Annotated in this window: 359 protein-coding genes, 2 tRNA genes, 1 other RNA gene and 5 pseudogenes (1 of these 367 cut by a window edge); 180 read left to right on the top strand and 187 right to left on the bottom strand. The window is 71.6% G+C overall.

Going from position 1 to position 461373, the window contains the following annotated elements; all coding sequences use genetic code 11:
• The 8 genes from NQZ70_RS39250 to NQZ70_RS39215 form a co-directional block, all read right to left on the bottom strand.
• Positions 1 to 207: the beginning of a BatD family protein gene (locus tag NQZ70_RS39250; protein ID WP_129578799.1), read on the bottom strand. It extends 1791 nt beyond the left edge of the window; only the first 207 of its 1998 coding nucleotides appear in the window; it begins with the start codon at positions 205 to 207; its stop codon lies beyond the left edge, outside the window.
• Entirely contained in the window at positions 204 to 1304 is a 1101-nt protein-coding gene (locus NQZ70_RS39245) for a tetratricopeptide repeat protein (RefSeq protein WP_129578798.1), read from the bottom strand. The genes NQZ70_RS39250 and NQZ70_RS39245 overlap by 4 nt, the downstream gene beginning before the upstream one ends.
• Positions 1291 to 2433, bottom strand: a complete 1143-nt coding sequence (locus tag NQZ70_RS39240) for a VWA domain-containing protein (RefSeq protein WP_129578797.1) — start codon at positions 2431 to 2433, stop codon at positions 1291 to 1293. Before NQZ70_RS39240 ends, NQZ70_RS39245 begins: the two co-directional genes overlap by 14 nt.
• Entirely contained in the window at positions 2430 to 3575 is a 1146-nt protein-coding gene (locus NQZ70_RS39235; protein ID WP_129578796.1) for a VWA domain-containing protein, read from the bottom strand. Before NQZ70_RS39235 ends, NQZ70_RS39240 begins: the two co-directional genes overlap by 4 nt.
• On the bottom strand, positions 3572 to 4825 hold the full coding sequence (locus tag NQZ70_RS39230) for a hypothetical protein (RefSeq protein ID WP_129578795.1): 1254 nt from the start codon (positions 4823 to 4825) through the stop codon (positions 3572 to 3574). Before NQZ70_RS39230 ends, NQZ70_RS39235 begins: the two co-directional genes overlap by 4 nt.
• Entirely contained in the window at positions 4822 to 5730 is a 909-nt protein-coding gene (locus NQZ70_RS39225; protein WP_129578794.1) for a DUF58 domain-containing protein, read from the bottom strand. The genes NQZ70_RS39230 and NQZ70_RS39225 overlap by 4 nt, the downstream gene beginning before the upstream one ends.
• Positions 5727 to 6713, bottom strand: a complete 987-nt coding sequence (locus NQZ70_RS39220; RefSeq protein ID WP_129578793.1) for a MoxR family ATPase — start codon at positions 6711 to 6713, stop codon at positions 5727 to 5729. The genes NQZ70_RS39225 and NQZ70_RS39220 overlap by 4 nt, the downstream gene beginning before the upstream one ends.
• Before the next feature lie 107 nt (positions 6714 to 6820).
• Positions 6821 to 8173 carry a serine/threonine-protein kinase gene (locus NQZ70_RS39215; RefSeq protein ID WP_129578792.1) on the bottom strand — a complete coding sequence of 451 codons (1353 nt, stop codon included), beginning with the start codon at positions 8171 to 8173 and terminating at the stop codon, positions 6821 to 6823.
• A 223-nt stretch (positions 8174 to 8396) separates the two neighbouring features.
• Here NQZ70_RS39215 and NQZ70_RS39210 point away from each other — a divergent pair, with 223 nt between their 5' ends.
• Positions 8397 to 9590: a hypothetical protein gene (locus NQZ70_RS39210; protein ID WP_237244447.1), complete on the top strand. Its 1194-nt coding sequence runs from the start codon at positions 8397 to 8399 to the stop codon at positions 9588 to 9590.
• On the top strand, positions 9587 to 11299 hold the full coding sequence (locus NQZ70_RS39205; protein WP_129578790.1) for a hypothetical protein: 1713 nt from the start codon (positions 9587 to 9589) through the stop codon (positions 11297 to 11299). The genes NQZ70_RS39210 and NQZ70_RS39205 overlap by 4 nt, the downstream gene beginning before the upstream one ends.
• A gap of 18 nt (positions 11300 to 11317) precedes the next feature.
• Here the strand turns inward: NQZ70_RS39205 and NQZ70_RS39200 are convergent, their stop codons facing one another.
• The 3 genes from NQZ70_RS39200 to NQZ70_RS39190 are packed head-to-tail and all read right to left on the bottom strand — an operon-like array spanning position 11318 to position 14720.
• Positions 11318 to 12883, bottom strand: a complete 1566-nt coding sequence (locus NQZ70_RS39200) for a dipeptidyl-peptidase 3 family protein (protein ID WP_129578789.1) — start codon at positions 12881 to 12883, stop codon at positions 11318 to 11320.
• A 47-nt stretch (positions 12884 to 12930) separates the two neighbouring features.
• Positions 12931 to 13860 (bottom strand): SDR family oxidoreductase, encoded by a 930-nt coding sequence (locus tag NQZ70_RS39195; protein WP_129578788.1) that lies wholly within the window; start codon positions 13858 to 13860, stop codon positions 12931 to 12933.
• Entirely contained in the window at positions 13857 to 14720 is an 864-nt protein-coding gene (locus NQZ70_RS39190; RefSeq protein WP_129578787.1) for a lysophospholipid acyltransferase family protein, read from the bottom strand. The genes NQZ70_RS39195 and NQZ70_RS39190 overlap by 4 nt, the downstream gene beginning before the upstream one ends.
• Before the next feature lie 380 nt (positions 14721 to 15100).
• Between NQZ70_RS39190 and NQZ70_RS39185 the strand changes: the two genes are divergently transcribed.
• Complete coding sequence (locus NQZ70_RS39185; RefSeq protein ID WP_061627057.1) at positions 15101 to 15571, top strand: GNAT family N-acetyltransferase; 471 nt, start codon at positions 15101 to 15103, stop codon at positions 15569 to 15571.
• Here the strand turns inward: NQZ70_RS39185 and NQZ70_RS39180 are convergent.
• The 3 genes from NQZ70_RS39180 to NQZ70_RS39170 all read right to left on the bottom strand — a co-directional run bounded on the left by NQZ70_RS39180 (position 15538) and on the right by NQZ70_RS39170 (position 20286).
• Positions 15538 to 15858, bottom strand: a complete 321-nt coding sequence (locus tag NQZ70_RS39180; protein WP_129578786.1) for a hypothetical protein — start codon at positions 15856 to 15858, stop codon at positions 15538 to 15540. The two genes, NQZ70_RS39185 and NQZ70_RS39180, sit on opposite strands and share 34 nt — an antisense overlap.
• Positions 15859 to 16398: 540 nt before the next feature.
• Positions 16399 to 18225 (bottom strand): serine/threonine-protein kinase, encoded by a 1827-nt coding sequence (locus tag NQZ70_RS39175; RefSeq protein WP_129578785.1) that lies wholly within the window; start codon positions 18223 to 18225, stop codon positions 16399 to 16401.
• Positions 18226 to 18459: 234 nt separating this feature from the next.
• Positions 18460 to 20286 (bottom strand): radical SAM protein, encoded by a 1827-nt coding sequence (locus NQZ70_RS39170; RefSeq protein ID WP_129581836.1) that lies wholly within the window; start codon positions 20284 to 20286, stop codon positions 18460 to 18462.
• Positions 20287 to 20514: 228 nt separating this feature from the next.
• On the opposite strand from NQZ70_RS39170, the gene NQZ70_RS39165 reads away from it, so the two are divergent.
• The 21 genes and pseudogenes from NQZ70_RS39165 to NQZ70_RS39055 all read left to right on the top strand — a co-directional run bounded on the left by NQZ70_RS39165 (position 20515) and on the right by NQZ70_RS39055 (position 48517).
• Positions 20515 to 22707 carry a HEAT repeat domain-containing protein gene (locus NQZ70_RS39165; RefSeq protein WP_129578784.1) on the top strand — a complete coding sequence of 731 codons (2193 nt, stop codon included), beginning with the start codon at positions 20515 to 20517 and terminating at the stop codon, positions 22705 to 22707.
• Positions 22704 to 23096 (top strand): exodeoxyribonuclease VII small subunit, encoded by a 393-nt coding sequence (xseB, locus tag NQZ70_RS53570; protein ID WP_129578783.1) that lies wholly within the window; start codon positions 22704 to 22706, stop codon positions 23094 to 23096. The genes NQZ70_RS39165 and xseB overlap by 4 nt, the downstream gene beginning before the upstream one ends.
• 16 nt (positions 23097 to 23112) lie before the next feature.
• Positions 23113 to 23841: a molybdopterin-binding protein gene (locus NQZ70_RS39155; RefSeq protein ID WP_129578782.1), complete on the top strand. Its 729-nt coding sequence runs from the start codon at positions 23113 to 23115 to the stop codon at positions 23839 to 23841.
• Positions 23842 to 23941: 100 nt separating this feature from the next.
• Positions 23942 to 24916, top strand: a complete 975-nt coding sequence (locus NQZ70_RS39150; protein ID WP_129578781.1) for a hypothetical protein — start codon at positions 23942 to 23944, stop codon at positions 24914 to 24916.
• A 1536-nt stretch (positions 24917 to 26452) separates the two neighbouring features.
• Positions 26453 to 28549 carry a hypothetical protein gene (locus NQZ70_RS39145; protein ID WP_408022448.1) on the top strand — a complete coding sequence of 699 codons (2097 nt, stop codon included), beginning with the start codon at positions 26453 to 26455 and terminating at the stop codon, positions 28547 to 28549.
• Positions 28546 to 29667 carry a hypothetical protein gene (locus tag NQZ70_RS39140; RefSeq protein ID WP_129578780.1) on the top strand — a complete coding sequence of 374 codons (1122 nt, stop codon included), beginning with the start codon at positions 28546 to 28548 and terminating at the stop codon, positions 29665 to 29667. The genes NQZ70_RS39145 and NQZ70_RS39140 overlap by 4 nt, the downstream gene beginning before the upstream one ends.
• Before the next feature lie 28 nt (positions 29668 to 29695).
• Positions 29696 to 30760, top strand: a complete 1065-nt coding sequence (locus NQZ70_RS39135; protein ID WP_129578779.1) for a hypothetical protein — start codon at positions 29696 to 29698, stop codon at positions 30758 to 30760.
• A gap of 338 nt (positions 30761 to 31098) precedes the next feature.
• Positions 31099 to 32712, top strand: a complete 1614-nt coding sequence (locus tag NQZ70_RS39130) for a hypothetical protein (protein WP_129578778.1) — start codon at positions 31099 to 31101, stop codon at positions 32710 to 32712.
• Positions 32713 to 32757: 45 nt separating this feature from the next.
• Positions 32758 to 34308 (top strand): hypothetical protein, encoded by a 1551-nt coding sequence (locus NQZ70_RS39125; protein WP_165374387.1) that lies wholly within the window; start codon positions 32758 to 32760, stop codon positions 34306 to 34308.
• A gap of 540 nt (positions 34309 to 34848) precedes the next feature.
• Complete coding sequence (locus tag NQZ70_RS39120; RefSeq protein WP_237244443.1) at positions 34849 to 35262, top strand: hypothetical protein; 414 nt, start codon at positions 34849 to 34851, stop codon at positions 35260 to 35262.
• 165 nt (positions 35263 to 35427) lie between these two features.
• Positions 35428 to 35835, top strand: coding sequence for a hypothetical protein (locus NQZ70_RS39115; RefSeq protein ID WP_237244442.1), 408 nt, complete (start codon positions 35428 to 35430; stop codon positions 35833 to 35835).
• A gap of 387 nt (positions 35836 to 36222) precedes the next feature.
• Positions 36223 to 37638: a hypothetical protein gene (locus tag NQZ70_RS39110; RefSeq protein ID WP_237244441.1), complete on the top strand. Its 1416-nt coding sequence runs from the start codon at positions 36223 to 36225 to the stop codon at positions 37636 to 37638.
• Positions 37635 to 39846: pseudogene (locus NQZ70_RS53565) on the top strand (hypothetical protein). Before NQZ70_RS39110 ends, NQZ70_RS53565 begins: the two are co-directional and overlap by 4 nt.
• A 239-nt stretch (positions 39847 to 40085) precedes the next feature.
• Positions 40086 to 40901 carry a hypothetical protein gene (locus tag NQZ70_RS39090; protein ID WP_129578776.1) on the top strand — a complete coding sequence of 272 codons (816 nt, stop codon included), beginning with the start codon at positions 40086 to 40088 and terminating at the stop codon, positions 40899 to 40901.
• Positions 40902 to 41215: 314 nt separating this feature from the next.
• The gene (locus NQZ70_RS39085; protein ID WP_129581833.1) at positions 41216 to 42337 is read left to right on the top strand and encodes a hypothetical protein; all 1122 of its coding nucleotides are present in this window, start codon (positions 41216 to 41218) and stop codon (positions 42335 to 42337) included.
• A 30-nt stretch (positions 42338 to 42367) separates the two neighbouring features.
• Positions 42368 to 43438: a hypothetical protein gene (locus tag NQZ70_RS39080; RefSeq protein WP_129578775.1), complete on the top strand. Its 1071-nt coding sequence runs from the start codon at positions 42368 to 42370 to the stop codon at positions 43436 to 43438.
• 511 nt (positions 43439 to 43949) lie between these two features.
• On the top strand, positions 43950 to 44789 hold the full coding sequence (locus NQZ70_RS39075; RefSeq protein WP_129578774.1) for a RadC family protein: 840 nt from the start codon (positions 43950 to 43952) through the stop codon (positions 44787 to 44789).
• A 122-nt stretch (positions 44790 to 44911) separates the two neighbouring features.
• A complete protein-coding gene (locus tag NQZ70_RS39070; RefSeq protein WP_237244436.1) occupies positions 44912 to 45517 on the top strand; it encodes an RNA polymerase sigma factor in 606 nt (201 codons plus the stop codon).
• Complete coding sequence (locus NQZ70_RS39065) at positions 45514 to 46800, top strand: FecR domain-containing protein (RefSeq protein ID WP_129578772.1); 1287 nt, start codon at positions 45514 to 45516, stop codon at positions 46798 to 46800. Before NQZ70_RS39070 ends, NQZ70_RS39065 begins: the two co-directional genes overlap by 4 nt.
• On the top strand, positions 46801 to 47934 hold the full coding sequence (locus NQZ70_RS39060; RefSeq protein ID WP_129578771.1) for a hypothetical protein: 1134 nt from the start codon (positions 46801 to 46803) through the stop codon (positions 47932 to 47934).
• Positions 47935 to 48013: 79 nt separating this feature from the next.
• Positions 48014 to 48517, top strand: coding sequence for a hypothetical protein (locus NQZ70_RS39055; RefSeq protein ID WP_129578770.1), 504 nt, complete (start codon positions 48014 to 48016; stop codon positions 48515 to 48517).
• 58 nt (positions 48518 to 48575) lie between these two features.
• Here NQZ70_RS39055 and NQZ70_RS39050 read toward each other — a convergent pair whose 3' ends face one another.
• Both NQZ70_RS39050 and NQZ70_RS39045 read right to left on the bottom strand, forming a co-directional pair.
• Entirely contained in the window at positions 48576 to 49754 is a 1179-nt protein-coding gene (locus NQZ70_RS39050; RefSeq protein ID WP_129578769.1) for a tetratricopeptide repeat protein, read from the bottom strand.
• Between the two features lie 97 nt (positions 49755 to 49851).
• Positions 49852 to 50604 (bottom strand): hypothetical protein, encoded by a 753-nt coding sequence (locus tag NQZ70_RS39045; protein WP_237244435.1) that lies wholly within the window; start codon positions 50602 to 50604, stop codon positions 49852 to 49854.
• Between the two features lie 362 nt (positions 50605 to 50966).
• Here NQZ70_RS39045 and NQZ70_RS39040 point away from each other — a divergent pair, with 362 nt between their 5' ends.
• The 4 genes from NQZ70_RS39040 (at position 50967) to NQZ70_RS39025 (ending at position 56482) form a co-directional block, all read left to right on the top strand.
• The gene (locus NQZ70_RS39040; protein WP_129578767.1) at positions 50967 to 52304 is read left to right on the top strand and encodes a Stp1/IreP family PP2C-type Ser/Thr phosphatase; all 1338 of its coding nucleotides are present in this window, start codon (positions 50967 to 50969) and stop codon (positions 52302 to 52304) included.
• 89 nt (positions 52305 to 52393) lie between these two features.
• Positions 52394 to 53968: a hypothetical protein gene (locus tag NQZ70_RS39035; protein ID WP_129578766.1), complete on the top strand. Its 1575-nt coding sequence runs from the start codon at positions 52394 to 52396 to the stop codon at positions 53966 to 53968.
• 61 nt (positions 53969 to 54029) lie between these two features.
• Complete coding sequence (locus NQZ70_RS39030) at positions 54030 to 55532, top strand: hypothetical protein (RefSeq protein ID WP_129578765.1); 1503 nt, start codon at positions 54030 to 54032, stop codon at positions 55530 to 55532.
• Between the two features lie 5 nt (positions 55533 to 55537).
• The gene (locus NQZ70_RS39025; protein ID WP_129578764.1) at positions 55538 to 56482 is read left to right on the top strand and encodes an RluA family pseudouridine synthase; all 945 of its coding nucleotides are present in this window, start codon (positions 55538 to 55540) and stop codon (positions 56480 to 56482) included.
• Positions 56483 to 56558: 76 nt separating this feature from the next.
• On the opposite strand, the gene NQZ70_RS39020 is transcribed toward NQZ70_RS39025, so the two are convergent.
• The 6 genes from NQZ70_RS39020 to NQZ70_RS38995 all read right to left on the bottom strand — a co-directional run bounded on the left by NQZ70_RS39020 (position 56559) and on the right by NQZ70_RS38995 (position 64365).
• Entirely contained in the window at positions 56559 to 57479 is a 921-nt protein-coding gene (locus NQZ70_RS39020; RefSeq protein ID WP_129578763.1) for a M23 family metallopeptidase, read from the bottom strand.
• Between the two features lie 172 nt (positions 57480 to 57651).
• Positions 57652 to 59952 (bottom strand): CapA family protein, encoded by a 2301-nt coding sequence (locus NQZ70_RS39015; RefSeq protein WP_237244434.1) that lies wholly within the window; start codon positions 59950 to 59952, stop codon positions 57652 to 57654.
• A gap of 539 nt (positions 59953 to 60491) precedes the next feature.
• The gene (locus tag NQZ70_RS39010) at positions 60492 to 60938 is read right to left on the bottom strand and encodes a hypothetical protein (RefSeq protein WP_237244433.1); all 447 of its coding nucleotides are present in this window, start codon (positions 60936 to 60938) and stop codon (positions 60492 to 60494) included.
• Between the two features lie 192 nt (positions 60939 to 61130).
• The gene (locus tag NQZ70_RS39005) at positions 61131 to 62882 is read right to left on the bottom strand and encodes a tyrosine-type recombinase/integrase (RefSeq protein ID WP_237244432.1); all 1752 of its coding nucleotides are present in this window, start codon (positions 62880 to 62882) and stop codon (positions 61131 to 61133) included.
• A gap of 71 nt (positions 62883 to 62953) precedes the next feature.
• A complete protein-coding gene (locus NQZ70_RS39000) occupies positions 62954 to 63481 on the bottom strand; it encodes a hypothetical protein (RefSeq protein WP_237244431.1) in 528 nt (175 codons plus the stop codon).
• Positions 63482 to 63912: 431 nt separating this feature from the next.
• On the bottom strand, positions 63913 to 64365 hold the full coding sequence (locus tag NQZ70_RS38995; RefSeq protein ID WP_129578761.1) for a hypothetical protein: 453 nt from the start codon (positions 64363 to 64365) through the stop codon (positions 63913 to 63915).
• Between the two features lie 855 nt (positions 64366 to 65220).
• Here NQZ70_RS38995 and NQZ70_RS38990 point away from each other — a divergent pair.
• The 3 genes from NQZ70_RS38990 to NQZ70_RS38980 all read left to right on the top strand — a co-directional run bounded on the left by NQZ70_RS38990 (position 65221) and on the right by NQZ70_RS38980 (position 73332).
• Positions 65221 to 65703 carry a hypothetical protein gene (locus NQZ70_RS38990; protein ID WP_129578760.1) on the top strand — a complete coding sequence of 161 codons (483 nt, stop codon included), beginning with the start codon at positions 65221 to 65223 and terminating at the stop codon, positions 65701 to 65703.
• A gap of 100 nt (positions 65704 to 65803) precedes the next feature.
• The gene (locus NQZ70_RS38985) at positions 65804 to 72541 is read left to right on the top strand and encodes an RHS repeat-associated core domain-containing protein (protein WP_237244430.1); all 6738 of its coding nucleotides are present in this window, start codon (positions 65804 to 65806) and stop codon (positions 72539 to 72541) included.
• Positions 72542 to 72963: 422 nt separating this feature from the next.
• Positions 72964 to 73332, top strand: coding sequence for an Imm1 family immunity protein (locus tag NQZ70_RS38980; protein WP_129578758.1), 369 nt, complete (start codon positions 72964 to 72966; stop codon positions 73330 to 73332).
• A gap of 173 nt (positions 73333 to 73505) precedes the next feature.
• Here NQZ70_RS38980 and NQZ70_RS53560 read toward each other — a convergent pair whose 3' ends face one another.
• The 3 genes from NQZ70_RS53560 to NQZ70_RS38965 form a co-directional block, all read right to left on the bottom strand.
• On the bottom strand, positions 73506 to 75044 hold the full coding sequence (locus NQZ70_RS53560; RefSeq protein ID WP_129578757.1) for a hypothetical protein: 1539 nt from the start codon (positions 75042 to 75044) through the stop codon (positions 73506 to 73508).
• Between the two features lie 38 nt (positions 75045 to 75082).
• Positions 75083 to 76642: a DUF1565 domain-containing protein gene (locus NQZ70_RS38970; protein WP_237244429.1), complete on the bottom strand. Its 1560-nt coding sequence runs from the start codon at positions 76640 to 76642 to the stop codon at positions 75083 to 75085.
• 98 nt (positions 76643 to 76740) lie between these two features.
• Positions 76741 to 77919, bottom strand: coding sequence for a PEGA domain-containing protein (locus NQZ70_RS38965; RefSeq protein WP_237244428.1), 1179 nt, complete (start codon positions 77917 to 77919; stop codon positions 76741 to 76743).
• 226 nt (positions 77920 to 78145) lie between these two features.
• On the opposite strand from NQZ70_RS38965, the gene NQZ70_RS38960 reads away from it, so the two are divergent.
• The 3 genes from NQZ70_RS38960 (at position 78146) to NQZ70_RS38950 (ending at position 80763) form a co-directional block, all read left to right on the top strand.
• Positions 78146 to 79273 carry an RNA polymerase sigma factor gene (locus NQZ70_RS38960; RefSeq protein WP_237244427.1) on the top strand — a complete coding sequence of 376 codons (1128 nt, stop codon included), beginning with the start codon at positions 78146 to 78148 and terminating at the stop codon, positions 79271 to 79273.
• 121 nt (positions 79274 to 79394) lie between these two features.
• Complete coding sequence (locus NQZ70_RS38955; protein WP_129578754.1) at positions 79395 to 80297, top strand: hypothetical protein; 903 nt, start codon at positions 79395 to 79397, stop codon at positions 80295 to 80297.
• A 28-nt stretch (positions 80298 to 80325) separates the two neighbouring features.
• The gene (locus NQZ70_RS38950) at positions 80326 to 80763 is read left to right on the top strand and encodes a hypothetical protein (RefSeq protein WP_129578753.1); all 438 of its coding nucleotides are present in this window, start codon (positions 80326 to 80328) and stop codon (positions 80761 to 80763) included.
• A gap of 191 nt (positions 80764 to 80954) precedes the next feature.
• Here the strand turns inward: NQZ70_RS38950 and NQZ70_RS38945 are convergent, their stop codons facing one another.
• Positions 80955 to 81200 (bottom strand): hypothetical protein, encoded by a 246-nt coding sequence (locus NQZ70_RS38945; RefSeq protein WP_129578752.1) that lies wholly within the window; start codon positions 81198 to 81200, stop codon positions 80955 to 80957.
• Positions 81201 to 82282: 1082 nt separating this feature from the next.
• On the opposite strand from NQZ70_RS38945, the gene NQZ70_RS38940 reads away from it, so the two are divergent.
• The 3 genes from NQZ70_RS38940 (at position 82283) to NQZ70_RS38930 (ending at position 84149) form a co-directional block, all read left to right on the top strand.
• Positions 82283 to 83074: an adenylate/guanylate cyclase domain-containing protein gene (locus NQZ70_RS38940; protein WP_129578751.1), complete on the top strand. Its 792-nt coding sequence runs from the start codon at positions 82283 to 82285 to the stop codon at positions 83072 to 83074.
• 3 nt (positions 83075 to 83077) lie between these two features.
• A complete protein-coding gene (locus NQZ70_RS38935; RefSeq protein WP_129578750.1) occupies positions 83078 to 83662 on the top strand; it encodes a Pycsar system effector family protein in 585 nt (194 codons plus the stop codon).
• Positions 83663 to 83801: 139 nt separating this feature from the next.
• Positions 83802 to 84149 (top strand): hypothetical protein, encoded by a 348-nt coding sequence (locus NQZ70_RS38930; RefSeq protein ID WP_129578749.1) that lies wholly within the window; start codon positions 83802 to 83804, stop codon positions 84147 to 84149.
• A gap of 845 nt (positions 84150 to 84994) precedes the next feature.
• Here the strand turns inward: NQZ70_RS38930 and NQZ70_RS38925 are convergent.
• Positions 84995 to 85255, bottom strand: coding sequence for a hypothetical protein (locus NQZ70_RS38925; protein WP_272826446.1), 261 nt, complete (start codon positions 85253 to 85255; stop codon positions 84995 to 84997).
• On the opposite strand from NQZ70_RS38925, the gene NQZ70_RS38920 reads away from it, so the two are divergent.
• Positions 85242 to 85745 carry a hypothetical protein gene (locus tag NQZ70_RS38920; RefSeq protein ID WP_272826444.1) on the top strand — a complete coding sequence of 168 codons (504 nt, stop codon included), beginning with the start codon at positions 85242 to 85244 and terminating at the stop codon, positions 85743 to 85745. The two genes, NQZ70_RS38925 and NQZ70_RS38920, sit on opposite strands and share 14 nt — an antisense overlap.
• 436 nt (positions 85746 to 86181) lie before the next feature.
• A complete protein-coding gene (locus NQZ70_RS38915) occupies positions 86182 to 86982 on the top strand; it encodes a hypothetical protein (RefSeq protein ID WP_129578746.1) in 801 nt (266 codons plus the stop codon).
• Positions 86983 to 87131: 149 nt separating this feature from the next.
• Here NQZ70_RS38915 and NQZ70_RS38910 read toward each other — a convergent pair whose 3' ends face one another.
• Complete coding sequence (locus NQZ70_RS38910; protein WP_129578745.1) at positions 87132 to 89135, bottom strand: hypothetical protein; 2004 nt, start codon at positions 89133 to 89135, stop codon at positions 87132 to 87134.
• Between the two features lie 138 nt (positions 89136 to 89273).
• Positions 89274 to 90356 (bottom strand): hypothetical protein, encoded by a 1083-nt coding sequence (locus NQZ70_RS38905; RefSeq protein WP_207217598.1) that lies wholly within the window; start codon positions 90354 to 90356, stop codon positions 89274 to 89276.
• Positions 90357 to 90459: 103 nt separating this feature from the next.
• On the opposite strand from NQZ70_RS38905, the gene NQZ70_RS38900 reads away from it, so the two are divergent.
• Complete coding sequence (locus tag NQZ70_RS38900; protein WP_129578744.1) at positions 90460 to 92316, top strand: hypothetical protein; 1857 nt, start codon at positions 90460 to 90462, stop codon at positions 92314 to 92316.
• Positions 92317 to 92454: 138 nt separating this feature from the next.
• Here the strand turns inward: NQZ70_RS38900 and NQZ70_RS38895 are convergent, their stop codons facing one another.
• The 6 genes from NQZ70_RS38895 to NQZ70_RS38870 form a co-directional block, all read right to left on the bottom strand.
• Positions 92455 to 92703 carry a hypothetical protein gene (locus NQZ70_RS38895; RefSeq protein WP_129578743.1) on the bottom strand — a complete coding sequence of 83 codons (249 nt, stop codon included), beginning with the start codon at positions 92701 to 92703 and terminating at the stop codon, positions 92455 to 92457.
• Between the two features lie 225 nt (positions 92704 to 92928).
• Entirely contained in the window at positions 92929 to 93420 is a 492-nt protein-coding gene (rraA, locus tag NQZ70_RS38890) for a ribonuclease E activity regulator RraA (RefSeq protein WP_129578742.1), read from the bottom strand.
• A complete protein-coding gene (locus NQZ70_RS38885) occupies positions 93417 to 94781 on the bottom strand; it encodes a sigma 54-interacting transcriptional regulator (protein ID WP_129578741.1) in 1365 nt (454 codons plus the stop codon). Before NQZ70_RS38885 ends, rraA begins: the two co-directional genes overlap by 4 nt.
• A 130-nt stretch (positions 94782 to 94911) precedes the next feature.
• Positions 94912 to 95838 (bottom strand): Grx4 family monothiol glutaredoxin, encoded by a 927-nt coding sequence (grxD, locus tag NQZ70_RS38880; RefSeq protein WP_129578740.1) that lies wholly within the window; start codon positions 95836 to 95838, stop codon positions 94912 to 94914.
• Between the two features lie 120 nt (positions 95839 to 95958).
• Positions 95959 to 96477, bottom strand: a complete 519-nt coding sequence (locus tag NQZ70_RS38875) for a hypothetical protein (RefSeq protein ID WP_129578739.1) — start codon at positions 96475 to 96477, stop codon at positions 95959 to 95961.
• Between the two features lie 304 nt (positions 96478 to 96781).
• Entirely contained in the window at positions 96782 to 99817 is a 3036-nt protein-coding gene (locus NQZ70_RS38870; protein ID WP_129578738.1) for a beta-propeller domain-containing protein, read from the bottom strand.
• Positions 99818 to 100249: 432 nt separating this feature from the next.
• Here NQZ70_RS38870 and NQZ70_RS38865 point away from each other — a divergent pair, with 432 nt between their 5' ends.
• The 3 genes from NQZ70_RS38865 (at position 100250) to NQZ70_RS38855 (ending at position 103852) form a co-directional block, all read left to right on the top strand.
• Positions 100250 to 101161 (top strand): hypothetical protein, encoded by a 912-nt coding sequence (locus NQZ70_RS38865; RefSeq protein WP_237244426.1) that lies wholly within the window; start codon positions 100250 to 100252, stop codon positions 101159 to 101161.
• Positions 101162 to 101753: 592 nt separating this feature from the next.
• The gene (locus tag NQZ70_RS38860) at positions 101754 to 103181 is read left to right on the top strand and encodes an AAA family ATPase (RefSeq protein ID WP_129578737.1); all 1428 of its coding nucleotides are present in this window, start codon (positions 101754 to 101756) and stop codon (positions 103179 to 103181) included.
• Between the two features lie 8 nt (positions 103182 to 103189).
• Positions 103190 to 103852, top strand: coding sequence for a DUF4276 family protein (locus NQZ70_RS38855; protein ID WP_165374385.1), 663 nt, complete (start codon positions 103190 to 103192; stop codon positions 103850 to 103852).
• A gap of 127 nt (positions 103853 to 103979) precedes the next feature.
• Here NQZ70_RS38855 and NQZ70_RS38850 read toward each other — a convergent pair whose 3' ends face one another.
• Together NQZ70_RS38850 and NQZ70_RS38845 are read right to left on the bottom strand one after the other, a co-directional pair.
• Positions 103980 to 105602: a hypothetical protein gene (locus NQZ70_RS38850; RefSeq protein ID WP_272826438.1), complete on the bottom strand. Its 1623-nt coding sequence runs from the start codon at positions 105600 to 105602 to the stop codon at positions 103980 to 103982.
• Between the two features lie 637 nt (positions 105603 to 106239).
• Positions 106240 to 106584: pseudogene (locus tag NQZ70_RS38845) on the bottom strand (Hsp70 family protein); the annotation flags it as partial.
• Here NQZ70_RS38845 and NQZ70_RS38840 point away from each other — a divergent pair.
• The 4 genes from NQZ70_RS38840 to NQZ70_RS38825 all read left to right on the top strand — a co-directional run bounded on the left by NQZ70_RS38840 (position 106520) and on the right by NQZ70_RS38825 (position 111730).
• Positions 106520 to 106828, top strand: coding sequence for a hypothetical protein (locus NQZ70_RS38840; protein ID WP_272826435.1), 309 nt, complete (start codon positions 106520 to 106522; stop codon positions 106826 to 106828). The pseudogene NQZ70_RS38845 and the gene NQZ70_RS38840 sit on opposite strands and share 65 nt — an antisense overlap.
• 367 nt (positions 106829 to 107195) lie before the next feature.
• Positions 107196 to 107708 carry an OmpA family protein gene (locus NQZ70_RS38835; protein ID WP_020739526.1) on the top strand — a complete coding sequence of 171 codons (513 nt, stop codon included), beginning with the start codon at positions 107196 to 107198 and terminating at the stop codon, positions 107706 to 107708.
• 472 nt (positions 107709 to 108180) lie between these two features.
• Complete coding sequence (locus NQZ70_RS38830; protein ID WP_237244423.1) at positions 108181 to 108912, top strand: hypothetical protein; 732 nt, start codon at positions 108181 to 108183, stop codon at positions 108910 to 108912.
• A gap of 376 nt (positions 108913 to 109288) precedes the next feature.
• Positions 109289 to 111730, top strand: a complete 2442-nt coding sequence (locus NQZ70_RS38825; protein WP_129578734.1) for a GH36-type glycosyl hydrolase domain-containing protein — start codon at positions 109289 to 109291, stop codon at positions 111728 to 111730.
• A 43-nt stretch (positions 111731 to 111773) separates the two neighbouring features.
• Here the strand turns inward: NQZ70_RS38825 and NQZ70_RS38820 are convergent, their stop codons facing one another.
• A complete protein-coding gene (locus NQZ70_RS38820) occupies positions 111774 to 113105 on the bottom strand; it encodes an amidohydrolase family protein (protein ID WP_237244422.1) in 1332 nt (443 codons plus the stop codon).
• 790 nt (positions 113106 to 113895) lie between these two features.
• On the opposite strand from NQZ70_RS38820, the gene NQZ70_RS38815 reads away from it, so the two are divergent.
• Positions 113896 to 114360 (top strand): hypothetical protein, encoded by a 465-nt coding sequence (locus NQZ70_RS38815; RefSeq protein WP_129578733.1) that lies wholly within the window; start codon positions 113896 to 113898, stop codon positions 114358 to 114360.
• A 60-nt stretch (positions 114361 to 114420) separates the two neighbouring features.
• Here the strand turns inward: NQZ70_RS38815 and NQZ70_RS38810 are convergent, their stop codons facing one another.
• The 3 genes from NQZ70_RS38810 to NQZ70_RS38800 all read right to left on the bottom strand — a co-directional run bounded on the left by NQZ70_RS38810 (position 114421) and on the right by NQZ70_RS38800 (position 117712).
• Positions 114421 to 116298, bottom strand: a complete 1878-nt coding sequence (locus NQZ70_RS38810) for an Hsp70 family protein (protein ID WP_129578732.1) — start codon at positions 116296 to 116298, stop codon at positions 114421 to 114423.
• Positions 116295 to 116930 (bottom strand): DUF2760 domain-containing protein, encoded by a 636-nt coding sequence (locus NQZ70_RS38805; protein WP_129578731.1) that lies wholly within the window; start codon positions 116928 to 116930, stop codon positions 116295 to 116297. The genes NQZ70_RS38810 and NQZ70_RS38805 overlap by 4 nt, the downstream gene beginning before the upstream one ends.
• A 137-nt stretch (positions 116931 to 117067) precedes the next feature.
• Complete coding sequence (locus NQZ70_RS38800) at positions 117068 to 117712, bottom strand: hypothetical protein (protein ID WP_237244421.1); 645 nt, start codon at positions 117710 to 117712, stop codon at positions 117068 to 117070.
• Positions 117713 to 118058: 346 nt separating this feature from the next.
• On the opposite strand from NQZ70_RS38800, the gene NQZ70_RS38795 reads away from it, so the two are divergent.
• From NQZ70_RS38795 to NQZ70_RS38785, 3 genes are all read left to right on the top strand, one after another.
• The gene (locus tag NQZ70_RS38795; RefSeq protein ID WP_129578729.1) at positions 118059 to 118271 is read left to right on the top strand and encodes a twin-arginine translocase TatA/TatE family subunit; all 213 of its coding nucleotides are present in this window, start codon (positions 118059 to 118061) and stop codon (positions 118269 to 118271) included.
• Positions 118272 to 118357: 86 nt separating this feature from the next.
• Complete coding sequence (locus NQZ70_RS38790; protein ID WP_129578728.1) at positions 118358 to 121507, top strand: MXAN_5808 family serine peptidase; 3150 nt, start codon at positions 118358 to 118360, stop codon at positions 121505 to 121507.
• A gap of 82 nt (positions 121508 to 121589) precedes the next feature.
• Positions 121590 to 122132, top strand: coding sequence for a TerB family tellurite resistance protein (locus NQZ70_RS38785; protein ID WP_129578727.1), 543 nt, complete (start codon positions 121590 to 121592; stop codon positions 122130 to 122132).
• 46 nt (positions 122133 to 122178) lie between these two features.
• Here NQZ70_RS38785 and NQZ70_RS38780 read toward each other — a convergent pair whose 3' ends face one another.
• Positions 122179 to 122472 (bottom strand): hypothetical protein, encoded by a 294-nt coding sequence (locus NQZ70_RS38780; RefSeq protein WP_129578726.1) that lies wholly within the window; start codon positions 122470 to 122472, stop codon positions 122179 to 122181.
• 82 nt (positions 122473 to 122554) lie between these two features.
• On the opposite strand from NQZ70_RS38780, the gene NQZ70_RS38775 reads away from it, so the two are divergent.
• Positions 122555 to 123517, top strand: a complete 963-nt coding sequence (locus tag NQZ70_RS38775; protein WP_129578725.1) for a uroporphyrinogen-III synthase — start codon at positions 122555 to 122557, stop codon at positions 123515 to 123517.
• Here the strand turns inward: NQZ70_RS38775 and NQZ70_RS38770 are convergent.
• On the bottom strand, positions 123505 to 124323 hold the full coding sequence (locus NQZ70_RS38770) for a hypothetical protein (protein ID WP_237244420.1): 819 nt from the start codon (positions 124321 to 124323) through the stop codon (positions 123505 to 123507). The two genes, NQZ70_RS38775 and NQZ70_RS38770, sit on opposite strands and share 13 nt — an antisense overlap.
• A gap of 100 nt (positions 124324 to 124423) precedes the next feature.
• The gene (locus NQZ70_RS38765; RefSeq protein WP_129578723.1) at positions 124424 to 127174 is read right to left on the bottom strand and encodes a tetratricopeptide repeat protein; all 2751 of its coding nucleotides are present in this window, start codon (positions 127172 to 127174) and stop codon (positions 124424 to 124426) included.
• A gap of 578 nt (positions 127175 to 127752) precedes the next feature.
• On the opposite strand from NQZ70_RS38765, the gene NQZ70_RS38760 reads away from it, so the two are divergent.
• The 3 genes from NQZ70_RS38760 to pdxA all read left to right on the top strand — a co-directional run bounded on the left by NQZ70_RS38760 (position 127753) and on the right by pdxA (position 131362).
• Positions 127753 to 129198 carry a TldD/PmbA family protein gene (locus NQZ70_RS38760; RefSeq protein ID WP_129578722.1) on the top strand — a complete coding sequence of 482 codons (1446 nt, stop codon included), beginning with the start codon at positions 127753 to 127755 and terminating at the stop codon, positions 129196 to 129198.
• Positions 129199 to 129305: 107 nt separating this feature from the next.
• A complete protein-coding gene (locus NQZ70_RS38755; RefSeq protein WP_272826425.1) occupies positions 129306 to 130259 on the top strand; it encodes a response regulator transcription factor in 954 nt (317 codons plus the stop codon).
• Complete coding sequence (pdxA, locus tag NQZ70_RS38750; RefSeq protein WP_129578721.1) at positions 130256 to 131362, top strand: 4-hydroxythreonine-4-phosphate dehydrogenase PdxA; 1107 nt, start codon at positions 130256 to 130258, stop codon at positions 131360 to 131362. Before NQZ70_RS38755 ends, pdxA begins: the two co-directional genes overlap by 4 nt.
• 68 nt (positions 131363 to 131430) lie before the next feature.
• Here pdxA and NQZ70_RS38745 read toward each other — a convergent pair whose 3' ends face one another.
• The 4 genes from NQZ70_RS38745 to NQZ70_RS38730 all read right to left on the bottom strand — a co-directional run bounded on the left by NQZ70_RS38745 (position 131431) and on the right by NQZ70_RS38730 (position 134155).
• Positions 131431 to 132414 carry a ketopantoate reductase family protein gene (locus tag NQZ70_RS38745; protein WP_129578720.1) on the bottom strand — a complete coding sequence of 328 codons (984 nt, stop codon included), beginning with the start codon at positions 132412 to 132414 and terminating at the stop codon, positions 131431 to 131433.
• Between the two features lie 72 nt (positions 132415 to 132486).
• Positions 132487 to 132936, bottom strand: coding sequence for a D-aminoacyl-tRNA deacylase (gene dtd / locus NQZ70_RS38740; protein ID WP_020739507.1), 450 nt, complete (start codon positions 132934 to 132936; stop codon positions 132487 to 132489).
• A gap of 2 nt (positions 132937 to 132938) precedes the next feature.
• Entirely contained in the window at positions 132939 to 133409 is a 471-nt protein-coding gene (locus tag NQZ70_RS38735; protein WP_129578719.1) for a hypothetical protein, read from the bottom strand.
• On the bottom strand, positions 133406 to 134155 hold the full coding sequence (locus tag NQZ70_RS38730) for a hypothetical protein (RefSeq protein WP_129578718.1): 750 nt from the start codon (positions 134153 to 134155) through the stop codon (positions 133406 to 133408). The genes NQZ70_RS38735 and NQZ70_RS38730 overlap by 4 nt, the downstream gene beginning before the upstream one ends.
• 1181 nt (positions 134156 to 135336) lie before the next feature.
• On the opposite strand from NQZ70_RS38730, the gene NQZ70_RS38725 reads away from it, so the two are divergent.
• The gene (locus NQZ70_RS38725; RefSeq protein ID WP_129578717.1) at positions 135337 to 136458 is read left to right on the top strand and encodes a DUF882 domain-containing protein; all 1122 of its coding nucleotides are present in this window, start codon (positions 135337 to 135339) and stop codon (positions 136456 to 136458) included.
• Positions 136459 to 136470: 12 nt separating this feature from the next.
• Positions 136471 to 137019 carry an NUDIX hydrolase gene (locus NQZ70_RS38720; RefSeq protein WP_237244418.1) on the top strand — a complete coding sequence of 183 codons (549 nt, stop codon included), beginning with the start codon at positions 136471 to 136473 and terminating at the stop codon, positions 137017 to 137019.
• Between the two features lie 342 nt (positions 137020 to 137361).
• On the opposite strand, the gene NQZ70_RS38715 is transcribed toward NQZ70_RS38720, so the two are convergent.
• Positions 137362 to 138114 carry a lamin tail domain-containing protein gene (locus tag NQZ70_RS38715; protein ID WP_237244417.1) on the bottom strand — a complete coding sequence of 251 codons (753 nt, stop codon included), beginning with the start codon at positions 138112 to 138114 and terminating at the stop codon, positions 137362 to 137364.
• A 98-nt stretch (positions 138115 to 138212) separates the two neighbouring features.
• Here NQZ70_RS38715 and NQZ70_RS38710 point away from each other — a divergent pair, with 98 nt between their 5' ends.
• The 5 genes from NQZ70_RS38710 (at position 138213) to NQZ70_RS38690 (ending at position 141688) form a co-directional block, all read left to right on the top strand.
• The gene (locus NQZ70_RS38710) at positions 138213 to 138845 is read left to right on the top strand and encodes a pentapeptide repeat-containing protein (protein WP_129578716.1); all 633 of its coding nucleotides are present in this window, start codon (positions 138213 to 138215) and stop codon (positions 138843 to 138845) included.
• 380 nt (positions 138846 to 139225) lie between these two features.
• Complete coding sequence (locus NQZ70_RS38705; protein WP_129578715.1) at positions 139226 to 139651, top strand: hypothetical protein; 426 nt, start codon at positions 139226 to 139228, stop codon at positions 139649 to 139651.
• A gap of 108 nt (positions 139652 to 139759) precedes the next feature.
• The gene (locus NQZ70_RS38700) at positions 139760 to 140137 is read left to right on the top strand and encodes a hypothetical protein (RefSeq protein WP_129578714.1); all 378 of its coding nucleotides are present in this window, start codon (positions 139760 to 139762) and stop codon (positions 140135 to 140137) included.
• Positions 140049 to 140882: a Smr/MutS family protein gene (locus NQZ70_RS38695; protein WP_129578713.1), complete on the top strand. Its 834-nt coding sequence runs from the start codon at positions 140049 to 140051 to the stop codon at positions 140880 to 140882. The genes NQZ70_RS38700 and NQZ70_RS38695 overlap by 89 nt, the downstream gene beginning before the upstream one ends.
• On the top strand, positions 140879 to 141688 hold the full coding sequence (locus tag NQZ70_RS38690; protein ID WP_129578712.1) for a hypothetical protein: 810 nt from the start codon (positions 140879 to 140881) through the stop codon (positions 141686 to 141688). Before NQZ70_RS38695 ends, NQZ70_RS38690 begins: the two co-directional genes overlap by 4 nt.
• A 28-nt stretch (positions 141689 to 141716) precedes the next feature.
• Here NQZ70_RS38690 and NQZ70_RS38685 read toward each other — a convergent pair whose 3' ends face one another.
• Entirely contained in the window at positions 141717 to 142553 is an 837-nt protein-coding gene (locus NQZ70_RS38685; protein WP_129578711.1) for a hypothetical protein, read from the bottom strand.
• Between the two features lie 25 nt (positions 142554 to 142578).
• The gene (locus NQZ70_RS38680; RefSeq protein WP_129578710.1) at positions 142579 to 143595 is read right to left on the bottom strand and encodes an isocitrate/isopropylmalate dehydrogenase family protein; all 1017 of its coding nucleotides are present in this window, start codon (positions 143593 to 143595) and stop codon (positions 142579 to 142581) included.
• 280 nt (positions 143596 to 143875) lie between these two features.
• On the opposite strand from NQZ70_RS38680, the gene NQZ70_RS38675 reads away from it, so the two are divergent.
• Entirely contained in the window at positions 143876 to 144757 is an 882-nt protein-coding gene (locus tag NQZ70_RS38675) for an OmpA family protein (protein ID WP_129578709.1), read from the top strand.
• Between the two features lie 85 nt (positions 144758 to 144842).
• Here NQZ70_RS38675 and NQZ70_RS38670 read toward each other — a convergent pair whose 3' ends face one another.
• The gene (locus NQZ70_RS38670; protein ID WP_129581825.1) at positions 144843 to 145682 is read right to left on the bottom strand and encodes a helix-turn-helix transcriptional regulator; all 840 of its coding nucleotides are present in this window, start codon (positions 145680 to 145682) and stop codon (positions 144843 to 144845) included.
• Between the two features lie 91 nt (positions 145683 to 145773).
• Here NQZ70_RS38670 and NQZ70_RS38665 point away from each other — a divergent pair, with 91 nt between their 5' ends.
• The gene (locus NQZ70_RS38665; protein ID WP_129578708.1) at positions 145774 to 146556 is read left to right on the top strand and encodes a class I SAM-dependent methyltransferase; all 783 of its coding nucleotides are present in this window, start codon (positions 145774 to 145776) and stop codon (positions 146554 to 146556) included.
• Positions 146557 to 146615: 59 nt separating this feature from the next.
• Here NQZ70_RS38665 and NQZ70_RS38660 read toward each other — a convergent pair whose 3' ends face one another.
• Positions 146616 to 148451, bottom strand: a complete 1836-nt coding sequence (locus tag NQZ70_RS38660; RefSeq protein ID WP_129578707.1) for a hypothetical protein — start codon at positions 148449 to 148451, stop codon at positions 146616 to 146618.
• A gap of 320 nt (positions 148452 to 148771) precedes the next feature.
• Positions 148772 to 151330 (bottom strand): alpha/beta fold hydrolase, encoded by a 2559-nt coding sequence (locus NQZ70_RS38655; RefSeq protein ID WP_129578706.1) that lies wholly within the window; start codon positions 151328 to 151330, stop codon positions 148772 to 148774.
• 279 nt (positions 151331 to 151609) lie between these two features.
• Here NQZ70_RS38655 and NQZ70_RS38650 point away from each other — a divergent pair, with 279 nt between their 5' ends.
• A complete protein-coding gene (locus NQZ70_RS38650) occupies positions 151610 to 151942 on the top strand; it encodes a transcriptional regulator (protein WP_129578705.1) in 333 nt (110 codons plus the stop codon).
• 16 nt (positions 151943 to 151958) lie between these two features.
• On the opposite strand, the gene NQZ70_RS38645 is transcribed toward NQZ70_RS38650, so the two are convergent.
• Entirely contained in the window at positions 151959 to 152789 is an 831-nt protein-coding gene (locus NQZ70_RS38645) for a tetratricopeptide repeat protein (protein WP_207217597.1), read from the bottom strand.
• Between the two features lie 323 nt (positions 152790 to 153112).
• Here NQZ70_RS38645 and NQZ70_RS38640 point away from each other — a divergent pair, with 323 nt between their 5' ends.
• The 6 genes from NQZ70_RS38640 to NQZ70_RS38615 all read left to right on the top strand — a co-directional run bounded on the left by NQZ70_RS38640 (position 153113) and on the right by NQZ70_RS38615 (position 159926).
• On the top strand, positions 153113 to 153739 hold the full coding sequence (locus NQZ70_RS38640; protein WP_129578703.1) for a hypothetical protein: 627 nt from the start codon (positions 153113 to 153115) through the stop codon (positions 153737 to 153739).
• Between the two features lie 335 nt (positions 153740 to 154074).
• Positions 154075 to 155274, top strand: a complete 1200-nt coding sequence (thrS, locus tag NQZ70_RS38635; RefSeq protein WP_129578702.1) for a threonine--tRNA ligase — start codon at positions 154075 to 154077, stop codon at positions 155272 to 155274.
• Between the two features lie 120 nt (positions 155275 to 155394).
• Positions 155395 to 156801: a cytochrome P450 gene (locus tag NQZ70_RS38630; RefSeq protein ID WP_237244416.1), complete on the top strand. Its 1407-nt coding sequence runs from the start codon at positions 155395 to 155397 to the stop codon at positions 156799 to 156801.
• 18 nt (positions 156802 to 156819) lie between these two features.
• On the top strand, positions 156820 to 157293 hold the full coding sequence (locus tag NQZ70_RS38625) for a MarR family winged helix-turn-helix transcriptional regulator (RefSeq protein ID WP_129578701.1): 474 nt from the start codon (positions 156820 to 156822) through the stop codon (positions 157291 to 157293).
• 361 nt (positions 157294 to 157654) lie between these two features.
• Positions 157655 to 158986, top strand: coding sequence for an aspartate aminotransferase family protein (locus NQZ70_RS38620; RefSeq protein ID WP_129578700.1), 1332 nt, complete (start codon positions 157655 to 157657; stop codon positions 158984 to 158986).
• A 124-nt stretch (positions 158987 to 159110) separates the two neighbouring features.
• A complete protein-coding gene (locus NQZ70_RS38615; protein WP_237244415.1) occupies positions 159111 to 159926 on the top strand; it encodes a Uma2 family endonuclease in 816 nt (271 codons plus the stop codon).
• 12 nt (positions 159927 to 159938) lie between these two features.
• Here NQZ70_RS38615 and NQZ70_RS38610 read toward each other — a convergent pair whose 3' ends face one another.
• The 6 genes from NQZ70_RS38610 to NQZ70_RS38585 form a co-directional block, all read right to left on the bottom strand.
• On the bottom strand, positions 159939 to 161234 hold the full coding sequence (locus NQZ70_RS38610; RefSeq protein ID WP_129578698.1) for an RNA polymerase sigma factor: 1296 nt from the start codon (positions 161232 to 161234) through the stop codon (positions 159939 to 159941).
• Between the two features lie 75 nt (positions 161235 to 161309).
• On the bottom strand, positions 161310 to 161735 hold the full coding sequence (locus NQZ70_RS38605) for a YciI family protein (protein ID WP_129578697.1): 426 nt from the start codon (positions 161733 to 161735) through the stop codon (positions 161310 to 161312).
• 250 nt (positions 161736 to 161985) lie between these two features.
• A complete protein-coding gene (locus NQZ70_RS38600) occupies positions 161986 to 162981 on the bottom strand; it encodes a preprotein translocase subunit TatA (RefSeq protein ID WP_129578696.1) in 996 nt (331 codons plus the stop codon).
• On the bottom strand, positions 162978 to 164576 hold the full coding sequence (locus NQZ70_RS38595) for a serine/threonine-protein kinase (RefSeq protein WP_129578695.1): 1599 nt from the start codon (positions 164574 to 164576) through the stop codon (positions 162978 to 162980). Before NQZ70_RS38595 ends, NQZ70_RS38600 begins: the two co-directional genes overlap by 4 nt.
• Positions 164577 to 164681: 105 nt before the next feature.
• Entirely contained in the window at positions 164682 to 165404 is a 723-nt protein-coding gene (locus NQZ70_RS38590; protein ID WP_129578694.1) for a VTT domain-containing protein, read from the bottom strand.
• A gap of 197 nt (positions 165405 to 165601) precedes the next feature.
• Positions 165602 to 167128, bottom strand: coding sequence for a deoxyribodipyrimidine photolyase (locus NQZ70_RS38585; RefSeq protein WP_129578693.1), 1527 nt, complete (start codon positions 167126 to 167128; stop codon positions 165602 to 165604).
• Between the two features lie 172 nt (positions 167129 to 167300).
• On the opposite strand from NQZ70_RS38585, the gene NQZ70_RS38580 reads away from it, so the two are divergent.
• The 3 genes from NQZ70_RS38580 (at position 167301) to NQZ70_RS38570 (ending at position 171560) form a co-directional block, all read left to right on the top strand.
• Entirely contained in the window at positions 167301 to 168500 is a 1200-nt protein-coding gene (locus NQZ70_RS38580; protein WP_129578692.1) for a hypothetical protein, read from the top strand.
• Positions 168497 to 169255, top strand: a complete 759-nt coding sequence (locus tag NQZ70_RS38575) for a ferritin-like domain-containing protein (RefSeq protein WP_129578691.1) — start codon at positions 168497 to 168499, stop codon at positions 169253 to 169255. Before NQZ70_RS38580 ends, NQZ70_RS38575 begins: the two co-directional genes overlap by 4 nt.
• Before the next feature lie 190 nt (positions 169256 to 169445).
• A complete protein-coding gene (locus NQZ70_RS38570) occupies positions 169446 to 171560 on the top strand; it encodes a S9 family peptidase (protein ID WP_129578690.1) in 2115 nt (704 codons plus the stop codon).
• 59 nt (positions 171561 to 171619) lie between these two features.
• On the opposite strand, the gene NQZ70_RS38565 is transcribed toward NQZ70_RS38570, so the two are convergent.
• The gene (locus tag NQZ70_RS38565) at positions 171620 to 172075 is read right to left on the bottom strand and encodes a response regulator (protein ID WP_237244413.1); all 456 of its coding nucleotides are present in this window, start codon (positions 172073 to 172075) and stop codon (positions 171620 to 171622) included.
• Positions 172076 to 172231: 156 nt separating this feature from the next.
• On the bottom strand, positions 172232 to 173017 hold the full coding sequence (locus tag NQZ70_RS38560) for a TerC family protein (RefSeq protein WP_129578688.1): 786 nt from the start codon (positions 173015 to 173017) through the stop codon (positions 172232 to 172234).
• Positions 173018 to 173409: 392 nt separating this feature from the next.
• Here NQZ70_RS38560 and NQZ70_RS38555 point away from each other — a divergent pair, with 392 nt between their 5' ends.
• Both NQZ70_RS38555 and NQZ70_RS38550 read left to right on the top strand, forming a co-directional pair.
• Positions 173410 to 175557 (top strand): hypothetical protein, encoded by a 2148-nt coding sequence (locus tag NQZ70_RS38555; RefSeq protein WP_237244412.1) that lies wholly within the window; start codon positions 173410 to 173412, stop codon positions 175555 to 175557.
• Positions 175558 to 175705: 148 nt separating this feature from the next.
• Positions 175706 to 176086: an STAS/SEC14 domain-containing protein gene (locus tag NQZ70_RS38550; RefSeq protein WP_129578687.1), complete on the top strand. Its 381-nt coding sequence runs from the start codon at positions 175706 to 175708 to the stop codon at positions 176084 to 176086.
• A gap of 27 nt (positions 176087 to 176113) precedes the next feature.
• Here the strand turns inward: NQZ70_RS38550 and NQZ70_RS38545 are convergent, their stop codons facing one another.
• Both NQZ70_RS38545 and NQZ70_RS38540 read right to left on the bottom strand, forming a co-directional pair.
• Positions 176114 to 178417 carry an Rv1355c family protein gene (locus NQZ70_RS38545; RefSeq protein WP_129578686.1) on the bottom strand — a complete coding sequence of 768 codons (2304 nt, stop codon included), beginning with the start codon at positions 178415 to 178417 and terminating at the stop codon, positions 176114 to 176116.
• Positions 178418 to 178497: 80 nt separating this feature from the next.
• Positions 178498 to 178926 (bottom strand): hypothetical protein, encoded by a 429-nt coding sequence (locus NQZ70_RS38540; RefSeq protein WP_237244411.1) that lies wholly within the window; start codon positions 178924 to 178926, stop codon positions 178498 to 178500.
• Between the two features lie 596 nt (positions 178927 to 179522).
• Here NQZ70_RS38540 and NQZ70_RS38535 point away from each other — a divergent pair.
• From NQZ70_RS38535 to NQZ70_RS38505, 7 genes are all read left to right on the top strand, one after another.
• Entirely contained in the window at positions 179523 to 180971 is a 1449-nt protein-coding gene (locus tag NQZ70_RS38535) for a CoA-acylating methylmalonate-semialdehyde dehydrogenase (protein ID WP_129578685.1), read from the top strand.
• Entirely contained in the window at positions 180971 to 181843 is an 873-nt protein-coding gene (locus tag NQZ70_RS38530) for a nitrilase-related carbon-nitrogen hydrolase (protein ID WP_129578684.1), read from the top strand. Before NQZ70_RS38535 ends, NQZ70_RS38530 begins: the two co-directional genes overlap by 1 nt.
• 184 nt (positions 181844 to 182027) lie before the next feature.
• Positions 182028 to 183431, top strand: a complete 1404-nt coding sequence (gene hydA, locus NQZ70_RS38525; protein ID WP_129578683.1) for a dihydropyrimidinase — start codon at positions 182028 to 182030, stop codon at positions 183429 to 183431.
• Positions 183432 to 183462: 31 nt separating this feature from the next.
• Positions 183463 to 184860: an FAD-dependent oxidoreductase gene (locus NQZ70_RS38520; RefSeq protein WP_129578682.1), complete on the top strand. Its 1398-nt coding sequence runs from the start codon at positions 183463 to 183465 to the stop codon at positions 184858 to 184860.
• A gap of 3 nt (positions 184861 to 184863) precedes the next feature.
• Complete coding sequence (gene preA, locus NQZ70_RS38515; RefSeq protein ID WP_129578681.1) at positions 184864 to 186252, top strand: NAD-dependent dihydropyrimidine dehydrogenase subunit PreA; 1389 nt, start codon at positions 184864 to 184866, stop codon at positions 186250 to 186252.
• Positions 186253 to 186336: 84 nt separating this feature from the next.
• Positions 186337 to 187806 carry an NCS1 family nucleobase:cation symporter-1 gene (locus NQZ70_RS38510; protein ID WP_129578680.1) on the top strand — a complete coding sequence of 490 codons (1470 nt, stop codon included), beginning with the start codon at positions 186337 to 186339 and terminating at the stop codon, positions 187804 to 187806.
• Between the two features lie 188 nt (positions 187807 to 187994).
• A complete protein-coding gene (locus NQZ70_RS38505; protein ID WP_129578679.1) occupies positions 187995 to 188414 on the top strand; it encodes a hypothetical protein in 420 nt (139 codons plus the stop codon).
• Positions 188415 to 188513: 99 nt separating this feature from the next.
• On the opposite strand, the gene NQZ70_RS38500 is transcribed toward NQZ70_RS38505, so the two are convergent.
• On the bottom strand, positions 188514 to 189737 hold the full coding sequence (locus tag NQZ70_RS38500) for a hydroxymethylglutaryl-CoA synthase family protein (RefSeq protein ID WP_129578678.1): 1224 nt from the start codon (positions 189735 to 189737) through the stop codon (positions 188514 to 188516).
• A 472-nt stretch (positions 189738 to 190209) separates the two neighbouring features.
• Between NQZ70_RS38500 and NQZ70_RS38495 the strand changes: the two genes are divergently transcribed.
• Positions 190210 to 191508 carry a hypothetical protein gene (locus tag NQZ70_RS38495; protein ID WP_129578677.1) on the top strand — a complete coding sequence of 433 codons (1299 nt, stop codon included), beginning with the start codon at positions 190210 to 190212 and terminating at the stop codon, positions 191506 to 191508.
• 81 nt (positions 191509 to 191589) lie between these two features.
• On the opposite strand, the gene NQZ70_RS38490 is transcribed toward NQZ70_RS38495, so the two are convergent.
• Positions 191590 to 193155 (bottom strand): SUMF1/EgtB/PvdO family nonheme iron enzyme, encoded by a 1566-nt coding sequence (locus tag NQZ70_RS38490; protein WP_129578676.1) that lies wholly within the window; start codon positions 193153 to 193155, stop codon positions 191590 to 191592.
• Positions 193156 to 193337: 182 nt separating this feature from the next.
• A complete protein-coding gene (locus NQZ70_RS38485) occupies positions 193338 to 197201 on the bottom strand; it encodes a serine/threonine-protein kinase PknK (RefSeq protein WP_129578675.1) in 3864 nt (1287 codons plus the stop codon).
• A gap of 416 nt (positions 197202 to 197617) precedes the next feature.
• Between NQZ70_RS38485 and NQZ70_RS38480 the strand changes: the two genes are divergently transcribed.
• The 3 genes from NQZ70_RS38480 (at position 197618) to NQZ70_RS38470 (ending at position 200722) form a co-directional block, all read left to right on the top strand.
• Entirely contained in the window at positions 197618 to 198229 is a 612-nt protein-coding gene (locus NQZ70_RS38480; RefSeq protein ID WP_129578674.1) for a Dps family protein, read from the top strand.
• A gap of 127 nt (positions 198230 to 198356) precedes the next feature.
• Positions 198357 to 199094 carry an enoyl-CoA hydratase/isomerase family protein gene (locus NQZ70_RS38475; RefSeq protein WP_129578673.1) on the top strand — a complete coding sequence of 246 codons (738 nt, stop codon included), beginning with the start codon at positions 198357 to 198359 and terminating at the stop codon, positions 199092 to 199094.
• Between the two features lie 116 nt (positions 199095 to 199210).
• Positions 199211 to 200722 (top strand): glycosyltransferase family 39 protein, encoded by a 1512-nt coding sequence (locus tag NQZ70_RS38470; RefSeq protein WP_165374383.1) that lies wholly within the window; start codon positions 199211 to 199213, stop codon positions 200720 to 200722.
• Positions 200723 to 201002: 280 nt separating this feature from the next.
• Here the strand turns inward: NQZ70_RS38470 and NQZ70_RS38465 are convergent, their stop codons facing one another.
• From NQZ70_RS38465 to NQZ70_RS38430, 8 genes are all read right to left on the bottom strand, one after another.
• The gene (locus NQZ70_RS38465) at positions 201003 to 201548 is read right to left on the bottom strand and encodes a hypothetical protein (protein WP_129578671.1); all 546 of its coding nucleotides are present in this window, start codon (positions 201546 to 201548) and stop codon (positions 201003 to 201005) included.
• Between the two features lie 885 nt (positions 201549 to 202433).
• The gene (locus NQZ70_RS38460; protein WP_237244409.1) at positions 202434 to 203513 is read right to left on the bottom strand and encodes a hypothetical protein; all 1080 of its coding nucleotides are present in this window, start codon (positions 203511 to 203513) and stop codon (positions 202434 to 202436) included.
• 161 nt (positions 203514 to 203674) lie between these two features.
• Complete coding sequence (locus NQZ70_RS38455; RefSeq protein ID WP_165374382.1) at positions 203675 to 205138, bottom strand: serine/threonine-protein kinase; 1464 nt, start codon at positions 205136 to 205138, stop codon at positions 203675 to 203677.
• Positions 205132 to 206196, bottom strand: coding sequence for a hypothetical protein (locus NQZ70_RS38450; RefSeq protein WP_165374381.1), 1065 nt, complete (start codon positions 206194 to 206196; stop codon positions 205132 to 205134). Before NQZ70_RS38450 ends, NQZ70_RS38455 begins: the two co-directional genes overlap by 7 nt.
• 134 nt (positions 206197 to 206330) lie before the next feature.
• Positions 206331 to 210101, bottom strand: a complete 3771-nt coding sequence (gene hrpA, locus NQZ70_RS38445; RefSeq protein WP_129578669.1) for an ATP-dependent RNA helicase HrpA — start codon at positions 210099 to 210101, stop codon at positions 206331 to 206333.
• A 129-nt stretch (positions 210102 to 210230) separates the two neighbouring features.
• Positions 210231 to 210959: a hypothetical protein gene (locus tag NQZ70_RS38440; protein ID WP_129578668.1), complete on the bottom strand. Its 729-nt coding sequence runs from the start codon at positions 210957 to 210959 to the stop codon at positions 210231 to 210233.
• Positions 210956 to 211891 carry a PEGA domain-containing protein gene (locus tag NQZ70_RS38435; protein WP_237244408.1) on the bottom strand — a complete coding sequence of 312 codons (936 nt, stop codon included), beginning with the start codon at positions 211889 to 211891 and terminating at the stop codon, positions 210956 to 210958. Before NQZ70_RS38435 ends, NQZ70_RS38440 begins: the two co-directional genes overlap by 4 nt.
• A 12-nt stretch (positions 211892 to 211903) precedes the next feature.
• A complete protein-coding gene (locus NQZ70_RS38430; RefSeq protein ID WP_237244407.1) occupies positions 211904 to 213355 on the bottom strand; it encodes a serine/threonine-protein kinase in 1452 nt (483 codons plus the stop codon).
• An 817-nt stretch (positions 213356 to 214172) separates the two neighbouring features.
• Here NQZ70_RS38430 and NQZ70_RS38425 point away from each other — a divergent pair.
• The 3 genes from NQZ70_RS38425 to NQZ70_RS38415 are packed head-to-tail and all read left to right on the top strand — an operon-like array spanning position 214173 to position 217548.
• Positions 214173 to 214820 (top strand): Isoquinoline 1-oxidoreductase subunit, encoded by a 648-nt coding sequence (locus tag NQZ70_RS38425; RefSeq protein ID WP_129578667.1) that lies wholly within the window; start codon positions 214173 to 214175, stop codon positions 214818 to 214820.
• Positions 214817 to 215275, top strand: a complete 459-nt coding sequence (locus NQZ70_RS38420) for a (2Fe-2S)-binding protein (protein WP_129578666.1) — start codon at positions 214817 to 214819, stop codon at positions 215273 to 215275. Before NQZ70_RS38425 ends, NQZ70_RS38420 begins: the two co-directional genes overlap by 4 nt.
• A gap of 2 nt (positions 215276 to 215277) precedes the next feature.
• A complete protein-coding gene (locus NQZ70_RS38415) occupies positions 215278 to 217548 on the top strand; it encodes a molybdopterin cofactor-binding domain-containing protein (protein WP_129578665.1) in 2271 nt (756 codons plus the stop codon).
• A 66-nt stretch (positions 217549 to 217614) separates the two neighbouring features.
• Here the strand turns inward: NQZ70_RS38415 and NQZ70_RS38410 are convergent, their stop codons facing one another.
• Entirely contained in the window at positions 217615 to 218070 is a 456-nt protein-coding gene (locus tag NQZ70_RS38410) for a GNAT family N-acetyltransferase (RefSeq protein ID WP_129578664.1), read from the bottom strand.
• 227 nt (positions 218071 to 218297) lie between these two features.
• On the opposite strand from NQZ70_RS38410, the gene NQZ70_RS38405 reads away from it, so the two are divergent.
• Positions 218298 to 219317, top strand: coding sequence for a DUF2891 domain-containing protein (locus NQZ70_RS38405; RefSeq protein ID WP_129578663.1), 1020 nt, complete (start codon positions 218298 to 218300; stop codon positions 219315 to 219317).
• 55 nt (positions 219318 to 219372) lie between these two features.
• Here NQZ70_RS38405 and NQZ70_RS38400 read toward each other — a convergent pair.
• A tRNA-Gly gene (locus NQZ70_RS38400) sits at positions 219373 to 219447 on the bottom strand.
• 318 nt (positions 219448 to 219765) lie between these two features.
• Between NQZ70_RS38400 and NQZ70_RS38395 the strand changes: the two genes are divergently transcribed.
• Positions 219766 to 219975, top strand: coding sequence for an FAD-linked oxidase C-terminal domain-containing protein (locus NQZ70_RS38395; RefSeq protein ID WP_237244406.1), 210 nt, complete (start codon positions 219766 to 219768; stop codon positions 219973 to 219975).
• A gap of 434 nt (positions 219976 to 220409) precedes the next feature.
• On the top strand, positions 220410 to 220790 hold the full coding sequence (locus tag NQZ70_RS38390) for a hypothetical protein (RefSeq protein WP_129578662.1): 381 nt from the start codon (positions 220410 to 220412) through the stop codon (positions 220788 to 220790).
• On the opposite strand, the gene NQZ70_RS38385 is transcribed toward NQZ70_RS38390, so the two are convergent.
• Both NQZ70_RS38385 and NQZ70_RS38380 read right to left on the bottom strand, forming a co-directional pair.
• Positions 220772 to 221011, bottom strand: a complete 240-nt coding sequence (locus NQZ70_RS38385; RefSeq protein ID WP_207217594.1) for a hypothetical protein — start codon at positions 221009 to 221011, stop codon at positions 220772 to 220774. The two genes, NQZ70_RS38390 and NQZ70_RS38385, sit on opposite strands and share 19 nt — an antisense overlap.
• Positions 221008 to 221808, bottom strand: a complete 801-nt coding sequence (locus NQZ70_RS38380) for a GNAT family N-acetyltransferase (protein WP_207217593.1) — start codon at positions 221806 to 221808, stop codon at positions 221008 to 221010. Before NQZ70_RS38380 ends, NQZ70_RS38385 begins: the two co-directional genes overlap by 4 nt.
• A gap of 297 nt (positions 221809 to 222105) precedes the next feature.
• Between NQZ70_RS38380 and NQZ70_RS38375 the strand changes: the two genes are divergently transcribed.
• The 4 genes from NQZ70_RS38375 to NQZ70_RS38360 all read left to right on the top strand — a co-directional run bounded on the left by NQZ70_RS38375 (position 222106) and on the right by NQZ70_RS38360 (position 225292).
• Positions 222106 to 222720, top strand: a complete 615-nt coding sequence (locus NQZ70_RS38375) for a TetR/AcrR family transcriptional regulator (RefSeq protein WP_165374380.1) — start codon at positions 222106 to 222108, stop codon at positions 222718 to 222720.
• Positions 222721 to 222918: 198 nt separating this feature from the next.
• Positions 222919 to 224331 (top strand): hypothetical protein, encoded by a 1413-nt coding sequence (locus tag NQZ70_RS38370; protein WP_237244405.1) that lies wholly within the window; start codon positions 222919 to 222921, stop codon positions 224329 to 224331.
• A gap of 246 nt (positions 224332 to 224577) precedes the next feature.
• Positions 224578 to 224805 carry a hypothetical protein gene (locus tag NQZ70_RS38365; RefSeq protein ID WP_237245704.1) on the top strand — a complete coding sequence of 76 codons (228 nt, stop codon included), beginning with the start codon at positions 224578 to 224580 and terminating at the stop codon, positions 224803 to 224805.
• Positions 224726 to 225292, top strand: coding sequence for an IS66 family transposase (locus NQZ70_RS38360; protein WP_257792741.1), 567 nt, complete (start codon positions 224726 to 224728; stop codon positions 225290 to 225292). The genes NQZ70_RS38365 and NQZ70_RS38360 overlap by 80 nt, the downstream gene beginning before the upstream one ends.
• Here NQZ70_RS38360 and NQZ70_RS38355 read toward each other — a convergent pair.
• Together NQZ70_RS38355 and NQZ70_RS38350 are read right to left on the bottom strand one after the other, a co-directional pair.
• Positions 225212 to 227299: a recombinase family protein gene (locus tag NQZ70_RS38355; RefSeq protein ID WP_129578657.1), complete on the bottom strand. Its 2088-nt coding sequence runs from the start codon at positions 227297 to 227299 to the stop codon at positions 225212 to 225214. The genes NQZ70_RS38360 and NQZ70_RS38355 overlap by 81 nt on opposite strands.
• Positions 227286 to 227462: a hypothetical protein gene (locus NQZ70_RS38350; protein ID WP_165373952.1), complete on the bottom strand. Its 177-nt coding sequence runs from the start codon at positions 227460 to 227462 to the stop codon at positions 227286 to 227288. Before NQZ70_RS38350 ends, NQZ70_RS38355 begins: the two co-directional genes overlap by 14 nt.
• A gap of 138 nt (positions 227463 to 227600) precedes the next feature.
• Here NQZ70_RS38350 and NQZ70_RS38345 point away from each other — a divergent pair, with 138 nt between their 5' ends.
• The 5 genes and pseudogenes from NQZ70_RS38345 to NQZ70_RS38325 all read left to right on the top strand — a co-directional run.
• Positions 227601 to 228080, top strand: a complete 480-nt coding sequence (locus NQZ70_RS38345; protein ID WP_129578656.1) for a transposase domain-containing protein — start codon at positions 227601 to 227603, stop codon at positions 228078 to 228080.
• Between the two features lie 89 nt (positions 228081 to 228169).
• Positions 228170 to 229258 (top strand): IS21 family transposase, encoded by a 1089-nt coding sequence (gene istA, locus NQZ70_RS38340; protein WP_165374379.1) that lies wholly within the window; start codon positions 228170 to 228172, stop codon positions 229256 to 229258.
• A gap of 11 nt (positions 229259 to 229269) precedes the next feature.
• Positions 229270 to 229935 carry an ATP-binding protein gene (locus NQZ70_RS38335; RefSeq protein ID WP_165373915.1) on the top strand — a complete coding sequence of 222 codons (666 nt, stop codon included), beginning with the start codon at positions 229270 to 229272 and terminating at the stop codon, positions 229933 to 229935.
• A 213-nt stretch (positions 229936 to 230148) separates the two neighbouring features.
• Entirely contained in the window at positions 230149 to 232266 is a 2118-nt protein-coding gene (locus tag NQZ70_RS38330) for a recombinase family protein (RefSeq protein ID WP_129574328.1), read from the top strand.
• A gap of 24 nt (positions 232267 to 232290) precedes the next feature.
• Positions 232291 to 232443 (top strand): annotated as a pseudogene (locus NQZ70_RS38325) (ATP-binding protein); the annotation flags it as partial.
• A gap of 365 nt (positions 232444 to 232808) precedes the next feature.
• Here NQZ70_RS38325 and NQZ70_RS38320 read toward each other — a convergent pair.
• Both NQZ70_RS38320 and ssrA read right to left on the bottom strand, forming a co-directional pair.
• Complete coding sequence (locus NQZ70_RS38320; protein ID WP_129578654.1) at positions 232809 to 233174, bottom strand: hypothetical protein; 366 nt, start codon at positions 233172 to 233174, stop codon at positions 232809 to 232811.
• 844 nt (positions 233175 to 234018) lie between these two features.
• Positions 234019 to 234363: a transfer-messenger RNA gene (gene ssrA / locus NQZ70_RS38315) on the bottom strand.
• Between the two features lie 513 nt (positions 234364 to 234876).
• On the opposite strand from ssrA, the gene NQZ70_RS38310 reads away from it, so the two are divergent.
• On the top strand, positions 234877 to 235167 hold the full coding sequence (locus NQZ70_RS38310; protein ID WP_129578653.1) for an oxidative damage protection protein: 291 nt from the start codon (positions 234877 to 234879) through the stop codon (positions 235165 to 235167).
• 204 nt (positions 235168 to 235371) lie between these two features.
• Here NQZ70_RS38310 and NQZ70_RS38305 read toward each other — a convergent pair whose 3' ends face one another.
• Positions 235372 to 236115: a hypothetical protein gene (locus tag NQZ70_RS38305; protein WP_129578652.1), complete on the bottom strand. Its 744-nt coding sequence runs from the start codon at positions 236113 to 236115 to the stop codon at positions 235372 to 235374.
• 381 nt (positions 236116 to 236496) lie between these two features.
• On the opposite strand from NQZ70_RS38305, the gene NQZ70_RS38300 reads away from it, so the two are divergent.
• Entirely contained in the window at positions 236497 to 237579 is a 1083-nt protein-coding gene (locus tag NQZ70_RS38300; RefSeq protein WP_129578651.1) for a triacylglycerol lipase, read from the top strand.
• A gap of 53 nt (positions 237580 to 237632) precedes the next feature.
• Positions 237633 to 239408, top strand: a complete 1776-nt coding sequence (locus NQZ70_RS38295) for a hypothetical protein (protein ID WP_129578650.1) — start codon at positions 237633 to 237635, stop codon at positions 239406 to 239408.
• A 22-nt stretch (positions 239409 to 239430) separates the two neighbouring features.
• Here NQZ70_RS38295 and NQZ70_RS38290 read toward each other — a convergent pair whose 3' ends face one another.
• Positions 239431 to 241032 carry a BamA/TamA family outer membrane protein gene (locus NQZ70_RS38290; RefSeq protein ID WP_272826414.1) on the bottom strand — a complete coding sequence of 534 codons (1602 nt, stop codon included), beginning with the start codon at positions 241030 to 241032 and terminating at the stop codon, positions 239431 to 239433.
• Between the two features lie 231 nt (positions 241033 to 241263).
• On the opposite strand from NQZ70_RS38290, the gene NQZ70_RS38285 reads away from it, so the two are divergent.
• Entirely contained in the window at positions 241264 to 242880 is a 1617-nt protein-coding gene (locus NQZ70_RS38285) for an NTP/NDP exchange transporter (protein WP_237244403.1), read from the top strand.
• 2 nt (positions 242881 to 242882) lie between these two features.
• Here NQZ70_RS38285 and NQZ70_RS38280 read toward each other — a convergent pair whose 3' ends face one another.
• The 5 genes from NQZ70_RS38280 to NQZ70_RS38260 all read right to left on the bottom strand — a co-directional run bounded on the left by NQZ70_RS38280 (position 242883) and on the right by NQZ70_RS38260 (position 248521).
• Entirely contained in the window at positions 242883 to 244463 is a 1581-nt protein-coding gene (locus NQZ70_RS38280; RefSeq protein ID WP_129578647.1) for a GDSL-type esterase/lipase family protein, read from the bottom strand.
• Positions 244464 to 244512: 49 nt separating this feature from the next.
• Complete coding sequence (locus NQZ70_RS38275) at positions 244513 to 246030, bottom strand: FHA domain-containing protein (protein ID WP_129578646.1); 1518 nt, start codon at positions 246028 to 246030, stop codon at positions 244513 to 244515.
• 404 nt (positions 246031 to 246434) lie between these two features.
• The gene (locus tag NQZ70_RS38270) at positions 246435 to 247121 is read right to left on the bottom strand and encodes a TIGR00266 family protein (protein ID WP_129578645.1); all 687 of its coding nucleotides are present in this window, start codon (positions 247119 to 247121) and stop codon (positions 246435 to 246437) included.
• A 16-nt stretch (positions 247122 to 247137) separates the two neighbouring features.
• Positions 247138 to 247806 (bottom strand): TIGR00266 family protein, encoded by a 669-nt coding sequence (locus NQZ70_RS38265; RefSeq protein WP_129578644.1) that lies wholly within the window; start codon positions 247804 to 247806, stop codon positions 247138 to 247140.
• Between the two features lie 19 nt (positions 247807 to 247825).
• Complete coding sequence (locus NQZ70_RS38260) at positions 247826 to 248521, bottom strand: TIGR00266 family protein (RefSeq protein ID WP_129578643.1); 696 nt, start codon at positions 248519 to 248521, stop codon at positions 247826 to 247828.
• A 158-nt stretch (positions 248522 to 248679) separates the two neighbouring features.
• On the opposite strand from NQZ70_RS38260, the gene NQZ70_RS38255 reads away from it, so the two are divergent.
• Positions 248680 to 251289: a protein kinase domain-containing protein gene (locus NQZ70_RS38255; RefSeq protein ID WP_129578642.1), complete on the top strand. Its 2610-nt coding sequence runs from the start codon at positions 248680 to 248682 to the stop codon at positions 251287 to 251289.
• Between the two features lie 39 nt (positions 251290 to 251328).
• Here the strand turns inward: NQZ70_RS38255 and NQZ70_RS38250 are convergent, their stop codons facing one another.
• The 3 genes from NQZ70_RS38250 to NQZ70_RS38240 form a co-directional block, all read right to left on the bottom strand.
• Positions 251329 to 251850 (bottom strand): hypothetical protein, encoded by a 522-nt coding sequence (locus NQZ70_RS38250; protein ID WP_129578641.1) that lies wholly within the window; start codon positions 251848 to 251850, stop codon positions 251329 to 251331.
• Positions 251851 to 251859: 9 nt separating this feature from the next.
• Positions 251860 to 253881, bottom strand: coding sequence for an AarF/ABC1/UbiB kinase family protein (locus NQZ70_RS38245; RefSeq protein ID WP_165374378.1), 2022 nt, complete (start codon positions 253879 to 253881; stop codon positions 251860 to 251862).
• A 75-nt stretch (positions 253882 to 253956) separates the two neighbouring features.
• Positions 253957 to 255096 carry a serine hydrolase gene (locus NQZ70_RS38240; protein ID WP_129578640.1) on the bottom strand — a complete coding sequence of 380 codons (1140 nt, stop codon included), beginning with the start codon at positions 255094 to 255096 and terminating at the stop codon, positions 253957 to 253959.
• A 131-nt stretch (positions 255097 to 255227) separates the two neighbouring features.
• Here NQZ70_RS38240 and NQZ70_RS38235 point away from each other — a divergent pair, with 131 nt between their 5' ends.
• The 9 genes from NQZ70_RS38235 (at position 255228) to NQZ70_RS38195 (ending at position 266386) form a co-directional block, all read left to right on the top strand.
• On the top strand, positions 255228 to 256103 hold the full coding sequence (locus tag NQZ70_RS38235; RefSeq protein WP_129578639.1) for a protein-L-isoaspartate O-methyltransferase: 876 nt from the start codon (positions 255228 to 255230) through the stop codon (positions 256101 to 256103).
• Between the two features lie 111 nt (positions 256104 to 256214).
• Positions 256215 to 256727 carry an AAA family ATPase gene (locus tag NQZ70_RS38230; protein ID WP_324293035.1) on the top strand — a complete coding sequence of 171 codons (513 nt, stop codon included), beginning with the start codon at positions 256215 to 256217 and terminating at the stop codon, positions 256725 to 256727.
• Positions 256648 to 257460, top strand: a complete 813-nt coding sequence (locus NQZ70_RS38225; RefSeq protein WP_250645725.1) for an AAA family ATPase — start codon at positions 256648 to 256650, stop codon at positions 257458 to 257460. The genes NQZ70_RS38230 and NQZ70_RS38225 overlap by 80 nt, the downstream gene beginning before the upstream one ends.
• Positions 257457 to 257762: a hypothetical protein gene (locus NQZ70_RS38220; RefSeq protein WP_129578638.1), complete on the top strand. Its 306-nt coding sequence runs from the start codon at positions 257457 to 257459 to the stop codon at positions 257760 to 257762. The genes NQZ70_RS38225 and NQZ70_RS38220 overlap by 4 nt, the downstream gene beginning before the upstream one ends.
• Positions 257763 to 258545: 783 nt before the next feature.
• On the top strand, positions 258546 to 259763 hold the full coding sequence (locus tag NQZ70_RS38215) for a type II secretion system F family protein (RefSeq protein WP_129578637.1): 1218 nt from the start codon (positions 258546 to 258548) through the stop codon (positions 259761 to 259763).
• Entirely contained in the window at positions 259763 to 261226 is a 1464-nt protein-coding gene (locus NQZ70_RS38210) for a PAS domain-containing sensor histidine kinase (protein WP_129578636.1), read from the top strand. The genes NQZ70_RS38215 and NQZ70_RS38210 overlap by 1 nt, the downstream gene beginning before the upstream one ends.
• A 370-nt stretch (positions 261227 to 261596) precedes the next feature.
• Positions 261597 to 262190 carry a phospholipid-binding protein MlaC gene (locus tag NQZ70_RS38205; RefSeq protein WP_129578635.1) on the top strand — a complete coding sequence of 198 codons (594 nt, stop codon included), beginning with the start codon at positions 261597 to 261599 and terminating at the stop codon, positions 262188 to 262190.
• Positions 262191 to 262380: 190 nt separating this feature from the next.
• A complete protein-coding gene (locus tag NQZ70_RS38200) occupies positions 262381 to 264996 on the top strand; it encodes a tetratricopeptide repeat protein (RefSeq protein WP_129578634.1) in 2616 nt (871 codons plus the stop codon).
• 97 nt (positions 264997 to 265093) lie between these two features.
• Positions 265094 to 266386 carry an aspartate kinase gene (locus NQZ70_RS38195; RefSeq protein WP_129578633.1) on the top strand — a complete coding sequence of 431 codons (1293 nt, stop codon included), beginning with the start codon at positions 265094 to 265096 and terminating at the stop codon, positions 266384 to 266386.
• Positions 266387 to 266609: 223 nt separating this feature from the next.
• Here NQZ70_RS38195 and NQZ70_RS38190 read toward each other — a convergent pair whose 3' ends face one another.
• Complete coding sequence (locus tag NQZ70_RS38190; protein WP_129578632.1) at positions 266610 to 268304, bottom strand: hypothetical protein; 1695 nt, start codon at positions 268302 to 268304, stop codon at positions 266610 to 266612.
• A gap of 360 nt (positions 268305 to 268664) precedes the next feature.
• Between NQZ70_RS38190 and NQZ70_RS38185 the strand changes: the two genes are divergently transcribed.
• The 6 genes from NQZ70_RS38185 to NQZ70_RS38160 all read left to right on the top strand — a co-directional run bounded on the left by NQZ70_RS38185 (position 268665) and on the right by NQZ70_RS38160 (position 272874).
• Positions 268665 to 269702, top strand: coding sequence for a DUF4388 domain-containing protein (locus NQZ70_RS38185; RefSeq protein WP_129578631.1), 1038 nt, complete (start codon positions 268665 to 268667; stop codon positions 269700 to 269702).
• Positions 269699 to 270727: a PAS domain-containing protein gene (locus NQZ70_RS38180; RefSeq protein ID WP_129578630.1), complete on the top strand. Its 1029-nt coding sequence runs from the start codon at positions 269699 to 269701 to the stop codon at positions 270725 to 270727. The genes NQZ70_RS38185 and NQZ70_RS38180 overlap by 4 nt, the downstream gene beginning before the upstream one ends.
• A 78-nt stretch (positions 270728 to 270805) precedes the next feature.
• Complete coding sequence (locus tag NQZ70_RS38175) at positions 270806 to 271147, top strand: hypothetical protein (RefSeq protein ID WP_129578629.1); 342 nt, start codon at positions 270806 to 270808, stop codon at positions 271145 to 271147.
• 7 nt (positions 271148 to 271154) lie between these two features.
• Entirely contained in the window at positions 271155 to 271877 is a 723-nt protein-coding gene (locus tag NQZ70_RS38170; RefSeq protein WP_129578628.1) for a hypothetical protein, read from the top strand.
• Positions 271874 to 272443 (top strand): TlpA disulfide reductase family protein, encoded by a 570-nt coding sequence (locus NQZ70_RS38165; RefSeq protein ID WP_129578627.1) that lies wholly within the window; start codon positions 271874 to 271876, stop codon positions 272441 to 272443. Before NQZ70_RS38170 ends, NQZ70_RS38165 begins: the two co-directional genes overlap by 4 nt.
• 44 nt (positions 272444 to 272487) lie before the next feature.
• Positions 272488 to 272874, top strand: a complete 387-nt coding sequence (locus NQZ70_RS38160) for a VOC family protein (protein ID WP_129578626.1) — start codon at positions 272488 to 272490, stop codon at positions 272872 to 272874.
• 249 nt (positions 272875 to 273123) lie between these two features.
• Here the strand turns inward: NQZ70_RS38160 and NQZ70_RS38155 are convergent, their stop codons facing one another.
• Together NQZ70_RS38155 and NQZ70_RS38150 are read right to left on the bottom strand one after the other, a co-directional pair.
• Positions 273124 to 273951, bottom strand: coding sequence for an SHOCT domain-containing protein (locus NQZ70_RS38155; RefSeq protein ID WP_129578625.1), 828 nt, complete (start codon positions 273949 to 273951; stop codon positions 273124 to 273126).
• An 89-nt stretch (positions 273952 to 274040) separates the two neighbouring features.
• Entirely contained in the window at positions 274041 to 275318 is a 1278-nt protein-coding gene (locus NQZ70_RS38150; protein WP_129578624.1) for an aminotransferase class I/II-fold pyridoxal phosphate-dependent enzyme, read from the bottom strand.
• 321 nt (positions 275319 to 275639) lie between these two features.
• Between NQZ70_RS38150 and NQZ70_RS38145 the strand changes: the two genes are divergently transcribed.
• Positions 275640 to 276026 carry a hypothetical protein gene (locus NQZ70_RS38145; protein WP_129578622.1) on the top strand — a complete coding sequence of 129 codons (387 nt, stop codon included), beginning with the start codon at positions 275640 to 275642 and terminating at the stop codon, positions 276024 to 276026.
• Positions 276027 to 276177: 151 nt separating this feature from the next.
• The gene (locus NQZ70_RS38140; RefSeq protein WP_129578621.1) at positions 276178 to 276876 is read left to right on the top strand and encodes an alpha/beta hydrolase; all 699 of its coding nucleotides are present in this window, start codon (positions 276178 to 276180) and stop codon (positions 276874 to 276876) included.
• 108 nt (positions 276877 to 276984) lie between these two features.
• Here NQZ70_RS38140 and NQZ70_RS38135 read toward each other — a convergent pair whose 3' ends face one another.
• Together NQZ70_RS38135 and NQZ70_RS38130 are read right to left on the bottom strand one after the other, a co-directional pair.
• On the bottom strand, positions 276985 to 278913 hold the full coding sequence (locus NQZ70_RS38135) for a 2-hydroxyglutaryl-CoA dehydratase (RefSeq protein ID WP_129578620.1): 1929 nt from the start codon (positions 278911 to 278913) through the stop codon (positions 276985 to 276987).
• 74 nt (positions 278914 to 278987) lie between these two features.
• A complete protein-coding gene (locus tag NQZ70_RS38130; RefSeq protein ID WP_129578619.1) occupies positions 278988 to 282596 on the bottom strand; it encodes a BadF/BadG/BcrA/BcrD ATPase family protein in 3609 nt (1202 codons plus the stop codon).
• A gap of 308 nt (positions 282597 to 282904) precedes the next feature.
• On the opposite strand from NQZ70_RS38130, the gene NQZ70_RS38125 reads away from it, so the two are divergent.
• Entirely contained in the window at positions 282905 to 283702 is a 798-nt protein-coding gene (locus NQZ70_RS38125; RefSeq protein WP_237244402.1) for a TetR/AcrR family transcriptional regulator, read from the top strand.
• Between the two features lie 24 nt (positions 283703 to 283726).
• On the opposite strand, the gene NQZ70_RS38120 is transcribed toward NQZ70_RS38125, so the two are convergent.
• Positions 283727 to 284491 (bottom strand): glutamine amidotransferase, encoded by a 765-nt coding sequence (locus tag NQZ70_RS38120; RefSeq protein ID WP_129578618.1) that lies wholly within the window; start codon positions 284489 to 284491, stop codon positions 283727 to 283729.
• An 80-nt stretch (positions 284492 to 284571) separates the two neighbouring features.
• Here NQZ70_RS38120 and NQZ70_RS38115 point away from each other — a divergent pair, with 80 nt between their 5' ends.
• Positions 284572 to 285216, top strand: coding sequence for a YkgJ family cysteine cluster protein (locus tag NQZ70_RS38115; RefSeq protein ID WP_129578617.1), 645 nt, complete (start codon positions 284572 to 284574; stop codon positions 285214 to 285216).
• 12 nt (positions 285217 to 285228) lie between these two features.
• On the opposite strand, the gene NQZ70_RS38110 is transcribed toward NQZ70_RS38115, so the two are convergent.
• Positions 285229 to 286140, bottom strand: a complete 912-nt coding sequence (locus NQZ70_RS38110; RefSeq protein WP_129578616.1) for a hypothetical protein — start codon at positions 286138 to 286140, stop codon at positions 285229 to 285231.
• 537 nt (positions 286141 to 286677) lie between these two features.
• Here NQZ70_RS38110 and NQZ70_RS38105 point away from each other — a divergent pair.
• On the top strand, positions 286678 to 287946 hold the full coding sequence (locus NQZ70_RS38105) for an MFS transporter (RefSeq protein WP_129578615.1): 1269 nt from the start codon (positions 286678 to 286680) through the stop codon (positions 287944 to 287946).
• 25 nt (positions 287947 to 287971) lie between these two features.
• Here NQZ70_RS38105 and NQZ70_RS38100 read toward each other — a convergent pair whose 3' ends face one another.
• Both NQZ70_RS38100 and NQZ70_RS38095 read right to left on the bottom strand, forming a co-directional pair.
• Positions 287972 to 289588 carry a hypothetical protein gene (locus tag NQZ70_RS38100; protein WP_129578614.1) on the bottom strand — a complete coding sequence of 539 codons (1617 nt, stop codon included), beginning with the start codon at positions 289586 to 289588 and terminating at the stop codon, positions 287972 to 287974.
• Positions 289573 to 293499, bottom strand: a complete 3927-nt coding sequence (locus NQZ70_RS38095; protein ID WP_272829150.1) for an RHS repeat-associated core domain-containing protein — start codon at positions 293497 to 293499, stop codon at positions 289573 to 289575. Before NQZ70_RS38095 ends, NQZ70_RS38100 begins: the two co-directional genes overlap by 16 nt.
• A gap of 533 nt (positions 293500 to 294032) precedes the next feature.
• Here NQZ70_RS38095 and NQZ70_RS38090 point away from each other — a divergent pair.
• Positions 294033 to 294458, top strand: a complete 426-nt coding sequence (locus NQZ70_RS38090) for a tetratricopeptide repeat protein (RefSeq protein WP_129578612.1) — start codon at positions 294033 to 294035, stop codon at positions 294456 to 294458.
• A gap of 43 nt (positions 294459 to 294501) precedes the next feature.
• On the opposite strand, the gene NQZ70_RS38085 is transcribed toward NQZ70_RS38090, so the two are convergent.
• Positions 294502 to 297045 (bottom strand): bifunctional serine/threonine-protein kinase/formylglycine-generating enzyme family protein, encoded by a 2544-nt coding sequence (locus NQZ70_RS38085; protein ID WP_129578611.1) that lies wholly within the window; start codon positions 297043 to 297045, stop codon positions 294502 to 294504.
• Between the two features lie 129 nt (positions 297046 to 297174).
• Between NQZ70_RS38085 and NQZ70_RS38080 the strand changes: the two genes are divergently transcribed.
• Positions 297175 to 297732 carry a DJ-1 family glyoxalase III gene (locus NQZ70_RS38080; protein ID WP_237244401.1) on the top strand — a complete coding sequence of 186 codons (558 nt, stop codon included), beginning with the start codon at positions 297175 to 297177 and terminating at the stop codon, positions 297730 to 297732.
• 47 nt (positions 297733 to 297779) lie between these two features.
• Here the strand turns inward: NQZ70_RS38080 and NQZ70_RS38075 are convergent, their stop codons facing one another.
• A complete protein-coding gene (locus NQZ70_RS38075) occupies positions 297780 to 298349 on the bottom strand; it encodes a manganese efflux pump MntP family protein (protein WP_129578609.1) in 570 nt (189 codons plus the stop codon).
• Positions 298346 to 298567 carry a hypothetical protein gene (locus NQZ70_RS38070; RefSeq protein ID WP_129578608.1) on the bottom strand — a complete coding sequence of 74 codons (222 nt, stop codon included), beginning with the start codon at positions 298565 to 298567 and terminating at the stop codon, positions 298346 to 298348. Before NQZ70_RS38070 ends, NQZ70_RS38075 begins: the two co-directional genes overlap by 4 nt.
• A 262-nt stretch (positions 298568 to 298829) precedes the next feature.
• On the opposite strand from NQZ70_RS38070, the gene NQZ70_RS38065 reads away from it, so the two are divergent.
• Both NQZ70_RS38065 and NQZ70_RS38060 read left to right on the top strand, forming a co-directional pair.
• A complete protein-coding gene (locus NQZ70_RS38065; RefSeq protein ID WP_129578607.1) occupies positions 298830 to 299786 on the top strand; it encodes a zinc-dependent alcohol dehydrogenase family protein in 957 nt (318 codons plus the stop codon).
• A 144-nt stretch (positions 299787 to 299930) separates the two neighbouring features.
• Complete coding sequence (locus NQZ70_RS38060; protein WP_129578606.1) at positions 299931 to 301661, top strand: carbon starvation protein A; 1731 nt, start codon at positions 299931 to 299933, stop codon at positions 301659 to 301661.
• A gap of 166 nt (positions 301662 to 301827) precedes the next feature.
• On the opposite strand, the gene NQZ70_RS38055 is transcribed toward NQZ70_RS38060, so the two are convergent.
• Positions 301828 to 302874, bottom strand: coding sequence for a Glu/Leu/Phe/Val dehydrogenase dimerization domain-containing protein (locus NQZ70_RS38055; RefSeq protein WP_129578605.1), 1047 nt, complete (start codon positions 302872 to 302874; stop codon positions 301828 to 301830).
• 120 nt (positions 302875 to 302994) lie between these two features.
• On the opposite strand from NQZ70_RS38055, the gene NQZ70_RS38050 reads away from it, so the two are divergent.
• Both NQZ70_RS38050 and NQZ70_RS38045 read left to right on the top strand, forming a co-directional pair.
• Entirely contained in the window at positions 302995 to 304509 is a 1515-nt protein-coding gene (locus NQZ70_RS38050; protein ID WP_129578604.1) for an AlkA N-terminal domain-containing protein, read from the top strand.
• A complete protein-coding gene (locus NQZ70_RS38045) occupies positions 304490 to 305017 on the top strand; it encodes a methylated-DNA--[protein]-cysteine S-methyltransferase (protein WP_129578603.1) in 528 nt (175 codons plus the stop codon). Before NQZ70_RS38050 ends, NQZ70_RS38045 begins: the two co-directional genes overlap by 20 nt.
• Here NQZ70_RS38045 and NQZ70_RS38040 read toward each other — a convergent pair.
• From NQZ70_RS38040 to egtD, 5 genes are all read right to left on the bottom strand, one after another.
• On the bottom strand, positions 304982 to 306283 hold the full coding sequence (locus NQZ70_RS38040; protein ID WP_129578602.1) for a MopE-related protein: 1302 nt from the start codon (positions 306281 to 306283) through the stop codon (positions 304982 to 304984). The genes NQZ70_RS38045 and NQZ70_RS38040 overlap by 36 nt on opposite strands.
• A 91-nt stretch (positions 306284 to 306374) precedes the next feature.
• Complete coding sequence (locus NQZ70_RS38035; RefSeq protein ID WP_237244400.1) at positions 306375 to 307079, bottom strand: TlpA disulfide reductase family protein; 705 nt, start codon at positions 307077 to 307079, stop codon at positions 306375 to 306377.
• On the bottom strand, positions 307076 to 307774 hold the full coding sequence (locus NQZ70_RS38030; protein WP_129578600.1) for a hypothetical protein: 699 nt from the start codon (positions 307772 to 307774) through the stop codon (positions 307076 to 307078). Before NQZ70_RS38030 ends, NQZ70_RS38035 begins: the two co-directional genes overlap by 4 nt.
• Before the next feature lie 7 nt (positions 307775 to 307781).
• Positions 307782 to 309116, bottom strand: a complete 1335-nt coding sequence (locus NQZ70_RS38025) for a vitamin K epoxide reductase family protein (RefSeq protein WP_129578599.1) — start codon at positions 309114 to 309116, stop codon at positions 307782 to 307784.
• 197 nt (positions 309117 to 309313) lie between these two features.
• Positions 309314 to 310303: an L-histidine N(alpha)-methyltransferase gene (egtD, locus tag NQZ70_RS38020; protein ID WP_129578598.1), complete on the bottom strand. Its 990-nt coding sequence runs from the start codon at positions 310301 to 310303 to the stop codon at positions 309314 to 309316.
• A gap of 219 nt (positions 310304 to 310522) precedes the next feature.
• Here egtD and NQZ70_RS38015 point away from each other — a divergent pair, with 219 nt between their 5' ends.
• From NQZ70_RS38015 to NQZ70_RS38005, 3 genes are all read left to right on the top strand, one after another.
• Positions 310523 to 311101 carry a hypothetical protein gene (locus tag NQZ70_RS38015; RefSeq protein ID WP_129578597.1) on the top strand — a complete coding sequence of 193 codons (579 nt, stop codon included), beginning with the start codon at positions 310523 to 310525 and terminating at the stop codon, positions 311099 to 311101.
• Between the two features lie 32 nt (positions 311102 to 311133).
• Complete coding sequence (locus tag NQZ70_RS38010; RefSeq protein WP_237244399.1) at positions 311134 to 311763, top strand: hypothetical protein; 630 nt, start codon at positions 311134 to 311136, stop codon at positions 311761 to 311763.
• Between the two features lie 76 nt (positions 311764 to 311839).
• Positions 311840 to 312838 (top strand): folate-binding protein YgfZ, encoded by a 999-nt coding sequence (locus tag NQZ70_RS38005; RefSeq protein ID WP_129578596.1) that lies wholly within the window; start codon positions 311840 to 311842, stop codon positions 312836 to 312838.
• A 72-nt stretch (positions 312839 to 312910) separates the two neighbouring features.
• On the opposite strand, the gene NQZ70_RS38000 is transcribed toward NQZ70_RS38005, so the two are convergent.
• Together NQZ70_RS38000 and NQZ70_RS37995 are read right to left on the bottom strand one after the other, a co-directional pair.
• Positions 312911 to 314923 carry an ABC transporter ATP-binding protein gene (locus NQZ70_RS38000; RefSeq protein WP_129578595.1) on the bottom strand — a complete coding sequence of 671 codons (2013 nt, stop codon included), beginning with the start codon at positions 314921 to 314923 and terminating at the stop codon, positions 312911 to 312913.
• On the bottom strand, positions 314920 to 316653 hold the full coding sequence (locus tag NQZ70_RS37995; protein ID WP_129578594.1) for an ABC transporter ATP-binding protein: 1734 nt from the start codon (positions 316651 to 316653) through the stop codon (positions 314920 to 314922). Before NQZ70_RS37995 ends, NQZ70_RS38000 begins: the two co-directional genes overlap by 4 nt.
• A 151-nt stretch (positions 316654 to 316804) precedes the next feature.
• On the opposite strand from NQZ70_RS37995, the gene trpS reads away from it, so the two are divergent.
• Positions 316805 to 317899 carry a tryptophan--tRNA ligase gene (gene trpS, locus NQZ70_RS37990; RefSeq protein ID WP_129578593.1) on the top strand — a complete coding sequence of 365 codons (1095 nt, stop codon included), beginning with the start codon at positions 316805 to 316807 and terminating at the stop codon, positions 317897 to 317899.
• Between the two features lie 67 nt (positions 317900 to 317966).
• On the opposite strand, the gene NQZ70_RS37985 is transcribed toward trpS, so the two are convergent.
• The 3 genes from NQZ70_RS37985 to uppS form a co-directional block, all read right to left on the bottom strand.
• Positions 317967 to 319292, bottom strand: coding sequence for a Glu/Leu/Phe/Val dehydrogenase (locus NQZ70_RS37985; RefSeq protein WP_129578592.1), 1326 nt, complete (start codon positions 319290 to 319292; stop codon positions 317967 to 317969).
• 169 nt (positions 319293 to 319461) lie between these two features.
• Positions 319462 to 320283, bottom strand: coding sequence for a phosphatidate cytidylyltransferase (locus NQZ70_RS37980; RefSeq protein ID WP_237244398.1), 822 nt, complete (start codon positions 320281 to 320283; stop codon positions 319462 to 319464).
• A 3-nt stretch (positions 320284 to 320286) separates the two neighbouring features.
• Positions 320287 to 321138 (bottom strand): polyprenyl diphosphate synthase, encoded by an 852-nt coding sequence (gene uppS, locus NQZ70_RS37975; RefSeq protein ID WP_129578591.1) that lies wholly within the window; start codon positions 321136 to 321138, stop codon positions 320287 to 320289.
• A 58-nt stretch (positions 321139 to 321196) separates the two neighbouring features.
• Between uppS and NQZ70_RS37965 the strand changes: the two genes are divergently transcribed.
• Genes NQZ70_RS37965 through NQZ70_RS37955 form a run of 3 tightly spaced genes read left to right on the top strand, consistent with a single transcriptional unit; the run spans position 321197 to position 325598 of the window.
• Complete coding sequence (locus tag NQZ70_RS37965) at positions 321197 to 322579, top strand: 3-keto-5-aminohexanoate cleavage protein (protein WP_129578590.1); 1383 nt, start codon at positions 321197 to 321199, stop codon at positions 322577 to 322579.
• Entirely contained in the window at positions 322576 to 324570 is a 1995-nt protein-coding gene (locus tag NQZ70_RS37960) for a hypothetical protein (RefSeq protein WP_272826410.1), read from the top strand. Before NQZ70_RS37965 ends, NQZ70_RS37960 begins: the two co-directional genes overlap by 4 nt.
• Complete coding sequence (locus tag NQZ70_RS37955; protein ID WP_207217592.1) at positions 324567 to 325598, top strand: hypothetical protein; 1032 nt, start codon at positions 324567 to 324569, stop codon at positions 325596 to 325598. The genes NQZ70_RS37960 and NQZ70_RS37955 overlap by 4 nt, the downstream gene beginning before the upstream one ends.
• Before the next feature lie 128 nt (positions 325599 to 325726).
• Here NQZ70_RS37955 and NQZ70_RS37950 read toward each other — a convergent pair whose 3' ends face one another.
• Complete coding sequence (locus tag NQZ70_RS37950) at positions 325727 to 326716, bottom strand: sigma-70 family RNA polymerase sigma factor (protein WP_129578587.1); 990 nt, start codon at positions 326714 to 326716, stop codon at positions 325727 to 325729.
• A gap of 107 nt (positions 326717 to 326823) precedes the next feature.
• Positions 326824 to 327999, bottom strand: coding sequence for a DUF882 domain-containing protein (locus NQZ70_RS37945; protein WP_129578586.1), 1176 nt, complete (start codon positions 327997 to 327999; stop codon positions 326824 to 326826).
• Between the two features lie 293 nt (positions 328000 to 328292).
• On the opposite strand from NQZ70_RS37945, the gene pilM reads away from it, so the two are divergent.
• From pilM to NQZ70_RS37920, 5 genes are all read left to right on the top strand, one after another.
• Positions 328293 to 329354 (top strand): type IV pilus assembly protein PilM, encoded by a 1062-nt coding sequence (pilM, locus tag NQZ70_RS37940; protein ID WP_061628342.1) that lies wholly within the window; start codon positions 328293 to 328295, stop codon positions 329352 to 329354.
• The gene (locus NQZ70_RS37935) at positions 329351 to 329995 is read left to right on the top strand and encodes a PilN domain-containing protein (protein ID WP_129578585.1); all 645 of its coding nucleotides are present in this window, start codon (positions 329351 to 329353) and stop codon (positions 329993 to 329995) included. Before pilM ends, NQZ70_RS37935 begins: the two co-directional genes overlap by 4 nt.
• Positions 329995 to 330633 (top strand): type 4a pilus biogenesis protein PilO, encoded by a 639-nt coding sequence (locus NQZ70_RS37930; RefSeq protein ID WP_129578584.1) that lies wholly within the window; start codon positions 329995 to 329997, stop codon positions 330631 to 330633. Before NQZ70_RS37935 ends, NQZ70_RS37930 begins: the two co-directional genes overlap by 1 nt.
• The gene (locus NQZ70_RS37925) at positions 330630 to 331274 is read left to right on the top strand and encodes a pilus assembly protein PilP (RefSeq protein ID WP_129578583.1); all 645 of its coding nucleotides are present in this window, start codon (positions 330630 to 330632) and stop codon (positions 331272 to 331274) included. The genes NQZ70_RS37930 and NQZ70_RS37925 overlap by 4 nt, the downstream gene beginning before the upstream one ends.
• A gap of 151 nt (positions 331275 to 331425) precedes the next feature.
• On the top strand, positions 331426 to 333684 hold the full coding sequence (locus NQZ70_RS37920; RefSeq protein ID WP_129578582.1) for a type IV pilus secretin PilQ: 2259 nt from the start codon (positions 331426 to 331428) through the stop codon (positions 333682 to 333684).
• 93 nt (positions 333685 to 333777) lie between these two features.
• On the opposite strand, the gene NQZ70_RS37915 is transcribed toward NQZ70_RS37920, so the two are convergent.
• Positions 333778 to 334716, bottom strand: a complete 939-nt coding sequence (locus NQZ70_RS37915; RefSeq protein WP_129578581.1) for a LysR family transcriptional regulator — start codon at positions 334714 to 334716, stop codon at positions 333778 to 333780.
• A gap of 189 nt (positions 334717 to 334905) precedes the next feature.
• Here NQZ70_RS37915 and NQZ70_RS37910 point away from each other — a divergent pair, with 189 nt between their 5' ends.
• The 4 genes from NQZ70_RS37910 to NQZ70_RS37895 all read left to right on the top strand — a co-directional run bounded on the left by NQZ70_RS37910 (position 334906) and on the right by NQZ70_RS37895 (position 340731).
• The gene (locus tag NQZ70_RS37910; protein ID WP_129578580.1) at positions 334906 to 336243 is read left to right on the top strand and encodes a wax ester/triacylglycerol synthase domain-containing protein; all 1338 of its coding nucleotides are present in this window, start codon (positions 334906 to 334908) and stop codon (positions 336241 to 336243) included.
• Between the two features lie 11 nt (positions 336244 to 336254).
• Positions 336255 to 338084 carry an NAD(P)/FAD-dependent oxidoreductase gene (locus NQZ70_RS37905; RefSeq protein ID WP_129578579.1) on the top strand — a complete coding sequence of 610 codons (1830 nt, stop codon included), beginning with the start codon at positions 336255 to 336257 and terminating at the stop codon, positions 338082 to 338084.
• Between the two features lie 286 nt (positions 338085 to 338370).
• Positions 338371 to 338844 carry a hypothetical protein gene (locus NQZ70_RS37900; RefSeq protein WP_207217591.1) on the top strand — a complete coding sequence of 158 codons (474 nt, stop codon included), beginning with the start codon at positions 338371 to 338373 and terminating at the stop codon, positions 338842 to 338844.
• A 294-nt stretch (positions 338845 to 339138) separates the two neighbouring features.
• Positions 339139 to 340731 carry a peptide chain release factor 3 gene (locus NQZ70_RS37895; RefSeq protein ID WP_129578577.1) on the top strand — a complete coding sequence of 531 codons (1593 nt, stop codon included), beginning with the start codon at positions 339139 to 339141 and terminating at the stop codon, positions 340729 to 340731.
• 52 nt (positions 340732 to 340783) lie between these two features.
• Here the strand turns inward: NQZ70_RS37895 and NQZ70_RS37890 are convergent, their stop codons facing one another.
• The 5 genes from NQZ70_RS37890 to NQZ70_RS37870 form a co-directional block, all read right to left on the bottom strand.
• On the bottom strand, positions 340784 to 342646 hold the full coding sequence (locus tag NQZ70_RS37890; RefSeq protein WP_129578576.1) for a DUF885 domain-containing protein: 1863 nt from the start codon (positions 342644 to 342646) through the stop codon (positions 340784 to 340786).
• 83 nt (positions 342647 to 342729) lie between these two features.
• Positions 342730 to 343926, bottom strand: a complete 1197-nt coding sequence (locus NQZ70_RS37885) for a hypothetical protein (RefSeq protein ID WP_165374375.1) — start codon at positions 343924 to 343926, stop codon at positions 342730 to 342732.
• Positions 343927 to 343994: 68 nt separating this feature from the next.
• Positions 343995 to 344654, bottom strand: coding sequence for a DNA-3-methyladenine glycosylase (locus NQZ70_RS37880; protein WP_129578573.1), 660 nt, complete (start codon positions 344652 to 344654; stop codon positions 343995 to 343997).
• 42 nt (positions 344655 to 344696) lie between these two features.
• Positions 344697 to 345335: a peroxiredoxin gene (locus tag NQZ70_RS37875; protein WP_237244397.1), complete on the bottom strand. Its 639-nt coding sequence runs from the start codon at positions 345333 to 345335 to the stop codon at positions 344697 to 344699.
• Positions 345336 to 345434: 99 nt separating this feature from the next.
• Positions 345435 to 346910, bottom strand: coding sequence for a sigma-54 dependent transcriptional regulator (locus NQZ70_RS37870; protein WP_129578572.1), 1476 nt, complete (start codon positions 346908 to 346910; stop codon positions 345435 to 345437).
• A gap of 347 nt (positions 346911 to 347257) precedes the next feature.
• On the opposite strand from NQZ70_RS37870, the gene frr reads away from it, so the two are divergent.
• Together frr and NQZ70_RS37860 are read left to right on the top strand one after the other, a co-directional pair.
• On the top strand, positions 347258 to 347815 hold the full coding sequence (frr, locus tag NQZ70_RS37865) for a ribosome recycling factor (protein WP_129578571.1): 558 nt from the start codon (positions 347258 to 347260) through the stop codon (positions 347813 to 347815).
• A 481-nt stretch (positions 347816 to 348296) separates the two neighbouring features.
• The gene (locus tag NQZ70_RS37860) at positions 348297 to 349160 is read left to right on the top strand and encodes a Stp1/IreP family PP2C-type Ser/Thr phosphatase (protein ID WP_236644138.1); all 864 of its coding nucleotides are present in this window, start codon (positions 348297 to 348299) and stop codon (positions 349158 to 349160) included.
• 102 nt (positions 349161 to 349262) lie between these two features.
• Here NQZ70_RS37860 and NQZ70_RS37855 read toward each other — a convergent pair whose 3' ends face one another.
• From NQZ70_RS37855 to NQZ70_RS37840, 4 genes are all read right to left on the bottom strand, one after another.
• Entirely contained in the window at positions 349263 to 349829 is a 567-nt protein-coding gene (locus NQZ70_RS37855) for a hypothetical protein (protein WP_129578570.1), read from the bottom strand.
• A gap of 150 nt (positions 349830 to 349979) precedes the next feature.
• A complete protein-coding gene (locus tag NQZ70_RS37850) occupies positions 349980 to 351170 on the bottom strand; it encodes a cystathionine gamma-synthase (RefSeq protein WP_129578569.1) in 1191 nt (396 codons plus the stop codon).
• Positions 351171 to 351291: 121 nt separating this feature from the next.
• Positions 351292 to 352188 carry a protein kinase domain-containing protein gene (locus NQZ70_RS37845; protein ID WP_129578568.1) on the bottom strand — a complete coding sequence of 299 codons (897 nt, stop codon included), beginning with the start codon at positions 352186 to 352188 and terminating at the stop codon, positions 351292 to 351294.
• Between the two features lie 7 nt (positions 352189 to 352195).
• Entirely contained in the window at positions 352196 to 353107 is a 912-nt protein-coding gene (locus NQZ70_RS37840) for a hypothetical protein (protein WP_129578567.1), read from the bottom strand.
• Between the two features lie 267 nt (positions 353108 to 353374).
• Here NQZ70_RS37840 and NQZ70_RS37835 point away from each other — a divergent pair, with 267 nt between their 5' ends.
• Positions 353375 to 354034, top strand: coding sequence for a hypothetical protein (locus tag NQZ70_RS37835; protein ID WP_129578566.1), 660 nt, complete (start codon positions 353375 to 353377; stop codon positions 354032 to 354034).
• A gap of 18 nt (positions 354035 to 354052) precedes the next feature.
• On the opposite strand, the gene NQZ70_RS37830 is transcribed toward NQZ70_RS37835, so the two are convergent.
• Together NQZ70_RS37830 and NQZ70_RS37825 are read right to left on the bottom strand one after the other, a co-directional pair.
• Positions 354053 to 354574 carry a YqaA family protein gene (locus NQZ70_RS37830; RefSeq protein ID WP_129578565.1) on the bottom strand — a complete coding sequence of 174 codons (522 nt, stop codon included), beginning with the start codon at positions 354572 to 354574 and terminating at the stop codon, positions 354053 to 354055.
• A 68-nt stretch (positions 354575 to 354642) separates the two neighbouring features.
• Positions 354643 to 355146 (bottom strand): response regulator, encoded by a 504-nt coding sequence (locus tag NQZ70_RS37825; RefSeq protein WP_129578564.1) that lies wholly within the window; start codon positions 355144 to 355146, stop codon positions 354643 to 354645.
• A gap of 421 nt (positions 355147 to 355567) precedes the next feature.
• On the opposite strand from NQZ70_RS37825, the gene NQZ70_RS37820 reads away from it, so the two are divergent.
• Positions 355568 to 355837: a hypothetical protein gene (locus tag NQZ70_RS37820; protein WP_129578563.1), complete on the top strand. Its 270-nt coding sequence runs from the start codon at positions 355568 to 355570 to the stop codon at positions 355835 to 355837.
• A gap of 82 nt (positions 355838 to 355919) precedes the next feature.
• Here the strand turns inward: NQZ70_RS37820 and NQZ70_RS37815 are convergent, their stop codons facing one another.
• The 3 genes from NQZ70_RS37815 to NQZ70_RS37805 form a co-directional block, all read right to left on the bottom strand.
• Positions 355920 to 357302 carry a hypothetical protein gene (locus NQZ70_RS37815; protein WP_129578562.1) on the bottom strand — a complete coding sequence of 461 codons (1383 nt, stop codon included), beginning with the start codon at positions 357300 to 357302 and terminating at the stop codon, positions 355920 to 355922.
• Between the two features lie 715 nt (positions 357303 to 358017).
• A tRNA-His gene (locus NQZ70_RS37810) sits at positions 358018 to 358093 on the bottom strand.
• Between the two features lie 344 nt (positions 358094 to 358437).
• Entirely contained in the window at positions 358438 to 359529 is a 1092-nt protein-coding gene (locus NQZ70_RS37805) for a histone deacetylase (protein ID WP_129578560.1), read from the bottom strand.
• An 81-nt stretch (positions 359530 to 359610) separates the two neighbouring features.
• Between NQZ70_RS37805 and NQZ70_RS37800 the strand changes: the two genes are divergently transcribed.
• Complete coding sequence (locus NQZ70_RS37800) at positions 359611 to 361059, top strand: MXAN_5187 C-terminal domain-containing protein (RefSeq protein ID WP_129578559.1); 1449 nt, start codon at positions 359611 to 359613, stop codon at positions 361057 to 361059.
• A 44-nt stretch (positions 361060 to 361103) separates the two neighbouring features.
• Here the strand turns inward: NQZ70_RS37800 and NQZ70_RS37795 are convergent, their stop codons facing one another.
• Complete coding sequence (locus tag NQZ70_RS37795; RefSeq protein ID WP_237244396.1) at positions 361104 to 362339, bottom strand: hypothetical protein; 1236 nt, start codon at positions 362337 to 362339, stop codon at positions 361104 to 361106.
• 134 nt (positions 362340 to 362473) lie between these two features.
• Here NQZ70_RS37795 and NQZ70_RS37790 point away from each other — a divergent pair, with 134 nt between their 5' ends.
• The 4 genes from NQZ70_RS37790 (at position 362474) to NQZ70_RS37775 (ending at position 368263) form a co-directional block, all read left to right on the top strand.
• Positions 362474 to 363475, top strand: a complete 1002-nt coding sequence (locus NQZ70_RS37790) for a hypothetical protein (RefSeq protein ID WP_237244395.1) — start codon at positions 362474 to 362476, stop codon at positions 363473 to 363475.
• A gap of 121 nt (positions 363476 to 363596) precedes the next feature.
• The gene (locus NQZ70_RS37785; protein WP_129578558.1) at positions 363597 to 365933 is read left to right on the top strand and encodes a transglycosylase SLT domain-containing protein; all 2337 of its coding nucleotides are present in this window, start codon (positions 363597 to 363599) and stop codon (positions 365931 to 365933) included.
• A 101-nt stretch (positions 365934 to 366034) separates the two neighbouring features.
• Positions 366035 to 367378, top strand: coding sequence for a hypothetical protein (locus tag NQZ70_RS37780; protein ID WP_129578557.1), 1344 nt, complete (start codon positions 366035 to 366037; stop codon positions 367376 to 367378).
• Positions 367379 to 367564: 186 nt separating this feature from the next.
• Complete coding sequence (locus NQZ70_RS37775) at positions 367565 to 368263, top strand: DUF4230 domain-containing protein (protein WP_129578556.1); 699 nt, start codon at positions 367565 to 367567, stop codon at positions 368261 to 368263.
• Positions 368264 to 368347: 84 nt separating this feature from the next.
• Here the strand turns inward: NQZ70_RS37775 and NQZ70_RS37770 are convergent, their stop codons facing one another.
• A complete protein-coding gene (locus NQZ70_RS37770; protein ID WP_129578555.1) occupies positions 368348 to 369076 on the bottom strand; it encodes a bifunctional 2-polyprenyl-6-hydroxyphenol methylase/3-demethylubiquinol 3-O-methyltransferase UbiG in 729 nt (242 codons plus the stop codon).
• A 249-nt stretch (positions 369077 to 369325) separates the two neighbouring features.
• On the opposite strand from NQZ70_RS37770, the gene NQZ70_RS37765 reads away from it, so the two are divergent.
• Positions 369326 to 370234, top strand: a complete 909-nt coding sequence (locus tag NQZ70_RS37765; protein WP_237244394.1) for a hypothetical protein — start codon at positions 369326 to 369328, stop codon at positions 370232 to 370234.
• Positions 370235 to 370558: 324 nt separating this feature from the next.
• On the top strand, positions 370559 to 370876 hold the full coding sequence (locus tag NQZ70_RS37760) for a hypothetical protein (RefSeq protein WP_129578554.1): 318 nt from the start codon (positions 370559 to 370561) through the stop codon (positions 370874 to 370876).
• A 157-nt stretch (positions 370877 to 371033) separates the two neighbouring features.
• Here NQZ70_RS37760 and NQZ70_RS37755 read toward each other — a convergent pair whose 3' ends face one another.
• Together NQZ70_RS37755 and NQZ70_RS37750 are read right to left on the bottom strand one after the other, a co-directional pair.
• Positions 371034 to 371720: a PQQ-binding-like beta-propeller repeat protein gene (locus NQZ70_RS37755; protein ID WP_129578553.1), complete on the bottom strand. Its 687-nt coding sequence runs from the start codon at positions 371718 to 371720 to the stop codon at positions 371034 to 371036.
• A 9-nt stretch (positions 371721 to 371729) separates the two neighbouring features.
• Entirely contained in the window at positions 371730 to 372950 is a 1221-nt protein-coding gene (locus NQZ70_RS37750; protein ID WP_129578552.1) for a helix-turn-helix domain-containing protein, read from the bottom strand.
• 83 nt (positions 372951 to 373033) lie between these two features.
• Here NQZ70_RS37750 and NQZ70_RS37745 point away from each other — a divergent pair, with 83 nt between their 5' ends.
• The 4 genes from NQZ70_RS37745 (at position 373034) to NQZ70_RS37730 (ending at position 375990) form a co-directional block, all read left to right on the top strand.
• Positions 373034 to 373840: a thioredoxin family protein gene (locus tag NQZ70_RS37745; RefSeq protein WP_129578551.1), complete on the top strand. Its 807-nt coding sequence runs from the start codon at positions 373034 to 373036 to the stop codon at positions 373838 to 373840.
• A gap of 495 nt (positions 373841 to 374335) precedes the next feature.
• Positions 374336 to 374563 (top strand): hypothetical protein, encoded by a 228-nt coding sequence (locus NQZ70_RS37740; RefSeq protein WP_129578550.1) that lies wholly within the window; start codon positions 374336 to 374338, stop codon positions 374561 to 374563.
• A gap of 18 nt (positions 374564 to 374581) precedes the next feature.
• The gene (locus NQZ70_RS37735) at positions 374582 to 375646 is read left to right on the top strand and encodes a hypothetical protein (RefSeq protein ID WP_129578549.1); all 1065 of its coding nucleotides are present in this window, start codon (positions 374582 to 374584) and stop codon (positions 375644 to 375646) included.
• Complete coding sequence (locus NQZ70_RS37730) at positions 375643 to 375990, top strand: hypothetical protein (protein ID WP_165374374.1); 348 nt, start codon at positions 375643 to 375645, stop codon at positions 375988 to 375990. Before NQZ70_RS37735 ends, NQZ70_RS37730 begins: the two co-directional genes overlap by 4 nt.
• 226 nt (positions 375991 to 376216) lie before the next feature.
• On the opposite strand, the gene NQZ70_RS37725 is transcribed toward NQZ70_RS37730, so the two are convergent.
• Together NQZ70_RS37725 and NQZ70_RS37720 are read right to left on the bottom strand one after the other, a co-directional pair.
• Positions 376217 to 378010: a hypothetical protein gene (locus NQZ70_RS37725; RefSeq protein WP_129578547.1), complete on the bottom strand. Its 1794-nt coding sequence runs from the start codon at positions 378008 to 378010 to the stop codon at positions 376217 to 376219.
• Between the two features lie 445 nt (positions 378011 to 378455).
• Complete coding sequence (locus NQZ70_RS37720; protein WP_129578546.1) at positions 378456 to 379967, bottom strand: hypothetical protein; 1512 nt, start codon at positions 379965 to 379967, stop codon at positions 378456 to 378458.
• An 870-nt stretch (positions 379968 to 380837) separates the two neighbouring features.
• Here NQZ70_RS37720 and NQZ70_RS37715 point away from each other — a divergent pair.
• The 3 genes from NQZ70_RS37715 (at position 380838) to NQZ70_RS37705 (ending at position 384181) form a co-directional block, all read left to right on the top strand.
• A complete protein-coding gene (locus NQZ70_RS37715; RefSeq protein ID WP_129578545.1) occupies positions 380838 to 381446 on the top strand; it encodes a hypothetical protein in 609 nt (202 codons plus the stop codon).
• Complete coding sequence (locus tag NQZ70_RS37710) at positions 381446 to 382006, top strand: hypothetical protein (protein WP_129578544.1); 561 nt, start codon at positions 381446 to 381448, stop codon at positions 382004 to 382006. The genes NQZ70_RS37715 and NQZ70_RS37710 overlap by 1 nt, the downstream gene beginning before the upstream one ends.
• Positions 382007 to 383002: 996 nt before the next feature.
• Positions 383003 to 384181: a tyrosine-type recombinase/integrase gene (locus tag NQZ70_RS37705; protein ID WP_272826409.1), complete on the top strand. Its 1179-nt coding sequence runs from the start codon at positions 383003 to 383005 to the stop codon at positions 384179 to 384181.
• 368 nt (positions 384182 to 384549) lie between these two features.
• Here the strand turns inward: NQZ70_RS37705 and NQZ70_RS37700 are convergent.
• The 16 genes from NQZ70_RS37700 to NQZ70_RS37630 form a co-directional block, all read right to left on the bottom strand.
• Positions 384550 to 385718, bottom strand: a protein-coding gene (locus NQZ70_RS37700; RefSeq protein WP_129572590.1) for an IS3 family transposase whose coding sequence is annotated in 2 segments (ribosomal slippage) — positions 384550 to 385466 and positions 385466 to 385718 — 1170 coding nt in all. Because the reading frame shifts where the segments join, the coding sequence is not laid out codon by codon here.
• 170 nt (positions 385719 to 385888) lie between these two features.
• Entirely contained in the window at positions 385889 to 386746 is an 858-nt protein-coding gene (locus NQZ70_RS37695; protein ID WP_129578541.1) for an ATP-dependent Clp protease adaptor ClpS, read from the bottom strand.
• A 579-nt stretch (positions 386747 to 387325) separates the two neighbouring features.
• Positions 387326 to 387553, bottom strand: coding sequence for a DUF3892 domain-containing protein (locus tag NQZ70_RS53555; RefSeq protein WP_408022447.1), 228 nt, complete (start codon positions 387551 to 387553; stop codon positions 387326 to 387328).
• Between the two features lie 338 nt (positions 387554 to 387891).
• A complete protein-coding gene (locus NQZ70_RS37690) occupies positions 387892 to 388881 on the bottom strand; it encodes a trypsin-like peptidase domain-containing protein (protein ID WP_129578538.1) in 990 nt (329 codons plus the stop codon).
• 66 nt (positions 388882 to 388947) lie between these two features.
• Positions 388948 to 392601 carry an AAA family ATPase gene (locus tag NQZ70_RS37685; RefSeq protein WP_165374372.1) on the bottom strand — a complete coding sequence of 1218 codons (3654 nt, stop codon included), beginning with the start codon at positions 392599 to 392601 and terminating at the stop codon, positions 388948 to 388950.
• 49 nt (positions 392602 to 392650) lie between these two features.
• Positions 392651 to 392983 (bottom strand): hypothetical protein, encoded by a 333-nt coding sequence (locus tag NQZ70_RS37680; protein ID WP_129578536.1) that lies wholly within the window; start codon positions 392981 to 392983, stop codon positions 392651 to 392653.
• A 14-nt stretch (positions 392984 to 392997) separates the two neighbouring features.
• A complete protein-coding gene (locus NQZ70_RS37675; protein WP_129572542.1) occupies positions 392998 to 394587 on the bottom strand; it encodes an IS1182 family transposase in 1590 nt (529 codons plus the stop codon).
• Between the two features lie 83 nt (positions 394588 to 394670).
• The gene (locus NQZ70_RS37670; RefSeq protein WP_129578535.1) at positions 394671 to 397640 is read right to left on the bottom strand and encodes an AAA family ATPase; all 2970 of its coding nucleotides are present in this window, start codon (positions 397638 to 397640) and stop codon (positions 394671 to 394673) included.
• Between the two features lie 78 nt (positions 397641 to 397718).
• The gene (locus NQZ70_RS37665) at positions 397719 to 398681 is read right to left on the bottom strand and encodes a hypothetical protein (protein ID WP_129578534.1); all 963 of its coding nucleotides are present in this window, start codon (positions 398679 to 398681) and stop codon (positions 397719 to 397721) included.
• Entirely contained in the window at positions 398678 to 399451 is a 774-nt protein-coding gene (locus NQZ70_RS37660) for a TfuA-like protein (protein ID WP_207217590.1), read from the bottom strand. The genes NQZ70_RS37665 and NQZ70_RS37660 overlap by 4 nt, the downstream gene beginning before the upstream one ends.
• Entirely contained in the window at positions 399448 to 400722 is a 1275-nt protein-coding gene (locus NQZ70_RS37655; RefSeq protein WP_129578533.1) for a YcaO-like family protein, read from the bottom strand. The genes NQZ70_RS37660 and NQZ70_RS37655 overlap by 4 nt, the downstream gene beginning before the upstream one ends.
• A 19-nt stretch (positions 400723 to 400741) precedes the next feature.
• Positions 400742 to 401392 (bottom strand): hypothetical protein, encoded by a 651-nt coding sequence (locus NQZ70_RS37650; RefSeq protein WP_129578532.1) that lies wholly within the window; start codon positions 401390 to 401392, stop codon positions 400742 to 400744.
• Positions 401393 to 401518: 126 nt separating this feature from the next.
• Complete coding sequence (locus NQZ70_RS37645; protein ID WP_165374371.1) at positions 401519 to 405004, bottom strand: serine/threonine-protein kinase PknK; 3486 nt, start codon at positions 405002 to 405004, stop codon at positions 401519 to 401521.
• Positions 405005 to 405328: 324 nt separating this feature from the next.
• Entirely contained in the window at positions 405329 to 407167 is a 1839-nt protein-coding gene (locus NQZ70_RS37640; RefSeq protein ID WP_129578530.1) for a sigma 54-interacting transcriptional regulator, read from the bottom strand.
• Positions 407168 to 407862: 695 nt separating this feature from the next.
• The gene (locus NQZ70_RS37635) at positions 407863 to 408087 is read right to left on the bottom strand and encodes a hypothetical protein (protein ID WP_129578529.1); all 225 of its coding nucleotides are present in this window, start codon (positions 408085 to 408087) and stop codon (positions 407863 to 407865) included.
• Positions 408084 to 408275, bottom strand: a complete 192-nt coding sequence (locus NQZ70_RS37630) for a sigma factor-like helix-turn-helix DNA-binding protein (protein ID WP_324293034.1) — start codon at positions 408273 to 408275, stop codon at positions 408084 to 408086. The genes NQZ70_RS37635 and NQZ70_RS37630 overlap by 4 nt, the downstream gene beginning before the upstream one ends.
• Positions 408276 to 408451: 176 nt before the next feature.
• Here NQZ70_RS37630 and istA (NQZ70_RS37625) point away from each other — a divergent pair, with 176 nt between their 5' ends.
• From istA (NQZ70_RS37625) to NQZ70_RS37610, 4 genes and pseudogenes are all read left to right on the top strand, one after another.
• A complete protein-coding gene (istA, locus tag NQZ70_RS37625) occupies positions 408452 to 409690 on the top strand; it encodes an IS21 family transposase (protein WP_129581813.1) in 1239 nt (412 codons plus the stop codon).
• Complete coding sequence (istB, locus tag NQZ70_RS37620; RefSeq protein ID WP_269467624.1) at positions 409687 to 410361, top strand: IS21-like element helper ATPase IstB; 675 nt, start codon at positions 409687 to 409689, stop codon at positions 410359 to 410361. Before istA (NQZ70_RS37625) ends, istB begins: the two co-directional genes overlap by 4 nt.
• Positions 410362 to 410574: 213 nt before the next feature.
• Positions 410575 to 412692: a recombinase family protein gene (locus tag NQZ70_RS37615; RefSeq protein WP_129574328.1), complete on the top strand. Its 2118-nt coding sequence runs from the start codon at positions 410575 to 410577 to the stop codon at positions 412690 to 412692.
• Positions 412693 to 412716: 24 nt separating this feature from the next.
• Positions 412717 to 412899, top strand: a pseudogene (locus tag NQZ70_RS37610) (ATP-binding protein); the annotation flags it as partial.
• Positions 412900 to 412943: 44 nt separating this feature from the next.
• On the opposite strand, the gene NQZ70_RS37605 reads toward NQZ70_RS37610, so the two are convergent.
• The 3 genes from NQZ70_RS37605 to NQZ70_RS37595 form a co-directional block, all read right to left on the bottom strand.
• On the bottom strand, positions 412944 to 413456 hold the full coding sequence (locus NQZ70_RS37605) for a sigma-70 family RNA polymerase sigma factor (RefSeq protein ID WP_129578528.1): 513 nt from the start codon (positions 413454 to 413456) through the stop codon (positions 412944 to 412946).
• Between the two features lie 226 nt (positions 413457 to 413682).
• The gene (locus NQZ70_RS37600; protein ID WP_129578527.1) at positions 413683 to 414585 is read right to left on the bottom strand and encodes a hypothetical protein; all 903 of its coding nucleotides are present in this window, start codon (positions 414583 to 414585) and stop codon (positions 413683 to 413685) included.
• A gap of 117 nt (positions 414586 to 414702) precedes the next feature.
• Complete coding sequence (locus NQZ70_RS37595) at positions 414703 to 415776, bottom strand: RNA polymerase sigma factor (RefSeq protein WP_129578526.1); 1074 nt, start codon at positions 415774 to 415776, stop codon at positions 414703 to 414705.
• A 435-nt stretch (positions 415777 to 416211) separates the two neighbouring features.
• On the opposite strand from NQZ70_RS37595, the gene NQZ70_RS37590 reads away from it, so the two are divergent.
• From NQZ70_RS37590 to NQZ70_RS37580, 3 genes are read left to right on the top strand one after another with little or no spacing between them, the layout of a single operon-like run.
• The gene (locus NQZ70_RS37590) at positions 416212 to 417126 is read left to right on the top strand and encodes a hypothetical protein (protein WP_237244393.1); all 915 of its coding nucleotides are present in this window, start codon (positions 416212 to 416214) and stop codon (positions 417124 to 417126) included.
• 20 nt (positions 417127 to 417146) lie between these two features.
• Complete coding sequence (locus tag NQZ70_RS37585) at positions 417147 to 418778, top strand: hypothetical protein (protein ID WP_129581811.1); 1632 nt, start codon at positions 417147 to 417149, stop codon at positions 418776 to 418778.
• A gap of 37 nt (positions 418779 to 418815) precedes the next feature.
• Positions 418816 to 420363, top strand: a complete 1548-nt coding sequence (locus NQZ70_RS37580; protein WP_272826407.1) for a hypothetical protein — start codon at positions 418816 to 418818, stop codon at positions 420361 to 420363.
• A 106-nt stretch (positions 420364 to 420469) separates the two neighbouring features.
• Here the strand turns inward: NQZ70_RS37580 and NQZ70_RS37575 are convergent, their stop codons facing one another.
• From NQZ70_RS37575 to NQZ70_RS37560, 4 genes are read right to left on the bottom strand one after another with little or no spacing between them, the layout of a single operon-like run.
• On the bottom strand, positions 420470 to 421168 hold the full coding sequence (locus NQZ70_RS37575; RefSeq protein WP_129578525.1) for an SMI1/KNR4 family protein: 699 nt from the start codon (positions 421166 to 421168) through the stop codon (positions 420470 to 420472).
• A 28-nt stretch (positions 421169 to 421196) separates the two neighbouring features.
• Positions 421197 to 422516, bottom strand: coding sequence for a PAAR domain-containing protein (locus NQZ70_RS37570; protein ID WP_129578524.1), 1320 nt, complete (start codon positions 422514 to 422516; stop codon positions 421197 to 421199).
• Positions 422517 to 422561: 45 nt separating this feature from the next.
• Positions 422562 to 424151: a PGRS family protein gene (locus NQZ70_RS37565; RefSeq protein WP_165374368.1), complete on the bottom strand. Its 1590-nt coding sequence runs from the start codon at positions 424149 to 424151 to the stop codon at positions 422562 to 422564.
• A 49-nt stretch (positions 424152 to 424200) separates the two neighbouring features.
• The gene (locus NQZ70_RS37560; RefSeq protein WP_129578522.1) at positions 424201 to 425274 is read right to left on the bottom strand and encodes a hypothetical protein; all 1074 of its coding nucleotides are present in this window, start codon (positions 425272 to 425274) and stop codon (positions 424201 to 424203) included.
• Here NQZ70_RS37560 and NQZ70_RS37555 point away from each other — a divergent pair.
• The gene (locus NQZ70_RS37555) at positions 425258 to 425722 is read left to right on the top strand and encodes a hypothetical protein (RefSeq protein ID WP_129578521.1); all 465 of its coding nucleotides are present in this window, start codon (positions 425258 to 425260) and stop codon (positions 425720 to 425722) included. The genes NQZ70_RS37560 and NQZ70_RS37555 overlap by 17 nt on opposite strands.
• Positions 425723 to 426019: 297 nt before the next feature.
• On the opposite strand, the gene NQZ70_RS37550 is transcribed toward NQZ70_RS37555, so the two are convergent.
• On the bottom strand, positions 426020 to 428152 hold the full coding sequence (locus NQZ70_RS37550; RefSeq protein ID WP_165374367.1) for a serine/threonine-protein kinase: 2133 nt from the start codon (positions 428150 to 428152) through the stop codon (positions 426020 to 426022).
• Between the two features lie 847 nt (positions 428153 to 428999).
• On the opposite strand from NQZ70_RS37550, the gene NQZ70_RS37545 reads away from it, so the two are divergent.
• Positions 429000 to 429719, top strand: a complete 720-nt coding sequence (locus NQZ70_RS37545) for a hypothetical protein (protein ID WP_129578519.1) — start codon at positions 429000 to 429002, stop codon at positions 429717 to 429719.
• Positions 429720 to 429805: 86 nt separating this feature from the next.
• Here the strand turns inward: NQZ70_RS37545 and NQZ70_RS37540 are convergent, their stop codons facing one another.
• From NQZ70_RS37540 to tnpC (NQZ70_RS37500), 9 genes and pseudogenes are all read right to left on the bottom strand, one after another.
• Positions 429806 to 430249 carry a DcrB-related protein gene (locus NQZ70_RS37540; RefSeq protein WP_165374366.1) on the bottom strand — a complete coding sequence of 148 codons (444 nt, stop codon included), beginning with the start codon at positions 430247 to 430249 and terminating at the stop codon, positions 429806 to 429808.
• Between the two features lie 152 nt (positions 430250 to 430401).
• Entirely contained in the window at positions 430402 to 431973 is a 1572-nt protein-coding gene (locus tag NQZ70_RS37535) for a type VI secretion system Vgr family protein (RefSeq protein ID WP_165374365.1), read from the bottom strand.
• A 72-nt stretch (positions 431974 to 432045) separates the two neighbouring features.
• A pseudogene (locus NQZ70_RS37530) lies at positions 432046 to 432315 on the bottom strand (ATP-binding protein); the annotation flags it as partial.
• 118 nt (positions 432316 to 432433) lie between these two features.
• Positions 432434 to 433960 carry a group II intron reverse transcriptase/maturase gene (gene ltrA / locus NQZ70_RS37525; RefSeq protein ID WP_129578516.1) on the bottom strand — a complete coding sequence of 509 codons (1527 nt, stop codon included), beginning with the start codon at positions 433958 to 433960 and terminating at the stop codon, positions 432434 to 432436.
• A gap of 503 nt (positions 433961 to 434463) precedes the next feature.
• A complete protein-coding gene (locus NQZ70_RS37520) occupies positions 434464 to 435033 on the bottom strand; it encodes an ATP-binding protein (RefSeq protein ID WP_207217588.1) in 570 nt (189 codons plus the stop codon).
• Complete coding sequence (istA, locus tag NQZ70_RS37515; RefSeq protein ID WP_129578515.1) at positions 435030 to 436517, bottom strand: IS21 family transposase; 1488 nt, start codon at positions 436515 to 436517, stop codon at positions 435030 to 435032. Before istA (NQZ70_RS37515) ends, NQZ70_RS37520 begins: the two co-directional genes overlap by 4 nt.
• Positions 436514 to 436666 (bottom strand): hypothetical protein, encoded by a 153-nt coding sequence (locus NQZ70_RS37510; protein ID WP_165374364.1) that lies wholly within the window; start codon positions 436664 to 436666, stop codon positions 436514 to 436516. Before NQZ70_RS37510 ends, istA (NQZ70_RS37515) begins: the two co-directional genes overlap by 4 nt.
• Positions 436667 to 437238: 572 nt before the next feature.
• Positions 437239 to 437832, bottom strand: a complete 594-nt coding sequence (locus NQZ70_RS37505) for a type VI secretion system Vgr family protein (RefSeq protein WP_129578514.1) — start codon at positions 437830 to 437832, stop codon at positions 437239 to 437241.
• A 727-nt stretch (positions 437833 to 438559) separates the two neighbouring features.
• Positions 438560 to 440155, bottom strand: coding sequence for an IS66 family transposase (gene tnpC / locus NQZ70_RS37500; protein ID WP_237245701.1), 1596 nt, complete (start codon positions 440153 to 440155; stop codon positions 438560 to 438562).
• A gap of 250 nt (positions 440156 to 440405) precedes the next feature.
• Between tnpC (NQZ70_RS37500) and NQZ70_RS37495 the strand changes: the two genes are divergently transcribed.
• From NQZ70_RS37495 to tnpC (NQZ70_RS37485), 3 genes are all read left to right on the top strand, one after another.
• Entirely contained in the window at positions 440406 to 440819 is a 414-nt protein-coding gene (locus NQZ70_RS37495; RefSeq protein WP_129572567.1) for a helix-turn-helix domain-containing protein, read from the top strand.
• Entirely contained in the window at positions 440816 to 441160 is a 345-nt protein-coding gene (tnpB, locus tag NQZ70_RS37490; RefSeq protein ID WP_165373740.1) for an IS66 family insertion sequence element accessory protein TnpB, read from the top strand. Before NQZ70_RS37495 ends, tnpB (NQZ70_RS37490) begins: the two co-directional genes overlap by 4 nt.
• Before the next feature lie 256 nt (positions 441161 to 441416).
• Complete coding sequence (tnpC, locus tag NQZ70_RS37485) at positions 441417 to 443459, top strand: IS66 family transposase (protein ID WP_165374363.1); 2043 nt, start codon at positions 441417 to 441419, stop codon at positions 443457 to 443459.
• Positions 443460 to 444286: 827 nt separating this feature from the next.
• Here the strand turns inward: tnpC (NQZ70_RS37485) and tnpC (NQZ70_RS37480) are convergent.
• From tnpC (NQZ70_RS37480) to NQZ70_RS37415, 14 genes are all read right to left on the bottom strand, one after another.
• A complete protein-coding gene (tnpC, locus tag NQZ70_RS37480; protein WP_165374004.1) occupies positions 444287 to 446329 on the bottom strand; it encodes an IS66 family transposase in 2043 nt (680 codons plus the stop codon).
• Between the two features lie 257 nt (positions 446330 to 446586).
• The gene (tnpB, locus tag NQZ70_RS37475) at positions 446587 to 446931 is read right to left on the bottom strand and encodes an IS66 family insertion sequence element accessory protein TnpB (RefSeq protein WP_165374362.1); all 345 of its coding nucleotides are present in this window, start codon (positions 446929 to 446931) and stop codon (positions 446587 to 446589) included.
• Entirely contained in the window at positions 446928 to 447341 is a 414-nt protein-coding gene (locus tag NQZ70_RS37470) for a helix-turn-helix domain-containing protein (RefSeq protein WP_129575099.1), read from the bottom strand. The genes tnpB (NQZ70_RS37475) and NQZ70_RS37470 overlap by 4 nt, the downstream gene beginning before the upstream one ends.
• A 484-nt stretch (positions 447342 to 447825) precedes the next feature.
• On the bottom strand, positions 447826 to 449421 hold the full coding sequence (gene tnpC / locus NQZ70_RS37465) for an IS66 family transposase (RefSeq protein ID WP_237245644.1): 1596 nt from the start codon (positions 449419 to 449421) through the stop codon (positions 447826 to 447828).
• 126 nt (positions 449422 to 449547) lie between these two features.
• The gene (tnpB, locus tag NQZ70_RS37460) at positions 449548 to 449919 is read right to left on the bottom strand and encodes an IS66 family insertion sequence element accessory protein TnpB (protein WP_129572538.1); all 372 of its coding nucleotides are present in this window, start codon (positions 449917 to 449919) and stop codon (positions 449548 to 449550) included.
• Complete coding sequence (tnpA, locus tag NQZ70_RS37455) at positions 449916 to 450257, bottom strand: IS66 family insertion sequence element accessory protein TnpA (protein WP_129572539.1); 342 nt, start codon at positions 450255 to 450257, stop codon at positions 449916 to 449918. Before tnpA (NQZ70_RS37455) ends, tnpB (NQZ70_RS37460) begins: the two co-directional genes overlap by 4 nt.
• Positions 450258 to 450604: 347 nt before the next feature.
• Complete coding sequence (gene tnpA / locus NQZ70_RS37450; protein WP_129572539.1) at positions 450605 to 450946, bottom strand: IS66 family insertion sequence element accessory protein TnpA; 342 nt, start codon at positions 450944 to 450946, stop codon at positions 450605 to 450607.
• Between the two features lie 361 nt (positions 450947 to 451307).
• A complete protein-coding gene (locus NQZ70_RS37445; RefSeq protein WP_129578510.1) occupies positions 451308 to 452672 on the bottom strand; it encodes a hypothetical protein in 1365 nt (454 codons plus the stop codon).
• Between the two features lie 169 nt (positions 452673 to 452841).
• Positions 452842 to 453738: a hypothetical protein gene (locus NQZ70_RS37440; RefSeq protein ID WP_129578509.1), complete on the bottom strand. Its 897-nt coding sequence runs from the start codon at positions 453736 to 453738 to the stop codon at positions 452842 to 452844.
• Positions 453739 to 453928: 190 nt separating this feature from the next.
• Positions 453929 to 455014 (bottom strand): HNH endonuclease signature motif containing protein, encoded by a 1086-nt coding sequence (locus tag NQZ70_RS37435; protein ID WP_129578508.1) that lies wholly within the window; start codon positions 455012 to 455014, stop codon positions 453929 to 453931.
• A gap of 176 nt (positions 455015 to 455190) precedes the next feature.
• The gene (locus tag NQZ70_RS37430; RefSeq protein WP_129578507.1) at positions 455191 to 455943 is read right to left on the bottom strand and encodes a hypothetical protein; all 753 of its coding nucleotides are present in this window, start codon (positions 455941 to 455943) and stop codon (positions 455191 to 455193) included.
• A gap of 195 nt (positions 455944 to 456138) precedes the next feature.
• A complete protein-coding gene (locus NQZ70_RS37425; RefSeq protein WP_129578506.1) occupies positions 456139 to 457077 on the bottom strand; it encodes a hypothetical protein in 939 nt (312 codons plus the stop codon).
• 190 nt (positions 457078 to 457267) lie between these two features.
• Complete coding sequence (locus tag NQZ70_RS37420) at positions 457268 to 458074, bottom strand: hypothetical protein (protein ID WP_129578505.1); 807 nt, start codon at positions 458072 to 458074, stop codon at positions 457268 to 457270.
• Positions 458075 to 459235: 1161 nt separating this feature from the next.
• On the bottom strand, positions 459236 to 459373 hold the full coding sequence (locus NQZ70_RS37415; protein ID WP_165374361.1) for a hypothetical protein: 138 nt from the start codon (positions 459371 to 459373) through the stop codon (positions 459236 to 459238).
• A gap of 1139 nt (positions 459374 to 460512) precedes the next feature.
• On the opposite strand from NQZ70_RS37415, the gene NQZ70_RS37410 reads away from it, so the two are divergent.
• Positions 460513 to 461235, top strand: a complete 723-nt coding sequence (locus NQZ70_RS37410) for a hypothetical protein (protein ID WP_129578504.1) — start codon at positions 460513 to 460515, stop codon at positions 461233 to 461235.
• Positions 461236 to 461373 lie beyond the last annotated feature (138 nt).

Raw genomic sequence — 461373 nt, 5'->3', positions numbered from 1 at the left:
CGGCTCGCCGACCTCGACCTCGGTGGAGCTCGCGCGCGACGAGAGCTCCGGCTGCTGGGCGCGCGCGCGGAGCGGGGCGAGCAGCGCGAGCAGCGCGAAGAGCAGCGCCGTCGCGAGCGGCGCGAGGCGCGGGGCGGCGATCGCGAGCGGGGCAGGGAAGCGCGCGGCGATCGCGAGCGGGGCAGGGGAGCGCGGCGGGCGCGTCACTTGTCCTCCATCGCGCGGCCGCGGCGCATCCCGGCCTTGCTCTTCGCTTCCTGCTCCTGGTACGTCGGCGCCTCCTCGAGCTGGTCGAGGATGCGATCGTCCTGCCGCCCGGTGGGCGGCTGCTCCTGGGGCTGCTCGCGCGGCGGCTCGGGCTGATCCTGCGGGCCCGCGTCGGGCGGCTGATCCTGCGGGCCGGCGTCCGGGCTCTGGTCCTGGTCGCCGCCGTCGTCGCCCGCGTCCTGGTCGCCGCCGTCGTCGCCCGCGTCCTGGTCGCCGCCGTCGTCGCCCGCGTCCTGGTCGCCGCCGTCGTCGCCTGCGTCGGGCTCGGCGTCCGGCGGCGCGTCGGGCTCGGCGTCCGGCTCGGCGTCCGGCGGCGCGGCGTCCTGCTGCTCCTGGATCCGTCGCAGGGCGATGGCCCGGTTCCAGGCCGCGTCCCGGCCGACGCCGTCGCCCCCCGCCTCCTCGAAGATGCCGGGGATGATGGCGAGCGCCTGGTCGTAATACGTCACGGCGTCCTCGTACTTGCGCCGCAAGAACTCGAGGTTGCCCGCGAGGTAGCGGGCGCGCGCCCGCAGGTCGGCCGGCACGCTCGGGTCGGCGCCGATCGCCTTCACCAGGATCAGCGCGCAGTCGATCTCGATCCCGCGCAGCGCGTCGTTCTGCTCCTGCTCCGGCCCGCCGTCCGCGAGCTCCTCGTCGCCGAACCGGTGGCCGTAGCGCTCGGCCAGGTGGAACAGCGTCAGCCCGAGATCGAACGAGCCGTTCGGCTTCTGGCGCACGGCGTCGGGCAGCCCGATGCCGGCGTCGGTGCACGGGCCCGTCCCCAGGTAGCTCGCGAGCGCCTGCTCGGCCGACTCGAAGTTGCCCGCGTCGAGCTCGCGGATCGCCTGATCGACCGCGGGCGCGTTCCGCTCGAACGGGGACGTCGGATCCCACCCGCTGCAGCCCGTCGCCGCCGAGAACGCGGCGCCGGTGAGGCACGCGGCGGCGAGCCCGATCGCGATGAAGCGCCCGTGGCGCGCGAAGTACCCGGAGAGCGCCGCCCGCCGGCGATCCCGGCGCGGCGCATCGGCCCGCTTGCGATCACGACGCGGCATGCTGCCCTCCCGCGCTGCCCTCCGCCGCCGTCCCCGCCGCGGCGCCGCGCGGGCGCGCCTTCAGCAGCGCGGCGCGCTTCGGCGCGACCTCGGGCCGCGTCGCGACGAAGCGCCGGCGCGGCGCGTCCTTGAGGAACACCTCGGCGATGAGGAGCAGGATCGCGAGGCCGAGGGGGTAGAAGTAGACGTCCGCATAGACCGTCTCGACCCGCTCCGAGAACTCGCTCTTCATCTGCCGCCTGAGCTCCGCGGCGATCGTCTCGATGCCCGTGGTCCCCTTCTCCGCGCGGATGATCTGCCCTCCCGGCGTGGCCTGCGCGATCGACGCGAGCTGCTGCTCGCCCGACAGCGACAGCTCGGTCGTGAGCGGCTTGCCCTGGCGATCGGTCCGCCACCCGACGATGCGGCCGTCCGGGCCGATCTCCGGGAGCGGCTCCGGCGTGCGCCCGCCGATCTGCACGACGTGGATCGTCGTGCCCTGGGCGCCGATCGCCTGGGCGACGCTCAGCGGGTAGCCCTCGAGGTCCTCGCCGTCGGTGACGAGCAGGATGATCCGCTTGTGCTCGGCGGACTTCGGATCCCGCTTCAGGAGGTCGTTCGCCTGGTCGAGCGCGCGCGCGATCGCGGTGCCGCCGATCGGCATGTCGTTCGGGTCGAGCTGGCGGAAAAATTGAGCGATCGCGGCGCCGTCGGCCGTGAGCGGGAAGCCCATCGGCTCGCCGGCGAACGCGACCGCGCCGAAGCGCGCGCCCTCGAGATCCTTGATGAGGCGGGCGACCTCGACCTTCGCCCGGAAGATGCGCGACGGCTCGACGTCGCGCGCGTACATGCTCTTCGAGTAGTCGAGCACGACCACCACGTCGACGTTCGTCGCCGGCACGAGCCGCGTGCCCTTGCCGTACTGAGGCCGCGCCGCGGCCACGAACGCGAGCGCCGTCGCGAGCACGAGGAGGACGCCCTTCCAGGCGCGGCGCTTCGACGGATCGGCGGTGGTGAGCGCCTTCACGCGATCCTCGTCGCCGAAGCGCTTGATCGCGCGCGCCACGCCGAAGCCGCCGAGGATGAGCAGGAGGCCGATCAGCGCGGCGAACGCCGTCCCGAGCAGGAACCACGGGGCCGCAAAGTTCACGGGAACCTCCGGAGCAGCCAGGCGCGCAGGAGCGCGTCGAGCCCGATCAGGAGCACGCCGGGCAGGAGCAGGAACGGGAAGAGATCCTCGTACGCGGCGCTCGACGCCTCGAAGCGGGTCTTCTCCAGCCGGTCGAGCACGTCGTGCATGCTGTCCGCCAGCGCCTTCGCGTCGGTCGCCACGTACGACTCGCCGCCGGTCTTCTGCGCGATCTCGTGGAGCAGCGCGGGGTTCACCGGGAAGCGGTGGCGCACGTAGCGCGGCTGCCCGAAGAGATCGACGCCGTCCTCGACCTCGACCTCGTCGTCGGTGCCGATCTGGATCGTGTAGACCTTCACGCCGAGCGACGTCGCGAGGTGGGTCGCGTACTCGGGCGAGATCGCCCCGGCGTTCGAGTCGCCATCGGTCAGGAGGATGACGACCTTCGACTGCGCGTCGCTCCTGCGCAGGCGGGCGACCGCGGTGCCCAGCGCGTCGCCGATCGCCGTCGCGCTGCCGTCGATCACGTTGAGCGTCATCTGCGACACCATCTGCGTCAGGAGGTGGTAGTCGAGCGTCGGCGGCGACAGCACGTACGCGGCCTTGCCGAAGACGACGACGCCGAGGCGATCGGTCTTCCTGCGGCCGATGAAGTCCTGGAGGACGAGCTTGGCCGTGTCGAGCCGGGTCAGCCGCTTGCCGCGCGGCAGCCTCGGCTGGCCGGGCAGATCGCTCGCCTTCGCGTCGAGGATCGCGCGCATCGAGCCCGACAGGTCGAGCGCGACGACGATGTCGATGCCCTTGTCGTCCGTGCGCTGCTCGCGGAGCACGCTGACCGGCCGACCCATCGACAGGACGAGGAGCGCGAGCGCCACGGCGCGGAGCACGCCCGGCAGGTCGCGCAGGTGGCTGCGCAGGCCGCGCGGCCCGCTCGCGAGCGGCGCGACCGTGCCGAGCCGGAGCCGCGGCCGGCGCGCGTCCTCCGCGAAGATGCCCCAGTACCAGACGACCGGCACCGCGAGGAGCGCGAGCAAGAACCACGGCGCCTGCCAGCTCGCGCCCGCCCACGCGTCGCGGCGGGCGAGGTAGGGGTAGACGCACGCGAGCGCGGCGACGACAAGCGTCGCCCCGATCGCGAGCGCCGCGCGCTTCGCGCGGCTCACGGCGCCTCCCCGGGCGCGCCGGACGCGCGAGCGGGCGGCGGCTCCTTGCCGGCGGGCGGGGCTCCGGCCCCGGCGCCCCCTTCGGGCCGCACCGCCGGCGGGGTCGTGCGGTGCACGATGACCTCGCCGCGCTCGATCGCCTCGAGGCAGTCGGCCTCGCTCGGCTGGAGGCGCGCGAACTTCACGAGGTCGCAGTCGGCGAGGAAGCGCGCGATCTGCGGCAGCACCGGCACGGGCGGGCGCACCCGCGCGAGCAGCGCGCGCATCTCGTCGCTGGTCGTCTCGAGGCCGTCGAAGCCGTAGCGCGCGCCGAGGTACTTGCGCACGCAGTCGCTCACGCGGTCGAAGTACTCGTCGGTCCGGCCCTCGCTGAGCAGGCTCGAGCGCCGGAGCGCCTCGAGCTCCTCGAGCGCGGCGACCCACGGCAGCTTGGGCGGCGGGGCGGCCACCACGCGGGGCCGGCGCATCCACCGCCGGACCAGCCAGGCCACGACGAGCCCGAGCGCCGCGCCGATGAGGATGCCCGCCGCGAGCTGCTTCGCGAGCACCCACTCCTCCCGCTGCGGCCGCGGCGGCGGGTTCGGCTTGACCTTGGGATCCCGCTCGTTGGCGATCGGGTCCTCGACCACGATCTCGTGCGGCCGGGTGCAGACGGTGACGAGCTCCCCGCTCGCGCGGGAGACGGCGATGGGCACCGGCGGCAGCTGCAGCACGCTCCTGCCGGGGTCCTTGGGCAGCGGGACGAACGGGATGACCAGCTTCGTCGTCGCGCCGGCCTCGGTCGCCGTGGTCTCGCTGGTCGGCCCCGCGCCCGCGTCGGCCTCGGGCAGGATGAACCCCGCCTTCTCCAGCGCGCGCGCGGCGTCGCTGTCGCCCTGGACCTTGAAGCCCTCCGGCAGCACCGTCTCGCCCTTGCCGTGCGCGACCGTGATCTCGAGGTGCGCCGCGTACCCGCTGAACCCGTTCCTGGGGAACGTCTCCTGGAGCGTCGGCCGCGTCGCGCCGGGCGGCACGTGCTCCGCGCACGAGGCCCACACGCTCCCGCCGCGCTCCGTCGCCGCGGGCGGCGGCGCGGGCAGCGGCGGCGGCGCGGGCGGCGCGTCGTCGTCCCGAGCGGCGGGCCCGCCGGCGGCGCCCGCGTCCGGCTGCGCGAGCGCCGGCGCCGCGCACGCGAGCGCCGCCGCGAGCGCGGACCACGCGACGAGGCGCGCGGCGCCCGCGTCGAGGGCCGAGGGGCGGCGCGGCCTCATCGCCTGAGCCTCCGCGCCCGCTTGGCGAACAGGTCGCGCAGCGGCGTCACGAAGCTCTCGCCCGTCTTCACGACCACGGCGTCGAGCGCGAGCTTCTTGAAGAGCTTGTCCCGGTCGCTCCGGAGCTTGCGCATGGCGGCGCGGTAGTGGTCGCGCACCGCCCGGTCGCCGGTGTCCACCACGACCTCCTCGCCGGTCTCCAGGTCCTCGAACGTCGCGAGCCCCACGTCGGGCAGCTCCTCGTCGCGCGGATCGACCAGCATCACCGGGATCACGTCGTGCTTCGCGCTCGCGAGCGAGAGCGAGCGCTCGAAGCCGGTGGCGAAGAAATCGCTGATCACGAAGCAGACGCTCCGCCGCTTCGCCACCTTCACCAGGGTCTCGAGCGCGAGCTTCAGGTTGGTCCCCGTGTACTTCGGCTCGTGCCCGAGGATCTCGCGGATGACGCGCATCACGTGCTTGTCCCCCTTCTTGGGCGGAACGAGCTTCTCGATGGCCTCGGTCGCGAGCACGAGGCCCACGCGATCGTTGTTCTTGATGGCGCTGAACGAGCAGAGCGCCGCGATCTCGGCGGCGACGCGGGCCTTCGACGCGCGCCGCGTGCCGAACTGCTCGCTCTGCGAGGCGTCGACGACCAGCATGACGGTCATCTCGCGCTCCTCGACGAACACCTTCACGAACGGCTCGCTCATGCGGGCCGAGACGTTCCAGTCGATCCAGCGCACGTCGTCGCCGGGCAGGTAGGCGCGGACCTCGCGGAACGAGAGGCCCTGCCCCTTGAAGACGGACGAGTACGTGCCGGAGAGCTGCTCGTTGGCGAGCCGTTGCGTCCGGATCTCGATGCGCCGGAGCTGCTTGAGGAGCTCCGGCGGCAGCGGGTTCTTCGAGCCGGAGGCCTTGATCACGGCACCTCGACCACCTCGAACACGCGCCGGACGATCTGCTCGGACGTCACCTCCTCGGCCTCCGCCTCGTAGGTCAGGACGACGCGGTGCCGGAGCACGTCCGGGCCGATCGCCTTCACGTCCTCCGGCGTCACGTAGCCGCGGTGGCGCAGGAACGCGTGCGCGCGCGCCGCGAGCGCCAGCGCGATCGAGGCGCGCGGGCTCGCCCCGTACTCGATGAGGCTGCTCAGCTCCCGCATCCCCTTCTGCCCGGGCTCGCGGGTCGCGAAGACCACATCGACGATGTAGTCCTTCACGCGATCATCCATGTACACGTCGCGCACGACCTTGCGCGCGGAGACCAGCTCGTCGGGCGTCGTCACCTTCGCGGCCTTGCCCTCGATGACCGCGGTCGTGCGGTCGATGATCTGCCGCTCCTCGGCGCGCGCGGGGTAGCCGACCTTGACCATGAGCATGAACCGGTCGACCTGCGCCTCCGGGAGCCGGTAGGTCCCCTCCTGCTCGATCGGGTTCTGCGTCGCCATGACCACGAACGGGCTCGGCAGCGGGTAGGTCGTGTCCCCGATGGTGACCTGCCGCTCCTGCATCGCCTCGAGGAGCGCGCTCTGCACCTTGGCCGGGGCGCGGTTGATCTCGTCGGCGAGCACGAGGTTCGCGAAGATCGGGCCGAGCTTCGAGGTGAAGTCGCCCTTCTGGTGGTTGTAGATGACGGTGCCGATGAGGTCGGCGGGCAGCAGATCCGGCGTGAACTGGATCCGGGAGAATTTCGCGTCGATCGCGTCGCAGAGCGTGCGCACGGTGAGCGTCTTGGCGAGGCCCGGGACGCCCTCGAGGAGCACGTGCCCTCCGGTGAGCAGGCCGATGACGATGCGCTCGATCATGTACGTCTGGCCGACGATGACCTTGCCAACCTCGCTCAGCAGGGTGTCGATGAAGGCGCTCTCTTTGGCGACCAGCTCGTTCAGGGCGCGTACGTCGTGCATAACGGGTGGGAGCTCATAGCAAGCCCGGCCGCCCGAGGACAACCGGGGCCGCCCGAATATTCCTCGGCGGGCGCCGGGCATCGCGGCGCGGCGCGCGGCGCGCGGCGCTAGAAGCCGGGCTCGCGAAACCTGGCGCGCCCGGTCTCGGCGGGCGCGCGCGGCGGGCGCGGAGGGCCCGGGCTCGCGGCCGCAGCGGGGGCGGAGGACGGCGGCGTCGCGGGCGAGGTCGAGGGCGCCGGCGCGGGCGGCGGCTCCGGCGCGCGCGGCTCGGCGGCCGCGGACCGCGGGCGCGGCTCCTCCGTGAGGGGCGGCGCCGCGGGCACCTCGACGATCTGCTGCGCGGCGGGGCCCTCCCCGAGGCCGATCCACAGGAGCGTCGCCGCCCCGAGCAGCGCGCCCGAGGCGACGAGCGCCGCCGCGGTGGCGATCGTGCGGGCGCGGCGGCGCGGATCGAGCCGGGAGGACGGCCGCCCCCGCGACCTGCCGTCCGCGGCGCGCAGCGCGTCCTTGATCACCACCGCGCGCCGGGACGTGCGCGCGGCGAGCGCGTCGCGGATGTACCCCGTGACCTCCTCGGGGCGGCCGCCGAGCGTCGCGTTCACCGCCTCCAGCGCGTCCGCGAGCTCGGCCATCGTGGCGAACCGCTCGGCGGGATCCTTGGCGAGCGCGCGCATCACCGCGGCCTCGAGCGCGGGCGGGTAGCCGGGGGCGAGCGAGCTCGGCGGATCGACCGGCTCGGGCCGCGCGATGCGCGCCATGGTCGCGAGGTCGTGGCTGGCGGCGAAGGGGTGCGTGCCCGTCGTCAGCTGATAGAGCACGATCCCGAGCGCGAAGATGTCGGACCGCCGGTCCAGCTGCTCGCTGTAGACCTGCTCGGGCGCCATGAAGAGGATCTTGCCCTTCATGTGCCCGGTGTTGGTCGTCGGGTTGTCCGCCTGCGCCACGGCCTTGGCCACGCCGAAATCGGCGATTTTGACCGTGCCGTCCCGCGTGATCAGGATGTTGTGCGGAGAGACGTCCCGGTGCACGAGCCCGACCAGCGCGCCGTCCTCGTCCCGCAGCTCGTGGGCCGCGTGCAGCCCGCGCGCCGCCTCGATCGCGATCCGCACCGCGACGGGCAGGGGGAGCGGCCGGCCCTGCTTGCGGGTGCTGCCGCCCTGCAGCGCCACGAGCGCGTCGCCGTCGATCCACTCCATCACGAAGTAGAGCACCCCGCTCTGCTCACCCTGATCCAGGATCGCGCACACATTCGGGTGCTTGATCCGGGCCGCGATGCGAGATTCCGTGAGGAACATGCGCTTGCAGCGCGGATCGCTGGAGAGCGCCGGCAGCATCGTCTTGACTGCCACGATCTTGTCGCCCGCCGCCCCGCCGCGCTCCCGGGCCGCCCACACCGTGCCCATTCCGCCCTGCGCGATGGCGATCAGCAGCTCATAGCGGCCGAGGAGTTGGCCTGGCACAAGATCGACGGGCGCTATCACAGCTCGTACCTGCGACTCCTGTGTCGTCGTGAATCCGACCACGCTGAAGCTCTCACGGGCGATGCCTCGGGCGATGCCTCGGGCGATGCACGAGCGTTCCAGGATCGGGAACCAATCTCAAACAATTTTCCAGTTGTCGAGGATCGTCCAGCGTGAGTACGGTTAGATTGCCTCTATCGCTTCGTTGAGGAAGGAGGCGTGGGTGGAGCATCGGATCACCATCGGCGGAGTGGTATTCTTCGCCGTGGTCGGCGTCGGTCCGGCTGCGTTCGCCGATCCTTCCCCGGAGGGCGCCGAGCGCGTTGCGCCCGGCGCGATCGCGGGCGACACGGCGGCTCCCGCCGCGCCGCGGCAGCCGATCGCGGGCGACACGGCGGCTCCCGCCGCGCCGCGGCAGCCGGTCGCGGGTGACACGGCGGCTTCCGCCGCGCCGCGGCAGCCGAGCCCCGCGGAGCTCGCGTCCGCGCGGCACCTCTTCTCGCTCGGCCTCGCCGCGGAGGACCAAGGACGATGGGCGGAAGCGCTCGAGATCTACGAGCGCATCAGCAAGATCGTCGTGTCACCGCCGCTCTTGTACCACCTCGGCGTCTGTCACGAGGCGCTCGGCCACGTCGTCGAGGCGCTCAACGCGTTCGAGCTCGCCACGTCCGGCGCGACCGCGCGGAAGGAGCTCGCGCTCGCCAGGGAGTCGCGGTCGCGCATCGAGAAGCTCCGCGCGAGGACGTCGCAGATCGTCCTCCGGCTGCCCGGGGACGCGACCGGCGTGCGCGTCGAGATCGACGGCGCGCCGATCCACCCGGCGCTCGTCGGCGCGGCCATCCTCGTGAGCCCCGGGGCGCGGCGGATCGCGGTGAGCGCCGAAAATTACGCAGAGCGCTTCGAGGCCACGGTGCAGGCCGAGACGGGCGCCGTCGTCGAGCTGCAGGCCGAGCTCGGCCGCAAGCGAGCGCTCGCGGCCCTGCGGCCGATCGCGCCCGCTCGCCCTGCGCCGCCCCGCGCGCCCGCGCCGGGCCCGAGCGTCCCGCCGGTGGCCGTCCTGGGGGCGGCGGCCGCGCTCGGCGCCGGCGCCGTGGTCACGGGCGCGATGGCCTACGACGTGCGGCACACCTTCCTGAAGAAGAACGCGAACCCCGCCCCGGGCTCGCTGGCCGAGCGGCAGGCGCTGCGCGATCGCGGGCAGGCGCTCGCCGTCACGAGCACGGCGCTCACCGGGGCGGCCCTCGTCGCGGGCGGCTTCGCCGCGTACCTCTTCTGGACCTCCCCGTCGCCGCCCGCGGCGCCCGAGCACGCCGCCGGCCCGCGGCCTTTGCCCGCGCCGCGCGCCCCCGGCCTGACGGCGCTCTCGCCGTGGGTCGGCGCGGACGGCGCCGGCGTCGCCGTGCAGGGAGCGCTGTGAGCCGCGCGCGCCGCCTCGGAAGGGGCGCCGTCGCGGCGCTCGCCCTGGCCTGCACCGGGGTGGACGCGTGCGCCTTCATCGCGCCGTTCCCCGACGTCGCCGCGGATCCGGTGAGCGAGGGGGGAGGCGGCGTCGGCGGGGTCGGCGCCGGCGGCATCGACCCCAGCGGGACCGGCGGCGGCGGCTCGAGCGCGGAGGTCTGCGTCCCCGGCGTCGAGACGGCCTGCTACGCGGGGCCGCCTGGCACGAAGGGCGTCGGCCCCTGCGCGGCCGGCGTCGCCACGTGCAACGACGACGGGACGGACGTCGGCGCCTGCGTCGGCCAGGTGCTGCCCGCGTTCGAGAGCTGCACGGGCGCGGACGAGAACTGCGACGGGCGGGCGTGCACCGGCGATCCCGTGCAGAGCGTCGCGCTGGGCGGCACCGGCGCGCAGCAAGGCCTCGGCGTTGCCGCCGGCGAGCACGCCGTCGTGGTGGTCGGGTCGGCGTCCGGCAGCACCGATCTCGGCGCGGGCCCGTCGGACGAGCTCGGCTCGCTCGCCGAGCCGGACGCCTTCCTCGTTTCGTTCTCCCGCGACGTCGCCACGCGCGAAGGGCGCTTCCGGTTCGGCCGCCGCTTCGCGGACACCGTCGCCCAGGGGGTCGCGCTCGCCCCGGGCGGCGACGTCGTGCTCGCGGGCAGCGCGTCGGGCGACGTCAATTTCGGCGGTGGCCTGCGCAAGGGCCACGGCCGCCGCCCCGACGTCGTCGTGGCGCGGTTCGACGCCTCCGGGGCGCACCAGTTCAGCCGGCGCTTCGGCGACAACGACACCCAGCGCGCGACGGCGGTCGCCGTGGACGAGGCGGGGAACGCGTACGTCACCGGCGAGTTCCGGAGCACGCTCGACTTCGGCGAGAACAGCCACGGCGAGCGCTTCGTCCTGAAGAGCCAGGGCAAGACCGACGTGTTCCTCGCCAAGCTCGACGCCGCCGGCAACGTCTGCTGGGCCAGGCAGTTCGGCGACGCCGCGGATCAGGCCGGCACCGGCGTCGCCGTCGACGGCCACGGCAACATCGTCCTCGTCGGCCGCTTCGCCGGGAGCGTCGATTTCGGGGGGTACGGGAACGGGCTCTCCACCGACGCCAAGAGCGACCTGTTCATCGCGAAGCTCGACCCCTCGGGCGACCACGTCTGGAGCAAGTCGGCCAACGCGACCAACTCCGCCGAGGCGTTCGGCGTCGCGGTCGACGGCGCGGGCAACGTCGTCGTGACCGGCTCGTTCCGCAGCTCGGTCACCGTCGGCGAGTCGGTGCGCACGAGCGCGGGGGACAAGGACATCCTCGTCATCCGGCTCGACGAGAACGGCGTCCTCCAGTGGTGCGAGGACTTCGGCGACGACGCCGACCAGGAGGGCGCCTCGGTCGCGACGGATCTGGCCGGCAACATCCTCGTGACCGGCTTCTTCGGGGGGAGCATCGAGCTCGGCGACAGGGTGCGCTCGGCCAAGGGCGCCTTCGACGCGTTCGTGATGAAGCTCGCCCCGGCCAGCGAGCCGATGTGGCTGCTCTCGTTCGGCGACTCGAGCGAGCAGCAGGGCGCCTCCATCGCCGTCGATCGCCTCGGCCACAGCTGGGTGACCGGGCGCTTCGACGGCGTCCTCGATCTCGGGAGCGGCGCGATCTCGAGCGGCGGCGCCGCCGACGCGTTCCTGGTCCAGCTCGGGCCGTGAGCGCCGCGCGCCGGCGGCTCACTCGCCGGCGAGCGGGTAGATCGGCCGGATGTCGATCGGGATCCCCTCGAGGCCGCCGAGCGCCTGGCGCATCGGCTCCGAGACCTCGCCGTACCGCGCGAGGAGCTCGCCGGCGGCCTGCTTGTCGCCGCGGTGCTGCACGAGGCAGAGATCGCGGACGAGGCGGGCGATGGCGGCCTCGAGCTCCGCGGCGTCGACTGTGAAGCGCCGGGTCGCCGGGTCGAAGCGGGCGGCGCGCTCCTCGAGGAAGCGGTTGATCTGGAGCGCGGCGCCCTTGCCGTGCGCCTCGGCCACGCCGAAGCGGGTGCTCCGGAAGAGCCCCGCGAAGTAGGAGACGAGGAGCTTCTCCCGGAAGTCTCCGGCGAAGTGGCCTCGCTGGATCATGAAGAGGACGTTGTAGGCGCCCATCACGTCGGCCTTGGCCTCCTCGATGGCCGAGTAGGCCGCGCCGAGCGCGAGCCGCACCTCGACCCGGTCTGTGCCGACACGCGCGAACGCCGGGCCCAGGCTGTGCGAGAGCTCGTGGAAGAGCGTCTCGTTGAAGAACGCGTCGGCGGACAGGTGCTCGAGCTGCGCCGGGTCGAGGATGCGCTCGGCGATCGGCCGCATGATCAGCTCGAACTTGGTCTCGATGACGTTGCGGAGCAGGACCTTCTTGGCGCCCTTCTCGGCGCGGACGCGCTCGTCGTTCGGCAGGTTGAACGCGATCGTCTGGACCGACTTGCGGGCGTCGCCGGCGCTGAAGACGAGGTCCACCACCTGGATGGGGCTCTCCCCGCCGCGCTGGGTCTTCACCTCGTCGGGGATGGGCAGGTTGCGCTCCATCTCCGGGAGGAGCTCCTTGTACTTGGAGAGCCTCCGGGAGGCGTCCGGGTCGCTCACCGTGACGAACGCCTCGAACGAAGCCTTGAGGCCGAGGAGCTCGTCCTCGTAGGTCTCGTAGGGGCCGATGGTCACCTCGACCGGGCTGTCGAGGTCCATCCAGTCCTTGTCGGAGGCGTAGTAGTCGTCCGACCGGAACGCCGCGGCCCGGGACCTCAGGAACCTGCGCAGGCTCTCGTTCGCCGTGAGCGCCGCCGCCTCCTCGAGGAGCGCGCCGGCGGGGCCGAGCCACGCCGCGTAGGCCTGGCTGTACGGCACCGCGACGAGCCCGCCCTGGTCGCGGCGGATGAGCGTGAACAGGCCCTCGAACGCCTCCTTGTCGCCCGGGTGCTGCGCGACCCACGCGTGGAGCTCGTCGGCCGAGAGATCTTCCGGGTAGAAGCCGGCGCCGGGCGGACGAGGTCTGTCGATGGCGAAGGGGCGGTGGTGATCCTGCCTGTCCCACGGGCCCCGCATGATGTCGAAATAGGCGAGCCTGTCCCGGCCTTCCGGGGTGGCGTCCGAGACGAGCCGCTCGCGGAGCTCGGGGTTCCCGGCGTAGGCCTGGCGATCGAACACGGGATCGAGCCGTCGCGAGGCCTCGATGAGCTTGTCGAGCGTCCTCCGCTCGGGCTCGGGGAGCGCGCTGACGTCCGCGGTGAGCCTGGCCGGCGCGAACTGCTTGACCTTGTCGGACAACATCGGAACCTCCTAAGGGCGAACTCCGGCGATCTCCGGACGGTTCAGGGTCAGCCCGCTGGGACCGGGTGCGCGTCGCGGTACTCGCGGATGGCCTGGGCCTCGTCGATGGCGTGCTTGAACCCGGTGGCGGCGCGGAAGGCGGCGCTGTCCACGACGACGGGGTACTTGATGTGGGTCAGCGCCGCGCGCGGGAGCTTCGGCAGGCCGAAGCGGCCGAGCGCGTTGCGCAGCACGAACTCGGGGAGGGGGACCGCCACCCGTCCCGCCGCCCGGATGATGAGCGACAGGGGCACGGGCTGGGGGCCCGAGACGTTGTAGACGCCCCGGATGCGCTTCTCGAGCGCCAGGCAGATGGCGGTCACGACATCCTGCTCGTGCATGAACTGGAACAGCGGGTCGAACCCGAGGACGTACGGGACGTGGGGCCCGCGGAGGAAGCTCGCCAGCGTGCCGTGGCCCGTCGGGCCGAGCGTGTAGCACATGCGGAGCACGGTCGTGCAGAGCTCGGGAGCGCGCCAGAGCGCCGTGCAGGCGTAGAGATCGGCGGCCACGAGGTCGGCGAGCTCGGGAAAGGTGGACACCGCCATCGGCGGATCCTCTTCCTTGTGGTAGAGCGGCGACTCGGGGCCAGCGCCGTAATACGTGTGCCGTCCGACGAAGATCACGTGCTCGACGCCGCACGCGCGGCTGTTGTCGAAGACGACGCGCGTGCCGCCCAGGTTGATCCGATACCGCTCCTCGGTCTGCTCCACGAGGTGCGTCACGGTCGCCATGTGGATCACGGCCTGGGGCCGGCTCTTGCGGAACACGTCCTCGGCGGCGCGCTTCTGCAGATCCACGTTGTGCATCTCGACGCCGGCCGGGGCGTCCGGCCAGGGCCGGCGGTCGATGCCGATCACCTCGTGCCCCTCCTCGAGGAGGCGCGCCGCGACCATGCGGCCGAGCTGGCCGGTGATTCCAGGGATGAGGACCCTCATGCGCGCTCCTTCGACGACGCCGTCGCGGGCGGCGCGGCGCCGCGCTGATCCAGCGTGAGCTTGCTGCGGCGGCGCCGCCGCCCCGCCTCGATGAGCTCGGCGATCCTCGCCTTCACCTGCTCCACGTAGCCGGCGATCACCTCGTCTTCCTCCGCGCCGTTCCCGGCGAACGTCATCGGCTCGCCATAGGTGATCTCCAGCTGGACCGGCAGCGGGGCCGGCACGAGATACGGGGTGATCGGGATATACGGCACCCCGAACAGCCGGCCGATCGTGTACGAGTTGGCGACGGTGGGCACCGCCTCGCCGCCGCCGACGAAGCCGAACGGGATGATGGGCGTGCCCGTCTTCATCGCGAGCCGCACGAAGCCCGACCCGAAGTGCACGAGCGAGTTGCGCTCGCTGTAGAGCTTGGCGGTGCCGCGCGCCCCCTCGGGGAACACCATGAGCAGCCGCTCGTCCTCGAGCAGGCGGCTCGCGTGCTCGGGGAGGCCGGTGAAGTGCCCTGTGCGGCTCGACCAGAGCGAGGTGAACGGGAGGCGATTGATGAATTTCTCCGCCATGCCCTCGGCCAGCCGCGGCGGCTCCATCTCGAAGAACATCGACGCGACCACCATCGCCCCGTCGATGGCGACGCCGCCCGAGTGGTTGCCGACGAGCATCGCGCGCCCGCGCGCAGGGACGTTCTCGATGCCCGTGACGCCCACCGAGAAATAATGACGATAGAAGAAGTCGAGGAGAGAGAAGAAGAGGCCCAGGTGCTTCCGGGAGATGCCGTAAGGATCGACCCCGAAGCTGTTGAAAGGGATCTCCAGCCGCTGGACGCGCTGGGCAATCGAGTCGCTGACGAGCAGTGTCAAGGGGCTCCCTCCGGAGGCTGCGGCGCCCGGAGGGTACGCGCGATCGGGCGGGAAGCACAACCTCCGCCGGCCGGCGCAGGAGGCGGCCGGGCTGCGCCGCGCCGGCGCGACGCGCTCATGGATCACGCGCTGTGCGCCCGAGCGCTCGCCGTTCACGTGGAGGATCACATCTCGAAACATAACGCGCCGCGGCGGCGCCGTCGCCGCGGCGATCTGCGCGCTCGCCGCGGGATCGGGGCGTGGCGGTTGAGCAGCCGCTCGGTCCGCGGTATGGGGTCGGCCATGTCGAGCCGACGCCGCGCACCCGAGCTCCCCGGCATTCCGCCCTCCGCCCCCGCGCCGGGAGGGCGCCGCTGCGATGCCCGCCGGGGGCGCGCCCTGTGACAGCGCTCGTGATCCGCCGGGCGGCGCCCGCCGACGTGGAGATCATCGCGGCGAACAACCGCGCCATGGCGCTCGAGACGGAGGGCAAGGTGCTGGACACCGCCACCACCCTCCGCGGCGCCGCCGCGCTGATCGCGGATGAGACCAAAGGGTTCTATCTGGTCGCCGAGCGCGCCTCCGAGGTGGCCGGGCAGCTGATGGTGACCTACGAATGGAGTGACTGGAGAAACGGCACTTTCTGGTGGATCCAGTCCGTCTACGTGTCGCCCGCGGCGCGGCGCAGCGGGGTCTTCCGGGCGCTGTACCGGCGAGTCCACGAAATGGCGGCGGACGCGGGGGACGTATGCGGCATCCGCCTCTACGTGGAGACCGCGAACGCGCGTGCGCAGTCGACCTATGTCGCGCTCGGAATGAAGCGGTCGCACTACGAGCTCTACGAGCTCGATTTGGATTTCGGCTCGTCCTGAGGTGTCCGGCCGTCCTGGCTCTGGGCGGGGGGGACGACCGCGGGCATCGACGGCCAGGAGCCCTTGACGAGGGCGCGCATCGCGGCCGTCTTCAGCGCGACCTCCGAGGGCTCGAGGAAGACGCCGAGGGCCTGGCGGATCTGGGGGAGCGAGCGGATGAGATCGGCAGGCGTCATCGCGTCGGGCGGCGACACGCCGCTCCGCTCGCAGGCCTCCTGGATGATCTTCCTGGCGAACGCGGGCGCGAGGCCGCAGCACTCGACCACCTGCTCGAAAAGCGAGCGCATGAGCTGGTTCCCCCGGGGTAACGTCTGACGCGCGGCGCGTCTTTCACTTGGGCGAGCACATACCGCCCCACGACAAGAATAGCCTACCTCCTATGTCGCGCTCGTGAGATGGCGACTGACCTTCTGCTGGTTTTCGCGGAGATGTAGGTGCGGCAGCGACGCGTTCCCTCCGCCTCGCGCAGGCCGCGCGACCCGAGGTCGCGCGGCCTGCGCGAGGCGGAGGGCGGTCGTGGTCGCCGGAGCCTTGGACGGGCCTCCATGGCCGGAGTGTTGGACGGGTCGGCAAAAAGGATCACCGCCTGGCCGGCCTCGCGCGTGATGATCGCTGCGCCGGCGCGCAGGCGCGAAGCGCCGCGTCTGTCCAGCGCTGACGTCCGGGGATGCAGGTGCGCCGATGGCGTCTCGCGATCCCGTGACATCGCGCGTTACCACCTCGCCGGTTGGCGCGTTATCACCTCGCCGGTTGGCGCGTTATCACCGTCGCTGGCGGGCGCGTCGCCGCCCCGCTGGTCGGCGCGTCACCGCCCGCTCTCCGGCGTGTCACAGCCCTGAGGGTTTGAAGGGTGTCCGGGAGGTCGCCCGCGGAGCGCTCCGCTTCGGCTCCTGCGCCTTCGGCGTCGCGGTGCGGACGGCCGACGAGCGGGGGGCAGGCTTCGCCGTCGAGACCGTGGATCCGCCCGCCGTGCGCGGTTCCGCCCGGCTCGTCTTGGGCTTGACGGCCACGGGCGGGGTCGCTCTGGGCGCCGGCCGCGGGGCGGCGTTCGCGCGGTTGGCGGCGGGAGCAGGGGCATGCGCGGCTCGGCCGAGCGCGGAGCCCTGGACGGATCGGCCGGGAGCGGGGGCATGGGCGGAACCGACGGGGGGCGGGCTGTGCGCGGCCCGGCCGGGGGCGGGGACCTGGCCGGCGCCGCCGGGGGCGAGCGCCTCGACGGTCCCGGCGGGCTGTCCCGGCGCGGTGGCGTGGACCGTCGCGCCGTCGGCCACCGTCGCGGGGAGGTGGGGCGAGCTCGCGAGGACCGGGGCGCTCTCCGTCGCCTCTCGAGCGGCGGGCTCGCGCGCGCCGAAGGCGAAGAAGGCGCCCACGCCGGCCGCGAGCGCGACGGCGCAGGCGCTGGCGATCACGCTGCGGCGCACGAGGTGCTGCCGGCGGAACACGGCCTCCGAGACGACGGCGCCGAGGCCCGGCGCGCTGCCCTCGGCGCCCGAGAGGTCCGGCGCCGGCCCGAGGATCTGCAGGCCGAGCGGAGAGCGGTCGCTCAGGGGAGAGCGCTGGCTCAGCGGCTCGCCCAGGGGAGAGCGCTGGCTGAGCGGCTCGCTCCGCGGAGAGCGCTGGCTCAGGGGCAAGGGCTCGCTCAGAGGGGAGCGCTGGCTGAGCGGCGAGCGCGCCGACATCGGCCCGGACCTCGGGCCCGACGCGGGGCCGTTCCGCGCGCTGATGGGCGCGGTGAGGTCGCGCAGGCCGACCTCCTTGATGAGCGCCTCCACCGCCCGGGGCGACGACACGGCGAGGCCCGGCGTCTGCGCGGCCGCCTCCTCGAGCGCCTCGGCGAACGCCGCCGCGGTCGGGAACCGGTCGTCCGGGTCGGCGCGCAGCGCGCGCATGCAGATCGTGTCGAGCGCGGCGGGGACCGACGGCACCACGGCGCGCGGACCAGCGGGCGGGCCCTTCAGGATCTGCGCGATCAGCGCGCCGTCGTTGTCGGCCTTGAACAGGCGCTCCTCGGTGAGCATCTCCCAGAGCACCACGCCGGCCGAGTACACGTCGCTGCGGCGGTCGACCTGCTCGGCGTGGATCTGCTCGGGCGCCATGTACGAGAGCTTGCCCTTGAGCGCGTTGCCCTGCGTCGACATGAGCCTGGTCTCGGCGCGGGCCACGCCGAAGTCGGTGATGCGCGAGACGCCGTCGATGCCGACGAGCACGTTCTGCGGCGAGACGTCGCGGTGCACGAGGTTGAGCGGCTCGCCCTCGGAGCCGGTGAGCTCGTGCGCCGCGTGCAGGCCCGCGAGCACGTCGAGGAAGATGCGGAGCACGATCCCGATGGGGACCCGCCGCTTCGCCCGCGCGCACGTGCGGAGCAAGAGGTGCAGCGACGGGCCCTCAATGTACTCCATGACGAGGAACAGCGGGTCCTCGACGAGATCGAAGGTCGCGACGACGTTGGGGTGGCGGACCCGCGCCGCGAGGCGCGCCTCGTCGAGGAACATCGCGACGAACTCGGGCTCCGCCGCGATGTGCGGGTGCATCATCTTCAGGGCGACGAGGCGCTCGAACCCGCCGGCGCCGAGCGCCCGCCCGAGGTACACGGTGGCCATGCCGCCCGACGCAATGGCGCGCAAGCTCTCATAGCGGCCAGCGTGCAAGGTCACCCGGCCAGGCTACACCATGCGTGGTGCGTTCTCCACGAGTCATGCGCCGCTCTCCGCGTGCGCGCGCGCGTCGCACACGGCCACGACGAAAACCCGATTTCCTTCCGATGTGAGGCGCGCTACGACCGATCGCCGACAGCCTGGGCTCACGTGATCCCTGGGTCGGCGATCGGCGGCGATGGCGCATGCGCGCGGCGATGGCGCATGCGCGCGGGCGCGGAGGATGCCGCGCGATCAGCTCACGATCGGCAGCCGCCTGGCCGCCGGTCGCGCGCGCGGAACGCCCTGCTCGCGCTCGCGCAATGCGAGATCGTGCTCGATGATCGTTAGGGGATTCTCGTAGGCCGGTAGAGGGAGATCCCTATTCTTCGCGTACACGGGGTGTCGGCCGTGCTTCTTGTACCATTCGGCGACCGTGGCATTGGCCTTCATCTTCTCGAGGATGTTCCGCCACCCGGCGCCGGTGTTGTACGCGCAGAAGCTGATTTCGCCGAGCTGCGTTCCGTACGGAATGATGCACATCTCGGTGCGGCGGAAGTCGTAGTTGAACAGGTCCTGGAACCACATGCCCGCCACGAACAGGACCCGCCACTCGTAGTCGCGGGCGTCGCCCTCGCCGGCGTGCGCGGCGCCCGTCTGGCTCATGAACTGCTTCACCAGGGTCGCGAGGTGGAAGTTCGTCGGCGCCTTCTCGGGCCGGTAGCGGCGCAAGAGCGCGGCGACGACCTGCGCCGTCGTGAGCGCGCGGCCGCGCCCGGCGTCGAAGATCGCGCGCAGGTCGGAGAGCAGCCCCTCGACGTCGATGAAATCGAGCAGCGGGACCACCTGCTTCGTCTTCTTGTGGACGAACAGCACCGTCCCGATCCCGCAGTTCGGGTGGCACCCGCAGTTGAGCTGGCCCCAGTCCTTGTCGGGGCCGTCGAGCAGATCGGTCACGTTGCCGAAGGGGCTGAGCGCCGACAGGGGGAACCAGTCGCGGAGCGGGTCGGTCACGCCGGTCTGCCGAGCGACGTCGTGCGCGAGGTGGCTCAGCGTGTAACGCTGCTTCTCGCGCAGCTCGTCGGAGATGTCCTCGTCGCGGCCGGTGAAGCTGACCGGCTGGAAGCTGACGACCGTGACCTTGTCGGCGTTCTGGACCGCGAAGTCGATGATCGGGCCCACCTGGTCGTTGTTCACGCCGTTGACGATCGTCACGACCAGGATGACGTCGATCCCGGCGGCCGAGAGCTCCTCGATCGCCCGCAGCTTCACGTCGTAGAGGTTCGCGATCTTCCGGTGGCTGTTCGCGGCGTTCGTCACCCCGTCGAACTGCAGGTACGCCATCCGGAGGCCCGCCTCCTTGGCCTTCCTGGCGAAGCCCGGCTCCTCCGCGAAGCGGATCCCGTTCGTCGCGCACTGCACCGCGAAGTACCCTTTCTTGCGCGCGTACCGGATCGCGTCGAGGAAATGCGGGCTCAGCGTCGGCTCGCCGCCGGAGAACTGGATCGACATCTGGCGGCGCGGGCGCACCTCCGCCGCGTCGTCCAGGATGCGCGTGATCTCCTCCCAGGAGAGCTCGTGCACGTAGCCGACCTGATTGGCATCCATGAAGCACGGGTCGCACATCATGTTGCAGCGGTTCGTCAGATCCACCGTGAGCACCGAGCCGCGGCCGTACCGGATGGTGCTCGAGCCGTGGTCGTGGATCCGGTCCGGCGTCATCTCGACGTCGCGGCCGCCGAACAGGCGCTCGATCCGGGCGAGGAACTCCGGGTCGATCGAGATCGTGTCCGAGAAGAAGCCGTGCTTCGGGCACGTCTTCTCCATGACGACGCGGCCGTCGCGCGCGACGATGCGGGCGCGGATCTCCCCGGGCTTGTCATGGATGAGCTTGGTCCAGTCCGCCCTGCCACTCAGGATCTCGGTGCGCGCCTCCTTGACGCAGCGCGGGCACAGGCTGTCCGTCTCTCGAGGCCAGCCGAGCGGGGGCTTCGAGCGCTGGCCGCCCCTCGGGATCGGCTTGTCGCTCCACTTCGGGTGAAACGGCTTGGGCTCGCCGCCGAGCCGGCTCAGATGCTGCAAGACTGGCCACGCCTTGTTGGCCGATACCGTGATGGCCTTTTCCAGTGTCCGTACCAGGTCGATCAAGCGTCACCTCTCTCACAGGCCCATTTCGCGGCCGCACCGTAGGGCGACCTAGCGCGTGCTTCCATCAAATTCCAGGCTCGTCACGCCGCGTTGGCGCGCCCTCCGCGGCTCAGCCCGGGGAGTGACAGCGGGCCGTCGATCGCGGGATAGTACGGGGCGCGTATGCGATTCCTCCCTGGAACCCCCCGCGCCCTGGGCCTCGCCGCGGCGCTCGCGGCCGCGGCGGCGGCGGTCCCGGCCGTGGCGCAGCCGGCCGCGCGGGCGCCCCGGGCCGCGGAGGACAGCGGCAGGGCGGCGGCCGAGCCCGGCGCGGCGCCGCTGCGCGGCAGCCTGGGCGTGCCCGTCGCCGAGCGGCTGCTCGCGTCGAGCGACCCGGAGGCGCGGCTGCGCGGGATCGAGCGGCTCGGCGCGATCGGCACCGAGGAGGCGGTGACCGCGCTGCTCGCCGCGCTCGATCAGGGGGGCCCGGCGGCGCGGGATCCGAGGGCGCGCCTGGCGGCGGTGCGGGCGCTCGCCCCGCACGCGCAGCGCGACAGCGTGCGCCAGCTCCTCTCGCGCGAGCTCTCGGAGGGCGGCGGCCCCGCGCGCGGCGCCGCCTCCCCGCTCGGCGAGGTGCTGCGGGGCACGGCCGCCCTCGCGCTCGCGCGCACCGGCGAGCGGCGCGCGCTCGGCGCGCTCGTGAACGCGATCGTGCAGGGCGGCGCCGCGGGGGAGGCCGCCGCGCTCGCCCTCAAGGCGTACCCGCCCGAGTCGCTCCAGCTCCTGCTCGGGAGCCGCAAGCGGCTCGAGCCCGCGCTCGTGAGCTTCCTCGGCGAGCTCGGCGATCTGCGGGCGATCGCGGCGCTGCGGCCGATGCTCGAGGGCGGCGATCGGGCGGCGCAGGTGGCCGCGGCGCGCGCCCTCGCGCGGCTCGGCGACGAGGCGGCGCTGGCGAAGGCGCGCGCGTGGCTGAGCAAGCCGGAGCCGGGGCTCTTCGAGGCGACCGTCGAGATCCTCGTCCACCTCGGCGCGCCGGAGGCGCCGGACGCGGTGGCGACGCTGCTCGGGTCCGAGCTCGGCCGGCTCGAGGGGCTCAGGTTGGCCGAGCTCGCGCCGGCGGAGCGGCTCGTGCCGGCGCTCGCGCGCGCGCTCCCGCTGCTCGCGGAGGACGCGCGGCCGCGCGCCGTCGCGGCGATCGGCCGCGCGGGCGGCGCGGAGGCGGCGCGGCAGCTGCGCCGGCTGACGCTCGAGCGCCCCGAGCTCGCGACGGCGGCGGCGTTCGCGCTCGCGACGATGCCCGGGGCCGAGGCGCGGGCCGCCGTCGCGGAGCTCGTCGACGGGCCGCGCGCCGCGAAGGACGCGGACCTCCGCAGGCTCGGCCTGCGCGCGGGCGTGGTGCGCGGGCTCGCGCTGCGCGACGCCCCCGCGTCGCTCGAGGGGCGGCTCCTCGCCGCGCTCGCGGCGCCGAAGGGGTCGAGCGATCGCGCCGTCGGGGTGTTCGGGGCCGTGGCGCTCGGCCTCCGCGACGCGCTCGAGCTCGTCGGCGGGTGCTCTCCGGCCTCGTGCGACCGCGCGGCGGTCCACGCGGCGGCGCGCGGCGCGCTCGCGCGGGGCGATCGCGCCCTCGCCGCGCTCGCGCCGCTGTTCGCGGAGCTCGCCGCGCCCGGCGGCGGCGCCGCGCCGGGCGGCGACGACGCCGCGCCCGACGCGGCGGCGATCTCCGCCGGCGTCGCGCTGCTCGCGGAGCCTCGGGGCGGCGCGGTCTCGACCTCGCGGCTCGCCGCGCTCGCGGAGGCGGGCGGCCCGCTGTCGCCGCTCGCGGCGCGCGCGCTCGCGGCCCGCGACGACGAGGTGGTCCGCGGCAGGCTCAAGCGGCTGCTCGAGGGGAGCGACCCCGTCGTGCGCGCGCACGTCGCGCTCGGCCTCGGGAGCGACCCCTTGCCCGACAGCGTGTCGCTCCTCGCGCGCGCCTACCGCTTCGAGGACGACCCCGCGGTGCGCCGCGCGATCGTCCGCGGGCTGTCCCGGCGCGCCGAGGTGCAGCGCCGGCGCGTCCTGCTCGCGGCGCGGGATCTCGATCCCGACGAGGGGGTGCGCGCGCTCGCGCGGGCCGCGCTCTCGGGCGCCGGCGCGCCGGCGCTCGATCCGCCGCGCGCCGCGCTGGCCACGGGGGTGGTGTGGATCGCGATCGTCCCGAACGACCCGGGCGCGGCCGCGAGCGCGTCGTCGCGTCCGGCGCGGCTCGTCCGCCCGGATGGGCTGGCGATCCCGGTCGTGGCCGATCCCGACGGCGTGCTCCTCGTACCGGCGGTGCCGCCCGGGGTGAGCTCCGTCCTGCTTGCGCCGGCCGCAACACCGGGGGACGCTGGCTCATGACGACGATGAGCAACGCGACGGACGAGAGCCGCACGGGCGAGGGCCCGGGCGAGGGACCCGGCGTGGAAGCCGGCGTGGAATCCGGCGTGGGATCGCGCGCGGAGCCCCGCGCCGCGGCGTCTCCGGCCGAGGGCGATCGCGCTCCCGCGAGCGGCGACAAGGCCGCGGGCGCGATGTCGTTCGAGGAGTCGACGCGCCGCCTCGCGAAGATCGTGGCGGAGCTCGAGGGCGGCGATCTGCCGCTCGAGCGCGCGCTGTCGCTCTTCGAGGAGGGCATCCGGCTGTCGCGGTCGGCGCAGGAGCGGCTCGACCGCGCGGAGAAGCGCGTCGAGGAGCTGCTCGGGATGGACGCCGACGGGCGCCCGGTGACGCGCGAGTTCGAGGGCTGAGCGGAGCAAAGGTGAGATGAGGACGGCCGCGGCGCTGATCATCGGCAACGAGCTGCTCAGCGGGAAGATCGCTGACGAGAACCTGTTCGTGCTCGCGGGCACCCTGCGCGCGCTCGGCGTCAAGCTGGAGCGCGCGGTCATGGTGCTCGACGACCTCGAGGTGATCGCCGCGGAGGTGCGGGCGCTCTCGGCGTCGCACGACTGGCTCTTCACGAGCGGCGGCGTGGGCCCGACGCACGACGATCTGACGATCGCGGGCGTCGCGCGCGCCTTCGGCGTGCCGGTGGTCAGCGCGCCCGACATGGAGAGCATGCTGCGCGAGTACTACGGCGACCGGCTCACCGAGGGGCACCTGCTCATGGCGCGCATCCCGGAGGGCGCGCGGCTCGTGATCGGCGGCAGCGCCGCGTGGCCGGCCGTGGTGATGCGCAACGTGTGGATGCTGCCCGGCGTGCCGCAGATCTTCCGGGCCAAGCAGGCGCTCATCCAGGCCGAGCTCTCGGGCGGCACGCCGTTCGTCTCGCTCGCGGTGTTCACGACGCTCGACGAGGGGCAGCTCAAGCCGATGCTCGACCGCGTGGTCGAGGCGCACCGCGACGTCGACATCGGCTCCTACCCCCGGTGGTCCGGGGTCGAGTACCGCACGAAGCTCACGTTCGACGGCCTCGTCGAGGCGAAGGTGCGCGCGGCGCGCGACGCCTTCGCCGAGAGCCTGCCCGCGGGGACGGTCGTCCGCGTCGAGTGACGCGCGCCGCTCTCGCGTCTCCCTGTGAGCCCGGCCGGCGCCGCGCCCGTCGGGCTCGTTCGGGATGCGGCAGCCGACGGGCGGGCCTTAGCCTGCGCTGATGGCCAAACCTATCTCTCCTCCCGAAGAGACCGACGACGATCCCACGCTCGAATCCCTGGCCGAGCGGCTCGGCAAGCCGGAACCCGGCATCATCGAGGCCTTGCTCGACGGCGCGACCGAATCGCAGCTCGTCGAGCGAGGGCGGCAGATCGCCTCCTCGCGCGTCTTGACCGATCTGCGCCGCCTCTACGCGACGGCGCACGCGTGCTGGTCGGGCGCGTCGAAGGAGAAGCGGGAGAAGCTGCGCGGCTTCTCGCCGGAGCTGCTCGCGCTCGCGGTCGACCAGGCGCTCGCGCTGGAGCGGCTGCTCGAGGCGCACGAGAGCGCCGGGCAGAAGAAGGACGCGGCGCGCGCCACGACGGACGCGGCGCTGCGCGAGCGGCTCTCGCGCGCGCTCCTCCTGCGCGATCAGGCCTACGAGGTCCTCCGCGGCGTCGCCGGCTCGGGCAAGGAGGCGCGCGAAGAGCTCGCGCAGGCGGCCGGCACCGCGGAAGATCCGGGCGCGCTCGCGCGCGGGCTCACGCAGCTCGCCGCGCTCGGCAAGCGCTACCTCGCGCAGAAGAAGGGCCCCCTCGCCGTGCGCGCCAAGCTGATGCGGCTCGACCAGGGCTACGTCGAGCGCCTCGAAGAGGCCGCCGAGGAGCTCACCCAGGCGGCGAAGGCCGCGGCCGCGCGCCCCGCGGGCCAGAAGGTCACGAGCGGCGATCTCGACCGGGCCGACGGCATCAACCTGATCCTGATCGAGCAGATCGTGCGGGTGTTCGAGCGCGCCAACGAGCAGGATCCGACCATCCCGCGGCTCGTGCCCATCGCGACGCGGCGGCTCTTCAGCCGGAGCACCAGGAAGAAGGCGACGGAGGCGCCCGGCGGAGGCGGCGGCGCGGCTGGCAGCGGCAGCGCTGGAAGCGGCAGCGCCGGCGGCGCGCCGCCGGACGAGGAGGATCCGCTCGAAGACGACGACGCGCCGGTCTGAGCCAAAAGCGCTCTGATCGGACCCGAGCGTCGACGGAGGGCTCAGGCTGCAATCTGGGCCCTCTCCCTTTGTTTCGTCACGCCCTCGCCGGCGACTTTACGGGCGGACCCGCGCCGGCGGCCAGCTCGCATCCATTACCCGTGTTCCCGTGGATCTGCGTGGCCACCTGGAGTGAACGAACACCTGCGCAGCATACGTGGGTTTCTACCGCTGATTCGGCAACCAGCGCGCGTGGGGGACGCCACCGGCGCGAGGCGCATCGACTTCGCGTGCGGGACGTCACGAGCTCTTCCGGCTAACTGCGCCGCGCGCTGTAGATCGGCGGTGAGGAACTCCTGAGCGGCCGAGGCACACGGCCACAGCCGAGTTGCCGAGGGCGGAGGAGGGGAGATCGAGGACACGCTCCTCGGCCGAGCAATGTCCTACTGATTTTGTGAGGACGCTTGCACCTGGAGAACGGGCGGGTGAGCGTGCGCAGGTGAGAAAGATCGCGGGGTGGAGGCGATGAGGTTGAGAGAGCGATCCAAACCGAGACGGCGGAGGACGATTCTCGCTGTGGCTGTCGCCGCCCTGGCGCTGGGCGCTGTGGGGGACGGGTGCTTGTGGGAGCGCGAGGATCACACGTTCGGGAGCTTCTGCGCGGCGGCGGAGGGCGGCGAGGAGCATTGCGTGGGCGAGAACCTCGGCCCGGGCGCCGCGTGGAGCCAGGCCGAGAAGGACGGCGCTCTGCCCATCGAGGTGTGGGCCACGTGGCCGAACAACAAGACGCTGGATGAGATCGTCGCGAGCAGTTACTCGCTCGACGTCTGGTTCGGCCATGTGGACGAGACGATCGAGTACGTGCGGGACGACGCGAGGAACGCCGAGTCGCTGCGAGCGACGCTCGCGGGCAAGCTCGCGTCGCTGCTCGACGAGGCGACGGACCGCCAGAAAGCGCTGCTCGCGCAGGCGCCGGTCGACGCCGCCGGCAACTTCAAGGCGGCGATGATCGACAAGGCGAGCGCCGAGGAGGATCAGCTCGCCGCCGCGCTCGCGGCGGACAAGCAGGCGATGTCGGTCGTGCAGGCGATCTTCGACCAGGCCCGGAGCGACGCCGCCCCGCTGCGATCGAAGTACGCGGGCGTCGCGGCACGCTTCGCCGCGTACCGCGCGAGCGAGGCGGCGGAGACGGCGGTGTACGCGGCGCTCTCGGAGCAGGCGTCGCGGTCGGACATCGACGGCCTCGACGGCGTGGAGCAGGCGGTGCTCGCGGCGGCGCGCGAGGCGAGCCGCGCGCCCGGCGAGCTCACCGCGGAGATCCTGAGGTCGTCGGCGGCGCTCCAGGTCTTCGCGGCCTCCTTCGACGAGGCGATGGCGCCGCACGGGGAGTTCCTCGCGACACACGGGGCGGTGCTGCCGGACATGACCTCGGGCGCGCTGCGCTCGCTGAGCGCGATGCTGGGTTACGTGCAGGGGCGTGTCGCCCGGAGCGACGCGACCGCGGCGGCGCTGCTCGGCGGCATCGCGCTGCGCCGGCAGGCGCTCCGCGTGTTGCAGATGGACGAGGGGGCGCGCGAGGCGATCGCGCGGTCGCGGACCCGCAAGGCGTCGGACGCCTTCGAGCAGCGTGCGCGCGCGCAGGTCGCGGCGCTGTCGGCGGCGCCGCCGGTGAGCGACGAAGTCCCGGGTGAGTTCGCGTTCCATGACGACGGCTCGGAGAGCAACCGGATGGAGGCGGCGTTCGATTCGGTGCTGCTCGGGATGGGCATGAACGACTTCCACTTCCACGTCAGCAGGGAGGGGGGCGACAACACCTGCGTCGACGCGCGCGAGGTGGTGAACCTCGTGTCGGTGCCGCTCGGGTTGAACAAGCCGCTCTTCGACATCCGGCGCCGCGGGGTGGCGTTCTCCGGCGACACGACCCTCGACCTGAGCCTCGCGGAGATCAACCCGGCGCTGGCGCGCGACATCGAGATCCTGCTGGCCGAGCTCGCCAAGGAGCGCAAGGCGCTCGTGGCGAACGCGCCGCGGGTGGAGCACCTGGCGGAGAAGATGGACCTGCACCAGCAGCTCGACACCGAGCTGAAGGACCTGGTGAGCCGGCCGCTGGACGAGATCTCGCGGACCGACCTCGACGCGATCCTGGACCGGTACAAGGACGTGGTCGACGCGGAGACGCGGGCGGCGATGGAGCAGCTCGTCGACGATCTGAAGAAGAGCGTCAGCGATCTCGAGGACGAGCTCGCGCGGCTGATCGACGAGTTCGGCGCGCAGGCCGACGAGGTGGCGGATCTGGCGACGCAGGACGCGCGCGCCGAGGGATTGGATCCGGACGACCCGTGGAACTACGCGCTCGGGGAGAGCGAGGTGCCGTGGGTCGAGGTGCCGGACATCGCGGAGGTGGACGGGGCGTTCGACGGGGGGAGGGATCCCTACGCGGCGTACGCGGACGCGGTGCTCGCGGCGCTGGAGGCCGACGTGAGCGGCCGGGTGGTGATCTTTCGCGCGGACTTCGTGGCGAACGTGAGGGCGTGGAGGGCCAACAGCGCGGCCCTGGAGATCGCGCTGCGCGACCGGATGGGGGTGTCGCTGGCGGAGACGAACGCGTTCCTGAACGCGCAGAACCGGATCACCGGGTTCGTGCGGCAGTTCATGGATGCGTCGGACTGGTTCGAGGACTCGCCCGTGCCTGCCGACCTGCGGGCGCAGGTGGACACGGTGCTGAAGCCACGGTTCGATGCGCTCGCGGACCAGATGAAGGACAACCTCAACCTGTGGACGGGGGGCGGGCTCGACCTGGAGCAGACGCAGCTCTACCAGACGATCAGCGCGTTCGCGGGGGCGATGTCGACGGTCGCCGAGGGCTTCGAGGCGTACGCGGACGTGATGCAAACGCTGGTGCACGCGACGACGCGCATCGGGGTGGGGTTCGTGCCCGTGGTCGGGCCGACGCTCGACCTGTGCGAGGCCGTGACGGGCAAGGAGTGGTGCCTGCCGGCCGGGCGAGAGTTGAGCGATGAGGAGCGGATCTTCTCGGGGCTGGGCTTCGGGCTCGGGGCGGTCGGGCACATCTGGCACGGCGTTGCCGCCGCCAGCGCGCTACCGCCGCGCGGGATCCGGATCGCCGGGGAGATCGCGGAGGTCGATAAGGTCGTTGTCAAGGGGTTCGAGGTATGGAGGCTCCGCGGGTACAAGAACCTGAAGGGGGCGGTGACGAAGAAGGCGCTCAACGCGTTCGAGAAGACGGTGACGAGTTTCCTGACCGGCGACGGGCGGGCGCTCCTCGGCGTCGGCGACGACGGCGTGCGTGACGTGCTCAAGATTCCGTACCAATCAAAGCCGGGGAGCACCGACGGGATGGCGCCCGATTTTCTGACGGTGTCCGCGCGGGAGAAGCTCATCCTGAGCGAAGCGAAAGCGGGCACCAACGTCGATGGCGACAGGGTGATCGACCAGTTGTCCAACGCGATGGAAGCGCTAAAGCGGAATGGCCGCGCCGGCGATGTCGTAGAGGTCGAGCTCATCATGGAGCGGGGCGGGAAGCTCGATGGCAAGAAGTACACTGTCAAGGACGGTTACCTCTTCGATGAGGACAAGGGCAAGAGGGCGAGCCTGAAAGGCTTCAACAAGCCCATCAAGGTGATCCGGTTATGAGCGAATCAGGTCCGCGCTTCTACGCCTGGTGTGACGAGGCATCGAGGGTCGACGCGTTCGCGGCGGCGCTATCGGCCCTCGTGCAGCCGGGGTGGCTAATCGGCGTGAGTATGTATTGCGACGCGGCGTGCGACACGACCTCCATGGAGGAGGCCGCTGCCATGATCCGCGCCCACTTCAAATGCGACGGGGGTGCTCTGGTCAGGTCCAGCGTGCTGCTCCGCGCATCCCAACGTTTCATTCTTCCGGACCGTCGCGGACCCGATTTTTCTCTTGGCATACCGGTCATCGATTTCGGTAGTTGTTGCTGCGCTGAAGCTTACGAACGTCTCGATGCGAGGGGCCCCCGCGAGCCGCAGGGGCCCCTCGAGATGTCCCCCGACGAGAACAGGGACTTCTTCCGCTTCAAGCTCGAACTCGCCTGGGGCAGGGGCCCGCGCTCCATCGAGGCCGAGGCCGAGGTGGCGTGGCACATCATGCAGGTCGACCTCGAGGACCTGCTGCTACGTCTCTGCGCGCCGGACGGGAGCGGGCGCGTTCGCACCGGCGCGTGTACGAACGCGTGGCGCTGGAACGCGCCGGTCGCCACGTGCGCGACGTACAACGCGGACGCCCGAGAGGTCGCGCGCGATCTCGCGGTGTCGTGGGTGCACCTCCACGACAAGGACAGCGTGTCGCGCATCGCGGGCATGTCGCTGGCCGCGCTCCACGCGCGCGTCGACGCCGCGCCGGCCGGGGCGCGCGTTCCGCTCAAAGGTGGCGGCGAGCGCGCGCACTCGCTCTCCCGCGAGACCGTCCTTAAGGCGCTGGCGGCACCGCCCTCCGCCCTGCTGGAGGCGCTCGAGGCCGCGGCGGTGCCCGACGAGGCATGGCGCGCGGCCGCGCCGCGCGCGGCCGAGATCCTGGGCCTGACAAGCCAGCTCGCGGAGACCGGCGAGGGGCCACCCACCTGGCCGGTCTACACGGACACGTATCGTCACATCCGCTTCCTGAAAAAGCACCCCCCGTTTGTCGTGCGCCGCCTGCCGACCGGCGGTGTGGTGCTTTTAACCCACCCGTACTGCTCGCTCTGGCCGCTCTGGGCCAACGCGCTCTGCTCGCTCGGCCTCATGTCCTGACGAGGAACTCCATCATGGTGAGCCAGATATGAGATCAGGACCGTACTTCTTCGCCTGGTGCGACGAGGCAGCGAGGGTCGACGCGTTCGGCGCAGCGTTGTCGGCTCTCGTCCACGACCCACCGTACGACGTGTCCGTCTACATGCGCCCCAGCCCGAGTTTCAGCACGAACTCCGTCGACGAGGCGGTTGCGAAGATCCGAGCTCACTTCGGGCACGCCGATGCTGATGCCTACTTCGAGATGTTGGGGAGCTCCGGGCAGTTCGTCCCGTGCATCCTCCGCTGCTACACCGACAGGAGCGAACGCATCAAGCCGTGGGGCCCCATCCACATGCACCCCCGCGAAATCGAGGACTTTGCCCCCATGCACATGGACCTCGCCCTGGGCAGCAGCCCGCGCTCCGTGGAGGCCGAGGCCGAGGTCGCGTGGCACATGGTTCTGGACGACCTCGAGGACATGCTGCTCCGCCTCTGCGCGCCGGACGCGACCGGGCGCGTCTCGACCGGCGGCTGCACGAGCGCGTGGACCTGGCTCGCGCCCGTCTCGATGTGCGCGACGTACAACGCGGACGCCCGCGACATCGCGCGCGATCTGGCCCTGTCGTGGGTCAGCCTCCACGACACAGAAAAGGTCTCGCTGATCGCGGGCATGTCGCTGGAGGCGCTCCACGCGCGCGTCGACGCGGCGCCCGCTGGAGCGCGGGTGGTCCCGACGGATAAGAGCGGGCGCTCGATCCCGCTCTCCCGCGAGACCGTCCTCAAGGCGCTGGTCATGCCGGGCTCCGCCCTGATCGAGGCGCTCGTGGCCGCCGCGGATGTGCGCGACGAGGCGTGGCGCGCCGCGGCGCCGCGCGCCGAGGAGATCCACAACCTGACGGTGCAGGCCAGGGCGCGCGGCGAGCGGTTCACCCGCGGCGGCGGGTCCCTCACCTGGGTGGAATTGACGGGCGAGCACGTCTACTTCCTCGTCGACCACGCCCCGTTCCACGTGCGCCGCCTCCCGGGCGGCGGCGTGGTGCTGGCGACCCACCCGTACCGCACGGTGTGGCCGCTCTGGGCCGACGCCCTCTTCTTGCTGGGCATCACGTCATGACGCAGGGCGCCCGCCTACTCTCCCTTGCAGGTTCCGCACCTGGAAATGCTGGGCAACGCACCCCTCCCCGAGCACGCGGAGCGTCGAGTGACGCGCGCCGCTCTCGCTCCGCCCGCCGGCGCCGGCGGCGCGGTGGCCCTCGTGTCGAGCGATGGGATCGACGCGCTCGGTGCCGTCCGTGGCGGTGCCGTCTGTCCAGGCAATGCCGCCTGGTGCCCATTGCGTTATCTCGACGTGCTTTCTCATGCCTTGAGGGCTTCTCCCCTCTCCGCCTCCCTGTCGCCTCCAGCCCCCGCGTCGTTGCGGGCTCGTACGGCGGCCGTGTAGTGTCGGGCGCCATGAAACGCGGTTTCGGGGGCGCTTCGGGAGCGTCGATCGCCGCTCTCGCGCTGCTCTGGGCGATCTCGTTCGGCGCTGCCGGCTGCTATGATTCCGAGAACTGCGCGGAGACCTTCAGCTGCGAGCCGCCGCCGGCCTCCCCGCCGCCGTGTGCCGGCGATCCCGCCACGACGCCAGCGAAAGAGGAGTGCGGCGTGTTCGTCGCACGCCACGGCGACGATGCCCGCGCGGGGACGAGACAAGAGCCCGTGAGGACGTTGCAGCACGCGGTCCAGAAGGCGCTGCTGGAGGGCAAGCCGCACGTCTACGCGTGCGCCGAGGACTTCCACGAGGCGGTGCGCCTGCCGTCGGGCGTCGAGATCTGGGGAGGCCGCGCCTGCGAGCGCGAGGACTGGGCCTTCCTGGGCGCGGACCACCCGACCGTGGTCGCGCCGCCTGCCGGCCGCGTGCCGGTCCGGGTGCATGCCCATGGCGCCGTGCTCTCGGACCTCTTTTCCAGCGACCCGCGCTCGCTCCTGTTCGGCGTGCGGGTCGTGGCGGCGGACGCGATCGAGCCGGGCGGCTCGTCGATCGCGCTGATCGTGACGGACGACGCCGAGGTGGAGGTGAGGTGGAGCGAGATCTTCGCGGGCAACGGCGCGCCCGGCGCACCCGGGGAGGACGCGCCGCTCGACGTCGCGGAGCCCGGCGCGCGTGGGAACCATGGCGCTGCGGCCTGCTCGGAGGATCTCGTCGATGGCGCCTTGCCTGCGGTGACGCTGTGCCCCGACGGCAGCGCGTCGATCGGCGGTCGCGGCGGCTTCGGCGACCGCGATGCCGGCGGCGGCGGCGAGAACGGCGCGGTGATCGAGCGTGATCCCGCGCTGGCTCCGCTGGTCGGCGGCCAGGGCGGGAAGGGGGTCGCCGGGACCGACGCGTGTGGCGCGGGCGAGGCCGGACAGGACGGCGCAGCGGGCGCGTCGGGCGAGGGCGGCGAGCAGAAGGCCGCGCGCGCCAGCGCCGAAGGGTGGCACGGCGCCTGGGGCGAAGCGGGGACGCCTGGCACGATCGGCCGGGGCGGCGGCGGCGGCGGCGGAACGCGAGGGCGAGGTGTCTGCGCGAGCACGGAGCCCCAGGGCGGCGCGTCCGGCGGCTCGGGCGGGGGCGGCGGCTGCGGCGGTCGCGGGGGCGGCGCCGGGCAGGCGGGCGGATCGAGCATCGGCATCCTCACCGTGGGGGCGGAGGTGGTCGTCGAGCACTCGTGGATCGCCGTGGGGATGGGGGGCGACGGCGGGCGCGGCGGACGCGGGCAGGCTGGCGGGTACGGCTGGCCGGGTGGCATCGGCGGAGCGGCCGGGATGAATGATCGGGGACAGGTAGAGTATGCCTGCGAGGGCGGCCACGGAGGGCGGGGCGGCCCCGGCGGCGGCGGCGGCGGCGGGCTCGGGGGGTACTCCCTCGCCGTCGCCCGAGTGCACGGCGGCATCGATCTCAAGGAGAGTACGTTCGTTGCGTTGGACGAGGTGGGCCGCGGAGGGGCGAGCGGCGGCTCCGACCCACGGCTCGGCCGAGGAGACGACGGCCTCGCCCAGGAAATCTGGTCGTTGGAGCAGCTGATCGAGCCACCGCGGTGAACCGCGGCGTGCCCATGCCGAATCGCTGATTCGCGAGGGAAAACGATGCAACAGAGGGTAGCGGCGTGGGCGGCGGTGCTGTTGGCGCTCGCCTCCATGGGGTGTGGAACGGCCGACCGCTGCGACGGCGGGGCGGGGTGTGGTGAGGCGGCGCCGACGGAGGCCGACTGTATCGAGGCGCTCGCCGCGCACAGGGCGGTGGATGGCTGCGGCGTCTTCGTTATCTCCTCCGCATCGCTCGAGAGCGGGGATGGCACCATGGCGAGCCCGGTGACCTCGCTGGCGCGCGCGATCGAGCTCGCGCGCGCCGGCCGGCGCCGCGTGTTCGCGTGCCACCGAGTCTACCGGGAGATCCTGACCATTCCCTCCGGGATCGACATCCACGGCGGGTTCGATTGCGATAGCGGCTGGCAGTACGACGCGGACTGGGCGCGGACGATACTCCAGGTCACGTGGACTCAAGCCCCGCAGACCATCGTGCCGGACGAGGGCGAGCGCCAGGGACTCGACGACGGCGTCACGACGATCACGGATGTGGACTTCAGACAGATCGGCCCGTTCGACACCGTCCAGGCCGGCCAGACCGCGTACGGGCTCGTCGTCGAATCGAACGCGGCGGTGGAGCTGATCCGGAGCGACATCGTGGTCGGCCATGGCGCGAGGGGGCTCCATGGAAACAGCACGCGCGTCGACCAGCCGGAGCGAGCGCGCAACGGAGCGCCCGGGAACCCGGGGAACGACGGCTGCTCGGCCGGCACCGTGCCTGGAGGCGCACCGGTCACCACGGTCTGCGACGACGGCTCCGTGTCCACGGGCGGCAAAGGGGGCGATGGCCACGCGGATCGCGGCGAGGCCGGGAGCGACGGGACGCCGCTGCCAAGCCCGAACCCTGATGGCCATGGCCTCGGAGGCAGCGGGGCGAACGCGGAGGAGGACCGGTGTGAGCGCGGGAAACCGGGGCAGGATGGGGAGCCCGGCGCGGACGGCCGGAGCGGGCGCGGCCCAGGGCGGATGACCCGGGCGGGCTGGGTGGGTGAGAGCGGAACCGACGGCAAGGCCGGCGCGCCCGGAACGGCCGGTGGGGGCGGGGGCGCTGTCGGCGGCGCGGCCGCGTGCGGCGCGTCCCCGAAAGGCGGCCCGTCCGGCGGCTCCGGCGGCTCCGGCGGTTGCGGCGGCAACGCGGGCGGCGGGGGCGGCTATGGGGGCGCCAGCATCGGCATCGTCGTCTTCGCGGGCGCCAGAGCGACGTTGCGCGAGGTCGCGATCGAACCGGGCAGCGGCGGGCACGGCGGCCGGGGTGGTCGCGGACAGACCAGGGGGTATGGCGGGGTCGGTGGAGCCGGAGGGCAGCTGCGGGCAGATGGTTCTCGGGCCTGTGCGGGCGGCTCGGGTGGCTACGGCGGCGACGGGGGGCACGGCGGCGGCGGTACGGGGGGGCCATCGATCGGCATCGCCTATGTGGCCGAGGATCAGCTCACCCTGGAGAACGTCACCATCGAGCTCGGCGCGCCGGGCGAGGGCGGCTTGACCGACAAGCTGGACGGCGACAAGGGCGACGACGGCTTCGTCGCCGAGACGTACCGCTTCTCGCCGTGAGCGCGGCCGGCGTCGGGCTCGTCGGGCTCGTCGGGCTCGTTCGGGATGCGGCAGTCGACGGGCGGGAGCGGTAGCCGCGCCTCTCCGGCGAGCGGATGCCGACGGGTCTCCGCCGGATGACGACGGGTTCCACCTCGGATGACGATGAACCCCCCGTCGGATGACGGTGGGTACCCGCCCCGATGACGACGTCTCCGGGCCGGATGACGATGGCTCGCCGGCCGATGCCGATGGGTTCCGGCCGGATGCGGATGGGCTCCGGCCGCATGCCGGCGGGCCCCAGCCCCGATGCCGATGGCTCCGGGTCGGATGCAGATGGCTCCCGGGCGGATGACGACGACGTCCACCTCGGATGACGATGGCCCCCTCCCGGAATGACGACGCCCTCCGCCGCGATGCCGACGGTTCCGCGCCGCGCGCTTGCGCGTCGCGCGTCGCGCTGTCGCCACCCACGGGCACGCTCCCCGGCGCTCGCCGGCGCCATGACCAAAACTTGCCACTCCCTCGACGTGCCGCTCCGCACCTCCTTAGGCTGCGCTGATGGCCAAACCTATCTCTCCTCCCGAAGAGACCGACAACGATCCCACGCTCGAATCCCTGGCCGAGCGGCTCGGCAAGCCGGAGCCCGGCATCATCGAGGCCTTGCTCGACGGCACGACCGAATCCCAGCTCGTCGAGCGAGGGCGGCAGATCGCCTCCTCGCGCGTCTTGACCGATCTGCGCCGCCTCTACGCGACGGCGCACGCGTGCTGGTCGGGCGCGTCGAAGGAGAAGCGGGAGAAGCTGCGCGGCTTCTCGCCGGAGCTGCTCGCGCTCGCGGTCGACCAGGCGCTCGCGCTGGAGCGGCTGCTCGAGGCGCACGAGAGCGCCGGGCAGAAGAAGGACGCGGCGCGCGCCACGACGGACGCGGCGCTGCGCGAGCGGCTCTCGCGCGCGCTGCTCCTGCGCGACTAGGCCTACGAGGTCCTGCGCGGCGTCGCCGGCGCGGGCAAAGAGGCGCGCGAAGCGCTCGCGCAGGCGGTCGGCACCGCGGAAGATCCGGGCGCGCTCGCGCGTGGGCTCACGCAGCTCGCCGCGCTCGGCAAGCGCTACCTCGCGCAGAAGAAGGGCCCCCTCGCCGTGCGCGCCAAGCTGATGCGGCTCGACCAGGACTACGTCGAGCGCCTCGAAGAGGCCGCCGAGGAGCTGACCCAGGCGGCGAAGACCGCGGCCGCGCGCCCCGCGGGCCAGAAGGTCACGAGCGGCGATCTCGACCGGGCCGACGGCATCAACCTGATCCTGCTCGAGCAGATCGTGCGGGTGTTCGAGCGCGCCAACGAGCAGGATCCGACCATCCCGCGGCTCGTGCCCATCGCGACGCGGCGGCTCTTCAGCCGGAGCACCAGGAAGAAGGCGACGGAGGCGTCCGGCGGAGGCGGCGGCGCGGCTGGCAGCGGCAGCGCTGGAAGCGGCAGCGCTGGAAGCGGCAGTGCCGGCGGAGCGCCGCCGGACGAGGATCCGCTCGAAGACGACGACGCGCCGGTCTGAGCCAAAAGCGCCCGATCGGATTCGAGCGTCGACCGAGGGCTCAGGGTGCAACCTGGGCCCTCTTCCTTTGTTCTGTCACGCCCTCGCCGGCGACTTTACGGGCGGACCATCGCCGGCGGCCAGCTCGCATCCATCTCCCGTGGATCTGCGTGGCCATCTATCGTGGACGAACTCCTGACCAGTATAAGTGGGTTTCTACCGCTCATTCGGCGGCCAGCGCGTGTCGGGGACGCGCTCCTCGGCCGAGCAATGTCCTACCGCTTTCGTGAGGACGCTTGCACCTGGAGAAGGGGCGGGCGAGCGTGCGCGGGCGAGAAAAATCGCGGGGTGGAGGTAATGAGTATGAGGGAGCGATCCAGACCGAGACGGCGGAGGACGATTCTCGCTGTGGCTGTCGCCACCCTGGCGTTTGGCGCTGTGGGGGCCGGGTGCTTGTGGGAGCGCGAGGATCACACGTTCGGGAGCTTCTGCGCGGCGGCGGAGGGCGGCGAGGAGCATTGCGTGGGCGAGAACCTGGGCCCGGGCGCCGCGTGGAGCCAGGCCGAGAGGGACGGCGCGCTGCCGATCGAGGTGTGGGCCACGTGGCCGAACAACAAGACGCTCGACGATATCGTCGCGAGCAGCTACTCGCTCGACGTCTGGTTCGGCCACATCGATGAGGCGATCGAGTACGTGCGGGACGACGCGAGGAACGCCGAGTCGCTGCGAGCGACGCTCGCGGGCAAGCTTGAGTCGCTGCTCGACGAGGCGACGGACCGCCAGAAAGCGCTGCTCGCGCAGGCGCCGGTCGATGCGGCCGGCAACTTCAAGGCGGCGATGGTCGACAAGGCGAGCGCCGAGGAGGATCAGCTCGCCGCCGCGCTCGCGGCGGACAAGCAGGCGATGTCGGTCGTGCGGACGATCTTCGACCAGGCCCGCAGCGACGCCGCGCCGCTGCGATCGAAGTACGCGGGCGTCGCGGCGCGCTTCGCCGCGTACCGCGCGAGCGAGGCGGCGGAGACGGCGGCGTACGCGGCGCTCTCGGAGCAGGCGTCGCGGTCGGACGTCGACGGCCTCGACGACGTGCAGCAGGCGGTGCTCGCGGCGGCGCGCGAGGCGAGCCGCGCGCCCGGCGAGCTCACCGCGGAGATCCTGAGATCGTCGGCGGCGCTTCGGGTCTTCGCGGCCGCCTTCGACGAGGCGATGGCGCCGCACCGGGAGTTCCTGGCGACGCACGGCGCGGTGCTGCCGGACATGACGTCGGGGGCGCTGCGGTCGCTGAACGCGATGCTGGGCTATGTCGAGCGGCGCGTGGCCCGCAGCGACGCGACAGCGACGGCGCTGCTCGGCGGGATCGCGCTGCGCCGGCAGGCGCTGCGCGTGATGCAGATGGACGAAGGGGCGCGCGAGGCGATCGCGCGCTCGCGGGCCCGCCGAGCCTCGGAGATGTTCGGCGAGGGGGCGCGCGCGCGGGTGGAGGCCCTGTCGGCTGCGCCGCCGGTGAGCGAGAAGCTGGGGCTGCCGCTCTTGGCCGAGCGGTGCGGGGAGCTCTTGGCGCTCGTGCAGCTGCGGCCGCTCTGCGAGGCGGCGGGGTCGTCGTGGCGCGACGCGGGGTGCGCCGTGCTTCGGGAGCGGTTCGACGCCGCGGAGGCCGAGCTCAGGACGGGGCTGCCGCGGAAGAGCGCGGCGGGCCTCGCGGCGCTGCGGGAGAAGGGGATGGCCGCGGCGGCGCGCGACGCGGCGCAGGCGAGGCTCGACGCGGGCGAGGTGAAGGGCGCCGCGATCGCGTATGACACCGCCGTGCGCGGCGCGGAGGGGACATGAGCCAGTCGAAGGATTTCACGCTGCGCGGGCGGCATGGTGCGGCGCTCCAGAAGCTCGTCGCGATGGTGACGGTGCTGGCGATGCTGGCGCCGTCGTTCGCGCGGGCCGGCACGCCGTACACCATCCTCTGGAGCAGCCAACAGGACGTCGACTCGTGCGCGAGCCCCGAACTGGAGAGGGAGGGCAGCGCCATCTTCGAGGTGAACCAGACGCCGCTGCCCACCTACGGGATCCCGGGCGCGGTGGAGATTCACGGCGACGGGTCCGCGAGCAACACGCTCGAGGCGGAGTTCGACTCGGTGCTGCTCCGCATGGGCAGGAACGACTTCCACTTCGGGGTCCACACCACGAACGGCGGCAACTGGTGTACCCACGTGCACGACGTGGTGCACCTCGTCTCGGAGCCGCTCGGGCTGAACAAGCCGCTCTTCGACATCCGCCGCGATGGGACCGGCTTCGAGGGCGACAGGAGCGTCGACCTGAGCCTGTCGGAGATCAACCCGGCGCTCGCGCGCGACATCGAGGTCCTGCTGGCCGAGCTCGCCAAGGCGCGCAAGGAGCTCGTGAGGAACGCATGGCGGGTGGATTCGCTGGCAGAGAAGATGGACCTGCTCCAGCAGCTCGACACCGAGCTGAAGGACCTGGTGAGCCGGCCGCTGGACGAGATCGCGCGGACCGACCTCGACGCGAGCCTGGACCGGTACAAGGATGTGGTCGACGCGGACACGCGCGCGGCGCTGGAGCAGCTCATCGACGACCTGAAGAAGAGCGTCAGCGACCTTGAGGACGAGCTCGCGCGGCTGATGGACGAGTTCGGCGCGCAGGCGGACGAGGTGGCGGACCTGGCGACGCAGGACGCGCGCGCCGAGGGGTGGAGCCCGGACGACCCGGGAGCGTACGCGCTCGGGGAGAGCGAGGTGCCGTGGGTCGAGGTGCCGGACATCGCGGAGGTGGACGGGGCGTTCGATGAGGGGAGGGACCCGTACGCGGCGTACGCGGACGCGGTGATCGCGGCGCTGGAGGCGGCCGTGAGCGGCGGGGTGGTGGTCGCGCGGGCCGACTTCGTGGCGAACGTGCGGGCGTGGCGGGACAACAGCACGGCGCTGGAGATCGCGCTGCGCGACCGGATGGGGGTGTCGCTGGCGGAGACGAACGCGTTCCTGAAGGCGCAGAACCGGATCACGGCGCACGTGCGGCGGTTCATGGATGCGTCGGACTGGTTCGAGGACTCGCCGGTGCCGGCGGACTTGCGGGCCCAGATGGACAGGTGCTCAAGCCGAGGTTCGACGCGCTCGCGGACCAGATGAAGGACAACCTCAACCTGTGGACGGGGGGCGGGCTCGACCTGGAGCAGACGGAGCTCTACCAGACGATCAGCGCGTTCGCGGGGGCGATGTCGACGGTCGGCGAAGGCGTCGAGGCGTATGCGGAGGTGATGCAGACGCTGGTGCACGCGACGACGCGCATCGGGGTGGGGTTCGTGCCCGTGGTCGGGCCGACGCTCGACCTGTGCGAGGCGGTGACGGGCAAGGAGTGGTGCCTGCCGGCCGGGCGAGAGCTCAGCGACGAGGCGCGGATCTTCTCGGGGCTGGGCTTCGGGTTCGGGGCGGTCGGGCCGATGTGGCGTGCGGTCAAGACGAGCAGCGGCCTGCGACCGGCCGCGATCCGGGTGGCCGGGGAGATCGCCGAGATCGAGGAGTTTTTCGCCAAGATCGTGAAAACGAACCGCGTCCGAGGGTACAAGAACCTCCGCGGGGCGGTCACCAAGCAGAAAAAATAGACTTCTTCGAGAAGAAGGCGGCCAAGTTCCTTGTGGACGATGGTCGATCGCTCGTCGGGGTCGGCGACGACGGGGTGCGCAGGGTGCTCGACATTCCGAGGGAGTCACGGACGGGTACCATCGAGGGGAAGGCGCCCGACTTCCTGTCGGTGTCCAGCGGTCACAAGCTCATCCTGAGCGAGGCGAAGGGCGGCGGAAAGATCGACGCCTTTGACGTGCGCGATCAGCTCTTGAATGCGATGAGGGCGCTGAAGGACAAGTGGGGGCTCGCTGGCGACGTGCAGCGGGTCGAGCTCATCATGGAGCAGGGGGCGAAGTTCGAGCCGAATAAGTTCATCGTCAAGGACGGCTACCTGTTCGATTCGGACGCTGGCAAGCTCCTTACCCTCGATGGCTTCAATATGCCCATCATGGTGATCCGGCTATGAGCTACTCAGGACCTCGATTCTTCGCCTGGTGCGACGAGTCCGAACGGGTCGATGCGTTCGCGGCAGCATTGTCTGCGCTGATCATTCCGGGGGATCTCATCAGCCTGGGTATGAGCGCGACCATAACGTGCAGAACACGCTCCGTCGAAGACGTCCTTGCCACGGTCCGCGCCCACTTCGGAGGACGGAATAGCGCTCACCTGTCATCCGGCGTGAGACTGCGCGAATCAGAGCGCGTCATGGTGTTCAGCCTGGCTTGCTACCCCGAAGACAGCGAAGATGACCATCCGTACGGCCCTCTCGAGGTCAAGGCGGGCGAACGCAAGAAGGATTTTTACCCCTACGAGCTCGCCGTGGGCAGAGGCCCCCGCTCCGTGGAGGCCGAGGCCGCAGCGGCCTACCACGTGGTCCAGGGCGACATCGAGGATCTCCTGCTCCGCCTCTGCGCGCCGGACGCGAGCGGGCGCGTGCCGACCGGCGCGTGCACGGGCGAGGAGGACTGGATCGCCCCGGTCGCGATGTCCGTGACCTACAATGCGAACGCCGCGGAGCTCGCGCGCGATCTCGCGCTTTCGTGGGTGAGCCTCCATCACAAGGAGAGCATCTCGCGCATCGCGGGCACGCCGCTTTCGGCGCTCCATGCGCGTGTGGACGCCGCGCCCCGTGGTGCGCGCGTGCCCATGAACAGCTCGAGCGAGCTCGCCGGCTCGCTCTCGCGCGAGACCGTGCTCAAGGCGCTCACGACGCCGCCAGCCACGCTGCTCGAAGCGATCGAGGCCGCGGCGGTGCCCGACGACACGTGGCGTGCGGCCGAGCCCAAGGTGCGCGAGCTCATGGAGCTACGCCACCAGCTCGACGACGAAGCCGCGGGGGAGGTCCCACCCGCATTCTGGGTGGACGTCACGACGCGCGAGCACACGCGCTTCCTGGAAGAGCACGCCCCGTTCCATGTCCGGCGGCTCCCGGGCGGCGGTGTGCTGCTGGCCACGCACCCGTACCGCACGCTCTGGCCGCTCTGGGCCGATGCGCTCTTCGTGCTCGGCCTGATGTCGTGACGTCAAGCCAAGCCACACGCTCGGGAGGCCGTGACGCTATGGGTCAAGATCAAGCCCGGGGAATGACGGCTGGATCCGGCCGGCAAGAGGGCCGCGATGGAGGCCGACCCTGTTCTGTGACGAAGGGAAGGGAAACCAATGGTCCGTCAGCAAGGTGTAAATGATGTAGCCGTTCCGCTCAGGTCGGAGGGCATCGCGTCGTGAGTCGCGCAAGCAGCTATCGTACGCTGAGGGAGGAGCCCCTTCGGTTGTATGCGGCGTGCGACGAGGAACACAGGGTCGACGCGCTTGCGGCTGCGCTGTCCGCTCTCGTCATGCCGGGGTGGTTCGTGAGGCTCTCGATCCATCCGCTCGCCGGCCCCGATAGGTCTTACGCCGCGCTTCCCGTCGAGAAGGCCGTGGAAGTGGCTCGCTCGGCATTCGGCACGGATGTGAGCATCGGAGCGAGCTTCTGGACCATGACGAGCTTCGGCCACGGCATCCCGCTCACCATCGGCTGCGCCGACGAGAAGCACGAGCGCCGGTCCCCGGACGGTCCTCTGAGCGCGTCGAGCGGCGATTATCACGATCTGCTCCCAAACAGCATCGACGTGGCTGTCGGCGCCCGCTCCGTCGAGGTCGAAGCCGCAGTGATGTCAGTACTGGTCCAGAAGGACATCATCGATTTCTCGGTCCGTGTCTGCTCGAGCGAACACGTGACGACCGGCGGGTGCTCAGACCTCACTGCCTGGGGTCCACCGATCGAGCTCGCCGCAACATACCACGCGGACTCCTTCGTCGCGCGCGATCTCGCCCTCTCATGGGTGCACGTCCACGAGGGCTACAAGGTGGCGCGCGCCGCAGGAAACGCGCTCGATGCGCTCCGAGCGCGTGTCGAGGCCGCGCCGCGCGGGACGCGGATCGCGGTCGCGGGCAACGTCGCGCGCGCGCGCAAGCACGCCGCGCTGGAGCATGTCGCAGAGCGGGAGAGGATAGGGTTGCTCGTGCGCGATGAACCCGATCCGCGCGCGCGCTGGAGGAGGTCCATCGAGCTCACAGAGAGGGAGGACGCGCTGCGCGCGCGCGGTGAGGTCCTGCCGCTCGGCACGCGCGTCGCGCTCGCGGGCGACGCCGAGCTGACGCGCGAGCAAGTCCTTGCAGCGCTCTCCACGCCGCCGGCCACGCTGCTTGAAGCGCTCGAAGCCTCCGCTGTGCCGGACGACGCGTGGCGCGCGCTCGAGCCGATCGCGCTCGAGACCATTCAGGCAGCGAAGGAGGGTGCGCCCACCGAGAACGTGATCGTGAATACGGGCGCACACACTCGATTCATCGAGCATCACGCCCCCTTCCACGTGCGCCGCCTGCCGAGGGGCGGCGTGGTGCTGGCCACGCACCCCTACCGCACGCTCTGGCCGCTCTGGGCCGACGCGCTCTTCGCGCTCGGCCTGATGTCCTGACGCAGGCTACACCATGAGGAGGATCGAGCGATGAGAGAAGGGCCGTTTTTCTTCGCCTGGTGTGACGAGGCACAGCGGGTCGATGCGTTCGGCGCAGCGCTGTCGGCCCTCATCAAGGAGCCCCAGTACGGCATCCGCGCGATCATGGACCGCGACACGGAATGCAACACGACCTCCGTGGACGAGGTGGTCGGCATGCTCCGCGCCCACTTCGGGCGCACCGACGCCGAAGCCTACTTCGTCGCGTCGCTGAGCTACGAACACTTCGTCCATTGCATCCTTCGCGGCTATACCGACAGAAGCGAACGTCTCAAGCCGATGGGCCCCATCCACATGCACGCCCGCGAAATCGAGGACTTTTCCCCCATGCACATGGACCTCGCCCTGGGGAAGGGTCCGCGCTCCGTGCAGGCCGAGGCCGTGCTCGCGTGGCACATGGCGCTGGAAGACATCGACGACGTCCTGCTTCGCCTCTGCGCGCCGGACGCGAGCGGGCGCGTCCCGACTGGCGGCTGCACGACGGCGCGGACCTGGCTCGCGCCGGTCGCCCTGTGCGCGACATACAACGCGGATGCCCGCGACATCGCGCGCGATCTCGCGCTGTCGTGGCTGTGCCTCCATGACAAGGAGAGGGTGTCGCGCATCGCGGGCCTGCCGCTGGAGGCGCTCCGCGCGCGTGTGGAAGCGGCGCCGCGTGGCGCGTGCGTCGCGTTGAGACATGTCCGTGGCCATTCGAGCTCGCTCTCCCGTGAAACCGTGCTCAAGGCGCTGGCGACGCCGCCCTCCGCCCTGCTCGAGGCGCTCGAAGCAGCGGCGGCGGCGCCCGATGGCGCGTGGCGCGCCGCAGAGCCGCGTGCGCGAGAGATCTACGAGCGGACGCTCCCGTTCAGGGGGCGCGACGGACAGGGCACGGAGACAGGCGACGGCTCGCCCCTCTCGCAGGTCGAGATCACTCTGGACCATTTCGAGTTCCTGGTCGATCACGCCCGGTTCTACGTCCGGCGCCTGCCAGGCGGCGGCGTGGTGCTGGCGACGCACCCGTACCGCACGCTCTGGCCGCTCTGGTCCGATGCGCTCTTCGCGCTCGGCCTGATGTCCTGACGCATCTCGTGCACGCGCATGCTTGTCCGGACTCCGCACCCGGGCCGCAGATACCCGACGGCGCCCCCCTCCCTGAGCGCGCGGAGCGCGCGATTAGGGAGGGGCGGACCGCGCGCACGCGCGAAGCGCCGAGCACGGGCCGGGGGTGGGCAGCCGCTCTATCGAAGCCGTCCGCCGCCCTTACCGATCCGTCCGCCGCCCTTGCCGATCCGTCCTCATCGAGGACCAACGCCGAGGGCTGGAACCCCGGACGACCCGCAGGCGTACGCGCTCGGGGAGAGCGAGGTGCCGCGGTCGAGGTGCCGGACATCGCGGAGGTGGACGGGGCGTTCGAGGGGAGGGATCCCTCATCCTCGACGACTCAATCATCCGCGGCCCGTCTCGCGCTGCTCCTGGCGCGCCGCCCTGGCGGCCGCCACCCTCCGCCGCCGCTCCGCCGCCCCGGAGGCGCGCCGATCGCCGCGGCGCCGCGCGCCGGCCGCCGGGCCCGCCGCGTGCTTGTGGCCGGCGCATGAGCTCCTGGAAGCGCGCCGCGCCGCTGCCCCATCACCTCCCCGTCCACGATTCGTATACCGACGATCCCGCGGCGCTCGCCGCCTTCATCGGCCCGCGCGAGCGCGCCCTCGAGGAGGGGATCTGGTCGCTCGGCGACGCCGATCTGCTCGCGATCGTGCTCGGCACCGGGCTGGTCGGCACGCCCGTCACGATCGTCTCCGCCGCGCTCCTCTCGCGCTTCTCCGGGCTGGAGGGGCTCTCGCGGCTCGGCCCGCACGCGCTCGCCGAGCACCCCGGCCTCGGCCTCGCGAAGGCGCTCCGGATCGCCGCGTCGCTCGAGCTCGGGCGGCGCGCGTTCGAGCGCGCGGTGCGCCCGCGGCCGCCGGTGCGAACGTCGGCCTCCATCGCGGCGTGGTGCGCGGCGCAGCTCGGCCCGCTCGACCACGAGCAGATGTGGGTGATCTCGCTCGACGGCCGCAACGGGATGAGGGGAGCGCGCCGGGTCGCGCAGGGCGGGCTCCACGGGTGCTCGGTCACGGCGAAGGACATCCTGCGCGCCGCGCTCTCGGACGCGGCCTCGGCGCTCGTGCTGGTGCACAACCACCCGAGCGGCGACTCCGCGCCGTCCCCCGAGGACGTGGCCATGACCGACGCGGTCGCCGCGGCCGGCGAGGTGATCGGGGTGCCGCTCGTCGACCACGTCATCCTCGCGCCGGACGGCCACTACTCGTCGCTGCACGATCTCGGGATGATCAAGCCCGGCGACGCGGCGGCGGAGGGCGAAGCCGGCGCGCGCCCCGCGCAGGCAGGGGCGGCCGGCGCTGGTCCCGGCCGCGCGGGCCACGGCCAGCGCTAACGCCGCGCGCGTCGACGGCGGTGAGCCGTCTTGCGACCCTGCCGTGACTCCAGGGGGCCGGTCGGCTCACGAGGCGGCGCTCGGCGTTCGGTCATGTCCAGCGGAGCCCTACGATCATGGTGATGCGCGCCCGAGCTCTCGCCCCCCCTCGAAGGCTCGGCGTGGTCGCCTACGCGAGCGACGAGGCGCTCGTGGAGGGGCTCCGCGCGAGGCACCCCGCCGCCCTCGCCGCCTTTCACGATCGCTTCTCCGGGCACGTGCTCCGCGTCCTCGGCCGGCTGCTCGGCGGCAGCCGCGATCTGTCCGACGCTCACCACGACGCCTTCGTCCGCGCGCTGTCCTCGCTCGACACCCTGCGCGATCCGGCCGCGCTGAAGGCGTGGATGACGTCGGTCGCGGTGTTCACGGCGCGGACCTGCATCCAGCGGCGCGCGCGCCGGAGATGGCTCCTCTTCTTCGCCCCCGACGAGCTCCCGCCCCTCGTGGCGCGCCCGTACGAAGGCGACGCGCACGAGGCGCTGCGCGCGACCTATCGAGCGCTGGACCGGCTCCCGGCCGACGAGCGCATCGCGTTCGCGCTGCGGCGCATCGACGGGATGGAGCTCCAGGAGGTCGCCGACGCGTGCGGCGTCTCGCTCGCGACCATCAAGCGGAGGCTGGCCCGCGCGGAGGCCAACTTCCTCGAGGCGGCGCGGGACCAACCCGCGCTCGAGGAGTGGCTGAAATGAGGCTCGTCAAGGGCGACCGCCCCTCGCTCGACCGTCTCCGTGAGCTCGGCCGCGCCCAGGATGAGGAGCTCGCGGCGCAAGATCTCGAGGGCGCGCGCGAGCGATTCCTGGAGCGCGCGGCCGGCGGAGCCGCGCGTCCAGGGGCTGCCCGCCTCGGACCCGCGCGCCCTCGGTGGATCGCGCCCGCGGCCTTCGTCGCGCTGGCAGGCGCTTGTGCGGTCCTGCTCCTCGTCCTGCTCCCATCGTCGAGATCGCTCTCGTTCGCGGTCGGGTCGGCGCAAGGGCAGGTCGGGACGTGGATCGCCGCCGCGGATGCTCCTCTGCCGATCCGCTTCTCGGACGGCACGTCGCTCGCGCTGGACGCGAACGCCCGGGCGCGCGTGGTGGCCGCCGACGCTCGCGGGGCGCGGGTGCTGCTGGAAGCCGGCCGGCTCACGGCGACGGTGACCCACACCGCGACGAGCACCTGGAATTTCAATGTCGGCCCGTTCGACGTGCTGGTGACCGGCACGCGCTTCGAGCTGAGCTGGTCCCCGGTGGACGAGGAGCTCACGCTGGTGCTGCGGGAAGGATCGGTCGCCGTGTCGGGGCCGCTCGTGGGGGGGCGGCGCGCCGTCGCCGCGGGAGAGACGCTCGAGGTCTTCTGCAAAGAGCAGCGCTTCGAGCTCACGCGCGGGGAACCGCGCGCCGAGGGCCCGCCTCCGCCGTCGTCCACGCCCATCGCCCCGGCCGCGCCCATCGCTCCGGCGGCCTCCGGGCCGGCCCCGGCGGCGACCGGCGACACGGTCGCGAAGACCGCGGGCGCATCCACGCGCCGGCCGAGCTGGCGCGACCTCGTGGACGCCAACAGGTACGACGAGGCCATGACGGCGGCCGAGGCCGAGGGCTTCGACCGGCTCGTCGCCCGCGCGAGCGCGGCGGATCTGCTGATGCTCGCCGACGCCGCGCGCTTCTCGGGGAAGCCGGAGCGCGCGGCGGCGGCGCTCACCGCGGCGCGGAGCCGGTTCGCGGGCTCGGGCGAGGCGGCGAAGGCGGCCTTCCATCTCGGCCGGATGGCGTTCGACCAGCGGCGATCCTACGCCGAGGCCGAGCGCTGGTTCGGCGTGTACCTCGGAGAGCAGCCGGGCGGATCCTTGGCGCAGGAAGCGCTCGGGAGGCTCATCGAATGCAGAGCGCTGATGGGCTCGGCCAGCGGGGCCCGGGAGGCCGCGCGGCGCTACCTGGAGCGCTATCCGGCGGGGCCCCACGCCGATCACGCGAAGAGTCTCCTCGAGGAGGAGTGAGTGCGATCGCGAAGGACGGCGCGCGCGGCGCGCGGCGGAGCCTGGGCGATCGGGCTCTGCCTCCTCGGCGCATCCGGGGCGCGCGCGGCGCCGCCGGAGCCGCCTCCACGCCCGAAGGTCGTCTTGATCGCCGATCGCCGGACGGACCCGATCATGGCCCGCGTCTACGCCGAGCTCGCCACGCTCGGGTTCACGGTCGTGGTCGTGCGGGGCGACGCGGATCCGCCCTCGCGCGGGCCCGTCGAGGCGAGCGCGCGAGAGGACGGCGCGGCGGCGGTGATCCGGGTGAGGGAGGTGCCGGGCGGCGTCGATGTCTCGATCGACCATGGCGCGACGGGCGAGTCGGTCCAGCGCACCGTGATGGACGACGATCCCCCCACGGTCGCGATCCGCGCGGTGGAGCTCCTGCGCGCGAGCCTCCTGGAGGTGCGCTCGCCCGAGCCGTCGCGGGGCGAGGTCGGCGCCGAGCCGAAGGCCAGGACCGCCGTCGACGCGCAGCGACCGCCGCCGGCCAAGCCGGTACCCGTCGCCGCCGCGCGCCCGCGCGCCGACGGCGCCTCCCGCGCGCCGCCCGCTCCGCCGTCCAGGCCAGGCGAGACCCGGAGCGTGCCGGCGACGTTCGGCGTCGGGGCGGCGCCCGCCCTGCTGTGGAGCGCAGGCGGCGTGCCCGCCTCCCCGATGCTGGATGTGTCGGGGTACGCGATGATCGGGTCTCGACTGGGGCTCTCCGCCTTCGCCCAGATCCCGCTCGGCAGCGTGAGCCGAGAGGGCAAAGAGGGCACGCGGCACGTGCGGGTGGCGCTCGCCGCCCTGGGGGTGCGCGTCCCGCTCGGCCCCAGCGACGCCGCGTGGCTGCCCTCGGTCGGCGCGGGGCTCGCCGCCGCCTGGCTGCATGTCGAGGGCGAAGGCCGCTCGCCCGAGTACGCCGGCGCGTCGGACGACGCGTACGCGCTCGCGCCGTACCTGCGCGCGGGGCTCTCGTTCGCGCCGGTTCCGTACCTGCGCATCAGCGAGCACTTCCTCGCCGGGATCGCAACGCCGCGCATCGTGATCGACGCCGCTGGCCGCGCGGCCGACACGTGGGGTCGCCCGTTCCTGGGCGCATCCCTCGGGGTGGAGGTCGCGCTGCCGTGAGCCGAAGAGGGCGGCTGTCGTGACCTCACTACAGAACGTCTGGACGCCGGGCGCTCGGGCGCGTGGCGTGGAGGGCTGCATGAAGATCACGGTGACGAAGCTCTGGGCTCTTGCCTTGTCGATGGCCTTCGCGTGCGCGCCGGCGGCGTGCTTCGACAGCCACGTCGATCCGATCGTGGAAGTTCACCTGGCGACCTCCGTCGCGGGGGCTACCGAGGGGCCGTGGGCTGCCTGCGTCGTTTCCCCCGAGGACGAGAGCTCCTTCGCCCTCCCCCTCGTCTGTCCGGATCCCGGACCGGACGGCGAAGAGCGCGTGTGCTCGGCGGCGTACGTGGCCGAGAGACAAGAAGATGGATCGATGTGGTGCGACGTGGCGGCGGTCTGCATGTACGAGTGCGAGACGGCGGCGGACTGCCCGCAGCCGCAGAGCGGGACCGCCACGCCCGTGTGCAACTCGGTCTGCTCGTTGCCCTGCGACGAGGACACCACGTGCCCGAACGGTATGGAGTGCTGGCACCTGCGCCACGGGCCCGGTCTCGTCGACGAGCAGGGCTTCTGCATGTGGAAGTACGAATGTGACTGAAGGTCGCGATCGGCGAACCGGGTGCCGCGTCGCCTGAGATCCTCGCCGGCGGGCGCCGCTAGCCGCGCCGGCTGACCAGGATGCCGTGCCGCTCGCCGCCGGGCCTCCCCGCGGTGCCCGGGACGCTCGCGAACCGCAGCGTCGCGCCGCCCCAGTCGATCGACGGGCTCCCCTTGAGCAGCGACGCGTAGAGCGCGCTCGCCTGCGTCATCGGGCAGCCGAGCGCCTCGCGCAGGAACGTGAGCGACGCGCCCGTCGCGTAGCTCACGGGCGCCTGCCGGCCGTCCTCGCCGATCACGGTGACCTCGAAGACGTCGTCCTCGGCGCGCGCGGCGCGGTCCGGATCGGTCAGCGCGAGGTGCAGCGCCTCGATCGTGCCCCCGCCCGCGTCGAGCGTCACGTGGAGCTCGAGGAGCGGCGCCGTGTAGCGGACGATCCGCCGCGCGCCGCCGCCCTCCACCGGGACGGGCGGCGCCAGCGTCTCGCGGCGCCTGAGCTGCGCCTCGACGACGAGCGCCGACCGCGCGAGCTCCCGCTCCGTCTTGCCGAGCAGCCGGCGCGCGCGCATCTCGGCGAGCGCGCGTCTCAGCACCTCGCGGTTGCTCGCCGCCCGCTCGTGGCCCGGCTCGCGCGCGAGCAGCGCCTCGAGCTCGCGGAGCGCCTGCTCGTGCTCTCCGATCGACGCGAGCGCGTCGGCGAGCGTGAGCCGCGCGTCGGCGAACGCGGGCGCGCGCCGCACCGCCTCGCGGTACGCCGCGATCGCCGGCGCGATGTCCCGCCGCGCCTCGTGCGCGAGCCCGAGCGCGAAGGCCGCCCGCCCGTCGTCCGGCGCCGCCTCGCACGCCCGCGCGAGCCAGCGCGCCGCCTCGTCGTAGAGGCGCTCGTCGTAGAGCACGATCCCGAGCTCGCGCAGCACCCGCGGGTCGGGCGGATCGAGCGCGGCGCCCCGCCGGAGCTCGGCGGCCGCGTCGTCGAGCCGGCCGAGGCGGACCAGCGCGCGGGCGTAGGCGAGGCGCGCCTCGGCGTCGCCGCCGCCTCGCTCCACCGCGGCCGCGAGCGCCGGCGCCGCGTCCGCCCAGCGGCCCTCCGCCGAGTACGCCGCCCCGAGCGCGAGCCACGCCCCCGCGTCGTCCGGCGCGCCCGCGAGGTACCCCTCGAGCCCGGCGATGCCGCCGGCCATGTCTCCTCGGCTCAGCAGGTCGAGCGCGCGGGCGCGCTGCGCGTCGGGCGGCGTCATGGCGGCAGGGTACGCCGGCGCGACGAAGCGGGTCGAGCGCCGCCGGGGCGCGCGTCGCCGCGGGAGCGGCCCAGCCCGCGCGGCGGGCGCGCGGGCGTCAATACCCCGGCGGGAGATCGGCCGTCAGGCACGAGACGGTGTTCGGGGCCGCGCGCGACGACCACAGGGCGCCCGCCGGCTGCTCGCCGGAGAAGCGCACGCCCTCGCGCGGATCCCACGACGGCGCCTCGCCCGGGCGCAGGGAGTGCGTCCCGCTCTGATAGAACGCGATGATGTACGTGTGCCCCGCGACCCGGCAGCCGAGCCGGTCCGCGAGCGCCCGCGCGAACGCCTGGCCGGTGTGGCCGAACGCGCTGCAGCAGCGGAGCCACACGACGGCGTCGGGCCCCGCGAGCTCGGCCCGCAGGGCGTCGAGCGCCGCGTCGAGCGGCGAGCCCGGCCGGAGCGCGGCCTCGTCGAGCCGGCTCGCCCCGAGGCGCATGTACCCCCAGCCGCCGTGGCCCCAGGCCTGCAGCGACGCGATCTTCCTGCCGCGCTCGCGCGCCGTCCGCGCCGCCCACCCGAGCGCCTCGGCCCAGCTCGAGGCGGCGAGCCACGCGTCGGCCGCGCCCCGCATGCGGTGGAGGAGCGCCCCGGCGCGCCAGATCGGCGAGAGCCCGATCGTCGCGCCCACCGCCTCGCCCAGGACCGCGAGGTCCGCGGGCTCGGCGGCCGCGCCGCGCGCGAGGTCCGCGGCCTCGGCGGCCGCGCCGCGCGCGAGCTCCGCGCCGTCGCGCCGGCGGGGCGCGCCGCTCGCCCGCCGCGCGCGGCCCCACCCGACGTCGGTGTTATCGAAGAGGACGAGCCGCATCGAACCTCCCATTCTACGCGTTCCGAATGTACCGCGGCTCGCAGCCGCGGCCACGCGGTCGATTCCCCACCCGCACCCCGAGCGCCTCCCGACGGCGCACGCACGCCCCGGGCGCGCCCGGCGCGGCGAGCGCGAGGCCCGGGGCGGCGAGCGCGAGGCCGGCGCGGCGAGCGCGAGGCCGGCGCGGCGAGCGCGAGGCCGGCGCGGCGAGCGCGAGGCCGGCGCGGCGAGCGCGAGGCCGGCGCGGCGAGCGCGAGGCCGGCGCGGCGAGCGCGAGATCGACGGGAGGCGGTCGTCCCGTTCGCGGCGGGCGCAATCGCTAGTGATTTCCTCCCGCGCCCTCGGGTAGCCTGCCCGAACCGATGGGCCTGTCCGAAAACATCAGGTTTTATGCGGCCACCGACGTCGGCCGCATGCGGGACCACAACGAGGACAACTACCTCGTCGACAAGAAGCTCGCGCTCTTTGTGGTTGCCGACGGAATGGGCGGACACGCCGCGGGCGAGGTCGCGAGCGCGCTCGCCGTCCGCATCATCCACGAGGAGCTCAAGAAGGAGCGGGACCTCATCGAGAACCAGGCGCGCAGCAACGTGCGGCGCGCCGCGATGAAGGAGGTCCTCAGCCTGCTCGAGCACGCCGTCCAGCGCGCGTGCGCGCGGATCCACGAGGAGGCGAAGGCCGACGCGACGAAGCGCGGCATGGGCACGACGCTCTCCGCGCTCCTCATCGCCGGCTCGCACGGCTACATCGCCCACGTCGGCGACAGCCGCATCTACCTCCTCCGCGAGGGCCGCATCCAGCAGGTCACCGAGGACCACACCGTCTACAACGAGCTCATCAAGCGCGGGAAGCTCACGCGCGATCAGATCGAGAAGGTCGCGCAGAAGAACGCGATCACCCGCGCCGTCGGCGTGTACGAGCGCGTCGAGGTCGACACGCTCACGATCGAGGTGCTCCCGGGCGATCAGTTCCTCCTCGCGTCCGACGGGCTCCACGGGTACATCGCGCACACCGCCGAGCTCGAGCCGTTCTTCGAGGAGGAGAACGGCGAGGTCGCCGCGAACGGCCTCATCGATCTCGCGAACAGGAAGGGCGGCAAGGACAACATCACCGCCGTCCTCGTGCGGCTCGGCGCGGGCGATCACCGCGACAGCGTCCGCGCGCGGCTGCTCGCGCTGAAGCGCGACGTGCTCGCGAAGATGCCGCTCTTCGCGCGCCTCCACGAGCGCGAGATGCTCCGGGTCATGCAGGTCGCCGAGGTGCTCTCGTTCGAGCCCGGCCAGGTCGTGGTCCGCGAGGGCGATCGCGGCGACGAGCTGTTCATCGTGCTCTCGGGCCTCGTCCGGATCGTCCGCGGCGACGCCGTGCTGAGCGAGGTCGGCCCGGGCGAGCACTTCGGCGAGATGGCGCTCATCCGCAGCATGCCGCGCTCGGCCACCGTCTCGGCCGTCGAGCAGAGCGAGCTCATCGCCGTCCGCCGCGCCGACTTCTTCGAGATCCTCCGCAAGGAGCACGAGCTCGCGGTCAAGCTGCTCTGGCAGTTCCTCGGCGTGCTCGCCGACCGGCTCGACCAGACGTCGCGCGACCTGACCACCGCCCGCGAGGAGCTCGCCGCGGAGGACATCACGAACGAGATCTTCCCCGACAGCGAGGAGGGGAAGAGCCCGTTCTCCGCCGAGGAGCGCTCGTCCGCCCGCTGATCCCCGCCGCCGCGCCCCGGGCGAGCGATTCGCAGATTGACACCCTCCTACCCCGGCCGGTAGCGTCCGTCCGACGGATAACCATGAGCATGCACGGCAGAAGGTACTGCGAAGGCCATCTCGCTCGCGTCGCCATCGGCATGGCTGGGGGCTCGGCGTTCGCGTCGCTCGCCGTCGCTGCGGCGGCGGTCCTCGCGGCGTCCCCCGCGGCCGCGGACGAGCCGCGGAGCGCCACCGAGCCGCGGCTCATGATGGAGACCGGCGAGCTCACGAGCGTCGTCGACGCGTTCGACGAGGGCGACAACTTCGATCTGAACTTCAGCTTCGGCTTCGAGCACGCGTCGAAGACCGCCAAGATCCGCCGCGAGACGAACATCGCCGCGCCGGGCCTGTCGACGGGCGGCTACACGTCGAACATGCTCAACGTCGCGAGCTACAGCGAGGCGACCTCGAAGTTCAACATGCGCCTCGACGTCGGCCTCTACCGCGACCTGGCGCTCTACCTCCGGATGCCGCTCATCCTGAACCACTCGCGCGAGCTCACGGGTCTGGACGGCAGCGCCGACCACCAGAGCGTCGTGCTCGCGGGCGCTCCCGGGGAGCAGCTGTTCTCGCTGCCCTTCACGTCGCCGAACCGGAGCGGCATCGAGTACCTCGCCGTCGGCCTCGACGTGAACATCATGAACCAGGCGCGCGACCGGACGAAGCCGACCTGGCTGTTCGGCATCGAGGGGCGCTTCCCGGTGAGCGAGGCGATGCACGCCTGCACCGAGTCGCCGAAGAGCGGCCAGGTGAAGTGCGCCGACCCGACGGACATCAACCGGAACGGCGCGGCTGACGGCGGGCTCGAGGGGGGGCGGATCGCCCAGCGCGAGCCCGGCATCTCGCGCGGCACGATCGGCCTCGAGGTGCACACGTACCTGTCGAAGCGGATCAAGTACATCGAGCCGTACGGCGGGTTCAAGGCGCTGTTCGAGTTCCAGCAGGAGTCGAGCGACTACGGCCTCACCGACCTGAAGACGTCGCTGGTGAACCACCCGCCGCTCGTCGGCAACGTGATGCTCGGCGTGATGATCATCCCCTGGGAGAACCGCGAGAAGTTCACCGGGCTCACGCTCGACCTGCGCTTCACCGGCGAGTACCACTCCGAGGGGCGCGACTACTCGGAGCTGTTCGACGCGCTCGGCTCGAGCGACGCGCCCACGCTGCGGCAGCCGCAGTGGGCGTCGTTCCGCGAGAACGAGGCGTACAGCGTGGCCGCCTGCCGGAGCGGCGACCCGCGCGCGTGCGCGCCGTCGGTCATCGATCAGGGCTCGCAGCGGACGTACTTCACGGGGCTCAGCGACATCCAGCCGTTCGGCTCGTACCGCGCCTCGGCGAGCGTGACGTGGAGGGCGGCCGAGATCGTGAAGTTCCAGCTCGGCGCGGGCTTCCGCCACGATCAGGGGCACGGCATCGGCGGCGACCAGCCGTGCAACTCGCAGTACAAGGACAGCATCGGCGCGGCCGGGCCCTGCCGCCGCCAGAACAACGACGGGACCTTCACCGTCACCGGCAGCCCGAACCCCAACTACCGCCCGACCATCAACGCGGTCGGCCGCCGCTTCTACGTCAACGACAGCAACACGTTCGACATCTTCGCGAGCGGCACGTTCATGTTCTGATCGACGCCCCGAGCGGCGGTGGCACCGCGGCGCGCGCCGCCGGGGCCGAAGCATCGACGCCATGATCGACCCCCGGCACCTCCGCGGCCTGGCGAGCGCCCTGGCGCTCGTCGCGGCGTTCACCGCGGCGCTGCCGGCGTCGGCCGAGCCTGCGCGCGCCTCGCCGCCCGCGCGCGTCGGGCGTGTCGCGCAGGCCGCGCAGCGCGCGGGGTCCGCGCCCTCCGCGCAGCGCGCGGGCTCCGGGCAGCCTGCGCGGCCCGCGCGGGCGGCCGTGGTGCTCCCGACGGCGCTCGCGCCCGACGCCGCGGAGCGCGCCGCGCCGCTCGCCAGCGCGCTCGACGGGCTCCTCTCGGACACGGCGCAGGACCTCGGCCTGTCGGTCGATCTCGAAGGCCGCGCCGCCTCGCGATCGCCGGTCGACGAGGCCGAGCTCCTGGAGCGCGCGCGCTCGAGCGACCGGCTCTTCATCGCGCCGAGCCTCGACCTGCGCGGCGACGAGGTGGAGCTCCGGCTGGCGCTCGCGTCCGGCGGCGCGCGATCGCTGCGGGTGCGCGTGGAGCGCGTCGCGCGCGACGACGTCGCGGTGCGCGCCGCGGTGATGCTCCGCGATCTCGTGGCCGAGCTCGACGGCGCCGCCGCCGCGTCGCCCCCGCCGGGAGAGGAGGCGCCGTGCGCCGAGCGGTGCCGCGGGCGCCTCGCCACGCCGGCGCGCAGCCTGGGGAAGGCGACGCTCGCGGCCAACGCGACCCTCTACGGCGGCCTCGTCGGCTTCTCGATCCAGCGATCGAGCGGCTCGGACGATCCGCGCCTGCTCTACCCGCTGCTCGCGGTCGGGGCCGGCATCGGGCTCGGCGGGGCGATCATCATCGCCGAGGAGTGGGACGTCGGCGTGGCCGACGCGTGGTACCTCGGGTCCGGCACCTGGTGGCCGACGATCGCGGGCCACCTCATCTACCAGGGCCGCTTCGCGGAGCACGCCGAGGAGCCGATCGAGGAGCGCTGGGCCGCCGGGCTCATCGGGGGGGCCGCCGGGATCACGCTCGCCGCGATGGGGCTCTCGCTGGGCCGCATGTCCGACGGCGGCGCGCTGCTCGCGCAGTCGGGCGGCGGGCTCGGGCTCATGCTGGGCGGGCTCGTCGAGTGGGCGGCGCGGGGCGACGTGCAGCGCACGCCGATCGCGGGGATGGGCTACGGCGCGGCGCTCGGCTGGCTGGCAGCGGCCGCGGCGGCGACCCAGCTCGACGTCACGGCGTCGGAGGTCCTGACGGTCGACGTGGGCGCGCTGCTCGGCGGCCTCGGCGCCGCCGCGCTCGCCAGCCCGCTCGTCTTCGACGCCCCGACCGAGGCCCAGCAGCGGGCGTGGGTCGGCGCCACCGCCGGCGGGTTCCTGCTGGGGGCGGGCGTCGCGTGGTGCGTGACGCGCCCGGCCGCGGCGGGCGCCCGCAGCGCCGGCCCCTCGTGGAACCGGTTCGGCCTGCCCATGCTGGGAGTGATAGGAGAGAGCGTGGTCGGGAGCCGGCGAGCGCCCGCGCTCGGCCTCGGGTGGCAGGGGGCGATTCCGTAGGAGCTATGAAGATCACGATCACCGAGCTGGATGCAGGGACGCGCCTCGACAAGCTGCTCGTGCAGCTGTTGCCCGGGCTGGGACGGGCGGGCGCGAAGCGGCTGTTCTCCGAGGGGCGCGTGCGCGTGCTCGGCGTGGGGAAGAGCGGCGCCGGCCGGCGCGCGTCGAAGGGCGACGTGGCGGCGGCGGGCGAGGTGCTGGAGGTCGACGTCGAGCCGACCGAGGCCTCCGGGGCGGCGACGCCGGATCCTGGCGCGCCGCTCGACGTGGTGCTCGAGCGCGACGACGTCGTCGTGGTGAACAAGCCCGCCGGGGTGCCGACGGCGCCGCTCGATCCCGGCGAGCGCGGGACGCTCGCGAACGCCCTCGTGGCGCGGTACCCCGAGATGGCGGCGATCGGCTTCTCCCCGCGGGAGCCTGGGCTGTGCCACCGGCTGGACACGGACACGAGCGGCCTCGTGCTCGCGGCGCGCACGCCCGCGGCGTTCGCGGCGCTCGTCGCCGGGCTGAAGGAGGGGCGGCTCGACAAGCGCTACCTGCTGATCTGCCAGATCGGCGATCTGCCGGAGATGGGCTCGATCGAGGTGCCGCTCGCGCCGCACCCGAAGGACAAGAAGCGGGTCTACCCGTGCATCCACCCGCGCGACGTGGCGCGCTACGCGCCGCGGCCGGCGGCGACGATGTACAAGCGCGTGCGGCAGGTGGAGCTCTGGGAGCTCGTCGAGGCGCGCGCCCCGCGGGCGCTGCGGCACCAGATCCGGGCGCACTTCGCGTCGGTGGGGCACCCCTTGGCCGGCGACGCGCTCTACGGCGGGCCCGCGGTGGAGGCGCTGAGCCGCCACGCGCTGCACGCGCACTACATCGGGTGGGGCGGCAGCGACGCGGTGCCCGCGTTCGTGGTGACGTCGCCGCTGCCCGCGGACATGGCGGCGCTGGTCGGCGAGGCCTGAGCCGGGCGCCGCGGCGCGGGCGCGCGCCCTCCTCCACGCGCGCCGGGTCGCCGCGGCGCGGGCGCGCCGGGGCGGCTCAGGGCGCGCTCGCCTCGACGACGTGGCCGTTCACGTCGCGCGCCCGCGCCGTGATCCGGAGATCGTCCGCCGACGCCGTCCCGTCGAGGTTGCTGAAGCGGAACGCGACGACGTACGCCGAGGACTGCGCGTTGAACTTCGCCGGCTCGATCCGGATGCCCCCGAGGCTCTGCTCGTCGATGATCGCGGCGTCTCCCTCCGCGGTGTACTGGCGATTCCACTCGTCGTAGTTGAACACCCGCTCCTCGATGACCTCTCCGGTCGAGCGGCGCTCCGTCGCGGCGGCGACCTCGATGAGGCCTGGCGCGATGCCGGGCAGGGTGACCTCGACCTCGGCCGTGACGCTCGAGGTGGAGTCCTTGTCGGTGCGGCGCACGGCGAGCGCCGGCGGCAGACCGGCCGGCGCCGGGAGGAAGCGGAGCGGGTGCACGCAATTCACCTTTGCGGTCCCTCCGTCGCGGATCTCGAAGTGCAGGTGGGGGAACAGGCTGCTCGCGGCGAGGCCGGTGTAGCCGATGTGCTCTCCGCGCCCCACCCGATCGCCGGTCTCGACGAGCGGCATCGCCAGGTGGATGTAGGTGCTGTAGAAGCACGCGCCCGGCGCGTCGCAGTGCGCGATCTGCACCACGACGTCCTCGAAATCGTCGTAGCGGCCCGCGCGCGTCACCTTTCCGTCGGCGACCGCGTACACCGGGGTGCCCATGGGGGTGGGGATGTCGATGCCTCGATGAAAGTCGTAGACGCCGTCGCGCGACGCCTGGAGGCGGGGCCCGAAGCTCGACGACATCGGCTGGATCTCGTCCGTCCCCCCGATCGGCCACACGAGATCAGGGCCCTCCGGGTCCGAGCCGCAGCCGGCCAGGGCCGCGGCGAGGGCCAGCACCGGAGCGAGACACGACGATTTCCGCGATGGCTTCATGAGGGCGAGTCCGTGGCGCGCGAGCGCAGGGCAGGGGTCGAGCCCACGGCGGAGCGCCGCGCGCTCATGCTATCCAAGCAGAGCACGGAAGTCGAGGCGACCCCCGCGCGCCTGCCCGGGTCGAGCGCGGTCCCGAGCTCCCGCCCCGCCCCGCGCCGCCGCGGCGGCGGCCTCAGGGCGTCGCCGGGGCCAGCGCGTACGACCGGTGCGTCATCGTCACGCCGAGGCTCGTGAGCGCCGGATTCACGGCGGTGCAGCGCGCGAAGCCCCAGTTGTTCGGCGTGGGGAGCGCGAACCCGAGCGACGCGTCGGCGACCGTGCCCTCCCACTCGATGAGCGACACGTCGTCGAGGAACGCGGCGGCCTCGCCGCTCGCCGGCGAGCCCGCCCGGAAATAGAACCGCACGGAGCCCGCGTTCGACGGCGGGGTGAGATCGACCGTGAACCGCTGCCAGTCGTAGGTGCCGGCCGCGCGCGTGAGCACGACGCTGTTCGACACGCTCGCCCCGCCGCTCGTGTACCAGTAGACCTGCACGCGCACCTGACCGGCGTTGTCGCCTTTCAGGAACCCGGTCAAGGTCAGCTTGCGGCCGGGGTCGAACTTGACGCGGTTGTTCATGTACGTCGAGACCTCGGTGGTGCTGCTCGACTTGCGCAGGAACACCATCGCGCCGGTCCCGCCGTGGACGACGCTGTTCTGGATGTAGCGGAATTCGCTCATCGACCACATCGAGCCTTCGTGGAAGGCGTCGTCGACGTCGCCGTCCTCGAAGTCGCCGTAGAGCATGATCTCCCGGCCGTAATCGCAGCTCGCGGCGGCGCTCGTCTGCAGGGCGGCGAGCGAGTCCGCTTCGTCCGACCGAAGGTGCTCGATGGGCCCCGTGGCGCGGCTCGTGAGCGGCACGATCCGCGTCTCGACGTGCTCGCTCGTCGTGTACTGCGACGGATCGCTCACCGCGGCGGCCCGCGGGCCGCTCGCGAACACGACCGCCCCGGTCAGGCCGTCCGCCGCCTCGCCGGACGACGGCGCCGCCGGCAGCGTCGTGGAGAGGTGGCCGATGTGGCGGATCGCCCGCCCGAGCCACGCGCCGCCCACGAGCTTCGGGACGTAGTCCTCGTTCTGGAACGGGATGAGCTGGACGCGGTGCACCGCGCGGTTGCCGCTCGAGTCCTCGTCGATGTCGATCGCGGCGAGGTACGACTGGTACGTCTCGAAGACGTCCTGATCGAAGACCATGTTGCCGAGCGACATGAGGACGAAGCGGGGCCCGGCGCCGGCGTCGTACAGCCCGACGCCGTGGATCGTGTGCGGATGGTGCGCCACGACCATGCCGGCGCCCTTCTGGACGAGCTGGACGAACCGCCGCCGCATGCCGGACGACGGATAATCGCTGTACTCGATGCCCCCGTGCACCACCGGGATGCCGAAGCGCCCGACCGCGTCCTCCGCCATGAAGTCGCTGATCTCCGCGAGGCTGAGCTCGAGCGCGCCGGCCTTGGGCGGGGGCCCGTCGGAGGCGGTGAGCGTGTACGCCGCGTCCGTCGACCCGTCGTTGACGAGCTGGTTGAACCCCTGGAAGGCCATGTCGACGCCGCGGATGGTCCGGTAGAGCACGGTGCCCTTCGCCGTCGTCTTGTCCGGTCCGGCGCCGAACCAGTCGAGGCCGGCGTTCGGCACGTGGATGAGCGTGTCGGCGACGCCCCCCTCCATGTAATCGAACATGTGGTTGTTGCCGAGGCTCACGGCGTCCACGCCGGAGAGCGCGAGCGCCCGGGCCGTCTCGGGGTAGGAGAAGAACGTGAACGACTTGTACGGGTGGGGCGTCGCCGGGTTGGCCGTGACGGGGGACTCCAGGTTCACCTGCGTGTAGTCGGCCGACGAGAGGACGTCGCGCAGGAAGGAGAGGACGGCGAGCGCGTCCGCCTCCCGGGTGCCCGGGCGGATCAGGTCGCCGGCCTCCCCCTCGACCCCGTTGGCGTCGCTGTCGACGAAGCGCCGCCCGAACATCGTGTCGCCTCCGACGAGGAGCCGCGCGCGGCCCGCGCGCTGCTCGGTCAGCACGACGCGGCCGACCGCGGCGGAGGCCGCGGCGAGCGGCCGGTGCAGGTCGGCGGGGACGATCTCGGTAGAGTACCCGTCCACCTCGACGCGCAGCAGCACCGAGCGCCGCGCGAGCGCCGCCAGGGTGAACGCGCCCGCCGCGTCGGTGAACGCGAGCTCGCCGTCGTTGACCGCGCCGCTCCCCCAGCCGATGGCCGTCACCTCCGCCCCCGCGATCGGCGACCCCGCCTCGTCGACGACGACGCCGGTGACGTCGATGGGCGTCGCCGCGTAGGTCGCGTCGAACGCCGCCTCGGTCGCGTCGAAGCGGTAAGCCGCCGCCGCCTCGCCCCCGGGGAGCGACGCGCAGAGCGCGGCGCACGCGGACAGCGAAGAGAGAGTGAATGTGGGGATGACGCGCCTTCTTGCCATGATCGCTCCCGGTCTGCGCGGGTCCTGTCCGAGGACGGCCGACATCAAAAGAGGACGACGACGCCAGAGCAGAGCTCCGCCGGGCCGGTCACCCACGTACAAAAATGCCGTGCGACCAGAACACCAGCGTTTCTCTCCCGGCCTCAAAGGGTCGCGAGCGTCGACTGACCGCTCGGCCTTCGCCGCAGAGGCGGCGAGAGCGCCGACCCATGCATGATTCGATCCGTATCAGCGCCGGCGTTGGAGACAAAGACGATTATTGCGAGACTATCATGCTTGGGTCGGCGTTCGCTATGGGATCGAGTGGAGCGGCCTGCGATTTGTTGTCTTGTCGGTCTGGCAAGGTGTTCCTGCGCGTAAGGCGTGCGCATGGAAGGCGCGCTGTGGCGGTGCGCGCATGTGTCGCATAGGGGCGTACCGCCGTGGGCCGGCAGCGCGCGCGTGCAGCGCACGGAGCGGCGCCGTCTTTGGCGGCGCCGTTCATCGCGGCTGGCCATCAGGGCGCTTCCTGCACGCCTCGTTGCACGGGCGCTGTCCTGCTAGGGTGTGCGTCTCTCGCGCTGACGCCCAAACACAGCGTCGGCTGCAGCATCATCCATGCGCTTCAGCTCGCGTTCGATCCGCTCGGCGAGCTCAGCGAACTCGGAGCGCACGAGCGCCGCGTCGGCGCGGCGCGCGGCCTCCTCGTCGGAGAGCGGCAGGATGCCTTCGTGATCGAACGCGCGCACGATGCTGTCGAGCACACTGCCGAACGCCCCGATGCACCGATCGGTGCCGCGGTCGATCTCGGTCATCGTGGCGTCGGTGCTCCCGAGCGCCTGGAGGGCCTCGGTGGCTCCGAGGACGGATTGGATCGAGGTGTCGACCTTGGCGGAGAGCTTGATCTTCTTCGATTTCAGCGCCTCCCGGTGGGCGGCGAGCTTGGTCCCTGCGACGATACACCCGCTCGGCGGGAGCCGGCGGGCGAGAAAGGCGGCTTTCCTCATGAGGCCTTGTTATCGCGGTCTCGGAGGCAGGGCCAGGCGATGGCCGGATTCCGGCGCACACCGGCGGCGGTCCCCCCACCGGGCGGAACGTGTCGGCGGCGGTCCCCCCACCGGGCGGAACGTGTCGGCGGCGGTCCCCCCACCGGGCGGAACGTGTCGGCGAGCGCGCTCGCTGCACCCTGGCGCCGCAGGTCAGAAATCCCGCCAGGATTCCTGAGACGATGCGGCGGGCGAGGATGAAACTTCAATAATTTCAGATGCTTGCAGCTGATCCGTAGCGGGGCGAGCCGCCGGCTTGGCCCAACGCGGGCCCAACGCGGCGCCGGTAGCCGTCGCGTTGCCCCCTGCGGACTGGCCGGCGTCGTCATCCACCGCGCTGGGCGCTCCGTCGGGCAGCGCGCGGACAAGGGACGCGTCGTAGCTCGGCGACGACGAGCGCGCCTCCAGTCCTGCGGACGTGGGAGCACCTCCACCTGCAGGGCCGCCCTTGCCGTTCAGCTCGGGGATCGCCTCGTCCAAAGGCGCGAAGTCCCCCAAGCCGAGCTCAGCGACCTTGCGCGCTGCGCGCTTGTAGCTGTGAATCTGACGGCTCGACTTGTGTCCGGTCCGATCGGAGATCCACGTCTCCGTGCGGCCGTTCGCGAGCTTGATCGTGATGAAGGTCGCACGGGTGTCGTGCAAACGTATGTTCAGCCTCGATTGCGTGGTCTCGAACAGCTCAGCCCGCTCGATACCAGCGCGGCGCAGGTGATTCCGAAAGTTCTTCGCTCCACTGCGGCCTGGCAGGGGACCGTTCGGCCCGATGAAGACACGCTCCTTCGGCGGGCATATCGCGAAATAGGACCGAAGCGCGCGCACGACATCGGGTGAGAGTGCCCAGGCGCGTGGGTCATCCGTCTTGTTCTCGTCGAGCACCACGGCGCCGCGATCGAGATCGAGATCGGACGGCTCCAGCCTTCCCGCCTCGTCTGCCCGCATCCCCTCGCGGATCAGGAAGCCATAGTAGATCCGATAGGACAGTGGAATGTCCACCGCCGCCATGAGACGCCTATCCTCGTCGGGATAGAGTGAGCCCTTGGCCTTGTTGTCGTCCGCTTTGGGGATCCAGCCACGCGGCAGCGGATTGTTCGCGATGATCCGCGCCGGATAGGTCGCGAGCGCGAGTATCCTGTGGATGAACTTTGCGATGCCTTGACGCGACGAAGCCTCAAGGTGCGCCGGCAGCATGGAGATTGCCCGATCCGCGTGATCGAGTGTCAAACGAGGGAGAGGAATGGGACCGAGCACATCCAGAACATGATTCAGCTTGTGCCGGTATGGTTCGGGACGACGGAGCGCTTTCACATGAAGCGGGTACTGCTCGGCGAGCCTTCCAGAAACAACCAACTCGGCGAACTCCGCGAAGGTGATTTCCCCGGACGGGCGAGCACGCGCTTCGCCTTTGCAGAGTTGCTCGATGGCAAGCCGGACGTCATGAAGTGCGCGCCCCTCGCGCGCGGCCGCCTGCTCCAGCAACGGCAGGCCGAGCACGATCTGGCCGGCTGCGAGCAGGCGGCCGGCGAGGTCGGCCAGCACCTCCAGGCGCGCGTTGGCTTCCTGCTCGGTCCGGCACGTCGGCAAGCTGAACGTCGGTCGACCGGCCTCGCCGAGGCTGAGGCGTGCGGTCCACGTCTTCCCGCGCAGCCGGACGGACCCGGAGCCGTTGGCCCGCTTGTCTCCTGCCGGCCTGCTGGGAGCACGGGCGCCCAGCTTCGGGCGCTCCGTCGTGCTCGCAGCGCCCGGCGAGGTGGCGACGGGTGCAACTACCAGCGCCGTCGGAGCGGGGCGTCCGCCGGAGCGGCTCGAACGCGAACGCCGGTCGGTCGATGCGGGGGCAGGAAGGGATGAGGTGGTGAACGAAGCCGAGCGCTTGGCGCGCGCCCGTCGCTGGGGTACGTCGGTCATGGATCGGTCTCCGGTGATTCGGGGGTCGATCAAGGGCCCGTCCGGCGTTGGTAGCGCCGAGCGGGCCCGCTCTACTTCGGCGGCAGCCTAGCACGGCTTGTCGGTGCGCGAGGAGCGCTCGCCCGGCCGGTGCGGGGACACGGGACCGGTTCGAGGCCGGCGGAGGCCAGCACGGCGGCAACCCGCGTGCGCTCATCGGCCTCTGTCGTGCGACGCGAGGCCGGCTCACTGGCCAGCGATCGCAGGTAGGCAACGAATGCCTCGCGCTGGACCAAGCGCAACTTGCCGAGTTTTGTGATCAGCAGGGGAAAGCCTGGCGCGCGGATCGTGTCGAGGAAGATGCGCGCCGGGATGCCGGTGACCGCCTCGACGTTCTTCTGCGAGAGCATCTCCGGCTGCGGCGCCGTGATCGTGAGCCCGTCCAGCGGGATCGCGAGCGTCGCGGTTGCCGTCGCGGTCGCTGGTCGGTCGATCACCTTCGGGCTGGACCACCCACCTGCGGGCGTCTCCAGGCTTTCTCCGTCGATGGCGCGCACGCCGTTGTCAGCAAGACGAAGAGCAAGCGGTGCCGACACACGCGCGAGAGCCGCTCGTGTCATGCCATACCTCCATCCGTGTTGGGTTCGTGCGCAACCGTGACCGACGCGGCTGCAAGGTGCCCGAAAAGGTATCTCAGCCGAAGGTATCTCTTCACGAGATACCTTCGGTACGCGCCTGGGGAAAATCACGTCGTGTCGCGGGGTTAGGTGTTCTGGGAGGCCCCCAAGAGGGGCCGAAAACGGGGGGAGCGAAGGGGTCGATTTTGTATCTCTGCGCGACCCGTCGGCACCGCCCGGCGAAGCGCCGCCGAGACGTGCACCGGGACCGGCTGCGATCGCGGGCGTGGCCGGTCGTGGCGGTGGGGCTCATCGGCGGCATCACATCTTCACCATCGCAACCATCGCACATCGGCACACGCTGCCAACGGAACTGCGTCGCGTGGGGGTCGATCAAGGGCTCGTCCGGCGAGCCACCGCCGAGCAAGCCCGTTCTACTTCGGCGGCAGCCGACCACGGCTCGCAGTTCCTGGAGGAGCGCAGGGGCGGCGTGAACATGTGCGCGGAACCGCCTCGAGGCCGGCAGCCGCCAGCACGGCAGCAACCCGCGTGCGCTCATCCCCCTCTGCGTCACGGCGCGAGGCAGGGGCAGTGGCCAGCGCCTGGAGGTGGGAGACGAACGCCTCCCGCTGAACCAGGCGCAGCTTGCCGAGCTTCGTGACCGGCAACGGGAAGCCCGGCGCGCGGATCGTGTCGAGGAAGACGCGCGCCGGGATGCCGGTGACCGCCTCGACGTTCTTCTGCGAGAGCATCTCTGGCTGCGGCGCTGAGATCGTGAGCCCGTCCAGCGGGATCGCGAGCGTCGCAGTGGCGGTGGGGTTGAACGTGCTGGGGCGCTGCGATCCGCCGACGGGCCGCTCCAGGACCATTCTCTCGGTCGCTTGCATGCCGCTGTCCGCCTGAAGCAGAGCAAGCGGTGCCGATACACGCGCGAGAGCCGCTTGTGCCATTCCATACCTCCATCCGTATTGGGTTCGCGAGCAACCGTGACCGACGCTGCCGGAAGGAGCCCGAAAAGGTAGTTCTGCGCCTCAGGTAGTTCGACTCGAACTACCAGGAGACGCGCCTGAGAAAAACACCATGTCGCATCGCGGGGTTGGGTGTTCCGAGAGGTGCCGCTGAGGGGCTGAAAAAGGGGGGGGAGCGAAGGGGACAATTTGGTAGTTCTGCGCGCTCTGTCGGCGCCGCGCATGGACGCGACACAGAGGGGGGCGCCACGGTAGGCGCGTCGCCCAGAACGCGACCAGCGTCCGCGCGTCGGGCCAGCCATGAGCAGCAGGATTTCGTCGCGATGCGTCCGAGGCGCTCGTGTAGGACGCCTGTAGCCGCTGGCGCCGCCGCGGCCGCCGTCGCCCCCCGCCAGGGCACGAAGCTTCGCCAAGGCGCCGCCCGGTGCGCCTCGGCCGCGTTCAGCAGGCCCGCTGTCGCACGGGCTCGCCGCCGCAGCTACGCCGGGTAGTGCCGAAGGGTTGGACGCCGGCAGCGGGAGTTCGCGATCGCCCGCGCGCGCCGAATCGTAGCGCGAGGGGTTGGCGCCACGGAACCAGGGCGAGCAGGAGGCCGGGGACGCCTACCCATGGCCGTGCCGTCCCGGCAGCGTACGGAGTGACACTACGTGTACCCGGACGTTTACAGGAGAGCATCTCCAATGACACTACGTGTGCCCGGGCGTTCACAGGGCCGTGTGCTGGTGGACCTGCGCGCCTGGCCTGAGATGCGCGCCCCCATGCCGCCGAGGAAGCATGCGTCTCCCTCTTGCTCCTGGCGGCAATCAGCCCACGGCGAGGCTCACCGCCGCCGACGTGGCCTGCGCCGGTTTGCGGCCCGGGGACGTCGTCGCGGAGGTCCGCACCGGCAGCGGCGAGCAAGACATCCCTGCGATCGCAGAAGAGCACCTCCGCCCGATCTCGCCGCCGGCCGAGAAACATGACCAGCGCGCCGCGCTTCGGATCGCCGCCGAGCTGGCCACGCGCAACCGCAGCGCGCGAGCCCGCAGGCCCGCAGGAGAAGCGCATCGAGCGGGGCATCATGGTCCTGGTGATGGCATGGTCGCCCTCGCTGAGCGCCGCCAGGGCCACACCCAGGGCGATGGGCGGGCGATGATGTTGATGCACCGTCCGATCGTTCTGGCCTTGCTGCGCCTCCAGCGCGGACAGACGAAAGCGTTTTCGACGCAGCGCAATCCCTGTTGCCGCATGGAGGTCAACCGAGCACAGACACCCTGATGAATGCCTTGAGCTCAGCATAGGGAAGGGGTACCGACTCAATTTCATCGCTTGACCCGGGCCGCCGCGCCGTGGCCTTCTCGGTGCGACGGAGGCTGCAATGGTGCTCGTTCTGCGGTATGTGCTTCGGGCCCTCACCCCGCTCGTGATGTTTCTTGCGTGCGTGCTCGCGCAGGGGGGGTGCGAGTGCATCTCCAGCGATCCGCCCATGGACCCGCGTCAGGGCGTCGTCGCCTGCCGGACCCAGAGCGTGCGCAGCCCTGCCACCTCCCGTCCCGCGCCAGAGGTCGAGACCGTTGCCGCCGGCACCATCCCGGGGACGTTCTCCATCACGAGCACCGGGGAGGCCGTGTACACCATGGAGCTGGCCTCCCCGCCCTCGCGCGTGGGCATGGGGCCTCGGATCGAGCTCGCCTATCGCAGCGACGGCGGCGACGGCGTGCTGGGCGCCGGCTTCGCCGTCGCCGGGCTGTCCGCGATCACGCGATGTCCCAAGAGCCTCGCGCAAGACGGGGAGATCCGCGGCGTGCGGTACGACGGCGACGACGCGCTCTGCCTCGACGGCCAGCGCCTCGTTCCCGTGGGAGAGGGGCCGGGGACTATCGAGTACCGGACGTTCCCGGATACGTTCGTCAAGGTGGTCGGGCACTCCGCTTCGGAAGGCGGTGCGCCCGCCGAGGCGCTCTTCTTCGAGGCGTTTCTGCCCAGCGGCCGTGTCGTCGAGTACGGACGCACCGAGGGCAGCAAGCCGCTCGCGCGGGGCGGCGTCCCGCGCGCCTGGCTCGCGAACAAGGCCCGCGACGGCCGCGGCAACGCCATGACGTACGCGTATTGCCTCGCCGAGGCGGAGGACGGCCATGCCGCCGAGTACGCGGTCGACGAGATCCGCTACACGAGCTTCGAAGGTGCGCCGTCGCTCGAGCCTTCGCGGGCGGTACGCTTCGTGTATGCGACCAAGGATCCGGCCGCCATTCGCACCGGCTACTCGGGCGGCATGGCGCTCCAGCGCTCGCTTCGCTTGGAAGAGATCCAGATGCTCGGTCCGGGCGACGCGCTGGTCCGGAGCTACGGATTCCGCTATGAACTCAGCCCGACGACGAGCCGTACCCTCCTGACCGAGGTCGAGGAGTGCGCGAGCGATAGGGTTTGCAAGCCTCCCACGCGCTTTCAGTACAGCCACGCGAAGCCCGGATTCAAGCGGGTGCCGACGGACATCGACAAGCCCGTCTCCGAGAGGGCGAGCCCGATGGTGTTCGACATCGACGCCGACGGGCTCGACGACCTCGTGATCCCGGACATGGTCGCGGGGCTCAGCACACCGAGGAATCCGATCACCGCGTGGCGGGTGGCGCGGAACCTCGGACCACGTGCCTCGTCGTCCTTTCTCGCACCGGCGGAGCTCGCCTTCCTCGAAGAGTGGCCCACGGTCGCCGATCCGATGGGACCCTCCGATCCGGCCCTTCTTCAGCCCGAGCTCGGGACGGTCCTGGACTACGACGACGATGGGCGGATGGACGTCCTGCTCCACGACGTCTACAGCACCGAGGTCACGTGGCATGTGCTCCTGTCCCGACCGGACTGGACCTTCGCGCTCCATGACACGGGCATCCGCCGGCCGTTCCCGCTCGGCGTCACGCCCGCGCCGCCCAGCTTGAGCAGCCCCGGCGCGTCGATGCACCTGGCCGATCTGGACGGCGATGGCGTGCCGGATCTGATCCAGTGCGAGGACCACGCCCGCGAGGGACAGGCACCGCTCCCGCTCGCTGCCGTGTGGGCCGTCCACCCCTGGCGACCAGCGCGCGGCGCGATGCCCGCGGGCTTCGACCCCGCGGGCGAATCGATCGAGCTGCTCACCGGCTATCCCTGCGATACGGAGCTCCACACGCTCGACATCGACGCCGATGGCAAGATCGATCTCGTCGTGCCCGCTCTGCAACGGTTCGGTGACGGGACGGTCCTCCTCGGGTCGAGCTACGACGCGATCATGCGCCGGGGCGAGGGGCGCTGGGAGGTGATCGACACCGAGCTCCCCGTCGTGTGGGCCGGGGGCCGCGTCGTCTTTCTCGACGTGAACGGAGACGGCCTGCCCGATGCCGTCGAATCCGGCCCGGGTGACCACCAGCTCTATACCTACTTCAACACGGGGCCGACCTTCGTGGCCTCGCCGTTCCGGACCGTGGACGCGTTCAGCTTTGGGGATCTGTTCGGTCTTCCCGATCAGGACGCGTTCTTCCGGTTCGCCGTGCCGCTCGACTTCAACGGCGACGGGCGGCAGGATCTCCTCATGCCGGTTCCTCCAGGCATGCTGCTGGGCGGCTCCGACGCGCTCCCGTCGTGGGCCGTCCTGATCGCGACGGGCGACCGCTCGGGGCCGCCCTTCAGGCTCGTCGACCCGGGGCTGCCGTTCGAGGCCAGCCTCGGCGACGCGGTCACCCTCGCCGATCCGCGCGGGCCGCGCACGGGCGACGTCGACGGCGACGGCGCGCAGGACGTGATCCTGTCGCTCGGCGGCGTGTTCAACGTCTTCCGGAACCTCTCGGCCGATCAGGATCTCCTGGTCGCGGTCTCCGACGGGATGAACGCGCACGACCCGACCGAGTCCGGCTTCGTGCCCAACGTGAGCATCTCGTACGGGCATCTGACCGACGCGTCGGTGGCGACGGGCGACGGAGCGGAGAATCCGGCGCGGGAGAGCCCGCTGTACATCGCGCGTTCCGGCGCGGCGGACGACTGCGGATATCCGCGCCGCTGCGTGGTCGGGCCTCGTCGGGTGGTCAGCGCGTACGCCCTCAACAACGGCGCGAACCGACCGCGGCGTTTCGAGGTCAGCTACCGCGACGGGCGCTATCACCGGCTGGGCCGGGGATTTCTCGGCTTTGGCGGGCGGATCGTCACCGACGTGGATACGGGCGCCGCGGCGCTCGACGTGTACGATCACGTCACCTTTGACGACGAGCTCCAGGTCTTTCCCTTCGCGGGCAGCGTCCACCGGACGTGGCGCTGGGCGCCGGGGCTGCCGAGCCAGCCCAGACCGGAGCAGATCGAGCTCTCGTTCGTCGACGTGACGCGGGCGCTCGTGCCGACGAACGACGGCGCGACGTACTTCACGCTGCCGACCGAGCGCCGGGTGAGGCGAGCGCAAGGGATCTATCCACCACCGAGCGGTGCAGAGCCCTCCATCGAGGCGTACGTGCGGGAGGTCGAGCGCGGCGGCGGCGACGGCGTGACGCTGCTGCAGGACTCGGTGTCGACGGTGACGGACTTCGACACGTTCGGCAATGTGCGCGCCGAGGAAGGCTCGACGCGCGGCGTCGACCTGACGTTCAAGGTCACGCGGACGTTCAAGAACGACACCGAGCGCTGGGTCCTCGGCCAGCTCGAGACGCAGAAGGAGTGCAGCGCGGCGGCGGGAATGTCGCAGTGTCGGACCCTCACGCGAACGACCACGATCTACGGCGAGGTGGAGACCGAGTCCACTGAGAGCGACGACGGCCTGCCGGACACGAAGCTGACGATCGCCTATGCGCGCGACGACTTCGGGAACATCACCGGCGTCACGGCGAAGGACGCCTTCGACCACCAGCGGACATCCAGCACGGACTTCGACGAGGAGGGCATGTTCCCCGAGAAGTACGTGAACGCGGCCGAGCATACGACCCTCGTGGAGTACGACGGCGCGCTCGGCGTGCTCCTCAAGCGGGTCGATCCGAATCAGATCGTGACGACGTGGGCGTACGACGGCTTCGGGCGCCTCGGCGTCGAGACGCGCCCGGATGGCACGACGACGGTCACGCTCTCCCGCACAAAGGACGGCGGCCCTGAGCAGAACGCGTGGCGGGTGAAGCAGCGGCGCACGACGACCGGCGGGGCCGACGATACGATCGAGCTCGATGCCCTCGGCCGCCCGATCCGGTGGTGGTGGTACGGGCCCGAGCCGGAGCCGGCGCAGGGGGCGGGCGATGCGAAGCGCATCCTGCAAGAGATTGGCTACGACGCGCTGGGAGAGCACATCGCGCGGCGCTCGGTGCCGGTCCGCGAAGATACCCCCGAAAGCGAGAGGCTGTACCATCGCTTCGAGTACGACGCGGTAGGCCGCGAGGTGCGGCATACGACGCCATGGAACGCGGTCACGACAACGGAGTACGATGGCCTGCGCGTGCGCGTCACCGACCCGCTCGATCACGTCACCGTGACCGAGCAGAATCCGCTGGGGCGAACCGAGTCGATCACCGACGCCGCAGACGGGATCACCCGCTACAGTTACGGCCCGTTCGGCATGCTGCACACGGTCACCGATCCAGGCGATGCGGTGACGCGCACGAGGCGCGACGCGTTCGGCCGCGTCCGGCAGCTCGACGACCCCGATCGGGGCACGACGGTCTCGATCCATGACGGCTTCGGCGAGCTGGTTTCGTCGACCGATGCGCTCGGGCGAGAAACCACGTGGGCGTACGACGCGCTCGGGCGACCCCGCTCCCGCGTGGACCAAAGGGACGCCGAGCGCCTGACGACCACGTGGACCTGGGACACCGCGGCGCACGGGATCGGAAAGCTCCACGTGCTCGCGAGCCCCGACGGGGAGAAGACGTACGGGTACACCGACCGCGGCCAGCTCGACACGATCTCGCTCCGCATCGACGGCGAGCGCGCTCCCCTGGAGGCCAGGCTGGGCTACGACGAGCTCGGTCGCGTCGAGGCGGTCACGTATCCGGCGCCGGCCGGCGCGGCGCCGTTCGTCGTGGACCACGACCACGACCCGCATGGCCATGTGATCGCCGTGCGCGACCGCGGAACGGGCTCCGCCTACTGGCGCTTGACGGACGTGGACGACGCGGGGCGCTTTCGGGAGGAGGTGTTCGGCAACGGCGTCGTCACGGAGCGGAGCTACTTCGCCGACAAGCAGCGCCTGAGGCACATGGTGACGCAGAGCGACGCGGCTAAGGTGCAAGACCTGGACTACGGATATGACGATCTCCTCAATCTCACGCGCCGCACCGACGCGCTCCAGCCTGAGAACACGACGGAACGCTTCCGGTACGACCCGCTCCATCGGCTGACCTGCGCGTACTTCGGCGACGTCGAGAGCGCGTCGGCGCCCTGCGCGCTCCGCTACGACCACGACCCGAATGGCAATCTCACCTTCAAGTCGGACGTCGGAACGCTCTCGTACGATGACCCTCTGCACCCGCACGCGGTCACCGGCGCGGGCACGGGCAGCTTCGCCTATGACGCTGTCGGCAATCAGATCGCGCGGCCGGGGGGCACGACGGTGCGCTATACGCCGTTCGACCTGCCGGAGCGCATCACGCAACGCGCGAGCACCATCACGTTCGGTTACGACGGCGACCAGCAGCGGATCCGCAAGACCACGCCGGAAAAAGAGACGTTCTACTTCGGCGATCTGTACGAGCGGGTCACCGATCGGGCGTCGGGCACCGTGGAGCATCGGTACCACGTCCACTCGCCGGAGCGCGTTGTGGCGATCGTGACGCGAGGAGGCTCGGACGGCGGCACCCGTTACGTGCATGTCGATCACCTCGGCTCGGTCGATGCGCTCACCGACGAGGACGGCGACGTGATCGAGCGGAGGAGCTACGACCCGTTCGGGCAGCGCAGGAACCCCGTGTGGGGAGAGACCGGGCCGGCGTCGTTCTCCAGCATGACGACGCAGGGGTTCACCGGGCACGAGAGCGACGACGATCTCGGGCTCGTGAACATGAAGGGCAGGATCTACGATCCCAAGATCGGGCGATTCTTGACCACGGACCCGATCGTTTCGATCCCGTCCTTCGGGCAGAGCTGGAATCCGTACAGCTACGTGCTGAACAACCCCCTCGCGTACGTCGACCCGGGCGGCTTTCAACAAGCGCTCCCGGAGGCCGGAGCCCGCTCACCGCTGCCGGCCGGCGCCGAGTTCAGTTTGGAAGTGCTCGACCTGCCGCCGATCGGGCTCGAGCTGATCGTCCGCCCCGTCCCGGAGCCCGAGGCGCGCGCCGGCGCCGATACCAACACCGTAGCTGCCGAGACGGGCGGCGCCATGCCGCCCGTCGACGTCAGCACGACCGGGAGCGCGTCCGGGTATGTGCCGCAGCCGGTGAGCACGGCGCCGGAGCACACGGACGCCAGCGCCGTCGTCGGCCAGAGCTTGCTCGGCGCCGCGGAGGGGACGGGCGAGCTGGCGGCGGGCGTCGCGCGCTCGCTGGCGCTGAACGCGCTGACGCTCGGGATCTACAGCGGCTACGAGCTCGGGAGCGCGGCGTGGGCGGGGTACGAAGAGGGCGGGCTCCTCGGCGCGTTGAACGCCGTGAACCCGCTCTACCAGATCGGGCGGGGCGGCGCGGATACGGCCCTCGCCATCGACCGGGGCGATTACCGGGTTGCGGGCGCGGCGGGGGTGAAGACCGTCATCCTTGGCGCAGCCACCGTGTTCGGCGCGGGCAGAGGGCTGGGGGCGCTCGCGGAGGAGTCCGCCGCCGCGGCGGGCGCCGCCGGGAGAGGAGTGGTGGCCGGAGAAGCCGGTCGGTTCGCCGCTCTTGATGCCCGACGTCTTGTCGGGGACGGACTGACACCGCATCACATGCCGCAGGTGGCTCTCGGGTTCACTTCTCGGGCGGACGGAGGGGCGTTGGTCATGATGGCAGAGGAGCACGCCGCGACACGGACCTACGGCGTACTTGGTCGAGTTACGGCCCGAACCGAGGCGGGAATGTCGTTCCGCGATGTGCTCGCTCGTGACATCCGCGACGTCCGCCAGATCGTCGGCCCCAAGTACGACCAAGGGCTCCGCGACCTCTTGCAGTTCTATAGGCAAAATTTCCCCGAACTCATGGAGAGATAATTATGACTGTCCGCAGGGAAGTAGAAGAATTCGTTCTGCTTGGGCCACTTCCGGACTCTCGCGCTTCTGAGGAGGCAATAGCGTTGCACCAGGCACACCTGCAGCGCATTAAGCGGCCGGTGACGGACGAGGAGGCCGCGCTGTTAGTCAGTTCATTCGGGCCAGACGATTGTTACGGACTTGCATGGACCCTCCTCCACCTGATCGAATCAGCTCCTGGAGGAAGTCCTGTCAAGGCCGAACCGAGCCCTACCGATAATGAGTGGATTCGGCGACTGTGGTCGAGTTCCCATAGGTAGCGATTTTGGTACGCCCTTGCTTCCCGAAGGAGCGCGGCTTCGTGTCATTGGGCCAGATGGTTACAACCATACGTTTGTTGGTCTGCCCGACCCATCGACGTACCCGTGAGGAGTACCCACAAGATGAAAGCGAGCTGGGGCACATGCGAAACGACGGTCGAATCACGAGATGACCTGGACGCCGTGATCGAGGCCGTGCGACGATCAGGGCAGCCTACAATGGTGTTTCTTCAGGCGGCGAACGGGAACGTCCTCGTGTTTGGCGTCGGTCAGGACGAATCAGTCCTGACCTTCACCGAGCCTGATGGAACATCTTTTCACAGTCTGGGGAATCGGGAGCGCAAGGGGTATCTGCTGTCCCGGTGCCGCGACCAGGTAGATGAGTTCATGACGGAAATGGCGGTACCTGAGAACGATGCCATCGTGGCTGCTGGGCAGTTTCTCGCGACAGGAGAATGTCCACCTGGAGTGCAATGGGAACGGGATTGGTAGATGCCCGCGGCGCCCATGCTTCTTCGCAGTAGAAACAGCAAGGACGTGCATGCAGCCGCTCCAAGCGCATGTCGGCCATGCCGGCTATGCCGATGCGCTCATCGATGAGCAGGGGTGCATCCGACACTCCGACGTCACAGCTCTCTCGTGAATGTCTTGACCGATGAGCGCACCTATTCGTGGAAGCGAAGCGTCTTGACGGCGTTCCCGTCCTCCGCTTTCACCATGGTGCCATCGTGGTTCCAGCTGATGCCGCCGTTGCCCGGAGGTCCGAGCTCGTAGGTGATGCCCTCGAGCGTGAGCTGGTCCTCGTCAAGGTAGGCGATGCCGATCGAGTCGCCCCCGCGGCCGGGGCCGCCGTAGCCGCCGTCGCCTCCGCGGCCGCCGTTGCCCCCTTCACAGGACCACGTGCCGTCCCCCACGGCGCCGCCCGGTGCTCCTCGACCGCCTTTGCCTCCTTCCTCGGGCGGCCCTCCGTCGCCGCCCGGCCCCCCGGCCAGCGTCGCGATCACGCTGTCGCGCACCGTCAGCTTGGCGTGGAGGGCAACGATCCCGATCGTCGGGTGGCCGTTCTCTCCCCCTCGGCCGCCTCGCCCACCGCAGCCGCCAGCGCCTCCGGAGCCGCCGCCGGCGCCTCCCTTGGAGGCCTCGCCGCACGCGGAGAGCCCCCCTCGACGGCCTCCCCCGCCGCCGCCGCCTTGGCCCGGCATCCCCCGGGTGCCGTCGCCTGCCCAATCGCCCACCCATCCTGTCTCGGTCACGCGGCCGATGCCCTGACCCGCCGCCCCGACCACGCCGTACGCGCCGTAGGTCCCGTCGAACCCCTCCTCGCAGTTAAGCCCCGGGACATCCCCGTCGCCTCCACGTCCGTCGCTCGAGTCTGACGTCGCGTCCGGTAGCCCGTCGTCCCCGTCGCCGGCGCCGTCGGGTAGCCCGTCCCCTCCCTTCCCGCCGATGCTCGGAATTCCGCCATCGCACTGGTTCACCACCGCTGGGCCGCCGGGGACGGTGGCTCCAGAGCACGCGTCGCCGCCGTACATGCCATGGGGTCCGTCCGCTGCAATATTCAGCCCGGGCCATGGCTCGCCATCGCGCCCTGCCCCTCCATGGGATGAGCTAAGCTCGCTCCGGAGGAGCTCCACGGCTGTGTTGGAGCGAAGAAGCATCCCGATCCGCCGGCTCGCCCACATTCGCATGTCGACGATCGTCGATACCCCATCCGCGGCGCCCGTGTCTTCGTCGCTCGCCGGTACGACGGTCAGGAGGATGTCGCTCTCACCTGAACGCTGAAGGATGGAGCGCGTATCGGGCTGGCGCTTCCAGCTCACGCAGCCGAAGCCACCGATGAGGTCCACGCCGGAAGGCAGCGTCAGGGGCCCGAAAAAGCCGTCGGCACATGCGAACACACGCCCTCGGCCGGTACGTGCGAGCTCAACGCCGCGCTGCAGCGTGCGCACCGGCTTGTCTTTCGTCCCGGGGTTCGCGTCGTCGCCGCTGCCCCAGACGCCGCCCACGAACACGCCGCAGCCATCTTCCCACACATCGGCAGCGAGACGCTCGAGACAGACCGACTCCGGCGGCGGCTCGCCTTGGCATGACGCTCCGCCGTCGCACGCCGCTCCGCCAGGCTCGTTGGGGCCCGGTGCGGTGCCGCAGCCGGCCACGACGAGCAGCAGTGCAGGGGACAGATAGGTCGCTCTTGTGGTTCGCATGGTGCGCCTCGATGTTGTGTCGGGTGTAGGGGGGACATTCAACGCGGCGGGGCGGGATTGGGCACATCGAATTGACGGTAAGGCATGGAGTCGCCTTCCTGGCCCATCCCGACCTCGTCCCCAGATGCTGCACTGCCTGCGAGACCACCCGCGCCATGGCGTCCGAGTTGTACAGGGACGTCCGGCCCGAAGGTCACGTAGGCGCTGTGAGCTGCGATGCCGTAGGAGGAACCCCCGAGACCGCCGCCGGCGTCGCCCCCGCGACCGCCGTCGCCTCCCGTGCCACCGCGGCATGCGTCCCACATCTCGGGTCCAAATCCCTTCCCGCTGTCGCCGCCACGTCGCCCAACGCCGCCCGGTTGACCCGTGCCGCCGGCTCCGCCGTTGCCGCCGTTGCCGGTGGTCACCCGAGTCGCCTCGAGCGTCACCGCGCTCCCCTGCAGCGCAACAACACCGATGCTGGACCCGCCATAGCCGCCGCCCTGGCCTCCCTGGCCACCGCAGCCGCCACTGCCCCCTGAGCCGCCAGCCGCGCCGGCCTGCGGGCGGCCCGCTGGACAAGCCACCATCGTGCCGCGCGACCTGCTGCCGCCCCCGCCGCCGCCGCCTTGGCCGACGCCGCCCTTCTTCCCGTCCTCACCGCGGATGCCCATCCAACCGTCTTCGGTGAGGTAGCCTGCGCCAACAGCGCCGCGAGCGCGACCGGCGTCGAGCCCCCCCTTGCCGGGTTTGCCATCTTTGCAAGGTGAGCTCCCGGCGCCGCTGCCTGCGTGGCCCCCATCGTCATCATTCTCCACGGGCGCCGGCTGCCCCGAAGCGCCATCGCCCCCCTGCTCGAGCCCGCCGTCGCCTCCGTAGCCTCCAGTGGACTCGATGCCGTCGTCGCACACGGTCACGACCGGGAGAGCGCCCGCCGGGGAGTCCGAGGTGCACGCGTCCGCGCCGTCGTTCCCCAGCACACCGTCCTTCGCCCGGACGCTGGGCGCGTCTTGTCCCGGATCCCCGTCCTTGCCGTTGCCGGCGATGATGGCGCTCGCTCGCACTATCGCCCTGGCCCCAGGGCTCAACATCATCGCGATGGACGACTTCCCATCGATTGCCGAGGCGTCCGCCGCCAACGCCCGCACGCCGAAGACCGTTGACGTCGCGTCCGCTTGTTCCCCCGCGATCACCCGCAGCGGGATCCCCACCGGCGGAGCGATGATCGTCGGGTGATCCGGTCCGCCGAACGACCCCTCATACGACCAATCGCCGCCCTCATCACAGCGACGGCCGCCCCAGAGGTCGACCCCCGAACGCAGCGTGATTGCCTCCTCGAACGACCCGCTACAAGCATACACGCGCCGGGTCGGCGCCTCGCCGTTGTCTCGTCCGCTCGCGGCGAGCCCGATGGCGTGCTGCAACGTCTTGACCGGCGCGTCCTTCGTGCCCGGGCTGCTGTCGTCGCCCCACGCGCTCACGAACACCCCGCATTGGTCGAGCGCCGGCGCCGTGCCGGGCTCTCCCGCGCAAGGTCCTGGCGGAGGCTCTGGCTCAGGCGCGCACCCCGCCACCTCCGAGCAAAGGTCGGTGTAAGCGCACGCTGTCAGCGAGCTCATCGCGCTCGCCGCGCAGAGCGTGACAGCGACGACGGACGTTGTAGCGCTTCGGCCCTCCGGACCTGCTTGCGAACGCCTCCCGTCTGCTCCTCGGATCCTCACCAGAGTCCCTCGATCCTCACGCCGGTCTCACCCCCGGTCGCCACGGGCGTGACGTGAACCCGCTCCTGAGTCGGCGTGCCTCCCAGGAAGGAAAAATCGGTGAAGAACGACGCGGCGGTCACCGCCCCGATCACACCACCCGTGATGACCAGGGCAGTCCCCACGCCGGCGGACAAGTTGCGGGCGTCTCGCAGGCGGAGCAGGTCAGCGCATGGGGAGTCCGGCGGCGCTTGCCAGCACATCGTCGAGCTCGACGTGGAGCCGCGCGTGAGCCCGTCGCGCCGCTCGCTGAGGTCATCATCCAGCTTGCCGGCCCTGAGCATGAAGACGCCGCCCCCGAGCACGGTGCCCGTCGTGACGGCGATACCCGCGACGCGCAGCGCTCCCGGCCAGGAAACCCACGGGCTGGGAGGCTGTGCCTTCCTCGTAGCATCGGACCCGGACGAAAGGCTCAGGGTCTTCGGTGCTTCCTTCGGTGACACCAGCGCGGTCTCGTTGGTGCCGCTCACCGCAGTGCGCGGCAGCTTCATCGTGATCTCGTGCTCCGCGCCCGCCGCGGCCAGGAACGAATGAAGCCCGTCCTCATGGCCCGGTGCACGGCCCCGCACCATGTGTTTGCCCGGCTCGAAGAAGAGCGTGTAGGTCCGCGCGGTCCGCCCGATGCGCTCGCCGTCGACGAGCACCTCGGCGTCGGGCGGGTCGACCGAGAGAACAAGCATGGCGACGCGCTTCGCTGTCTCGCGCTGTGCTGCCTCGTATCGCCGCTGGAGCGCATCGGGCAGCACTTCGCGCTGTTCGAGGCTCTTGGCGAGGTGCTCGGCAGCATCGCGGTATCGGTGCAGCGCGACCTCGCAAAGGCCGAGCTCGCCGGCGAGCTCCGCGCGCTCTCGCTCGGTGCTGGTCGCCGGGTCTACGGCATCGAAGGCAGCCTTGTACGCAGCGTGTGCCTCGATCCACCGCCCGGCATTGCGCGCTCTCCGACCACGGCGAACATGGTCCTTCACCGATGAGCTTTCGCCCGAGCTCGCCGCCGGGGGCGATACCGCCAGCGCCGGCAGACTTCGTGAAGTCTGTTGCGCCTTCGGGGGGACATCATCGGCGCTGGCAGACTTCGCGGAGCCTGTTGCGGCCCCGAGCGTGAGAAAAATCGAGAGAGAATGCGCAATGTAACGCATCCAGTGACGGTACTTACGCCGGCCGCTCGGCGTCAACCGGCAGAAACCGCAACGTCTCGGCCGCTTGGACGAGAATTGGCGGTCGGATGACGGAATGTGCTCAGCCGTCCCCTAGGGTCCGTTTTGATGTGGTTAAATGTGAGCCTTGGCGCACATTGTCAGACCAAAGTTGCTCCTCGCCAATTTTTTGTGAAGCGTTTTGCCCGGCTCAAGTGTGCTGCGTACCGTGGACAGGCCAGCGACCGTCTCCCCCGGCTTCGAGCTCTTCCGGCGCCTCGCCCGGCGCCACGGTGTGCCGGCGCGAAATGCCGAGGATGTCGCCCAGGAAGCGCTGCTGCGGGGGCTAGAGGCCGACAAGCGGCTCGATCTAGGTGGAGACCCAGCCCCGTACCGCGTCACGATCGCCGTCAACCAGGCGCGCAATCACGTCCGTGACGCACGCTGCCGCGGCGAGGTGCTGACATCGTTCGATGAGTGCGAGATCCGAGATGAGTGTCTCACGCCGGAAGAGCTGCTCCGGAGACGGCAGCGGGAAAAGCTCGCGCGGCAGCTGCTAGACCAACTCGATCCCAAGTACCGGGATCTCTTGATCAAGCACGACCTCCAAGAGGTCCCGCTGGCCGAGATCGCCTCCGAGCAGGGACTTCCGCTGGACACCGTGAGGACGCGACACTGGCGGGCGCACAAGGCGCTCCGGGTGCGGCTGGAGCAGTGGCAGGCGCAGCAGCGCTCTCGAGGATGGGACGACAGCGCCTGCGTGCCGCTTGCACTGGGCTTCGGCCGTCGCGCGCCGTGGGTGGCCTGGCTGCGCCGTCTGGGCGTGAGGATCCTCGTTCAGGGCGCGCTCGTCCTGCTAACCGGCGCGCTCGTCTCCTCGGTGCCATCCCTGCCCGACCTGAAATCGAGGGTCGAGGCGGCGGCGGTCCGCGCCCCTGCCACCGCGCCCGCAGCGCGGGACGCCGCGACGTCTCCCGTGCGAGACAGCGCGTTCAGCGCCGCGGCGCCTGCCAGAGGTGGAGGCGCGTCGGGCGCCGCAGCGCCCGCGACGCCGATCGCGCACGAGAGCTCGTCGTCGAGGGAACAACGAAACGCGGGCGCCGAGGCGATCGTGAGCAGCACGCCCGCTCCCGTCGAGACGACAGCTCGCCGGCCCGCGTCGACTCCGGCGAGCACCGCTCGACCAGCTGTCAGCGATCGTGAGAGGAGCCTGGTCAACCAGGCCCGAAGAGCCATCGAGGCCCACGACGCCATGGCCGACGTCGAGGCTCTCCGGCTGCTTGAGGCCCACGCGCGGGAGTTCCCCCGTGGGCGGCTCGCCGCCGAGCGCGAAGCGCTCCTCAAGCAGATTCGCTGAATCGTCGGTCGTCCATTAACAGCTGAGCAGGCGGCGGGCGCCGGTGATGTCTTCCGACAGCACAAGGCCGAGATCCGCCTTGCGTCGGACAGGAACGCGCACGTCCAGGAGGCGAAATATCATGGAAGACATGCTGGGTGCGATGTGGCTCGTCTCGCCGATCGTTCTCGCAATGATGGCCTGCGTCGCGATCGGTTTCGCGGTCACGGCGCGCGAGGCGATGGGACGCGAACACGGGCTTCGCGAGGCGCGCGAGCAGGCGCATGAGGACGAGGAGGCAACCCTCACCGATGCGAAGGAGAAGGCCGAGCAGGAGCTGGGGCGATACCGGCGCCTGCTGGACTGCCATGTCGATGCGCTGATCGCAGCGATGGCCGGTGGCCGAGCGCGCCCAATTCCATGGCCGGGCCGGGTCATCGAAGCGTTCTGCGCGACGATGCCTGCTTGGAAGCGAAAGCTGGCCGAGAGCACGGGGCTTACGCCAAGGGACATGGAGCGGCTGCTGAACAGCGAACTCCCGATCTCGCCCGGCCTCGCGCGGCAATTGGAGGCGTTCACGGGTACGCCCGCTCGGTACTGGGAGCGCCTGTGGCGTCTTCACGATGACTGCCGGACCGACGCGGACGATACCGTAGTGCTCAAGCTCGATGAACCGATCACCAGGCGCGAGAGCGCGACGCGTACGGCGGCGTCGCCAGCGTCGATCTCGGTGCCACCAAACCCGCCCTCGATAGCCCCTCGCGCGCCTGATGTTCCGCCGCCCGTGGTGCCGGCTCCTGACCCGGCTTCCAGGAGCCCACGCGCCAAGCTCCCGCCGCCTCCACAGCCGCGGCTGAGATCGCCGCTGCCTGCTCGCGCCGAGGCGGGTGCTGAGTTCGCGCGCCGCGCTGCTACGCTGACGCGCTTCCCGCTGCAGCATGACGAAGTCGGGGCCAGTCATGCACACGAACCGGGTTGGGAGGACGTTGAATGTTCACCACTGAATACGACACTTCCGGGCGTAGGAAGCCAAGGAGCAGCGTAGCTGCGACACCTGCTTGATAGGTTCGAAAATGGATTCTAAAAATCATGAATCAAACGTCAAGGCCCTCGACGAATTGGTTGTTCAAATGGAATGGCGCATCGTTCCATTGCGCAAGAGTCACGTACAGGCCCTCATCGAAGAAGGATTCGATGCGTACTACAGCGCTCCTGCGGGCAAGGTAGCAACAGCGCTGCTGACGTTGGCTCGGCTGGTCTTGGACGAGGCGACGCCTGGACGCGCGAAACATCCTGAGACGCCTGAAACCAGTGTGCCAGTCTGTCGTATTCCACCGCTTGAGGATGCGATGAACCGTTGGGCCGATTGTGAAGAGGAGGGGCGGAAACGGCTATTTACAATCCTCGACGCGATGGGCGGCAAAGACACTGCCGCCCGCGCAGCGCACGCGGTCCTGGCCTGGGCCGCGCAAACGTATGAGCTCGCAAGGAGAACTGGCGCAAAAGGCTAATTGCGCCAATGTTTCGTCCCCCGCGCTCGGAGTTACCCGTGTGAACGAACACGCAGGATCACAGAATTCTTCCGAAATCCTGCTGCATCCCGAGCTTGGCGCCCCCGCCGGAGGCATCCCTCCGTCCATCCCCGCGGCTGGTCCATCGCCCGCGGCTGGTAGAGCGCGAGGCGTGGCTGCGCGCGACGCCATCAAGCGTCGTGGTGTATGCCGACGACGAGGTCATGGCACGGCACGATCGGCGCGGCGCCGGCCTGCGCAGCACGCTGGAGCGGCACCTTCCCGAGGAGCACGCGGGGCTGCGGCACCGGAGGCGCGCCTACTGGGAGCAGCGCGCCGACCACATGGGCCAGGACGTGGGCAGGTTCGTCCGCCAGGTGTTCGACGCCGAAGACGTGCTCTCGCAGCTGCGTAAGGTGCAGGCGATCGTCACGCACCTGGAGAGTTCCCCCCAAGGAACGCGCGCCGCCGAGCGAGCCATTACGGCAACCACCTTGTCGTTGCTCCCCTGGATGATGACGACCAGGCGAGCGGCGGCAGGCTGGCCGGTGGCGAGGAGCTCCACGAGCTCGCGTCGTCACCCGAACGACCGACGAGCGGCGAGCTTCGCGCCGGATCGGAGCTCGCCCACGTCCGCCTCGACGGCGACCGCACCGAGTTCGCCCCGCTGGACATCGGCCCGGCTTCGCCGAGCTCGACGAGGCCGGGCCGCTGGCGCGGTCCAGCGGCCGCGTAGACGCGCCGGGGAATCTTGGGTGGCTCGCCCTCGGCGAGGTGTCAGAGACCGGCCTCATGGACCACGACCCGATCGGCAGAACGGATCACGACTGGGCCGGTCAAGAATCCCCGCTCGGACCCCGTACCTGCCCTTCCACCGCGCGGCGCGCAGCTCACGTCAAGGGCTCGAATCCGTTAGGATTTCCGCGGAGCGGACCCTTGACGTGAGCGAGCACCGCGCCCCCGTCCTCACGAGGTCCGAGCGGGGCTCGCCCGCGATCCGCTTGGCCGGTCTGGGCGCGATCCGATGGGGCGGTCCCTGACATGGGCGATGCGCGTCACCTCCAGAGCACGGGACGCGCCGCGCGCGGAGTCTGTCGAGGGCCTACACGTGGTTCCCCCAGGAAAAGTGACATGCGTGCACATTTTTGTTGACACGCGCCAGCGTCAACCCATCGGCTGATGCTAGGTGAACAGAAGGCGACCCGTGTTTTCTTTGACCAACGAGCATGTCAACAAAAAAAACGACCAAACGACGCCGCGCGCCGTGTCACTGGTCAGTGTTGAGCTCGGCAGGGGATCTTATCGTCCGCTGCGCGCACCATACGCGCCCCCGCTTCATGGGGCGCTACTTCCCCTCCGCGACGCCCCGCCAAGATCCCCGACGACGAGCACCGGAGCCCTTGCACGATTCCGACGGCGTGACAAAGATGCAGTGCCGCCCTGAACTGTAGTCCTAGCCCTGAAGGCGCACCTTCGCCACTAAGTCGCCTTCGATGGGTTGCCACAGACCGAACCCCCTATGTTGACTATTGACCAAATCAGGAGCCTCGTCTTCCAGCACGCGTCCAGAGCGAGTCAGGAAGCACAGAGAATCGCGCTGTCCACGCGCGCCCGTGAAAGAGTCATCAAGGAAGCCGCCAAGGCAATGATCACGGACATTTCCGCCTTCTCCTCTTCCAAGTTGGAGATCGGATCCGCGGTCAAGGTGCCGTCGGCCACCGTCCTCTTCGTGGACATGCGCAGCTCGACAAGACGGGCATACGAGTTGGGCGCAGCGAAAACGTACATCACCATGCACTCCCTGCTCCCAGCGCTCGCGCACATCGTGGCCGAGCAGAACGGCTATATCGTCGGCTTCCGCGGAGACGGGCTATTCGCGGTGTTCGGCATAGACAGCAATGGGAACCCTTCGATTGGGGCTAAAGCTGTGGGGACAGCCTGTCAGGCCGGGTGTTACATGGTCGAGGCGGTCGAGGCTGCTGTCAACCCCATCCTCGAGGCTTTCGACATCCCAGGGGATGTGGCGGTCGGGGTCGGGGTCGATGCGGGAGAGATCGTTATCACCAAGATCGGACTACAGGGCATGTGGGAAATCACTGCATATGGCGATGCTGTGAACCGTGCCGCGAAGCTATGTTCCAAGGGTAGCGGACAGGTTATCGTATCTACGGAGGCACAGACCAACATCGGAACGAGTAAAAACGGCAAGCTCAAAATCAGCAAGTACATACCGTTTGACGACAATTTGTTCGGCCAAGTGGTAACATCAGACGCCTCGCTGCTACCGGCCAAAATGTCATTGCTGGGCTGAGTCATGACCGAAAAACCGACCACCCCGCCGCCCTCCGAGCCAGTCGCCAGCACAGGGAAGGACGACATCGACTTCCTACTAAAAGTTATCGGCCGATACGACACGTACATAGGCACCACCAACACCAAAGCGGCTGGGGTCGTGGCGCTCTGCGCGCTCCTGGTCGGCACCACATCGGCAAAGTGGAACGAGCTGGTGATGGGCCCTAAAGCCTTGCAGGTGCTCATAGGGCTCTCGCTTATCGGTGCCGCAGTTACCGCGCTATTGTCGATCTCTTACGCCGTGCAAACCGTTTTTCCGCAGACCAACTCGCCAGAAAAGCCGCAAGTATACAGCTCGCTGATTGCCTATGCCGCAGTCGCTAAACACGAGAAACCAGAGGAATATCACACGGCGATACTGGCGCAGGATGAACATGCGCGGGTGCTAGACTGTGCGTTCCAAGCCCATACCCTGGCCAAGATCACTGATGACAAGTTCGCGAAGCTGAAATCGTCCTTCCGCTTGCTCACCTGGGGCGTCCTTCCTTGCACAGGAATAGCATTGATCCTGCGGTTTATATCCATGGCATGGGACGTGCTGCGATGATACGGTGCCAGAAAAAAACGAAACTGGCATCACAACGAAAGGCGAGACGCTAAACTCCGTCATCATCTGTTCCACAGTCTTTCATCGGCGCGCTGGATACCCGACCGGAGGCTCCCGGACAACTCCGTAGGAGGTAACAATGAGCTCAGACACGTACACCATCGGAGAGCCGCTCAACGTCCGCGTCGGGTCGGCCATCTACCCGGGCAACGACGCGGGTCCCGCTTTCCTTGTCAAGCGAGCAGAGGGCGATCTACTCCAACAGGAGCAGGCCATCACGTGGGAGGGGCCGATCTGCAACTGGCGGCGCGTGGGCGTCATCGCGAATACGAAGGACAAGGCGCGCTTCTTCATTTTGGAACCCGCGGACGAGTACGACGAGCTCTTGTTCGAGGGCTTCTACGTGAAGGGGAAGTTCAGGATTGCGCACCGCGAGGACAACACCCATCTCGCACGAGACGCATATCGCGCTTTTCAAGCGCAGTAGCACACACCTGGAGCCCCCTACACCGCTATACGTTAGGGAAGTTGTCGCCTTCTCAGCCCTTCGCTCCCAGCGCCACCAGTGCGGCTGCTTTGGCCTGCTTCTGCCGCGCCGCGCGAACTTCTCTGCTCTCAGCCCGCTCCGCACCCATCGCGCCACCCGCTCCGCCCACTCCGCTGTCGTCGCCATCGCCTCCTCCTTCGTCGCGATGGGGACAGCGCGGACGGTCATGATGCCCTTGGATGGGCGCTGACGAGCAGCCGGCCGATCGCCTCGTGAAGGACCCGGGCCGCTACCTCATCCCCTAGCGTGACCGCGCGGCCCAGAGCGCTGGCGAGCGATGCGAGCACGATCGCGCGAGGCGACCGTTCGGCCAGCGCGAGCTCCTCGGACCCGAGGCTCGCCGGTTGGGCCTGGGTTGGGCCCGTGCCTCCCGAGGGGGTGCGATCCGTCGTCACGCCCTTCCCAAAACCCGGGGGATGCGACGGATCGCGACGGTTCGCCCCCGCGGAACAGTCCCGCCAGGATTTCTCCGGCAGCGAGAAGGGACCACGACAACGGCGTGATCGGCGCGCACACCCTCGACGCGGCAGAGGGCCAGCGCATCCGCATCCTCAAGGTGTGCGGCTGCAACGCCATCCGCAGCGCCCACAACCCTGTCGCGGGCGTCATCGCGGCGCGGCCAGCGCTTCCCGGGGCGCCTCGCGGCTCAGGCACGGCGCCTCGCTCTGCGCACGCGGGCCCGTCGGCCCAGGCCATCGCTTCCTTGGGATCGCGCGCTCGGCATTCCGGAGCTTCCAGCGGGAGCCCGAGCCGCGCGAGTACCTCCCTCACCACCGCTGGCCCGGTCACAGCACCTGAAAGACGCATCTTGCTGCCACAGCCAGTATAGGAGAGCTCGTCATCTTGAGGTGTCGCGCCACGCGGGCCCGGTTGCGCATGTGCGCGGGATTCATCGTGCTGATCGTCACCGGTGCGGCGCCGGGCGCACGGTGCGGCACTCTGGGAAGGGCTTGGCGCAGCCGCTTCGGCACCACGATCCGCCGGATCACGGCGGTCGCGCCGGATGGCGGGAACGCCCCGGTCATCAAGCCGATGTACTCGACCATCTCGGCATGGAACGCGGACGAGTCGAGGCTCATCCTCTTCTCGGTCGCAGCCGGCGAGCACCAGCTCTACGACGGCAAGACGTACCGGCTCATCAAGGCGCTCGATATCTCGCCGGCGGACATCGAGCAGGTGTACTGGCACACATCTCATCCCGACATCCTGTTCTATGTTGACGGCAAGGACCTCATCCGTTACCACGTCGGCGCCGGGACGAAGGAGGTCGTGACGACGTTTGACTTCTGCTCGGGCGGCGCGAGCGCGGGCAGCGACCCGCTGTTCATGTCGTGGGATTCGAACCGCATCGGCCTTACGTGCGACGAACAGGTGTTCATCTATGATATCGGCCAGAATACGGTGCTCGCGAGGAAGGAGCTCGACGAGAACCCCGCCCAGGTCGCGCCGAGCGGGACGCTCGCGTTCCTGACCGCACAGCGTGCCCAGCCCCAGCGGCACGCGCGCCGTGTTTGGGAGCGACTGGGGCAACGGTGATACCGTCGACACCCACGTGATCGAGCTACCCAGCTACAAGCCGTGATGACGGGCCGCGAAGCGCCGCGCGGGGCACCGCTCGATGCCTCACCTCTGGACGACGCCCGAGGCGCCAGCGGGTAGACCCACGGGTGGAGACGGGCGTCACTACCGAGCTCCTCGCCCAGCGCATGCTCGACACCGGCTTACCTGCTGTCACCGGGCGCCTTGTTTCATGCGCGCCGCCAACCCTGCACGCTCATGCGGAGCAGTCCCGCCAACACCCAGGGCGCTGCTTTCTGGAGAGTGTTCGAGCAGAGGGGGACATGCGGTCGCCCACCCGGCGCCTCGCCGTAACGCAGAAGGAGCAAAAGATCCGGTCTCGAGAATGGCCTGCCCGGGACCGCGCCGCCGCGTGGCATGTTCAACAAGAACAACCAACGATAGGGATGGAAGCATGCACAATCCAGGCGATGTGATCGGCACCTACGGCAAGAGCCGTTCGCTTCTCTTTGCGGGATGGTTTCTGGCAGCGCTGTTCGCCGGTGCGGGCGCCCTGGTGCTGTCCCTGGTACCAGGGCCGGGCAGCACGGTGCGGTTCGATGGGGATGTGTCGGTGCTGTATCGCGCTGGCTATGGGGCGATCGCTCTGGGCGTCGTGATCGCGCTGGGCACGTGGTGGGTCGTGGGCGCGCAGCCCGTGTTCGTGCTGCGCCAGAACGCGATCCAGGTCCGGGAGCAGAAAGGCACCCGGACCGACTTCTACGCCGACATCGAGGATCTCTACACGTTTTACTTCGGCGGTATCGGCTACCGGGCGACACCACAGGCGCCGTGGGTCTTCATTGGAGCACGCACCTCGCGCTACGCCGAGCTGAGCCAGACGTTGCGGATGCGCCATGTAGAGCAGCGCGGGGAGCGCCTCTACCACCAGCTTCAGGCCGGTGGATCGGTCAGCTTCCGGGCTCTGCCCGACAGCGTGGCGTTGTCCAAAACCCTGTTCGCCTCCCGCGACATGGACCACCCGATGCGGATGATCGAACTCACGCGCGGCCACCTCACGATCGAGGGGAAGTCCATCGCGATCGAACGCATTGCCGACGTCGCATCCAATCTCTGGGCAGAGCGGTCGCAGATTCTGGATGTGGATGGCAGGGTGTTCCACACCATGCACTCGAATGCCGTGATGTCGTTCGAAGTGCTGGTGACGCTGATCGCCCGCTTGCAGCAGGACGCCGCCTCTGCAGCCCGCGTCTGAGAGCGCGCATGGACCACGCACGCGCCGGAGGGGCCGGCGCGTGCGCGGTCAACCGAGGGGGTCGGGGCCCTGCAGGGCTGGGCCGCTCAAGAACTCCCCAAGCCCGGGGCTCAATCGTCGGGCCCGGGTTGGGCCTATGGCGGGTGGAGCTAGGCTGCAGCGGAGGCCGCTTTGTCCCGGGGCCGCGGCCCCCGGGGCGCGCCGGCGCCCTGCGGCTTCGTCGCCGCGGCGCCCGCGGGCGGGGCGGCGACGGCGCGGACGAGCGCGGCGGCGATGGCCGCGGTCATCCGCGCGGTCGGCAGCCGCGGCGTGAACGCGAGCACGCGCTCGCCGGGGCGCCGCCCGCGCGAGGACCGGCCGCTCTTCGCGAGCCCCTCGACGGCGCGCTCGCACGGCGAGCCCGGGGCGACGCGCAGCAGGACCTCGGGCAGCCCGATGGGGCCGCCGGCGCCGGGCGCGTAGACGACGCCGACCTCGATCGCCACGAAGCCGGGGAGCGCAGCGCGCGGCGAGAGGCCGAGCCGCAGCTCGTCGGCGTCGGGGCTGCCGTCCGGGATGCGGAGGCGGCCGACCACGCGGAGCTCCGACGCCCTGGCCGCGGCGCCGGCCGCCTTGGCCGCGGCGCCGGCCGCCTTGGCCGCCGCGCGCGCGGACCCCTTGGCCGCCGCGCCCTGCGCCGCGCCCGCGGGCGCCTTGGCCGCCGGGCGGGGCGCCTTGTGCGACCGCCGCACCCGCCGCGCGACGTCGCGCAGGAACGCGACCGGCCGCGCCGCCGGGTCGGCGGGGAGCTCGGCGAGGCGGCCGGTGCAGAAGATCGCGAGCAGCGCCGTCGCGTCGAGCGCGAGCAGGTGGGCGTGGTACGGCGAGGCGCCGGCCACGGCGTAGACCCCCGCGCCGAGCGCGGCGAGCAACGCGGCGAGCAGCGCCTTGCCGGCGCGCGTCGAGACGTCGAGGTAGACGCCGCGCGCCCGCGGCGGCTCGCGAAAGGCCTCGGCCTCCGCGACGGGGAGCCACTTGCCGGGGCGCCGCAGGGCCGCGGCGGCGCGCTCCGGCCGGGGGGTGCGGTGCGCGGCGAGGGCGGTCGCCGCGGCCACGAGCGCGGCGCCGGCCGTGCCGTCGCGCAGCAGCAGCTCCAGGGCGACGCCCGCGACGAGCGCGAGCCCGGCGAGGGCGGCCCGCGGCGCGAGCGGGATCGGGACGAGGGGCCGCGGCAGGGCGCCCGCGGCGCGCGCGAGGCGCTCGTGCTCGCGCGCCTTGAGCGCGACGAGGGCGCTGTAGAGCGCGAAGAGGGCCGCGCCGGCGGCGAGGTAGAGGGTGCGGCTCCGGTCGGGGCTCGCGGCCGCGGCGTCCGAGAGCCGCCCGAGGGCGTCGGCGCTGGGCGGCGCCGCGGCGGGCTCGGGCTGGAAGGCGCGCGCGTCGGCGCGGATCGCCCACCGGATCGGCTCGGCCTTCGGGGTGTACGGGCGGAGCAGCTCGAGCTCGTCCTTGTCGACCGAGCGGCGGAGCGTCGACAGCGTCGACGGCGCCGCGAGCGCGCCCTCGTCCGCCGCGTCGGCGGGCGCCTCGTCGACGCGCGGCTCGTCGGGCGCGGCCGGGATCGCGACGGTGAGCCGCGCCGAGTCGTAGCCGTCGTCCCAGAGGGGCCCGGTCCACGAGACGCGGGCGCTCGGGCCGTCCTGCCGGATGAGCCCCCGCTTCATGAGGTCCGTGCGGTAGCGGAAGAAGAGCACGAACACCCCGCGGCTCAGGCCCCTGCCGTCGAAGCGGGCCCGCAGCGCCGCCGGGCGGCGCGAGCCGTCCTCGCGCGGGCGGAGGTCGGGCGGCAGGAGCTCGAGCGCGACCGGCGTCGCGGACGCCAGGGAGCCCGCCTCCGCGGCCTTGAGGGGCGCGGCGTAGCTGCCCGGATCGAGCTCGGCGTCCGGGTCGACGCCCTGGATGTCGAGCGCGCGGAGCGGCCCGCCCGAGATCTTCAAGGTGACCTTGTGCTCGACCGTGGCGGCGCCGGCCCGGTCGATCGCGAGCCGCACGTCGTCTCCGGCGACGTGCACCTCGACCCACGCCCGCGCCGGGAGCGCGAACGCGATCGACACGAGCGCGGCAAGGAGCGGCAGCAGCAGCGCCGGCCCGGGGCGGCGGGCGATGCGGGAGGGCATGGTGCAGACGTCCCACGGCGCCGCGCGCGGGGCCAAGTTCTGGGGGCGGCGGCGCCCGCCGGCCCGCCTGCGCCCCCTCCCGCCGCGGCGGGGCCGCGCCGCCCTGCGGGGCCTGCCATCAGGGGGCGGCGGGCGCGATCAGAACGCGACGCCGAGCGAGAGCGAGCCGAGGAGCTTGATCTTCCCCGTCTTCTCGTAGAAGACGTACTGGTAGTTGCCCGCGGCGCCTGCGGCGACGGTCGCCGGAGGGGCGAGCGCGACGCCGAGCCCGAACCCGCCCGACATGGCGAACCCGCCGTCGCGGCCGAAGATGTTCGTGCTCCCGATGCTGAGGCCGAGGATGGCGCTGCTCACGTCGCGCTTGCCGGGGGTCACCCTGGGAGAAGGGGTGTAGACCGCCTCGAACGACTCGTAGCCGAGGCGCCCTTTCACCCAGAACCCCTTCAGCGGCTTGCCCTCCACGTAGACGCCGATGTCGGCCCCGAGCGCGAACCCGGTCGTGTCCAGCGTCGCGTCGTCGAGCGAGCCCCAGATCCAGGACGGCGCGAGGCCGACGGTGAGCGGTCCGAGGATGGCGACCTCGCCCTCGAAGGTCATCCGCCCGAACAGGAGGTCCAGCGCGTTGTAGCGGACCGACCAGCGGCAGCAGGTCGCCTCGGGCGGCATCGGGGGCGGCGGCGGTCCGGCCGGCAAGGCGTATCCCTGACCGTAGCCGGGCGGCTGCTGAGGATAGCCTTGCTGAGGATAGCCCTGCTGCGGGTATCCCTGCTGGGGATAGCCCTGCTGAGGATACCCTTGTTGCTGAGGGTAGCCTTGCTGGGGATACCCCTGCTGGGGATACCCTTGCTGCTGCGGGTAGCCTTGCTGGGGATACCCTTGCTGCTGCGGGTAGCCTTGCTGGGGATACCCTTGCTGCTGCGGGTAGCCTTGCTGGGGATAGCCCTGCTGGGGATACCCCTGCTGCGGATAACCTTGTTGCTGAGGATACCCCTGCTGCTGGGGATAGCCTTGCTGCTGAGGATACCCGGCCTGCGGCTGGGCAGCTCCGCCGGGCTGTCCCTGTCCCGGCGGGAGCGGCGGAGCGGGCTCTTGCGCTGCCGTCGCGGGGGCGAGGAGGAGCGCGCCGAGGCCGAGCAGGACGCCGCAGGCGGCCGAGCGGGGAGCCCTCGCCGAGGAGGGCGCGCGCGCCGGGCCCCGACCCGTGGTGAAAGCGCAATCCATATGGCCGTGGACTCTACCGAATCCCGAGCAGGCCGGCTACACGCGCGCCGCGGACCGTCGCTGCGCTCGCGCGCGCGATCGCCTGCCTGTAGTCTCCGCCCCCATGCCGCCGGTCCCCGATCTCGTCACCGCCGCCGCCCCCGCGCCCGGAAACCTCCCCTCCGGCGGATCCGCGGCCGCGACGGCGGCCGATCCAGGCGCGGCGCGCGGCGCCGAGACACCCCCGGCAGAGCTCGATCGCGCGCTGTCCGAGCTGGGCGACGCGGCCCTCGGCTTCGCGCGCATGCCGCCCCGCGAGAAGGCCTCGCTGCTCCGCGCGCTGCTCCCCGGCCTGCTCGCCGCCGCGCGCCCGCAGGTCGAGGCGTCGTGCGCCGCCGCGGGGCTCGACCCCGGCTCGGCGGCGGCCGGCGAGGCGTGGCTCGCGGGGCCGTGCGCGGCGCTCGCGCAGGTGCGCCTCCTCGCCGAGGCGCTCGAGGACATCGCCGCGCGCGGGCGCCCGCGGCTCCGCCGCGGGGCGGTGCGCGCCCGGCCGGACGGCCGCGTCGAGGTGGACGTGTTCCCTGCCGGCCTGAAGGACGCCGCGCTCCACGGGCCCCTCCGCGCGCGCGCCCTGATGCAGCCCGGCGCGACGCCCGCCGGCGTCCTGGAAGCGCAGGCGCCGTTCTACCGGCAGCGCGACCCCGAGGGCGGCGTCGCGCTGGTGCTCGGCGCGGGCGGCGCCGCGAGCGTCCCCCTCCGCGACGCGCTCCACAAGCTCTTCGTCGACGGGCGCGTCGTCGCGCTCGCGGCGAGCCCCGAGGCCGCGCCCCTCGGCGCGCTGCTCGAGCGCGCCCTCGCGCCGCTCGTCGCGCGCGGGCTCCTCCGCTTCGTCCACGTCGGCGCCGACGCGGCCGCCTACCTCGCGGCCCACCCCGCCGTCGCGGAGGTCCACGTGAGCGGCGCGGCGGCGGCGCACGACGCGCTCGTCTGGGGCCCGCCGGGCCCGCAGCAGGCGGGCCGGCGGGCGTCGGGGGAGCCGCTGCTCCACAAGCCCATCACCTCCGTGCTCGGCGGCGTTCGCCCCGTCCTCGTGATGCCGTGGCTCTACGGCAGGGACGAGCTCTGGTTCCAGGTGAGGCTCCTCGCGAGCCGCGTCGTGAGCAGCGCCTCGCTCGGCGACCCCGCGGCGCACGTCCTCGTGCTGCCCAGGGGCTTCGTGCAGCGGCCGCTGCTCTTCCGGATGCTCCACCGCGCGCTCGCCGCCGTGCCCCCGCGGCGCGCCGTCCATCCGGAGGCCGAGTCGCGGCACGCCGCGCTCACGGCCGGGCGCCCGCCCCTCGAGCGCGAGCGCCTCGAGGGCTCCGCCGACGTGCCGCTCCCGTCCGGGGTCGTGCGCATCGGCGAGCCCGGGCCGGGCGCGCCCCCGTGGACGCTGATCGCCGGGCTCTCCGCGTCGGATCCCGCCGAGCCGCTCTTCTCGATCGAGCCGCTCTGCGGCGTCCTCTCCATCGTCGAGGTCGGCTCGAGCGATCCCGTGGAGTTCCTGGAGGCGGCGGCTCGCTTCTGCAACGACCGGCTCCAGGGCACCCTGGGCGCGTCGATCGTCGCGCACCCGATCAGCGAGGAGGACCCCGCCGTCGGCGCCGCGCTCGACCGCGCCCTGCTCGAGCTCCGGTACGGCGTGATCGCGGTGAACCAGGCGCCCGCCGCGGCGCACGCGCTCGTCGCCCTGCCCTGGGGCGGCCACCCGAGCGCCACGCTCGCCGACATCCAGAGCGGGCTCGGCTTCGTGCACAACACCGCGATGCTCGCGCAGGTCGAGAAGACCATCCTGCGCGCGCCGCTCACCACCTTCGCGCGGCCGCCCAGCTCCTGCGATCACCGCCGCGCCCACGTCGTGGGCGAGCGGCTCGCGGCCTGCGCCGCCGACCCGCGGTGGGGCAACGTCGCGCGCGTCGCGGCGGCCGCGCTGCGCGGGTGAGCCGCGGGGCCGGCGCTCGGACAGCGCGCGGGCGGACGAAGCAGCGGCGCCCACCGGGCTCCAGCCGAGCTCCTGGTGGGCGCCGCCTGTCGCGCCCTCGCGGGGCGCTCTCGTCACATCATCCCGAAGGCGCCGCGATCAGGAGGGCAGCGACGAGCGGAACTCCTTCACCTTCTCCACGATGTCGCGCAGCGCGTTCCGCGAGGTCTCCGAGACGTCCTCGGCCAGCTTCTCGGCGTCGAGGAGCGTCGGCTCCAGCTTGCTCCAGGCGTCCTTCGCCTCCATGCCGGCGAGGTGCAGCCTGACCCGGATCTCGTCGCGCAGGGTCTGGAGCGACTCCAGGCTCTTGGTCAAATCGCTCTTCAGCTCGGACGTGATGTTGCTCATTCTTGTCCTCCCGTATCTACGAGGTGTTGGTAGCTCCAGCGTCGATGCATCGGCCGCGCCAGTCGGCGCGCTTCGACGCGGCGCGCGACGCGCGCGCGTCCAGACCGGAGCCGAGCCCATCCATCCCGCGAGCAACCGCCGCGCGGCCCCCTCCTCGTATGTGGCGAAATTGCGCGTCGACGTGCGATTTTGCCTCGCCGATGCGCGAACGCGCGGGCGAGCTCCTCAGACGAGCGCCTTGTGGGCGAAGACGATCCCGTCGTGATCGGCATAGACGAATCCGCCGGGAACATAGGTGATCCCGGCGAACGTCACGGGGACGTCGCGCTCCCCCGCGCCCTTCTTGTTGCTCTTTCGCGGGTGCGTCGCGAGCGCCTTCACGCCGATCTGGATGCGGCCGATCGCCTCCGCGTCGCGGACGCAGCCATACACGACCAACCCGGCCCAGCCGTTCTGGTGGCCGATCGCGGCGAGGTTGTCCCCGAGGAGCGCGCAGCGGAGCGAGCCGCCGCCGTCCACGACGAGCACCCGCCCCTGGCCCGGCTCTTCGAGCGCCTTGCGGACGAGCACGTTGTCCTCGTGGACCTTCACCGTGGCGATGGGCCCGTGGAACAGGCGAGCTCCGCCATAATCCCGGAAGATCGGATCGGCGACGGCGACGGCGTCCGGGTGGTCGTCGCAGAGATCCGTGGTGCGAACCGTGGTGTTCGAGCTCATGTCGACTCCTTTGCAGCAGCGCCGTCGTCCTTGCCCGCCCCCGCGCCGGCGAACGCCGCCGCGTCGACCCCGTGGCGGGCGAGCCAGCGGCGCAGCTGGTTCCGGTGCATCCCGAGCGAGCGGGCCGCGCGCGTGACGTTCCCCTGCTCGCGCCGCAGCGCCATCTCGATGGCGATCCGACGCAGCTCCACCGCCGGCGGCGTGCGCCTCGCGACCTCCGTGATGTCGAGGCCCGCGGAGGGCGCGAGGTCCGACGCCTCCACCACGGCGCGCCCGGCCGCGTGCGCCGCGAGGCCCGCCTGCCGCACCTCGCGCAGCAGCTCCCGCACGTTGCCCGGCCACGCGCGCAGCGCGCACGACTCCACGAGCCCGAGGCTCGGCGCGAGCCGCGCGCCGCCGCGCCGGAGCTCCGCCGCGATCAGCCAGGGCAGCTCCTCGATCCGCTCCGCCAGCGCCGGGATCCGCACCTCGGGCCGGCCGATCCGGTAATAGAGGTCCTCCCGGAAGCGGCGCGCCGCGACCTCGGCCTGGAGATCCCGCAGGGTGGCGGCGCAGAGCCGGAACTCCACCTTGCGCGGGCGCGTGTCGCCGAGCGCGGTCACCTCGCGCGTCTCGAGGACGCGGAGCAGCTTGGGTTGAACCGACGCGTCGAGCTCCGCGATCTCGTCGAGGAACAGCGTGCCGCCGTGCGCGGCCTGGACGTAGCCCTCCGCGTCGGCGGTCGCGTCCGAGTACGCCCCGCGCCGCGCCCCGAACAGCAGCCGTTCCGCGAGGCCCTCCGGGATCGCGGCGCAGTTCACGGCGACGAAGGGGCCGCCCCGCCCCGTCGCCGCGTGGAAGGCGCGCGCCGCGAGCTCCTTGCCCGAGCCGCTCGGCCCGGTGAGCAGCAGCGTCTCGCCGCGCGTCCCCGCGCGCGCGATCAGCTCGCGGGCCTGCCTCAGCGTGGGGCCGATCACCCCGTCCTCGTGCTCCAGGACGCCGCCCCGCTGGAACGGCGCGACATCCGGGGCGAAGCGCAGCAGCGTGCCCCCGATCCGGATCAGCCGCGGGAGCGTCGGGAAGACCCGATCCTCGACCTGCTTGCCGTCGACGAAGGTGCCGTTCCTGCTGTCGAGATCGGTGATCTGCAGGCCCTGGCCCGAGAGCGCGACGCGGGCGTGCCGGCGCGACACCTGATCGTCGTCGATGGCCACCGTGTCGCCCGCCGGCGCACGGCCGAGCACGACCGCGCCGTCCCCGAGCGGGATCGGCGCGCACGCAGGCTGCCCGCGGGTGAAGATGACCACGAGGCCCGGCGTCGCCGACGCCGCGGACGCCGCCTGTGCGTCGGACGCCCTGATCGTCGACTGATCCGCTCCCACACGGTACGCATACCTGATCCAAGGGCGGCCCTGAAGGACCCGAGGATCAGAGCGTAGTGTGGATGGGAAAATCTGTCTTTGGTGGATGCCTGTCCGGAACCTCGCCGCGAGCGCGTCGCGGGTGGGGCGGTCAGTACCGCGGCACCGAGGGGTCGACATCGCGCGACCACGCGTCGATGCCGCCCTGGAGGTTGTAGACGTTCCTGAAGCCCTTCGCGAGGTAGTGCTCGGCGGCCGCCTGGCTGCGCCCGCCGTGGTGGCAGTGGAAGACGATCCGCGCGTCCTTGGCGAGCGCCTCCAGGCGCTGCTGCCCTTCCTGGTCGAGGCGGCGCGCGCCCTCGATCCTCGCGATGTTGCGCTCCTGGTCGGTGCGGACGTCGAAGAGCTCGAGCGCCTCGCCGCCGTCGAGCATCGCCTTGAGCGCGGCGGGCGAGAGCTGCTTGACCTTCGGCGGATCGTTCGGGCTCTCCAGCTTGAAGCCGCCGCCGGAGGGGCCCTCGACGAAGTCGATCGACAGCCCCTCGGCGCGCCGCGCGCTCGCGCGGTCGAGCAGGAATACCACCCCGCCGGCCTCGGCCTCGACGTCGCCGGCCTGCCGCGGGCCGAAGTAAAGGCCGTAGTTGAAGGAGGGGTCGATCTCGATGTGAACGAAGTCGGCGTCGGACTCCCGCGCGGCCGCGAACGCGGCGAGGGCGGCCTGGGTCACGCGGATGGCGGGCGGCGCCTGCGGCGCGCCCTGCGCGAGCCCGAGCGCCTTCACGAGCTCCCCGGTCGCGTGCAGCTCCTTCACGATGTCGCAGCCGCCGATGAACTCGCCGCGGATGTAGAGCTGCGGGATCGTGGGCCAGCTCGAGAACTCCTTGATGCCGTCGCGCAGCGCGGGGTCCGAGAGGACGTCCACCGTCTGGTAGGTGGGCAGGTGCTCGTCGAGGATGCTCACCACCTGGGCGGAGAAGCCGCACTGGGGCATGGTCCGCGTCCCCTTCATGAACAGGACGACGTCGTTCTCGCGGATGATGGTGGTGATCCTGGCCCGCATGGGCTCGCTGAGGCTCATGTGCTTGCTCTCCGTCCGCGGCCGTGGCGGCGCAGTCGATCCCCGCGCGCGTCCGCGGGCCTCTCGCTAGCATGGGCCCTGCACGGCAGCGAGGCCTTGCCGGCGGCGTCGACCGCGCGCTCAGCGGCCGAGCAGGAGCCCCACGACCGCCGCGATCGCGGCGAGGGCCGCGAGGACGGCCGGCGCGCCGAGCTGCGCGCCGAGCGCGCGCAGGCCGCCGCCGCCCGGCGCCGCGGCGCGCGCGAGCGCGTCCGACGGGGGCGGCCCGACGCGGAGCACGCCGGGCGACGCCGGGCTGCCCTCGCGGATCTCGATGAGGAGCTGGTCGAGCGGGGCGTGCTCGCCGAAGGGGCGCACCAGGCGGAGCGTCGCGCCGGCGGTGAGATCGGGCGGGAGCCGGAGCCGCAGCGTCCTCGCGGCGGCCTCGGCCGGGGCGCGGTGGGCGCCGCTCCGGGCGCAGCTGTCGCAGCCGCCGCCGTCGCAGCGGGCGCAGGTGACGCGGGCGGGCACGGCGATCTCGATGTCCGCGCGGTCGCGCGCCCACGCCGCCGGGACGGCGATCGCGAGGCGGCCCCGCGCGCCGTCCGAGGCGTCGAGCCCTTCGCGATCGATCAGCTGCCCGAGCTCGGCTCTGCCCATGACACCTGTGTGCCGCAGCCGGGCCCCGGCGCCAAGCGCCCGCGGCGGACGGAGCCGGCCGCGCGGCCCTCACCCGTGCGCGGGGCGCCCCTCGCCGCGGAGCGTGCCGCCGCCCGCTCGCCTGGCCGGCGGTGATCCTGCCGGGGATCCCGCTGAGCTCGAGCGCCGTGTCCGTGTGGGATTGCGTGCAGAGGCTCGGGCAGAGCTACGGGGGAGGGTGGGGTGGGGGAGCGTGCGGAGGCGGTCGGCGCCATCGCCGCGCCGCCCGCGCGGGGCGGCGGCAGCGACGACGTGGCGGCGCGGGTCAGTCCCCGAGGTCGACGACCTCGAGCCCGTGGTGCCCGAGCGAGCAGAGGGCGCGGTCGCCGTCGAGCGTCACCCGGGAGACGGGCGCGGAGAGCTCGCCCTTGGTCTCGTAGGTCAGCGCGCCGACGTCGGAGCCGTCGATGACGGCGAGCGAGGGCGGGCTGTAGCTGGCGACGAGGAGGCGCGTCCCGTCGGCGATGAGCGGCGAGCTGTAGCCGAGCTCCGCGAACGGCTTCCTCGCGAGCTCGATGCTGCCTTCCTCGAGCCCGCTGACCGCGAGGATCCCGTACGGCACCTCGCCGTCCTCCACCACGTAGTTCAGGTAGGTGAGCATGAACACGCGGTCGTCGCCCACGAACACCCGCCAGATGCCGGCGTCGCCGTCCATCGGGCGCTCGTCGCGGAGGCGCGCGGTCTTGCTGCCGACGTCGAGGAGCTTGATCACGCGGCTCATCCCTTTGCAGACGCCGGGGCCCTCCCAGTCGTTCGGGCTGGTCGGCTCGAAGTCGACGTTCTGCGCGAACGCCCTGTAGCAGGCCTCGGCGCTCGGCACCTCGAGCTCGAACGGCTCGTAATCGACCGTGAGCGCGCGGCCGAGCGCGCCGTCGAAGGCGAGCAGCGACCCGGGCACGTTGACCGGCGTCCGCACGACCGGCGAGGACGGGTCGGACACGTCGATGCGGTCGAGGTAGAAGCGCGCCTTGGAGGGGTCGTCGGGCAGCGGCACCCAGCGCGAGGTCAGCACGGTGGTGCCGTCGATCTGAAGGCCCGTGTGGCCGGCGCCGGCGGGCAGCGCCGCCGAGCGGTGCACCGGGTTCGACGGATCGGAGAGGTCGAGGACCTCGAGCGACGGCTCGTCGGACGCCGGCGTCTCGCCGCCGACGCCGTCGTAGTAATAGTAGGGGTCGTAGTTGGTGTTGCGGAGCACGAGGGTGCTCCCGACCTGCACCACCGAGTCGCCCGTCGGGACGACGGCGCCGTAGTAGTACCCGTAGGCGTAGAGCGCGCTGCCGCTGAACGGCAGGACGCGCTGGCTCGCGATCCGGGGAGATTCGGGGTCCCTGAGATCGATGACGGCGAGGTGCGCCTTGGTCGTCCCGCCCGTGTACGAGGGCCAGAGCAGGTAGGCGTATTGCCCGTGCGCGAAGAGGCGCGCGTCGGCGACGCCGTATCCGTAGCAGTCCCCCTCCGAGCCGGTGGTCAGCGCCGCGAGGTCGAGCTTCCCGATCGGCTCGGTGCGGCCCGGATCCGCGGCCGGCGCGATCTCGAGCTGCGGGCTGCTGGTCCACCAGTCCGCGCTCATGCGGACCACGAGATCGCCGGTGACGACCGCGTTGCTGACGACGGTCGTGAGGGTGAGGTCGGCGACCCCGACCGGGGCGTCGCGGTTGTCGATGTTGAACGTCCCGACCTCCTGATCGGAGACGGCGAAGAGCCGCTCGTCGTGGACGAAGGCGCGCCGCGCCTGGCCGCGCGCGGGGGCGGAGCCGCGCTTCGTCAGCGTGTCGGCCGTGAAGTCGATGAGCTGGATGCCGCTCTTGTACGTGCCGCAGCCAATGTCGCCGTTCTGCTCCCAGCCGCTGTAGGGCACGAGGATCGTGCCGAGGTCGTCCAGGATGGTGAAGGCCTTGTGGATCCGGTCCTGGTCCTCGGCGAAGCTCCCCCACGAGCCGCCGAAGTGGACGCGCTCCAGCATCGTGGGGGCGGTGAGATCCGAGACGTCGAAGAGCGAGACGTGGAGCGAGCCCTCGGTGGAGGCGTTGTCGAACCCGAGGGCGAGCACGCGGTCGCCGCGCGGTTCCATGTGGTAGACCCAGCCGGGCATCTCGAGCTCGCCGAGCTGGGCGGGGTGCTCCGGGTCGCTGAGATCGATGGTGAACAGCGGGTCGGTCTGCTCCGCCGTGATGGCGTAGGCGCGGTCGCCGTCGAAGCGGACCGAGCGCAGCGACTCGGGCTTGGGCAGGCGGAGCTCGGTGTAGCCGAGGGGGGTGAGCTCCTGCGAGGACGCGACGGCGAAGGTCTGGACGCCGGGCTGCGCCGCGTTGTTCCACCAGAGGCCGGGCTGGCTGACGACGCGGAGGACGCCCTCGTGCTCGTCCATCTGCCAGCGGCTCTGGATCTGGCCGGCGGCCTCGACGGTCGTGCCCTCCACGAGGTCGCCGCTCGGGTCGGAGATGTCGATGACCTGGATGGTGGAGTGCCCCTCGGCGGTGCCGTCCCACTCGATGCCGGAGACATACATGCGGTCCTGGGTGACGGTCACGCTGCGGCGCCACCCGTAGCCGTAGGGGTCGTTGTCGCTGAAGCTCAGTTTGTCGACCACCCCGATCGCCTCGGGATCGCCGACGGCCAGGGAGGTGACGGTGGTGTTCGGCGACCTCCCGCACCCCCAGCAATAGTTGTTCTCCAGGGTGATGGCATAGAGCACGTCGCCGACGATGCGCGAGTCGGAGATGGTGCCCGGCAGGTTGAACGAGCCGATCAGGCGGATGTCCGCCGGGTCGGAGACGTCGAGCGCCTCGATGCGGCTCGACTCCGCATAGGTGTACTCGCCGGTGTCGTCGTCGTAGAGGTACTGCGTCCACGACGAGAACATCGCGTAGACGATGCCGTCGCGCAGGTACATCTCGAAGGGCATCCCGCCCGCCTGGTAGCGCCCGAGGAGCTTCAGCCGGTCGCGCCGCGAGATATCGATGACGCTGAGCCCCGCGTACTGCGAGAGCGCGTAGAGCTTGCCGTCCTTGACCTGGATGATGTCGGCCTCGGTGATCGCGCGCTCCGGGTCGTCGTCGCCCCCGCCTTCGTCCGGCCCCGCGGCGCCGCCACCGGCGCCCGTGCCTGCGGCGTTGGCGCTGCCGCCGTCGTCCTCCCCTCTGCCATCGTTCCCGTTCGGATTGCCAGAGATGAAGTCGGTCGGAGCGTCATCGGGCGGATTCCCCGTCGAGCCCCCCACCACGCAGCCGGCGAGTCCGGCCGATGCCGCTGTCGCCGCGACGACGAGCCAGCCGGCGTAAGTTCTAGACAGGAAGGTCATCGTTCACCTCGTTCACGAAGACACAGGGCGTCATGGCCGCGCTGGTGCGTGCTGCGCTGTCCGCGTCCCGTGCCGGCGCACAAGCAAGCGGCAGGCCAGGCAGGAGTCCGCGGAAATGCCCGGCTTTCGCCGGCGCGTGCTCGGTCTGTGCCAGAGTGTGCAGCCCCGCTGGCGGCCGCGGCAGGCGCCCGCCCGCAAGGCGTGCGCTTCGTCGCCGCCGGTGCGCCTCCTTCCGGCTGAGCTCTCATGAGCTGGAGGGCGGCTCGCCTCTTGCAGAGTGCAACAGCGAACAGCGAGAAAGCGGCTCGTCTCGGCGGGAGGTCGCGTTCACGCTTCGAGGACACGCCGGCGCGGGCCCGTGAAGCGACCGGCGAACCCTGGCGCCTGCGGCTGCCGGATGGCACGGTCGAACCCTTGATAGGAGGCTTAACGATGGATCTGTTCAGAAAGCGTCATCGGCTCGTGGTTGGAATGCTCGTGCTCTTCGTCCCCCTGCTCACCGGCGCCAAGGGCAAGGGCTGTCAGAGCCCGGGCGACGGCGGGCCTGGGGGCGGCGGGTCTGCGGGCGGCGAGCCTGGGGACTGCAGGCCGGCGGGCTGCAGCGGACAGATCTGCGCCGATGCCGATGACGAAGTGGTCACCACGTGCGAGTGGCGCGAGGAGTACGCGTGTTACGCGGAGCACGGCGTGTGCGAGCGGGGCGCGTCGGGGGAGTGCGGCTGGCGACCGACGCCGGAGCTCGAGGCGTGCCTCGGGGGCGGCGAGCCTGCCCCGTGCGTGGTGACCGGGTGCAGCGGGCAGGTCTGCGCCGATGCCGACGACGAAGTGGTCACCACGTGCGAGTGGCGCGAGGAGTACGCGTGTTACGCGGAGCACGGCGTGTGCGAGCGGGGCACGTCGGGCGAGTGCGGCTGGCGACCGACGCCGGAGCTCGAGGCGTGCCTCGGGGGCGGCGAGCCTGCCCCGTGCGTGGTGACCGGGTGCAGCGGGCAGGTCTGCGCCGATGCCGACGACGAGGTGGTCACCACGTGCGAGTGGCGCGAGGAATACGCGTGTTACGCGGAGCACGGTGTGTGCGAGCGGGGCGCGTCGGGCGAGTGCGGCTGGCGAGCGACGCCGGAGCTCGAGGCGTGCCTCGGGGGCGGCGAGCCTGCCCCGTGCGTGGTGACCGGGTGTAGCGGTCAGATCTGCGCGGACGAGGACGTGGCCACGGACTGCGCGTGGCTCGAGGAGTACGCGTGTTTCGCGGAGCACGGCGTGTGCGAGCGGGGCGCGTCGGGCGAGTGCGGCTGGCGACCGACGCCGGAGCTCGAGGCGTGCATCGAGGCGGCGACCGGCAACTGAACGCCGGTCGGCGGGCGCTGCATCCCGAACAGCGGTGACGCGTGCGCCACGGACGCGGACTGCGCCGTCGGCGGTTACGGCGGGGAGCTCTGCACAACCCCGCCGTGAGCGACGGGGTCTCGACGTGCGACTGCTCCAGCCCGGGGCTGGCCTGCGGGTGCGTGGACGGCGTCGGCACCTTCTGGAACTGAGGTCGGCGCCGGGGGGGTGCGGCGGTCGTGGAAGAGATCAAGCCGACGCGGGCCGTGCTACCTGTGCGTGCGGCCGGCTGACCGCCTCATAGCGCGCCCCTACAGCGCCACCCTGCCGCAGACGGGACGCTAGCACGCCGCGGCGGCCATCCACCAAGGCTTCATCGCGTCGCGCCGGCAGGCCTCGCTGGCGCGCCACAAGCTGGCTCCCTCAAATCCAAGGAATTTCAGCAAATCGGCGACCCAGCGGCGGACCTTGCACCTGACCGAGGCGCCCACGTGTGGTCAGCCGGACCGGGACGGGGCGGGTGTGGAGGTCGGGGGAGAAAAATGCCGGCGATGGGGGTCCCTGTGCGCTGCGGCCGTGGTACCTTCGGTTCTCCGCGGCGGGAAGGAAGTTGATGCTGACACGCCTAGAAATCGACGGTTTCAAGAATCTTCTCGGTCTCAAGGTCGACTTCGGGCCGTTTACATGCATTGCGGGTCCGAATGGGAGCGGCAAGTCGAACGTCTTCGATGCGATTCAGTTTCTATCTCTGCTCGCGGATCACGAGATCATGAGGGCCGCGCAGATGATTCGGAGCGTCGAAGGGCGCGGCGAAGATCCGAGACATCTATTTTGGACCGACGGCACGACGCGCGCTGACACGATGAGGTTCGCCGCCGAGATGATCGTGCCGGCAGTCGTGCGCGACGATTTTGGACGCGAGGTCAACACGACGACCACGTTTCTGCGCTATGAGCTTGAGTTATCCTACGAGGAGCCGTCGAATAGCGTCGGGAGCCTAGGCCGGCTGAAGCTCCTCAGCGAGCATCTCGGCTATCTCAAGCGTGGTGAGGCCCATGAACACTTGCGTTGGGAGCACAGCAAGCGCGAGTTTCGGGACCACGTGATCGTAGGAACTCGCAAAGGCAAGGCGTTTATTTCTACGGATATGGAGGATGGCAAGCGGACCATCCGGGTGCATCAGGATGGCGGGAGCAGGGGCCATCCGAAGCCTTGGCCGGCTGATACCGCGCCGCGGACAATCGTCTGCACCACGGCGACCGCATCCGATCCTACGATCCTCGCCGCCCGGCGAGAGATGCAGAGCTGGAGGCTCCTCATGCTGGAACCGTCAGCGATGCGCAGCCCCGATCCGTTCCTCGCCAAACCATACATCGAGCCGAACGGGGCTCATTTGGCGGCAGCGCTGTACCGATTGGCGACGGCACCGCAGGAAGACGGACAGCCACATCCGCATCGCGTTTATGGTGATATCGCTGCGCAGCTCACGAGGCTCGTCGACGTTGCTGCGATTCGCGTGGACCGCGACGATAGGCGCGAGCTCCTGACGCTCGAGCTGCAGCAGCCGAAGGGTGGCTTCCTTCCGGCGCGCTCCCTATCGGACGGGACACTCCGCTTCCTAGCGCTTTGCATCATCAACAACGATCCAGCGGTCGAGGGGCTCATCTGCATGGAGGAGCCGGAGAACGGCATCCACCCGGAACGCATTGGCGCCATGGTGGAGCTGGTCCGCGGCTTGGCTGTCGATCCGCATCGGCCGCCTGGTGATACTAATCCGTTCCGCCAAATCATTGTCAATACTCATTCTCCCCCATTCGTTCAATTTCAGTACCCTGAGGATCTCCTGTTCGCAAAGCCTGTGACCGTCCTGGGGCCTTCGAAGGCGCCGGTGCGCACCATGCGCCTATTGCCGGTGAACGATCCGAAGCGTCATTCCTGGCGAATCTCACCCGGCGAGGTAAGCGTCGGCCGGTCGGAGATCCTGGCATACCTCTCCAGGCCTCCCGGTGCCCAGCTGACGCTCGGGGACTACGCGGCCTAGAGGCGAATGTGATCATCAAGTTTCTGCTCGTATGCGAGGGAACCTCGGACCGTGGTCTCGTGCCTCACCTGGAGGCGCTTTGCGTGCGTGCGGGTGCCGACGAGGCCGCTGGCGACGCGCCGGACCTTGGACGCCTCCCCCAGCCACCTGGGAAGCGCATTGAGGAACAGGCACGAACAGCTCTGAAGCTCGCCGGGAACGTCAACCTCCTGTTTGCCCACCAAGACGCGGATGCGCGTGAACCTGAAGAGGTACGCCAGCGTATTCATGAACGCCTGGCTGGCCTCGACGGATGCCCGCCACACGTCTGCGTGATCCCCGTTCAAGAGATCGAGGCTTGGCTCCTTCTTGATGAGGCTGCGATCCGCATGGTAGCCGGCAACCCTCGTGGCCAGGAAGAGCTCAACCTACCACCTCGACGGAGCATCGAATCGACGTCGAAGCCCAAGGAACGTCTCGAGGCCGCTCTCGCGGCGGCTTCGGGTAAAAAGGGAAAGCGAGTCCAGAGATTCAAAGGCAGCTTCTCGGAACGCCGAGCCATGCTGCTTCAACGTCTCGATATTGAAGGTCCCATCAATGAGCTTCCAGCGTGGCAGAGACTCGTGACCGACATCGAGGCTGTGGTCGCCGATCTGCTACGAGAAGCACCAAAAACGAAAGGGTATCGTTGAAGTCATCCGTCGGCTGCGGCGCCCTCGGCGTGACGGACCCCCGCAAAGAACGGCCCAACGCGTCCCCGAACGAAGTGGGAGAGGGAGCGCCATCCGGCGACGCCGCGACCGGGCACCGGAGCCGTCCCTACTCCCCCACGAGCCGCAGCCCCACCGGCAGCCCCTCTCCGAAGAACGCCGCGCGCTCGGCCTCCTCGATGGCCACCACCTCGCGCACGGCCCTCACCCACGCCTCGGGCGCGCCCGCCTTCACGAGCCGCCGCTCCACCTCGCCGCGGATCCGGTCCGACACGTCGCGCGCCCGGTCGCCGGTCCGGCGCGCGAGCTGCACCGCGGCCGGCGCGGCCGACGGCAGCTCCTGCCACTTCTCGCGCAGCAGGTGATCGAGCCACCGCTCGGCCGCCGCCGGCGACACCACGTGGTGCACGCTCGCGTAGGCCGGCACCCGCGCCCCGATGCGGCCGATCGCCGCCCAGAGCCGCGCGTCGCGATCGGTCCACGTGCGCTCCAGGATCCAGGCGCCGAGCTCGCTCCGCCGGCCGGCCGGCACGCGCTCGAGCGACGCGCAGAGCTCGAGCAGATCGTCGAGCGCCTCCGGCTTCACCCCCTTCGGCTTCTTCAGCCGCTGCTCGGCCGGGGCCAGGAACGGATCCGCGAGATCCCGGATCGCGACCTGCACCGGCTCGTCGAGGCCGCCCGCGATGCGGCGCCACGCGATCCAGAACTGCTGCCACGAGCGCGCCTCCTGCGGGAACGCGAGCCGCTCGGCGAAGAGCGGCGCGATCGCGGCCACGCGCGCCGGATCGCCCGCGTCGCCGAAGCCGGGGCGCAGGCAGTAGCCGGCGAGCGACCAGAACAGGCGCTCGTGATCGGCCGAGCGCCGCCGCGAGCGCGCGCTCGGGGCGAGCGTGTCGAACAGCGCCCGCGCCGTCTCCGTCGTCCAGGTGGCGCGCTCCCCGAGCACGCGCTCGAGCTCGCGCACGAGGTTCTTCACCTCCCGCGGCGCGACGTCGGGCCGCCCCTTGCCGAACACCCGCTCGATCGCCTCCCGCGCCTCGTCGAGGCGCCTCCCGCCCGGCGCCGCCCCCGCGGGAGCCCTCGCCTGCGCCCGCTCCGGCAGGCCGCCCTGCGCCCGCTCCGGCAGGCCGCCCTGCGCCCCCTCCGGCGGGCCGCCCGGCGCGCCCCCCTCCGCCGCCGCGGCGCGCGCGCCGCGGCCGTCCTCGCGCAGCTGGAACGCCAGCCGGAAGCGGCGCGGCGCCGGGACCCCCACCTCGACGCAGGCGAGGTCCAGGGTGCCGATCGCGGTGAGCTCCCCCTCGATCTGGACGCGCACCTCCGCCTGCTTGCCAGCTGCGGCGCGCGCCGCGTCCCCGGCGTCGAACGCCACGGCGACCGGCGGCAGGGCCTCGAACCGGTCGTCCTCGATCGGGACGAGGTCGCCGGCGCGATCGGCGCGCGCGTCGTCCGACGCGAACAGGTCGAACCGGACCGGGCGGCCCACGACGAGCGCGAACGTCCGCCCGGCCGCCGCGTGCACGCTGCCCTCCTTCGCGCCGCGCGGCACCACGCACACCGCGGGCCGCGGCCCCCCGCCGGCGGGCGGCTCCAGGCCGACGTAGTAGCCGCGCGCCGCGCCGCCCTCGATGCGCACGCCGCGGCCGGCGAGCGCGAGGCCGTAGGCGACCGCGCCCCGCGCCACCGCGAGATCGGGGTCGGCGTGCGGGAGCACGTCGAGCCGCGGCCCCCCCACGGCCCCCCCACGGCCCCCCCACGGCCCCCCCACGGCCCCCCCACGGCCCCCCCCAGCGCTCGATGACCTGCGCGAGGCGCTCCGCGACGCGGCGCGCGCGGAAGACGCCGCCGTTCAGGAGCAGCGCGGTCGGCCCTCGCGCCTCGGGGGCGTGGCGCGCGAAGAACCAGGCCACGTGCCGGGTGATCGCCACGTCGCGCTCGTAGGGCAGGCCGAACGCGACGAGCCCGCTCCGGCCGCGCTGCGGCCGGGCGTCGCGCGGCGCCTCCGGGAAGAAGCCGTCGAGCACGATCGCCTCGACCTCCTCGCGGCGGAGGCGCGTCGTCAGCGCCCCGCCCACGAGCCGCGCGCCGTGCGAGAGCACGGTGACCGGCGCCTCGTCCGGCGGGGCGGGCGCGGTGCCGCCGGCCGGAACGTCGCCACCGGCCGATGCGCCTCCGCCGGCCGGAGCGCCTCCGCCGGCCGCGGCGTCGCCGCCGAGCAGGCGCTCCTTGGCGGCGCGGCAGGCGAGCACGAGCTGCCCGAACCGCGCCGGGTCGAGCTTCTCGCCCGTGCCGCCGACGAGGCGCGGCTCGCAGAGGTGGGCGAGCGCGAGGTCCATGTTGTCGCCGCCGAGCAGGAGGTGGTGGCCGACGGCGACGCGCGAGACCTCGACCGGGCGACCCTCCGCGGCGCCGGCGCCGCGGGCGACCCGGATGAGCGACAGATCGGTGGTGCCGCCGCCGACGTCGCAGACGAGGACCGTCGCGTCGCCGCCCGAGCGGGCGAGCAGCGCGTCGAGGCCCTCCGCGCCGGCGAGCCGCATGAAGTCGTAGAACGCGGCCTGCGGCTCCTCGAGGAGCCGCGCCGAGAGGCCGGCGCGGCGGGCCGCCTCGACGGTGAGCTCGCGCGCGACCTGATCGAACGAGGCCGGCACCGTGAGCACGACCTCCTGCGCCGCGAGCGGGCGATCCGGGAAGGCGTCGTCCCAGGTGCGGCGCACGTGGGCGAGGATGCGGGCGCTCGCGTCGAGCGGCGAGGCGCGCGGAAGGGAGGCCGCGTCCTCGGCCGCGCCCCATGGCAGGACGGGCGCCGTCCGGTCGACGGCGGGGTGGCAGAGCCAGCTCTTCGCCGAGGCGATGAGCCGGCCGGGGACCTCGCCGCCGCGCCGGCGGGCGTGCTCGCCGATGGCGAAGGGCGCGTCGCCGAACGGGTCGGCCGGCGCCTCGCCGGGGAGGGGCGCGTAGAGCAGGGAGGGCAGCAGCGGGCGCGCCTCGACCTCGGTCGCGGTCACGAGCTGCGGGATGGGGAAGACGCGGATCGCGCCGGGCCCGGCGTCGCGCTCGGCCCAGGCCACGACGGTGTGGGTGGTGCCGAGGTCGATTCCGACGATCAGGCTCGGGGTCTTCGCGGGGGCGGACATGCGTGCGCGCAGCAACGATACTGGATCGCCGCGGCGCCTTCCGCAGCTCCGGCGCGCGTCCCCGCAGGCGCGCCCCGGGCGGGGCCGCCCCGCCGGCGGGCGGCGCCGGCGCTTGTTCCGGGCGACGCCGGCGCTTGTTCCGGCCGTCGCCGGCGCTTCTTCCGGGCGATGCCCCGTGCTAGAGGCGCGAAATGCGAGCGAACCGAGCGATCTGGCTGGTGGTCATGGGTGTCCTTGCGGCGGGGTGCGGGTCGGCGAACGCCGAGATGTCGCTGGCGGCGAGCGCGACGCCGCCCCCACCTCCGCCTCCGCCGGCGCCGGTCCAGCCGGCGGCGCCTGCCGAGGCGGTCATCGAGGGGGATCGCATCAAGATCGCCCGGCCCATCTTCTACGACCTCGACAAGGACGAGATCCGGCCCGAGTCGTTCTCGGTCCTCGACGCGGTGGCGAACATCCTGAGGACGCACCCGGAGATCACCGCGCTGACGGTCGAGGGGCATACGGACAACCAGGGGACGGTGGAGCACAACATCAAGCTGTCCGAGCGCCGCGCGAACGCCGTGGTCCGCTACCTGGTCCAGCGCGGCGTCGCGACGCCGATGACGGCGCCGGGGTACGGCGCCGCCGCGCCGGTCTGCTTCACGAACGACGAGGGTTGCCGCGCCATGAACCGGCGCGTGGAGTTCCGTATCAAGACGAAGTGACCTCCGGTCCACACCGTCGCTCATGCCTCCTGGCCGAGGCCCCCGTGCGCCTCGACAACAGGCCAGGTTAACCCGGGTCCTCCCTCGAAATCGACTGCTTTCCGCCGCCTCGCGCCGGGATTGCGAGGCTCGCCACGTTCGCCACGTCTGCCACGTTCGGCGCGCGGGTAGCCTGGTCGCGCCGGCCATGTTGGTTGCGTCGGTTGCGTCGGCCGCCTTGGCTCCTCGGCCGAGCGGCGCGATGCGATGTCCTGTCGCCCCGTGAGGCGCACGGCGCGCGAGGGCGCCTGTCTCTCTGTGCGCCTGTGGGACAAGCGACCCCCAAAATCACTCGTGCTGCAAGTTTTTATTGAACGATGTGTCGCGATCGTGGTTAATACATCACGGGAATACGCGCGCTGAGTGCGACGCGCCGGTCCGAACAAATCATTGCATTGCGTGGTGGGTCATGGCGAGCGTTCGTCGTCGTCCTGTGGGGATCGCTTGTCTCGTCCTTTCGTGTCTCGCGTGGCTCTCGCCGCGCGCTGCGGCTGCGCACCGCGTCGACCATCTCGATTGGGCGGAGCGCCTCGTCGACAACATCGATCCTGAGGACAACGAGTACAACTCGACTCCTAGCTTCATCACCTGGGCAGGCGTCGCCGGCGCGCGGCGCTACGCGAACCGGACCCAGTGCGCCACCTTCCTGACGCAGCTGCTGAAACGGAGCTACGGCTGGACCGAGTCGTCGTTCGACGGCTGGCTGGGCAGCCGGAGCCCGAGCGCGGCCACCTATTACGACGCCATCGTCGAAGAGAACGGCTTCGACAGGATCCGCGACCTCCGGGACGCGCGCGCCGGCGACGTCCTGGCCATCCGTTATCCCGAGAGCGAATCGGCGACGGGGCACGTCGCGATCCTCCGCCGGGCGCCGAGGGTGAGGCTCCCGGCGAGCCCGCTCGTCGCGGGCACGTTCCAGTACGAGGTGAGCGTGGTCGACTCGACGAACTTCCAACACGGCTCGTCCGACTCCAGGTACTCCTCGGGCGGCCGCTGGGCCTCCGGCGCAGGCTACGGCGTGATGCGCCTCTACACGAACGTGGCTGGCACCGTCGTCGGGCACACCTGGAGCACGGCCGCCGTCACGGCCTACTATCCGGCGGCGGTGCGCCAGGTGGCCATTGGCAGGCTGGTGCTCCCCGACGGGGGCCCGGCCGGACGATGACTGATTGTCCGGGCCAGCAGGCGCCAGGCGCCCGCCTCCAGATCCCCTCGAGAAGCGCTATGTAAAATTCTCTCCACGCTGTAATTCAGGGTTGTCTGCCGCACACGCGCGGTGCGCTGGAGTGCGCCGGAGCGCCGCGTTCCCGCCGGAAAACCGCCCCCGGACGCTCCCGCAGGCCCCGTTGACAACCGGAGCCGCTGGGGTCTAGAGTGGCGGCCCTCTGAGCTTGCTCGGAGGCCCCAAGCCCAACAATCATCGGCTTAACCAACCCGGGGGCAGCTCTGCCGCCGGGTTTTTTTCTGTCGCTGATGGGGAAGAAGCCCTCCGCTTTCGACCCAGCTTTCGACTCCACCGAATCCACGGAGACCGCGCGTCCATGAGCAATCAGTACGGCCACTTCGACGACGAGAGCCGCGAGTACGTCATCACCCGGCCCGACACGCCGCTGCCCTGGCTCAACTACCTGGGCTCGGACGAGATGTTCGGCCTCTGCACCAACACCGCGGGCGGCTACACGTTCTGGAAGGACGCCAAGCTGCGCCGGCTCACCCGGTATCGTTACAACAACGTACCCATGGATATCGGCGGGCGCTACCTCTACGTGAACGACGGCGGGGTGGTGTGGAACCCCATGTGGAAGCCGCTCAAGACGGCCCTCGATCGCTACGAGTGCCGCCACGGCCTGGGGTACACGAAGATCACGGGCGAGAAGAACGGCGTCGAGGTGGAGGTCCTCTTCTTCATCGTCCCCGGCGAGAACGTCGAGATCTGGCGCACCCGGGTCACCAACAAGAGCGGCTCGAAGAAGGACATCCAGCTCTTCTCCTTCCAGGAGTTCTGCTTCTTCGAGGCGCTCAACGACATGACGAACTACCAGCGCACCTACTCCATCGGCGAGGTGGAGATCGAGGGGAGCGCCATTTACCACAAGACCGAGTACCGCGAGCGCCGCTCGCATTACTCGCTCTTCGCCTGCACGCGGGCCATCGACGGGTTCGACACGAGCCGCGACGCGTTCTGCGGCAGCGTCCACAACGGCCTGCACGAGGCCCAGGTCCCGCTCCGGGGCAAGGCCACGAACTCGAAGGCGTTCGGCTGGAACCCGATCGGCAGCCACCAGGTGAGCCTCTCGCTCGCCCCCGGCGCGAGCGAGACCCTGAGCTTCGTGCTCTCGTACGTGGACCAGGGGGACCTGCCCAAGTTCAAGGGGCCCTTCGTCATCAACAAGCAGAAGGGCAAGGAGATCCTGGCCAAGTACTCGGCGCCCGGCGTCGTGGACGGGGCGTTCGCTCAGCTGAAGGAGGACTGGGCGGGGCTGCTCTCGAACTTCCAGGCCGACTGCCCGGACGAGCACGCGCGGCGCATGCTCAACACCTGGAACCAGTACCAGTGCATGGCGACCTTCAACCTCTCGCGGTCGGCCAGCATGTACGAGACGGGCATCGGCCGGGGCATGGGCTTCCGCGACTCGAACCAGGATCTCCTGGGCTTCGTGCACCTCATCCCCGAGCGCGCCCGCCAGCGCATCCTCGACATCGCCGCCACGCAGCTGAGCGACGGCACCTGCTACCACCAGTACCAGCCGCTGACGAAGAAGGGGAACGCCGACATCGGCGGCGACTTCTACGACGATCACCTGTGGCTCATCCTCTCCACGTGCGCGTACATCAAGGAGACCGGCGACAGGGGCATCCTCAAGGCGGCGGTGGGCTACGCCGACAAGCCGGGCTCCAAGGAGGACCTCCTGCACCACCTGGAGACGTCCATCGCGTACACGATGAAGAAGCGCGGCCCGCACGGCCTGCCGCTGATCGGCCACGCGGACTGGAACGACTGCCTCAACCTGAACTGCTTCAGCACCGAGCCCAACGAGAGCTTCCAGACCGCGGGCGACGTGAAGGACTCGAAGGCCGAGTCGGTGATGATCGCCGGCCTCTTCCTCTACGCCAGCCGCGAGATGGCCGCCCTGTACGACTGGATGGGCCAGAAGTCCGACGCGGAGCGCATGCGCGGGCACTACGCGGAGATGCTGGCCGTGGTCGAGAAGGAGGCCTGGGACGGCGAGTGGTACCGCCGCGCCTACGACGCGGAGAGCCGGCCGGTCGGGAGCAAGGAGAACGAGGAGGGCACGATCTTCATCGAGAGCCAGGGCTGGTGCGTGCTGGGCGGCGCCGGCGCGGACAACGGCCGCGCCAGGCAGGCGATGGAGAGCGTGCACAAGCACCTCTACACGAAGAACGGCATCGTGCTGCAGCAGCCCGCGTACTCGACCTACCACCTCGAGCTCGGGGAGGTCACCTCGTACCCGCCGGGCGTGAAGGAGAACGCCGGCATCTTCTGCCACAACAACACCTGGATCCACCTGGGCTGGTGTCTCCTGGGCGAGGGGGAGCGCGCGCTGGAGTACTATCTCTCCATCTGTCCTTCGGCCAAGGAGAGCCAGATCGAGACCTACCGGGCCGAGCCCTACGTCTATGCGCAGATGATCGCGGGCAAGGACGCCCCGGTCTTCGGTGAAGCGAAGAACGCCTGGCTCACCGGCACCGCGGCCTGGACCTTCGTGTCCGTCAGCCAGGGGATCCTCGGCGTGCAGCCCCAGTACGACGGGCTGAAGCTGGATCCCTGCGTGCCCAAGGCCTGGAAGAGCTTCTCCATCTCCCGCCGCTTCCGCGGCGCCACCTACGAGATCAGCGTCAAGAACTCGGGGGTGTGCAAGGGCGTGAAGAAGCTGACCGTCGACGGCAAGACGGTCGCGGGCAACGTCATCCCGCTGGCCCAGGCCGGGGCGACGGTGCGCGTCGAGGTCGAGATGGGCTGACGTTCACCGTCGGCGTACAACCGGAGACGAGCTTGGGGGGGGGTCAATCGCCCTGAGGTGAAGCGACCCACCTCCCGTTCAACATGACCCGATTCACGCGGCGCATCGCCCGGATGTCCGCGAGCGGGTCGCCCTCGATCAGGACGAGGTCGGCGAGCTTGCCCGGCTCGACGCTGCCGAGCCGATCGTCGATGCGGAGATATCTGGCGCCCTCCAGCGTGGCGGCGACGAGGACCTCCATGGGCGATAGGCCGCTCTCGACGAGCAGCTCCATCTCGCGCTGATAAGCCCACCCGCGCGCGGCGCCCGGCACCGCGCCGTGGGAGCCGACGGCCACCCGCACGCCGGCGCGGCGCGCGGCGGCGGTGAGCCTCATCATGTTCTCGAAGCCGCGCACCTCGGCCTCGGTCACGCCCTCGCAGCCAGCGCGGCGCTCGAAGATGGCGAGCGTGGGGGTGACGAAGGTGCCGCGCGCCGCGAGCAGCCGGAGCAGCTGGGCGGTCCGGGGCGCCTCGAGCGAGATGCCGCGGAAGATGTCGTAACGGCCGGGGAAGCGCGCCTCGTTGTCGGCGATCACCGATTGCCGGTAACGCTCCGCCTCGCGCGGCGGCACGAGCGCCGTCCCCAGCGAGGTGATGTGCTCGATGCCGTCCAGCCCCGCGCGGGCCGCCGCCGCCGCGTCCACCGTCTCCAGGTGCGCGACGGCGACCACGCCGCGGGCGTGCGCGGCCTGCGCGATGGCCTCGACGAGCCCGAGCGGCAACCGGAAATAGACCTTGATCCCCGACGCGCCGCGCTCGACCAGCTGCTCGACCGCCCAGCGCGCCTCCGCCGCGTCGCGCACCAGCATCGCGCTCTGCGGGTAGGCGGGGTACGGCGCGTCGAGCATCGGGCCCGTCAAGAAGAGCCGCGGCGCCGGGCCGCGCCGGCGCGCGGCGTCGTACGCCTCGATCCAGTTCCCCGGCTCGCGCAGCGAGGTGACGCCGCGCTGGAGGACGAGGCCGGGCAGCCCGTCGTCGCCGCCGAGGTGGAAATGCACGTCGATGAGGCCAGGCAGGACCCAGAGCTCCGCGCCGCGGACGAGCTCCGCGCCGGCCGGGACGTCCGTGGCGGCGCGCGCGCCCGCGGCCACGATGCGGTCGCCGCGGATCACGACGACGGCGTCCCGCACGGGCGGCCCCCCGCGACCGTCCACGAGCGTGGCCCCGACGATCGCGACGGAATGCGCGGCGTCCGGCCGCGCGGGGGGGTTGAGCTCCCGCGCGGGCGGGAGCTTCGGCGGCCCTTCCGGCGAGGGCCACTGCACGGGCGCGCTAGCGCAGGCGCACAGGCCCGCGAGCGTCGCCAACAGACACACGCGCAACCGAAAGCTCATCGTGCCCTCCCCCGTGTCCCCCGATCGCGACGGGCCGCGCGCGTCGCCGGAGCCCCGCGACGCGCGTGGAGCCGTATCGCTCTCGCCCAGCGCGCGCGCCCGCGGGCGAGGCCGGATGCTGCGACGTGTGCGATTGCGCACGCCGCACCCTGATCATAGCATCTCCGGCCCGCAGGGCCGCGATCACGAGCGCTTTCCAACTTCCACCTTCAACTCGAAGGCGCGCTCCCGTCGATGTCCGCCTCCATCTCCAGATTCGCTCGTTGCATCGAGTCGCGGCCACGCCGCGGGCGCCGCCGGCGCGTGCGCCTGTCCGGGCTCCGGCGCGCCGCGTTTCGTGGAGCACAGGGAGGCTCCGAACTCGCGACTTGCTGGATTCGGCGTGGCGCCCGAACCCTTTGCAGGTGCGCAGCGCGCGTGAGCGCAGGCGCCGGAGTCGCGGTAATGGACGCTCGAAGGCTGGCGACTTCGGTGTTGCGATGGCGCGGCGCCGACGTCAGGCGATTCCCGAGCCGTGCAGGCGCCGCCGGGCTCGTCCGAGGAGCTCATGCCATGGTGTTTGGGTCGCGCCGGAGCGGCCGAAGCGCGGGCAGTCGATTCGGCGGGCCGCATCGAGATAGTTGAGCGTCTCAGCCGGGGTGGAGTAGTGTGCCACCGCTGGCGCGCGGGATAGGCCGCGACCGGCGGGTCCCGTTGGGACCGGCTGACGAAGCGACTCTTGAAGACAGGCGCTCATTCAAGCGCGCTGGAGGACATCATGCGTAATATCAATCTTATCAGCGTTGGCTCGATGGCTCTCATCCTTGGCGCGGCCGCGTTCTCCGCGGGGTGTGGGGACGACTCCGAAGGGGGCGGCGGGACCACCGCGAGCAGCACGAGCGCCACGTCCGGCACGACCGGCACGGGCGGCGCGGGCGGCGAGGGCGGCAGCAACGAGGGCGGCAGCAACGAGGGCGGCAGCAACGAGGGCGGGGCCGGCACCGAGTGCGTGACCTGCTCGGCGCCCCTGCTCACCGGGGCCAACCCGGACGACCTGTGCGAGGCCTCGGTGGAGAAGTACGACGCCATCACGACGTGTATCTGCACGGAGTGCGGCGCGGCCGAGGGGGATCCCTGCTACGACTCCTGTACCGACGAGACCGGCGAGGTGCAGCCGAGCGAGGAGTGCACGACCTGCGGCAGCGCGGCGGCCCTCACCCCGGACGGCGCCTGCAAGGCCGAGGGCGACGCGTGCGTCGCCGACACGGGCGAGTGAGCCTCGCGCCTTGAGGTCCGCGGAGCCGGTCCGAGCCCCGGCTCGGCTCCGCGCCGGCCGTCACGCCTCGGCGCGCACCGACAGCTCGATCCGCCAGCGCTCGTTCGGCTTCTGCGCCTCGCGCGGGATCGCCTCGAGGAGCAGCGTCCCCACCTCCGTGACCGAGGCGCGCAGCTGCACCGGCACCATGTCGCCCTCGCGGCGGCCCTCGGCGGGCAGGGTGACCTCGATCGGGGAGAGCTCCTCGAGCTCGCCGGGCTTCCAGTGCTCGAGCTCGGTCCCCGCCTGGTCGTCCCGGCGCACCGACGAGCTGAAGAAGCGGAAGCGCACCGGCTCGCCGACCACCACGCCGAACTCCTGCGGCGGCAGCGTCGCCTCGGTGCCCTCCTCCATGCCGAACGGCGCCAGGCAGAGCGCCGTGATCGGCGGCTCCAGGCCGGGCACCGCGGGCACCGCCCCCTCGATGCCCACGTAGTAGGCCCGCGCCGTCCCGCCGCGGATCCTGAGCCCCCGGCCGCGCCGCGCGAGCCCGTAGGCGGCGGCGCCGCGCGCGACCGCGAGATCCAGGTCCTCGGTCGGGAGCACCCGCGGCGGGGGCGCGCCGTCCCCCTCGAGCCAGGCGCCGAGCGTCGCGAGCAGCCGCTCGCGCAGCGCCGCGCTCTTCATGACGCCCCCGTTGAACAGCACCGCCGTCGGGTGCAGGAGCAGCGGCGCGCGGCCGGCCTCGGCGGCCTCCGCGCCCTTCGGGACGAAGCCCTCGAGCTTGGCCGTCGCGCCGGCCTGCCGCCCCAGGAACGCGGCGAGGTGGCGGGTGATCGCCGGGTCCTGCGCGTACGGCAGGCCGAGCTGCGTCAGGCCGGCGCGCGCGCGCGTCGCCGGGCGGGCGGAGGACGGGACCTCCGGGAAGAACCCGTCCACGAGCGTCCGCGTGATCTCGTCGCGCGTGAGCGCCGTCCGGATCGACGCCCCGAGCAGCTTCGAGCCGCGGCCGGCGATCACGATCGGCGCCTCGATCATCGTCGGATCGCCGAGCAGCCGCTCCTTCGCGACGCGCGCCGCGTGGGTGAGCGACGTCATCTGCCAGCGGTCGAGCTCCTTGCCCTCGTCCGCCAGCTTGGCCTTCACGACGTGCGCGAGCGCGAGGTCCATGTTGTCGCCGCCGAGCAGGATGTGGTCGCCGACCGCCACGCGGACGAGCTCGAGCGAGCCGTCGCGCGGGACCGCGGCGATCGCGGAGAAGTCGGTGGTGCCGCCGCCGACGTCGACCACGAGCAGCACGTCGCCCGGCTGGAGGTGCTTGCGCCACGCCTCGCCGGCCGCGTCGATCCAGGCGTACACGGCCGCCTGCGGCTCCTCGAGCAGCGTGAGGTCCTCGAACCCCGCGGCGCTCGCGGCCTCGACGGTGAGGTCGCGCGCGGCGGCGTCGAACGACGCGGGCACGGTGATCACGAGCTCCTGCTTCGCCAGGGCGAGCTCGGGGTCGTCCTTCGCGAACAGGTGGTCCCACGCCTCGGTGAGGTGCTCGAGGTACCGCCACGACGCCTCGACCGGCGAGATCTTCTCGATGTCCTCGGGCGCGCCGATCGGCAGCGTCGGCCCGCGCCGGTCGATGCCCGGGTGGCACAGCCAGCTCTTCGCGCTGGAGATGAGGCGCGCCGGCGCGTCGGCCCCGCGGGCGCGGGCGTGCTCGCCGACCGCGAAGCGCCGCTCGGCGTCCCACGGCAGCGGCTGGACGCCCTCGCTCTCGTGGGGGATGTACATGAAGGAGGGCAGGAGCGGCCGCGCCTCGAGCGTGCCCTGCGCGACGAGCTGCGGGACGGCCAGCACCTCGGGCGACGGCGTGAGCCGCGGGTCGGCGCCGTCCTCGGGGAGGCGCGCGTAGGCGAGCGCGCAGTGGGTGGTGCCCAGATCGATGCCGATGATGTAACGCGCGCTCACAGCTCGACCTCCGCGGGGGCGATGACGCTGGCGTCGTGGCCGGCGACCGGCGTGGGCAGCGAGAGCTCGTCGGCGCGCCAGCCCCGGTGGCGCAGCACCCCTCGGTACGGCGCGCTCCCGGACACGTTGCCGATGAGCTTGACCTCGGACGGGTTGTAGCCGGCCTCCAGCGTCACCTTCGCCCCCTCCTCCTCGCGCCGCACGGGCGCGAGCTTCGCGTGGCTGCGCAGCGCCTTGCGGCAGCCCTCATGGACCATCCTCGCCGCCACGCCGACGTCCGCGTCGCCGAAGGAGGCGATGTCCTGCTCGAGGAAGTCGACCAGCCGGCCTTCGCGCTGCAGCAGCGAGAGCAGCTGGAGCGCCGAGCTCGCGCCGGGCGCGGCAGCGGGCGCAGGGGCCGCCGCGGGCGCAGGCGCCCTCTCCGCGGCTTCGGCGGCGGGCGGCGCTCCGTCGGCTCGAGCTCGCTCCAGCTCGTGCGGCTCGGCGCGCTCGGCCGGCGGCAGGGCGGCGGCCGAGCGCGCCTGCCAGGCCCGCGCGGCGAACTGTGGATCGAACAGCACGCGGAAGAAGCATGCGAAGGCGAACCAGAGCCGCGTGGACCAGGGGAGCGGGGGATCGTGGAGATCGGCCACGGCGAGAGCCTAACGCCGAGCGTCGCGTTGGGTACAGAGACCGGCGCGCCGGGCAGGGGGGCGGAGGGCCGGGATCGCCGTCCGGCCCGGCGCTGCCCCGGTCAGAAGGACCGCCGTCCGGCCCGGCGCCGCCCCGGTCAGAAGGACGCCCGGAGGACGGGAACGCGGAGCTCGTGCCCCTGGGCCACGCCGAACTTGAACATCTCGTCCTGCGAGTACAGCGGCCTGAGCGAGAGCGCCGGCATGCCGAGCGCGACCCGGCGCGGCGTGACGTCGACGAGGCCGAGCCGGGGCTCTTCCCAGCGGGTGCCCCGGAGGAGCGGCGCCGCGTCCGTCGAGATCTGGACGTTGACGCCCGGCTGGGGAGGCTCGGCGGCCGGCTCGTTGCGGATCGGCTCGCTCTGGTCGCCCGCCGGGGGCTTGTACGCGGTGGCGTTGAGCGTGACGACGAGGGTCGGGATGACGAGCGCCATGCCGCCGGCGAGCATGTAGAGCGGCACCTCCGCGGGCGGCTCCGAGGCCTCGATGAAGTAGCCGGCGACGCCGCCCCCCACCGCGCCGAGCCCGCCGAAGACGAGGTACGGCCAGGCGCGCTCGACCCCGATGGCCCCCATGGTCAGCATCACGACCTCGCCGCCGAGCAGCGCGCCGCCGACGATCCCCTTGCCGTCGACGCTCACCCGGTCGCTCGTCTCCTGGGCGCTCGCGCGCTCGGGAGCGCCGGCGAGCACCGCCGCCGCCACCGACGCTCCTGCCAGACACTGCGCTGCCTTTCGATTCATCCGGTTGATCGGCATCGTGTTTTCCCCGTCTCGATGGTCGCGGGGCCCGCGAGGGCTCCCGCGCTGGAGCGCCGCCGGCCGCGCGTCGCGCTCGCGTCCGGTCCGGCCGGCTGGCCGGCGGCCCCGCTGGGCCGTCGCGTCGTTCTCGATTTGTGAACCGCTGGCGGAGCGAGTGCGCGCGCGCCCTGTCTCCGCCAACGAAGCCGGTTGGGCGAGCCTAGCACGGGTCTCGAGGCACCGAACCGCTGCATTGCCCGTGTGGAGGATGGGTGGTATGGGTCCACCCGTGTCGGGCGGTGGCCCGGCACCTGTCGCCGCGCGCGGCAGCCTTCGAGGGAAGATCGCTATGGGCCGCATCGGACCGCTGGAAATCGCCCTTCTCATCGGGCTCGCCCTGCTCCTCTTCGGTGCCGGGAGGATCGCTGACATCGGCAAGGGGATCGGCGAGGGCATCCGGAACTTCAAGAAGGGCATCCGCGACGACGAGGAGGAGGACGCCGCCAAGCAGCTCCCCGCGAAGCCCGACGTGAAGGAAGAGGACACCCACAAGCCCGTGTAGCGCCCGCGCCGGATCGCGGCGCTCGAGGCCTGCACGGTACGAGGTCGGTCGACGCTCGCTGGCGCGCGTCTATACTCGATCGCCGTATGCCCCACCGACTCCTGGAGCGCATCGTCAAGGCGCTCGTTGTCTCCGCCGCGTTCCCGCTGGCAGCGTACTTCGTTCTTCAGTTCGGCCCCGGGGGGCTCTGGCGTGGGTTCGAGCCGGCGCTCGCGGTCACCGGGCAGGTGGCCAAGGCGCCGTACGACCTCACCCGCCTCGAGGCCGTGAACGAGACGCTCAAGATGATCCGGGACAAGTACGTCGAGCCGGATCGCGTCAAGCCGAAGGAGATGCTGCTGTCGGCGCTGAACGCCGTGCAGCGCGACGTCGCGCAGGTGATCGTCCTCAACGAGGATCCCAACGAGGTCACCGTCCGCGTCGAGACCAGCGAGAAGAAGTTCCGGATCGACAACATCCAGGGCCCCTGGGACGTCTCCGCGCGCCTCCGCGAGGTCTTCGCCTTCCTGCAGAAGAACCTCCGCGGCACGGAGGTCGAGCTGCGCGACGTCGAGTACGCCGCGTGCAACGGCATGCTGCACACGCTCGACCCGCACTCGACGTTCCTGAGCCCCGAGGCGTACAAGGAGATGAACCTCTCCACGTCGGGCGCGTTCGGCGGGCTCGGCGTCGTGATCTCGATCCGCGACCAGATGCTCACCGTCCTGAACCCGATGCCCGACACGCCCGCGGGCCGGGCGGGCCTCAAGCGGCTCGATCGGATCGTGAAGATCAACAACGAGTCGACGCTCAACATGCCGCTCGACGACGCCGTGCGGCGGCTCCGCGGCGATCCCGGCACCGCGGTCACCGTGTGGGTGACCCGCGACGGCGAGGGCGGGTGGCAGGGCCCGAAGGCGTTCGAGCTGACCCGCGAGGTGATCAAGGTCCGGTCCGTCGAGTCGCGCGCGCTGGACGGCGGCATCGCCTACGTCCGGCTCAAGACGTTCCAGGCGACGTCGACCGCGGAGCTCGACGCGGCGCTCGACGGGCTGCGCGCCAAGGGCCAGCTGAAGGGGCTCGTGCTCGACCTGCGCGGCAACCCGGGCGGCCTGCTCGATCAGGCCGCGCGCATCGCCGACAAGTTCCTCGCCGACGGCGTCATCGTCTCGACGGTCGGCGCCTCCGAGGGGCGCGAGGAGAAGCGCGCCAAGGGCCCCGGCACCGAGCCGCCGTACCCGATCGTGGTGCTCGTGAGCGGCAACAGCGCGAGCGCGAGCGAGATCGTGGCGGGCGCGCTGAAGAACAACGATCGCGCCGTCATCGTGGGCTCGCAGACGTTCGGCAAGGGCAGCGTGCAGCTCGTCTTCCCCGACGTCACGGCGGAGAAGGCGGCCCTCAAGCTGACGATCGCGCAGTACCTGACGCCGGGCGACATCTCGATCCAGGGCGTCGGCGTCACGCCGGACATCGAGCTCGATCCGATGACGGTCGACGAGCTCGAGATGGATCTCACCGTGCAGAAGGACGGGATCCGGGAGCGCGACCTCTCGGCGCACCTCTCGAACGCGCGGGCGGCGGCGGCGGGCAAGCCGGTCGAGGTGGTCCGCTACCAGCTCACGAGCGCCGAGCGCGAGGCGATGCGCGATCGCGGGGGCGACATCGACGAGGACTTCGCCCTCGACTTCCCCATCCGCTTCGCGCGGGAGCTCGCCGTGCGCATGCCGCCGAGCACCCCGCGGCTCCAGCAGCTCCGCGCCGTGCACGACCACATCGAGCAGGTCGGCAAGGAGGAGCTCGGCAAGGTCGCGGCCGAGCTGGCGAAGCTCGGCGTCGACTGGTCCGACGCGCCCGAGAGCGCGAACGCGGCGGCGGCCAAGTCCGAGCTCGACGTGAAGGTCGAGACCGATCGCCCGAACGCCGAGGTGGTCGCTGGCCAGCCGATGGAGCTCCGGGTCACGGTCAAGAACAACGGCAAGCAGCCGGTCTACCGCCTCCGCGGGACGACGGAGAGCGACAACCTGTACTTCGACAGCAAGGAGCTCATCTTCGGCAAGATCGGCCCCGGCCAGACGAAGACGGCGAAGGCGCCGCTCGGCTGGTGCGAGGTCGAGGGGCGGAAGGTCGGCTCGACGAAGCCGCGGAAGGCGAACGAGAAGCGCATCTGCAAGATCCCGATGGACGCCCTCTCGCGGAGCGACGGGCTCAAGGTGAAGTTCGAGGTCGCCGGCGCGCCGGAGCCGCCCGCCGTCGAGATCCGGCCCACGGTGCGCGCGCTCGACCGGCCGCTCTTCCAGTACGCCTACCAGATCGTCGACGACCGCGAGGGCAACGGCGACGGGCTCATCCAGAAGGGCGAGCGGGTCAGCATGTACCTGACCGTCAAGAACGTCGGCAAGGGGCCGTCGTACGAGACGCAGGCGAACATCGCGAACCTCTCCGGCGAAGGGCTCATGCTGCACGCGGGGCGCTTCGACGTCTCGAACATCAAGCCGGGCGACGTGCGCAAGGTGGTCTTCAGCTTCGACGTCGAGCCGCAGCTGTCCGAGCCCGAGGCGACCCTCTCGCTCTCGGTGGGCGATCGCGATCTCCGCGAGTTCGCCAGCGAGAAGGTGAAGATCCCGATCTCGCCGCGCGTGCAGCTCACGGGCGGCGGCTCCACCGTGAAGGCCGGCGCGCAGGGGGCGACGCTGCTCCCGTCGCCGGAGGCGAGCGCGCGCGGCTTCGGTCGGCTCCCGGCGGGCGCCGTGATCAAGGTGCTCGGCGAGGCGCCCGGCGGGTTCCTCAAGGTCGATCTCGGCGCGGGCCGCTTCGCGTTCGTCGCGGCGCGGGAGGTGGGTCCCGGCGGCGGGCCGGCGCCCGCGGCGGTCGCGTTCGAGGACGTCTACTCGCACGCGCCGCCGACGCTCGACATCGCCGCGGCGGCGCTGGCGACGACCACCGACACCGTGAAGATCACCGGGACGGCCGCGGACAGCGAGCGGCTCCTCGACACCTTCATCTTCGTCGGGTCGCGGAAGCTCTACTACAAGTCGAACCGCGACGGCGCCGACCCGAAGAAGGCCGACTTCTCGTTCGAGGCGCCGCTCCGGCCGGGGGTGAACGTCATCACCGTGGTCGCGCGCGAGACGCCCGACACCACCACGCGGCGCACGCTCGTGGTGCGCAAGGACGGGCCCGACGGCTCGATCTTGAAGACCCCGAAGTCCGACAACCCGGTGGACGACTGGATTGCGGACCGCGGGGGCGAGGACTAAGGCGCCTGGCATGGATGACGGTCATCGACGGCGGTGCGCCGCCGGGCTGCCCTGCCCGGCGAGGATCTGGTAGCCTCATCCCGTGGGACTCCTCGCCTGGCTGGGCCTGAAGCAGGGGGGCTCGTTCCCGAACCTCGACGCCCTCCTGAAGGAGCTCCGCGCGGCGCTCCCGGACGACGAGGCGGTGGTCCTCCGCTACATCGCGACCGTCATCGTCCTGCTCGGCAAGGTCGCCTGCGTCGACGGCCGGTTCTCCGACAAGGAAGACGAGCTGCTCCGCGAACTGCTCACGCACGTCGACGGCCTCGCGCCGAGCGGGGTCGACGCGGTGTTCAACGCCCTCCAGGGCAAGCTGCCCGCGCTCCAGGAGGGCGAGGTCGACCGCTGCTACCGCGAGCTCAAGGCGCTCTGCAACGCGAGCGAGCGGGTGGAGGTCGTGCGCCTCCTGATCCGGCTCGCGGCGGCGGACGGCGCGCCCACGCCGGCCGAGCGGGCCGAGATCGAGAGCATCGCCGAGGAGCTCGGCGTCTCGCTCACCGACATCGAGCCGGACCTCTCCGTGCAGGCCGGCGCCCCGACCCCGCCGGACGATCGCGGCGAGCCCGGCGGCGGCATCTCAGCGTGATCGGCGGCGCCGCCCGCCTGAACGGCGGCGCCGTCCGGCGGAGCGGTCAGTCGCGCGCGTCTCGCTGCTCGGCGCTCGCGTCAGGGCTCGACGCGCGGCTCGCGCGGCGCTGCTTCAGCGCCGTCAGCGTCACGAAGAGGACGAACAGGACGGCCCCGAGCACCGCCACGAGGGTGCCGAAGTTGAAGAGGTAGTGCGCGCCCTGCGCGCCGCCCACCCCCATCAGAAAGATGCCGAGCAGCGCGATGCCCGCACCGATGACGGGATCGGGGCCGACGTCGTTCTCCGAAGTCGCACGCGAGAGCCCGCTCCCCTGGACCCCGCCAGCCTCGTTGCTCATCGGATGGCTCACAGGAGGGAGCTTAGCAAACTGGTCAACCGCCCGAAACCCGCCTGCGCTGGACCCGGGCTATGCTGCGCGGGTGAGCACGCCCACGCACCCCCTGAACGACCGTCCCTCCCGTCCCGCGTCGCCTGACTTCGCTGGGCGCCGCGTCATCACCTTCGAGAGCCGCCGCGCCCCCGAGATGGCCTCGTTGATCCAGCGGTACGGCGGTGTACCCGTCACGGCGCCGACGCTCCGCGAGGTGCCCATCGAGCGGAACGAGCGCGCGCTCGACTTCGCGCGGCGCCTCGCGGGCGCCGAGCTCGACCTCGTGATCCTGATGACCGGCGTCGGGGCCCGCGCGCTCGTGGCCGAGGCGGCGCCCGCGCTCGAGCCGGGCCACGGCGGCGACGGCGCGCCCGGCGACGCAGGCGCCCAGGGCGTATCCCTCCTGGCCGCGGCGCTCTCGTCGGTGCAGCTCGTCGTGCGCGGCCCCAAGCCGGCGGCGGCGCTGCGCGAGATCGGCGTGACCCGCTTCGTCACCGTCCCGGAGCCGAACACCTGGCGAGAGATCATCGAGGTCGTCCGCGGGCTCGGCGACCTGAGCGGAAAGCGCATCGCCGTGCAGGAGCACGGCGCGCCGAGCCACGAGCTCTACGCCGGGCTCGAGGCGGCCGGCGCCCACGTCACCCCGGTGCCGGTGTACCGCTGGGCGCTCCCGGAGGACACCTCGGCGCTCCGGCAGGCGCTCCGCCTCCTGGCCGACGGCGGCGCGGCGATCACGCTCTTCACGAGCCGCGCGCAGGTCGAGCACGCGCTCCTCGTGGCGGCCGAGGAGGGGCTCGTCGACCGGCTGCGCGCCGGGCTCGCGCGGGGCATGGTGGCGTCGATCGGGCCGGTCTGCACGGAGGCGCTGCGCGCCGAGGGCATCGAGCCCGACGTCGAGCCTGAGCACCCGAAGATGGGCCACCTGGTCCGCGCGGCGGCCGTGCGCTCGGGCGAGGTCCTCGCCCGCAAGGAGAGCCAGGGCGACGCGCCCCCGCCGGCTCAGTCTTCGTAGTCGTCGCCCTCGCCGTCGTCCTCGGACCGCGCCACCGTCGCCGGCCGCGGCGCGAGGCCGGGCGCCGCGCCGGCGGCCGCCACGGGCGCGCTCGGGCGCGCGTCCGCGTGGCCCCGGTCGATCAGCTCGGCGCGGTAGAGCACGCGCCCGTCCTCGGCGGTGATCTCGCCGCCCACGTCGCCCCAGGCGAAGTCGTCGCTCTGGAGCGTGCGCATCGTCGCCTTCGTCCTGCCGATGCGCACGCGGAAGCTCGTCTTCTGGCACGCGATGGCGCCGCCGCCGACCTCGACGTTCACCGCCTCGGTGCCGAGCACCTCCTCGTTCTCGTCGGCGGCGAGCGCGGTCTTGGCCATCATCGCGTCGTACGCCGCGAGGGTCGCGGGCCGCTCGGCGCCGCCGTCGATCCACGCCGCGCCGAGGATCTCGCCGCGCCGGCTCGGCGCGTCGCTCATCCGGACGCGCAGCGCCTCGGTCTCCTTGCCGTCTTCGAGGGTCACGTCGACCACGAGGACGTCCCCCTCGCGCGCGACCACCCGCTGCGTGAGGAGCAGCGGCGCCTTCCTGAAGCTGCCCGAGAACCGGTAGGCCACGTAGTCGCCGGGCGCGCGCGCGGGCGGCGCCTCCTCCGCGGCCGGGGCGCTCGCGTCGGCCTCGCCCTTCGCGCGCTCCGGGGCCTCGCGCTCTGCCTGGGCCGCTGCCTTGGCGGCATCCTGGGGGCGGCCAGCTCGAGCGTTCGTTCCGATCCCGGCGCCGCAGCCGGCGGCCAGGAGCGAGGTGAGGGCGGCGAAGAGCAGCGGTCGGTTCATGCACCTCCGGTACATGACGGCGCCGGCCAGGGCCCAATTTCTGGCGTTCCGTGGGCGCGCCGGGCCCCGCGGCGCCTTGCGTACGAAGCGCCGGCCGCGCTCAGGGCAGCTTGCCGCTCGGGAGCATGTCGTCGAAGGCGGCGTCGAACTCGTCCGCGATCATCTCGGCGCCGACCGCGCGCGCGGCCGGCTTCGGGACGTCGATGCGGCGCAGCCGCTCCGCGACGCTGCCGCGCGGATCGCTGTAGCTCGGGCTCATCCGGGCGACGCGCTGGAAGTAGTAGAGCGCCTGCTCGGGGACGCCGCGCATCTCGTAGGCGTTCGCGATCTCGTACGTCAGCGCGAGCTCCTGCTCCACCGTCTTGTGCGAGGCGTGCAGCCCCCGGATGAGCGCGTCGATCCCCGCCTCGATGTTGCCCATCTGGAGGTGGGTGACGCCGATCATCGACTGGCAGACGCACTCTCGCCCGGGGTCGCGGGCGGCGAGCTCGAACTCGGCGACGGCGTCCGCGTAGAGGCCCATCTCCTTGTACGCGACCCCGAGATCGTAGTGCGTCGACGCGTCGGACTCGGAGATCTGCGCGGCGACGCCGGCCTTGAACTGCTCGAAGACGCTCTCGACGCTGATCTGCCGGGGATCGTCCTGGACGCCCGTCACCGAGCCCGGCGCGACCTCGAGCTCGTCGATCATCTTGAGCGACTCGGCGATGTCGAACGCGCGGTCCTCGTCCGGCCGCTCGCTGCCGCGCGGGACGGCCCGCGTGCCGCTCTCGTTGTCGGTCGCCGCGCGCGCCCCGTGCGTCTGCGACGCGAGCTCGGTGACCTCGCGCAGCCGCTCCATCAAGAGCGGGTGGTTCGGCAGCCGCGCGAGCTGCTCCTCGAGGATGTTGCGCGCCTCCTCGAACATCCCGTGCTGCGCGAAGAACTCGACCTCCTCGAGCGCGTCCTCGTCGAGCGCGTCCGCGCGCCGCCCCGACCCCGGCGGCACGGACCGCCCCGACCCCGGCCGGACCGACGCCGGCCGGGGCGGCGCCGGGCTGTACAGGGCCGGCGGCGGGGCGAGCACCGGGGGCGGCGGCATCGACGAGGGCGCCGGCGGCGCCTGCGACGCGGCGACCGCCAGCGGGTGCGCCGGCGACCGGCTCGGGTTGACCGACGCCGTCTCCTCCTCGTCGTCGATTTCCTCCAGCTCCTCGAGCGGCTCGACGTCCTCGACCTCCTCGACGTCGTCGATCGGGAAGCTCGGCAGCGGCGGCTCGTTCGCGAACGGATCGTCGAGGTGCGTGACGAGCTCGGGCCGCCTGGGGAGCGCCTCGACGACGCCGTCCTCGTCGAGCGTGTAGGCGGGCAGCGGCGCGTCGGGGTCGTAGAGGTCCTGGCTCGGCACCTCGGACGCGTACGCGTCGTTGGCCGTCGGCGAGACCTCCGGCCCGGTGTGCTCCTCGTCGGAGAGCTCGTCCTCCTGCGGCACGGCGTAGCCGAGGAGGTTGAGCATCTCGGTCGCCTGGGGGTGGCCGGGCTCGAGGAGCAGCACCTCGTCGAGGAGCCGCGCGGCGTCATCGACGGCGCCCTCGCCGGACAGCTGCTGCGCGAACGCGAGCATCTGCTCGATCGCGCCGTCCTGGTCGCCCGCCTCGATGAGGATGTCGCAGAGCTTCTCGCGGAGCTCGCGCGCGGCCGGCAGCCGGGCGACGCCGCCCTTCAGGAGGGCGACCGCCTTGTCGTACTGGCGTTCGCGCCGGAGGCTCTCGGCGTGCGCGACGAGCTGCCGCGGGCTCGTGACCGGGGCCGTCGACGGCTGCGCCGCGCGCAGCGGGATCGGCGCCGCGGACGAGGGCTCGACGTCCTCGACCTCGAGCTCCTCGGCCTCGTCGTCCTCGTCGAGCTCGACGTCGATCGACGCGCGCGTGCCCCGCGAGGAGGGCACGAGCTGCGCGGCCAGCTGGCGCACGCCCTCGTCGTTCGGGGCGCGCGCGACCAGGGCGGAGACGAGGGCGGCGAACTGGTCGACCCGCCCCGCCTCCTTGGCGATGCGCGCCGACTCCTTCTGCACCTCGATCGCCTTGGCCGGCTGCCCGAGCAGGTCGAAGGCCCGGGCGAGGAGCGCGAGCGTCTCCAGGTCCCGCGGGTTCTCCTTGAACGCGATCTGCAGCTTGGTGAGGGCCGACATCCCGTCGCTCGGGTCGCCGCGATCGAGGTAGATCTCGGCGGCCATGCGGGCGAAGCGGGCGTCCGGGCGGTGCTGCAGCAGGCGCTCGACCACCTTGAGCGCGTCGTCGCGCCGACCGAGCTTGAGCAGCAGCTCGGCCGCCGTCCCGAAGCGCTGGATCGCGCCGTCGTAGTCGCGGACGCGGATCAGCGCCTCGGCGAGGCGGAGGTAGGCGAGCGGGTTGTTCGGGTCGAGGTCGACGACCCGCTTGAAGATGTCGATCGCGTCGCGGTCGCGCCCCGCGCGGAGGAGGCGCGTCGCGACCTCGTCGTAGGCGGCGAGCGCGTCGCTCGTGAGCCCGAGCTGCGTGTAGATCTCGGCGAGGCGCGGGACGATGTGGCCGAAGCGGTCCTCGTACTGCGGGACGTGCTTGTGGATGATCTCGCGGATCTGCTTGTAAACGGCGATCGCCTTGAGCGCGAAGCCCTGGAGCGAGTAGAACTGGCCGACGCGCTCGTAGGTGGTGATCGCCTCGACGTACTCCTCCGTCTTCAGGTAGAGGTCGCCGATCTTGAGCAGCGTCCGGACGTCCTTCGGATCCTCCGCGACCAGCTTCTGGTACTCGGCGATAGCCTTGTCGTAGCGCTTCCGCTCGACAAGCTTCTGCGCGGTCTGGAGTACCTTGTCGCGATCGACCGCCACGGCGATGGGAATCTCCTACTGAGGACAGCGAGGCGTCGCTCGGGCGCCCCGCCGGGAGCCCTCGCTTCGCCATCTAAAAACACCTAGCCAATCCCGCTACCACGTACAAGCACGCGGCTTCGGAAGTTCCGAAGCTACCGCCAAGGTGCTTGTTTGCAGCGTGCGCTCTTCGCAAACCCGCGCGGGGGGCAAACCCGCGCGGGGCAAACCCGCGGGGGGCAAACCCGCGCGGGGGGCGAACCCGCGCGGGGCGGGCCCGCGCGGGATGCGGCGACCGCCTGACGCGGTGGCCGCGAGCCCCCGCCCCGGTCGGACGCTGGGCGGTCCGGTCGAGGCGCGTCGACGAGCGCGCCCTACATCGTAACGTCGTAGGAGCGCGCCGAGCGGCCGGGGATTCGCGAAGATCGCGGAGAAGGCGGCAAACGCCGCCGTCGACGCGAGGACGGCTCAAACCATAGCAGTCGAGCGGCCTTCTTGCACATTTCTGCATACATCTCCGCAGCCCTGCGGCCGGGCAGGGCGCGCGGAGCGCTGCCGCGTCTCGACCGCCCCGGCGAATGGACCTAGAGTTGGGCACCATGTCGCGCAGCCAGGCCTACCGCGCCCCGTTCGCTCCTGGAGAGGAAAATGCCGTCGACGCCGCGCTTTGCGAGCGGCTCCTGTCGGTCGCCCTGTCGAAGGGGGGCGATTACGCCGACCTCTTCTTCGAGTACCGGGCGGGGGGCGGGTTCACCTTCGACGAGGGCATCCTCAAGGCGGCGTCGCGCGGGGTGTCGATGGGGGTCGGCGTCCGCGTCCAGCGGGGCGACGCGACCGGGTACGCCTACACCGAGGACCTCACGTGGGACGCGATGCGGCGCGCGGCCGAGACGGCGGCGCAGATCGCGACCGGCTCCGGCGGGACGGAGAGGATCGAGCTCCGGCGGCGCGAGCTGCCGAGCCGCTACGAGCTGCCCAGCATCTCGCTCGACGCCCCCGGGCTCGCGAAGCGCGCCCTGCTCGAGCGCGCGAGCGCCGCGGCGCTCGCCTACGACCCCAGCATCATCAAGGCGGAGGCCAGCTTCGTCGAGGAGGTGCGCGAGGTGCTCGTGGCCACGAGCGACGGGCGGATGGCGCACGACGTCCAGCCGCTCATCCGCATCGGCGTGCGGGCGATCGCCGAGCGCGACGGCAAGCGCCAGGAGGGCTCGAGCGGCGGCGGCGGGCGCATGACGACGGCCTACTTCGAGGACAGGTCGCCGGAGTGGCACGCCAAGGAGGCGGCGCGGCAGGCGGTCGCGATGCTCGACGCGCGCGAGGCGCCCGCCGGCGAGATGAACGTCGTTCTCGCCCCGGGCGACAGCGGCATCCTGCTCCACGAGGCCGTCGGGCACGGGCTCGAGGCGGACTTCAACCGCAAGGGGACCAGCAACTACGCGGGGCGGGTCGGCAAGGACGTCGCGAGCCCCCTCTGCACGGTGGTCGACGACGCGACCCTGCTCCAGTCGCGCGGCACGATCAACGTCGACGACGAGGGCAACGAGCCCGAGCGCAGCACGCTCATCGAGAACGGCAAGCTCGTCGGGTACATGCACGACCGGCTCTCGGCCCGGCACTACGGCCTCACGCCGACCGGCAACGGGCGGCGCGAGAGCTTCGCCTCCGCGCCCATGCCCCGGATGACGAACACCATCCTGCTCGCCGGCCCCCACGATCCCGAGGAGATCATGAAGTCCGTGAAGCGGGGCGTCTTCGCGAAGAAGTTCGGCGGCGGCCAGGTCGACATCTCGAACGGCGACTTCGTCTTCTCGCTCACCGAGAGCTACCTGATCGAAGACGGAAAGCTGACCGCGCCGCTGAAGGGCGTGAACCTCATCGGCAACGGCCCCGAGGTGCTCCGGCGCGTCACCATGCTCGGCCACGACGTCGCCACCTCCGACGGCATCTGGACGTGCGGCAAGGACGGACAGAGCGTTCCGGTGGGTGTTGGCTGCCCCACAATCAAGATCGATCGGATCACGGTCGGCGGGACGCGGATCGGCTGATTTTTCGAGGCTGGAGCCCGGGGGAAAGGTAAGCCCCGCAGCAGCATGGGTGTGTTTAGCGCGGTGCGTCTTGCCGGCCCGCCGTGACACCCGTATACGGGGCGGACATGGCGCGTCGTTCGTTCATAGCCATCGTCGGACACGGACCTGACCTGGAGCGGGAGGAGGGCGCTGCATCGGTCTTGCGCTCGCTGGGCGCTGACGTTCGAACCCTGGATCTCTGGGATGATCCACCGCGGCTCTTCCACGACGACGAGAGCAAGGCGCGGGCGATCGTCGTCGAGGCGCTCGATCGGCCGGACCTGGCGGCGGCGGCGCTGCGCGCGCTGCGCCGCGAGCCCCGCCTCGAGGAGGTCGGCGCGCTGGTCGCGGTGAGCGTCGCGCAGATCGCGCGGATCGAGCCGTCCAGCGGCTTCGACGACTTCCTGCTCGTGCCGTACGTGCCGGCCGAGCTCTACGCGCGCGTGCGCCTCGTCGAGTGGCGCCGCAGCGAGTTCGCGACCGAGGAGCGGGTGAAGGTGGGCGCGATCGTCATCGACCGCGCGGCCCACGACGTGTCGGTCGGCGGCATGCACGTGCCGCTCACCGCGAAGGAGTTCGCGCTGCTCTCGTACGTGTGCGAACGCCGCGGGAAGGTTGTGTCGCGGACAGAGCTGCTCCGGCGCGTCTGGGGCAGCCAGTACGAGGGCGGCGCGCGGACCGTCGACATCCACGTGCGGCGCCTGCGGGCGAAGCTCGGCGCGGCGCTGCCGCTGGTCACGCTGCGCGGGGCCGGCTACCGGCTCGAGTCGCCGCTGCCCGGCTCCGGGGGGCCCGAGGGCGGCGACGCGGCGCGGACGGCGCCGCGCGGCGCCGCCGGTACGGAGGCTCACGGCGCGGAGCGCGGGGAGCCGCGCGACGAGGACGAGGACGAGGAGGAGGGCGACGAGGGCGACGAGGGCGACGAGGGCGACGAGGACGAGGACGAGGACGACGACGAGGCCGCGCGCGCGGAGCGGCGGTCGGCGTCGTCGGCGCACGACGCTGGCACGCCCGGCCGCGAGCGGCGCGTCACGCGATGACGTCGCCCGACCGCCGCGGTGCTGCCCGGACGACGGCCGCCAAGGGGCGCAGCGGCGCGGGGCGTGGCGGCCGCTCGCGCGGCGCCGCGGCGCCGATCGTCGCGATCAGCGTCGGCTGCCCCAGCGGCGTGGGCCCCGAGGTGGCCGTGGCCGGCGCGGCGTCCGTCGAGGGCGTGCGCTGCGTGCTCGTCGGCGACGAGGCGATCCTGCGGCGGGCCGCGCGGCTCGTCCGGGTCGCGGCCCGCCGGCTCGTCGTCGTCGACGGGCGCGCCGCGATCGAGCAGCTCGCGCCGGGCGCGATCGGCGTCTGGGCCGGCAGCGCGCGGCTCTCGCGGCCGAGCGCCTTCGGCCGGCCCGAGGCCGAGGACGGCGCGGCGCAGCTCGCGTGGATCGATCAGGCGACGGACCTGGTCCGCGACGGCGTCGCGGCGGCGCTGGTCACGGGGCCCGCGTCGAAGCACGCGATCGCGACGAGCGGCGCGCCGGGCTCCGCGGACTTCCTCGGGCACACCGAGCACCTCGGCCGGCGGCTCCGCGCGCGCGAGGTCACGATGGCCTTCGCCTCGGGCAAGCTCGTGACCGCCCTCGTGACGACCCACGTGCCGCTGCGCGAGGTGCCCGAGGCGGTGAGCCCGCGCGAGGTGGCGCGCGCCTCGGTGTGGCTCGCGCGGCTGCTCGCCGATCTCGGCCGCGAGAGGCCGCGCGTGGCCGTCGCCGCGCTGAACCCGCACGCCGGCGAGGGCGGGCTCCTCGGCGACGAGGAGCAGCTGCGGATCGCGCCGGGCATCCGCCTCGCGGCGCGGCGGCTCGCGCGCTCGGGAGCGGCGGCGGAGCTGAGCGGGCCCGTCGGCGCGGAGACGGCGTTCCGGCTGGCGGCGCGGGGCGCGCTCGACGGGGTCGTCGCGATGTACCACGACCAGGCGACGATCCCGAGCAAGCTCCTCGGCTTCGGCGAGGCGGTGAACGTCACGCTCGGCCTGCCGATCGTGCGCACGAGCGTCGACCACGGGACCGCGTACGATCTCGCGGGCACGGGCCGGGCCGACCCGCGCGGCATGCGCGAGGCGATCGCGCTCGCGGCGCAGCTCGCGGCCGCGCGCTGACGGGCGTCGAGCGCGAGCCGACGCGCGCCGAGCGCGAGCCGACGCGCGCAGGCGTATCCTCGCGCCGCTCAGCGCGCGCCGGCGCGGTCCTCGAGCAGGCCCATCAGCCGCTCGAGCGCCGGCAGGCTCACGCCGTGCTCGCGCCCCATCGCGAGCACGGCGGCGCCCATCGCGAGGTGCTGCGCGTGGAGCTTCGGGCCGAAGTGCGCGTCGAGGAACCGCAGCGCCTCGGGGGCCACGAGGCGCGCGAGCGCGACGCCGGGTCTCAGCGTGAACGGTCCGATGGCCCTCGTCAGCAGCTTCGTCCAGGGCGCGACCGTGCCGACGCGGTCCGCGAGCGCCACGCACTCCCGGGTGGCCGCGAGCGCGGTGCCGAGCACGCTCTCGTCCTCGAGGAGGGCGCTCGTGCCGCCGCCCGCGTCGATGGCGGCGATCAGCGGGAAGAACGCGGTCGTGGTGGCGGCGTTCTGCGCGCCGACGTCCGGATCGAGCCGCGCCGGGAGATCCGCGCTCGTGAGGCGGCGCGCGAGCTCCTCGAGCAGCGGCCGCTCCGCGGGGGCGCCCCCCTCGTCGTCGATGAGCGTCGACGCGAACCCGACGATCCAGTAGCGGACGACGCCGCGCTCATCGAGGTAGCCCGAGACGCTCGGCATCGCGGGGGTGATGCGGCGCCGGGCGGCCTCCTCGAGGCCCGCGCGCTGCGGCGGCAGGAGCGGCGTGAGCACGACGACGGGGACCGAAGGTCCGCGGAGCAGGAGATCCGCGACCGTCCTGCCCTCCGCGGGGCGCGGCGCCGCGCCGGGGCCGGGGGCGAGCTGATCGAAGCGCACCGTGACGAGCACGACCTCCGCGTCGGCCGGGATGTCGGCCGCGAGCCGCGGGCGCTCGAGCGTGTCGCGGCGATCGGCGCTGTTCACCTGCTCGATGACGAACGGCCGCGCGTCGGCGACGCGCTCGGGCCGGACCACGAACGTGACGTCGTCTCCCTGGGCCGCGAGGCGCACGCCGTAGACTCGCCCGAGCGCCCCCGCGCCCACGATGCTGATCCGCATGGCGCCCCACGTAGCCCGCGCGACGCCGGGAGGGAAGGGGCGGCGGCCGCTCCTGGCGAGCGGCGGACGGCGTCAGAACGTCCGCTTCGAATCGATGAGGATGGTGACCGGCCCGTCGTTCTCGACGAACACGCGCATGTCGGCGCGGAAGCGGCCCGTGGCCACCTCGAGGCCGCGCGCCCGCAGGGCGGCGACGAAGCGCTCGTACAGCGCCTCGGCGCGCGCGGGCTCCATGGCGCCGTCGAAGCTCGGCCTGAGGCCGCGCCGGACGTCGCCGAAGAGCGTGAACTGGCTGATCGCGAGCACGCCGCCGCGCACGTCCGCGAGCGCGCGCGACATCTTGCCGGCCTCGTCGCTGAACACCCGGAGCCCCGCGACCTTGTTCGCGACGTGGTCGGCGTCGGCCTCGTCGTCGTCCTTCGCGGCGCCGACGAAGGCCACGAGGCCGCGCTCGATCGCGCCGACCACCTGGCCGTCGACCTCGACGCGCGCGGCGAGCGCGCGCTGCACGACCGCGCGCATCGCTAGCGCTGCGCAGCGCGCGCGGCGGGGGCCGGGGCGGGCTCGGCCCCGCTGCCCGCGCTCAGCCCGAGCTCGCGCATCAGCTTCGCCGTGAGCTTGAAGTAGGAGCTGCGATCGTACGGCTGGTTCAGGATGTGGAAGTCCTTGCGCACGAGGCCCACGCAGCCGAAGCAGTAAGTGCAGCCGGTGCAGTCGACCGAGCGCACGAGGTACGACGACTGCGTGCACCGCTCGGACGCGACGCAGTGGCTGCAGGCGATGAGATCGCGGCAGCCGCGGCAGTGCGTGCTGTCCGAGCAGCGCTGGGAGTCGACGCAGTAGTGGCACCGCTGGAGCGCCTTCGAGTTGCGGCAGAACGTGCAGTCGACGCAGCGCTCGCACGCGACGCACGCGACGCACCGCTCGTTGCCCGTGCCCGTCTCGAACGCCTGGATCAGCTTGCGGAGCTCGGCCTCGAATTCCGCGCGCGTCATTCCGCCTCGACGCTCGCTTCGGAGAGGCCGCCGTCGCCGCGCTGGGCGGCGCCGTCCGCCGCCGCGCCGGGCAGCGCGGCCTCGCGGCTCGACGGCCGCGCGTGGGAGCCCGGCTCGGCCGAGGGGGCGCCCGGGGCCTCGGGCCTGCCGCTCACCTGGCGGCGCAGGCGCTCGGCGGCCTCGCGCGTCGCGGGCTCCTCCGCGAACTCCTCGATGCGCCGGAGCCGCGACTCGAGCACGGCGCGGCGCTTCGGCAGCTCGGCGACGAGGATGCCCGAGAGCTCGTCGATCGCCTCCTGGATGCGCTGCTCGTCGCTGTGCTCGAGCAGCTGGAGGTACACGTCCTGCTCTGCGGGGAAGGTGTGGCCGGCGCGGAGGAACTCGTTCGCGGCCTTGGAGATGTTGGGCCGGCCCGACGCGCAGAGCAGCTTCGACAGGAGCCGCTGGCGCTCGACGGCCTTCGGGTCGCTCTGCGGAGGCGGCGCGAGGACGATGCGCCCCGGCGCCTTGGAGGCGGCGTCGCGCCCGGACTTGGCGCGCCCGCCCTTGCCGTCCTCGGCTTCGGGCTCCTTGCGCGGGGAGAAGAGCGCCTCGAGCGCGGCGCGGTGTTGCTTCGCCGCCCGCCGGTCCTCGCCGCTCTGTGTTGGGCGCGGCAGCCCCGCGCTGTTGGGCTGGCCACGGCCATAGGCGGTGTGGAGCTCGGGATTGTGCCAGACCTTGGTTGCGTCTCTACGAATTCGCCGCATGTCGTGCCCCTGCTGACCTCGGAGCGATCATGGACGCGCCACCGGGTTCGGCTTCCGCATCCCGCGTGTGGCGCCCCGCTTGCATCGATGGTGTGGTGAATGAGGCTGGTGCGTGGTTGGCCGGGCGCTTCCCCCGCGATCTCGCGATGGCCCGGACGATGTTGCACCTGGGGCGCGATGCCTGCCTCCGGGCTGATCGCGCTGGTCGCGCTGATCGTGAAGGCAGGGTCCCGCCGCAGTGCGTAGCGCGCCGGGCGATACCCGGCCGCGGTACCGCGTGGTGAGGGGTTGTGCCCCCATGCACCCCGGAACCGCGCTCACGACCCGACCGCAGTCGCGAGGCAGCTGGTTCCTACCACAGCCTTTGGTCAGCGCCGCAGAAAATTGGGCTGCCCTCCGCACTTCATGACATTCGTGTCCTCAGAGCGCTCGGTCTTCCGAGCTTCCGAGCTTCCGAGCTTCCGAGCTTCCGAGCTTCCGAGCTTCCGAGCTCTCGGTCTTCGGAGCTTCCGAGCGTCCACGAGGGGCGTCTCGGAGACGCAGTTTCGACGCGGATGACCTCGTTCCAGGTCGATTCAAGAAGCGGACCGCCGACGGTCTTTCCAACCCCACATCCTGCGGACGGGCGGGGACGCCGTGTCCGGGAGATCCGATCCGTGGTGGATGCCACTCGCACCCGACCCGACTGGAGCTTTCCATGATCAGCCTTCGATCCGTGAGCAGTGCAGGCGCGGCGCCGCGGGACGCAGGGGGGGCTGTGCGCAGCGCGGAGCCGCGAGCGCGCCTCGTTCGTGCTCGCGCTGCCGTGCTGGCGGTCCTGGTGAGCATGGCGGTGCCGGCCGTCCCGGCGGGGTCTGCGCGCGGGGAGGCGCTGCCCAGGGCGCACGCCGCTGCGAAGGCCGAGGAGAAGGCTGGCAAGCGGGACCGTCGCGGGGACCGCGGCGATCGTGCGCCGGGCTCTACCGCGTCTCCGCCGGGCGCGGAGCACGGGCAGCGGGCGGAGACGCGGGAGAAGCCGCGCCATGGCCGCGGGAAGACCGCGTCCGCGGCGATCGGCGCGACCGGTGACGGGGCGACGAGCGGCGACGGCGGTCGGAAGGCTCGCGGCCGCGCGCAGCCGTCGCAGGCGGCCGAGAGCGCGGGCGCGAAGGGTGGGGGCGCGGCCAAGGTGGCCGGGGGGAATGAAGAAGGAGAAGCGGCGGGCGGCGCGGACGGTCGAGAGCAAGCGGCGCGGGGCGAAGAGCGGGCCCGACAGGGAGGCTCCTCCGAAGCCGTGCCATGGGCCGGTGCTCTCGATGGATCGGAGCGGGATCGAGCCGGATCGCCTCGAGCTCGTCGACTGCAAGGGCAGGCCGCGCGAGGAGGCGCGGCGCGCCCTCTCCTTGCTCGCGCGCCCGTGGGGCACCCCGCGGCCGATCCTGGACGGCGAGCGCGCGGCTGCGCCGAAGGCGGAGGCGGCGAGCCGCAAGCGGCCGTCGGCGGGCGACAAGCGGGGAGCCGCTTCCGGCAAGGCGAGCGGGGTGCACGCCGGTGAGGTCGCGCCCGGCGTGCGGCTGCTCGATCCCGGGCTGCTGACGCGCATCGACGCGCTCGCGCGGCGGTATCCGGGCCGGCTCGTGTCGCTCGTGAGCGGGTACCGGCCGCAGAGCCAGGGCAGCCTGCACCAGACGGGGCGGGCGCTCGATCTGCGCATCGCGGGGGTGCGCAACGACGAGCTCGCGGCGGCGTGCCGCCGGCTGGCGGACACGGGCTGCGGGTACTATCCGAACAGCTCGTTCGTGCACGTCGACGTGCGCGCGCCGGGGACGGGGACCGTGTCCTGGATCGACGCGTCCGGGCCCGGCGAGGTGCCCCGCTACGTGGCCGCGTGGCCGCCGCCGCAGGACGAGGCGCGGTCGGCGACGGAGGCGGTGTCCAGCGACGACGCGGAGGAGGTGCTCCGGCGGGAGCGCCGCGAGAAGCCGGCGATCGTGGCGGAGAAGGCGGCGAGCGCCGCGCCGGCGGCGGTGGCGAGCGCGGTGCTGGAGAAGGCGGCGAGCGCGGTGTCGGAGAAGGCGGCGGGCGGCGCGGCGGAGAAGGCGGCGGGCGGCGCGGCGGAGAAGGCGGCGGGCGCTGGACCGGAGAAGGCGGCGGGCGGCGCGGCGGAGAAGGCGGCGGGCGCTGGACCGGAGAAGGCGGCGGGCGGCGCGGCGGAGAAGGCGGCGGAGAAGCCGACGAGCGCTGGCTCGGAGAAGGCGGCGGGCGCTGTGCCCGAGAAGACGGCGGGCGGCGCGGCGGAGAAGGCGGCGGGCGGCGCGCTGTAGTAGGGAGGCGCGATGGGCATCACCATCCCTCGCCGGCACGCCTCGGCGGTCGCCGGTACGTTCGGTCCGCTGGCGGTACATCGCCATGAGGTCGTGGCCGCGGGCGCGCCTTATCCCGTCTTCACGCTGGAGCTCGCCGACTGGATCTCGGTGGCGGCGATCACCGATGCTGGGGAGTTCGTCCTGGTGCGGCAGCACCGGCACGGCGTCGACGCGGTGACCGTCGAGACGGCCGGCGGCATCGTCGATCCCGGGGAGGAGCCGGCGGCCGCGGCCCCCCGCGAGCTCCTGGAAGAGACGGGATATGCCGCGGGATCGATCGAGTCGCTCGGGTGGGTGCACCCGAATCCGGCGCTCCAGGCGAATCGCTGCTTCCTCTATCTGGCCCGCGGGGCGCGGTGGGTCGGCGAGCCCTTGGGCGACGAGCACGAGAGCACCGAGGCGGTCGTGATGAGCGCTGACGAGGTGACGGCAGCGATGCAGGACGGCCGGATCAGCCACGTGATCGCTGTGGTCACCCTGCTGCGGGCGCTCGCCGTCGCGACCTCGGCTCCGCGCTGACCGCGGCGCCTGCAAGGCGGTCAGCCGGTGCCGCTCGGCGGCGGTGGGAAGCGCTCCCGAGGCCCGCGAATCGAATCTTCAGGGGAGCGGAACGGGATCGGCGCTCTTCGGAACGAGATCTCGGGTCGCGGCTGCAGAAAAATGGCTCTGGTCCACGGGATCGGAGGTCTTGAGGACGCGCGGCGAGGTCGAGGCATACCTCGAGATCCCGCGCGCGGTGCTCGAGAGCCAGGATTTCATTCTCGAGAGCCGAAATTCCGTTCGTGAGACCCCTCTCGTCAGATCTCGAGACCCCCTCGTCAGACCTCGAGACCCCCCTCGTCAGGCCTCGAGACCCCCTCGTCAGACCTCGAGACCTCTCATTCCTCGATCGGTGTCACCAGGCCGCGCCGGAACCGCGCTTGCCCGCCGAGGATGATCCCACGGCGACCGAGGTGTGCAGCGCGAAGGTGCCGGTCGCGCTGCCGTCGGGGCTCCGGTTCGCCGACACGCCTCCGTGCCCGACAGCGCGCTCGTGTAGGTGAAGCAATCCTTCGCGACGCCGCCGCTGTCTCTCAGGCACACCTGCTCGCTGCCGTTGCCGAGGCTCAGCGTGCCCGTCGAGCACGCGAGGGCGTTCGTGAGCCCCGCCGGGATCGCCGAGGCGCCGCCGAACACCACGAGCGCCTTGCCGGCGGCGAGCGTCGTGCCCGCGGCAAACGTGTGCCGCACGCTCGTCGAGTCCGAGAGCGTCCACCCGCCGATCGACGCCGACGCCCCGCCCACGTTCACGACCTCGATGAACTCGCCCGCCGTGTCGCTGCCCGGCTCGTTCACGCCGATCTCATTGAGGATGACCTGCGCGGACCCACCGCCGCCGCCGCCGCCGCCGCCACCGCCGCCGACATCGTCGTTGAAGTCGCCGATCACGAAGACCTTCCCGGTGGGATCGGTGGCATCGAGGTACGATTTGAGGGCGTTCGATGCGTTCTGTCGCCGCTGCCAGCTCGCAGTATCGTTGGAGGCCTTCGCGTGCAGGACGATGACCACCACGTTGTCCGTCGCGCCGTTGAGCGTGACAGGAGAGCTTCTCCTCGAGCCGGAGCCGCGGCGCATGCGCGGCGGAGCTGGATGCCGCGGATAGCACGTTGCCTTGGGTAGAGGCCGGTTTCTATTGACAACGAATCGGTACACGGTACCATCGCCGGCTATACATGGCCCGCGTATTCAGTACGGAGAATACGGATCCGTTCGAAGGGAAGGACTCGTTCGACGGTGAGACGTTCGACGGGCTCACGCTGGAACGAGCGGACCTGAGCGATCGCGAGTTCTGCAATTGTGTGTTCCGGCGCTCGAAGCTCAGCGAGAGCCGCTGGATGCGCACTCGGCTCGAGGGGTGCGTGTTCGAGAGATGCGATTTGACCCAAGCCAATACCAATATGCTCTCGCTGCGCGGCGTGTCGTTCAGCTCCTGCAAGTTGATGGGCATCGACTGGACGAACATCGCGAAATTCCCCGACGTGTCGTTCGAGGACTGCGACATGCGGTACAACGTCATGGATTCGCTGGCGCTGCGCAAGACGCGCTTCGAGCGGTGCTCGATCACCGAATCGGTGCTCGCTGCGACGGACCTCGCCGGAGCCGTGTTCGAGGAGTGCCGCTTCATGGGGACACGCTTCGAGGACTGCGATCTTCGAAACGCTCAGTTCCCTCGGTCCCATGATCTGTTCGTCGATCCGGCGAAGAACAACGTGAAGGGCGCCCGCGTTCCGCTCGAGACGGTGATGCTCCTCGCGGCCTCCTTCGGTATGCACGTGCTCGGCTTCACGGAAAAGGACAGCGGATGACGGCCCGGGCTGGGTGGGGACAGCGCCTGCGCCGCGCCTCCGACCTCCGTGCGTCAATCTCGATGGAGGGGACGTCGGCAGCATCGTCGATGACCTGTCGGGCGCCCTCGTGACCCCCTGAGCCGCGCGCGGCGCCGCGCCCCGACCCCGGTACGGGCAGCGTCCGCCAGCGTCGGGCGCTGCCCGCTGTCCACGCTTTGCACACGAGACGCCCCGCCGGACGGGCGCGCAGCCGCAGATCCGAGGCTCTCGGGAATTCACACCTGGGCGCGCGGCACCCGGCGATCCGCCGCGAACGGGCCTCGCGTTTGCATCGTCGTGGACGCAGCCTGCATGGGACGACCCCCGGCAAGCCGCTCGGATCGTGAAAGGAGTCGGCGATGAAGCTGGTGAAAGCGCTCGGCGCGCTGGCGCTGTCCGGGATCGCGCTCGGCGCCGCGCAGCTCGCGGCAGCGGAGGACACGGTACCCGTCCAGGAGCTCGTGATCGTGGAGGAGACGGCGAGCCCGACGCTCGCCGACGCCCGGATCCCCCCGGAGGATATCCCCTATCACGGGGACTTCCGGCCCTATGGGCTCTTCAGGCCGTACAGGCCCATCCACCCTTACAGGCCCTTCCGGCCGTATGGGCACTTCGTGCCGCAGAGGCCGTTCCGGCCCTTCGAGCCGTTCCGGCCCTTCGAGCCGTTCCGGCCCTTCGAGCCGTTCCATCCCTACGACGGCCGGCTCCGTGACCACGGGCGATCCGAGGCGACGCCGGCAGGGAACTACCCCATGCCCGCCGTGAGCCTCCAGGACCATCGCTGACGCCGCTGACGGCGCGTCTCCCCGGCATCGCCCGCCCCGAAGGAGCGCGGCGGCGCGCCGGGAGCGGGCCGGGCGGCGGCTCCGCTCCGATGAAGTATCCTGCGCCCGATGCCCTCTCCCGATGCAGCCAGGCCCGGCGCCCGGCAAGCCGCCCCCACGCCCGCCGAGCTCTTCCATCGCATCTTCGAGCTGCTCGCGGCCATGGAGGAGGCGCAGCGGGGCAAGGTCATCGAGCTCGCGCGCCGCCTCATCCCCACGCTCACGGCCGAGGACATCCGCAACCCGCACGACTTCCCCGGCCTCGACGACCCCGACTGGCACTTCGAGGACGGGCAGCTCGCCGGCATCGAAGCCGTTCGGTTTGCGCTCCGCGGTCTCGCGCGCGATGTTCTGGGGGATGGCGAAGGGCGCGAAGCGCGAGAGAGACCCGAGAGCGACGGCCAGCCCGGCGCGGGCGGCGAAGGCGGCGGCACACAAGGCGAATGAGGCGTTTTACCAGCCGTTCTCCACGCTCCGGCAGCTGACGAAGCCGAAGGCCAAGCCGGCCGCGGCGCCCGAAGCGAAGGCCAAGCCGGCCGCGGCGCCCGAGGCGAAGGCCAAGGCGGCCGCGGCGCCCGAAGCGAAGGCCAAGGCGAAGGCGGCCGCCGGCGCGGCGGCGCAGGCAGGCGTCGAGCCGGCGCCGCGGCCCGTCGACCCCGAGACGTTCGCCATCTACATGGCAGGCGTCCGCGTGCTCGAGGACCGCGTGAACCGGATCCCGGTCACCGCGAGCCGCGTCGAGCGCGCCGCGCTGCCGACGATCGCGTCCGATCCGGACGAGGAGGCGCGCTCGCGCATGCGCTCGCTCGTCATCGAGGGCATCAAGTTCGAGACCACGGACGACAGCGAGCGCATCGAGGGCAGGCGCCTCGACGTCGATCCGCGCGAGCTCCGGCGGCTCCGGCGCGCCCGCTACGCCGTCGACGGCACCCTCGACCTGCACGGCCTGAGGCTCGAGGCGGCCCGCGAGGCCGTCGAGGCCTTCATCTGCAAGCGCCAGCGCGACGGCGATCGCGTCGTCGCCATCGTCCACGGCAAGGGCAACCACTCGCCCGGCGGCCACGCCGTGCTCCGCGGCGAGATCGCCGCCTGGCTCAGCCACGGCCGCGTCGCCCGCCACGTCGCCGCGTTCGCGACGGCCCCGGACGCCGAGGGAGGCGCCGGCGCCGTGCTCGTGCTGCTCGCGCGATGAGGCCGAAGGCGCGCGCCGAGCCTGCCGAGACGCCGGGCCACGCGCGGCGGCCGGACGCGCGCGCCACGCGCGGCGGCCTGCTGTTGGCCGCGCGCGCCACGCGCGGCGGCCTGCTGTTGGCCGCGCGGGCGGCGCTCGGCGGCCTGCTGCCGGCCGCGCGGGCGGCGCGCCGCGCCCTGCTGCCGGCCGCTGCGCTGCTCGCCCTGCTGCCCGCGTGCGCGCCGGCCCCGGCCGCGCCGCCCGCGCCGCCGCCGAGGCCCGCGCCGCCCCCGCCCCCGTCGACGCTCGGCGACGGCGAGCTCGGCGAGTACCGCTCGGATCGCTTCGATCTCGTGCTCCCATTGCCCGACGCGCGCGGCTTCCGCGTCGAGGACGGCGAAGGCCCCTGGCTCGTCGCGACGCACGCCGCGTCGTCGACGTCGCTGCTCGTCCGCACCTGGCGCGAGGACGGCCGCGCGAGCCGCGCCGCGTGCGAGGCGCGCGCGCGGCTCTGGCGCGACCTGCCGCGCCCCGACCAGAGCCTCACCGCCGTGGAGCGCCGGATCGACGTGCCCGAGGGCTTCGACACCGTCGTGGCGATCGGCGTCGCCGACACCCCGCCCGGCGCGCCGATCGACGGCTTCGCGGTCGCCTTCGGCGGCTCCGGCCGGCGCTGCTTCGCCTTCGTCGCCGAGACGCGCGCCGCGGGGCCCTCCGCCGAGCGGCTCGTCGCCGAGCGGCTCGCCGCGATGGTCGAGCTCTCCCTCGGCGGCCTCCGCCTCGTGCGCGAGACCACGCCCGCCGTGCCGCGCGAGCCGCCGCCCTGAGCGCGCGCCGCCGCCCCGAGCCCGTGGCTCAGCGGTAGACGCCGCCCCGCGCGCGGGCCTCGAGCGCCGCGGCGAGCTCCTCCTCGCCGATCGACCAGGCCTCGGCCGACAGCTCGCGCGCCTCGGCGGGCTTGAGCGCCTCGAGCGCCTGCGGCGCGAAGCGCAGCCGCGACAGGGACAGGAGGCGCTCCAGCGCCTCGGACGTCACGCCGCTCTGGAGCTCGCTCCGCCACGCGCGCTCGATCGCCTCGATCCGCGCGGGGCTCTTCCACGCGTCGGCGAGCACCACGCGGCCGAGCCGCGCGTCGATGGCGTCGATGCCGGTGGGCAGCGCGACGATCGCCTGCTGCGCCGCGCGCGCCGGGTCGCCCAGGCCGAGGGAGAGCAGCGCCCGCGCCGCGTCGAGCAGCCGCACCTCGTCGGGCCGGAGCGCGGCCCGATCGACGTGCGGGAGCCGCTCCAGCGCGATCGCGTAGCGCTCGCGGCGCGCGGCGTCGATCACGGCGGCCAGCGCGCAGAGGACCCTCGCCGTCGGCGGCGCGAACCACGGATCCGCGCGCTCGCTCGGCCGCTGCGCGGGGTCCTCGAGATCGAGGGCGGCGGCGCGCCACACCGACGCGCGCGCGGCGAGGACGGCGCGCGTGGCCTGCACCGCGAGCAGGAAGAGCGCCACCGCGGGGAGCAGGCCCTTCGCGCCCCAGCGCTCGCCGAGGAGGCAGCTCGCGCCGACGAGGAGCGAGAGCAGGAGGACGAGCGTCCGCCGACGCCGGCGCCGCGCGGCGTCGTCCGCCGGGCCGGCGGCCCCGTCCGTCACGCCGACGATCTCGGCGCACCGCTCGAGCAGCCACGTCCAGGCAGATCCCACGTCCGCGGGATCAGGATGCCCGCCGCTACGCCTCCGCGCGAGGCTTTTCGATCTCCGCGCAGAGCGCGCGGGTGAAGTCGTCGGTGCTCGCGGTGCCGCCGAGGTCGCGGGTGCGCACCTGGCCGGCGCGGTAGACGGCGGTGAGCGCCCGCTCGATCCGGTCGGCCGCCTCGTGCTCGCCGAGGTGCCGCAGCATCATCACGGCGCTCTGCACGAGCGCCGTCGGGTTCGCGTAGCCCTTGCCCGCGATGTCCGGCGCCGACCCGTGCACCGCCTCGAAGACCGCGGCCTCGTCGCCGATGTTCGCGCCGGGCACGATCCCGAGGCCGCCGACCAGGCCGGCGCCGAGATCCGAGAGGATGTCGCCGTACAGGTTCTCCGTCACGAGCACACCGAGCTTGTTCGGCTCGCGGACCATCGTCATGGCCGCCGCGTCCACGATCATCTCGCCGAGCTGGACCTCGGGGTGCCCGACGGCGACGCGCCGCGCGCAGTCGAGCGCCAGGCCGTCGGAGAGCTTCATGATGTTCGCCTTGTGGACGATGGTCACCTTGCTCCGGCCGTGCTGCTTCGCGTACCGGAACGCGAACTCGGCGATGCGCGTCGAGCTGCGCTCGGTCGTGAGCTTGATGCTCTGGGCCACGCCGGGCAGGATCATGAGCTCGAGCCCGGCGTAGAGCCCCTCGGTGTTCTCGCGCACGATGACCATGTCGACGTCGAACCGAGGCTCGACGCCCGGCAGGCTGCGGATCGGCCGCACGTTGGCGTAGAGGTCGAGCGTCTGCCGGAGCGTCACGTTGACCGACCGGAACCCGCCGCCGATCGGCGTGGTCACCGGGCCCTTGAGGGCGATCCGGTTCTTCCGCACGGCGTCGATGACGGGGAGGGGGAGCGGCGAGCCCGTCAGCTTCGCCACCTCGATGCCCGCGTGGTGGATCTCCCAGTCGACGGCGACGCCGGCGGCGGAGACCACGTCCTGAGTCGCCTTCACGACCTCCGGGCCGATGCCGTCGCCGGGGATCAACGTGATGCGATAGGCCATGGGACGTCCCATTAGCAGGTGTGCTGGCGGGAACAATGGGCAAGCGAGCCCGAGCGTACGGCGGGGGACGCGCGCTCGCCTGCCGGCGCGCGCCGCGCGGGGCCGGGGAGGCGCGCGGGGCGACCGGGGGAGGTGGTGCGATGCGCCTTTTACAACCGCGGCCGACCTCGCTAGGGTAGGCCCCCGCACGGCCTGACGGGCCGCTGTCACCCGGAACCGGGCGCGGGCCGGGCCATCCGCCCCCGCCCATGTTCACCAACTAGAGTGAAGGAGCGTGCTCATGCACCCTCGTGTCTTGAAAGGTCGCAGCCTTGCTTTCGCGGCCTTCCTGCCTGCCGTGATCGCGTCGTTCTCGCTGGGGTGCGGTTACTCCGAGGAGGAGTGGAAGGCCCAGCTCGACAAGTACAGCCGCCTTCAGAGCCAGCAACAGAGCACGGAGCAGCGCCTCGCCGAGACCCAGAAGGCGCTCGAGGTGGAGCAGGCGAAGGTCGCGGAGCTGACGAGGCAGCTCGAGGCGGCCGGCGTCGACATCAGCAAGCTGAACGAGAACCTCCAGGCGACGAGCACGCAGGTGTCGCAGCTGAGCTCGACGCTCGAGGAGCGCGAGAAGGCGCTCGCCGAGTTCAAGGCCCGCGCCCGCCAGCTGGAGCAGATCAAGGCGCGCTTCGAGACGCTCCGGAAGAAGCTGGACGAGCTCACGAAGCTCGGCCTCGCGGTGAACATCCGGAACAACCGGATGGTCATCTCGCTGCCGGGCGACGTCCTCTTCGACTCCGGGCGCGAGACGCTGAAGAAGGAGGGCAAGGAGATCCTCCTCAAGGTGGCGACGGTCGTCCGGAACGACCCGTCGCTGCTCAACCGCTACTACCAGGTCGCCGGCCACACCGACAACAGGCCGCTCGCGGGCGGTCAGTTCCGCGACAACTGGGGCCTGTCGCTGATGCGCGCGCGCGAGGTGCTGCTGTACCTGGTCAGCCCGGCCGACATGAAGGGCGGCGGGGGCGCGCTCCCGGTCGCGAAATGGAGCGCCGCGGGCTTCGCGGACACCGACCCGGTCGCGACGAACGACACGGACGAGGGGCGGCAGAAGAACCGCCGGTGCGACCTCATCGTGGTGCCGAGCGTCGAGGAGATGCTCGACCTCAAGGCGATCACGCAGTAGCGCGGGATCGCGCGGCGCGCGCCGCGGGAGCGGCGCGCGCGGCCGCGGTCCGGATCCACGCTCGTCGGGCGCTCGTTCTGCGCCGTCAGGTCGGCTCGGGCCAGCTGCTGTGGCCATCGCCGCCCGGCCAGGGCGGCGCGGTCCTGCGGAACTCGCTCGGCGTCTGGCCGGTCACGGCGCGGAACGCGGCGGCGAACGCGCCGAGGCTCTGGAAGCCGACGTCGACCGCGACCTGCGTGACGCTGGCGCTCGGGCCGGAGAGCAGGTCGAGCGCCCGGAGCACGCGCGCGCGCGTGACGAAGGCGCGCCACGTGACGCCGGTCTCCTCGCGGAACCGCCGCCGCAGGGTGCGCTCGGTCGCCCCGGCGAACGCCGCGGCCCGCGCGAGATCCGCGCCCGCGACGTCGCCGAGCGCGCACGCGATCGCCCGCTGCACCGGCGGCGTCCTGCCGCGGGGCAGCCGGTACGTGGCGCCGCGATCGAGGAGCGGCGCGATGAGATCCGCCATCGCCGCGAAGAAGGTGTCGGCCGCGGCGTCGTCCGGGCGCCGCGCGACCGGCCAGCGGCGCGCGTAGATCACCATCTCGCGCAGGAGCGCGGGCACCTCGAAGACCCTCACGGCCGTGAGGGGGGAGGGGAACGCCGCGGGCTCGAAGTAGATCGAGACGATCGACGCGTCGCGGCGGGTGGTCGCGTGCGGCTCGCCCGCGGGGATGAGCGCGGCGCGCTGCGGGGGGAGCAGGAAGGACGCGTCCTCGACGTCGAGGCGCGCCGTGCCGGCCAGGGGGCAGAGCAGCTGGTGCCGCGCGTGCGTGTGCCAGGCGTAGGTGGCGCCCGGCAGCTCGTCTTCATAGGAGAACGCGCGCGCGGGGACCTGGTCGAGCCCGAGCCTGGCGAGGTGCTCGGCGGTCTCCGTGGGGGTCATGACGCGGGTTTGCACGGCGTGGCCTCTCGGCGACGATCTTTGTCCTGTCGCCGGCAGCCGTAAAGACCGAGGTGGTCCACCTTCGAGCCCCATGAGCCAAGCCGATCCCACGACGCATGATGCGCTGATACAGGAACAGTTCACGAGGCAGGCGAGGCCGTTCGCCGAGGTCGAGGCCCACTCGGCCGAATCCGCCATGGCGCTGCTGCTCGACGCGCTCGCGCCGGCGCCGGGCGACGCGGCCCTCGACGTCGCCTGCGGGCCGGGCATCGTCGCCTGCGCGCTCGCGCCGCGCGTGGCGAGCGTGCGGGGGCTCGACATCGTCCCGGCGATGCTGGACGAGGCGCGGAAGCGACAGGCGAGCCTCGGCCTCTCCAACGTCACCTGGGAGCTCGGCGACGCGAGCCGGCTGCCCTATCCGGACGAGAGCTTTCGCATCGTCACGACCCGCTACAGCTTCCATCACCTGCTGGATCCGCTCGTGACGCTGCGCGAGATGGCCCGCGTGTGCCAGAGGGCCGGGCGGGTCGCCGTGATCGACGTGGCGCCCGCCGAGGACAAGCGGGACGCGTACGACGCCGCCGAGAAGATCCGCGATCCGTCGCACGCGCGGGCGCACACCGAGCGCGAGCTCGGCGCCCTGTTCGACGCGGCGGGGCTCGAGATCGAGACGACCGCGCGGTACAGGCTCGAGGTGGAGCTCGAGGCCACGCTCCGGGCCTCCTTCCCGGAGCCCGGCGGGGCGGATCGGCTCCGGGCCCTCTACCGCGCCGACGTCGGCGTCGACGCGCTCGGCGTCGGCGCGGCGCTCCGGGGGGACGAGGTGTGCTTCGCGTATCCGATCGTCATCCTGGTGGGGCGCAAGCGCGGCTGAGCCGAGCGGCGCCCTCGGCCCGGCGCAACGACGGCGTCGAGGCGCCGGGGCGCGGGAGCTCAGGGGGGCGGCGCGGCCGGGCAGGAGGGGTCGGTCGTCGCCTCGACGTCGTCGACGTGCAGCGTCTCCTGGCCGAGCGGCTCGTCGCAGACGCCGCTGGCTCCCAGCTTGAAGGAGAGGTGCTGGGGCCTGCCCGCCGTGCGCGGATCCAGGCAGATCGTCCGCTGCTTCCAGCGCTCGCTGGCAGGGAGGGCGGCGCCCGGGGTCGAGGAGGCGGTCGCCGCGCGGAGGCCGCTCGTGCGGTACCAGAACTTCAGCGCCGGGCCGGCCGTCCCCTCGGGCGCGGGCACCGTGAACACGGTGGAGGCCGAGGGCTCCCGGCACGGCTTCTTCACGGACAGCGAGAGCGAGACCTCGCCGGAGTGCGCGGCGGAGGCGTCGACGGCGAGCCTGGCGCTGCCGCGCGCGGGATCGTCCGCGTTCAGGACCCACGCCGGCGAGAGGCTCGCGCCGGCGCCGGCGTTCTCGAAGCCGGGGTCGAACAGCGGCGCGTCCCCGGGGCACCGATCGTCGGAGACGAAGGCGAGATCATCCACCGCGAAGTCGCGTTGGTTCTCGTCCGTACACGGCTGGCTGTTCCGGTTCCGATAGGCGAAGGCGAGCCTGTGCGCCATGCCGAGCGCCCACCGGGGCAAACAGACGTGCGAGACCTGCGCCTCGCCCGTGCCCGTCAGCGCCGTCAGCTGGTGCGTGCTCAGCGTGACGTTGACGACCGCGCCCGGGCTGCCCTGGCTCCAGATGCGGAGCGCCGGGTTCGGCAGCGCGGGGGAGGGCAACGGCGCCGAGACCGTGCCCTCGAGCGAGGGATACTGGCAGAAATGCGTGGTGCCGAGATGCCCGCCCTTGCCGCCGCCCAGGCCCAGGCCGCTCTTGACCTCGGAGACGCCGTTCTCCGGCTTCGCCGTCCAGCCCGCGTCGCCTGCCTCGAAGTCGCCGTTCAGCACCTGGCCCGGCAGGGGACAGGCGCTCATCTCGTCCGGTCGAATCGCGACGTCATCGAACGCCAGGATGTAGCCCTGTCCGGCCTCCTGGTCGCACTGTGGAGATCTCCGGGAGGGCCCGAGGAGCAGCTCGATCTGCCCGCCATAGGCGCGCTCTCCCAGGCAGACGCGCTGCGGGGCGAAGGACGAAGAGGGCATGAGATCGAGGTTCGTGAAACCGCCGTTGATGCGGACCCCGACGCCCGGGGGACCGATGCAGCCCAGGCCGGCGTCGCAGGCGACGTGCGCGGCGAACGTGAGGAGCAGCGGCTCGGCGCACGCGAGGTCCGGCATCGTGAGCTGCTGAGAGAAGCCCGCCATCTGGCACACCGCGTCCCGGCCGATGACCCCGGCCCCGGGGTTGCCGTTGCCCTCGGCCTCGGGGTGGACGAGCGCGGCGCCCGTGGCGCTCCAGGTGTCCGCGCTCTGGAACGAGGGATCCTGCGGGCCCCCCTGCCAGACGCACTCGCCGTCGACGATGGCGTATCCGTCGGTGCAGCCGCAGCCCGAGATGCATACGCCGTCCGCGCAGCGGAGCTCGCCGTCGCACTGGCCGAGAGTCCCGCACGGACAGCCCTCCTCTCCGGGAGGACAGCCCCCGCCGCCCGCCTCCCCGCCGGCGCCGCCCGCGCCCTCGGAGGCGCCGGCAGCGCCGCCCGCGCCGTCGCCGGCGCTCCCGGCGCCGCCGCCGCCCGCGCTCCCGGTGCCGCTCTCGCCGCCCTCGCCGTCCCCGCCGCCCGCATCCGCCGCGCTCGACGCTGCGGCGGGAGCGCCCTGCTCCGTCCCGGAGCAAGCGCTCGCGAGCGCGCCGATCAAGGCGCAGCCACAGGTGAGCGCGCGTGTCCACATATCCATCAATTCAAGTTAGCGGTCGAATCATGCACCGGCAAGGCGGATACCGTCTTTGGACAACAAGATAGATAGATAAGGAGATCTCTCAAGTGCTATCGGGCAAAACCGGAGATGGCGACGCCGCGCGCTGAATTCGAGCGCTTCTGCGCGGTGAACGAATGCGCTCGAATACCCATTGAGCGAGCGCGAGCGCCGGTCCGGCGGCGCTTCGCGCGAGCGGCGACCTCCCCACATGAGCTACGCAGCGCGAGCCGGACAGGCGCCGTCGAGGCGCCGTCGGACGTTCAGCGACTCACGACGTGCTCGGGGCAGCGCGTCACGCGTCACTTGCCGGAAGCGGCGCCGGAGGTATCGAGCGCCGCGGGCGGCGCGAAGCTCGAGACGGTGCTCCCCCCGGCGGCCTCTGCGTCGAGGAAGGCCCGCAGCGCGGCGAGCAGCGGCCGCGACGCGCCGACGAAGGGCAGGTGATCGTCGCCCGGCAGCTCGACATAGCGCGCGCCGCGGATGCGGCCGGCCAGGTCGCGCCCGGCCGCCGCGGGGACGGCCCGATCGCCGGCCCGGTGCAGCACCAGCGACGGGGCGCTCACCAGGCCCAGCGTGGACCGGATGTCGGCCGCCGCGTGCGCCCGGAGCATGCGCGCCGCCCCGCTCGGGCTCGCGCCGTGGCGCAGGTACGCCGCCCAGGAGCGCCGGAACGCGGCGTCGTCCGCGGCCGAGGGGGCGAGGCGATCGAGGAAGAGCGGCTCGCCCCAGCCGCTCCGCAGCGCGCGCTCGGCCTCCTCGGCGTCCTCGCCGCTGAGGCCGAAGAGGCACCCGGGCCAGGCCGCCATCTGCGCCGCGCTCCCGAGCGCGATCAGCGCGCGCGCACGCGCCGGGTGCGCCGCCGCGAGCAGCGCGCACGGCGCGAAGCCGCCCCCCACGCCGAGGAGCGCCGCCCGCTCCACGCCGGCCGCGTCCAGAACGGCGAGCAGATCCTCGGCCTGCTGCTCGGCGGGCGCGCCGGCGCCCTCGCGCTCGCTCATGCCGGTGCCGCGCTGATCGAGCACGACGAGCCGCGCCCGCGCGCCGAGCTCGGCGAAGAACCTGGACATGAGCGCGTCCTCCCACGCGGCCTCCACGTGCGTCACCCACCCCTGGACGAGCACCAGATCGAGCGGCCCGTCGCCCGCGGCCCTGTAGGCCAGGCTCGCGTCCGCGCTCGTGGCGAACCGGGTCTCCGCCGCGAGCAGCGGCGCCGGCGTCCGCGCCGAGGAGACCGCCGTCCCCCGCGCGGCCTCGAGCCCGCGCCGCATCGCCTCGGCGACCTGCGCGTACGCGCCCGCCCACGCCCGCGCGGTGGCGGGCGACCACGCGTCGCCTTCCAGCTCCTCGAGCGCCTCGAGCAGCGCCCGGCCCACGGCGTCGAAGTGCTCGGGCAGCGTGGCGTAGGCCGCGTGGCGGCGCCCGAGCGCCTCGAGCATCTCGACCAGCTTGTCCGGCGCGCGCAGGTTGTCGATCACGAGCTGCAGCGCCGCGGCGAGCTTGAGCCGCTGCTCGCGCATGTCCGGCGGGAACAGCGCCCGGAGCGCCGGCTCCCGATCGAAGAGCCGCTCGTAGAAGCGCGAGACGAGCTCCTCGGCGCGCGGCGCGAGGCGCGCGAAGGAGGCGCCCACGACGTCCGCGTCCGTCTCCGGCGACCCCGCGGACGCGGGCCCGGAGCGCACGATCTGGAACGCGCGGCAGAGCGCCTCGGTCTCCTCGAGCGCGGCCTGCACCTCCTCGGCCGACGCGAAGCGCGCCGCGGGATCGCGCAGGACGCAGCGGTCGATGACCTCCGCGAGCATCTCCGGGACGTCGGGGCAGAGCGAGCGGAGCGGCGGGAGCGCGCGCGCCGTCACCCAGCTGGCGATGGCGTGCAGGTCGAGCCCGGCGTGGGGCAGCCGGCCCACGCACAGCTCGTAGAGGACCAGCCCGAGCGCGTAGACGTCGGACTGGAGCGTGCCGGCGGTCCCGGTCCAGAGCTCCGGCGCGAGGTAGAGCGGCGTGCCCATCATCGTGCCGCCGTGGGTCAGGCCGGCGGCCTCGAGCGCGGGGGCCGCGTCGGCCTCCATGAGGATCGCGGTCGTCGCCGCCGACACGTCCGAGAGCGTCCGGCGCGCGGGCGCGCCGGGGGGCCTCGACGAGACGCGCCGGCCCGCGTCGCGGCCGGTGGGCCGGTCGACGAGCTTGGCGAGCCCGAAGTCGAGCAGCTTCACCTCGCCGTTCGCGTCGAGCATCACGTTCGCCGGCTTGATGTCGCGGTGCAGGACGCCCCGCCGGTGCGCCGCGGCGAGCCCGCGCGCGAGGCCGAGCGCGATGCGCAGCGCGGCCTGCCACGGGACCGGCTTCGGGAGCAGCTCGAGCGGCTCGCCCTCGACGAACTCGTAGGCGATGTAGGGCCGCCCGCGCACCTCGCCGATCCGGAAGACGGCGACGACGTTGGGGTGCTGGAGGCGCGCGATCGCGCGGGCCTCGACGCGCAGCCGCTCGATGGTCCTCGGATCGGGGTTGTCCGCGGCGACGAACTTGAGCGCGACGGGCCGGTCGAGGACCTCGTCGTGGGCGAGGTACACCTGCCCCATGCCCCCGCGGCCGAGCGACCTGACCACGCGGTAATCGTCGAAGGTGGAGGGCGGCGCCCACGGCTCCGAGGACGACGGCGGCGGCTCGGCCTCGCCGGAGCGGCGCTCGGTCGAGGGGAGCAGGAGCGGCGCGCCCACGTCGCTCTCGCTCGGGCGCGCCGAGATCGCGGCGCGGCAGTCGGCGCAGCCGTCGACGTGCGCGCGCAGGGTCGCCGTGGCCTCGTGCGGGAGGCGGCCCTCGAGCCAGGCGGCCAGGGCGTCTTCGGACGGGCACGGGATCATGCGCTGCGGTTCTCCGGAGCGGCATTCTCCGTGCGAGGAGTGTTCCGCGCAATGGCGGCGGGGGCTCTGCCGCGCTGCGCCGCTGCCGTCGTGAGACGGTGCCCGTCTGTCCCGGCCGCGCCGCGTCGACGCGCGGCGCGGGCCCCGCCGAGGAGCGCGCTCGAGGCGCGCGCGGGGCACATCGCCGGCGGCGGACCGGCAAAGGAGCGCTCGCGGCGCGCGCGGGGCATATCGCCGGCTGTGGACCGGCGCAGCCGCGGTGTCACGATCTGGAATTCTATGAGCAAGTCGAAGCCACCGCCGAGCCCAGCGCCCCGGTCGGAGACGGTGCGGCAGACGCTCCTGGAGGAGCTGCGCAGGGGCGCCGCGACCGCGTGGGAGCTCTCCGGGCGCCTCGGGCTGCGCGAGCGCGACGTGACGCCGCACCTCGAGCACCTCGCGCGCTCGCTGCGCGCCCGCGGCGAGCGGCTCTCGATCGCGCCGGCGCGCTGCCTGCGCTGCGGCTACGCGTTCGACGAGCGGCGCTCGCTGGCGAAGCCGAGCCGCTGCCCGGCGTGCCGCGGGGAGCGCATCGAGGCGCCGCGGTTCCGCGTCGACGCGGGCGAAGGGTGACCCTCCCCGCGGCCGCTCACAGCGTCGGCCGATCGAGCTCGCGCTCCGCGGCCTCGTCGATCGTCGCCTCCGGCGAGCCCGCGGGCGCGGGGCCGAGCTGCACGATGGCGCGCAGCGCCTCCATCGCCTCCTCGACGGCGCCCTCGCGGCCGAGCCCCCGCAGGCTCCACGCCTTCACGTAGAGCGCGCGCTTTCGCAGCGCCGCGCCCGCGGGGCCGCGGAGCGCGGCGTCGCAGGCGCTCACGGCCTCGTCGAGGCGCCCCGCCGCGAACGCGAGGTTGGCCAGCGCGAGGTGGGCCTCGGGCGCCTCTCGCGACGCCGGGTGCTCGAGGGCGAGCTGGCGCAGCCGCGCCTCGGCGCCGCGCAGGTCCCCGCTGTCCTGGAGCGCCTGCGCGAGCCTGAGGAGCGCCGAGGGCCGCTGCGCCGCCGCGCGCAGCGCCGGCGCGTCGACGAGCGCGGCGTAGGCCGCGACGGTCCTCGAGAGCACCCGCGCGGCCTCCGCCTCGAGCGCCGCCCGCCGGGCCTCGGCGCGGTCGCCCGCGGCGCCGGCCTCCGCGGCCTCGTCGAGCACGAAGAGCTGCACGCCGATCGCGCGGTGGCGGCTCGCCAGCGACTCCGCCTCACGGAAGAGCCGTTCCGCCGCCGCGCCCGCGTCTGCGTGGCCGGGGCGCGCCGGAGCCGCCGCGCCCGCGTCTGCGTGGCCGGGGCGCGCCGGCGCTCCCCCCGCGATGCACCCCGCCGAGGCGAGGGCGAGGGCCGCGAGGGCGGCGAGCCGCCGCGCCGCCGCCCTGCGCGGCTCCGTGAAGCTCCCGGCGGCCCCCGCTGCGCTCTCCAGCACCCGTGACACTCCCTCTCCTCGTGGACCCGCCTGCAGCAGAGGACGCGAAACGCCGCGCCCCTCGCGAGCCGAACGGCGCGGGAAGATAGCGGCGGATGCCCCCGCGACCAGGCCAATCGGCGGCGAGCGCGCCGATTCTCGCCCTGCTGCCGCGCGGAGATCTGGGCCTTTCGAGCGCCGTGCGCGGCGGACCACACGCGGCGCGCCGGGCGGAGCGAGGCGCCGCCGCGCGCTCCGCCTCGGCCCATCCATTGCGTCTCGGCCTTCATCTTCCCCGTCCGCGCCGTCGCTTCACACCGGGCGGGGAACGCACCGAGATGGAGAGTCACGACATGGCGACAAAGGTGAACTGCCTCCCGTTCACGATGCCCTCGATGCCGCGCCTCGGGCTCGACGACCTCGAGGACCGCTTCAGGCGCCTCTCGCTCCTCATGTACGACACGGGCGCTCCGCTCGCGACGCTGGAGAAGGAGGTTTATCCCTACCTCGCCCCTGGCATCGAGTTCGTCAATCCGTGGCGGCGCGTGCGCGGCGTCGAGACGTACCAGGTCGACCTCTCCGGGGCGCGCGGCGGCCCCCGCTTCGACCTCGACGTCTCGCAGCTGAGCGTCCGGCTCTGCGCGCCGCGCGACGCGGGCCGCGCCGTCGTCGACGGCACCCTCTACCTGAGGCTGTTCCCGCGCTGCGCGTACCCGATGCGGGTGATCCTGACGTACGAGTTCGACCTGATCGATGGAGGCGAGAGCTTCAGGATCACGCGTCACGAGGAGATCTGGCGCGTCGGGGACATCCTGCGGAAGCTTCCATTCATCGGCCGCTCCTACGACGTCTTCCGGTCCTGCTCGGGTTACGTCTTCACCGGGGCGGTGCTCCTCTCCCGCGCCCTCGCCTCCCGCGCCCTCGCCGGCCGGCCGGCCGGCCCCGCGGCCGCGCGGGCCGCGCCCGCGCCCTCGCGCTGAGCGGCCCGGGCGGCGAGCGGGCGATCCTCTCCACGCTCCCCGAAGCATCCCGATGCAATCCCGACGCGACACAGCGCAATGCGCAATGACGGAGCACGGAGCATGGAGCACGAAGGACGTCCCGCTTGACGAGCCCGGATCGCCGCGATATGACTCCCTTCGTGAGCTCCCGTCTCACCGCGACCACGACGACCACTACCCGCACCGGCGGGATGGTTCTCGTGTGCATGCGATGAGCTGACGATCCACGAGACACCAAGCCCCGCCGGAATCCGGACGGGGCACGTCGCTTTTCAGCGCTCCGTCTGGCCCGGCCACCGCCGACGGAGACTGACATGCTCGACGAAGACGATCATCGTTATCTGGGCCAGCGCCTCGATCTGTTCCACCTCCAGGAGGAGGCGCCTGGCATGGTGTTCTGGCACGCGCGCGGCTTCACGCTTTATCGCCTCCTGGAGGAGGCGGTCCGGCGCCAGATGATGCGCGACAGCTATCGAGAGGTCCGCACGCCGCTGATCCTGCGCCAGGCGATCTGGAAGGCGAGCGGCCACTGGGACAACTTCTCCTCGAACATGTTTCGGCTGTCCGAGGAGGATCACGCCGCCGCCATCAAGCCCGTGAACTGCCCGGGTCACATGCAGATCGTGGCGCGCATGGCGCCGTCGTACCGGGATCTGCCGCTCCGGATCGGCGAGCTCGGCATGGTGCACAGGGACGAGCCGAGCGGCACGCTGCACGGCCTGTTCCGGCTGCGGCAGTTCACTCAGGACGACGGCCACATCTTCTGTGTCGAGGAGCAGGTCGAGGACGAGGTCGTGCGTTTCGCGAGCGCGCTGCGCGACTTCTATGCCGGCTTCGGCTTCCACGACATGGCGGTCGGCTTCTCGACGCGCCCCGCCGAGCGCTACGGGAGCGACGCCGTGTGGGACCGGGCGGAGGCGGCGCTGTCCGCCGCGGCGAGGAGCGCGGGGCTCGAGTACCGCCTCCAGCCCGGGGAGGGGGCCTTCTACGGGCCCAAGCTCGAGTTCGTGCTGCGCGACCGGCTCGGGCGGAGCTGGCAATGCGGGACGATCCAGCTCGATCTCGTGCTGCCGGAGCGCTTCGACATCACCTATGTAGAAGCGTCTGGCGCGCGCCGGCGACCAGCGATCCTCCACCGCGCGCTGTTCGGCAGCGTGGAGCGCTTCCTCGGCATCCTGCTCGAGCATTACCGGGGCGCGCTGCCGCTCTGGCTATCTCCCGAGCAGGTCGTCGTGGTGCCGGTGACAGACGCGCAGCGCGCTTATGCCGACGAGGTCCTCGAGCGCCTCCGCCAGAAGGGGGTGCGCGCGATCCTCGACGCGGGCGACGATACGCTGTCGCGGAAGATCGCCCTCGCGCACGCCGCCTCGATCCCCCTGGTCGCGGTGGTGGGCAAGCGCGAGGCGGAGCGCCGCTCCGTGGCGCTCCGGGAGCGCGAGGGCGGACAGCAGCGCGAGCTCCCGCTCGACGAGGCCGTCGTCGATGTCGTGCGGCGGTGTGAGCCGCAGGCCTGAGCGCGCGCCGGCGATCTCCCGGAACCAGGCGCCCGCGCGCGTGTCGTACGGATCCCCGGAGCCCTGATCTCCCCGGCCCGGGGATCCGCACGACGACCCTCACCTCACCCACGGAGCAACATGGGATCTCTGCCGCCCGGCCCGAAGTCGTTCAGCCTCGTGGACTATCTCCGCTCTGGGCTCATTTCCTCCGAGCCCGTCTTCAAGCGTTACGCCGCCGAGCACGGCCCGACGTTCCGCGTGAAATCTCCGAACGGGATGCTGACCATCACGGGCGATCCGGAGGCGATCCGCGCGATCTACACGGCCGACCCCGACACGTTCGGGGTCTGGGCCGCCGAGCTGACCGAGCCGGTCTTCGGGAAGACCTCGGTGGTCGTGACGACGGGCGCCCGGCACCGGCGCGATCGGAAGCTGCTCGGGCCGCCGTTCAGCGCCGGCGCGATGCGCGGTTATGGCGAAGCGATCGCGGACATCAGCCTGGGCGAGGCGTCGCGGTGGCGCCCGGGGCGCTCGTTCTCGATGGTCGCGGCGACGCAGGCGATCGCGCTCGACGTGATCGTCCGCGTGGTCTTCGGCGTGAGGGGCGAGGAGCGCGTCGGGCGGACCCGCGAGGCCGTGCTCGCGCTCATCGACTCGCTGAGCGCGAGCTTCTTCGTCTTCCCCGCGCTCCGGCGTGAGCTCGGCGGCTTCGGCCCTTATGCGCGCAACCGGCGCGCGGCCAGGGCGCTCGACGCGCTGCTGGTCGAGGAGGTCCAGCGGAGGCGCGCGGCGGGAGACGCCTCGCAGGACATCCTGGGCCTGATGATGAGCGCCCGGCACGACGACGGCGGGGGCATGAGCGACGTCGAGATCGCGGATCAGCTCCGCGCGCTCCTGTTCGCGGGCCACGAGACGACGGCCATGTCGCTCGCGTGGGCGATGTACTGGCTGCACCGCGAGCCCGCCGTGCTCGCGCGCCTCCTCGCCGACATCGACGCGCTCGGCCCGTCGCCCGCGCCGGACGCGCTCGCGTCGCTGACGTACCTGGAGGCGGTGTGTCTGGAGGCGCTGCGCATCCACCCGCCGGTGGTCGATGTCGGCCGCGTCGCGAACAGGCCTTTCCAGCTCGGGCGCTACACCATCCCGGCCGGCGAGTCCGTCGCCGCCTCACCGCTGCTCCTGCACGGCCGCGAGGATCTCTACCCGTCGCCCGAGCGATTTCGCCCCTCCCGCTTCCTCGAACGGAAGTTCTCTCCGTTCGAGTTCATCGCCTTCGGCGGCGGCGCCCGCCGGTGCCTTGGCGCGGCGTTCGCGATGTACGAGATGAAGGTCGTCCTCGGCACGATCCTCGGGAGATACCGGCTCCGGCTCGAGAGCCAGGCGCCCATCCAGCACGTGCGCCGCGGGCTCACCATGGGGCCGAGCGGGGGCATGGCGATGATCCTGGAGGGCGAGCGGGAGAGGCCCAGCGCGGCCGCCCCCGCCGCGCGCTCCGGCGCGGCGCTGGGGCTCTCGCCGGCGCTCGCGCTTGACAAAGTTAGTTAGGCTCACGAACTATTGAGGGTGACCGACACGCTGACCGTCTTCACCACGCTGCTGCTCGCGCGGATCGCTCGCGTGGATCGCACCGCCTTGCAGCTGATCCAGGGGCGCCTCGCCGAGCGGGGGGTCACGCTCGCGGAGTTCCGCCTGATCGGCGCGCTGCTCGGAGAGCGCGTGGGGCTCACGCAGCGCGAGCTCGCCGAGCGGCTGCAGATCACGGCCGCGTCGCTCTCGGCCCTCGTCGGCCGCCTCGAAAAGAAGGGGCTCGTCGAGCGGACCCCCGACGAGAGCGACGCGCGCGCCTTCCGCGTGCGCTGCACGCCTCAGATCGCGGAGTACGACTGGGTCCAGGACGTGGTGGTCGAGGTGGAGCGCCGCGCGACGCGGGGCATTCCGGCCGCGGAGCTGGAGACCACGAGGCGTGTCCTCGCCGACATGATCGGCAATCTCGAGATCGACGACACGCCCGTTCCACCGATGAGGAGAGAGAAATGAAGCCCTCACGCCTCAGCCGCCCGGCGATGAGCGCCGGCCGCCGCACATCTCCGGGAAAGGCGCGGCTCAGAAGGTGACGATCTGGGCGCCGGCCCCGGAGGAGAGCAGCGCGATGGAGAGGAGAGCCGACGTGCAGGCGAGGCGACAAGGACGGATCACGGACGTCCTTCGTTACGCGATCTCGCGCGGCGCCTCGAGCGCGCTCGTTCGGTCCGGACATCACGGCAGAGGCGGCGAGGCGCGCCGCGCGGAATCGCGGGGCGAGGGGCGCGGGAGCGGGCGAGCGGCGCCGGGAAATTCGCGTGCGAGGAGGTCCGATCACCCACTACGCTGTGCACCTCCTCGAACCGCGAAGGCTACCATGAGCGATGACATCGTTGAGCTGACCACGAAGCACACGTACGGCACCTGGCGCGCTCAGCGCGGCTGGAAGCCGATCCACGTCACCCGCGCGGAGGGCTGCGCGTTCTGGGATGCGTCCGGCAAGCGCTACCTGGATCTGTCCTCGCAGCTCATCTGCTCGAACCTCGGGCACCAGAACGAGGCCGTGATCGAGGCGATCTGCGCGCAGGCGAGGCAACTCGCCTACATCAGCCCGGCGCACACGTGCGAGGTGCGGGTCAGGGCGGCGCAGAAGCTCCTGGAGGTGATGCCGAAGGGGCTCGACAAGTTCTTCTTCGCGACGTCGGGCACGGAGGCGAACGAGGCGGCGTTCAAGATTGCGCGGCTCTACACGGGCAAGCACAAGATCATCGCGCGCTACACGTCGTACCACGGCTCGACGGGGGGCTCGATCGCGGCGACCGGCGACTTCCGCCGCTGGTTCATCGAGCCGGCCGGCAAGATCCCGGGCGTGGTGTTCGGCCCGGAGGTGAACTGCTATCGCTGCCCGCTCGGCCGGAGCTACCCCGAGTGCGGCGTCGCGTGCGCCGACTACCTGGCTTACATGATCGACCACGAGGAGAACGTGGCGGCGGTGCTGGTCGAGCCGATCGTGGGCACGAACGGCGTCCTCATCCCGCCGGCCGAGTACCTGCCGCGGATCGCCGAGGTCGCGCGCAAGCGAGGCGTGCTCCTCATCGCGGACGAGGTGATGAGCGGGTGGGGCAGGACCGGAAAGTGGTTTGCGGTCGATCACTGGGGGGTGGTGCCGGACATCCTGACGACCGCGAAGGGCGTGACGAACGCGGCCGCGCCGCTCGGGGTGGTGGCGACCTCGCGCGCGATCGCGGACTACTTCGACGACAACGTGTTCGCCCACGGCCACACCTACGAGGCCCACCCCCTCACGCTGGCCCCGGTGGTCGCCGCGATCGACGAGTATCGGCGGCTCGACCTCCTGAACCGCGCGACGAAGATGGGAGAGGTCGTGGGCGAGAAGCTCCGCGCCCTCAAGGAGAAGCACCCCTCGGTCGGCGATGTGCGCGGGATCGGCCTGTTCTGGGCGGTGGAGCTCGTGAAGGACCGCGCGACGAAGGAGCCGTTCAACGTGCCGCAGGACAAGGCGGCTCGGCGGCCCCTGGTGGTCGACGCGGTGGTCGCCGAGGCGGCGAAGCGCGGGGTGTCGGTCATGGGGTGGGTGAGCCACCTGCTCGTGGCGCCGCCGCTCATCATCAGCGAGGCGGAGATCGAGGAGGGCATCGCGGCGCTCGACGCGGCGCTCGACATCGCCGATCAGAAGCTCTCGGCCTGAGGCGCCCCGAGGGCCAGGCGGCCCCGCGGGGCGGTCGGGCCGGCGTGGCCTGGGCCGGCGGGGCCCAGGCCGGCGGGGCCGGGGCGGCCGCGGGCCATCGGGCCGGCGTGCTATGCTCGCGGGCATGACCGCACGTAGGAACGGCATCCCGACCCGTCCGCCCCGGAACACGGGGCCGATCGAGCTGCGGGACTTCGGGCCGACCGGCCGCCGGCTGGGGACGGCCGACGACTGCTACGACGGCAGCCCGTGGGAGCTGCACCGCGGGGAGCTGATCGAGCAGATGGGGAGCAAGGATATCCACGGCATCGTGATGGCCCTCCTCGCCGCCCTGTTCCGCACGCACGCGCGCGAGGGGCTCACGGTGATGACCGACGTGTACTGCGACCTCAGCGACCCGGCGGGGCCCTCGCTCCGGGCGCCGGACGTGGTGCTCGTGGGCGATCTCTCGTCGCCGCGGAACGACGCCTACCGCGGCACGCCGGTGCTGGCCGTGGAGATCCGGGGCACCCAGTCGAAGCGCTACCTCGAGGAGAAGGTGAAGCTGTACCTGGAGCACGAGTGGCCCTGGGTCTGGATCGCGCACGCGGAGCGGCGGGAGCTCGAGGTGGTGCGGCCGGGGACGGCGTCGATCACCTACAGGCCGGGCGCCGAGGTGCCGCTCCTGCCGGAGCTGGACAAGCACGGCCTCGGCGCCGTGCCGGTCGCGGCGCTGTTCGAGGAGCGCGAAGCGCCGCGGTTCACGGACGAGTGGGTGCGGGCGCGCACCCACTCGCGCGCGATCCTCGCGGTGCTCTCGGCGCGGGGCCTCGCGGTGCCCGAGGCGGTGCGGGCCCGGGTGCTCGCGTGCGAGGACCCGGCGGCGCTCGGGCGCTGGCTGACCAGCGCGGCGACGGCGGCGAGCGGCGAGGCGTTCGCGGCGGCGGTGGATCGCGGGTGACGCCGGCGGCCGTCACCGGCCCGAGGGGGCCGACGGCGGCGCCGAGCCGGGCGCGCACCCGGCGGCGCGCCCGAGGAGCAGCTCGCGCTCGCGCGCGTTGCGCGTGAGCGACGCCGCGCGCTCGAACTCGACGCGCGCCTCGTCGAGGCGGCCGAGCTTCGCGAGGAGGTCGCCGCGCACGCTCGGCAAGAGGTGGTAGCTCTCGAGGGCGCGCTCCGAGGTCAGCGCGTCGACCACGGCGAGGCCCGCGGCCGGGCCGAACGCCATCGAGAGCGCGACGGCGCGGTTGAGCTCGACCACGGGCGACGGCGTGACCTGGGCGAGCGCCGCGTAGAGCGCCGCGATGCGCGCCCAGTCGGTCTCCGCCGCGGCGCGCGCCCGCGCGTGGCAGGCGGCGATCGCGGCCTGGAGCGCGTAGGGCCCCCGCGCGCCGCCGAGCTGCTCGGCGCGCTCGAGCGCCGCGAGGCCGCGGCGGATCAGGAGGTGATCCCAGAGGGCGCGGTTCTGATCCAGGAGCAGGATGGGCTCGCCCGACGGGCCGACCCGCGCCCTCGCGCGCGACGCCTGGATCTCCAGGAGCGCGACGAGGCCGTGGACCTCGGGCTCCTTCGGGACGAGCTCGGCCAGGATGCGGCCGAGGCGGAGCGCGTCCTCGCAGAGGGCGGGGCGCATCCAGTCGTCGCCCGCGGTCGCCGCGTAGCCCTCGTTGAAGATGAGGTAGACGACCTGGAGCACCGAGGAGAGCCGGGGGGCGAGCTCGGCCCCGCGGGGGACCTCGAAGGGGACGCGCGCCTCGGCGAGGGTCCGCTTGGCCCGGACGATGCGCTGGGCGACGGTCGGCTCCGGGACCAGGAACGCGCGGGCGATCTCCTCGGTCGTCAGGCCTCCGAGCAGGCGGAGCGTGAGCGCCACCTGCGCCTCGGTGGAGAGGACCGGGTGGCAGGCGGTGAACACGAGGCGCAGGAGGTCGTCGCCCACGTCGTCGTCGAGCGCGGCGTCCGGATCTGGCGCGGCCATCGCGCGCTGGGCCTCGATCTCGTGGCCGAGCTCCTCGTGCTTCCTCTCGAGCAGCTTGCTCCGGCGGAGCTCGTCGATCGCGCGGCGCTTCGCGGTGGCCATGAGCCACGCGCCAGGGTTGTCCGGGACGCCCGCCTCCGGCCACCGCTCGAGCGCGGCGACGAGCGCGTCTTGCGCGAGCTCCTCGGCGAGGCCGACGTCGCGCACCATCCGCGTGAGGCCGGCGATGAGCCTGGCCGACTCGATCCGGAAGACCGCGTGGATCGCGCGATGCGCGTCGGGAGCCGTCACGGCGGCCGATCAGAGCACCTTCCTCCGCCGGCGCAAGCCCCCTCGGCCGCCGCGATCCCCCGGGGCGCGCCGTGGCTACTTCTTCGCCTCGACCTGCGCCCGCAGGCGCTCCTCCTGCTCCCGGAGCTCGGGCGTGAGCGCGGGGCCGAAGTCGTCCGCCGTGAACACCTGGCGGATCTCGACCTCGGAGTCCTCGTACATGGGGTTGGGACAGCGCTTCACCCACTCGATGGCCTCTTCCTTCGACTTCACCTCCCAGATCCAGTAGCCCGCGATCAGCTCCTTGGTCTCGGCGAAGGGCCCGTCGAGCACGGTCCGCTTGTCACCCGAGAACCTGACGCGCGCGCCCTTCGAGCTCGGGTGGAGCCCGTCGCCCGCGACCATCACGCCGGCCTTCACCAGCTCCTCGTTGAACTTCCCCATCTCGGTGAGGAGCTGCTCGCTCGGCATGACGCCCGCTTCGCTGTCCTTGGTGGCCTTGATCAGGATCATGAATCGCATGGTCGTTCTCCTTGCTTCCGTGTGGAGCCGGGCTTCCGGGCTCCGGCAGGGGTACGTCCCTGGCTCTACCGACGCGACGAACCGGGCGGGGCAAGATCGACACGCCGGGCGATCTTTTTTGCGGATGATGATAATTGTGCGAATTTATTGAGCTTTGCGCGTTCCGGCGGCCGGATCCCGACCGGGATCTCGACGGCCGCCTCCGGCGGCCCTTTCTGCGGGGCGCCGCGGCCGGCGCTGCCGGGGCTCCCTAGAAGCGGCTGTGCAGCAGCGCGCCGCCGCCGCCCGGCAAGATCGCGGGCGTGAGGGCGACCGAGGTGCCGTGCTCCGGCGTCGTCAGGAAGAGCACCAGACCCGCGCCGAGCCCGGCGAGGCCGATGGCGCCGAGCACGGTGCTCGTGGTGGTGAGCGTCTGGCCTCGGGACTTCAGCGACATGCCCTCGTCGCTGCACTGCGAAGGATCCGGGCACTCCTTCTCGAGATCTCCCTTGGCGCCGATCGCGAGCCCGCCCGTGATGAGGCTCCCGCCCAGGGCCGCGACGCCGACGCCGCCGACCACGAAGGCGAGCGTCCGCCGCGCGCTGGAGGCGGCCGGCGGCGGGGCGTCCGGGGGAGGCGAGGGGGCCTGCGGCGCGTCGGACACGCGGACCGGGGTCGGCGCGGCGGCGACCGGCGGCGGCTCGAGGCGCACGTTCTTGCGCGCCCCCTCGTCGACCGACACGCGCGCCTCGGCCTGCCGGCCGTCCGCCCACCTCGCGACGAGCACGTGGTCGCCGGGATCGACCGGGAGATCGCTGCCGAGGCTGGCCTGCGGCACCGCGGCCCGGTCGAGGACCACCTCCGAGGGCGCCGGCGCGCCGTCCGCGAGCGTGACGACGAGCCTGGGCAGGCGCGGCTCGAGCTCCGTGAGCTGCTGCTGGGTGCTGGACAGGCGGGGGTCGCTGGCCTCGAGCTGCGGCAACAGCTCCTTGAAGTGGCGCCACGCGCTCGCTACCTGCCCGATCTCCCGCTCGCACAGCGCGAGGTTGTACAGCGTGCCGCGCGACGCATACAGCGCCTGGCTCTTGCGGAAGAGCGGGAGCGCGCGCGGGCAGTCGTGCGCCTCCGCCAGCACGAGGCCCTGCTGGAAGAGGCCGTACGCCTCGTCCTTCGGCGCCTTCGGCTGCGCCGACGCGGCGTGGCCGGCGCAGACGATGGCGAGCGACAGCGCGCCGCGGATCGCCGAAAGGCCTCTCGTTCGCCTCAATCGAACCTCCTCCGATGGTCTTGCAGCGCCTTGGATGTGCTCGCCGCCGGCGGCGGTTTGGTCGATGCGGCGGGCGGGGCGCTTGCGGGCGACGTCCCCTTCGCCGCCGTCGGCTTCGGCGCCGTCGTCGCCTTCGGCTTCGGCGGCGGCGCGGGCGTCGCCGCCGGCGACACCGTGGGCTCGGTGGAGATGCTCGCCGCCGGCGTCGGGCTGGGCGCCGGCGCAGGGGCCGCGGCCTCCGTGGGAGCCGCGGCGGGCGCCACCGTCGCCGCGGCCGCGCCGGGGGACGCCGACGGGGGCTCGGGCGCTGTGAGCGAGGTCACGGGCGCGTCGCTGTCCGCGGGCCCGCTCGGCGAGAGCCGCCACGCGAGGGCGAAGCCGGCCAGCAAGCACACGCCGGCGGCGCCAGCGAGCAGCGCCACGCGGCTCCGCGGCGCGCGGGCCCGCGTGGTGTTGCCCCAGGAGGCGTGGGGCAGCGTCGCGTGCGCCGTCCCCGCCGCCTCGCTGCCGGGCGACGACGGGGTGCCCGGAGGAGGCGCCGGCATCGGGGCCGTCGTCGCGGCCTCGGGCGATCCGATCCACGAGGGCGACGACGCGCCGAACGCGCCGGCCGCCACGGTGGGCGCGACCACGGCCGGCGAGGAGCCGGCGCGGGGCGCGGGCTCCGGCAGGAGGCGGTCGATGCTCTCGAACGCGAGCCTCGCGCGCTGCGTCCCGAAAGGCGCGAGCACGCGGGCGATCTCGGTCACGCTCTGGACGCGGGCGTTCGGGTCCTTCACGAGGCACCGGCTCACGAGCGCCGCGACGGCCGGGGGCACGTCCGGCCGCAGCGCCGTGACGGAGACGGGCGCGTCCATCATGATGGCCGCCGTGACCGCGGTGATGCTGTCGCCCTCGAACGGGTGCCGCCCCGTGAGCATGCGATACAGGATCACGCCGAGGGCCCAGAGGTCCGTGCGCACATCCGCGAACTTCAGGCTGCGGATCTGCTCGGGCGACATGTAATGGATGGAGCCCATGATGAGGCCGGTCGCGGTCAGGCTCGCCTCCTTGACGGAATCGCCGGTGGCGATGAACTTCGATAGACCGAAGTCGAGGACCTTGAGGAGGGGAGTCCCGTCGGGGCGGCGGGTGAGGAAGAGGTTCTTCGGCTTGAGGTCGCGGTGGATGATGCCGCGCGCGTGGGCCTCGGCGATGGCCTCGCAGGCCTGAAGGAGGTAGTCGGCGGCCTCGGCGAGAGGGAGGGGGCCGCGGGTCTGGAGCACCTGGCCGAGATCGTCGCCGGTCAGGTACTCCAGCACCATGTAGGCCGCGCCCGAGTCCAGCCGGCCGACGTCGAGGACGCGCGCGATGTGCTGTCCGTCGAGGGCGGCGGCGGCGCGGGCCTCGCGGAGGAAGCGGGCGCCGGCGTCGGGGAGCGCGGCGGCCTCGGGGAGGAGGAACTTGACCGCGACGCGGCGCTCCAGGACGAGGTGCCACGCCGCGAGGACCACGCCCATGCCGCCCGCGCCGAGGACGCGCTCGATGCGGTACTTGCCCGCGAGGACGTCGCCGGGCACGGGGACGCCGGAAGGGACGGCGGGCTGCTGCGGCATGGTAGGTGGAGAGCGTAGCGGGGAGGTGGCGCGCAGTACAAGAGGCGGGCGGCCTTCGGAGCACGAGCGGCGGTGTCGCCGGCCCAGCGCGCATGACGGCGCAGGCTACGGCTCGGTCCCGAGCCGCTCGGCAGCCTTCTTCTGCTGGAGCCGGTGCTTGATGGCCCCGAAGATGACCGGCGCCACCGAGACGAAGATGATCAGATAAACGACCCGCTCGATCTGCTTCGCGTCGAAGACCTTGCCCAGGAAGTACCCGAGGAAGGTCATCGAGAAGACCCAGAGCACGCCGCCCACCACATTGAACATCGCGAAGCGCCGGTACGCCATCTGCCCCACGCCCGCCACCACCGGGGCGAACGTCCGGGCGAACGGCATGAAGCGCGCGAGGATGATCGTCTTGCCGCCGTGCTTCTCGTAGAACTTCTGCGTCGCGATCAGGTGATCTTTGCGGAACAGGAGCGACTGCTCGCGCGTGAAGATCTTCGGCCCGGCGCGCCGCCCGATCGAGAAGCCCACCGCGTCGCCGACGATCGCCATCGTCATCAGCGTGACGTTCATCAGGAGCAGGTTCTGGAAGTTCGTCAGATTGAGAGGGTTGATGAGCCCCGCATTGACGAGCACCCCGGCCGTGACGAGCAGCGAGTCCCCCGGAAGGAAGAACCCGATGAGCAGCCCCGTCTCGGCAAAGACGATCATCATCAGGACGGGGTAGCCGCCCCACTCGAGGAGCGACTCGAGCTCCCGCAGCCTGCTGAAAAATTCACGGAGGAGTTCCACGCCCGCTCGATAGCTCACCTCGGCGGCCGCGTCGAACCCCGCGTGCACCCCCGCCCGCGCCCCCGCCGCCGGCGTCCCGCCGGCGTCCAGCGCGGCCGTTCCCGCGCGCGCCGCCTCGCCCGGTCCTCCTCCGCGCCCCGGAGGCGCGCGGCGCCCCAGGAGACGAGCTGCCCAGCGGCGCCTTCCGGATGCCCGGGGCGAGCGCGCGGCCGCGCCGGCCGCCCGCGCCGGCGTGGGCGCGCGCGCTACCGCGCGTAGCGCGCCAGGTACTCCTTGAGGTGCAGCTTCCGGGCGGCGCTCTCGGACGACATGTAACGGATCGTGCCGAAGATCTCCCGCTCCGGACCCCAGGCCCGATCGTAGCGGCCGAGCACCCAGAAGATGCCCGACGTGGAGTTCGGGTCGCGGCCGTCGAGCGCATATCTGTCGTTGAGCTCGATCATCACCTCGAGCGCCTCGCGCGGCGTCCGCGACCACTCCAGGATCTTCTTGCCCCAGAGCATGCGCAGGTAATTGTGGATTCGACCCTCGCGGAGGAGCTCGACCTGCGAGGCGTTCCAGATCCGATCGGCCGTCGCCGCGGCCGCGAGCGCCTCGATCGGGTAGAGGCGGGGGCGCCGGTCGCGCTCGTGCTTCGCCAGCGTCGCGAGCGCCCAGTCCGGGAGAGACTCGTAATCGGTCGGATCGCGCTTCCACGAGGGGCGAGGCCCGTCTCCCTCGCTCGCCCCGAGCGCGAACGCGTTGAACCCGAGCTCCCGCCACGTGACGAGCTGCTCGAGGAACGCCTCGGCCGAGGCGCTCATCCCCCAGAACCCCTCGCGGCTGCCGCTCGGCCTGGGGACGCCGCCCTCGGGGCGGCCGAGCCGCTCGGCGCGGAAGCCCTCGCGCCGGGCGACGGCGGCGAAGGCCTCGTGCGCCGCGAGGTGGCCGAAGTGCAGGTACGGCGACAGGCCGCTCGCCGCGCCGGCGTCGGGGTGATCGCGCCCCTCCAGGTAGCGCGGGAGCCGCTCCGCGACGAAGCGCGCGAGCTCCTCGCCGGCCGCCTCCGGGCCGCCCCGGCGCGGCGCCGGCGCGACGGTGTGATCGATGGGGAGCGCGGCGAGCGCGGCAGGGTCGCCCCCGAGCAGCGCCGGAGAGGCCGCCGGCCAGCGCCGCGCGATCGCGCGGGGGAGCGGCGCCGCCGGCCGGAGCCTCGCCTTCCTCAGCGGATCGGCCGCCGGCTGCGCGCCGAGGTGCTCGCCGATCACCCGCTGCCAGAAGATGCGGAACGAGCGCGCGGTCGTGAACACCCGATCGGCCGCGCGGATCGGCAAGAGTCCGTTCGAGTCCACCTGCTCCAGGCGGACGGGCGCCTGCCGCGCGGCCGCGGCGACCATCCGGGGGAGGAAGAAGCACGGGTAGTCGTCCGTCACGACCACGCACGCCCGCGCCGCGAGCGCGCCGAGCAACCCCTTGCCGGCCCCCGCGGCGGGCTCGACGTACGGGTGCGCGAGGACGCCCGCCGCCGCGAGGCGGCGCGCGTTGTCGGCCATGCCGTCGATCACGAAGCGATGGTGCCTGTCGCTCGCCCAGCGGTAGCCGCACCGGAGCGCCTCCAGCACCACGAGCGGCCGATCGAGCGCCTGCGACCAGGCGACCGCGCGCTCCAGACCGAAATTGTACCGGGTCCGGCGACTCGCGATCATCCAGTAAAGCACGTAATCGCCGTCCTCGCGGACGGGCATCGCGTTGCGGGTGCGGAGCCGGAGCTCGGGGACGCTGCTCGAGATCACGAGAGCTCCTAGCACGGCGCGGGCGGGGCGCGCGGATCCGCCGGGCAGGATCGCCCGGAGGGGCCCGGCCCCTCGGGATCCGCCCTTACTTGCGCCGCGGTGGGGGCGGCCTCAGGTACCGCCGCAGCGGTCGCTCATCGGCGCACGAGCGCGACGCGCGAGGAGGGGAAAGATGGCTCTCGACATCCTGAAGGAGCGGGGGACTCCGCTCGACCGCCAGTCGTTCAACTGGCGCGATCTCGTGCAGGTGCCGTTCAGCAAGCTCGACGACGACGCGTTCACCCGGGTGCGCGTCATCCTGATGAACGGCATCGAGCTCGAGAGCGTGCGGTTCCTGCACAGCTTCGCGCGCATGAACCGGGATCTCCGCCGCGTGCTCGCCCAGGTGCGGCGCGTCGACCACCACCAGGTCACGCTGGTGAACTGGCTCAACCCGCCGGACCAGTCGCCGCTCGAGACCACCATCGGTTACGAGCAGGTCGCCATCGAGATCACCGCGCACGCCGCCCTGTCCGAGCCCGACCCGTACCTCGCGCAGGTCTACCGCTTCGGCATGCTCGAGGACTACGACCACCTCTACCGCTACTCGGCGCTCCTCGATCGCCTGGAAGGCAAGGACGCGAACAACCTCCTGCAATCGTACACCGACGTGACCGTGGGTCGCCCCACCGCGGTGGAGCACCGCGCCCCCGAGGACGACGTGCGCGCGCCGTACGACCGCGAGACCGCGAGCCCGATCACGAAGCTCAACGCGCTCACGATCATGGCCGCCGAGCAGCAGACCCACAACTACTACGTCAACGTCGGGCCGTTCTTCGCCGACCCGGTGGCGCGGCTGCTCTACGCCGAGATCGCCTCGATCGAGGAGCAGCACGTCACCCAGTACGAGTCGATGATCAGCCCCGAGGAGACCTGGCTCGAGAAGTGGGTCCTGCACGAGGCCAACGAGGTCTACAACTACTGGAGCTGCCTCCAGCAGGAGCAGAACGCCCACCTCAAGCGGATCTGGGAGCGGTTCCTCGATTACGAGCTCGGGCAGCTCCACGTGGCCATCGACCATTTCAACCGGCTCGAGGGGCGCGACGCGGCCGAGATCCTGCCCGCCTCGCTCCCGGACCCGGTCTCCCACAAGAGCCATCGCCAGTTCGTGCGCGACGTGCTCTCCCGGGAGGTTCACCTGCGCGCCGTCGGCGAGCGGATCGTCGACCCGAACGTCATCCCGGAGAGCGCGGCGACGCTCGCTTATCGGCGGCAGATGAACTCCGCCGGCTCGCCCTCCGAGATCGCGGCCGCGGGCTACCAGTTCACGCCGGGCACCGAGCTCTCGCGGCGCGCCGAGAAGATCGACGGACAGAAGGAGGCGACGCCATGAAGCAGATCACGATCGGGACCAACACCACGGGCATCGCGACCTCGCCCATCGACAGCAAGGAGCTCATCGAGTTCGCGCAGGCGGTCCCGCCGAGCTCCTCCGGGAGCGAGGCCGACGCCGCGGCGGTCAGGAGCGAGTATGCGCGGGAGTCGGGCACGGTCGGGAGCGTGCCGCCGCCGGTGAGCCTCAAGGGCGTGGTCAAGGCGGCCGGGGAGCTCATCCAGGGCAGGCCGCCGGCGCTCCTCATCGACAAGCTCGGCGAGCGCCTCCAGTTCGAGCGCTCGGGCACGCGCCTCTACGAGGCGGTGATCGCCAAGTACGACGCCGAGGGGGGCTTCGAGGGAGGCCCCACGCGCGCAGACCTCGAGGCGATCCGCGACGAGGAGCTCCGGCACTTCGCGCTGCTGAAGCGCGCGATCGAGCGGCTCGGGGCCGATCCGACCGCGATGACGCCCAGCGCCGACGTGATCGGCCTGGCGTCGGCCGGCGTGCTCTCGGTCGCCGTCGAGCCGAGGATCAACTTCGGACAGAGCCTGCAGGCGCTGCTCGTCGCCGAGCTCACGGACAACGACAGCTGGCGGATGCTCATCGATCTGGCGACCGCGTACGGCCAGGACGACATGGCCGCCGAGTTCCGCGTGGCCGAGCAGCGCGAGGTGCGCCACCTCGAGCTCGTGCGCGGGTGGCTGTCCTGCAAGCTCGCGCTCGACGCGCGCGGCGCGCCCACCACCTCGACGCCGCAACAAGCCGCCTGACGCGCCCACCACCACGACACCGCAGCGAGCCGCCCGGCGCGCCTCGCGGGCCGGGCGATCGGGCGCCGCCACGAGGCGCGCGGCCCGCGCGGCGGCCGTAGACCTGCCTCGGCGATCTCGGTATGACCCTCGGGGCGCGGGCGCGGCGCATGCGGAATGCCGCCGCTGGCTCCGCGCCTCGGGTGAATCCATGGACCTGCCCCAGAAGCTCCGATCGCTGTTCCTGCTGCCCCTCCTCGCGCCGCTCGCGTGCGGCGGCGCTCCCGCGCCCGCGCCCGCGCCGCCCCAGCAGGCCGCCGCGCCGGCCCCGGCAGCCCCGGCCGCCGCGGCGCCCGCCGCGCCGGCGAAGGCCGCGCCGCGCGCCGACGCGACGCTCCTGCCGCGGCGCGTCCTCTTCGGCAACCCCGATCGCGCGTCTCCCAAGATCAGCCCGGATGGCCAGCGGCTCGGGTTCCTCGCCCCCGCCGAGGGCGTGCTCAACCTGTGGGTCGGCCCCGCCTCGGATCCCTCTTCGGCCAAGCCGGTCACGAAGGAAAAGACCCGCGGCGTGCGCGCCTTCCTGTTCCCGTACGCGAGCGATTACGTCCTCTACCGCCAGGACAAGGGCGGCGACGAGAACTGGCATGTCTACGCCGTCGAGCTCAAGACCGGGCAGATCAAGGACCTCACGCCGTTCGAGGGCATCTCCGCGACGTTCGAGGGGGTGAGCAAGAAGATCCCGGACGAGATCCTGATCGGCATGAACGATCGGGACAAGAAGCACCACGACCTCTACCGCGTCTCCGTCCGCACCGGCGAGCGCAAGCTCGTGCGGCAGAACGACGGGTTCGCGGGGTTCGTCGCCGACGACGACTTCAAGGCGCGGCTCGCGGTGCGGATGACGGGCGACGGAGGCCAGGAGCTCCTCGACATCACCGGCAAGGAGCCGAAGCCCTTCGTCGCGTTCGGGCACGAGGACGCCGCGACGAGCGGGGCGATCGGCTTCGACGCGACCGGCAAGACGCTCTATTTCCGGGACAGCCGCGGCCGCGACACCGCCGCGCTCGTCACCCTCGACCCGAGGACCGCGAAGCCCGCGGTGCTCGCCGAGGACGCGAAGGCCGATGTCAGCGGGGTGATCGTCCACCCGGGGACCGGAAAGGTGCAGGCGGCCGCCTCCGAGCACGAGCGCAAGCGCTGGCACGTGATCGACAAGAGCCTCCAGCCGGACCTCGACGCCCTCCGCGCGGTCGCCGACGGCGACCTCGAGGTGCTGAGCCGCTCGCTCGACGACAAGCGGTGGACCGTCGGTTACACCGTCTCCGACGGCCCGGTCCGGTACTACCTCTACGATCGCCCCTCGAAGAAGGCGACGTTCCTCTTCACGAACCGGACGGCGCTCGAGTCGCAGCCGCTCGTGAAGATGCGGCCCATCGTCATCAAGGCGCGCGACGGCCTCGAGCTCGTGAGCTACCTGTCGCTGCCGCGCGCCGCCGACCCCGACGGGGACGGCAAGCCGGACAAGCCGCTCTCGACGGTGCTCCTCGTCCACGGCGGCCCCTGGGCGCGCAGCTCGTTCCGCCTCGATCCGATGCACCAGTGGCTCGCGAACCGCGGCTACGCCGTGCTGAGCCCCAACTTCCGCGGCTCGACGGGCTTCGGCAAGAGGTTCATCAACGCGGGCGACCTCGAGTGGGCGGGCAAGATGCACGACGACCTGCTCGACGCGGTGGCCTGGTCGGTCGCGCAGGGCATCGCCGACAAGGATCGCGTGGCGATCATGGGCGGCAGCTACGGCGGCTACGCGACGCTCGTCGGCCTCACCTTCACGCCCGAGACCTTCGCCTGCGGCGTCGACATCGTCGGCCCGTCGAACCTCGTGACCCTGCTCGAGTCGATCCCGCCCTACTGGGCGCCGATGCTCGAGCTCTTCGCCAAGCGGGTCGGCGACCCCCGCACCGAGGCGGGCCGCGAGCTCCTGCGCGTGCGCTCGCCGCTCTACCGCGCCGACCAGATCAAGCGGCCGCTCCTCATCGGCCAGGGCGCCAACGATCCGCGCGTGAAGCAGGCCGAGAGCGATCAGATCGTCAAGGCGATGACCAGCAAGGGGATCCCGGTGACCTACGCGCTGTACCCCGACGAGGGCCACGGCTTCGCCCGCCCGGAGAACTCCATGTCGTTCAACGCGATCGCGGAGACCTTCCTGGCCCAGTGCCTCGGCGGCTCCTACGAGCCGATCGGCGGTGACTTCCAGGGGGCGAGCCTCACCGTCCCCGTCGGCGCCGAGGTCGTCCACGACCTCGCCGCGGCGGTCCCCCAGCCCTGATCCCGCGGCTGCCGAGGCCCGCCGGCGTCGCGCGCCGCGGGCCTCGCCGCCGCGCGTCGCTACGTCTGCTGCGTCGACGAGGCCCGCGCGCGCCGCCGCGACCCGGGCCCGCTCACCGGGGGCGCGCTCGAGAGGTCGTCGAGCGTCTCCAGCAGCTGCTCCAGGTCGAACGGCTTGTTGATGATCCTCGTCGCGTCCGGGTGGTCCGGGTCGATGCAGAAGCCGGGATCGCTGAGCGCGGTCACGAGCACGACCGGCACCGCTCTCCCCTCGGCCGCGAGCGTCTCCAGGAGGCGCGGCCCGTCCAGGAACGGCATCACGCAGTCGAGGATGATGACGTCCGGCGGCGCCTGGGAGCGCAGCCGCTCCAGGGCCTCCAGCGGATCGGTGTACCCCTCGACGTCATAGCCTTCCGCCAGCAGCACCTCTTCCAGCGTCTCGACGATCGCGTCGTCGTCGTCGACGACGACGACGCGCCGCCTCCCCCGTCCTGCGTCTCCCTGCTCGTCGCTCACGCTCACCTCGTGGAGAACTCCGGTGTCACTTCTGGGACCGGCCGCTCTCGCCGTCTACCCTCGGACACCGCATCTGTGCGAATTGTTTACAGGCTCTCCCGGAGCTCGCTCCGGCGGCCCCGGTCTCCGCCCTCGCCGCGGCGCCCCCGCGCGGCCTCAGCTCCCCCGAGGAGCCTGCCCGGGCGCCTGCGAGAGCTCCGGAGAGCTCCCGATCCGCGTGTGCAGCTGGACGGGCTTCTGGCGCAGCCGGAGGCGCATGTTGATGAGCTCGACGCCGAGCGAGAACGCCATGGCGAAGTAGATGTAGCCCTTGCTGATGTGCTGACCCATGCCGTCGGCCACCAGCACGACGCCGATGAGGAGCAGGAAGCTCAGCGCGAGGATCTTCATGCTCGGGTGGCGGTGGATGAACGCGCCGATCTTGCCGGCGAAGACGAGCATCACGCCCACCGCGACGAACATGGCCACCATCATGATCGAGATGTGCTGCGCCATGCCGACGGCGGTGATGACCGAGTCGAGCGAAAAGACGATGTCGAGCAGCACGATCTGCGCGATGACCGAGGGGAACGACGCCCCGCCCCTCGACGGCGCGCCCTTGGGATCTTCGACCTCGAGCTTGTCGAACATCTCGTGGGTCGCCTTGCCGATCAGGAATACACCGCCGCCGAGCAGGATCAGGTCACGACCGCTGAAGCCGTGTCCGAACAGGGTGAACAGGGTCGCCTTGAGCCCCATGACCCATGAGATGGCGAGCAGGAGGAGCAGCCGCATCCCGAGGGCGAGCAAGAGGCCGATGCGGCGCGCGAGCGGCTGCTGCTCGGGCGGCAGCTTCGCCGTCATGATGGAAAGGAAGACGATGTTGTCGATTCCAAGCACGATTTCCAGCGCGCTGAGCGTCGCGAGCGTGAGCCAGCCGTCGGCGTGCAGAAAGGCGCTCATGTCGGGCATCGGGGTGGCCCTTTGTAGCATGACGCGGCGCGAACGCCCGCGACGTCGTCCCGCGATGGCCCGCTCTCCGGCTGGATCCAGGGCGATCTTGCTCCCGCGTTCAGGGCGCGGGGCCGCGGCCAGCGTCGGTGTGGGCCCTCGCGTGAGCGCGCGGGCTTGAAAGGGAAAGGCCCGGCGCTTGACGCAGGATGTCGCGATCCGGTACAGATGATATGGAAGTACGATCAAGTGGATCTGCCTCCTTCCTGGCTTCCAGGTGAGCTCCTGAGGGGTGTTGGCGAGCTCGCCGCGGGGCGCTGTGTCTTTTCGCCACACCGGCGAAGCGGCGTGGTCGTCTGTTCTCCACCTGCAACAGGTAGTCTCATGGAGGGGGGGGAGACCTCGTGACGCTGGTTCCGAAGATCGGATTCGGGCAGGAGGGGGGCTGGGCTGCCCGCGGCGGCGCTGACGGGTTATCGCTCGGGCGAGCGCGCTTGCAGGGCGATCTGCCGGTCGAGGAGCCGGAGGCGTGCTGGCTGGACGGCGACGAGGTCTGGCTGCGCATCGAGGGGCTCGATCCGAGCTACCCGGTCGTCCTGCTCGGCGCGATGGGCGCCTGGATCGAGCCCGATTACCAGACGTCGTTCCCCTTCGGCAGCGTGGTCCTCGTGCGCCTCGGCTTCCGCGGTGACGAGATCGGCCCGATCCCCGCCCTCCTCGTGCTGCAGTCGATGGGCCTCCGGGGCCCGCTCATCGGGCTCTCGTTCCAGGAGGTCTCCGCGCGCGCGAGCGGCCAGATCCGCGAGGCGCTGCGCGCCCTCGTCGACGCCGGCGCGGCCAAGGCCGCGGCCTCGAGCCTCTTCCGGTCCTCGGCCGCCGAGGCCGGGCAGGTGCGCGAGGTGATCGACGACCCGCGGCGGGTGCGCGACATCCTGAGCGTCCTCCTGCGCAAGAAGGGCATCGTCCGCCGCGCCGCCGAGAGCGCGCCGTCCCTGTGCGTGATGCTCAGCGAGGTGGGGATCGGGACGGTCCGCTGGTTCGGCATCGAGGGCTGGAGCGAGGCGTCCGCGGTCGAGATCGCCGGGCACAGCTCCGTCTTCCGGTTCAACATCCGGGCGGAGCAGGTGCGCCCGGGCGAGATCGTGTCCGCGCTGCCGGCGCGCGTGGAGCGCCTCCGGCAGAGCCTCCACGAGCGGGGCGTCGAGGTCGAGCTCACCGCGCGCTTCCTGCACCCGGACTGGCTCCACCTGCCGCCGGTGGTGGCCGAGGTGGTCGACGTGTCGTTCTCGAGCCTGCGGCTCGCGGTGCGCGAGGGGCAGCCGCCGCTCGATCCGCGGCTCAAGCTCGCGCTGGAGCTCCCGGACGGCGACGACGGGGTGATCCACCTGAAGGGCGAGGTGCGGTCGGTGTCCGCGGCCGAGGACGGCGCCGGGCAGCTCTCCAGCGTGCGCGTCGTCGCCGCGAAGCGCGACGACGAGCGGCGCTGGCTGCGGCTCGTGTCCCGCATCCTGCACGCGACCACCTACGGGGGGACGGCCTGGCAGGCGGAGTTCTGGGACCTCTTCGCCTCGTCCGGCTACTTCAACCTCTCCGGGCGGCGGCCGGAGAACTTCGAGGCCATGCGGCCGAGCTTCATGAGGATGGCGCAGCGGGCCGCGGCGGTGCCGCACCTCCTGCACAACGTCACCTGCCTCTCCGAGCACGGCATCGAGGGCAATTTCTCGGTGATGAAGCCTTACCACGGCACGTGGATGTTTCATCAGCTCGCGAAGCGGCCCAAGAGCGCCTCCAACCTGAGCTCCCGCCAGGTGCTCCGCGACATCTTCACGCGCTGCTGCGAGTACGCGCTGGCCGACCCGGAGTGCCGGTGGGTCATCGTCTACGCCGAGGCGCACGTCTCGTGGAACGAGCGGTCGTTCTTCGAATTCGCCCGCAGGCACGAGGCGACGGGGCTCGCGCTCTCGCTCCCGTTCCGCCTGATGGGCGTCGACGTCCCGGCGCTGCCCCGAGGGCCCTCCGGGGCGGACGGGGCGCCGCTCGAGATCGGCGAGGCGACCCCGTCGGAGCAGGCGGCGCTGCTCGGCCAGCTGTGCGCGACGTCGCCGCGCCCGTACGCGGAGGCGCTCGATCTCGTGCCGGGCAGGCTCGCGATGGGCCCCTGCGTCGAGCGCTGGCGCAGCGCCGGCCTCGAGCGGGAGCGCGCGATCCTCGTCGCGCGCCAGCGCGGCGAGGCCGTCGCGGCCGCCGTCCTCGAGCTCGGCGAGCTCGGCACGAACCTCTTCCGGCTGCTCGACTCGGTCCGCCTCGTCCCCATGCGCCCCGGCGGGGACGCCGCCTTCGCCCCGCTGGTCGACGCCGCGTGCGCGTGGTTCCGGGGCCACGATCGGCCGTCGTTCATCTACTTCGGCGAGAGCGGCAGGCTCAGCTACGACGGTCCCGCCGGCCTGAACGACCTCGGCGAAGGGCGGTTGTGGATCGTCGCCCGGGAGCTCGTCCCGGCGTTCGTCGAGCATGTCTACCAGCTCACCGAGCCAAAGCCGCCGCAACGCTAGCCGCGGCCGGGCTCAGGGCCAGGCTGGCGCGAGGCTGGCGCGAGGCTGGCGCGAGGCAGGAGCGAGGCTGGCGCGAGGCTCGCGTCGCGCCGGCGACCTGGCTCCGCCGCGACGGCGCGCTACGGTCTTAGCTCCCCCACGAGGCGGCATGTACCGTATCAAGATCGACAGGATCAACGCCCTCATCGAGGTCACGTTGCAAGGCGTCGTGCGCGCGGAGGAGGCGCACGCGTACGCCGCCGAGTACAGGAGGGCGCTCGGCTCGCTCTGCGGCCGGAGGATCCGCGTCCTCGTGGATTTCCGGGGGTTCTCCATCGCCTCCGAGGAGGCGACGGAGCTCCTCCGCGACATCGGCGCGACCTCGGCCGCGCTGGGGGTGATCCGGACCGCCGAGCTCGTCCAGAGCGACCTCGCCGCCCTGCAGGCGGCCCGCATCGCCCGGGAGGCGGGCACCGCGGGCCTCGTGCGGGTCTTCAAGGACGAGGGCGCCGCGCGCGCCTGGCTCCTCGGCGACCGCGCCGCGCCGTGAGGCGGGCGGCCGCCGGGGCGGCCCGGGTCAGCGCACGACGAGCACGTCCTCGAGGGGGCGGCGGAGCGCGCGCGTCGACGGCGGGCCCGCGAGCGAGAGGCGAAACAGCAGGATCTCCGCCGTCGCGTCGGTGACGTCGAACAGCCGGACGTACCGCTCCCGGAGCCCCCGCGCGACCGCGACGGTCTCCGGATCCAGCCCCTCGCCGCCGCCGCGGATGAGGCGCGCGAACAGGTACGGCAGCGTCGCCATCGGATAGACGGCGATCCCCCGCTGCGCGGCCGTGAGCCACGCCCGCTCGACCGCCCGGCCGCCCTGGAAGTAGTCCGCGAGCCCGGCGCGCGGCATCGTGATCAGCGCGACGGCCATCGCGCCGGCGATCGCCTTGCGCGCCGTCTTCTCCAGCGCCCGGCCGCCGCCCCAGCGCCGCACGAGCTCCATCTTGCGGAAGTCCCGGCACATCGTGAACCCCGCGAGATCGGCCGGCGAGAGCTCGAACGAGCCGACGAAGATGCCGTCCCGGCGCGCCGCCGCCTCCGCCTCGGTCCAGCGGATCTCCTTCATCAGGTCGGCGTGCGTGCCCGGCGCGAGCAGCCGGACGCGATCGCCCGCGCCGATGAGCGCGGCGATCTCCTCGAGCGCCGCCGGCGACTCGAGCAGCTGGAGGTCCGCCCCCGGGACGGACCGGACCGCCGCGGCGAGGGCGGCCCGGTGCTCGTCGGCGAGCGCCGCCCGCTCGCCGGGTCGCCGGTTCGTGTGCCGGAGCCCGATGGCGTCCGCGAGGGGATCCATCGCGTGGTCCTCGGCGCCGCTCACCGGCGCGTCGAAGAAGTCGAACGTCGCCGCGAGGTCCTCGCCGCCCAGCGGGAAGGGCGAGAGGCGGACCGAGAGCCCCTCGCGGTGGGCGGCGAGGACGACGTTCTCGGCGGCCGCGCCGAGCGCGACCACGCCGCCCGCCCCCTGGAAGTCGGCGAGCGATTCGGAGCGCGCCCGGTCGTGGAACAGGCCGAGGCGGCGCGCCTCGTAGACCCAGAGCCAGGGCTGGCAGTTGCCGCCCGAGGGCGCCGCGATCCCCGCCCCGACGAGCCGCCGGAGCCGCTCCGGGTCGAGCGGGGCGGCGCCGTCGTCCCCGCCGCGCGGGAGCGCGAGCGCTGCGGGGCCCTGCGCCGGGCGGCGCGGCGCGGGCGGCGCGGGCGGCGCGGCCGGGTCGCCCTCGGGGCCGCCGATGATCTGCTCCAGGTCGACGTAGTACCGGCCCGACCGCACCGGCTCCCCCAGGGCGATCCGGCGCGCCGTGTCCGCGGCCGCGGCCCCGCCGTGGACGACCGCCGAGCCGAGCTGCGGCCATGTGCTCACCGTCTGCTGCACCTCGATGAGCGTGGCGCCGAACCGCGCAGAGAGCGTGTCCTGCCCGATGATCTGCATCACATAAGGCACCTTGTCCTCGGTCGACAGGCCGCGGATGCGCTCGGGCCTGAGGTCGCCGACGAGCCCGTGGAGGATCGGCCGGTCCGGCTCCAGGTCGAAGCGCTCGACGTCGATGAGCCCCCGGTCGCTCGTGTCCATCACGACCGGTATGCGGTGGGCGCGCGCCCGGTAGCGGATCTCCAGCTTGATATCGAGGCTGTCGCACTCCTCCACGACGATATCGAGCTTGCCCCCCTCCAGGAGGAAGCGATCGATGTTGCCCGGAGTGACCCCTTCGGAAAGGCACGTTACTTTGAAGAACGGGTCGAGCTCGGCGATGTCGCGCGCGGTGGCGACCGCCTTCGGCACGTCGAGGTTGTGCACGCCGGTCCGGATCCGGTTCATGTTCGAGAGCTCGAGGTGGTCGAAGTCGGCGATGCGCAGCTCGCCGGCGCTCCGCTCGAGCGCGATGGTGAGCGCCACGGACTGGCCGACGGAGAGCCCGACGACGCCGATCCGCCGGCGCGCGAGCGTCTCCTGCTCTTCGGCGCTGATCTTGTACTTGTTGCGGTTGGTCCGGAGCTCGACGAACTCGGCCTCATCGAGCAGGTGCACGAGGCGGTGCGACCACGGGTAGTGGACCCAGACGCCGTACGCCTCCCGCGGGGCGCCGCGGAGGTGCTCCTCGACGAGCCGCGCGATCTCGCGCTCATCGAGGGTGCGGCTCGGGTGCCGCGTCTTGACCAGATCCGCGAGCTGCCGGTCGATCGCGTCGAAGACCTGGACGCGCGCGTCGTCGCGGAGCAGGCGCCCGAGCGCCTCGGCGTCCGCGTCGCGCGCCGGCCGGAAGAGGCGCGGCCGCCACTCGGTCGATTCTGCGTCTCGTCGCTGAGGGGAGGAGAGGAGCGCTTGCCAGCTGGTCATGACCACCGTGGTACCAGGTCTCTCCCGGCGCGTCGCGGCGCCGGCCGGCGCCGCCGCCGCGGCCCGCGATGGCCCCCCGATCAGCGCGGCGTGCGGGGCGCCCGGCCCTCGATCTCGAGCCTCATCCTGGCGACCTTGTGGTGCACCGTGGCGGCCTCGGGCCCGCTGACCTCGAGGTAGCGCAGGGCGCCCGCGATGTCGTTGCCCCGGAACGACCTCACCCGCGGGTTGAACCAGCTGAGCGCTATCGTGATCTGCCGAACGAGCAGCGCATCGGTGCAGATCGCCACAGTGAGTGTGTGGTTGCTTACGAAATCGTTGACCGACGCGCGCTGCTTCGCGTTGGGGCCGCCCCCGGCGGTCACCACCAGCGTTTTGGAGCAGGTGGGCGGGAGCGCCAGCACCGTCTGCATGTAGAGCTCCCAGTCCTCGTCGCTCGGCGGTTCCCTGCCGTGGACGGCGATGAGCACGTGCTCCGTCGTGTCGAACAGCATGGTGGGTAGGGTCATCGTCTCACCGAGCGCTCGCAGAGCTTACGTCGTCGCGTCGCCGAGCCGCCAGATCGCGGCGCCGTCTGCTGGGGCCGCCGCGTGGACGGCGACGGGGCAAGGGGTCGCGAGATCCATGGCGTTGCACCTAGGACGGTTCGATCGACGCAGCAACGCTCGGCGGCGACTTTCGACGCGGTGGCGGCGCCATGCGGCGCGCGGGGCCGGGCCGCGCGCCGCGCCCGCGGCGTCGGGCCGGCTCGGCCTCGGAGGCGCGGTCGATGACGCCGCCCGAGCGGGGCGACCGCCCGCGATCGTGCGGCGTGACGCGGCATGACCAGGGCGTACCCGAGTTGTTTCCAAAGGATTTCATGACGTGCTGCTGGGCAGTTGCACCGGGGCCTGTCAGCCACGCTGTGGTCTATACTACGGAATGTGCGTGGACGGTCTTTCTCACCGCGGCTCCGGCGCATGCGGCGTCGCAGCGAGGCTTGACGAATGACCCCCACCGCATGTAGCGCTCGATCGGTGGGTTGTATTGTCCAGCGGACAGGGCCGGCGCCCGGCCTGCTGCGGATGTCAATGTGACCACCTCGCCGGGGGAAAGGTGTTTCGCGATGCGCGTGCTGGAAAACTTCGTCGGCGGCGCCTGGTCTCGCTCTTCGGGGACGACGCACCTCGAGGTGAAGAACCCGGCCACCGGGGAATCTCTTGCAAAGGTCCCGCTCGGGACCGCGGCGGACGTCGACGCGGCGGTGAAGGCGGCGCAGGCGGCGTTCCCCGGCTGGAGCGCGACGCCGCCGGTGCAGCGGGCGCGCTACCTCTTCAAGCTGCGCGAGGTCTTCGACGCCCACCGCGACGAGATCGCGGCGATCTGCACCTCCGAGCACGGCAAGACGCTGGCCGAGGCCAGGAACGATTTCGGCCGCGGCATCGAGAACGTCGAGCACGCGGCCGGCATCCCGTCGCTGATGATGGGGCAGGGCCTCGGGGACGTGGCGTCCGGGATCGACTGCCACACGGTCCGCCAGCCGCTCGGCGTGTTCGCGGCGATCACGCCGTTCAACTTCCCTCCGATGGTCCCGCTCTGGTTTCTGCCCTACGCGATCGCCGCGGGGAACACCTTCGTCCTCAAGCCGTCGGAGCAGGTCCCGCTCTCGCAGCAGCGCATCTTCGAGCTCATCCACCAGGTCGGGCTGCCGCCCGGGGTCGTGAACCTGGTCCACGGCGGCCGCGACGTCGTGAACGCCCTCTGCGCGCACAGGGACATTGCGGGCGTGTCGTTCGTCGGCTCGTCGTCGGTCGCGCGCCACGTGTACAAGAGCGCGGCAGAGGCGGGCAAGCGGGCCCAGGCGCTCGGCGGGGCGAAGAACTTCCTCGTGGTGATGCCGGACGCCGAGCGGCCGAAGACGATCAGCAACGTGGCCGAGTCGATCTACGGCTGCTCGGGCCAGCGGTGCCTGGCCGGCAGCGTGGTCGTGTGCGTCGGCGACGCGGTCGAGGCCGTGCGCGAGGGGCTCGTCGGCCACGCGAGGTCGATCGTGCTGGGCGACGGATCGAAGCCGGGCGTGACCATGGGCCCGGTGATCTCGGCGGCGCACCGCGACCGGGTGATCTCGTACATCGACAAGGGGGTGTCGGAGGGGGCGACGCTCCTCGTGGACGGCCGGGACGCCAGGGTCGAGGGGTATCCGAACGGCAACTGGGTCGGGCCCACGGTCTTCGACGACGTGAAGCCGGGGATGGTGATCGCGACCGAGGAGATCTTCGGCCCGGTCGCCTGCCTGATGCGCGCGAGCGACCTCGACGAGGCGATCGCGATCGCGAACCGGAGCGAGTACGGCAATGCGGCGTCGATCTTCACGTCGAGCGGCGGCGCCGCGCGCGAGTTCCAGCACCGCGTCACGGCCGGGATGGTCGGCGTGAACATCGGCGTCGCGGCGCCGATGGCCTTCTTCCCGTTCGGCGGCCAGAAGGGCAGCTTCTTCGGCGACCTGAAGGCGCACGGCCCGACGGCCATCGACTTCTACACGGAGCGCAAGATCGTCATCACGAGGTGGTTCTGATGGCACGAAACGTACTTGGCGGGCTGATCCAGTGCTCGACCCCGGCCCTCGACGAGGGCGCCTCGGTCCTCGCGATCCGGGACGCGATGTTCGAGAAGCACCTCCCGTTCATCGACGAGGCGGGGAAGAAGGGGGTGCAGATCCTCTGTTTGCAGGAGGTCTTCAACACGCCTTATTTCTGCCCCTCGCAGGACGCGAAATGGTGCGACGTGGCCGAGCCCGTCCCGGGCCCGACGGTCGAGCGGCTCACCGCCTACGCCAAGAAGTACAAGATGGTGATGATCATCCCCATCTACGAGCGGGAGATGGCGGGCGTCTACTACAACACCGCGGCCGTGGTCGACGCCGACGGGACGTACCTCGGCAAGTACCGGAAGACGCATATCCCGCACACGAACGGGTTCTGGGAGAAGTTCTTCTTCAAGCCGGGGAACCTCGGCTATCCCACGTTCCAGACGCGGTATGCGCGGATCGGCGTGTACATCTGCTACGATCGCCACTTCCCGGAGGGGGCGCGGCTGCTCGGCCTGAACGGGGCCGAGATCGTGTGGAACCCGTCGGCGACGGTCGCCGGGCTCTCCCAGTACCTCTGGAAGCTGGAGCAGCCCGCGCACGCCGTGGCCAACGGCTACTTCATCGCCGCCTCGAACCGCGTCGGCACCGAGGCGCCGTGGAACATCGGCAAGTTCTACGGCACGAGCTACTTCTGCGACCCGAGGGGCACCTTCCTCGCGACCGGGAGCGAGGACCAGGACGAGCTCGTGGTCGCCGAGATGAACCTCGACCTGATCGAGGAGGTCCGGAGGACATGGCAGTTCTACCGGGATCGCCGGCCCGAGAGCTACGGTGAGCTCACGAAGCAGCTGCCTTGAGGGCCGCCGGCCGCGGCGAGGCGACGGAGGTCGCTAGCCGGTCCATGCGAAGTCCACCGCGAAGCCAGGAGCAGCGCCGGGGCGCTGGTCGCGGACGGCACGCTCCCCCGGCGTTTCCCTCGCCACGGCGGCGCCGCCCCCCGGAGGGGGCCCGCCGCCCGGCGCGCACCCGCGGAGAAGCAACATGGGCATCCTGATCAAGAACGGCGAGATCATCACAGCGAGCGACCGGTTCGTCGGCGACGTCTACTGCGAGGACGGGAAGATCGCCGCGGTCGGCGCGGGGCTCGCGAAGGAGCGCGCGGGAGATACGGTGATCGACGCCTCGGGGCAGCTCGTCTTCCCGGGCGGGGTCGACGCCCACGTGCACATGGAGCTGCCGTTCATGGGGACGGAGAGCTCGGACGACTTCGAGACCGGCACCGCGGCGGGCGTCGCCGGGGGCACGACGTCGATCATCGATTTCGTGATCCCGAGCCGCGGGCAATCGCTGCTCGACGGGCTCGCGATGTGGCACGAGAAGGCGAAGAAGGCGGTGGCCGATTACGCCTTTCACATGGCCGTCACCTGGTTCGGCGACGAGACGCTCAAGGAGATGGCGGTCTGCGCGCGCGAGCGCGGCATCCCGTCGTTCAAGACCTTCATGGCCTACCGCGGCGCCATCGGCGTCGACGACCCGGAGCTCATCCAGGTGATGGAGGCGGCCAAGGGGCTCGGGGCGCTCGTCACCGTCCACGCCGAGCACGGCGACGCGGTCGTCGCGCTCCAGAAGAAGCTGCTGAAGGAGGGCAAGGCCCACCCGCGGTACCACGCGGAGAGCCGCCCCTCGCCGATCGAGGGGGAGGCGACGGGGCGCGCGATCATGCTCGCCCGGGTGCTCGGCGAGCCGATCTACATCGTCCACCTCACCTGCAAGGAGGCGCTCGCCGCGGTCGCCGAGGCGCGGAGCCGGGGCCAGGTGGTCATGGCCGAGACGTGCCCCCAGTACCTTTTGCTCGACGACTCGGTCTACGACAAGCCGAGCTTCGAGGGCGCGGCGTACGTGATGAGCCCGCCGATCCGGCCGAAGGGGCACCAGGACGCGCTCTGGGCCGCGCTCTCGACGGGGCTCATCCAGACCGTGGCGACCGACCACTGCCCCTTCAACCAGGTCGGCCAGAAGGACATGGGCAAGGACGACTTCTCGAAGATCCCGAACGGCGCCGCCGGCATCGAGAACCGGCTCGCCCTGCTCTGGACCTACGGGGTGCTCGAGGGGCGGATCGACGTCCACCGCTTCGTCGATCTCGTCTCCACGCAGCCGGCCAAGATCTTCGGGCTGTACCCGCGCAAGGGCTCGATCGTGCCCGGCGGCGACGCGGATCTCGTGGTCTTCGACCCGAAGGGGACGAGCACGATCTCCGCGAAGACCCACCACCACCGGTGCGACCGGAGCATCTTCGAGGGGTTCGAGGTGAAGGGGAGGCCGACGCATGTCATCGTGAACGGCCGGGTCCAGTTCGCGGACGGCAAGCTCGACGTGGAGCGCGGCGCCGGGCGCTACCTGCCGCGGCGGCTCGGCCCGATCCAGGGCTCACGGGCCGCGTGATCCGAGGCCGCCGGAGCGCGCGAGCACGACCATGACCCGAGACCCAAGCCGCCCCTCACCCCTCCCGTCCGGCCGGATCGAAGAGCGATTCGAGGACAAGAGCCCGCGCTACACCGAGGCCGAGGCGATCGCCGAGGCGAACCGGTGCCTCTACTGCGTCGACGCGCCCTGCGTAAGGGCGTGCCCGACCTCCATCGACATCCCGAGCTTCATCCGGAAGATCGCGACGGGCCAGGTGAAGGGCGCCGCCCGCACCATCCTCACGGCCAACCTGCTCGGCCAGTCGTGCGGGCAGGCGTGCCCCGTGGAGGTGCTCTGCGCGGGCGACTGCGTCTACAACGCGTGGGGGCGCGCGCCGATCGCGATCGGCCGACTCCAGCGCTACGCGGTCGAGTCGGCGCTCGCGCGCGATCCGCGGCTCTTCCGGGCGAAGCCGCCCACGGGCAAGCGCGTCGCGCTCGTGGGCGCGGGGCCCGCGTCGATCGCGGCGGCGGGCTACCTCGCCCTCGAGGGGCACCGCGCCGTGATCTTCGAGCGGAAGTCGATCCCCGGCGGCCTGAACACGCTCGGGATCGCGCCCTACAAGATGAAGGGCCACGAGGCGCTCCGCGAGCTCGAGTGGGTGCTGTCGCTCGGGGACGTCGAGCTCCGCACGGGCGTCTCGGTCGTCGAGCGGGCGGCCGCGCCGGGCGAGGTGTCGGCAGGCGACCTGATCGCGGGCTACGACGCGGTCTTCCTGGGGCTCGGCCTCGGCGCCGACGCGCGCCTCGGCATCCCCGGGGAGGACGGCGAGGGCGTGGTGGGCGCGACCGCGTTCATCGAGCGGCTCAAGGCCGATCCGCGCCTCGATCTCGCGGGCGTGCGGCGCGCGGCCGTGGTCGGCGGCGGCAACACGGCGCTCGACGTCGCGCACGAGCTCGCGCTGCTCGGGGTCGACGTGGCGATCGTGTACCGCCGCTCCGAGGCCGAGATGTCGGGCTACGCGCACGAGCTGGAGGGCGCGCGCGTCGCCGGGGCGCGGCTCGTCGAGAACCGGGTGCCGGTCGAGGTGGTGCGCGAGGGCGGGCGGGTCGTCGCGCTGCGGGTCGCGCCCGCGGACGCGCGGCGGGGGGCGCAGGGCCCGGCGCCGGTCGCGGAGGAGCTCGTGCCGGCCGACCTCGTCGCGGTCGCGATCGGGCAGAGCCGGGCGACGCGGGTGGCGCTCGCGTTCGAGGGCGTCTCGCTCGACGCGCGGGGGCGCGTGGTGGTCGACCCGGCGACGCACCGCACGGGCAACCCGAAGGTCTACAGCGGCGGCGACTGCGTGAACGGCGGCAAGGAGGTCGTCAACGCGGTCGCCGAGGCCAAGATCGCCGCGCGCGCGATGCACGAAGCTTTGATGACGCGGGCGGGCGGCGCGGCGCCCGGGCCCGCACCGCAAGGGAGCTGAGCGATGGCCGACCTCTCTATCGACTTCGCCGGGATCAAGAGCCCGAACCCGTTCTGGCTCGCCTCGGCGCCGCCGACGAACACCGGCGATCAGGTCCGGCGCGCCTTCGACGCCGGCTGGGGCGGCGCCGTCTGGAAAACGCTCGGAAACCCGATCGTCAACGTGTCGAGCCGCTTCGGAGGCATCGATTACGGCACGATGCGGCTCATGGGGCTCAACAACGTCGAGCTCATCACCGACCGCCCGCTCGACCTGAACCTCAAGGAGATGCGCGAGGTCAAGCGGCGCTACCCGGGCCACGCGCTCATCGCCTCGCTCATGGTCGAGACGAAGGACGAGTGGCGCGAGATCATCCGCAAGGCCGAGGACACGGGCGCCGACGGGCTCGAGCTCAACTTCGGCTGCCCGCACGGGATGTGCGAGCGCGGCATGGGCTCGGCCGTCGGCAACGAGCCGGCGGTCCTCCAGGAGATCGCGCGGTGGGCCGTCGAGTTCGCGACGACGCCGGTCATCGTGAAGCTCACGCCCAACGTCGGCGACATCCTCGAGCCGGGCGAGGCGGTGCTCCGGTCCGGGGCGCACGGGATCTCGCTGATCAACACGATCAAGTCGCTGATGGGCGTCGATCTGGAGCGGATGGTCCCGCTGCCGCGGGTCGGCGGCGCGTCGACGAACGGCGGCTACTGCGGGCCCGCGGTCAAGCCGATCGCGCTGCATCTCCTGAGCCAGCTCGCGCGCCACCCCCAGATCGCCCGGCTGCCCATCTCGGGCATCGGCGGCATCTCGAGCGCCCGCGACGCCGCGGAGTTCATCGCGCTCGGCGCGACGAGCGTGCAGGTGTGCACCGCGGTGATGCACTACGGCTACCGCATCGTCGAGGAGATGATCGAGGGGCTCGGCGACTGGCTCGACGAGCACGGGATGCGCTCGGTGAGCGAGCTCCGGGGCAGGGCGATCCCGCAGGTGCAGGAGTGGGGCGAGCTCGATCTCTCGTACCGGGTGGTCGCGGAGATCAGCGCCGAGAAGTGCATCGGCTGCCAGCTCTGTTACGTCGCCTGCATGGACGGGGCGCACCAGTGCATCCACCTGCCGGGCAGGACGGAGGCGGAGGCGCGCGCGGCGGGCCACACGCACATCCCGAAGGTCGTCCCGGATCGCCCGGTGACGGCGGACCCGAGCGGCGCCGCAGCGCCGTCGCGCGTCCCGTTCGTGGACGAGGAGGAGTGCATCGGCTGCAACCTGTGCGCGCTGGTGTGCCCTGTGTCGGGGTGCATCACGATGAGGGAGGTGCCTTCAGGCAGGCCGCCTGAGACGTGGAACGACCGTGTCCAGAAGGGGACGGACTTCGTGCCTGGCGGGCTGGAAGCGACCGCCCGCGCGCGGAGCTCCTGATCCCGGGCTCCTGACCCGCCGGCCTGGAGCCCGCGACGATCGCGAACGCGCACGCGCCGGCGGAGCTCGCAGGGAGGAGCCTCGATGTCGCTGACGAACGAAGATCTCGCGCCCACGCCGGAGGCGGCGCGCACCTGGAAGGTCGGGCATTTCGCGGCGCTGTGGATCGGGATGGCGGTCTGCATCCCGACGTACACGATGGCCTCCGGGCTCATCGATCAGGGGATGAGCTGGCAGCAGGCGCTCGCGTGCGTGGCGCTCGGCAACGTCATCGTGCTCCTGCCGATGATCCTGAACGCCCACGCGGGCACCCGGTACGGCATCCCGTTTCCGGTGTTCGCCCGCGCGTCGTTCGGCGTGACGGGCGCGAACGTGCCCGCGGTGCTGCGCGCGCTGGTCGCCTGCGGGTGGTTCGGCATCCAGACGTGGCTCGGCGGGCAGGCGCTGTGGCAGCTCCTCGTCGCGCTCCTGCCCTCGGCGGAGGCGCCGCTCACCTCGGCGGCGTTCAAGGGGGCGATCGGCATCCACCCCGGCGAGCTCCTCGGGTTCGCCGTCTTCTGGGCGATCAACCTCCATTTCATCCTGAAGGGGACGGAGTCGATCAAGTTCCTCGAGACGTGGGCGGCGCCGTTCCTCATCGTGATGGGGCTCGTGATGCTCGGCTGGGCGTACGTCCGCGCGGGCGGGTTCGGCCCGATGCTGTCGCAGCCGTCGAAGATCCCCGAGGGGCAGCTCCTCAGCGTGTTCGCGCCGGGCCTCACCGCGATGGTCGGGTTCTGGGCCACGCTCTCGCTGAACATCCCGGACTTCACGCGGTACGCGCGCAGCCAGCGCGATCAGGCGATCGGCCAGGCGCTCGGGCTGCCGGCGACCATGGTGCTGTTCTCGTTCATCGGGGTCGCGGTCACCTCGGCCACGCCGGTGATCTTCGGGGAGCTCATCTGGGATCCGGTGAAGCTGCTCGCCCGGATCGGCGGCGCGTTCATCATGGTCCTCGCGATGGTGGGCGTGTCGGTCGCCACGCTCTCGACGAACCTCGCCGCCAACGTCGTCTCGCCGGCCAACGACTTCTCCAACCTCGCGCCCCACCGCATCTCGGCCCGGGCGGGCGGCGTGATCACCGCCGTCCTCGGCGCGGTGATCCTGCCGTGGAAGCTCATCGAGTCGTCGCAGGGGTACATCTTCACGTGGCTCGTCGGCTACTCGGCGCTCCTCGGGCCGATCGGCGGGATCATGATCGCCGATTACTTCCTCCTCCGGAGGACGCAGCTCGAGGTGGGCGACCTGTACCGGCGCGGCGGGGCTTACGAGTACCAGGGCGGGGTGAACTGGCGGGCGATGGCCGCCCTCGCGGTCGGCGTGCTCATCAACCTGCCCGGCTTCCTTGCCGAGGCGATCCCGTCGATGAAGGACGGCGTCCCGGAGGTGATGCGCGCGATCTACACGTACGCGTGGTTCGTGGGGTTCTTCGTCTCGGGAGGGCTCTACATGCTGTTCTCGCTGGCCGGCCGCGCGGAGCCCGCCGCGGCGCGCGGGGCGTCGCCGGCGCGCTGACGCGGGCGGGGGGATTTCGCGGCGCCGCGTCCGATTCCATGACACGCGCGGCGGGGTGACCGGAACAAACAACAGCGAGGGCACGAGCCCTCGCTGGAGGCACACGGCCATGAAACTCGCAGCGACGGAAATCCGGTTGAATCGCGATCTCCCCACGACCGCCCTTGAGAAGAAAGGGCAGGTGGCGCATGTCTTCTGATCACGACGAGCGCGCCGAGCTGCTCGACGATCACCGCCCTGAGCTCGGGCGCCTGCTGCGGAGCATGCCCCCGCGCAGCGCCGTGTCGTCGCTCTCGGGCTATCTCCTCTCCTTGCGCGAGCCGACAGGCTATCTCATCGCGATCGGCCTGCAGGAGCGCGACCCGGATCTCGAGCCCGAGCGCACGCTCCGCTCGGCCCTGGCCTCCGGCGTGCGCGCGCCGGTCCTGGCCGGCGTGATGTCGCGCGCGGCGCTGGCCGAGATCATCGCCCCGCTCTCGCCCGTCACGCAGGCGGTCGCCGCGGACATGAAGAGGGCGGTCCCCTCCGGCACGCTGCGGGTCGTCGTCGCGGCGGCCGGCGGGGCGGAGCTCTTCACCGTGAAGGCGAAGGAGCTGCCGGCCGACTGAGCCGCCCCGGCCGCCCCCGCCCGGCGCGCTGGGGGCAGCGCGCCGGGCGGCGGCCGGCCCCCAGCGCGCCGGCCGCCGCCCGGCGTCCGCGTCCGGCGCTCACTCGTTCGCGTAGACGCGCCGCTCGCTCGAATCGAGCCCCAGGTACACGACCCGGCGGTCCAGGCTCGCGCCCCCGCGCTCCGCGTCCTCCGGCGCCGGCCGCCGGTCGGCGTCCTCGTCGCTCCGGCGCAGCGCCTCGTACTCGGCGACCGAGGCGTGGCGGCACCCGTCGAGCGGGGCGTCGATCGCGAGGTCGGCCACGAGCGCGGCGGCCTCCGGCCGGACCCTGCCCGCGAAGAACTCGGCGCAGCAGCCCGACCCGTAGCTGAACAGCCCGACGCGCCGCCCCTCCAGGGCGCGCGCCTCCGCGTTGAGCAGCGACGCGAGCGCGAGGTACAGCGAGCCCGTGTAGATATTGCCGATGCGCGCCGGCAAATCGAGCGACGGCTCCACCTCGACGGCGAAGCTCTCGTCGGCGGCCTGCTCGGTCAGGCCGTCCATCAGCCGCCGGTGGCGGTGGGCCTTGCGGGCCATCTTGCCGTAGGGGACGTGGTAGCAGGTGCGCGCGAGCGGCTCGCCGTCGCCCGCGACGAGGCGCCACTCGGCGTAAGCCCCGGCGAGGGCGTCGAGGTAGCACTGCACCGAGAAGTGGCCGTCGACGAGCGCCTCCTTGTGGTGGAGCGGCCGCCAGAAGTCGTAGACGTCGCGCGCGTAGGTGCCGGTCTTGCCGACCTCGATCTCGACGAGGCGCGGGCGCTCGCGCACGAGCAGCGCCACGGCGCCGGCGCCCTGGGTCGGCTCGCCCGCCGAGCCGAGCGCGTAGCGCGCCACGTCCGAGCAGACGACGAGGGCGGCGCGGCCGCGGGCCGAGCCGGACGCGATCCAGTCCACCGCGTTGAGCAGGCCGGCGGTGCCCCCGAAGCAGGCGTGCTTGGCCTCGAAGACCCGGCACGCGCTGGGCAGCCCGAGCAGGCCGTGGAGGAAGGAGGCCGCCGGCTTCGAGTGGTCCACGGCGGTCTCGGTGCCCACGACGCAGAGGCCGATGTCCGCGGGGCTCGCGCCCGAGCGCTGGAACAGGCGGCGGGCCGCGTTGGCCCCGAGGGTGATCGGATCCTCGTCGGGCGCAGCGATCGCCATCCGGCGGGTGCCCAGGCCGGTCAGGTACTTGGACGGCGCGACGCCCCGGGCCTCGGCGAGCTCGCTGAGCTCGACGTAGCGACGAGGGACGGCGAGGGCGATCGCATCGATGCCGATCGGGGGAAAGTCATGACGTAGGCTCATCCCTGCATCCTAGGGGCGCATTGTGCAGAGACCATCGAGCCCGCGCGGAAGCTCGGAGGAGCGGCACAGGCGATGATGCGACGCGTCGTGGCGCCGCCGGGGTGCCGCGGGGGCGCCCCGATCCGGCGCCGCGGCGGACGTGGACTGCGCCGGTCCGTGGACCGATGTGCGCCCGCGCGCCCGGACGTGCGTGCTTTGCGCGAACGCGCATGAAGCGGAGCCTCGACCCGGACCGCAGCACATCGGGTCTGGAAGAGCGCGCGGCGCGCCGCGCACAGCGCACAACGACCCTCACACGACCCAGCGAGCGAGCAGCCAGCGAGAAAAAATCGCGTTCAGGTCAAATTCACCACCACATCTCGTTGCAATTGTGCAATCTGATATAGCGCGTTCTTGCGCCCTAGCGGTCGAGGTTCATGTGAAGCTCTCCCGGTCTACCATGTTGGTTCCGCTTCTTGGGTTGGGTGTTCTGATGATCACCGGCGCCGCGGGGTGCTCCTGCAGCTCCGGAGCGGAAGGCGAGGGCGGCGCGGCGGCTGGAGCGAACGTCGGTGGCGGCGGCGGCGCGGGCGGCGGCGACGGGGGCGCCGGTGGGACCGCTGGCGGCGGCGGCGACGGGGGCGACGACCAGATCGGCGCGGGCTCCGGCCACAACACGGGAGGCGCGCCGCCGGTCACGCCGGACACGGCGTGTGCCGCCACGGTCGCCGAGGCAACGCTCACGAAGCGGCCGGTCGATATCGTGTTCGTCATCGACAACTCGCCCAGCATGGCGAACGAGATCATCAGCGTGCAGAACAACATCAACGAGAGCTTCGCCGCGATCATCGGCGCGAGCGGCATCGACTACCGCGTCATCATGATCTCCGCGCACGGCACCGCGCAGGTCGACGATTCGATCTGCGTCGGCGCCCCGCTCAGCGCGGTGAGCTGCGACCCGGTCCCGGCGGCGCCCGGGAACAACCCGCCCGTCTTCTACCAATACAGCCACGAGATCAGGAGCAACGACGCGCTCTGCGTCCTGCTCGGCAGCTACAACGGCGGCCTGCCCGATCAGCACGGCGTCGCGCCGTCCGGCTGGTCCGAGTGGGTGCGCGAGGACTCGCTCAAGGTGATCACGGTGATCACCGACGATCACGTGGGTTGCCAGTCGACGCACCTCCCGCGCAACATCTATATCGACGACACGAGGCAGCCCCTGGAAGATGTCGCCGACGACTTCGAAGAGCTGCTGTTCGGCCTGGATCCGGTGGTCTTCGGCGACGTCACCGCGCCGAACTACGTCTTCCACAGCATCGTCGGGCTCCGCGAGAACACGCCCGCCACGGACGCTTACGGGCCCGACGGCGATGTGGTCGAGGAGACGTGCGGCACCGCCGTGGCGCCGGGCACGGGCTACCAGACGCTCAGCAAGAGGACCGGCGGCCTCAGGTTCCCGCTCTGCCAGACGAGCTCCTATGACATGGTGTTCCAGGCGATCGCGGAGGGCGTCATCACCGGCGCGGTGGTCGAGTGCGAGTTTGCGGTGCCGGACTCGCCGCCGGGGGAGGTCATCGACCTCAAGACCGTGGTCGTCCAGTACACGCCGGGCGAGGGGGGCGAGCCGCGGTCGTTCCGTCAGGTGCCGAACGCAGCGGCGTGCGCCGCGGGCTCGTTCTTCATCGAGGACGACATGATCAAGCTCTGCCCCGACGCGTGCCAGGCGGTCCAGGCCGACGCCGGGGCGGCCATCGACGTCCTTTACGGCTGCGATCCCGAAGCGGCGGATTGAGCATGCGCGAGCGGCGGCGGCGCTCGCCAGCGCCGCCGCCCGGTCGGGCGCGCTGCCCTGTGCGCCGTCAGGCTCGATCCCTCAGAGACAGCAGCGGAAGCCGATGTCCGGGTTTGTGTCGTCGCGCCGGGGCGCGTACGAGCGCGCATCGCACCTGGCCGCCTTGAGCGAGCCCTTCGCGACATCGTCCGCGTCCGGCTCGGACGCCCTCGAGCCGCCGCGGATGAGGCAGTTGCCCTCCGCGTCGCAGGAGTTCTCCCACTCGGCCACGTTGCCGCTCATGTGATAGAGGTCCGTCACGCTGCCCTCGCACATCGTCACCGGCGGGATCGGGGCGGGACCCACGGACTTCAGGGCGAACGCGCCGTCGGGATCGTTGACCTTGCACCTCGGCGCATACGCGTGGCCGTAGGGATACTCGTTCACCCCCTGGCCAGAGCACGCGTTGTACCACTCGTTTTGCGCGGCGTTCGCGAGATCGGCGGGCGAGCTCGCTCCACCGCCGATCTTGCCGCAGAGGTGCTTGCTCCGCCACATGCAGTACGCGTAAGCGTCGCACCAGTCGATATAGTTGACGGGCGCTCTCTCCTCGCTGTAGGGCCACCCGTCCGAGGGCTGGTAGATGTTCCCGGAGCACTCGGCCGGCAGGCCGGCGAGCATCGGGCTCGCCCCCAGGAAGGCGTTGTACTCCTTCTTGGTCACCTCGTACTGATCGATGCAGTAGTTCCCGCCGCCCGCCACGGGCGCGATCAACATCCCGTCGGGGCAGGCGCAGAGACGGGTCGTGCTGTTGCAGACGTCCGTCACGCAGTCTTCGCGGCGCGTGCACTGCTGCCCCGCAGGGCACTTGGTGCTGCACAACGTCCCGCCGCAGTCGACGTCGGTCTCCTTGCCGTTCTTCACCCCGTCGCTGCAGCTCTCCATCTGGCAGATCTGATTGGCGCAGACGCGCTCGCGGCAGTCGGTCGACAGGCGGCATGCCTCGCCGGGCGCGCAGCCGGCGCAGCGCCCGCCGCAATCGACGCCGGTCTCGTCGCCATTCTTCACCTTGTCGCTGCAGCTCGCCGTCAGGCACTTGCCGCCAACGCAGCTCAGCGACTCGCAATCCGAGCTCACCGCGCAGTCCAGGAGGTCCGCGCAGGGCGGGCACGCCGGGTTGTCGCCGCGCGGCGCCGCGCCGCCGCCGCAGTCGATGCTGGTCTCGTCGCCGTCCTTCACGCCGTTGTCGCACTGCGCCTCCGCGCACGTGGTGCCGCCGCCGGCGCTCTCCTCACAACGCCGTGAGAAGCAGTCCGTCGGCGCAGCGCACGCCTGGCCCGCGGGGCAGGGAGCGCAGTCGCCGCCGCCGCAGTCGATGCTGGTCTCGCCGCCGTCCTTCACGCCGTTGGTACAGCCCGGCGAGGGCACACCGCCGCCCGCGCCCTGTCCGCCGGTGCCGCCGCCGTCTCCGCCGGTGCCGCCGCCGTCTCCGCCGGTGCCGCTGCCCTGCCCGCCGGTGCCGCTGCCCTGCCCGCCGGTGCCGGTCGTGACGCTCCCCGTGGGGAGGTTTCCTTGGGTCGGAGGCCGGCCCTCATCGTTGCTGCTGCTGCACGAGACGGCCACGGCGAGGGCCGCGAGAGGAATCAGAACGACAGACGACCGGATCATGGAGCTGCCTCCCTGCATCAATCACGAGGTCAGAGGAAGACGCTCAGCTTACTTGCGATATCGGCCGTCCAGCGCGACAAAACACCGGCCGCGGGCCGAAGTCACCGCCGGATACGTGCTTCCCCGCGCGCCGCGCAGGCCTTTCTCCACGAGGCCGCAGGCGCTCCGCGGCCGCAGGCGCCTCAGCGAGCGACCTCGTCCAGCCACTCGCGCGCGAGCGCGAGGATCCGCGCGTGATCCGGCACGTCGCTCAGGAAGCGCTCGCGCCAGACCGGATCGCCGATCCTCCCGGCCCGCACGAGCAGCCCGTTGCGGGCCAGCGCGATCGCGCCCTTGGCCTCGGCCGCCTGGCCGGTCGCCGAGAGCGCCTCGGCGTGGACCAGGCGCACCAGGAAGCCCTCCTCCTCGCGCTCGCGGCGGTCCGACTCGAGCAGCGACAGCGCCTCGGTCGTGGCCGCGAGCGCCTCCCCGGCGCGTCCGAGCTCGAGCAGGGCGCGCGCGCGGGTCGCGATCGCCGCAGGGAGCCGCTCGGGCACGTCCCGCGCGAGCGCCTCGGCCGCCCGCGACTCCACCTCGGCGAGCGCGGGCTCGCCCGCGAGGAGCAGCACGCGCGCGAGCTGGAGCCGGCTCTCGCACTCCCGGCGCCGGTCGCCGCGGCGCTCCAGCGCCTCGATCGAGCTCCGCAGGGCCGCCTTGGCGGCGTCGACCTGGCCCGAGTGGGCCAGCGCGAGGCCGAGGTTCTGCAGCGCGTTCGGCACCCGATCGTCGAGCGCCATCCGCTCCGCCTCCTCGAGCCCGGCGCGGAGGACCTCCGCCGCCGCCTCGAAGTACCCGAACTGCACGTAGCACAGGCCCATGTTGAGCCGCGCCCGGCACGCCTCGCGGCGATCGCCGATGTCCTCGAAGGCGGCGAGCGCCGCGCTCATGCTCGCGATGCAGGCGCTCGGATCGCCGTTGTGCTGCCGGAGCAGCCCGTGCAGGTAGAGGAGCTTCGCCTCGATCAGCAGATCCGCGGCCGACGCGTCCTCCGTCGCCTGCTCGACCGCGTCGATCAGCGCGTCGACGCGCGCGTAGCGGCCGCCGAGCAGGAGCACGATCGCCCCCTCGAGCAGGCAGGCGTTCTTCGTGACGCGCGCGCCCTCGAGGGGCTCGGCGTCGAGGACGACCATCATCCAGCGCTCGACGCGCTCGTACTGACCCTGCTTGTGCCCCGCGCCGGCGAGCTGCGTGAACGCCGAGAACCAGGCCACGGAGCCGGGCGCGAGGTGCCGCGTCGCCTCGAGCCCGCGCTGCTCGGCGAGGGCGGGCTCCCCGCGCCAGAGCAGCGCCTCGGCCTCGACCAGGCGGAGCGCGCCCACCGCGGCCTCCCCGGGCCCGCAGGCGATGCCGCGCTCGGCGCACGCGATCGCCGCGGCGAGGTCGTTTCCCCGCAGCGCCTTGTCGGCCGCGCGCAGGTACCACTCGGCGGCCTTCTCGGGCTCCTCGCCGCGCTCGAAGTGCTCGGCGAGGACCCGCGGATCGCCCTCGCCGGCCGCCTCGAGGAAGCCGCCCGCGAGCGCGTGGCCGATGCGGAGGTCGCGCGCGGTCAGCATGCCGTAGGCGGCCTCGCGCACGAGCGCGTGGCGGAAGCAGTACTCCGCGTCGTCGCGCTGCCGCCCCTCGCCCCGCCGCACGATCACCTCGCGCCGGAGCAGCTCCGAGAGGAGCGGCGCGATGTCGACGCTCCCGAGCAGCGCGGCGACCGCGCTCGCCCGGAACGTCTCGCCGAAGATGCTCGCCGCCCTGAGGAGCCGCCGCGCCTCGGCGTCGAGCGTCTCCAGCCGCGCCTGCACCATGGCCACCACCGTCTCCGGCTGGCCCTCGCTCTTGCCCTCCGCGGCGGCGCGGATCTGCTCCTCGAGGAAGAACGCGTTGCCGTCCGCGCGCTCGACGAGGCGCGCCACGAGGTCGTGCCGCGCGTGCGCGCCGAGCGCCTCGCGCACGAGCCGCTCGCTCGCCCGGCGCGGGAGCGGCAAGAGGTGCAGCTCGTGCGCGAGCCGGCCCTCCCAGAGCTCCGGGAAGAGCCGGCGCACGTCGGGCCGCCCGAGCGCCAGCACGAGCAGCGGCGCGTCCTTGAGCTTCCGCAGCGCCTCTTCCACCATCGTGACGGTGGGGAGATCGCCCCACTGGAGGTCCTCGAGCACGAGGAGCACGGGCCCCGCGCGGCACGCCGCCCCGAGGAAGGCCTCCCAGGCGAGGCGGAGCTGGTCGCCCATCAGCACGGCGTCGCGCCGCGCGAGCCTGAGCTGCACGTCGTGCTCGTCGGGGAACGGCGCGCCGACGAGCTCGCCGAGGAACGGCGCGACGCGGGCGGCGTCGAGGCCGTCGTGCTGCTCCGCGCGGCTCCGGATCTTGCGCTGCCGCGCCTCGAGCGGCTCGCCGTCGGCGACGCCGAGGGCGTGGCGGAGGGCGCTCGCGAGCAGGCCGAAGGCCGAGCCCGCGCCCATGGGGTCGCCCTGGCCGATCCAGATCTCGATGCGATCGCCGCGCTCGCGGAGCTTGCGGATGAGCTCCTGGCGCAGGCGCGACTTGCCCATGCCCGCCTCGGCGGTCACGAGCACGGCGCCGGCGGCGCCCTCGTCGATGCAGCGATCGACCTCCGCGAGGAGCATCGCGAGCTCGCGCTCGCGGCCGACGTACGTGGTCGGCCTGCCGAGCAGCTGCGCGGTGCGCTCGTCGCGCGCGCCGTGGAGGACGCGGCCGGCGGCGTCCTCGGAGACGTCGAAGCGGGCGCCGATGAGGGCCGCGGTGACCTCGTCGATGCGGACGCCCGCGAGAGGGAAGCGGCCGTCGTCGGCCGCGAGCATCTGGAAGGCGCGGTCGATGAGCTCGCCGACGGGCACGCGCGCCGAGAGCTCCGCCCGGCCGGTGGCGAGCGCGACGGGCGCGCCGCCGAGCAGCTCCTTCAGCGCGAGGGCGCACCGGGCGGCGCGCGCCGCGAGGTCGGTCGGCGTGCCCGCGCCCGACAGCACGATGAGCGGCGAGCGGCCCTCGACGAGCTCGAGCTCGCCGCGGTACTGCTCGGCCACGTCGTGCAGCTGCCAGAGCTGCGCGCGGCGCGGCTCCTCGGCGCCGTCGCCCTCGGCGGGCGGCTCGCGGGTGACCACGAGGCACATCACGCGCCGCTCGCCGGTCGTGAGCTCCACGGCCCGCGGCGGGAAGGAGCGCGGCCCCCCGAGGTTGCCCTCGGGCGCGTCGATCCTGGCGAGCTCGGCCGCGACGGCGTCGCCGTCGGCCGGCCGGTCCTGCGGCGATTTCGCGAGCATGCGGGCGACGAGGTCGTCGAGCGCGGCCGGGGTGCCGGGCCGGAGCTCGCGCACGCGGGGCGGGTCCTCGAGGAGGACCTTCATCAGCACGGCGAGGCCGGCGTTCCCCTGGAAGGCGGGGCGGCCGGTGAGGCAGCGGTAGAGGATGCACCCGAGCGCGAACACGTCGACCCGGGCGTCGGCGCTGAGCTCGCCGCGGGCCTGCTCGGGGGCCATGTACCCGGGCGTGCCGAGGACGAGGCCGGCGGCCGTGAGCGGCTCGTCGGTGGCGGCGCGCGCGAGGCCGAAGTCGATGAGGCTCGCGCGGTCGAGCGCGCCGCCCTGGAGCAGCAGGTTGCTCGGCTTCAGGTCGCGGTGGACGAGGCCGAGCCGGTGGATCTCGCCGAGGGTCGTCGCGACGCGGAGGCCGAGCTCCAGGGTCTCCTCGAGGGTGAGGCCCTGGCGCGTGAGGCGGTCGGAGAGCGTCTCGCCGTCGAGCCACTCCATGGCGAGGTACGGCTGCCCCCACGCGGTCGTGCCGTGCGCGACGTAGCGCACGACGCCGGGCACGCGGGCCGCCGCGAGCGCCTGCGCCTCGCGCGCGAAGCGGCCGAGGTGCGGGGCGCCCTCGGTGGTCAGGAGCTTGATGGCGACGGCCTCGCCGGTCTCTCGATCGCTGGCCCTGTAGACGGCGCCCATGCCGCCGGAGGCCGCCAGGTGCTCGATGCAGAAGCGGCCGTCGATGATGTCTCCTGCCTGCATCGCTCACCGAGCGCCCCGGGAGGGTGCTCACCGGCGGCCAGACTGCCAGCGAGGCAAGCTCTGCGTCCAGTGCTCATTCCGCGCCGCGCGGGCCCGCGCCCGGGCCGGCGTACGTCTCGGGGGGGGGGGAAAGCCGACCGGGGCGGCCGAGCGCGCATGTGCGGGCGCGCGCTGGAAATGTCATCGAAACAGAGCGCAGGGCAGGGGAGCCGCGGGGCAGGTGGGGTGAGCGCGGCAGGCGGGTGAGCGCGGCAGGCGGGGTGAGCGCGGCAGGCGGGGTGAGCGCGGCAGGCGGGGTGAGCGCGGCAGGCGGGGTGAGCGCGGCAGGCGCGCACGGGCGGCCTCGCGGCGCTGGTGGAGGGGTTGCCACGCGGCGCCTCGAACGCGAAGAAGGTGGGGTGGCGAGAGGAGCGATCATGGCGACCATGACTCAGTTGCGTGAGCAGACGACCAGGGACGGCAGGCCAGGGCCCGAGGCGCAACCCATCCTGCGCCAGCGCGGGGAGGAGATTCAGCCGTACGGGGCGCTGGCGCGCTATCCGCTCGGGCTCGGCGACGACGTGCGCGCGGCGAGCGTCAAGGCGCTCAATCAGATCCTGAGCGACACGATGGTGCTGCGCGACATGTACAAGAAGCACCACTGGCAGGTATCCGGGGCGACGTTCTATTCGCTGCACCTCCTGCTCGACAAGCACTACGAGGAGCAGGTGAAGCTCGTCGACGACCTGGCCGAGCGGGTGCAGACGCTCGGGGGGATCGCGATCGCGATGGCGCACGACGTCGCGGAGATGTCGAAGATCGAGCGGCCGCCGCGGGGGCGCGAGGAGGTGCCGGTGCAGATCTCGCGGCTGCTCGAGGCGCACGAGCAGATCTTGATCGAGGCGCGCGAGGCGGCCGGCAAGGCGGCGGAGGGCGGCGACGACGGGACGAACGACCTGCTCGTGAGCCAGATTGTCCGCGTCAACGAGATGCAGGTGTGGTTCCTGTCCGAGCACCTCGTGGACACGCCGCTCGTCCGGGCGCGGTAGGCGGCGGGGGCGATACCGCCCTGAGCGCGGCCGGGGATGGCCGGGGTAACCGGGGTGGATGAGGCCGTCGGATCGCCGCCGGGCGCGCGGTCTTGCGCCGTGATCGGCGGTGCGCGATGCTCTCCCGATGCAATTCATCGAGGTGCTCGAGAGCGGCGGTGTCGCCGAGGTCGTGCTCGACCGACCCAAGGTCAACGCGATGAGCCAGGCGGTGCTCCGCGAGATGGTCGACGTCTTCCGGCGGCTCGCGGAGGACGGCGCCGTGCGCGGCGTCCTCGTCCGCGGCGCCGGCAAGTGCCTGTCCGCGGGGCTCGATCTGCGCGAGGTCGCGTCGCTCGATCGAGCGCGGCTCGCGGGCTTCCTCGACGATTTCGACGCCGCCTTCGGCGCCGCGTTCCGCTTCCCGAAGCCCTTCGCCGCCGCCGTGCACGGCCACGCGCTCGCGGGCGGCGCGGTGCTCGCGATGTGCGCCGACTACATCGCGCTCGGCGACGGCGATTCCAAGTTCGGGCTCCCCGAGCTCGTCGTGGGGATCCCGTTCCCGCGCGTCGCCTTCGAGATCGTGCGCGCCGCCTGCCCCACCCGCGCGTTTCGGCGGCTCGTCTTCGGGGCGGACAGCCATTCTCCGGCGGAGGTGTTCGAGATGGGCGTCGGCGACTCGCTCTCCAAGGAGCCGCTCGAGGACGCGCGCCGCTGGCTCGCCACGGCGTGCAGCCGCCCCGCCGCGGCGTTCCGCTTCGTCAAGGCGAGCCACCGCAAGGAGGCGTGGGAGCGGATCGCGGCGCCGCTGCCCGAGGAGCGGGAGGCCTTCGTCGAGGCGCTGCTCTCCGCGAAGCAGGCGTTTTCGGCGCCGCTCGCGGGGTGAGATAGGCAGGGGCCGGGGGCTTCGCCGGCGTGTCCGGTTGCGCGGCCACGGTCGGCGGGTACGGGGACCAGCAGGATCGACCTTGCGGACGCCACGTTCCTGGGATGCTTAGCCCCATGGGCCGCAATCAGGTAAACCGAGCAGCGTTGGTGGGCGCCGTCGCGACGGCGCTGATGCATCTGCCGTTTTTGGCCGGATATGGCTACTTTCGCGATGAGCTCTATTATTTGGCCTGCGCCCGGGAGCTCGACTTCGGCTACGTCGACCATCCGCCGCTGTCGATCGCGCTGTTGTGGCTCGTGAGCCGCACGCTGGGCGAATCGGTGATCGCCTTGCGATGGGTGCCCGCGCTGGCGCATGCGCTCACCGTGGCGATCGCGGCGTGTACGGCGCGCGCTCTGGGGGGCGGGCGCGCGGCGCAGGCGCTCGCCATGCTGACGACCGCGCTCGCGCCCGTGTACCTGGGGCTCAGCTCATTTTACTCCATGAACGCGCTGGATCTGGCGCTCTGGGGCGCCAGCGCCTGGTTCTTCGTGCGCGTGCTTCAAGAGGGCGACTCCAGATCTTGGGTGGCGCTTGGCGCGACGCTCGGGCTCGCGCTGCTCAACAAGCTCGGCGCGCTCTGGTTGATCGCGGGCATGGGCGGCGGCCTCCTGCTGACGCGCCGAGATCTGCTGCGAACACGCGCGCCTTGGCTGACGCTCCTCGGCGCGCTGGCGTGCGGCGTGCCGTACCTGCTCTGGCAAATGAAGCATGGCTGGCCCACGGCCGCGTTCTTGCGAGGGGCCACCCAGTCGAAAATGGCGGAGGTGTCCTGGGCTGGCTTCTCGTTCGAGCAGATCGAAATGATGCATCCGCTGTATGCGCCGATCTGGCTGGCCGGTCTCGGCTATCTCTGGATTGCTTCGCGGGGTCGGCTGCGTCCGGTGTCCATCGCGTATCTGACGATCTTTGCGCTGCTCGCCCTGAGCGGAAAGAGCCGTGCGAGCTACCTGGCTCCGTATTACACGGTGCTGCTCGCGGCGGGCTCGGTCGCGGTGGACGGCCTCCGTCAACGCTGGGCGAAGCCGCTGGTCATCGTCGCGGTCGCGCTCGGCGGAATCGCGACGGCGCCTCTGGCGTTGCCGATCCTGTCGGTGCACCGCTACCTCGCGTACGCGAAAGCTCTTGGCGTCGCCCCGGCCACCGAAGAAAAGAAACAGGTGGGAGCGCTCCCGCAGCTGTACGCGGACATGCACGGCTGGGACGCGGTGGTCGCGGCGGTCGCCCGCGCTTACGCCACGCTCGATCCAGAGGAGCGCTCGCGGGCCGGCATCTTCACGGCCAACTACGGCGAGGCCGGTACCGTCGATCTTCTGGGGCCGAGCCGAGGTTTGCCGCGGGCCATCAGCGGTCACAACAATTACGGGCTCTGGGGCCCGCGCGGTGCGAGCGGAGATGTGCTTTTGGTCGTCGTCTCTCCGCGTCATCGAGGGCGGCTCGAGGCGCTCTTCGAAGAGGTCACGCCGGTCACTCCATTGGACTGCGGATGGTGCATGCCTTATGAGGCGGAGTCCTGGGTGTACCGCTGCCGGAGACCCCGCGTGTCCTTGGCGGCAGCTTGGCCGCGCCTGATCCATTACGATTGAGCGGCGCGCGCCGAGCGCTTCGTCCAGGATGCGCCTGGTCGTGCGGCGATCCGGGCGGGCGCGGCTACCCCTCGTCCCTGAGCCCACGGGCGCGCCGTTCGCGGGCACGACCCTCGTCTAGCCAGCACCGGGCGTACACATACAGGGCGAGCGGGAGCCCGATGTGCACCCACGAGTATGTGTGCGGCTCCGACGGCGCGGAGAGGGCGGCGGCGATCAGCGCGCCACCGGAGGCGAAGATTCCCAGGGTTCGCGGGATCGGGTGCATGCCGTCCTCCGGTCAGAAGAAGGCGCACATGAGCGTGAGTGTGCCGAAGCCTACGTCCGACCAGCGGTTGCAATGCCTCGCGGCGCGCGGGTTCGTTGCCCTGGGGCAGATCTCGCGGGTGGCGATGAGGGTCGAGCCCAGGATGAAGGCCGCACACCCAAGCGAAAACGGACTCCACCGCTGCTGAGTCGCTTCGATCGGCTCGTCGCCCGCAGAGGCTGGCACGACGCTGCCCTCGGCGGCCTCGGCGCCGCCGAGAGACGCGGCGCAGGGCATGTCCGTGAAGGCGCCCGGATCCAGTGGGTTGTAGATGCGGATCAGCGCCTCGGGACGGTCCGCGCAGGCTGCCGCGAGTTCAGGCCGCCCGGCCTCGAGGATCTGCGGGATGACGCTCTCGGTCGTCGTCCCTTCGTCGAGGCTTACCTCGAAGCTGCGCAGCGCTGGGGGAATGTCCTCCGCGCCGCCGCTCTCGGCTCCCGCGTCGCTCGGTTCGTCTGGTGCCCCGCAGGCCGACGCCCCCATGAGCGCGGCCAGGGTCAGGCCGATCCTGGTGTGCATGGTCCACCTCCACGCGACGCATTCCGTCGCGCGCGGGACTTTGTTGCCAGCGGCATGCCAGGGCCGCATAAACCAGCGCGCGCGTGAGCTCAGGGCAGGGTGAAGTCGTCGAGCTCGTCCCGTTGGCCGAGGTCATCGTGACCATCGCCAAGAACGAAGGGCGCGCCCCGAGCGCCGTCCTACGGGAGATCGCCGCCATGGCGAAGGCTGAGGGCGGCGGGCCTGGTCGGAACCGTTCCCGGTTCCCGAGAGGCAGCTGGGAGCCTGGTCGGAACCGTTCCCGGTTCCCGAGAGGCAGCTGGGAGCCTGGTCGGAACCGTTCCCGGTTCCCGAGGGGCAGCTGGGAGCCTGGTCGGAACCGTTTCCGGTTCCCGAGGGGCAAGCTGGGAGCCTGGCCCGAACCGTTCCAGGTTCCCGAGGGGCAGCTGGGAGCCTGGTCGGAACCGTTCCCGGTTCCCGAGAGGCAGCTGGGAGCCTGGTCGGAACCGTTCCCGGTTCCCGAGAGGCAGCTGGGAGCCTGGTCGGAACCGTTCCCGGTTCCCGAGGGGCAGCTGGGAGCCTGGTCGGAACCGTTCCCGGTTCCCGAGGGGCAGCTGGGAGCCTGGTCGGAACCGTTCCCGGTTCCCGAGGGGCAGCTGGGAGCCTGGCCCGAACCGTTCCCGGTTCCCGAGGGGCAGCTGGGAGCCTGGCCCGAACCGTTCCCGGTTCCCGAGGAGCAGCTGGGAGCCTGGCCCGAACCGTTCCCGGTTCCCGAGGAGCAGCTGGGAGCCTGGCCCGAACCGTTCCCGGTGCCCAGGGCGAGCTGAGCTGCCCAGTCCTGACCGCCTGCACGGCCAGCAGAGCACCCAGGCCTCGCTGTGCGCGTCCGCATCCCAGCCCGCCACCTCACCCGCAGGGCGCGCAGCCTCCGCCGCAATCCACGCCGGTCTCGCCGGCGTTCATCACCCCGTCAGCGCACGAGGCCTGCTGGCACTCGCCCGCCCAGCAGACGCCGCTCTCGCAGCTCGCGCCCGTCCTGCAGCCTTGACCCGCCGCGCAGGGCTGGCAGGGGAACACCCCGCAGTCGACCCCCGTTTCATCCCCGTTCTGCGCGCCGTCCTCGCACGTCGGCGCAGCACAGCGACCTCCGTCGCACACCTTGTCCTCGCAATCTGCGCTGTTCCCGCAGGCTTCACCGGCAGCGCAGGGGCGGCACGGACCGCCGCAGTCCCTCGCGGTCTCCCCGAGCGCGACATCGACAACGTTGTTCATGCAATGGGAGGGCACGCATAGCACGCCGTCGCACGCCAGGTTGTTGGGACAGTCGTTCATGGTCACGTCGCCGCTGTAGCAAGCCACGCACGTGCCCACATGGCACATCCTCTGTTGCTCGTCCGGACACTTCGCGCCTTCGGTCAGGGGCTTGTTGACCGGCCCGCCCTCGCCGCAGCTATCATACGTACACTGCTCGCCGTCGTCGTAGACGTCGGACGGGTCCTCGAGCTCGATGAGCTCGCCAGTGACCGTGCACTCCACCCGCCGGCAATCTCCCTTTCGCTGCGAGGCGACCGGCCCGGGGCGGATCTCCACGGTGCACGCGCCCTCGACGCACCGCCCGCCCCCGCACGCGCGGCTCGGCGGCCCAGGGCACTCCGCGTCGCCCTTGCAGCCAGCGTCGACGCCGCCATCGGACGTGCAGCCCTTGGTGTCCGGAGCGCACTCCGCGCACGGCCTGCACGACAGAGGGCAATCCGGATCCGCCGCCTCGCTGGGCGTGCAACAGATATGCTTGTCCGGATCGACGCACTGGCAACGATCGCCGACGCAGGTCGCTCCGGGGATGTCCTGGTACTCTGTGTGACAGTCGGCGTCGTCCTCGCAGTAGCCTCCCAGAGAAGGAGAATCCCCGGCACAAGAACCCACGAACCACGCGGCGCCAGCGAGCACCGGCGCGGCGAGCACCACGCGGCGAAATAGCGTATTCATGCGAACAGAGCCTCCGGGCACGACCCTTCGCTCGCCGGCACAGAGACCAGCGAGGGTCGCGGACTGCCCTCTACACGGCTCCTCCTATACAGCACCGGAGTCGTAGAAGCGCGTAAGAAATCGACAGAAAGCCCTGCTAAAAGCTGGAAATGTCGATGGCCTCAACGGAACGTGCTGGAATGCGCGTCGGGCCAGCTTGCCCCGCACTCGTACCAGTCCGCGTTGCACGGCGGCACCGGCTCCTTCGGCTCCGGTGGAGCCGGCACCGGCGCCGCCGCAGTCGCGGGGGCCGTGGGCTCCGGACTCGCCCGGAGCGCGGGCCTCGGGCGGAGGGGGCGTTTCCTCGGGACACCTTCCAGCTCCCCGGGACCCGGTGCAGCGCGCGCAGCGAGCACGAGGACGCGCGGAAGCCGCGCGACGGCCGGCGGGCGCGCCGCAGACGGCGAGCCGAGATGGAGCCGTCCGACGAGCGCTGCCGCCGCCGCCGCGAGGACCAGGCCGCCTGCTCCCACCGTGAGCGCAATCCGAGTCCGCCTCCCGGGAGGCGAAGGCAGCCTGTTCGCCTGCGCGCCGGGCGCCGGCGCAGTCTCGGTCGAGGTCGAGATCGAGATCGAGGAGGAAACGTCGCGCGGCCGCTCCGTCACCTCCTCGCTCGCCGGCTCGGGCCGCCGGTCGTGCGGCGTCGCGCCCCCAGACCGCGGGCCAGGCTCGCCCGAGGGCCGCGCCAACCCGTCGGACAGCGACGCCGGACGCTGCGATCTCCCGCCGCGCGACGCCATCGACGCGCGGCGCACCCCGGGGCCGGCCCCCTGGTCGACCTCGCCTTGCCAGCGACACCAGCCCTCGAGCGCCCCGTGCAGCGCCGCGATGAGCTCCGCCATGTCGCGGTACCGGGCCTCCGGGGGCCTCTCGGTCGCGCGCCTCACGACAGCCGCGACAAGCGGCGGCAAGGGGACGAAGGTCTCGAGCGGCAGCGGCGTGGTGTTCAGGATGCAGCGGACGAGCTCCTCCGGCGCCCGCTCCGCGAACGGTCGACGCAGCCCGATGAGCTCGTAGAGCACGAGGCCCAGCGCGTGGACGTCGGTCCGCTCGTCCAGGACCGCGGGCTCGGCGAGCTGCTCGGGCGACCGGTAGGCCGGCGCCTCCGCCGCGTCCGCCGCGCTCAGCCCGAAGAGCTGCGCGAGACCCAGGCCGGTGAGCTTGAAGGAGCCGTCGTCGAGCAGGATCACGCGCTCCGGGCAGAGGTCCCCATGGAAGACCCCCGCGGCGTGCGCAACCTTCAGGACCTCGGCGACCTCGGCGACCTGCGAGAGCGCCCACGGCGGCGTGATGCTCCCGGGGCGCTCCTCGAGGAGGGCGCGCAGCGACCGACCGTCGTACCGCTCCGTCGCCGCCCAGCAGAACGAGTCCCCGAGGCCGCCGTCGAGGACCAGCGGGACCTCCTCGATGCGCCGGCTCACGGCGCGCAGCCGCTCGAGACCTTCGCGGAACCCGCCGGGCACCGCCTCGCTCAGGTAGAGCAGCGCGTCCCTGCCCTCGCGATCGACGGCGGCATAGACGTCCACATGGCCGAGGTCCTCCAGCCGCTCGACGATCCGGTATCCCAGCCCAGACCCATCTACCACGCCGCCTCCAGGTGGAGCCGCGTCCCCACCGCGGTCAACCTCGCGCCGCCGCTCCTCGGGGTACTCCGAGGGTAGAAGGCGTAGAACAGCGTCGCCGTGGCCAGGAGCGCGCCGGCCGTCAGCGCGACCGCGGCGCGCTCCTGGGCGAGCTCCATCGCGCTGTAGGCGCGCTGCGCGCGCTGGAGCTCCAGGCCGGCGATCCGGTAGCCTCCGTGGTTGCGCTCGAGCAGGTCGTCGAACCTGCGCTCGTGCTCGCCCGACCTCGCGAGCAGCACCGCGCCGAGCGTGACGCACCCGGCGGACGCGACGGTGCCCAGCAGGACGAGCCCCGGCGCGGGCCCCGCGCCCGGCGGCGCGCCCGGCTCGGCCCGCGCCGGCGGGCGCGCCGCCGGTGGACGCGGCGCCGGTGGACGCGGCGCCGGTGGACGCGGCGCCGCCGCGCCCGGCTCGACCCGCGCCGGCGGGCGCGCCGCTGCCGCTCCGGTGTCCGCCGGCGCGGTGGGATCGAGGACGACCTGGCGCGCGTCCCCCGCGCGCACCTCCACGGCGGTCTCCTGCGCCGCCTCGCCGAGCGCCGCCCGGACGCGGTGCGAGCCGGGCGCGACGAACACCGCGCGGCCGAGCGGCGCCCGCCCCACGGGCCGGCCGTCGACCGACAGCTCCGCGCCCCGGGGCACGGCGAAGGTCAACGCGCCGACCGCCTGCTTCGCCCGCGCGAGATCCAGCGCTCGGCTCTGGTACCGCGCACGCGCGCCGGCGTCTGCCGGCGCCGGCGTCCTCTCCAGACACGCCGTGAGAAACTCGGCGGCCCTGGGCATGTCCCCGATCCGGAACGAGAGCTGCCCGACGTTGCACGCCGCCTTCTCCGACGGTTCGAGCTGCCACAGCTGCAACCACAGGTCCCGCGCCTCCGCGAGCTGGCCCTCCGCGACGGCCCGGTCGGCCGAGCGCTGGAGTCGAGCCTTGGGTCCGCTCGGGGGCGCGTCCGCGCGAGCGGCCAAAGGCACGAGAACCAGCGCCAGGGAGAGCAGCGATCGAACGAGCGCTCGCGAGGGCATGATGTTCACCAGCAGCTACATACCAAAAACAGATCACGCCGAGGGGAGCTTGCAAGGGATCATCAAAAACATTGGATGAGTGGCAATTGGGACCGCTTCGACGTAATGCTTGGATTCGTCGCTCTGCCCCCCAGCTATCCCAGCAGCCGCTTCCACTGCTCCGACAGGCGCTGCGTCGACACCGGGACAGCCGCCTTCAGCTCGGGCGCGAACTGCGACACCCGGAGCTCCTCGATCAGCCAGCGGAACGACTCCAGCTCTTCCGCGGGAACCCCCTTGTTGAGGAGCGCCTGCTGATGCTTGAGGTAGTCCTGCCAGAACGGCAGCACCTGCGCGGCCTTGGCCTGGTCCTTCTGCGGCCCGTTCGGCAGCCGCTCGAGCCGGATCTGGGTGGCGCGCAGGTAGCGGGGCAGGTGCGCGAGCCGGTCGAGCGGGGCGCGCGCGAAGAGCCCGACCGGCAGCAGGAAGTCGATCTGCGTGCGCACGTCGTCGAGCGCCTGCCTCGGCGAGCCCGGCTTCCCCGCCATCGACCGGAGCATCGACTGCACGCGATCGAGCTCGACGCCGATCTCGCGCGCCATCCCCGAGAGCTTCCCCAGCACGCCCTGCAGCGACCGCCGGCCCTCGTCCAGGCGCGCCTGGAACGCGGCCCGGGTCCTCGGAAACGCCGCGGGATCGCCGAGCTGAAACGCCTCGTCGAGCGCGCGCAGCGCGATCTGCCGCGCGAGGCCGGGCTCGCCCGGGGCCACCTTGGCGCCGAGCCCGCTCACGGCCACGGCGCTGCGCAGCGGCTGCTCGAGCTGGCTCATCTTGCCCCCGATCTGCAGCAGCACGAGCCGCCGCAGCCCGGCGCGCGTCGCCTCGGCGGCCGCCGCCCTCGACGCGAGCACGCGCACCGAGACCGACGTCTCGTTGTCGATCAGCGCCGGATAGCCGAACACCTTCTGCCCCCCGGCGTCGACCTGCACGCGCTCGGGCAGCGCGTCGACCCCGAACGACGTCAGCCCGTCGCGCTCCAGACCCGCCTTGCCGACCTTCGCCCAGGCCTCGCGCGCCCGGCCGGACAGCCGCTCCTTGAGCTCCCGCAGGTCGCGCCCCTCGCCGATCACCCGGCCATCCTCGCCGATCACGCGGAAATAGAAGCGCAGGTACGGCGGGAGATCGTCGGGCCGGAACGCGTCCGCCGGGACGCGCTCGCCGGTGCGATCCTCGACGGCGGCCGCGAGCGCCGGCCGCATCGGGCCCTGGAACGGCCGGAGATCCGCCGCGATCTCCCGGGCGACCTCCCGGAGCGGGACCAGCGCCTTGCGGAGCGACTTCGGCAGCGTCTCGAGCAGCAGGGCGATCTTCTCGGCGTGCCACCCGGGGATCATCCACTCGAGCTCGTCCGGATCGGCCTGCGGCAGGAGCACCAGCGGCAGCGACAGCGAGATGCCGTCGTCGTCCTCGCCAGGATCGAAGCGGTACGAGAGCGGCACGGTCGCGCCGTAGAGGTCGAGCGCGTCGGGGAAGCGCTCGGGCGTGAGCTCCGCGGCCTCGTCGAGCAGGACGTCGGCGAGCGACAGGTGAAGCACCCGCGGGTCCTTCTCCTCGGCCTCCTTCCGCCACGCCTCGAACGTCTTGCCGCTGTACACCCCCTCGGGCACGCGGCGGTCGAAGAAGAGCTCGAGCGCGTGCTCGTCCGCCAGCATCTCGCTCCTCCGCGCCTTGTCGCGGAGCCGGCTCACCTCCTCGAACAGCCGGCGGTTCGCCTCCATGAACGCCCCGCGCGTCGTGTATTCCTGCCGGACCAGCGCGTGGAGGAGGAAGATCGGGCGCGCGGCCTTCGGGTCGATCGGGCCGTAATCGACCCTGCGGTCCCGCGCGATCGGCAGGCCGTAGAGCGTCACCTGCTCCTTGGCCATCACCGCCGCCGGCTTCGCGGCCCAGTGAGGATCGCCGTAGCTGCGCTTGCAGAGCGGCCCGGCCGCGGCCTCGATCCACGCGGGATCGAGGGCCGCCGCCATCCGGGCGAAGAGCTGCGACGTCTCGACCAGCTCGGCGGCCATGATCCACGCGGGCGGCTTCTTCGCGAGGCCCGAGGACGGGTGGAGCTGAAAGCGCGTCTGCCTTGCGCCGAGATACACCCGGTGCTCCTGGTTCCACATGCCGATACGGCTGAGCAGGCCGGGCAGGAGCGCGCGGTGGATGGCGTCGCCCTTCGCGGGCGCGCCGTTCGGCGAGAAGCCCATCTCCCGCGTGATGCGGCTGAGCTGCCGGTGCACGTCGGCCCACTCGCGCATGCGGAGGTACGACACGAAATGATCGCGGCACGCCTTCCGGAGCTGGTTCTGCGTCAGCCGGCCCTGCGCGTCCTGGTAGAAGCTCCACAGCTTCAGGAGCCCCACGAAGTCCGACGCCTCGTCCTTGAACTTCCGGTGCGCGTCGTCGGCCTGCTTCTGCGCGGAGAGCGGCCGCTCCCGCGGATCCTGCACCCCGAGCGCGGCGGCGATGATCAGCACCTCGGCGAGCGCCCCCTCGCGCTCGCCGCCCAGGACCATCCGGCCGAGCCGCGGATCGAGCGGCAGCCGCGCGAGCTTCCGGCCGATGTCCGTGAGCGCGCCCGACTCGTCGAGCGCGCCGAGCTCCTCGAGGACCCGATAGCCCTCGTCCACGGCGCGCTTCGACGGCGCGTCGAGGAACGGGAAATCCTCGATGGCGCCGAGCCCGAGCGCCTTCATCTGGAGGATCACGCCCGAGAGGCCGACGCGCAGGATCTCCGGATCGGTGTAGGCAGGCCTCGACTGGTAGTCCTGCTCGGCGTAGAGCCGGAAGCAGACGCCGCTCTGCACGCGGCCCGCGCGCCCCTTGCGCTGATCGGCGCTCGCGCGCGAGATCGGCTCGATCTGGAGCTGCGTGACGCCCGTGCGGGGGCTGTACCGGTTCACGCGGGCGAGCCCCGCGTCGACCACATACACGATGCCTGGGATGGTGAGCGAGGTCTCCGCCACGTTCGTCGCGAGCACGATCCGCCGCCCCGGGATCGACTGGAACACGCGCTGCTGGTCGCCCTGCGGGAGCCGCCCGTAGAGCGGCAAGAGCGTCGTGTGCGGCAGGCCGTGGCGCTCCAGCTCGGCCATCGTATCGTGGATCTCCCGCTCCCCGGGGAGGAAGACGAGGATATCCCCGCGCGGGTCGATCTCGGTGATCTCCTCGACCGTGCTCGCGACCGCGTCGGCGATCTCCGGCTCGCCGCTCTCGGGGGGACGGTGGATGACCTCCACGGGATACGTGCGGCCGGAGACCTCGATGACGGGCGCGCCGTCGAAATAGGCCGCGAACCGGTCGGTCTCGAGCGTGGCGGAGCTGATGATGACGCGGAGATCCGGCCGCCTCGGCAAGAGGCGTTTGAGGTACCCGAGCAGGAAATCGATGTTGAGGCTGCGCTCGTGGGCCTCGTCGATGATGAGCGTGTCGTAGTCCGAGAGCCGCGGATCGCCCTGGATCTCGGCGAGGACGATGCCGTCGGTCATGTACTTGACGTACGTCGCCGGGCTCGTCCTGTCCGAGAAGCGGATCTTGTAGCCGACCTCCTTGCCCAGCTCGACGCCGAGCTCCTTGGCGACGCGGGCCGCGACGCTCGTGGCGGCGATGCGGCGCGGCTGCGTCACGCCGATCCGGGCGGTGAGCCCGCGGCCCATGGCCAGGCAGATCTTGGGCAGCTGCGTGGTCTTGCCCGAGCCGGTCTCGCCCGCGACGATCACCACCGGGTGCGCCTCGATGGCCCGGGCGATGTCGAGCACCCGCGCCGAGATGGGCAGCTCCTCGGGAAAGCGGACCGGGCCCGCGGACGCGGGCAGCGGTGACGTCTGGCCGCCGGGGGCGGCCGGCGCAGGGGAGGACTCGTGCGGAACGCGGGAGCTCACGGTGCGCGAGGGGGTAGCATCTCCCGCCGCGGCGCGCCGTCGAAGCCGTGCGCTCGCGGAGCGCGGCGCCGCGCCGCCTCCGGGAGCGCGCCCGGGCGCCGCCCCTCCGCCGCCGGCGCGCGCGCCTCGTCAATCGTCGTCGCCGCCGTCCTCGCACTTCGGGTCGCGGCAGCGGCCCTGGAGGATGTCGCGGCACAGCTGGTCGCGCTTCTTCTCGTCCAGGTCGTCGTCGAGCGCGGCGAAGATCAGCTGCATGCGGCACTCGAGCGTGCCCTCGGCGCGCAGGCGGCTGCACGCGTTGAACACGTCCGGCGCCGGCCAGAGCGAGCACATGGCCGTGCAGGTCTCGCGATCCGGCACCCGGAGCGGGCACAGGGCCGCGTAGAGCGTGCAGAGCGCCTCGCACCGCCCGACGCACCCGCCGCCGTCGTCCGGGCCGAGCGGCCCGGCGCCGGTGCAGCCGGCGGGATCGCCCGTCTCCGCCGGCCGGCACGCGGCGTAGCCCGCGGGCGACGGCATCGCCTCGCACACCGCGCAGCACGCCTCGACCGACGGGTACTGCGGCGCGAGCTCGCATCGATCTACCGAGGCGACGCAGTGCGTCGAACATTCGGCGATCTCGCACGGGCCGATTTGCTGCTGCGGCGGCGGCGACGGCGGCGTGGGCGCCGGCGGCGGCGTGGGCCCGCTGTCCCGGCTCGCGTCGCCGGTGTCGCCGGCGTCGCCGTCGGTCTCCACGCTGCCGCCGTCGGTCGCGAGGGTGCCGCCCTCGCCGCCTTCACCGGGCAGCGGGGCGAGGACCTGGCAGCCGGCGAGCCACGCGGCGAGCGTGCAGGCCGTCGCCGAGCGCGCCTTCATAACGTTCCCCGCACGCCGATGTAGCCCGGGCCGACCGCCCAGGTGACGTTCGAGGCCGGCGCCCGCGCGCTCTCCAGCCCGAGGGCGACGCCCCCGACGGCCGCCCCGGCGATGGCGAGGCCGAACCCCACGTTCGAGACCCAGCCCAGCGCGTTCGCGCTGCCTCGCGCGCCGTCGGTGCAGCTCGAGGTGCCCCGCCGGCACGCGTCCTCGAGGTCGCTCCGCGCGCCCAGGTAGGCCGCGCCCGCGCCGAGCCCCACCGCGAGCCCGGCGCCCGAGGCGATGAACCCGCCGATGGCCCACGCCGAGGCCTTGCCCGAGGAAGGCTCCGGGGTGAGGGGGACGTCCAGCGTCGTGACCTCCCGCTCCGGGACGTAGACCCGCTGCCGGGCGCCGAGGTAGCCGTCGGCCTCGACCTCGACCCAGTGGTTGCCCGGATCGATCGGCGATCCTTCCGCGGAGACCTTCACCTCCTGCCCGTCGACCTTGAGCCTGGCGCCGGCGGGGTTCGGCGCGAGCCGCACCTTCAGCCGGGGGATGCGCCCGTCGAGCTCGCCGCGCAGGGCGTCGGCGCGGCGCCGCGCCTGCGTGAACGGCCACGGCTCTCCGGGGGTCGCGCGCGACGAGGCGATCGTCGACGCGAGCTCGCGCGCCTCGCTGAGCCGGCCGATCGCGGCGAGCGTCTTCGCCACCTCGATGGAGGTCGTGGGCACGCAGACCAGGCGCTCGGCGCGCTGGTAGGCGCGGAGCGCCTCCGCGTAGCGCTTCTGGGCGAAGAGCTCGTCGCCCGTGTACACGAGCTCCCGGGCCTCGCTCCGCGCCTTGTCGTCGGCCTCGCCGCCGGCGGCGCCTGCGCCCTCGCCGGCGAGCGCGGGTGAGGCCGCGATGAGCAGGCCGGCGATCATCATCAGGGTCGTGGGCCGGGAGCGCATGGATTTTCCCCGTCAGAATCCGAGATCGCGCCGCGCGCGGCTGCGCGTCGCGACCTTCTTGGCCGGCGGCTCGCCGGGCGCCACGCGCGCCGCCTGCGCGGCGACCGGCGCCTTGTGCGCGGCCGGCGCCGGGGCCTCGGCCGCAGGCTCGACGTCGGGCTGCGGCGCGCTGGCCGCGGGGCGCGGCGCGATGGCCGGGGCCTCGGGCTGCGGCGCGCTCGTCGCGCACTGGGCCGCGGGCTCGGCGGCGGGGGCGGCGTGCGCCGCCGGCCCGACGCCGACCATCGCGAGCGACGCGACGTGCGCCGCCGATGCCGGCGCCGTTCGGGTGACGCCCGCCCACGCCAGGGTGCTCACCCCCATCACGGCGGCCGCCGCCACGGCCCAGGTGCGCGCCCGCGACCGCTGCCGCGGCGAGGAGGCGCCGAGCGTGCCGAACGGCATCAGCGTGGTCACGAGGGACGAGAAGCCTTCGCCCGAGGCGAGGCTGTCGCGCGGGGGCATGATCTCGGTCGGGGCGGGCCGCGAGTCGCGCGGGGCGGCGACGGCGGCGTCCAGCGCCTCGAGGACGGCGCGGGCGCTCTGGACGCGGCGCGCCGGATCCGGCTCGAGCAGCGAGAGGACCCAGGCGTCGATCGCGGGCGGCAGGCCCGGGACGAGGCGGGACGGCGGCGGGGGCGGCCCGCGGTCGATCGCGACCGCCACCGCGGCGATGGTGGCCCCGCCGAACGGGGTCTGTCCGGTCAGGCAGAAGTAGGCCACGACGCCGAGCGCCCAGAGGTCGCTGTGCGGCCCGACCTTCGCGCCGCCCGCCATCTGCTCCGGCGACATGAAGTGCGGCGTCCCCATGATGGCGCCCGTGACCGTGAGCCGCTCCGCCTCTTCGGCGGTGTTCTTGGCGATGCCGAAGTCGAGCACCTTCACGAACGGCTCGCGCTCGCCCGAGACGAGGAAGATGTTCTCGGGCTTGACGTCGCGGTGGACGATGCCGGCCTCGTGCGCCTTGGCCAGCGCGGCGCACGTCTGGCGCAGGATGGTCGCCGTCTCGTCGAGCGAGAGCCGCCCGCGGCGCTCGACCAGGTCGTGGAGCGTCTCGCCTTCGAGGTGCTCCATCACGATGTACGGGACCCCCTGATCGGTGAACCCCAGGTCGAACACCCGCACCACGTGCGGGCTCTGGATCCGGGCGGCGGCCTCCGCCTCGCGCTGGAGCCGGGTGACGGCGAGCGGGTGATCGGCGTAGATGTCACGGAGGAACTTGACCGCGACCTGCGTCTTGAGCCCCACGTGCTCGGCGAGCCAGACGCTCCCCATCCCGCCTTGACCGAGCGCGCGGAGGAGCCGCAGCTGCGCGCCCACCTGCATCCCCGGCAGCGGCGCGCGGTCCGAGCTCGACGGCGCGGTGTGGCACCTTGCCTCAGCTGGGGCGATCAGGCACGGCGATGGCTGTGTGGCCTCACCCATTCCTACCGTCTTGCTCATGCCGGAGGGGGCTTGCATGCGGCGAGCCAGCGTCTCGATTGAACGGTTCCAAGGACATGAGCTGGAGTCGGCGTGGCGCATCGTGGCGCGAGGCCGCGCCGCACAGAGCCCTCGTGACAGTTCGCTACAGGCGAGGTTACCGCGGCGGGCGCGCCTCGCGGCGCGCTGCCTTCAATAACGGTCGCGCGCATCGCGAATTGCGGGCGGCGCCACATCGCCAGGAGCCGCGACGCCGCTCGGACCGTCACGTCGCCCGGACTTGCGATGTCGCCTGCCGTGCGCTCCGGGCGACCGCGCGCCGTCGCGGCCGGCGTGGGAGGTCGGCGCGCCAGCAGGGTTCCGTCCATGGCCGCGGCGCTGAACGGATGAGAACGGGCGGCATTTCCACGCGAGATCGCCAGAGCGGCGGAGAGGTTTCCACGCGCGCTGCCGGGGCTCCGAGGCGCGGGCGCGGCGCCCTGGCGCGGGCGGGATCGCCCGATGTGCGATGTCGAGAGCGGCGCGATCGGGCGCGTGTCCAAGCTCGGCGTTGCCGGATGGATGGATGATGGCGAGCAACGTATTCGTGCCGTTGCCGACACCGAGGCCGCTCCGGGGCGCGCACCCCGGAGCCGGGGAGTGTCGAGACAACCGCGCTCGCGCGGCGCTCCCCGCGCCGGACACGAGGTCACGCGCGGGCGGGGTCGAGCGGGCGAGCGGGCAAGCGGACCACCGCCGGCAGAGCTCGCGCGATCTCGCGAGCGCGGCCGTCGATCAGGGCTTGTGTCGTGCGGGCGAAGCAAGCAGTCTACGCGCAGCGATGCAGCCTCTCTTTCTCTGCTTCCTGGCGGGCGTCGGCCTCCTCGCCGCGGCGTGCGATGCCCCTCCCGCGGAGGCGCCCAAGCCGGTCCAACTCCCGCCCGTGCCCCCGGGCGAGCTCCGCAGCCCGGAGGCGTTCGCGTCGATCCGGGACGACGACGCGCGCGCGGCCTCGCTCTTCCTCGAGGCGAGCAAGGTGCTGCTCCACCCGCGCTGCGTGAACTGCCACCCGCACGACGGCGTCCCGCGCCAGGGCGACGCCGGCGAGCGCCACAGCCCGCCCGTCGAGCGCGGCCCGGCGGATCGCGGGCTCGCGGCGCTGGAGTGCACGTCGTGCCACCAGGTGCAGAACCTCGATTTCGCCCGCGTGCCCGGGGCGCCGGGCTGGCACCTCGCGCCGGCGGAGATGGCCTGGCTCGGCCGCTCGCCCGCGGCGATCTGCGCCCAGATCAAGGATCCGGCGCGCAACGGCAAGAAGACGCTCGCGCAGATCGCCGAGCACGCCGCGCGCGACGAGCTCGTCGCGTGGGGGTGGGCGCCCGGGCACGGCCGCACGAAGGCGCCCGGCTCGCAGGCGGCCTTCGGCGCGCTCATCGATGCGTGGGTGAAGGCGGGCGCCGCGTGCCCGCCCGAGGAGTCCCGACCATGATCATCCTGAAGGTGAACGGCGCCGAGCAGAAGCTCGACGTGGATCCGGAGATGCCGCTGCTCTGGGTGCTGCGCGACGTGCTCGGCCTCACGGGGACCAAGTACGGCTGCGGCCAGGCGCTCTGCGGGGCGTGCGTGGTGCACCTCGACGGCGAGACCGTGCGCGCCTGCGTGACGCCGGTGAAGCGCGCCGCCGGCGGCTCGGTGACGACCATCGAGGGGCTCAGCCCGGCCGGCGATCACCCGCTGCAGCGCGCGTGGGTGGAGCTCGGCGTCCCGCAGTGCGGCTTCTGCCAGGCGGGGCAGATCATGAGCGCGGCCGCGCTGTTGCGGAAGAACCCGCGCCCCTCGAACGACGACATCGACAAGTCGCTCGCCGGCAACATCTGCCGGTGCGGCACGTACACGCGCATCCGCGCCGCGGTCCGCAAGGCCGCCGGCCTGCCCACGGAGTGAAGATGGAACAGCAACGCGTCGTCCTCCTCCGCCGCTCCTTCCTCGCGGGGCTCGGGCTCGCGATGGGCGGGCTCGCGCTCGGGCTCGCCGAGGGCGACGCCGAGGCCGCGCCGCCCTCGCCCGCTCCTTCCACGCTGCCGCCCGAGCCGGGGCTCCGGACCGGGGTGTTCCTCCACATCGCGACCGACGGCACGGTGTCGATCGTCTGCCACCGGTCGGAGATGGGGCAGGGGATCCGCAGCTCGCTGCCGGTGCTCGTCGCCGACGAGCTCGGCGCCGACATGGCGCGGGTGAAGATCGTGCAGGGCGACGGCGACAAGGCCTACGGCGATCAGAACACCGACGGCTCGCGCAGCGTGCGCAACGGTTACGAGCCGATGCGCCGCGTGGGCGCGACGGCGCGCGCCATGCTGGTCGCCGCCGCGGCGAAGAGGTGGCGCGTGCCCGCCGCCGAGTGCGTGGCCGAGCAGCACGCCGTCCACCACGCGAAGTCGAAGCGCTCGCTCGACTTCCGCGAGCTCGTGGCCGACGCGGCGAAGCTCCCGGTGCCCGACGCGAAGACCGTCGCGCTCCGCCCCGTCGCCGAGCTGAAGCGCGTCGGCGGCCCGCTCCCGCTGCTCGACGGGCCGGCCATCGTGACGGGCGCCGCGCAGTTCGGCGCGGACGTGCGCCTGCCGGGCATGCTCACCGCGGTCATCGCGCGCCCGCCGGTCGTGGGCGGCAAGGTGGCGCGGTACGACGGGGCGCGGGCGCTCGCGGTCCCGGGCGTGAAGAAGCTCGTGGATCTGCCGGGCCCGACGGGCGGCGCGGTCGGGTTTCAGCCGCTCGGCGGGGTCGCGGTCGTGGCGGACACGACGTGGGCCGCGATGCGCGGCCGCGCGGCGCTGCAGATCGCGTGGGATCACGGCGCGAACGCGGCGTACGACTCGGCGAGCTATCGTCAGGCGCTCTCGGCCGCGGTGCGGGCGCCGGGCAAGGTGGTGCGCAAGGTCGGCGACGTGGACGGGGCGTTCGCGAAGGCGGCGCGCACGATCGAGGCCGAGTACTACGTGCCGCACCTGGCGCACGCGGCCATGGAGCCGCCGTCGGCGGTGGCGCGGGTCGACGCGAACGGCTGCGAGGTGTGGGCGCCGACGCAGAACCCGCAGGCGGCGCGGACCGAGGTGGCGCGGGCGCTCGGCGTCGGCGAGGACAAGGTCGCGGTGCACGTGACGTTGCTCGGTGGCGGCTTCGGCCGGAAGTCGAAGCCGGACTACTGCGCCGAGGCGGCGTTGCTCGCGCGCGCCATGGGCGCGCCGGTGCGGGTGCAGTGGACCCGCGAGGACGACGTGCAGAGCGGGTATTTCCACAGCGTGAGCGCGCAGTACCTCAAGGCGGGGCTCGACGCGGACGGCAAGGTGAGCGCCTGGCTGCACCGGACGGCGTTTCCGCCGATCCCGTCGACGTTCGACGGGAAGGTGAAGACCCCGAGCGAGAACGAGCTCGGCCTCGGCGTGCTCGACCTCGCGCTCGCGTCCCCGAACGTCCGCGCCGAGGCGTGCGACGCGCCGGCGCACGTCCGGATCGGGTGGCTCCGGTCGGTCTGCAACATCTTCCACGCCTTCGCGGTGCAGAGCTTCATCGACGAGATCGCCCACGCGCGGCAGGCCGATCCGCGCGACGTGCTGCTCGAGGTGCTCGGCCCGGCCCGGCAGGCGTCGCCGGCCGAGCTGGGGGTCCAGAAGGTCCCGAACTACGGGGCGCCGATCGAGCAGCACCCGGTCGACGTGGGCCGGCTGCGGCACGTCATCGAGCGCGTGACGGAGATCTCGGGGTGGGCCGCCGCGCGCAAGGCGGGCCGCGCGGTGGGCCTCGCCGCGCACCGGAGCTTCCTCACCTACGTGGCGGTGGTCGCCGCGGTGTCGAAGGACGCGCTCGGCAAGGTGCAGGTCGACGAGGTGTGGCTCGTCGCCGACCCCGGCACGGTGGTCAACCTGGATCGCGTGCGCTCGCAGATGGAGGGCGCGGTCGTCTTCGGGATGAGCATCGCGCTCCACGGCGCCATCACGGTGAAGGGCGGGGCGGTCGAGCAGACGAACTTCCGCGACTACCCGGTGGTGCGGAGCACGGAGGTGCCGAAGCGCATCCACGTGGAGATCGTGAAGAGCGATGCGCCGCCCGGCGGCGTCGGGGAGCCCGGGGTGCCGCCGGTGGCGCCCGCGATCGCGAACGCGGTGTTCGCCCTGACGAAGACGCGCGCGCGGGAGCTCCCGCTGCGGCGTCTGGGGCTGTGACGGGGCGGCCGCGGCGGATCTCCTCTCCGACGCGGCCCTCTCCCGCGGCAGCGCAGCGAGCCGCGGCTACGACGTCCCCGTCTTGCCCTGCTGATAGATGTCCTTGAGGTTGATCTCCATGAACCTGTCCGGCTTCTCGAGCGGTGCGAAGCCGAACTGCCGGTAGAGCCCGTGCGCGTCCGCGGTGGCGAGCAGCGTCCGCCGCAGCCCGAGCCGGCCGAGGGTCTCGGTGACGTGGGCCATCAGCGCCTTGCCGTACCCCTTTCGCTGCTCCGCCTCGACGATGAACACGTCGGCCAGGTACGCGAACGTCGCCTGGTCGGTGATCACCCGGGCGAAGCCGATCTGCGCGCCCGCCTTGTAGACGCCGAAGCAGAGCGACCCCTCGATCGCCCTCTCGACCACGTCCCGGGGGATGCCTTTGCTCCAGTACGTGGAGGCGAGGACGCTGTGGATCAGCGCGCGATCGAGGCGCGATTTGTCCGACGAGATGACGAGCTCTTCGCTTGCCTGGTGGTCCACTCTGCCGATCCTCCGTTGTGCGTGCGGGCTTCCGGGCCTCACCCGCGCGGCCTCGTCAGCGATCTGTGAAGCCGTCGCCTCGCGGCAAGCAATCCGAGGCGACGGCCGGTGTCAAGGGCAGGCGGCCGGGCGCGCCGTGCTGCGCGCGCCCATGGACGATGCCGCCGCCCGCGTGCGACGTTGCCCGCGAACACGGGGGCTCGCCTTCCGGCGCTGAGGTTCTAGCCATGGCACACGTGCTGACACCGGACATCGCCTCGCGTCTCGCCTCCATCGCGCTCGGGCACGTGACGCGGGAGTATCCGAACAAGCTCGATCACGTCATGTCCGGCCCTGAGGACGTGAAGGGCCCGCGCGACCTGCACCCCATCTTCTACGGCAGCTTCGACTGGCACTCGTGCGTGCACGGCCACTGGCTCCTCGCGCGGGTGTACCGCCTCTTCCCCGGCGCGCCCGGCGCGGCGGCGATCCGCGCGCTCCTGGACGCGCAGCTCACGGCAGACAAGGTCGCCGCCGAGCTCGACTATCTCCGGCGGCCGGCACGCCGCGGCTTCGAGCGGCCGTACGGGTGGGCGTGGCTGCTCCTGCTCGCGGCCGAGCTCGCGCGCTACGGCACCGGCGAGGGCCAGCGGTGGTCGGCCGCGCTGGCCCCGCTCGGCGACGCGTTCGCCGAGCGGTTCCTCGAGTACCTGCCCCGGGCCACGTACCCGGTCCGCGCCGGCGCGCACACGAACAGCGCCTTCGCCCTCGCGCTCGCGCTGGAGTACGCCGCCGTGAAGGGCGATGAGCGGCTCGCGCGGCGCTGCGCCGAGTCCGCGCGGGCGTGGTACGGCCGCGACGCGGACTGCCAGGCGTGGGAGCCCTCGCAGGACGATTTCCTCTCGCCCGCGCTCATGGAGGCCGAGTGCATGCGCCGGGTCCTGTCCGGACCGGAGTTCCGCGGCTGGTTCGCGCGGTTCCTCCCGCGCGCGGCGGACGGCGAGCCCGCGACCCTGTTCGCGCCGGCGACGGTCAGCGACCGCAGCGACGGCAAGATCGCCCACCTCGACGGGTTGAACCTGAGCCGCGCCTTCTGCTGGCGCTCGCTCGCCGCGGCCCTGCCCGAAGGGGATCCGGTCCGCGCCCGCGCCTTCGACGCGGCCGAGCGGCACCTCGACACCAGCCTGCCGCACGTGGCCGGCGATTACATGGGCGAGCACTGGCTGGCGAGCTTCGCCCTCCTCGCGCTGGGCGCCGGGGCGGAGTGACGGGCACCAGGGGTGCGCTGCGCGGCGCCTGCTTCGCGCCGCAGCGTCTAGATCGTGGAGCGGGAGACGGGATTTGAACCCGCGACGTCAACCTTGGCAAGGTTGCACTCTACCACTGAGTTACTCCCGCAAACGTCGGGTACAGAAACAGAGGAAGCTGGAGAGCACCCTCATCGGAGCCGCTCGGAGTAGATCCTGAGCTGCGCCGAGCCACCGCCGGAGGGCTGCTCCGTCGAGGCGGCGGAGGAGTATCAACCGGCGTCGCCGTAGTCAAGCGCCGAGGTGCACGATCCTGGAGGGATCGTGCGTGCCGGACGGCACGAGCTCGCCCGGCCGGCCCGGCTCCCGGCGAGCCCCCTGCCCGGGAGGCGCGGCGCGCGGGGGCAGCGCCCTGCGTTCCGCCACGACGCCGCGGCCGAGGCGCGCGGTCACGGCCTTCGAGGCGGTGATGGCGCAGGCGCTCGAGCTCGGCGGCACGATCACCCGCGAGCACGGCGTCGGCACGCTCAAGCGCGGCCTCCTCACGCGCCAGCTCGGCGCGGCGTCGCTCGCGCTGCACCACCGCATCAAGGACGCCTTCGACCCGGACGGCATCCTCAACCCTGGACAGGTGATCGGGCCGCGCCCGGGCGCGAGGCCTCCCGGCGATCGCGGGTGAACGCGGGGCGGCGCCGCGCGCGGGGCCTCACGGAGAGGGGTATCTACGCCTGCGATCCGTCCGGGATGCAGCCGCGGACCGGAGAGCAAGATCCCGGCTCGCCCGATGCGAATGAAAATACGCGGCTCGCTCGTCGATTGCGGCGAGGCCAATCGCGGAGATCGCCTCCGCGCAGGAGTGAGCGAGGGACCCGATGATATGCCAGCAAGAGAGTCCGCCCGTATCTGCGGAGCAGTCCTGTTCGACCACGACGCGCAGGCTTTGGTCTCGGAAGTCGAGGAAATGTCCTTCCGAGACAGAATGCATATCAACGGGGCCGAGGGGCGCTCCGGTCGGCTCCGTCTGACCGGCGTGCTCGTACGAGCAGCAGCCGAACATGGTGCATGATGGCTGTCCTGCTCGTACCTCCGGCCCCAAACCCGTGCGGTGCCGGCATGAACAAGAAGAGCGATCGGCTGTTGCAGAAGGATCGTGACAATTACGATGTTTACAAGGGGATTGGCAGCGATGAGCTCCGGCGATTCCGTGGCCTGGGGGCGATCCTCCACGCTGTCGTCCCGTTTGGCTCTACCGCCGTCGTCGCGGTGACGGCGCTCGTCACCCTTGGCGCCCAGGGCGGGCACGATGGCCCGGTCGTGTGGCACTCGGCCATGCTCACCGTCGTCGCTTTGGCAGGGATCCTCTTGACCCGCAGGCGGAGCGTCCATGTCCACGCAGGTAAGCAGAGAGGCCATGGCGCGGCCGAGCCTGGATTTCCCCGAGCGAGCCCGAGAAAGGATCGAGCGCGTGCGGGAGCTCAGGGCCTGCCTCGCTGATCCCTCCGGAGCAGGCTGCCGGCGCGCTCGCGGCGGACGTCGTCGACGAGGCGTCGGAAGCTGGTCCCCTCGGCTTCCAGGTGCCGGCGCAAGGTCCGCTCCGTCGTGCCGAGGGCGCGGGCCACGCGGGGGAGCGACGGGACACCGCCGTCGGCGCTCGACAGCTCGCGGAGAATCGCGTGCCAGCCGCGCGAGCGGCGGTGACACGCGCGGGGGCTCACGGGGACGGCGGGCTCCACACGTAAGGCCTGGTGGTGGAGACGACGCGCAACCCCATCCGTTCCAGGATCGGACGGCTGTCCGGCGAGGCATCCACCTGCAGATAGCGCAGCCCGCGCTCTCGGGCCTGCGCGGCGCGCCGCGCGACGAGGCTTCGATAGATCCCGCGCCCGCGCCACGCCTGCAGCGTGCTGCCGCCCCACAGGCTCGCGAACTCGGTGCCTCGATGGAAGCGCGCCCAAGCGGCGCAGACGATCTGACCTTGCGCCTCCGCGACGTGGATGGATAGCCCCCTTGGATCGGCTTCTCGCTCCTGCCGCAGCTCGGTGACGAGCCAGTCCCAGTCCCCGCCCCAGACGGCGGACTGCAACGCGGCGATCCCGTCGAGCGGCTCGCCGTTGTCGAGACAGCGCGCGGTGATCCCCGGGGGCGGCGCCGCGCCGGCGGTCGTCACGGCGACCTCGTCGACGGCCCCGATGAGCAGCGCCTCATCGTCCCCCGCCTCGAGCCCGGCGGCGCGCAGCCGCGCTCCGAGATCCGCGGGGCGGTCGTGGCCGAAGGTCTTCCACTCGAAGCGCCGCGCCAGCCCGGCGAAGTACGACACCTGCTCGGCGATGGCGCCGTCCGCCGTGTCCTCGTCCAGGTCGCTCCATTGCACGCCGCAGCCCCAAGGCAGCTCCGGAGGCGACACCCACCGCACCACGCGGCCGTCGCGCTCGACGCGCCATGCCGGGCTGGGAGGCGGGAGATCCCGGCGCATCTGGGCATCGAAGCGCGCGAGGAGCTCGGTGGTGCTCACGGACGCCATGGTGGTCAGTCCGGCGGCAGCAGGTCGTACGCGATGAGCCATCGACATCGATCCTGCCATGTCGGAAGCCGAGGCGGCCAGCACCCCCGGCCTCGGCCGCAGGCGTGCCTCGGGCATGACCGGACGCCCGGACCAAGGCCTTCCTTGTTGACGCCGGCCCCGCGCCCGGTCATTGACAAACGTCAATGACGAATGTCAGTATGCAGATCGATCAGCTGGGAACGGACGATCTGCGCTGGAGCGGAGTCGGGTTCTCCGATAGATCTCGCGCGAAGGCGGCATCGGTTCATGACTCCTCGTCCGGTGAAGGCTGGCTCCACGGTGCGGGATCGCCAGCGCGAGGATACCCGGCAGCGCATCTACGAGGCGGCCATCGCCGTCTTCCGGCGCGACGGCTTCGCGACCGCCCGCATCGAGGATATCGCCCGGTCGGCGGGCGTCAGCCACGGTTCCTTTTACTTTCATTTCCCGACCAAGGACGACGTGCTCTTCCAGCACCACCGGGAGCTCGATCAGCGCGTCGTCGCCGCGCTCTCGGCGCTCCCCGCGGACGCGCCGCTGCGAGTGTTGCTGGACACGCTGTGCGCCGCGTTCAGCCTGGAGTGGGAGCGCGACAGCTTGCTCGTCCCGGATCTCGCCGCGGCGATGATCCGCAAGGGCATGGTGCGCACGCCCCCCGCGGAGATGAGCCCGGTCGGGCGCCTGCTCACCGAGCGGTTCCGCCTCGCGGCCGATCGCGGCGAGCTCGGCCGCGCGCTCCCGATGGAGTGGCTCTGCAGCATCCTGCTCGGTCAGCTGTTCACGACGACGATCGCGTGGCTCGCCGAGCCGGCGTTGCCGCTCGGCACGGCGCTCCAGCGGACCGCTGCGCTCTTTCTGACCGGCGCCTCGGCGAGCAGGTAGGCCGCCGGCGCGCCGCGAGGGGATTGGCCGCTCCTCTGCTGAGCCGGGGGCGCGCCGCGCGCCGGCCGCGAGGTTGCGCCCCGCCGCGGGCCCCTGGTCGCGGAGAGGTGTTTGCGGAGCGGCAGGGGCGAGAGGCGCCTAGGCAGGCAGCATTCCTTCGTGTCTTCATCACGCGTGGAAGAAGAGGAGATAATGACGATGATCAACAGGCCTTGGAGGTTCGTTCTCGCCTTGCTCGTTCCCATCATGGGCTGCGGCAGCGAGCCTGAGGGCACGAATCCGCTGGTCGAGGGCCCCACGGCGGGGCCGACGTTCCACAAGGACGTGGCGCCCATCCTGCAGAAGCGCTGCCAGGGCTGCCACTCGCCCGGCGAGATCGCGCCCTTCAGCCTGACCGAGTACGCGGACGTGAAGCAGGTCTCGAGCCGGATCGTGGCGGTGACGCAGGACCGGACGATGCCGCCCTGGGGCGCGATCGAGACGGACGAGTGCACGCCGCGGTTCGGCTGGAAGGACGACAGCAGGCTCTCCGACGCGGAGCTCGCGACGCTCGAGGCCTGGCATGCCGCCGGCGCCCCCGAGGGCGACCCCGCGTACGCGCCCCCGGCGCTCGACGCGTCGGGGATCCATGGCCTCGAGGGCGTCAGCGCCACCATCGAGCCCGCGAGGCCGTACGTGACGGGCGGCGACGAGGACCAGTTCCGCTGCTTCGTGATGGATCCGAAGCTCACGGAGGACACGTTCGTGAACGGCATGAACGTGGTCCCGGGGAACTCGAAGGTCGTCCACCACGTGGTGGTCTTCACCGACCCGCACGCGGAGAGCGACGCCATGGCCGACGCCGACGGCGGCTACGAGTGTTTTGGCAGCGCCGGTGTCCAGGACAGCCAGGTCCTCGGCGTGTGGGTGCCCGGCGGGCGTCCGACCGAGTTCCCGTCCAACGCCGGCTTCCTCGTCCGCGCGGGCTCGAGGCTGGTGATGCAGGTCCATTACCACCCGGCGGGCGCCGCTGCCGAGCCGGACGCGACAAAGATCCAGCTGCGGTTCCTCCCGGAGCCCCCGGAGTACAGGGTCGTCTTCGTGGCGTTCGGCAACTTCCGCTCGCAATTCCCGAACGGCGATGGCCTCCAGCCGGGGCCCAACGACAGGGAAGGGGTCGAGTTCTTCGTCCCGGCGGGGACCAAGGATCACACCGAGGTCATGAAGATGACGCTCCCCGAGACGTTCATGGGGGAGTCGCTGGTGGATGGCATCCGGCTCTACAGCGCGATGACCCACATGCACTATGTCGGGACCGACATGAAGGTCGACGTCGAGCGCCCGAGCCCGCAGGGCGGCGATCCGGCCGAGGAGTGCGTGGTCCAGACGCCGAAGTGGGACTTCAACTGGCAGCAGACGTACACCATCGACGCGCCGATCGAGGAGCTCCCCGTCCTGAAGACCGGCGATGTCATGAGCTTGCGTTGCCTCTACGACAACACGATGGACAACCCCTTCGTGCGGAGGGCGCTCAAGGAGGAGAACCTCACCGCGCCGAGGGATATCGTCCTCGGTGAGAGCTCGCTCGACGAGATGTGCATCGGGCTCTTCAACGGGTTCGTCAAGAACTGACGGGCGAATCGGACGACTGACTGAGCAGCAGGAGACGGGCAGCAGCATCGACGGTCCGGCTCTGGAGCTCGCGCCTGCTGGACACGAGATCCACGCTCAGTCGTACCGGAACCTCTGGTACCAGCACACCAGCCAGAAGACGAGCATCGCTCCCAACACCGTCACGCGCACGCCAGTGAGCCAAAACCTGGGGTGCAGCGCGATGGGCAGCGCGCCGGCCGCGAGGATCGCCGCGAGTTGCCCGAGATGGCGGCGTCGGAGATCGGCGAAGCCTCGCGGGTGACGCAATCGCAGGGGAGCCCCACCGAGGCGCACGACGTGCTCGCCGTGCTCGAGGCCCGCAGGCTGGAGGTCCCCGCCGACGTGCGGGAGCGCATCCTCGTGAGCACCGACCTTGCCGAGCTGGACCGCTGGCTCCGCAAAGCCGCGGTCGTCATCGACGCCCGGGAGCTTCTCGCCACGAACGGCTCCTGACCGAACGCCGCGGTTCGGCCTGCCCGCAGCCTGCTTCGCCTCATCGCCCCGGAGAGCCCTCTCGTGGAACCCCGTGCCCGACCGGGAGCGGGCGACGACGGCCATCGGCTTCATTCACCAGCTCTACACCATCGACAAGGCGACCAAGGAACTGCCTCCGAGCCGTCGAACGGAGCAGCGTCGGAAGGCCGCCGAGCCCGTGCTCGATGCGTTCCGCGGGTGGCTGCAGGCGCAGGACCTGCTCGTGCTGCCGAAGAGCCCCATCGCCATCGCCGTCGGCTACGCGCTCAACCAGTGGACCGCGCTCACCCGCTTCCTCGACGATGGTCGGCTCCGTCTGGACAACAACCGGAGCGAGCTCGAGCTTCGCAGAGAGGCGATGGGGGGGTCATTGTGCGTCACTCCTTCAAGTGGTCGTAATCGTTCGCCTTTTGCTACCGCGCACTTCTCGACACGGGCGCCGGTAGAGCACGCGACGGCGGCTTAACGCTTCCAGAACTGCGGGCGAGCGTAGGTCGTCGAACATGATCTGCCAGGGCGCATCTTTGACAACTTGGTGTGCCGGGAGAGTTCCCTGTCGGATCAGCTTGCGGATGACATGGTCGGTCACCTTGAGCACGCGGGCCGCCTCATGCATCGTAAGGCATCGACCGTCCTTGTGCGCCGATTGGTAGGCGGCGATGCCCGCCGTCCTTCGGTAGGATTGGACGTTACGGGCATTCCAGAAATTGTTCTGGCCCGTCCGCAGGCCCATCCGGTTGAGGGTTGCGGCGATGTGCTCGTCGGACCAGCGGGTGGCCATGGAGCGGATCACTTGATCGGCTTGCTCGGGAGCACGTCGGTTGTGCTCTCCTGGCGCTGGCTTGCGGACGCGCAGTTCCGAGTGCTGCCCACCGCGCCAGTGAATGAGCAGCACGACCTCGCGCGTAGCTTCATCGACATCGGCGACGATCTCCTCGATCAGCGCGTGCACGAGTCGCTGCTTCATGGCCATCGTCGTCGTTGGCGCGTTCCACGCCGCCGTCAGGTCGCCAGCGAGTCGAAGCAGCGTCGCACGATCAGGCACCGCGCCTGGCTCGGTCACGTCCGCGGCCAAGCGGGCATCACAGTCGTGCAGGTGCGCAAGAGCAGTATTCCACCGCGCCTCAAGCTCCGCGGCAACAAGCCGATTGTCCGGATCGACCGCCTCGTAGCGGCGAGCGGCCAAGCGCACCTCATACGCGGCTTGTTGTCGTTCCAGCTCCAACGCACGCCTCCGCTCGCTCATGCCCTGCCTCGCTCGCTGCTCTGCCTGGATGGCAGCATCGATCGCCAGGGGTTCTACCGCGGCCAAGAGCTCGCGACCAACGGCAAGATCAGGCCTCGGAGCACCAAAGGTGATGCATGGTTGGAGGCCATGCATCGTATGACCGACGCGACAGGCGTACCGCGCCACGCCGGGGCTGCGGCCTACATAGGTTACTCCCAGCATGCGGCCGCACCGGCGGCACCGTAAGAGCCCCGAGAGCAAGGCGCGGCCACCGCGGCCTGATTTGGCGCCCCCAGCGGCCTTGCGAAAGGCGTTTCTGGCGAGGCACTGCTGATTTTGCTCGAATCTGGCCCACGTGATGTAGCCGCGATGGTGTTCCCGCAGCAGCACGGTCCATTTGTCCATGGGGCGCTCGTGGCCGTAGGTCGTATGCAGTCTTCCATCGACCAGGCGGGTTCGATGCTCGGACTTGCCATAGACGTAAGCACCGGCGTAGAACGGGCTTTGTAATATGGCGATGATGTTGCGGTATGCCGGCGCCCTCCACTCCACGCGGCCCGGTCGCTTGGGGTCCTCGGGGCGCGGAAAGAGTATATGATCACGGCACATCGCGAGTAGCACCTGCCTCGCACTGCCCAACCGAGAAAAGAAGCGGAATACCGTCCGGACAGCCTCCTGGACGCGGCGGTCCGGATCCAGGTCCAGTCCCGTCTCCTTCGACCAGACGTACCCGACCGGCACCGCGACGCGGAGCTCGCCTCGACGTGCCTTCGAAACAGCTCCTTCGACCAAGCGCTGGCGCATCACCGTGAGCTCGAACTCGCTCATGGTGCCCTTGAGCCCAAGCAGCAGTCGATCGTCGGGATGGCTCGGATCGTACACGCCCTCGGCGTCGATCACCCGGGACCCCACAAGGCCGCAAAGCTCGAGAAGATGGTGCCAGTCGCGCCCATTGCGAGCCAGGCGGGACGCTTCCAGGCAGAAGATAGCTCCAACGCCTCCTTCGCATACCTGGGCCACCAGTGCCTGAAATCCAGGCCGTTCGGTCGTACCGCTGGCGGAGCGACCGAGGTCCGTATCAATAGTAACTACATCGCGAAACCCGTACGAACGGGCCAGCTCAGCGAGATCGTACTGCCGACGCAGGCTCTCTTGGTTGTCGTGCACCTGCACGCCGGTCGACTGCCGCACGTAGACGACGGCTCGGCGCTCTACCACGCTCTGCGGAAGGTCACTTGGCTTCATCGCTTACCTCCTGCGCCTTGCGGCGCATGCTGCCGGCCGCGCTGAGGAGGATTTCTGCGAGAATTTCGACGCTCTCGGCGGAAGCCTCGGGCGGCAGGCATGGTCGCTGGCTCGGCGGCGGCGTCGTTGTCGATGGCGGCAGCGGCGCTTGGATCGGCTTCATGGTTCCCCTCCTGGTCATCGGTCGAACCATGGTCGGGTGCTGGGGGAGCGCAGCGGAAACGGAGGTCGTCGAGCAGGCCGCGGGGGTCTATCAACGCTTGAACATTGGGCCGAGCGGCGCCGATGCTCATCCGCGCGCATGCGACGCGGTCGAGCATCCAAGCAGGCAGGACTTCCCGCGTACCGTCACCCATCTCGCAGACGGCGACGAGCTCGCCTTGGCGGTGCTCACGGTAGGACACCTGAACCCGCTCGCCATACGCCGGGTGCCAACGGTAGTGCACCACGCAGCGCAGGTCGACATGGGCAGAATGATCGGGTCTTCGCTGTTGCGAGGAAGGCATGGCTGTTCTTCGGCAGCGACGACCACGCCTCCGCCGCCGCCAACCTCTTCTCGCTGGTCGCGAGCTGCAAGCTCCACCACCTCGACCCCGAGGCCTACCTCGCCGACGTCATCCGCGTGATGCCCTACTGGCCGCGTGAGCGCTACCTCGAGCTCGCCCCCCGATACTGGGCGCGCACCCGCGCTCGCCTCGTCGCCGAAGAGATGAAGCTGCCCCTCGGGCCGATCACCGTCCCGCCCCCGTTTCCCGCGGAAGAGCAGCGCGCGACGAGCTGACCGGGCCGGTTCCATCGCGCCCATCCTGCACCAGCTGACCGACGTTGGGGGCTACGGCGCTTCGCGCAGCGCTTACGAAGCCGACCCTCGTGGACGCTGCCACCGGCGGCGTCACCCAGGTCGAGCTGTTCGTCGCCGTGCTGGGCGCCTCCAGCTACACGTATGCCGAGGCGACGCGCAGCCAGAGAGGACCCGACTGGATCGGAAGCCACTGCCGCGCGTTCGCGTTCTTCGGCGGTGTCACGCGCGCCGTCGTGTGCGACCAGCTCAAGAGCGGCGTCACGCGCGCCTGCCGGTACGAGCCGCAGGTACAGCGGACGTACGAGGAGATGGCCGCGCACTACGGCACGACGGTGCTGCCCGCGCGACCGAAGCATCCGCGCGACAAGGCCAAGGTCGAGGTCGCCGTGCAGGTCGTCGAGCGGTGGATTCTTGCCCGTATTCGCAACGAGGTGTTTCACTCGCTCGCAGCGCTTAACGCGCGCATCACCGAGCTGCTGGTCGACATCAACAGCCGTGTGATGAAGCGCTACGGGGAGAGCCGGAGAGAGCTCTTCGAGAAGCTCGAGAGGCCAGCGCTCGCCGCCCTGCCTGCTGAGGCTTTCGAGTACGCCGAGTGGAAGAAGGCGCGTGTCAACATCGACTACCACGTGGTCTTCGATGACCACTTCTACTCGGTGCCGTATGCGCACGTGCACCAGGAGGTCTGGATCAGGGCGACGGTCGCGACGGTCGAGGTCCTGCTGCACAGCCGCCGGATCGCGTCGCACCCCCGCTCGCGAGCGCGCGGCAAGCACTCGACCCTGCGTGAGCACATGCCGAGCGCCCACCGGGCGCACGCAGAGTGGACGCCCTCGCGCCTGCTGGCGTGGGCCGAGAAGATCGGCCCGGCAACCCGGCAGCTCTGCGCGGCGATCCTGGCCGAGCGGCCCCACCCCGAACAGGGCTTCCGCTCCTGCCTGGGCCTGCTGCGCCTCGGCAAGCGCTACGGCCAGGAGCGGCTGGAGGCCGCCTGCGAGCGCGCCGGGCGCGTCCGCGCCCGATCCTACCGGCACATCGAGTCGATCCTGAAGAACGGGCTCGATCGCGTGCCGCTTGCTCATGATGACGGGGCCCCCGTCGCCCCCCAACCCATCGACCACGAGAACATCCGTGGCCGTGACTACTACCTCAACTGATGGAGAACGACGTGTTGACCGAACCCACGCTCGAGAAGCTCAAGAGCCTTCACCTCTACGTCATGGCGAACACCTGGGTGGCGCAGCGGACTGACGCCGCGATGGCCGAGCTCGACTTCGACGGCCGCTTTGCGCTGCTCGTCGACGCCGAGCACATGGCCCGTGACAACAAGCGGATCGGGCGGCTCTTGCGCGAGGCGAAGCTGCGGATCCCGAGCGCGTGCCTCGAGGACATCGACTACGCGCCGAAGCGGGAGCTCGATCGGGCACAGATCCGCCAGCTCTCGTCGGGTCGCTGGATCGTCGACCACGCCAACGTGCTCATCACCGGGATGACCGGCGTGGGCAAGAGCTACCTGGGCTGCGCGCTGGCGCATCAGGCGTGCCGCGCTGGCTTCCGCGCGCTCTACCGTCGCGTGCCGCGCCTGCTGGAGGAACTCGCCCTGGCGCACGCCGACGGGACGTACACGCGCCTGCTGGGGCGGCTGGCGAAGATCGACGTGCTCGTGCTCGACGACTGGGGGCTCGCCCCGCTCAAGGACCAGGAGCGCCGCGACTTGCTCGAGGTCTTCGAGGACCGCCACGGCCTGCGGTCGACGGTCATCACGATCAACCAAGCCCAGTACAGCGAGAGTCACAGAGGATTCGAACCCCACTCAGCCGATCGTCGCCGCTGAGGCATTGCTGGCGCTGGCACGCTGGCTGCACATGCGGTGCGACGGAGCCCCGCAAGAGCGGCGCGATCCAGGACGAACGGTGCCCCATGTCCGCGCAGAGGACCACGGCGGATCATCTGTGGACGGTACTGACGCCCGAGCGTCAGACACAACTCGTAAGCGTTCTGAGTCTGATGATAAGCCGCCACCTGGCGGCGCGCGAGGAGGCGGCCGATGAAGACGTCGGCGGCGCCGAACGTGCGAATCGAGGAGCGCCCGACGAAGATCGGAGGTCGCCACCTTGAACGCCTCGCGGTCGTGTACATCCGGCAGTCCTCACTGCATCAGGTCCAGCACCACCAGGAGTCGACCCGCCTACAATACAGCCTCGAAACCATGGCGCGCGAGCTCGGCTGGGAATCGGGGCGCATCCTGGTGCTCGACGAGGATCTCGGGACCTCTGGGGCGTCGGCGGCAGGGCGGCAGGACTTCCAGCGGCTCTTGGCCGAGGTCGCGCTCGACCACGTTGGAATCATCTTGGGTGTGGAGATGTCTCGGCTCGCGCGCTCGAACAAGGACTGGCACCAATTGCTCGAGCTGTGCGCTCGCTTCGGCACCCTGATTGCCGACCTGGACGGACTCTATGACCCGTCGCTCTACAACGATCGCCTGCTCCTGGGGCTGAAGGGGACGATGTCCGAAGCGGAGCTACACATCCTGCGGCAGCGGCTGCTCCAGGGCAAGCGGCAGAAGGCGCGCCGTGGAGAACTGAGCAAGCCGGTGCCATCGGGCTACCTCCTGCAGGCATCCGGCGAGGTCGTCCTCGATCCGGATGAGTCGGTCCAGGCGGTCGTGCGCTTCGTCTTCGAGCAATTTGACCGCCTCGGGACCGCGCACGGAGTGCTCCGTTCCCTGGTCGAGCAGGGACTTCAGATAGGCGTGCGCCGTCGCTCTGGAGGCGACCGCGGAGCTCTCGAGTGGCACCGTCCCCACCGCGGTATGGTCATCAACATGCTCCGCAATCCCATCTACGCAGGTGCGTATGTGTACGGACGGCGACAGACGGATCCACGGCGACAACAACCCGGGCGCCCGGCCACGGGGCGCACACCGCTGGTCGAGCCGGAGGACTGGCAAGCCTGCGTCCGCGATCGCTTTCCCGCCTACATCACATGGGAGCAATTTGAGCGTAACCAGGCTCGCTTGAAGGCCAACCGAAAGTCAAACAGCACGGGTGCGGTACGCAGCGGGAGTGCCTTGCTTCAAGGGCTCATCAGGTGCGGTCGCTGCAACCTGGGCATGTTCGTCCGGTACGCTAAATACAAGGGCCGAATCTATCCGCATTACGTCTGCGGTCAGGAGGCGGCCCACCATGGCAGCCGTCTCTGCATCAATATCTCGGGTAGCTGCATCGATCAGGCTGTTACGGCATTGGCGATCGCGGCGCTGGCTCCGGCCGCATTGGAGATTAGCCTTCGGGTCCGCGCCGATCTCGAGCAGCAGCGCGCCCAGCAGGAGGCTCTCTGGCAGCAGCGACTCGAACGGGCACGCTACGAGGCGGAGCGCGCCGCGCGCCAGTTCAAGAGCGTCGAGCCCGAGAATCGACTCGTCGCCCGCACTCTCGAGCGCGCCTGGGAGGACGCTCTCCGCGCGGAGCGCGACCTGCGCGAGTCGTACGAGCGGCACTCGAAGCAGATGCCGCAGGCCCTGACGCCCGACGACGTCGCTGCCATCCGCGCCTTGGCGACCGACCTGCCGGCGCTCTGGAACGCGCCCACCACGACGCCCGCGGATCGCAGGACGGTGTTGCGGCTCCTCATCGACCATGTCGATATCTCGGCCAACCGCGAGAGCTCGTGGACGGATCTCGTGGTGCATTGGGCCGGTGGCCGTCTGACGCACCAACGCCTCCGCCGCCCCGTCCACAAGCTTGTCCAGACGGGCGACAAGGACGCGCTCATGGCTACGATCCACGACTTGCGCCGCAAAGGCTTCACCGCAGGGCGCATCGCCGAGCAACTCAATGCTGACGGCTGGATCACCCCGACGCAGCACAACCACTTCAACGAGCGCCTCGTGCGGATGCTGCTGCATCGTTACGGTAACGTGCCTCGCGGCCCCAAGCCGCCCCCCAGGGACGCAGAGAACGCTTGGTGGCTTGCAGATCTGGCTCGCGAGCTGAAGATGCCCGTCGTGACGATGTACGGGTGGGTCAACCGCGGGCTGGTGCAAACGCGCTGGATCGACGGCCAGCGGGCGGTGATCGCCGATAAGGCCGAGCTGCGGCGGCTGCGCCAACTCCGCCGCAAGAACCTCATGCACCAGGCGAGGAAGCCCTCGAAGAAAACGTGACAGGAGATGCATCATGCGTGGTCGATCACCAGCCAGATCCCTGTCGGAAAGTGGCACGATCATCTCGGAGATCCGACAATCGCCGACGCCGTGCTCGACCGCATCGTCCACAACGCGCACCGCATCACGCTGAAGGGCCCCTCGCGCCGCAAGGGCAAGGAGACCACCGAGACCTGAACCCTAGACCCCGACGGACCAGCGTCGCTTCGCTCCGAGGGCGATCACGATGCGCGATCGCGGTGATCACGATGGCGTGATCTGCGTGATCACGATGGGCGGTCTCCGCAACCGGCGCCGCGCGGACGGTCACGATGCCCTTGGCCGGGCGCTTACGCAGCAGCGACAAGGAGGTCGAGCCGTCCGGCGCGTAAACGGCCTAACGCCCTGGGCTTCTGCCGCGGGCGGGCGAAGCCTGTCCGTCGGCGAGCAAGCCCTTGTTGGGCGGCATAGGTACACACGCGCCACGACTGCGAGCTTTGGTGCTCGACCACGACCCCATGAGTCAGGCCTTCAGGTTACCCGGGAACGGTTGTGGGGGAGGCTCACGTCGTGAACGCTGCCCACTTGTTGCGAACAGCGAGCCACAGGCCGGCGGCAAGGACCACACTACCCAGACCTCCCAGAGGCTGCACAATGGCCATCTGGTAGAACAGATTCACGAGGGCCAAGATGATGTAGCCGGTGACGCCAATGGCTTTCCAGCGCCATGCGAGAACGACGCAGAGCAAAGAGGCGACGGCATGCACGGCGTTGAACCAGGGAGTGGGGCCGTCGCCTCGTGTGATCATGTAGCACGCAAACAGCCGGGCCGCTTCGCCGAAGGCCATGAAGATCATCCACGCGGTCAGGAACGGTCCTCGTGTGGGCGAGTCGCTTGGAACGTGGCGTCTATTCATGGGCTTGGTCATGACGTCTCCGAACGTAGGGCACAGGCAGGGCGGCCTGCTAGCAAGAAGTGGGGTCCCGGTCGGCCTGGATGTCGAGGGCCCATGCTGCGAGGCGCCCTTGATCTCCTGGAACAGGTCGATTCGTGCGAACGCCATGGCGAGTGGCAGTGTTGGCGCAGCGATGGCGACGACAGCGGCTCTGTCACTGAGGACGAGTCCAGTAACCAAGCTCGATAGCAGCGCTATTCCAAATGTAATACATGTCAGGGTCGCCAGGCGCGATGGTTTCCGCTGAGGCGTTCTGTGGAGGGTACGGGCGGCGTCGTCATGCTTGGAGTCCAGAACGTTGGCGAAAATTGACAACGAGACGACCCTTCCGTTGGCGTCGCAGCAACTGCCGCCGAGTCTTCTACTCGCGCGGCCGGGCACCGCATTCAGAGCGGTCTCTCTGGTCCTCGCTGCCGCTCGCGCTACCCCCATGGCCACCCCATCCTGCAAGGCCAGCGGAGATACCGTCCCGTGTCAAGACGGGGCATGCGCTCGGCAGAGTGCCGCCGGCAGGGTGGGGGGAGGCAGGCCGGCCGGGCAGGGGACGCACCTGCGCACACATCTCCGCAGCGTCGCGTCCGTTCGCTTGGTTCCGGGCTGCGCCAGCATGGACCCGGGGTTGGTCCCGCGGGCCTGGTGTCAGTTGCTCGCCCGCCGTGGAGCTCCGTGGAGCCTCGTACCCTGGCGTCACCCGCGGCGCCCGCTCCCGGTGGTCACGCACACGCCGGCCCCGCCCCAAATCCAGCGTCGCCGAAATTTATCAGGTCACACGCAGGTCACACAAAAGCAAGAAGACACGGCTCTCGCCGTGTCTTCTTGGTGGAGGCGCCGGGAATCGAACCCGGGTCCGCAAGGCATCCAGTCTACCTTCGTTCACGTGCGTAGTCGCCATGCGCCGGCGACGGCGTTCGTAGATTCGGCTACGACCTATCCCTCACTGAATCTCGGCCGCGTTATCGAGGGCACCCTCACGCAGCCCAGCCCTGTGGTTGACACCCTTGGAGTACTAGGACGACCTCCTCCTCAGATGGCTTAGCGGTTCTTAGGCCGCGACAGCGTATGCGTTGTCGTTCGCACTTGTAACGTCCCGCTTGATAGGCGGAGCAGGAGCCGCCAGCACGCAGACAGACCTTCAGTCCCCACGTCGAAGCCGATCGCCCCCTCGTGGTTCGTTCAGACGGACCGAATATTGCTAGGAACTGCGCTGCCGTCAACCCCTCCGTGTCAGATCGCTCTGCCGCTGAGCGCGCCGTGCATGGGCCGTCGGTCCGCGGTCTCGGGTTGCCCGGGTCGATCCGCCTCTTCCGGGCATTCTCTCTTCCGCCTGCCCCCGGCGCCGTCCCTCACGCATCGGTCCGCTTCCGCGGCTCCGCCGTGCTTGCGCTGCGCTCGCTCCGCTGCGCCCTGCCGCGTCTGCTCCCGCGCTTGCACCTGCTCGCGCTCGCGCCGCTTCCCTCGCTCGCGCCGCTTCCCTCGCTCGCGCCGCTTCCCTCGCTCGCGCCGCTTCCCTCGCTCGCGCCGCTTCCCCCTCGCGCCGCCCCCGCCGCCTCCCTCCGCCTCCCCTCGCCCCCGCCGCCCCGCTTCCTGCCGCCTCCGCCCGCTCGCCAGCCGCTCTCGACGGCTCCCCCTGGCTCGGCTAAGAAGCCCGCGAAAAGGAAAAGGAGACGGGCAGCTTATGACGAGGATGGTCCACTGCGTGAAGCTCGGCCGCGAGGCAGAGGGGCTGGAGAAGCCGCCGCTCAAGGGCGAGCTGGGCAAGCGGATTTACGACAACGTCTCGAAGGAGGCGTGGCGGATGTGGCTGGAGCACTCGAAGATGCTGATCAACGAGTACCGCCTCGATCTCATCTCCGAGGCTGGCCAGCGGATCTGGATGACCGAGCTCGACAAGTACTTCTTCAGCGCCGGGAACGAGGCCGCGCAGCTCCCGCCCGACTACGTGGCCCCCAAGGACAAGCCGGAGTAGCCGCTCTCCGTCGGCCCTGCCGCCGGCGGCGCTCCCGTCCACCTGCCGGCTGCGGTCGTGCCGCCCACCTGTCCGGCTTCGCACCTCCCCAACCAGCTGCGCCCGGCCCACCGGCGTCCTCCACCCCTGCGGATGCGCCCGCCACTCATAGGCCCCCCGGGCCTCCCGGCCCCCCGGCCCCCCCCAGCCCCCCGCCTCACCCCCTCACTTCAGCGCCCCCGGCGTCGGCAGCGCCCCCCCGCCGCGCACGTACTCGATCAGCGCCGCGCTCATCTGCTTGTCGACCTTCTCGCACTTCGCGCTGACCGCCCCCATCGTCGCGCCCTTGCACTCCCTCCGCCGCTCGGCGACGATCTTGCCCACCTTCTCGTCGGCCTGGAACGCCTCGCGCGTCTTGTCATCCAGGCTCTTCCACGGGATCGGCGCGAACTTCGGCTTCGGCGGCACGTGCTGCCGGACCTCCTCCGTCATCAGCGACGCGCACGTCCCGTCCCAGCGCAGCACGTCGTAGCCGCCCCCGGCGCCGCTCACGACCATGCCCCCCGTGTCCGGCACCCGGTGATAGAGGATCAGCACCTCCTCATCGAACAGCAGCTTGTCGTTCGAGGACGACCCGCCGGACGCGTTCCACGCCTCGGTGTCCCGCGTGAGGTACCCGCGCGTGAACGGCGACCCCTTGGCGAACAGACTGAGCGCCACGTCCGGATAGAACCCGCTGCAGAGCCGCTTCACGAACGCCGCCGGCGGCAAACACACGTCACCCTTCTGCTCGCACGTCGTCGGGATCTGCCTCGACGCATCCGCCGCCGCGTCCTCCTCCTTCTTCTTCCCGTCCCCGTCCTCCGCCGCCTCGCCGCCCGACGCCGCCGCCGGCGCCTCCTCGGCCTCCGCAGGCTCCGGCGCCGACGGAGGAGGCGCCGCGCCGCCACAAGCGACCAGGGAACCCATCAAAACAAGCACAAAAGAGCTCTGGACAGATCGCATGGCCCACGAACCTACCGGAGCCGGCACGCCCCTCCGCATGGAAAAACGACAACAACCCGCGACGCAATGCGCTAGCACGACCGCGCAACCCCGTGGCGCAATGCAGGAGATCCACCCCACCGTTCACAACGCAATGCGCTAACCGTCTCGACGGTCCCCCGCGACCGCCGTGATGGTTCAGTTTTCCGACAGCACTTGACATCAGCTGCCCATCAGCAGAGTCTGAGCTGATTCCGGCAGGAGGTGGTCGTGCTGGATCTTTCTTCGTCCGCATTGTCATCATCGCGTGTTGGCGGTTCGCGTAAGTGGAAGTCTCACATGGACGCTCGTTCGAGGGGACGACGGGTGTCCGCTGGTCTCGCCGGGTGTGCGATATTCGCCTCCTGGGCGCTCCTCGCCGGCTGCGGCGCGGCGGAGGAGCAGCTCGAACCGTGGGACACCGGCGAGGTGATCACGGGGGCAGGCGGCGGCTCCGCCTCGGGCGGCTGGGAGGGCGCCGCGGACGGCCCGGCCGGGACGGGGGGCGGCTGGCCGTCGTCCGCGAAGCTCGGGCCGCCGTATCCCATCGTGCTCGCCCACGGCTTCTTCGGATTCGAGGACTTCGCGGGCGCCGGATACGTCAGCTACTTCTACAACGTCAAGCAGACCCTCGCCGAGGGCGGCGAGGCGGTGTTCACGCCCTCCGTCGATCCGTTCAACAGCTCCGAATACCGCGGCGCCCAGCTGACCGCGCGGATCGAGCAGATCCTCGCCGAGACGGGCCACGAGAAGGTGAATATCATCGCCCACTCGCAAGGCGGCCTCGACGCCCGCGTCGTCGCGCACGATCGGCCCGATCTCGTCGCCTCCGTCGTGACCGTCGCCACGCCGCACTTCGGGTCGAAGATCGCCGACATCGCGCTCCAGCTCGTCGCCGACGAGCGCCTCCAGGACGTCCTCGACGACCTGCTCAACGCGATCGGGGCGCCGCTCTACGACCAGATCGGCGAGGAGACGAGCGTGTTCGCGTCGCTCGAGCAGTTCTCGACGCCCGGCATCGAGGAGTTCAACGCGAAATACACCGACTCTCCCGGGGTGTTCTACGCCTCCTTCGGCGGCAGGACCGACCGCGCGCGCGGCGGCCGCGATTGCACGACGCTCGCCCCGGTGCCCTTCGTCGCGCAGTTCGACGAAGGCCTCGATCCGGTGCACCCGCTGCTCTCGCTGACAGAGACCATCCTCGACGGCGGCTTCGGGGAGTCGATCCCGAACGACGGCCTGGTGCGCGCGCGCGACGCGCGCTGGGGCAGCTTCTGGGGCTGTCTCCCCGCCGACCATTTCGACGAGATCGGCCAGCTCTTCGGGCAGAGCCCGGGCGAGGGGAACACCTGGCTCTATATCGACTTCTACCGCGCCGTGATCGAGCGGCTCCGCCAAGAAGGCTTCTGACCGCCGTCGAAAACCGCCCCGAGCGGCGCCCTGTCCAGTACCATGCCCGGCCGATGCTCAAGGCGCTGCTCACCTCGTCGCTCCCGCTGCTCGCCCTGCTCAGCGCGGCCTGCAGCAGCGACGTGCGCCGGTTCCCCCTGCGCGATCCGGTCTGGCGCGACGCCGATCTGAGCCCCGTCGCGCTGCCCTGCCGGCCCGATCCCGAGGCGCCCAAGGACGATCCGCGGCACCGCCTCTGCACGCCGGAGCCGTACGAGTCGTCGTTCGCGTGGGACGCCGCCGACAACCTCGTCTTCCGGCCGGTGACGCGGTTCTTCGCCGTGGATCCGGGCGGGGAGGCGGTCAACGTCAACAGCGTCGACGAGGTGCCGGACTCGAGCTGGTTCACGAACCGGATCGGGAAGCGGCCGCTCTCCGTCGAGGAGCTCGTGAGCGGGCCGTGCGGCGACAAGACGCTCGACCCCGAGGCGCCGGACGGGTCCTGGGTCATCGACATGGGCAAGCCGAACGGCGCGAACCCCGGCTTCCGGATCAAGGTCGAGGGGATCGGCAAGTTCATGCTCAAGGCCGATCCCGCGGAGCAGCCCGAGCGGGCGACCGGCGCCACCGCGATCGCGGCGCGCCTCTACCACGCGGCCGGCTACTGGGCGCCGTGCGACTCCGTGGTCTACCTGAAGCCGTCGGTCCTGAAGCTCTCGCCCGGGCTCACCGTGACCGACAACAGCGGCACCTCCAGGCCGTTCGATCAGGCGGCGCTCGACCGCGTGCTCGCCAAGGCCGCGAAGCGGGGGGACCGGGTCCGCATGGTCGCCTCGCGCTGGCTGCCGGGCCGCGCCCTCGGGCCGTTCAAGTACGACGGGACCCGGGAGGACGACCCGAACGACGTCATCCCGCACGAGGACCGGCGCGACCTGCGCGGCGGGCGCCTGCTCGCGGCGTGGCTCAACCACTTCGACTCGCGCGAGCAGAACTCGATGGATGTCTGGCTCTCCGAGGACGAGGACGACAAGGACGCATCGCCCGGCCACGTGCGGCACTACTACATCGATCTCGGCGACTGCTTCGGCAGCGAGTGGGACTGGGAGGGCATCTCGAAGCGCCTCGGCCACGCCTACTACTTCGACGCCGAGTACGTGCTGCTCGACTTCATCACGCTCGGCATCCCCGAGCGGCCGTGGGACCGGGCGACCCGCGACCCGCAGGGCGACATCTTCGGCTTCTTCAACGCCCGCGACTTCCGGCCGGAGGGCTGGCGGGGCGGCTACCCCAACCCGGCCTTCGGGCGCATGACCGAGCTCGACGGCGCCTGGGCCGCGCGCACGCTCGCGCGCTTCACGCCGGAGCTCGTCGAGGCCGCGGTGCGGGCCGGGGATTTCACCGCCCCGCGGCACACCGCGTGGCTGATCGACAAGCTCCTCCAGCGCAAGCAGGCGATCATGGCGCGGTACCTCACGCGCCTGTCGCCGATCGCCGACGTGGCCGTGGCCTCGCCGGCGGAGCTGTGCGGCGTCGACCTGGCGCGGCGCACCGGCGTCGCGCGGGCGCAAGATCTCCGCTACGAGGCCGCGATGTACGCCGGCGAGGCGCTCGCCCTGCGCGCGCGGCCGGTCGTGCGCCCCTCGCCGGACGGCCGCGTGTGCCTCTCGCTCCCGCACATCGCCGCTCAGGGCGGCGCGCCCGACGACGCGCCCTCGCGCTACGCGATCGTCGACATCCTCAACGGGCAGGCGCCTGGCCCGCTGCGCGCCCACCTCTACGACCTCGGCCCGCGCCGCGGCTACAAGCTCGTCGGCATCGAGCGACCGGACGATCCAACCGCGCCCGACTGATCCTCTTAGCCTCGCCCCTCGCTCAGAATCCGCGGCTGGCGCCGACCATCAATCGCAGCTCTTGCAGGCCGGCCCCCTGCTCGAAGGTCTCGGTCGCCGAGCCGATCAGGAAGTCGAAGGAGTGGTCGCGCGAGCTGCTCGTGCGCAGGCCGAGCACGAACGACATGCGCAGCAGGTCGAGCTCGAAGTCGCGGAGGTGCTCGCTGAACACGTTGCCCGCGGCCACCTGCACCGTGCCGTCGAGGAACGCCCAGATCGGGTATCGGTACTCGAGCGTCGCCGCGGCGGCGCTCCGCCCGCGGAGGCGCCCTTCGCGGAAGCCGTGCATCGGCGCGCCGCCGCCGAGCTCGACGAGCTCGGTGAAGGGGACCTCGGCGGTGCCGAGCGGGTCGGCGAAGGTCGCCGAGAGGACGAGGCTCACGATGCGTTCGTGCCCGGTGAGATCGACGAACCCGCCCAGCGTGCCGCCGTAGCGGAGCCACCGGCTCTGCAGCGGCCGCTCCAGGTCGGCGGCGTGCTCGCCGGAGAGCTCCAGCCGGACGCCGTGGCCCCGCTCGGGGCGCGGCCGCCGCGAGTCGAGCGCGGCCCGGGCCCCGATGCGGTACGCCGTGTACCCCGTGTCGAACGCGGGAGGCAGCGGATAACGGCCGTTCGCGACCCGCCAGCCGACCGTCGGCTCGCAGCAGATGTCGTCGAAATCGACGGCCTTCGCGCCGGTGTACGCCTCGACGAAGCTGAACGCGTCGAAATCGACGTGGACCGTGGCGCTCCCCTGGATGCTGTGGGCGGCGTAGCGGGCCCAGTCGCGCCCCAGGGACCTCGGGCCGATCCCCGCGAACAGCCAGTCGGGCCGGGTGTCCGCCTCGCCGCGGAGCTTCAGGTACGCGCGCCCGTCGAGCGGGATGCGATCGGCGATCGTGAGCCGCAGCCAGTCGATGCCGCCCGTCGCCGCGTGCACGCGGAGCTCGTTGCCCGGGAAGAACAGGTCGTCGTAAAAGATGTAGACGCCGACGCTCGCGCGAAAGCCGAAGTCGAAGAGCGCCGTCGGGATGATGCCAATCGTGTCGTTGGGCCCGAAGGTGAAGATGTCCTTGAGCTCCTCGATCCACTCGCCCTGCTCCGCCGCGACCGTGAGGTAGCCGAGCGGCCGCCGGACCAGGTACTCGCTGGCGAGGTAGGCGGGGAAGAGCAGGACGCGCGGCACCCAGAGGAGCGCGTCGCCGACGCTCGCCCCCTCGTCCGGGCGACCATCGTAGTCCGGCAGGGGGCGCCTCGCGCTGGGCGCCTGCGGCGCCGCGACGGGAGGCCGCGCCGCCGCAGCCGCCGCGCGGGGCGCTGGCGGAGCCCCCGGGGCCGGCTGTGGCGCCGCCGCCGCGGGCGCCGCGGCCCCCGCCGCGGGCGCCGCGGCCCCCGCCTGCGGTGCGGCCGCCCCAGCCTGCGTCGCGGCCGCCCCACTCTGCTGCGTCGCGGCCCCGGCCTGCGGCGCCGGCTCAGCCGCTCCCGCCTGCGGCGCGGCCAGCGCCTCGGCGCCCAGCGACAGCACCGCGCAGCTCGCGAGCGCGGCCGTGCGCCGCCGAAGGCCCGTGCCGATCGCGCGCGTGCATCCCTTCTCGTCAGTGCCCAATCCGCCTCGTCTCTCGCACGTCGCCGCGCGGGAGCCTAGCCGAGTTCCCGACCGGCGAGACGTTTGTCCGCGCCGGCGCGCCCTCTGTCCAACGCCCTGTACGGCGCTTCACACGCGCGGCGCCGCGACGGAGGTTGCCGGCCGGGACCAGGCTCGATAGCCTCCCGCGCGCGGGCATCGGTCCTGTTCCGGTGCCGCCTGAACGGCGGTTGTCCCGGGATGGAGCGGCGCGTGGCGAGCACTGGCGAGAACGAGACACCGGCCCGAGGGGTCCTTCACCGGCTCCTGTCGATCTTCGCCGAGGTGAAGCCCCGCGAGGTCTTCAGCGTCCTCGTCCTGACGCTGAACGTCTTCCTCCTGCTCACGGGCTACTATCTCCTCAAGGTGGTCCGCGAGCCGCTGATCCTCGCGGGCGGCGGGCTCGAGATCGGCGGGCAGAAGCTCGACCTCGACGGCCCCGAGGTGAAGGCCTACGCGGCGGCGGGCCAGGCGCTGCTCCTCGTCGGCGTCGTCCGCGCCTACGGCGCCATGGCCCGGCGCTTCGGGCGCATGCAGCTCACCACCGCGCTGACGCTCTTCTTCGCCGGGAACCTGGTCCTCTTCTTCTTCCTCGCGCGCCTCGGCGTCCCCCTCGGGGTGCCGTTCTACCTGTGGGTGGGCTGCTTCAACCTCACGGTGATCGCGCAGTTCTGGTCGTTCGCCAACGACGTCTACACCCCCGAGCAGGGCAAGCGGCTCTTCGCGATCGTCGGTATCGGGAGCTCGCTCGGCGCCATGTTCGGCGCGCAGATCGCGAAGCGCGTCTACGTGCCAATCGGCCCCTACAACATGATGCTCGTCGCGGCCGGCGTCCTGCTCGCCTGTCTATGGCTCACCTACCTCGTCCACCGCGACGACCTCGCGGGCCCGGGCGGCGGGCCGCAGAAGGCCGACGCGCCGCCCGGAGGCGCGGCCGGCGGCTTCAAGATCATCGCCGGCGACCGCTATCTCCTCCTCATCGCCGCCCTGACGCTCGTCCTCAACTGGGTGAACTCGACCGGCGAGTACATCCTCGATCGCACCCTGATCGAGTCCGCCACGAGCGCCCTCGGCCAGGAGAGCGCGCCGGGCGGCGCAGCCGCGAATGCGCCGGCCGCGGCCGAGGGCGCGGACCCGGGCGCGCCGCTCGCCGCGGGCACCCCGGTCTACCTCGTCGATCCGGACGCGTCGCGCCTGCTCGAGGGGAAGATCGCCGCCGTCAAGGGCGACGCGTTCGACGTCGAGGCCGGCGGCAAGGTCGTCGAGGGCGCCGAGAAGGGGCTCGTCCACCCGCGCACCGAGAAGGGGAAAAAGGCGGCGCTCGGCGCGATCATCGGCACCTTCAAGGGCGATTTCTTCTACTGGGTGAACACCCTCGGCGTCGTCCTGCAGCTCTTCCTGGTCTCCCGCATCTTCAAGTACCTCGGCGTGCGGTTCGCCCTGTTCATCCTCCCGGCCATCGCCCTCCTCGGCAACGCGTCCCTCGCGGTCCTGCCGGCGCTCGCCGTCGTGCGCGTCGCGAAGATCGCCGAGAACAGCACCGACTACTCGGTCCAGAACACGGCGCGGCAAGCGCTCTTCCTGCCGGTCGGCCGCGACGCGAAGTACAGCGCCAAGGCCGCCATCGACACCTTCGTCGTCCGCGCGGGCGACGTGCTCGCCGCCGTCGGGGTGATCGTCGGCCAGGTGCTCGCGCTCTCCGTCCGGCACTTCGCGATGGTCAACATCGCGCTCGCGCTCGCGTGGCTCGCCGTCGTCGTCGGCATCGCCCGGGAGCACAAGCGGCGCGCCGCGGACGAGCAGGACGCCGAGGACCTGAAGGCCGCGTAGCCTCAGGGCCGGCCCGCGGCCGCCTCCGCCTTCCAGGCCTCGTAGGCCTCCATCAGGGCCAGGTACACCCAGCGGCCGATCACCTCGGCCCCCGCGCCCGACGGGTGCGCGAGATCGGCGCCGCCGAGCCCCCGCTGGACCCACACCCCCATCGATCCCGAGCCGCCCATCGCGCCGAACGTGTCGAAGTAGCCGCACCCGACCTGCCCGGCCACCCGGCGCTGGATCGCCGCGAGCTTCGGGATCACGGGCCGGCTCCGGTAGACCTCGCCCTTCTTGTCGGCGCGGTCCATCGGGCCCACGAGCAGGCACGACGACTCGGGCAGCGCCGCCCTCACCTGATCGAGCACCGCCTTCATCGTCGACTCGACCTGATCGAGCGGGAACAGCTCGCCGTCCTCGCTCTCGTTCATGCCGTACTGGAACACCGTCAACGACGGGTTCCGCGCGCGCAGCTGCTCGGCGAAGTGGGCGTCGTCGCTCTTGTCGAGGAAGCGGATGCGGCAGCCCTGGATGCCGATCGCGTCGAGCACCACCCCCGGCGTGTCCCGCTCCATCCAGACCCCGAACGCGCGCACCCCCGGCCCGCGCGCCCACACCTCGAGCGCATGCGGCCCGTCGGGCACCTCGTAGGTCGCGATCGCCGAGCTGGCCGCGTCGGCCCGCGTGTCGATCGTCTCGCGGCTCTCGCCGTCGATCTTGATCTCCATCCGCCCGCCCTCGGGGTGCTTCAGGTAATCGACGGCGAACCGCGACACCGCGCGCCCGTAGCTCCCGGTCTCCGCGGTGGCGAAGCGCGAGAACACCCCCGCGCCCTGCGAGCGGAACGACACGCCCCCGAGCCCGTACAGCCCGTCCTTGGCGAAGGGGCCGACGACGCGGCTCACCTGCCAGCCAGGGCCGGCGGAGCGCACCACGTCGTTGTGGAAATATCCAGGCCACGCGTTGGCCATCAGCATGAACCCGTGGCCCGCGTCGCCGAACCGCTTCTGCAGCTTGCGCCGCAGCGTCGCGGTCACGAAGTCGCTCGCCACGATGGAGTCGCCGAAGTACGTGATGCGCGCGATCGACCCCGGCGCCTTGCGCTCGACCGCGGCGAGCGCGCGGAAGAACGGCGTCATCGCCTTGCCGCTCGGGTCCTCGATCGGGCGCGGCGGCTTCCCCTCGGAGGCGACCGCGGCCGGCACGAGCTCGGCGGCCGCGGGCGGCAGCGCGACCTCCTCGGGCTGGCGCAGCTCGGCCTGCTCGGTGGTCTCCGTGACGAGCGTCGTCTCCCCGACCGACGCGACGGGCGCCGGCGCCGGGACAACGACGAGCCCCTCGCCCTCGGGCAGCGGCGTGAGCAGCCGCAGCCGCCGCAGGCTCGGGTGCGCGTAGGGCAAGAGCACGAGCAGCGCGAGCGTGGCCAGCGCCCCGGCCGCCGGCGAGACGAGCCCGTTCCGCGGCGGCGAGCTCGCCGGCGCGCCGCCCGCGGGAGGCGCACCGCGCCCGCCGGGCGAGGGCGCGCCGTGGGCGGCCGGCTCGCGATCGGGAGGCCCGTGGACGGCCGGCTCGTGGGCGCTGGTGCTGCTCGTGGAGGTCATCGATGCGCGGACGGGAGGGGAGGGGGGCGCTCTGCGACGGCGTGCCCGCTCAGAGGCCGGCGTCCGGAGGAGCGTTGCGCTTCTCCAGCTTGTCCAGCGCCGCGGTCGCCCTGTCGCGGCAGCTCATGTCGCCCTGGTGGATGCAGATCGCGCGCAGCAGCTTGATCTCGCTGGCCGACGCGCGCCCGCCCCAGACCTTCGGCTCGAGCGCCCTTCGCTGCGCCGGGTACGAGCTCGAGTCGAGCGGAGCGCTCGCCTGCGGGGCGCCCGTGTCCGCGGCCTTCGGCGTCGAGGAGGCCGGCGGCGCGGGCGCGGGCGTGTGCGCGTGCTGCTGCGGAGACCAGGACATCTGCGGCGCGCCCTGCGGCGCGGGCTCCGGCTCGGGCGGCGCCTCGGGGTCGACCTGTCGCCGCATCTCGGCCACCCGCTCGCGGAGCGCCGTCGGGACGCCCGTCGTCTTCGCGATCTCGTTGAGCAGCGAGAGCTTCTCGCTCTTGGTCGCGGCCCGCTCGACCTGCTGGAACATCGCCTCCGCCCAGCGCTCCTCGATCTCCCGGAAGCGCTGCGTCTCCCGGACCGGCGCCGTCTCGGCGATCTCCTGCAGCTTCCGGTGCGCGGCGTCGATGTTCCCCGCGCGGAGGTGCTCGTGCGCCGCGTCGAGGATCTGCGCGTCGTTCCCCCCGAGCTCCGGCGTCGTGGGGCGCGCGTCCGGCTCGGGCACCGCCGGCCCCTGCGAGCGAGCGCGGGTGACCGCGACCACGGCGATGGCGAGGATCACGGCCACCGCAAGGAGGATCCCCATCGCCTTGCTCGCCCCGCCGAGCGAGCGGGACGACTGCACCGCGGGTGCCACGCTCCCGTACGCGCCCGGCGAGCCGGGGCCGCCGTCCGGTCCGGCGCGAAAGATCTTGCCGGCGGCGACGAAGCGGAGCCGCACGTCGCCGAGCTCGAGCGCGTCGCCCGCCTCGAGCAGCCCGCGCTTCAGCTCGACGCCGTTGATGCGCACGCCGTTGGCGCTCTGCTTGTCGACGACCTCGTAGCGGCCGTTGCCCAGGCTGATGAGCTCCGCGTGCAGGCGGCTCACGGAGCTGTGGTTGATCGAGATCGTCGCGTCCTCGGAGCGCCCGATCGTGAAGCGCTCCCCGTCGAGCGGGAACTCCGCGCCGGGCGTCGGGCCGACCACCATGACGAGCCGGTTCGGGCGGGTGTGGAGCGGCAGGTGCGCCGTGCTCCGGCTGCCGGGCGGCGGCGTCGGGCTCGTCACCGCGGACGAGAGCGCCTCATCGACGATCTCGATGCGGTAATCGCCGAGCTGCACGAGGTCGCCGTGGCGCAGGTGCTGCTCGCCGTTGACGCGCCCGCCGTTGACGTACGTGCCGTTGTAGCTGTCGAGATCGCGGATGACCCAGCCCTGGCCGTTCTTGGCCAGCGTCGCGTGGCGCCGCGAGACGTTGCGGTCGGTCAGCCGGATCGAGTTCGACTCTCCGCGCCCGAGCGCATACTCCTCATGGGCGAGGGGGAGCCCCGTCTGTTTCCCCTCGTCATCCTCGATCGTCAGCTTCCACATAGCGGGTTCGGGGCATTCAGGCGACGCCAGGCTCGCCCCGCGAGCCGCTGTGGATCGGTGGCATCTGCCGTTCGCCGTGCGAGCCTCCTCTGCGAGGCCGGACTACTTTAGCGAGTCCGCCTCCGGGAAGGCAACGACGGCGCGCCGACCGATGGCGGGCGGCCGGGACCGCGGCCTTTCGCCCGCCTCCTTCGGCCAGCGGCGGACGGCGCCGGGCAAGAACCCGGCGGGCCACCGGCCGGCCGGCGCGCGGAGAGCGGCGCGCCTGCATGCGCCGAGCGCCGCCACGCCCCGCGCGCCGCCGGCTGGACGCGGCGTCGCCGCGCCCGCGCGCAGCCGCGGCGGAACGTCGCGGCCGCGCGGCGTTCCGCCCCGGGTCCGCGCTCGGCGCGGCGCGCAGCGGGCTAATGGCCGCCTCCCACGGGCCGAAACGGGTGGAGGAACGCCGAGAGCGCCCCCGGGTTCCGGGTCTGCAGCCAGAGCCGCCCGTGGCCCTGGAGCTCGCAGACGAGCCCCTCGCCGGACAAAAACAGGCCCTTCAGGCCGGCCAGCTTGCGCACCTGATACCGCAGGCCCTCGGTGAACGCGAGCAGGTGTGTGTTGTCGCAGATATATCCCTGGTGCTGCCGGCCGACGTCGATCGCGTGGATACCGCCGTAGCTCGAGAACCAGATCAGCCCCTCGCCGTAGGCCCGCAGCAACGACAGGCCGCCGGCGAAGAAGCCCTTGGCCCCCTGCCACTTCGTGTCGAGCGCGATGCCGGGCGTGGAGGCGAGATAGGCGCCCGACTGGAGGAAGACCTCCATCCCCGAGCGCAGGACGATGCGCTCGATCGACCCCTCGGGCGCCGGCGCGAGCCGCATCGACTGCATGGGCGCGGTCGCCGTGAACGTGTTCTGGAAGAGGCTCTCTCCGGCCGTCAGCCTGCGTTTGAGCGCGCTGGCGAGCCCGCCTTGCAGGCTCGTCTTCATGTCGATGGCCGCGTCGCGCGCGACCATCGCGCCGCTCTCGGCGATGATCTGCTCGCCGGCGTGCTCGAAGGTCACGTGGAGGACGCCGAACTCGGGGTTGTCTCGGATCTCGTCGCGCACGCCGTCCCCTCGGTCTCTAGGGTTGCCGCGGGGCGAGCCGCGCGCCGACCGCCGCGCCGTACCTGCCGGCGTTGCGAGACTGGACCCACAGGCTGCCGCTGCCCTCGACGTGGCAGACGAGCCCCTCGCCCGAGAGCCACGTGCCGAGCCACGTCGACGTGTTCTTGCCGATCCGGCACGAGAGCGTCGACTCCCACGCTGCGAGGTGGCCCGTGTCGATGACCACGTGGCCTCTCACCGGGAGCTCCTCGAGCGCGCCGAAGCCGCCGATGATCATCTGACCTTGCCCGGCCGTCTCGAGGGCGAAGAGCCCCGCTCCCGAGAAGAAGCCGCGCAGGCCGCCCGAGCGCGTCTTCACCTCGACCTCCGGGCTGGACGCGACATAGGCGCTGCTCTGGACGCACCATTGCCTGTCGCCCACCTCGAGCACCGCCATGTCCCCGGGCAGCGGCGTCGCGAACAGCACCTCTGCGTGGCCGCCCTCCGCGATGAACGAGTTCCGGTAGAACGACTCTCCGGCCAGCATCCGCTTCAGGCCCGACATGATGCCGCCCGACTGCGTCTCCACCCGCACGTTGGTCGACATGCCCACGAGCGCGCCGCTCTCGGCGATCACGTGCTCGCCCGGCGCGAGCCAGCACTGCGCGAGGGCCTGGGAGGGACGGTAGAGGAGATTCACCTGCATCGGACGTCTCCGTCGCTCCTCAGGGCGGGAGCAGCGGCGCGAGCCACCCCACGAGCGCGCCGGCGCTGCGCGACTGGATCAGCACGCGGCCGCGGCCGGTGAACTCGCACACCACGCCTTCGCCGGAGACCATGAGCCCCATGAGCCCACCGCCAGGGCTCCTGATCTTGAGCGCGAGCGACGCGTCGAACCCGACGAGGTGCCCGCCGTCGACGATGAGCGACCCGTCGCAGGGGAGCTCGTCGATCGCGCCGTAGCTCGTGATCCAGAGATCGCCGACGCCGGAGGCCTCGATGAAGAAGACGCCCTCCCGCGCGAGGACGGCGCGCAGCCCACCCCAGCGCACCTTCACGTCGATGTCGCCCGCGCTCGCGAGGTAGGAGCCGGCGCTGAAGAGCATCGTCTCCCCGCGGAGGGGGACGTGCTTGACGCGGCCGCTGAGCGGCGGGGCGAGCCACACCCACCCGCCCTCGGGCGCCTCGATGTGGTTCACGAAGAACGTCTCGCCGCCCGCGAGCTTCCGCAGCAGCGCGACGACTAGCGCCTTGAGCCGCCCGAAGAGCCCGGCGCCGCGGCCCGCGTTGAGCCGGACGACCGTCCGCAGGCTCGGCGAGCGCGCGACCATCGCGCCGGCCTCCGCGAGCAGCGCCTCGCCAGGATCGAGGCTGACCTCCAGCAGCGAGGACGACGGCTCATGCTTGGTGCGATGCTGCATTCGTCCACCCGCGGGGCACGTACATATAACGGACCCACGGCGGGAGCGGAAGCGGGAAGAAGGTGTGTCGAGGTGAGCTCGCGCGACGTATTTCATGTTTTCTGTCCAGCGGCTCGCTCGCGCTGACTTCTACCCTTCGGCGTGGGTAGACTGAGCGGGTGAGCGACAGGCGACTTACGGCCTCCGAGCCGACGCCCCGCACCGAGCCGCGCAGCGAGCAGGGCCAGGGGTCCGGCTTCGTCGCCGCGCCCCAGCGCATCGCCGGGCGCTACGAGATCCTCGGCCTGCTCGGCACCGGCGGCATGGGCAGCGTCTATCGCGTCCGCGACGTGGAGCTCGACGAGGTGGTCGCCCTCAAGATGCTGCGGCGCGATCTCGCCGACTCGGCCGGGATGCTCGAGCGCTTCCGGCAGGAGGTGAAGCTCGCGCGCCGCGTGACGCACCGGAACGTCGCGCGGACGTTCGACTTCGGCGACCACGAGGGCGAGAAGTTCCTCACGATGGAGTGCGTCGACGGCGAGTCGCTGCACAGCGTCCTCGCGCGGACGGGCCCGATGCCGGCGCAGCAGGTCATCGGCATCGGCTGCGCCCTCTGCGACGGGCTCGGCGCCGCGCACGCGGCCGGCATCGTGCACCGCGACCTCAAGCCCGAGAACGTGCTCCTCGACAGGGGTGGGCGGGTCGTCATCACCGACTTCGGCATCGCCCGCACCTCGTCCGGGCCGAGCGCCGGCGAGTCGTCCGGCTTCGTGCTCGGCTCCCCCGCGTACATGTCGCCGGAGCAGCTGACCGGCGAGCCCGACATCGACGCGCGCACCGACATCTACGCGCTCGGCATGATCCTCTTCGAGTGCCTCACCCACCGGCGCGCGTGGCCGGGCGCCGGCGCGATCGCGGCCGCCATGGCGCGGCTGCGGTCCCCGCCGCCGGACCCGCGCTCCGTCCGTCCTGACGTGCCCCTCGCCGTCGCGGACGTCGTCCTGCGGTGCATGGCGACGCGCCGCGAGGACCGCTACTCGAGCGCGGCCGAGGCCCACCGCGCGCTCCTGCTCGCGCGCTCGCGGGTGTCGATCGCCCCGCAGCCGGCGCAGTCGCTCGCCTCGATGATCGCCGCGTCCGCGGCCACGGCCGCGCCGACCGCGCGGCAGCCGATCGAGCAGAACCCGACCCGCGTCGCCGCGTCGGTCGAGGCGGTCACCGCGCCGCAGCCGCGGCTCATGTCGCCCACGCTGTCGGCGCCCGTGCCCACGCCGGCGCCCACGTCCACGCCCTCGTCCGCGTCCTCGCCGGCGCTGAAGACCGTCGCCGTGCTCCCGTTCCGCAACGTCGGCGCCCCGGACGACGAGTACCTCGCCGACGGCTTCACCGAGGATCTCACCGACACCCTCTCGATGACGGCCGGCCTCAAGGTGCGGCCGCGCGCCGCGGTGTCCCGGGTGCGGCTCGACGGCCGCGACCCGCGGGACATCGGCCGCGAGCTCGGCGTGCAGGTCGTGGTCGAGGGCTCGCTGCGCCGCACCGGCGGCGGCTACGGGCACGACCCGCCGCGCTCGCAGCCCTCGGCGCCGTACTCGCGGCCGGGGTCGCGCCTGCCGCCCGCGGGCCCGCCCGCGGGCGTGCGCGTGACCGCGCGCGTCATCAGCGTCGAGGACGGGTTCCAGCTCTGGGCGAAGCGGTTCGACAGCTCGCCCGAGGCGCTGCTCGCGGTGAGCGACGACGCGGCGAGCGCCATCGCCGGGGCGCTCACCGTCGACGCCGCCAGCCGCGAGCGCGAGGCGCCGGGCGACCCGCGCGCGATCGACCTGTACCTGCGCGCCCGCCACCAGCTGCGGCACCTCTGGTACGGCGACGCCGCGCCGGCGGTGTCGCTCTTCGAGGAGGCGCTGTCCTTTTCTCCGAACGACCCGAGCATCCTCTCCGGCTACGCCATCGCCTCGGCGCGGCTGATGGCCGCGCAGGGCGACGGCAGGGCGCAGCTCGCGAAGGCGCAGCAGGCGGCCGAGCGGTCGATCGCGCTCGCCCCCTCGCTCGGCGAGCCGTGGGTGGCGCTCGCGACGGTCCGCTTCAGCGCGTGCGACCCCGTCGGCGCCGTGCCGGCGCTGCGCAACGCGCTCCAGCGCGCGCCGAGCCTGGCCAAGGCGCACGAGCTGCTCGGCCGCATCCTCCTCGAGGCGGGGCTCGTCGACGAGGCGGTCTTCCGGCTCGACACGGCGCTGTCGCTGGATCCGGGCGAGCCGTTCCCGCGCTGGGAGCTCGCGCGGGGCCGGGCGCTGCTCGGCGACTGGGCGGGGGCCGGCGTGCTGCTCGACACCGCCGCGGAGGACCCGTCGAGCCGCTTCCACAAGGCGATCATGCGCGCTCGGTTCGGGCTGTGGCGCGGCGCCCCGTACCCCATCGACGACCTCTTGCCGGCGTCGGCGGAGAACGTCCCGATCCAGTACGCGCGCATCTACCGCGACGTGCTCGCGACGTCGCGGCTCTCGGACGAGCAGCGGGCGTTCTTGCGCGCGAGGTCGGACGGCGCGGAGCCGGGCAGCCGCCTGCGCCCGCTCTTCCTCCAGATGCACGCCGAGATCCTGGCGTTCCTCGGCGAGGACGACGCGCTCTTCCGCACGCTCGCGGGCGCGGTGGAGGCGGGGCTCTTCGACGCCCTCTGGATGCAGCGCTGCGCGGTGCTCGATCGCGTGCGGCCCTCCGCGCGCTTCGCCCCGCTCCGCGCGCGCGTCGAGGAGCGCGCCGCGGCGGTCGTCGCCGCGTTCAAGGCCTGAGCGCCGCGGGCCGCGCGCGATCGTCGCTCGGGTCGCCGCTCAGCCCCTGCGCGCGTTCTTGGCGCCCCGGGAGACGGCGGGCATCAGCACGTCGCCCTCCACGTGCCCGGAGACGTCGAGGACGGTGCGGCCCTCCGCGTCGCGGCCGGGCCGCTCCCGCGTGTAGCGCTCCGCCGGGGCGGCGAGCACGACGCCGAGCTCGCGCGCCGCGGTCGTGAGCTCGGCCGACAGCGCCGCGTCGATGATCCGGGCCCGCTCGCCGCTCGACGAGCCGGCGGGGATGGCGACGGCCACCGAGCCCGTGACGACCCCCTCGCGCGCGAGCAGCCCGTGCGGCGAGCCGGTCGTCCGCGCGAGCGCGAGCGCCACGCGCGCCGCCTCCAGGCGATCGCGCGCGGCGGCGAGCGACGCCGCGCCGCGGCGGAGGATCTCGCGCGCGCCGTCCCCCGGGTCGCCGCGGTACGCCTCGGCGAGCTCCGCGTTCGCCTCCCTGATCCGCGTGATTTCGGCCTCGGCGGCCGCGACCTCGGCCTCGTACTGCGACAGATCGATCGAGCTCATTGCGTGTCGTCAACCTCGGTTCGTGAACAGGATGCTCCCCGCGAGCAGCGCGCCGGCCGCCGCGGCGCCGTAGAGGCAATAGCGCGCGAGCGCCGCGTGGCCAGCGAGGTAGAGCTGCAGCCCCGCGAAGCCGGCGGCGATCGCGAGCGCCGCGTAGATGAGCTGGCGCACCCCCGTATAGACGAGCGACGCGGCCTGGGCGAGGCCGCGGATCTTGACCTCGGCCTCGCCGCGGTTGGCGCGCGTCAGGTACTTGCGCAGGTCGTCCGGGATCGTCAGCGCCTTGATCCCCATGTCCTTCGCCGCCTCGAGGGCGATCTGCGCCCAGTCGCGGCTGCCGAGGACGAAGTCCTGCACGTACGGGCGCACGACATCCATGGGGTTGAGGTCCGGATCGAGCTGCGTGCAGACGCCGGTGAGCAGGAGGAGGGTGCGCTCGAGCAGCACGAAGTCGCGCGGCACGTGGAACGCGCCGGAGAGCTCCTTCAGCCCGATGTTCATGCGCCGGAGGTCGATCAGGCTCTCGATGCCCTTCTGCGGGTCGAGCTTGATGTCCTTCAGGTTGAAGGACTCGAGCTTCACCTCGTCCTGGAAGCGCTGGTGGAAGAACTCGACGACCTTCTCGCTGACGTCGACGGTGTCGCGCCGCGAGAAGAAGCGCATCTTGCGCAGCGCCTTGATGATCCCCTCGGTGTCGCGGCGGATCACGGCCTCGAGGAACTCGGGGATGCCCTCGCGCATCTCCTGGGAGAGCTCGGCGACGGCGCCGAAGTCGAGCAGGATGAGCTCCCCGTTCGGCCCGACCAGCATGTTCCCCGGGTGCGGATCCGCGTGGTAGATGCCGTCGATGAAGATCTGCTGGCAGAAGACCTGCACGATCTGCCGGGCGAGCGCCTTGCGGTCGACGCCGTGCGCCTCGAGGGCCGCGACGTCGCCGACCTTGATCCCCTCGACGAACGTCGTCGTCATCACGCGCCGCGTGCAGTAGGGCTCGATGGGCCGGGGGAACCGGACCTGCGGCTGCTTCGCGAAGTTGTCGGCGATGCGCACGATGTTCCTGGCCTCGCGCACGAAGTCGAGCTCCTCGAGGATCATCGAGCGGATCTGGTGGTAGTAGGCGTCGAGCCCCTGCACGGGGACGAACTGCGCGACGATCGCCATGATGCGGCGGATGGTGAGCAGGTCGAGGCGGACGATCTCGTCGATGTCGCGGTGCTGCACCTTCACGGCGACGTGGGTGCCGTCCATGAGCCACGCCTCGTGGACCTGGCCGAGCGACGCGCTCGCGAGCGGCTCGCGGTGGAAGCGGGCGAAGACCTGGTCGATGGGGCGCCCGAGCTCCTCGGCGATGCGTGCCTCGATCTCCTCGTAGGGGCGCGGCGGCACCTGGTCCTGCAGCCCCTCGAGCCCCGCGCGCAGCGTCGCGGGGAGGAAGTTCGCCATGATGCTGAGCATCTGGCCGACCTTGATGAAGAGGCCCTGGAGCTCGACGATCGTGCGCTCGATGCGGCGGGCGTTCCTCGCGTGCACCTCGTCCACGCGGCCCTGCGCCCACGCGTCGCCGAAGAGGCGGCGCAGGAAGAAGAACCAGAGGTAGCTCGCGATGACCGTGAACGTCGTCAGGTAGGCGCGGATGAAGCGGCCGCTCTGCGCGGCGTTCTGCCGGAACGAGCGGGGCGCCGCCGCGGGGCGCTGCGCCGGATCGAGGGCCGCGGGCGCGCGCGCGGCGCCGGCGACGTCGGGCGGCCTCGATGGGGTGGCCGCGCCGTCGGGCGGCCTCGGCGGGGTGGCCGCGCCGTCGGGCGGCCTCGATGGGGTGGCCGCGCCGTCGGGCGGCCTCGATGGGGTGGCCGCGCCGTCGGGCGGCCTCGATGGGGTGGCCGCGCCGTCGAGCGGCCTCGGCGTGGCGCCGTCGGGCTCGCGCTGGACCGCGCCGGGGCGCAGCTCGCCGGGCGCGCGCGCGGGCTCGGTGGGCGAGCGGAGCAACCCGGGGGACGGGCCCTGCTGTTCAGGTGCGGCGCCGTGTGACACCGCGGCAGCCTAGCATCGCTCGGCTTCAGCCCGCGAACACGCGGGCTCGATGCGGCGCGCCATGCCCTCGTCGCGTCATCGCGCGGCGGCCATGGCCTCCGCGATCGCGTCGTAGACCGCGGGGCGCGCGCGGCGGATCGCGTCGGAGGCGCGCGTCGGGTGGACGCGGTTCGTGAGCAGCACGCCGACGAGCTCGGCGTCCGGGTCGATCCAGAGGCTCGTCCCGGTGAAGCCGAGGTGGCCGAAGGTCCGCGGGCCGAAGCGGGCGCCGGCGCTCGGCCTCTCGCCGCTCTTGCCGTCGAACCCGGCGCGCAGCGACCCGCCCGGCCGCGGCTCGATCAGCCGCTCGACCTCGTCGCGCGAGAGCCACTCCGGCCGCTCGCCCGCGAGCGCCTCGAGCAGCGCCACCCCGAGCCGCGCCACCGACATCGCGTCGCCGAAGAGGCCCGCGTGCCCGGCCATCCCGTCCTGCGCGATCGTCCAGGCGTTGTCGTCGTGCACCGCGCCGCGGATCACGCCCCCGCGGAACGCCACGTCCTCGGTGGGGATGACGCGCTCGTCGAACCGCGGATCGCGGCGCCTGAGCGCGCGGGCCGAGGCGACCGCGAGCCCGAGGGGGCCGGTCACCTCGCGCGCGACGACCTCGTCGAGCTCCGCCTCGCCGCGCCGCGCGACCGCGGCGCCGAGGAGCAGGTACCCGAGGTCGCTGTACACCGGCGGGAACCCGCCCTCGGGCGGATCGCCCGCGCACCCCTCGCGGCGCGCGTCCGCGCAGGCGAGGAGCGCCTCGAGGGGATCGATCGGCGCGCCGTCGCCGGGCCGGTGGAGCGTGCGGTGCGCCTCGAGCCCGGCGCGGTGCGCGGCGAGGAGCTCGAGCGGCACGGCGGCCGATCGCGTGCCGGCGAGCTCGGGCAGCACCTCTCCGAGCGGCTCGTCGTACCTCGCCTTGCCGGCGCGAACGAGCCGGGCGAACGAGAGCGCGGTGAACGGCTTCGTCACCGACGCGAGGTCGAAGATCGCGTCCATCGTCGCCGCGGGCGGCGCGCCGCCCGCGCCCGCCGGCGGGCTGTCCTCGAACCACAGCCGCCCGGCTGCGCCCGATCCGTACCGGACGTTGTTCCGTGTGCGCACGGCGGCGGCGACGCAGGCGCAGGGCGCGGCGCTGTGTTCTTCGACCGCGAGCGCAGCGATCGGCGTGAGGTCGACGAGGGCCATGGCCGAGGATGAGGAGGCGCGTGCGCCCCTGTCAAACGAGCTCTGACGGCGGGCTGGACCGGGCCTGGGGAAACGGGGAACGCTCCCCGAAAGATCGAGCGGCGGGGCCGGTCCTGCTTCAGGATCTCGCGGTGAGCTCTCCCTCGAGCACCGAATCACGCGCCGCCGTTGCGTCGCTCGCCGCGCTCGCGGCGAGGTACGACGATCGCCGGCCCGATCGCTGGGCGTCGGTCCCCGAGGAGCTCGACGCCGCGATCGCGTTCGACGTCGAGCTCGCCGAGGCTGGGCGCGTCGCGCGCGCGCCGCTCGTGGTCGAGCTCGCGCGCCGCTTCGAGTTCCCCGCGCGCTACCTCGACGCGATCCTGCTCGTGCCGCGCGAGCGCTTCGTCCTCCCGGAGGACCTCGCGGCCTCCGCGGACGACACGCCGCTGCCGCTCGATCGGGCCGGTCACGCGACGGTGAGCGCGCCGCACGCGTACCTGCTCACGTTCAGCCTGCTCGGCCTCGCGCCGGGCGATCGTCTGCTCGAGCTGGGCACCGGCACCGGCTACGGGGCGGCGCTCGCGCGGCGCATCGTCGGCCCGGCCGGTCACGTCACCTCGATCGAGATCGACCCTGCCCTGCACGCGCGCGCGGCGCGGCTCCTCGGCGCGCGTCCGGATCGCGATGGCGACGACGCGGCGCTCGCGAGCAGCGGCGCCGGGCCGTCCGACGAGGGCGCGGGTGTCACGTTGCTGTGCGGCGACGGGCGTTCGCTCGCCGAGCGCGTGCTCGCGTCCGGGCGGGCGACGCCGTCGGAGCGTCCCTGGAAGGTCGCGGTGACCTACGCGTTGATCGAGCCGCCCGCCGCGCTCGAGGAGCGGCTGGCCGACGGCGGCGTCCTTGTCGCGCCGGTCGGCGCGTGGGAGGGCCACCAGGAGCTCATGCGCGTCGAGCGCCGGCAGGGCGCGCTCCTCCGCGAGGTGCACGGCGCGGTCCGCTACGTGGCGGAGCGCGGGCGCGGGTAGGCCGCTCGCCGCGCATGCCGGGGGACGCGGCCGCCGGCGGCGGGCCGGCGCGCGGCCGGCCGGTGCATCGCGTGCGGTGTGCATCCCAGGGCTGTCTGTCGGAGGCTGGTCATGCGCGCCGTAGGGCCTCCTGGCTCACGGCGACGCGCGGCAGCGGCGCGGCTAGGCTTCTGTACCCGGCCTCGAGCCCGGGTTAACGAGGAAGCGGCGATGCTGACGGAAGCACACTTCAAGAATTTCAAGCTGCTTCGAGACGTGAGGTTGTCTCTCGGTCGGCTCAACGTGCTGGTCGGCCCGAACGCCGTGGGCAAGAGCACCGTGTTGGAGGGGCTGCACGACCTGCTCCAGCTTGCCGCCGCGAAGCCTGGGTGGTCCGCGACCGTCCATTCGGGGGTGCTCTTCAGGGGCGAGCGTGCGGTCGAAGACCTTGTCGCGAAGCCGGACGCCACCGAGCTCGAGCTGGGAGCCGTCCTGGAGGACGGAAGGCGGTTCCGTCTTCTCGCACGGGCCGCGACAAAGGAGCCGCAACCCGAGTGGGGGGGACCTGTGGTTCGGCAAGGAAGGGCAGGAGACGAAGCTCTCTCTGCCCTGCGACGACCAGGCGAAAGAACAGAGCTTTTTTAGAGGCCCCCGCGAGGCGGGGCTCGGATCGGTCGTCCGGCTCAAGCTGCACGCCGAGACGCTCGCCGCGGAGCACTACTCTGAAGAGGAGATCCCAGGCGTCGGGCACGACGGTGAGGGTCTGGCTTCCGTGTTGCAATACCTGCAGGGGCTGCGTGACGGAACCCTGGACGCGATCGAACGGGATCTGGCGACCATCGTCCCTGGCGCGCGGCGTATCCGCGCGCTGCCCGCCCGCGTCCGGCGCCGGGAGAAGCAGCGGATATCCGTCGATGGCCAGGACTTCTGGGCCGATCGGTCGCGCGACGTCACCGGCGCCCGCTTCGAGGTCGAGTGGGAAGGGCTGGGGTGGGTGCCGGCCGGTCAGCTCTCCGAGGGGACGCTGCTCGCGCTCGGCCTCATCACGGTCGTGCGCTTCGACGCGCCGCGCCTCGTCCTGCTCGACGATCTGGACAAGGCGCTGCACCCGGTCGCGCAGCGCAAGCTCGTCGCGCACCTCCGTGGCGTGCTCGACGCGACGCCTCACCTGCAGATCGTGGCGACGAGCCACTCGCCGTTCCTCCTCGATGAGCTGCGCGTGCAGGAGGTCATCGTGATGAGCCGCGCTGGAGCGCGCGGCTCGGCGCTGCGCCGGCTCGACGAGCACCCGACATCGCAGAAGCGGGGCGCCTATCTTCGTCCGGGTGAGTTGTGGAGCCTCGTCGGCGAGGGGTGGGTGAGCGAGGGCGGCGGGTGAGCGCTGTCGCCCTGGGGGTCGCCGCCGAGAGCGCCGGCGACGTACGGATCGTTCAGACCCTCCGCGGCGAGCTCCACTTCGACCCCTGCACGAAGCCGGAGCAGCTCACCTCGAAGAACGAAGCGGACCGTAAGGACGCCAAGCGGGTCCTCGGGGTGCTGACCTCCACCGGCCGGGATGCCCTCGCGCGCTGGGCCGACGTTCCCCTCGAGCGTCTCGAGGCCCATGGTGGAGCGTGCGGCCTCGCTCGCTTCGTGCGCGAGGTGCGGGAGCGTCTCGTGCCGCTCGTGGAACGCGGCTGAGGTGTCGCTGCCCTCGGCCGCGAGGTGGTCGTTGCGCTTCCGGACCCGATGCTTCGTCGCCTCGACGACGGGAGCCCCTCGCACGGCCTCGCCTCGAGGGCTGTGTCGTCCGGTTCGACCCCCAGCATGTCCAGATGACACACCTCCCTGTCCAGATGACACACTTCCCTGTCCAGATGGCACACTTCTCTGTCCAGAAGACGCCCCTCCGTGTCCAGACGACGCTCCTTCGCGTCCGGATGACACACTTCCGTGTCCGGGTGCGAGCTGTGACGGTCCGTGCCAGTGCCCGGCGCCTTGTGGCTCATCGAAGCCGCCGTCCCCTGGCCTCGCGGTGAGCGCCGGCGGGGGTCTCCGCGCGGCGGGGGCGGGTGGGCGCGGCGAGCACCGAACGAGGTGCCATAAGGTTTCAGGGGGCTCTGCGTCTCAGGCGCGCCTTGTGTGGCGCGCGACGAGACGTCCCAGGAGGCATGGCCCGAAGTGAGACATGCCGGGCGGTGTTTTCAGCGCGAGCGCCTCGGTCCCCGTCTTGGCGGATGGCCGAGCGCCCACCCGCCCCCGCCGCGCGGAGACCCCCGCCGGCGCGTGCGTCTCGGGATCGCGCTCCCTCCGCGTCCCACGTCGCACCACCCCCCCCGGCCCCTGGATCAGAGAAAGCCCCACCGTCTTTGACCCCCGGCCTCGCCGAACTTTATCCTGGCGTCCCCGGGGCGGGGCCGCCCCGGCGCGTCGGCTCGGCCCGCCGTGGACCCAGGGAGACCCAGGGAGAAGACCGGAAGCACTATGGCGGAGTTCGTTTGGGAGGCGCGCGGCCGCACCGGAGAGATCCGGAAGGGCACGATGGAAGCCGAGAACGAGGCGGCGGTGCAGAACCGGCTCCGCGCTCAGCAGCTGAGCCCGACCCGCGTCAAGAAGAAAGGCGCCGCGCTCAACATCAGCCTGAGCTTCGGCTCGGGCGTCGAGGCCAAGGACCTCGTCAAGTTCATCCGCCAGTTCGCGACGATGATCGACGCCGGCCTCCCGCTGGTCCAGTGCCTCGAGATCCTGTCCAACCAGGAGCCGAACAAGATCTTCCAGGCCGCGCTGCGCGACATCAAGAACACGGTCGAGCAGGGCGCCACGTTCAGCGACGCGCTCCGGCGCCACCCGAAGATCTTCGACGACCTGTTCGTCAACCTCGTCCAGGCCGGCGAGGTGGGCGGCATCCTCGACAGCATCCTGAACCGGCTCGCGATCTACATCGAGAAGCGCGTGAAGCTCGCGCGCCAGGTGCGCGGCGCGCTCGCGTACCCGATCGCCGTCATCGTGATCATGATCGTCGTCATGGTCGTGCTGATGTCGTTCGTCATCCCGTCCTTCGAGACGATGTTCGCGGAGTTCGGCGCGAAGGACGCGCTCCCGCAGCTCACGAAGATCGTCATCGCGACCTCGAAGGCGTTCGTCACCTACCTGCCGCTCATCGCCGTGCTGACCGTCGCCGCCATCGTCGGCGGGACCTACTTCTACCGCTCGCCGTCCGGCAAGCGGATGGTGCACCGCCTCGTGCTCCGGCTCCCGATCATCGGCCCCGTCATGCAGAAGATCGCCGTGGCGCGGTTCTCGCGCACGCTCGGCACGCTCCTCGGCTCCGGCGTGCCCATCCTCGACGCGCTCGACATCGTCGCGAAGACGGCGGGCAACGTCGTCGTCGAGGAGGGCCTCATGTACTCGCGCCAGAAGATCTCCGAGGGGAAGAACATGGCCGAGCCGCTCGGCGAGATGCAGGTCTTCCCCGGCATGGTCGTGCAGATGGTCGCGGTCGGCGAGCAGACCGGCGCCCTCGACACGATGCTGAACAAGATCGCCGACTTCTACGAGGAGGAGGTCGACGTCGCCGTCTCCGCGCTGACGTCGCTGCTCGAGCCGCTCCTCATGGTCGTCGTCGGCAGCATGGTCGGCGTCGTGCTCATCTCGATGTACCTGCCGATCTTCGATCTCGCCGGCAAGATCAAGGCGGAGTGATGTCGCCCGCGGCCCCCCCGGCGGACCCGGGCGGCGAGGCCGTGGCGCGGCGGGACGAGGTCGAGGCCGGGCCGCCGCCGGCGCGGCCGGTCGCGTCGCCGGTCCCGCCCGGCGCACCCGGCGGCGCCGAGGCGCCGCTCGCGAGCCGGCTCACCTGGCTCATCGCGCTGCGCCTCGCCGTGCTCACGGTCTTCCTCGTCGTGACCGCGGCGGTGTACCTCCGCGGCTTCACCCCCGGGGGCTTCTCCAGCATCGTCGCGCTCGTGACGGTCGCCGTGGCGTACGGCGTCTCCGGCGTCTACGCGGTGTTCCTGCGCATGCGGCGCGCCCTCCGCGCGATCGCACGGGCGCAGCTCGTGACCGACCAGATCACCTGGACCGCGCTCGTGTACATCACCGGCGGGGCCACGAGCGGCGCCACGTCGCTCTACGGCCTCACCTGCCTGACGGGGGCGATCCTCCTCGGCGTCCCCGGCGCGATCGTCGCCGCCGCGTCCGGGGCGTCGGCGTACCTGCTCCTGTGCGCCGCGCTCGGGCTCCACCTGCTCGGCGTGCCGCCCGACCAGCCCGCCGGCGCGTACGCGACGCAGTGGGACGAGCTCCGGTACCCCATGTTCGTCAACCTGCTCGCGATCGTGGTGGTCACGCTGCTCGCGAGCTACCTGGCGGAGCGGCTGCGCGCGACCGGCGGCCGGCTCGTGCAGGCGACGGCGCGGGCGGAGCAGGCCGAGCGGCTCGCGGCGCTGGGCCGCCTCGCCGCGGGGCTGGCCCACGAGATCCGCAACCCGCTCGGCTCGATCGCGGGCTCCATCGAGCTCCTGCGCACGGGCGGGACGCTCTCCGACGAGGACCGGAAGCTCTGCGAGATCATCGAGCGCGAGACGGCGCGCCTGAACGACCTCGTGGGCGACATGCTCGATCTGTCGCGCCCGCGGGTGCCGGCGCTCGAGGGCGTGGACCTCTCGGCGACGGCCCGCGACGTCGTCGTGCTCGCGGGGCGCTCGGGCCGCGGCGGCGACGTCGAGGTCCGCTTCGAGGGGCCGCCGTCCGCGCCCGTGACCGCCGACGCCGCCCAGATGCGCCAGGTCGTCTGGAACCTCGTGCGGAACGCGATCCAGGCGAGCTCGGCGGGCGCCGTCGTGACCGTGCGCCTCTGGCGCGACGCGGGCGCCTGGCTGCTGGAGATCCGCGACCAGGGGCGGGGCATCCCGGCGGGCGCCCGCGATCGCCTCTTCGACGCGTTCTTCACGACCCGCACGCACGGCATGGGCATCGGGCTGGCGGTGGTGAAGCGGATCCTCGACGATCACGGCTTCGCGATCGAGGTCGACAGCCGCGAGGGCGAGGGCACCGCGTTCCGGGTGCGGGTCCCGGTCGGTCCGCTCGCGGCCGGCGAGCCGGAGCCCCGCGCGGACGCCGCGGCCGGCGCGCAGCTCGCCCCGCGATCCCGCTCGGCGGGCTGACGCGGGGGCCCCGCCGCCGCGCTCGCCGCGCGTCACACCGGGCGCGTGGCGCTCCGTTCACGCTCCCCGGCGCGTCGCGGCCCGGGGCCCCGCGGGAGATTGCGGCGGAGCCCGCCCCCGCGCGTGAATAGCCCGGGGAGACCGTCGTCTGCCCCTGGACAGCGGCCGGGCGCCGGCGGATTGCCCTGTGGTTTCGCGGCGTTCATGGAGAGCACGGACCGGACGTGGCCGCGCCGCCGCGGCCCTCGTCCGACGTGGCAGGCCGCTTGCCTCGTGCGTAGAACGACTAGAACGAGGGCGAGCAGCGCAAGCGACCGAGGCTCGCGCGCGGCTCGCAGGCATAGAAGGAGAACCATACGTGACACGCAGGATGAACCATCTCTTCGCGGCGACGTTCTCGCTGCTCGCGCTCACGCTCGGCCAGGTGGGCCTCGCGAACGCCGGGCCGGCGACGGACGTGGTCAAGGCCAAGCAGACGGTCCTGTTCGACCTCCTGAAGAAGGGAGGGGCCGAGAACCAGAAGAAGGTCGGCGCGGTCTTCGACGAGATGCTCGACTACTCGGCGCTGGCGGAGAGCTCGCTCGGCAGCGAGTGGGCCGCCCGGACCGACGCCGAGAAGAAGCAGTTCACCGAGCTGCTCAAGCAGCTCGTGCGCAAGGCCTACGAGCGCAACCTGAAGAAGACGCTCGACTTCAACATCGAGTACACGAGCGAGACCCAGAGCGACGGCGTCATGACGGTCAAGACGAGGGCCGTCTCCAAGAAGGACGCGCGCGAGGAGCCGGTCGAGATCGCCTTCAAGCTCTCCGAGAAGGGGGGCACCTGGCTCGTGCGGGACATCGTCACCGAGGGCGTCAGCCTGGTGGGGAGCTACCGCGCGCAGTTCACGAAGATCATCAAGAAGGACGGGTTCCCGGCGCTCGTCCAGAAGATGAAGGACAAGCTCGCCAAGGGCGACGTCTGACGCGCGACCGCTGACCGCCCGGCGCGCCCGCGCGGCCGGCGCGCCCGCGCAGCCCGGCCGCCCCGGCCGCTCGCGGCCCCTTCCCGGGCGCCCGGCCGCTCCTCCCGCCCGCTCCGCCGCGTCACCCTTCGTCCGGCGTGATCGCCGTGAACTCGCCTCGAATGCCGCGGGGTTGATAGCCTTGGCGGGTATGGCTGCTGGACAGAGGCGCGGCCGGTCGGCGCGCGCGCTGGGCCTCTCGCCGTCGCTCCGCGCGCTCGCGCCCGGCGGCGGCGCGGCCTCGCGCCCGCCCGACGACCGCCCCATCCTCCGGCTCGCCGTCAGCAAGGGGGCGCTCGCGATCGAGCTCGGCGAGCCGTTCGCGATCGGCCCGCTCCGCGTCACCGAGCTCGTCGTGCGGCTCGCCGGGATCCGGTTTCCCGTCGACCTGTCCGGCGGGGTCGCGCGCTTCCGGCACCGGCGCGGCCAGCTCGCCCGGCTCGTCGTCGAGGCGCAGGGGACCGAGCTCGCCGGCTGGGCCGCGCCGCGGCTCCGCGGCTTCCTCGGCGACGGCGCGCCGCAGCTGATCATCGCGCCCATCGTGGACGGCGCGCTGGTCGCGCTGCGGTCCGGCGAGGCGGCGCTCGCGTTCGACGTCGCCGTCGCGCCCAGCGAGCGCGCGCTCAGGCTCCTGCCGGAGCGCGCCCGCGGCGTCGGCCTCTCGGCCCCGCCGCACGCGCTCGCGCTCCAGGCGCTGTCGATGATGGCGGGCGCGCACGGCCGCCTCGTCGAGGGCGCGATCGTGCTGGACGCCGCGATCGAGCGGGTCGTGCGCCTGCTGCTGCCCGCCGCCGGCGCGAGGGCGCCCGCGGTGGCCGGGGTGCAGTGGGCGTCGGTCGTCGCGGAGGCGGGCCGCTTCCGCGCCGAGGGCGCGCTCGACGCGGCGCCTCCGGCGCTGGGCGACCGCGCGCTCCGGGCGCTCGAGGCGGCCGAGCTCGCGGGCGCCGCCGACGAGCTCGCGCTCGCGGGCGGTCACGACGACGCGCGCCGCGTCTACCTCGCCGCGCTGGAGCGCGCCCCGCGGCACCCCGAGATCTCCGCGCGCCTCGCGTGGATCGACCTCATGGCCGGCGAGCGCGCCGAGGGGGCGCTCTCGACCGTCGTCGACGCCATGCCCGCCGTGGACGCCGGCCTGCTCGGCGGCGCGCTCCTCGAGGCGGTCGGCGACCGCGACGGCGCGTTCTCGGCGCTCGCGCGCGCCGCGCACGCGGAGCCGTATGGCCCGCTCGCCGCGCTCGCCTGGCTGCGCGCGGCGCGGCTCGCGGACGCCATCGACGTGCGCCTCGACGCGCTGAACCTCGGCGTCGCGCGCGCGCCCGGGCTCGACGCGCTGCGCTGGGCGCGGCTCGAGGCGCGGCTCGACGTCGCCGACGTGCGCGGCGCGCTGGCGGACGCCGAGCACCTCGAGGCCGCCGCGCGCGGGGCCGAGGCGCGCCACGCCGCCTCCCGCAGGGCCGCGGAGGCGTTCCTCGCGCGGGGCCACGCGGCCGACGCGCGGGTGTTGTTCGAGCGGGCGCTCCGTTACGCGCCGGAGAGCCCCGACGTCGTCGCGGGCCTCGCGCGCTCGCTGCGGGCGGCGGGGGAGGGGAGGCGCGCGCTCGATCTCCTCGCCCGCGCGCGCGTCCTCGCCGCGCGTGGCGGCGTGCCCGCCGGCGCGCTCGATCTCGAGCTCGGCCGCGGCCTCGCGGAGATCGCCGGCGATCTCCCCGCGGCGGTCGCGCGCGTGCGGGCGATCCCCCCCGGCGCGCCGGAGTCGCTGGAGGCGCGGCTGCTCGAGGGCCGCTGGTGCGCCGAGCTCGGCGATCTCGGGGGAGCGTCGGTCGCGCTCGGGCGGCTGCGCGACGCGGTGGAGCTCGCGCTCCAGGACCGCGCCGCCGACGCAGGCTCCGCCCGCGCGGCGGGCTCGCCGCTCGCCGGCGGCCCGGCCGCCGTCGCGGCCCTGCTCGCCGAGGCCGCCGAGATCGAGGAGCGATCCCGCGGGGATCTCCTCGCGGCGCAGCGCCACCTCGGCCTCGCGCTGCGCCTGCGCCCGCGCGATCCGGAGATCACCGCCGCGTTCCGCCGCGTCTCGGGCGAGCTCGCGCCCCAGGGGGCGCCCCCGCGCGGGGCGCGGCCGAGCGCCGCGCCTCGTCCCCGCGCGACCGAGCAGCGGATCGAGGTCCACGTCCCTGCGCCGCCTCGCCGGCGCACGATCCCGCCCGAGCCCGTGGTGGTCGCCCCGCCGCCGGCCCCCTCGCCGCCGATCGCGCCGGCCGCGATCGCCCGGACGCCGGCCGTCACCGCGCCGATCGCGCCGGCCCCCGCGCCGCGGATCGCGCCGCCGGCGGCCCCGCCGATCGCGCCGCGCGATCCCGGGCTCCTCGACGAGATGCCCACGTTCGACAGCGGCGACACGTCGACCGACCTGCCCGACATGCCGCCCGTCCCGAACAGCGTCACGCTGGCGGAGGGGCAGGCGCCGTTCGCCCGCGCGTTCGGCGTCGACGACGAGCTCCTGGCCGAGCGGCTCGCGGATCGGCTCCGCGCCGATCCCACCGACCACGGGGTGGCGATGGCGCTCGCCGACGTGCTGGAGCGGCTCGGCCGCGATCTCGATCTCCTCGCCCTGCTCTCGGCGCGCCTCGAGGAGGGTGACGAGGCCGCCCGCCAGGAGGTCGCGCCGCGGCGGCGCGACGTGCTCGTGCGGCTCGCCGCGAGGGCGCGGGCCGAGGGGCGCGCCGCCGAGGCGGAGCTCTACGAGATGCTGCTGCACGCCGAGCTCGGCTGATCGCGACGGCGCGCCGCGCGCCGCGCGTTTGGCCCGATCGCCGCGCCCGTGATAGCCGGATCTCCTGCGCAGCGCGCGCAGCGCTTGGAGGTGCAGCATGGCCGAGCAGCCGACGAACCGCGTCCAGCAGGAGGGCTCGCCGTGCGAGCCGGGCGCCTCGCCCGCGAGGCCGGGCCGTCCGATCATCGTGCAGAAGTACGGCGGGTCGTCGGTCGCCGACGTCGACAAGATCGGCAAGGTCGCCGACCGCGTCGTCGCCGCGAGGCGCGCCGGCAACGACGTCGTCGTCGTGGTCAGCGCGATGGGCAAGACGACCGACGGCCTGCTCGCCCTCGCCCGGCAGGCGGCGAGCGCGGGCGGCGGCGCCGCCGCGGATCCTCCCCGGCGCGAGCTCGACATGCTGCTCTCGACCGGCGAGCGCGTCTCGATGGCGCTCCTGTCGATCGCCATCCAGGCCCGTGGATTCGAGGCGATCTCGTTCACGGGCTCCCAGTCCGGCATCCTCACGAACGATCGCCATTTCGACGCGCGCATCATCGAGGTCCGCCCGTTCCGGATCGAGGACGAGCTCGCGCGCGGCCGCATCGTGATCGTCGCTGGCTACCAGGGGATGAGCTACCGCCGCGAGATCACGACGCTCGGCCGCGGCGGCTCCGACACGACGGCGGTGGCGCTCGCGGCGGCGCTGAGCGCCGAGCGCTGCGAGATCTACAGCGACGTCGACGGCGTGTACTCGGCCGACCCCCGTGTCGTCCCGGACGCGCGTCACCTGCCGGAGCTCGACTGCGCGGTCCTCCAGGAGATGGCCGAGTGCGGCGCGAAGGTCGTCTGCGCGCAGGCGGTCGAGTGGGCGCGGCGCTCCGGCGTGGCGCTCTATGCGCGCTCGACGTTCGACGTCGCCCCCGGCGCGCGCGAGACGGTGGTGCGCCGGTTCGCCCCCGGCTCCGCGTCCTCGACGCACTCGGCGCGCGCGATCGTCGCCGAGGGCAACGTCGTCCTCGCGCGCGCTCCCGGCGGTCTCCGGCTCGACGCGCTCCTCCGCGCGGCCGGCGAGCTCGGGCTGGGCTTCCGCGATCTCTCCTTCGGCCCTGGCGGCGGGTCGTTCGTGATCCCGCTCCTCAACGTGCCCGACTGGCAGGGCGCCAAGCGCCAGCTGGTCGCGTTGCTCCCGCAGATCGAGCTCGACGAGGGCCTGGCCTCTGTCAGCGTCGTCGGCGACGGCCTCACCGCGACGGCGTCGCCGCTGTCCCGCTTCATCGAGGTCCTCGGCGGCGCCGGCATTGCCCCCCGGTTCACGGTCGCGTCCCCCTTGCGCCTCGGCACCCTCGTCGACGCCGTCGACGCCGCCCCCGCGCAGCGCCTGCTCCACGCCACGTTCGTCGAGCCCTGATCCTCAAGGCACGTCCCCCAACTCTTCGACTCCGCAGACCGTAGGCCCCCGGGGAGGGTGTTCTCGGCGCGGGGCAGGGGGGTGGGGATGGGCCGATGTTTGAGCCTGAGATGTGAGCCATCCGGCTTGCCGGATGGCTCACATCTCGGGCGAGTTCGGCGGGGCCCCACCCCCCTGCCCCGCGCCGAGAACACCCTCTCCGGGGGCCGGCCAGCTCGGCGAGCTAGTGCTTCCGCTGCCTGGTGAGCGCGATGAGCCCCGCCCAGAACGCGACCCACGCCACCTCGCGCGACGGATCCCACGCGATCGCCGCCGCCCCGATGGAGGCCGCCTCCTCCTCGCCCCCGCCGTGCCCCGTCGCCCCGATCTCGGCGACCAGCGTGGGCGCGCCGCTCGACGGCACATGGACCAGCTGCGCCCGGCGCTCGCCCTCGCGCGCCACGAGCGCGAGCAGCGGCGAGGCCTTGTGGTCGCCCGCGAACGCGAGCGCCACCACCGCGGGCAGCCCCTCGATCACGCGGAAGGTCTCGCCCCCGTCGCGCGACACGCACAGGAGCCCCGCGCCGGACAGCGCGATCGACCGCCCGCCCGCCGCCGCCGCGAGCCGACCGTCGCCGGCCTCCGCCGCGCGCCGCGCCGCCCCGGACAGCGGCACGACCGGCGAGCCCTCGTCGTCGCCGCGCAGCCGCTCGAGCTGCGGACCCGCGGCCGCGCTCGTGAGCGCCACGATCACCCCCTCGCTCGCGCTCATCCGGAGCACGCCGTCCCGCAGCGCGGGCCCGGGCGACAGCGACAGCGCGCCCCGCGTCGGCGCGACCGCGGCGTCGCGGCGAGGCGAGCCCGCGGCCACGGCGGAGCCGGCCTCCGGCGGGACGGCGACCGCGCCGGCCGCGGGCGACCACAGCGTCTTGCCGGCCAGCACCCAGAGCCGCCCCGGCGTCGTCGCGAGCGTCACCGGCGCCCCGCCCGAGCCCCACGCCCCGAGCGCGCTCGCCGTCTTCCCCCGGTCGTCGCTCAGCAGCAGGTTGCCGCGGCGCGTGGCGATGAGCAGCGCGCTGTCCGACAGCGCGATCGAGGACGCCGACGTGTCGACGCCCGCGCGGCGCGCCGACAGCGCTCCCGCGTCGACCACGAGCACGGTCCCGCGCTCGCCGCCCGTCCGGTCCGCGCGGCGGGAGCGGCCCGCCGCGCGCGCAGCCGGCTCGCTCGCCAGCGCGGGCCCTTCGCCGGCGCCGCCGGCGACGACGCAGCCGCCGGCCACCGCGAGCGTGCTGCACGGGACCGCCGCCCCGGCGCCCTCGACCACCGTCCACGGCTGCGCGTCCCAGACCGGCGCCTGGTCGTCCGCGAGGTCGGGCAGCTCCGCGAGCAGATCCTCGCCCTCGTACGTGCCTTCCTGATCCGCGTCGAGCGCCGGCAGCTCGCGCTCGTCGACGTCGTTCGACGGATCCTCCCCGGTCCCTTCGGCGCCGCCGTCGTCGTGCCCCTCGCCCTGATCGTCGAGGTCGTCGTGCTCGGCGTCGTCGTGCTCGGCGGCCTCGTCGGACACCCACGAGCCCGCGTCGGCGTCGTCGATCCCCTCGTGGAGCGCCCCCACGTCGATGCCCTCTTCCGCGGGCTCGTCCTCCCCGGCCGCGTCCTCGTCCGCGGCGAGCTCGACGCCGACCTCCAGGTCGCTCGCGTTCGCGTCGTCGAGCCCGTCCTCCGCGTCGTCGAGCGTCTGCAGGAGCTCCTCGAAGGTCTCCTCGCCCGCCTCGTCGTCGTCGTGCCCGAGCGGCGGCAGATCGAGCAGCTTGCTGTCGTGCTCGTCGTGCTCGCGCTCGAGCTCGTCATCATCGACGGCGGTCTTCGGCTGCGGCGCCGGGCACGTCTCGCGTGGGTCCGCCGTTCGTTCGCTGCAAGCTCGTGAGGCTGACATCGGCGGGAGTGTAGCGCCCCTCGCGGCGCTTTCGCCCCGCGCCGCGCCTCGGCCACGCGCTCCGCCGCCCTCCCGAGCCCGCCTGCCTCGGCGCGCCGCGGCGTCGGCCTCCCCGCGGCCCCGGCCATCACCCGCTCCGCCCCGGTGATCCTGCTGGCGGACCGCCCCGGAGATCATCTTTGTACAAAGATTGTCTCACGCGTCGGCGTGTCGCATGAATTGTATCGAATTTCACTTAAATCCCAGGCGGAGTACAGAGATTTACGGACAATTTCATGTGATTCCGGAGCAGATGGTTGATACAATGTTTGTTGATATAATTTGACGGAGGGTGTTCATGATCCTAGAGTCCGCTTCGATATGTTCGACATCGTCGTCACCTCGGCGCCGGCAACGCCCTTCGCCCATCGGGTCGCCTCTGCGCTTCGCGAGGCCCGCATGCGGGTCGTCACGTGCGAGGTCGCGCCCAACCGGCCGCCGCCCGACGCGCTGCGGGTCGACGCGGCCGTGGCCTGCGCGCAGAGCCCGGCGGCCCTCCTCGACATGGCCCGCTCGCTCCGCGCGGTGCTCGACGGCCCGCCGCCCGTGATCGGCGTCAGCTCCTCGCGCACCATCGTCTCGATGGCGGAGCTCGTGGGGGTGCTCGCGGACGACGTCCCGGGCTCGGTGCTCGCCGCGCAGGTCCAGCGGCTCGCGGCGCAGGCCGAGCGGCAGCGGAGCCGCGTCATCCTGCGCGGCGAGCTCGACGACGTGGGGCTCGACGGGCTCCTCGCGTCGCTCGCCTCGCGCAGCCGGAGCTGCTTCATCCGCGTGCGCGCCGGCGCGCTCCGCGCCGAGGTGACGGTCGACGCCGGGCGCCCCGTCCACGCCCGCGCCGACGGCGTGCGGCCCTCGGAGCGCTGGACCGACGCGCTCGACTCGCTCGGCGCGTGGCGAGGCGCCACCTTCGAGGTCGTCGCGAGCGACTCGAGCGGGCCGCACCGCGGCGAGCGCGAGAGCCACTACCCTCCGGCGTTCCCCGCCGACGACGCGGCCGACGTGGCGCTGGCCGCCGCCGTGGTCAACGCCTGCACCGCCTACGCGCGCGCCTGGCTCGGGCCGCCGATGACGTCGCGGCTGCTCGCGTCCTCGTGGACGACGGCGCGCGAGCACCACGGCGCGCTCGACGCGTTCGCCATCAGCGGCGACGCGCTCGTCTCGGTCTCCCAGATCGATCGCGCCCGCTCGGCGATCCCGCAGGCGGTCGCCGCCTGGATCGTCGCCTTCTTCGACGCCGCCGCGGAGAGGGTCCCGTCGCGCTTCCAGCGCCATCGCATCCGGGAGGTCCTCGGCGGGCTCACGCGCCTGGTCGAGCAGGTCGGGTGGGCGAGCGTCTTGTTCGAAGGAGCCGAGCGATGACCCAGATGTCGACGATGGATGAGGTGCCCGAGAGCCCGCAGGACGCCCTCCCCCTCAGCGTGGAGCGCCTCGCCGAGATGACCTCGCAGGAGGTCGACGACCTCCCGTACGGCTTCATCGTGCTGGACGACGAGGGCGCCGTGCTCCTCTACAACCGCTACGAGCAGCGCATGAGCCGCCTCCCGTCGGCGCGGGTCGTCGGCAGGAACTTCTTCCAGGAGATCGCCCCCTGCACCCGGGTCGAGGCGTTCCTCGGCCGCTTCCGCGCCCTCGCGCAGCAGCCGCCCGGCGCGACCGATCGGTTCGCGTTCCGCTTCCACTTCCTCCACGGGGCGCAGGACGTCTTCGTCCAGCTCGCGCGCGCGCCGGTCGATCGCGTGTTCATGACCGTGCACCGCGTGCCGGTCCAGCGCGACGAGCACGAGCGCCCGGCGACGATCCGCCACGAGCGCGATCGCGGCCGGCTGAGCGGCCCGCTCGGCGCCATGTTCCCGCTCGCGTGGGATCAGGTCGCCGCGCTGCTCGCGCGGGTCGGACAGGGCGCCGCGCGCGAGCTCGGCCGGGGCGTCGGCCGCAGGATCGCGGGCGTCGCGGAGAGCACCGTCGTCGAGGCGGGCGCGGCCGCGCTCGACAAGGCGCCGGTGCTGCTCGCGGTGGGCGCGCTCGATCAGGCGCTCGCCGAGCTCGGCATGGGGCGGCTCGCCGCGGATTTCTGCGCCAACCCCCCGCGCGTCGCGTGCTTCGTGCGGCCGCCGGTCGCGTCGGGATCGGTCGAGCTGTCCGCCTTCTACGAGGGCGTGCTCGAGACGACGATCGGCGCCGCGCTCAACGCGGCGCACGTCGCCCGGTGCATCGAGGGGACCGAGCTCGCGGCGACGCCGTGGCGCTTCGTGGTCGTGCCGATCGAGCGCGCCCACGAGCTCCGCGCCTTCGAAGGTGAGCGGCCCGACGATCTCGCGAAGCGTTTCGGTCTCCTCGAGAGCGGCTCGGGGGCCGCGGATCGTGGGCCGGCCGCGGCCTCTTGACGCGGCGAGGGCCCTGGTCATCCCCGCCGGGTGTGCCCGCTGGATCCCTCCGGCGAGCGGTGCTTAGCTCCGCCGTCGATGGGCCGGCGCGACAGCAATTCAAGGCGAATCGCCGCGGCGTCTCCGGCCGATGGGCAGCCTTCGGCGGGGGACGCGGGGCCGCTCGGGCCCGCGCGCGGCCCGCTCTCGGTCGCGGAGGCGAGCGCCGGGATGCTGGTCCAGGACGTCGTCGTTCATCCGGCGGACGTCGTGTTCGTGAAGGGCATCGTCGAGGCGAGCGACGGCGTCGCGCTCCTGCTCGCGGATCGCGGGGGTGAGCTCACGCTCGCGTCGCCGCTCGACCGGGGCGACGAGTTCGCCGAGCTCCTGCTCGATCTGGAGCGGGACGTCGGGGCGCGGCGCCGCGGCGCGCCACGCTGAGGGGGGCATGACGGAGCGCCGCGATCCGAGCTCGGTCGATCTCGTCCAGGATGCCTCGCTGGACGCCGCTGTCCACGAGGGCGCGGCGCAGGGCCTGCCCGGCGCCTCGGGCGCGCTGCTCGATCCGCGCATCCTCGCCGCCTGGCGCGAGTGGCTGGCGGCGCTCGCGACCGACGCCGAGGCCGCCATCGCCGCGGCGCACGTGTACGGCGAGCTCGGCCCCGAGGCGCGCGAGGCGTGGCTCGACGTGCTCGCCGAGGACGCGCCCAAGCTGCAGGTCCCCGCGGTCGCGATCTACGCGCCGCTGCTGTCGGTCGAGAGCGACGCGGCGCGCCGCGAGCGCATCGAGGTCGCGATGGGGGAGGGGGAGCGCGCCCCGCGTCCGGCCGCGGGCTTCGCGCTGCGCGGCATCGCCGCGGGGGGCGATCGCGTGGTGGCGCTGGTGACGCCGCTCTACCTGCGCTTCGTGCGGGTGCTCTGGTGTCGTTATCTCCCGGAGGACGGCATCGCATGGGCGCGGCACGACCCGATCGTGCGCGCGGAGGAGGCGCCCGGCCCTGGCATGGTGCTCGACGGCGCGCAGCTCGAGGCGACGCCGATCAAGCTGGTCATCGAGGAGCTGTGCCACGCGATCCTCGCGCAGCAGCGCAAGGGCGCCGAGCTCCCGCCGTCGCTGCAGCTCTGCGCCGATCTGTTCGACGCGCACCTGGAGGGGGATCCGCTGCCATGAGGTCGCTCGCGCCGGCCGGCTTGCCGCTCGTGCTCGTCGCGCTCGGCTGCGCTGGCGGCGGCGACGCGGTCCGTGAGCCCGCGGCGGCGTCGCCCGCGGCCGCGGCGGAGGCGGCGCCGCCGCGGGGCCCGGCGCTGAGCTTCTCGTACGAGACGCTCGACGGGCGCGAGCTCTCGACCGCGTCGCTCGCGGGCAGGTTCAGCGTGATCGGCTTCGTGGCGACCTACGACGTGGCGTCGCAGGCGGAGGCGCGGTTCCTCGCCGGGTTGCTCCGCGATCACACGCCGCGCATCAACGCGGCGCTCCTCGTGCTGGAGGCGAGCGAGAACCGGCCGCTCGTCGAGGCCTTCGCCGCCACGCTCAAGCTGCCGTATCCGGTTGCGCTCGCGGACGCCCCGACGATCGCCGGGGAGGGGCCGTTCGCCGGGCTGCACCACGTGCCGAGCGTGGTGATCCTCGACCCCGAGGGGAGGGAGGCGTTCCGGCACGTGGGGCTCATCACCCAGGAAGCGCTCGAGGGGGTCCTTCGCGGCCTGGAGCGCGAGAGGGCGCGGCCCGCGAGGTAGGTTTTGTCCGCCGACGCGCGCCGGTCTGGGCGATGATGGCGCGCATGCTCGACCACATCGGTTTTCCGGTTTCGGACTATGAACGGAGCAAGGCCTTCTATCTGGCGGCCCTGGCGCCCCTCGGTTACGGGCTCGTGATGGAGATCACGCCCGAGATGACCGGGGGTGCGGACAAGCACGCTGGTCTGGGGGCCGACGGTAACCCGCAGTTCTGGATCGGCACGGGCGCCGCGCTGCAGGGCCGCATGCATGTCGCCTTCGTCGCGAAGACGCGCGCCGACGTCGACGCCTTTTACAAGGCCGCGCTGGCGGCTGGAGGCGCCGACAACGGCCCGCCGGGGCTCCGGCCGCAGTACCACCCGGGGTATTACGGGGCGTTCGTGCTCGATCCGGACGGGCACAACGTCGAGGCCGTGTGCCATGGGCCCTGAGCCGTGATGGCTTCAGGGGGCTCGTCCTCACGAGCTACGGGGATCGTGGCTTGATATGAAGAAAGAATAAGCGCAGAGGCGCAGAGGCGCAAAGGCGCAAGGGGATGAAGAGAGAATAAACACAAAGGCGCAAGAGAGTAAGAATGTCTCTTCCTCTCTCTTTGCGCCTTTGCGCCTTTGCGCCTTTGCGTTGAAATCTCCTCCCCCGTGTCGACTCGGTCGACGCCGGCGTCTCGCGCGATTTCGCGATCAGAGCCTGCTCAGGAGATCGGTCTTCTTCGCGGCAAACTCCTGCTCGGTGATGATCCCCTTCTGCCGCAGGTCCGCGAGCCGCTCGATGGCAGCAAAGATATCCCCCTCCGCACCCGACGAAGCGCGGGGCAGGGCGGCCGCGGCCTGCGCCGGAGCTGGCGCAGCTCCAGGCCCCGGCTGCGCGGCCGCGTCGCCGGAGACGAGCGGCAAGCTCTGCACGCTCACGACGCCGTACTGGCTCGTGAACGTGGCCGACGACCCCGACCCCTGCTGCTGCGACACACCGCCGATCTGGTGATCGAGCGTGTCATAGACGCTGACGCGCCCGTCGACGTCGACGGCCAGCCGCCGCGCGCCGGGGAAGACCGCATAGCGAATGTTGTTCTGCGACCCGCTGGAGCTCGGCGCCCCGAGCTCCCCGGGCCACCAGCTCCCCGAGCCGCCCCCGGACGCCGGAACGAACAGGCTGACCGGCGAGCCCCCCAGGCCTCCGCTGCCGCCTTGTTGCTGCTGCTGCTGCCCGCGCTGCGCCGGATAGCCCGCCGGCGCAGGAGCGAACGGCTGGCTGGCCAGCAGATTCGACAGCTCGGCGCACAGGCCCTCCACCGTGGCCTTCAGCGCGCTGTTGAACATGTCCCCGATCATGGTCATGCCGCCCTGCATCCACTGCCCAGCGCCGCCCAGCTCGGGGTGATGGAACTGCGCCATCGTCCCGTTCCCGTTCACGAGCGCCTGCAAGAGCGTCATCACCGCGTCGGTGCTGACGAAATAGCGCTGTGACAGATCGGAAACTCTCCGCTGACCTTCGGGGGTGAGTGGCTGCATGAGGCGCTCCGGGAGAGAAGCGCCGAGCCTTGCACGGCGGTCCGCCGCTCGCAATGCGGGCGAGCGGCGATGAGGAGGGAGACGACCGCTCAGCCCGCGAGCTTGCGCGCGCTCGCGAGCTGGACACAGACCGCGACGACCTCCATGGCGACGCGAATCTGCTCGAGCGGCGGCAGCGACGGCGCGATGCGGATGTTCCGGTCGCGAGGATCGCGGCCGTACGGGTACGTCGCCCCGGCGCCGGTGAGCTTCACGCCCGCCTTGTCGGCCAGGCGCACGACCTCCTTCGCGCAGCCGTCGGGGGTGTCGAGGCTGATGAAGTAGCCGCCGCGCGGCGAGGTCCAGCTGGCGATGCCCTTGCCCCCGAGCTCGCGCTCGAAGATGCCCGTCACCGCCTCGAACTTGGGCCGCAGGAGCTCGGCGTGCTTCTGCATGTGGCTCAGCAAGCCCTTGTAATCCTTGAAGAACCGCACATGGCGCAGCTGGTTCACCTTGTCCGGGCCGATGGTCTGGATGCCGAGGTGCTTCTTCGCGTCCGCCACGTTCGCGGGGCTCGACGCCATGGCCGCGACGCCGCTGCCCGCGAACGAGATCTTCGACGTCGAGGCGAAGACGATCGGCCGGTTGGGGTTGCCCGCGGACTTGCACGCCGACACGATGTCCGCGAGCCGATCGCCCTCGGCATAGAGGTCGTGGACCGCGTAGGCGTTGTCCCAGAAGAGGCGGAAATCCGGGGCCGCCGCCTTCATGCCGGCGAGCCGGCGGACGACCTCGGCGGAGTACGTGGTGCCGGTCGGGTTGCTGTACTTGGGGACGCACCACATCCCCTTGATGGCCGCGTCCTGGGCGACCAGCCGCTCGACCTGATCCATGTCCGGGCCGGCGTCGTTCAGATCGACCGCGATCATCTCGATGCCGTGGTGCTCGCAGATCGCGAAGTGGCGATCGTAGCCGGGGCTGGGGCACAGGAACTTGACCTTCGGCTGCTTCGCCCAGGCGCCGTTGCCGTCGGGCACGCCGTGGACGAGCGCGCGGACCACCGCGTCGTGCATCATGGTCAGGCTGCTGGTGCCGCCGACGATGACCTGCGCCGGGGGCACCTCGAGCAGCTCGGCGAAGATGGCCTTCATCTCGGGGAGCCCGTCGAGGCCCCCGTAGTTGCGCGTATCCGACCCGTCCGAGGCGACGAGGTCGTTCGCGGTGGGCAGGGCGAGCAGGCCGTTCGCGAGGTCGAGCTGCTCGGACGACGGCTTGCCCCGCGTCATGTCGAGCTTGAGGCCGCGAGCTTCAAAGGCAGCATAACGTGCCTCGAGCTCCCGGGTGAGCGAGGCAAGAGCATCGGGGGACAACGAGCGCAGTTCGGTCATGGCGAGCGATGTCTAGCAGAACTTCGCGGCCGCGTCGCGACCCGCGTGGGCCCGCGCCCCCCGCGCCGGAAATGCCGCGGTCGGCCGCGGAAACGCCGCAGCCGGGCCGCCCGTCGCGCCCCTCTACCCCCGCCGGCGCCTCCGCCCTCGCGGCCGGCGCCTCGCCCGCGCCTGGGCCCGCTGTGACAGCCGCCCTCCGCCGTGATGCGTTTTGCCACGAGCCCTGTGCCGCCGCGCCCCGTCGGGCCCAGAGGCGGCGTCGCCGGGCTCTGGTACGGCCGATGCATCGGGCCGGGTGATCTCATGTTCAGAGGAGGATCCATGGCTGTCGAGGCCCTGCGCAAGAATCACATGATGGCTCACCTGCTCGGCGCGCTCGAGCGCGGCGAGTCGATCGGGCGCTACGGTCGCCTGGTATTCGCGATGATCGCCCACCACTTCCTCGATCACGACGAGCTCGTCGACTGGCTCGGCCGCGACCCGGAGGGCGGCGCCGAGGAGGCCCGCTCGCTCGCGATGCAGGTCGAGCGGCGCGGCTACAGCCCGCCGCGGCGCGAGCGGATCCTGGAATGGCAGCGACAGCAGGAGTTCCCCATCATCCCGAACGCCGACGATCCCGACGAGGGCAACGTCTACAAAGACCTCGAGTTCCCCGAAGAGGTCTATCAGCATATCAATGAGTACTACGAACAGAAGGCGGCGAGCTGACGGCGGCCGCGGCCCCGCAGGGCCGGGACCCGAGCTCGCGCGCCGGCGCCTGCTCGGCATGGGGAGTGCTGGGGCCCTGGTCGGGCTCCTGGGATGCGGGCGAGGTCAGGCGACCACGAGCCCGTCCGGGCCTCCGGAGGAGGATGAGGCAATGCGCGCCGGCGCCATCACGAACGATCCCTCGCGCCTCCGGGCGCGGCCGAGAGCCAAGCCCGGGGGCGAGCTCTCGACCGGGCTGAGCCCGCTCGGGCTGTCCCCGCGGCGCGACGGGCTGCTCTACGTCCCGGCGGGCTACCGGCCGGACCGCCCGGCGGCGCTCGTGGTCCTGCTGCACGGGGCCGGGGGCAGCGCGCACCACGGGATCGCGCTGCTGCGGGAGCTGGCGGACGCGGCGGGGCTCCTGCTGCTCGCGCCCGACTCCCGCCATTCGAGCTGGGACATCATCTCGGACGACGCGTACGGGCCCGACGTCGACTTCCTGGACCGCGCGCTCGACCAGCTGTTCCGCGGCGCCGCGGTCGATCCGGCGCGGATCGCGATCGGCGGCTTCTCGGACGGCGCGTCGTACGCCCTGTCGCTCGGGCTGACCAACGGCGACCTGTTCACCCATGTGATCGCGTTCTCGCCGGGCTTCATGGCCCCCGCGGAGCAGCGCGGCCGGCCGCGCATCTTCATCTCGCACGGCACGCAGGACCAGGTGCTGCGGATCGACCCCTGCAGCCGGCGCCTCGCGCCCCTGATCCGGGTCGCCGGGTACGACCTGCGCTACGAGGAGTTCGAGGGCCCGCACGTGGTACCCCCGGAGATCGCGCGCGACGCCCTCCGCTGGTTCCTGCCCGCGGAGGGCTGAGCTCGACGTGCCAGAGAGCCAGAGAGAAGAGAGAAAACCGCATCCGCGGTGGACGCCGGGACGAGCCCGGTGGGGGGCCGCCGGGACGAGCCCGGCGGAGGGGCCGCCTCACTCCGCCGCGATGGCTTCCTCGCTGTAGGTCGTGTGGCGCACCTCGGGGTTGTTCTCGAAGTACGCCTTGCCGGCCAGGCGCTTCACGAGCGGGCTGAACCGCTCCGCCGCCTTGCCCGCGAGGAGGTCGCGGACGAGCGCGACGTCCTCGCGCGCCCGCGAGAGCGTCTCCGGGTCGGTCAGGAACGCCTTTGCGGCCACCGCCTTGGCCGGAGCGGCCTTCACCGCCTCGCGGACCGCCGCCGCCGCCGCGCGGACCTTCTCCGCGGCGCGCTCGGCGGCCGACTGCTTGATGAGCGGCGCCACCTCGTAGACCAGGTTCGCGGCCGACCCGGCGACCCGGTGCGGCGCGTGGTGCAGCGGGCTCGCGTACTTCGGGTGCTTCTCGAGGAACGCCCGCACCTCGGCCTCCGTGACGCCCGCCTCCTCGTAGGCGCGGGCGAGCTCCTGCTCGGCCAGGATGCGCGCCTTGAACATGTACATCTGGATGCGAGAGTAGAAGTTCGTCGCGCCGTCGCCGCTCGTCTCGACCGCGCAGAAGATCGTCCCCGGGTAACGCGCCGTGATCAGCGACTGCACGCCGTCGGAGACGCCCGAGGACGGCATGCAGCCGAACGGCTTCACGCTCACCGTGAGGTGCGCCTTCGACTTCACGGCGTTCACGATGAGCTTGCCGACCTCCATGTGCCCCTCGCCGCCGCGGAGGTCGTTCGAGTAGTAGTCCTTCGCCACGTCGGCGACGAGCTCCATGTCCGGGAGGTGGTAGTCGAACAGGCCGAGCGGCAGCGCGAACGCCTGGAAGCCGACGCGCAGCGCCGACTCGGCGAGGCGCATCGTCGCGAGCCGCTTCGCCACGCCGAACTCGTCGAGGCCGGCCAGGCCGTAGTTGCCCTCGTCCGCGCCGCGCAGATCGCGCCGCTCGCGGGTGTCGCGGGCGCACTCCCAGATGTTGTAGAGCAGCCACGCGGTCGTGAGCTGGATGTCGTTCTCGCCGCCCTCGCTCTCGAGGAACTTCTGAAGGGCGTAGTTGCCGTCGCCCTCCGTCGTCATCGCCCAGAACTCGCCGATGATCGACGCCTTCGCCTTGGGCCGGAGCTTGTCCACCCGGACGGCCTCGAACTCCTTGCGCGCCTCGTAGAGCGCGCGGAAGACGTTCGTCTGCTCGTAGAGCGCCTTGTAGAGGATGCGCTTCGCGCTCTCCATCGCGCGGTTCGTCGCGCCGGGCTCGACCTCGTAAGGCCGGACGCGGTAGCCGAGCGCGTTCAGCGTGTCGCCGCAGACGATCGCCTTGATGATCGCGATGAAGAAGGCGGGGTTCATCTCGAGGCCGACGTCGTCGCCCGTCGCCTGCGAGAGGCCGCCCGTCTGCTGGAAGAGCATCACCCGGAAGCCGTCGAAGCCGGCGTCGCGCAGCGCCTTCCGGTACTCGGTCACGTACATGCCGAACCGACACGGCCCGCAGGCGCCCGCGGTCAGGAACACGTAGTTCTTGATGATGTCCTCGGTCGTCATCCCCTGCTTGTCGCGCAGGTCGATGAGGTACTTCACCAGGCCGCCGACCGTGAAGTACGTCGGGTTGCACTGCCCGCGGTTGCCGAACTCCTTGCCCGTCTGGAGGCCGGCGTTGTCGCTCATCCCGAAGTAATGGACGTTGTAGCCGAGGCCCTTCAGCGCGCCCTCGCACAGGAAGTCCTGCGCCGCGGTGAGGCCGCTGATGAGGAGCGTCACGTTGTCGCGCTCCTTCTTCGTCATCTTCGGCTTGAGCATGTTGTCGACCCACTGCCGACGCTCGGCCTTCAGGCCGAGCCGCTCCCGCTCGGCCTCCTCGAACGCCCTGAGCTCCGCCTCGATGTCGATGTCCGCCTTGATGGATTTCTTCTCGCCGACCAGAGGAAGGCGCGTCTTCTGCGTGATCGTCTGTTGCATGGCGTGGCTTCCCTTCGCTCGGATGCTGGAAGGGGGCCGGGCGCGCCGTCCCCCCCTCGACCTTGGCCGTGTCTTCAGGCTTCCAAGGGGACGACGGTCCCGTCGGACTGCTTCTTCTTGAGCTGGACGAGGCCCGTCTTCGGCGCCTCGGGCGGAGACGCCGGCGCGACGTAGCTCCGCACCTTCTCGGCGAGCGCCGCGATCTCCCGCTCGAGCGCGGGATCGGTGATCTTGCGCGCCGCCTGCTGCTCGCGCTTCAGCTCGAGCAGCTCGAGCCGCTTCTCGTCGATGCGATGGACGAGCTCCGCCTTCTTCTTCGCCGCGTCCTCGAGCGCCTCCTCGTGCAGCTTGAGGCTGTGCGCGTACGTCTTCACGCGGATCTTGATCGAGCCGCCCGGCTTGTTGGCGTCGATGTCGTGCAGCGCGGCGTACGGCGTGGCGCTCGAGCTCACGATGCTGTCGATGATGCCGTACGTCGGCGCGTCGTGGCCGCACTTGAAGCTCGAGAGGTCGAGCAGCACGACGTTCGGGTGGCGGGCGGCGAACTTGACCGCCCAGACCTTCTGCGCGCTGTTCGCCGAGTAGTTCTCGGGCCAGACGTCGTTGATGTCGAGCGGGTGCTGGCCGTTCGCGATCTCGTCCTTGAAGTACCGAGCGAGGTACTCCATGTCGCGCGGGAGCGACCGGACCGAGAGGATCGGATAGCCGAGCACCTGGAACTCCTCCGGGATGCCGTGGTTCAGGCCCGGATCGGAGTGGTACGGCCGCCCGACCATCAGGATGGCGACGCGGTTCTCGGCCTCGACCGTCTCGAGGATCGCCCGCCCCTTGTCCTGGAGGTCGCGCTCGAACTGCGAGAGCGCCCGCATCCCCTCGCGGTGCGCGTGGTCGCTCTCGTCCTCGGTGACGCCGAGCCGCGGGCCCCACGTCTCGAACATCCGGCGCGCCGTCAGCGTCATCTCGGAGAACGTGAGCGGCGGATCGAGGTACTCGATCCCGCGCGTCTTGAAGAAGTCGATCTCCTTCGTGAACGCCGCCTTCATGACGTCCGGCACGCCCGCGACGATGGGGCAGCTCGTCTTGTCCATCACCCCCTCGCCGAAGCTCGGCACGTGGGTGAGGATCGGGAAGAAGATGTAATTGAGCTTCTTCTCGTCCGAGTGGTGGGTGAAGAGGAGGTTGTGGATGTGGGCCTGCGCCACCTTGGAGGGGAAGCAGGGGTCGATGGAGCCGTACTTGCCGCCCTCGACCCACATCTCCTCGCTGGTCGCGTCGCTGAAGACGACGTTCTGCTTCGGGACGCCGAGCGCCTCGAAGTAGGCCCGGTAGTACGGGCCCGTCGAGTAGATGTTGAGGACCCGCGGGATGCCGATGCGGACGCGGCGGAGGCGCTCGCGCACCTCGGGCCCGCTCCGCCGGAACGGGCGCGTCGTCTCCACCCGGCGGATGCCGAGGAAGCCCTTCTTGACGACCACGTCCTTCACCGGCGCGCCGCCCTCCGGCAGCGGCGCCGTGTCGTAGAAGTGCCGGAAGGCGAGCTTCGACTCGTAGTCGACCAGGTTCGGGAACTGCTTCGCGATCTTCTTCCGCTCGGCGACGAGCGCGAGCATCGCCTGCTCGCTCTCGACCGTGCCCTTCTCGCACGAGAAGCCCGAGATGTAGCGGCTCGTCGTCCCGTCGGGCCGCTTCGCGTCGATGAACGTCCGCTTGCACTCGTTCGGGCAGAAGTGGCAGACCGTCTCCTCGTCGTTCTTCGTCGTGTATTCGAGCGCGATCGCCGCGTCGATCCCGATGAACGTCGAGCGGCCCCTGCGCTTCACGACCCGGAGCGTCTCGAACGCGGCGCCGAGCGCGCCGGCCTCGCCGGTGTGCGGGTGGACGAACACCTCGGCGCCGGGGACGCGCTCCTTGATGTAGTCGACCTGCGCCTTGACCGCCGCGAGGTTGTACTGCGTGCCGCCCTGGAGCACGTAGCGCGTGCCGAGCGCCGCGAGCCGCGGGATCTGCACGACGTACTGCCACACGTTCTTCGGCAGCACCTGGGCGAGGCCGGCGAGCAGCTCCTCCTTCGAGAAGCCCTCCTTCTGGAAGTTCACCCGGTCGGTGTCGAGGAAGACGGCGCAGCCGTAGCTGAACTTCGGCGCGAGCTCGGCGCCGAACGCGGTGTCGGCGTACTCGGTCACCTTCAGGCCGAACTGGTCGGCCATCGCCTGGAGCAGCATGCCGTTGCCGGCAGAGCACGAGTTGGAGAGGCGGAAGTTCGCGATGTCGCCGTTCTTCATGAACAGGACCTTGATGTCCTGTCCGCCGATATCGCAGATGACGTCGACGTCGCCGAAGAACTTCACGGCGCTCATCATGTGGGCGACGGTCTCGACGATGTTGACGTCGGCCCGCATGCACTCTTGGAGCACGTCGGCCGCGTACCCGGTGCCGCCGAACCCGAGCACCTCGAGCTGCGCGCCCTGGTCGATCACGTACTGCCGGAGCTGGGCGAGCAGCTCCTTCGCGTCCTGGATCGGGTTGCCCTTCGAGAGCTGGTAGGCCTTGCAGACGATGCTCCCGTCCTCGTCGATGAGCACCGCCTTCGACGAGGTGGAGCCGCCGTCGAGGCCGATGACCCCGCGCACCACCTGGCCGGGCGCGAGCTTCATCGGCGTGAACCTCGGGATGCTGTAGAGCTTGCGGAACTCCTCGACCTCGTCCCGCGTCTTCACGAGCGGCGGGCCCGCGCTCTCGCCGAGCCGGGCCTTGCGGCCGTTCGTCATGTACTCGATGAGCCCGGCCTTGCCGGCGTAGAGGCCGACCTCCGGCGCCTCCTTGAGCCCGTACACGCAGGCGCCGAACGCCGCGTAGTACTGCGAGTTCTCCGGGACGAAGATCGTCTCCTCGATCGGCCGGTCCTTCGGCCAGCCGTAGCCGCGCTCCTCCCAGGTCTCGGGGATCCGCTTGCGCCAGCACTCCTGGAGGAAGGGGAGGTAGGTGTTGGGGCCGCCGAGCAGGATGACCTTGTGCTTCAAGGTCGAGCCGCGCGTGAGCACCGACAGGTTCTGGAGGACGATCGCGTCGGCGAGCGAGCAGAGGATCTCCGTCGAGGGGATACCGCTCTTCACGAGGTTCACGATGTCCGTCTCGGCGAAGACGCCGCATTTCGCCGCGACGTGGTGGAGCTTCGAGTCGTCGAAGTGGATCTTGACCACCTCGCTCGACGGCAGGCCCACCTTGATCATGCACTTGTCGATGGTGGCGCCCGTGCCCGAGGCGCACTTGTCGTTCATCGACGGCGCGGCGGTCTTGTCGCCCGTCTTCTCGTCCCGCTGGAAGATGATGATCTTCGCGTCCTGCCCGCCGAGCTCGATGACGCTGCCCACGTCCGGGTGCAGGTTCTCGACCGCGAGCGTGACCGCGTTGACCTCCTGGACGAACTTGGCGCCGAGGCCGGCACAGAGGGGCGCCGCGCCCGAGCCCGTCATGAACACCCGCCAGCCCTCGCGCGGCGACGCGGGGAACGACGCCTCGATCGCCTCGAGGAGCTCCAGCACCTTCTCCGGCTGCTTCGTCTGGTGCCGCTGGTAGTCGCTCCAGAGAATCTCGAGCGTCTGCGGATCGAGCACGACCGCCTTCACGGTCGTCGAGCCGACGTCGATGCCGACCACGACCGGATCCTGGATCTGCCTTCCCATCGGGGCTCCTCCCACCGCCGTCGCCGGTCACCAGCGCCCGACTGACTGGCTGGTCAGTCGTGATGGCTACAACGGGATGACCCGAAAATCAAATGATTCGGTGCGTCTTGGCCGGCGGCGATCGCCGGCTTCCGGGGATCTGCGTCCGGGGCGCAAGGTTTCGCCGCTGGGCTCGGCGGGGCGCGTCCGGTACGTCGTCCACCGTCCGCCGATCTTTCCGGCGCTTTTCGGGCGGCACGCCCGGGCGACGCCGCGGCGGAGACATCGCGCCCCAGGTGACGGGCCGGTGGTGGTAAAGCGACCGGCCCATGAACAAGTCCGAGCGCCGCCAAGCCCTCCTCCGGGCGGCGCGCGCCGTGTTTTCCGAGAAGGGCTATCACGAGGCGAAGGTCGACGACATCGTCGCGCTCGCGAAGGTCGCGAAGGGGACGTTTTACCTGTACTTCCCCGACAAGCGCTCGGTGTTCGGCGAGCTCGTGCGCGGGCTCTTCTCGCGCCTCGGCGGCGCCATCCTGCGCGTGGATCCGTCGGCGGACGTGGAGGCGCAGGTCAAGCACAACATCCGCGCGATCGTGGCGGTGCTGCTCGACGATCCGGCGCTGACGAGCATCCTCCTGTCGCACGCGGCGGGGCTCGATCCGGCGTTCGTCAAGGAGCTGCGCGCCTTCCGCCAGGAGGTGAAGCTGCTCCTGGAGCGGAGCCTCGCCGAGGGGCAGCGGCTCGGCGTCATCGAGCCGGGGGACACCGAGCTCTACGCGACGTTCACGATCGGCGCGCTGAAGGAGGTGCTGTTCGAGAACGCCCTCGAGGACCAGGCCCGCCCGCGCGAGCGGATCGTCACGGCGCTCTACGATCTCCTGCGGCGCGGCTACCTCCGGATGGACCCGGCGCCCGGCCAGCCGGCGCTGCGCGCCGAGCCCGGCCCGCCGGCGCCGGGCGCTGAGCCCGGCCCGCCGGCGCTGCGCGCCAAGCCCGGCCCGCCGGCGCCGCGCACCGACGGCGAGCCCGAGGCGCCCGCGCTGGAGGACGCCGCGCCCGCCCGGGCGGCGCGCGCGGAGCGGGCCAGCCCGCCGCGCGCCCGCCGCGCCAGGCCCCGAGGGAACTGACCGGCGCGTCAGTCAGGGCGGTGACTATGCAGGTCCGGCGGACGGCGTACGGCCGAGGCGCGGCAGGACGATGTGCACGATGAAATTGTGCAGGGTCCGGGTGCCGAGCTGATCCGGGGAGATGCGGTCGAGGAGCGCCGGGACGTCGAGGCCCTCGGCCTGCAGGACCTCGCGGCGAAAGGCGATGTAGCCGGCGATGACGTCGTGATCCATCTCGGGGTGGAACTGCACGCCGTAGCAGGTGCTCGTGAAGCGGATGACCTGGTGGTCGTCGAGCTCGGTGAACGCGAGGCTCCGTGCGCCCTCGGGCAGCGTGCCGACCGTGTCGACGTGCGTCGCGTGGGTCTCGAAGCTCGACGGGAGGCCGTCGAAGAGGACGTCGTCGGCGCGGCGCTGGACGCGGATCCGGCCGATCTCGCGGCCGCGCGGGTTGCGGATGACCTCGCCGCCGAGCGCCTGGGCGAGGATCTGGTGGCCGAAGCAGATGCCGAACGTGGGGGTGCCGGCGCGGACGACGTCGCGCAGCCACGCCTCGCAGCGGAGCATCCAGGGCTCGCGGTGGGGGACGTTGGCCGAGGAGCCGGTGATGACGAAGGCGGCGATCCCCGGGGCGTCGGGCGCGGGGAGCTCGCCCGCGCGGGCGTCGAAGACGGCGTAGCCGCCCCGCCAGGCGGCGCCGATCGTCTGCTCGATCAGGACCGCGAACTCGCCGCGCCGCTCGAGGACCGGGGGCACGGGCGCACCGGTCTTCACGATGACGATCTTCTTGTCCTTTTCGTCCTGTCCCACGCGGTCAAGATAGCAGAGCGGCCGCCTCGGCAAGGGCGGGGGCTTGGCAGCGCGGGGCGGGGGCGCGAAGATGCGCCCGCATGTCGGCCTATGTCGTGTCGCGCCCCGTGTGGCGGCGGTTTCGCCCGCGTTTCCTGGCTCGCGCTGCGGCGCACGTGAGGGCCGGCGGGCACGCGGCCGTCGTGCTGCCGGACGAGCGGATCGATCTCCTCCTCTCGGTCGACGCGCAGGGCAAGCTCACGGAGCTCGGGCTGTGGTCGCTCCTGTCGATCGAGCAGCAGCGCTTCCGGCGGGTGACCGAGGGCCCGGCCCAGGGGCTCGCGACGGCGCGGGTGAAGCGGCAGTACGAGGGCTCGGTGCTCGACTGGTGCGAGCGCGACAGCGTGCACGCCGGGGCGATCCGCGAGGTGGCGCTCGACTGCCTGGCCTGCGGCGCCTGCTGCCACGACGCGAACGTGGTGCTCGACGACGTGGATCTCGCGCGGTGGCGGGGGGCCGGGCGGGGCGACCTCACGGGGCGCGCCTACGTGCGGCGGTCGCGGGACGGGAAGATCACGCTGCGCTTCGCCGCGAGCGGCCGCTGCCAGCACCTCTGCGAGGACAGGCGCTGCGCGATCTACGAGATCAGGCCGGACAACTGCCGCGCCTTCGTCGTGGGGAGCGAGGCGTGCCTGTCGGCGCGCGAGGAGACGCTCGGGCTCCGGGACGGGGCGGCGCTGGGCTAGGCGCGCGGCCCCTCACGGGAGCGGCGCGCAGCCGGGGTAGAGCGCGTTGAAGTCGTCCCTCTTGAGGTACACCGTGACGACCTCGGGGTACTTGAACAGGCCGCCGGACCAGCCGTCCGGCCCGCTCGCCTCGGCGAAGCAGCCCTCGACGAAATCCGCCGAGGCGTTCTCGCAGGTCTGCAGCTCGGGGTGCGCCAGGTCGCGGCAGGGGCCGGCGAAGGAGAGCTCGCAATCCTCGCTCGCGCCGCAGGACCGCGAGGGCACACCGGCGCTCGGGTTCGCGCCGCACTGCGCCTCGACCGCGGCGCCCGCGCACGCGTACATGCCGTGATCCGGGCCGCTGCCGAACAGGTTGCCGTAGAACGCCGCCTCCTGCGCGTTGAACTGCGCCCGCTCGGTCGTGGTGGTCCCGAGTGCCTCGTGCTCGCCGCGCAGCGAGATGGGCACCTCGACGCCGTAGCCGTTGACGTGGGCGAGCAGGCACGCGCTCACCCAGCGCTGGCCGGCGGGATCCAGCGGCTCGTCGCGCCAGTCCGGCGCGACGCCGACGGCGCCGGGGAAGGTGTAGGTCACGCCGCCGTGCGCGCCGCTGAGGCTCTCGCCCTCGGGCAGGGCGCACCGGATCACGTAGGTGAGCAGCTCGCGGCCCTCGGGGGTCTCGATGAGCTCCGTGGAGGAGAGGTCCGCGCCGCTCGGCGACAGCCCGCCCGCGGACAGGCCGTTCATCGAGAGGCGGTTCATCGAGAGGCGGTTCATCGACAGGCGGTTCATCGACAGGCGGTTCATCGAGGTGAGCGCCTCTCCCGTCGACCCGAGCTGCCCCTCGGCGGGCTCGCTCTCGAGCGCCTCCGCGAGGCAGCCGGTCTGCGCGACACCCACGGCGATTGCCGCGACAAGGATGAGCAGGTCATGCGTGCGTGACATCGATCGCTCCTGGGGCGCTCCTGGGGCCGAATGCCTCGAGCCGACGGGGGTCTCATGAGATCGCGGCGAGGCGCCTCGACCAGCGGACGATCGCTCGTGGCTCACCTCGATCCGCCCGGGCGCTGCGGGGTGTGCGAGACCCAGAAGCTGCCCTGAGGCACGGCGCTTCTGCCGATGTCGGGCACTGCAACGTCCAGGCCGCGAGGGCGAGCTCGCAGGGGCCGCGAGCATCCGGGCAGGCTCGGCCGCCGCGCGTCCGCCCGACGACCCCGGGAGCCGGCGCTGGATGGTGCAGCTGGCCACATGGGGCGATTTGTCGCGGGCTCGCGCGCGCGATCGCGCGATCACGCGATCGCGCGATCGCGCGATGAAAGCCGCGGGTCGCCGCCCTTCGAGGGCGGGTGCTCTCGGTTCGCGACGTCCCCGTGCGCTCCGCGTCCCACGTGGTGGGAGGATCGCGCGCGGGAGGCGCGATGCGCGCGCGGGGCGGCGAGGGGGCACGCTCTCTGATACGTAGGCGTCGAGAGGCGCCAGACGATGCAGAAGACCGAGGGTGAGCTCGCGCGAGGGCCGGAGGAGGCGGGGGGCGGGCACGAGGTTGTCGAGGGGGCGAGGGGGCGGACCGCCGCCGCGCGGGTCCGGGCGCAGCGCGCCGCCGGGCTCCTGATCTTCCTCGCCAACGGCTTCTGTATCGGCACCTGGGTGACACGCATCCCCGACTTCAAGCGCGCGCTCGCGCTGAGCGAGGCGACGCTCGGCAACGTGCTGCTCGCGCCGGCGCTCGGCGCGTTCGTGGGGATGCCGCTCGCGGGGTGGCTCGTCGCGCACCTGGGGAGCCGGGTCGTGGCGGTGTCCGCCGGCGCGGCGTTCGCGATCAGCCTGTTCGGGCCGGGGCTCGCGCGGACGCCGGCCGAGCTGTTCCTCGTGCTCACGTTCTTCGGCGTGTCGAACGGCGTGATGGACGTGTCGATGAACGCGAACGCCGCCGAGGTGGAGGAGGCGTGGGGGCGGCCGATCATGTCGTCGTTCCACGCGCTGTACAGCGTCGGGGGGCTCGCGGGCGCGGCGGCCGGCGGGGCGCTGGCGCACGCCGGGGTGGCGCCCGCCGCGCACCTCTCCCTCGCGGCGGTGGCGGTGCTGCTCCTCGTCGGGCTGCTCTCGCCCTGGGTGCGGCCCGGCGTCCCCGCGCCGGAGCCGCCGAGGAACCCGTTCGCGCTGCCGCCCCGCGCGATGTGGCCGCTCTGCGCGATCGCGTTCCTGTGCATGTTCGGCGAGGGCGCGATGGCCGACTGGAGCGCGGTGTACCTCCGGGAGACGCTCGGCACGACTTCGGCCTTCGCGGCGACGGGGTTCGCGGCCTTCTCGGTGGCGATGGCGGCGGGCCGCTTCCTCGGCGACGGGGTGAGCAGCAGGCTGGGCCCGGTCGCGGTGGTGCGCGGCGGGGCCGTCCTGGTGACGGTGGGGCTCGCCGCGGCGCTGCTGATCGGCCGTCCGATCGCCGGCCTGTTCGGGTTCGCGTGCGTGGGGCTCGGGCTCTCGTGCGTCATCCCCACGGTCTTCAGCGCGGCCGCGCGCTCCGGCCCCACGGGCACCTCGATCGCGGCCGTCGCGACGTTCGGCTACCTGGCGTTCCTCGGCGGTCCGCCCGTGGTCGGCCACATCGCCGCGGCCACGAGCCTGCCGTTCGCGCTGTCGCTCATCGTTGTCGGGGCGATCGCCATCGTGCTGCTCGCCGGGGCCGCGGGCGGTCCGGCGAAGGCGGCGCAGGGCGCGGGGAGCCTGGCGGGAGAGCGCGTGGAGACGTGAGGTGCGGCGAGGGAGGAGACGGTTTTCAACCATCCCAGAAGCTCGCCGTCGTCCATCCGCCTGTCTCTCCGTCGAGGATCCGGATGCCCTCGGCCTCGATCGCGTCGGCGAGCTCCTCGGTGGTCCCGTCGTCGCCGGAGACGGCGACTTTCATCGTGCCCCAGCGTTCTCGTGCCCATGTCACGATGGGGATCAGCTCGCGGGAGCCTCGAGCCCGGACATCGACGACAGGAATGCCGCGTGTCGGACTCGACTCCCAGATGGCGTACGCTGCGGAGACATACAACCTCGACCGCGCGTCGCTGCACTCGCGGACGAAGGGCACATTCAAGTGCTCGGGGAGCTCGCCCCACGCCTTGAGCGGGATCGTCAGGAGCGCGCTGGCATGCCCCATCGCGTCCAGATCGGCGTTGAACGCGAGCCGCTCCAGCCACGAGACCACGCCCCCACCCACGAACTCGAAATGCCCATAGGCCGCATCGCAGGACCACATCGCCCCGGTCGCATCGCACAGGTACGACTCGAACTCCGGTCCCCCTCCGATGCAGATCATGTCGAGATCTCCCCACCGGTAGAAGGGCCACTCGCCTCGGGAGAGCTTCGGGGCGCCACGGGCGACCGCGACGGCTGTCGGCGCTGCTCTCCGCGCAGCATCAGGGAGGTCCTCGATGCGCCATAGCCCCAGCCACATGTTTCCCTCGCCAGGTCGCAGGAGCAGCGTCCGCCCGAGGAGGAGCAGCTCCGCCGGAGCGCCGGCCATCGACGCGGGAGGCGGCGCAGCGGGGAGGGCTATCGCATGGCGATGGAAGTATTCCCGCAGGCGGACACTGCCGAGCGCCGGCGGATGACGGCGAATCCGCTCGAGGCGCGTCGGCGTTGCTTGGACCGTCTCCATCACGTGACCGCGAAACATTCGCTGCTGTCGGATCAGATCCCGCCCAGCGATCGAGACGACCACCTCGTCGTCACCGGTGCCGTGATGCGGGTGCTCGAATCGCCCCTGGATGGACTGTTGCTCTATATCGCTGACGAAGGTGAGCTGCGCATCCGGTGCCGGCATGCTCGCGCAGAAGCCCAGCGAGCTGCATCGCTCCAGGACCCGTGCGGCTCCATCGACGGAGCGCGCGAGGAAATGAGAATCCCAGCACAGGATCTCATCGTCGCCAAAAGCGTTGTTCACGGCGTCGCTCGCGCCCAGACCGAGCGCCAGCGCGAGATCTCGGCCCCAGCGTCTCGGGAGCGTCGGGCGCACGTCCTTGCACACGAGCACCGGGATCCACGAACGATACTGCTGCCGTAGCACGAGCAGCTCGACACAGGCCCGCCACGACATGGTCGAGCCCAGATCCGCTGTCCCCCATACGCCGTCAGGTCGTTCGTTCAAGCGGATCCTTGTATGTCCTATGCCCCAGAGGCAATAGCCGCGCTGGCACTCGTCCGTCGGAGCGTCGATCGTGGCCGGATATCCCAGCGTGGTGCCATCGACGACGGGCATGCCTCGCCGACCCGTCAGCTCGTAGAGCTCGTCGTCGAGCTCACGCGTGGGTGACAGGTCCGCCAGCGGCGTGCGCGGGACCACGGGAGCGGCGCGCAGTGCGTCGAGCGCGCGGTCGGACCAGCGGGTCGTCAGAGCGTTTGCCATCTGCCCTCGTGGTAGTGCCACTTCCCTAGAGCGTCGGTTGGATGCTTCGATGGATCTCTGTAATCCTCCCTGAAGGGCTTCCCCCACTCGGGAGGAGAGACGGCTGAGGTGCCCCCGGCCGGCATTTTCTTGGTCAGGCCATGTTCGGGATCGTTGGGGTCGAGCCCTGCCAGTTTCCAGAGCCGCGGAAGCGTCTGTGAACAGTTAGGGCATGCCTGCTTGATCTGTCCGTCGCCGTCCCACTTCGCCTCTATATTCTTTGTGTCCTTGAGCGCTTGCTGGAGGTTCTTCCTACCCTCTTCGGTCTTCGTGTCGATGCGCTTTCCAGTAGTCTGCTCCCACTGCTTCAAATAGTCACTCATGGCTTTCGGCTCGGCGCAAAGGGCCGGGTTCCGGTCGAACTTTCCTTGCTTCGGGACCGCGGAAGACTTCGGTAGAGCGTCTTTTACGGCTTCGTGTAGGTTGCTCTTCCAATCCGGGTCATAGCCGGACGTGCCCATCCCGGTGATCTGCTTCCCGTCGCTGGTGACCCCGGTAACCGTCCCCTGCATGGGGATCGCGTCGGGGTTCAAGGCATCCAAATCGATGAGGTCTGTGGGGCTCCCTTCGGCATATACGTACTCCCGCAGGCTCCCCTCCAGCCGGATCGGCTCCGGGCTCAGGTACTGCCCCGTCTCCGGGTCGTAGTACCGGTACCTGTTGTAGTAGAGCCCCGTCTCCTCGTCCGCGTACTGCCCCGGGAACCTGAGCGGCGTCAGCCCGGCCTGCTCGCCCTCGACGCGCCCGAACAGCGACGCCTCCACCGTGCCGACGAGCTCTCCATCCCCCGTCAACAGCGCCTCCGGCATCCCGTTCGGCGCCTCGACGTAGTACCGGACCTCGGCGTGCTCGCCCCGCCGCACGCGATCGGCGAGCGGCAGCTGCGCCTCCGGCAGCACGGCGTATGCCCGCTCTTCCACGACCGGCTCGCCGCTCGTCGCCGCGCGCTCGCGGATCTCGTGCACCAGCGCATCCCCGCTCCAGGCATAGCGCGTGATGCTCTCGACCACCCGATCCTTCTCCACGCGCTTCTCGAGCCGCCGCGCGAACGGGTCGTACACGAAGCGGACCACCCGATCGTCCGGCAGCCACACCGCCTGGAGCAGGTCGCCGTCGCCCCAATCGAAGCGCCACGAGCGCCCGTCGCCAGCGGTCTTGCTCGTCACGCGCCCACCGTCGTCGTACGCGAACGTCACCCCTCCTCGCGAAAGGAGCCGCCCGCCCGGCCCATACCTTCGCTGCGCCCCGCTGTCGTGGAGCTCCCCGCTCGGCCCGTGGCGGAACCCCTCGAGCACCTCCCGCCGCGCTCCCGCGGCTCGCTGGCGCGCCAGGATCATCCCGTTCCCATCGCGCGGGAGCTCCAGCGAGCTCCCCCCCACGCTCTCGCCCACGGCCCCGAGCAAGCCCGCCGGCGACCAGCCATAGCCGCGCGCGAACGTCACCCCGAGCGGCCTCGGCCCCACCCACGCGGGCTCGCCTGGCCGCACGGCCGGCCCCGCCTTGGGGCTCATCACCTTCACCCAGGCCAGCAGGCCATCCGGCGTCACTGCCTCGGCGATGCGCCCGCCTGCGGGCAGGGCCCGCTCCACCAGGTTGCCCGCCGGATCGTAGCCCAGCCGCACTGCCCCGCAGTCGCCGAACGACACCTCGACCGGCCGGCCCATCACGTCCCGCGCGATGTGCATGGCCCCGAACGGCCCCGACGTCCGCACCGCCTTGCCGAGCGTGTCGTACGCCGTCTCCGTCGCCGTCCGCTGGCTACCCCGCGTGACCGTCTCGCGCACCACCCGTCCGCGCGCGTCGCGCGCGTACTCGCAGGTGACGTCTCCGCTCGTGATGCGTTCCATCCGGCCGAGCAGATCGTAGGAGATCTCGTCCCTCCGCCCGTCCGAGAAGCTGCGCTCCACGAGCCTTCCGCACGGATCATACGCCAGCTCGACGCGCCCCGCGCCGTCCCGGATCTCGACGATCCGGCCCATCCCGTCGTGCCGGTACGCGATCCGGCGCCCGTCGAACGTGTGCTCCTCGACGATGCGCCCCTCGCCCCGGCGCACATACCGGTGCTCCTCGCCGACCTCGTTCACCACCCGAACGAGATCCTGCTCGCGATCGTGGAAGTACCGCACGGAGCTGCCGTCCGGGCGGACCACCTCCGTCACGACACCGATCCCGCCCCAGCGCAGCGTGGTCGCACGCCCGTCCGCGTCGACGATCCGCGACAGGCGGCCATCGGCATCATACCCGTAACCGTCCGTCGCTCCGCTCGGCCGCCGCACGGACACGAGCCTGTCGCATGCGTCGTAAACATAGGACGTCTCGAACCCCCGCTCGTCCACGAAGCTCGTCACCCGTCCCAAGAAGTCGTATCGAATCCGCCGCGCCGACCCGTCCGGCTCGACCACCGCCACGCGGTTGCCGAGCGCGTCGTACTCCATCCGGGTCACGCCGCCGTTCGGGAGGACCGCCTCGATGAGCAAGCCCCGCTCGTCATAGCGAAACGCCACCACGGGCCCGAGCTCGTCGAACACCGCAGTGACATCCCCTTGCGCGTTCCGCTCGTAACGCGCGAATCCCCCGAGCGCGTCCCGCATCTCGGCGATGGCGCCCTGCTGGTCGTAGACGTACTCCGTCCTCGCGCCCATCGGATCCACCACGGCGCATAGCCGCCCGACCTCATCGCGCTCGCAGCGCCACGTGTGGCTGAGCGCATCCTGGTACTCGAGCACGTTGCCCGCGGCGTCGAACCGGTACGAATGCACGTTCCCGTGCCAGATCACCTTGTCTGCCTTGTCCAGGCGGTTGCCCTCGACGCGCCGCTGCGAGCGCGAGGTGATCACCTCGACGAAGACGCCACGGTCCTCGATCTTGACGTGGCAGAACCCCTTCGCCTTCGTCTCGCCGTCGTCCAGGGTGTCAGGCACCTCGCGGTCGAGCGCGTCGTTGCCCGGACGCTCGCACCACGCCTCGACGCAGCGGCCCCGGTCGTCGTAGCGAAAGTGCGCCACGAGCCCCCCGGGCTCGCGACGCCTCGTCAGCCGGTGCTCTTCATCGTACTCGTACCGATGCTCGTGTCCTGACGCGTCGATCGCGGCCGCGAGATCGCCCCGCTCCCCGTACCGGTACGTGCGAAACGACGTCCATCGCCCCTGCGCCGACGCGTTCTTCACCTCGAAAGCGGCGATCCTGCCGTCCGGGTGTCGGCGGACGCGCACGATCCGCCCTGCGCTGTCGATCACCTGCGACAGGCGATTCCCCTCGTACGTCAGGCGAACCTCGTTTTCGTACCGATCGACGATACGCGACAAGAGCCAGCATCCCTCCCGTCGCTCGCCGAGCACGTACAAGAGCCCTTCCGCCTCCAGCGTGTAGCCGGCCGCGTGGCGCGTCAGCCGGCCGCAGGGCAGCGCGACGGGGTGTTCCGGCTCGGGCACGTCCGCCGTCGTCGGCGCGGCGTTCGGCTCCAGCACCCGCAGCGTCCTCCTCCGCTCCTCGATGCGCCAGGCCAGCGAATGACTCCAGCCGAAGCCGAGGCCCAGATCGACGTCACATGTCTCCGACGAGTAGCTCCGCTCGATGACCAGCGGAATCGGACCCGGCAGCGCGAGATCGATGACTTTCGCGGTGTAGACCCGCCCCGTCACGGGATCGACCGGATCTCCCGCCGATGTGCCTCCGCCGCGCCCATGGGACGGGTTCGGGCAGCCTCCACCGCTCCCCGGGCCGCAGGAGCCGGCGTTCTTGCCGCCACCTCGTGCTCCCTGGCCGCCGCCCTTGCCGTCGGCGCCTTGCCCGCCCCCGCCGCCGCGGCCTCCGCGCCCCCCGCCGCCTCCTCCGCTGCCCCCGCCGCCCAGGATCCATGTCCCGGGGTTCATGCCAGGGATAGCCGGGATGTTCGGAACCGGAGCCGTGCGCGCCATGGGACGAGGGTCGCCGGCGGCCACGCGCGGCGTCAATTCGCAGCACGTTGCCGTCTCGCAGGCGAGGAAGGTGTGCCAAGACGACCTTGGCCTGTGCCAATCGAGGGGGGTCCGACACTGGCTCAACCGCAATGCATTGCGACACACCGGGGTTCGGACCCCCCCGGAACGCTCCGCGGAGCGTCATTTCAGGCAAGATTGTGCCAAAAAACGCTCTGGATTGTGCGGTTGTGCGCCATTCGCCACCGGAAAGCGTCTGATTTTGTGCCAGCAGGGGGGTCCGGACCCCTCCGGACCGCAATGCACAGCGCCTGCGCGGGGTCCGGACCACGTCCGAACCGCAATGCACAGCGCCGGCGCGGGGTCGGGACCCCCTCCGAACCGCAAGTCGTATCGTCCAAGTCCGTCCTCCCAGCGCGCTCCACGGTCGTGACGCCGTCGGCCTGGACTGGCTTGCGGTAGTCCCACCGGACCGCGAGACTCGCAGCATGGACGGCATCGACCCGAACAACCCCGTGGTGCGGCTCTGCGCCGAGGGCATGCAGGCCGAAGCCGAGGGACGGAACGAGGACGCCCGGGTCCTGTTCGAGCGAGCATGGGCCGCGCGCACCGACGATTACGAGGCGTGCATCGCCGCCCACTACGTCGCCCGCCATCAGGGGAGCGACAAGGAAACGCTCGCGTGGAACCAGGAAGCCCTGCGCCGGACCGACGCCGTGGGCGGCGACCGGGCGCGCGGCTTCTATCCGTCGCTCCTCCTCAACCTGGGGCACTCGCACGAGGTGCTCGGCGACATGGCCGAGGCGCGCGCCTGCTACGAGCGCGCGGCGGCGCTGCTCCACGAGCTCCCCGCGGGGCCGTACGGCGACATGGTCAGGAACGCCGTGAAGCGCGCCCGCGGGCGGGTCGAGTAGCCCGCGCCCTTCCGCCCCGTGCGCTCACGGCGCCGCGGGGCGCTCACGGCGCCGGGGCGCTCTCCTGGGTCGGGGCGCCCTCCGGCGCCGGCGCATCCATGGCGCAGCGGAAGCCGATCCAGGCGTGCGCGGTCACCGGCGCCGCGGCGGTCCGGTACGTGGCGGAGAGCTTCTCCGGGCCGTCCAGGAAGCTCCCGCCGCGCACCACCTTCAGCGGGAACGACGGGTCGCCCTGCGGGTTCTCGCCGCCGGGCGGCGGGAAGACGAGGCCGTCCGAGACCCACTCGGACACGTTGCCGGCGAGATCGTAGACGCCCTCCGGGGTGCGATCGCTCGGGTGCGCGCCCGACGCGCAGGTCGCGACCTCGGTGCCGCGCGCGAGGCAGCCCTCGTTGCGGTCGTAGCAGGCGCGCTCGCACGTCGGCGCGTCGTCGCCCCAGACGTAGGCCCGCCCCGCAGCGCCGCGCGCCGCGACCTCCCACTCCGCCTCCGTGGGCAGCCGGCGGCCCCGGAAGCGGCAGTAGCTCTCGGCCTGGGAGTAGTCGACGCAGTTGATCGGGTGCCCGGTCGCGTTGCGCGGCTCGTTGCAGCGCCGCGACCACAGCTCGGCCTCCTGCTGGTCCTCGGACGCCGCCGGCGCCTGCACGCCCGGCAGGAGCTCGGGCGTCAGCGAGACGTGATCCGCGGTGGAGCACATGCGCTGCTGCATGCAGGCGCGGTAGGCGCGGACGGTCACCTCGTTGCGATCGATGTAGAACCCGCGGGTGAGCGTCACCTGGCGCGCCTCGCCCGCGGCGCCGATCGTGGTCGTGACCGGCCCGATGTAGACCATGTCGGCCGGCGGCGCGGTGGGCGCGGCGGGCGCGGCGGCCGACGCCTCGGTCGGGGCGCTCTCCGCCGGCGCGGCGGTGGCGACCGCCGTCGCCGCGCCCGCGGGGGCCGTCGCCACGGCGCGCCCGGTGGGCGACGCCTTCGCGGGGGCGCGCGCGGCCGGAGCCCGCGCCGGCTTCTTGCCGTCGGGCGCCAGCACCAGGAAGTACGCCGCGGCGCCGGCGCCGCCGAGCAGGAGCGCCGCGAGGAACCAGGGAAGCGCCGCGCGCACGGGGCTGCGGCCGCGCTGCGGCGGGGCGACGGGCGGCGCGGCATGGGGCGGGCCGCCGGCCGGGTATGGGGCGGCGCCGGGCAGCGCGGCGTGGGGCGGGCCGCCGGCCGGGTGCGGGGCGGCGCCGGGCGGCGGGGGCGGCGGGCGAGCCCCGGGGTATCCGGCGGGCGCGACCGTCTCGATCATGGAGTCGTCGACCTGCGCGGTCCGGGAGCCGCCCGTCGCCAGCGCGCCGGCGGCGGAGGCCGCGCCGGAGACGGCTGCCGCGCCGCCCGTGAAGCCGGCCGCGCCGCCGCTGCCGGCCGCGCCGCCCGTGAAGCCGGCCGCCCCGCCCGTCGGCGGCCCGCCGGCGCCGTGGCTCACCTTGACCACGGCGGGCCGCGCCGGGGCGGGCGCGCGCGCGTCGGCGAGCATCGTCGGCTCGACCGGCAGGCCGGCGTGACCGGCCGCCGCGCCGAGCCCGCGCGCGGCCGCGTACTCGGCCGTCGACAGGCCGCCCGCGTGCTCCGCGCCGGGGACGTCGAGCCTCGGGCCCGACCCGGCGCGCTCGCCGAGCGCCGCGGCCGAGAGCGCGTCCCAGAACTCGCCCGCGCTCGTGAAGCGGTGCTTCGGCTCGATGGAGAGCGCCTTGTCGAGCACGCGCTCGACCGCCTCCGGCGCGTCCGGCAGCCCGCGCGCGCGCAGCGTCGGGCGCACCGCCGGGTCGGCCGAGGCGATGTAGAGCTGCGTGGGGTCGTCCCCCTCGAGCGCGCGCCTGCCGCTCACGAGCTCGACGAAGATGAGCGCGAGCGCGAACACGTCGGTCCAGGGGCCGGTCGCGCCGCGGGCCTTGTTGAACTGCTCGGGCGCCCCGTAGCGCGGCGTGAACGCGCTCGGCCCCTGCCGGGTCGCCGCGAGCGCCTCGGTGAACGTGGGGTGATCGGCCAGCACCTTGGCGATGCCGAAGTCGAGCACCTTCAGCGTCCGCACCCCGCCGACGTCCGTGAGGAACAGGTTGGCCGGCTTCACGTCCCGGTGCGCGACCTTGTGCGCGTGCGCGACGGCGAGCGCGCGCGCGGCCGGCGAGAGCAGCTGGATCGCCTCGGCGATCGACATGCCGACCTCGCCCCGGTCGCGCCGGTCCCGGAGGTGCTGCCCGAGCGTCTGGCCCTCCAGCCACTCCAGCACGAGGTAGGGCACCCACACGCCGGCCCGGGTCGTGAACGCGCCGACGTCGAGCGCCTGCACGATGCCCGAGGTGGCCCGCGACAGCCGGTGCAGGATCCGCCCCTCGCCCCGCAGCGTCTCGAGCAGGGCGTCGCGCTGCTCCGCGTCGAGCGAGGTCGGCAGCTTCAGGCACTTGATGGCGATGAGCTCGCCGAAGCCCTCGTGGATCCCGCGGTAGACCACGCCGAACCCGCCGTCGCCGATGACGGCGGCGACGCGGTACTTCCCCTCGATGGTCTGGCCCGCGAGGCCGAAAGGATCGTCGAAGGGCTCCGTCATGCCCCGCTCCTAGCGCGGAGCCGCTCGCAGGCAAAGGGGCTTCAGCGCCGCGCGCGCCCGCCCGCGCCGTCCGCTCCGGTTCGTTGGTGCTGCTTGCATCCGGCGGCCCGCGGGGCCATGGCGGTCCTCATGAAGGCACCGCGCGCGCTCGTGATCCTGGCCGAGGGAGCTGAGGAGATGGAAACCACCATCATCGTCGATGTCCTCCGGCGCGCCGAGGTCGAGGTCGTCCTCGCCGGGCTCGACGGGCCGGGGCCGGTGCGCTGCAGCCGCGGCGTGCGCCTCGTGCCGGACGTGGATCTCTCGGCGGTGGCGGGCGACTTCGACGCCGTGATCCTCCCGGGCGGCAAGGGCGGGGCCGACCGGCTGGCCTCCTCGCCGGCCGTGGGGGAGCGCCTGCACGCGCAGGCGCACGCGGGCCGCACCGTCGCGGCGATCTGCGCGGCGCCGATCGCGCTCGCGGCGCACGGGCTCTTCCAGGGCAGGACGATGACGTGCCACCCGTCCGTGAACGACGTTGTGTCGGCGCACGGCGCGATCGTCGCGAGCCCGGTGGTCGAGGACGGGCAGCTCGTGACCAGCCAGGGGCCGGGCACCGCGATGGCGTTCGCGCTGGCGCTCGTCGAGCGCCTCCGCGGCCAGGAGGTCGCGGCGAAGGTGCGGGCGCCGATGATGCTGCCGTCCTGAGCGCGCGCGGCCCGCCGAGGAGGCCAAGACGAAGGCAGGGGCAGCGACTATGCCGCCTGCAAGTGCTCGATCAAGATCTTCACGCCGAGGCCGATGAGCACGAGGCCTCCCGCGACGTCGAGCCGCTTGCCGAGCATCGCTCCGAAGCGCCTCCCGGCGAAGAGGCCGATCGCGCTCAGGACCGCCGTCGTGATCCCGATGGTGGCCAGCGAGAGCGCGAGCGGTGCGTTCAACATCGGAAGCGTGAAGCCGATCGCGAGCGCATCGATGCTCGTCGCGATGGCGAGAACGAACATGACCTTCAAGGCGAACAGGTCCTTCGGCGCATCGTCGTCGTCGTCAGCGCTGGACCGCGCCTCCCACAGCATCTTGCCGCCGATGGCCCCGAGGAGCACGAAGGCGATCCAGTGATCCCACGCCTGTACCAGGGGCCCGACACGCGCACCGAGGAGCCACCCGATCAAGGGCATGAGCGCCTGAAACCCACCGAAGAAACCGGCGACGAGCGCGACGTGCCGGGCGCGAATCACGGGGACCGCAAGCCCCCGCGCGGCCGAGACCGCCGTCGCATCCATGGCCAGGCCGAGGGCGAGCAGCAGAATCGCGCCGAAGCTCACGACGCCACCGCCGACCCGGAGATGAGCCTCGATGATCCGCGCACGAGCTCGTCGAGGGCACCTCGCGCCAAGGTCGCCGTCTGGAGAGCCTCTGCACAGCCGAGGTCGCCATCGAGCGCCCGCTCCACGGCCTCCAGCCGGTCGCGGGTGCGTCGCGCGCGAGCAAAGCGCCTCTCCGTGTTCTCGATCGTGTGCACCCGGAGAGCGTAGGAGACCATGCCACGTGCCACAAGCGGGCAGGAGCTTGCTCAGCTCGGGGCGCCCGCGCGGTTCATGCAGATTCCTGATCCCTGAAGGGCGGCTCAGGTGTGCTATCCGCCGTGACCAATCCAGAATCCAGCGCTCACCTCCACCAGCTCCGATCTCCTCCGGCGCCTGGCCATGCCCTTCGCTGGCCGGACCGCCGGCCGGTTGAACTAGAATGGCGGCTAGCCGGCGCTTCAGGTGTGCGCCAGCGGCGGCGCCGGGGAGGAAAATGCGATGCGAGCGATGGTCATCCCCGCCTTCGGCGGGCCCGAGCTGTTCGAGCTGCGTGAGGTAGAGCGGCCCTCGCCCGGACCGGGCGAGGTCCTGGTGCGCGTCGTCGCGTCGGGCACGAACCCGGTCGACGCGAAGATCCGGGCCGCGGGGAGCTGGGCGCAGATCGCGCCGCCGGTGGTCCTCGGCTACGACGTGTCCGGGGTCGTCGAGGCGGTCGGCCCGGGCGTCCGCGGCTTCGACCCCGGCGACGAGGTCTTCTACACGCCGGAGATCTTCGGCAACCCGTCGGGGAGCTACGCCGAGTACAACGTGGCGCCCGCGTCGATCGTCGCCAGGAAGCCGCGCGGCATGTCGCACGTCGAGGCGGCCGCCATCCCGCTCGCGGGCGGCACCGCGTGGGAGGCGATCGTGCGCCGGCTCGCGGTGAAGCCCGGCGAGACGGTGCTCGTCCACGGCGGGGCGGGCGGCGTCGGCTCGTTCGCCGTGCAGTTCGCCCGCGCCTCGGGCGCCCGCGTGCTCGCCTCCGCGGGCGCGGCGAACCAGGAGACCCTGCGCGGGCTCGGCGTCGATCGCCCCATCGACTACACGTCCGAGGACCCGGCCGAGGTCGCCCTGCAGGAGACCGGCGGCGCCGGCGTCGACGCGGTCTTCGACACCGTGGGCGGAGACCTCGTCGCGAAGAGCCTGCGCGCGACGCGCCCGGGCGGCCGGCTCGCCTGCGTCCTCGCGCCGCAGGGCGACCTCTCCGCGCTCTACGTGAAGAACCAGACGCTCCACGGCATCTTCCTCACCCGGGAGACCGCGCGCCTCCGCGAGATGACGCCGCTCTTCGAGCGGGGGCTCGCGTTCCCCGTCGTCTCCGGCGTCCTGCCGCTCGAGCAGGTCGCCGAGGCGCACCGGCGCCTCGACTCGGGCCACGGCGCCGGCAAGCTGATCCTCTCGATCGCCAAGGGCTGAGCCGCCCGCGCCGAGCCGCCCGCGCCGAGCCGCCCGCGCCCCCGCGCCGACGACCGAGCCGCCCGCCCGGCACCCCGGGTCGCCCCCTCGGTCGGGGCGTTTGCGGGACCACAACCGCGCGCGGATGGCCTTATACTGCGCCGCGTGCTGCCGCTGCTCGCCCTGACCGTCGTCGTCGTGCTGTGCCTTGGCTACCGCTTCTACGGGAGGCTGGTCGCGCGCAACTACGCGCTCGACGACGCCGCGGTGACGCCCGCGGTCAAGGTGAACGACGGCGAGGACTACGTGCCCACCAAGCCGTTCTACCTCTTCGGCCAGCACTTCAGCGCCATCGCCGCCGCCGGGCCGATCGCCGGCCCGATCCTCGCCGGCCAGGCGTTCGGGTGGCTGCCGTGCGTGCTCTGGATCTCGCTCGGCGTCGTGTTCATCGGCGCGGTGCACGACTTCTCCGCGCTCATCGCGAGCGTCCGCCACGAGGCCGAGAGCGTCGCCGAGATCGCGAAGCGGCACATCGGCCGGCGCGCCTGGCTGTCGATGATGATCTTCATCTGGCTCGCGCTCGCCTACGTGATCGTCGCCTTCACGGACATCACGGCGAGCACCTTCGTCGGCAAGACCGAGGAGTTCGAGGGCGGCGCGTTCCAGTTCAACCCCGGCGGCGCCGTCGCGGCGGCGAGCGCCGCCTACCTCGGCCTCTCCCTCGTCATGGGCGTGGTCGAGCGGTACCTCAAGCCGCCGCTCTGGCTCACCACGCTGATCTTCGTCCCCGCGACGCTCGGCGTCGTCTGGCTCGGCACGAAGATCTCGACCGCGTTCGTGCTGCCGGTCGACAACCCGCAGCGCGCGTTCGGCCTCATCATCCTCGTCTACTGCTTCGTGGCCTCGCTCCTGCCGGTCTGGCTGCTCCTCCAGCCGCGCGGCTACCTGGGCGGGTTCATCCTGTACGTGGCGCTCGCGGTCGGCGTGATCGGGATCTTCTTCGGGAACCTCCGGTACCCGGGGGAGTTCGAGCTGCGGCAGCCCGCGTTCACCACGTGGAACGCCGGCGGCGCGACCGGCATGCTGTTCCCGTTCCTGTTCGTCACCATCGCCTGCGGCGCCTGCTCCGGCTTCCACGGGCTCGTCTGCTCGGGGACGACGTCGAAGCAGATCTCGAAGGAGACGCACACCCACTCGGTGGGCTACGGCGCGATGCTGGCCGAGGCGTTCGTCGCGCTGATCGCGCTCGCGACGCTGGTCATCGTGGCCCAGGGGACGAAGCTGCCCGGGCCGGGCAAGATCTACGGCGACGGGATCGGCAGGTTCCTCACCGTGATCATCGGCAAGGAGCACTTCCTCTTCGCCGCGACGTTCGGCGCGATGGCGTTCTCCACCTTCGTGTTCGACACGCTGGACGTCTCGACTCGCCTCAGCCGCTACATCCTCGAGGAGCTGTTCAACTGGAGGGGGAGGGCGGCGTCCGCGGCGGCGACCGCGCTCTCGCTGGCGCCGCCCACGCTGTTCATCATGACCGCGCGCCCGCCCGCGCCCGGCGTGCGGCCCGCGTACCTCGACTTCTGGACGCTGTTCGGCACGAGCAACCAGCTGCTCGCGGCCCTGACGCTCCTCGCGGTCACGGTCTGGCTGCACCGCGAGAAGCGGCGCATCTGGTACACGGCGGTCCCGATGGTGTTCGTCATGGCGATCACGGTGTGGGCCCTCGTCCTGCAGGTGCGGACCGCGGTCACCGCCGTGCAGGCCGAGGGGCTCGCGCTGAACGCGACGACGATGAACGGCGTCGTGGGGCTCGCGCTGATCGGGCTCGCGCTGTCGCTGATGGTCGAGGCGGTGAAGGCGATGAAGAACGGCCCGGCCGCCGAGCCGGCGCCCGGCTAGAGCGGCGGTCACCCGCTTCGGATACGGGCCCATCTCGACGTTTTCGGTGCTCAGCGCACCGGAGTGCGCTTCCGCGCCGAAAACGCCGATCTGGACCCGTCTCCTGTGCGGGTGACCGCCGCTCTGCGACGCGCGTACGAGGGGTGGGGGGGAACCGCTCTGGCGATCACCCGGTCGCGGCGCGCGCCCGCAGGCGCTGCTCGGCCAGCCGCTCGGCGGCGACGGCCGGCGGCGCGCCGTCGGCCGCCGCCATCTCGAGCACGCGGAGGACCGTGTCGTGGATCGCGTGGACGCGCCGCTCGACCTCGGCGCGGGACCAGCCGAAGAGATCCGCGCCGCCGCTCAGCACGCCGCCCGCGTTGGCCACGACGTCGGGCACGTAGAGGACGCCGCGCGCCGCGAGCGCCTCGCCGTGGCGCGGCTCGAGGAGCTGGTTGTTGGCGGCGCCGGCGACGATCTCCGCCCTGAGCTCCCGCACGGCGCGGTCGTCGAGGACGCCGCCGAGCGCGCAGGGGGCGAAGATGTCGGCCTGGGCCGAGGCGATCGCGTCCGGCGGCACGACCGTGGCCCCGAGCTCGGCGGCGACGTGGCGGGCGCGATCCGGCGCGACGTCCGCGACGAGGAGCCGCGCGCCGGCCCGGCGCAGCTCCGCCGCGAGCCGGCCGCCGACGCTGCCGCAGCCCTGGAGCGCGACGGTCCGGCCCGCGAGGTCGTCGCTGCCCCAGCGGTGGCGGGCCGCGGCCTGGATCGCGCGGAGCACGCCGCGCGCGGTCCACGGGGACGGGTCGCCCCCCTCGCCGGCGAGGCCCTTGACGTGGCGCGTCTCGCGCCGGATGAGCTCCATGTCCGCGGGGGTGGTGCCCACGTCCTCGCCGGTGATGAACCTGCCGCCGAGGCGCTCGATGAAGCGCCCGTGCGCGCGGAAGAGCCGCTCCCGGTCGAGCGGCCCCGCGCCGCGGAGGATGACCGCCTTGCCGCCGCCGACGTCCATCCCGGCGAGGGCGTTTTTGGTGGTCATGCCGCGCGACAGGCGCAGCGCGTCCACCAGGGCCTCCTCGTCGCTCGCGTAGGCGAGGAGCCGGGTGCCGCCGAGCGCCGGGCCCAGCGCGGTGCTGTGGATCGCGATGATCGCGCGGTAGCCCGCGGGCTCGTCCGCGCAGAACAGCACCTGCTCGTGGCCCATGGCGGCGAGGGTGTCGAACACGCTCTTCATGGCGCGCCGAGCGTACCACCGCGCGGGGCGCCGGGGGCGGCCGGGCGCCGCGGGCGCCGCCCGCCCTCCAGGTCCGAAAAGCGCCAGTGGCGCGGCGGCGCCCGCGCTACGACGCTCCGCATGCGGCTCGACGAGGAGGCTTGCTATCGCGCGCTCGAGACCCGCGACCGTCGCTTCGACGGCCGCTTCTTCACGGGCGTGCTGTCGACGGGCATCTACTGCCGCCCGATCTGCCCGGCGCGGACGCCGAAGCGGGAGCGCTGCGTCTTCTTCCCCTCGGCGGCGGCCGCGCAGGAGGCCGGCTACCGCCCGTGCCTGCGCTGCCGCCCCGAGGCGTCGCCCGGGACGCCCGCGTGGCTGGGCACGTCGGCGCTCGTCTCGCGGGCGCTCCGGCTCATCGCCGAGGGCGCGCTGGACGACGCGGACGCCCCGGCGCTCGCGGCGCGGCTCGGCGTGGGCGAGCGCCACCTCCGGCGGCTCTTCCTGCGGCACGTCGGCGCCCCCCCGCTCGCCGTGGCGCAGACGCGGCGCCTGCTCTTCGCGAAGAAGCTCCTCGACGAGACCGCCCTCTCGATGACCGAGGTGGCGCTCTCGTCGGGGTTCTCGAGCGTCCGCCGCTTCAACGACGCGATCCGCGCGACCTACGCCCGCACGCCGCGCGAGCTGCGCACGGCCGCCTCGAAGCGGGGCGGGGGGGCGGCGGGCGGCGCGCCGGACATCGCGCTCCGCCTCCCGTTCCGCCCGCCGCTCGACTGGGGCGCGCTCGCGGGCTTCCTCGGGGCACGCGCGATCCCCGGCGTGGAGTCGGCCGGCCCCGGCGTGTACCGCCGCACGGTGCGCGTGGCCGGCGGGCACGGCGTCGTCGAGGTGCGCCCGGCGCCCGGCGAGCCTCACCTCCTCGCGCGGCTGCGGCTGCCCGGCACCGAGGGGCTCATCCACTGCGCGGAGCGCCTGCGGCGGCTGTTCGATCTCGGCGCCGATCCCGACGCGATCGCCGCGCACCTCCGGGCCGACCCGCGGCTCGCCCCCCTCGTCGCGGCGACGCCGGGCGTGCGCGTGCCGGGCGCGTGGGACGGCTTCGAGCTCGCGGTGCGGGCGATCCTGGGCCAGCAGGTGAGCGTCCGCGCCGCGACGCAGCTCGCGGGCCGCCTGGTCGAGCGGCACGGCGAGCCGCTCGCGGCGCGCGGCGGCCTGCCCGAGGGCGCCGAGGGGCTCCGCTTCGTCTTTCCGTCGCCCGAGGCGCTCGCGGCGGCCGATCTGACGGACCTCGGCGTGCCGCGCGCGCGGGCGGCGACGATCACCGCGCTCGCGGCGCGCGTGGCCCGCGGCGAGGTCGCGCTCGACGCCTCGCGCGGCCTGGACGAGACCGTGCGCGCGCTCTGCGCGGTGCCGGGCATCGGCGCGTGGACCGCGCACTACATCGCGATGCGGGCGCTGCGCGAGCCGGACGCGTTCCCGGCCACGGATCTCGGCCTGCGGCGCGCGCCCGGCGGCGTCTCCGGCGCGGATCTCCTGGCCATGGCGGAGGCGTGGCGGCCGTGGCGCGCCTACGCGGCGATGCTCTTGTGGACGGCGGACGCGCAGGGAGCGCGGCCCGCGGAGAGGGAGAACTCGAATGGATCTCTTGCTGGATGAGGTCGAGTCGCCGCTCGGGGCCATGCTCCTCGCGGCCGGCGGCGGCGCGGTCCACGCGCTCGAGTTCGCGGATCGCGCGCCTCGCCTCCGCGCCTCGCTCGAGGCGCGCTACGGCGCGGTCGCGCTGCGCAGCGCCGCGGATCCACACGGCCTCTCCGGCCGGCTGAGGGCCTACTGGCGCGGCGATCTCGGCGCGCTCTCGGGCGTGGCGGTCGAGCCGGGCGGCACGCCGTTCCAGCGCCGCGTCTGGGCGGAGGTGCAGCGCATTCTCCCCGGCGCGACGCGCTCCTACGGCGAGGTCGCGGCGCTCCTCGGCCAGCCGTCGGCGTCGCGCGCGGTGGGCCTGGCGAACGGCAGGAACCCGGTCTGCCTGATCATCCCCTGCCACCGCGTCGTGGGCGCCCGTGGCGAGCTCACGGGCTACGCGGGCGGACTCGAGCGGAAGCGGTGGCTGCTCGCGCACGAGGGAGCGTCAGGGGAAGCAGGAGCGCGGCTCCTCTGCCACTAGGAAGAAGCCGCACTCCGTCGAGTCGGAGCAGCTATAAAACGCATCGAGCTCCTCGCCGCATTGGGCCTCGCAAAATTTGTCGATGACCCCGCGGCAGCGCTCCACGACGCAGCAAGACGCCACAGACAGGCTCCGCTGGCACATCCGCGACGTGCAGGCCTGGACCTGATGGTCGACGCAGGCTTCGCAGTCGAACAGCGCACCGCGGAACTCGCGGGGAGCCGTGGTGTCCGCTTCGAAGCAGTCGTCGACGCACGAGCTCACCGTGCACGCATCGATGCACGGCTCCGTGTCGGCCGAGCACCGCGGGAGGTGGGTGTCCGGCAGCGCCTCGATCGGCTCCGCGCACGCCTTCACGACGCACGTGCCGCCCTCTCCGCACTCGCTGAGATCGTCCCGGCAGCTCACGCCGTCGCAGCAGCGCTCGCCGACCCTGCCGCACGCCGTGCAGACGCCATCGATGCAGTCCATCTCGTCGCACGCCTCGCCGCACGCGCCGCAGTGGCGCTCGTCCTGGGAGAGGTCGACGCACGTGGACCCGCACAGCGCGAGGCCGTCCTCGCACGTGCACTGCCCGCCCACGCAGGTCGTGTCCGCGGGGCACGACGCCCCGCAGGCGCCGCAGTTCTCCGGATCGGACTGAACGTCGATGCAGTGAAACCCCGAGGCGGACTCGCGCGGACAGTAACCCTTCCCGGCCGGACACTCGCAGCGCCCGCTCACGCAGCGCGCATCGTCGGCGCCGCAGAGGGCGCTGTCCTTGCCCTCGTCGGCCACGCCGTCGCAGTTGTTGTCGGCGCCGTCGCACAGCTCGGCGAGCGCCGGGGCGTTCCGCGGATTGTCATCGTCGCAGTCCGCGCCGCCGCAGATCACGGGCAGCGCGCCGTCCCCATCGCCGTCGAGCCCCTCGAAGACGCACTGCCGGAGCGACTCGTCGCAGCGCTCTGCCTGGGTGCACGGATCCGCGTCCGCGCAGTCGGCCGACGTCGCGCACGCCTTGTCGATGACGCAGGCGCCCCTCACCCGATCACAGCGCCCGCCCGGACAGCGGGTGTCGTCCGCCTCCGACTCGCACCGACCGCCGATGCAGCGATCGACCGTACAGGGGATGCCGTCCGCGCAGTCCTGCGCGCTCTCGCAGGGATCGCCTGACCCTTGCTGCGGGGCGCTACGATTACAGCTCGCGAGGAGGAGCGCCGTCGACGCGACCAGCGAGGACAGACAAAAGAGAAAGGCGATACGGCGTTTTAGCAGGGAGGTTTTCATGAGGGCGCGCCTTCGAGAATAGAGCTCGACCGCGACCTCCCCACAAGCCGAGCGCCGCTTTGCGACGGCGCGCCTCGAGGAGCGCCCCCACCTACTGCTTCTTCGCCCCGAGCAGCGCCGCGATCGTCGGATAGTCGCTGTCCTCCACCGCCCCCTGGATCACGCACGTCACCTGCCCGCTGGGCGACGCGATCGCGTGGATCGGCAGCTCGGTCGCCTCCTTGACGCCGAGCGCCCGCAGCCACCCCGCCCGATGGGGCCCGTCCGGCAGCCAGTACGAGGCGCGCACCCCGTTGCCCGGCTGCGCCTCCAGGAACCGCGACAGCTGCCGCTCGTCGTCGTCGATCGAGATGAACGCCAGATCGATGAGCACGCCGGACGCCCGCAGCTTCTGTTGCCACCCGAGCAGCCGCGGCATCTCCTCCAGGCACGGCTTGCACCACGCCGCCCAGAAGTTCACCCACACCCACTTGCCGACGCCGAACCCGATGCTCGCCGGCGGCGCCTCCTCCCCCTGGGCCGCGACCGCCGTGAGCCCCCCCGCCGAGGGCGCCGGCCGCGGCGACTGCCCCGCGCACAGGAGCCGCGGCGCCGCCTGCGCGGCCGGCGCCGCCGCGCTCGCGGGCGCCCTCGCGCTCGTCGCCGCGGCGCCGCCCGGCGCCGTCACCGCGTTGCTCCGCCCCTGGCCTGGCGTCGGCGGCGTCGGCAGATCCGCCTTGTCCCCCTCGCACCCGCCCGCGAGCCCCGCGGCCGCGGCGAGGGCGACGAGCGCGCCGATCCTCCTCGCGGCGCTCACAGCTGGCAGTCCACCCAGGAGACGAACGCGCTCCGGTTGATGGCCTCTGCCGTACATGCCTTGTCCTTGCGCGAGACGTTCCATTGGCAGTATTCCGCGCCGAGCTGGGCGAACTCGTTCCCGAGCCACAGCATCCCGACCTTCTTGTCCAGGTCCTGCTCCTTGAACTTGTCGGAGATGTCGAAGAGCACGCTGTTCGCGCGCTTGTGCGAGAGCGTCCGGTTGAACTCCGGCGTCCCCGTCTTCGACGCCCGGGCGACGATGAAGAAGTAGCGCGCCCCGCGCCGATCGAGCCACATCTCCTCGATCATCTTCTTCGCCCCGTCGTCGAGCTTCTCCGACGCGTCGTCGAACATCACGACCCCGCCGCGCTGCTTCAGCGGCGTGAAGAGCGCGTTGAAGTCGTCGTCGCTGATCGACGCGAGCGTCTTCACGTCGGCCGGCTGGCACCCGCGCCGCGCCTCGGCCCCGACCAGGCCGCACGCGTTGAGCACCCGCTGCAGCACCGTCTTGAACGCCGGCGTGCAGTAGGGCGCCTCGGCGTCGTTGGCGATGGCCACCGCCGGCCTCACCGCCTCGGCCACCCCCGTCCTCAGGCGCTGCGACGCGGCCTGCACCTCTCCGTGCACCGTCACGCCCGACGCGACGAGCAGCGCGCACCCGGCCACGATCCCGATGACCCCTGCGCCCCTCATGACCACCTCACCTCGTCCGGAGGGCCGGCGCGAGCTGCCTTATGGCATACGACAGCCCGATATCCGTGTCCTCGTCACAGAGCCGCGTCGTGCCCAGGAACATCTGCGGCGTCGACACGGGAAGCTTGTTGTCCACGATGAACCGGAGCATCCGGTTCAGCCGCAGCGACGTCTCCTTCGAGTCCATGCACGCGTCGAGCCCCGGCCAGCGCTGCCGGATCGCCGCCTGCACGTTGGCGGTGCCGGCCCCCGCCTTCGCCCCCTCCAGGAGCTCCTCCTGGTTGTCGTAGGCCCACTCGAGCACATCCATCGCCCGGTGATCGCTGCAGAGGATCGCCTTGGAGAGGAGGCACGCGCCCGGGTGCACCGGCCGGTCGAGCATCCAGTTGCACTCGCTGTCGAGCGGGAACAGCACCAGCGTCACGTCGAGCTTGTCGAACACCCCCTCGGACACGAGCCGCTGGTGGAACGCCTTGCACGTCGGGCAGAGCGGATCGACGAAGATCGTCGCCGGCTGCACCGCGCCCGGGTGCTTCACCTGGAGCAGCGCGCCGTTCGGCTCGGTCGGCTTCTCCAGCTTGCCGCAGCCGGTCAGGTAGCTCGCGTAGCTCGGCAGCGCGCTCGCGTAGAGCAGCGCCGGCGTCACCGTGCACACGCCGAGCGCGACGAGCCACCCCGGCAGCAGCAGCTTCGAGCCCATGCGGCGCGCGGGGGCGGGCGCGGCGGGCGCCCCGGCCGGCGCGTCGACGCCGAGGGGCGCCATCGGCACCGTGGGCCCCACCCCGGCCGCCCCGGCCGGCCGCGGCGTCGCGCTGGACCAGGCCGCGGCGCGCGCCGCCCTGCGGTCCTCGACGAACGCCCAGACCCCGCCGGCCGCGAGCAGCGCCGACGAGACGTACATCCCGACGCACGTCTTGCAGAACACCCCGAGGCGCAGCGCCGAGATGAGCGCCATCATGAGCGACACCGCGAGCGGCGTGAGGCCCGCGACGAACAGGAAGTGCGCCGCGCGCCGCGGCGCGTGCTGGCCCGAGAGCAGCACGTAGAGCGCGAACGCCGCGAAGAACGCGAACGCGCCCAGCGCGAACAGCGAGATCGGGATACCGCCCCAGAAGCTCTCGCGGAACAGCGCGGAGTAGGGGCTGTACATCGCCACGCGGCACGCCGTGTCGGCCCCCGACTGCGCGCCGAGGCCGGGGATGAAGCTGCAGTGCAGGTCGTGGACCTGCCGGTCGAGGTGCCGGATGTAGTCGAACGTCGACGAGGCGCTGAACGCCAGTCCCAGGAGCGACCCGCTGAGCGCGAGCGCCGCAGGCCCGCGAGGACTACGACTGCCTGACATGGCCGAGTGGATTACGCGACGTCGGGCAACGCGTCAAATCGAGGACGTCCGCGCGTACGGGCGCCTCCCGACGGCGCGCGGCGCATGACGCGCGGCGCGAGCGCATCGTTCTGCGGGCCCGCCGGCCGCGGGCCCGCCGGCCGCGGGCCCGCCGGCCGCGGGCCCGCCGGGGCGCGCGCCGCGCTGAGCCCGCCGGCTCAGCGGTCCGCCGCGCGCTCCTCGGCGAGGAGGAGCGTCGTCGAGAACCGCCCGACCGGATCGATCCACTGCTGATGACAGCGGAACCCCGCGCGCTCCCCCATGCGCACCACCTCGTCCGGGGTGTACTTGTACGAGCTCTCTGTCCAGATCGATTCGCCCTCGTCGAAGGCGACCTCGAGATCGAGCGCGCCCAGGCGGATCGACTGCCGCCTGCGGCTGACGAGGTGCATCTCGACGCGCGAGGCCTCCGCGTTCCACGCCGCGCGGTGATCGAACGAGCGGAGGTCGAACGTCGCGCCGAGCTCCCGGTTGATGCGCGCGAGCAGGTTCTTGTTGAAGGCCGCGGTGACGCCGAGCGGATCGTCGTACGCGAGCACCAGATCCGCCGCGGGCTTCACGAGGTCGGCGCCGAGCAGCAGCCCGTCCCCGGCGCGGAGCGCGCCGCGCACCCCCGCGAGGAACGCCGCCGCGGCCGCCGGGGCCAGGTTGCCGATGTTCGAGCCGAGGAACAGCACGAGCACCGCGCCCCCGTCGCCCCGCGCGTCGACCGCGCGCCGCGCCGCCGCGCGGGCCAGGCCCTCCTCGTACCTCGCCCGGTGGGCCGACGCCTCCACGCGCGGCAGGCGGCCCAGGGTCCGGCGCGAGAGGTCGAGCGCCGTCTCCGAGACGTCCACGAGGTGCACGCAGAGGCGAGGCGCCCGCTTGCAGAGCGGCGCCGCCAGCAGGGCGAGCTTCTCCCCGCTGCCGCAGCCGAGCTCGACGATCGAGGCGCCGGCCCCGAACGGCGCGACCATCTCCTCGGCATGCCGCTCGAGCAACGCCCGCTCCGCGCGCGTCAGCGGATACCAGGGGAGCTGACAGATCGCCTCGAAGAGGTGCGAGCCGAGCGCATCGTAAAAATACTCCGGCGAGAGGTGCTTCGGCGACGCCTTCAGGCCCGACCGGACATCCGCCATGAAACGGTCGAGCGAGTCTGTCGTGTGCATCACAGAACCTTACCCGCGGACCTCCGAGAGAGCCCCTCGAAATCCATGGAGGTCCAACGATTTTCAAAGCCACCACCCGCTCGTCCATTCCCGCGAGCATTCCCGCGAGCGTTCCCGCGAGCCGCCCCATTTTCTCGGCTTCGTCACGGCCGTTGCCCACGCGATCGGCCGCTGCTAGGGAGCTGCCCTCGGGGATCCGGGATCCCAGAGCCAACTCCGATGACGACCTCTGCACCTGGCGCGGCGAGCGGCGCGCCCCATCCTGTGAAGCTTGGTCCGTTCGACGCCGAGTTCCTCGCGGACCTGCCCTACGACCCGTCGGTCCTCTTCTTCGACGAGCTCCTCGAGGTGGACGCCGAGAGGAGCCTGGTGCGCTGCCGCATGCCGACCGACCGCCCGATGCCGCTCGTCGACGCGCAGCGGGCGCACCCGCTGCTGCACCCGCGCCACGTCGCCGGCGCGATCATGGTGCACGCGACGGGGATGCTCGGCTTCGTGCACGCCTACCACCTGCTCGGCCTGCGGCACCGCGAGGGCTGGATCGGTTATGGCACCAACATCCACCGGGTCGTCTTTCGCAAGCTCGTCCAGCCGGGCGCGCCCATCGAGGCGACGTGCGTGGCGACGCGCTCCCGCCTCGGCCAGAAGCGGCACATGATCCGCTATTCGTTCGAGTTCCGGCACGAAGGCAGCGTCTGCTACGAGGGCGATCAGACGGCCGTGTGGATGCGCGTGCAGGACGTTCAAGCCATGGATTCCCGACCCGCGCTCGAGGAGCTCGAGCGATCCCTCGCTTGACCCGCGCGTTCGGCTCGTCTACCCGCCCTCCCATGCAGGATTTCGATGCGGGATCGATCGTCCCGTCCACACGCGATCTTCTCCAGGTGATCTCCACCCGCAGGAAGAACATGGCTCTGGTCGCGCTCGTCGGCTCGGAGTCGCCAGCGGAGGACGCGGTGCGGCTCCAGGAGCTCAACATCTCTGCGCTCGCGTTCGTCGAGGCGGGGCCCGCCATGCAGGGGGCCGCGCGCGCGACGAAGACCGTGCCGTCGCTCTGCCTGTCCCGGGTCGGCGATCGCGACGCCGCGCTCGCGGCGCGCTACCACGGGGCGGACGGGGTCTGCGTCGACGCGCTCCTGCCGCTCGACGACTGGGACCGCCTCGCGAAGGGGGCGCGGACGATGCGCATGCTGCCGCTCGCCCTGGCCGAGAGCCTGGAGGGGGCCGAGGCCGCCGCGAAGGTCGGCGCGCGCGCCGTCCTGGTCCGGGGCGCCTCGGCCGAGGCGGTGATCGCGTCGGTCGCGTCGCTCCCGAAGACGCTCACCGTCGTCGCCGAGGTGCTCTCGGCCGACGCCGACGCGCTCCGCCGCCTCGTGGGCCACGTCGACGCGGCGATCGTCCCGCCGGCCGTCCACACGTCGGCCCAGTTCCCGGCGCTCGTCGCCGAGGTCGATCCCTGAGCCCGGGCGGGGCGGCCGCCGAAATGTGGGGCCGCCCCTCGACGGCCCGGCCTCCCGCCTCCACGATCGGACCTCGATGAACGACGCCCACGGACTGGACGAGCAGCGGCGCGCGCTCCGCGAAGGGGCGCTCGTGCAGCCCATGCCCGAGCTCGGGACGCTGATCGTCACCGGCTCGGACCGGCAGACCTGGCTCAACGGCCTGGTCACCTGCGACCTCGCCCCGCAGAAGCCGCTGCCCGCCGGGGCGAAGGCCTCGCCGCCCGCGGGCGGGGCGTACGGGCTCAACGTGGTGAAGACCGGGAAGATCTTCGCCGAGGTGTGGATCGTGATCGCGGAGGACCGCATCTACGTCGGCGCGCTCCGGGATCGTATCGGGGCGCTGCGCGAGAGCTTCGAGCGCTACCTCATCATGGAGGACGCCGAGCTCGCGGACGCCACGGGCGAGCACGCCTGGGTCTTCGCCCACGGCCCGCGGGCCGCCGAGCTCGCGGCGGCCGGGCGCGCGGCCGGGGCGGACGCCGCGATCGTCGACTGGACCGGCCTCGGGGGCGCGCTGTTCGTCGCGCCCCGGCAGGCCGAGGGCGCCGTGGTCGAGGCGCTGCTCGCGGCGGGCGGGGCCGGCCCCGTCCTGCCCACGACGGCGGCGGCGTGGGAGGTGCTCCGGGTCGAGAACAACGTCCCCCGGTTCGGCGTCGACTTCGACGACCAGAACTTCCCGCAGGAGGCGTCGCTCGAGGAGCGCGCCGTCTCGTTCAACAAGGGCTGCTACCTGGGGCAGGAGACGGTGTTCATGCTCCAGATGCGCGGCCACGCCAAGAAGCGGCTCGTGCAGCTCGCCGTCGAGGGGGAGGGCGACGTGCCCGCGGGCGCGGAGATCGCGCTGCCCGACGGCGCGGCCGTGGGCGCGGTGACGAGCCAGGTGAAGGACCCGGGCGGGCAGCGGGTGCTGGCGCTCGGCTACGTCAAGTACAAGCACGCCGTCCAGGGCACGGCGCTCCGGGTCGCCGGCCGGGCGGCCGAGATCACGCGCGCCCCGGGGGCGGCGGCGAGCGGCGCGGCGCCGGGGCGGTAGTTTCAGAGGAACGACGAAATAACCCTGTGCCCTCGGTGCCTCCGTGGGTCCAATCTCATATCCTCGGGCGTTTCAAGGGGGTGGAGCGGCGCTCTGGCCCTCGAGCGTCGCGCCGCTCCCGCCGTTGCCGGTGAGCTGGGTCTGGTACAACGCGTGGTAGGCGCCTCCTGCGGCGAGGAGCTCCGCGTGCGTGCCGCGCTCGACGATGCGGCCCGCGTTCATCACGAGGATCATGTCGGCGTCGCGGATCGTCGAGAGGCGATGCGCGATCACGAAGCTCGTGCGCTGGGCGCGCAGGGCGGCCATCGCGCGCTGGACGAGCACCTCGGTGCGGGTGTCGACCGAGGAGGTCGCCTCGTCGAGGATCAGGATCGCCGGGCTCGCGAGGAACGCGCGCGCGATCGTGATGAGCTGCTTCTCGCCGGCGCTCAGGTTGCCCGACTCCTCGTCGATGACCGTCTCGTAACCGGCGGGCAGGGCGCGCACGAAGCGGTCGACGTGCGCCGCGCGCGCTGCCTCCTGGATGTCGGCCTCGGTCGCGGCCGCGTTGCCGAACGCGATATTGTCGCGGATCGTGCCCGAGAATAGCCATGTATCCTGCAGCACCATACCGAGCTTCGCGCGCAGCTCGTGGCGAGGCAAGCGCGCGATGTCGACACCGTCGATCAGGATCCGACCGCCGTCGAGCTCGTAAAACCGCATCAAGAGGTTCACGAGCGTGGTCTTGCCGGCGCCGGTCGGGCCGACGATCGCGACCGTCTGGCCTGGCATGATCGTGAGATCGAGGTCCTCGATCAGGGGCTCGTCGGGCTTGTAGCGAAACGTGACGTGCTCGAACCGGACCTCGCCGGTGACCTTCGGCAGGGCCGCGGGCGGGGTGGCCTCGGGCGACTGGCCCTGTTCGTCGAGCAGCTCGAACACCCGCTCTGCGGAGGCGACGCCCGATTGGAGGACGTTCGTGACGGACGCGAGCTGGCCGAGCTGCTGAGAGAACTGGCGCGAGTAGTGGATGAACGCTTGTACGCTGCCGAGCAGCATCGCGCCGGACGCGACCCGCAGGCCGCCGATGACGGCGATCGCGACGTAGGTCAGGTTCCCGACGAAATTGACCGCCGGCATGATGGTGCTGGACATGAACTGCGCGCGGAAGCTGGTCTCGAACAGCTCCTGATTCGTGGCCTGGAAGCGCGCCTCGACGTCGCCGCGCCGCCCGAGCACGTTGACGAGCGAGTGGCCGCTGAACGCCTCCTCGATCTGGCCGTTGAGCGCGCCGACCTGCGCCCACTGCGCGACGAACTTCGCCTGCGCGCGCCTCGCGACCGCCGCGGTCGTGAGCACCGAGAGCGGCACGGTGAAGAGCGTGATCACCGCGAGCACCGGTGAGATCACGACGAGCATGACGACGATGCCGACGAGCGTCAGCGCGCCGTTCATGAGCTGCGTCAGCGTCTGCTGCAGGCCCTGCGCGATGTTGTCGATGTCGTTGGTGACGCGGCTCAAGAGCTCGCCGTGCGGGCGGCCGTCGAAGTAGGCGAGCGGCAAGCGGGCGAGCTTGTCCTGCGCGTCGGTGCGGAGCTGCCGCACGGTGCGCTGCACGACCCCGTTGAGCAGGTAGCCCTGCAGCCAGGCGAACAGCGACGCGCCGGCGTACAGCGCCATCACGAACAGGAGCAGATCGGCGAGCTCGCGGAGCTGGATGCCGCGGCCGGGGACGACGTCCATGTGGCCCACGAGCTCGGCGAGCCGCGCCTGGCCGGAGCGCTGGAGCTCCGCGACGGCCTCGGCCTTCGTGGCGGCCGCGGGGAGGCGGGCGCCGATCACGCCGGAGAAGATGATGTCGGTCGCGCGGCCGAGCAGCTTCGGACCGGCGAGGCCGAGGCCCACGCTGAGCAGCGAGCACGCGATCGCGACCGCGAGGCGCGCGCGCTCGGGGGCGAGGCGGCCGAGGAGGCGCCGCGCGGAGGGCGCGAACCGCTTCGCCTTCTGCGGCGGCGCCGCCCCCATGCCGAAGGGGCCGCGCTGCATCATCGGGGAGCGCGCCCCCTCGGGGGCGGCGGGCGGGGGACCGGCGCGGCGCGCGCTCATGCGGCCACCGCCGCCTCGCGCTGCGAGGCCACGATCTCCGCGTACGTCGGGCACGACGCGAGCAGCTCGCCATGCTTGCCCTGGCCGACGATCTCGCCGCCGTCGAGCACGAGGATCTGGTCCGCGTCGACGATGCTCGACACGCGCTGCGCGACGACGATCACCGTGGCGGCGCGCGTGCGCTCGGCGAGCGCCGCCCGCAGCCGGGCCTCGGTCGCGACGTCGAGCGCGGAGAAGGCGTCGTCGAACAGGAACACGCGCGGCCGGCGCAGCAGGGCGCGGGCGATCGAGAGCCGCTGGCGCTGGCCGCCGGAGACGTTCGTGCCGCCCTGCCCGATCGGCGTGTCGAGCTTTTGCGGCATGGCCTCGACGAAGTCGCGCGCCTGCGCGGCGGCGAGCGCTGCCCAGAGCTGCTCGTCGGTCGCCGCGGGGTCGCCGTAGCGCAGGTTCGAGGCCACCGTGCCGGAGAACAGGAAGGGGCGCTGCGGCACGAGCCCGGTGCACGACCACACCGCCTCGAGGTCGAGCATGCGCGCGTCGACGCCGTCGAGCCGGACCTCGCCCCTCGTCGGATCGATGAGCCGCGCGATCAGGTCGAGCAGCGTGGTCTTGCCCGAGCCGGTGCTGCCGATGATCGCGGTGACCTGCCCGGGGCGCGCGACGAACGAGACGCCGCGCAGGACGGGCAGCTCGGCGCCCGGATATCGGTACTCGACGCCTCGCAGCTCGACGACGCCGGTCGGCTCGACGAGCGTCACGGGCTGGTCGGGGGCGCGCACGGACGGCTCGGTGTCCAGCACCTCGACGATGCGCTCCGAGCACGCGGCCGCGCGCGGCAGCATGACGGCCATGAACGTGACCATCATCACCGCCATGAGGATCTGCGTCAGGTAGGCGAGGAACGCCGTCATCGAGCCGATCGCGAGCCTGCCGTCCGCGATCTGGTGCGCGCCGAACCACAGGACGGCGACGCTCGAGGCGTTGAACACGAACATCACGGCCGGGAACATCATCGCTTGCAGGCGCCCGATGTGCAGCGCGGCCTCGGTGAGGTCGCCGTTCGCGCGATCGAAGCGCGCCGCCTCGGCGGGCTCGCGCACGAAGGCGCGGATCACGCGCACGCCGGTGATCTGCTCGCGGAGCACGCGGTTCACCGCGTCGATGAGGGGCTGCATCCGCCGGAACTGCGGCACCATCCGCGACATGATCGCGACGACGGCGCCCGCGAGCAGCGGCACCGCGATCGCGAGCAGCCAGGCGAGCGACCTGTCCTCGCGCAGCGCCATCACGACGCCGCCGACGCACATGAGCGGCGAGAGGACGAGCATCGTACAGCCCATCATCACCACCATCTGCACCTGCTGGACGTCGTTGGTCGTGCGCGTGATGAGCGACGGCGCGCCGAACCGCGACAGCTCGCGCGCGGAGAACTCGCCGACGCGGCGGAACACCGCCGCGCGCAGGTCGCGGCCGAAGCTCATCGCGGCGCGCGCGCCGGCGTAGTTCGCGGCGACCGAGCACACGATTTGGACGCCGGTGATCGCGAGCATGATCGCGCCGAGCTTCAGGATGCGCGACGTGTCGCCGACGGCGACGCCATGATCGATGATGTCGGCGTTCAGGCTCGGCAGGTACAGCGAAGCGAGCGTCGCCACGAGCTGGAGCGCGACGACGATCGCGAGCAAGGGCGCCTGCGGGCGCAAGAAACGGCGCAATAGCTGCCTCAGCAAGACTCCTCCTCTTCGGAGCGGCGGCGGATGGCGTCGCGCAGGATCGCCACGACCTCCGCGGCGGTCAAGGTCGTGCCGTCGGCGATCCGCGGGTGCGTGTCCGCGAGCGACATCCTGCGCGAGCGGTGCTATGAGAGCGGTGATCTCGGCCATGAGCTCCTCGACCTCCAGCCCTTCCGCCCAGCCCGGTCGCCCCCGGATCCTCACCGGAGATACGCCCACCGGGCGCCTCCACGTCGGCCACTGGGTCGGATCCATCGAGAACCGCGTCCGTCTCCAGGACAGCTACGAGTGCTATTTTCTCATCGCCAACGTCCATGCTTTCACGACGCGCGCGGACCAGCCGGCCGACATCCGCCGCGACATGCTGGAGATCGTCAAGGACTGGTTGGCCGCGGGCATCGATCCAGAGCGCTCCACGCTCGTCCTCCAGAGCGAGGTCCCCGCGATCGCCGAGCTCACATGGTTCTTCGCGATGCAGCTCCCCTTCAACCGGGTGATGCGGAACCCGACGCTCAAGCACGAGATCGAGACCAAGGGGCTCGGCGACAAATATAGCTTCGGGTTTCCTCTGTACGCGGTCGGGCAGTGCGCCGACATCCTCGCGTTCCGCCCCGCGCTCGTCCCGGTCGGCGAGGATCAGGTCGCCCACCTCGAGATGTGCCGCGAGGTCGCGCGGCGCTTCAACCACGTCTACTGCGACGTCGATCCGGCGCTCGACGACGAGGCGCACGTCACCGCAGGAGGCCTGTTCCCGGTCCCCGCGCCGCTGGTGGGCCGCGTCGGCAGGCTGGTCGGCACCGACGGCGTCCACAAGATGTCGAAGAGCCTCAACAACGCCATCTTCCTCTCGGACAGCGCCAAGGAGATCAAGAAGAAGGTGGGGGCGCTCTACACCGGCCGGCAGAGCATGACCGACCCGGGCGACATCACGAGCTCCCTGTTCCAGTACGTGCGCGCGTTCATCAAGGATCCGGAGCGGGTCAAGGTGCTCGAGGAGCGCTATAGCCGGGGAGACAACATCGGGGACGGCCACATCAAGGCCGAGGTGTCGGCGGCGATCGACGAGCTCCTCGGCCCGATGCGCGCCCGCCGCGCCGAGTACGACAAACCCGGCGGCGACGATCGGGTCCTCGACATCCTGCGGGAGCACGCGGCGCGCGCCAACGCGGTGGCCGAGGAGACGCTCTACCTCGCCAAGCAGAAGATGAAGATGGATATCGGCCGGCGCACGCTCGGCTTCTGATTCACCCCGCGTCACCGGCGGCTCGGCCGCGCGCGGCGCGGGGGCGCCGCGCGGGCCGCGCCCCGCCTCACGGGAAGATCTCGCGCTCGCCGTACACGGCGGCGAGCCGCTGCAGCGCCACCGCGTAGGCGGCGAGCCGCAGCGTGCACTTCTTCTGCCGCGCCATCTCGGTCACCTCGCGGTAGGCCCGCTTCATCGCCTTCTCGAGCCGGGCGTCGACCTCCTCGAGCGTCCACGTCTCGGAGCGCTTGTTCTGCACCCACTCGTAGTAGCTCACCGTGACGCCGCCCGAGTTGGCGAGGACGTCCGGCAGGATGTCGATCCCGCGCTCGAGGAGCACCTTCTCCCCCTCGGGCGTGCACGGCCCGTTCGCGCCCTCGGCCACGAGCCGGACCTGCAGCCAGCTCGCCTCCTCCACCCCGACCTGGTTCTCCAGGGCCGCCGGGATGAAGATGTCCGCCTTGAGCCGGAAGAACTCCTCGCGGCTGATCGGCTTGCCCGCCGGGTAGCCCGCGATCGAGCGGTGCTTCTTCACGTAGTCCTGCAGCTTGTGCGGATTGAACCCTTCCGGATTGTAGAGGTACCCGGTGTGGTCGCCGACCGCGACGGTCGAGGCGCCGAGCTTCGACAGGAGCACGGCCGTGTTCGAGCCGACGTTGCCGAACCCCTGCACGAGCAGCGTCGCGCCGCCGAGGTTCACGTCGTTGTCCTCGGCCCACTCGGTGATGCAGTGGACGACCCCCTGCCCGGTGGCCTTCTCGCGCCCGTACGTGCCGCCCGACGCCACCGGCTTGCCCGTCACGACGCCCTTCACCGCCTGCTTGAAGAGCTGTCCGACGGTGTTCATGTACGTGTCCATGGCCCACGCCATGGTCTTCGCGTCGGTGCCGACGTCGGGAGCAGGGATGTCCGTCTCCGGGCCGATGTTCGAGCCGAGCGCATGGAAGAAGCGGCGCGTGATGCGCTGGAGCTCGGCGCGCGACACCTCGTTCGGGTTGAACTTGATGCCCCCCTTGCCGCCGCCGAGCGGCAGGTTCATGAGCGCGCACTTCCACGTCATCATCGCGGCGAGCGCCTTGAGGTCGTCGAGCGACACCGTCTCGTGGTAGCGAATGCCCCCCTTGAACGGCCCGAGGAGGTTGTTGTGCTGGATCCGGTAGCCCTTGAAGAGCCGGATGCTGCCGTCATCCATCCGCACCGGGAAATTGACGATGATCTCGTTCTTCGGCTGGCTCAGGATCGTGGTGATGTAGCCCGGCAGCTCGATCAGGCGGGCGGCCTCGTCGAGATAACCCTGGACGACTTTGAAGAACTCGTATTTGTGTTTATGGCCCGGAGCAGCAGCGCCGCTCACCGGCGGAGTCGTGATCTTGGTACCGACTTGATCTTCCATGGCTCTGTAACTTTCTAGTGCGCGGCGCGGCCCAGTTCAATGTGTCGGGTGCAATCATGCGACGCGTCACGCGGTTGCAGACGGCCGGGGCATCGCGTCAGCTCGGCAGTACGCGGCGCGGCGCCGCGCTCACCGTGGCGCGCGGGCGCCGCGCGACGCGGGGCGCCGTTCACGATCGCGACCAGAGGACGTAGAGATACGTGATGGTCCCGGTGACGAGCAGGGCGTCGACCCGGTCGAGGATGCCGCCGTGGCCGGGCACGATCCCGCCTGAGTCCTTGATCCCGAAGGAGCGCTTGAACAGCGACTCCCCGAGGTCCCCCGCCTGACCGAGGCCGCCCGCGACGATCGCGAGCGCGAGCCCGTCGACGAGCGGCAGCGACCGGAGGAACCAGAAGTGGGCGAGCAGCGCGCCGAGCACCGCGAAGAGCAGGCCGCCGAGGGCGCCCTCGACGGTCTTCTTCGGGCTCACCGCCTCGTAGAGCTTGCGCCGGCCGAGGAAGCGGCCGGCGAAGTAGGCGCCGGTGTCGGAGAACCAGGAGAGCAGGAGCGCCAGGACCACGAACGAGGGGCCGTCGGCGCCGGCGTCGCGCCGGAGCAGCGCCAGCGCGCCGAGCCCGCCGCCCACGTAGAGCGGGCCGAAGGTCATCGCCAGCACGCGCAGCGCCGCGGTGCGCATGTCGCCGAGGCGCACCAGCGTGACGAGCATCGCGACGAACGGCAGCAGGAAGATCAGCGCGAGCAGCGCGGCCGGCGAGCCCCCGAAGCGCCAGAGCACGCCGAGCACGCCGAGGGTGAGCGCCACGCCGGCGGCGCGCGCGGCGCGGTCGTCCGCGTGGGTCATCGCGAAGAACTCGAGCGCGCCGATGGCGGAGGCGACCGCGACGAGCGCGGCCCACCCCCAGCTCGGGCCGAGGTAGAGCAGCGAGAGGAGGACCGGTGCAGCCACGATCGCGGTGATGACCCGCATCGTGAGATTGGAAGCAGCCAAGCGTCAGACTCCCGTCCGTGAGCCGTTGTGAGAGGCGACCTCGCGCGCGCGCCACGGCCTCCCCGCGCCGAGCGCGCCGTTCGCGCGGGCCGGCTCGTCCGCGCCGCCGCCCTCGGCCTCGGCGTCGGCGTCGGGCTCGGGCTCGGGCTCGGCGGCGCGGACGCGCTCCTGGTAGGCCGCGATCGCGGCGAAGAGGTCGTCCTCGGTGAAGTCCGGCCACAGCCGCTCGGTGAACGACAGCTCGGCGTACGCGGCCCCGTAGAGCAGGAAGTTGGAGAGCCGCTGCTCGCCGCCGGTGCGGATGATGAGGTCCGGCTCGCCCACGCTCAGGCTCGGCAGCCGCGCGGCGAGCAGCGCCCCGTCGATCGCCTCCGGATCGAGCCTGCCGGCGACCGCCTCCATCGCGAGCTCGCGCGCCGCGGCGGCGATCTCCTCGCGCGCCCCGTAGGACAGCGCCAGCGCGAGCGTCATCTGCCGGTTCGTGGCCGACGCCTTCCGGAGCGGATCGAGCACGTCGCGCACGGGCTCGGGGAGCCGGCTGATGTCGCCGATCGCGACCAGGCGGATGTCGTTCTCGAGGATCTCGCAGCGCTCGCTCATCAGGAACTCGCGCAAGAGGCCCATGAGCGCGTCGACCTCGTTCCGGGGCCGTGCCCAGTTCTGCTCGCTGAACGCGTACAGCGTCAGCGCCTCGACGCCGAGCCTCCGGCAGACGCGCACGATGCGCCGCACGGCGGCGCTGCCGGCCTTGTGCCCGGCCTCGCGCGGCTCGCCGCGCAGCTCCGCCCAGCGGCCGTTGCCATCCATGATGATTCCGACGTGGCGCGGGAGATTTCTGGCTTCTACGAGGTTCATCGGCTGGGGGAGTTTCCCTTGTTGACTAACGACTGTCGACTGTTGAGTCTTCACGCCCATGAGCACTGGGGTTGGTCTCACGGTCACGCTGCGCGTCAGGATGGGCGCGCACGACGCACATTACGCGGGGGAGCTGTGCGATGGCGCGCGTATTCTCGCGCTCTTCGGCGACGTCGCCACCGAGCTCCTCATCCGTCTGGACGGCGACGAGGGGCTCTTCCGTGCGTACGAGGCGGTCGAGTTCCTCGCCCCGGTCCGAGCAGGCGACTTCATCGAGGCGACCGGGGTGGTCACGAAGGTCGGCGCCACGTCGCGCACCATGGCCTTCGAGGCGCGCAAGGTCGTCGCCAGCGTCCGCGAACCCGGGGTGGCGCCCTCGGCGGCGGACGCGCTGGCCGAGCCGGTCGTCGTCTGCCGGGCCCTCGGCACCTGTGTCGTCCCGAAGGAGCTCCAGCGACGGCCGCGCCTCGTCCTGCCGGCGCTGTCGGCGCCTCCCCCGGACCACGCGCAGCTCCCGGAGCCGCGGCCGATCATCACGCCGCCCCCGCGGATCATCGTCACGCCGCCCGAGAGCGCGCTGATCCTGACCGCGGCGATCGTCGGCGCCGAGACGACGCGGGCGCAGACGCCGCACCTGCCGGTCACGGCGCGCGAGCTCGCCGACGAGGCGGCGCGCTGCCGGGACGCGGGCGCCGCGGTGGTCCACCTGCACGTCCGGAACCCGGACGGGACGCCGAGCCAGTCGCGCGCCCTCTTCGCCGAGGCGATCGCCGCCATCCAGGAGAAGACCGACGTCATCCTCCAGACGTCGACCGGGGGCGCCGTCGGGATGGGCGTCGACGAGCGCGCCCAGCCGCTGCTCTGCCGCCCCGAGATGGCCACCCTGAACTGCGGCACGCTCAACTTCGGCGACGGGATCTTCGACAACGCCCGGCCGCTCATCCGGGACATGGCGGCCCGGATCCGCGAGGCGGGGAGCATTCCCGAGCTCGAGTGCTATGAGGTCGGCCATATCCATGAGGCGCTCAGCTTGCTCGCCGAGGGGCTCCTCGCCGAGCCGCTCCACTTCCAGTTCGTGCTCGGCGTGCCCGGCGGCATCGCGGCGCGCGAGGACGTGCTCCGGTTCATGATCAGCCAGATCCCGCGAGGCTCGAGCTGGGGGGTCGCCGCCGTCGGCCGGCACCAGCGCCCGATGACCGAGCTCGCCATGCAGCTCGGCGGGCACGCGCGGGTCGGGCTGGAGGACAACATCTACCTGGAGAAGGGGGTGCTGGCCGAGGGGAGCGCGCCGCTCGTCGCGCGCGCCGCCGCCTTCGCGCGGAGCGTCGGCCGAGAGGTGGTCGATCCGGACCGCGCGCGCCAGCTCCTCGGGATCCGCCCGCGCGCCGCGGCGGCCCAGGCCGGCGCTGCTGGAGGAGGGAGCGCGCTCGCGCAGGGATGACTGAAAGGCCGCTCTCCACCTGGATCGATCACCTGCGGGGCCGGCTCCCGGTCGCGCTCGGCGTCGCCCTGCTCGGGGCCGTCGCGCGGCTCTCGACGCCGCCCCCGCCGGCGCGGACCGCCGACGCCATCGCCGGGATGCTCGGCGACGCGATCGGCGGCGCCGTCAGCCCGGACGATTTCGTCTGGGAGGAGCGCGGCGGGTTCCTCTCCGACGCGCTGATCGGCCGCCGGGTGCTGTTCCTGGGTGTCCCGCGGCCGCCGGACGGCGAGCTCGCGCCCGACGAGCGCGGCGCGGAGCCCGCGCCCGACGAGCGCGGCGCCGGGCCTGCCGCGGGCGCCGGGCCTGCCGCGGGCGCCGGGCCCGCCGCGGGCGCCGGGCCTGCCGCGGGCGCCGGGCCTGCCGCGGGCGCCGGGCCTGCCGCGGGCGCCGGGGCCGCCGCGGGCGCCGGGCCTGCGCCCGACGAGCGCGCGCCGGACGGGCGCGGCGCCGCCGACCTGTACCGCGCGCGCGTGCGGCTCACCCGCTCCGGCCGGCCGGTGAGCCTGGGCGGCCTCCGCAACCTGACCGACACGCCGCTCGGCGACGACCGCAACCTGGTCGCCCGCGGCCGCCGCGTCGCGGTGACCACCTCCGCGTTCGGCGTCGTGCAGGGGATCACACTGCTCGATCTCGGCGGCGGCGCGCCGGGGCCTCGGCCCCTCGGCGAGCGGCTCCGCGCGGCGATCGACGGCTGGCTCGAGACCGGGAGCGCCGACGGCGCGTCGCGCACCGAGATCGTCTTCGACACTCCGCCCGCGTCGGCGCGGCTCGACCTCGTCGACGAGGGCCTGGTGATGGCCCTCGGGCCGGAGGCGGTGCCGGCGGCGCTCAACGCCGGCACCGGCGAGGTCGACACGGGCGGCCGCGATCCGTTCGGCGCCCGCGCGCACCACCTCCCGCGCCGCGCGCCGTCGTTCCTGGAGCTCGCCGGACCGTCCGCCGGACGCCTGCTCGGCCCGGGGGCGGGCGCCGCGGTCGAGCGGCTCGCGCTCGCCGCGGGCGGCTCCGCGGCGGGCCTCCGCGCCGCGCCGGCCGCCGCGTACCAGACCCACGGCGCCGCCGCGCCGGAGCCCGCGCCGGAGGGGTGGCCGTCGCTCTGGCCTCCGCCCCAGGTCCAGCCCGCGATCCAGCCCCCGCTGCCGGGGGAGGGGGACTGGGTGCTCGTCTCGCCCTCGCTCCCGCGCGTGCTCCCCGGCATGGACGGCGACCCGCAGCGCCCGTCGAGCCCCTTCGCCGCGACGACCCTCCGCCCCGATCCGCAGCGGGAGCACGTGCGCGTCCACCTGCTCGCGATCGACACGCGGCACGTCAAGTTCACCTTGCAGGCCGGCTTCGAGGCGCCCAGGCCGACCGTCGGTCCGCACGGCACGGGGCAGCTCCCCGACGCGGCGACGCTCCGCGGGGCCATCGGCCTCGGCGTCGGCGCGCGCGGCCCGGGCGCGCCCCCCGCGGGCGCCGGGGCGCTCGGCATGGTCGTCGGCGGGCGCGCGCTCGTGCCGCCGCGCGACGGCGCGGCCACGATCGGGGTCGACGTCTCGGGCCGGCCGTACTTCGGCGCGTGGCCCTCCGGAGGCGGCGTCGCGCGCGTGCCCTGGGCGCTCTGGCAGGGCCCGCCGACCGCGAGCCCCCGCGATCTCCGCGACGGCGGCGGCCGGCGCTTCCCCTGGGCGCTCTGGCAGGGCCCGTCGCTCTTCGAGGCGGCGAGCCCCGCGCCGGCGCTCCCGGCGCTCGCCAGCCCCCTCGCTGGCCCCCCCGCCGGCCCCCCGCCGGCCCCCCGCCGGCCCCCCGCCGGCCCCCCCGCCGGCCCCCCGCCGGCCCCCCCGCCGGCCCCCCGCCGGCCCCCCCGCCGGCCCCCCGCCGGCCCCCCGCCGAGCGCGCCCCGGCCGGCGCGGCGCCCTCGCCCGGCGACGGCGACGACCTCGTGGTCGAGCGCTCGGCGCTCTGCATGATCGATCGCGGCTTCGTGATCCACGCGTGGAGCGGCGCCGCCGACGCCGCCGCGATGCGGGCGGCGCTCGAGCGCGCGCGGTGCCTCGCCGGCGTCTCGCTGGGCCGGGCGCCGGATCCGCTCGGGGTCGCCTTCCTGAGCCGCCGGGAGGACGGCGGCATGATCGCGGAGCGCCTCGCGCCGGAGATGTCGCTCGCGCCGCCGGCGCACGTCGCTGCGGCGTCGCCGGGCCCCTTCCTCTACTTCGAGTCGCGCTCGACGGACGGCCCGCCGGCGCCCGATCTGTCGCTCCCGGGCGAGCGCGTCGGCTGGGCCGCGGACGGCGGCGCGCAGCCGCCGCCGGCGTGGAGCCCGGCCGTGTACGCCGCGAGCGCCGTGCACCTCGGCGCGCAGGTCCGCGTCCACGCCTTCGCGCCGGATCGATTCCTCTTCCGCCTCCGCGCCGGCTCGCGCGAGATCTCGCCGCGGACCGCGCCGAAGCTCGACGCCGAGGTGCCGGCCGACGAGCGGCCGCGCGTCATGGCGGCGATCGGCGTCGGCACCGGCCGGCGGCGCGGCCCGCGCGGGCTCGCCGTGGGCGGCACCGTCGGGCTCCGCTTCCGGAGCGAGGGGGGCCTCTTGCTGGTCCGCGGCGGCCGCGTCGAGATCCGCCCGGCCGGCGGCGTCGAGATCGGGCCGGGCGTGGACGCGACCGAGCTGCCGCTCACCGCCGACGACGGCAGGCTGCGGCCCGAGGCGCGCGAGATCGGCACGATGCGCCGGCGCAGCGCCGCGTGCGCGCTCGACGACGGGACGCTCCTCGTGGCCTCGACGACGTTCGACAGCGACGAGGCGACGACCGAGGCGCTGCTCGACCTCGGCTGCGCGCGCGTGGTCGCGCTCGATCGCGGCGCGCACCGCAACGCCTTCGTGCACCGCGCCGCCGGCGACCCGACGCTGCAGCAGGCCTACGAGGAGACCGCGCTCTTCGCGGTCGGCCTCGCGATGCCCGGCCGGGCGCGTTGGCTCACCGAGGCGGCGCGCCCCTGAGCGGCCGCGGCCCCGGCCGGGGCCGCGGCCCCGGCCTCGGGTGAGCGGCCGCGGCTCCGGCCGGGGCCTCGGTCAGACCACGGCCCGGGCCTCGGGTGAGCGGCCGCGGCGCGGGCCGCGGCCCGCGGTCAGGCGTGGGACAGCATGCCGCGCAGCATCCCGAGCGCGCGCGTGTGCAGCTGCGACACGCGCGGCTCGCCGACCCCGAGCTCCGCGCCGATGTCCTTCAGCTTCGCCCCCTCGAAGTAGTACATGCCGATCACGCGCCGCTCCCGCTCGGGGAGCTGCGCGATGGCGAAGGACAGGGCGCGCCGCGTCGCCTGCGCCGAGATCGCCTCGATCGGGTCGTCTCCGCCGGCCATGTGCACCGACTCCTCGGCGGGGGTCACCTCGCTCAGGCTCACGAAGACGGTCGCGCCGCCGACCTTGGCGGCGGTCCCGGCCTCGACCGCCTCGCGCGCCCGCCGCGAGAGCCAGTCCTGCGCGCGGAGCTCGTCGACGATCGCCCCGCGGATCCGGAGCTTCGCGTAGCCGGCGAACGTCTCGCCGTCGCTCCCGCCGTTCTTGCGGAGCGAGTCGACGAGCCCGAGCATCCCCGCGCTGAGCAGATCGTCGCGCTGCACGTTGGGCGGCAGGTGGCGCGACACCTGCCGCACCAGCTTCCGGACGAGCGGGAAATACCCCTTCAGCACCTCCGGGCGGAGCGGCGCCCACGGCAGATCGCGGAGCTGCGGACCGCTCGCGCAGCCCGCCTCGCTACAGCACTGCGGACTGCTCGCGTCGGTGTCCGGCTCCGCGGCCTGCCACCCCTCGTCGTCCGTGCAGGGGGACGGGGGCTCCCCGGATTCCCATGCGTCGGGCGCGCAGCTGACCTCGGCGGGCTCCCAGGCCTCGTGCGCGAGCGCCGCGCCGGGCTCCTGCTCGGGGGCGCTCGGCGCATCCTCGAGCGCATCGAGGCCGAGGGCGCCGGGCGCTTCGATCAGCGCCCGGTCACACGTGACGACCGGGCAGGTCTCGCCCAGGATGACCGGCTGGACAAACTCCTCCGCGTCACAACACGGAAGGAGTGGCCTGGGAGGAGCGAACTCTTCCCGCTGCAGTCGGGTCGATTGCTGCACGTGAGGTGGATTGGTGCCACAACTCTCGCAGCGTGCAAGGTAGAGCCGTGCAATTGTGTCTGGTGCGGATGTTCAGTGTGTGGAGAGTAGCCAGCGGCCTCGGCAGCTCACCTCGCCGCCGCTGAAGCGGCCGGAGCCGGGGTGGGTGCACCTGTACCCACGCCTCTCTGCGGTTCGCTGCCGCCGCGCCCCGCATCCGAATTTGTCCCTGTAGTATTCGAGCTTTGCGGCTGGGTGGGGCGGGGCTCCCCTGACCCATACACCTCTTCTTCGGCCGAGATGGGGACATCGCGCGCCGCCTCGTCGGCCGCGACAGCGCCCCTCGAACCTTCGTAACGCGGCGGCTCTCCAGGACCTGAGTAATCCACCCAGTAGACCTTATCTGATCGAACATCCAGGTGAACGAACGTCGAGTTGGGGTAGTATCCCACACCCGCGTTGCGAAAACCGCGGCAGAAATCGCGGACCACGGTGTTGGGCACGCCCTCGACCATGAAATCGATCGCGCGACCGAAATTGTGGTTGGAGTGCGGGGTGTACTGGGTCGGAGAGTAAGGCCGATAGCCGCTGACGACGCGGATGGTCCTGCCGCCGAAGTGGTCGCTCACCATGCCGATCAGCGTGGCCAGGCGCGGGTCGACCGGGATCGAGGCGGTGGGGGACGCGCGCATCAGCCGGCTGAGCTTGGGGAGGGACTTGGGGACGAGGCGCCCCTTCGGCGTGAGCAGCTGGACGTCGAGCCGCTCGGCGCCGCGCACCAGGCGGACCCAGCCGGGGCGCTTGGGCCGCTGCACGTAGCGCTTGCTCGGCGGCAGCGACCGGGGGTCGGCCTTCGCGTCGCGCTTCGCCGACCCCTTGCCGCGGGGACCGGCCTCGGCGGCCCGCTCCTTCGCGCTGGCGCCGCGGCTCCGCTCCGGCCCGTCGCGCAGCGCGGCCGCCCGGCCGGGCGCCCCCCGCGGCGGGCGCGCGCCGGGCTTGCCCCGCTCGGGGATCACGAGGACGAGGCCCGGGTGGATCCGCTGGCCGGGCTTGAGCCCGTTCGCCTCGCGGAGCGCGTCGACCGTGATCCGGTACCGCTTCGCGATCTTGCCGAGCGTCTGGCCGGCGTAGACCGTGTGCTGGCCGTCCTCGGCGAGCGCCTCGCCGGGCGCGGCGCTCAGGAGAAGGGCCGCCGCGAGGGCGGCGAACACGGAGCGCAGCCGCGAGGACCGCGGGCGGGGCTCCATCGCGGCCCCGGCGCGGAGGCCGAGCGTGCCGCAGAAACGGGAGATCTCCGGATGCATGAGGGGACTCTGACCTGACGTCATCCGTGCCCGACGACCGAGCCCCGGACAGTGCTACCCTGGGCTGGCGCGCGCCTGCCGGCACGACCGGCGGCGCCGTGCCGCGTATCGAGCTTCGATAGGCGGGCGAGAGGCGAGCGTAAAGCGGTTTTTTGCCCCGCGATCGGCGGTGGTGCGAAGCTTCGCCAGAAGCGGCCACAAGGGATCAGAGAGGATCGGGCGCCCGGGAGCCGGGCAACGCGGCCCGGCCCTCCCTTTCTTCATCAAGGCGGGCGCGGATCGGGACGGACGGGATGTCGGAAGGCAAGAACTTGGTCGGAGTCGACATCGGATCGAGCGCGATCAAGATCGCTCAGATCAAGGAGGGTCGTAAGGGTTACGGCCTCGTGAGGCTCGGCTACGCGCCGCTCGCGCCGCAGGCGATCGTCGACGGCCACGTCATGAACGCGCAGGCCATCGTCGAGGCGCTCGGCCGCGCGTTCTCCGAGGCCAAGATCCGCCAGCGCGAGATCGCGCTCAGCATCAGCGGCCAGGCGGTCATCATCCGCAAGATCACGGTGCCGCTGATGACCGCCGCGGAGCTCGACGAGCAGATCCAGTGGGAGGCCGAGCAGCACATCCCCTTCGACATCAAGGACGTGCACGTCGACTACGAGGTGCTGCGCCGCCGCCCCGAGGCCGGGCAGATGGACCTCCTGCTCGTCGCGGCCAAGCGCGACGAGATCAACGACTACACCCAGATCGCGAGGAACGCGAAGCTGAAGCCCATGGTGGTCGACATCGACGCGTTCACCGTCCAGAACCTGTTCGAGGTGAACCGCGGCATCCCGCCGGACCAGACGTTCGCGATCATCAACGTCGGCGCGAGCCTCGCGTCGATCAACATCGTGTCGCGCGGCGCGAGCGCGTTCACCCGCGACATCGGCAACGGCGGCAACTACATCACCGAGCAGATCCAGCGGAAGCTCGGCATCAGCTTCGAGCAGGCCGAGGAGTTCAAGTGCGCCAGCGTGACCTCGGGCCCGGGCGGCGTGCCCGCCCAGGTCATCGAGACGATCGAGCAGGTGTGCGACTCCATCGCCGGGGAGATCCAGCGCTCGCTCGACTTCTTCCTGGCCACGAGCGGTGAAGGCGACATGCACCGCATTTACCTGACCGGCGGCTCGTCCAACCTGCCGGCGCTGCCCGCGGCGATCGGGCGGCGCGCCCGGGTGGCCGTCGAGCTGATCCAGCCGATGGAGCGCATCACCGTGGAAGCGAAGGAAGTCAACCAGGAGCTGCTCCGGCTCCGGGCGGCGCAGTTCTGCGTCTCGCTCGGGCTCGCGATGCGCAAGGACCGGGAGAAGCGCTCGTGATCCGCGTCAACCTGCTCCCGCAGCGCCGCGGCACGCGCGGGGCCGCGCCCCAGGCGAGCCAGCGGTGGCTGCTCGTCACGCTCGGCGTCGTGATCCTCGAGATCGTCGCCCTCTTCCTCTTCCACCAGACGAAGGTCGAGGAGCTCGAGGAGCAGACGCGGAAGAACTCGCTGCTCCAGAGCCAGATCCAGGAGATCCGCACGCTCGTCGCGAACCACGAGGAGATCAAGAAGGCGCTCGAGGTCCTCCGCGCGCGCGAGGACGCGATCGCGAAGCTCCAGGCGGCGCGCAGCGGGCCGACGGCGGTGCTGCTCGAGCTCGCGCAGCTGCTCACGAACGGCAAGGGGCCGACCGCCGACCCGGACAAGCTCGCGCAGCTCCGCAAGGAGAACCCGCTCGCCGTCTACAACCCGTCCTGGGACAGCCGGCGGCTGTGGCTCACGAGCTACGTCGAGTCCCAGCGGACCGTGCGCATCGAGGGGCTCGCGCGCGACGGCACCGACGTCTACGAGCTCGCCCAGCGGCTCAAGCTGTCCTCGTACTTCTACGACGTGCAGCTGCTCCCGGGGAAGAAGGAGAACGAGAAGGCGTCGCGGCTCGAGCTCGTCTCGTTCGCGCTGCAGCTGAAGGTGAGGTACTGATGGCCACGAAGCCCCAGCCCGCGCAGGCCGGCTCGGCGCTCGATCGGCTGCCGCCGCTCGCCAAGGTCGGCGTCGGCGCGCTCTTCGCGGCGCTCGTCGGCATCCTGTACTTCGTCGGCTTCTACGCCGAGGTCGACTCGCAGATCGAGGGCGCCGTCCAGCGGCAGCAGTCGCTCCAGTCCGAGCTCACGAAGGCGCAGGCGTCCAAGGCCGCCTACCAGAAGGACCTCGACGAGAAGACCCGCCGCGAGCAGCTGAGCCGCGAGCAGAAGAAGATCCTCCCCGACGAGTCCGAGACGCCGGCCTTCCTCTCCGCGATCCAGGGCGTCGCGACCGTCTCCGGCGTCAACCTGACGTCCTGGAGCCCCACCGAGGAGATCCCGCAGGAGTTCTTCTCCAAGGTGCCGATGAAGCTGACGCTCTCGGGGAAGTTCCACCAGGTGGCGAAGTTCTTCCACGGCGTGGGGCAGCTCGATCGCATCATCAACCTCGAGGAGGTCCAGATCAAGGAGCCGAAGGTCGTGGGGACCGACGTGGAGGTCGAGGTGGAGTGCCTCGCGACCGCGTTCCGCGCGGTGCGCGCGGGGGAGACGCCGACGAGCGGCGTGAAGCGGCGGAGCGGCGGAGGTGTGCGGTGAACGCCGGCCGGATGATGCTGATCGCGCTCGGGGCGACCGCCCTCGCGGCCGCCTCGCTCGCGGGGTGCGGGGACGAGCCGGACGTCATCACCACCGCGCCCGCGAAGGCCAGGCCGCCGTCCAGCGCCTCGCCGGCGCGCGCCGCCGCCTCCGCGGCCGCGTCCGCGGACGCCGGCGCGCCCGAGCTGCCGCCGCTGCCGCTCCGGGAGTTCCAGGAGGCCGACTTCTCCGAGAGCGACCGGAGCCGCGACCCGTTCCGGAGCTTCGCGTCGCTCTTCGCGACGCAGGCCCGGGGGCGGGTGACGATCCAGCGCCAGGTGCTCGTGGATCGCTTCGCGCTCGACGAGCTCAAGCTCGTCGGCGTCGTCTCGCGCGCCCCCGCCCGCGCGCTGCTCACCGACCCGACGGGGCTCGGGTGGGTGGTGAAGGTGGGCGACTTCGTCGGCAAGGCCGAGATCGTGCACGCCGGCGGCCCGACGGGCGTCGACGTGGCCGTGAACTGGCGCGTCGACCGGATCCGCGACTCGGACCTCGTCTTCATCCGCGAGGACCCGTCGCACCCGGAGATCCCGCCGACCACGCGGGTGATCGCGCTGAGGCCGCTCGGCGACACGGACGAGTCGGCCTTCGGTTCGCCCTGACCGCCACGAATTGGGCCCGATCCGGGCACCCGAAGTAGCCTCCCGGCAGCGTGACGCGGATCTCGCGTCACCGCGAAGCGGGAGTGCAATGAAGAGCAATCGAGACTATCGCCCGAGGCGGGGCGCGCTTCGCCGTGCTGCGGCACTCGGGATGATGTTGATCCTCGCTCCTGCGGGAGACGCGGACGCCGCCGGCCCGATCCGGGTGAGCGACGTCAGGCTCACGGCGCCCTCGGAAGACAGGGCCGAGATCGTGGTCGCGACGAGCGGCGCGCCGCGCTTCTCGGCGCGCGTGGCGGACGGCGGCAAGCGGATCCTCGTCGACCTCGAGGGCGCCGAGGCGGCCGGGGCGCCCGGCGCGCTCACGGACGGCAACGCGATCGTGGCGGGGGTCATGACCCAGGGGTTCGGCACGGCGGCGCAGCGCACGACGCGGGTGCTCGTGCAGCTGGCGCGCCCGGCGGCCTACCGGATCCGCGCCGAGCAGGGCGCGCTCGTGATCGAGCTCGCCGCAGCCGACGCGACCGCGCCGATGGCGGCGCGGGCCCCGGCCGGCCCCGAGGTGGCGGCGCCGGCCCGCGAGCCGGCGACGATCACCGACGTGCGCTTCGAGCACCAGGCGACGGTCGACCGGGTCGTCATCGAGCTCTCGTCGATCCCGAGCTACCGCGAGTCGACCGGGAGGGCCGGCCGCCGGGTGATCGAGCTCAGCGGCGTCCGGCTCCCCGACGCCCTCCAGCGCAAGCTCGACGTCGGCGCCTTCGGCGGCCCGGTGCGGGCGATCTCGGCGTTCCGGCGCAACAGCGACGGCTCCAAGGTCGTCGTCGAGGTCGAGCAGGCCGAGGGCGCCGCGGGCGCGCTCGCGCGCGAGGGCAACGCGCTCGTGCTCAGCGTCGCGAAGGGGGCGCTGCCCTCGACGCTCTCGGGGATCGGCGTCGACGGGGGCGCGGCGCGGCGGACCCGCACGGTGGCGCGCGAGGATCTCCTCGGCGACGCGGCGCCCAGGGTCGAGACCTCGTTCGACGGGGCGGCGAGCAGCCAGGAGTCGCTCGTCGAGCCCGACCAGGCCGGCGCCTTCACGCCCGCGCTCGCGGGGCAGCAGCGGCGGTTCACGGGGCGGCGGATCGACCTCGACCTGAAGGACGCGGACATCCACAACGTCCTCCGGCTGATCTCGGACGTGGGGCGGGTGAACATCGTGACCGCCGACAACGTGAGCGGGACGGTCACCATCCGGATGCGCAACGTCCCGTGGGACCAGGCGCTCGAGACGGTGCTCCAGGCCAAGGGCCTCGGCGTGGTCCGGCAGGGCAACATGATCCGCGTCGCGCCGATCGCCGATCTCAACAAGGAGCGGGAGCTCGCGATCGCGCGGCGCAAGAGCGAGCTCCAGCTCGCGCCGATCGAGACGCGGCTCATCCCGATCAACTACGCCGAGGCGAAGGACCTCCAGGATCGCGCGAAGGACATGCTCTCGCCGCGCGGCTCGCTCGCGGTCGACGAGCGGACCAACGTGCTCATCGCGCGCGACGTCGCGGGCAACCTGAACCAGATCGAGGAGCTCGTCCGCTCGCTCGACACGCAGACGCCGCAGGTGCTGATCGAGGCGCGGGTGGTGGAGGCGACGAGCCGCTACGTGCGCGACATCGGCATCCAGTGGGGCGGCGACGGCACGTTCAGCGCGGCGACCGGCAACCCGACGGGGCTCGTGTTCCCCTCGGCGATCGGCGTCGCCGGCGGCGCGACCGACACGAACACCCCGACCGGCGGCCTCTCGCCGTTCTCGGCCTCGGTCTCGAACCCGAACTTCGCGGTGAACCTGCCGGCCATCGTCGGCGCCGGGCAGGGCGGCGCGCTCGGCTTCACGCTCGGCTCGATCAACAACACCGTCAACCTCGGCGTCCGGCTCTCCGCGGCCGAGGCGAGCGGCATGCTGCGGATCATCTCGAGCCCGCGCATCCTCACGCTCGACAACCGGGAGGCGCGGATCAGCCAGGGCACGCTGATCCCGTTCTCGCAGATCAGCGCCCAGGGCGTGCAGACGACCTTCCAGGAGGCGAAGCTCCAGCTGCTCGTCAAGCCGCACGTCACGTCGGACGGCAGCGTCGCGATGCACGTGAAGATCAACCGCGACGAGCCCGACTTCAACCAGACCTCGGCCCGCGGCGACCCCACCATCCTGAAGCGCGAGGCGGAGACCGACCTCCTGATCATGGACGGGCACACGGCGGTGATCGGCGGGATCTTCACCCGCAACACCGGCCGGAACCTCGATCAGGTGCCGTTCTTCGGGGACATTCCGATCCTCGGGCTGCTCTTCCAGCGGCGCCGCGCGAGCGACACCCGGAGCGAGCTCGTCATCTTCCTCACGCCGCGCATCGTGAACCGCGCCGAGGCGCTCGGCCGCTAGCCGCGCCGAGGCGCTCGGCCGCCAGCCCCGCCGCGGCGGGGCCGCCGCGCGCTCCGTCTCCCTCGGATTCCCTCGGATTCCTTCGGACTTCCCTCAGACGCGCTTCCGTCGGGTCGCCTCCCGCATCTGCGGGACGGCGGCCGTCACGAGGCTGCGCAGCCACGCCCGCGCGGGCTCGTCCTCGGTCCGGCCGTTCCAGGCCATCGCGATCTCGAGGGGCGGCAGCTCGAACGGCAGGTCGAAGGTGCGGAGCGGCATCAGGCTCGAGAACGCGCGGCCGAGGCGCGTGGCCACGGTGGCCACGAGGTCCGACGACGTGACGACGTGCGGCAGGAGGAGCACGTGCGGCACCGCGACGACCTCGCGGCGCGCGACGCCGCGCGCGGCGATGAGGTCGTCCGCGACCCCGTCGTGGGCGCCCTGCCGGGGGACCACGGCGTGCCCGAGGGCGGCGTAGGTCTGGAGGTCGACGCGCCCGCGCGCGCTCGGGTGGCTCGCGCGCGCGAGCCCGGCGAAGCGATCGTCGAAGAGCGCCGCGCGGCGCACGTCGGACGGGAGCGCGCCCTCCGGGAAGGCGCCGATCGCGAGATCGACCTCGCCGTTGCGGAGCGCGTCGACGGCGCGGGCGTCGAGGGGGAGCAGGTGGAGCGCGAGCTTCGGTCCGCTCTCCGCGAGCGCCTCGTTGAGCTGCGGCAGCAGGAGGAGCTCCACGTACGCCGTCGTGGCGATCCGGAACGTGCGCTCGCTCGCCCGCGGCTCGAAGGCCGGCCTCGCCCCGCCGAAGAGGCTCGCGAGGTCGTGCATGAGCGCCGCGACCTGCGGGGTCATCGCCTCGGCGCGCGAGGTGAGCGCCATCTGCCGCCCGACCCGGACGAGCAGCGGGTCGGAGAACAGCTCGCGCAGCCGCGTCAACGCGTGGCTCATCGCGGGCTGGCTGAGCCCCACCCGGCGGGCCGCGAGGGTCACGCTGCGCTCCTGGAGCAAGGCGTCGAGCGCGATCACGAGGTTGACGTCGATCGCCGATAGATTCATCTGCGGAATGATAAATCAAACACGCATCCATGCGATGGATACTTACGTTTTCTTGCGCGCGGGCGTGTGCAGGGGCGGTCGAGCGCGCTGGAGCGTGGTCGGCGGGGCGCCTGCGGCGCTGTCGTGCGGCCAGCGCGGCTGCTAGGGTCGCCCGCGGCTCCGCCCGACCGGCGGCGCCCTGCGGAGACCATGACATCGACCGTTCTGCTCGGGGGGATCGACCACTTCCACCTCATGAACGATCGCGCCATGCGCGCGCGCGGCCAGGCGGGCAATCACTGCCTGTTCGTCCTCGAGCTCGACGGCCGCCTCGACCTCGGCCGGCTCGCGGCGCGCCTCGAGCGCGCGACGCGGGCGCTGCCGGAGCTCCGGTTCCGGCTCGACAACAGCGTGCTCGGGCGGGTGGGGCGGCCCCGCTGGGTGGTCGATCACCACCGGCGCGCCCCCGAGCCGCGCCTCCACGAGGTCGCCGGCGAGCGCGAGCGCGCGGCGCGCCTCGAGGCGCTGCTCGCGGAGCGGACCTCCGGGGAGCGGCCGTGGGCGCTCGACGTCGTGCGCGGGGCGGGGGAGGGCGACACGGTCGTGCTCCGCCACTTCCACGCGCTGACGGACGGCAGGGGCGCGGACCGGCTCGCCGCGTGGCTCGGCTCCGGCAGCGGCGACGCGCCGGACGACCCGCCGCTGCGGCAGGAGCGGCACGACGCGCCCGAGCGGCTCCTCGCGGCGATGGGCCGCGACGAGCGGCTCGCCCTGGCGCGCGCCTACAAGGCCCATGTGCTGGCGCTCGGCCGCGCGCCGATCCTGTCGCTCGCGCGCGCCTGTCCGGGGGTGCGGGCCGCGACCTCCCGCGTCGCGCGGCTCGCGCTCTCGGCGGAGGAGACCCGCTCCTTCGATCTCCGGGTGCGGCAGCGGGCGCGGCTCGCCGAGACGAGCCTGATGCTGATCGCGGCGGCGCGGCTCGCCGATCGCGCGCTCGTGGCCCGCGGCTTCGCCCCGCCGCACCACGTGGTCCCGCTGCCCCTCTCGCTCGATCCCAAGGGGGGCGCGCGGCGGCTCTTCGGCAATCACCTCACCATGGTCCTGCTCTCGCTCGGCCGCGACGAGCTCTACGACGACGCCCGCGCGGTGGCGCGCCTCGCCGAGCAGCAGCGCGCGATGGTGCGCGACCGGCTCGATCTCGCGATGGTCGCCGCGCTCGATCTGGCCCGCTGGCTCCCCGGGCCGGTCTACCGCTGGCTCGGCGACCAGCCGTTCGAGGGCGAGCTCGCCTCGCTGATCGTCTCGAACCCCGGCGCCGTGACGGTGGACCGGTTCGCGGGGCTGCCGGTGCGCTCGGCGTACCCGCTGCCTGCGGTGGTCACGCCGCCGGGCTTCCAGGTCATCTTCAGCCGCTTCGGCGGGCGGCTCTCGGCGTCGATCGTCTACGGCGACGGGCTGCTCCGCCCGGACGAGGCGGCGGCGATGCCGAGCGCGCTCCGCGCCGAGCTGCTCGGAGAGCCCGCGCCGCCGGCCGGCGGCGGGGTATAAGGGCCGGCGTCATGCGCACGTTCGACATCGTCATCATCGGCAGCGGCATCGCCGGCGGTTTCCTCGCGCGGCAGCTCCGCCTCGCGCGCCCGGATCTCGGGGTGCTCGTGCTCGAGGCCGCGGGCGCGATGGAGGACTACAAGGTCGGGGAGAGCACGGTGGAGGTCGCGGCGAACTACATGGTTCGCCGGCTGAACCTCGGCACGTACCTCTACCAGCACCAGCTGCCGAAGAACGGGCTCCGCTTCTTCTTCGACGGGCCGGGCAAGGATCTCCCGCTGCCGCGGATGAGCGAGATCGGCTCGGACCACATGCCGTTCCACCCGAGCTTCCAGCTCGAGCGCGCGCGGCTGGAGCGCGATCTCGTCGCGATGAACCGCGCGGCGGGCGCCGAGGTCGAGCTCGGCGCCAAGGTGGTCGACCTGGCGATCGACGGGGGAGGGCGGCACAAGGTGGTCTACGAGCAGGGCGGCGAGCGGCGCGAGGTCGCCTGCCGCTGGGTGTGCGACGCCTCGGGCCGGCGGCACGTGCTCCTCCGCAAGCTCGGCGTGAAGGTGCACAAGGAGACGCGGCTCAACACCGCGGCCGCGTGGGGGCGTTACCGCGGCGTCGCGGGGCTCGACGCGGTCACCGACGCGGCGTGGCGGTCGCGCGCGCGTTACACGTCGCGCCACCTGTCGACGAACCACTTCATGTACGACGGGTACTGGATCTGGTTCATCCCGCTCGCCGGCGATCTGATGAGCGTGGGGGTGGTCTTCGACAAGGACCGCATCGGCGAGGGGAACGCGCCGGCCGGCGCGCTGCCCGGGCCGCGGACGCGGGCGGACTTCGAGCGCTTCCTCGGCGCGCACCGCGCCGTGCGCGAGCTGCTCGAGGGGGCGGAGCTCGAGGATTTCCAGGCCTACGCCCACCTGCCGTACCACGCGGACCGGTACTTCTCGACCGACCGTTACGCCGTCACCGGCGAGGCGGGCGCGTTCACCGATCCGTTCTACAGCCCCGGCTCTGATTTCATCGCGACCGCGAACGAGTTCATCACGCAGATGATCCTCGCCGACGTGGCCGGCGACCGGTCCGGGTTCGAGGAGCGGGTCGCGGCGTACGACGCGTACTACCGGTTCAAGTACGACAGCACGCTGCGGCTCTATGAGCGCATGTACCCGGTGTTCGGCTGCTTCGAGCTCTACCGGCTGAAGTACCTGCTCGATTTCAACAACTACTACAACCTGGTCGTCTGGCCGTTCATGGCCGACCGTGTGACGGATGTGGGCTGGATCCGGGAGGAGCTCCGGTTCACCGATCTCGTGCTGCGGGCCCTCTCGACGATGGGCGAGCATTTCGCGTCGCTGGCCTCCGACCTGCGCGCGCGCGGCGAGTACTTCGCGCAGAACGAGGGGCGCTTCGCCAACGGGCTGAACGGCGTCGCGCAGCTGGAGACGCGGCTCGGCCCGTCGATCGACGAGCGGTTCCGGCGCGAGCAGGTCGATCGGGCTTACGGGAGCGTCTTCGCGGCGCTCGTGGAGAGGCGGCTCGCCGAGCGGGGCCTGTCCGATCGTGCGCGCCTCGTCTCGGAGCTCAAGCTCCCGCAGGTGCTCACGTTCCGGGACATCACGCCCGACCGCCTCGCGCGTCTCCTCGAGCGCATCGGCGAGCGGATGACGAAGGATTTGCGCGCCGAGTTTCCGGACGCCGGGGTCGAGCGGGTGGCTCTCGGTTCGGGCGGCGAGGTCTCGGTGACGGGTCCTGCGGTGGGGACCGAGGTGCACGCGGCGGTCCTCTCCCGGGCGCGGTCGCTCTGGGACGCCTCGGCGGGCTCGCTCGCGCACGTCGCCCTCTGATCCGGGGACAAAAAAGCGCCGTTTCCGATGTACAAGCGCCCGTTCCGCAGTATCACAGCGGCCGATGCGGTGGCGAGCAGCAGGTGGGCGTTTGGGTCAGTGGACGGTCTCGGTGGCGCTCTCGATCAGCGCCATCGGCGCGTGTGTCGGCGCGGCTACCGAGGGCGGCGCGCAGCCCGCGTCGCCGCAGGGTCCTCCGTCGCAGGGGTGGATCACCGCGGCGTCTGACGCCGATGCCGGTCCGCGCTGTCCGCACGGCGCGCTGGAGGATCCTCACCATGGTTTCGTGCGGTGTCTCGAGCCTGGCGAGGCGGACGCCGGCTGGCTCCCGCCGCCTCCGCAGCCCGAGCCCCCTCCGGACGACGCCGGCGCCCCGCCGCCCGACGCCGGCCCCATCGACGGCGGCGCCCCCGACGCCTCCGTCGTCTCGGCCCCTCCTCCGCTCGTGGAGGTCAAGGAGCCCGAGTTCATGAACGGCGACGTCCCGAACGTGGCCAAGCGTCTCGAGAAGGTCTCCTCCGACCTCGCGAAGTGCGTCGCCGACAACGGCGGCCTCTCCGGCGCGACGGGCACCATCAAGCTCCAGTTCCTGGTCCGCGTGCGAGGCCGTGCCGAGGGCGTCGAGATCCTCGACGCTCGCGGCGTGACCTCCGATGCTCAGCGCTGCATCCGCCAGTTCCTCAAGAACCGCGCCATCGGCACCCCCAGCGCCGACCCCGTTGGCGTCACCGTCACCCTCTCCCTCCGCGCCCAGAAGTAAGAGAACTAGGAACCCCCACCCCCCTTTGGAAGAGCCGGGGCGTGCTGGGGGGGCTCGCGGGCGGGCGGGCGGGGGTGGGCCCCACGAATCCGAGGGCCGGCCCGCATCGCAGCGCCCACCTCCCGGACCGCGTCCCCCGTCCACCCGGCAATAGCCCTCCAAAAGGCCCGAGTTCGTGGGGGGACCCCCGCCCGCCCGCCCGCGAGCCCCCCCAGCACGCCCCGGCTCCGTGGCCGCCGTGGGTTGACGCCGCCCCCGCCGCTCTTATCCTGCCGCGCCGCTGTGCCCGACCCAATGCTCACCCGCGAGATCGCCCGTCGAAAGACGTTCGCGATCATCTCCCACCCCGACGCTGGCAAGACCACGCTCACCGAGAAGCTCCTGCTGTACGGAGGCGCGATCCAGCTCGCCGGCGCCGTGAAGGCGAAGAAGGCGCGGGCCCACGCGGTCAGCGACTGGATGGAGATGGAGCGCGAGCGCGGCATCTCCATCTCGACCAGCGTCCTCCAGTTCCCGTACAAGGGCCGCCTCCTGAGCCTGGTCGACACCCCCGGCCACGCCGACTTCAGCGAGGACACCTACCGCGCGCTCATGGCGACCGACGCGGCCATCATGATCCTCGACTGCGCCAAGGGCGTCGAGGCGCAGACGAAGAAGCTCTTCCGCGTCTGCAAGCTCCGGCAGATGCCGATCTTCACCTTCGTCAACAAGCTCGACCGCCCCGGCCGCGACCCGTTCGAGCTCATCGGCGAGGTCGAGGAGGTCCTCGGCATCGGCGTCTACCCGGTCACCTGGCCGATCTCGGTCGGCGGCAAGTTCCGCGGCGTGTACCACCGCGAGCGCAAGCAGGTGTTCCTCTTCGAGCTCGTCGCGCACGGCGCCGAGATCGCCCCCATGGAGGTCGTCTCGCTCGACGCGCCCGAGCTCGTCGCGGTGCTCGACGAGGAGGGCGCGCGCCAGCTGCGCGAGGACATCGAGCTCATCGACGCCGCCGGCGACGCGCTCGACCGCGACAAGCTCGCCCGCGGCGAGGTCACGCCGATGTTCTTCGGCAGCGCCATCACCAACTTCGGCCTGCCGCAGTTCCTCGACGCCTTCATCGAGCTCATGCCCCCGCCCGCGCCGCGCGGCAGCGACAAGGGCCCCATCGCCCCGGACGACGATCGCTTCACCGCCTTCGTCTTCAAGATCCAGGCGAACATGGACCGCGCCCACCGCGACCGGATCGCGTTCCTCCGCGTCTGCTCCGGCCGCTACGAGCGCGGGATGAAGGTGCACCACGTGCGCCTCGACCGCGACATCCGGCTCACGAACCCGGTGCAGTTCATGGCCCAGGAGCGCACGCTCGTGGAGGACGGCTTCGCGGGCGACATCATCGGCGTCTTCGACCCGGGCTTGTTCCTCATCGGCGACACCCTCTGCAGCGGCTCGCCCGTGAAGTACGCCGCGCTGCCGCAGTTCCCGCCGGAGCAGTTCGCCCGCGTCGTCATGATCGATCCGATGAAGCGCAAGCAGCTCAAGAAGGGGCTCGAGCAGCTCGCGCAGGAGGGCTCGGTGCAGCTCTTCCGGCCGCCCGAGGGGCGCGAGGGCGAGGCGATCCTCGGGGTCGTGGGCGAGCTCCAGTTCGACGTCGTGAAGCACCGGCTCGCGGCCGAGTACGGCGTCGACGCCCGGATCGAGCGGCTCTCGTTCAGCCTGGCGCGCTGGGTCGAGGGCGAGCCGGTGCCCCTCGCCGAGCTCGAGTCGAACCTCTACGGCTACGGCGCCCTCGACGTGCACGGCAACGCGGTCGTGCTCTTCAAGGGCGAATGGCAGCTCGAGGCCTGCGCGAAGGCGTTCCCCAAGACGCGCTTCGTCGAGCTCGGCGGCTCCATCAACCCGGTGTAGTCAACCCCCGGTAGCAGAGCGGCACGCGCCGCTCTGCGCCGCGGCGGCGGGCCTACTCCGAGAGCAGCGCCCGGAGGTGTCGCACCGAGGGCGAGCCGTGGCTGAGCAGCCGGTCGTGGTAGGCGCGCTCGGTGAAGCCCGGCTTGCCCTGGTGCTCGGCGCGCAGGCGCATCATCTCGGTGAAGCCGTGGAAGTACGTCGTGAGCTGCGCGCTCGTGAGCCGGGCGCGCCGCCACTTGCCGACGGCCTCGCCCTCCTCCTGGAACGCGTCCCGCGTCATGAGCGCGATCGCCTCCTTCTCGTCCATCGCGCCCGCGTGCACCCCGTGGTCGATGATGGCGTTCGCCGCCATGCGCAGCACCATCTTCTGGCGCTGCATCCGCACCTTCGGGCCGCCGAAGCCGTGGTGGGCCATCAGCCACTCGGTGTAGACCGCCCACCCCTCGACGAACGGGCCGCTCGAGAAGACCGCGCGGAACTTCGACGGGAACGCGTTGTTGTGCATGAGCTGCAGGAAGTGGCCCGGCATCGCCTCGTGGATGGTGAGGTCGGCGAGCATGCTCATGTTGTACTCGCGGTAAAACGAGTCGACGCGCGCCTTCGGCCAGTCCTTCGGTGTCGGCGCGATCGCGAAGACCGTCTCCTGCTTCGCCTCGAGCGGCCCGGACGCGTCGCAGTAGGCGATCGCGACCCCGCGGCGGTACTCCGGCATCTCGATCACCCGGCAGGGCTCCTCCGGCACGCGCACGAGGTCGCGCTTGCGCACGAAGTCGGTCGCCTCGGCGAGCAGCCTCTCCGACGCCTTCACGATGGTGGCGTTCGTCGGGCGATCGGCCGCGATCGCGTCGAGGACCTTCCGGATCGCCGCCATCTTCTCGTCCTGCGCCTCGACCCTCGGGAACGGCTGCTTCCCGAAGAGCTCCGGCCAGAGCTCCCGCGAGGTCTCGAGCATCTCGGCGTGCGTCGCCGCGAGCAGCGCGCGGGCGCTCGTCACCACGCCGTCGATGTCGACGGACGCGTCGTCCAGCGCGAAGCGGAGCTTCTTCTCGAAGCGCGCGCGGCCCAGCCGGAAGTCGCCGTTGCTCCGCGGGAGCAGGTCCTTCTCGAGGAACGCCTGGAAGCCCTCGAGCGCCGCCGCGGCGGCCTTCGCCGCCGCCTCGAGCTCGGCCTTCTGGGCGGGGGCGGACGCGAACAGCGCCGGGAGCTCGGCCTTGCAGAGCGCGATGAGCCCCTGGTTCTGCGCGATCGCCGTCTCGGTGTGGATGCGCGGCGGCGCCCCCGTGAGGCGCTGCTGCGCGCTCCGGACGAGCGCAGGGATGCCCGAGAGGCGGCCCTCGAGGCTCCGCATGCGCTCCTCGAGCGGCGCGAAGCTCCGCGTGATCAGCGGGTCGAGCCCGTCTCCGACGAGGCCGGTGGCGATCATCGGGTTCCACGTCGCCTCGCGGAGCTCGTCGATCGCGAACAGCCAGGAGCGCAGCTGGTTGTCGATCATCGCCGCGTCGACGCGGCTCTGGAGGCCGAGCCGATCGAGCGGCAGCGCGGTGAGCTCCGACAGCGCGCGCTCGATCGTGCGCCGGCGCGCCGCCTCGCCCTGCTCGGTGATGTCGGGCCACGCGCCGTCGTACCGGTGGTCCCCGGCCTCGGTGGCGCGGACCGGCTCGTCGCGCAGGTACTCCTCGAGCACGCGCGCCGACAGCGCCGCGAGCGCCTGCTCGGCGCCGGCCGCCGCGTCGCCCGCGCCGGGCCGCGCGTCGGCCGCGCTCACGACGGGCTCCTTCGCCCCGGGCTGCGCGGGCGGCGGGACCGCAGGCTCGGCCGACCCGCACGCGCAGAGCAGCGCGACGAGCAGCAGGAGGCCGCCGCGGCGCGGCCGCCGGGCGGAGGAGGGAGCATCGAACGGACCATGGTGTCGCACCTCGGCCTTTTTAGCGAAAGCCCTCGAAGAAACTAGCGAAAGCTGGCGGCGAAGGGAACGCGCGCCGGGGGGGAGCGCCGGCCTCACGGGGCGCTGCCCAGCGAGGCCTTCGCGAGGCTGGAGATGGCGTCCATGTCGCTCTGCACCGCGTCGAGCAGCGGGCCGAGCGCGAGCCGCAGCTGCTTCGAGTTCGGGTGCCGGAGGATGCGCGCCACGCTCTCGGCCGCCAGCTCGCTCAGATCGTGCTCCACGTAGCGATCGATGTGGGCGCTCGACAGCGCGAGGCCCGGGAAGGCGGTGCGGCAGAGCGCGTCGACGAGCTCGCCCACGAGGCCCGGCGGGATGGACGCGGTGCTCAGCGCCATCCGGGCCTTCTGCGCGCTGATCGTGCACGACTCGGTGCGCAGCTGGCTGATCACGGGCGATCCGAGCACCGCGTGCCACCGGGAGAGCTCGGCGGCCCGGCTCGCCTCGAGCTCGCCCGGCGGCGCCTCCGACGCCGGCAGGAGCGCCGCCATCTGCTCCGCCGCGCCCGGATCGATCGCGACGCGGCGCACGATGATCAGGTCGTGCGCGCGCAAGCACCCGAGGAGCAGCCGCGTCGACGCGTCGCGCAGGAGCGGCGCGAGCGCGGCGGCGATGACCGTGGGGGGCGAGCCGATGAGCCCCGGGCTCGACCCGCGCCCGTTGCCGACCCCCGCGCCGCGGAGGCGGTAAGCGCCCGAGCTCGGCGGCGAGCGCACGCTGGACGGGGGGATGCTCGACGGCGAGCCGTGGCCGAGGCCCGGCGGCGGGCTCGGCAGCTGTCCGACGCCGCGGCTGCTCGGCGGCGGCGGCGCGCCGGCGTGCAGGCCGCCCGGCGGCGGCCGGCTCGACGGCGCGCGCGTGCCGGCGCTCCGCAGCGGATCCGCGGCGAGCGGCGGCACCGGGGTCAGCCGGTTGCGCCGCGACTGCGTGGTGCGGTCGGTCACGACGTGCAGCGACGCGAGCTCGATCGCGCGCAGCGCCGGTACGCCGCGCGGCGCGCGGGCGGCGATCGCCGCGGCGAGCTCGGCCTCCCTGCCGAGGAGCGGCTCCTGCTCGCCGGTCTCGCGCAGCAGGTCTCCGGCGATCTGCGCGCACCGCTCCGCGGCCTTGCTCGCGGCGCTCTGCGTCTGCGGGGCCTTGAAATAGAGTGTCAACTTTCCCCTGACGGTCTCGCGGCGCGTGGCCGTCGTGACGACCTGCGAGGCGCTCTCGACGTTGGCAGGCTCGCGGCTCCCGAAAGGCCAGAATCCCATGCGGCCATTCTCGCGCGATCCTGGGCCCGGGCGCGAGCGCTTCGAGCGGCTCGCGCCCTCACGCCGGCTCAATGGCGAGGCGAAACCGATACATAGCGATTGCCGCGCTCGTAGAAGCGCCACGGTTTCTTGGCCCACGCACCTGCGTAGTCCACGTTGATGCGAGGTGACCTACCGATGCGCCCCGCCGCGCCGGGGAGCAGCGAGAGCTGGGCTCCGCAGAGATCCATCCCGTAGGCGGAGCGATCGAGCCCCAGCGCCTTGCAGAGCTTCCCAGGACCGTTGGTCAGCTCGACCCGCCCGGGCGCGACGCCCCGCCGTCGGCTCATGAGCGGGAGCCCGAGCACGGGCTCGATCGCGCGGACGAGCACCACGTGCGGCTCCCCCTCCGAGGCCACGACGATGTTGAACGCCCAGTGCATGCCGTAGAGCATGAACAGGTACGCGTAGCCCGCCGGGCCGAACATGATCTCCGTCCGCACTGTCCGCCGCCCTCCGGCGCTGTGCGCGGCGAGATCTTCCGGACCGCGGTAGGCCTCGGTCTCGACGATGCGTCCGGCGGCGGTGCCCTCGGGCGTCCTGTGGACGAGCACCTTGCCGATGCACGCCCGCGCGACGACGAGCGGGGGGCGCGCGTAGAAGTCGCGCGGCAGCGGCGGCGCTCCTTCGAGGAGCGCGGCTCCGTCGCGGGGGGCGGGCGGCTCGGGCGTGGGGCGCGTGGTGGGCACTCGGGTCTCCGGCGGGCGTCCGGCGCGCGGACGAGCGCGCCGTCAGGAAGGGTGGCCCGGCGGGGCGGGCGTCCCGGAGGGCGGGGCATCGCTGTCGGGCGGCCCGCCCGGCGAGGCGGCGGCGGGCGCGCTCACGGCAGGCGAGGCCTGCGGGGCGACGTCGGACGGCGGCCGGTCCGACGGCGCGCGCTGGCCGCGCGGGGCGGCCGGGATCGCGGGGGGGCGCGCCGCCCGGAAGCGCTCGTCGACGAACGCGAGCACGTCGTCGCGGTGCTTCGAGGCCTGGAGCTCGTGATGGAACACCGCCGCGACGCGCAGGTCGGGCGCGATGACGTAGGTGACCCGCCGGGCGACGCCGATGAGCGGCCAGAGGACGCCGTAGGCGCGGCACACGCCGCGGTCGTCGTCGGCGATCATCGGGAAAGGGACCTTGTGCGACGCGGCGAACCGGCACTGGGTCCGGTGATCATCGGTGCTGATGCCGACGAGGCTGGCGCCGGCGAGCGCGAGCTCGGCGTGGTTGTCGCGGAACTGCCGGGTCTCCACGGTGCATCCGGGCGTGAACGCCTTCGGGAAGAAGAACACGACCGTGCAGAGCCCGCCCTGCCGGGACAGCACGAAGCGCTGGCCGTCCGTGGCCAGCTTGTCGATCTCCGGCGCGAGCTCACCGACCCTCAGCATGCCGCCGCAATCTGCCGCAAGTCGCCGCCCGCGTCGACAGGCGAGGGGGCGCCGCGCGCTGCCGCCGACGGCCGCGAGCCGCGCGATCCTCGGGAGGCGTCACGTGTCGATGCCGAGCCGCTTCAGCCGGTAATAGAGGGTCGTGCGCTGCATGCCGAACTGGCGCGCGACCTCTGCCTTGTTCCCGCCGCAGCGCTCGAGGGCGGCGAGGAGCTCCCGCCGCTCGATGTCGTCGAGCTGCGAGCTCAGGTCGAGCTTCGGCCGCGACGACGCCGGCGCGGCGAGCGCCTTTCCGGCCGCGTCCGCCTCCGGGTCCGCGGCCTTCGGCGGCCGGGCGGGCGGCTCGGTCGGCTGGGGGCGCGCGGTGAACGCGAGGTGCTCGGGCAGGATCACGTCGCCGCGGGAGAGGATGGCGGCGCGCTCGACGACGTTCTCCAGCTCGCGCGTGTTCCCCGGCCACGCGTAGGCCGTGAGCTTGGCGATCGCCTCGTCCGAGAGCGACGTGGCCGCGCGCGCGTTGCGGCGCGCGTATTTGCGCAGGAAGTGCTCGGCGAGGGCGCGGATGTCCTCGCGCCGCTCCCGGAGCGGCGGCAGCCGCAGCGGGAACACCGAGAGCCGGGAGACGAGCTCGGGCAGGACGTCCGCGCGCGCCCACGCCTCCTCGATGCCGGGCGTGAGCGACAGCACGACGCGCACGTCGACGCGGGTGGTCTCGGTCGACCCGAGCCGCTCGACCTCGCCGTCGGTGAGCACGCGGAGCAGCCGCGCCTGGAGCGAGGGCGTGAGCGGCGCCGGCTCGTCGAGGTAGATCGTCCCCCGGTGGGCGAGCTCGAGCCGGCCGGCTCGCTCGGTGAACGCGCCGTCGAAGGCGCCCCGCCGCCAGCCGAACAGCTCGCGCTCGAGCGCGTCGCCCCGGAACGCGGCGCACGTCACCTTGACGAACGGCTGCTCCTCCCGCGGCGAGCCCACGTGGATCGCCCGGGCGACGACCTCCTTCTCCGCCCCCTCCTCGCCCTCGATCAGCACGTGCGTCGCCGCCTTCGCCACCTCGCCGATCCGGGCGGCGACCTCGCGCATGGCCTCGCTCTCGCCGGCGATCTCCCCGAAATCGATCGGGTCGCGCTGCTCGCGCTCGAGGTAGCCGGCGTAGTGGGCGAGCTGCTCCCGCAGCCGCCGGTTCTCGCGGACGGTCGCGACGCCGGCGATCGCCTGCCGGAGGACGACGGCGAGCTCCTTCGAGTTCCAGGGCTTCTGGACGTAGCGGTCGACCGCCCCCGAGTTGACCGCATCGATGAGCACGGTCATGTCCGCGTAGGCGGTGAGCAGCACGCCCGCGGCGTCGGGCCGCCGCTCCTTCGCCTGCTTGAGGAACTCGATACCGCTCATCCCCGGCATCCGCTGGTCCGCGACGATCACCGCAGGATCGAGCCGCTCGAGGAGCGAGAGGGCCTCGGCGCCGCCCAGCGCGTAATGGAGCTTGAACGACTTCCTGAAGGCGAACCGGAACGCATCGAGGTTGTCCTGCTCGTCGTCGACGACGAGGACGTCGAAGCTGTTCCAGTCCAGATCGCGCATCGGGTCGCCCTGCCTCCCAGAGTTACTACAGCTCGGCGCGACCGTGACAGCGGAGGTGGCGCCGCCCGGCCGCCGGCGCGGCCCCCGCCGCGCGGACTGCCGCGGTCCGCCGGCGGCGTTCCGCGGTCCGCCGGCGGCGCCCTGCCATCCGCCGTCCCGAAAGGGGGCGCCCTGCCGCCCGCGCCGCCGCGCCCCACGCCCAGACGGAGGCGATCGTTCGTCCGGCCGCGACGCCGGCGGCGCCCGGGCGGATCGATTTCTCCGCCGGCCCAGAAATACGCGGTAAGCTCCGCGCCCGCCCGCGAAGAGGGCGGGCTGGGCGAGCCCCACACGGAGGAAGCCGGATCATGCTCGAGGACGTCATCAAGGAGCTGCGCGAAGGGATCGACAAGGCCATCGAAGCTCTCCGGCGAGACCTGGCGAAGGTGCGCACCGGGCGCGCCAACGCGGCCATGCTCGACGGCATCCGCGTCGATTACTACGGCGTGCAGACGCCGATCGTGCAGATGGCCACGGTGTCCGTGCCGGAGCCCCGGCTCATCACGGTCAAGCCCTGGGAGAAGAACCAGGTGAAGGCGATCGAGAAGGCGATCCGGGAGAGCGATCTCGGCTTGAACCCCCAGGTGGACGCGGATCTCATCCGGCTTCCGATCCCGCCGCTGACCGAGGAGCGGCGCCGCGAGATGGTGAAGCTCACCAAGAAGAACGGAGAGGACTGTAAAGTTGCCATCCGGAAGCATCGTCGAGACGCCAACGAGATGATCGACACCCTCGAGAAGGACGGCGAGGTCAGCGGCGACGAGGCCGACCGGTCGAAGAAGAAGGTCGAGGACGTGGTGGCCGAGGGGACGAGGCAGGTCGACACGGTGATCGCGACAAAGGAAAAAGACATCCTGGACGTGTGAGCGGGGCCGCCGCGGTGCCGGCGGCCGAGCGAAGGCCGGACCGCGCGACGCGGCGTCCCTGGCCTTCGCGTGATGGGCCCGGGTCTCCGGGCGAGGGGGGCGCGTGGTCCGCGGCCGCCGGGCGCCGCCCGGCGTGAGCGGTGGCGCCGCGCACGGCCGCGCGCGGCTCGTCCTCGACGAGGACGGCCCGGAGGCGCCTCGCAGTCCTGCCGGCGCGGGGCCGGGGGCTGAGCCCGCGCGCCGGCGCCGGACCGACGCCTGGGCCGACAATGAAGCGTTCAATGAAAAAGAGGCTTGCGGTCCCCCCGGTCCGAGTCGGTAGGATCAGGAAGGTCGGCGAGTGGACGTCTGATGACGTCCATTACGGTGCGAGAGGCCCTGCTTGACAGGTTTTCGGTAGCATGAAACGGTTGGTGCTCGAAGCCAAAGGCCCGGAGCCGTCTCAAGGATTCCCGAGGTTATGCGAGCGATCGCTTCAGGAATGACGGACGTTGGTCTCCAACGCGACCACAACGAGGACAGCTACGCCGTCCTGTCGGAGTATGACCTGTTCATCGTCGCGGACGGCATGGGGGGCCACCGCGCGGGGGACGTAGCGAGCAGGCTGGCGACCGAGTCCATCGCGGACTTCTTCCGGTCCACGTCGCGGGAGGACGCCACCTGGCCATTCCACTTCGACACCAGCCTGTCGGAGGAAGAGAACCGGCTCCAGGCGGGCATCCGGGTCGCCAACCGCCAGATCTTCGAGCGCAGCATCCGGTCGCGCGACTGCGCCGGGATGGGCACGACGGTCGTGGGGGCGCTCTTCTCGAAGAAGAAGAACCGCATCTACGTCGGCCACGTCGGCGACAGCCGCGCGTACCGCGTCCGCAAGGGCTCGATCAGCCAGCTCACGCGCGATCACTCGCTCTTCAACGACTACATCATGGCGATGCCCGAGCTCACCGAGGAGCAGCGGGCCGAGCTCCCGCGCAACGTCATCACCCGCGCGCTCGGGATGAACGACAGCGTCGCGGTGGACCTGATCAGCGACGAGCCGCAGCCCGGCGACGTCTACCTGCTCTGCTCGGACGGCCTGAGCGGGATGCTCTCGGACGATCAGATCCTCCAGATCGTGAGCTCGACCGAGGAGGTGCCGGAGATGTGCCGCCGCCTCATCGCCAAGGCCAACGAGAACGGCGGCGAGGACAACATCACGGCGCTCGTGATCCGGATCGACGAGCAGGACGAGGCCGAGCTCCCGAACAGCGCGACGATCGGCCCGCCCGCCGACTCGCAGCAGGTCAACATGGGCGAGCGGTCGACGGTCCCGGCGGCGTCGGCCTCACGCTCCGAGAAGAGCTGACGCGCGAGCGGCGCGGCCTGCGCCCGCGCGTCCCGGCCGCGCGCCCCGCGAAGCGCCGACGCGCGGGGGGGCGCGCTCAGCCCCCCGCGCGCCCCGGTCGGCTCAGCTCCCGCAGCTGTCGAGGGCGAGGGCGCCCCGCCGGATCTCGCAGGTGTACTGGCCGTCGGTCACGGACGGGCACTCGAAGACGACCCAGATCTTGCCCGCGTCGACCCCCTGCTCGCTCTCCGCGTCGAACCAGAACTGGCACTGTTCGTCGGTCGTGGAGGTGAAGGTGGTGCCGCTCGTCTTCGCCGACGAGAAGCTGACGCTGCCGCTGGCGGGCATCTCCTTCGTCGCCCCGGGGCTGATGTCCACGATCTTGATGCGGACCTGCGTGGCGGTCGCGCTGTTCTTGAGCGTCGCCGAGACGTCGAAGGAGCCCGAGCCGGTCACGGTGCAGTCGACCGAGGCGCCCTCGTCGCCGTCGGCGACCACCCGGAGCCGCCGGGCCGCGGTCACCTCGCCGAGGACCTCCGAGTGCCCCCCCACGTTGCAGCTGGCGCCCGGTTTGACGAAGTTCAGGGAGTAGGCGGCGCGCGGGGTGGGCGGCGCCGGGTCGCTGCAGCCGAAGCCGAGCAGGGGTAGAAGGCCGAGCACGGGCACGAAGCCGAGGCGGGCGAGACTCATGGCAAGCTCCGGTGGTGGATGGCGGCCCCGAGGCCGCACCTCGCTTCTATCGTATTCGAGGGCCCCCGATCAAACGGCGGCCGCGCCCCGCCTCCCTGCGTCCCGCGCGACCGCGCGGCGAGCGCGAGCGGCCGCGACCGGCGCGCGCGATCAGGCGCGGGGCGCCAGCGCCTGCGCGTCCTCCAGCGCCTGCGCGACGTCGTTCCAGAGGTCCTCGCTGCCCTCCAGGCCGACCGAGAGCCGGAGGAGGCCGTCGGCGATGCCGAGCGCCTCCCGCGCCGCCGCGGGCACGGAGGCGTGGGTCATGATGGCGGGGTGCTCGGCGAGCGACTCGACGCCGCCGAGGCTCTCGGCGCAGGCGAAGATCGCGAGCCGCTCGAGGAACCGCGAGGCGACGGGGAGGCCGCCGCGCACGACGAACGAGATCATCGCGCCGGGCGCGCGCATCTGCCGCGCGGCGAGCGCGTGGCCGGCGTGCGTGGGCAGGCCGGGGTAGTTCACGGCCTGGACGGCGGGGTGTTCGGCGAGCCTGCCGGCGATGAGCGCGGCCGACGCGCACTGCTGGCGCACGCGCACGCCGAGCGTCTTGATCCCGCGGAGCACGAGGTAGCAATCGAACGGGCTCGGCACGGCGCCGAGCGCGTTCTGCAGGAACGCGACCCGCTCGGCGAGCGCGTCCTCCGAGGTGATGAGCGCGCCGCCGACGGCGTCCGAGTGCCCGTTCAGGTACTTCGTGGTCGAGTGCGCCACGACGTGGGCGCCGAGGTCGAGCGGCCGCTGGAGCACCGGCGTGGCGAACGTGTTGTCGACGACGAGCAGCGCCCCGTGCGCGCGCGCGATCTCCGCGATCCCGGCGATGTCGAAGATCTTGAGCATCGGGTTCGTCGGGGTCTCGATCCAGATCATCCGCGTGGCCGGGGTGAGGGCCTTGCGGACGACGTCGAGGTCGCTCATGTCGACCGAGGTCGAGGCGATGCCCATCGGCCGCATGACCTTGTCGAAGAGCCGGAAGGTGCCGCCGTAGACGTCGTCGCCCGAGAGCACGTGATCGCCGGGCCGGAGCGTGTGGAGCAGCGTGGCGGTCGCCGCGGAGCCGCTGCCGAAGGCGAAGCCGTGGCGACCGCCCTCGAGCGCGGCGAGGCATTCCTCGAGCGCCTTGCGGGTGGGGTTGCCGCTGCGCGAGTACTCGAACCCCTTGTGCTGGCCCGGCCGCTCCTGCGCGAACGTGCTCGCGAGGACGATCGGCGTCATGACCGCGCCGCTCGTCGGATCCGGCGGCTGGCCGGCGTGGATGGCGAGCGTGTCGAGGGCGAGCCTGTCGTGACCTAGGTGGGGCTTCATGCGGATCGAGACTTATCCCACGGGCCGCGTGCGTCCACGGTTTTGGCGCGCGCGAGGGCCGGGCGCGCGCGAGCCGGCCGCGCTCCTGGGCCTGAGCTGGCCGCGCGGGGCGGCCGCGTCGCTAGCCGCGCGGGGCGGCCGCGTCGAAGGCGTCGAGCAGCGCCCGCGCGCTCGCGACGCGCCGCTCCGGATCGCGGTCGAGGGCGCGGGCGAGCGCCCGGCGCTGCCCCGGCGAGAGCGCGCCCGCGGCGGCGAGCGCGTCGAGGCGGAGGCCCGACTCGCCGATCTCGACCAGCATCGCGGCCTGCTCGCCCGCGCGCGTGAGCGGCGCGCCGGTGGCGAAGGCGACGAGGGTCGCCGCCATGGCGTAGACGTCGCCGCGCGCGGTCGGCGGCGATTCGCCGCGGGCGATCTCGGGGGCGACGAACGGGACGGTGCCCCGGTCGGCGGTCTCGAGATCGGGATCCATGCCGCGGAACCGCGCGGCGCCGAGGTCGACGAGGCCGATGTCGCCGAGCGGCCCGAGCAGCACGTGATCGGGGCCGAGATCGCCGTGGACGAAGCCGATCGGGCCCGCGGCGTCCTCGAGCTCGTGGAGCTCGGCGAGGGTCTCGATGGCGGCCCGGACGACGTGGACGACGAGCGACGCGGGCGGCGGGCGGTCGCGGCCGCGCCATCCGTCGAGCACGTTGCGGAGCGAGGCGCCCTCGCGCCGGCTCTCGAGGAGGAAGGGGCCGTGGCGATCGGCGCCGACGCGCGCGAGCGCGGGCAGGGCAGGGTGCCGGGCGAGCGAGAGCGCCTTCGCCTCGCGGACCATGGCGGCCCGCCCGGCGTGCGCGCGGAGGGCGGCGGGGGCGAGGCGCTTGCACACGAGCGTTGGGCCGAGCGTGGGGCCGAGCGTGGGGCCGAGCGTTGGGCCGGGCGGCGGGCCTCCGAGCCGGACCAGCGCCACGTCGAACGTGGCGCCTGCGCCGAGGTGCTCGACCAGCTCGGTGCCGTCGGGAGCGGGGTAAGGCATGGGCCCCTCAGCCGCTCTCTGCCGGCGCCGGGGCCGCCTCGTCGCACGCGCGGAGCCACCGCAGCGCCTCCTCCGCGCCGGCCTTGCCGCGCACCGCGAGCGCCCACCGCGCCTCGCGCCAGCGCGCCGCGAAATCGGCCCAGCGCGCCGGCGCGTCGCCCCGGCCGTCGAGGGCGGCGACCCGATCGTCGATGCTCTGGAAGGGGAACACCGGATTGCCGAGCCCGAACCGCGCCTGCGCCCAGTGGACCACGCCGATGAAGAGGCCGTACCGGCAGCGGCGGGTCGCCTCGTCGACGCCAACGACCGGCGACCTCCAGTCGAGGTGGATGTCGTCGAGCTCCGGCAGCCGCGGCTCGCGCTTGCCCACGCAGATGTGCACCGCCTCCTGATCGGGCCGGTGCACCTCGCGCCAGCTGTCCGCGTCGAGCGGCTCGCCGCCCCGGAGCAGCGAGCCCATGCTCCCCGCGAGGGCGCCGAGCAGCGGGCCTCGCTGGTGCTCGATCCCGCCGAGGATCGTGTCGCGCGCCATGCGGCGGCCGCCCGTCCCGGCGAACTGGCCGTCGAGGCGCTCGCGCATCGCCGCCGGCTCGGCGTAGACCGCTTTGAATCCCGCGCTCCCGCCGACCCACACGTTGCGCAGATACCTGATCTGCGCCCACAGCCCGAGCGTGGGGTCGATATCGCGGATGCGCTCGAAGATGCGCGCCACCACGTTGACGCACGTCGGCCCGAACCGGGTGAGCGCCTCGCCGAGATCGCGGGGCTCGGGGGCGCCCCAGAACGCGTTGTCCAGGTTGAGCTCCGCCCCGGGGCGGCGCGCGAGCCGGTCGGCGAGGCTCCTCTCCAGCGCCTCGCGCAGCGGGCCCTCCAGCCCGGCGAGGTGCGGGCCCGCGCCTCCGTCGAGTGAGCCGGTCATACGAACATCGTATCACGCCCGCCGCGCGCATCGCCGCCGGCGCCGCGCCGCGTCCGCGGCGTCGACGACGCGCGCGGCGCCGACGACGCGCGTCGCGGCGGAGCGGGGCGCGGTCGCGCGGCGAGCTCGCCGGCGGGCGCCTGCGCCGCGGCCGCCTGTGGGATGGCCACGCACCTGCACGGGGGGAGGGCGGTGGCCAACTTTTCTTCGCGTCATGCGGCATATCTCTGCGTTCAGCGCGAACGTGATAGAAGTCTTGAGAACGGCATGGATCCCAAGATTTTGGAGATGCTCTTCATCGCTGTTAGCAACGGCGTCGCCCTCTTTATCGGCGCTTACGTGGCGCGCAGATCGGCAGATCTCAGCGCGGAGCGCCGGGCCGAGCACGAGGAGAGGGCGGAGCTCCTGCGACAGCGGCGGGAGGCGCTCCTGGAGCGGCTGGCCCTCCAGCGGCGCGCGCTCGACGACTACGCGCGGATGATCGTCCGGTGGTCCTCGGCGCCCGGGTCCGGGGCGCCGCGCACGCGCGAGGAGGACCTCGCGGCGGACCAGGAGTCCATCGCGATGTACGCGCAGATGGCCAACGCGTTCGGGAGTCGGCAGTTCGCCGAGCAGGCCGCCGCGACGCTGCACGCCGTGCGCGCCGGCCGCGGCAATGTCCAGGTGTTCCCGTTCTCCGTGCAGATCGCCTCCGCCTGCTACCAGGAGATGATCCGGGCGATCTCCGAGCTCGAAAAGGAGATCGGCCTGCCGGCGCCGCGGTCGCCCGCGCGGCCGTTCCTCCCGGACGAGGAGCTCGCGAAGGAGGCGACTCGGCTGTTCTCCAGGAACGTGGTGGAGCGCTCCGGGATCGATCTCGGCATGGTCGATCAGATCCTGGAGCGCGTCCGGGTGAACCCGTCCGAGGAGGCGGAGAGCCCCAGGTAGGGGCTCACGCCTCCGGCCTCACTGGCTCCATCCCATCCGGATGAGCGCGTAGAAGATGAGGAGGCGAGGCACCCGGAACAGCACCATGGTGAAGAAGTAGCGCGGCGGGATCCGGTACAGCCCCGACAGGTAGCAGAGCATCGAGAAGGGGACCGGCGAGACGCTCCCGACGGCGATGGCCCAGTACCCGTAACGGTCGAACAGCCGATCGATCTTGGGCCGCGTCCGCTCGAGGCGCGCCGCGAAGATGCGGAAGCGCGCGAGGTGGCCGGCGAGCCGGTATCCCGTGCAGCCGGCGAGGAGCGAGGCCGCCGAGATCGCGATCATGGGCGCGACCTGCGGGCCTCCCGAGGTGATCGCCGTCAGCATGTAGAACTGCGGCGGGATCGGGAACGAGAACGCGTCGGCGAGGTAGGTGCCGACGAACATCCCGGCGAGGCCGAAGCGCTGCACGAACCCGCGGCCGAGCGCGTCGAGCTGGTCGCGCGCGAGGTGCGCCGCCAGCGCGATGAGCCCGAAGAGCGCGCCCAGGCTGAGCACCAGCTGGACCAGCGTGCGCCACAGATCTCGCCGGTCGTCGCGCGGGCGCGCCTCGCTCGTTTGCTGGCTCAGACCGCCTCCTGCCGGCGGCGCTGGAGCCGCTCGATGATCCGCCTGCTGCGGAGCGTGCTCTGAAAGATCCGCGTCGCCTTCTCGAGGGCGTCGAGGAGCCTCTGCGCGGCGCCCTGCTTGTCGACGTACGCGAACGGCCGGTGCGCGTTGATGACCTCGAACGAGTCCTTCTCGTCCTGATACGGCGAATAGAAGATCACGGGGACTTCCGGCTGCACCTTGCGGATCTGGTCGCAGACCCAGAAGCCGTCCTGCCCCGACATCCGCACATCGATGATCACGGCGCAGGTGTCCTCGGTGAACGCGGCGACCCCGTCCAGGGCCGAGGCGCACACGACGAGGCGATATCGCTCCGCGAGGAGGGCGCCGAGCGGCTGCCAGAGGCCCCTGTCCTCGTCGACCACGAGCACGAGAGGAAGCCGCGTGGACTCGGGCTTCTCGCGATCCGGCCGCTGGGCTGGATCGGCCCCGAGCAGGGTATCGGATTCCTTGGACGACATTCTGCGTGGATCGTGGAGGGCGCGTCGAGACGCCCATGACACAATGTACCACGTCCTGCGCATCGAGCCAGTGCGGCAGGCCGGCGCGGCGCCGAGCTCGGCGCGCTGTCTCCCTCTGCGCCGCCGCGCGGAGGGAGACAGCGCGCCGCGCAGAGGGAGATAGCGGCGCGCGGAGACGGCGCGGCGCGGGCGTGGCTCCGCCGCGCGGGGTCGTGCCGCGGGCGTCCGCGCCGTGGGCGGCGGCATGGGATTCGTCTATGCTGGGCGCCGAGGCGTGGCCTCATGGTGAGGCCTGCAGGCCGTTTGCAACGCGCCGCGATCCTGCCGGATCGCGCGCTCGCCTTCTCGTGCGCTGACCCGGTCTGCCGGTCGGCAGCGGGTCGCCCGCCGGGGAGCGCCCCACAACCGAGATGAGCTGCCCATGAAGAACGCAGGACTCCGATCGATCCCCCTCGTCATCGCCGCTCTCGGCCTCTTTGCCGCGGGGTGCAAGGACGAAGACAACTTGCACGCGTGCAGTGAGCTCTGCAAGCACCGCATCCTCTGCGCGGAAGAGAAAGGGGACCCGCCGCCGAGCAAGACCAGCTGTGAGACCGCGTGCCTCGGCCTCGAGGGAGAAGGCCTCGTGGAGCGAACCGAGGAGTGCGTGAACGAGGCGTCGTGCGATTATGTGGCGTGCGCGGACCCCTGAGCCCGGCGAGCGCGCGCGCCGCGGGGGGCGGGGCGCGCCGGGCCTCCCGGCCGGGAGGCCGACGCGATGACGGCCGGCGCGATCACGGCTCCGCGTCGCACTCGGGCGCGTCGCGGAGCTTGCCCGAGGCGAGCGGCGCGTCGAAGCGCAGGAGATCGAGATCGACGAGATCGAGGCGCTTGAACGTCAGGTTCAGCGGGCCGACCGACACGCCGGCTTCCGCCTCGGCGTAGGCGCGCACGCCGCCGTCGACCCGCGCGTCGTACGAGCAGTAGGGCGGCGCGGTCTCCGCGCTGACGCGCGCGTACGCCTGGACTCCGACGTTCGGGCCGAGGATGCCGTACAGGCGCGCCCGGAGCTCCGCGCCGGCGCTCACCTTGCCGGACGCCGTGATCGCGCCGGGCGCCCCGATCGAGGCCGTCCCCGAGGCCGAGCACGAGGGCTCCCAGATCGTGCGCCACTTCCCGTTCTTGTAATCGACCCCGGCCTCGATCTCGGCGGTCGTCTGCGCCTCGGCCTCCACCTCGGCGGCCGTGAACGACAGCCCCACATCGGCCGTCGCCCTCGGCACGACGTTCGTCGTGACGACGATGGGCACGGGCCCCACCCAGAACGTCAGCGTCGGCAGCGGCACGCTCGGGACGCCCCCGGCGAGCTCGAGGAGATCGACCGTGCAGCTCCCCGTGACCGTGCCGGAGCCCTGGAGCGTTGCGCTCACGTCGAGCCTGCCAGAGGCGACGAAGCGGAGCTGCTTCAGCTCCGGGACCGGGTTGACCCCGCCGCGCGGGCCGACGTGGACCTCGAAGTCGAGCACCGGAGAGAGCTCGGCCGTGACGTCGAGCGCCGCCGTCCCGTGCGCGGTGACCCCGCACGAGGCCGGGAGAGAGGCCGAGGAGAGCTCGAAGAGCTTCATGGAGGCGCCGGACGCGATCTTCAGGGCCTCCGCCTGGCTCGCGATCGGCTCGTCGCCCTCCAGGCCGAGCTCGCGGACGCGCGCGAGGTGCTCGTCGATGGCCTGCGCGTATTCGCGCGCGTCGTAGTGGACGTGGACGTGCCCTTCGGTGATGAACTCCGTGAGGTCGGCGGGCGTCGTCTCGAGCGCGACCCGCGCCGCGTCGAGCGCGCGGACGCGCACGACGCGGGCGAGGTAGCCGCCTCCCTGCGTGCCGCCGAGCACGTCGCCCGCGGCGAAAGGCGGCAGGCTGCCGTCGTGGGTGATGACGATCTCGCGCTCCCCGAGCTCCGCGGCGACGAACCCCGGCTCCTTCTCGGGCACGCGGGCGCGCTCGGACAGCTTGAGCGGCTGGACGACATCGACGGCGCCGGGGGCCGGCAGCTCGGCAGGATCCGCGACGTCGTCCGCCGGGGCGGCGCACGCCGCGAGCCCGGGCGCGCCGAGCGCGAGAAAAACGGCGGAGATGAGCCGCGCGGTCACCGCGCGGCTCCGAGGGAGCGTGGTTTTCATGGGCGCGGACGCTATGCGGGCATTGTGGCGAACCGGTTACAGAGGCGAGACTTGCTGTCTCCGGGAGAAGGGATAAAGGCTCACCGCGATGGATGGATATCCATGAATCGATGTCTCCGGGGCTCGCGAAGAGCACTTATAGAATCGAGCGATGCGCGGAGCCCCGCGCGACGCGCGCATGGAATGCCGCGCGACGCGCTCATGAGATGGCGCGCGAGCGCGCTCATGAGATGGCGCGCGAGCGCGCTCATGAGATGGCGCGCGAGCGCGCTCATGAGATGGCGCGCGAGCGCGCTCATCGAGGGCGACGGCCTGGAGCGCGTCGCGCGCTCGGACCGGGGCACGCGTCGCGCTCGCGCGGGGGCGGCCGAGAGAGGGGGGCCGCGGCTCGCGGTGGAAGGAAGAAGGCAGAGCGCGTAGATCGCGCGCGTCGCTCCCGCGGGCATGCCGCTTCAGGAGGGCGGCGGGTCGCCGGGGGCGAGCCGCTGCGCGGCCCTGCTGGAGGCGCCGCGATCGTCAGGCGACCGCTCGCCGGGCTCCGCCACCTCTTGCGATGCGCAGGGCACGGTGCGCGCACGCTCGCGAGGCGCCGCGGACGTCGCGTCGCTCGGGCGAGGAGCCCGGCAGGCCTGCCTCGGCGGTCTGTTGATCCGTCGTGGTGCGATCAGCCTCCGGGCACCCGTCGCTTGCTGGGCGGCCTCGGGCTTGTCCTACCTGGGGTGAGTAACGGGATTTGAACCCGCGACACCTGGAGCCACAATCCAGTGCTCTACCAACTGAGCTATACCCACCGTTCTTCGCGGCCCGGGGGCTGCGAAGGCCTGGCAGAATACTCAGCTCCGCGCAGAGTGCAATCGGGTAAACGCACGGCGCGTCGCTCTTTTTGCTCCGGGTTGCTCCGGGCTCGCTTCCAGCGCCCCCTCCGGCCCCGCGTTGCTCCCCGCTTGCTCCCCGCCCTGGGGCCCCCGGCTTGGCTCCCCCGCCCTGGAACGAGGCCGCGCCGCCTCGCCGCGCGGCACACCCCCTGACATCCCGCGCATCCCGAGCCGCCGGCGGTCCGCCCGCTGGCGTCGCCCCGGCTGCCTCGTTCACCCGTCGCGCCCTGCACCCCGGCGCCCACCGCCGGGCGGCTCCCTCAGAGCGTCGCCCACCGGCGCAGCGCGACCCGGCGGGCGCGGTCGAGGTCCCCGCGGTGGCGCGTCGAGATCGGCGCGCGCTGCGCGGGCGGCGGCCCGGACGCGCCCGCCGGCTCGTCCGCCTCGCGGCCGGAGGCGGCGATCAGCGCGGCGGCGAGCGAGCCCTCGATCGCGGCCAGGTCGTAGCCGCCCTCCAGGAAGACGGCGAGCCGCCCCCCCGCCTTCGCGGTCGCCATCGCCGCGAGCCGGCGGCCCATCGCCGCGTAGGCCGAGCGCGACAGCTTCATCGCCGCGAGCGGATCGCGCTCGTGCGCGTCGAACCCCGCCGAGACCAGGATGAGCTCGGGCGCGTACTCGTCGAGCACCGGCAGGACGAGCTCGTCGAACGCCGCCTCGTAGACCGCGTCCGTCGCCCCGTCGGACAGCGGCACGTTCACCGTGTAGCCGGCGCCCTCGCCGCCGCCGATCTCCTCGGCGGAGCCGGTGCCAGGGTAGAACGGCCACTGGTGCAGCGAGCAGAACAGCACCCGCGGGTCGTCCCAGAAGATGTCCTGCGTGCCGTTGCCGTGGTGCACGTCGAAGTCGATCACCGCCACCCGCGACAGCCCGCTGCTCAGCGCGGCCCTCGCCGCCACGGCGACGTTGTTCAGGAGGCAGAAGCCCATGCCCGTGTCGCGCGTCGCGTGGTGGCCGGGCGGGCGCAGCAGCGCGACGCCGAGCCGACCGGGGCCGGCGAGCACCGCCTCGACAAGCGCCACCGCGGCGCCGGCGCCCCGCCTCGCCGCGTCGACCGACCGCGGGACGACGTACGTGTCGGGATCGAGCGCCGCGTAGTGCCCGCTGACCCGATCCAGCGACTCGAGGTACCGGGGCGCGTGGACCCGGGCGAGCTCGTCCTCGGTGGCGTCGCGCGTCGCGACGCGCTCGATCGAGAGGCCAGCCGCGGCGCAGCGCTCGATCGCGCGGCGGGCGGCCTCGAGGCGCTCCGGGCGCTCGGGGTGCGCGCCGCGCGCGCGGTGTTGTTCGAACAGCGCGTCGTCGACGACGTAGAGGCGCGGGGCTTCGGAGTGCGGGTGATTCAAGTGCACCATGAGCTGGGTGGAGAGTTGTAGCAGCGCCGCAGCGGATGGTAGCTTGCCCTGAGCCCCCGAAAGAAGGAGTGGAGACGCAGGATGCGCGGAAAGATCATCGCAGTCTTCGCCGTGATTGTCCTCATGGTCGGAGGGCTCTCGTACGCCCTCACGCGCGCCTCCCTCGCGGAGATCGGGCGGCCCGGCGAGGCATCGCGCGCGCTCGCGGCCGCCATGGCGCAGCTCCAGGTGGACGGCCTCGTGCTGGAGCGGTGGCTCGCCTCCCATGCGAGCGACCCGAAGCTGCGCGAGCCGTTCAACGCCGGCACCGCCCCGGCCCGCGCCGAGGCGGCCACGAGCGCCGCCAACGCCATCCGGGAGGCGGTCGCCGCCTCGCCCGAGCTCGGCAGGACCCCGCCCTCCCTCGTGGTCCTGGTGGACGCGAAGGGCGTGGTGCTCGGACGGAACGGCTCCGCGCTCATGCGCGGGGACAACCTCGGCGCCGTCTACCCGTCGCTGAAGCGCGCCATCGAGCAGGGGGTGACCGGCTCGGACGTGTGGGTGAGCCGCGCGCGCAACGAGCAGCTGCTCGCGTCCTACGCGCCGATCCGCGGCGACGCCGGGCAGATCATCGGCGCCGTCGCCGTGGGCACCGCGCTGAACGACGAGCGGCTGACCAACGCGAGCGAGCGCACGAGCGGGCGGCTCCTCGTGGTCGCGATGCAGTCGGGCGACGGGCTCGACGTTGTCGCGAAGTCGCGCGAGACCCCCCCGCAGCTGGTCGCGGCGCTCACGGCGTCGCCGGCGAAGGACAGCGCCCTCCAGGCGCTGAGCTCCGGGCGGGCGGTCGACATCGGCGGGCTGTCCGGCGAGTACGGCGCCGTCGGGCACGCGCTCGAGGGCTACGGCGACGGGCGGCGGGCGGTGCTCCTCAGCGTCGCGCAGATCCGGACGCCGGGGCTCGCGAGCTCGCTGCTCTGGCCGATGCTCGGCGTCACCGCGCTCGGGCTCGTGCTCGTCGTGATCGCCGCCTACTTCCTGGACGCGTACATCTCGCAGCCGGTGTCCGAGATCGAGGACGGCCTGCTCGCGATCATGAACGGCCGGACCGACCTCCGGTTCGGGATCGAGCACGCCGAGCTCGGCGGGCTCGTGTTCCGGCTGAACTCGCTCTTGAACCAGCTGCTCGGCGTGCAGGAGGACGAGACCGACGCCGAGGGGCGCCCGTCGCGCGCGCCCACGTCGGCGTCGTTCCGGGACGCCCTCGAGGTCGACGAGCGCATGGCCGCGCTGTCCCCCGGCGAGATCCCGGCCGACGCCAAGGCGCTCCTCGAGGAGCCGGAGGACGCCTACTACGCGCGCATCTTCGCCGAGTATATCGCGGCGAAGACGTCGCTCGGCGACCCGGTGGATCACATCACCCGCGACGCGTTCGTCGCCCGCCTCAAGGCGAGCGAGCAGGAGCTCGGGCGGAAGCACGGCAAGCCGATGCGCTACAAGATCGAGGTGCGCGGCAAGGAGGTCGTGCTCCTCGCCGTGCCGCTCGCCTGACGCTCCGCGCGCGCCCGGATGCCGGAGCGGCGCGCCGTGGCCCCTCAGTGCAGCACGGCGTCCGGGCCCTCGTGCGGCTCGACGCGCCCCGACGAGGGCTCGCGGCGGAGGGCGATCACGTCGGAGAGCTCGCAGCCGAGCGCGAACGCGGGCGACGCCGTCGTGACGATCCACTGCACGTTGGGGAGCGCCGCCCGGAGGCGGGCGGCGAGCGAGCGCTGCCGGTGCGCCGGCTGCTGCGCCTCGATGTCGTCGATCAGGACCACCCCCTCGGCGAGCCGCGGATCGCCGGTCGGGTGGGCGGACGCGAGCGCGCGGAGCGCCAGCGCGCCGAACGCGATGGTGTGCCGCGCGCTCCGCCCGAGATCGTCGAAGTCGACGCGCTGGCCGTCCGCGCGCTCGAAGATCGGCTCGAGCCGCAGCGGATCGACGCCCACGTACGCCGCGTCGTGGCCCTCGAGCAGCGCATCGAGCACCTCCTTGAGCGCGCGCTCGAGCGCGCCGAGCCGCTCCGCCTGCGCGTCCGCGCGCGCGTCCGGCCGCGCCTCGGGCTTGTTCTTCGCGCGGTCGCGCGCGATCGCGGCCGCGACCGGCAAGAACGAGAGCACCTGCTTCGTCTCGCGGGCGAGGTCGGTGCGCGTCGCGTCGTCGAAGCTCGCGGCGGCGCGCACGTCGTAGCGGAGGATGCTGCGCTCGGGCGTCGTCAGCACGATCGCGGTGCGAGAGAACCAGCGCGCGCCCGAGAGCGCCACGAGGACGAAGCCCCCCTCGGCCGCGCGCCGCTCGAAGAGCGCCTGCTCCCGCCGCCGCAGGAGCGCCGCGTCCTCGGGCTCGTCGAGGCGCGCGTTCGGGCTCGCGACGCGCAGCGGGTGCGCGCGCGCCGGATCGTCCGTTCCGAGCATCCAGTCGGTGACCACGAGCGGGGGCGAGGCGTCGTCGCCGCGCGCTTTCAGCTGTGCGACCGCGTACCCGGGCCGCGTCGACGCGATCGCCGACAGGATCGAGGTCTTGCCCACGCCGTCGCCGCCGAAGAGGACCACGAGCCGGCGCGGCGCGCCGTCGGCGTCCTCGAAGGAGAGCGAGAGATCATCGAACGGGCCGACGTGGGCGAGGCGGACGCGGGAGAGCAGCACCGCCCGCGAAGCTACCACCGCGCCGCGCGCGCGGGACGCCGCCTGCGCCCACCCGCGCCGCCCGTCCGCCGCGCGCACGGCGGCGCGGGAGGCGCGGTGGTCGGCGCGCGGAGGTCGGCGCAGCCGGCGCACCGCTGCGATCGGCACGACGCCCGCCTTCGACGCGCCGTGGCATGCGCCACGCGTGGCTCCTCCAGTAGGCCCGCGCGCGCCGGCGCCTCCGCGCCTCCGGCGGCGCCCGCGCATCCGGTGGCGCCCGGTGGCGCGGCGGCCTAGAGTCGTTGTCCGGGGTCGTGATCGTGCTGCGCAAGCTGCCTCCGCCGGATTTCCGCTACGTGTGGCTCCACCCGGAGCCCGGCTCGACCGGCGCGCTCGCCGCGGCGGGGACCGCGGGGCTCGCGGGGGCCTCCGCGGCGATGTGGAGCGCCGGGAGCCACACGCTCTCGCTGGGGCTCATGGCGATGGGGAGCGCGCTCGGCGTGCTCGCGCTGGCCCGCGCCGAGCACCGCCTCCGCGCCCAGCGCGGCGCGCGCGAGGTGGCGATGGCCGTCGTGCCCTGGGGCGTCCTCGTCGACCCGGACACCGAGCCGCGCGTGCTGCGGTGGCCCGCCGTGAAGCGGGTGAGCGTCGACGTCTCGCACACCATGCGCGGCGGGACCCCGGCCGTCGTGTCGAGCCTCGTGACGGTGCACACCGCGCGCGACGTGCTCGCCGGCCGCGCCGCGGGCGCGGTGGACCTCGAGCGGCTCCTCGCCAACCTCGAGGGCTACGCGCAGGAGGCGGCGCGGCCCGTCGCCGGCGACATCGAGGGCCTGACGGTGCTCGGCGACGGGGTGACCGAGCCGATCGCCGCGGCGCTGCTGCACGCGGCGGACGGCGTCTGCGCGACCAGCCAGGGCGCCGCGCAGCTCGCGCTCCCGGGCGGCGGCTACCGCACCGCGGCGGCGCGCGCGGCCGCGCCCGAGACGGTCGCGGTGCTGCGCTCGGCGCTGTCGTGGAGCCACGACTGCCCCGCCGATCCGCGGCCGCTCGCGGCGATCCTCGCGGGCGTGCTCGGGGCCACGGAGCTCGTGCCCGAGCTCCTGCGGCTCGCGAGCTCGCCGCACCCGGTGGTCGCCGCGTTCGGCAAGGCCGCGGCGCTCCGCCTCGGCGCGCCGCCGAACCGCGCCGGCTCGCTCGACGAGGTCGCGGCCTTCCTGTTCGAGGAGGACGTCGAGATCGGAAAGCGGTGGATCGCGTCGGCCCCGACACTTTGTTTGCGACCTGGCGCGGAAGCTTGCTAGCTAAAGGGGTCGGCAGCGCGAGCGCTGCGGTTCGAGCGGCCTGCGCGCGGGGGCCCTCGGCCCGCGGGGCCCGGTCCTCACGGCGCGCTGCGTTCGGGTCGTTCACCGCGCCGGGTCGGCTATGAAACGGGCTCCGTCGCCACCGAAGCCGTCTGCGCGAGGAGCGCGCCGCGGGCTGGCCGCCGCGTGTCTCCTCGGCGCCTCGCTCGCCGCGTGCGCCGAGCCCCACGCGTCCGGGCCGCCGCCGTCGCAGAGCACCGCGCGCGCCGCGCCCTCGGACGCGCCGCTCGCCGCGGCCGCCGCGGCCGCCGCCGCCGCCATCCCGCCGCTCGCGCCGCCCCTGGCCCTCGGCGCGTGGGTCGAGGCCGTGCGGCTCGAGCGCTGGGCCGAGGCGGCGGAGCGGCTCGACGCCCTGCCGATGGAGCAGCGGGCGCTGCCCGCGATGAAGTACGCGCGGGCGCGCGTCGCGTTCGAGCTCGGCGATCACGGCAAGGCCGTGGAGCTGCTCCACGGCCTGGAGCAGGAGCTGCCGGTGCTCGCCCGCGAGGTCTCGCGCTACCGCGCGGAGGCGGCGTTCGAGGTGGGGCCGTTCCTCGCGGCGGCGGCGTACTTCGAGGCCACGGGCAGCGCGCCCGGCCTCGCGCGCGCGGCGATCGCCGCCATGAAGGGCGGCGATCTCCAGAAGGCCCGCGCGCTCGCCGATCGGGCGGTGGTCGCGGCGCAGCGCGCGCGGCGGTCGCGCGACGAGGCGGCGGCGCGGCTCGCGCGGGCGCGCGTCCAGCTCGGCGTGCGCGACGCCGCCGAGCGATCGGGGGACAAGGGCGGCGCGAAGGCCGCGGCGGCGGCGCTCGCGCTCGCCGACCTCCGGTGGATCGTGAAGAGCGCGCCGTCGTCGCCCGACGGGCGCGAGGCCGCGGCGCTCCTCGCCGAGATGCCGGGGCCGCTCTCGCCGGAGGACCGGCTCCAGAAGGTCGACGCCATGGTCGCCGGGGGCAGCGCGGCCGAGGCGATCGCCGAGCTCGACAAGCTCTCGGGCGTGCCCGCGTCGGAGCTCCACCACCGCAGGGCCACGGCGCTCTACCAGGCGCGCGACTACGCGGGCGCGGCCGAGGCGTTCCTCAAGGTCGCGGCCTCGCCGTCGGCGCGCCAGGCGGAGCAGCTGCACCTCGCCGCGCGCTCGCTCTCCCGGCTCCACCGCGAGGCCGAGGCGATCGAGCGGCACCTCGCGGTCGCGCGCAAGTTCCGGAAGACCCGCTGGGGCGAGCTCTCGAGCCTGCTCTCGGCGCGGCTCCTCATGCAGGTCGGCCGCTACGCGGAGGCGGTCGCGCAGTACGGCCGGTTCATCGACGCCTACCCGCGGAGCGAGCGGCGCGGCGACGCGCTCTACGAGCGGGCGCTCGCGATGCTCTCGACGAGCGGCGCGGCCCGGGCGCGGAAGCCGCTGGAGCAGCTCGCGCGCGGCGCGCGCCCGGCCGACGCGGCGCGGCTGCGCGAGCTCGCGGGGCTCGCGGCGCTGCGCGGCGGCGATCGCGACGGCGCGGTGCGGCTCTGGACGGAGGTGATGAAGGAGCAGCCGCTCTCGTGGGGCGCGCTGCTCGCGCGCTCGCGCCTCGCGGCGGTGGGCGCGCCCATGCCGCCGCTGCTCGTCCCGGCGTCGCTCCGGGACGCGCGGCCGGTGGAGGTGAGGCTGCCGCCGGCCGCGGCGCTGCTCGCGTCGATGGGGCTCGACGGCGACGCGGAGAGCTACCTCGCCGAGAACGAGCGCGAGGTGACGGCGGCCTACGAGGGGCAGGAGAGCGAGGCGCTCTGCAGGATGTACGGCATGCTCTCGCCCGCGAAGCGCCGTTACCGGGTGGGCACGCAGGCGGTCTCCGCCGCGGCGCTCCAGCGCGCGCCGTCGCACGCCGATCGCTGGACGTGGGAGTGCGTCTATCCGGAGCCGTACGCCGGCGAGGTGCGCGCGCTCGAGGCGCAGCACGGGCTGCCGAAGGGCCTGGTCCACGCGCTCATGCGCCAGGAGAGCGCGTTCGATCCCGTCGTGGTGAGCCCCGCGAGCGCGGTCGGGCTGATGCAGCTCATGCCGGCGACCGCGCGGAAGGCGGCGAGCGAGCTGTCGCTCGGGTTCGAGCTCGGGCAGCTCAAGAGCGCGCCGCTCAACCTGCGCCTCGGCGGCTTCTACATCGGCAAGCTGCTGCGGACGTTCGACGGGAGCCTGCCGCTCGCGACCGCGGCGTACAACGCCGGCCCCAAGGCCGTGTCGCACTGGCTCGAGGGGAAGATCGACCGGGATACCGACGTGTGGGTGGCGCGGATCCCCTATGACGAGACGCGCACCTATGTGGGGCGCGTCCTCGCGAACCTGGCGCGGTATCAGTGGCTGGACGGCGGGGACGCGGCCGTGGAGATGCTCCCGCTGACGCTCCCCGCGGACGCGCGCGCCCCGGCCGACGCGTACTGAGGACGCGAGGGCAACCGCGCCGCGGCGGCGCAGGCGTTCTTCCTGCGCTGAAATTGCGCTGTGCGCTTGAACTCGCGGCCGGGGGCGCTCACCGTGATGGGGTGGCAGGAACCGCTGGCAGCGACGGCGTGTTCAAGCGGTGCGGGGTGCTCGTCCAGCCCTACGCGGACGCGCGCTTCGTCGGCCGGCTGCTCACCTCGGCGCTCGCGTGGCTGCTGGTCGTCTTCTCGGTGGCCTCGCTCGTCGAGCCCATCGCCGGCCGGCTCGCGATGGTGCTCCTGATGCCGTTCGTGCTGCTCGGGTCGCTGCTCGCGCTGCTCTGCCTCGCGTGCCTCTTGTACACGCCGATCGCGTGGCTCTGCGCGGCGGTGGGCTCGTCCGGCGCGGCGGTCGTCCGGGTGAGCAACGCGCTCTGGATCGAGCGCCCTGGCGATCGCCGGTCGTTCCCGCTGCTCTCGCTCACGCGCGCGCGGCTCTCGAGCTCCGGCGGCGAGGTCGCCTTGAGGACCGACGACGGCGACGTCATCCGCGTGCGCGTCGACGATCCGGTCGACGCGGAGCGGCTGCTCGGCGCGATCGCCGCCGGGCGGGCGCGGGGCACGTGGAGCGCCCGGCTCTACGACGACGCGCCGCGGCCGCTCCGGCGCCGCCTGTTCGTCGGCGTGGCGACGCTCGTGTCGCTGATCTGCTGGTCGGTGCTCGATTTCGACCTGGCGCTCTCGCTGGGCGTCATCACGGGCGCCGCGGCGTGGGTGCTCGCGGCGCTGCTCCGGGAGGGCTCGGCGCGCCGCGTGCTCGTGGCGGGCAGCGACGGGCTCTCGCTCCGGGACGAGGCCGGCGAGCGCTTCGTCTCGTTCGGATCCATCGAGCGGATCGACGAGACCGCGCTCGGGGTCGAGCTCGTGCTCACGGGGGGCGAGGAGCTCCCGCTGACCCTCGTGCCGCCGCAGCTGCTGCGCGATCCCAGCGAGACGGGGCTCAGCATGGAGCTCGCCGAGCGGCGCCGCGAGCACCTGCTCGCGCTCCTGCGCGAGCGGAGCGGGCGCGGCGCGGGCGAGGTGGGGCGGGCGGGCGCGCTCCTCGAGCGCCGCGGCCTGCCGGCGCCGGCCTGGCGGGCGGCGCTGCGCCGCCTCGTGAGCGAGGCCGGCGCCGATTACCGCACGGCGAAGCTCACGCCGGAGCAGGCGTTCGCCGTGCTCGAGGACGGCGGCGCGCCGGCCGAGCTCCGCATCGGCGCCGCGCTCGCGCTCTCGTCGTCGCGCGACGCCCAGACGGTGGAGCGGCTGCGGATCGCGGCCGAGGGCTGCGCGAACCGCGACGTGCGGCTCGCCATCGAGCAGGCGGCCGAGGACGACGTGGACGACGGGATGCTCGAGCAGGCGCTGTCGTCCTCGGCGGCGCGGCCGCGGCTGGACGCGCCGCGGTGCGCGACGCCGGCCGCGTGACGTGACGCCGTCCGCGCGACGCTGCCCCGGAGGGGCGCGCTGCTCGCCGGGCCCGGTCGGTTCTTCTCGCCCTCCGGCCTTCCAGTTCTCAGAACTCTCTCCCGAAGGACGCGCGGCTCTTCTAGGCTGTGCCCAGTCGAGCTGCCGCGGGCGCCTGCGCGCCTGCGGTCCTCCGAGGTACCCCCGATGGAAGGCCCGCTCCAGGACCCCTACGCTTCGGTCGCAGCGCACGCGCCGGGCCCCCGCGCGCAGGCCGGCCGCGCCGCGCGGATCGCGCTGCTCGCGGTCGCGCTGCTCGCGTCGGTCGGGTTCGGCGCGCTCGTCGTGGCGCCGCGCCTCCGCGCGCCCGCGCCTGCGAGCACCATCGTCGCGCGGCCGACCCCCGCGCTCCTCGTCGCGATCCGCGACCTTTCGCGGCTCGAGACCACCGAGGTCCACGTCGAGAAGGTCGTGGATCTGGCCGACCGGCAGAGCCGCCTGTTCGGCCTGGTGCAGGCCACCGACGCCCTCCTGCTCGTCGCGGTGGGTCACGTCACCATCGGCGTCGATCTCGCGCGGATCGGCGAGGGCGACATCGCGATGGATCCGGAGACCGGGGTCGCGCGCATGACGCTGCCGGCGCCCGAGGTCTTCTCGACGCGGCTCGACGAGGACGAGACGTACGTCTACACGCGCAAGACGAGCCTGCTCGCGCGGCGCAACGAGCAGCTCGAGTCGCGGGCGCGCAAGGAGGCGACCGAGGCGATCGAGAAGGCCGCGCTCGAGGGGAACGTGATGGCGCGCGCGAAGGCGCAGGCCGAGCGGCAGATCACGGCGCTCGCGACCCAGCTCGGCGCGAAGCGGGTGGAGATCCGCTGGCGCGAGGTCGGCGGCGGGGGGGACTGACGCGGGGGGGGCGTGTCCGGGGCGCGGCGCGCGTGGTCACGATCGACGCGGACAGGTGTGCGCGATGAGGAGCGCGCCGGGGCGCTAGCGCTGCGCGGCCACGAGCAGGAACATCGGCCGCTCCCGCTCCTCCGCGAGCTCCGGCCGGGCGGCGATCTGCGCGTCCGTCGGGCCCCATTCCTCCACGTGCGCGATGGCGAAGCCCGCGCGGAGGAGCGCGTTGAGCGTGGCGCCGATCGTGCGGTGCTGCTTCACCACGCCCTCGGCCAGCCAGTTCGTCGTGCGCGGGCCTTCCGCGAGATAGCCATCGATCGGCCACGTCCTGCGCCCGTCCGCCTCGACCCGCCAGCCGGGGCGGCTCGGCGCCGTGTAGATCGGGTGCTCGACCGAGAAGACCAGGCGCCCTCCCGACACCAGGGCCCGGTGCACCGCCGCGAGCAGCCCGCTCAGGTTCTCGATGTAGTGCAAGGCGAGCGAGCTGTAGGCGAAGTCGAACGCCGCCTCCGGCAGGTCCAGGCGCTCCAGGTCCATCCGCGCGTAGGCGATCGCGTCGTCCGAGGTCGCCGACCTGGCGCGCTGCAGCATGCGCTCGGACACGTCCAGGCCGAGCACATGGGCCGCTCCGTGCTGCCGCGCCCACCGGCAGAACCAGCCGTAGCCCGAGCCCAGGTCCACCACGCGCCGGCCCGTCAGGTCGGGCACGAGCGCCCGCAGCGCCGGCCATTCCGGCGCTCCATCGAGGCCCTCGACGGACCGGCGGAGCTGGCTGTAGGCCTCGAAGAATCCGGGATCGTCGTAGATGTTCTGCGTCACGGTCGCTTCCCTCCGCGACCCCGCAGATAGCCGACGCGAGCCTCGCCGTCGTCAGGTTTCGGGCCGCCGGGCGGTCCGGTCGCCGGGGATGACTTCGAAGGTTCATTTTTCGAAATGGCGCCCTGCCGGCGTCGCCACCCATTCGCAGCCGCGAACCTTGTCCAGGGGGCGACCATGCCGCGTATCGTCCGGCCTCTGATTTCCGTAGGCGTCGTCGTCTCGCTCGCCGCGTGTGCGCACGGCACCACCTTGGACCACCCCGCCGAGGTGAGCGGCGGGGAGGATGGGGGCCTGGGCGCGGGGGAAGCTGGCCCGTTCGGCGCAATCGGGGACGTCGGCGGCGGGGGGAGCGCTCGCGACGGGAGCGGCTGGGATCCGCCGCCGGGAAGCTATGCCGGCCCGTGCTCGGATGTGACGCACCACATCTATCTCGTCTCGCCCTACCAGGAGCTTTTTTCCTTCCATCCCGCCAGCCTGGAGCTCCATCGCATCGGCAGGCTCCCTTGCGGCGATGGCCGCCCGTTCTCGATGGCCGTCGACCGGAACGGCGTCGCCTGGATCGTCGACTGGAACGGGTCGGTCATCCGGGTCGACATCGCCACGGGCCGCTGCGAAGCCACGCCTTACAAGGTGGAAGAGGGGGTACCGTTCAGCAGATTCGGCATGGCGTTCGCCGCCGACGACGGTCCCGACCAGGAGACCCTTTATGTGCGAGACGCGGTCTTCTTCGGTGACACGGACGAGGTGAACCGCGCCCGGACGCTCGGCGTCTTCGACAGGCGGTCGTACGCGGTCCACCCGCTCGGCCAGGGCGCGGGCGCCAACGCAGACTTGACGGGCACGGGCGACGGCCGTCTCTTCGGGTTCGTCAAGCAGCCGGCGGAGGGGTCTTTCGTCAGCGAGCTCGACAAGCTCACCGGCGCCACGCTCTCGGAGAGAGCGCTGCCCGGCGTGACGATCGGCAGCAGCTGGGCGTTCGCGACGTGGGGGGGCGCCTTCTGGTTCTTCGTGACCAACGACCAGGACGTGTTCTCGTCCCTGGTCTATCGCCTGGACCCTGATTCCCAGGCTCCGCCGGAGCTCGTGATGCCCGTGCTCCTGACCGCGGTCATCGGCGCGGGCGTCTCGACGTGCGCGCCGACCGAGGTGCCCCATTAGCCCGTCCGCCCGTCGGGGAGCTCGCGGGCGCGACCGCTGGGGGGCGCGCAGGGCTCCTGGCGGTGGCCTCCGGGGTGTAAGCTGCTGGGCGGCGAGCGCGTTGCTCGGGACATGACGATGATGAGGAGCGCCAGCGCATCGCCCTTGGTCTTGGTCGTTCTGGGGATCGTCGCTGCGTGTGCAGCAGAAACCCCGTCTCCGGACGCTCCCTCCGCCGCCGGCGAACCTCCCCCGGCCCGGGCCTGCACCCAGATCGGGTGCATCGACGGCTTTACCCTCCGGCTCGCGTCGGAAGCGCCCTGGCCTGCCGGTGCGTATCGCTTCGTGATCACCGCCGACGGCGAGACCACCACCTGCGAAGGAAAGCTGCCCCTGCCGGACTGCGCGGCGGGCCGGGCGCTCACGTGCAGCGGCCCGAGCCTGCTCATCGGCGAGTCCGGCTGCGCGTTGCCGCCGGGCGCGCACGGGTTCTCCGAGATCCAGATGAGCTCCGCTCCCGGGCAGGTCACCGTCGAGATCTCGCGCGACGGCATGTCCCTGGCCAGGGCGGACTTCTCCCCATCCTACGTCGAATCGCGCCCCAACGGCCCTGGCTGCGAGCCCCTCTGTCGTTCGGCCAGCGCCACGCTGAACGTGAAGTAGCGCCCGCGCCGGCCGGGTGCGGCGCGCTCCATCGGGCAATGCATGAATGAATGCTTCATGCGGGCTGGCGCCTCGGCGCAGGCGCAACGTGCGCGCCGGCGACCGAGCCGCCCAGCAATATCGTAGCAGACGATCGCGCGGCTGCGCGCCGTTTCGGCTACTTGCCCGCTGGCTTGACGGCGGTCTTGGCGCTGCTGCCTGTCGCGGAGGCGCGCCTGGGCCGGCGGACGGCTCTGATCTTGCCGCTCTTGCCGCCGCCGCAGAAGAACCGGTCGCCGCCGTCGGATTCCAGACCCGTGACGCCCATGCCGGGCGGCATCTCGAGCCGCTCCAGCACCTCTCCGGTCCGGGGATCGATCTGCCGCAATTCGCTCTCATCCCCTTCCCAGGTACCGTGCCAGAGCTCGCCGTCGCTCCAGGTGACCCCGGTGACCATGCGGCTCGACTCGATGGTGCGGAGAATCGCGCCTGTCTGGGGATCGACCTGATGGATCTTGCGGCCGCGATGCTGACCCACCCAGAGCGTCCCTTCGGCCCAGGCGAGCCCCGAGTCTCCGCCGCCGCCAGGCGCCGGGATCGTCGCGAGCACACGGCCGGTCTTCGGGTCGATCTTCTGGATGCGGTCCTCGGCGATCTGAAACAGGTGCCGGCCGTCGAAGGCCGTTCCCGCGTGCGCGGCGACATCGAGCGAACGCACCGCCTCTCCGCTCTCGGGATCGACGGCGTTCAGCTTGTCGCCGGACGCAAACCAGACATGCTGACCGTCGAAGGCGACGCCATGCACGTGGTCGCCACCCGGAAAAGGGCCGTATTCGCGGAGGACCTTGGCTGCTGATCGAGTCATGCGTCCATGCTAGTCATTCGGCAGCGGGGCGGGGAGCAACAAGATCGTCGTGAATCCCGGCCCCAGCGGGGTCATCCAGCGCCGCGCCCGCCCGTGACCGAAGGAGTGCACCTTGCCGGCCGCCGCGAGGGCGTCGAGGGCCCGCTGCACCGTGCGCTGGCTCGTGCCGAGGGCGAGCGCCAGGGCCGAGCTCGACCAGGACTCGCCGTCGGCGAGGAAGGCGAGCACCGCCGCATGCCGCTCCTCGACGGGCCGCGCCAGCACGACGACCTCGCGGGCGAGGCGCGGCGCCAGCGCGAAGCCCCGCCGCGTCGCGCTCACGCTCGCCAGGGCCCGCAGCGTCGCGCGAAGCCGCCCGATCTCGACCCGGAGCCGCGCACGATGCGAGTCGTCGGCGCGCTTCGCCTCGAAGGCCGTCGCCACCAGCGTGTCCCTCGGCACATCTCCGGGCCATGCCTCGGCCAGCGCGCGTGCGAGCGCGAACAGGACCGGGCGTCTCGCGAGCGAGACCGCCGTGCGCGCGTCGCGCACGACGTGGCGACAGGCATCGACGACCAGCGCCTCCGACGCCAGCAATGCCTCGACCTCCTCGAGCAACAGGGGACGCGCCTCGCCGCGCGCGATCAGGCGTGCTGCCGGCGTGGTCAGGGCGACGGACGCGCTCGCGACCTCCGCCGTCAGCGCGGGGATATCCGCCTTTCGCGCGGCGCGCGCGGCCCGGGCGAGCGCGGCGCGCGCCGGCTTCGTCCGGAGGCGCCGCATCGCGATGCCGGCGACGACCATCTCGTGGGCGGCCTTGAGCGCGGGCGGCAGGGGCGCCGGGTCGAGCTCGGCGAGCCTGTCCTCGGCCTCGTCGAGGCGTCCGATCAGCAGCAGGCGCCGGATCTCGAGGACCCGCGCATGCGCGGCGTTCACCCGGTCGCCGTGCGCTTCGAGCGTCATCCGGGCCGCGTCGAGCATCTTTTCGGGCCAGTCCAGGTCGCGCGACGCGAGCGCGATCTCCGCCTCGGCGACCGCGCATCGCGCGCGGGCCACGGCCTCCTTCGCGCCGAAGGCGCGCGCCGCCCTTCGCAGGAGAGACTTCGCGCGCGCGAAATCGCCGAGCTGCGCCATCGCGATGCCGCGCAGCGCGAGCGCAGGCGCGTCGTCGCGCAACGCGACTCGGTTCAGCGCGCCGAGCGGATCACCCGCCGCGAGCGAGCGCGCTGCGGCCGTGATCAGTGAGTCCATCCGAATCCCGCCACGCTTGTAACTCCCGCCCGTTCGGCGCCCGATCCTAAACTACCTCACGACCGATTCAAGGAGTGAAGACGATGACGGCACACATGATCGGGACACGCGAAGACTGGCTGGCGGCGCGGCTCGAGCTGCTGGAGGCGGAGAAGGAGCTGACGCGGCGCAGCGACGAGGTGGCGCGGCGACGCCAGGCGCTGCCCTGGGTCCGAGTCGACAAGGATTACCGCTTCGAGACCGACGAGGGGGCTGCCTCGCTGGCGGACCTCTTCCGAGGGCGCTCGCAGCTCCTCGTGTATCACTTCATGTTCGGGCCCGACTTCGCGGCGGGTTGTCCTTCCTGCTCGATGATCGCGGACGGCTTCAACGGGTTCGCGGTTCACCTGGCCAACCATGACGTGATGCTCTGGGCGGTCTCGCGGGCGCCGCTCGCGAAGCTGCAGGCGTACAAGCGGCGAATGGGGTGGACCTTTCCCTGGGCGTCGTCGTCTGCGAGCGACTTCAACGCCGACTTCAATGTCTGGTTCACCGAGGAGCAGCAGCGCGAGGGGCGCGTCGACTACAACTACCGGCGCGAGGTCGCGTTCGAGTGGCGCCCGGGTCAGGAGGGCGGCGGCGAGGCGGCGGAGGGCAAGATCGCGGCCATGTGCGGAACCGACACGGCCACGTTCCACCGCGACAGGCCCGGCATGAGCGCGTTCGCGCTGGAGGACGGCGCCGTTTACCACACCTATTCGGCTTACGCGCGCGGCCTGGACGGGTTGTGGGGCGCGTACCAGTGGCTCGACCGCGCCCCCAGGGGGCGCAACGAAACGGGCGTCTGGTGGCGTCGCCACGACGAGTACGACACGCCGGCGAAGAGCATCGGCGCGCCGTGCTGCAGGTGAACAAGCCAGCGGGCGGGCTGGTGGATTGCGCGCGTGTTCTCCGGCGCCGGGGCTTCACGGTTGACGACGAGCCCGAACGGCACGAGCACCGCGGCTTTGCTTGTTGACGCAACGTTTTGCGCGAGCGAGCCACAACCGGCGAGATCCCATCCAGCGAAGGCCGGGGGCGCAGCGGGGCATGAGGAGTGCATTCTCGCTGGCTCGACATGACGCAGACCGGACATCGGACAGGCAGGCTGCAGGGCAGCTCGGCGGCGAGGATGGATTCGGGGGAGGTGCTGGAGGCACGCTCGATCATTCGAGATGACGGCACCCGATGCTGCCTCCTGGTCAGGCGCGCAGCGGCCCGCCCGGATGCTCCGGTGATCGTGTGCATGTCTCATGGCACTCTCAATGCATGTGGCTAGGTGAGCAACGAATCGTTGCTGGGCCAGAGAAGGCGCTTCTTGGCTCGACTGCAACAAACAATAAACCGAAGCTGGAGGAATGAACAATATGAAATCTGCACATCGTCTCATCGCGGCGGCGGGCGTGGCATCCGCATGGCTCGGCGCTACCAGCCTGGCGTACGCGGACGTGATTCCCCCCGCCAACGGCGGAGGTGGTCCCGCCGCCCTGGCGACGCCGGTGGCCGCTGGCGTGATGAGCATCCTGGCCATCGCCGGGCTCGTGGGGGTGCCCCTCGCGCTCCGGCGGCGGCGGCCTAGCGAAGCCCTCGGGTGACGCAGCGCGAGCGCCGTCATGATGGACGTCATCCTCTCGCCGCTCGACCGCCTGCGGCGTTCCTGCTTCCGCCTCCTGGGCCGCCACGTGGGCACCTGGGTCGCTCGCCGGGACGTCCGCGTGTCGGTGCTGGGGACCGTCGCCGTCGTGACGGCGCTCTCGGGCGCGCTGCTGGCGCCGACATGGCTGCTGGCGCTCGGCCCCATCGTGCTCGGCGTCCCTCACGTGCTGGCGGACGTCCGCTACCTCGTCGCGCGCCCGGGCCTCCATCGGCGCGGGCTCGCGGCGCTCGCCGTGGCCGCGCCGCTCGCCGCGGGCGCGGTGACGAGCCGCCTCGCGTGCGGGCTCCTGGCGGCGGTGGCGGCGGCCTTTGTCGCGAGGGGCGCGGGCAGTCGCCGCGCCATCGCGATGGCCTGCCTGGCGCCGCTCGTCGCCGTCGCCGTGGCCTTCCGCGGCTGGTCCGAGCTGGTGTTCGCGCACGCCCACAACGCGATCGCCGTCGGGCTATGGTGCGCCTGGCGGCCGCGGCGGACACGCTGGCATCTCGTGCCCCTCGCGCTGTTTCTCGGGTCGTCGGTCGCGCTCGCGACAGGCCTCCTCGATCCGCTCTGGCGCGCCGCGGCCGCGGCGCTGCCCGGGCTCGGAGCGTCGATGCACGCCCACGTGCGCGCCCTCGCGCCGCGCGCGCCGGGCGACGTCGGCGTCCGCCTCGTGCTGCTCTACGCCTTCGCGCAGTCGGTGCATTATGCGGTCTGGCTGAGGCTCGTCCCGGAGGACGATCGCCCCCGCCCCGCTCCGCGCGGGTTCGTGAGCAGCTGGCGAGCGCTCGCGGACGATCTCGGGCGCCCGTTCCTCGCGCTCACGGCGGCCGCCGCGCTCGCGTTGATCGCATGGGCCTGCTTCGATCTCCTGGCTGCGCGCGCCGGCTACCTTCGATTCGCGGTATTCCACGGGCACCTCGAGCTCGCGGCCGCCACATGGCTCTTCGTCGAGCGGCGCTGGATGGCCGGCGCCGGCGACCCGGGGCAGCAGCGGCGCTCCCCGAGCCCTCGCGGCGCGGTGCTCGCGCCGTCGTGCGCATGATGCGCTGGGCGGTCGCCTTCGTCTTCACACAGGTCGTCGAGGTGCCCGTGTACCTCGCCGCGATGCGCCGGCAGCGCTTCGAGGCAGGGCGCGCGGCGCGCTTCTGCGTCGCGTTCGGCGCGAGCGCGCTCACGCATCCGATCGTCTGGTTCGTCTTCCCGCGCCTCCTGTCGCGCCAGGGCTACTGGACCATGTTCGCGGCGGCCGAGGCGTTCGCCGTCGTGGCCGAAGGCGGTTATCTCGGCCTCTTCGGCCTGCGCCGCGCGCTCCGCTGGGCGCTCTGCGCGAACGCGCTGAGCGTGGGGCTCGGCCTCGCGCTGCGCAGCTGCGTGGGCTGGCCTTGAGAGGACGGGCGGTCTGGGGCACCCTCGCGTCGAGATCGCGCTTGCGGTGAGGTGCGCAATGCGTGCGCATCGGCGCTCCACGGTAGAGGCGTGCTGCGCGCGCAGTGCAGGACGAGCGCAATCGCGGAGCGGGCGATGACTGCGTTCGCGTTCGGCAGGGGGCTGCGACCCCCCTGGCGGAGCGGGCCACACGGACGTGCTCGCGCCGACCGCCAGGAGCTCCGGGCTATTGCAGCGTCATGGTGTAGGAACCATTGGCTCGGAGGCCGAGCATCTGGATGACCCGGACGACGTACTGGCCAGGTTGCTCGAAGAGCCACGACACGTCATTGTCACCTTCCAGAAGATATTCCTCGAGGGGGAGCTCGTCGGCCGGCGCATCGCGCCGGCTCACTTCGACGCGGCCAGTGTCCGTATCCCGCAGCACGATGTGGAGATTGGTCGATGCGCCTGCGCTCAGCAAGAACCAATCCTCGTCTTCTCCCTTGGCCAGCTCCCACTTGCCCTCGGCGGCCGTGCCGGCCTCCAGCGTGGTCGCCGTCTCCAGGGACGCCCCGTGATCGTCCGTGTAGAGGGAGATGTAGCGATCGATCTCTTCGGGGCTCGCGAGCAGCGGCGACGAGACCATCTGTTCCCCCAGCGAAGCTCGGAGGTAGTATGTGCCCGTCTGGCTCGGCTTGAACGAGACTGTCCGGTCCGAGGCCGATGCCACCAGGTTCTGCTGGGCATCGAAGAGCTCGAGGGGCACGCGGCCGCCGAGGGAGTAAAGCGTGTTCTCCTGCAGATCGACGGCGAACATGTCCACGTCGCCGGGCGGCTCGATGCGCGCGCTCCATTCGCCGGGATCGACCACGCTGGCCGAATCGGGGCGATTGCCGTGGTCGTCTTCGACGTGGCACAGGGGCCGCGACGGGTCGTCCGTGTGACCCTCGCACGTGCGAAAATCCCGGAGGAGGCCCAAGTAAAGCGAGAGCCAGCCGGAGAAGACCTCATGGTTCTCCTCGTTCATGGTCGACTGATCGACGGCGCGTTGCATCTGGTCGGCTCGAGCCAGCATCCTATCGATCTGGTCGAACAGCGGGGGGCTCTGGTTGCGCCGCAGCCAGTCCGCGAACGCGTCTCGGTTCTGTTCGAGCGTGCGCCCCTCGTTGGCCACGTAATCTGGCCGGGACACGCCGACCAGGTCGAAATCGTAGGGGGCGTAAAATATCGCCTTGCGATCGACGTCGGCCATGGTGACCAGGTTCTTCCCTTCGATCCCGTCGTACTGAATCACGAAATCGTTCATCAGGTTCAACAGCACTAGACCATGCTGGTCCACCTTGAACTGCGAGGTATCGACCCCGGACAGGTCTTCCCATTCCACCATGCCGCAGCGCTCGGCCATCTCGTCCTCCGGCTCGCGCACGAACGCGAGGTGCGTCTCCTCCTTGCCGGTCGGCGCGTCGTGGTAGGTGAGCCGTACGAGCCGCGTCTTGAGCGAGGGCACCTGCAGCTGATCGAGCACTTGATAAACAGTGTCCTCCATCAGCAGGCGCTGCTCGTAGGTCTCGATAGAATCCGCCTTGAGCGTGGGCGACAAGCCCTCCCTGTCTCCGCAATGCGTGACGAACTTCACCGACTTGCCGAGATGCGCGAAGATGTTGTCTTTTTGCTTTTCCTCGAATTTGAGCGAAAACGGGCGAAAGCCGCAACGAAAGCGCGAAACTCCCCGAGCGATGATGTTCGCGGTGATCGGCGCCGCGCCGCTCTGGTCGCTCAGCTCGATCACGGCCTGTGAGCCCGATTCCTCTTTTGTGGGCGCACTGTTCAGCTTCGTAAAATCGGCAGAGATCCGCATGTTCAACACGTCGCGGCTCTTGAACATGGGCGACTTTGAAGCGTTGCAGGTGAGCATCTGCGAGTCCGGCGACGTGTCGGCGGGCGCCTCATCGCCATTGCCGGCGGGCGTCTCATCGCCATTGCCGGCGGGCGTCTCGTCGCCATCGTCGGCGGGCGCCTCATGTCCATCGGGATCCAAGACGGATTCCTTCGAGTTGTTGGGTGGCTCACTGGAGCATGCCCCGCTCAACGCGAGTCCAGGCAAGAGCAGGGCCGCAAGGGTAATCAAGCGCGCTTGGTTCATAGGGCATTCAACCATTGCGAATGGGTGGTACCGCGAGAGGAAGCATCGGCGCTGTGGATGAAATATTCAAACCACAATGAACGACAATGCTTTAACTCATGTGGAACTACATCGTTGATGCCGCCAGGCGGCGCGAACCTTCAGACGATTTTCGGTGGCGTCCTCGACTCGCTCGCCTGGACACCTGGAGGGGTGTCGTCGCGGATTTTTTTTCGATCCGTCGAAGTGCAACATTTCTGTCACACTAAAACCTTCGGACACGTTCTGGTGCTAGCTCGTCCATCACCGCTTCCGCTGCACGAGCGATCTGTGGCGCCTCCACGTGCCGCCTCGTCGTGCTTCAGCGCGCGATCAGCTCCCCGTCGGAGGTCCACCCAACCTGCGCGCCGGGCGCCGTGGAGCCCGGCTCCGGGAACCACAGCGTGATGCGGCCGCTCGTCGGCTCACGCTCCGCTTCGGGGAGCCCGAGATCGGGATCGCCCGGGTAGCTCCGCTGCTCGCCGTCCGCCAGCGTGACCGTCATCTGCCGGATGAGCGCGCCCTCCAGCTCGAACGTCACGCGGCGGCCATCCGCCAGGGTGACGCCGCTACGACCGATCGACGTCGGCGCGTTCGCCAGCCACGCTTCGCGCATCGCGACGCGCGGATCTCCGATGCGCTGGGCGTGCTCGCCGCAGGCCGGCGGCGCGTCCCCCAGGCGCGCGCACACGGCGTGGAAGAACGCGCTCGCCGCCTCATACTCGCGCACGAAGCGGTAGCGCGTGGCCAGGATCTCGTCGTCGAACACCGGGACGTTGGCGAGCGGCTCCGCGTCGATCTGATTCAGCGCGACCTGCACCGCGGCGATCCCATCGACGATGGCAACTCGGAGCACGTCCGCCGGCACCTCGTCCCGCAGGGTCCAGATCAGCTGCCGGAGCGACTGGCCTGTCTCGTGATCGGCGCGACCGAATCCCCAGAATGCCTCCGAGACGGACTGCTCGTAACCGTCCATCCTCCGGCGGCAGTCGACGGGCGTGCCCCCTTCGTCCAGCACCTTGCCATGGCAGGGATCGCCGTCGAACACGTGCGCGAGAATGTCGGCGATGGCCTCGTTCGCGGCGGTGCTGAGGCGCTCGCCGAGCGGACCGGACGCGAGCCAGAGGCCGTAGTGCAGCGCATGGCCCAGCTCGTGATTTACGACGTCCCTCTCCAGGTAAGGGTGTGCGCGCGTGGGCTGCGTGGCGTGTCCGAGCAGGGTGTAGGAGCAGTTCCTGCGCAGCGGCAGCTCGAACTCGCCGTTGTCGGTGCGAAACGAGAAGGTCCCATCGGGGCCCAGGAGCTGCTCGTGCTTCCGGCGCAGCGCCTGCGCAATGTCTGCCGGGCCGACGTCGGGGTTGTCCGCGTGCTCCTCCACGTCTTCGAGGAAGCTGCGATGCAACGGTGGCCGCTCGCACGTGAACGCATCGATCCGCTCGATCGCTGCCCGGTTCGAGGGCGCGCTCGCGACCTCCGCCTCCAGCGCGCGCAGATCGTCGAAGATGCGCTCGCCGTAGAGCTGCGGCAGGGCCTCCGTCGCGCTCGTCCCGCGCGGCGGAGAGATGAACAGCCGCGCTGGCGCATGCGGTACGCTCAGCCCTGCCTCCGCCCAGTACGCGAGGAACGCTCGCGCCGAGGGCAGCACGTCGGCCTCGAAGCGCTCGCGATCGGCCTCCGTGGCAAACACTCCGCGCGCGACGATCGGATCGACGAGGGGCGCCGACTGCAGCGTTGCCTCCTCGCGGTCTCGGAGATCGAGCCCAGCGCTCGTCGTCGGTTCCACGTCACACGCCGCGAGCAGCGGGGCAAAGGCGAGGAGAATGGATTTTTTCATGTTGGGGGTCTCCAGGAAAGAGGCGTCTTCAGTCGGGCCGGCACGTCATGCGCCGGCTCGTCTATGGCCCTGTTCCGCGTCGTCCCGTGTTCCTTTAAACTCCGAGGACGATTTCTCGCCCGCCGTGCAGAGCACAGCCGCCGGCCGATCGCCAACCACGGGCAGCGAGGCACGTGTGCCTATTCCGAGCATGACGCTGGTCGGCTCCACGCCCGCGTCCGCATCGGCGACAACGACCGCGAGAGCTTCCTGCTCCTGTGGTCTTGTGCCCTCCGGCGCGCTGTAATGAAGAATGGCGGGAGCCGAGCCCGCTGCGACCGCGCGGTGGGGATCGGCTCCCGTGGGCCGTGCCCATCACCGAGCTTGGCGCGCGCCTTCGTCCGCCTGGCCGCCGCCTGCGCGAGAGCCCGTCCGCTCCTCGGGGCGCTGCCGCGCCGACGGGTCGACACCCAAGGACCCGCCACGTGGCTCGTCCAGTGCCCCCTCCCCGCCGGCATGGGGAGAGGGTCCGCTGGGCATCGCCGCCTACGCGCGGCCAGCTACGGCAGCCTACCCGGTCTACGCGGGCGAAGGAAGCTGCCGCCGAAGGCGGCGTCGTTCAACCCGACGTTATGTCAACTGCCGGTCGTTGGCGGGAAATTCTTGACAGGTCGGAATGGCTTTGCGCGGGCTATTCTTTCGAAAGCACGCTGCTCCCGACCACGACCCACCCGTCCCCGCCTCGCTGAATCGGGATCATCGCGACACGTTCATTCGGAACGCCTAAGGGGGAGTGGCCCGTGGTTCGTCTTTTTTTTCGCGGTGCGAGAGCGGCCTGTTGTCGCGCCTCTCCAAAGGCGAGTAACCTCCTTCTGAGATAGCGAACACGACATGAGCACCTACGAACTTCTCCAATGGTTGGGGCTCGGGGCGGGCGCCCTCGTCCTGGTCGCGATCGTGGCGGGCGCGATCAAGCTCTCGCGCGCGACGGACGCGGTCTGGCCGAACTGTGCGACGAGGTACGGGCTGACCTTCGATCAGCAGAACGAGGGCAGCGCGCTCACGTCACAGCGCCGCGTCAAGTCCCTCACCGGCGTCGTGCAGAACGTGCCGCTCCGCGTCATGTCCACCTGGAGCATGGTGGGCAACACCAGAACCACCTCCACGGCCTTCTATGCGCGCTCGTTGTATCCGGCGCCGCATCGCTTCTCCCTCCAGATCACGCGCGGCGCGGGTGGCCCGCAGCACCACCTGGTGCCGACGGGCGACCCGAACTTCGATCGCATGATTTCGCTCAGGAGCGACTCGCCCGCCCTCTCTCGTGCGCTCATGAACTCGGCGGTGCAGGCAGCGCTGCTCAAGCTGCCCATGAATCAGATCGGGCTCTCTTACGACAACGGCGAGCTCTGTCTTTCCTACGGCGGTCAGCCGCTGAAGCCCGCCGAGCTCGAAGCCCCCATCGACGCCCTGGTCGCCCTGGGTCACTCGAGGCTCGCATGATGGCCTCACCCTCCGACCCGCGGCAGGCGTACCTCCGAGACCTCGGAGCGGCGCACGGCTTCACGATCGAAGAGCTCGAAATGAACCGGCAAGGGCGCCTTCATCCGGCGCAGGTCAAGCGCGGCAAGAGCTCCGGCATCGGCTGCGGGGTGTTCTTGCTCCTGCTCGGGTTACTCGTCGCCGCCGGGGGTGTCGGCGGTGCGCTCTACCTCCACGACGATTACTCGAAGCCGATTTCGGACACCGACATGAACGGGCTCTACGCGCTCGGCGGGGGCGGCGTCGTGCTGGGCGGGTTGCTCGGTATCGGCGCGCTGTTGATGTTCTGGAAGGTCAGCGCGAGGCGCAAGGCGTACGCCCAGAGCCCCGCGCTGGTCGCCCAGGGTCCGCTCCAAAAGGTGCACGTCGACGGCCGCGGCGGCATGCCGAGCCAATGGCGCTACGTGATCGGCGGAGTCGCCTTCGTCGTCTCGCAGAAAGCGTGGGAGCTCACGACGCACGGCGCCCACTACCGCGTGTATCACCTGGCGGGCGATCTGCTGAGCATCGAGCCGCTGTGAGAGCTCGGGGCGGCCTCTAGTGATCTCCTCGATGGTCGCGCAATTGACGTCGGTCCCGACCCGAGCTCTCAGTTACAGAAAACGGCGCTTGACACGTCGGGGAAAAAAGCCCGCCGCGCCCGAGGAAAGCGACGGTCCGTCGACGAATGGCGCGGGCCAGCGCGAGCGCGAGCCGGATGGCGCTCGACCTGATGCGGCGGCGGTCAGGGGTTGTGGTGATCCCAAGCCGCCCCGGGGTGGGGCGCTTGGGCGCGAACGGGCCCGTAGAGGAGGTAGATCGCGGTGTCTGAGCCGGAGGTTTCTACTTCAGCGACAGCCGCCTCTGCGGACGGAGGTGCTCGAAGAGGTCGGCCTCGTGCTGGCCCGCACGCCGGCGGGCCGCCGCAGGCGTGAGCGTGACCGCGAAGCGCCGTAGAAGGGGAGCATGCCGCGGAGACCGACGGGCTCGATCTACAGCGCCGCCGGACGGCTCTACGTGCGCGTCCGCATCGGCGACAACGACCGCGAGAGTTTCCCCTTGATCCGAAGCTGATCAAGAAGCAAGCCGGGGAGCGCAAGGAGCTCGTCGCCGATCTGGCCGCGCGGCTGCGCGCGTCGCGCAACGTCACGCGCGACGCTATCGTCGCGCTGCTGGAGCGCGCGGCGATACGCGAGCGTAGGGCACTCCGTGACGTCATCGAGGCGGTTGTAGAGGCGCCGCACAAGCGAAGGTCGTCCCCGGCGACAGCTCGGCACCGAAGCAGATCACCCTCCAGCAGTTCGGCGAGCTGTGGACCTCGGGCGAACTCGCGCGCATGTACCCCGACCACGTGAAGCCAAAGCGCAGCGTGGAGCAAGACGCCTACCGGCTCGACCGCCACGTGTACCTGATCGCCGGCCGCGTCCCTGTCGCGTCCTTCACGCGCGACGACGCCGAGCGTGTCATGCGCGCGCTCCCGCCGATGTCGCCCGCTTCTCGCCATCACATCGCGCAGCTCCTGCACCGGCTCATGGCCGTTGGCCGTCTTCCCTTGCCGTCTCCTCGCGACGAACCCGCTCCCTCGCGGCTTCCTCCCGAAGCTCGACCCCGCGAAGGCGAAGGCGTGCCTCTACCTCGACGAGGACGCGCGCCTGCTGGCGTGCACCGCGATCCCTCTGTGCTGGCGCGTCCTGTGGGGCTTCCTGAACCGCGACGGTCCGCGCATCGGCGAAGCGGTGCGCCTCCAGGTGCAGGACGTCGACTTGGAGCGCGGCGCGCTGCGCCTCGAGAAGAACAAGACGAACGACCCGCGCGCCTGGGCGCTCTCGCCCGGCGCGCCGCAGGCGCTTCGGGCATGGCTCGCGCTCCGCGACAACCCGGCGCCCTCCGCGCCACTGTTCGTCGACGAGGACGGCGATCTCTGCAGCGTCGAGCACGCGGCCGAGCGGTTCCGCGCCCACCTCCAGCTCGCCGGCATCGACCGCCCGGAGCTCTTCGAGGATTCCGAGGAGCGTCAGCAGGTCGGCGCCCACGACGCGCGTTCGACCTTCATCACAGTCGCGCCGGCGAACGGCCAGAGCGAGACCTGGGTCACCGACCGGACCGGGCACCGGAGCTTCGCCATGATCCAGAGGTATCGCCGGGCGGCCAGGACGTTTACAGAGCCGGGCCTTGGCGAGCTAGCTTCCCTCGCCGAGGCGCTCCCCGAACTCGGGGGCAGGGGAAGACCCACGGGAGAGGGCACGGAGGAGGGCGAGGGCGGGACGGTAAGACGAAAACTACTAGCAATATCAATCGCTTGGCCCCGTGGTGAAATGGCAGACGCGGTGGATTTAAAAGGCGCTCTGGGGCGAGGGAATGGGGGCGACGGGGCGAAATTGTTGGGGAAATCGGAGGGGGGTGGCGACGGATCGACGCGGTTGGATAGCGGGTGTGACGATTCGGAGGGGGCGTGTGGCGATTCGATCAGGGGGAGTGGGGCGGGGGGAGAGCGGGGCGGAGAGGGGGAGGGGGCGAGGGGGGCGTCGGTGAGGGCGATGCTGCTCGTGCAGCTCGGGGAGGGGCTGGCGGCGGCTGTTGCGGCAGGCGATGTCGAGACGGCGCGCGTGGCTCACGAGGCGATCGGGCGGCTGCTCGGAGGGCCGACGCCACCGCAGGGAGAGGCTGCGGCCGAAGTGCTCGACCTCGCCCGTGAGCGCGAGAGGAGGGGACGGTGAGATCCGGCGCCGCCACGCGCGGCCCTTCGAGACGCCGAGCAGGCGCATGCAGCCCTCCGCGTCCTCGCCGCGACGGTGCCGCGGCTTGCGGGGGCGTGGACACCTGCGGGACCTACTGCGCTGGCGACAAGGCGCGGACGCCCGGGCTGGCGATGCACGAGGATAACCGGACGCTGCTCCTAGCCGCGTGATACCTGTACGGGCGCGAGCGGTAGGGGTCCTGGTGACAGCGTCGCGCTACATGGCACCCCAGCAGACCGCGCGGCCGTGGCGTCGAGACCGATGCCAGCGAGCTCGGGAATGTCGATGTCCTTCTGTGTGAGCGCGGAGCGGCCGTTGGTCCTCCCCCGGTTCCGCGGACAGTCTCACTATGCCGCGCGCGCGGTCACGTAGGTCTTCAATTCGAACTCGATCGGGCTCATGTAGGCGAGCCGTGAGTGCCGTCGTTTCAGGTTGTAGAAGTTCTCGATGTAGTCTCCGATCGATGCGATGGCGGCCGCTCGCGTCGGGTAGCGCTCGTGCTCGACCAGCTCCGCCTTCAGCGTCGCGAAGAAGCTCTCGGCCACGGCGTTGTCCCAGCAGTCGCCGGCGCGGCTCATGCTCGGGATGAGCCCGTGGGTCCCGAGCACGAGCCGGTAGTCGTCGCTGGCGTAGGGGCTGCCACGATCCGAGTGGTGCACCAGCCCAGGCGCCGGCCGCCGCGTTCCCAAGGCGAACGCGAGCGCGGTGAGCGCCAGGGCGCGATCGTTGAACGCGCTCGCGGCCCAGCCGACCACGCGGCGCGAGAACAGGTCCAGGATCACGGCCAAGTACAGCCAGCCCTCGCCGGTGGGAATGTACGTCACGTCCGTCACCCAGACCTGGTTGGGCGCTCGAGCATCGAATTGCCGCTCGATCACATTCGGGGCGATCGGGCCGTTGTGCCGCGAGTTGGTGGTGCGGCGGAAGCGCCGCTTCCTCCGAGCCGCGAGTCGTTGAGCTCGCATCAGCCGCTCGACCCGTTTCTTGCCGACACGCATGCCGCGAGCACGAAGTTCCGCGTGGATGCGCGGACTGCCGTAGCGGCCACGGCTCTTGTGGTGCACGGCCCTGATCTGTGCGCTCAGTTGAGCGTCGGACTTGGCCCGCGCGGACTCCGAGCGCTTGGCCCACCCGTAGTAGCCGCTGCGCGAGACGAGCAGCACCGCGCACAGTACCAGCACCGGGTAGTGCGCCTTCTCCGCGTCGATGAACTCGAACCTCACTCGTTTTCCTTCGCGAAGAAGGCCGCCGCTTTTTTTAAGATCTCGCGCTCCATCTCCAGCCGCTTCACGTCGCGGCGCAGCCGCTGCAGTTCCTCACGCTCCGGCGTCGTCAGCGCCCCCGGCGGGCCGTGGCCCGCGTCGGTGTCCGCGCGCTTGATCCAGTCGCGCAGCGCCGTCTCGGTCAGGTCGAGGTCCTTCGCCACCTGGCCGATGCTCCGGTCGCTCGCCTTCGCCAGCCGTACCGCCTCCGCCTTGAACTCGGGCGTGAACGCCCTCCTCTTTCTCCGTCCCATCCCTGCCTCCTGGTGCCGTCGGGGGTGTCGACGGAAGCGGGGGAGGACCACGTGTCGACTCGTGCCACGCAACTGGCGTGTGAGCTCGTCGCGTGCGCCGACGCTGAGGCCTTCGCCCACGGGCTCATGCCTCGGCCATGCGATGAGCCGGCGGCGGTGCCGGCCCTCCTCTACGGCGCGCGCGGCTCGCCGCCGCGCTCCTCCGCCGCCCCGGCGGGCTCGGTCGCCCACGTGAAGCCCAGCTCCTCTGCCGCCGGACCGAGCGTGATGCGGATCGGCATGCCGCGCTCGCGCGCGACCTCCCTGGCGCGCGCCACGAGCGTGGCGGCGGCGTCCGGCGGATACGCGCCCGCGGCGGCGGAGCCCGCGAAGTGCACGGTCAGCATGAAGTGCGTCGCCTCCACCTCGTCCTTTCCGAAGCAGTCGACGAGCAAGCGCTGCACGGCTTCCATCTTGGTCGAATCGTCGTTCCAGAGCACGACTTCAACCCTCTCTCCTGCGGGGCCGCTGCGCTTCGGGGAGCGGGGCGGCTCGCGGCTCGCTTGGTCGAGGTCGCGACACGCACTCGTGAGCAACGCGCTAGCGAAGCAGCAGTCCCCCGCCGACTGTGCCGCGACCACCAGATCGATCGGCGACGGGGCCCGCCACGCCGCCGCCCTCGCCCTGGCGCGCTCCACGATCGCAGTCGTCGCCGGCGAGAGCGCGATCCCGGCGCTGTCCGCGGGCGTCTCGCTTGGCGCCGGGAGGTGTTGATCCAGCTCGCGCCGCAGGGACGCGGCGCTCGCGCCGGCCGACTCGACCAGCGCTGCCACCCGGCGATCACAGAGGGCGGCGAGCACGACATGCTCCGGGAGCACGACCCGCTGCCCGCGCCGAACGGCGTCGGAGCCGGCCGTGCACATGACCACGGTGGTATCCAGGCGAGCGCCGCGCGGAAGCGCGCGTGAGCGCCGCTTCCGCCGGCGTTGGAGGATGGCGAGCCCGGTCGCCAGGACGAGGATCAGGAGCCCCACGAGGAGGGTGCGCATGCGCCCTGCCCATCCTACCCCGTGAGCAGGGTTGCCTCCAGTGCGCGTCGTCGGGGGGTGGGTCCGCGATCAGTCACACGGCCCGAGGTCGGCCCACTCGGCCGAGCACCAGGAGGTCGGGTCGCTGGGCGGGTGGTTGGCGGACAGCCGGAATACGCCGGGACACAGAACCGACTGTGGAGGCAGGTGCGGCGCTGCCTCCTTGATCCATGCGACCTTATTCGCGTATCCGGCTGTTTTACCCGTCAACCGAAGTAGCCTCTCGACGAGGCATTCATCGTCTGAACAACCGGCAGCCCTATCCAGGCGCTTGCTCCACCGGTAACGAGAACCCCACGACTTTTGCCAGTCGTGGCTGCGACGGCGTCAGCCCGATCGCGTACAGTTGCGGCCGTGTCTGCGTACGAACCGAGGAAATACATCCCCGATGGGAGGTGGTAGTGCTTGCCGTCCGAACCGGCAACAGTTCTACTGAACCCAGCCGCCTCCATCGCGGAGTGTAGCGTATCGTAGTCGTCCGGGGTAGCGGAGTGCAGCTCGATGCGAATCATGAAGTATGTCACGTCATCTCCTGTGTGCTCAGCAGTCCTGAAGGTCAGCCAAGTTGTTTCGTGTCGTGGAATCCCAGTCCGTCCGCAGGTACTTGCCCGTGGGCCCGTTCACGACCCGGACCTCGGTCCGGCGCCCGTCGGTCCAGGAGACGAAGTACGTGTGAGCTCCTGATTCGATGTCGCGGATGGCGTCGCTCTTCGCCCGTGGCGACCAAATCGCTCCGGGGTTGCAGAGCCTGGTAATGTCGCCATACATGTCCTTGCCCGTCCTCGTAACCTGTCGATCTGCCATGGGATCTCTCCTTGATGTCAACCCATTTCTCGAAATTATTGAGATTGGTGCTTCTTGTGCTTTGTAGGTCTGCTATGTAGAGAATGACCTCCAGTTTGACTTTGCGCTTTGTTGGCTCTCGTTTTAGTGGCTGGGATGCTGCCTCGGTTTGCGTGTAACTCTGACGCTACGGGTCACGAGAGAAGAACGAGTCGATTTGCCGTCGTATAACTCCGAAATGCGGATCATTTGCGATATTCATTGAACGTCGCCTCGCAGATGACGCTCTCCGGCCTGGATCGGCAGGTGATGAGCTCCGAATCTCAACGGCACCTGCGGAGCACATCCACCACCCGATCGACATGGATCCCTTCGTTGCGGAAGAAGCGGTCCTTGGTTCCTGGCTCGAGGAGCCATCCGCCGCTGTGATGCAGCGCGACGAGCTCCCAATTCTTGTTGAAGACGGGCGAGCCGGATGAGCCGGGCAGGGTGTCCGTTAGGTACTGAACGCGGCCCTCGCCCACGTACACAACCAGGTTGTGGAAGAACGAGAGCTGCTTTTGATCGCCGCCGGGGTGCTGGATGATGTTGACCCGTTCACCGAGTTCGACCCGGGCCGACTGGAGAGCGATCGTCCCCCAGCGTGCGGAGGGCTCGCCCGCAACCTTGACGATCGTGCAGTCGTCGTCGCTGGAGGTAACGAAGAAGGCGTCCGGGGCAAAGCACAGCTCCTCCGGTTCCGCGTCGCGGCCCTCGACCGTCTTCTGGTAGTTGAACTGGGCGGTTGCGCCGGCAGCAGCGTCTCGGTCACTGAGAACGTGGTGATTGGTGACCAGGAGGTCACCGGGGATAAGAAAGCCAGTTCCTCGCGAGCCGTCGGAGACCTGGATGCGCGCGACCGCCTGAGCGCGGCGAATGCCGATCTCGAGGTAGCTCACGGGGACGAGCGAGCTCTGCGTGCCGAGGATCTTCTCAAGCGGCGGACCGCCGCTGCCCCGCCATGGGAGCGAGGTGATGCTCGGCCCCTCGGCGTAGCGTACCGCGGCGCCGTCGCGCAAGCGCCTGAGGATCTCGTCCTCGGGGTACTCCTCGATGGCGCGGTCGAGCACCGCGTAGACCCACCGCGCGCCCCGCTTCTGCGCCTCGTCGAGGACGCTGTGCCAGGTGAGGTCCGCTCGGTTGTGGAAGGCGATGCGAGTCGCGTCGAGCTTGATGTCAGAGAGGAACCGGCGCACCTCGGCGTCAGACGGGTATTTCCACGAAAGAGCCTCTCGCAAGGTGCGTATCGCTTCGGGGGAAAGAGCCTGGTTCATGATCTCCTCGTTCTCCGGTGGAACACGCCGGCGTTGTCGCCGCGTGCAGACCGCGACGCGCGTCTCTCAGCGAGCGAGCTTCTGTGCGAGCTCTAGGAGATCGTCGTCGTCGGTATATTCTGTCAGCGCGCAACGTACGATATCTGCGAGACGATGCTGCTTTCTTACCTCCTCGAGGATGGCGTCCCAGATGTCGATGATGCTCCCGGAGATCTTGACCAGCTGCAGGCTGATTCCCGCCTCCCTGGCGATGCGCCGCGCGGTGTGCTCGGTGTCATAGAGCAGCGCGAGCCTTTTTCGGAGGCGGAATCTGTCGCTGTCGGACAGCGTGGGTCGCCGCCTCGCGTTCGTCTTGGCGCGGGGGTCGACACCGGCCAAGCCGTCGACGATCATCCAGAGATTGCCTTCTTCGTCGCCGGCGCAGAGCAACCCGGAGCACGCTGCGACGCACCGGAACCACGAGGTCCCGACCAGGGTTCCCAGAGGTCGCCCCGTGTCCAGGCTGAAGGCCCGCACCGTCTCGTCCTCGGATGCCGTGAACACGCGCGCGCCGTCGGGCGAGACGGCGCAGCCGAACACGCGCCGGGTGTGACCGGGGATCTGGCGGACATACCCAAAGCTCGGCAGCTCGCGCACCTCGATCTGGCCGTCGGCGCGGGCGAGCACCGCGCGCCTGCCGTCCGGCGTTATCGCTCCGGCGAGGAGCCCGCCCGTGAGGCGGACAGACGAGGGGGCACGTGAGGCGTCGGCGAGGTGCCAGAGCTTCACCGCGCCGTCTCGAGAGAACGACATCAGCCGCTTCCCGTCGGGCGTCAGCGCGATACCGCTGATCTGCCCGTCGTGCGCGCCTATCTGCGCGGGCTGGTCGAGCGTCGCCTCGGAGCGGATCCAGATCGCGCCGTCGCGGGAGGCGGTGATCATCCGTCCGTCCGGCAGGAATGCACAGCCACTCACCAGCTTCTGGTGCGGTTTGGCGGTCTCCACGCGCACCTCGGCGCGCTCGAGATCCAGGTGGAATAGCAGCACGCCGCCGTCCCGCGCGCCGGCGAGCACGCGGCGCCCATCGGGAGAGATAGCGCAGGCAGTCACCAGGTCGGCGTGCCCCGTCAGCGTGGCGCGGCACACGCCGGTCGCGGTGTCCCAGAGCTTGAGCAGCCGGTCCTCCGATGCCGAGACCGCGAGCCGGCCATCGAGGGTCACCGCGGCCGCGGTGACCGGCGCGGCGTGCCCGTCCTGGGCCATGAGGCTCTCCGGACCTCCGAGCTCCCACAGCCTGGCCGAGCGATCATGCGACGCGGAGAGCATCCTGCGGCCATCCGACGTCGCGGCGCACGCGGACACCGCATTCGCGTGCGCCGCGAGGCGCAGGATGCGTCGCTCGGCGGCGAGATCCCAGACGGCGATCGCGCCGTCTGCCATCCCGCAGAGCAGGTGGCCACCCCATGGGAGGATCGCGAGCGCGTCCACGCGGCCCTGTCCCGCACCGACGCGCTGGAGGCATTGGCCGACGGCGAGATCCCAGCGCGAGAGCGTGCCGTCCCCGCTTGCGGCGAGCACCTGCTCGCCGCCCGGCATGAGGGCAAGCGCGGTGATCCAACCCTGCTCCGAGGCTGCCGGCGAGGGCGAGCGCTCCGCACCCGTCGAGGAGAGCTCAAACAGGCACTCTCGGGACGCGAGATCCCAGATGCGCACCGAGGCGTCTCGCGAGCCGGAGATGAGCTGACCCGCGGGGGTTGTGATGCACACCGTCACGTAATCGCTGTGACCCTCTAGCGTGCCGATGATCTGGAGCGAGCCTCTGTCCCAGAGCGTAACGGCGCCGTTGTCCGAGCCGACCACGAGCGTCCGGCCGTCGTGGCTGATCGCGCAGGCGGTGGCCCAGCGACCGCAGTTGTCGAGCACGCCGATGCAGTGGCCTGTCGCGAGGTCCCAGAGCCGCGCCGTCGTGTCGACGGACGTCGACAGCGCGAGCTTGCCGTCCGGCGTGAGCGCGCAGCCCGTGAGCTCGTCGCTATGTCCTTGCATCTTCGCGAGCACCTCGCCGGAGACGAGCGCCCAGTAGCGCAGCACGCGATCGGCCGAGGCCGACAGGGCGCAGCGGCCGTCCGGGCTCACGACGCAAGCGACAATCGCCTTCGTCGGCTCGCAGAACGTGCGCAGCGGCGTCGGTCCGAGGCGCACCCCGTGCAAAAGGCGCAGCGGGGGCAGGTTCTCCCCGAAGTGGAGCATGCGCGCGATCTCCTCGGAGGGCCATCCGGCGCAGCGCAGGCGGTTGTAGAGCAGCGAGGGAAGCAGCCCCTGATCGCGGTAGGCGGACAACCGGGTCGCCTCCGCGCGCACCGCGGCGAGCACGGCTGTGAGATCGAAGGTCGCGCTGCCTTCCGAGGCGCCGATGACCGCCTCCAGATCCCGCTCGATGGAGGTGACGTCAAGCTCGCGGCACTTCGCGTCCAGATAGCCGACATCGACGCACAGGTGCTGCGCCCCGTCCACGTCGCCCGCCTCGATTCGGTGCATCACCGCATGCCGGAGGGCGTAGCGCCGTCCGGCCGGATCTCCCTCGTCGGGCGGCCACGCCGCGAGCCGTCCGAGCAGGTGTAGGTGATGATTACGAATCACCCGTTCTCCGAGCTCGTTGACGAAGACCTCGCGTACGTGCTCGTGACGCAGCCGATAGCCGAACTGGCTGTTGTCGTGCCAGTGCGCCGGCTCCTTGCGCAGCAGGTGGAACGTAGCGCGCAGGAACTCGTCGCCGGCGGCGGTCATCGCATCGCTGCCGAGCAGCTCACCGAAGACGTGCGGCGGGAGCGCCTCGCGCGCGGCGCAGGCAAGGCCCAGGCCCTTGAGGATCAGCCCGCGTCGCGCTTCGTCCAGGTCGCGGAGCTCGTCGAAGATCTGGCGGAGAAAGGGGGTGAGCCCCTGCGAGATGCGCGCGGCTGTGCGTTGCGCCGGCGGCTGGCCTGCGAGCCAGTCGCAGATCCCGCTCGCGTACAGCATGTTCCCTCGCGCGCTGCGCACGATCACGTCGATGAGCGAGGCGTCGAACGGCGCGGGGAGCGAGCGCGAGCGCTGCTCGCAGATGGCGCGGCATGCGGCCTCGTTGGAGGGCGCCCACTCCTCGTCGTCGAGGTCGAGCGTGCGCGCGTGTTCGACGACGCCGGGCCACTCGTGCCTTCGATACATCGGCCGCGAGGCGCCGAGGAGCACGACACCCTTCGGCGGCACGCGCGGCAAGAAGGGCGGCAAGAGGCTCTTGCCGTTTCGGTCCTTCGCCGCCTCGTCGAGCCCGTCGATGACGACGACGAGCTTGTCCCCGCGAGGCACGAGGTGGCGCTTCGAGACGCGCCGCAAGAGCTCGCCGAGCCTGGCCTCCACGGGCTGCTCGGCATCCGTCAGCTCCGGGTGGATCCGCTCGACCTGCGCGCAGAGGTTGTGCGCCACCGCGTCGGGTCGATCCCAGTCGTCGTGATCACGACGGATGAAATGGTGCGGCGTGTGCGGTGGCAACAGGTCCAGGAGGCGACTGATGATGGCGCTCTTGCCGGCGCCGGCGCTCCCCAGGAAGAGCACCCACCCGCCACGCGGCGCGCTGTCCTCGATCAGCCAGAGAAGCCTCTCGACCACGTTGTCGCGCCCGAGCAGCTCGCCATGCCTGGATCGTTCTTCTTCGAAATCGTTGATTGCGCCGCCCACTGTGTCACTCCTCGCGCCGATCGACACCGATGAATCCAACGATATAACTGTGCACCTCGCGCTCGCCCGCACCGGCTCAGCGGGCGGCATCGCGCGGCCGGCGCCTCGCGAGCTTCAGGATCTCGCTCTCTGGCACCTGCTCGGCGTGGAGCAGCGGAACATCCCTCTTGAAGGCGGTCACCCGTCCGTCCTGGAGCAGATGAAACTCGCCTGCTTCCTGGCCGGGGATGCGGGCGCTGACGTCGACCCGAGCGTCGCTTAAGAGGGGCTTCATCTTGTCGAGCGCCGTCTGCTGGGTCACCCGACCAACGAACCAGCTCCGGAGGTTGTCACGACATCTGTAGTCGAGGTCGCCCGGGCTCTGGGTCGCGAGCAGGACGCCTAGAGCGCCGAACATGTTGAAAACCATCTAATTCCAATGGTTTACGCCGCCTCCTGCATCAGCCGCTGGGCCGCTTCGAGGTTTTGGATCGCCGCTGCGCGGCGGAGGTCGAACAGGTTTCTCCTGGCGCCGATGTAGCGCGCGCTGTGTCCTTTCCGCGCTGCGATGTGGGCGAGCGCATGCTCCACAGCTGTCCGCTGCCGGAGCACCTCGCGCCCCGGCCCGGTCTGCTGCAGCTTCCGGAACTTGCGCTGCAGGGCTTCGTCCTTGGCGATCGATACCGTCCGACCTCGTCCGGAAGCGGCCTGGGTGCACTTAGCTCGCAGAGGGCACGCGCCGCACTCCTCAGGATCAAACTCGACCGTGTCGCCCGGTTCGAATACCTCGACCTGTCCTGCCGGACACGTGATCGTCTTGGCGCGCAGGTCGATCTTGAAGTCGCGCTTGCTGAACAAACCGGGGCTGCGAGCCCGCTGGCCCCAAGGTTTCGAGAACACCTGGCCGCCCGCGCGGAGCACGTCGTCAACGACCGGGCTGTTCACGTAGGCGCGATCGATGTGAAGCTCGACCAGACGTAGCCCCTGATGCTGGACGTCCTCGGCGAGCGGCGCGGCGCCCTCTTCTTCAGGCCGATTCGCTGGTGTGACGGCGCAGGCGACGATGACGGGAAGGTCAAGGTCGCGTGCGATGTGTTCCTTGTAGCCGTCGAACCGCTTCGAGCGGCTTTTGCGGCCGTGGCGCATCTCGACATCCTCAATGGAGACACGGCGGTCGGGCGCAACGCCTTGCCGGATGCGAATCGTGCCATCCTCGGCTGTTTCCAGGTCCTGGTTTCGAACCTGTGTGAGCGCATCAAGATAGGTGCGAAGTGGCTGCTCGACGACGTCGTCCAGATGCCGGTCCACCCACTGCTGCAGCGACGAGACCTGCCGCTCCAGGATCTGGACCGCCGCCGCTTTCTGCTTCGGGTCGCTCCAGTCGAGGTCGAGCCCGGCCTTGATGCTGGGCGCCAGAAGCAGCGGGATGCCCGCCTTGCGGCAGATCTCCTCGGCAGGACGCCCGGTGATCTTCGACACGACGCCGACGATGCTGCGCGCAGCATGGCCGAGCAGGTTGATCGTGTCCTCAACCCGCCCGGCCCCCGCTAAAGGGCGGCTGTCGATGGCCACGCGCAGCGCTTTGGACACCGCACGCCTCTCGCCCTCCGTCATCGCGCCGGACCGAACGAGCGCCACGGTCCGCTCCAGCAGCACTCGGTCCATCTCGTGCGCTACCATCCGCTCCCGGAACGCCTGCAGCGCGCCCTGCGAGAACGGAGGCGTGGCCGCACCCAGACAGCCGAGCACCATCTGCCAGCGCAGGTCGACGACGGACAGCTCCACCGCCTCGGCATCGGATGCGCCGACGTAGCCCTGGAGCAGCGTGACCATGCACATCAGCGCCGGCGGATGCGGCGGCTCGCCTGCCCCCGTCATCCGGTACATGCCCTCCAGCTGCTCCTGGAACGTCTCATCAAACAGCTCGTGCCGGTGCAGCCTGAGAAAGCCGAACAGGGCTCTCACGCGTGTCAGCCGCTTCATCAGCGACTGCTCCTGCCGCGACAGCTCCACCGGCGGCGACCATCGTTCCATCCGTGAACCTCCGGCCGCGGACGAGATCATGGCCCGGCGAGACGGTCGAGCCTTCCATCGAAGCGCCGGGGATTGTCACAAAATCAACCTGATCGGTGCTCTAGGCCCCCGGAGCGCGCGCGGCGTAGGAGGTTCTCCATGGGCGCCTTGGTCGCTGGCTGTGACTGTGCCGGCAGGTACATGTCGGCCTCGTCGAGCAACACCACGGCGCGCAGGTGGGGCGACGGCGCACGGCTCACCCAGCGACTCAGCGCGAGCAGAAGCTGCGCGACCCAGAAGAGGACACGCGCGCTGTCGCCCAGGAACTTTGTGCTGACGATGCTGAGCCGCGTCTTCCCAGGCTGCGCGTGAGGCCCGAGGCCGAGGAGCAGCTCGACATCGAGCGCCTCGCCGTCCATCGACAGCAGGTCCGCAGTGTTCAGCTTGAGCACCTCGAGGTCGTGCACGAGGTCCTTGAACAGCCGTGTATCGAGCCGCCCGAGCGTAGCGACGAGGGCTGGATCCTCGTTCGCGATGAGCTCGATCAACGACGCGACGTCGAGCTTGCGCGAGGCGCCGTGCGCGGCGAAGAGCTGGAAGGCCTGGACGAGGACGGTACGGAGACCCTTGTCCTTGCGCGTCTGCTTGTAGCCGAGCATGTCGCCAAGGGCGTGCGCCGCATAGCCGGCGGCCTGATCGCGCTCTAGATCCGGGAGCGCCTCGATTCCGCTCGGCATCAGCGAGAGCCCGAGCTGGCGGCCGCCGGGGTGGCCCGGCGTGAAGAGGGCGATGTCGAGCCGCTCCGCGAGCGCCCGCCGCCGCGCTTCGAGCGCCGCCTCCGGGGGCGCGCGGGTGAAGAGCGTCTGGCGCGCATAGCCGCAGAGATCGCCCTTGCGGTCGATGAGGATGGCGGGAACGCCGTGGAGCAGGAGCTGCTCGATCAGGTTCAGCGCCAGCGTGGTCTTGCCGCTCCCGGTGCTGCCAAGGAACGCGGCGTGCGCCGTGAGCTGCCCAGCGTCGAGCGTGATTTTGTGGGAGACGAGCTCCCCCGTCGTGCCGAGCGCGAGGGAGAGGGCCTCCCGCGGCGCCGCTCCGTCGACGTTGCCTGGCGTCGCACCGTCGGGACCGGCGGCCGGGGGCGGTGCGCCCGGGCTCGCAGGTGATGTATCGAAGGGCGATGGCGCGGCTCCCCGCGACCGAGGCGCCGGGGCGGACGGTGGGAGCTCCTGCTCGAAGCGGTCGAGGTGGTCGAGATCCAGCACGTGGATGAGCGGCAAGAGACGCGAGATGTGGTTTTCTTCCCTGAGCCAATCGCTGAAATGCTCGCGTCGCGCGTGGGTCTCGTGGAACCTGTGGAACGCGGCCAACGTGCGTTGATCGCTCTCCTCGAAGACCGCCTTGCGGCCGCCGTTCTTGAGGATCTCGGCGAGCGCCGAGTGCACCTGCGTGTTTGGATTGCGCGGGAACTCGCCGCAGCGGAGCAGCGCGAGGGTCCGGCGCCCGGCTCGCCTGCGCGCATCCTCGAACTGGGCTCGAAGCCCGCCGCCCTGGGGTGCCCGGTTGCAGACCACGACGAGGATCTCCTCGACGACGCGAGTCGCTCCGCCCGGGCTCGGGATCCGGATGTCGATCTCGATCGCCTCGTCGCGTGGACGGGCATCAAAGCGAATGCCACTCCCGATCTCCTCGGCGCACTGGTTCACGGCCCAGGCGAAGAGGGCGGCGATCTCGGCATCGTCCTCGGACGGGTCGTCCTCGAACTGCGCCAGGAAGTCGTTCCACTCCTGCTCGATCTTCTCCTTGGCCGCGCGGACGTCTTGATCCGCGGGGGTCCGGGGCCGTGTGCTGGGAGGAGCGCTCGTGCCCCACTGCGCCACGATCCGGCCGGCGTCGATGCACGCATCCCGGAAGATCTGGCATTCGTTGAGCGCCGCGCGGACGCTCATCCCCGAGAGCTGCTCCACGAACTCTCGGGGCATGGGGTAGAGGGGATCAACCGCGCCGTCCGCCGGCGCATGCCCCGCCGTCTCGTAGAGGTAGGCGAGCCGCTTCTGGATGATTGGCGCGATCTCCTCTTTGCGGCGCTCCGCGACCAGGTGGACCGGCGCGGGGTCGCGCTCAACGCGATCGAGCGTCGACCGGGTGAGGCGAGCGCGCATCGTCTCGTAGTAGTCCTTGAGGCAGGCGATCACGATGATGGACGAGGGCACCTGATCGGCGACCGCGCAGAGCGAGGACATCACCCGCCGGAACAGGGACTCGGCGTCGTTGACGCGGTACGAGTCCTCGAACTGGTCGACGCAGAGGACCAGAGCGCGGGAGTCGCACGCCCACATTAGGCGTCCGAGCTGCTCGACGAGGTGCTGCGCGTCCTCCTCTTCGCGCTTAGGCGATAGACCCCCGAGCAGCTTCTGCTCGCGCTCCGAGAGCACCTCGCAACGCATGTATTTCACGACCCGCTTCTTTAGCGCCGGATCTTGCCGCTGCAGATAGAGTAGGGCGCGGATGAGATCCAGGTCGAGGTCGGCGTAGCGGGGGTGCCTGATGAGCCTGTCGGCGGCGCGCTCCACGAGATCGACGACCTCGTCCGCGTCCAGGTCCTCGCGCTCGTTCAAGGAGCGGATGGACTCCGGATCTCCACACCTCGCCGCGACCGCGTTGGAGAGCCGGAGCAGCCCCGATCCGGTTCCCAGCGCCTCGTAGTAGGTCTGATCGAGCGAGTCGACGAGGTTGCTCACCAGGTAACGGCTGTAGCTCGTGACCGATGTGGTCATTTGCATGTACCCGACGAAGCCGAGCCCGTTGAGGTGAACATGGTTGCGGAAAGCGCGTACGAGGTGCGTCTTTCCGCTGCCGGACTCGCCGAGGAGCAGGAGGATCCGGCCCGCATCGAGGCCCGGCGGGGTCGTCACCTGGGTGAGCAGCCGCTGGAAGGCCGTGCGAGCCTCCTCATGCACGGAATCGACGTCGAACGGATCCTCGCGCCAGATCTGCCCGCGGTGCTCCACGGAGTGGAACACGTCTTTCTTCGCTGTCGACAGGAACACGTCGAGCAGGGCGTCCTGCTTCGTCATGGTGCACCCCTTCTCCCTCTTGCTCCTCGACGCCGGCGGCGCGCACACTGCGCGCGGACGTCGCCGGCGCTTCCCACGTCAGATGCGCACGAAATGGAACGTCGTGCTGAGATACCGGGTCTCCGAGGCGTCGACGTCGGCGGGGTCCATCGCCTCGACCAGGTCGGCGCGGTTGAGCGCCAGGAGCCCACGGCGATGCGCGGAGACCAGCCGGGCCTTGAACGTGTCCGCGTCGCCGATGGCGACGCCGTCCTCGGCGAGGCGCCGGACGACGTGCGAGATGAAGACCTTGTTGTCCCCGAACCGCCCGCTCTTTGACGCCCGCGCCGCCTCAAGCACGCGCGCGGCGAAGGCTGGCTCGTCCGCAGGCAGGGGGGCTGTCTGCGGAGCGAGCAGGCCGCGCGCTCCCGTGCCGAGGGCCGACGCCTTTCTCACGAGCAGGTCGATCGCCTGTTTCAGCGTCCCCTGGGGAGGCGCATCGGCTTGACGGCTCAGCAGCACCCGCATGACCGCCTCCACGGTGAAAGGATCTGCCGTCGTGACGCCGATGGCGCTCCAGGCGACCGCGCCGAGCACGCGCGGCAGCGATGGGACCTGGCCAAGGTTGAGGTGGAAGGCGCCGACGAGGAGCGTCGCGATGCGCGCGGCCTCTGCCGGAGGCACGTCGACGGCAAGCTCCCTCGGGCCCTTGACCGCGGATAGATGCTCTTCGAATATCCGAGCCGCTATGAGATCCTTGAACTCCAGCCAGCGGACCTTCTTGTTGTGTGCCAGATGGAGGGCCGCGCGGATGGCTTTTTGCCCGTCGTGGGTGATCTGATACGAAGCCCTCCTTGCACGCACGGCGAGACCGATTTGCACGAAGCCGATGAGTTCGTTTTCGATGAGTCGGGTCGGGTCGCTTTGACCTTCCCTCCGCCTGAAAAGAAAACTCAGCGTCTTCGCTATCTGGCGCGGGGTGAAACCCTCGGTTTTGAAGAAGAGCCGGCCGAGGACGTAGGTGCCCAGGCCGGAGAGGGTGACCTGTTCGCTGGAGCTCATCGGCCTACCTCCATCGCCCTCGCGGAGGGTCTCGCGACGCGGCGGTCCACGCGCTCGCGGATCAGCTCCCACGCGTCGGTCGGCTCGAAGTGATAGCGCACCTGCTTCGGCTCGGCGGCACCCGTGAAGCGACTGCGCAGGACCTCCAAGAGCGCCAGCGCGTCGGAGCGCTTCTGGTCCACCCGGCCATCGCGCAGGAACTCCCGCAGGGCCGCGGTCTGCTCGCGTGGCACGCCCTCCTCCTCGGCGCGCCGCAGGAGGATCGGATAGCACCGGTCCGGATAGAACAGCCGCTTGGCCAACGCCTCCAGCCGCTCGCGAGTCGCGCCCGGGATCACGCCGGCTCGCTCGGCGGCGCGCAAGGTGGCGCGGATGTTCACCAGCGCCTCGCTCAGTGGGCGATAACCGTCCTCGGCGGACGCATGGGCCACGGCGACCTCGTCGTCGGCGTCGAGGTCACCGCGCGCGTACCCCTCGTAGATGGCGCCCACGCCGTCCATGCCGAAGAGCGAGAGCTCGGCGGCGCGCAGCGCCCCCATGCTCGACGCGCCGAGGACGTGGATCCCCTGCGCCATCGCCCAGAGGATCTCCTTGTGGGACACGGACGGGACGCGCTCGAAGTAACCGTCGATGAGGCCGATGGCGACGGGTCGCTCCAGCGCCGCGCGGTAGATGTCGCCCTGGGCTGCGGGCGGCAGGAAGATGGCGTCGATATGCTGCTGGCCCTCCGCAGCCGGGAGGGTGGGACCTGTGAAGATGCAAAGGTTCATGATCTGCGCTCCGAAAGGCGCCGCTGCGCGCGCGCGCCGGGGATGTAACCGGGTACGTCGTCGAGCGACTCGAGGCCCGGGATGACCACGCGCACCACCGGGATCTCGAGCTCGGGCCGGGTGAGGTCGACAGCGACGATCTGATGAAGCCCCGCCGTGCGCAGGCGCTCGATCTCCCAGGCGACGTCGTCGTCGAGGGTTTCGCCCGCATGATCGGGCGCGTCGTCGAAGCTGCGCTGGGGCGGCTCGCCCGCGTGCTCCTCCAGGAAGCGGCTCGCCTCGCGAAGATCGTCGTCGGGCCCGTTGCCGCGGGCTCGGACGTCGTCGCGCACGCCGGTGACGACGGTGAGCCGGCTCTGCGCTGCCTCGGTGATGGCGCGCAGGAGCGCGACACCGCGGGAGGGGTGGCAACCGAAGCCGACCATCGGCGCGATGGGCCGGTGCATGTTGGGCGCGCGGTCGACGAGCGTGCAGCAGAAGGCCGGGACGCCGATATCGGATGTGATCTCCCAGAGGAACGAGACAACGCCGGCGCGTTCCACCTGCTCCAGGAGCGCGCGGCATCCCGGGTCGTCCACCGTGGACGGGTCGACCCGCGAGCGGCGCCGCTGGTCCCGGCCCGAGAGCCTCCAGAGCGTAGCGGCATCCCTTTCGATGAGCTCGCAGATGGCGTGACTCACGGCCTCGACCGGGTGGTTACCGGAGGCGAGCCCGTTCGAGCTCATCACGAAGGCTCCGCTCGCGGCGAGCAACGGCAGCGCGTAGTCCGTGTGGACGATCTCGAACGGCACCCAGGTGGGCGCGCCCGTCACGAGATCCAGGCCAGCCACCCAGAAGAGGCGGAGATGATCATGGAAGTCGACGACGGACAGGCGCGGCAGGTTGTGGACGTCGAGGAGGCGGTGGCGGTGCCGGAGCTCGCTCACGGTGCCGAGCTTGAGCGGGAGCTGGATGTGCTCGGCGTGCCATTGCTCGATGGACTCCATCACACCCGAGGCGCGCGCGGCGGCCAGGGTCGAGCCCTTGCCTTGCGAGACCGCGATCGAGCGCGCGTTCGGTCGGGTGACCATGACCACCGGCACACCCAGCGTGTCGAGGCCGGTGACGTCGGCGATGCGGGTGATACCCATCGCGGGCAGGAGGGGACGGACCCGCTCTACCGTCTCATCGGGAGAGACGAGGCGGTGGGTGCCCGCGAGATATCGCTTGGGCGCCGGCGGCGGCGGGCCCGATCGCTGCTCGGCGGGGCCGGGGTTCGTGGAGGTGGCCATGGACATCCTCGCTCTTCGCTCAGCGCTTGAAGCGCGACAGGTTGAGGACGTAGCAGTTGATCCCGACGGGAACGGCTGTGGGCTGCGCGAAGTCCGGGGGCAACCGCTCGTCCGTGGGGTCGGGGCTCATGGAGAGGAAGTTCTTACGGTGCAGGCTTTCGAGCAGGAGCAAGACTTCTTTGGTCGTCTCGACGAACCCGGGTCTCAGGGAGGGATTCAGGACGAAGCGGCCCCACGACTGGCAGTGGACGACGTAGTAGTCGCCTTCGCGGGTCTCGAAGGTTTCGCCGTTCTCTGCGCGGATCGTGCCGTTCTTGGCGCAGATGACCAGATCGTAATCGGCGAGCCCCCGCGCGCTGCCGACCTTCGCGCGCGTCCCCTGGACGACGAGATCGTCGCATGCCATCTCAGGAAGGTTCTTGATATTCCTCTCGTAGATGACATAGACCCCGACCTCGCCCTGGAGGAACTGCACGAATGCTCCAGGCTTGCTGGTCTCCTTGAGGGAGGCGACCTTGTCGCGGATCTCTGGCGGGATATCGCGCTCGGCCCAGCGGTTCTCTGCGCTCGCCCACGCGCCGGACTCCAGTTGGTAAACGGGGGTCGACTCGCGATTGATGGTGAAAACAATGCCTCTTCGATCGTTGATGCACGGGATCTCGTTGGACATGGCTCGGCTCCGTTCTCGTTTCGTTATTGCAATTTCACACGCAGCGCGCGCGGACCGGGCGCGGACGAGGGCCGCGCGGCGGGCCACGGCGCGCCGTCAAGAAGACCGGTTGAGTCGAGGGTCAGCTCACGCGTAGCCGCCGTGGCGGGCGTCGTGGAGCGCCAGCGCGAGCGGGCGGCGAGCGCGGGACTCGCGGCCTGCTGCGAAGGCGCGAGCTGCCGTTCTGAGCAGCTTGGTGAGCTGCCTCGGCAAGCGCTGCTGCCGCGAGTCGAGCACCGCATGTACCTGCGCGATGGCGCCCTCCAGGCGACCATGCGCGAACTCCACCGAGCAGAGCGGCAACCTGGCCAACCACTGGAAGGGGTAGACCAGGGGGAGCGGCTCCCAGCAGGCGAGCGCTTCCTGGCCTGCCTCCTCGGCCCGCGCGAGGTCGCCGCGCTGGAGCGCGCACCACGCGAGGTTGCCCAGGGCGGCTCCGGCGTACTCGTGCACGTTCTCAGCCCTGGCCAGCCTCAAGGCCCGCTTGGCCAGGTCCTCGGCACCTTCGACGAAGCTCCGCTTGCGCTGGATAACCGTGAGATAAGTCAGGCAGCGCGTCATGACCTCGAGGTCGCCGCTCCGCTCCGCGATCGGGAGCGCGTCACGCATCTCCGCTTCGGCTTCGTCGGGGTCGCCGTACAGCATTCGGATGATCGCGAGGCTGCAGCGGGCGGCGAGTGCCCAGTGGCCTTCGGGCGGCGCGCCCGCAGCCTGGTACGCCGCGACGCACTCGTCGGCGTATCGCAGCGTCTCGGCGGAAGCGACGAACCGATCTCGCTGGATGCCCCGCTGCGTCAGAGCGTGTTGGTAGTGGGCGCGGTGCAGTGGTGTCCCCCTCTGCTCCAGCACGGGGCGTACGGTCTCGACGAGGGCGTCCAGCCGGACGAGATCGGCGAGCCAGTAATGCACGGAGATGCGATCCAGATGGAGCTGAATCCACTCGTTCCACCACGCCTGAGCCTCACCCGAGCTTCGCTCGGTCGGCTCACCAAGGGCGGTCTCCGCCTGCTCGTAGCACTCGAGCGCCCTGGCGTGCTGGTGGTGCATCTCCCAGGTCTTGCCGACCTTGCGGTGGAGCCGAGCGTGGTCGACGCGGGAAACTGTCGCGCCGAGCGCCGTGCCGTAGGCATCGCGGGCCTCGGCCTGACGCCCGACGAGCCCGAGCACGTCGCCCAGGCCCTCGTGGAGCTCGGCAAGCGCTACGGGCGCGGCGCCAGCGGTCAAGAGGGCGTCGATGGCCAGGCGGTAGAAGCGGACGGCGTCGCGGTTCGCATAGACCTCGGCGGCGCGCTGCGCGGCCCGCGCGAAGTGCGCGCCGGCCTTGCCGTGGAGGCCTGCTCCCGCGAAGTGGTGCGCGAGCACCGGCGCCTCAGCGCCGCGCGCCTCAAGCTCCTCGCCGGCGCGCCGGTGCAGCGCGGCCCGCGCTCTCGGGTCGAGCCGGCTGTAGACTTTCTCGCGGAGCTTGTCGTGCACGAAGCGCAGCCGTCCCGTCTCCGTCTCCTCGAGGATTCGCCGCGCCCGGAGCTCCGCAACCGCCTCGGTGGCCGCGTCTTGCCCGCGCGGGTCCGCGAAGAGGAGCTCGTCGTCGAGCTCCTGCCCCAGCACTGCCGCCCACGCCGCGAGCTCACGCGCCTTCGCGTCGAGCAGGTCGAGCCGCCGTCCGAGCAGCTCGTCCAGCGTGCCCGGGATCTGGAGGGACCCGAGCGCCGCGGCGCCGCGCCCCTTGAAAGAGAAGCTGCCACCCTGGTCCCGCTGGAGTTCCCCTGCGTCGAGGGCCGCGCGCAGGTACTCGGCGACGAAGAAGGGGTTGCCGTTCGCGTTGCGGATGAGCGCGTCGAGCACGGTCCGGGGCGGCATGCTCGGCGAGAGCATGCCCACGACCATGTCCTCGATGTCGCGAGCGGTCAGCTTGTCGAGCCGGATCGAGGTGGCCCCCGGAACGTGAGCGATATCCTCGAGCTCCGGGCGCGTCTCCTCCATCCGGTAGGTGCCAATGATCAGCACGCCACCGCGCTCGTCGGGCTCGGCTCGGGCAAACGCATCGAGCAGCGCCAGGGTGAGATCATCGGCCCACTGGAGGTCGTCCAGGAGAAGGCAGAGCGGCCTTGCCTCGGCAAGCGCCCGAAGGGTCTCCCGCAACGCGGCGACGACGCGCTTCCGCGCCTGCGATGGCGGCAGGGGCGCCGGCTCCGACCGGCTTCCGAACGCTCGCAGCTCTGGCAAGTAGGCCGCGAGCACCTCGCGGCGCTCGCCGAAGAGCCGATCCGCTTCGGCCTCGGATGGGCGCGCTCCATCGACCGCGGCCAAGAGGATGGTACGCAGCGGTTGCAGCGGGGCGGCCATCGCCGCCGTCGCGCCCGCCTCGCCGGCCCCAGGCGCAACGCACACGCCCGAGAACACCCGGAGCGGCAGCCCCCTCGCCGTGACGGCGCGGCTCACCTCCCGCACGAGCCGCGTCTTACCTGAGCCGCTCTCCCCGCAGACAAGCGCGATGCCACCTCGCCGCTCAGAGGCGGCGCGCTGGACCATCACCTGCAGCTTGCAAACGGCATCGGTGCGGCCTGCGAGCACGGGCCGGTACAGGTACACGCGTGGCGGCGGGCCCTCGTCGCGCTCGGCCGCCGCGCCCAGTGCGACGAGCCTCGCGGCGACGTCGGCGGCGTACTGCACCCGACGCTGTGGATTCTTCGCAAGGAGCGCGAGGATGAGGTCGTCGAGCGCTGCGGGGAGGCCCGAGACAAGAGCCGAGGGGCGCTGAGGCGGGGCGGAGCGGTGCTGCTCGCAAAGGGACGAGGTGTCGCCAAGGAAGGGAGGTCGTCCCGTCACGCACTCGTAGAGGATGCAGCCGAGCGCGTAGAGATCGGCGCGCGCGTCGACCGGTTCCCCGTGGAGCTGCTCCGGGGCCGTGTAGGTCAACGTGCCGGCGAGCGGATCCACGTCGAGCACCTCGCGGCCGGCGCCGCCGAAGTGAACGGCGATTCCCAAGTCGACGAGGACAGGGCGTCCGTCGTCTTGGAGGACGATGTTCGCGGGCTTGAGATCGCGGTGCACCAAGCCCTCGCCATGCAGGTAGGCGAGCGGCGCGCAAAGGCGGCGGATCAGCGTGAGCATCGGGCCGAGCGGACGCGCGTCCGCGCTCGCCGCCGGCGCGTCGGTGCGCAGGCGGACGCTGGCCGGAACGGACCCCGGGGCTTGCACGGGAATGGTGATCGCCGCACCCAGGCCGGCGTCCTTCGAAAAGGTATCCGCGATGTAGTCGCGGAGCGTGCCGCCCCGGAGGAGCGGCATCGCGACCCAGGGCACCCCGCCGGTGACATCCTCGTCGAGAAAGCGCACGATGCCAGGGTGGTTCAAGCGGCGGAGCACCCGCGTCTCACGGCGTATCGCGGCGAGGTGGTCGGCGTCGTTCACGCCGCGCACCGTCTTGATGGCCACTTCCTCGCCTGTCAGGGCGTGTGCGGCGCGGAAGACGACGCCCATGCCGCCTCCGCCGAGGCGTTCGATGATCCGGTACGGGCCGAGCTGGCGAGGCTCGTCCGGTGCGTCGCTGGCTGTCCCCTGCTCGTCGATCATCCGAGAGCAGCAGGCTACCGCAGCTTCGACGCCGGCCTGGCGTCCTATCATCCTGGGAGACCGAGCGGCAGACGCGAGCCCCTGGAGGCGTTCCCCCTCAGGTCTCCTCTGCGGCATCGTCGTGCTGCCTTCGCTCTTCGCGCTCACGTCGCGGACACCCAGCACGTTGCGTGCCGAGCCAGGCGCGTCGCGGATCCCCGCAGAAACTCCGCATCATTGCTCATCGCCTGCGCGGCTCGCTGGCCAAGGTTCGCCACCGGCGGGCCAAGGTTCGCCACCGGCGGGCCAAGGTTCGCCACCCGCCACCTGGTCGCCAACCATGGTCTATCGCGTCGGGAGCTTGATGCCGAAAACCTTGATCTTATGCCTCAGCGTACCGCGCGGGATTCCGAGTTGCTCCGCCGCTTTCGTCACATTTCCCCCGGTCTCTTGGAGCGCAGCCTTGATGAGCTGTGCTTCCGTGCGATCCCGCTCTGATCGGAGCTTGCGGCCGGTCGCTTGTTTCTCGGCGAGATCCGGCGGCGGAACTGCCAGAGGGGCACCTTCGGCTCCCGCCGGTAGGGCCTTCGCGAGCAGACTCGGCGGCAGATCCTCCAGTTGGATTTGATCTCCCTCGGCCAACACAACGGCGTGATCGATGGCGTTGCGGAGATCGCGTACGTTCCCCGGCCAGCTGTACGCACGGAGCAGCGCCATCGCCTCCGGGGCGATGCCACGCACGCTGCGGCCGTTCTCATGGTTCGCGCGTCTCAGGAAGCGCTCCACAAACGCCTCGATCTCATCAGAGCGCTCGCGCAGAGGACGCATCTCCAGCTCGATCGTGTTCAGCCGAAAGTATAGATCCCTGCGAAACTGGCCGCCCTCGACCATCGCCTCAAGGTCGCGGTGCGTGGCCGAGATGACCCGCACGTCGATTTTCGTCTCTTGAGTCGCGCCGACCCGGCAGATGCTGCGCGTTTCGAGCGTCCGTAGCAGCGTCTTCTGCACTTCCGGGTCTAGCTCGCCGACCTCGTCGAGGAACAAGGTCCCTTCGTGAGCTGCCTCGAAATAACCCGGCTTTGGCTGATCGGCACCGGTAAAGGCCCCCTTTTCGTGACCGAAGAGCTCCCTCTCGACGATGTTGCTAGGGATAGCGCCGCAGTTTACTGCGATGAAGGGCTTGCCTGCGCGCGGACCGCGCTCATGGAGAAAGCGCGCGAGCACCTCTTTGCCCACACCGGTCTCGCCCTTGATATGTACGGGAACGCGCGCCGAGGCCACGCGCTGAGCCTTACTGAACAGCTCTCGCTGAGAGGCGCCGATGATCGGGGCGTCGAAGAGGTCGACGTCCCCCTCCGACCTTCGGCCGGTCGACGCATCAACGACGGCATGCTCCAGGGTCGCGCGGCCCGCCGCCTCGCGCGCTCGGTCGACGAGCTTCTGTGCCGAGCTTCCGGTTTTCTTGTACACGGCTAAACCGACGCGGCGAACTCCGCCTTGGCCGCCGGCGCCATAGGCGACCGCGTTCGCCACCCGAGCGGCGTCCTCCGCGCTCGCCTCGGGTAGCAGGATTAGCGCCGTATCCGGCCTGCACAGATGCACGCGATCGACAGCTCGCAGACTCGCCGAGAGCTGCATGGCCCACGACCCGGATCTGGCGCGTGCTATCTCCGCTTCGCTGGGGCGGACTGCGAGGATTGCGAAATTTCGGTTCAGGCACTGCGCACGAGCGAGCTCCGCCTCCAGTTCTCGATGGAAGGCCGCCTCGCCCAGCAGAACCGGCGTTGCGACGGGACCGAGAGCGACGACGTGAGCGCTGACGTTTCCCAGCATGGCCTCGCCGCCCGGCGTGAGCATGGCAGGTCCGTCAATCCGTTCGCGGTTCACCCAGGTGCCGTTGGTGGAGTCGAGGTCCTCGACGAGGACGTAGCCGTCGAGGAACGTGAACCGTGCATGCGGCTGAGAAATGACGGGATCGGGGATGCACAGATCCGCGGGCGCGCGCCGGCCGACGACCATTCCCGGCTGGCCAGGGTCGAGCCGCATCGCTTCGATACCGCCGCGATGAAAGAACAAGACGGAGACGCCGCGCGGCCGTGGTCGTGCGGGCGGCCCATCCCCGCCGCCCGGGAGCTTCTCGGTGCTCGTGTCGTTCCGTCCGTCGTCGTGCCGCTGGTCGTCCATGGCTGTTCCCCTCGCGAAGATTAGAGGCGCAACCCGCCCGACGTCGACGCTCAAGATGCCCGACGGGCTCCCCGCCACGCTCGCCTCCGGCCGTGATGCTCTGCCCACCCTGTGCTCCGCTGCAACAGGAATCCTCCGCGCTGCTTCGACATGCAACCCGCGAACGGCACTCCCGCTCGGACCCGGCGGAGTGGAGGAGGCCGCAGGCTCGCACGGCGGGCGACCTGCACGGATTTGCCGAGCCCGCCGGCGTCATGGCGCGACGCGTCGGTCCGCTCCTCGAGCAGATCGCTTCCCGGCAGCACCACGGCGCTGTGCGGTCCGGGACCCGGCACGTTTCCTCGATCGGAGGGCCCCGGGCGAGGAAAAAGGCGAGGGCGCCGGCGACGCTGTCGCCGGCCCCGTGGTTGGTCGCCGAGGACCCTCTCGGGCCGGCCACGCATCTACCAGCGCGAGCCTCTGAGGCACATGACGCGTTCGGGGCGCGGTCCGGTCGGCACCAGGACGCCTCTGCAGCCGTTTCGGCGGCCCTGCTGCCAAAACGGCGGCCGACGCGGCGGCCTCTCCGAGGAACTCCGCGGGCTCCTCGCGGCCGGCCAGCTCGCCGCCACACGCGCCGCCCACGCCCGCCTCGGCGCCGCCCAGGCGCTGCTCTAGCTCCCGCCACCGCCCCGCTACGGCGCCGAGGATGGCCGTCACCAGCTCGCGCCCGTCATCGGCGGCTTCGCGTCGCTACCGCCCGCCTCGGTGCCGCCCTGGCGCCGCTCCCATCCTCGGCGGCGGGAGCTCGCCACGGAGCACCTTGCCACGGCCGCGAGCGCCATCGCGGCGGCGTCAAGCTCCGCGGCGGCCGCGGGGGGCGCCCGCCGATACTCCGCCACCTGCTGGTCCGCCCGATCGATCCACGAAAGATCGCTCATCTCCGCTTCTCCTCGTCGACTAGCGTGTTCTCCTCGTCGACTAGCGTGCGATCGAGCTCCTCAAGGCGCTCGAGCTCCGCGCGGAGCGCAGCACGAGCGCGATCACGCATCTTGTAAGCCGTCGACAGCGGGATTCCCATCGACTCTGCAATCTCTCTCATGGGTCTTTCGTCCAAGTCCCGGGCCACCAGGATCCCCGCCGCTTCGGGGTCGGCGCGAAGGAGCGTCTCCAGTTGTAGAGCGTCAGTAAAAATGACCCCCGCGCGACAGTAAAACTGACCCCCCTCCCTCGCGCCAGAGCGGAGGAAACGGCATGGAAATCAGGGACTTGGACGTGGCACCTCTCGGTTCGGAGGTGCAAGAGATGATCGAGCCGGACGTTATCCGGCAGATTCGCGAGCTTACGGCCCGAGGGTGGGGCTCCAAACGGATCGCCGCGGAGCTCGGCGTGGCTCGCAATACGGTCCGCCGTTATTTGCGCGGTGGAGCTGCCGCCGAGGTGCAGGTGCGCCCTCGTGGTCGCTGCTTGGACGAGGATGGCCGCGCTGAGGCCAAGCAGCTGTTCACCGGCTTGGCGGAGGGCAACGCCGTGGTCGTCGCAGGCGAGCTTGTCAGCCGTGGCATCACGGTGAGCCCGAGGACCGTGCAGCGCGTCGTTGCCGATCTTCGCCGTGGGCAGAGGGCTGCCGACGTGGCCAGCGTGCGGTTCGAGACCGACCCTGGCTATCAGATGCAGATCGACTTCGGTCAGAAGCAGGTCCGCATCGCCGGCACGTTCGTGCGGGTGCACCTGCTGGTCGCCGTATTGAGTCACTCACGGAGGCTCTTCGTCAAGGCTTTTCTGAGCGAGCGACAGGATGACTGGCGCGAAGGCATCGCAGAAGCCTTCCGGCACTTCGGCGGCGTGCCTCGCACCATGCTCGGGGACAATGCGCGCTCGCTGGTCCTCGGCCGCGAGCGCGAGACAGGCACCGTGACGTTCCACCCGGCTTACCTCGCCTTCTGCCGCGACTGGGACGTCACCCCGCGCGCCTGCGGGCCCTACAGGGCGCGCACCAAGGGCAAGACGGAGTCAGGCGTCAAGTACGTCAAGCGCAACGGGCTGGCGGGGCGCGAGTTCGACTCCTTCGCCGCGCTCGAAGCCCACCTGGTCCGGTGGATGGCCGAGGCCGACCAGCGCATCCACGGCACGACGCACGAGGCGCCGCTTGTTCGCTTCGAGCGCGATGAGCGGCACGCGCTCCGGCCGTTGCCGTCACGGCCCCTGCCGGTCCGAGAGCAGCGGCTTCGCCGACGCGTGGCCAACGACGCCCTCGTCGACGTCGACACGGTCCGCTACAGCGTCCCGCACCAGCTGGTGCGCGACACCGTGGAGGTCGTCGTCGGCGAGCGCGAGGTCCGCATCTACCGGGGAACGGAGCTGGTGGCGCGGCATGAGCGCTCGTTCGAGCCTCACGCTCGCGTCACCGACCCCAGTCACTTCGACGGGCTGTGGCGCAGGCCCGCCGCGCCGACGCCGCCAGAGGCGCCCCTGAGCGCTCTGGAGGCCATGGGCCGAAGCCTGTCGGACTACGCAGCCGTCATCGAGGGGGTGGCCTCGTGAGCCGCGAGCTGGTGCATGCGCGCGTGGTCGAGAGCCTGAGCCGGCTCAGGATGCGCTCCATCGCCGAGCGGCTCGACGCCCTACTGTCGGAGGCGGCCAGGACCGAGCCGACCTACCTCGATTTCCTGGACAAGATGCTCTGCGAGGAGATCGGGTCCAAGCAGCGCAAGCGGGTGGCGATGGGGATCCAGATCGCGCACTTCCCCGCGATCAAGACCCTCGAGGACTTCGACTTCAAGTTCCAGCCCTCGATCGACCAGAAGCTCGTCCGCGAGCTCGCCACCGGGCGCTTCATCGCCGAGGCCGAGAACGTGCTGGTGTTCGGCCCGCCCGGGGTGGGCAAGACGCATCTGGCCATCGCGCTGGGGCGGGCCGCGGTCGAGGCGGGGCACTCGGTGCTCTTCACGAGCGCGACCGCGCTGCTGGCGGCGCTGTCGAAGGCGGAAGCCGAGGGACAGCTCGCGGAGAAGCTGCTGCTCTACACGAAGCCGAAGTTGCTGGTGGTCGATGAGCTGGGCTACCTGCCCTTCGAGCGGCAGAGCGCCCATCTGTTCTTCCAGCTCGTGGCCAGGAGATACGAGAAGAGCAGCACCATGATCACGATCAACCAAGCCCAGTACAGCGAGAGTCACAGAGGATTCGAACCCCACTCAGCCGATCGTCGCCGCTGAGGCATTGCTGGCGCTGGCACGCTGGCTGCACATGCGGTGCGACGGAGCCCCGCAAGAGCGGCGCGATCCAGGACGAACGGTGCCCCATGTCCGCGCAGAGGACCACGGCGGATCATCTGTGGACGGTACTGACGCCCGAGCGTCAGACACAACTCGTAAGCGTTCTGAGTCTGATGATAAGCCGCCACCTGGCGGCGCGCGAGGAGGCGGCCGATGAAGACGTCGGCGGCGCCGAACGTGCGAATCGAGGAGCGCCCGACGAAGATCGGAGGTCGCCACCTTGAACGCCTCGCGGTCGTGTACATCCGGCAGTCCTCACTGCATCAGGTCCAGCACCACCAGGAGTCGACCCGCCTACAATACAGCCTCGAAACCATGGCGCGCGAGCTCGGCTGGGAATCGGGGCGCATCCTGGTGCTCGACGAGGATCTCGGGACCTCTGGGGCGTCGGCGGCAGGGCGGCAGGACTTCCAGCGGCTCTTGGCCGAGGTCGCGCTCGACCACGTTGGAATCATCTTGGGTGTGGAGATGTCTCGGCTCGCGCGCTCGAACAAGGACTGGCACCAATTGCTCGAGCTGTGCGCTCGCTTCGGCACCCTGATTGCCGACCTGGACGGACTCTATGACCCGTCGCTCTACAACGATCGCCTGCTCCTGGGGCTGAAGGGGACGATGTCCGAAGCGGAGCTACACATCCTGCGGCAGCGGCTGCTCCAGGGCAAGCGGCAGAAGGCGCGCCGTGGAGAACTGAGCAAGCCGGTGCCATCGGGCTACCTCCTGCAGGCATCCGGCGAGGTCGTCCTCGATCCGGATGAGTCGGTCCAGGCGGTCGTGCGCTTCGTCTTCGAGCAATTTGACCGCCTCGGGACCGCGCACGGAGTGCTCCGTTCCCTGGTCGAGCAGGGACTTCAGATAGGCGTGCGCCGTCGCTCTGGAGGCGACCGCGGAGCTCTCGAGTGGCACCGTCCCCACCGCGGTATGGTCATCAACATGCTCCGCAATCCCATCTACGCAGGTGCGTATGTGTACGGACGGCGACAGACGGATCCACGGCGACAACAACCCGGGCGCCCGGCCACGGGGCGCACACCGCTGGTCGAGCCGGAGGACTGGCAAGCCTGCGTCCGCGATCGCTTTCCCGCCTACATCACATGGGAGCAATTTGAGCGTAACCAGGCTCGCTTGAAGGCCAACCGAAAGTCAAACAGCACGGGTGCGGTACGCAGCGGGAGTGCCTTGCTTCAAGGGCTCATCAGGTGCGGTCGCTGCAACCTGGGCATGTTCGTCCGGTACGCTAAATACAAGGGCCGAATCTATCCGCATTACGTCTGCGGTCAGGAGGCGGCCCACCATGGCAGCCGTCTCTGCATCAATATCTCGGGTAGCTGCATCGATCAGGCTGTTACGGCATTGGCGATCGCGGCGCTGGCTCCGGCCGCATTGGAGATTAGCCTTCGGGTCCGCGCCGATCTCGAGCAGCAGCGCGCCCAGCAGGAGGCTCTCTGGCAGCAGCGACTCGAACGGGCACGCTACGAGGCGGAGCGCGCCGCGCGCCAGTTCAAGAGCGTCGAGCCCGAGAATCGACTCGTCGCCCGCACTCTCGAGCGCGCCTGGGAGGACGCTCTCCGCGCGGAGCGCGACCTGCGCGAGTCGTACGAGCGGCACTCGAAGCAGATGCCGCAGGCCCTGACGCCCGACGACGTCGCTGCCATCCGCGCCTTGGCGACCGACCTGCCGGCGCTCTGGAACGCGCCCACCACGACGCCCGCGGATCGCAGGACGGTGTTGCGGCTCCTCATCGACCATGTCGATATCTCGGCCAACCGCGAGAGCTCGTGGACGGATCTCGTGGTGCATTGGGCCGGTGGCCGTCTGACGCACCAACGCCTCCGCCGCCCCGTCCACAAGCTTGTCCAGACGGGCGACAAGGACGCGCTCATGGCTACGATCCACGACTTGCGCCGCAAAGGCTTCACCGCAGGGCGCATCGCCGAGCAACTCAATGCTGACGGCTGGATCACCCCGACGCAGCACAACCACTTCAACGAGCGCCTCGTGCGGATGCTGCTGCATCGTTACGGTAACGTGCCTCGCGGCCCCAAGCCGCCCCCCAGGGACGCAGAGAACGCTTGGTGGCTTGCAGATCTGGCTCGCGAGCTGAAGATGCCCGTCGTGACGATGTACGGGTGGGTCAACCGCGGGCTGGTGCAAACGCGCTGGATCGACGGCCAGCGGGCGGTGATCGCCGATAAGGCCGAGCTGCGGCGGCTGCGCCAACTCCGCCGCAAGAACCTCATGCACCAGGCGAGGAAGCCCTCGAAGAAAACGTGACAGGAGATGCATCATGCGTGGTCGATCACGACAAACCAGGTGGTGACGCAGTGGGGCACGGTGTTCGGGGACGACGTCCTCGCCGCCGCCATCCTCGACCGTCTGCTCCACCACAGCCACACCCTGATGATCTCGGGAGACAGCTACAGGCTGAAGCAGAAAAAGAAGGCGGGGCTGCTCGGCGGGAACGCCGCGCCGGCCAGGTGATCCAGAGGCGCAGGGAGGGGGTCAGTTTTAGTGTCGTCAGGGGGTCAAAAGTTACTGTCGCTTGACACCAGTAGACGGAGCCAGCTCTGCTCCGCGATCAGCTCCGCCTCGGCGTTCCGCCGAGGGTCAGGCGTCTCAAGATCGAGCGGCTCGTCCATCAGGATCTCAACAGACCGGAAGTGCTGTCTAAAGTACCTAGACACGCTGCGCGCGACAATGCGGTATAGCCAGCGGGAGAAGAGCTTCCGGCGCCTCTCTGATGCTGCTGCGCTGCTTTCTTGTCCTGGTCGGTTGAAGTCAGGATCGAATCGGGGCCAGGCAGCGGTCGCCGTCTCCAGCGCGCGCTGCATAACGTCGGCTTGGTCGTTCCGTGGCACGCCCATGCCTGCGATCCACGCCGCCACGACGGCGAGTCCCCGCTCGCCCGCCGTGCTCCGGAGCGCGTCGAGCTGAGCGGGCAGCATAGCTGGATCGCCGGACGTGGACATTCGGGAAATCGCCAGAATCACCGCCGTGAACGCGAGCAACAGTGTTGCCGAGCCGTATCCGGCGATCATGGCATCGCTCTTTCTGATCCTTGGGTCGCGTGAGCAGATGGATTACCGTAGCTCCGTGTCGTCAGAGGGCGCGCCGGCGGCCGGCGTGCGGTCGTTCCGTGTGGGTTCGATCCGAATTCGGACCGTCGCCTCCGGATCTCGCCGCTGGCCCCTAGTCGCGAGGCGCTCCACCCAGCGCCGGCTTGATAGCGGCGCCGAGTTTCAGGTGCCCCGAGCGAGACTCGCGCTATGCATGTTCATGGCTGCCTACGCCTGGCAGCGTCGTGTTCAACGCAGAGCGCTCGATGTCCTCCCAATCGGCTCCTCGCGCAGGGCTAGATCCAGCCTCGTCGTGCTGTACCGGAAAGCTCGTCAGTTCGGCCGCGCGACACGCAAACTCAGCGCCCGACATTGTACGAACGGGGAGCGGCGACCGAAGCCGCGGCTGAGGAGGCGGCGGGAGCTGGACCCGTGGGCTCTTGGCAGCCAGATCAGGACAAGGCAGCACGGGCGGGGGAACATCAGTCGCGCGAGGAGGAATCGCGGTCGGACTCGTCGACGTCGGGCTTGACGTTGAGGACGCCGCCGCGCGCGCCGAGCTCTCGCGCCTGGTGATCGGCTCACCGAGCGGGATCATCACCGTATCCTCCGCGTCCGCCCGGTAGTCATCGTGCAGACGCCACAGACGTTCCCAGTACCGCGCAGGCGTGCCTGTGAAGACCTCCAGCTGCCGCGCGAGGCCGGGCGTCATCGGGTGGTCGCTGTTCAGCAGCCGCTCGAGGTCCCGTCGTTGTAGCCCGCTGCTCTCGGCCAGCTTGTGCTTCCACGAGGGTATCGTCGCGCAGAACGATTCGAGAACTCTGCCTGGCCATGGGACTGGGCGCGCGCGAACTTCTGTCATCGCGGCGATCAGGGCGTCCACATGGCAGTCGAGCAGGCGCCGGTGATGCTCCAGCTCCCGTTCTGCCTTCTCTTTCGCTTCGATGAGAGCCAGCTCCTCGTCCTCATGCGCTTGCTCTCGTGCCTCGCGGAGCCCGCGCTCGCGGCCCAGCGCTTCGCGCGCCGTCACCGCGAACCCGATCGCAACACAGGCCATCATCGCGAGAACGATCGGCGAGATGAGCCACATCGCACCCAGCACTTCCTCCATGTGTTCCTCCTCCTGGACGTGCGCCTTCTCGCCCAACGCGAGACGGATCTCGGCCTTCTGCTGTCGACGACAGCATCGGAGCTACCGCCTGTTAACCGTCAGTGAACAGACGACGGTTCAGCGAATCTGCCTGAGTAGCGCTTCGCGCTCCGCAGCGAACGGCCCGCGCGGAAACTCCCGCGCGTGGGCCTCGAGCAGCCGGCGCGCCTCGAGGTAACCGAGGGCGGTATGGGCCTCGATTGCCCTCCGGGCCTGGTTGACCAGGCTCCTCTCCCGCTCGCCGACGGGGGAGCGCACGGCGATCCCCGGCGACGCGGCATGACGAGCTGCCATCACCGAGGAAGCGGGCGTGCTATTCACTGCGACCCCAGCGCCCGGGTTGCCAGCTCTCGCCGACCACGAGACCGCGTGCGCGGGGATGGCGGCGCCATCTGCGACCGCGGGCGCCTTGACGTCCTCTGCCGCGGGCGCGGTCTCAGGCGCGTCGACCGCCGTCCGTCGCAGCCACGATGCCAGGCCAGGCACAGGCGCCACGCCGGAGACGAGAGCGCCCGCCAGAACGACGACCGCCCCCTGCACGACGACTCTCACCCCCAGACGGCGCAGGGTGGCCACCCACGACGCGCGATCGCGAAACCCGAAGGCGAGCGGTGCCACCACGCAGGCGTCGTCGTCCCAGCCGTGGGAATGCTGCTGCGCATCCCACCGTCGCTTCTGCGCGTCCAGCTCCTCGCGCGCCCGCCGGTGCTGGGTCTTCACCGTCTGGACGCTGAGCCCGAGCTCGGCCGCGATCTCGACCAGCGGCGTCTCCTCCAACTCGTGCCTGATGAGGATGTCCCGGTACTTGGGGTCAACCTGAGCGATCAGGCGCCGCGTGAGCTCTGCCCGCTGCCGCAGGCGGAGCAGGTCTTCCGGCGTCGGATCCGCTCCTCTGAGCTCGCGCTCGTCGAAGGACGTCAGAACCTCGCCGCGGCGGCCCGCGTCGCGCACATGGTTGCGCGCCTGGTTGAGGGCAATCGTGACGCGGTAGGGCGCCGAGTCCCTGCCTGGCTCGATCCGCTGAGCCGCTTCCAAGCCGCGCAGCAGCGCCTCCTGAGCGACGTCCTCCGCGTCTCGTGCCGGAACACCGCGACGGATCGCCAGGCGCCGGAAGAGGTCGAAGCCGATGGACGTGAGCGCGCGCTTGGCCACGGCGGGTAGCACACCTGAGCCGCCCTGAAGGGTTCAGGAAAATGAAGGGACGGCCAACTTTGGTCGGATAATGTGTGCCATTGTGGCAGAGTTGTGCGCCCCTCCTCCAGTTCCGTCGTGGTGGAACGAACCAGCACATTCCGGGATTGCTCTGTTTTTTTCTCATCCATGGGGCATTTGACGGAAATCCCTGAGGGTTGACGCCGCGAGGCTGGCGTCAGTACCGTCGCCCGTATGCGGTGCGCTCCACATTCACTGTCGATCTGTTTGATGCTGGGCGCTGTTACCGGCGTTGTGAGCCCGGCCAGCGCTCAGAGCATCGCTGGGACGCCGCGACGGAGCGACGGTTCGACAGTGAAAGACCTTGTACGCGCTGGGCAAAGGGCTCGTGCAGCGGGAAGGTGGACCGAGGCATATGACGCCTACAGGGCAGCCTTGGCGGCTGCAGAGCCAGCGTCGACCACAGAGCGAGAGCGCGCGGAGATCACCGGGGAGCTCGGGCTCTGCGCGCTTGTGTTGCGCAAATACCGCGAGGCAGCCGAGCACCTGGCCTGGAGCCTTGAGCAGCGCGAGGCGCTTCCTGTAGCCCTCCAACTGCGTTTCGAGGAAGGACTGCGGAAGGCAACGACGCACGTTGCGACGCTGCTGCTCGCGGTCGAGCCGCCGGACGCCGAGGTGCTCGTCGATGGCAACCCGGTAGGCAGGACCGCGCGGACCCACAAGCTGTTCTTCGAGTCCGGGCAACACATGGTGCGGGCCCGCGCGCCGGGACGCGAGGACTCTCTCCAGGTGTTCACAGCCATGCCGGGAAAGGAGCACGAGATGCTGATGCAGCTGCCGCGCTCCTCAGGTAGCAGTACCAAGGAGGTGGCTGCGGCAGCACCGAAGGAGGCCCCCAAGGCGCTGAGCTCTACGCTGGCTGTTCCGACGCAGGCCCCCAGCCCGTGGGCTTCGTGGCCGGGGGCGCTGCGCATCGCGGGAATCGCCGTCGCAACAGCTACCGTGTCGGTGGGCAGCCTCCTCATGATCCGGGCCAGCAGGCTTAACGGCGATCTGAGCGAGCGGCGTTACGGGCTCAACCGCGAGCCGACAACGAACTCGTCCATGTGCTGGCAGGCGCCGCAACACTCGGCGTGTGCTGAACTGCTCCGGCTGCGGGACGAGCGCAATCAGTCCGGAGTCGCAGGCACGGCCCTGGTCATCGTGGGGGGCGTTATCGGGGCGGCAACCGCCGCGTCCTTCTTCACGGATTTCTCCTTCCTGGGACGCACGCCGGCTCGGGAACGGATCCACGTCTCGCCCGTGGCGACCGGGCAAGGGGTTGGCGTGAGGATCGAGGGGCTGTGGTGAGGACACCGGGAGCCTTGGAGATGCTTTCGCAGGGAGGCCGAAGCACCGGGACGTCCGTCTTGGCTCTCGCGCTCTGCGCCTGGAGCGCCAGCACACTGACGGCGTGCACGTACGCCGATGTTTGCTGGGAGGTGTATGCGTGCGCCCCCGATCCGGAACCGCCGCCCGGACCGTGCGAGGGGCAGCCCGGAACCGCGCCGGCGCTCGACCAGTGCGGGGTGTTCGTCAGCGAGCGAGGCGACGACAATAGCCCCGGCACGAAGGGCGCGCCGGTGAGGACCTTGCAACACGCCGTCGGGCTCGCCGCGAGCGGGCGAGGCAACGGCGAGGCGCCGACCCGGCGCGTGTACGCTTGCGGCGGGGCGTTCGAGGAGGCGATCACGTTGCCCGCGGGCGTCGACCTCTGGGGCGCCCGTCTCTGCAACGGCGGCGAGTGGTCGTATGGGGGGTCGTTTGGAGGGCCCGATGAGTTGACCACCATCGCGCCGCCGGCAGGAATCCCGCTGCGCGTCCTCGCGGCAGAGGAGGACGCCACGGACGCCACGTCCATGATCTTCGGCGTGCGTGTTGTGGCGGCCCATGCCTCCGCGAGGGATGGCAAGTCGTCGGTTGCGGTGATCTTGAGCCCCGGTGCCAGGGCAATCGTGCGATCGAGCAAGGTCCAGGCCGAAAGCGGCAAGGACGGTGAAGCGGGAGAGGATGCGCCCGTGGATCGTGCGAGTGACGGAGCTCCGGGCAACGACGGCGCGGACGCCTGCACGGCGGATGTCGTGAAGGGGGCCCGACCGGCCGTGACCGTTTGTGGCGATGGCACCGAGTCGACGGGCGGATATGGTGGTGATGGCAGGATGGATGTGGGCGGCGATGGCACTGCAGGACAGCCAGCGCCCGCGGAGAATCCGGAAGGCAAAGGCTTTGGAGGGGCCGGCGCGGCGAGTGAGAGATGTAAGCCGGGCGAAGACGGAGCAAAGGGCGACGACGGCGGTCGTGCTGCCGGCGCGGCTGGCGTGGGTTACCTCGATGTCGACGGCTGGATCGGCGTTCGGGGCGAGGACGGAAAGAAGGGGGGCATCGGCCAGGGCGGAGGCGGCGGCGGCGGCAGCAAATCGCGCGGTCCCATGGTGGCTTGTCGCGCAGGTGAGCCCCAGGGCGGCGCGGCCGGTGGCTCCGGGGGCGGCGGCGGCTGCGGTGGCCTGGGAGGCAAGGGGGGCGGCTACGGCGGCGCGAGCATCGGGATCGTTGCCCTGCAGGGGAGCGTTCTGACCATCGAGGACAGCGAGGTCCTCGCGGGCAATGGTGGCCGCGGTGGCGTCGGCGGAACGGGCCAATTAGGCGGCGTCGGGCGATCCGGCGCCGCCGGCGGGGAGGGTTATGCTGGAACCGACATGTGGCACGCGTGCATGGGCGGCAACGGAGGCGACGGCGGTCGCGGGGGCGATGCCGGTGGCGGCCTCGGCGGCCACTCGCTCGGGATTGCGTCGGTAGCCGCCACCGTAACCCTTACCCTGGATGCGATCGTCACCCACCGAAGCGGCGGAGAGGGTGGACTCGCGGGCAATGCAACCTCAGAGAACGACGAGGGCAACGGAGCTCAGGGGGTGGCCCGATTCTGGTATCGGTTCGACGCACCCGAGCCGGAAGTGCCGCAATGAACCGCCCGGTGCTGGTGCCTCGCGACAGGAGACGCCCATGAGAAAGACGACCGTTGCAGCCCTCTCCCTCATGTTATCACCGTCGGCGATCGGCTGCGGAACCGCCCCCGGCGCGGGCGGTGCTGGGGGATCGCCCTGCGATGGCGCCTCGTGCCAAGGCGATGAGCCGTCGGAATCGGTCTGCCGTGATCATCTCGCCTCCGGTATTCTCGACGATGGTTGCGGCGTGTTTGTCGCCGGGTTCTACGGGGGCGGCGATGACAGGAACCCCGGAACGAAGGCGAAGCCCGTATTTACCGTTCAGCGCGCCGTCGACCTGGCGCGCGCCGGGCGAGGGCGCGTCTTCGTCTGCAACGACAACTTCAGCGAGAGCGTGCGCTTGCCTTCTGGCGTCGATCTCCTGGGAGGCTTCAACTGTCGGCACTGGGGCCGTGACGAAATCAGGAAGGTGTCCACACTGGACAGCGCAGGCACGCACTACGCCGGTCCGCTGGTGTTCGTCGAGCCGGCGAGCCCGAGCGATACGGGGGCCGTGGACGGCGTATCGACGATTGCCGACATGTTCCTGGACGGGAATGGGCCGATCTCGATGCTCATCGAGTCGAGCACGGCGGTCGAGATCATCCGGAGCGAGATTCTGGCCGACTACGGACCGAGTGGGCCCGATGGTGAGGAGTGGCCCTGGCCGAACCGAGCAGCGACCGGCCCCGACGGGCTGTACGGCGGGGACGCGTGCTCCGCCGCCAACGTCGCCGGGGGTGCGGCGGTGGTGAACCCCTGTGACGGCGGCGCGCCGAGCACTGGCGGCAAGGGAGGGGATGGGCAGCCCGACGGTGCCGAGGATGGCGACACCGGCACCCCGGCCCCGACGCCGAACCCCACGAACTCAGGGCGTGGCGGTCATGCAGACCGGGAAAACGTCGGTTGCCACAGCGGGTCTCCCGGGAGCTCTGGAGCCTTGGGCACCGTAGGGTCGGGCGGCGAGGGCATTGGGCGTATCAGCGAGACAGGGTGGGAGGGCGACACGGCAGGCGAGGGCGGCAGGGGCATGCCCGGTCAAGGTGGCGGCGGAGGCGGGGGCCGTCGCGGCGGGCTCGCCGTGTGCGGCGTGGCCTCGAAGGGGGGCGCCGGCGGCGGCTCCGGAGGCGCTGGCGGCTGCGGCGGACGAGGCGGCCGAGGGGGCGCGAACGGGCACCCGAGCATCGGGCTCATCGCGCTCCACGCGAAGCTCACGGTGCGCGACAGCGTGATCACAGCGCGCGGCGGGGGACCGGGTGGCGACGGGGGCCCGCCTGAGCGAGGTGGACCAGGCGGTCGAGGAGCGCCAGGGGGCGCCGTCGGGGACGGCACCTGGTCGTGTGGCGGGGGTGAGGGCGGCTTCGGCGGCGAGGGGGGGTTCGGTGGCCCGGGGCGCGGCGGCGACTCGATCGGCATCGCCTACCTCGACGAGGACCAGCTCACGCTGGAGGGGGTCACCTTCGAGATCGGACTGCCGGGCAAGGGCGGCATCAGCTGGAACCATGACGGCAGTACGACGTCGGGAGCAGACGGTATCGCCGTCGAGACACTTCGCTTCCCTGAATAGGAGCAGCGCGCATCAGGCGATGCATTGTAGTGATCTGAATTTGCGGTGAGCGGAACACGGCGATGGCGTTGTGCTCGTGACTGGCGCTGGACGTCGAAGCCCGACGTTACGCGCTTCTCTGGAGTAAAACACCCGATGCTTCAGCGATGCTCTGGGCGATCGTAGGCAGGGCTTCGACGCGTTCGGCCGCGATACGAACCCATAAGCCCTGGCCTTCCAGCTGATTCAGCACGAGAACGGTACCAGACCTCTCCCCGCAAAACGTAATCTTGTCGGAGAACCATTCCGGTGCGAATCCGAGTCGAATCGCTGCCGCACGCGCCGAGTTGAACACAGGTGCGCGATCCGAGGTGGCGTAGAACGCAGAGTGGGCAAGCTGGTTGGGGCGATATTGCATATATATTTGCTGATGGAGCAGCTTCTCAAATGATTCGGACCAAAGGCGAAGCTTCTCTCCGTCTGCGCCGTCAAAAACGTGCCCCTGGGCCTCGTGTTCGAGGTACAGCTGCTGCACGGCAACGCCGCCCACGCCAATTACAACACAATCGCTAGGGACTTCATCTTCGCCTGTGGCAACGTTCTCCTCGTAGAAAGCGATGACCTCAGCAATGTCGGTGCATATCTCCGTGCTGCTGAGTGCACCGCCATCGCCGTGGCCCATGAGCGAGAGGTACTCCTTGTAGTCCTGAGGTAACACGTGCCCGGCTAGATCCTGGAGACGCTCGATTTCTTCCGTTCCGGCGCCGCGAATGCGCGATGGGAATGTGGGATCGAAGGTGCTCGCGTAGGTGACCAATTTGTCCAAGATGTCAATCTCCGGGTGAGCTCATTGCTTACTGTTTCGCTTGGTTGTCCTGCAGATCTGAGAGGACGAGCGGCGGCATGATTCCTTCGGGTGGCGGAGGGGAGGGTGCTGGCCCATTCACGATGAGGTCTTCGTTGTGTGCACAGCTGTAGCATGGGTTCATGTCGAGGCTACCAGGCTCTACCGGGTATCGGTTATTGGCAGGATCGCCCCACCACCGCACGGTCATCCCTTCGGGATTTCGCTGTAATGCCGGACTCAGCTTTGGCTCGGCGCACTCAGCCCCGCCAGGGAACCACCGTCCGTCAGGGTACCTGGCAGGCTGGAGGGGCACGTCGGCAGGGCCTGCATACTGATAATCGGGCGGCAGATTGGGCCTAATTCGGGAGTAGATTTTCTGTGTCTGGGCTTCCGTTCCCGATACAGCCACAGTCACGTTGCCGTCTCGATCCACCACTACGCCAACCGCCTTGCGCTTGCCTACGCCCGCCTGCTCCATGGCGCTGAACACCGTGTCCATCGCCGCATCGCTCCTCTCCGACGGCCCCGGATAGCCACGCCGAGGCGGCGCTGGCTGTTGGCTCAGGCGCGAGCCTAGCAGGCCGCCGATCATGCCGCCGGCGACGCTCCCGATGGTCCCGCCGATCACCTCGCCGATACGCGCGCCGAGCTCGCCGCCGTAGTGCCGGCCGACCTCACCACCGGCCCAGCCGAGCCCCGCGCCGCCTGCAACCGAGCCGCCGAACCCTGCGAGCGCACCGCCCCAGCCGACCGCGGCGGCGGCGCCACCGGTGGCGACGATCGCGCCACCCCACATCACGACGGTGAGCGTTGTCTTCACCCACGGTGGCACTTCGTCCGCCACCGCCATGCCCGGCGCCAGGGCCGTGTCGCCGCCGATGATCACCGTCGCGATCCCCTCGCGCAGGATCGCGCCGCACTCGATCTTCTCGGTGCTGCGCGCCAGCGGCTTGCCGTTGACGAACGTCGTCGCGCTGCCCTGCGCGACGCGCACCACGCCGTGGTCGGCGCACGTGACGATGTCGAGCCCGGCTCGCACAGCGCTGCGGCGCTCACTGCCGAAGAACGTATCGGGCGAGCCCGTGGCCACCGTCCCCTTGACGTCGCCAGGAATGAGCTCGCCGATGTACGCGCCCGCGAGCCCACCGCCCGCGCCCGCCGCCGCAATGCCCGCCCCGATGAACACCGCGGCCACGCCGCCGGTGCCGACGACGGCCACGACCGTCGCAGCCAGCGCCACGCCTGCTACGGCGCCGGTCAACAGACCTGACCACGCGCTGCTATGTGCGATCGAATCGCCGAGCCGAGCCGCTTCGAGCGCCGTCATCGCGAGCCTCGCCGTCAGCTCCGCTCAGCCTTCGGCCGCGCGCGCTCAGCGTTTCTCGCCCCGCTCGAACGCCATGGCGTCGGCCTTGACCCCCGGCGCGCCGCTGTGCTCCGCGTCCGCGCCGACACCGCCCGCGCCGGCCTTGCCCACCGCGAACGTTACGCCCTCCGCCGGCGGCGCCGCGCCCACGTGCGCGATGCCGATCGCGTGCCCACCCAGTCCACCGCCTCCGGTGCCGCCATGCCCGCCGGTGCCGCCGGGGCCTCCGGCGCAGCCTTGCCGAAGCGCTGTGGCGCCTTCCGGCACGCCGCCACCGGGGCCGCCTGCGCCTGGCACGCCGCCGTCCTGGCCAGGACCACCTGCGCCTCCATCGCCGCCGTGACCCGTGGCGATCGTCACGTCCTGAAACAGGAGCGTCGCGTCGAGACTCACCAGCGCGATGCTCGATCCGCCCGCGCCGCCGCCCCTTCCGCTGGCGCCTCCGCAGCCGCCCGCGCCGCCGGAGCCGCCGCTGGCGCCTCCCGCCGAGCCGGCCGTGCACTGGCCCGCAGCGACGCCGCCCTTGGCGCCGCCGCCACCGCCGCCGCCCTGCGCGGTGGCGCCGGGCGCGCCGTCGCTGCCCGCGACGCCCATGTAGCCGCTGCTTGCGATCACACCCAAACCGCGCGCGCCCGCGCCGGGCTCGCCGTCAGCGCCGTTGTCACCCGCAACGCCGGGCGTGCACTCCGCAGTGACCTCGCCTGCGCCGCCGTTCATCGCGCTACCCGGGCTACCAGGGCTTCCCGCGCCGCCGGTACTCTGCAACCCCACGCCGCCCACACCGCCGAAGGAGTCGTCGCTAGGATCGTCCGGCGTACCGCAGTCGTTCACCGTGACATCGCCGCCGAAGATCATGTTCGCCGAGCACGCCGCGTTCCCCGCGCTCCCATCGCCCCCTCGCTGCGCCGGCTCCGCGTGCGCGGCGCCGTCTTCCCCCGGCGCCGCATCGCCCGCCTCGAGCGTGCAGCGCACCAGCTCCACCGCCACCGCCTCCGCTACCGCGGCGATCGACGACAGCCCGCGCTTCTCCGGATCGTTCGCGTCGATCGCCTTCGCCACGATCGCCGCATCCTCGATCCGCGCCACGCCCTCGCCGCCCCGCATCACCAGCGGGATCACGCCCTCGATCGCCGTCAGCGTCGTCCTCGCGCTGTCGCTCGCTCCCGCGTAGGCCCAGCCGCCCGCGCAGTCGAGCCCGCCGTAGAGCGTCACGCCCGCCGGCATCTCCACCGCCGCCTCGACCTCGAACGTCTCGGCGCACGCATACACCCGTCCCGTCCCGTTCTCTCGTGCCCGAGCGATCGCCGCCCCCAGTGTCCCGAGCGGCGCCGCCTTCGTCCCCTCCGCGCCGTCGTCGCCGGCCGCCGCCACGAACACCCCGCACCCGTCGTCGACCGGCGCTCCGCTCTCGCTCGGCACGCACCTCGACGGCATGCCGCCGCCCTCGGTCGCACCCGACGCCTCCGGCGGACAGGTCTGCGACCGCTCGCACGGCGAGCTGCACCCCCCCGCCAGGCTGCTCCCTAGCGCCGCCATCCCGAGCGCCGCGCTCGCCACCGCGACCTGCCAGCCCCTCGCCCTCGGCCTGCCTCGCATCGGCTTCCTCACCGCCTCCAACGCTTCACCCTGCCGCCGTTCCCACACGTCAGAAGCGCCCCGCCACGCCGACCCCTCCGCCTCCGGGCGCAAACCACGGAGCCGCCGTCACCTGCGCCTTGCCCTGGCTGTCTCCCGCGGACCTCGACCACAGCACGTACCCCGCGGTCGCAGCGATCGCCGCGCCCCCCACCACGTACCCGACCACCGCCGCGCTCGTGAACGCATCCAGCTCGTCCACCGCGTCGCCAAGCCTCGCGCATGCCGCGCTCCGGCTCTGGTAACAAGCCGACCGGTTGCCGTCTCCGACGCGCAGCGGCCCGTCGATCTCCGTTCCCTTCGCGTTCGCCGCGAGCGTGAACCCCACGCCCACGCCGAGGCCCACCACCCCGAGCGCTCCGCCGATCACCATCGGCACCACCGGCAGCCGCGCACCGCCCGCCGGCCGCTCTGGCGCCGCGCTCGCCGGTGGCTCCGGCGCTGCGCTGTCCTGTGGCTCCGCGCGTGGTGGCGTCATCGACGCGCCCAGGTTCCCGTCCGCGAGCTCCACCTCGACCGCCGCCGCGCCGCCCTTGTCAACGCGCACCTGGCGCGCCCCGAACCGGTTGCCTCGCCGCGCCGACACCGTGTGCATCCCGGGCTCCACGAACACCGGAGCCGGCAGGGGCGCGACCCCCACCACCTCGCCGTCGACCAGGATCTCGGCGCCGTTCTCCAGGGTCGCGATCGATAGCTCGCCCACCTGCGCGCGCGCCGCCGCGTACAGCGCCTCGGCCGCCTTCATCTCGGCCGGCGGCGGCGGCGGTTGCTCCTTCGGCGCCTCGCGCAGGTAGTAGGCGAGGTGCTCGGCCGCTTCGCGGAAGCGCCCGAGCTTCATCTCGGCCTCGGCGAGGTTGCCCGCGATCTGCAGGCGCTTCTGCAGCGCCCACGCCGCGAGGTACGCCACGCGCGCCCGCTCGTAGTCGCCGCGCGCGTAGTGCGCGTTCCCCTCCTTGTGCAGCTCGCGCACCTTCTCGGTCATCGCCTCGTCCTGCGCGCCTCCCGGCGCCGCCAGCGCGATCGCCGGCGCAGCCGTGACGAGCGCGCTTGCGATCGCGATCGGTGCGATGGTCTTTCGAAGCATCGTTCAGTACCTCGGCGGTCCCGCGAAGGGCCCCGGCATCGATGTCGCTGGCGCTGCCGCGGTCGTCTGTGGCGGCGGCATCCTCTGCCCTGGATCGCCGGGTGCCGCAACGGCGTTCGCACCACGCGCCGGCGTGCGGCGCGCGGCCGCTGGCGTAGCGCCGCCGCTCGGCGAGGGCGCAGCGGACGGCAGCGCAGACAGCGCCGGCGCCGCGGTCGCGCGCGTCGCGGCGCTGCTCTCGGCTGGCGCGCCGGAAGCTCCTGCCATGGGAGACGGCGCCGACGCGCTCGACGTTAGAAGCGGCGCAGCGGATGCCGGCGCGCTCGGCGGTAGAAGCGGCGCAGCGGATGCCGGCGCGCTCGACGGCAGGAGCGGCGCCCCGGGCGTCGACGTGGCGCTGGCCCCGACGGCGCCGGACGGCGCGTCGCGCGGCACGAACAGCCAGTAGATGAGCAGCGCGGGCGCGCTCACCGCGACGGCGGCGCCGGCGATCCACCCGAGGAGCCGCCATCGACTGGGCCGATTGGGCGCCTTCCGGCGCATTTCCGGGCCTGCCTCGCGGCGCGTGAGCGCCGCGCGCGCGGCGGGACCGAGCCGATCCGCAGCGTTTGGCGCCGCCTTCACGCGCGAAAGCGCCCGCCGCATGTTCTCGTCCGAGGCGGCCCGATCCGCAACGCGGCGGAACGTCTCTTCGGTCGGCAGGTACTTCTTCAGATCCTCGTCGCTCATTCCGGTCGGACCTTCTCTAGAACGGGCGCTGCGGCGTCGACGCACGGCGCGGCGCTGTCGGCGCAGAGCGCGGGGTGCGGGGCGCCGGCTTGAAATACGGCTTCTCCTTCATGAGCTTCTCCTCTTCTTCCGCCCACGCATCGCTCGGCTGCGGCACCTTCACTGCGCCCGGCGTCTTTGTCGGCCTCGCGTTCGAGGCGGCGCTGCGCGGCGCCATCCCCGCATGTGTCGTGGAGGCCGGCGCCGCAGCCGGCCCAGGGCCGCGCAGCAGCGCCGGTGCAGCCGGCGGCGGGGCGGCCGGCGAGCGCGCGCTGGGGCGAGGCGCTGCGTCGAGCGCCGCCGGTCGCAGCACGGCGGGCTCCGGCGCCGCCGCCGCCGATGGCGGCGCGGGGACGAGCACCTCATCGACCGGCGGAGGAGCGCCGATTGGCGACGGCACGCCGGCCCGCGCAGGCGAGCCCAGCGGCGACAGCGGTGCATCCTCTGTGGCCGATGTGGTCGACGGGGAGAGCACGGCTGTGGCCGACGGGACGAGCAGGGCATCGCCGCGCGGCGCTTCGACCGCTGGCGTCCGTCGAGGGATGATCCACATGGCGGCGAGCGCGCAGGACAGCGCGCTCGCACCCATCACAAGACCGATGCGACGCTTGCGCCGCGTCTCGGCCGCCGTCGGGCTCGGCGCATCGCCTGCGCCGCGCATCCCCGGCGGCGAGCGTTCGGCTCCCTGCGCCGTCTCGCGTGCGAGTCGCGCACGCAGCGCGGCCGGCGTCACCTCGATCGCCGGCGCAGCGGCCTTCGACGCCCTGCTCACGGCCTCGCTCGGCGCCGCCTCGCTCGTGCCCGTCGAGGCGGTAGTTGCCACCTCGCTGGGCGCCGCGGCCCTCCTCTCCGGAGGCAGTGGTGCGGTCACCGGCGCCGGCCCCGCCACGAGCGGCGCCGCGGGCCAGGTACCGGGCCGCTCGCTTGGCGCCGCCGGCGGTGTCGGCGGCGCGGACGGCATCCGCTCGGTCGTCAGCCAGCGCGGGCCCCGCGCCGCTGCTGCATCTGGCGCTGCTCCGGTCGCAGCGGCACCCGTGCCCGCCGCGAACCCTCCATGCCCGGGGCGCTCCGCGGAGGGTGCGTCCGGCGGCAAGAACGGGAGCACCGCCCCGGGCGGCCGGTAACCCGCGTCGAGCGGCGCCGTTGCGAGGTGGACGGCCTCCGCCGCCGGGATCAGGCGCAGCGACGGGATCGAGGCGCGCACCTTCGGATCGAGCGCGACGTGGCCCTCGGCCTGCGATGGCTGCGCGGAGCAGCCGTCGAACTCCCGTGTGAGCGCGTCGAACGCCTCGTTCGCGCTGGGCGGCTCGTCCGGGGATTTCGCGAGCATGCGCGCCACGAAATCGCTCAGGCTCCTCGGGGCGACCTCCGGGATCGCCTCAACGAGCGGCGCCGGCACGGCGTGCACATGGTTCGCCCAGACCTCTTGCCGCGGCGGCAGCTCGCCCGTCCTCTCCGCGAACGCGTGCTTGCCGGCGAGCATCTCGTACAGGATCAACCCCGCGGCGTAGATGTCTGCGGGCCGCCCGACGGGCCGCCGGAGCGCCTGCTCGGGCGCCATGTAGTGCACCGTCCCGAGGTCCGAGAACACGTCGCTCGACGCGAGCCCCCCGACGCGCCGCGCGAGGCCGAAGTCGACGACCTTGACCAGGCCGCTCTGCATGACGAGCACGTTCTCCGGCTTGAGGTCGCGGTGCACGATGCCTCCCTCGTGCGCCACCCGGATCGCGTCCACCACCTGGATCGCAATCGAGAGCGCGACGCGCGTGTCGAAGCGGCGCATCGCGTGGAGCATCTGGCGCAGCGAGACGCCGTCGACGTGCTCCATCGCGATGTACATGACGCCGTCGGTGGTAACCCCCGCGTCGTAGAGGCGGACGATGTTCGGGTGGTTGAGGTCAGCGAGCACGCGCGCCTCCTTGCGATGCCCGCGCAGGAAGTCGGCGTCGCTCATCCGCTCGGGTCGGACGACCTTGAGCGCGACGGTCCGATCGAGGTACTCGTCCACGGCCTCGTAGACGCGCCCCATCCCGCCCTCGGCGATGAGCTTCACCAGGCGGTACTTGTGGCAGCGGCCGCTCTCGCCGAGCCGATCGTCACGGCGCTCCATCCCCGGTTCCCCACGTGCTTTGCAGTGCACGAGGCCCGTCCAGATCAGCACATCACCCGCCGGGCCAGCGTGCCGCGCCATGCCCCTTGATGACCCTGCGCGTCAAGTGGATCCCGTCGGGGCCGTCTCTGCTCAGCAAGATGCCAACACGGCCTGGCGCACCCACTGCCGGGTGCCGCAGAGCTTGCCCCTCCCTCTGCCGGCACTCGACACCGTCGTCTGCAAGGCGATCTTCCTGCTAGATCGAGCGGCCATGCCCCCCGGTTCCGGTGATCGCGGCTCTTCTCCTCCAGTCGCACAGGTCGCGCAGACGGAGGAGATCGAGTCGGTGAGCTCCGAGCTACTCTCCCAGGCCCCGGTGCTGCCGTGGGCGGCAGCGGAGCACGGGCCGGACAGCGCTCCGCGCGCGAGCCGCTCGACGCCAGCGCCGCCGTTCCGTTGGCCTGTCGCCTCTGGCCTCTCGGCGGCACCGATCTCAGTCATGGCGCCGCTGCCTCTGCCGCTCGCGCCCTCGACGGCGGCCGCATCGGTCTGCTTGACCGAACCGCTGCCTTCGTCGCTGCCGCCCTCAACGACGCGCGACGCCATCGTTCCGGCCGCGGACGCGAGCCCGTGGGTCAAGCGCGTCACGATGCCGGCGCTGACCGTCGGGCAGCTCGCCGGGCCGGCCGAGCGCACGGACCGCGATGCGACACCGGGCCTGTCTCTCGGCACCGAGCTCGCCGTGCCCCGGCCGCGATCGCCGTCCCCGACGCGGGCGCCCTCGCCCGCGCATCCTGCCGAGCTTGTCGAGCTCCTCTGGTTCGATCCGAAGGCGCTCCCGCGCATCCGCGCCTCGTGGAGCAACGTGATCCTCGATCTCGACTTTGAGGCGCTCGATCCGCGCCATGACCGGCCGCCCGGCGATGCGGGTTCCCCTAAAGATCACCACCACGTCTCCGGCCTGCTCACCAGCGGCCCACGGATCGAACCGAGCGGCGTGCAGCAGACCATCCTCGCGTCCATCAGCGAAAAAGGCCTCTTCACCCCGCCGCTTGTGCTTGTGGAGGGCGAGCTGCGATTCCTCTTCGACGAGATCGAGGCGCTCAAGGCGACCCTCGCCGTGGTCGCACCGCTCGCGGGCGCGGACAGGAGCCTCAAGGAGGCGGTGGACCTGTCCAGCGAGCTCCTGAGGTCGCCGTACCCCGAGGGGGCGACCGGCGCCGCCGCCACCCTGACGCAGCAGATCAGGGAGCGACTTCCTCCGCCAGGCCGTTCGCCGGCCTCTGCGCGTATCGAGGCCCAGGTGGAGCGGCTCCTGCTCGAGCAGCGGCGGTATCAGACCCGCGCCGTGCTGGGCGACATCTGGATCCGCGCGCTGCTCGGGGCGGGCGAACAGGACGCGCTGCCGGTGTACCTGCCGAAGCGCCTCTCGCCGTGGCTGCCGATGCTGCCAAGGCTGCGCGTGCGCCTCGTTGCGGAGGCGCACCTGAGACAGGACCACGCCGAGAGCAGCCGGGTTGCCCTGAAGGCGCTCGCGCTCGGCCGGGTCGCCTTGCTGGAGGAGATCCAGGGCGGAAGGCCGTGAGCTGGCCGGCGCCCAGCCAAGCAAGGGCCTCGATCGCAGCAGCTTCCGGAGGAGACCTCGACGGGGGAGGCGGGGGAGGCGAGAAGTCAGCCGTCGGGCGAGCCCGCGATCCTCACGCTCGCGAAGATGCGATCGAACACCGGGTCGAGCCGCGCGGCCTCGTCCTTCGGGATCGTCGCCGTGAAGCTCAGCACTATCGGCCGGCGGCCTGGCACGAACAGGAGCCGCTGCTCGAGCGGCCCGCTCTGGCCACGCCACGCGAAACGAAGCTCCAGCGCTGGCCGGTCGCCGATCGCGCGCTCGTGCCGCGCCAGCAGCTGGAACCCTTCGAGCCGCTTGGCCAGCTCCAGGAGCTGCCGGTCGCCATATCTGCGGAAATCCTCGCCTGCCGCGAGCGCGTCGCGCGTCATCACCACGCTGGCGGCCGCGGTCTGGCCCGGCTCGGGCGGAGCCGCGAAGGCGACCACCGAGCGGTCCTCCCAGTCGCGCGGCACGTCGAAGGACACGTCGGAGTTCTCGTAACGCGGCATGTCTCGGGCTCCCCGCTGGCGTGACGCGTCGCGCGGAGCGCGCGGCGCTCGCCTTGAAAGCACTGCGCCCGCCCCGGCGTCAAGGCACTGTCTGCGCAAGCACTGCGCTGCTGCACCACGCGACGCAAGGGCGAGGCGCGGCGAGGTGCGCCTCATCCCCGCGGCCCTTGCGCCCCGCCGTTGCCTTCGCCCTTGCCGGCCGGCGCGCTGCTGCCGGGGCCTCCCGGGTGCCTGGCCTCGCCGATCGTGGCCACCGAAGGCGCCTTCGCGCCCGTGCTGTTGATGAACACGTTCGGCGTGCCGTCGATCTGCACCTCCTTGCCGGAGAGCTTGAGCACGCCTCCCGCCGAGATCTCGAGATCACCCTGCGCATCGATGAAGATGCCGGAAGGCGTGATCCGGATCGACGCGACGCCGTTCGTGATGTGGACGGTCCGATCCTTGGTGATGGTGTACCCGACGCTGCCGCCGACCGTGACGCTCTGGCTCTCGCCGGCATCGATCGCATCCGATGTCCCGATGATCGAGGTGCGGCTCTTGCCAACGGTGCTCGTCTGGTTCTCGCCGATTGTCTGGCTCTGGCTCTTCCCGATGCTCGTGCTCTGGCTGCCCCCGACGGTCACCGCGTCGCCGCCGGTCACGCTCGCCGATCGGTTCCCGAGCACGGTCGAGCGCTGATCGCGCCGGATCACCTCGGTGTAATCGCGCTGCGCGTGGAGGTGGAGGAGCTCGCGCCCCTTGGCATCATCGAACGAGAGCTCGTTATACCCGTCCAGGCCGGGGGATGAGGCGGTCTTCCACCCGCTCTTGGTCTTCCCGGCGGGCAGCGGATAGGGCACGCGCGCCGTGCTGTTGTGGACGCGGCCCACGATCACCGGACGATCGGGATCGCCGTGGCAAAACTCGACCAGGACCTCCTGCCCGACGCGGGGGATCGCCATCATCCCGTAACCGACCCCGGCCCATCCCTGGCTCACGCGGATCCAGCACGAGCTCGCGTCGTCGAATCGACCCTCGCGGTCCCAGGGGAACTGCACGCGCACACGACCGAACTCGTCGGTATGGATTTCTTCGCCCGGAGGACCGACCACGATCGCGCTCTGCACGCCGGCGACGCACGGCTTCCCCGTCAGCCGCGCCGGCCGGTAGGGCTCGCTCGTGAACACGGCCTCGCCGTGCACGGTCCATTCGCCGTCGTGGTCGCCCTCGAAGGTCGAGGCCACGACGAGCAACCCCCGGTCGGGCGCGAGATCCTCGCGGGGATGATGCGTCATCGAGAAGACGGCGCCGGGAGCCAGATCGAGCACGTTCGTCCGGAACCGGACGGACCGCCGGCCGCTCCGCTCGCGCTCCAGGCTCCGCGTCGCCAGCGCCTTCGCCTCCGCGAGATCGACCCGCGCGATGCCTCGGTCGTCAGCGACCGGCGTCTCGCCGCCCTTGCCCGGCTCGATGACGAACGCCGCTGGAAGAACTGGAAACTGCTCGTAGCGGAGCTCGTCGCCGGCGCCCACCTCGGCCTCGGCGAAGAGCTGCACATCCGGACGGGTCCGGAAGTCGACGCCGCGGAGGGTGACACGACCGGGCCGCATCTCGTTGCGCACGACCACCTCGGTCATGAACTCGCGCCCGGCGGCCTCGTTCGGGTTGTCAGCGTAAGGGATTGGCGGCCGTCGGCGGGATCTGTAGATGATCGCGGCAACCCGCGGGATTTCGGTGAAGTTCACCGGTGAAGCCCGCTCCGGATGCCGGCGAAGAGCACGCCGGATGCCGGTGAAGTTCACCGGTGAAGAGGCGGCTCAGTGCTTCTTTGCGCGGCGCTGCTTGCTGCGGGTGGCGCTCAGCTCCTTGGCTTCCTTGAGCCGGTAGCTCTCGGCCTCGATCTCGATCACCTCGGCGCGGTGCACGAGCCGGTCGACGAGCGTGACGACGCACGCGGCGTGCGGGAAGACCTGGCCCCAGTCGGCGAAGGCCTTGTTCGTGCTGAGCAAGAGCGGCTTCTGCGCGTCGTAGCGCCGGGTGACGACCTCGAAGAGCAGGTCGGCGTAGCGGCTATCGTAGGAAAGGTGTCGGGTCGGGAGGGGGCGCGGTGGCCGGGTTTCCCCGGCTCCGTTTCCCCCTCCCGCCCGCCAAACCGGACGTGCACGTCTCCGCGCATCCGGCTTTCCACAAGCACCCGATGCCAGGTCAGGTCACGGCGAGATCCTCCTGGAGCGCCCCGAGGGAGGTAGGATCGTCGTACGCGCTGTTCGCGAAGCGGCCGACGTCGCCCAGCTCATCCAGATCCATCCACGGCAGGAGGATACGTGCGCCACGATAGCGGTAGCGTTCCACCCTGACACGCGACGGCCGGAAGAGCTCGAGCCTTCCCTCCTGAAGCGTCCAGCCCCCACCACAATACCGGCCCTTGAGATACTTCCACGTTCGCTTGGGGTGCTTCTTCCGCAACCACCGGAAGACGCGCCACCAGGCGAAGTAATCGACGTAGGCCAGCGTGCGCTTGCTCGCGTCGTAGCGGAAGTACGTGGCCCAGCCCCTCAACACAGGGTTGAGGGCGTGCAGGACCTCCTTCAAGGGCAGGTAGGTGGTCGAGCGGGTCGTGAGGCTTCTCACCTTATGTTTGATCGCCTCCAGACTCTTCTTGCTCGGGTAGGTCCAACCCACGAGCTTGCCCTTCCACGGCACCCGGCGAACGCGGTGGCCGAGAAAGTCGAAGCCCTCGTCGACATGCGTGACGAGGGTCTTCTCCGGGGACAGATCCATCTTCAGCTCGTCTCGAAGAATACGAGCCGCTTCGTCTCGGATGGCCTCCGCCTGCTCCCGACTGCCGCGGACAAGGATCACGAAATCATCGGCATACCGCACGAGCCGGTACGTCGCGTGTCCCTTCCGCCGGTAGTAGGTGGCGCATCCGATGTAGCGCGTCTGCAGCTTCCAGGCGCGCGCGAAGTGCCGATCCAGCACCGACAAGTAGATGTTGGCGAGGAGCGGCGATGCGATACCGCCCTGGGGCGTTCCCGTGAGCGTTGCTGCGAGCCGCCCAGACTCCTTCATCATCCCCGCACCGAGGAACGCCTTGATCAACGTGAGCACCCGTCGGTCGACGATCCGCTGGCGGACCAGCGTCATCAGCACGCCGTGATGGACGTTGTCGAAGCACGCCTTGATGTCGCCCTCGACGACATAGTCGTACGAGGCGCGTGGGTTGATGAAGGACACGATTTCTGCAATCGCGTCCTGGGCTCTTCGACCCGGCCGATACCCGTAACTGCTCGGGTAGAAGGCGGTCTCGAAGATCGGTTCGAGCACGAGCTTGAGGGCCATCTGGACGACACGATCACGGACGGTCGGGATCCCGAGGTAGCGCACCTTGCCGCCCTTCTTCGGGATGCCTCGCTCCCGCACCGGGAGCGGGCGGTACGTGCGCCCCTTCAAGGAGGCCCGCAGGTCCTCCAGGAAGGGCTGCACGCCCGTGCGGTTCTCGATGTGCCAACGGGTCGTTCCATCCGTGCCGGCCGTCTTGGACCCACGATTGCTCCGGACCCGGTCCCAAGCCACGACTAGCGTGGCACGATCGCACACCAGGTTGAAGAGGTCGTCAAACCTCTTCTCCGGGTCTGCCTTGGACCACCGGTGCAGCTTTCGTTGGATGTCGAGTACCCGCCGCCTGGCGTCGAGGACGTTCGGCCACGGTGTGTCGCTATTCAGCGTCATCTCTCCTCCCACCCGTAGAGCTGCGTGCTTGCTGTCCCCCTTCGTCTTGTGGCCGGCTTTCCCGACCTCCGACTACTACGAGGACTCCGTCCCGCGCCGGTCCCATCTGCCGACCATGGGCATGCCCTTCCTCGTATGAGGCGAGGGCGAGGCCGATGCGGTTCCCACGTTCACTGATCACCACTTGACGGAGGAGGCGCCCAGCTACACCCCTACAGCATCGCTCCCGGTACGCCGCAGAGTTCCCAGGAGCCTCCTGACGCCCATAGGCTTGAGGACGCCAGGAGAGGTCGCACCATCGGTTTGCGGTACGACCAGCGCTGTGCCGACCCATATCCACCAGGTTGGAGTCGGTCGACGACTGAAGAGGCCTCATGCACTGGTTCACTTCGTTACGCCTTTCCATCTCGTTTGCGCGGCCGCGACGTCTGGCAGTGCCGTCCCTCCGCTACGTTGTCAGGGCTGCTCCCGGCTCGGCGCCCATGTCGGCGCTCCGCCTGCCCTCAACTTCTCGGGACCGCTGCGACGGCCCCGGGTGGGTCTCTCGCCCCACGTGGTGAATCAGCGCCTCGTGGCGCACAGCCGACTTCGTCGATGCAGAGAAGCGCGGGGATCGTGTAGCGGCGGAGCCTTCGCGCAAGCGCGGCCGAGGACTCTTGCGCGGCGAGGTCGGCGAGCATGTCGCTCGCGGTCGAGAAGCGCACCGTGTGGCCGCGCACGACGGCCTGATGGGCGAGGTTCTTGAGGATCATGGTCTTGCCGACGCCGTTGGGGCCGACGAGCACCGCGTTGTGGCCAGTGGAGAGGAAGCCCAGCCCGAAGAGGTCGTCGACCGCCTCGCGGTCGATCTTCTTGGGCCAGGACCAGTCGAAGTCTGTCATGGGCTTGAAGGCGGCGACGCGGGAGTTCTTCAAGCGGCGTTCGAGGCTGCGCTTGTGGCGCTCGCGCTCCTCGATGGCGAGCACCTCGCGAAGCCAGGGCTTGTCGGCGAGCTGCTCCCAGCAGGCCAGCAGGCCAAAGAGGCCGAGGCTCTTGAGGCGGTCTTTGGTCTCGGTGGGCGTCAGGTCGGTCATGGCGTCGGGTCCTTCTTCAGGGCGTCGTAGGTGGCGAGGGAATGCGGCGTGACGACGAGGGCGGCGTGCTGGCCGCGGGTGACGGGAATCGAGACGGGGGGCGGCAGGTGGCGCTCGGAGCGGCGGCGGTCGATCACCTGGCGGACGGCACCGATGTGGATGGTGTCGCGCTCGAGCACCTCGACCAGGGCCTCTTCGAGCTCGGCGGCGCCGACGGCGTCGAGCAGTAGCAGAAGCCGGGCGATCGCGCTGCCGACGTTATCGCCGCGCTCGGCGACGATGCGCAGGAATGCCTGACTGCTGCGGGCGGCGCGGGCGAGGCGATCCAGGCCGCGGTGCTCGCGGGCGCGGCGCTTCTCGTCGACCAGGCGCTGGAGGTGCTCGGGCTGCTCGATCTGCTGGCCGCGGTCCCACGAGCGGACGTGGGTCGCGACGATCTCGTTGCCGTCAGCGATGCGCACCTGATCGAGGTCGGCGAGGACGACGAGCGTGCGGCGCGTCCGGTCGTGGGGGACCGAGTAGTCGTTGAGATCGAAGCGCGCGTAGGGGGTCTTTCCGACCTCGACCTCGACGCGCTCGTGGGCTGGAAACGGCGTGTCGGGGTGTCGCAAGAGCACGCTGCGCTCGTCGTCGAAGGCCTGGCGCACGGTGCGGGCGCGGTCCTCGACCCAGGAGCGATCGAGCGCCGCCGAGCTGGTCCACTCGGCCGCTTGTCGGTTGAGGTCGCCGAGGTCGGCGTAGGTCCGGGCCTCGAAGAAGGCCTCGCGTACGTAGCGGATGGCGCGCTCGACGCGGCCCTTCTCGTTGCCGCGGGCGACGGCTACGGGGCGCGGCTCGAAGCGATAATGCGCCGAGAGGGCCAGCAGCGTGGGGTGGAATCGAATCGCGTCGCCGTGGCGCTCGACGACGGCGCTCTTGAGGTTGTCGTAGAGCAGCACGCGCGGGACGCCGCCGAAGTCGGCGAACGCCTCGACGTGCCCGCGCACGAAGAAGGGCATCGCCGCGCCCGGGAAGAAGCGCAGGAAGATCCGCCGCGAGTAACTGAGCACCATGACAAAGGCCCAGAGCGGGCGCTGCGCCCGGCCGACAGCCAGCTTGCCGAAGTGCGCCCAGTCGACCTGCGCTTGCTGGCCGGGCAGCGTGCGGAGCCGCTGGAATGCCTCGGCCGGCTTCTTGGGGCGCAGACGGCCGATCACCCGGCGCAGATGATCGGGACCGCCCGGATAGCCGCGCTCCCTCAGCATGACGAAGAGGCGACTGGAGCGCAGCGAGGGATACTTGCCCAGCTGCTCGGTGATGAAGGGCACGAAGGGGTCGACCATGGACGGGCGCGGCGCGACGACCTTCGGATCGACGCCCGCTTGCCCGAGCACGCGCTGCACGGTGGTGTGGTGCAGCCCGAGCTGACCGGCGATGGTGCCGACGGGCCACTTCTCGCCGTGGTAGAGGCGCAGGATCTCAGCCTCCTTTTCTTTGGCGATCACCGTCCCCTCCCGTCATCGCGGCGGACCTCGTGGAACGCGGGGAGCGCGTTGTTGAACAGCCGGCCGAGCGCGCCGCTCGCGCATGGCCCAGGGCGGAAGCCGCGCTCCGCAGAGCGAGCAGCGGCCGACATCTCGGATTCGATCGTCATCGTCGTCCTTTCGGCCGGAGGAGAGCTCCGGCGCGAGTTGGGACGTCGACGCGGCCGCGGCTTGCGTCACCTCGTGATGCGTCACTTTCTGCGCGGAGAACTTGTCCCGCTGCCGCAGCCGCTCGCGGTAGCGGGCCTGACGAGCGGCCTGGAGGCGGCGAGCGCGAGGCCGGGTGCGGTAGGCGGCGCCGGCGCGGCGCAGCGACTCACGACGCCGCAGCGGGCGGCAGTCGAGGCAGAGGCGCTGGCCGCGATCACAGCGGCGGCAGAGGCGAAGCTGGACGCGGCAGCGGGTGCAGAGGGCGAGGCGGTAGGCGGACGACGGCAACGGGCTCCCTGCCGCCGTTTTCTGGACGTGGAGCCCGGCTTGTGGTGAAGGTGGGGGACTCCGGTAGGCGGAGCTCCAGAAGGCCCGAGGGTGGCAGCCCTCGGGCCTTCGACTTTTCGGCGGGCGCTACGTCTACGCCGCGCGGGCGAGCGCGGCCCAGATCGGTGCAGGGGCCGGCGGTGAACGGTGAACGCCGGCGATCACGGGGCCGCGGTCTTCACCGATCCGACGCGGGACGCGACGATCACCGACAGGATCCATGGTCCTGAGGCGCATCGCTCAGGACGAGCCGGCTGAGCTCGACTCCGGCGCGCCCGCTGTCCTCGCCGTGCGCGAAGTAGAACGAGATGCCCGCCTCTTCGAGCAAGCGGCTCAGGAAGGCGAAGTCGGTCTCGCCGTACTGGACGCGGTACTCGTACGCCGGATATTTCGCCCCGAGGAGGACCTCCGGCTGGATCTCCCACTCGCCAAGGATGCGGAGCACGATGTCCGGGATCGTGACGTGCTGAAAAATCCGGCTGCTGCTCCGGAGCGTTGTCCGGAACAGCCAGGGCACGATGCGCAGCCGGTAGGTGGAGAGCCCCGTCGGTTCGGCCTTCACCTGCTCCATGTCAGCGCACAGGCCGGCCCAGACCCGCGGCGAGCGGGGGGGCGCCGTACCCGACTCGACCTTGAAAGCAGCGGCCTTGCCGACGATGCTGTCGAGGTCGAGATCGTCACGCTCGGAGACGGCCAGCACGCAGACCTCAAAGAGCGATGACATCCGCTCCCGGACCGAAAAGCGGCGCACGGAGAGCGACGCTTCCTTCGAGGCGAACGAGAGGGAGAGGTTCGGCATGATCTCGGCGCAAAGGATAGAGCCCGCCGCACGAGACCGGCAAATTGCCGGGATCGGCCGTGCCCGAGCGCCATGACGTGGGCGCCCCGTTGAGAATCAAGCTGGTTGATGCTATCTCGCTTGGGTTCGTTGATGGTCATCGCGCCGGTGAGCGGGCCTCGGTCGCGCGCGTGATGGTTGGCCCATCGCCAGCCTGAGGGTGCCGGGGTGCTCGAACGCGCCAAGGGTTCCCTCGCAGGGCTCGGCGGCTGCGCACCGGCGGGCGCGTCGCGCGGGCGATGGGAGGACGGAGCCTCTGGCGGGGGTTCCGGCCACCGGATGGACGATGGCCATCGCACGCGTGAGCGAACCATCGTCCTACCTGAGCGAGAAGGTGGGGCGTATCCGTGCTGTAGACCCCATTCTCGCGGGGTGCGGGCAGGCGCCGTAGATTCGCGGTGCGATGCGAGAGCGAGAGCGGCCTACGGAAAAGCGTGGCGGTGACCGGCAGCGAGCGGAAGGCCCGATGGCCCCCGGCGCCGCGGCCAGCGTGGTCGTCCGCCGGCGCACGACGAAGCCGAGAGCGGCCGATGCTGCTCCGGAGCCGGCGTTGCCGAGAAGGTGCCGGACGCCACGCGCCGACAGGGCGAGCGTCGTCGACGAGGTCGCGCCAGCACGCCCAGGCCGGCGAGCAGCACGCCCGGCGGCCGGCAAGGAGGCGGCGGTGGCCGACGAGGGGGAGCCGCGATCAGCTGGGCGTCGCAGCCGGCGCGCGGGGCCACGGACTGGCCGCGAGCCGCTGCCGAGCATCGGCGTGCTCGAGGGTCTGCTTCCAGGACTTGGGAGCGAGCTCAATGAAACGCTCGGGCGGCCAAGTGGGCAGCAGGATGAGCACGTCGCGCAAGTAAGCCCAGGGCTCGATGCCGTGCAGCGCACAGGAGGCGATGAGCGAGACGATGGTGGCGTTCCACTCGGCGCCGTCGTTGCTGCCGACGAAAATCCAGTTCTTTCTGCCGACGGCCTCTCTGCGAAGCTCGAGCTCGCTCCGGTTGTTGTCCAGACGGAGCCGACCATCGTCGAGGAAGCGGGTGAGCGCGGCCCACTGGTTGAGCGCGTAGCCGACGGCGATGGCGATGGGGCTCTTCGGCAGCACGAGCAGGTCCTGCGCCTGCAGCCACCCGCGGAACGCATCGAGCACGGGCTCGGCGGCCTTCCGACGCTGCTCCGTTCGACGGCTCGGAGACTGTTCCTTGGTCGCCTTGTCGATGGTATAGAGCTGGTGAATGAAGCCGATGGCCGTCGTCGCCCGCTCCCGGTCGGAGCTCATCGCCTCGAAGAAGTGCCTGCGGCAATGAGCCCAGCAACCGACCTCGGTCACCTGCTCGGTGCGGAAGAGCAAATCGTACACATTCGATGCGTCCGCCTGGACATAGCCCTTGTAGCCGCGCAGGAACGCTTTGGGACCACCCTGATTGTGGTGCGGCGTGAAGCGGAACAGGACGTGATCTCGGTCCGCCACCAGGACCCAGAAGTGGCCCCGCCGGCACTTGTCCTTCGCCTGAACGAGCACGCCCGTGGCATCGATGGCGATGCAATGCGCGCTCAGGGCGTCGTCGGCCATGGCCGCGACGATGAGCTTGAGCTTGTCGGCGCACGAGGCGACCCAGCCGCACAGCGTCGAGCGCGAGAGGTGAAGGCCCCACCGCTCGAACATCTTCTCCAGCCGGTGAAGCGGCAGGTGGTCGGCGTACTTGCTCACGAGCACGTGGGCGAGCAAGCCCGGGCCGGCGAGACAGCGTGGGATAGGGCTGTCGGGAACGTCTGCGATGGTGATGCCTTGCTCGGGCTCGCCCTTGACCGCGAACTTCGGCCTGACGATCTGCAGCCGTACGAAGCTCGCGGGCCGCCACTCCAGCGTCTCCGACACCTCCTCGCCGATGCGGACAAGTGCGGTTGCGCGCTCATCCTGCACCTCCGGCGGCAACAGCTCGATGCGCTCGACCGGCAGATGCTCGGGCAGCTTTTGCCGTCCGTGCGGGAGGACGATGCGCCCCTTGTCGCCGCCTCCGGATGAGCCGCTTGGTGCTGCGCCACCGCCCTGCGGCGAGCTGGCTGGGCCCGCGTCGGGCGGCGCACCTGCGCCCGCGAGCATCTGTAGGATCGCGTCGAAGGCGAGCTGCATCTGCCCGGGGTCGACGTGCTCGGCCTTCTGGCCGAAGATGTGTCGGCGAAGCCGCTCCAGCTCGATACTGGCGAGCTCGTAGAGCTTACGGTACTCGTCCCGCTCGTGGGCGGCGCGCGCGAGCTTGTCCTTCAGCTCGTGGATCTGCTCTTCGACCGACATGCTCACGACGCGGTGATACCTTGTGGATCGCCGCTTTTTGAAGGGGTTGTTGCAGGAAAATGATGGGCTCTGGCGGGAATGCGGCGATGGGCGCTGCGCGTGAGAGCGCGAGGCTGTCGTGTCCGATCAGGGGGCCGGAGGCGATGAGTAGCCGCTCCGCTGACCGCGTCTTTCCCCTGGCCAGATTCGGTTGCACGCTACGCGACGCCAGATGAGGGCCGTGCCCTCGCCGAGCGAAGAGGAGCGAGCGATGCCAGGAAGCAGGGAGCTGGTACAGCTGCGTGCAGAGCTGTCGAGGTATCGAGAGCAGAAGAGCCGTGGGAAATTCCCGAGCGAGCTGCGGGAGCGAGCCGAGGCCTACGCCAAGGCGCGCTCCCGCTCGGGGGCAACACCGACCGAGATCGCCACGGAGCTCGGTGTCCACAAGATGACTGCCGACCGATGGGTGGCTGACGGTGAGCGCGCAGACGAGGGTGCGTCGCCAAGAGCCCCCAAGGCGGCTCAGCAGATTCCGTTCCTACCCGTCGTGGTGCGCCCGGAGCGCCGCGAGGCGCCGCCTTTGCGGCTCAACGTCGCGTTTGCCGACGGGACGCGGATGCAGGTATGTGGGATAGGCGCGCGCGAGCTCGTGGAAGCACTCGAAGCGTTGCGGAGGGGACGGTGACCCCCGCGACTATAGCCGTCTATCTGGCGGTCGGTCCAGTGGACTTGCGTGGTGCGTTCGACCGGCTCGCCGCGATCACCCGGCAAGTGCTGTGCCTGGACCCGGCCAGCGGCGCGCTGTTCTTGTTCCTCAACAGGAGGCGTAACCGGCTCAAAGCCCTTTGGTGGGATCGCAATGGATACACGATCTTGTATAAGCGTCTCTCGAAGGGTGCATTTGCTCTGCCTTCGTTCACCGAGGCCGACGGCAGGTGTATCGAGCTGTCAGCACAGGACTTCGCGCAGCTGCTCGCCGGTCTGCCTGTAGAAGAGCTGGCAAGCCGCCGCCGGCTGGTCCACTGAGGCGTCTGCGCCGGCGCTCGTTCACCGCGCTGCCGGCGCCAGCGCGGCCCGATGGCGGCCGGCGCAGCCGGATGCGGAGATGGAGCAGGGCGCGCGCTGCATCGCGCCCGAAGACCTCGCGAGAGCGCGCCGCCGATGGCGCACCATGGCGGCCCTGCATTCCCGCCTTCGACGAGAAATTCTCATCGAAAACAGCGAATTTTCGCTGCATAAGGTACTTGTCAAGAGCAAGCGCAGGGGGCATCCATGGCGCGCCTTGACCTCGACGACACGCCCCGGTGAGACCGCGCTGCCGCAGTCGACGGAGGCAGAGCGCCTTGACGGCGCGGCGCTCGTGCTCGGCTATCTCCAGGCCAGGGGACAAGGACAGGGGAGCCCCGCCGGCCCCGCGTCGGTGGTCGACGCGCTGCTCCGGCGGGTGCAGGAGCTCGAGGCGAGGCTGGCCGAGCTCTCGACGGCGGAGCAGCAGGCCCAAGAGCTCGCTCGCACCGTCGCGTCGCTCAAGGCGTACAATCAACAGCTGCAGGAGACGATTCGGACCCTGGAGATCGGATTCCGGCGCCACGTCTCCGAGCAGGTCTCGCCTGACCAGCTGCGGCTTTCGCTGGCCGGAGAGCCAGATGCCTGTCCGGCTCCGACTTCGTCGCAGGCCGAGAGCGTCGACGCCGCGCCCGAAGTGGACCCGGGCGAGGCCAGCGGCCCGCCGCCGGGCTCCGCGAGCCCACCGGAGCACGCGGGGACGGCAGAATCCTCCTCCGGCTCCGATCCCGGAGGTGGCAAGCCAGTCAAGCGCCACGAGCACGGGCGCCGCCGCATCGGTGTCATTCCGAGGGTGATCATCGAGTCGCTGCCGCAGGAGGTGCTGCTCAAAGGCCTCGAGCGCTTCGAGCGTGTGGGCGCCGAAGACAGCTCGAGCATCGGCTACCGGCGTGGCGGCCTCCTCGAGCTCGTCACGCGTCGCCTCAAGTACGTGGCCAAGGCGGAGGCACCGGCGGCGAGCAGCGCAGCTGAAGAGGCGCCGGCTCCTTCGCCAGCCGCCGGGCCGGCCTTGAATCACGAGCGCGGCGAGCCGCTCGTCGTGCGGGAGCACGAGCTCCTGGGGATCCCCGCGGACACGTCCTTCAAGCAAAGCCCCTTCGTCGACGGCGTCCTTGTACGCTACACGCCCGAGTCGGACGCTGCGGAGGACAGCGGACCGGTGAAGATCGCGTCGCTGCCGGAGCGCCCGATCGACAGGTGCCTTGCCGATCCGAGCCTCTTGGCCCACCTGTTCGTCCACAAGCTCGACTACCACACGCCCTACTACCGGCAAGAGGTGGAGTCGGATCGCCACGGCTTCCGCATCGGCCGCGGCAACATGACCCGCTGGCAGTACGATTGTGGTGGCATCGCGATGCGCATCGCCGATGCTATCTGGAGCGACGCGCTCTCGAGGTCGTGGTTCGCCATGGATGCGACGGGCACCGCCATCCGGGCCAAGGACAAGCACCGCTATGGGCATGTCTTCGTCCTGGTCGCGCCGGGCGATGGGGTGCTGTTCCGCTATACACCGACGTACGACGGGCCCACCGTCGCGAAGCTCTTCGGCGGCTACCAGGGGACGCTCGTCGCCGACGCCTCGGCCAACCACAACGTGCTGTTCGGGCCGGGCAAGGCGCGTGAGGCCGGCTGCTGGAGCCATACACGAAGGCGCTTCTTCAAGGCGTTCAAGGCCGGGGCGGGCAAGGAGGCGGCGTTCGCGCTCCAGACCCTCCAGGCGCTCTTCCGCGTCGAGCAGGAATGCGCCCTGTGCAGCCCGGACGAGCGCCTCGAGATCCGGCAGCGCAAGTCCGCACCGCTGATTGAGAAGCTCTTCGCCTGGGTCGAGGCGCAGCGGCAGGTCGTCCCCGAGCATTCGCCGTTGCGCGAAGGGCTGGTCTATCTGCACAACCAGAGGGAGGCGCTCTGCGAGTTCCTCTCCAACGGGGAGATCCCCATCCACAACAATGCCTCCGAGAGGGCTCTGCGCCGCGTCGTCAAGGGACGGCGCAACTGGCTCTTCCACGGCAGCGACGAGCACGCTGTCCGGTCTTGTGCCATCACGTCGCTCATCGCGACTTGCCAGATGCACGGGTTCGACCCCGAGCTCTACTTGCAGGAGATCCTGACCGTGGCTCCGAGCTATCCGCTCAGTCGCATCCTCGACCTGAGTCCCAAGAACTGGGTCGCGACGCGACAACGCCTCATCGCCGAAGGGCGGCTCAAGTACCTGGACCTGGCTCGGATCACCGGCTCGCGGCTCGCCTTCCGCGACCGCTGATCGCGCCGCGTCGCCCGCATCCGCCGCGCCCACAGCGCTCGTCGCGTCCGGAGCGGTCGAGGCCGGCGCGCGTCCTTTCCGCGCCGAGGTGCGTCGGCTCGTCGAGCCGGTGCTGTCGTCGCTTCGCCCGGCCGCCGTCGAGCTCGTCGTGGCGGGGCGCCTCCGGGTCGCTTCGCTTCGGCGCTGCTTGTCCGCGCCTCGGGTCGGCCGCCGTCCGCCCTCCTGCTCCGCGGACGGCTGGGCGGCGCTCTTGCGGCGCCCCACGCCTGCGGGCTCGGCTGCTCCCGCGCGCTCTTCCTGGCCGTAGCCGCTCCGCAGAGCGCGTTCTGAAGCGTGCTTGTGGAAGGCGGCCACGTGCGTAGAGTCGCGGTGCGATGACGAAGCGACGGAGCGGGGAGGAGGGAGTCGAAGTCCCGAGCCTGACGACGGCGGTGCTGAAGCTGTCCGCGCCGCATGTCGCGTGGCAAGGCCGCGAGGACGCCCCCGCCCGCGCGAAGGGGCGCCCGCGTGGCGCGGCCGGGCAGGAGGAGCGCGCGGGATCTGCCGAGGCCACAGGCGTGCGGCGCCGCAAGAGCGCCGCCCAGCCGTCCGCGGACGAGGTGGGCGAACGGCGGCCGACCCGAGGCGCGGACAAGCAGCGCCGAAGCGAAGCGACCCGAAGGCGCCCCGCGAAGACGAGCTCGACGGTGGCGGGACGAAGCGACGACAGCACCGGCTCGACGCGCCGACGCACCTCGGCGCGGACGCGGAAAGGACGCGCGCCTGACTCGGCCGCTCCGGACGCGACGAGCGCTGTGGGCGCGACGGAAGCGGACGACGCGGCGCGATCAGCGGTCGCGGAAGGCGAGCCGCGAGCCGGTGATCCGAGCCAGGTCCAGGTACTTGAGCCGCCCCTCGGCGATGAGGCGTTGTCGCGTCGCGACCCAGTTGTTGGGACTCAGGTCGAGGATGCGACTGAGCGGATAGCTGGGAGCCACGGTCAGGATCTCCTGCAAGTACAGCTCGGGGTCGAGCCCGTGCATCTGGCAGGTCGCGATGAGCGACGTGATGGCACACGCCCGGACAGCATGCTCGTCGCTGCCGTGGAAGAGCCAGTTGCGCCGCCCCTTGACGACGCGGCGCAGAGCCCTCTCACTGGCATTGTTGTGGATGGGGATCTCCCCGTTGGAGAGGAACTCGCAGAGCGCCTCCCTCTGGTTGTGCAGGTAGACCAGCCCTTCGCGCAACGGCGAATGCTCCGGGACGACCTGCCGCTGCGCCTCGACCCAGGCGAAGAGCTTCTCAATCAGCGGTGCGGACTCGCGCTGCCGGAGCTCGAGACGCTCGTCCGGGCTGCACAGGGCGCATTCCTCCTCGACGCGGAAGAGCGCCTGGATGGCCTGGAGCGCGAACGCCGCCTCCGTGCCCGCCCCGGCCTTGAACGCCTTGAAGAAGCGCCTTCGTGCATGGCTCCAGCAGCCGGCCTCGCGCGCTTTGCCCGGCCCGAACAGCACGTTGTGGTTGGCCGAGGCATCGGCGACGAGCGTCCCCTGGTAGCCGCCGAAGAGCTTCGCGACGGTGGGGCCGTCGTACGTCGGTGTATAGCGAAACAGCACCCCATCGCCCGGCGCGACCAGGACGAAGACATGCCCATAGCGGTGCTTGTCCTTGGCCCGGATGGCGGTGCCCGTCGCATCCATGGCGAACCACGACCGCGAGAGCGCGTTGCTCCACATGGCATCGGCGATGCGCATCGCGATGCCACCGCAATCGTACTGCCAGCGTGTCATGTTGCCGCGGCCGATGCGGAAGCCGTGGCGATCCGACTCCACCTCTTGCCGGTAGTAGGGCATGTGGTAGTCGAGCTTGTGGACGAACAGGTGGGCCAAGAGGCTCGGGTCAGCAAGGCACCTGTCGATCGGGCGCTCCGGCAGCGCGGCGATCTTCACCGGTCCGCCGCTGTCCTGCGCAGCATCCGACTCGGGCGTGTAGCGTACGAGGACGCCGTCGACGAAGGGGCTTTGCTTGAAGCCCGTGTCCGCGGGGATCCCCAGGAGCTCGTGCTCTCGCACGAGCAGCGGCTCGTCCAGCTCGTGCGTGAAGGCCGGTCCACCGGCTGGCGAAGGAGCCGGCTCCTCTTCAGCTCCGCTGCTCGCCGCCGGTGCCTCCGCCTTGGCCACGTACTTGGGGCGACGCGTGACGATCTCGATGGGGCCGCCACGCCGGTAGCCGATGACCGAGCTGTCTTCGGCGCCCACACGCTCGAAGCGCTCGATGCCTTTGAGCAGCACCTCCGGCGGCAGCGACTCGATGACCACCCTCGGGATGACACCGATGCGACGGCGCCCGTGCTCGTGGCGCTTGGCTCGCTTGCCACCTCCGGGATCCGAGCCGGAGGAGGACTCTGCCGCCGCCACGCGCTCCGGCGCGCTCGCGGGGCCCGGCGGCTGGTTGCTACCGTCGCTCGGGTCCGCATCGGGCGAGGCGCAGTGCTCGGTCTGCGACGAAGCTGGAGCCGGACAGGCGCCTGGCGCGCCGGCCAGCGAAAGCCGCAGCTGGTCAGGCGAGACCTGCTCGGAGACGTGTCGCCGGAACCCGATCTCCAAGGTCCGAATCGTCTCCTGCAGCTGTTGATTGTACGCCTTGAGCGACTCGACAGTGCGAGCGAGCTCGTGGGCCTGCTGCTCCGCCGTCGAGAGCTCGGCCAGCCTCGCCTCGAGCTCCTGCACCCGCCGGAGCAGCGCGTCGACCGCCGACCCGGGGTCGGCGGGGCTCCCCTGGGCTTGTCCCCTGGCCTGGAGGTAGCCGAGCACGAGCGCCGCACCGTCAAGGCGCTCTGGCTCCGCCGACTGCGGCAGCGCGGTCTCACCGGATCGTGTCGTCGAGGTCAAGGCGCGCCATGGATGCCCCCTCCGCTTGCCCTTGACAAGTACCTTATGCAGCCGACTTGTCGCTACTTTCGATGAGAATCTCTCGCCGAAGACGGGAATGCAGGGCAGTCGTGGTGCGCCATCGGCGCCGCGCTCCCGCGAGGTCTTCGGGCGCGATGCAGCTCGCGCCCTGCTCCATCCCCGCATCCGGCTGCGCCGGCCGCCATCGGGCCGCGCTGGCGCCGGCAGCGTGGTGAACGAGCGCCGGCGCAGACGCCTCAGTGGACCAGCCGGCGGCGGCTTGCCAGCTCTTCCACGGGTAGACCGGCGAGCAGCTGCGCGAAGTCCTGTGCTGACAGCTCGATACACTTGCCGTCGGCCTCGGTGAACGAGGGCAGAGCAAACGCACCCTTCGAGAGACGCTTATACAGAATCGTATATCCGTTGCGGTCCCACCAAAGTGCTTTTAGCCGGTTGCGCCTCCTGTTGAGGAACAAGAACAGCGCGCCACTGGCCGGGTCCAGGCACAGCACCTGCCGGGTGATCGCGGCGAGCCGGTCGAATGCGCCACGCAAGTCCACTGGACCGACCGCCAGATAGACGGCTATCGTCGCGGGGGTCACCGTCCCCTCCGCAGCGCTTCGATCGCATCCACGAGGTCGCGCGCGCCTATCCCACATACCTGCATCCGCGTCCCATCGGCAAATGCGACGTTGAGCCGCACAGGCGGCGCTTCTCGGCGCTCCGGGCGCACCACGACGGGGAGAAACGGAACATGCTGAGCCGCATGGGTGGCTCTTGGCAACGCACCCTCCTCTGCGCGCTCACCGCCAGCTACCCATCGGTCGACGGTCATCTTGTGGACACCGAGCTCCGTGGCGATCTCGGTCGGCGTCGCCCCCGCGAGGGAACGCTCCTTGGCGTACGCCTCGGCTCGCTCCCGCAGCTCGCTCGGGTACTTCCCACGGCTCTTCTGCTCTCGATACCTCGACATCTCTGCACGCAGCTGCACCAGCTCCCTGCTTCCTGGCATCGCTCGCTCCTCTTCGCTCGGCGAGGGCGCGGCCCTCATCAGACGTCGCGTAGCGTGCAACCGAAGCTGGCTAGGGAAAAGACGCGGTCCGCGGAGCGGCTACTCCTGGCCGGCCGCGCGACGCGGGCGCCCCTTCGGTATCCGTGCTGTAGACCCCATTCTCGCGGGGTGCGGGCAGGCGCCGTAGATTCGCGGTGCGATGCGAGAGCGAGAGCGGCCTACGGAAAAGCGTGGCGGTGACCGGCAGCGAGCGGAAGGCCCGATGGCCCCCGGCGCCGCGGCCAGCGTGGTCGTCCGCCGGCGCACGACGAAGCCGAGAGCGGCCGATGCTGCTCCGGAGCCGGCGTTGCCGAGAAGGTGCCGGACGCCACGCGCCGACAGGGCGAGCGTCGTCGACGAGGTCGCGCCAGCACGCCCAGGCCGGCGAGCAGCACGCCCGGCGGCCGGCAAGGAGGCGGCGGTGGCCGACGAGGGGGAGCCGCGATCAGCTGGGCGTCGCAGCCGGCGCGCGGGGCCACGGACTGGCCGCGAGCCGCTGCCGAGCATCGGCGTGCTCGAGGGTCTGCTTCCAGGACTTGGGAGCGAGCTCAATGAAACGCTCGGGCGGCCAAGTGGGCAGCAGGATGAGCACGTCGCGCAAGTAAGCCCAGGGCTCGATGCCGTGCAGCGCACAGGAGGCGATGAGCGAGACGATGGTGGCGTTCCACTCGGCGCCGTCGTTGCTGCCGACGAAAATCCAGTTCTTTCTGCCGACGGCCTCTCTGCGAAGCTCGAGCTCGCTCCGGTTGTTGTCCAGACGGAGCCGACCATCGTCGAGGAAGCGGGTGAGCGCGGCCCACTGGTTGAGCGCGTAGCCGACGGCGATGGCGATGGGGCTCTTCGGCAGCACGAGCAGGTCCTGCGCCTGCAGCCACCCGCGGAACGCATCGAGCACGGGCTCGGCGGCCTTCCGACGCTGCTCCGTTCGACGGCTCGGAGGCTGTTCCTTGGTCGCCTTGTCGATGGTGTAGAGCTGGTGAATGAAGCCGATGGCCGTCGTCGCCCGCTCCCGGTCGGAGCTCATCGCCTCGAAGAAGTGCCTGCGGCAATGAGCCCAGCAACCGACCTCGGTCACCTGCTCGGTGCGGAAGAGCAAATCGTACACATTCGATGCGTCCGCCTGGACATAGCCCTTGTAGCCGCGCAGGAACGCTTTGGGACCACCCTGATTGTGGTGCGGCGTGAAGCGGAACAGGACGTGATCTCGGTCCGCCACCAGGACCCAGAAGTGGCCCCGCCGGCACTTGTCCTTCGCCTGAACGAGCACGCCCGTGGCATCGATGGCGATGCAATGCGCGCTCAGGGCGTCGTCGGCCATGGCCGCGACGATGAGCTTGAGCTTGTCGGCGCACGAGGCGACCCAGCCGCACAGCGTCGAGCGCGAGAGGTGAAGGCCCCACCGCTCGAACATCTTCTCCAGCCGGTGAAGCGGCAGGTGGTCGGCGTACTTGCTCACGAGCACGTGGGCGAGCAAGCCCGGGCCGGCGAGACAGCGTGGGATAGGGCTGTCGGGAACGTCTGCGATGGTGATGCCTTGCTCGGGCTCGCCCTTGACCGCGAACTTCGGCCTGACGATCTGCAGCCGTACGAAGCTCGCGGGCCGCCACTCCAGCGTCTCCGACACCTCCTCGCCGATGCGGACAAGTGCGGTTGCGCGCTCATCCTGCACCTCCGGCGGCAACAGCTCGATGCGCTCGACCGGCAGATGCTCGGGCAGCTTTTGCCGTCCGTGCGGGCGGACGATGCGCCCCTTGTCGCCGCCTCCGGATGAGCCGCTTGGTGCTGCGCCACCGCCCTGCGGCGAGCTGGCTGGGCCCGCGTCGGGCGGCGCACCTGCGCCCGCGAGCATCTGTAGGATCGCGTCGAAGGCGAGCTGCATCTGCCCGGGGTCGACGTGCTCGGCCTTCTGGCCGAAGATGTGTCGGCGAAGCCGCTCCAGCTCGATACTGGCGAGCTCGTAGAGCTTACGGTACTCGTCCCGCTCGTGGGCGGCGCGCGCGAGCTTGTCCTTCAGCTCGTGGATCTGCTCTTCGACCGACATGCTCACGACGCGGTGATACCTTGTGGATCGCCGCTTTTTGAAGGGGTTGTTGCAGGAAAATGATGGGCTCTGGCGGGAATGCGGCGATGGGCGCTGCGCGTGAGAGCGCGAGGCTGTCGTGTCCGATCAGGGGGCCGGAGGCGATGAAGCCGCGGCGAGGCGAACCTCTCGCCGCAGCTTCGAAGGTGGAAGGGCGATGCCTTCGAGGATCTTCGCCAGCTCCGCCGCGTCGATGACGACGCTCGTGGCTCCCGGCGTGACCGCACGCGGAGCGCGAAACGTCCCGCGCTCCAGCCTTTTGTAGAGAAGGCAGTATCCGCTGCGGTCCCACCACAGGGCCTTCACACGGTCGGCTGCCCGGTTGAAAAAGAGGAACAACGCTCCGGAGAGCGGGTCCTGCCGCAGCACCTCGCGCACGACGGCAGCAAGACCATCGAAGGACCGGCGCAAGTCGAGCGGCTCGGTGGCCACGTAGATTGCGACGCGGCCCGGGATCATCGTGCCCCCCCGAGCGCACGAACAACGCGTGCCAGCGTGTCCTCGTCAAACGACGGCGGGACTCGGATGACCGCACCATCCGGAAAGACGATCTCCAGCGCCGCGCTCGACGAGGGCGTCCTGGCTCCTGCCGGGGCGACGACCACGGGCAGCAGCGCGGGCAGCGCCGCCTTCTCCGAGCGCTGCCGGTACTCGCTCCGCTTCATGCCCAGCCGGCGGCTCCAGGAGTACAGCGTGCCGGCGTTGACCCCCTCCTGCTCCGCGAACACGCGGGCGGAGTGCCCGCTCTTGTGCCAGCGCGCCACGCGGTCGCGCCAGGTGCGTGTGCTCTCGTCCATCGACACCTCCAGCGCCGGTTTCTAAGCGGCGCAGAGGCTCGAAGACAGGATGGGGTCCGCAGAACGCGTACCCCCTTCGCGCGGGCGGGGACGTCCTCGCGGCCTTGCCACGCGACATGCGGCGCGGACAGCTTCAGCACCGCCGTCATCAGGCTCGGGACTTCGACGCCTGCGTCCCCGCTCCGTCGCTCCGTCATCGCACCGCGACTCTACGCACGGGGCCGCCTTCCACAAGCTCGCTTCAGAACGCGCTCTGCGGAGCGGCTACACGACGGCAGCAAGACCATCGAAGGACCGGCGCAAGTCGAGCGGCTCGGTGGCCACGTAGATTGCGACGCGGCCCGGGATCATCGTGCCCCCCCGAGCGCACGAACAACGCGTGCCAGCGTGTCCTCGTCAAACGACGGCGGGACTCGGATGACCGCACCATCCGGAAAGACGATCTCCAGCGCCGCGCTCGACGAGGGCGTCCTGGCTCCTGCCGGGGCGACGACCACGGGCAGCAGCGCGGGCAGCGCCGCCTTCTCCGAGCGCTGCCGGTACTCGCTCCGCTTCATGCCCAGCCGGCGGCTCCAGGAGTACAGCGTGCCGGCGTTGACCCCCTCCTGCTCCGCGAACACGCGGGCGGAGTGCCCGCTCTTGTGCCAGCGCGCCACGCGGTCGCGCCAGGTGCGTGTGCTCTCGTCCATCGACACCTCCAGCGCCGGTTTCTAAGCGGCGCAGAGGCTCGAAGACAGGATGGGGTCCGCAGAACGCGTACGTGGGGCCACCGATCATCTACCGGTAGCGCTAACAGCCTGGCACGACCGAATCGACAGGGCCCCGGAGCTGGTCGCGAACTCCGAACGCGGCCGCTCATGACAAATTTGCGCCCGAGTCGCGCATGAGGTGCATCTCTCCGCAAGCCGGCCCCGGGGACAGTCGCGCCAAGACGCGACGGTTCGCGTCCGCCGAACGACTGACCGCTGTGCCGTGGTTCGGGCTGCCGAGCGGAGCGAGGCTGCCCGGACCGTCGTGCACCAACGGCTTGTTGGGCCTCCCAAAGCAGCCTCAGCGCTTCAACTGCCAAAAGAAGAACGCCGGATTAGATCTCAATTGTCGCTTGTAATCCGTATACGTCTTGAATCCCTGAAAAAGAGCGGCCGCATATGCAAGAAGGCTCACTCCCGCAGCTGCCCCACTCGCGCAGACTACACCGACCATCGCCGCCAGGGCAATGGAAGCCTCAGCCAACGCGGTTTTCCTGAACGACGCAAGCTGACGGTCTACTTCGTCCGCCTTGATAACCATGAGTTCTCGTACGAGGCTCTCCGTTTTTGTTTTCAGCTTTTCGGGGTCATCTTCGAGTCGCGCTTCGGCCAGGCCGCGCTCGAGAGCGTTACGGAAGTTCTGGAATGCTTCACCGTCTTGCGCTCGAACTCGCATGATGGTCTCTGCGTCGATGCCATCCAAGATCGGCAGGTCAAGGTTGAGCAACGAGCTTGCAGCGTATCCGGCGCTTCCGCCGGTCTGTGCGCCGAGCAATCGAAGCAACTCGAATGTGAATTTTGACTGCGTGAGATACAGCGCCCCGCACTCCGCGCTCATTGCAAATTCTGCAAGCGTATTGTTGTGTACGTGTCGCGCGGTCTGGTTGATGGATTGATATACCCAGGTATCAAAGTATGCGGGGTCCGGCGGAGTGGTGGGTAGATGCATAGAAATATGCATCTTCTTGGTGTCGGCATCAACGCGCTGCACCTCCATCTCGTGGAGGTGGTAGATCATTCCCTTATTCACATGGTGACCATCAAACGTGACGTAGATCCCGCGGCTGGGCTGAAGGGTGGGGCTCACGACCCATCCCACGTCTGCGCGAAAGACCGAACGAACTCGGGCGTGCTCGTGGAAGAACTTGAGAACCGCTTCCGGCAGCGCATCACTGAAGTACTGCTCGGAGTAGTGTAACTCGATATCTTTGGGCGGTTCGTAGATGCGACTAACCGGCAACAGCTTCACGTAGTCAGCGGCAACCATAGGCGTAGCGTCGCGCAGAAAGCGAAGAGCCTCGCACAGACGGACACGATCCACTTTGGCGTTTGAGATGCCAATGGTCTTGACCATTTCTTGGCCCATCTGGCTAGGTTCATGAGTCGCCTCGAACAACGGATCGTCCAGCACGTGACACTCGACGTAGAGACCGGTACGGACCAATTGCTCGATCGAGGGCCGGTCTTGACCGGAGAAGACGACCGTGTTGTGTGAGCTGGAGGGCAACTCGTTGCGCAGCTCGGCGAGATGCTCCAGGCAATGCTGGCGGTATCTGTTGAGTTCCCTCCTGAGTTCGGCGTCGGTATAGCGCGCGAATCTATCGCCAATGCTGGCGTCATCGAACAGCATGCTCTCGGACAGGAAATCGTAAAGCACGGAACCCATTGCACTGCCTCTTGCTGGAATTGCTCGCTTGTAATGATCTGCCGCGCAGCGCCGGTGCCCGTAGGCCCAACGGCTGGGGCCTCACGCGCCGGGCGCGTTGCCGAGCGAAGCGAGGCTCCGCGCCCCGTAGGGTGCAGGCTCTTGCTCGGCGGCCCAGGTACAGTTCCTTCTATTGCGCCACTCGGTCGAAGTGTGCCGTCACGGCCGCCTCCTCTGCAAGCAACCGGCGACGGCGCCGGAGGAACTCATCAAAGGGCAGGGAACCCAAGAGAATCATCATTAAGTCGTGGCCCGTGATTACGAAGAAGGTGGGCTGCTTGCCGACTCGGATCGCCGCCTCCGCCTCCTGCGTGATCCCATTCATGGCAACAAACATCCCGCGGGTAAAGGAAGACTTGCCCTCAACCTTGCCTCGAAAGACGAGCAGTTCCTTCTCGCGCAATGGCTTCCGCTCCCACTTCGCTTCCAGCAGGTAGACCTCGTGGTCCAACTCGAAGGATCCATCGATCTGCTCACCGACAAGTTCGAAGGGCCTTCGCGGCGCCAGATTGAAGAGGCTGAAGAGGCGATTGAGCAGCCTCTCCAGCTTCAGACCAGCTTCTTGGCGGTCCGGTTGTACGAAAAGCGCCTCCAACTCGGCCTTGAGTTGGCCTAGCGCCACCAAGTGCTGTTCCCGCGCGGACGGGCGCTCAAGAACTGGCTCCGAAGTGGTCGTGGAAGCCTGCCCGACGGCGCAGCCTGAAGAGAGTCTTTCCGCGATACGGCGGCAATCCTGGTACAGGCGTTTGCTCTCCTCGTCGCGACTCGGATTGCTGAACTCGCGGTACTCCAAGAGGTCCGCGAGTAGCTTACCGACAACACTATTGGGTTCGCGGTCCCAGAACGCACGGATGCGATTCGCCTTCGAGCCAGAGGCGTAGTTATAGACCTCATCGTAGATGTTCTTCCGAACGCTCTGTCGAACGAACTCCTCAAGAGTCCTGTTCGAGAAGTCCAGCACGTAGCCGCCGCCCATTCCGAGCAGCTTCTCAAGTTTCGTTTTCTCGATGAAAGTGAGGTCTGCCATTTGAAACGTCTCACACAGTCGACCTAGCGCGCTGCACGGCCAGCGCAGCTACCTGGGGCATTCGTCGGGGCCGCACGCTGGTTCGACACGACGGTATACTACGCCACTCACCCACAACCTCCGCCCGCCGAACGTTCGGCGCTGCTGCGGCCGTCCGCGCAGCCAGCAGGCCGTCAGCAGCAGCCGAGAGTTAGCCACCATGCGAATGTGCTCCCTGCGCGTCCGTTTTCTTCAGTAGCTTCTCGCCGATAAGCGACAAGGCGGCGTACTCGACCCATCCAGTGCCGGAGGCCATTCCTGGCCGCCACTCGTCTTCATCCTTGAATTGCAGATACCGTCGCTCTCTTGCAATACGCAGAGCCTTTTCGGCCGTACCGTTGAGCGTATCGAGATTGTAGTCGAGTTCGGCGAGCACGTTCGCGGTTGCTTCAATAATTCGCGATGTATACGCCCAATCCGTCCATGCCGCATCCGGACGAGTGATGCGCTGAATCTGGAAAATCGCTCGCGCGGTTCGAAGAAGAAGGACGCAGTCGGCATCATTCCTTGGATAGGCTCCGAAGAGTAGGGCACCGACCCACTCCAACTCAGGAGAGCTCGGACCCGCGTAGGTGATCTCCTGTGCAAGGATCTGGCGCATGGTTTGCTCGAATGATCTCGCAAGAAGTGATTGCTCCGCGCTCGCAGGCGTCTTGGCGACCGGAGGAGCGGTGGGAGCGTTCGTCGTCGGACATGTCACGGCAAAGGAATCAGCGAAGTCCGACTCCTGCGGAGGTGTAGGCGCCGGGCTCGGCAAGGGCGGGGCGGGATCCACAAACTCAGGGGTCGGCTCGCTGGCGGCTTGACGCTCTTGCAGGTTCTTCTTTATCTGACGCTGCGCTAGAACATCGGGCTCCCCAAACCGGGTGATCCTTGCGTGGCAATTGGAGCAAACGGCCAGCATGTGCTGCGGGTCGTGGTGGGACACGGTAGTCCACTCTATCACGTGATGAAACTCGATCGGGCCGTTCTCGCGACAAATGGCGCACTTATAGCGGGCTTCGATAAGTAACGTTCGGCGCACGGCAACTGGAGGATGTCGGCCCGGTTTTTCGCTCTCGAAGACCCGTATAAAGGCGTCAAGATCCTCTTGGGCGATGTCATGGCCGTGCTGAAGAGGGACTGTACGAAGCCGGACCCGCGTCTTCGTTTTCGGGGTCTCGATGCCCTCCTCGATAGCCAGTAGGACGCGCTCCTTCGACATTGCAAGGAGTGAGGCAGCTTCGTTCAGGTTCATGGTGTCGTCTCCAAGAGCATGGACGCGTTACAACCTGGTGAACGAGCGTTCACGAGAGTTCGTTTTTCGATGGGGTGCGCCGGTGTGGCTAACGACTTGCGCCTCACCAGCGGTGCGCGGTGCCGAGCGGAGCGAGGCTCCGCGCATCGCCGGGTGCAGGCGCTTGTTCGTCAGTCTCACGTCTCAGTCTCCCCGGTGCAGATCGGACACTGTCCGGGTTGATGTACGATGAATTTCCCGTCGTATCTCGCGAGTGCCCCTTGTGAGTCGCCGAAGCGCCAATCGGAAGGCATTTCGCTCCTCAGCGCCTCACCAAGCGCATCGCTGTCTTGAGCGGCGGTTACAATGACACCGAAGCAATACTCTTCAAGAAGCGCCGTGACGAGGGATTCTTCGAGCTCATGGCTCAGCAGTTGCCGCACGAGCACCTTACGCGGAATGGCGTGCTCGTGCACAAGCTTACTGGTGCTCCGACGCATGATGAATTGAGCGTGCGCCTCTTGCGTATGGCGCAGTTGACCGAAGTCATACTTGAAGCCGTCGCGGGCAAGTTCTCCGTCATAGGCGTCGTACGCATCCGCGGTCCAGCTCCAAAGCAAGCAGTGCATCATTGCCGTGTAGGCGGGCGCCATCCGGATCTGGTTGCGTGTGCACCACGCGAGGCGCGAGATTTCAGCTGCGAGGACCGCCTTGCATTCGGCCGAGAGGGGCACCAGCCGCGGCGGCGCAGGCGCCCGACCACCATCCAGAAGCCACTCAGCGACGGTTCCGGAAAGTCGTCGTGGTCCGTCGTCGCGACGCAGCGCCAGGCTCGTGCCGGGCACCGTGCAGGAGTTGGAGACAAGGAAGTCGCCGTTTTCGCGCCGCCCACCCCTCGGGCCGAGGGGCCAGATTCGATACGATTTCAATTCGTCGTCGGTGAGCGGCAATGCGTAAAAGTAGTGCGCGGCCGCGCATCCGCACCGGACGCCGTCGTACCCGCGCCCGGCGTGGGTGGCCTGCGGCTTGTCGCTACAGACTAGATGCCATGACCGTTCCAATTTCGTCCTTTCTGCCGAACGGCTACCCTGTCGGCTGCACCGGGCTGTTTGGCAGCGTCGGTGGAGGGAGTGTTCGTGCGGATATCATAACTCGATTTTGGTCTGCCAGTGAAGCAGGAACTTCATCGACGTGCGCTGAGCATTGACCAGAACCCGTAACGTCTCCTCGAAATACGATCGCTCACTTGCTGGCCACGGGTGTCCAGGGATACGTGACGCCAAGCTTGAAAGCGAATGCACGGCCATGGGCATGTGCCTATTGAGTTCCTCGAACTGCGCGATTAGAACATTTGGGCCGCGCGGCGCGTACAGCCGGAGGGCCTCGCCGCACTCCACTCCGCACTGGTGAAGACCCGAGATAATCCAGTCGATCCACCTGATTCCCGGTGGAACATCGTGGTCCACGGCTGGCTCCAGAAGTCGCGGCGTCATGAGCTGCGCTGTCAGCGGCCTTGCGATCGATACGTCAGGGTCTCGCGAATACGGGCCTCCGGGTGGCATGGCCAGCATGAGTCGCGAGAGCATGCCGAATGCGTTGGCGTTAGCGGTGCGCGCAAGCATGGCCGCCATGGGCGACGTAGCAGCGATCAGTGCGTCCCGCATCCGGTGCGCGATCATTTGTTCCAGCGGGTCGCGGACGAGAGCACCAGTGGCGGCGGGCTGGTTGGGTCGCCCCAGGCGCTCCCTTGCGTCAGCTTCCGCATACTGCTTCCATTGGCGCAACAAGGAGACGGAAAAAGTTGTCTCGTCGTCATCGACCTTCTTCGCGCAAACCTGACAGAGCCAGATGCCGTTTGTTGCCGAAGTACGCTCGGCCTCTGAAAGGGTCTCGTCGTAGCGAGGGCCACCCGGCGCCGCAGCGGTGATATGAGCGGCAACACCGACGTCGGAGCGCGCATGAGCGGACTCGTCGCTCGGCCCTGCGGTGGGTGCTCGACACAGTGGACTCGAACATGCGTATCCGGCGCGGTGTGCCAGGCTGCCGCGAACAGACGAAGTGAAGTCCTGCCGATTCGATGTCATTGCTACGTTCCGTGGGGTCGGCGCTCACAATGCGGATGCTGCCGAACGCCAAATTTAGCTGCAATCGACGCAAGTAAGTACAGCGGCCGAAACACGCTGTGCGCGGCGTCGGCGGTTGTCAGCTGCGATTCGATGTTAGACGGATAGCGTCTAGTGCAGCTCCAAATCGGTCGTTCATCTCCTGACGACATCATTGCTTGCGAGCTCGGGCGGAAAGAATGCGGTCGACGGCTTCGACCACCGATTCTTTCGGGTGGTCGACCAAGAGGCGGAGCGCCTCATGAGCCGGCTCGCACCACTCGTATCGTGCGTCGCTGCCATGGACGGATCGCGCGAGGCCGAGGAGCCGGACTGTCGTCAACGACACGGCCAGCAGCGGGCCGCCGCTGATGCCCTCGGGCGGCGGTAGAGTAACGCCCTCTTTTGTATCGACATCAAAGAACTGGTCGCCATGGTAGACGACCTGAACCCCCCGCCCTTCTGGTGGTTCATGCGGACTTCGCACGTCCGGGGCTAACGTTGCGCGGATTCCAATGCCTGCGCTTCTGAATAGCGGCGGGGTCGCAGGGTCCTCGTGAGAGGACAGAGCATCCACCTGAGTCTTCGCAGCGGGAAAGCCAGACAACACCAAAGTGTCCTCGGGACCGATGTCTTCTGGGTCAATGAAGCTCCGTTCGTCGAGCGGATGGAGGTGGTGCCAGTAGACAGCATCACCTGGATCGAGTTCGATGACTCCCACGTCGGGGTTCTCGCTCGCACGAAGCCGCAGAATCGACCGTCCGCCGATACCTGGGAGTATGAGCAGCGTTGGGAAAAGCAAGAAGACGTCGGCGGCGGCGTAGTCGAGAAGATTGTGGCCGGCGGTGATAATGAACGGTAGGCCGCCCAGGGATACCAGTGCGCCGCTCGCGATGTCGATCCGACCGGTCGACCGAGTCTTTAGGTACATTCCGACGACCGATTTGTGCGCGCGGTCTGCTGCTGCTGCGAAATCCATCTACTATCGAGCTTTCTCCGGTACGGAAGTCACGGCAAGAAACTCGACGGAGCCGAGTACGGTGAAGGTCCACATAGAGCGGTCTAGGCGTTCAGCCTCCCGATTGTGTCGATACTCGAAAACACCCGGCCAAGCGTGCTTGGCGTCAAGTGATAGCTGGTGCAGTACGTCGCGGGTCTGGACGAGTGGGCCGTGGATGAGACGGGTGTGAATCTGCGCGTTCGGGGGTAGCGCCTGCCCGTACTCCTCCACATATAAGGCGCGGGTCCACTTGCGGACGACCAGGTGAAGTCGCGGCCAGTCCACCCTATACGCGTCGCGGTGCCCCAAATACAGGCCGGCCTCCGTGATGGCAGGGATCCTCCGGAGAGCGGCGGTGAGGACGCGCCGGAGACCCCGATCGCGTTGAAGTCCCCGCTCGACCTTTTGCTCCCAAATTCGGCGCGCGACGGGAGTCTCCCCCGTGCTGCCGAGGCAAATGAGCGCCCGAAAGTAGTCCTCGTGCGGTTGAAACCGCTGGTTGCATAAGCCGCAGCACGGAACCGTAAGGAGATTGGCTGGACGCGGAACGGGGAAGAGCTGTTTCGCCGGTACGTGATCACGGGTTACACCCGGTCGCTCGCAACAGTAGACGCAAGAGTCGTCTGACAGGGTGACCAAGCCGGACATGTAGGGTACCTTTCCGTCCTCTCCCGTCTAACGTCGCAATCAGCTGTGACGCACGGCCTATCTCCGTGGTCCAGCATGTAGGCCGCGAGCTGCTGCTGCCCATCTCCGTGTTCCAGCGGATGAGTCGCATCTCCCGGCAGCCTATCTCCGTATTCCAGGAGATAGGCCGCGACTCGCCGCGACCTTTCAGTACATATCCGGAGATAGGCCGCCGGTGCATAACCACGCATTCCCCTCGCCAGGTCGCCGACGCCCCAGCTAATCGCGCCACAAGATCCGTGCCGATGGTACCGCACAGCGCGCGACCGGGATCCGATCGAAATATCCTCCAGTCGCCGCATCTTGCGCACTCCCACTCCGATGGTTGACTCCGGGAGTTCTGCCTCGATTGCTCCGGAGCGTCTGGCCGGGTGATCGACCTGGCTGGGGACGGCGGCCCTGGACCCCGCGGCGCGCCACCGCCGGGGGCCCGCGCGCCCTGCGATGTCGGTCTCATGAGGGCCCATCGCGTTGGAAGGGGCTCGTGCGCTCGGCCGGCGCGTCGATCCGCAGCAAGCGCGCGCGCTTGGTGATGCGGTCAAGGCCTTCCTCGATCGCGGCCAGCTGGGCGTCATCAGGCTCCGGGTCCACGGATCGGCGTTCCTGCGTGGACGGCCGATAGATCCAATCCCACCCCCTCGTGCCCCTCCTGCGCATCGTGGGGAGGTAGCGTAGCCGACGGCCAACCCGACATGTCAAGCCTTCGGTGCGAGTCGATAAGGCGACTCGATCGACGCACTGTTGCGACGCGTCGTAGGCGGCGGCGATGCCGGATGTGGCGAGGTCAGGGGGCCGATGCCCTTCGGCAACGGGGCGGCATCCCCTCGCTGGCGCTTGAGGAGAGCCTCAAGCCTTAGCAGCGGCCCGAGGGGCACCATCCTGCGCCGTCGCCGTGTGCTCCGACGTGATCCGAACACCCGTTCCGACGCGATCCGAGCGGTCGTTCCGACGGCACCCGGGCAGATGTTCCGGAGACCCGAGCGGTCGTTCCGGCGACACCCGAGCACCGGTACCGAAGACCCGGGCAGCCGCCCCGACACTCGGGCGCTGCGACGGCGCAGGTGACGCGCGAGCGGGGGACGCGCGCGCTGGGCTGGCAGGCGGAGCGATGACCGTCAATCGGCTGGTCACACGGGGGACACGACGGTGTGCACAGGCCGCGCGGTGACGGCGCACTGACGGCCGCACGCTCAGAGCTGCACGATGGTGCTCATGCGCGAACAAGCGTTCCCCGCGAGCACGGCCCTCGTCGCCGGCCATGTGCCAGAGCTCGGCGAAGTGGACGAGAGCTCGCCGACACGCGCGTTGCCCTCTCCGTGGCCGTCTCTATCGCCGACGCTGCGCTCCACCGCGCGCCCGCCGTTAGCCGGTCTTGGTGAGACCGGCTACAGCTGACCTTATGGGCGCGTCCTGGTCGGAGATCGGCTCCCGCGGCGCAACCTGCCGGCAAGAAACGAGCCGACTAAGTGAGCCTTGTTTGGCCGATCGGCGCGATGCTTGCTGCTCGCGCGCCGCGCCGCGCCGAGCTGCGCCCTTTCGCATCGGACCGCGTTCTAAGCCATGGAGATCCTTCGGCTTCGCCGTTGGTGCTCCATGCCACAGAGCGGCTGGGGCGCGAGGATCTAAATTCACGAAATGATTGGGCATCCGGAGACGAAGGCGATCGATTTACGTCGCCGTAAATAGAGGGCAGATTCGACCCGACGGCCTCCGTCAGTACGATGGTGCGGATGAACGCCCCTCCCCCGAAGCCGCCGCCGCTGCTCGAGCTCCTCGCTGCTGCCGCCCCGGCGGCCGTTGCGCTGCTCACCCAGGACCACACCGACCACCATACGCGCGAGATGCAGATCGCCCTGGAGCGCTGTCAGCTCGAGCAGGCGCGCGCGGAGCTCGTACGAAGGGAGCGGGCGCTTGAGCGCGGAGAGGCGGAGCTCGAGCGCGAGCGCGCGCGCCTGCAAGCCGAAGCCGCGCGAATCGCGCAGCACGCGCCAGCCGGCAACGCGGGGCGCTTCCAGCGCCGCAGGAGGACCGCGCCGCCCCGCAGCACGACGGCCTGCGGCTACGACGAGAAGCACCAGTTGCGGCTGCTGTTGCCGGAATGCATCACGTATGCCTGGTGCGTTGCCTTCTACCGGGCGCCGCTTGACGTGCGCGCGGAGGTGTCGCAGGCGCGCCGGAGCCAGTACCGGCGGATCGCCCGGCTCCCGCCCCATCTGGGCGAAAAGCTCGACAAGGCCGGCGTCCCGTTCGATGCGCTGCGCTTCGTGGCGTACGCCGCGACGCTCGTCGAGCAGGAGGAGAGGGCCCGGAAGATCCTCGCGGGCGAGCGGCCGCCGCGCCGGATGCCGCGACCTGAAGAGCCGAACGCCACCGAGCCGAACACGCGCCGGAGGGGGCGACCCGCGTACCCCCGCGCGCGACCCAGCGAGAGGCAGAAGCCCCCGAGCCGCTGAGCTGAGCAGCCCCATCGCGCAGCCCCACGGCGATGGTGTCGCCGCGCGGCAGGCCACCAAGCTCCGCGAGTTCGCGTCCGCGTTCGCCTACCACCTCATCACCAAGTGCGACCCCGACAGCGAACGGGCCGACGACGT

It is taken from the genome of Sorangium sp. So ce836 (assembly GCF_028553905.1).
GTDB lineage: Bacteria > Myxococcota_A > Polyangia > Polyangiales > Polyangiaceae > Sorangium > Sorangium cellulosum_D.
Note: the sequence above shows the minus strand (reverse complement) of the source record. Positions and strands in the feature narration are given on the sequence as shown.

Excerpts from the sequence above, each read along its gene's own strand:
- NQZ70_RS39245 (WP_129578798.1), bottom strand. The coding sequence starts at position 1,304 with ATGCCGCGTCGTGATCGCAAGCGGGCCGATGCGCCGCGCCGGGATCGC.
- NQZ70_RS39230 (WP_129578795.1), bottom strand. The coding sequence starts at position 4,825 with ATGAGGCCGCGCCGCCCCTCGGCCCTCGACGCGGGCGCCGCGCGCCTC.
- NQZ70_RS39220 (WP_129578793.1), bottom strand. The coding sequence starts at position 6,713 with ATGCACGACGTACGCGCCCTGAACGAGCTGGTCGCCAAAGAGAGCGCC.
- NQZ70_RS39200 (WP_129578789.1), bottom strand. The coding sequence starts at position 12,883 with ATGTTGTCCGACAAGGTCAAGCAGTTCGCGCCGGCCAGGCTCACCGCG.
- NQZ70_RS39195 (WP_129578788.1), bottom strand. The coding sequence starts at position 13,860 with ATGAGGGTCCTCATCCCTGGAATCACCGGCCAGCTCGGCCGCATGGTC.
- NQZ70_RS39180 (WP_129578786.1), bottom strand. The coding sequence starts at position 15,858 with ATGCGCTCGCTTTTCGAGCAGGTGGTCGAGTGCTGCGGCCTCGCGCCC.
- NQZ70_RS39165 (WP_129578784.1), top strand. The coding sequence starts at position 20,515 with ATGCGATTCCTCCCTGGAACCCCCCGCGCCCTGGGCCTCGCCGCGGCG.
- xseB (WP_129578783.1), top strand. The coding sequence starts at position 22,704 with ATGACGACGATGAGCAACGCGACGGACGAGAGCCGCACGGGCGAGGGC.
- NQZ70_RS39155 (WP_129578782.1), top strand. The coding sequence starts at position 23,113 with ATGAGGACGGCCGCGGCGCTGATCATCGGCAACGAGCTGCTCAGCGGG.
- NQZ70_RS39150 (WP_129578781.1), top strand. The coding sequence starts at position 23,942 with ATGGCCAAACCTATCTCTCCTCCCGAAGAGACCGACGACGATCCCACG.
- NQZ70_RS39145 (WP_408022448.1), top strand. The coding sequence starts at position 26,453 with ATGGACGAGGGGGCGCGCGAGGCGATCGCGCGGTCGCGGACCCGCAAG.
- NQZ70_RS39140 (WP_129578780.1), top strand. The coding sequence starts at position 28,546 with ATGAGCGAATCAGGTCCGCGCTTCTACGCCTGGTGTGACGAGGCATCG.
- NQZ70_RS39135 (WP_129578779.1), top strand. The coding sequence starts at position 29,696 with ATGAGATCAGGACCGTACTTCTTCGCCTGGTGCGACGAGGCAGCGAGG.
- NQZ70_RS39130 (WP_129578778.1), top strand. The coding sequence starts at position 31,099 with ATGAAACGCGGTTTCGGGGGCGCTTCGGGAGCGTCGATCGCCGCTCTC.
- NQZ70_RS39125 (WP_165374387.1), top strand. The coding sequence starts at position 32,758 with ATGCAACAGAGGGTAGCGGCGTGGGCGGCGGTGCTGTTGGCGCTCGCC.
- NQZ70_RS39120 (WP_237244443.1), top strand. The coding sequence starts at position 34,849 with ATGGCCAAACCTATCTCTCCTCCCGAAGAGACCGACAACGATCCCACG.
- NQZ70_RS39090 (WP_129578776.1), top strand. The coding sequence starts at position 40,086 with ATGGTGTTCAGCCTGGCTTGCTACCCCGAAGACAGCGAAGATGACCAT.
- NQZ70_RS39085 (WP_129581833.1), top strand. The coding sequence starts at position 41,216 with ATGCCGGGGTGGTTCGTGAGGCTCTCGATCCATCCGCTCGCCGGCCCC.
- NQZ70_RS39080 (WP_129578775.1), top strand. The coding sequence starts at position 42,368 with ATGAGAGAAGGGCCGTTTTTCTTCGCCTGGTGTGACGAGGCACAGCGG.
- NQZ70_RS39075 (WP_129578774.1), top strand. The coding sequence starts at position 43,950 with ATGAGCTCCTGGAAGCGCGCCGCGCCGCTGCCCCATCACCTCCCCGTC.
- NQZ70_RS39070 (WP_237244436.1), top strand. The coding sequence starts at position 44,912 with ATGCGCGCCCGAGCTCTCGCCCCCCCTCGAAGGCTCGGCGTGGTCGCC.
- NQZ70_RS39065 (WP_129578772.1), top strand. The coding sequence starts at position 45,514 with ATGAGGCTCGTCAAGGGCGACCGCCCCTCGCTCGACCGTCTCCGTGAG.
- NQZ70_RS39055 (WP_129578770.1), top strand. The coding sequence starts at position 48,014 with ATGAAGATCACGGTGACGAAGCTCTGGGCTCTTGCCTTGTCGATGGCC.
- NQZ70_RS39050 (WP_129578769.1), bottom strand. The coding sequence starts at position 49,754 with ATGACGCCGCCCGACGCGCAGCGCGCCCGCGCGCTCGACCTGCTGAGC.
- NQZ70_RS39045 (WP_237244435.1), bottom strand. The coding sequence starts at position 50,604 with ATGCGGCTCGTCCTCTTCGATAACACCGACGTCGGGTGGGGCCGCGCG.
- NQZ70_RS39040 (WP_129578767.1), top strand. The coding sequence starts at position 50,967 with ATGGGCCTGTCCGAAAACATCAGGTTTTATGCGGCCACCGACGTCGGC.
- NQZ70_RS39035 (WP_129578766.1), top strand. The coding sequence starts at position 52,394 with ATGCACGGCAGAAGGTACTGCGAAGGCCATCTCGCTCGCGTCGCCATC.
- NQZ70_RS39030 (WP_129578765.1), top strand. The coding sequence starts at position 54,030 with ATGATCGACCCCCGGCACCTCCGCGGCCTGGCGAGCGCCCTGGCGCTC.
- NQZ70_RS39025 (WP_129578764.1), top strand. The coding sequence starts at position 55,538 with ATGAAGATCACGATCACCGAGCTGGATGCAGGGACGCGCCTCGACAAG.
- NQZ70_RS39020 (WP_129578763.1), bottom strand. The coding sequence starts at position 57,479 with ATGAAGCCATCGCGGAAATCGTCGTGTCTCGCTCCGGTGCTGGCCCTC.
- NQZ70_RS39015 (WP_237244434.1), bottom strand. The coding sequence starts at position 59,952 with ATGGCAAGAAGGCGCGTCATCCCCACATTCACTCTCTCTTCGCTGTCC.
- NQZ70_RS39010 (WP_237244433.1), bottom strand. The coding sequence starts at position 60,938 with ATGAGGAAAGCCGCCTTTCTCGCCCGCCGGCTCCCGCCGAGCGGGTGT.
- NQZ70_RS39005 (WP_237244432.1), bottom strand. The coding sequence starts at position 62,882 with ATGACCGACGTACCCCAGCGACGGGCGCGCGCCAAGCGCTCGGCTTCG.
- NQZ70_RS39000 (WP_237244431.1), bottom strand. The coding sequence starts at position 63,481 with ATGACACGAGCGGCTCTCGCGCGTGTGTCGGCACCGCTTGCTCTTCGT.
- NQZ70_RS38995 (WP_129578761.1), bottom strand. The coding sequence starts at position 64,365 with ATGCAAGCGACCGAGAGAATGGTCCTGGAGCGGCCCGTCGGCGGATCG.
- NQZ70_RS38990 (WP_129578760.1), top strand. The coding sequence starts at position 65,221 with ATGCGTCTCCCTCTTGCTCCTGGCGGCAATCAGCCCACGGCGAGGCTC.
- NQZ70_RS38985 (WP_237244430.1), top strand. The coding sequence starts at position 65,804 with ATGGTGCTCGTTCTGCGGTATGTGCTTCGGGCCCTCACCCCGCTCGTG.
- NQZ70_RS38980 (WP_129578758.1), top strand. The coding sequence starts at position 72,964 with ATGAAAGCGAGCTGGGGCACATGCGAAACGACGGTCGAATCACGAGAT.
- NQZ70_RS53560 (WP_129578757.1), bottom strand. The coding sequence starts at position 75,044 with ATGCGAACCACAAGAGCGACCTATCTGTCCCCTGCACTGCTGCTCGTC.
- NQZ70_RS38970 (WP_237244429.1), bottom strand. The coding sequence starts at position 76,642 with ATGAGCTCGCTGACAGCGTGCGCTTACACCGACCTTTGCTCGGAGGTG.
- NQZ70_RS38965 (WP_237244428.1), bottom strand. The coding sequence starts at position 77,919 with ATGCGTTACATTGCGCATTCTCTCTCGATTTTTCTCACGCTCGGGGCC.
- NQZ70_RS38955 (WP_129578754.1), top strand. The coding sequence starts at position 79,395 with ATGGAAGACATGCTGGGTGCGATGTGGCTCGTCTCGCCGATCGTTCTC.
- NQZ70_RS38950 (WP_129578753.1), top strand. The coding sequence starts at position 80,326 with ATGGATTCTAAAAATCATGAATCAAACGTCAAGGCCCTCGACGAATTG.
- NQZ70_RS38940 (WP_129578751.1), top strand. The coding sequence starts at position 82,283 with ATGTTGACTATTGACCAAATCAGGAGCCTCGTCTTCCAGCACGCGTCC.
- NQZ70_RS38935 (WP_129578750.1), top strand. The coding sequence starts at position 83,078 with ATGACCGAAAAACCGACCACCCCGCCGCCCTCCGAGCCAGTCGCCAGC.
- NQZ70_RS38930 (WP_129578749.1), top strand. The coding sequence starts at position 83,802 with ATGAGCTCAGACACGTACACCATCGGAGAGCCGCTCAACGTCCGCGTC.
- NQZ70_RS38920 (WP_272826444.1), top strand. The coding sequence starts at position 85,242 with ATGTACTCGACCATCTCGGCATGGAACGCGGACGAGTCGAGGCTCATC.
- NQZ70_RS38925 (WP_272826446.1), bottom strand. The coding sequence starts at position 85,255 with ATGGTCGAGTACATCGGCTTGATGACCGGGGCGTTCCCGCCATCCGGC.
- NQZ70_RS38915 (WP_129578746.1), top strand. The coding sequence starts at position 86,182 with ATGCACAATCCAGGCGATGTGATCGGCACCTACGGCAAGAGCCGTTCG.
- NQZ70_RS38910 (WP_129578745.1), bottom strand. The coding sequence starts at position 89,135 with ATGCCCTCCCGCATCGCCCGCCGCCCCGGGCCGGCGCTGCTGCTGCCG.
- NQZ70_RS38905 (WP_207217598.1), bottom strand. The coding sequence starts at position 90,356 with ATGGATTGCGCTTTCACCACGGGTCGGGGCCCGGCGCGCGCGCCCTCC.
- NQZ70_RS38900 (WP_129578744.1), top strand. The coding sequence starts at position 90,460 with ATGCCGCCGGTCCCCGATCTCGTCACCGCCGCCGCCCCCGCGCCCGGA.
- NQZ70_RS38895 (WP_129578743.1), bottom strand. The coding sequence starts at position 92,703 with ATGAGCAACATCACGTCCGAGCTGAAGAGCGATTTGACCAAGAGCCTG.
- rraA (WP_129578742.1), bottom strand. The coding sequence starts at position 93,420 with ATGAGCTCGAACACCACGGTTCGCACCACGGATCTCTGCGACGACCAC.
- grxD (WP_129578740.1), bottom strand. The coding sequence starts at position 95,838 with ATGAGCCTCAGCGAGCCCATGCGGGCCAGGATCACCACCATCATCCGC.
- NQZ70_RS38875 (WP_129578739.1), bottom strand. The coding sequence starts at position 96,477 with ATGGGCAGAGCCGAGCTCGGGCAGCTGATCGATCGCGAAGGGCTCGAC.
- NQZ70_RS38870 (WP_129578738.1), bottom strand. The coding sequence starts at position 99,817 with ATGACCTTCCTGTCTAGAACTTACGCCGGCTGGCTCGTCGTCGCGGCG.
- NQZ70_RS38865 (WP_237244426.1), top strand. The coding sequence starts at position 100,250 with ATGGATCTGTTCAGAAAGCGTCATCGGCTCGTGGTTGGAATGCTCGTG.
- NQZ70_RS38860 (WP_129578737.1), top strand. The coding sequence starts at position 101,754 with ATGCTGACACGCCTAGAAATCGACGGTTTCAAGAATCTTCTCGGTCTC.
- NQZ70_RS38835 (WP_020739526.1), top strand. The coding sequence starts at position 107,196 with ATGCGAGCGAACCGAGCGATCTGGCTGGTGGTCATGGGTGTCCTTGCG.
- NQZ70_RS38825 (WP_129578734.1), top strand. The coding sequence starts at position 109,289 with ATGAGCAATCAGTACGGCCACTTCGACGACGAGAGCCGCGAGTACGTC.
- NQZ70_RS38820 (WP_237244422.1), bottom strand. The coding sequence starts at position 113,105 with ATGAGCTTTCGGTTGCGCGTGTGTCTGTTGGCGACGCTCGCGGGCCTG.
- NQZ70_RS38815 (WP_129578733.1), top strand. The coding sequence starts at position 113,896 with ATGGCTCTCATCCTTGGCGCGGCCGCGTTCTCCGCGGGGTGTGGGGAC.
- NQZ70_RS38800 (WP_237244421.1), bottom strand. The coding sequence starts at position 117,712 with ATGAATCGAAAGGCAGCGCAGTGTCTGGCAGGAGCGTCGGTGGCGGCG.
- NQZ70_RS38795 (WP_129578729.1), top strand. The coding sequence starts at position 118,059 with ATGGGCCGCATCGGACCGCTGGAAATCGCCCTTCTCATCGGGCTCGCC.
- NQZ70_RS38790 (WP_129578728.1), top strand. The coding sequence starts at position 118,358 with ATGCCCCACCGACTCCTGGAGCGCATCGTCAAGGCGCTCGTTGTCTCC.
- NQZ70_RS38780 (WP_129578726.1), bottom strand. The coding sequence starts at position 122,472 with ATGAGCAACGAGGCTGGCGGGGTCCAGGGGAGCGGGCTCTCGCGTGCG.
- NQZ70_RS38770 (WP_237244420.1), bottom strand. The coding sequence starts at position 124,323 with ATGAACCGACCGCTGCTCTTCGCCGCCCTCACCTCGCTCCTGGCCGCC.
- NQZ70_RS38760 (WP_129578722.1), top strand. The coding sequence starts at position 127,753 with ATGTCGCGCAGCCAGGCCTACCGCGCCCCGTTCGCTCCTGGAGAGGAA.
- NQZ70_RS38755 (WP_272826425.1), top strand. The coding sequence starts at position 129,306 with ATGGCGCGTCGTTCGTTCATAGCCATCGTCGGACACGGACCTGACCTG.
- pdxA (WP_129578721.1), top strand. The coding sequence starts at position 130,256 with ATGACGTCGCCCGACCGCCGCGGTGCTGCCCGGACGACGGCCGCCAAG.
- NQZ70_RS38745 (WP_129578720.1), bottom strand. The coding sequence starts at position 132,414 with ATGCGGATCAGCATCGTGGGCGCGGGGGCGCTCGGGCGAGTCTACGGC.
- dtd (WP_020739507.1), bottom strand. The coding sequence starts at position 132,936 with ATGCGCGCGGTCGTGCAGCGCGCGCTCGCCGCGCGCGTCGAGGTCGAC.
- NQZ70_RS38735 (WP_129578719.1), bottom strand. The coding sequence starts at position 133,409 with ATGACGCGCGCGGAATTCGAGGCCGAGCTCCGCAAGCTGATCCAGGCG.
- NQZ70_RS38730 (WP_129578718.1), bottom strand. The coding sequence starts at position 134,155 with ATGCGGCGAATTCGTAGAGACGCAACCAAGGTCTGGCACAATCCCGAG.
- NQZ70_RS38725 (WP_129578717.1), top strand. The coding sequence starts at position 135,337 with ATGAAGAAGGAGAAGCGGCGGGCGGCGCGGACGGTCGAGAGCAAGCGG.
- NQZ70_RS38720 (WP_237244418.1), top strand. The coding sequence starts at position 136,471 with ATGGGCATCACCATCCCTCGCCGGCACGCCTCGGCGGTCGCCGGTACG.
- NQZ70_RS38715 (WP_237244417.1), bottom strand. The coding sequence starts at position 138,114 with ATGCGCCGCGGCTCCGGCTCGAGGAGAAGCTCTCCTGTCACGCTCAAC.
- NQZ70_RS38710 (WP_129578716.1), top strand. The coding sequence starts at position 138,213 with ATGGCCCGCGTATTCAGTACGGAGAATACGGATCCGTTCGAAGGGAAG.
- NQZ70_RS38705 (WP_129578715.1), top strand. The coding sequence starts at position 139,226 with ATGAAGCTGGTGAAAGCGCTCGGCGCGCTGGCGCTGTCCGGGATCGCG.
- NQZ70_RS38700 (WP_129578714.1), top strand. The coding sequence starts at position 139,760 with ATGCCCTCTCCCGATGCAGCCAGGCCCGGCGCCCGGCAAGCCGCCCCC.
- NQZ70_RS38695 (WP_129578713.1), top strand. The coding sequence starts at position 140,049 with ATGGCGAAGGGCGCGAAGCGCGAGAGAGACCCGAGAGCGACGGCCAGC.
- NQZ70_RS38690 (WP_129578712.1), top strand. The coding sequence starts at position 140,879 with ATGAGGCCGAAGGCGCGCGCCGAGCCTGCCGAGACGCCGGGCCACGCG.
- NQZ70_RS38680 (WP_129578710.1), bottom strand. The coding sequence starts at position 143,595 with ATGGCCTATCGCATCACGTTGATCCCCGGCGACGGCATCGGCCCGGAG.
- NQZ70_RS38675 (WP_129578709.1), top strand. The coding sequence starts at position 143,876 with ATGCACCCTCGTGTCTTGAAAGGTCGCAGCCTTGCTTTCGCGGCCTTC.
- NQZ70_RS38670 (WP_129581825.1), bottom strand. The coding sequence starts at position 145,682 with ATGACCCCCACGGAGACCGCCGAGCACCTCGCCAGGCTCGGGCTCGAC.
- NQZ70_RS38665 (WP_129578708.1), top strand. The coding sequence starts at position 145,774 with ATGAGCCAAGCCGATCCCACGACGCATGATGCGCTGATACAGGAACAG.
- NQZ70_RS38660 (WP_129578707.1), bottom strand. The coding sequence starts at position 148,451 with ATGGATATGTGGACACGCGCGCTCACCTGTGGCTGCGCCTTGATCGGC.
- NQZ70_RS38655 (WP_129578706.1), bottom strand. The coding sequence starts at position 151,330 with ATGATCCCGTGCCCGTCCGAAGACGCCCTGGCCGCCTGGCTCGAGGGC.
- NQZ70_RS38650 (WP_129578705.1), top strand. The coding sequence starts at position 151,610 with ATGAGCAAGTCGAAGCCACCGCCGAGCCCAGCGCCCCGGTCGGAGACG.
- NQZ70_RS38640 (WP_129578703.1), top strand. The coding sequence starts at position 153,113 with ATGGCGACAAAGGTGAACTGCCTCCCGTTCACGATGCCCTCGATGCCG.
- thrS (WP_129578702.1), top strand. The coding sequence starts at position 154,075 with ATGCTCGACGAAGACGATCATCGTTATCTGGGCCAGCGCCTCGATCTG.
- NQZ70_RS38630 (WP_237244416.1), top strand. The coding sequence starts at position 155,395 with ATGGGATCTCTGCCGCCCGGCCCGAAGTCGTTCAGCCTCGTGGACTAT.
- NQZ70_RS38620 (WP_129578700.1), top strand. The coding sequence starts at position 157,655 with ATGAGCGATGACATCGTTGAGCTGACCACGAAGCACACGTACGGCACC.
- NQZ70_RS38615 (WP_237244415.1), top strand. The coding sequence starts at position 159,111 with ATGACCGCACGTAGGAACGGCATCCCGACCCGTCCGCCCCGGAACACG.
- NQZ70_RS38605 (WP_129578697.1), bottom strand. The coding sequence starts at position 161,735 with ATGCGATTCATGATCCTGATCAAGGCCACCAAGGACAGCGAAGCGGGC.
- NQZ70_RS38595 (WP_129578695.1), bottom strand. The coding sequence starts at position 164,576 with ATGCCGCAGCAGCCCGCCGTCCCTTCCGGCGTCCCCGTGCCCGGCGAC.
- NQZ70_RS38580 (WP_129578692.1), top strand. The coding sequence starts at position 167,301 with ATGGCTCTCGACATCCTGAAGGAGCGGGGGACTCCGCTCGACCGCCAG.
- NQZ70_RS38575 (WP_129578691.1), top strand. The coding sequence starts at position 168,497 with ATGAAGCAGATCACGATCGGGACCAACACCACGGGCATCGCGACCTCG.
- NQZ70_RS38570 (WP_129578690.1), top strand. The coding sequence starts at position 169,446 with ATGGACCTGCCCCAGAAGCTCCGATCGCTGTTCCTGCTGCCCCTCCTC.
- NQZ70_RS38560 (WP_129578688.1), bottom strand. The coding sequence starts at position 173,017 with ATGAGCGCCTTTCTGCACGCCGACGGCTGGCTCACGCTCGCGACGCTC.
- NQZ70_RS38550 (WP_129578687.1), top strand. The coding sequence starts at position 175,706 with ATGTACCGTATCAAGATCGACAGGATCAACGCCCTCATCGAGGTCACG.
- NQZ70_RS38545 (WP_129578686.1), bottom strand. The coding sequence starts at position 178,417 with ATGACCAGCTGGCAAGCGCTCCTCTCCTCCCCTCAGCGACGAGACGCA.
- NQZ70_RS38540 (WP_237244411.1), bottom strand. The coding sequence starts at position 178,926 with ATGACCCTACCCACCATGCTGTTCGACACGACGGAGCACGTGCTCATC.
- NQZ70_RS38535 (WP_129578685.1), top strand. The coding sequence starts at position 179,523 with ATGCGCGTGCTGGAAAACTTCGTCGGCGGCGCCTGGTCTCGCTCTTCG.
- NQZ70_RS38530 (WP_129578684.1), top strand. The coding sequence starts at position 180,971 with ATGGCACGAAACGTACTTGGCGGGCTGATCCAGTGCTCGACCCCGGCC.
- hydA (WP_129578683.1), top strand. The coding sequence starts at position 182,028 with ATGGGCATCCTGATCAAGAACGGCGAGATCATCACAGCGAGCGACCGG.
- NQZ70_RS38520 (WP_129578682.1), top strand. The coding sequence starts at position 183,463 with ATGACCCGAGACCCAAGCCGCCCCTCACCCCTCCCGTCCGGCCGGATC.
- preA (WP_129578681.1), top strand. The coding sequence starts at position 184,864 with ATGGCCGACCTCTCTATCGACTTCGCCGGGATCAAGAGCCCGAACCCG.
- NQZ70_RS38510 (WP_129578680.1), top strand. The coding sequence starts at position 186,337 with ATGTCGCTGACGAACGAAGATCTCGCGCCCACGCCGGAGGCGGCGCGC.
- NQZ70_RS38505 (WP_129578679.1), top strand. The coding sequence starts at position 187,995 with ATGTCTTCTGATCACGACGAGCGCGCCGAGCTGCTCGACGATCACCGC.
- NQZ70_RS38500 (WP_129578678.1), bottom strand. The coding sequence starts at position 189,737 with ATGAGCCTACGTCATGACTTTCCCCCGATCGGCATCGATGCGATCGCC.
- NQZ70_RS38495 (WP_129578677.1), top strand. The coding sequence starts at position 190,210 with ATGATCACCGGCGCCGCGGGGTGCTCCTGCAGCTCCGGAGCGGAAGGC.
- NQZ70_RS38490 (WP_129578676.1), bottom strand. The coding sequence starts at position 193,155 with ATGATCCGGTCGTCTGTCGTTCTGATTCCTCTCGCGGCCCTCGCCGTG.
- NQZ70_RS38485 (WP_129578675.1), bottom strand. The coding sequence starts at position 197,201 with ATGCAGGCAGGAGACATCATCGACGGCCGCTTCTGCATCGAGCACCTG.
- NQZ70_RS38480 (WP_129578674.1), top strand. The coding sequence starts at position 197,618 with ATGGCGACCATGACTCAGTTGCGTGAGCAGACGACCAGGGACGGCAGG.
- NQZ70_RS38475 (WP_129578673.1), top strand. The coding sequence starts at position 198,357 with ATGCAATTCATCGAGGTGCTCGAGAGCGGCGGTGTCGCCGAGGTCGTG.
- NQZ70_RS38470 (WP_165374383.1), top strand. The coding sequence starts at position 199,211 with ATGGGCCGCAATCAGGTAAACCGAGCAGCGTTGGTGGGCGCCGTCGCG.
- NQZ70_RS38465 (WP_129578671.1), bottom strand. The coding sequence starts at position 201,548 with ATGCACACCAGGATCGGCCTGACCCTGGCCGCGCTCATGGGGGCGTCG.
- NQZ70_RS38460 (WP_237244409.1), bottom strand. The coding sequence starts at position 203,513 with ATGAATACGCTATTTCGCCGCGTGGTGCTCGCCGCGCCGGTGCTCGCT.
- NQZ70_RS38450 (WP_165374381.1), bottom strand. The coding sequence starts at position 206,196 with ATGCCCTCGCGAGCGCTCGTTCGATCGCTGCTCTCCCTGGCGCTGGTT.
- NQZ70_RS38440 (WP_129578668.1), bottom strand. The coding sequence starts at position 210,959 with ATGAAGGCGCGCTCGGCGACGGCCTGCACGCTCGCCGCGTGGCTCGCC.
- NQZ70_RS38435 (WP_237244408.1), bottom strand. The coding sequence starts at position 211,891 with ATGCGCTCCCGGCCCACGACCCTGATGATGATCGCCGGCCTGCTCATC.
- NQZ70_RS38430 (WP_237244407.1), bottom strand. The coding sequence starts at position 213,355 with ATGGGTGAGGCCACACAGCCATCGCCGTGCCTGATCGCCCCAGCTGAG.
- NQZ70_RS38425 (WP_129578667.1), top strand. The coding sequence starts at position 214,173 with ATGCAGCCTCTCTTTCTCTGCTTCCTGGCGGGCGTCGGCCTCCTCGCC.
- NQZ70_RS38420 (WP_129578666.1), top strand. The coding sequence starts at position 214,817 with ATGATCATCCTGAAGGTGAACGGCGCCGAGCAGAAGCTCGACGTGGAT.
- NQZ70_RS38415 (WP_129578665.1), top strand. The coding sequence starts at position 215,278 with ATGGAACAGCAACGCGTCGTCCTCCTCCGCCGCTCCTTCCTCGCGGGG.
- NQZ70_RS38405 (WP_129578663.1), top strand. The coding sequence starts at position 218,298 with ATGGCACACGTGCTGACACCGGACATCGCCTCGCGTCTCGCCTCCATC.
- NQZ70_RS38395 (WP_237244406.1), top strand. The coding sequence starts at position 219,766 with ATGGCGCAGGCGCTCGAGCTCGGCGGCACGATCACCCGCGAGCACGGC.
- NQZ70_RS38390 (WP_129578662.1), top strand. The coding sequence starts at position 220,410 with ATGAACAAGAAGAGCGATCGGCTGTTGCAGAAGGATCGTGACAATTAC.
- NQZ70_RS38375 (WP_165374380.1), top strand. The coding sequence starts at position 222,106 with ATGACTCCTCGTCCGGTGAAGGCTGGCTCCACGGTGCGGGATCGCCAG.
- NQZ70_RS38370 (WP_237244405.1), top strand. The coding sequence starts at position 222,919 with ATGATCAACAGGCCTTGGAGGTTCGTTCTCGCCTTGCTCGTTCCCATC.
- NQZ70_RS38365 (WP_237245704.1), top strand. The coding sequence starts at position 224,578 with ATGGCGGCGTCGGAGATCGGCGAAGCCTCGCGGGTGACGCAATCGCAG.
- NQZ70_RS38355 (WP_129578657.1), bottom strand. The coding sequence starts at position 227,299 with ATGAAGCCAAGTGACCTTCCGCAGAGCGTGGTAGAGCGCCGAGCCGTC.
- NQZ70_RS38350 (WP_165373952.1), bottom strand. The coding sequence starts at position 227,462 with ATGAAGCCGATCCAAGCGCCGCTGCCGCCATCGACAACGACGCCGCCG.
- NQZ70_RS38345 (WP_129578656.1), top strand. The coding sequence starts at position 227,601 with ATGCGACGCGGTCGAGCATCCAAGCAGGCAGGACTTCCCGCGTACCGT.
- NQZ70_RS38330 (WP_129574328.1), top strand. The coding sequence starts at position 230,149 with ATGAAGACGTCGGCGGCGCCGAACGTGCGAATCGAGGAGCGCCCGACG.
- NQZ70_RS38320 (WP_129578654.1), bottom strand. The coding sequence starts at position 233,174 with ATGACCAAGCCCATGAATAGACGCCACGTTCCAAGCGACTCGCCCACA.
- NQZ70_RS38310 (WP_129578653.1), top strand. The coding sequence starts at position 234,877 with ATGACGAGGATGGTCCACTGCGTGAAGCTCGGCCGCGAGGCAGAGGGG.
- NQZ70_RS38305 (WP_129578652.1), bottom strand. The coding sequence starts at position 236,115 with ATGGGTTCCCTGGTCGCTTGTGGCGGCGCGGCGCCTCCTCCGTCGGCG.
- NQZ70_RS38295 (WP_129578650.1), top strand. The coding sequence starts at position 237,633 with ATGCTCAAGGCGCTGCTCACCTCGTCGCTCCCGCTGCTCGCCCTGCTC.
- NQZ70_RS38280 (WP_129578647.1), bottom strand. The coding sequence starts at position 244,463 with ATGACCTCCACGAGCAGCACCAGCGCCCACGAGCCGGCCGTCCACGGG.
- NQZ70_RS38275 (WP_129578646.1), bottom strand. The coding sequence starts at position 246,030 with ATGTGGAAGCTGACGATCGAGGATGACGAGGGGAAACAGACGGGGCTC.
- NQZ70_RS38265 (WP_129578644.1), bottom strand. The coding sequence starts at position 247,806 with ATGCAGGTGAATCTCCTCTACCGTCCCTCCCAGGCCCTCGCGCAGTGC.
- NQZ70_RS38260 (WP_129578643.1), bottom strand. The coding sequence starts at position 248,521 with ATGCAGCATCGCACCAAGCATGAGCCGTCGTCCTCGCTGCTGGAGGTC.
- NQZ70_RS38250 (WP_129578641.1), bottom strand. The coding sequence starts at position 251,850 with ATGAGCTCGATCGATCTGTCGCAGTACGAGGCCGAGGTCGCGGCCGCC.
- NQZ70_RS38240 (WP_129578640.1), bottom strand. The coding sequence starts at position 255,096 with ATGGCCCTCGTCGACCTCACGCCGATCGCTGCGCTCGCGGTCGAAGAA.
- NQZ70_RS38230 (WP_324293035.1), top strand. The coding sequence starts at position 256,215 with ATGCGCGCCGTAGGGCCTCCTGGCTCACGGCGACGCGCGGCAGCGGCG.
- NQZ70_RS38215 (WP_129578637.1), top strand. The coding sequence starts at position 258,546 with ATGGCGGAGTTCGTTTGGGAGGCGCGCGGCCGCACCGGAGAGATCCGG.
- NQZ70_RS38210 (WP_129578636.1), top strand. The coding sequence starts at position 259,763 with ATGTCGCCCGCGGCCCCCCCGGCGGACCCGGGCGGCGAGGCCGTGGCG.
- NQZ70_RS38205 (WP_129578635.1), top strand. The coding sequence starts at position 261,597 with ATGAACCATCTCTTCGCGGCGACGTTCTCGCTGCTCGCGCTCACGCTC.
- NQZ70_RS38200 (WP_129578634.1), top strand. The coding sequence starts at position 262,381 with ATGGCTGCTGGACAGAGGCGCGGCCGGTCGGCGCGCGCGCTGGGCCTC.
- NQZ70_RS38195 (WP_129578633.1), top strand. The coding sequence starts at position 265,094 with ATGGCCGAGCAGCCGACGAACCGCGTCCAGCAGGAGGGCTCGCCGTGC.
- NQZ70_RS38190 (WP_129578632.1), bottom strand. The coding sequence starts at position 268,304 with ATGTCAGCCTCACGAGCTTGCAGCGAACGAACGGCGGACCCACGCGAG.
- NQZ70_RS38185 (WP_129578631.1), top strand. The coding sequence starts at position 268,665 with ATGTTCGACATCGTCGTCACCTCGGCGCCGGCAACGCCCTTCGCCCAT.
- NQZ70_RS38180 (WP_129578630.1), top strand. The coding sequence starts at position 269,699 with ATGACCCAGATGTCGACGATGGATGAGGTGCCCGAGAGCCCGCAGGAC.
- NQZ70_RS38175 (WP_129578629.1), top strand. The coding sequence starts at position 270,806 with ATGGGCCGGCGCGACAGCAATTCAAGGCGAATCGCCGCGGCGTCTCCG.
- NQZ70_RS38170 (WP_129578628.1), top strand. The coding sequence starts at position 271,155 with ATGACGGAGCGCCGCGATCCGAGCTCGGTCGATCTCGTCCAGGATGCC.
- NQZ70_RS38165 (WP_129578627.1), top strand. The coding sequence starts at position 271,874 with ATGAGGTCGCTCGCGCCGGCCGGCTTGCCGCTCGTGCTCGTCGCGCTC.
- NQZ70_RS38160 (WP_129578626.1), top strand. The coding sequence starts at position 272,488 with ATGCTCGACCACATCGGTTTTCCGGTTTCGGACTATGAACGGAGCAAG.
- NQZ70_RS38155 (WP_129578625.1), bottom strand. The coding sequence starts at position 273,951 with ATGCAGCCACTCACCCCCGAAGGTCAGCGGAGAGTTTCCGATCTGTCA.
- NQZ70_RS38150 (WP_129578624.1), bottom strand. The coding sequence starts at position 275,318 with ATGACCGAACTGCGCTCGTTGTCCCCCGATGCTCTTGCCTCGCTCACC.
- NQZ70_RS38145 (WP_129578622.1), top strand. The coding sequence starts at position 275,640 with ATGGCTGTCGAGGCCCTGCGCAAGAATCACATGATGGCTCACCTGCTC.
- NQZ70_RS38140 (WP_129578621.1), top strand. The coding sequence starts at position 276,178 with ATGCGCGCCGGCGCCATCACGAACGATCCCTCGCGCCTCCGGGCGCGG.
- NQZ70_RS38135 (WP_129578620.1), bottom strand. The coding sequence starts at position 278,913 with ATGCAACAGACGATCACGCAGAAGACGCGCCTTCCTCTGGTCGGCGAG.
- NQZ70_RS38130 (WP_129578619.1), bottom strand. The coding sequence starts at position 282,596 with ATGGGAAGGCAGATCCAGGATCCGGTCGTGGTCGGCATCGACGTCGGC.
- NQZ70_RS38125 (WP_237244402.1), top strand. The coding sequence starts at position 282,905 with ATGAACAAGTCCGAGCGCCGCCAAGCCCTCCTCCGGGCGGCGCGCGCC.
- NQZ70_RS38115 (WP_129578617.1), top strand. The coding sequence starts at position 284,572 with ATGTCGGCCTATGTCGTGTCGCGCCCCGTGTGGCGGCGGTTTCGCCCG.
- NQZ70_RS38110 (WP_129578616.1), bottom strand. The coding sequence starts at position 286,140 with ATGTCACGCACGCATGACCTGCTCATCCTTGTCGCGGCAATCGCCGTG.
- NQZ70_RS38105 (WP_129578615.1), top strand. The coding sequence starts at position 286,678 with ATGCAGAAGACCGAGGGTGAGCTCGCGCGAGGGCCGGAGGAGGCGGGG.
- NQZ70_RS38100 (WP_129578614.1), bottom strand. The coding sequence starts at position 289,588 with ATGGCAAACGCTCTGACGACCCGCTGGTCCGACCGCGCGCTCGACGCA.
- NQZ70_RS38095 (WP_272829150.1), bottom strand. The coding sequence starts at position 293,499 with ATGAACCCCGGGACATGGATCCTGGGCGGCGGGGGCAGCGGAGGAGGC.
- NQZ70_RS38090 (WP_129578612.1), top strand. The coding sequence starts at position 294,033 with ATGGACGGCATCGACCCGAACAACCCCGTGGTGCGGCTCTGCGCCGAG.
- NQZ70_RS38085 (WP_129578611.1), bottom strand. The coding sequence starts at position 297,045 with ATGACGGAGCCCTTCGACGATCCTTTCGGCCTCGCGGGCCAGACCATC.
- NQZ70_RS38080 (WP_237244401.1), top strand. The coding sequence starts at position 297,175 with ATGAAGGCACCGCGCGCGCTCGTGATCCTGGCCGAGGGAGCTGAGGAG.
- NQZ70_RS38070 (WP_129578608.1), bottom strand. The coding sequence starts at position 298,567 with ATGGTCTCCTACGCTCTCCGGGTGCACACGATCGAGAACACGGAGAGG.
- NQZ70_RS38065 (WP_129578607.1), top strand. The coding sequence starts at position 298,830 with ATGCGAGCGATGGTCATCCCCGCCTTCGGCGGGCCCGAGCTGTTCGAG.
- NQZ70_RS38055 (WP_129578605.1), bottom strand. The coding sequence starts at position 302,874 with ATGAAGAGCGTGTTCGACACCCTCGCCGCCATGGGCCACGAGCAGGTG.
- NQZ70_RS38050 (WP_129578604.1), top strand. The coding sequence starts at position 302,995 with ATGCGGCTCGACGAGGAGGCTTGCTATCGCGCGCTCGAGACCCGCGAC.
- NQZ70_RS38045 (WP_129578603.1), top strand. The coding sequence starts at position 304,490 with ATGGATCTCTTGCTGGATGAGGTCGAGTCGCCGCTCGGGGCCATGCTC.
- NQZ70_RS38040 (WP_129578602.1), bottom strand. The coding sequence starts at position 306,283 with ATGAAAACCTCCCTGCTAAAACGCCGTATCGCCTTTCTCTTTTGTCTG.
- NQZ70_RS38030 (WP_129578600.1), bottom strand. The coding sequence starts at position 307,774 with ATGAGGGGCGCAGGGGTCATCGGGATCGTGGCCGGGTGCGCGCTGCTC.
- NQZ70_RS38025 (WP_129578599.1), bottom strand. The coding sequence starts at position 309,116 with ATGTCAGGCAGTCGTAGTCCTCGCGGGCCTGCGGCGCTCGCGCTCAGC.
- egtD (WP_129578598.1), bottom strand. The coding sequence starts at position 310,303 with ATGCACACGACAGACTCGCTCGACCGTTTCATGGCGGATGTCCGGTCG.
- NQZ70_RS38015 (WP_129578597.1), top strand. The coding sequence starts at position 310,523 with ATGACGACCTCTGCACCTGGCGCGGCGAGCGGCGCGCCCCATCCTGTG.
- NQZ70_RS38010 (WP_237244399.1), top strand. The coding sequence starts at position 311,134 with ATGCAGGATTTCGATGCGGGATCGATCGTCCCGTCCACACGCGATCTT.
- NQZ70_RS38005 (WP_129578596.1), top strand. The coding sequence starts at position 311,840 with ATGAACGACGCCCACGGACTGGACGAGCAGCGGCGCGCGCTCCGCGAA.
- NQZ70_RS38000 (WP_129578595.1), bottom strand. The coding sequence starts at position 314,923 with ATGAGCGCGCGCCGCGCCGGTCCCCCGCCCGCCGCCCCCGAGGGGGCG.
- trpS (WP_129578593.1), top strand. The coding sequence starts at position 316,805 with ATGAGCTCCTCGACCTCCAGCCCTTCCGCCCAGCCCGGTCGCCCCCGG.
- NQZ70_RS37985 (WP_129578592.1), bottom strand. The coding sequence starts at position 319,292 with ATGGAAGATCAAGTCGGTACCAAGATCACGACTCCGCCGGTGAGCGGC.
- uppS (WP_129578591.1), bottom strand. The coding sequence starts at position 321,138 with ATGAACCTCGTAGAAGCCAGAAATCTCCCGCGCCACGTCGGAATCATC.
- NQZ70_RS37965 (WP_129578590.1), top strand. The coding sequence starts at position 321,197 with ATGAGCACTGGGGTTGGTCTCACGGTCACGCTGCGCGTCAGGATGGGC.
- NQZ70_RS37960 (WP_272826410.1), top strand. The coding sequence starts at position 322,576 with ATGACTGAAAGGCCGCTCTCCACCTGGATCGATCACCTGCGGGGCCGG.
- NQZ70_RS37955 (WP_207217592.1), top strand. The coding sequence starts at position 324,567 with ATGATCGATCGCGGCTTCGTGATCCACGCGTGGAGCGGCGCCGCCGAC.
- NQZ70_RS37945 (WP_129578586.1), bottom strand. The coding sequence starts at position 327,999 with ATGCATCCGGAGATCTCCCGTTTCTGCGGCACGCTCGGCCTCCGCGCC.
- pilM (WP_061628342.1), top strand. The coding sequence starts at position 328,293 with ATGTCGGAAGGCAAGAACTTGGTCGGAGTCGACATCGGATCGAGCGCG.
- NQZ70_RS37930 (WP_129578584.1), top strand. The coding sequence starts at position 329,995 with ATGGCCACGAAGCCCCAGCCCGCGCAGGCCGGCTCGGCGCTCGATCGG.
- NQZ70_RS37920 (WP_129578582.1), top strand. The coding sequence starts at position 331,426 with ATGATGTTGATCCTCGCTCCTGCGGGAGACGCGGACGCCGCCGGCCCG.
- NQZ70_RS37915 (WP_129578581.1), bottom strand. The coding sequence starts at position 334,716 with ATGAATCTATCGGCGATCGACGTCAACCTCGTGATCGCGCTCGACGCC.
- NQZ70_RS37910 (WP_129578580.1), top strand. The coding sequence starts at position 334,906 with ATGACATCGACCGTTCTGCTCGGGGGGATCGACCACTTCCACCTCATG.
- NQZ70_RS37905 (WP_129578579.1), top strand. The coding sequence starts at position 336,255 with ATGCGCACGTTCGACATCGTCATCATCGGCAGCGGCATCGCCGGCGGT.
- NQZ70_RS37895 (WP_129578577.1), top strand. The coding sequence starts at position 339,139 with ATGCTCACCCGCGAGATCGCCCGTCGAAAGACGTTCGCGATCATCTCC.
- NQZ70_RS37885 (WP_165374375.1), bottom strand. The coding sequence starts at position 343,926 with ATGGGATTCTGGCCTTTCGGGAGCCGCGAGCCTGCCAACGTCGAGAGC.
- NQZ70_RS37875 (WP_237244397.1), bottom strand. The coding sequence starts at position 345,335 with ATGCTGAGGGTCGGTGAGCTCGCGCCGGAGATCGACAAGCTGGCCACG.
- NQZ70_RS37870 (WP_129578572.1), bottom strand. The coding sequence starts at position 346,910 with ATGCGCGATCTGGACTGGAACAGCTTCGACGTCCTCGTCGTCGACGAC.
- frr (WP_129578571.1), top strand. The coding sequence starts at position 347,258 with ATGCTCGAGGACGTCATCAAGGAGCTGCGCGAAGGGATCGACAAGGCC.
- NQZ70_RS37860 (WP_236644138.1), top strand. The coding sequence starts at position 348,297 with ATGACGGACGTTGGTCTCCAACGCGACCACAACGAGGACAGCTACGCC.
- NQZ70_RS37855 (WP_129578570.1), bottom strand. The coding sequence starts at position 349,829 with ATGAGTCTCGCCCGCCTCGGCTTCGTGCCCGTGCTCGGCCTTCTACCC.
- NQZ70_RS37850 (WP_129578569.1), bottom strand. The coding sequence starts at position 351,170 with ATGAAGCCCCACCTAGGTCACGACAGGCTCGCCCTCGACACGCTCGCC.
- NQZ70_RS37845 (WP_129578568.1), bottom strand. The coding sequence starts at position 352,188 with ATGCCTTACCCCGCTCCCGACGGCACCGAGCTGGTCGAGCACCTCGGC.
- NQZ70_RS37840 (WP_129578567.1), bottom strand. The coding sequence starts at position 353,107 with ATGACCGGCTCACTCGACGGAGGCGCGGGCCCGCACCTCGCCGGGCTG.
- NQZ70_RS37835 (WP_129578566.1), top strand. The coding sequence starts at position 353,375 with ATGGATCCCAAGATTTTGGAGATGCTCTTCATCGCTGTTAGCAACGGC.
- NQZ70_RS37825 (WP_129578564.1), bottom strand. The coding sequence starts at position 355,146 with ATGTCGTCCAAGGAATCCGATACCCTGCTCGGGGCCGATCCAGCCCAG.
- NQZ70_RS37820 (WP_129578563.1), top strand. The coding sequence starts at position 355,568 with ATGAAGAACGCAGGACTCCGATCGATCCCCCTCGTCATCGCCGCTCTC.
- NQZ70_RS37815 (WP_129578562.1), bottom strand. The coding sequence starts at position 357,302 with ATGAAAACCACGCTCCCTCGGAGCCGCGCGGTGACCGCGCGGCTCATC.
- NQZ70_RS37805 (WP_129578560.1), bottom strand. The coding sequence starts at position 359,529 with ATGGTGCACTTGAATCACCCGCACTCCGAAGCCCCGCGCCTCTACGTC.
- NQZ70_RS37800 (WP_129578559.1), top strand. The coding sequence starts at position 359,611 with ATGCGCGGAAAGATCATCGCAGTCTTCGCCGTGATTGTCCTCATGGTC.
- NQZ70_RS37785 (WP_129578558.1), top strand. The coding sequence starts at position 363,597 with ATGAAACGGGCTCCGTCGCCACCGAAGCCGTCTGCGCGAGGAGCGCGC.
- NQZ70_RS37775 (WP_129578556.1), top strand. The coding sequence starts at position 367,565 with ATGGAAGGCCCGCTCCAGGACCCCTACGCTTCGGTCGCAGCGCACGCG.
- NQZ70_RS37755 (WP_129578553.1), bottom strand. The coding sequence starts at position 371,720 with ATGACTCGATCAGCAGCCAAGGTCCTCCGCGAATACGGCCCTTTTCCG.
- NQZ70_RS37750 (WP_129578552.1), bottom strand. The coding sequence starts at position 372,950 with ATGGACTCACTGATCACGGCCGCAGCGCGCTCGCTCGCGGCGGGTGAT.
- NQZ70_RS37745 (WP_129578551.1), top strand. The coding sequence starts at position 373,034 with ATGACGGCACACATGATCGGGACACGCGAAGACTGGCTGGCGGCGCGG.
- NQZ70_RS37740 (WP_129578550.1), top strand. The coding sequence starts at position 374,336 with ATGAAATCTGCACATCGTCTCATCGCGGCGGCGGGCGTGGCATCCGCA.
- NQZ70_RS37735 (WP_129578549.1), top strand. The coding sequence starts at position 374,582 with ATGATGGACGTCATCCTCTCGCCGCTCGACCGCCTGCGGCGTTCCTGC.
- NQZ70_RS37730 (WP_165374374.1), top strand. The coding sequence starts at position 375,643 with ATGATGCGCTGGGCGGTCGCCTTCGTCTTCACACAGGTCGTCGAGGTG.
- NQZ70_RS37720 (WP_129578546.1), bottom strand. The coding sequence starts at position 379,967 with ATGAAAAAATCCATTCTCCTCGCCTTTGCCCCGCTGCTCGCGGCGTGT.
- NQZ70_RS37715 (WP_129578545.1), top strand. The coding sequence starts at position 380,838 with ATGAGCACCTACGAACTTCTCCAATGGTTGGGGCTCGGGGCGGGCGCC.
- NQZ70_RS37710 (WP_129578544.1), top strand. The coding sequence starts at position 381,446 with ATGGCCTCACCCTCCGACCCGCGGCAGGCGTACCTCCGAGACCTCGGA.
- NQZ70_RS37695 (WP_129578541.1), bottom strand. The coding sequence starts at position 386,746 with ATGCGCACCCTCCTCGTGGGGCTCCTGATCCTCGTCCTGGCGACCGGG.
- NQZ70_RS53555 (WP_408022447.1), bottom strand. The coding sequence starts at position 387,553 with ATGTATGGCGACATTACCAGGCTCTGCAACCCCGGAGCGATTTGGTCG.
- NQZ70_RS37690 (WP_129578538.1), bottom strand. The coding sequence starts at position 388,881 with ATGAACCAGGCTCTTTCCCCCGAAGCGATACGCACCTTGCGAGAGGCT.
- NQZ70_RS37680 (WP_129578536.1), bottom strand. The coding sequence starts at position 392,983 with ATGGTTTTCAACATGTTCGGCGCTCTAGGCGTCCTGCTCGCGACCCAG.
- NQZ70_RS37675 (WP_129572542.1), bottom strand. The coding sequence starts at position 394,587 with ATGGAACGATGGTCGCCGCCGGTGGAGCTGTCGCGGCAGGAGCAGTCG.
- NQZ70_RS37670 (WP_129578535.1), bottom strand. The coding sequence starts at position 397,640 with ATGACGAAGCAGGACGCCCTGCTCGACGTGTTCCTGTCGACAGCGAAG.
- NQZ70_RS37665 (WP_129578534.1), bottom strand. The coding sequence starts at position 398,681 with ATGAGCTCCAGCGAACAGGTCACCCTCTCCGGCCTGGGCACCTACGTC.
- NQZ70_RS37660 (WP_207217590.1), bottom strand. The coding sequence starts at position 399,451 with ATGAACCTTTGCATCTTCACAGGTCCCACCCTCCCGGCTGCGGAGGGC.
- NQZ70_RS37655 (WP_129578533.1), bottom strand. The coding sequence starts at position 400,722 with ATGGCCACCTCCACGAACCCCGGCCCCGCCGAGCAGCGATCGGGCCCG.
- NQZ70_RS37650 (WP_129578532.1), bottom strand. The coding sequence starts at position 401,392 with ATGTCCAACGAGATCCCGTGCATCAACGATCGAAGAGGCATTGTTTTC.
- NQZ70_RS37645 (WP_165374371.1), bottom strand. The coding sequence starts at position 405,004 with ATGATCGACGAGCAGGGGACAGCCAGCGACGCACCGGACGAGCCTCGC.
- NQZ70_RS37640 (WP_129578530.1), bottom strand. The coding sequence starts at position 407,167 with ATGGACGACCAGCGGCACGACGACGGACGGAACGACACGAGCACCGAG.
- NQZ70_RS37635 (WP_129578529.1), bottom strand. The coding sequence starts at position 408,087 with ATGAGCGATCTTTCGTGGATCGATCGGGCGGACCAGCAGGTGGCGGAG.
- istA (WP_129581813.1), top strand. The coding sequence starts at position 408,452 with ATGATCGAGCCGGACGTTATCCGGCAGATTCGCGAGCTTACGGCCCGA.
- NQZ70_RS37615 (WP_129574328.1), top strand. The coding sequence starts at position 410,575 with ATGAAGACGTCGGCGGCGCCGAACGTGCGAATCGAGGAGCGCCCGACG.
- NQZ70_RS37605 (WP_129578528.1), bottom strand. The coding sequence starts at position 413,456 with ATGATCGCCGGATACGGCTCGGCAACACTGTTGCTCGCGTTCACGGCG.
- NQZ70_RS37600 (WP_129578527.1), bottom strand. The coding sequence starts at position 414,585 with ATGGAGGAAGTGCTGGGTGCGATGTGGCTCATCTCGCCGATCGTTCTC.
- NQZ70_RS37585 (WP_129581811.1), top strand. The coding sequence starts at position 417,147 with ATGCTTTCGCAGGGAGGCCGAAGCACCGGGACGTCCGTCTTGGCTCTC.
- NQZ70_RS37580 (WP_272826407.1), top strand. The coding sequence starts at position 418,816 with ATGAGAAAGACGACCGTTGCAGCCCTCTCCCTCATGTTATCACCGTCG.
- NQZ70_RS37570 (WP_129578524.1), bottom strand. The coding sequence starts at position 422,516 with ATGACGGCGCTCGAAGCGGCTCGGCTCGGCGATTCGATCGCACATAGC.
- NQZ70_RS37565 (WP_165374368.1), bottom strand. The coding sequence starts at position 424,151 with ATGCGAGGCAGGCCGAGGGCGAGGGGCTGGCAGGTCGCGGTGGCGAGC.
- NQZ70_RS37555 (WP_129578521.1), top strand. The coding sequence starts at position 425,258 with ATGGTCTTTCGAAGCATCGTTCAGTACCTCGGCGGTCCCGCGAAGGGC.
- NQZ70_RS37560 (WP_129578522.1), bottom strand. The coding sequence starts at position 425,274 with ATGCTTCGAAAGACCATCGCACCGATCGCGATCGCAAGCGCGCTCGTC.
- NQZ70_RS37550 (WP_165374367.1), bottom strand. The coding sequence starts at position 428,152 with ATGGAGCGCCGTGACGATCGGCTCGGCGAGAGCGGCCGCTGCCACAAG.
- NQZ70_RS37540 (WP_165374366.1), bottom strand. The coding sequence starts at position 430,249 with ATGCCGCGTTACGAGAACTCCGACGTGTCCTTCGACGTGCCGCGCGAC.
- ltrA (WP_129578516.1), bottom strand. The coding sequence starts at position 433,960 with ATGACGCTGAATAGCGACACACCGTGGCCGAACGTCCTCGACGCCAGG.
- NQZ70_RS37520 (WP_207217588.1), bottom strand. The coding sequence starts at position 435,033 with ATGACCGACCTGACGCCCACCGAGACCAAAGACCGCCTCAAGAGCCTC.
- NQZ70_RS37510 (WP_165374364.1), bottom strand. The coding sequence starts at position 436,666 with ATGACGATCGAATCCGAGATGTCGGCCGCTGCTCGCTCTGCGGAGCGC.
- NQZ70_RS37505 (WP_129578514.1), bottom strand. The coding sequence starts at position 437,832 with ATGCCGAACCTCTCCCTCTCGTTCGCCTCGAAGGAAGCGTCGCTCTCC.
- tnpC (WP_237245701.1), bottom strand. The coding sequence starts at position 440,155 with ATGTCGGTCGAAGAGCAGATCCACGAGCTGAAGGACAAGCTCGCGCGC.
- NQZ70_RS37495 (WP_129572567.1), top strand. The coding sequence starts at position 440,406 with ATGCCAGGAAGCAGGGAGCTGGTACAGCTGCGTGCAGAGCTGTCGAGG.
- NQZ70_RS37470 (WP_129575099.1), bottom strand. The coding sequence starts at position 447,341 with ATGCCAGGAAGCAGGGAGCTGGTGCAGCTGCGTGCAGAGATGTCGAGG.
- tnpC (WP_237245644.1), bottom strand. The coding sequence starts at position 449,421 with ATGTCGGTCGAAGAGCAGATCCACGAGCTGAAGGACAAGCTCGCGCGC.
- tnpB (WP_129572538.1), bottom strand. The coding sequence starts at position 449,919 with ATGATCCCGGGCCGCGTCGCAATCTACGTGGCCACCGAGCCGCTCGAC.
- tnpA (WP_129572539.1), bottom strand. The coding sequence starts at position 450,257 with ATGGACGAGAGCACACGCACCTGGCGCGACCGCGTGGCGCGCTGGCAC.
- tnpA (WP_129572539.1), bottom strand. The coding sequence starts at position 450,946 with ATGGACGAGAGCACACGCACCTGGCGCGACCGCGTGGCGCGCTGGCAC.
- NQZ70_RS37445 (WP_129578510.1), bottom strand. The coding sequence starts at position 452,672 with ATGGGTTCCGTGCTTTACGATTTCCTGTCCGAGAGCATGCTGTTCGAT.
- NQZ70_RS37440 (WP_129578509.1), bottom strand. The coding sequence starts at position 453,738 with ATGGCAGACCTCACTTTCATCGAGAAAACGAAACTTGAGAAGCTGCTC.
- NQZ70_RS37435 (WP_129578508.1), bottom strand. The coding sequence starts at position 455,014 with ATGAACCTGAACGAAGCTGCCTCACTCCTTGCAATGTCGAAGGAGCGC.
- NQZ70_RS37425 (WP_129578506.1), bottom strand. The coding sequence starts at position 457,077 with ATGACATCGAATCGGCAGGACTTCACTTCGTCTGTTCGCGGCAGCCTG.
- NQZ70_RS37420 (WP_129578505.1), bottom strand. The coding sequence starts at position 458,074 with ATGGATTTCGCAGCAGCAGCAGACCGCGCGCACAAATCGGTCGTCGGA.
- NQZ70_RS37410 (WP_129578504.1), top strand. The coding sequence starts at position 460,513 with ATGAACGCCCCTCCCCCGAAGCCGCCGCCGCTGCTCGAGCTCCTCGCT.